Consider the following 444,532-nt stretch of genomic DNA (forward strand, 5'->3'; position numbering starts at 1 on the left):
CCGGTCGCGCGTCAGGTCAGGGCAGGGCCACGAACTCGCCGAGGAAGTCCCGCGCGGTCGGCGCGTCCAGCCGGTACGCCACGTTGGTCGCGTAGCAGGGGCCGTCGCCGGTGATGGTGGTGGCGGCGAGCACCCGCTCGCCGTCGAGGGTGACGAAGTTCGGGCCGCCGGAGTCGCCGTAGCAGGCGCCCCCGTAGCCGCGGCTCTCGTTCATCGCCAGCCGCACCCAGGTCTTGTTCAACGCGTCGAAGCCGACCTCGGCCTTGTTCCGGACGCCACCGCCGGGGTGGGTCTGCCCTCCCGGGCCGCGCGCGGCCTCCTCGGTGCCGTAGCCGGCGACCATCCAGGTCGCGGCGTCCAGCGCGCGGGAGCCCAGCGCGTCGAGCTGGCCGGCGGCGGGCAGCGTCGCCGGGGTGAACGGCCACCGCTGCGCCAGCTCGGCGGCCTGGCCGTCGGTGAACTCGATGACCGCGATGTCGTGCGCGTCGGCGGAGTTGCCGGGGTAGTCCGGGCTGGTGTGCCCGGTGCCCTCGACGCCGACCCGGGCGGCGGTCTCCGCCGGGCCGAGCCCCGCGGCCTTGGCCACGTCGAGCGCGCCCTGCACGTCCTGCGCCAGCGAGACGTAGAAGCGCACGCCGGGTGACCAGTCGGTGGTGCAGTGCGCGGCGGTGAGGAACGTGTTCCGGTCGACCATCGTGCCGGAGCAGTACCAGTCGATGGTCTCCGAGACACCGTCGCCGTCGCGGTCCCAGAGGGCCAGCATGGCGCCGACCTCGGTGCGCTCCGGAGCGGGCTGGGCGTTGTAGGTGTTGATGGCCGATGCCGGGGCGGCGGCGGCCAGGACCGCCGCAACCGCGGCGGTGGTCAGGGAGGCGAGAAGTGCGGAACGGCGCAAAGAGTCCTCCGGTGCGGGATCTGGTGGCGGGACGACGACAGCGGCCGGCCTCGGACGCGCCCCCTCGATCGCGTCCGACACCCCCTCACGGGTGGCCGCGATGTCGCCGGTCCTCGATGTACGCGAGCCTATGACCGGGGATCCGGCCGCGCACGGGGTGACGGGCGCAGCGAGTTCCGGCGAATTCTCGTTACATCGCCCGGGCCACCCCTGGCCGGCCGTGGGCGCGGCCGGCCAGGGGTCCCGATCGGCGGATCAGGGGTAGCTGACCACCGGGCTGGTGCCGTACGAGCCGACCACCGGCGTGCCGGCCTCGTTGACGGTGCGCTCGATGCCGCCGCTGCCGTCCAGGAAGACGGTGATCGCGTCGTGGAACCGCACGCCGGCCCGGCGCGGCGCCTCGATGGCCCGGTCGCAGCGGATGTCCACCTTCTGGTTGAAGTACGAGTAGACCCCCAGCCCCCACGCCTCGTGCTCGCGCACGTGGTCGGCGACCTTGTAGGAGGCCCAGCCGTTGCCGGTCGGGCTGCGCCAGGCGGCCTGGCTCGGCGGGTCGTAGGGCAGCTCGCTCTGGTAGAAGACGGTCCGGCCGCGCTCGCCGTTCCAGATGGTCTGCCACCGCTGGTAGTGCTCGACGAAGAGCCCGTACGCGGTCACGTCGTCGCCGTTGACCACGACTCCGGTGTCGGCCGTGTTCACGGTCCACCCGATGGTGCCGGGCTTGCCGTGGTCGCCGCGCCAGGCCCAGATGTTGTCGATCAGGGTGTGCCGGCTGTTCACCACCAGGCTGGTCACCGCCCGGCCCGCGTACGGGCCACCGATGCGGAAGAAGACGTCCTGGAGCGAGATCGGGTCGGTGGCGTGCGACCGGTGGCTGTGCCGCTTGCCGACCTCGACGAGCACCTCCGACTCGACCGGCCCGGCGTCGACCAGCACCCCGGCGATCCGGACGCCGTCCACGTCCTCGATCCGCAGGGCGGCGTCACCGGTGGTCGGGGCGAGGCTGGGCATGCCGAGGCCGAGCACGACGGTGTCCGGGTGCTTGACCCGCAACGCCCGGTCCAGGTGGTAGACGCCCGGGGTCAGCAGCAGGTGCCGGCCAGGCCGGGAGAGTTCCTGGTTGATCCGCCCGGCCGAGTCGGTGGGCTTGGCGATGAAGAAGTCGGCCAGCGGCAGCGAGGGCACCGGCGCGGCGCCGGCGCCCCAGGTGGTGCCGGCGGTGTCGCGGCGCAGCCGGGGCACGGCCACCCGCCAGCAGCCCGCGCCGTCCACGAAGAGGTACGGCTTCTCCCGGGTCACCGGGCTGGTCGGCAGGGTGGTGTACGGCGGGTTCGGGAAGCCCTGCGCGGGCGCGCCGACGACGCCGGAGAAGACCTGGTTCCAGACCCCGTTGGTCCAGTCGCCGCCGAGTTCGCTGTCCCGGGTCAGCCACTGCTGCTGGGACCCGTTGATGGTGATGCCGTCCACCTTGGAGTCGGCGATGTAGCCGCCGCTGGAGTAGCCGCCGTTGCCGGGCTCCAGCCAGAGGATGCCCTTGATGTGCACCCGGCGCATCGGGGACGCCTGGGAGACCGCCCACTGGTTCGACCAGTCGGTCGGGCTGACGGCGAGATTCTCCGCCGAGCGCCAGAAGTTGGTCAGCGCGGAGATGCCGGCCGGCGAGTTCGGGTCGGGCTGGCCGATCACCCGCACCGCGCCGTGGATCTCCACGTCGTCGGGGTGCGCGCCGAGGCCGGCCACGGTCGTGTAGTAGCCGAGCCGGGCGTTCACCTCGTACCGGCCGGGCTTGAACAGCACGGCGTACCGGTCGAGGCCCATCTCGTTGTGCTCCTGGGCGGCGAAGATCCGGTCCAGGGTGGACTGGATCTCCTCGACCGGGGTGGTCGGGTCGTACACGAGGACGTTGGGGCCGAAGTCGGGCTCGGCGGCGGCGTCGTCGCCGGCCGGGGACGCGGCGGCGGCCGACGTGGCCGAAAGCCCGAGGGCGGTGACCGACGCCGCCGAGGCGGCGGCGGTGAGGGCGAGGAAGCGGCGGCGGGAGGGGTCGAGTGGTCTCATCTGCCTGCCTGTTCGGTGGTGGGTACGGAGAGCGCTCTCTGGGCGTTCCTACCGCATCGACACCGATCCCGCCAGACTCGGCCGGTTCCGGAACTAGCCGCGGGCGTCGTAGCGGGCGCGGGCGGCCTCGACCTCGGCCAGGTGGGTGGTGGCCCACGCCTCCAAGCCGGCGACCAGGTCGAGCAGGCTGCGGCCGAGGTCGGTGAGCGCGTAGTCGACCCGGGGCGGCACGCTCGCGTGCACGGTGCGGGTGACGATGCCGTCCCGCTCCAGGCCGCGCAGGGTCTGGGTGAGCATCTTCTGGCTGATCCCGTCGACCCGCTCGGCCAGTTCCCCGTAGCGCTTGTCGCCGTCGGCGAGGGTGAGCACGACCAGCACGCTCCAGCGGTCGCCGATCCGGTCGAGGACCTTCCGGCTGCCGCAGTTCCGGTTGAACGGGTCGGCCTGCATGTCACCACTCTCTTTCAGTACGTACCGAACTTGAAGGTGCCTACTCTCCAACGGGAAGTAAGAGGAGGTTGTTCCCGTTGTCGTGGGAAGACAGTTGCCGTCGCCACCAACAGGGAGTGCTCATGTCCATCGTCGTCACCGGCGCCACCGGCCATCTCGGTCGCCTGATCGTCGAAGCGCTGCTCGACCGGGGCGTACCCGCCGACCAGATCGTGGCGCTCGGCCGGGACGTCGACCGGCTCGCCGGCCTCGCCGAGCGGGGAGTCGTCACCCAGCGAGCCGACTACGACGACCCCGGGTCGCTCCAGGCGGCCTTCGCGGGCGCCGAGAAGCTGATGTTCGTCTCCGGCAGCGAGGTCGGCAAGCGGCTGGTGCAGCACGGCAACGTGATCACCGCCGCCAGGGAGGCCGGCGTCGGGCTGGTCGTCTACACGAGCATCGCGAACGCCGACACCTCCAGCCTCGTGCTCGCCGCCGAGCACAGGGCGACCGAGCAGCTGATCCGCGACTCCGGCCTGCCGTACGTGTTCCTGCGCAACAGCTGGTACCTGGAGAACTACACCGGCCAGCTCCCCACGTACCTCCAGCACGGGGTGGCGGGCGCGGCGGGTGACGGGCGGGTCAGCGCCGCCACCCGCGCGGACTACGCCGCGGCCGCCGCCGAGGTGCTCACCGCCGAGGGCCAGGCCGGAAAGGTGTACGAGCTGGGCGGCGCGCCCTTCACCCTGACCGAGCTGGCCGCCGAGATCTCCCGGCAGACCGGTGGCACGGTCAGCTACCTCGACCTGCCCGTGGACAAGTACACCGAGCTGCTGGTCGCGGCCGGCCTGCCCGAGGGGTACGCGGCCGTGCTCGCCGACGGCGACCGGGGCCTCGCCCAGGGCGAGCTGGAGGTCGGCGACGACCTGGCCAGGCTGCTCGGCCGCACCCCGACGACGCTCGCCGAGGCGATCCGCGCGGCCCTCTGACGCCCCCTGGCCGCCGCCCCGCGCTCCGGGGCGGCGGTCAGGCCGGCTCGGCCCGCAGCTTCACCAGGTCGTCGACGAGAGCCTCCACGTAGTCGGCCGTCTCCTCCCAGCGGGTGACCGCCACGCAGCGGATGCCCATGTCCTTCACCGGGTAGTCGTTGCCGCCCTCGTCGAGCCGGTCACCGACGAAGAGCACGTTGTCGATCTTCAGGTCCAGGCACTCCAGCAGCTTCCGCATGCCGTACGCCTTGTCCACGCCCTTGCGGGTGACGTCGATGGAGGTCGAACCGCCGCCGCGGACCTCCAGGTCCGGCAGCTTCGCGGCGACCGCCTCGCGGAGCCGCTTCTTCTTGCTGCCGTCCGGGTCCCAGCCGTACTTCTCGGCCGGCGGCGCGGACTGGCCCAGCGCCGAGAAGGTGATCTGGCTGCCCCGGTCCTCGATGATGTCGCCCCAGGTCTTCGGCTCCCAGAGGTCGAGCGCCTGCGCCGACTCCATGAGCGCGGCGACGACCCGGGCCTTGTCGGCCTCGCTCAGGTCCTCGGCGTAGACCTGCCGCCAGTCGCCGTCCATCCAGCGGTAGTAGCGGGTGCCGCAGGTCGGCATCAGGTGCAGGCGGCCGCGCTGCTCCTCGGTCAGGTCGAGGTGGGCCAGCACCTGCGCCTCGAACTGCTCGAACCGGCCACCGGAGATGATCAGCACGTCCACCTCGGTGAGCAGGTGGCCGAGGAGTTCCGCCATCCGACCATCGATCTGGGACTTGGACACCGCCAGGGTGTCGTCCAGGTCGAACGCCACCACTCGAAGATCGTTCACGAAGTACCACCATGTCGTCGCGGGCAGGCCAGGACTAGCAGGGTACCGACGGTGACCATCCGGCACCCGCGAGCCCCGAGCGTCACGCCACGCAGCACTCCGATCGCAGGCTATCGCGTTCGCCCCCGCCGGCCTTCCGGAACGAGCATCGCCACAGCCTCCGGGGCGTGCCCGCAGACGCCGCACCGTCACTCCGTGGCCGCCCCCGCCGCGGGGTCGAGCCAGCCGGCCGCGCCGACGCAGGCCTCGTTACCCTCCGGGTCGGCCAGCACCCAGAACGACGGGGCGTGGGCGTCGTCCACCAGACGCCCGCCGGCCGCGACGGCCGCCGCGACCCGGGCCTCCGCCCCGTCGTACGGGACCCAGACGTCGACGTGCATCCGGTTGCGCTGCGGTCGGGGGGCGTCCATCTGCTGGAACCAGAACGCCGGCCCGCGCCCCCGCGGGTCGACCAGGTCCTCGGGGCTGCCGGCCCGGTGCTCGTAACCGAGCAGGGCACGCCAGAAGGGGGTCACCGCCGGCAGGTCGAGCGCGTCGACGGTCACCTGGACGGATCGCACGGCCGCCGGGTCCGCGGGCACGCCCAGGTCGCGGGCCAGCGCCGAGATCCGCCGGGCCCGGTCGAGGTCGCTGCCGGTCAGCCCATAGTGCTCGGCGGTGCGGGTGACCAGGCGTACGGCCACACCGTCGCGCCGGATGTCGACGTCGGGCCCGTGCTCGTCGAGGCCGGGCAGGTCGGCGATCGCCGACGCGAGGCGTACGCCCGCCGCGAACGACCCGGTGCGGAACCAGGCGCACGCCCCCTCGCCCAGCACCCGCCAGTCCGCCGCCCCGGACGCCTGATGGAACTCCGTCGCCGTGATCCGTTCGGTCATGCCCACTCCCCTCGTCGTCACGGCCGAGTCTCCCGCCAGTTCCCGACATCCTGTGTCGTATATGTGCGCGACCATGACGCGGTGCGTGCCTCCCGGATGATGACCCTGCTGTTGCAGCTCCAGGTGCGGGGCCAGGCCAGCGGCCGGGAGCTGGCCCGGCATCTGGAGGTCAGCGAGCGCACGGTCCAGCGCGACGTCGAGGCGCTCGTCGCCGCCGGGATCCCGGTCCGCGCCACCCGGGGGCCGGCGGGCGGCTACCGCCTCGACCGCGGCTACCGCACCCGGCTCAACGGGGTCGGGCTCGACGAGGCGGGCGCGCTGGCGTTCCTGGGGCTCGCCGGCCCGGCCGAGCAGCTGGGCCTCGGTGAGCTCCTGGAGGGGGCACGGATCAAGGTCTGGGCCGGCCTCACCGGCGAGGCCCGGGAACGCGCCGGCCGGACCACCGAGCGGTTCCACCTCGACCCGGCCCGCTGGTACGGCACCCCGGAACCGGTGCCCTGCCTGCCCGACCTCGCCGACGCGCTCTGGCGCGACCGCCGCGTCCGCGTCCGGTACGTCCGGGACGGCCGCACCGCCACCCGGGAGATCGACCCGCTCGGGCTGGTGCTCGCCGCCGGCGACTGGTATCTGGTGGCGCTGCGGGACGGGCAGCGGCGCACCTACCGGGTCTCCCGGATGCGCGCGGTGGACCTGCTCGACGAGCCGGCGGCCCGCCCGCCCGGGTTCGACCTGTCCGCCACCTGGGCCGAGTCCCGCCGCGCCCTGGAGGACGAGACTGTCGCCATCGAGGTCACCGTCCGCGTCGCCGCGGCTGCGCTGCCCCGCCTGCGCCGCCTCGTGCCGGTCCCCGGCAAGGACCGGGTGCCCGTCACCGCGACCGGCGAGATCGAGCTGACCGTGCCGTTCGAGAACCCCGGGTGGGCGCGGTCGGCGCTGCTCAGCCTCGGCTCGGCGGCCGAGGTGCTGGCCCCCGCCGAGCTGCGTACCCAGGTGGCCGACGAGTTGCGCGCGGCCGCCGCCCGGTACGCGGACTGAAACCCGTTGGACAGCGCCGGGATCGACGACGATCGTGGGGCCATGCGCCAGGAGGAGGTCTGGGACGCCGAGACGGCCCAGCGCTACGACACGCCGGGCACCGGGATGTTCGCGCCGGAGGTCCTCGGGCCCACCGTGGACCGTCTCGCGGCCCTCGCGGGCGCCGGCCGCGCCCTGGAGTTCGCCGTGGGCACCGGCCGGGTGGCCGTACCGCTCGCGGAACGCGGCGTGCCGGTGACCGGGATCGAGCTGTCCGTACCGATGGTCGAGCAGCTCCGGACGAAGGCCGACGAGGCGACGATCCCGGTGGTCGTCGGCGACATGGCCACCGCCACGGCGCCCGGCGACTACACCCTCGTCTACCTGGTCTACAACACCATCTCCAACCTGCTGGACCAGGCGGAACAGGTCGCCTGCTTCCGCAACGCAGCCCGCCACCTCGGGCCGGGCGGGCGGTTCGTGATCGAGCTGTGGGTGCCCGAGCTGCGCAAGCTGACCCCGGGCGAGCGGGCGACCGTGTGGCGCGCCGATCCCGGCTACATCGGCCTGGACACCTACGACGTGCTGCGCCAGCAGGTCGTGTCCCACCACTTCCATTTCGGCGAGAGCCGCGAGGCGCGGGTGTTCCGCAGCCCGCACCGCTACATCTGGCCGGCGGAGCTGGACCTGATGGGCCAGCTCGCCGGCTTCGAGCTGGAGGCGAGGTACGCGGACTGGTCCGGGGCGGAGTTCACGGCCGAGTCCCGTTCCCACGTCTCCGTGTACCGCCTGCCCGGCTGACCAGCGCCCCGACCAGGAAGTCGTTGCGGCGGGTGATCAGCCGGCGCAGGTAGGGCCGCAGGATGACACGGGCCACCAGGGCGCCGGCCGGTCCCATCGGCGCGCTGAACTCGATCAGGTCGCGCATGATCGTGGCCGTCGGGTCGGCGGGGTCGCGCGCGAAGAGGTGTTCGTGGCGCCAGCGCGCGAACGGTCCGCTGGTCTGCTCGTCCACGAACCGGTGCGGCCGCTGATGGTCGGTGATCCGCACGGTCATGCGCCACGGCAGGCCGAAGTGCCGCGCCTGCCAGGTGACGACGTCGTCGGCCGAGAGGCGGCCCGTCGTGACGCCGCCGGTGGCGCGTTCGCCGCTGGTGCCCATCGACGCGGTGTGCAGGTCGACGTCCAGGCAGGCGTCGAAGACGGCCTCCGGGGTGGCACTGACCCTCGTGGTCACGTCGATGCGCGGCACGAGGCCACCCTAGGCCAGCTCGGCCTGCGCCCCCGCCCGACCGTCTCACTGGTTCCCCCGCCGGATCAGCAGGCCGACGCCGGCGGACACGCAACACGCGGCTACAACGGTCAACAGGACGGCGTAGCCGCCGGTCGCGTGCAGGACGGTCGCCGCCGCGAGGGGCGCGGTCGCCTTCGCGACGGTCACCGGCGCGGCGAGGCGGCCGGCGACGCTGGCGTAGGCGACGGTTCCGTAGCGGTCGGCGAGCAGGGCGGGCGTGGCGAGACTGGCCACGCCGAACCCCAGACCGAAGCCGACGACGACGATCACGGCACCGGTCCGCGTGCCGGCGAGCAGGGGCATGAGGGCGACCGCCGCGGCCTGCGTACCGAAGATGGCGGCCACGATCGCGGTGACGGCGAGTCGGCGGCGCGCACCGGTGAACACGAGCCGGCCGGCGACGGACAGCACGCCGAGCAGACCGGTGGTGGCGGCGGCGAAGGTCGGCGGGTGACCGCGGCTGACCAGGTAGCCGACGAGATGCACGGTCATCGTGCTGGTAGCCGTCCCGTGCAGGACGAAGACCGCGACCAGGATCCAGAACCGGGCGTCCCGCATCGCCGCGTCGACGGTGGCGCGTCGCCGGGTGTCGGCGGCCCGGCCCGGGTCCGCCGGCGGCCGCACCGATCCGGGCCTGCGAACGGCCCACAGGTGCAGCGGTACGGTCACGGCGCCGTGGATGCCCGCGAGGACGATCAACGCGTGGCGCCAGCCGAGGTGCTCGACCAGGAGGCCGGTGAGCGGCATGAAGATCGTGCTGGCGAAGCCGGCGACGACGGTGACCACGAGCAGGGCCGTGGATCGGCGGTCGGGGCCGCACCAGGAGACGATGACGGCGAAGGCGGGCTGGTAGAGCACCATGGCGCCGGCGATCCCGATTCCGATCATGACGGCGTGGAGCTGTTCGACGGTGCGGACCTGGGACCAGGCCAGGAGCAGCCCGGTGGCGGCGATCGACCCGGTGGTCATCAGCCCGCGCCCGCCGTGGCGATCGAGCCAGCGCCCCACGGGTACGGCCGCCACGGCGCCGGCGAGGACCGAGGCGGTGAGCGCTCCGGTCACCGCGGTGGTGGAGGTGTCGAGGGCGACGGCCATGGGGCGGAGCAGGACCGCGTAGGCGTAGTAGAGGGTCCCGTAGCTGACGGTCGAGGTGACGGCGAGGGCGGCGACCATACGCCAGACCTGGGCGCGGTGCCCGCCGACCTCCTGGCCGGCGGGCACCGTGGCGGCGGCGGTGGACATCAGCTGCCGCAGCAGCCGCCGGCCTGGCCGCTCGGGGCGACGTCGAGCGTCACGAGGTTCAGCGGCGTGGCCAGCAGCCCGCCCGAGATGCCGGTGGACAGGCCCTTTCCGGCGGGCGCCGGACCGCAGCAGCTGTCGCCGGCCGCCGAGTCGGCGGGGTTGCTGTTGCAGACCCCGGCCTCCGGCAGCTCGAGCTGGACGTCCCGGGCGGCCTCCCAGTCGCCGGCGAGGGCGGCGACCACGGAGCGGACCTGCTCGTAGCCGGTGGCCATGAGGAAGGTCGGCGCCCGGCCGTAGCTCTTCATGCCGACGGCGTAGTAGCCGACCTCCGGGTGGGCGAGCTCGTCGACGCCGTGCGGCGGGACGGTGCCGCAGGAGTGCTCGTTGGGGTCGATCAGCGGCGCGAGGGCGCGGGTGGCACCCATGACCGGGTCGAGGTCCAGGCGCAGCTCGGCGGCGATGGAGTGGTCGGGTCGGAAGCCCGTCGCGGCGACGATCCGGTCGACCGTGACGGACTCCTCGCCGCCGTCCGCGTGCCGCACGACCGCCGCCACACGCCCGTCGACGGGTGCGAGGGCGTGGACGGCGAAGCCGGTCAGCAGCCGGATGCGACCGGCGTCGACGTGCTCGCGCAGCCGGGAGCCCAGGGCGCCCCGGGCGGGCAGCGCGTCGGCGTCCCCGCCGCCGTAGGTGCGGGCCGGCGAGGCGGACCGGATCGCCCAGGTGACCTCGGTGCCGGGCTCGGCGGCGGCCAGCTCGGCGAGGGAGAGCAGGGTGTTGGCGGCGGAGTGCCCGGCGCCGACGACGAGGGTGTGCCGGCCCGCGAAGCGGTCCCGGTCGGCGCCGAGGACGTCCGGCAGGGCGTGCTCCAGGAACGCGGTGACGTCCCGCTCGCCCCGGGCGGGCAGGCCGGACGAGCCGAGGACGTTCGGGGTGCCCCAGGTGCCGGAGGCGTCGATGACGGCTCGGGCCAGGATCTCCCGGCCGTCGGTGAGCCGGATGAGGAAGGGGGTCCCCTCCCGGCCGGCGGTGCGCAGCCGGTCCAGGCCGAGCCGGCTGATCGCCTCCACCCGGGCCCCGTAGCTCAGGTGCGGCTTGAGCGCGGGCAGCTCGGCGAGGGGCTGGAGGTAGTCGGCGGCGAGTTCCGCGCCGGTGGGCAGGGCGTCGAGGTCCGGGGAGACCCAGCCGGTCTCGTCGAGCAGGCGGCGGGCCGCCGCGTCGATGTCGTACCGCCAGGGCGAGAAGAGCCGTACGTGTCCCCACTCCCGGACGGCGGCGCCGGCGCTGTCACCGGCCTCGAGGACCACGAAGGGCAGGCCGCGCTCGTGCAGGTGGGCGGCGGCGGCCAGGCCGACCGGGCCGGCACCGATCACGGCCACGGGCAACTCGTTCAGGACGCTCATGAGGTGACTCCTATGTAGAGAAATATCGAATCAAGAGGGCAGCAGGAGCCCGGCGGGACGCGGCTCGATGCGGTCAGTCGACAGCCGGGCTGCGGCGTTCCAGGAGGACGACGTCACGCCACCGGCCGTGGTGCCGGCCGACCCGCTCGCGCGTCCCGATGACCCGGAAACCGGCTCGTCGATGCAGGGCGAGGCTGGCGGTGTTCTCGGGGAAGACGCCGGACTGGATGGTCCACACGCCGGCCGCCTCGGTGGAGGCGATCAGCGCGTCCAGGAGCAGCCGGCCCGCGCCCCGCCCCTGGGCCGCCGGGCTGACGTACACGGAATGCTCCACCACCCCCGCGTAGACGGCGCGGGTCGAGGTCGGCGAGACGGCGACCCAGCCGATCACGGCGCCGTCGGTGTCGAGGGCGACGAACCGATGGTCGGCCAGCTTGGCGGCGTCGAACGCCGGCCAGGCGGGAGCCGCGGTCTCGAAGCTGGCGTCGCCGGCGTCGAGGCCGGCCTGGTAGATCGCCAGCACCGCGTCGGCGTCCTCCGCCGTCATCGGTCGGACGGTGAGCTCGGCCATCAGCAGGCTCCCTTCGGGTTGGGGGCGGGTCGGCCCATGACGACGTCGGCGGCAGAGGGGAAGCAGCCGACGCAGGCGTCGTTGATGCGGTAGTGCCGGGCGGTGCCGACCGGTTCCACGAGGACGAACCGCACCTCGGTGAGGATCTTGAGATGCTGCGAGACGGTGGACTGGGCCAGCCCGACGGCGGCGACGATCTCGCCCACGCTCATCGGCCGGGCGTGGCGGGCCAGGTACTCGACGATCTGCACCCGGGTCGGATCCGCCAGGGCCCGGAACCACGACGCATAGGTCTGCGCGGTCGCCCGCTCGAGCAGCTCGCCCACCCCCGCCTCCTTCTATCGTTTATCGCCGATTGACGATCGAAGTGTAGCCGGTGCGGGCGGCGCCAGGCAGGCGGTGGCCACGACCAGACGGCCGATCGCCCGCAGGGTGTCCGGATCGACGCGGTCCGGGGTGTCGGCGGGGCTGTGGTAGCCGGCCATCCCGGCGCCGATGCCCACCGCCGGCAGGCCGGCGGCCGCGTAGCGGCGGTTGTCGGAGGCGACCGGCCCGGCGGCGAGCGGGACGCCGGTGTGCCGGCCGGCCTGGTCGAGCAGGGCGAGCAGCGCGTGGGCCGGCCCGCCGGCCTCCACCGCGGCGGCCCGGTCGAGCAGGCCGGCGCCGTCGACGTTGACGACCAGGGGGTACGCGCCGCCGGCCCGCAGCCGCTGGCTGTGGTGGGCGGAGCCCAGCGCGCCGACCTCCTCGGCGTCGAGCAACGCGACGGACAGCCCCACCCCGGCGGGCAGTGCGGTGGACAGGATCCGAGCGGCCTCCAGGACGACGGCGACGCCGCTGGCGTTGTCGGCCGCGCCGGGCTGGCGCAGGCCGGGGTGGTCGCCGACGCCGTCGTAGTGGGCGGTCAGCAGCAGGTCGGCCCCGCCCGGCGCGGCCGGGTGGAAGGTGGCGTGGATGTTGGTGCCGGTGACGTCCCGGCGCCGCAGCGGGGTGTTCCCGCTCAGCCAGGCGTGCCCGGTCGTGGCGGCGGCGAGGACCGCGCGGTGGGTGTCGGCGTCGAGGGTCAGGACGGGCAGCGGCCCCGGGTCCGGGCCGGCGAGGGTGGTTCACTGCCAGCCGTCGGCGTCGACCGCGCGGCTCACGACCAGACCGGCGGCATCCCGGGCGTCCGCGTAGGCGTCGAACAGACTCACGCCCGGGGGCACCACGAGCCACCGGCCGGTCGGGTCTCCGTTGCCGGCCAGGCCCAACGGGCCGCGCCTGACCTCGCCGGCGTCGCAGGAGGCCGAGTGGATGGCGACCTCCCGGCCGAAGACCAGGGATGTCGAGCTTCGGCCCTCGCCCCACGCGACGGTCGGCGCCGCGTACACCTCGGGCACGGCCCGGACCGGGAAGTCGTCGGTGTCAACGGTCGCGCCGAGCGCGGTGAGGTGGTCGGCGAGCCAGGCACGGGCGGCGGCCCCGCCGTCCGTGCCGACCCGCCGGCCGGTGAACCCAGGCGAGGCGAGGGCCGCGAGCGTGGCGGCCATCCGACCGGCGGACACCGTCGCGAGGATCGCCTCCATGCGGACGGCCGACCCCGGTGCCGGTGTCATCCGCAGCACCCCTGACCCGCGTTCACGGCTTCGGCCTTCGCCTCGGCACCGCAGCAGGAGCCCGCCGCGTCGGCGGCCTGCTGGGTGCCGCAGCACGGTCCCGCGGTCGGCGCCGAGCCGGCGGGCGGGAGGATCGACCCGACCGCCTGGGCGGGGCTGCCGCAGCAGGAACCGGAGCCGGTGACGGCCAGGGCGGCGGCCGGATCGCCGGCGAACCCGCCCGTCGTCGCGGGGGTGGTCGGGGTGTTCTCACTCATCACAGGTCCTTTCCGATCAGGGGTCACCGGGGGCCGAACAGGGTGTGGACGGTGGTGCGGGTGCGGTCGTAGCGACGCTCTGCCCGCTGCGCCGAGGTGGACACCTCGGCACAGGAGTCGCAGAACCGCGCTCCCACGCGGGCTGCCGCTGGCCGCCGAGCCCTTCCGAACATGACGATCCCCTTCCCACGGCGCCTGTCTTGACGTCCGTCGAATCAGACAGTTGCACGTTGCTTAGACATCTGTCAACCTAGAGGAATGTCAAAGCAAGGGGCGTCGCTTCCCGTCATCGACCTCACCGGCGACACGCCGTGCTGCCCGCCGCTGGCGCAGCGCCGGGTGCCGGCCGAGACGGCCGCCGTTCTCGCCCCCGCGTTCAAGGCCCTCGGCGACCCGGTGCGGCTGCAGCTGATGTCGATGATCGCTTCCGCCGAGGGCGGGGAGGCGTGCGTCTGTGACCTGACGCCCGCCTTCGACCTGACCGGCCCCACCATCTCGCATCACCTCAAGACCCTGCGCGAGGCGGGCCTCGTCGATGCCGAGCGGCGGGGCACCTGGGTCTACTACCGGGCCCGGCCGGCGATCCTGCGCCAGCTCGCGGCACTGCTCACCATCGAACCGACGAGCGCCGAATAGCCCCTGACCCACGCCCCGCGCCGCGCACGCGCTGGGCCAGGGCGGCGATGACGTGGGTGGCGTCGCGGCCGACGCCGCGCAGGGTGTTCGACGAGAACGACCGCTGGAACTCCAACCCCAGGTAGACCAGCTCCGGGTGACTGGTGGAGATCCCGCCCACCTGCCGAGGCAGACCGTCGCCGCGCAGGGCTCCGAGCGCGGTCAGATAGGCGAGGTTCGGGCGGTAGCCGGTTGCGAAGATCACCGCGTCCACCGGCTCGGACGTCCCGTCGGGCCAGGTGACGCCGTCGGGGGTGAAGGCGGTGAACACCTCCCGACGGTCGAGCAGGCCGGAGTCGACGGCGTCGCGGTAGACGCCGGTGTCGAGCACGGCGGCGCGGCGGACCAGGCGGGTGAGCACCGGGCGCGGCAGGCGGTCCACGCCCGTGACGCGGAGCCAGTGGTGCAGGTCCCGGCCGCCGATACGCTGGGGCACGAACTGAATCGGTGCCCGGGTGGCCAGGGTGACGCTGGCCAGCGGCGCCAGTTCGTACGCCACCTGGACAGCGGAGTTGCCGGCACCGACGACGATGACCCGCTTGCCGAGGTACGGCTCGGGCCTTCGGTATCGGGCGACGTGCCGCACTTCGCCGGCGTAGTCATCCTGGCCGGAGAGCCTGGGCAGATGCGGGTTGCCGAACGAGCCGCTCGCGGCGACCACTCCCGCCGCCGCGATCTGATCGCCGCCGTTCGTGGTGACCAGGAAACCACCACCCGGACGGGGGCGTACGGCGGCGACGCGGACACCGGTGCGAATGTCGGCGTCGAGGCTTGCGGCATAGCGCCGCAGGTAGGCGACGACCTCGTCACGGGCCGGGTAACGGTCGGGGTCGGCTCCGTCGAACGCCATGCCGGGCAGCGCGCTGTACCGGGCCGGGGAGAACAGGGTGAGGCTGTCGTAGTAGCCGGGCCATGAGCCGACCGACTCGGCGCCCGCCTCGAGAACGAGCGGGCGCAGGCCAGCGGACAGGACGGCACGAGCGGCGGCGAGACCGGACTGGCCGCCTCCGACGATGACCACAGGTTCGAAGGAGCTACTCACTTCATCATCATATCGTCATTTCGTTGAATGACAATATGATGGTCATGCGAAAGGGTGGGAAGCATGGACCAGCCAACGCCCAGAGCCGAGACGCGCGGCACCGGACAGAGCGGGCTGGGACCCGACACGCAGGAGTTCCTCAAGGCGCTGGGCAGCCCGACCCGACAGCGGATCATGGCGCTGTTCGCGCAGGGTGCCGAACTGTCGGTCGGCGAGGTGGCCGAGCGCACGGGCATCAGCCAGGCGACAGCATCACAGCAACTGACCCTGCTGCGCCGAGGGCGGGTGGTGACGTCACGGCGCGACGGCAAGACGGTGTACTACCGGGCCGACCGCGACGGCACACTCGCGGCACTGGCAGAGCTCCAGGCGTACCTGATGACCTGCTGCTGATTCGCGGCCTCAGCACCGAACCGGCACCGCAGCCCACCCGCTTGACACCCACCCTTTCGCTCAACGATAGTTGAGTCAATGAGCATTGAGTGGTCCTCCCTGCAGGGGCGCGCCCGCATCCACGCCGCCCTCGGCGACACGGCGCGTCTGGCAATCGTGGACGCGCTCACTCTCGGCGACGCCTCTCCCGGCGAGATCGCCCGGGACCTTGGCATGCCCACCAACCTCGTCGCCCACCACGTCAAGGTCCTCACCGAGGCTGGCCTGGTCGGGCGTGGCCGGTCCGAGGGCGACCGCCGCCGCACCTACCTCCGCCTGCGGCCGGAAGTGCTGGCGACACTGGCTCCGCCCTCGGTGACCGACGCCAATCGGGTGGTGTTCGTGTGCACCCGCAACTCCGCCCGCTCCCAACTCGCCGCCGCGCTCTGGGCGAGCCGGGCCGGCACGCCGGCCACCTCCGCCGGCACGAAACCCGCATCCCGGGTCCACCCCCGCGCCGTCGCCGTGGCCCACCGCCACGGACTCCACCTCGACCCCACCGGCACCGCCCACATCGACCAGGTGGCGCACGAGGGGGATCTGGTGATCGCCGTGTGCGACAACGCGCACGAGGAACTCAGCGGGCGGGTCCGTTCCCGCCTGCACTGGTCGGTGCCCGACCCGGTCCGCGTCGACACCGATGCCGCGTTCGAGGCCGCGTTCATCGACCTCGCCGCCCGCGTCGACCGGCTCGCACCTGTCGTCGATCCAGGGGAACGTCATGGCTGAGGCCGGCCCGCGCGCGGACGAAGACCTCTCCATCGACCAGCAACTCGCCGAACGCTTCGCCCGCCCGCGCCTGCAGGCCCTCGCCCACGGGGGCGACACACGGTCCGCGACCGCACCGCAATGGGAGAGAACAGACTGATGATCATCGCACGCCGGCGGCGCCTGCTGGCCGAGTTCACGGGCACCGCACTGCTGGTCACCGCCGTGGTCGGCTCCGGCATCATGGCGACCACGCTCTCCCCCGGAGACGTCGGCCTCCAACTCCTGGAGAACTCGATCGCCACCGCGTTCGCCCTGGCCGCCCTGATCCTGATCTTCGGTCCGGTCTCCGGGGCCCACTTCAACCCGGTCGTCTCCGCCGCGGACTGGTTCCTCGGCCGCCGCACCGGCACCGGTCTCACCGCCCGCGACCTCGCCGGATACACCGCCGCCCAGGTCGTCGGGGCGATCGCCGGGGCCATCCTGGCCAACCTCATGTTCGACCTCGCGGCCGTCGACCTCTCCGGCAAGGACCGGTCCGCCGGCCACCTCTGGCTCGGCGAGGTCGTCGCCACCACCGGCCTGATCCTGCTGATCTTCGCCCTCGCCCGCTCCGGCCGCGCCCCGGTCGCCCCGGCCGCCGTCGGCGCCTACATCGGCGCCGCCTACTGGTTCACCTCGTCGACCTCGTTCGCCAACCCCGCGGTCACGATCGGGCGGGCGTTCAGCGACAGCTTCGCCGGCATCGCGCCCGCCTCGGTGCCCGGCTTCGTGCTCTCCCAGTTCGTCGGCCTCGCCGTCGGCCTCGGGCTCCTGACCGCCCTCTACCCCGACGCCGGGCGCGCCGCCGATCAGGTCGTCGTCCCCACGGACGACGACGCCGCGTTCGACCGCCGCGCATGACCACCGACCCCGCCGGCCGCTCCCCGCGGGAAACCCCCGACGGGCCGCCGGTCGACCATCCCCGCGACCCGCACCGCCAGGAAGGCTCCTGATGTCCGACAAGCCCAGCGTCCTGTTCGTCTGCGTCCACAACGCCGGCCGCTCCCAGATGGCCGCCGGCTGGCTGCGCCACCTCGCCGGCGACACCGTCGAGGTCCGCTCCGCCGGCTCGGCCCCCGCCGGGGCCGTCAACCCGGCCGCCGTCGAGGCCATGCGCGAGGTCGGCATCGACATCACCGACCAGACCCCCAAACTCCTGGAGTACGCGACCGCCGAGTCCTCCGACGTCATCGTGACCATGGGCTGCGGCGACGCGTGCCCCGTCTTCCCGGGCAAGCGCTACGAGGACTGGAAGCTCGAAGACCCGGCCGGCAAGGGCGTCGAGGCCGTCCGCCCCATCCGCGACGAGATCCGCGCCCGGGTGGAGAAGCTGCTCACCGAGCTACGGGCCACCGCCTGATCGACTTCTTCGCGCGGCCGCCCTGGGGGATGGCTGTGCGGCGGGCACCCGGCGCGCGGTCTCCCTGGAAGGACCAGGCGCACACCGGCAGGAGCCCGAGCGGCACGAACTCTTGATCAAGGGTCTGAAACGGATGTCTGCTGTCGGCAGACCCGGACAGCGGCGGCGGGCGATGTCGGCGAAGGTGAGCCGCATGGATCCTGCGGTGGTTCTCGTGCACAGCCCGTCGGTGGGACCGCTGACCTGGGCGCCGGTGGAGGCGAGGCTGAAGGCGTCGGGTGCCACGGCCCTGGCGCCCTCGCTCCGCGGCGTGGCGGACGCCCCTCCACCCTTCTGGCCGTTCATCACCGAGGCCGTGGGCAGGGCGATCGGCGAGCTGCCGTCGAGCCAACCGGTGGTACTCGTTGCCCACAGCAATGCCGGCCTCTTCGTCCCGCTCATCGCCGAGGCGACCCGACCTCGGGTTGTCGGCTGCCTGTTCGTCGACGCGGCGTTGCCCGCGCGCACCGGGCCGACGCCGGTCGCACCGCCCGAGCTGCTCGACTTCCTGCGGCCCAAGGTGACCGGCGGTCGCCTGCCGCAGTGGACGGAGTGGTGGGACGAGTCCGACGTCGCGCCGATGTTCCCGGACCCGGAGACCCGGCGTGGCGTCTCGGCCGAGCAGCCCCGCCTACCCCTGAGCTACTACCAGGAACAGGTGCCGGTGCCGGACGGCTGGGACAGCGTGCCGTGTGGCTACCTGCTGTTCGGCCCGCCGTACGAGCAAGCGGCGCAGGACGCGCGCGAACGTGGCTGGGACGTGGAGCAGGTCCCCGGCCACCATCTGCACCAGTTGGTCGATCCCGACACGGTGACGGCCAGCATCACGCGCATGTATGCCAGGTGGTGCTCCCCGGTCAGCTGACCCACATACGGGGAGGATTGCGCGCGCCGATCTGAGAGACTACTTTCGAAACATGTCTCTCACAAATCCGTACGGAGATATGGAGCTGACCTCTCCGCAGGCGCTGCGGGCGTTGGCTCATCCGGTACGGCTGGCTCTGCTCGATCGGCTGCAGCGACACGGCCCCGCGACGGCCACCCAGCTCGCACCCCACGTCGGTGCCACGCCATCGGTCGTCAGCTGGCACCTGAGGCACCTCGCCTCCTTCGGTCTCGTCACCGACTGGGACGGGGCAACGAACAAGCGGGAGCGGTGGTGGCAGGCGGCAGGCAAGGGCTTCCGATTCACCATGCCCGACGACGCAGAGGGTCAGGACGCGGCGCGGCAACTGCAGGCCGAGATGTTCGCCCGATCCGCGGAGGCGCCCGTGCAGTGGTCGCTGCGGGACGAGCCGCGGCTGGATCCGGAGTGGCGAGCCCTGGCAGGGCTGGCCGATACCCGGTTCGCCGTTACCGCTGACGAGTTGCGGCAGCTCGAAGAAGCGATCGAGGCACTGCTCGCGCCGTACGTCCGGCGTAAGGGTGGCGAGCTGCCGGACGGTGCGCGGCTCGTGCGGATGCTGCGCTATCTGCTGCCCGAGCCCGGCGACGACCCGGCGGCGTCATGACCGCCACCACCACGAGGCCCCCGGCGGTCCTGCGCGACAATCGGCGTTTTCGCACTTTCTGGCTCGGCGAAACCGTTTCCCAGTTCGGCGACCGAATCAGCGAGCTGGCCCTGCCGCTGATCGCCGTCACCGTCCTCACCGCGACGCCCGCGCAGGTCAGCATCCTCACCGCCCTGATCTGGCTTCCCAACCTGCTGGGCGTGTTCGTCGGCGTGTGGGTGGACCAACGGACCCGCAAGCGCCGCCTGCTGATCGTGGCCGACCTGGTCCGCGCGGTGGTGCTGCTCAGCCTCCCGGTGGCCTACCTGCTGGACGTGGTCACGCTGGCCCATCTCTATCTGGTCGCCCTGCTCACCGGAGCCGGTGCGGTCCTGTTCGGCATGGCGCGCCAGGCGTTCTTCGTCGCTCTGGTCCCGCCGTCGGCGTATGTGGAGGCGAACAGCAAGCTGAGTCTGAGCCGGGCAGCCTCGTTCGCGGCCGGGCCGGCCCTCGGCGGCGGTCTGGTCCAGGCCCTCACCGCCCCGGTCGCGGTCCTCGTCGACGTGGTGTCCTTCCTCGGGTCCGCGCTGTTGATCGGTCGAATTCCCGTGGACGAGGCACGGCCGGCGCCACCGCGGTCCTCGACCCTTGGTCTGGTGCGGGACGGCCTCGTCATGGTGCTGCGTCATCCGGTGATGCGCGCCGTTCTCGGCTGCACCAGCACCGTCAACTTCTTCACCCTCATGACCAACGCACTGCTCGTGCTGTATGCAAGCCGTGAGCTTGGTCTGTCGGCCGGCGCGATCGGCATCGCCTTCGGCGTCGGCGCGGTCGGCGGGCTGGCTGGTGCGGCACTGGCACCTCGGGTCTCCCGCACCATCGGCCTGGGCCGCACCGCGATGATCGGAGCGGTTCTCTTTCCTGCTCCCCTGGCGCTGACAGCGTTCGTGTCCGGCCCGACCTGGGCCCGAATCGCAGCGCTCGCGGTTATCGAGATGGTCTCCAGCGTCGGCGTGATGCTGATGGACGTCAACCTCAACGCCCTGCTCGCCTCGGTCACGCCCGACGACGCGCGGGGACGGCGGGCGGGCGCGTACAGTGCGGTCAACTACGGAATCAGACCGCTTGGAGCGCTGGTCGGCGGCTGGTTGGGCACCACCATCGGCCTGCGACCGACACTGGTCGTCGCCGGCCTTGGCGGCGCCCTCGCCGTACTGTGGCTACTCACCTCACCGGTGCGTCACATCGCCACCCTCGACGAGCCGGCGACGGGCACCTCGGCTGCCGAAGGACGGCAGAGCGCGCCACCGCCCGGCCCGCGCAACCGACCAGACCCTCCTCCTGCAGCCGCTGGACCACCTCATCCTGATCAGAGGACGTCGTCCGAGGCAGGACCCCGAGCAGGAAGCGTGCGGTAGGCGCTGCCGCCGATCCATGCCGGAAGGAGCGGTGATCGTCGATCAGGGGTGTGGCCTGGTGCCCCCGGCAGGATTCGAACCTGCGACACACGGTTTAGGAAACCGATGCTCTATCCCCTGAGCTACGAGGGCGCGAGTCGTCAGTCTAGCGACCTGCGCGTCGACCCGGGGTGGCAGGGAGCGTCCGCCGTTGACCTGCGTTTTCCGGTCAGTCGGCCCGGGCGACGACCACCGGAGGAAGTCGGCTGGTGGGCGCGCTGTGCCTGGCCGCGGCGGGGAGCGCTCAGGTCCGGACCAGCGCTGCGGGTCGTCGATCGGGCTGAAGGTGGCCGCCTTCGGTTTCCCAGACGGCCACGTCGTCGCCGTATCGGGCCAGTCGTCGCGGGTGGGGACGGGGCGGTGTGGGCAGGATGTCGCCGGCCCGGGTGGTGTTGCCAGGGCGCGAAGCCGCCAGCATGGCCGCCGTGGCCACGGCGTACGTAGTCTCCGGCGGTATCACGAGCAGGTCGATCCGCAGATCCTCCGGGCCTGTGACGATCACCAGGGCGGCTTCGAGGCTGGCGAACCAGCCCACCCGCACCACGGCGCCGGCGACGCCGAACCGGCACGGCTGCCTGTCCCAGGCCGCCGGCTGCAACATGATCCGCTCGACGACCCCACCGCGCTGGGCGGCAAGCGCGATGACCAGGCCGGACAGTTCGACGACCGGGTCGCGCGAGGCTGGCCACCAACCGCCGTCGAGAATCGCGCGGCTGGACGGCGAGTCGGCCAGCCGCAGGCGGGCCTTTGGTGGTTCCCGGGTGCAGACCCAGGTCATGCGTTCCTCGGCAGAGCGGATCATGAGGCCCGTCCCTCCGATCGGCCGACGCCCGGGTCGGTGCCGGCGGTGGGGTCTGGACGGGTGACGGTGGCGGTGTGGGGGGTGCGGCGCTTGCGCACCGACAGCCCCAGCTGGAGGACGCGCCGCATGGCGGCGTGCACGGCAACCAGCAGCACGCTGGTGAACCGGGCGGGGCGGGCGAATCTGGTCATTGTGTACCTCAAACTCGGCGGTGGGGCGCGAAAGGTGCGGGCCACCGAGGTCCAGGGCGACACCGTCATCCTACTCTTCGATCGGGCAGGACCGGCCGTCCAGCGGCGGGGATTCCACCATCGCCGCGATGAGGGCGACCACCGGTACGGTGGCGAAACCGACCCGGGCGTCGCTGGCCCCGTACGGCAGCCACAGCTCACCGTCGTGGACGAGCCCGCCGCAGGAGTAGACGACGTTGGGCACGTATCCGTCCCGGTCGGTCTTGTCGGGTGACAGGAGCGCGCCGGGAAGCTGCGCGACGACCCGTTCCGGTCGATGCAGGTCGAGCAGGAGTGCGCCGATGGAGTAGCGGCGCATCGGGCCGACGCCGTGGGTGAGCACGAGCCAGCCGGCGTCGGTCTCGATGGGGGATCCGCAGTTCCCGACCTGGATCAGTTCCCAGCTGTCGCGGGGGGCGTGCAGTGGCACCGGGGTCTGCCACCGGTTCTCACCGTCCAGGCAGGTCAGGCCGAGGGTCTCGCCGTCGGCGCGGCACAGCGCGAGGTGCCGGCCGCCGACGGTACGCGGGAACAGCGCGACACCCTTGTTGCGGGCGCCCGGACCGCGCATCGGGGTGATCTCGAAGCGGCGCAGGTCGCTGCTGGCCAGCGCCCGGGTGGCGATGCGCCGCCCGTCGTAAGCGGTGTAGGTGGCCCGGTACACCGGTCCGGACTCGTCGGTGAACCTGACGAACCGGGCGTCCTCCATGCCGTTGCTCTCCGCCGGGTTGGCGGGCCAGAGCACCCGTTGGTGCAGAGCCGTGTCGGCGGGGAAGGTCGTGGCGTAACTGGCGGCGTTGGCGCGGCGGAGCTGTTCGAGGGTGCCCGGACCGGTGCTGCGGGAGAGCAGGTCCGCTGGCAGGTTGCCGAGCACGCGGTCGAAGGTGGCCTCGTTGTACCGGTCGGGCAGGGCGTCCAGCACGGTGGCGGTGACCTCGTTGTCGCAGTCTTCCTCGGCCAGTCCGGCAGCGAGCAGGTCCCGGCGGTGCCGTACGCCCACCATTCGGCCGACGGCCAGAGGGCCGTGCCGGTCGACGACGGCGAGCCGGCGCCCGGGTCCGACGACCGCGGTGGCGAACCCGATCGACGACAGGTGGCCCTCACCGATCTGGCGCAGGCTGACCGCGACGCGCAACTGCCCGACGCTCAGACCGGTCTGGTCGGGGTGGGCCACCATCGACGGATTGCACAGCGCGGCGGCCTCGACGGCGTACTCGTGGCTGAAGTAGGCGCCGACCAGGAGCCGCGTGGTGGGGGAAAGGTCCCGGGCCCGGGCAGCGCGGTGCCGGACGAGGTCGTAGTGGTGGTGGAACGTGCCGTCCAGGTCACGGTGCCGGGTGCCGAAGCGGTCGAAGGTGTCCCTCAGCAGCCTGCCGGTCTCCTCGTCGTCGAGGTGCGCGACGCGGTCGATGAGCGCCCCCGCGCGGGTGCGCACCACAACGGCGTCCTCGCCTGGGACGAAGAGCTTGACGATGACCCGGCGTGGATCCGGAGTGAGGGTGACGCTCTGCCGGACGGCCAGGATGCCGGTCACGGCCACCGCCGGGCGTACTGCAAGGTGGAGATGAGGGCGAGGGTGGATTCGGCGCCCTGGTTGAGGTTCGGTCCGTGCGGGGTCAGGCCGTCGTAGCCGCCGCCGGTCACCGGATCCCACATCCTCGTGCCGACGTCGTTGGCGCCGAGGAACCACCCGACCGCCTGCCGTATCCCGGCCTCCCAAACGGGGTCACCGGTGACCGTGGCGGCCGTGGCGCAGGCGTCGGCGAAGGCGGCGACCTCGATGGGCTGCTGGTCGTGGCGGAGCCGCACCGCGCCGCGTCGCCACCCGGCGGCCGGCACGACCGACAGCCGCCCGTTGCGGAGTTGGACGTCGCGCAGCCAGTTCAGCATCCGCAGTCCGTCGTCGAGCGGCGGGCCGTGGTGGCGCAGTTGGCTGGCGGCGATGACGACCTCGGCGAGGGCCGCGTTGGCGTAGGTCAGCCGCTCCTGCGGCCAGGGCCACAGCGGGTCGGGTCCGGGCGTGCCGATCGTGGTGGCCGCGTCCGTCAGCAGCTCGGCCGCGGCGGCGTGGGCCGGGTGGCGGCGCAGCACCTCGACGGCGCCGAGCCCGGCGAAGGCCATCGCGTGCGGGGCCGGCGAGCGCCGGGTGGCGCCCCGGCTGAAGGCGACCAGCGCTTCCTCCCGGATCCAGGCCGCGGGACTGCGGGCAGCGGCGGTGCCCAGGCCCCACAGCGCACGGCCCCACCAGTCACCGAGCCCGGGCTCGTCGGCCCAGCGGCGGTCGTGACCGAGCCGGTTGCGGAAGGCGCCGGCGGCGTCCTGCGCGTGGGTCAGGAAGGCGAGGTAGCGCTCGGCGAGCCGGAGCACCGGCTCGGTCGGCTCCGGCTCGCGGCTGGTGACGACGAGGCCGCGCGCGACGTCGTCGGTGCAGTAGCCGTGCTCGCGCCGGACGATGGCGTGCCGGGCGTGCTCGAACAGGCCGGTGTCGTCGCTCAACCGGGTCAGGTGCGCGAAGCTCGGCCGCGGCGCCGACTGCCGGGGACCAACGTCCGTCGTGGTGAGTCGGCCGGTGGTCGCGGTCATGCCGACACCGCGCTGACCGCGGCCGGGCGGGCGGCGACGAGCCGCTCGGCGATGTCGCCGTAGCGAGCCGCCACCGCCGGCCACGGCAGGTGCGCGGCCGGTGGCGGAATGCGGCGGCCCAACCGGGCGGTCAGGCCCGGTTCGGTCAGGATCCGCCGGATCGCCACGGCCAGCGCCGCCGGATCCTGATGGGGTACGACCAGACCAGGGCCGCCGGTGAGCAGCTCGACGGCGTGCGGGAACGCCGTCGCCACCACGGGCACCCCCGCGGCCACCGCCTCGACGAGAACGCCGGAAGTGACCTGCTCGCGAGAGTCGTAGGGCAACACGACCACGTCGGCGGAGCGGATCAACCGGCCGAGCGCCGCCTCGTCGTGGTAGACGTCCTGGTAGTCCACGGCGTGCGCGACACCCAGCTGGGCGCCGAGCCGGTGCAGTCCCGCCCGGTACGCCTCCCCCTGTTGCTCGACCACCTTCGGATGGGTCCGGCCCGCCACGGTGTAGGTGGGGGTCGGGTCGAGGTCCTGCACACGGGCGAGGGCCCGCAACGACCACTCGATCCCCTTGCCCGGACCGAGCAATCCCCAGGTCAGCAGGTGCGGCCGGCTACGGCGGTCGGCGGGTACGCCGGCATGCTCGGCGGCGCCGTGCGGGATGACCGTGACCTTGCCGGGAGGCACGGTGTAGCCGACGAGCAACCGGTCACGGGCCGTGTCGGTCATCGTGACCACCGCCCCGGCGACGGCGACGATCTGCTCCAGCAGCGACCTCTGCCGGGCGGAGGGCTGGCGGAGCACCGTGTGCAGAACCACGATGCTCGGCACGGTGAGCCGGCGCAGCAGCGGCAGGACGTCCTCGCCGTCGGCGCCGGGGTAGATGCCGTACTCGTGCTGCACGACGGCCACGTCGAAGGTGTTCAGGACGGCCGCGGCGGCCCGCCAGCCGGCCGGGGTACGCGCCGCCCAGGTGTGCACGACCCCGCGCCCGGCCCGCTGGTCGTCGCGGCCGTCGGTGACCCGCACGACGCCGCCGCGCGTGCCGTCGGCGGTCAGCTCGGCGGCGAGGGCGGAGTTGAAGGTGGCCAGTCCACACCGGGTCGGTGGGTGGGTGCTGAGGAATCCGTAGCTGGGCATGGGTTTCGGGCCTTCCGGTTGTCGGGATCGAGCGGGGCCCTGTTCGTCGGGAATCGCCGGTCGTTCAGCAGGTTCAGAGGTGCGGTCGGCGGGTGAGATCGTCGTAGACGGCCAAGTAGTCGGTGACCATCCGGTCCGCGCCGAAGCGCTGCCGGGCCCGTGCCCGGCAGCCGGCCCGGTCGAGGCCGGCGACCCGGGTGACCGCGTCGACGGCCTGCTCGACGGTGTTCACGACAAACCCCGTCACCCCGTCGTCGACGACCTCCGGCATGGATCCCCGCGCGTAGGCGATGACCGGGGTGCCGCAGGCCATCGACTCCACCACCGACAGTCCGAACGGCTCGTCGAAGGTGATCGGGTGCAGCAGGGCGGTGCTCGCGCCCAGCACCTCCGCGCGTCGCCGGGGGCCCACCGATCCGAGGAAGACGACCTGATCACCGTCGATGTGCGGGGCCACCTGCTCGGCGAAGTACCGCTCGTCCTGCACGATGCCGCAGATGGTCAGGGTCCGGCCGGCGAGGCGGGCGATCTCGATGGCGGTGTGGATGCCCTTGTCGGGATGGATCCGGCCGAAGGCGACCAGTCCGGGGCCGGCGTCCCGGGTGAACGGCAGCCCGGCGAGGTCGACGCCGTGGTGCACCGTGGCGACGTAGTCGAGCCCGGCGACCCGGTCGGCATCGGAGATCGACACGTAGGACGAGCGGGCCCTGGTGTAGGCGGGGAGAATTCCCGCAGCGGAGAAGCCGTGCACGGTGGTGAGCAGTGGAGCCCGGCAGTGCTCGGCGAAGGCCAGCGGCAGCCAGTCGAGATGGCTGTGCACCAGGTCGAACTGCGACGAGCGGGCCATCGCGTGCGAGACGTGCATCGCCTCCCACACGCGGCCGTCCATGGCCGGGTCGTCCGCGTACCCGCGGGGGCACACGCCGTCGAGGTCGGCGGAGGTGACGGAGTCCAGCGTCGCGAAGAGTGTCACGTCCACGCCGCGCGTGATCAGCCCCTCGGCGAGCAGGCCGGTCACCTGTTCCCAGGGGCCGTAGTGGTGCGGGGGTGTCCGCCAGGCGACCGGCCCGAGCAGAGCCACCCTCACGGGGACGGCATATCGGCGAGGTCGGCCGGGTCGAGACGCAGGGTGGCGAGCAGGCCGACGTGCTTGTCGGTGTCCATCCGCTCCGGCAGTTCCCGCTCGACCCAGTCGGCCCTGGTCTGCTGGCCGCGCTCGCGCAGCGCCGCAACGATCCGGTACCTGGCGATCCTCATCGTCTACCCCCTTGAGAAGCCGTTTGGGACGGTCATGGTCACGGGTGGCGGCGTGGAGGCCCTGGTCGAATCCCAACGCCGGGGTGCCGAGGCGCGGCGGGCGATCGACCTGTCGCCGTGACCGGCGAACAGTGCGGCACGTACGTGCGATCCACCGAGGCGCAGCCGGCGTGGCCGGCACCGCAGTGGTGGGATGTCGTCGGTCCGGCGCGTCCCACGCTACGCCGGTCCGGGCCCTGTCGTGCGGGGTGCCACCCACGTGGGCCCCGGGGAAGCGGTCAACGCAAGGTCGTGATGAGCACCAGCGGCAGGAGCAGGACGGTCACCAGGAGGAACACCCGCAGGCGGAGCGCGCGGACGTCGAGGGCACGCCTGACCCGTACCCCGAATGTCGAGGAGGCGGATGTCCCGCCGACCGGCGGCGAGGGCTCGGGAGCAGCGATCGGACGAACGGCCATCACATTGTCTCCCGGTGATCTCAACGGCTCGGCCCGGGTGCCTCAGCGGTCCCGGCCGACGATCGGTCAGCGGAGCATCCCGGCTCTCAGCTGGGTCAGCGAGCGCTTCAGCAGCCGGGAGACGTGCATCTGTGACAGCCCGACCCGGGTGGCGATCTGCGCCTGGGTCAGGTCACCGTAGAAGCGCATGGTCAGGATCCGACGTTCGCGCGGGGGAAGCGCCGCGAGGAGCGGTCGGAGGGTGAGGCGGTCGGCCACGGCTGCGTATCCCGAATCGGCGGCGGCGACGAACTCGAGGCGCTCGATGCCGTCGACCCCGGGCCGTGGCTCGTTCAGCGACGGAAGGCGATAGACGTCGAAGGCGGCGACGGCGGCCTGGAGCTGGGCGACGGTCACCTTCAGGTCGTCGGCGAGCTCTCCGTCAGTCGGTTGGCGCCCGTGTTGCTGCCCGAGCCTGCCCCGGGCTTCGGGCACCAGGGCGCTCAGTTCCTGGGCTGAGCGCGGTACCCGGATCGCCCAGGCCGTGTCGCGGAAGTGTCGCCGGATGCCGCCGAGGATGGTCGGGATGGCGTAGCTGGCGAACGGCACGCCCCGGTCGGTGTCGTATCCGTCGACGGCTTTGATCAGCGCCAGCGCGCCGACCTGAGTCAGGTCCTCGTAGGATTCGCCGCGGCCGGCGTAGCGGCGGGCCAGCCGACGAGCCATCGGCAGGTTCGCCTCGATGACCCGGGTTCGCAGCCGCGCACGCTCAGGATCGTCGGCATTCAGGGCTGCGCGTCGACGCAACAGTTGTTCACTGTCCCCCGTCGCGGGGTTCAGCGTCGGAGGAGGCGAAACGGCCGTCGGTGTCACGATCGGTCTGACCATGTTCAACGCCCCTGTCGGGCTGGTGGCGGCGAGACTGGCGGCCACCGGGGACCCGGGCGACAGAGCCACCGTACGCCTTCATCTCCCCGACCGACACCCTGGGCGCTGTGGGGCCGGTCGTCAGCCGCGCCGGTCGGCGACCGGTGCCGGCGCGAGCTGCTCGGAGCCGTCGACGATCGCCTGGGACAGTTCGGACAGTCGCCGGTTGCGGCTGCGGGCGCCGTCGCGCAGCAGCGCGAAGGCCTGAGCAATGTCCACCTGGAGGCGTTCGGCCAGGACTCCCTTGGCCTGCTCGATGAGGACGCGGCTGTTCAGGGCGGTCTGCAGCTGTTCGGTGAGGATGTCGCGCCGGTGGATGGCGCGCTGTTGCAGCAGTCCGATGGTCGCCACATCGGCGAGCGCCTGACCGATGCGGAGCCTGCCCTCGTCAAGGGGGCCCGGCCGGACATCGAACAGGTTGAGCGCGCCGATGACCTCGGAGCGCAGCCGCATGGGCAGGGCGTGCACCGCGGCGAAGCCGACCTCGGCCGCGGCGGCGGTGAACCTCGGCCATCGGGCAGCGGCCAGGGTCAGGTCGGCGACCGACACCGGCTGACCGGTGTGGAAGCAGTCGAGGCAGGGACCCTGGTCGGTCTGGAGCTGGAACAGCTCCAGCAGTCGGGTGCGTTCAGAGGAGGCGGCAACCACCTGTAGCGCGTCCCGCTGGTCGGTGAGGAGCAGCCCGGCCGCCGACACACCCAGCAGCTCGACACACCTCTCGGTCAGCACATGCAGGAACTCGATCACGTCGAAATCGTCGACGAGAGTGTCGGCCATCTCCACGAAAACGTCGGCCAGCTGGGTCTCGGCCACTTCGGTCACCTCGTCAATCAACAGTTCCGGTCGGTAGGAGACGCAGGCGCCGGGCGACGACGTCAGCTGCCACGTCCCGGAGGCGCCGGTCCCGGGAGTACGCGTAGGCCCGCAACCGGAGGAGTGCCACCGCCGCGGGCACTCGCAACTGGACCATGATCATTCCGGTCGCCTGGTGCACCTCGGGGTGTTGCAGGCCGATCCGGTCGGGCCAGTGATCGTCGCGGTCCACGCCGTGGCGCGTCGCGTCGTCCAGCAGCACCGCGCATGCCGTGTCCGCCAGGACCAGTGCATCGGTCAGTTGCTCCGCCCCGAGGTCACCGACGCGGTCCCGGTAAAGGTCGAGGACACCGAGGCGGATCCCGCCCACCCGTAGGGGCAACGCGAACACCGCCCGAACCCCGGCGAGCACCGCGGCCGGCGCGAACACCGGCCAGCGGTTCCGACACTCGGCTGCCGTCAGATCGGCGACCAGGACAGGTCCGCCGGTGGTCGCATCCACGCATGGCCCCTCACCGAGGGTCAGGGTCAGGTCTTCCAGTTCCGACGCGCGCCGGTCCGTGGCGTACATCAGTTCGCGCGGGATGGCGTCGAGGATCACCGCGACGGCGGCGGAGTCGACGCCCGCGACCGAGACCGTCGTGGCACAGACATGATTGACCGTGACCGCGCCATCCTGGGCGGCATCGACGAGAACGGCCCACAGCCGCAGCCGGCGATCGGAGGTCATCGGATCGCCGCGCCCAGGGTTGTCCTTGCCCACTGCTGGCTCCGACCCGGATCGTCCGAAGCGGACGGGTTGCCGTGCGGCGCCCGGAGTCCCGAGCGACGCTCACACCGTACTCCCCGCGCGGGACGCCACCGCGTGACCGGCGGCCCACCGGACCGTGACGGTCATCCGGTGGTGGGTGGAACCGACGTGCCGAGCAGAGCCGGCGGCTCGCCGTCCAGCGCGGCGGTCAGTTCGCGACCGAGCAACTCGTCGTATTCGGCGCCGAGAGGCGACGTGCGGCCATCGACTTCGCGAAGCCGTTCCGCAGTCCGGCGAACGGCGATGGCCGTCACCCACGCGAGACCATCGACCTGACCGGCGGCGCACCTGGGCGCGAGCTGCCACACCTCGACGAACACCGCCCGGGTCACCGCGACGGCGGCCGACGGGCTGCCCACACTCTCACACACCTGGATGAAGACGGCGCGGACGAGCCGGCGGTAGAGGCGACCGAAGGCGGCCCGGTCACGGTCGGCGATCCGCTCGACGAGGTCATTCACGGACTCTGGGCCGGGGACGACATGGCCAGGGGAAACAGGCATCCGATGCTCCTGGTGGTGTGCCTGCGGCTGGGGCACCACCAGGGACCAGGGCGGCCGTTACGCCTCCACCCTACGCCAGCCCCCCGGTCGACCGGCCGGTCCGCCCACGGAACGACCACCACCGGACACGACGCGCGCGGTACGCAGCGCCGGCTGACCGAGCCGAGCTCAACGTCCTGCGAGCCGCTCGTGGGAGCCGACGTCGTTCAGGTGGCGCAGTGCCTCCGCCCAGGAGCGACCCAGGGTGGTTTCGTGGTAGTCGAGGTCGTGCTCGGCGCAGAACCGCCGGATCAACGGCCGGGCACGACGCAGGTTGGGGCACGGCATGCTCGGGAACAGGTGATGTTCGATCTGGTAGTTCAGGCCGCCGAGCGCGGCGTCGACGAACCTCCCGCCACGCACGTTTCGGGAGGTGAGGACCTGTCTCCGCAGGTAGTCGAGATCGTCCTCGGCACCGAGGATCGGCATGCCCTTGTGGTTGGGGGCGAACGAGCAGCCGAGATAGAGGCCGAGCACCCCCTGGTTGACCAGGATGAACGCGACGGCCTGCACCGGGCTGAGGACCAGGAACACGGTGGTGAGGTAGCCGCCCAGGTGCAGGGCCAGCAGTCCGGCTTCGGCGGGGCGACGCGCGACGGGGCGAGGCCGGAGGACGGCCCGCACGCTGTTGGCGTGCAGGTGCAGGCCCTCCAGTAGGAGGAGCGGGAAGAACAAGTACGCCTGGTGACGCACGAAGAGTGCGCCGAGGCCACGCCGGCGGCGGGCCTGTCCGGCGGTGAAGGACAGGGGTGCCACGCCGATGTCCGGGTCCCTGCCCTCGGTGTTCGGGTGGGCGTGGTGCCGGTTGTGCTTGTCCACCCACCAGCCGTAGCTGATCCCGGTCAACAGGTTGCCGTGCAGGATGCCGATCAGGTCGTTGGCCCGTCGCGAGCGGGCTATCTGCCGGTGACCGGCGTCGTGGCCGATGAACCCGGCCTGCGCGAGGACGACCGCGAGGGCTACCGCGACGCCGAGCTGCCACCACGACTCACCCACTCTCACGAACAGGGCCCACAGTCCGACCCAGGAGCCGACGACGAGGCCGATCCGTACCGCGTAGTGGCCTCGCCGCCGCTCGAGCAGGCCTGCTGCGCGGACCTGCCGGGACAGGTCGGCGTAGTCGCTGCCCCGTTGGCGTTCGGCACCGATGCTGGTGTCGCTCACGACGGCTTCTCCTGCTGGTAGTTCCCCGACGGATGGCTCAGCGGCGCCGGCTCGACCAGCCGGTCACGCGGGCCATGAGTTGTTGCAGTTTCTGCCGCGTGCCCGGGTTGGCCGCCTGCCGGCGGCCGATCCGCATGAGGTCGCGCCCTCGCCGGCTGTTGACCAGGCCCTTGATCCGTTGGCTCATCGATCCCGACGTCACGGTGGCTCCCCTCCTGGCCGGGCTGCTCGCCGGCGGCCCTGCGCCTGTCACCCTCAGTTTCGGCAATCGCCACGCCCCGGCGGGGCGGAATCGGCGCATTGCGCCGGAGCGCGATCGGGACGCGTGCGGCGACGCCTGGAGCCGGCGTGCTCGGCCACGGGACCGGTCCGAGCGGAGCGACGGTCACGGGGACGGCGCGTCGGCGAGGTCGGACAGATCAACCCGCAGGATGGCGAACAATCCGACGTGCTCCTCGGGGTTCACCCGCTCCGGTAGCCCACGTCCGACCCGGTCGGCCCTGACGTGCTGGCCGCGTTCGCGACGAAGGCTGACGATCCTGTGCCGGGCGATCCTCATCGGGTGCTCCCTGCTAGAGCCGTCCGGGAAGGGCCGTGCTCACGATCGGCGGCGACGGCACTGGCGGCTGCCGGGACCCGGGGCGGTGTGCTCACCGTACGCCTCACGGGGTGTGACCGCACCCGGGCCGAGGGCGGCTTTCCGCAGCTCGCGGCGGAGCGGTACCGGCGACGGCGGCGTACGCTTACGATGTCGCCCCGGACTCCGGTGACTGGCGTTCCCCTCTCGGCGGACGCACCCCACCGTCACCCCACCGCCGCCCATCCATGGGCCAGGGCGCCGACTCCCGTCGCCTCCCCGGCCGGCATTCTCCCCCGCACCGGCACGCCGGGCCGCGACAGCCCGTCGTAGGCCCGCCCTCACCCGACGCCCGCGCCGGCCCCAGGCCGGCAACGGTGCGCCGGGCCCATCGGAAGGCGGCGGTTCCTGATGACCGCACCCCGGAAGAGACACTTCCCATTTACCGCCGTCAACGGCCACGACGGCCCGGCCGCCGCTCGCCCGACGTTCCGTCACACCCCGGCGCGGCGCTCGCGGATCGGGGATCTGTGGATCGTCGCCGTGCTGTTCGCGATCGTGCTGCTCCTGCTCCTGATCTTCGTACTACAGAACGGGCAGCGGGCCGAGGTGGCGTTCCTCGGCGTACACGTCGCCCTGCCGATCGGGGTGGCGCTGCTGCTGGCCGCGGTCATCGGCGTCCTGCTCGTCGCCCTTCCCGGCACCGCCCGGATCGTGCAGCTGAGGATGCGCGGCCGCCGGAGCGCGACGCCCGCGGCCGAGCCGACCGGGCCCGGGCCGGCCGCTTCGCCGGCGACCGGCACCGCCGCCCACCAGGGAGGCTGAACCATGTCCGTCATCCGCCAACGCGGCACCGTGACCCCCACGTCGGCGCCCACCGCACCTCGCCTCGTCCTCGCCGCTCCCCAGAGGCTGGGAGTGCTGGACGGCGGGTGGTGGCCGCGATCCTGGGACCCGGTCGCCGAACTTCCGGGCCTGATCCTCGCCCTGACGGAACGCCATGGCCGGATCAGGCACATCATGCTGAACATCCACGCCTGGGACAGCCGGTTCCGCCGGTTGGCCGTCGGACCGGACGTGGTCCGCCTCGGCTGGTTCGACACCCTCGACCCCGCTGTACTGGTCGCCACCACCGGCGGGGACCTCCAGGTCGACCTGCTCATCGTGCCGCCCAGCACCGCGGCGGCGGCAGCCGAGCGGGCGATGGCGGCCGCCGCCGACCCGGCCAACGTCAGGCGCGCGCCCGACATCCTGGCCGCCATCCGGATGCCACCGGCCCCGGCGGCCACCACCCGCGCCGATCCGTGCGCGGTCTGGGACAACGAGGGCGGCGGCGACGGAGTCGCCGCGAGGGGCCGGGATTCGCGGGCCGACGCGAGACGTGGCTGACCGGCGTCAGCCGGGGGTGGACGGACCGCGTTCCCGCCCGCCGGGCCCGATACTCACCTAGTGTCGATCAGGGCACCCCAGCCGCGTCCCGGTCGGCCGGTTCCGCCGATCGCGCGCCGCTGTCGAGTCCCTCGAGATGCCGGAGTCAGTAGACGGGCACCTGATGACGACCGACCGGGCGGTAGGGCTGACCCGCGCAGGCGGTGGACCACAGCGGGCAACCCTGCTGGAACTGTTCCTCGATCTGGTCTTCGTCGCCGCGCTCGCCCTGACGTCACGATCGTTGGCCCAGCGTCTCGACCCGGCCGGGGTCCTCCAGACCATGGTGCTGCTGATGGCGATCTGGTGGGTCTGGTCCGTCACCGCGCTGAGCACCGACCTCTACCACCGGCAGCGGCCCCCCATCTTCGTCATGACGCTCTGGGTCATGCTCGGGACCATCCTGATGGCCGGCACGCTGCCCGACGCCTTCTCCGACCACGCCCTGGCCTTCGCGGGCGCGTACGTGGCGATCCATCTGGGACGCGGCATCTTCCTGGTCGCCGCGCTGCACGGCCGCATCGCACGACTGCACGCCAGCCGCTTCATCTTCTGGTTCATCCTGTCCGCCGTGCCGTGGCTCGCCGGCGGTCTCGTGGCAGGCCCGGCACGGGGCGTGCTGTGGACCGCGGCGCTCGCCGTCGACTACGGGTCGGCCCAGTTTCGTTACCCCACGCCTGGGCTCGGGAAGGTACCCGCATCCCAGTACCGGGTGGCGGCCGACCACCTCGCGGAGCGCTACCAGCAGTTCTTCACTCTCGCCCTCGGTGATCTCATCCTCGTCACCACCCTGACCTACGCCGATCACGACAAGACAGCCAGCCGGACAGCGGCGCTCCTGGTCGCGTTCGCCGCCACCGTGCTGCTGTGGCAGATCTACGTCCACCGCGCCGGGTCCCTGCTGCAGGCCACCATCGAGTCCGCCCGGGACCCGGGTGGATTCGTGCGGTCCGCACCCAACACCCACCTGGTGATGGTGGCCGGCGTGGTCGCCGCTTCCGCCGGGTTCGAGGTGGCCATCGCCCACCCCGCCGAGCCCACCACGCCCTGGCTGGCCGTCGTCATGCTCGGCGGACCCGCGTTGTTCCTGACCGGCCGGTCCCGGTTCGAGTACGAGGTGTTCAGCCGGGTGTCGGCGTCCCGGCTGGTCGCGCTGCTCGTACTGGCCGTCGCGGCTCCGCTCCTCCTGCGTACGCCCGCACTGGTGGCCGGCCTCGCCGCGACCCTCGTCCTGGCCGGGGTCGCCGTCGCGGACGGCATCCGAGCCCGCGGAGGCCTGCCCGAGCAACCGGCTCCCTCCATGTAGCTGGACCGACGGGCCACCGCCGGACAGCCGGTCCGGAACGTCGGCCGGCGGGCCTGTCTGCCGCCACGAGGACGTGCCGCCCTACCGGCGTCGTCCGGACCGGTGGCGGCGGGACCCCCGGGCGCTGAACCGGGTGGGCGGGGGCCAGCACGTACCGGTGCGGACCGGACGAGCTGGTGATCCGGTCCGACGGCGACGACGGTTCGTGGGGCGAGGAGACGTTCGTCCGCAGCCCGGCGTGACGGGACCACCGGTGTCCGGTGGTCCCGCCTGCCGCTACGCGGGGACCACGTCGAGCCGAGGGCCGGCGGGCCGCCCGGTTCCGGCCAGGGCCAGCAGTGTCTGCCCGGTGGCGTCGTCGACGACGGCGACCCGTACCGCTTCGGGCTCGCCGTCGACCAGCGGCACCGCGAAGACCGCGGTGGCCGGCCGGCCCTGGTAGCGCGCGGCGTGGCCGACGAAGCGCCATTCGCCGTCGTCCCAGTGTTCGCGGACGTCGGAGCGGAGCAGCGGCGCCACCCGCCGGTAGGAGTCGCTGAGCTGGACCTGCTGCACGGTGGCGAGCAGCGGCAGCCCGGAGCCGCCGCGCAGCGGGTTGGTCAGCCGGGCGCGCAGCCGGCGCAGCGGCAGCAGCCAGGCGGCGTCCAGTTCGGGCGAGAGCGCCACCACGGCCACCGCCTCGGCCAGCAGCGCGGCCCCGCCGGCGAGCGGGCGGTCGGCGAGCGCGGCGGGCCAGCCGCCGGGCAGCAGGGTGGCCAGTCCGGCCGCCGCCACCAGCAGACCGGCCCGGCCCAGGCTGCGACCGGAGACGGGGGTCGGGCGGCTGCTCAGGCAGCCGCACGAGGAGGTGGGCGCGGTCCGGCGGGCGTACGTGAGGTAGGCGAGGAAGCCGACGGCCAGGGCGGTCGCGGCGGTGTTCTCCAACCGCAGGGCGGGCGGCAGCACGAGGAGCGCGCCGAGGCTCAGCTCGATGCCCCCGAGCAGCCGGTACGCGGGCAGCGCCCGGTCCTCCCCGAGCAGCGGGGCGAGCGCGGAGCGGCGGGCGACCGTCGCGGCGTGCCGGTTGAGAAGTTTGACGCGTGCGGACCAGATCAGCACCGCACCGACGACCAGCGGTTGCAGCGCCGCGATCATGTCGATCATCTGTTCTCCCCTCGAGTGGGGCCGACGGGTGACGCCCGGGCGGTACGGGTGGCTCGCCGCCCTACGACGGCTCCAGCTCGACGCGTCTGACGCGACCTGGAGCCGTCGGGCGTACCGGTCAGGCGGCGGCGTAGACGGTGGCGATGTCGATCTCGTTGGTGTCCGGGTGCCAGGCGCCAAGCACCTGGACGTGCCGGCCGACCCGGAGCAGGGACAGGTCGCTGATGGCCGGGGTGCCGTTGTAGACCGCGGCCGACCGGCCGGGCACGACGTGGGCGACGATGCGCTGGCCCTTGTGGTCGAGGTGCAGCAGGTTGCGGCCGACGGCGGCGATGTGCGCGTGCAGGTTGACGATGTTGACCCACACCGAGTCGGCGGCGAGCGTGCCGTCGGGCAGGCGGACGCCACGGGCGTAGAGCCCGTCGCCGATGGCGACCTGGTCGAACGTGGTCGGGTGGAGTTTCCAGATGCTCGTGCCGTCGGTGATCCGGATCGAGTGCAGCACGGTGTCGGATCCGGTGACCAGCAGCAGATGGCCGGAGATCTTGCCGATCCGGCCCTCGACGAAGTTCGGGTCGGGCGCGCCGGGCTCGACGGTCGCCGGCTCGGCGGCGAAGGCCGCCTCGGGGGCGAGCGAGCCGAGTCCGGTGGCGCCCACCACGCCGCCGAGCGCGGCGGTGGCGAGGAGGCGGCGGCGGTCCAGGGTCTGTGGCATGGCGGAACCCTCCCGTTCAGACGGTGTCGACCGAGCAGGGCCGCAGCCCCACGGAGAGACTGCCGATCGCACTGAACGCCGCGGGCGTCAGGTCGATGATCCGGTTGCTGCCGCAGGCCGAGCCGCAGCAGGTGCGCTCGCCGCAGAACAGGTCCGTCTGCGGACCGCAGTCGGCGATGGTGGTGCCGACCCGGGAGCCGTTGCAGAGGTTGGTGGTGTAGTGCCGGAAGCCGCACCCCCGCCGGCTCATGCTGAGGCCGCAGGAGTCCGGATGGGTGATGGCCCAGCACGCGTCCGAGGTGTTCGGCCAGGCGTGCTGGTAGTTGCCCGACTTGCAGGTGCCGCAGGCGCCGCCCCCGGCGGTGCCGCACGGTCCCCAGGCGGTGCCGCAGCAGAACCACGACACCTCGCCTCGTATGGCCGCCATGGATACCTCCTTCCCGATCGCTGATCGACAGCGATAGATGTCGATATAGATGGCGATTGTTATGACGGAAACCATCCACGTCAACAGTCGGGTCGAAGATTTCCTACAGGCGGAATTCGCTCAGCGGATCACCGCCCGGCGGGGACCACGTACGGGAAGGAGGCGGCGCGGGCGTCCCTCGTGACGTCGGGGGTGAGACCGGAGGTCATACCGGTGTTGAGCACCAGGGAGAACATCACCTCGGGCGCGTTGTCGGCCATGGTGCGCCCGTTACGGACGGCGAACCCGTAGTTCGCCGGGGTGCCGACCTCGTAGGACAGCACGTCCGGGTAGACCTCCCGGGCCACACTCCAGCCGTACGCCCCCGGGTCCGGCGCGGTGCCGTTGGCCGCCACCACCCGGGCCACCGTCGAGGCGATCTCCTCGCCGTCGGCCCGCAGGTCCTCACAGGGGTGGCGGGTGTTGGCCGGGTTCGAGAAGTCGGTGTCGGTGGGCCAGAAGATCGGCCACATCATCGGGTGGCCGGCGCGGTTGATCTGCCGCCAGCCCCCGGCGTCGGTGGCCAGCTTCGTGGCCGCCCAGACGCCGATCCGCGTGCCGACCCGCAGCATCGGCTCATCCCGGGACACCTCGACCACGATCGAGTCGACGGTGGTGCCGGCGAAGCTGTTCTTCGCGTTCTCCGGCCGCCAGGCGGAGCGGTCCAGCCGGGCGCCGTTCTTGAAGGCGTCGTTGACGGTGGCGAGCTGGTCCAGGTCGATGTAGAAGGGGTCGCTGATCCGCCCGGCCCAGACCCGCAGGTTGCCGCCGGTCACCTCCTCGCCGGTGCGGCCCCGGGCGACCGGCGTGCCGGTGGCACCGTCGTCGTACGCCTCGGCGCCGGTGAGGGCGTGCACGGTGAGCTCCTGCCGGCCCTGGCCGTCGAGTTCACCGAAGGCCACCCGGTAGGTCAGCTCCTCCATCTCGCTGCCGTCGACGTGGACCTTGAACTCGTACCGCGCCTCGTGGTGGAAGCCCGGCTTGATGTCGGCCCGGGTCACCGAGCTGTTGACGTCCATCACCAGGACGGTCCCGCGCTCGCCGTCGAAGACGAAGAGGTCGTCCAGGTAGAGCTGGCCGCTCTGGGCGGCGAGCGGGGTGTCGAGGTGATGCGACATGACTGTCTCCCGGGTCAGCGGCTCGGCACGACGGGCCCGAGCCTATCCGGGCATAACGCTCCAAAAGCTCTAATCGGCACTATCCGCCGAGCCGGTCGGTGGGTTACCGTCGGCGGGTGATCCCGGTGGAGGCCGCGGCGGCCGCGTACGCCCAGTGGCTCACGCCTGCCCTGCCGCTCTACGGCAACGACCACGAGCGGGCCGACTTCGCTCCCTGAGGCGCCCCGGCACCGACGCCTCCTTTCCCCCGTCACGTCGCACCGGGAGCGATGTCCCATGTCCGTCGACAGTTCCGGGATCCGGGCGGTGCTGCGCGCACCCCAGGTCCTCCGGGTCCTCCTCAGCAGCCAGGTCGGCCGGCTGCCCACCGCCAGCGGGCCGCTGGCCCTGCTCCTCTTCGCCCGCCAGTCGCTGAGCCTGGCCGCCGCCGGCCTGCTGGTCGCCGCGTACACCGCCGGGATGGCGGTGGGCACCCCGCTGCTCGCCCGGGCGGTGGACCGCTGGCGGCAGCCGCCCGTGCTGTGGGGCGCCGCGATCCTCTCCGGCCTCGGGTTCGGTGCGGTGGCGCTGACCGGCGGGCACGTCACCGGCGCCGTGGTCGGCGCGGCGGTGGCCGGGCTGGGCACGCCGCCGCTGGAGGCGTGCCTGCGTACCCTCTGGCCCGCCCTGCTCCCGCCCGCCACGGTGCCCACCGCGTACACGCTGGACATCGCCGTACAGGAGGTGATCTTCGTGGTCGGCCCGCTGGTCACCCTCCTCGCGGTGACCCTGGCCGGTCCGGCCGCCGGGCTGGTCGCCGCCGGGATCCTGCAGCTCGCCGGCACCGCGGCGTACGCCCTCAGCCCCGCCGTCCGCGCCTGGCGCGGCGTGCCGGCGGTCCGGCACTGGGCCGGCCCGCTGCGCGTACCCCGGTTCGCCGTCATGATGGCCGGCGTGGTCGGCGTCGGCGCGGCGGTCGGCAGCATCGCCGTGGCGGTGACCGGCTACGCCGAGACGGCCGGCGACCGGCGGCTCAGCGGCTGGCTGCTCGCGGCGCAGGCGGCCGGCGCGCTGGCCGGGGGCCTGCTCTACACCCGGGCCCGGCCGGGCGGGCCCGGGCGGCTGCCGCTGCTGGCCGCCGGGCTCACGATCGGCTACCTGCCGCTGCTGCTCGCCCCCGGGCCGGTGCCGATGGCCGGCCTGCTCGTGGTCAGCGGGCTGGCCCTGCCGCCGGTGCTGACCGCCATCTTCCTCACCGCCGAGCGGCTCGCCGAGCCGGGCACGGTGGCCGAGGCGTTCGCCTGGGTGAGCACGGCGTTCGTGGTGGGCAGCGCCGCCGGCTCCGCGCTCGCCGGCCCGCTGGTGTCGACGAGCCTCCGGTACGGGCTGGCGGTCGCCCCGGCCGCCGCGCTGCTCGGCACCGTGGTGCTCTGGGCCGTCTCCCGTGCCGACGGGTCGCGACGGGCGGAGAACGGCCCCGAGCCCGGGGCGGAGGTCTACGCTCGGTCCTCATGACACCCGCGCGTCCGGGCCTCGGGAACCCGGCACCGGCCGACCGGGTGACCACCGTCGAGGTCTTCTTCGACCTCGTGTTCGTCTTCACGCTGACGCAGCTCACCCGGGTGCTGGAGGCGGACCTGTCGCCGACCGGCCTGGCTCGGGTGCTGCTGCTCTTCGGCATCCTGTGGTGGATGTTCGACGGGTACGTGTGGCTGGCCAACCACGTGCCGCCCCGGGTGCCCGCGCAGAAGCTGCTGCTGTTCGTGGGGATGGTCGGCTTCCTGCTGGCCGCGGTCGCGGTGCCGGACGCCTTCGACGGCACCGGGCTGCTCTTCGGCGTGGGCTACCTCGTGGTGATCAGCGTTCACCTGCTGCTGTTCACCCGGGCCGGCATCGGTCCGGCGCTGGCCCGGCTCGCCGTCTACAACCTGGGGTCGGCCCTGCTGGTGTTCGTGGGCGGCTTCGTCGACGGCACGGCCCGGTACGCGTGCTGGCTCGCGGCGCTCGCGCTCCAGTCGGTCGTCCCGTACCTGGTGCCCCGGATCTCCTGGGTGCGGGTGCTGTCCGCGTTCCACCTCCAGCCGGGACACTTCGTCGAGCGGCACGGGCTCCTGGTGATCATCGCGCTGGGCGAGTCGGTGGTGGCGATCGGGATGGGCGTCGACACCGACCACATCGGGTTCGGCACGGGCGCCGTCATCGCCCTGGCGCTGGCGCTGCCGGCGGCGCTGTGGTGGACGTACTTCACCGACACCCCGGGGGAGGAGGAGCGGCTGGCGGCGACCGGCCCGGAGCGGGCCCGGCTGGCCCTCCGGGTGGGCTTCGGGCACATCCCGCTGCTGCTCGGCATCGTGGTGGCGGCGGCCGGCATCCACGCCGCGGTGGCCCACCCGGGGCAGCCGGCCGACTGGCGCTCGGCGCTGGCGCTGGCCGGCGGCGTCGCGCTGTACCTGGCCGGGATCGCGGGCCTGCGCCGCTCGCTCCACGCCGCCCCGGTGCTGAGCCGGCTGGTCACCGGCGCGGCCGTGCTGGCCACCATCCCGATCGGCACGCGGCTCAACGCCCGCGCGCAGCTCGCCGCCGTGGTGCTGGTGCTGGTGGTGATGCTGCTGGTCGACCGGCGGCAGCACGCCATCGCGACCGGGCGGCCCGCGCCGGCCGGCGGCCCGGGTCAGGGCCGGTAGCGGTACCCCATCCCCGGCTCGGTGATCAGATGCCGGGGCCGCGCCGGGTCATCCTCCAGCTTGCGCCGGAGCTGGGCCATGTACTGCCGCAGGTAGTTGGTCTCGTGCTGGTACTCCGGTCCCCACACGTCCTGCAGCAACTGGCGCTGGCTGACCAGCTTGCCCGGGTTGCGCAGCAGCTTCTCCAGCATGGCCCACTGGGTGGGGGTGAGCCGGACCTCGGCGCCGTCGTCCCGGGTGACGGTCCGGTCGGCCAGGTCGACGGTGTGCCGGCCGATCCGCAACGCGGGCCCGACGGGGGCGCCGCCGCCGAGCCGGCGGGTGACCGCACGGATCCGGGCGAGCAGTTCGTCAACCCCGAACGGCTTGGTGACGTAGTCGTCGGCGCCGGCGTCCAGCGCGGAGACCTTGTCCTCGCTGCCCGCCCGTCCGGAGAGCACGATGATCGGCACGGTCGTCCAGCCGCGCAGGCCCCGGATCACCTCGACGCCGTCCAGGTCGGGCAGGCCGAGGTCGAGCACCACCAGGTCGGGCGGGTGGCTCGCCGCGGTCTTCAGCGCCGCCGCACCGGTCTCGGCGACCTGGACCTCGTAGCCGCGGGCGCGCAGGTTGATCCGCAGCGCGCGGAGGATCTGCGGCTCGTCGTCGACGACCAGGATGCGGGTCACCCGTCACTCCTCTCCCCGGCGGCGGGCAGCCGCAGCACCATGGTCAGCCCCCCGCCCGGTGTGGTCTCCGGGGTGATGCTGCCACCCATCGCCTCGGCCAGCCCGCGGGACAGGGCGAGCCCGAGCCCCACACCCGTCTGGTTGTCCCGGTCGCCGAGACGCTGGAACGGCAGGAAGACGTGCTCCCACTGGTCCTCGGGGATGCCCGGCCCGGTGTCGATGACCCGCAGCTCGACCTGCCCGGCGTGGGCGCTCGCGGTGATGGTGGGCGGCCGGCCCGGCGGGCTGTGCCGCAGCGCGTTGGCCACGATGTTGACCAGCACCCGTTCCAGCAGGCCCGGGTCGGCGGCAGCGGCCGGCAGGTCGGCGGGGATGTCCGTGACGACGTCGGCCGCCGGCGGGCCCAGCTCGTCCAGGGCCCGGGGTACGGCGTCCTCCAGCCCGATCGCGGTCGCGGTGACGCCGAGCGCGCCGGCCTGGAGCCGGCTCATGTCGAGCAGGTTCGCCACGAGCCGGCCCAGCCGGTCCAGCGACTCGTCGGCGGTGGCCAGCAGCTCCTCGCGGTCGTCGGCGTCGAACTCGACGTCGTGGCTGCGCAGGCTGCTCACCGCCGCCTTCGCCGAGGCCAGCGGCGTACGCAGGTCGTGGCTGACGGCGGCGAGCAGCGCGGTGCGCATCCGGTCGGCCTCGGCGAGCGGCCGGACCGCGGCGGCCTCCGCGGCGAGGCGTTCCTGGCGCAGCGCGACGGCGGCCTGGGCGGCGAACGCCTCGACCACCCGCCGGTCGGCGGCCTCCAGCCGGCGGCCGGCGAGGACCACGGTGAGCCGGTCGTCGACGGGCACGGCGGTCTCCCCGGCGCCCGGGCTGCCCGGCGGCGCCTCCCCGACGCTCGCCACCACCCGCCAGGCCGTCGCCTCCCCGGCCCGGCCCGGCCGCCCCTCCGCCTCCGCCACCAGCTCCAGCACGCTCACCGCGCGGAGCGCGAAGGTCTCCCGCAGCCGGTCCAGCAGCGCGGGCAGCGGCCGTTCGCCGCGCAGCACCCCACCGGCCACGGTGGCCAGGGTCTGCGCGTCGGCCGAGGCCCGGGCGGCCTCCCGGGTACGCCGGGCAGCAACGTCCACCACCCAGCTCACCGCGATGGCCACCCCCACGAACACGCCGAGGGCGAGGAGATTGTCCGCCTCGGCGATGGTCAGCGTGTGGAACGGCGGGGTGAAGAACCAGTTCAGCAGCAGCGAGCCGCCGAGCGCGGCGACCAGCGCCGGCCACATCCCACCGACCAGCGCCACCCCGACCACGCCGGCCAGGAAGAGCAGGATGTCGTTGGTCAGGGTGAGGTCCGGCAGCGCCGCGAGCAGCAGGGTCAGCAGCGGCATACCGAGCACCGCGAGCGCGTACCCGAGCAGCCGGCGCCGCCGGGACAGCGCGGCCGGCACCTCGGCCGCCCGCCGGCCCCGGCCGGCCTCGGGATGGGTCACCAGGTGCACGTCGATCGGCCCGGAGAGCGCCGTGGTGGTGACCCCGACGCCCCGGGAGAGCAGCTGGGCGAAGCGCCCGCGCCGGCTCGCGCCGAGCACCAGCTGGGTGGCGTTGACGCCCCGGGCGAAGTCGAGCAGGGCCGCCGCGATGTTGGTGCCGAGCACCTGGTGGTACGTCCCGCCCAGGCTCTCCACCAGCACGCGCTGCCGGGCCAGCCGGGCCGGGTCGGCCCCGGCCAGCCCGTCGCTGCGGGCCACGTGCACGGCGAGCAGGTCGGCACCCTTGCCGCGGGCCGCGATCCGGGCCGCCCGGCGGATCAGCGTCTCCCCCTCCGGCCCGCCGGTCAGCGCCACCACCACCCGCTCCCGGGCCTCCCAGGTGGCCGAGATCCCCTGCTGCGCCCGGTACGCGTCGAGCTGCTCGTCGACCTTGTCGGCCAGCCAGAGCAGGGCCAGCTCGCGCAGGGCGGTGAGGTTGCCGACCCGGAAATAGTTCCCGAGCGCCGCGTCGATCTTGTCGGGCCGGTAGATGTTGCCGTGGGCCATCCGGCGGCGCAGCGCCTCCGGGGTCATGTCCACCAGCTCGACCTGCCCGGCGGCGCGGACCACCTGGTCGGGCAGGGTCTCCCGCTGGACGGTGCCGGTGATCTGCGCGACGACGTCGTTGAGCGACTCCAGGTGCTGGATGTTCACCGTGGTCAGCACGCTGATCCCGGCGTCGAGCAGCTCCTGGACGTCCTGCCAGCGCTTCTCGTGGCGGGAGCCCGGCACGTTGGTGTGCGCCAGCTCGTCCACCACCGCCAGCTCGGGCCGGCGGGCCAGGACGGCGTCGAGGTCCATCTCGGTGAAGGCGGCGCCCCGGTAGGTGAGGGTGCGCCGGGGCACCGTCTCCAGCTCCCCGATCATCGCCGCGGTGTGCGGCCGGCCGTGGGTCTCGACCAGGCCGATCACCACGTCGGTGCCACGCTCGGCACGCCGCCGGGCCTCCTCCAGCATCGCGTACGTCTTGCCGACGCCGGGGGCGGCCCCGAGGTAGATGCGGAGCTCTCCCCTGGGCACGGAAACAATCCTCCCTGATCCCCGGAACCCCTGGTCAGGGGGCGGGAAACTCCCTGTCGAGCGCGATGTTGAGACCCAGGACGTCGACCGCGGGCTCGCCCATGAAGCCGAGCGCCCGGCCGATCGTGTGCTCCCGTACCAGGCGGCGGACCGCCGCCGGGTCCGCGCCCCGCTCGCGCGCCACGCGGGCCACCTGGATCTCCGCGTACGCCGGGCTGATGTGCGGGTCCAGGCCGCTACCGCTGGCGGTGACCGCGTCGGCCGGCACGGCGGGCCGGGCCGGCGCGTCGCCACGGACCGGGGTGATGATCCCGCCGTCGGCGACGTAGTCGTGGCCGGGCCGGGCCAGCTCGACGGGCACGCCCTGGTAACTGCCGACGAAGGGCGTGGCCGGGGCCACCTGGTTGACGCTCACCACCCGGGTGATCCGGCCGGTCAGTCCGTCGGCGCGGAACACGGCGAGCACCGCGCCGACGCCGTCCGGCGTGCAGTAGGGCCGCCGCCCGTCCACGCCGTCCAGCTCCCCGACCGCCCTGCTCCGGGAGCAGACCTGGGTGAGCAGGCTCCGGGTGGACTCGTCGGGGTTGACGGCGATGGTGTCGACCACGCTCTCCGGGCCCAGGTTGCTGGCCGCCGTGGACGTGGGATCGTAGCCCTCGCCGGCGGCGGACGGCCGGGACTGGAAGTAGCGCGGGACGGGGTTGCCGTCCGCGTCGGTGAAGGACTGGCCGATGAGCGAGCTGCCCACGGTTTTGCCGCTCACCCTCACCAACGAACCGTCGGCCCTGCCGTCGAGACCGGGGATCCGGCCGGCGGCCACCAGGGCCAACGGGTACGCGAGGCCGAGCAGGACGGTGAACACGAGCAGCGCGCGCAGGGCGGCCAGATGTTGGGCGAGCCAGGTAGGGAGGCGCATCACGAGATCCCCGGAATGAGCTGGATGAGCAGGTCGATGAGCTTGATGCCGATGAACGGCACGATGACGCCGCCGAGGCCGTAGACCCACAGGTTGCGGCTGAGCAGCTTCGACGCGCTCGCCGGCCGGTAGCGCACGCCGCGCAGGGCCAGCGGGATGAGCGCGACGATGATGATCGCGTTGAAGATGACCGCGGCGAGGATCGCCGACTCCGGGCTGGACAGTCGCATCACGTTCAGCGTGTCCAGGCTCGGGTAGATGCCGGCGAACATGGCCGGGATGATCGCGAAGTACTTGGCGATGTCGTTGGCGATCGAGAAGGTGGTCAGCGCGCCGCGGGTGATCAGCAACTGCTTGCCGATTTCCACGATCTCGATCAACTTCGTCGGGTCGGAGTCGAGGTCGACCATGTTGCCGGCCTCCTTGGCGGCCGACGTGCCGGAGTTCATGGCCACGCCGACGTCGGCCTGGGCGAGGGCCGGCGCGTCGTTGGTCCCGTCGCCGGTCATGGCGACGAGCCGGCCGCCCTCCTGCTCCTTCCTGATCAGGGCGAGCTTGTCCTCCGGCGTGGCCTCGGCGAGGAAGTCGTCCACTCCGGCCTCGTCCGCGATCGCCTGCGCCGTACGCGGGTTGTCGCCGGTGATCATGACGGTCCGGATGCCCATCCGGCGCATCTCATCGAACCGGTCGCGCATCCCCGTCTTGACGATGTCCTTGAGGTGGATGACGCCCAGGGTCCGGGCCGGTTCGCCCTCGACGTGCTCGGCCACGACGAGCGGGGTGCCGCCGATCCCGCTGATCTCGTCGACGAGCTGGCCGACCTGCTCGGTGGGGTGGCCGTCGTGCTCGCGTACCCACTTCATCACCGCGGTGGCAGCGCCCTTGCGGATCCGACGGACGCCGCCGTCGACGCTCTCCGCGCCGAGGTCGACGCCGCTCATCCGGGTCTGCGCGCTGAACGGCACGAAGGTGGCGTGCGGGATGAGTCCCGGCTCGCGCTCGCGCAGCCCGAACTCGTTCTTGGCGAGCACCACGACGGAACGGCCCTCGGGGGTCTCGTCGGCGAGGCTGGACAGTTGCGCGGCGTCGGCGACCTCGGCGGCGGTCACGCCGTCGACCGGCAGGAACTCGGCGGCCTGCCGGTTGCCCAGGGTGATCGTGCCGGTCTTGTCCAGCAGCAGGGTGTTCACGTCGCCGGCCGCCTCGACCGCCCGGCCGCTCATGGCCAGGACGTTGCGCTGCACGAGGCGGTCCATGCCGGCGATGCCGATCGCCGAGAGCAGCGCCCCGATGGTGGTGGGGATCAGGCAGACCAGCAGCGACACCAGGACCACGCCGCTGACGCCGGCATCGGTGATCGCACCGGTGTCGGCGGCCGCCGCCTGGTAGCCCTTGGCGAAGATCGCCAGCGGCTGGAGGGTCACCACGGCCAGCAGGAAGATGATCGTGAGCGCGGCGAGCAGGATGTTCAGCGCGATCTCGTTCGGGGTCTTCTGCCGGTTCGCGCCTTCGACCAGGGCGATCATCCGGTCGATGAAGCTCTCGCCGGGCTTCTGGGTGATCCTGACGATGATCCGGTCGGAGAGCACCTTCGTGCCACCGGTGACCGCGCTGCGGTCGCCGCCGGACTCCCGGATGACGGGCGCGGACTCGCCGGTGATCGCCGACTCGTCGACGCTCGCGATGCCCTCCACCACGTCCCCGTCGCCCGGGATGATCTTGCCGGCCTCGACCAGGACGATGTCGCCCTGCTGGAGCTGCGGCGCGGGAACCGCCTCGTCGCGGTAGGTGTTCGCCGCCGCTCCGGGCTTCCAGCCGATGAGGCGGGTGGCGATGGTGTCCTGCTTCGCCTGCCGCAGGGCGGCGGCCTGGGCCTTGCCCCGGCCCTCGGCGACCGCCTCGGCCAGGTTCGCGAAGACCACGGTGAGCCACAGCCAGACGGTGATCGCCCAGGCGAAGACCGAGGGGTCGGCCACCGCCAGGACGGTGGTGAAGGCGGCGCCCAGCTCGACGATGAGCATCACCGGGTTGCGCCAGAGCGTGCGGGGGTCGAGCTTGCGCAGCGCGTCCGGCAGCGACCGGATGAGCTGCTCCGGGTCCAGCAGACCCCCGCCGACCCGGTTGCCGTGGAGGGCGGGGGTGCCGGCCACCGGCTCCGTACCGGGGCCGGAGGTCACGGGCGTGACGGACATGTTCTCGTTCCTCATGGTGGTCACAGCCCCTCAGCGAGGGGGCCGAGCGCGAGCGCGGGAAGGAAGGTCAGCGCCACGAGGACCACCGTGACGCCGACGACCATCCCGACGAAGAGCGGTCGGTGGGTCGGCAGGGTGCCCTCGGACGCAGGCGTGGGCTGCTGCCGGGCCAGCGAACCAGCCAGGGCGAGCACGAAGATGATCGGCAGGAACCGGCCGAGGAGCATGCAGAGCCCGAGTGCCGTGTCCCACCAGGTGGTGTTCACGGTGATGCCGGCGAACGCGGAACCGTTGTTGTTGGCGGCCGAGGTGAAGGCGTACAGCACCTCGGAGAGGCCGTGCGGGCCGACGTTGAGCGCGGTGGCGTTGTTGCCGGTGGCGAACGCCGCCGCCGTGCCGGCCAGCACCAGGGTGGGCGTGATCAGGAAGTACAGCGAGGCCAGCTTGATCTCGCGGGACCCGATCTTCTTGCCGATGTACTCGGGGGTCCGGCCGACCATGAGGCCGGCGACGAACACCGTGACCACCGCCAGGATCAGCAGGCCGTAGAGGCCCGAACCGACGCCCCCGGGCGCGACCTCGCCGAGCATCATGTTGCCCAGCGTCATCATCCCGCCGAGCGCGGTGTACGAGTCGTGGAACGAGTTCACCGCGCCGGTCGAGGTGAGGGTGGTGGCGGCGGCGAAGGTCGCCGAGTTCGACACGTCGAACCGCACCTCCTTGCCCTCCAGCGCCGCGCCGACGGCCTGCGGGACGGTGCCGTGCCCGGCCAGCTCGAAGACGTTGGCCAGGGTGACGCTGGCCAGCGCGAGGACGGCCATGACCGCCGCGATCGCGTAGCCCTGGCGGTTCTGGCCGACCATCCGGCCGAAGACCCGGGGCAGGCTGAACGGGATGAGCAGGATCAGGAAGATCTCCAGCCAGTTCGTCCAGGCCGTGGGGTTCTCGAACGGGTGGGCGCTGTTGACGTTGTAGAAGCCGCCGCCGTTGGTGCCCAGCTCCTTGATCGCTTCCTGGCTGGCCACCGGGCCCCCGGTGAGGTGCTGCGTACCGCCGGTCAGCGTGGTGACGTCGGTGCCGCCGGAGAGGTTCTGCACCGCGCCGCCGATCATCAGCGCCAGCGCGCCGAGCACGGCGACGGGCAGCAGGATCCGCACCGTGATCCGGGTCAGGTCGACCCAGAAGTTGCCCAGCTCGCCGGTGCGGCTGCGGGCGAACCCGCGGATCAGGGCCACCGCCACGGCGATGCCGACCGCGGCGGAGACGAAGTTCTGCACGGCCAGGCCGGCCATCTGCACGAGGTGGCCCATGGTCGACTCACCCGAGTACGACTGCCAGTTCGTGTTGGTCACGAACGAAACCGCCGTGCTCCAGGCGCCGTGCGGCACCACGGGGTCGAAGCCCAGCGACAGCCAGAGCTTGTCCTGCACCCGCTGGAACAGGTAGAGGAACAGGATCGAGATCGCCGAGAAGGCCAGCACACTGCGGGCGTACACGCCCCAGGTCTGCTCGGCGGTCGGGTTGACCCCGACCAGTCGGTAGATACCACGCTCGACCCGGGACTGCCGGGTGCCGGACACCACCCGGTACATGTGGTCGCCGAACGGCCTGTGGACGGCGACCAGCGCCGCCACCAGGGACAGCAGGAAGAGGACGCCGGCTGTTGTCATGGTCATCAGAAGCGCTCCGGGAACAGCAGGGCGACGGCCAGGAAGAGGCCCAGGCCGATCGCCAGCACCAGCCCCACGGCGTTCACCGCGCTCACAGCTTCTCCACGCCCCTCACCACGAGGGCGAGCGCCGCGAAAAGCGCCACCGTCACCAGCACGAACACCACGTCAGACACGGCTGACTCCTCTTACCGGACGTTTCCCGCGACCGCCTCCCGGTCGCGCCCGGCAATCACAGCGCCGCTGGTGACGAATGCACAGGGGCCATAACGCGACCATGACGACGGCACGCCGTTTCTTGACGTGGTTTTCACGCAGCCCAGGCTCGGCGGTGAGTCCGGTCACCAACTCGGCCCCGGACCAGAGGCGGCTCTTCGACGCGCCGTCGACGCTGTCCGGGTGACCAGCGAACTGGCCATGCCGCGGCGCGCAGAGGGCGCGCCCGCCGGTTCCGAGGACGGGGAGCACGCCGCGGCGCCGGCCGAGGCGGAGGCCGGGCTGGGGCTCTGGGCGGCCGGCCCGGCGAGGACCCGGGCCTCCGTGACCAGGACGGTGACGTGGCGGCCTCGGTGGTGGCGCTGGCGATGGGAGATCGCCGTGGTTTCAGCGCGGTTTCACACCCCGCGGGCCGCCGTGGAAGTCAGCGTCGGCGACCAGGGCCGACGCGGTGAAGCGGGTACGTCAGCGCCGTACCTCGCGCCAGCCGGCGCCGCTGCCGCGCCACGCGCCGGCCAGGATGCTCGCCGAGCCCCGGCTCGGGCACTCCTGGATCTTCGACCGGCCGGCGGCGCCGCCGATCTGGGCCTGCACTTCCCAGCGCTGCCCGTCGGTGCGGATGTAGACGTCGCGGCGCCCACGAGGGGCGCTGACCCCGTTCCACCAGTGCTCCTCGACCATCACATGGTGACGGTATCGCAGCAGCCTACCGGCCCGCACCTGCCGGTACGGGCCGGATCGCCGGCTCAGCCGTCCAGGCGGCGGACCATGTTCATGATCGTCTCGACCTGGGCGCCACCCTTGATCGGATAGTTCGTCGCCCCGAGGTAGCCCCACCAGTCCCAGCAGCCGTTCGGGTTCACCCCGCTGGCGACCGCCTGCGGATAGAGCACGATGAGTCGGTTGGTGTCGGCGTACTGGTTGAGGTTGGCCCGGTCGACGAAGGCGGTGCCGACCTTGGCGTACCCCTGGGCGCAGCCGTGCAGGGCGACCAGCAGCCGGCAGGTGGTCCCGGCGGCGCAGGCGCTCGGCACGTACGCGAAGCCGTTGGCGTCCATGCTCAGCCCGTTGGCCCAGCCGTTGGTGGCGAAGGTGTCCTGACCGAACCGGATCAGGGTGCCGCCCAGCGGGCCGGTGTTCGGCGCGGCGACCGAGCCGAGCAGCTTGCCGAGGAAGGCCCCCTGCGGGTCGGTGCCGCAGTCGGCGAGGTACGGCGAGGCGGTGGCCGTGCAGCCGACCGTGCCGTACGGGGTGACCCAGGAGTGGCCGGCCGCGCCGCCGGAGTCGTAGCGGACGCTGGCCCCGAAGTCCTGGTAGTAGCGGACCAGGTCGTCGGTGACCGACTTCTTCACGGTGCTGTCGTTGCCGCCGTGGTAGACGTACACCGGCTGGCCGGCGAGGTTGCCGGTGCCGTCCACCCAGCCGTAGGACGCCCAGGTGCGGGTGTAGCTCTCCAGGGTGGCGACGTAGGTCGGGTAGAGGTTGTCGCCGCAGCCGTAGAGCGCCTGGGAGACGTTGTTCTGGGCGCAGTAGTAGGGGCCGGCCGCGAAGACCGCGGCGCCGCGGATCCGCGCCGAGTACGCGACCTGGAGCTGGGTGGCCATGTAGCCGCCGGAGGAGACCCCGGCGACGTACACGGCGGAGATCGGGTAGCTGCGCAGCGAGCCCGCGACCGGGGTCTTCGTGTAGGGCGTGCTCGCGGCCCGGGCGGCGACGCCGCCGGGCAGGACCAGGAGGAGGGCCGCGGCGAGGGCGGTGGCGGCTTTCCACGGTGTCTTCATGGCGTTCTCCCGTCGGAGCGCCGGCGGGACGGCCGGCGTGCCGGCACGCTAACGTGACATAGACCACAGCGGATATCCGTGCGGGCGATACCTCGACGCCGGCGGCGGTGTGGCCGGCCCACGGTCGTTTCCGCCCCGGTGGGTCGTTTTCCGCCCCGATGGATCGGGTACGCGCCGAACATGCCCGAGGGTCACCTCGTCCACCGGTACGCGCGGGAGCAGCACGACGCGCTCGCCGGGAGCGACGTCGCGCTCTCCAGCCCGCAGGGCCGCTTCGACCCGACCCCCTACGCGGGCCGCCCGCTGCGGGCCGTCGAGGCCGACGGCAAGCACCTGCTCTACCACTTCCCCGACGCACCCGTCCTGCACGTGCACCTCGGCATGCGCGGGCTGTTCCTGCGCTACGACGACCCGGCCGTGCCGCCCCGCCCCGGCACCCGGCTGCGGCTGGCCGGCCCGACGGTGGCGTACGACCTCATCGCGCCGATCCGCTGCGAGCCGCTGCCGGCGGACGCGGAGCGCGCCCTGCGGGCCTCGCTCGGGCCGGACCCGCTGCGCGACGACGCCGACCCGGCCGAGGCGGTCCGCCGGCTCACCGCGACCGGGACGCCGGTGGGCGCCGCGCTGCTCGACCAGGCGGTCTGGGCCGGCATCGGCAACGCCTGGCGCGCCGAACTGCTCTTCCTGGCCGGGCTGGACCCGGACGCCCGGGCGGTCGGCGCCCCGGCGGCGGAGCGGCTGTGGCGGCTCGCCGTCGTCCACCTCGCGCTCGGCCGGGACCTGGGTCAGGTGGTCAGCGACCCGACCGCGCCGGACGAACGGTGGGTGTACAAGCGGACGCACTGCCGCCGCTGCGGCAGCCCGGTGCGGACCTGGCAACTGGGCGGTCGCACCGCGTACGCCTGCCCGGTGGACCAACCCGCCGGCTAATTCGATGGCAGCCGGCCGGCCCCGCGGTTAGCCTCGCCGCCAACGTCACTCCGACTGCCTGAAGAGGGTGTTTTGGTGCCCGTGCCGAGCGCTTCCCGTCTCGTTCCGACCTTCGCACCCTTCCCTTGGAGTGACCGCTTTGGATCTGCCACGTAGCTTCACCATCCGCGAGGGCGACCTCCGGATCCTCAACCCGTTCGACGACGCCAAGCTCGCCACCCTGGGCCGGGCGATCAAGCTCCGGCCCGGCACGTCGATCCTCGACCTGTGCAGCGGCAAGGGCGAGCTGTTGTGCACCTGGGCCCGGGACCACGGCGTCACCGGCACCGGGGTGGACATCAGCACCGCCTTCACCGCCGCCGCCCGGGAGCGCGCCGCCGAGCTGGGCGTCGCCGACCGGGTCCGGTTCGTGCACGGCGACGCCGCGACGTACGTACCGGAGCAGCGCGTCGACCTGGCCGCCTGCGTCGGGGCGACCTGGATCGGCGGGGGTGTCCCCGGCACCCTGGAGATCCTGGAGCGCGGCCTGCGCCCCGGCGGGATTGTCCTGGTGGGCGAGCCGTACTGGCGGCTCGACCCGCCCGACGAGGAGGCCGTGGTCGGCTGCCACGCCCGCTCGCGGGAGGAGTTCCACGACCTGCCCGGGCTGGTCGGGCTCTTCGGCGAGTGCGGCTGGGACCTGGTCGAGATGGTCCTCGCCGACCAGGACAGCTGGGACCGGTACGCCGCCGCGCACTGGCTCAACCTGCGCCGCTGGCTGGACGCGAACCCGGACGACGAGTTGGCCGGGGAGCTGCGCCAGGAACTGACCGAGGACCCGGTGCGGCACGTCCGCTACCAGCGGGAGTTCCTGGGCTGGGGCGTCTTCGCCCTGCTCCGCCGCTGACCGGCCGGACCGGCTCCCGCCCGCCCGGGTCGGGAGCCGGTCCGGACCGGCTTAGCGGACGGCTACGGAGGGTAAAGCCAGATCATGGGACAGCTGCGCACCTCGCCGCCACCGCCGCAGGCCGCCGAACTGGAGCAGTGGGTGCTCAGCACGGCCGAGGAACTGCGTGACCTGCGGGCCTCGCTGCGCGACGCGCTGACCCGGCACGGCCTGGTCCAGGGCGAGGACCTCGACGAGGTGCCCCACCTCGTGGTGCTCGTCGCCACCGAACTGGCGACGAACGCGCTGCGGCACGGCCGGCCGCCGACGATCGTCACCCTGCTCGCGGGCGACGACTGCTTCCTGCTCGACGTGGCGGACCACGACCTCAGCACCGTCCCCGGGCTGGCCGACATCCACCCCCTCGACTCGGGCGGGCGCGGGCTGATGCTGGCCGAGTCGGTCTCGCTCGCCGTCGGCTGGTACGCCACCGACGAGACCAAGAACATCTGGGCCTCGTTTCCCCGCTGAGCCGTCAAGAATTGCTTAACAAATTGTTCTTCACTTAATGTGATCTGCTTTACACCGTCCGCAGTGGATGGCTCGTATGGTCCTTTCCGAACCGACCGGGAGAAGACCCTTCCGCCGGTTGTCCCGAGAAACCGCGGGAGATCCCCGCGACTATTCGAGAAGGACCTCAACAGATGCGCAAGCTCACCCGAGCCCTCGTCCTGGCCGGCGTCGCCGGGGCCGTGCTGGCCCCGTCCACCGCCCACGCCGCCACCCCGGAGCCCACCACCGCGCTGCTGGGCACGTACGGCTTCGGCCGCGCGGCGGTCATCGGTGAGGCCGGCCGGAACGCCGGCACCTGGGATTCGTTCTCCGTCCGGTCGGGCTTCGCCGGCGACGACCTGATCATCACCTACCGGCCCCGCACGGCGGCGTACCCGGCGGAGAAGCAGGTCTACACCGCCGCCTTCGACCAGGTGGCCGACGCCCAGGCCGAATGCCGGCAGGTCGGCGCCGACGGCGTCGCGCAGCGGGTCTGGGTGTCGTTCCGCTGCCGGACCGGCTTCGCCCCGAGCTACACCCTGTTCGTGCGCTGACGCCTTTCGGGCGTCAATTCCTCGGCAATTTCGCCGACGCCGTGAACCGGCAGGAAACTGTTTCGAAAATCGTCGGCTACTGGAATCCCGCGACCGGGTGCGGGACGTAGGGCGCCTCCAGGGCGGCCACCTCCTCGTCGGTCAGCTCCAACTCCAACGCGGCCACCGCGTCGGTCAGGTGGTGCGGCTTGGTCGCACCCACGATCGGCGCGGTGACCGCCGGGTTGCGGGCCACCCAGGCCAGCGCCACCTGCGCCCGGGGCACGCCCCGCGCCGCCGCGATCCGGGCCACCGCGTCGACCACCGCCCGGTCGTTCTCCTCGGTACGCGCGTACAGCGCCCGGCCGAACTCGTCGGTCTCCGCCCGCGCCGTGCGCTCCCCCCAGTCCCGGGTCAGCCGGCCCCGGGCCAGCGGGCTCCACGGGATCACCGCGACGCCCTGGTCGAGGCAGAGCGGCAGCATCTCCCGCTCCTCCTCGCGGTAGAGCAGGTTGTAGTGGTTCTGCATCGAGACGAACCGGGTCCAGCCGTGCCGCTCGGCGGCCCAGAGCGCCTTGGCGAACTGCCACGCGTACATGGAGGAGGCGCCGAGGTAGCGGACCTTGCCGGCCCGGACCAGGTCGTGCAGCGCCTCCAGGGTCTCCTCGATCGGCGTGGTCGGGTCGAGTCGGTGGATCTGGTAGAGGTCGACGTAGTCGGTGCCCAGCCGGCGCAGGCTCGCGTCGATCTCGCTCATGATGTGCTTGCGGGACAGCCCGCCCCGGTTCGGCCCCGGGCCCATCCGGCCGTGCACCTTGGTGGCGATCACCACGTCGTCGCGGCGGGCGAAGTCCTTCAGCGCCCGGCCGACGATCTCCTCGCTGGTGCCGTCGGAGTAGACGTTGGCGGTGTCGAAGAAGGTGACCCCCAGCTCCAGCGCCTGCTGGATGAAGGGGCGGCTCTCCTGCTCCGGCAGGGACCAGGGGTGCCCGCCGCGGCCCGGCTCGCCGTAGCTCATGCAGCCCAGGCAGAGCCGGGACACCTCCAGGCCGGTGGATCCGAACTTCACGTACTCCATGCGGTCCATCTCACCACCGGCGGGCGCGCGGCGCAGGGACCGGCTCAGTCCCCGTCGTCGTCGCCGTGCCCGGCGGTCGCCGCCGGGGTGTCGCCCCAGACGGCCTTCGCCCCGGAGTCGCCGACGCGGTAGACCTGCACCAGGTTCGCCGCCGCGACGACCACGGCCAGCACCGCGACCACCACGCCGGCCGCGCCCCGCCCGGGGGTACGCGGGCTTTCCGCCCCGCCCTCGGCCGGCCGGCCGGACCGGCGGTGCAGCCAGACCAGCGCGACCGCGGCGACCAGCAGCGGCAGCGCGAACCAGATCAGGGTGTCCCCCAGCTCGGCGTGCCGACCCGGGTCGCCGACCCGGCGCTCCAGGCCCTCGCCGCTCTCGGTGGCGAGCGGGATGGCGGCGGCGGCCAGCGCGGCGACCAGCACGACGAGCACGCCGAAGCGGCCCCGCCACGAGGGGCGGACGGCCAGCGCGGCCACGCCCAGCGCGGCCAGCGGCAGGAGGACCACGACGGCGTGCACCACGAGCGGGTGCACCGGCAGTCCGTTGACGGTGTCGGGCACGATCTCTCCTCGACGATCGGGGGCGTTCACGGTCCGGCCCCACAGTGCCCAGCGTTTCTTGGGAAGTTCTTGCGGCCGGTTCAGGCCGCCGGCAGGACCAGGGTGACGGTGGCGCCCCGCCCCGGCGCGCCGGCGACCTCGACCGCGCCACGGTGGGCCCGCGCCACGTGCTGCACCAGTGCCAGGCCCAGCCCGAACCGGCGGCCGGCCCCGGCGGTGCCGTGCGCGAAGCGGTCGAAGAGCCGGTCCGCCTCGGCCGGGTCCAGCCCCACCCCGTCGTCGGCGACCGCGGCGGCCACCCGGCCGTCGCGGCGGGTCACCGTCACCGTGACGTGGCCGCCGTCGGTCGCGTGCCCGACGGCGTTGTCCACCAGCGCGGTCAGCGCCCGGCGCAGGGCCGTACGGGCACCCCGGACCGGGGCCGGCCCGGCCGCCTCGACCCGCAGCTCGACCCGGTGTTCCTGCGCGTACGCGGACATGCTCGCCACCACCTCGCGTGCCACCTCGGCCAGGTCCACCTCGGTGTCGGGCAGCGGCTGGTGCTCGGCGGCGGCCGACACCAGCAGGTCCTCGACCACCTCGCCGAGCGCCCGGGTGTCCGCCACGAGCTGGTCGAGCTGGTCGGTGAGCCGGTCCGCCGGCTGGCTCCGCGCGCGGCGGGCCAGCACCTGCGCCCGGGTGTGCAGCACGGTGAGCGGGGTGCGCAGCTCGTGCGAGGCGTCGGCGACGAAGCGGCGTTGCAGGGTCAGCGCGGTGGCCAGCGGCGCGACCGCCCGCCGCGCCAGCAACGCGGCGGCGACCAGCGCACCGGCCAGGCCGGCCAGCTCGGCCACGAGCAGCGCCACGGCGAGCTGGCCCTGCCGCCGGCGCAGCGGCGCGAGGTCGGCCGCGACCGCCCAGCGGCTGCCGTCCGCCCGTTGGACGACCAGCACCCGGACCCGCTGGTCGTCCCCGGCGTCGGTCTCGTACCGGCCGGGCGGCCGGCCGACCGCGCCGTCCAGGATCCGGACCAGCTGCGGGGACGCGCTCCCGGTCACCTCGACCGCCGCCGCGCCGGGCCGCTGCCGGGCCAGGAACTGCCCGGGCGGCGGGTCGTCCACGTCCTCCGCCGCCGCCAGCACCTCGGTCAGCCCGGCGTCCAGCGCCCGGGACTCCTGCCGGCTGGTCAGCACGAACATCAGCGCGCCGACCAGCAGCAGGACGATCCCGATCACCCCGGCGGTCTGGGCCACGCTGGTGCGCCGGGCGCGGTCCAGCCGGGCCTCGTCCACGCCGCCGCCCGCCTCAGCCCGGTCCGAGCCGGTAGCCCAGCCCGTGCACCGTACGGACGGCGTCCCGGCCCAGCTTGCGGCGCAGGTGGTGGACGCAGGCATCGACGGTGCCCGGCGCGTCGGCGTTGTCGAAGGCGGCGCTGAGCAGCTCTGCCCGGGTGAAGACCTTCGTCGGCCGGCCGGCGAGGGCGTGCAGCACGGCGAACTCGCGGGCCGACAGCGGGATCTCTCCGGCGCCGTCGAGCACCCGGCGGTTGTCGACGTCCAGCCGGCGCCGCCCGAGCGGCAGCCAGCCGGCCGCCTCCGGGTGCCGGCGGCGCAGCGCCCGGAGCCGGGCCAGCAGTTCGGCCACCTCGAACGGCTTGACCAGGTAGTCCTCCGCGCCCGCGTCCAGCCCCTCCACCCGGTCGTCGAGCGATCCCCGCGCGGTCAGCAGCAGCACCGGGCAGGTCACCCCGCGGGCGCGCAGCCGGACGACCAGCGCCAACCCGTCCAGCGCCGGCAGCCCCCGGTCGACCACCATGAGCTGGTAGTCGCGGGTCAGCGCGTGGTGCAGGCCGCTGTGCCCGTCGCCGGCCACGTCGACCTCGTAACCCTCCTCGGTCAGCAGGTCGGCGAGCAGGCCGGTGAGGGCACGGTCGTCCTCGACCAGCAGCAGGCGGGGACGGGGGCTCTCCACGCGCCCAGTATTACCCCTTCTGTGACCACTCCGGCTCGGCGCGCGTCAGTCCTCGGCCGGGATCGGATCGTCGTACTGGCCGGACGGGCCGCTGAGCGGCGCGCCGTCGACCCGGGGCCAGGCGTTCGGGGTGCAGCCGTGCAGGCTGAGGGTCTGCTGCACCATCACGGGCGCCGGGCCGCCGGCCCGGGGGCACAGTTCGTGGCCCCGGCCGAGCCGGTGCCCCACCTCGTGGTTGAGCAGGTACTGCCGGTAGCGGCCGAGGTCGGGGAAGTGCGGCACGCCGTGCACCCAGCGGGCCACGTTGATCACCACCTGGTCGCCGTTGCGGCAGGAGGTGTAGCGGTCCGTGGTGTCGGCGCAGAGCCGGCCCCGGGTCACCGGCGTGGTCAGCAGCACGGTGAAGTCGGCCGGATCGTCCCGCCCCACCCGTTGCAGGCGCCACCGGCCGTCGCCGGTCCAGCCCCGCGGGTCCGCCAGGGTCGCCGCCACCTCCCGGGCGAAGCGCTCCACGTCGACGTTGCCGATGCCGTCCTCCACGGCGACCCGGTACCGGAGCAGCTCGCCGTCTCGGCCGGCCACGGCGCCCACGCCGGTGGCGGTGCGGAACCTGCCCGTACCCCGGTCCGGATAGCTGATGCCCGGCGGCACCCGGCCGGCGGCCGGCACCGGCGGGGCGGCGGGCCTGGTCACCGCCGGGCGGACCGGACCGAGGGCCGGCGCGCCCGGTCGCACACCGGCCGCGACCAGCAGGTCCGGGTGCCGCCGGGCCGCGTACCCGGCGAGGCCGGCCGCGACCAGCAGCACCACCAGGGTCAGGGTGCCGGCGCGGGACACCCGCCGCCGACGGTGCAGCCCCCGGTCCCGCCCACGCTGCCCGCCCACGCCGATCTCCGTTCGTCGCGCCGCCCCGGTCCGGTCAGGAGTACGGACGCCGGGCCCGGACGGATGAACGGTGAGCGCGCTCACGGGCCGGGGACGCCTCCGCGCCGGTACCGTTCGTTCCCTGGGTGCGCGACCCGCCACCTGCCGCCAGAGAGGGAGCCACCCGTGCCGGACGCCGAACAGGTGCTCGCCGACGCCCTCGCGGCGACGCGCGGCACCGACGTACGCGCGGCCGAACGGGCCCTGGACCGGCTGGTGGTCGGCGATCCGGCGGCGGTGGACGCGGCGCTGCTCGCCCGGCTGACCCACGGCGTGGCGCGGCTCTGGCCGCGCGGCTGGCAGCCCGTCGACCTGGAGCGGCTCGCCACCCGACGGCTGACCCCGCGGGGCGCCCGGCTGCTCCGGGACGCGCTGGCCGCGCAGCGGCGGGCGATGCCCGAGCCGGTCCCGTCGTGGTTCGACGACCAGCTCACCGAGCTGGGCGCGCGGTGGGACGGCGACCCGGGCTGGCTGGACCGGCGCGCCGAGGGCGACCGGATCAGCGCGCTGCGGGACGCCGTCGACGCGCTCGCCCTGCTGGCGGGGCTGCCGCCGATCGCGGTGCTCCGCCCGCCGCCCGGAGGTCCGGCCGCCGCCCCGCGCGCCGCCGCCCCGCCCACCGGCTCCCGGATGCTGGACCGGGTACGCGCGCTGCTGGCCAAGGCCGAGTCGACCACCTTCCCCGCCGAGGCGGAGGCGCTCACCGGCAAGGCGCAGGAGCTCATGGCCCGGCACAGCATCGACGCCGCCCTGCTCGACGCCGCCGCCGAGCGACCCGACCGGCCCGGCGGGGTGCGGCTCGGCACCGACGCCCCGTACGCGGCCGCGAAGGCGCTGCTCATCCAGGAGGTGGCGGCGGCCAACCGCTGCGAGTCGATCTGGTCCGACGACCTGGGCTTCGCCACCGTCCTCGGCTTCCCGGCCGACCTGGCCGCCGTCGAGCTGCTGCACACCTCGCTGCTGGTGCAGGCCACCGCCGCGATGCTGCGCGGCCGGGGCGAGCGCCGCGCCGGCAGCGGCCGGCGTACCAAGGGCTACGACGAGTCCTTCCTCAACGCGTTCGCGCTGCGGATCGGGGAGCGGCTGCGGGCGGCCACCGCGACGGCGGCCGAGGAACGGGCCGACGACCGGCTGCTCCCGGTGCTGGCCGCCCGCTCGGACGCCGTCAAGGAGCGGGTCGACCAGCTCTTCCCCGGCGTCACCCGGCACCGGCTCCAGGTCCGCGACGCCGAGGGCTGGACCTCGGGCACCACGGCCGCCGACCGGGCCTCGCTCGACGCCGGCCGGCCGACACGCCGCCCGGTACGCGGAAGCCGCTGACTTTTTCCTCGGGATGATGTCGGATCAGGCGAACCGGCTCCGACCCGTCTGCGAGAGGCGCCACCGCCGGTGGCCCGTACCCGAGGAGTACACCGTGAAGTACATGCTGCTGATCTGGAACCGGCCCGGCTTCGTCGAGGAGCTGTCCGAGGAGGAGCGGAACGCGATCTTCAGCGACGTCGACGTGATCATGAAGGAGCTGACCGAGTCCGGCGAGCTGGTGGGCGGCGAGGCGCTGGCCCACCCGTCGCAGACGCGTACCGTCCGGCCCGGCGCCGGGGGCCCCGAGATCACCGACGGTCCGTTCGTGGAGAGCAAGGAGCAGTTCGCCGGCTACCTGATGGTCGACTGCGAGACCCCGGAGCGGGCCGCCGAGATCGCCGCCAGCTGGCCGGACGTCACGCGCGGCGTCGGCGTGCTGGAGGTTCGGCCGGTGATGGAGCAGGCCGGGACGGAGATGTGAGCGACCGGGCGGTCGAGGACCTGCTGCGCGCCCTCGCGCCGCAGGTCCTCGGCGTGCTCGTCCGCCGGCACGGCCAGTTCTACGCCTGCGAGGACGCCGTCCAGGAGGCGCTGCTCGCCGCCGCCACCCAGTGGCCGGCGCAGGGCGTGCCGGACCATCCCCGCTCCTGGCTGGTCACCGTGGCGACCCGCCGGCTCACCGACGAGTGGCGCAGCGAGCGGGCCCGCCGGGACCGCGAGGTCGCGGTGGCGGTCCGGGAACCGGCGTGCGCGTCGGTCGCCCCGCCCGCCGACGAGGAGCCGCCGAGCGGGGACGACACCCTGAAGCTGCTCTTTCTCTGCTGCCACCCGGCGCTCACGGCCAGCGCCCAGGTGGCGCTCACCCTGCGGGCCGTGGGTGGGTTGAGCACCGCCGAGATCGCCCGGGCGTACCTGGTGCCCGAGGCCACGATGAGCCAGCGGATCCGCCGGGCCAAGCAGCGGATCGAGGCCGCCGGGGCCCGTTTCGACCTGCCCTCGGCGGCCGACCGCGACGCCCGGCTGCACGCCGTGCTGCACGTCCTCTACCTGGTCTTCAACGAGGGATACACCGCCTCCAGCGGGGCCGAGCTGCACCGGGCCGAGCTGACCGGGGAGGCGATCCGGCTGGCCCGGGAGCTGCGCCGGCTGCTCCCCGACGACGGCGAGGTGGCCGGGCTGCTGGCCCTCATGCTGCTCACCGACGCGCACCGGGCGGCGCGTACCGGCCCGGGCGGCGAACTGGTGCCGCTGACCGAGCAGGACCGCACCCGCTGGGACCGGGCCGGGATCGAGGAGGGCGTCGCCCTGGTGACCGAGGCGCTGACCTGGTCGGCGCCCGGCCCGTACCAGGTGCAGGCCGCCATCGCCGCGGTGCACGCCGAGGCGCCCACCGCGGCCGACACCGACTGGCGGCAGATCGTCGCGCTCTACCGGCTGCTCGCCCGGCTGGCGCCGAACCCGATGGTCACCCTCAACCAGGCCGCCGCGGTGGCCATGGTGGACGGTCCCCGGGCCGGGCTCGCCCTGCTGGCCCCGCTGGACGCCGACGAGCGCACCGCCGGCCACCACCGGCTGGCCGCCGTCCGCGCCCACCTCCTCGAACTGGCCGGCGACCGGGACGAGGCCCGGACCGCCTACCTGGCCGCCGCCCGGGCCACCACGAGCCTGCCCGAGCGGCACTACCTGGAGGTACGCGCCGCGCGGCTGACCACCGACCGATGAGTTGCGCCGACCGGAAGAGTCCACCTGCCATGGGAGAGATCACCAGTCAACTGTCGGTGTCGCTGGACGGGTACGTCGCGGCGCCGGGGCAGAGCCGGCAGGACCCGCTCGGCCGGGGCGGCCTGCGGCTGCACGAGTGGTTGTTCGCCAGCGAGAGCTGGCGCGAGCGGCACGGGCTGGCCGGCGGGGAGCGGAACGTCGACGCCGAGGTGGTCGACGAGATCACGGCGGGCATCGGGGCGTACGTGATGGGACGCCGCATGTTCGGCGGCGGGGAGGGCGGGTGGGACCTGGACTGGACCGGCTGGTGGGGTGACGATCCGCCGTGGCGGGTCCCGGTCTTCGTGCTGACCCACCACCCGCGCGAGCCGCTGGTGATGCGGGGCGGTACGGAGTTCCACTTCGTCACCGACGGCATCGGGGCGGCGCTGGCGCGGGCCCGCGCGGCGGCCGGCGACCATGACGTGGCCGTGGCGGGCGGGGGCGGCACGGTGCGCCAGTATCTGGCCGCGGGGCTGCTCGACTCACTCTGGCTGCACGTGGTGCCGATCGTCCTGGGCGGCGGCACGCCCCTCTTCGACGGACCGCTGGACGTGCGCCTGGAACCGGTGAAGGTCGTCCCCGCCCCCACCGTCACGCACATCCGTTACCGGGTACGCCACTGACCCTCGGGTCAGAACAGCCGCCCCCGGTACGGGTGCGGCCGCCCCCACCGCTGCTCCCACTGCAGCAGCTCGGCCTGCCACCCGGGCAGGTCGGGCCGGTACTCACGGATGAGATCGGGGTTCTCCGGGCGGCTCGCCAGGAACCGCCAGTACGCCTCGACCGCCTCGCGCACCTCGTCGAGGGAGTAGCGGCCCCCCTCACCCGGCACCCACTCGTTCTGGAACTCGACGCCGTCGGCGCGGAAGCTGACCTCGTACTTGTCGCTGTCCCACTCGTCTTCCAGCGGCCGGCCGTGCGCCACGTCGTCGACCATCGCGAGGGCGTCGAGACAGACCGAGTGGTAGACCGAGATGTCGGTGATCAGCCAGGCGCCGAGCGCGCGGTAGCGCTGATCCGTCACCTCGAACAACGGCAGACGGAACTCGTCGAGCGAGAAGGTGATGAACGCCAACAGAGGCCCTTCGGATCAGGGGACGACCGGCCATCCGTGGGTGAAGCCGCCCGAGCCATTGTAGAAACCCTCGATCACGAGGTCCTTGTGCTTACCACGCCACATCTGCGTGCCCGGCACCGGCCGCGCGTTCTGGAAGGCGCCGGTGATGGCGTTGTCCACCTGCGCGGGCGTCCAGTCGTCCGGGAAGAAGGAACTCTCCCCGCCGTTGCCCTTCTTCGGCTTCCAGGCGCCGTGCGGCGGGTTCATCGTCGGATCGAAGAACTCCGGCTTTGCCCGGTACGCACCGGTCTTCGGGTCCCGGACCGTGGTGCCCGGCTGGAGCCTGCGGCCCGGGAAGTCCTGGCCGCCGGGCCGGTAGTGGTAGCCGCTCCCCTTGGGCATGCCCGGCTTCACATGACCGCCGAAGACGTGCTCGGTGAAGTGCGGGTTCATCCGGTCGGGCCGGTTTCGGGTCTTGGTGCGCTTGAGGAACCGCAACGCGGCCCGCATCAACCGGCCGCCGGCCTTGCCTCCACTCATGCCACGTCACCCGTCGAGGAGTTTCCAGATGACCTCTTGGACGAGGTTGCCGACGATGGTCCGGGCCAGCTGCTGGAAGATCGGGATCTCCAGGAGCGAGGCGCCGAAGGTGACCGCCGCCGTGGCGATCGCCTGGGCGATCTGGATGGCCAGGACGACGAGTTGCACGATCACGGCGATCTTCAGGGCGAGCACGATCGCGCCGCAGATGATCAGCCCGGTGCCGGTGAGCACCGCGGCGGTCACCCCGTCGCGCAGGCTGTCGGCGGGGCTGTCCTCCCGGTTCCACCAGGACTGGAAGGCGGTGATGTCCTGGCCCGCGTGACTGGACCAGACGGTGGCGGCCCCGGTGTTCGCCTCGGCCACGACGCCGGACAGGGTGCCGGAGAAGCGGATCCAGGCGTTGCCCATCTCGAAGAGCTTGACCTCGTCGGCCTCGGGCCAGGTGTAGCCGAGGACGCCGAGCAGCGAGCGCAGCTCGCCGGGTAGTTCGAGCCCCACCGTCAGCCTCCCAGCGCCTGCCGCAGCCCGTCGAAGCCCTGTTTGATGCCGGCCTCGACCTCGGCGTAGCGGACGGCCATGTCGGTGAGGTCGGTGCCGGCGGCGGCGATCTCCTCAAGGGCGGTGTCGAAGCACTCGAAGGCGAACGCGGAGACCTCGTCGTGGGCGGCGCCGATGAGCGAACCGATGTCGTCGGAGCCCCAGGGCCGGCCGAAGGCGGCCAGCTCGGCCTGGAACGCCGTCATGGCCTGGCTGAACCGGGTGGCCACGTCGCCCAGCGCGCGACCGGAGCCGCCCAGCCCGTCCGGGTCGACCTCGATGGCCATCACCGGCCACCCTGGCCGGACAGCCGGTCCTGGGCCTGGACCAGCGCGTCGGTGAAGGTGGTCAGTTGCCGGCCGGCGTCCTCCTGGATCCGGCGCAGTTGCTCGCCCAGGGAACTGAGGTCGACCTGGCCGGGGACGGCGGCGGTGGCCTTCTCCTGGAGGTCGGCGAGTGCGCCGTTGACCGCCGCGGCGATCTCCTCGGCCAGGGACTCGCTCGGCAGCCGCATCACCCGGGGGTCGAGGGTCAGCGCGGTGATCCGCCCGGGCGGACCGGCCGTCACCCGGACCAGGCCGTCGGCCGCCTCGCCGGTCCCCTCCGCGGGCGGGGGCGCCTCGCCGTCGGCGCCGGCGGTGAACCGGCCCAGCGCGGACATGGTCTCGGACAGCACGCGGCCGAGGCCGGACGGATCGACGGGCTGGGCCATGGGCGTAGCTCCTCCGGGTCGAGGTCGCTTCGCATCCTACGAACTGTCCGCCACCAATGTGACCCCCGGTGAGTCACTGTGGACTGTCCGACAGGGAGTACCGGCGACTTCGTCAGGCCCGGCACTCCCGGGTGAGCCGCTTCGGGATCTCGACGAAGCTGGAGCCCAGCCACCGTACCGGCGTGGACGACTTCGCCCCGGCGTCGATCCGCTCGGCGGCGTCACCGACCAACGCCTTGATCTCCGGGTCCTCGGCCCGGGCGGCCTGCCCGCGTACGTCGTCGGCCAGGTCCGCGAGGTCGACCTTGACCTGGTCGTTGATCTGCTCGGGGGTGAGCTGCCGGCGGGTGGCCGCCGCGGAGTCGGCGGCGATCTCCCTGCTCTTGTCGATGATCAGTTTGTCGACCGCGGCGCAGACGGCGGCGGTGTTCGCCGCGGTCACCCGCGACGGCGAGGCGGTGGCCGACGGCGCGGGCGCGGCGGTGACGCTGGGCGCGGCGGTCGGCGCGCCGGCCGGGGCGGCGCTCTCCTCCCCGGTGGACTGGCAGGCCGCGGCGAGCGCGGTCATCGTGACCAGTGCGGCGGCGCGGATCGCGGTGGTACCGGACATCGTTCTCCCGTACGTTTCGGCGGCCGGGCGACCGGCCGGATCGAGGCGGTACGACGCGGGGCGGCGGCCCGACCACGGCCCCGCGCAGCAGGCCGGGCCGGCAGGGACTGCCGGCCCGGCGACGCGTACGACAGCAGGTCAGCTCTTGAAGGCGTCCTTGATCTTCTCGCCGGCCTGCTTGAGGTTGGCGGCGGCCTGGTCGTTGCGGCCCTCGGCCTCGAGGCGCTCGTCGTCGGTGGCCCGGCCGACGCCCTCCTTCACCTTGCCGGCGGTGTTCTCGGTCGCGTTGTCGATCTTGTCGTCGATGCCCATGGGAACCTCCACTCAGCAGTTCTCTGACGAGGTGGAGGTACCCCGGCGGCCATCCGCTCAACCGCGCCGCGCTCACCGAGGGTGAACGGACGTGCCGCCGGCCCCGAGAACGGGACCGGCGGCACACGGATGGTCAGCCGACCGGGCGGAACCCGCGCAGCCGGAGGCTGTTGGCCACCACGAAGACCGACGAGAAGGCCATCGCCGCGCCCGCGATCATCGGGTTGAGCAGGCCGGCGGCGGCCAGCGGCAGGGCGGCCAGGTTGTAGGCGAAGGCCCAGAACAGGTTGCCCTTGATGATCGCGAGGGTCCGCCGGGAGAGCCGGATGGCGTCCACGGCGGCCATCAGGTCGCCCCGGACCAGGGTCAGGTCGGACGCCTCGATGGCCACGTCGGTGCCGGTGCCCATGGCCAGCCCCAGGTCGGCCCGGGCCAGCGCGGCGGCGTCGTTGATCCCGTCGCCGACCATGGCGACGGTCCGCCCCTCGCTCTGGAGCCGCTCGACCACGTCCACCTTGTCGGCCGGCAGCACCTCGGCGATCACCTCGTCGATGCCGACCTCGGCGGCCACCGCCTTCGCGACGGTGGCGTTGTCGCCGGTGAGCAGCACCGGAGTCAGCCCCAGCTCGCGCAGCCGGGCGACAGCCGCCCGGCTGGTCGGCTTCACCACGTCGGCCACCGCGAGGACGCCGCGGGCCCGCCCGTCCCAGCCGGCCAGGACCGCCGTCCGGCCGGCGGCCTCCGCCCCGGTCGCCGCCCGCACGACCTCCTCGGGTACGTCGAGACCGCGCTCGCGCAGCAGCCGGAGCCGCCCGACCACCAGCTCACGGCCGTCCACCGTGCCGGTCACGCCGAGGCCCTCGGCGTTGGCGAAGCCGGTGACCGCGGGCAGCGGGCCGGCCTCGGCGGCGCCGTCTGCGACGGCCCGGGCGATCGGGTGCTCCGAGGCCGCCTCCAGCGCGCCGGCCAGCCGGAGCAGTTCGGCGGCGTCCTCGCCGTCGGCGGGCAGCACCTCGACCAGGGTCATCTTCCCGGTGGTGACGGTGCCGGTCTTGTCCAGCACCACGGTGTCGACCTGGCGGGTGGACTCCAGCACCTCCGGCCCCTTGATCAGGATGCCGAGCTGGGCGCCGCGCCCGGTGCCGACCAGCAGCGCGGTCGGGGTGGCGAGCCCCAGCGCGCACGGGCAGGCGATGATCAGCACCGCCACCGCGGCGGTGAACGCGGCGGTCGTCCCGCCCCCGGTGCCGAGCCACCAGCCCAGCGTGCCGGCGGCCAGGGCGATCACGATCGGCACGAAGACCCCGGAGATCCGGTCGGCGAGCCGCTGCACGGCCGCCTTGCCGGTCTGCGCCTGCTCCACCAGCCGCGCCATCTGGGCGAGCTGGGTGTCGCCGCCGACCCGGGTGGCCCGCACGACCAGCCGGCCGCCGGCGTTGACGGTGGCGCCCACCACGGTGTCGCCCGGCCCCACCTCGACCGGCACGGACTCCCCGGTGAGCATGCTGGCGTCGACCGCCGAGGTGCCCTCCGCGACCACGCCGTCGGTGGCGATCTTCTCGCCGGGGCGGACCACGAACCGGTCGCCGACCACCAGTTGGTCCACCGGGATCCGGGTCTCCTGCCCGCCGCGCAGCACCGCGACGTCCTTGGCGCCCAGCTCCAGCAGGGCGCGCAGGGCGGCGCCGGCGGTCCGCTTGGACCGGGCCTCGAAGTAGCGGCCGGCGAGGATGAACACGGTCACCCCGGCGGCGGCCTCCAGGTAGATGTTGCCGGCCCCGTCGGTGCGGGTGATGTCCAGCCGGAACGGGTGGGTCATCCCGGGCATCCCGGCGTCGCCGAGGAACAGCGCCCAGAGCGACCAGCCGAACGCGGCCAGGGTGCCGAGCGAGACCAGGGTGTCCATGGTCGCCGCGCCGTGCCGCAGGTTGATCCAGGCGGCCCGGTGGAACGGCAGGCCGCCGTAGACCACGACCGGGGCGGCCAGGGTCAGCGACAGCCACTGCCAGTAGTCGAACTGCCAGGCCGGCACCATGGCCAGCACGATCACCGGCACGGTCAGCGCCACCGACACCCACAGCCGCGTACGCAGCCCGTGCAGCTCGTCCACCGGCTCGGCGGTCGCCCCGGCCCCCACCTGGCTGGGCGGCGGCGGGACGACGGCCGTGTAGCCGGTCTTCTCCACGGTGGCGATCAGGTCGTCCGGGGTGACCTCGTCGGCGTACCGGACGCTGGCCTTCTCGGTGGCGTAGTTGACGGTGGCCTCGACGCCGTCCATCCGGTTGAGCTTCTTCTCGATCCGGGCGGCGCAGGAGGCGCAGGTCATGCCGCCGATCGCGAGTTCGATCATGTTCGGCGCGACCGGCAGGGACTTCGCGGTCGATGTCATCGCGGCACCTCCTGTCAACTGTGCCCGTGACCCGGGGTGCCGTGGTCGGCGTCCGGGGTCGGTGCGGTCGTGGGGGCCGGCGCGGCGGGCGCCGGAGCGGCCTGGTCCCCGGCCACCACGGTGAACTCGGCGGTGTGCACCGCGTCGCCGTGCCGGAAGTCCAGGTAGAGACGGTACGTGCCGGCCGAGGGCACCTCGGCCGCGAAGGTGACGGCCGGCCCGGCCGGGGTCCGCCCGTCGCCGGGCGCGCCCTCCGGGTGCACGTGCAGGTACGCCAGGTCGCCCTGGCGCAGAGCCACCAGGTGCCCGTACGCCCCCAGGTAGGGCTGGAGGTCGGTGACCGGCCGCCCGTCCCTGCTGACGGTCAGGGTGAGCCGGCTGGTCCGGTCGGGCTGCGGGGCGCCGGTGAGGGTGACCGTGTAGCCGTCGACCGTGGCGCTGGTCGCCGGGGCCGGCAGCGGCCGGTCCGCCAGCGCGCCGGGGACGGTGACGTCGACCCCGAGGGTGAGCGGCTCCGCGCCGGTCGGGGTGAAGTCGGCGAACGCCCGCCACACGCCGGGACCGGCCAGTGGCGAGGCGACTCGCCAGGTGCCGTCGGCGCCCAGCTCCGGGTGGACGTGCCGGAAGCCGGAGAGGTCGCGGCGGGCGACGATCAGGTGCATGCGCTTGTCGTGGGCAACGTCGTAGCGGGTGACGGGCCGGCCGTCCGGGCCGGTGATCCGGAAGGCGAACTCGCCCGCCGGGGCGGTCACCGGCTGGAGGGTGTAGCCGCGCTCGGAGACGAGCAGCCCGCCGGGCAGGTGGGCGGTGGCGGTGGCCGCGTGACCCCCGTCACCGTGGTCGGTTCCGTCGGTGTCGTGGTCGGCTTCGGTGGCGTCGTGGCGGGTCTCGGCGGCCGGGGTGACGGGGCCGGCCAGGTGACCGACCCCGTACGCCGTGCCGAACACCGCCGCGAGGCCGAGGGCGAAGCCGCTCAGCTTCGTCGCCGTGTTCATCGTGGTACCTCGGTTTCTTCGGGTCCCCGGACCCGTCACGCCCCGACGAGGTCGTAACCGGCCTCGTCCACGGCGGCGCGGACGGTGTCCGTGTCCAACGGGCTCTCACTGGTGACGGTGACCCGGCCGGAGGCCAGGTCGACCTGGACGTCGGTGACGCCCGGCAGCGCGCTCACCTCGGTGCTGACCGAGTTGACGCAGTGCCCGCAGGTCATGCCCTGCACCTGGTACGTGGTGGTGACCATCGCGCATCTCCCTTCCCGCCGCCTCCGATCCTATACCCCCAGGGGGTAGGCGGAGGAGAGACGGCTGCCACTCTGGCTTACCGTTACCCGGTGGGGGTATCGGCCACGGCGAGAACCGTACCATACCCCCGAGGGGTACGCTATCCTTGACGTCATGACCGCACCGACGACCCCGACCCGGGGCTACACCGCCAGCAAGGACCAGCTGCTCGCGCGGCTCCGCCGTATCGAGGGCCAGGTCCGCGGCATCGAGAAGATGGTCGAGGACGACCGCTACTGCATCGACGTGCTGACCCAGATCTCCGCCATCCAGGCCGCGCTGGACAAGGTCGGCCTCGGCCTGCTGGACGGGCACGCCCGGCACTGCATGCACGAGGGCGCCGCCGAGGGCCGCGCCGACGAGATGGCCACCGAGATGATGGCCGCCGTCGGCCGCCTCATGAAGCGCGGCTGACCGGGCCGGGTGCCCCGCCGCGGGCGAGGCACCGGCGCCGTCGCCAGGCGCAGCCCGTACGGGCGGGGCGGCGGGACGGAGCAGGCCGCCGGCCGCCCGGGCGACGGCCCGTGACCCGTGTCCCGAGGCGTCTCCCGGCCCGTCTGGCTACCATTCCCGGGCGACGACCCGGCCGCGCCGACCCGCGGCGCGCCGGCCGGTCCGGTGAACCGACGGGCCCCGGTGACACGAATCCCGTTGCGAATCGTTGGGAGAGACGCCATGGGCGCCGACCACACCCGTCCCGCTCCGTCCGCCCCACCGGGGGTACGGCGGATCCTGGTCGCGACGGTGGTGCCGCTCTTCCTGATCACCGTGGTCGCCGCGCTGGTGCTGTGGCCCAGGCAGGACCGGGAACCGACGGACGCCCCGGCGCTGCCCCGCTACCACGGCACGGTGACCCGGGTGGTGACCGAGCCCTGCCCACCGACACCGGAGGCGCCGGAGGGGAGCCCGGGCGGTTCCGCCGGGCCGTGCGGGACGGTGACCGTCGCCGCCGAACAGGGCCCGGACGCCGGCCGGCAGGTCGAGACGCCGGTGCCCTCCGGCCCCGGCGCGCCCCGGGTCGAGGTCGGCGACGAGGTGATCCTGGTCGAACTGACCGACCCGGCCGACCCGGCGGTGAAGAGCTACAACATCGCCGAGCACCAGCGCGGCACGCCGCTGGTCTGGCTGGCGGCGCTCTTCGCCGTGGCGATCGTGGCGTTCGGCCGCTGGCGCGGGCTCGCCGCGCTGGGCGGGCTGGTGGCGAGCTTCGCCATCCTGCTCGGCTTCGTGCTGCCCGGGATCGGCGCCGGCCAGCCGCCACTGCTGGTGGCGATCGTGGGCGCCGCGCTGATCATGTTCGTGGTGCTCTACCTGACCCACGGGATCACCGCGCAGACCTCGGTGGCCGTGCTCGGCACGCTCGGCAGCCTGGTGCTCACCGGGGTGCTCGGCACCCTGGCCACGGCCGCCACCCACCTCACCGGCTTCGGCAGCGAGGACGCCACCACCCTGTCGATGTTCCAGGGCGACGTGGACCTGCACGGCCTGCTGCTGGCCGGCATCGTCATCGGCTCGCTGGGCGTGCTCGACGACGTCACGGTCACCCAGGCGGCCACGGTCACCGAGTTGGCCCACGCCAACCCCGCGCTGTCCCGCCGGCACCTCTACCGGGCGGCCACCCGGGTGGGCCGGGCGCACATCGCCTCCACGGTCAACACCATCGTGCTGGCGTACGCGGGCGCCTCGCTGCCGCTGCTGCTCCTGCTCGTCGCCGACTCCCGGCCGGTGAGCCAGATCCTCACCAGCGAGTTCCTGGCCCAGGAGATCGTCCGCAGCGCGGTGGCGACGCTCGGCCTGATCGCCGCCGTACCGCTGACCACCGGGCTGGCCGCGGTGGTCACCACGGCCGGGCGGCGCGGGACCACCGCGGACCCGGCGGATCCCCCCGCGCCGCCGCCGCCAACCGAGCGGGACGAGGCGCTGGAGGCGCTCGGCGGAGCGCCCGGGCCGCGCGCCGGCGGGTGGCCCGGCGGCGACAGGAACACGGAGGCCGCATGGTGACACTCCGCAGCGTGACGCCCGGTTCCAAACGCGATCCTGGTCACGCTGGGCGAGGACGAAATCTCGCTATTGGTCGGCTTCCGGACGTAGAACCCCGGCAGGACTCTCGGGTAACCTCGCTGCCGGTCACCGCCGAAGGCGCGCACCGGCGCCAGCGGTGCCGCCGCCCAATCGCCCGCGGGCGAACCGGGGAACCAGGTACATGGGGTGAATCCGCGCGAGCGGTAGGGGCCACTTCCGTCCCGAACCCGTCAGCTAACCCGGTCGGCGGCCGACGGAAGGGAACACTGTGACGGCACCCCTGCGGCGCTGGCTGACCCCCGTGGTGGCCGTTGTGGCCGCGCTCACCGTGCTGGTGGGGCCGACCCCGGCGACGGCCGCGCCGAGCACCCCCACCCCCTCGGGGCACTCCGAGGACGACGACGACCCCCTCATCACCGAGGCCATCGACACCGCCAACCGGGCCTACCTCCAGGCCAAGGCGAAGCTGGACAAGTCGCGCAAGCGCCAGCTCCAGCTCGCCCTCGAGGTGAAGGCGGCGCAGAGCGAACTCGACGCGCTCAGCCCGCAGGTGGCCCAGATGGCCGCGCAGTCCTACCGGACCGGTCGGATGGGCGCCATGGCCATGCTGCTGGACAGCAACACGCCCGACTCGTTCGTCCGGAGGGCGGCCGCCCTCGACGAGCTGAACCTGATGAACGCGCAGAAGCTCGCCGCCATCAACGCCGCGAAGAACCGCGCCGAGCAGGCCAAGATCGCGCTCGACGTCGAGGTGCGCGAGCAGGAGAAGCAGAAGAACGCGATGGCCCGCGAGAAGGCCGAGACGGAGAAGGCGCTGCAGCTGGTCGGTGGAATCGGCTTCACCGGCGGCCTGGTCTCGGCCACCTCGCCGGTCGCCCGCATCGGCCCCGGCCGGACCTCCGACGGCGACTGGAAGCCGGAGTCGTGCAGCGAGAACGACCCGACCACCTCGGGCTGCATCACGCCGCGCACGCTGCACGCGTACAAGGAGGTGAAGCGGGCCGGCTTCAACCGCTTCGTGGGCTGCTACCGCCCGGGCGGGCCGTGGGAGCATCCCAAGGGCCGGGCCTGTGACTGGTCGCTGCAGAACAGCGGCTTCTCCCCGTGGCGGACCAAGGACCAGCGGATGTACGGCAACAACGTCGCCGCCTTCCTCATCCGCAACGCCGACCGGCTGGGCATCTACTACGTGATCTGGAACCGGCAGATCTGGTTCCCGGCCACCGGCTGGAAGTCCTACAGCGGCCCTTCCAACCACACCGACCACGTGCACATGTCGCTGCTCTGACGACGTACGCCGAGAGGGGCCGGTCCGCGACGCGGGCCGGCCCCTCGACGTTCGGCGGGTCGGTCAGCCGGCGAGCGCCGGGTCGGCCGGCGTGGCCGGGGCGGGCACCGGCGTGACCGGCGCGGTGGCCGGGATCTGGGCCACGGTGCGCGCCTCGCCGGCGCTGAGCCGGTAGGACATGCCGACGATCGTGCACTTGCCGGCGGACACCTGCTCGGCGAGCACGGCGGACCGGGCCACCAGGGCCTCCACGGTCTGCGCGATGTGGATGTCGATGATGGCGTCGAGATCCTCGATGCCGTCCCGGCCGGCCCGGAGCAGGCTGGGCGCGACGGCGTCCACCACCGCGCCGAGGTGCCCGGACGGCGAGGTGCCGGTGCGGACCGCCTCCCGGGCGGCCTGGACCGCGCCGCACGAGTCGTGGCCGAGCACCACCACGAGCGGGGTGCCCAGCACGGTCACCGCGTACTCGACGCTGCCGAGCACCTCGGGGCCGGCGGTGTGACCGGCGGTGCGGACCACGAAGAGGTCACCGAGGCCGCGGTCAAAGATGATCTCGGCGGCGAGCCGGGAGTCGGAGCAGCCGACGATCACGGCGAACGGGTGCTGCCCGTCGGCGACCGCCGCCCGGTGTCCGGCGTCCTGATTGGGATGGCGCGGGACACCGGTGACGAACCGCTGGTTACCGGCGTGGAGCTCGGCGAGCGCCTGTTCGGGAGTGATCGGCGACATCCATCCTCACCTCGTCCTCGGGCGAAAACGACCTGGTCAGGCCGGCCGACGACGGAGGCGGCCTCGGGCACAACGGTCACACGCAGTCCAAGGCACGTCAAGATTTACGTGATACGCATTTCATACGTTGACCCGCCCCTTGACGGCGGCGCCGGCGCCCGCCCGCCCTGCACCCGCAGGGCCGGGCCAGGACCGACGGACGCGGGAAAGGGCCATACGATGACGACCATGGCGACGACACCACGCGAGAACGGGAGCGGCCGGAACTGGACCTTCCTCACCAACCACGGGCACGTGCTGCTCGCCATCGCTCGCAACCCCACGGCGCGGTTGCGGGACGTGGCCGACGAGGTGGGAGTGACCGAGCGGGCCGCCCAGGCGATCGTCGCCGACCTGGAGGCCGGTGGCTACCTCCATCGCACCCGGGTGGGCCGGCGCAACGAGTACACGATCAACCCGAGCGGGCACTTCCGGCACCCGGCCGAGGCCGACCAGCAGGTGGGCGCCCTGCTCGCCCTCTTCACCACCGACCCGGCCGCGGAGCCGGCGACCGAGGGCTGACCGCCTCCCCGCGGATGCCCGTCACCGCACGGACGGCGCGGCGACGGTAATCTCACCGCGTGCGCGACAGCTTGCGGCCGGACGGGACGACGGAGCGCGTCCGTACCGGGCACCGGATCCGATCCGTCCTCTTCGGAGCGACGGTGGCCACCCTGCTCGGCGGCGTGCTGGCGGTGCCGACGCCCGCCGCGGCGGCTCCGAAGTGCGACAGCCCAGCCGGCGGCCCCGCCCCGGCCGCGGCGCCCTGGGCGCTGAACCGGCTCGACCCGGCCGCGGCCTGGCGGGTCACCAAGGGCCAGGGCGTCACCGTCGCGGTCATCGACTCCGGCGTCTCGCCCGCCCACCCGCTGCTGCGCGGCCGGGTGCTGTCCGGTGAGGACTTCAACCAGCTCGCCAAGCTCCACGGCCAGTGCGACCTGGTCGGCCACGGCACCCTGATCGCCGGCATCATCGCGGGGCGCGAGGGCACGGGCGCGCCGTACACCGGGATCGCGCCGGAGGCCCGGATCCTGCCGGTCCGCGTGCTCGCCGACAACCAGCGGGCCTTCGACGAGTCCATCCCGGCCGAGATCGGTCGGGCCATCCGGTGGGCGGTCGACCACGACGCCGACGTGATCAACCTCTCGCTGGTCACCCTCGACGACCCGGCGCTCAAGGCGGCCGTCGACTACGCCCTCGGCAAGGGCGTGATCCTTGTGGCCGCCGCCGGCAACCGGCAGGAGAACCAGCAGGACCAGCCGGCGTACCCGGCCGCGTACCCGGGGGTCATCGCGGTGGCCGGGGTGGACGAGAACGGCGGGCACGTCGGCAGTTCGGTCACCGGCGACTATGTGGACATCGCCGCGCCCGGGCTGAACATCGTAGGCCCCGCCCCGCAGGGCGACGGCTACCGGGCCGAGCCGCAGGGCGGCACCAGCTTCGCCACCGCGTACGTCTCCGGTGCCGCCGCGCTGGTGCGGGCGGCGCACCCGGACATCACCCCGAAGGACGTCGCGTTCCGGCTCACCCGCACCGCCGACAACCCGCCCGACGGGCACAACGCACTGGTCGGCTACGGGGTGGTCAACCCCTACCGGGCGGTGACCAGCCTGCTGGGCACCCGCAGCGACGCGCCGCTGGGCGCGATGCCGGCGCCGGCGCCGCACACCGATCCGCTGGCCTGGCAGCGCACCGTGGCGATCTGGGCGGCCGCGATCGGCGCGGTGCTGGCGGGGGTCCTGCTGGCGCTGCGGCCGATCCTGGTCCGGGGCCGGCGGCGTGGCTGGCGCCCGGGCCGCCGGACCGCGCCGCAGGACGCCTGACCCGTGCCGGCGCAGGGAGCCGGGCCGGCGCCGCACCCGGCCCGGAAAAGCACCACGGCCCCGACCCCGGCGTGAGCCGGAGCGGAGCCGCAGCGGTTCGGTCGGGTCAGCCCCAGACCTTGGAGTTGCTCATCTCGGTGGTCATGTAGTTCTCGCGCGCGATGCCCACCGCTCCGCCGATCTCGTTCAGGACCTTGTTGATGTCCCGCACGGCGGCGTCCCACTGAGCCTGGTGCTGCTCGTAGGCGACGCGGTCCTGACCCTCCCACTCGAGCTTGGTCAGCATCGAGCGAAGCGTGTCCAGCTTCTCGTCGATGGTCCGCGAGATGGCCTGCATCTGCTGGTTGCTGCTCTCGAGGACAGCGTAGTCAACCTTGATGCTCATCGATTCCTCCTCTGCCTGTCTTCGCGGATCACGGGTTGAGAGCAGAGTGGAACTTGTCCAGCATCTGCTGCTGCTCTTCGTCGTTGACCTGGTGCGTCGTGCCGGACTTGTCAAGCAGGTCCGCGATGTTGTCCATCGCCGTGAGCAGCTTGTTCGTGTCCTCGTTCCAACGCAGCATCAGGTTCTGGAAACCCGTGGACGCCCCGCCCTTCCAGGCCATGGCCAGGTCGTCGACGACATTCCACAGCTTCTTCAGCTCACCGTCGACGTCGCTGCGCGTGGACCGCACGTCACTCGCGGCGGTGTGCAGAGTCGCTGCACTGACCTCGAACGCCATGCTTCACACCCTTCCGTCATCTCTGTGGCGGCGGATCCGCCGCGCCCCTCCCCCGCGGCAAGGCGTACACACCCCACCGACGGACACTTCAACCGAACCGTAGCGGACGACGTCCAATCCGCGCAGCCCTGCATCCCCATGGCGCACAACGCCGCCCGGCGTCAGACCGTACGACGTGGACAGTCGCGGGCGCCAGTGGCGGCTCAGGACGGCCGCCGGTACGACCTCACGTGCATCGCCGCGCCGAAGACCAGCACGACGACCAGCAGCGCCACGAACAGCCAGAGCACCGGCCTGTCGAGCGCACGGTCGAGCACCACCGGGATCAGCGCGGCGACCCCGGTGAGCAAGACCACCTCGCTGGCCCGCTTCGCCCACGTGGCGCGGGACAACTGGGCGACCAGCGCCAGCCCGATGAAGGCCGGCACGGTCACCAGGAAGTACACGAAGAGCACCAGCACCCCGGGACCCCTTCCCTCACTGGTAGAACTTGGAGTCCTGCACCCAGTCGATTTTGATGTCCTTGATGTCCGGGTCCTGGCCGGTGGCCGCCCAGCCCGGGCGGGAATCCGACACGAAGGCGAACCGGTCGTTGCCCTGGAAGCCGGCCATGACGGCCGAGAACACCGCGCTGATGTCGCCGAAGACCAGCGCCAGGATCGCCGCGCTCGCCACCATCCCGGCCACGCCGATGGCCTCCGCGATGGGCGCGGTCGGCGGGAACGCCTGGAGGGCCACCGACGCGATCACCGCGATCAGGATCGGGATGAGCGCGTCGACCAGCGCGTTCACCGCGTCGTTGAAGGCGTCCCGGGCGGAGGTGAGGGTGTCCTTGTTGGCGTTGAACGCCTCGGCCAGCGAGTTGATCTCAGCCCCGAGCTTGCGGAGGAAGAGGTCGAACGCGTCCCGGTCGTCGAAGTCCCACTCCGTGTCCGACGGCGGGACCTGCTCCAGCGCCGCGCCGAACTGGTCGCCGCCGAGCAGCCGCGCCGCGTCGCCCCACTCCTTGATGGACTTGTTGACCTCGTCGTTGTCGAACGTCTCCAGGTAGGCGATGGCGGCACCCAGCGCCCCGGCGAAGACCAGCCACATCCAGTTGGCCCGGGCCGCCGGCAGCAGGCCGCGCACCGGCGCCGTCGCGGCGGCGACCGTGTGCGTGCCGGTCACCGTGCCGGCCGCGTTGGCGATCAGGATCTCCGACATCAGCTGTTCCCCCCGTCGCGCACCGGGCCGGTCACTTGACCACCCAGGGCTGATCCGACTTCTCCCAGTTCTTGGCGGTCTGCTCCAGCTGTGCGGCCGCCCTGTGCAGGTGCTCGATGCCGGTCTTGACGTTGTTCAGGTGACCGTCCACAGAGGCGTTGTGCGCCTGCACGGTCGCCCCGCCGAAGATGGTCAGCGCGCCGTCCGGCAGCTTCACGCTCTCCAGCAGCGTCTGCACGTTGCGCAGGTACTGGATCGGGCCGTCCGGCGCGTCGAGCTTCTTGCTCGCCTTGCGGATCGCGTCGACGTCGACCTTGTTCGCCACCGCGTCTCCTCCCTGGTCAGCGGCGCAGGCCGCGGGTCGGGTCGGTCAGGTCCACCCCGAACTCCCGGAACCAGTCCTCCGGGGTGAGGTTGCCCGCCTGCGCCCGGCGGACCAGGTCCGAGCCGCCGAGCATGTCGGTCATCAGCTCCTGCTGCCGCTCCGCGAAGGAGGCGTACGCCGCGTCGATGGCGGCCTGGAGCGCCTCGGCCAGGGTGTAGCTGTCCAGCCGCATCGCTCGGGCGTTGATGTCGATGCCACCGACCTTCATGTCACCGTCGACGGTCACCCGGACCAGGCCGTCCGGGCTCTCCCCGGTCACGCGCAGTTCGGCGCGCTGCTGCTGGAACTCCGCCAGCCGGCGCTGCTGCTCCTGCGCCTGGCGCAGCAGGTTCTCCACGGCGCCGCCGGCGCCGCCGTAACCCCACGAGGTGCTCACGACTGTCCTCTCCTCACACTGACGGTCGGGCCGACGCTACCGGACCCGTTCACGCGGCGTCCGCCCCGTCAGGCGGGCTCCGTCCAGGCGGTCTGGATGAGCTGCTGGCCGTCCCGGCGACGGACCAGGGTGCCCCGGCCCGGCGGTTGCGGGCTCGGCCGCAGGTTGCCGAAGACCGCGCCCTCCTCGCGGCTGCCGGACATCAGCAGGCCCGGCGAGTCCAGCTCGCGCAGGCGTTGCAGCACCGGCTCGTAGAGGGCCCGGGCCACGCCGCCCACCCGGCGGGTGATGATCAGGTGCAGGCCGATGTCCCGCGCCTGCGGCAGCAGTTCGTGCAGGGCCCTGAGCGGGTTGTTGCCGCCGGAGGCGACCAGGTCGTAGTCGTCCACCAGGATGTAGAGCTCCGGCCCCTTCCACCAGCTCCGGTCCCGCAGCTGGGCGGTGGTCACGTCCGGCCCGGGCAGCCGGTTCTGCAGGGCGCTGCGGATCGAGCCGAGGCCCTGGCTGAAGACCTGGTTGGACGGCGCGTAGTCGAGCAGGTGGTCGCCCTCGACGGCGCCCAGCAGGCCGCGCCGGTAGTCGGCGATGACCAGCCGGGCCTGGGCCGGGGTGTACCGCTCGGCGATGCCCCGGGCGATCAGCCGCAGCAGGTTGGTCTTGCCGCACTCGGCGTCGCCGAACACGGTGAGGTGCGGCTCGGTCGTCAGGTCCAGGTAGACCGGGGCGAGCGCCGACTCGTTGACGCCGATCGGGATGCCCGGGGCCGACCGGTCGACCACCTTCGCCAGCTCGCCGACCGCCAGCTTCCGCGGCAGCAGCCGTACCTTCGGCGCCGGGCGGCCCGGCCAGTTGGCCGCCACGTGCCCGGCCAGGGCGACCGACGCCTCGGTCAGATCCTCGATGTCGCGCTTGCCGTCGATCCGCGAGATCCCGGTGAGGAAGTGCAACTTGTCGCGGGTCAGACCGCGACCCGGCGCGCCGACCGGCACGTTCTGCGCCGCCCGCCGGTCGATCTCCGACTCGGCCGGGTCGCCGAGCCGCAGCTCCAGCTTGGTGCCGAGCAGGTCCCGCATGTTGATCCGGATCTCCGCCCACCGCACGGCCGTGATGACCACGTGTACGCCGAAACCGAGCCCGCGGTTGGCCAGGTTGGTGATGGTCTGCTCCAGCTCCTCGTACTCCTGGCGCAGCGTGTTCCAGCCGTCGACCACGAGGAAGACGTCACCGAACGGGTCGTCGGCGAACTCCCCGGCCGCCCGGCGCCGCCGGTAGCTGGCCACCGAGTCGATGCCGTGCTGGGTGAACCGGTTCTCCCGCTCGTCGATGACGGCGACCACCTCGGCCACGGTCCGGCGGACCGCCTCGACGTCCCGCCGCCCGGCCACACCGGAGGTGTGCGGCAGCCCGTCCAGGCTGCGCAGCGCGCCACCGCCGAAGTCGAGGCAGAAGAACTGCACCTCGCGCGGGGTGTGGGTGAGCGCCAGCGAGGCCAGCATCGTGCGCAGCATGGTGCTCTTGCCGCTCAGCGAGGCGCCGACGATCACCACGTTGCCGCCGGCCCCGGAGAGGTCGACCATCATCGGGTCGCGGCGCTGCTCGTACGGGCGGTCGACGATGCCCACCGGCACGGTGAGCCGGCCCCGCCCCGGCCAGTCCGCGGTGGTGAGGCCGAACGTCGGGTGGACCTTCAGCGGCGGCAGCAGCTCGGCCAGGCCCGACGGCTCGGCCAGCGGCGGCAGCCAGACCTGGTGCGCCGGACGGCCCTGCCCCTTGAGACGGTCGATCAGCACGTCCAGCATCGCCACGGCCTTGCCGTCGCCGGTCTGCTCCGGCTCGGGCGCGGTCTCGGCCGGGCTCGGCAGGGCCGGCGCCGGCACGTAGTCGATGCCGTACGGGACGATCCGGCGCTGCACCTGCGCCCGTACCGAGCGCTGCACCTGCCCCGGCGCCCGGTACGGGCCCGAGACGTAGGCGGCGCGGAACCGCAGCATGGTGGACGTGTCGGTCTTGAGGTAGCCGTGGCCGGGCGCGCTCGGCAGCTCGTACGCGTCCGGGACGCCGAGCACGATCCGGCTCTCCACCGCCGAGAAGGTCCGCAGACCGATCCGGTACGACAGGTGGGTATCGAGTCCCCGGAGTTTCCCCTCCTCCAGCCGCTGGCTCGCCAGCAGCAGGTGGACGCCGAGCGACCGGCCGAGCCGGCCGATCATCACGAAGAGGTCGATGAAGTCCGGCTTCGCGGCGAGCAGCTCGGAGAACTCGTCACAGATGATGAGCAGGCTGGGCATCGGCTCCAGCGGCTCGCCCGCGGCCCGTGCCTTCTCGTAGTCGTAGCGCGAGACGTAGTTGCCGGCCGCCCGCAGCACCTCCTGGCGGCGGTTCATCTCACCGGCCAGCGCGTCCCGCATGCGGTCGACCAGCGGCAGCTCGTCCGACAGGTTGGTGATGACCGCGCTGGTGTGCGGCAACGCGTCCAGCGAGGCGAAGGTGGCGCCACCCTTGAAGTCGACCAGGACGAAGTTGAGCTCCTCGGACGAGTGGGTCACGGCCAGCGCCGCGACCACCGTACGCAGGAGTTCGCTCTTGCCGGAACCGGTCGCGCCGATGACCAGGCCGTGCGGGCCCATGCCCTCGTGCGCGGACTCCTTGAAGTCCAGCTCCACCACGTTGCCGTCCGGGCCGACGCCGAGCGGGATGCGCAGCCGGTCCCGGTGGCCGCGCGGCCGCCAGGTCTGCTGGGTGTCCACCGTGGCCGCGTCGCCGACGCCGAGCAGGTCCGGCAGCTCCATGCTGCGGGCCAGCGGCTCCTCGGTGCTGGCGCCCTGCTGCTGCGAGAGCCGGTAGGGGGCGATCTGCCGGGCCAGCCCCTCCGCGGCCGCCATGCTCAGCCGGTCCGGCCGGCCCAGCCGGGAGTTGGTCGTGCCGCGGACCAGGTCCAACCCGCTGCCGTCGCCGGCGTCCAGACAGAGCAGCCAGCGGCCGGCGTCGCGGGGCACCGCGCCGGAGAGGTCGATCACCGTGGCGCCCAGCAGGCCCGGCCCCATCAGCGCGCAGGTCGACGAGACCTCCCCGCCGTCGAGCACCACCACCACGTGCGGCGCGGTGGTGAGCGGCTTCGCCTCCGCGGCGAACCGGGGCCGGCCGCCCAACTCGTTGGCGAGCGCCGCCTCCGCCTCGGCGAGGCTGGCGAAGACCATCCGGCGCGCGCCCGCCGCGTCCGTACGCCCCGGGTGCTGGGCGTGCGGCAGCCACTTCACCCAGTCCCACACCGGCTGCCGGTCGGGCGCGGCCACCACGGCCACCAGGAGGTCGTCGGGGGCGTGGAAGGTGACCAGCTGACCCACCGCGGCCCGGGCCAGGTCGAGCACCGGCTCCCGGTCGCCGCGCAACGCGACCCGGCTGAACGCGCGCAGCGACAACGCGGTGGGCAGGTCCGGCACGCTGGAGTGGGCCCGGACGAACCGGCGCAGCGCGATGGCGCTCATCGGCTCCAGGTCCTCCACCGGCTTGGTCTCCGGCGGCACGATCTCCACGGCCAGCCGCTGCGGGCCGAGCGCGATCCGGGCCTCGCCGAAGTCGTCCTCGGTGATCCGCCGCTCCCACAGCCGGCGCGAGGCGGCGACCGACCAGAGCGCGTCCGGCTCCGGGTGCCGCCAGGTCATCGCGGCGCGCTGCTGCTCGGCGGCCCGCCGGGTGCGCTTGCGCATCTGGGCCAGGTAACGCATGTAGTCGCGCCGCTGGGCGTTCAGCTCGGCCTTGTCGTTGCCGCCGTTGCCGAGCGTGCCGACCGCCATGCCCAGCATCGACACGCCGAACAGGCCGCCGGCCACGTACGTCATCATGCCGCCGCCGCGACCCGCGTAGAGGAAGGCCATCGCGCCGACGCCGCAGAGCATCGGCAGGATCATCAGCACCTGACCCATGCCCTTGGCCTGCGGCTCCGGCAGTTCGGGCGGGGACTCCAGCAGCACCTCCCCGCGCGGCAGCGCGGGTCCCGGTTGACGCGGAAGCCGGCGGAACACCACCGTGCTCAACCTTGTCTCCTCCCCAGAGGCGGCCCTGCTCGTGGTCGGCCGACGCACCCGAGTCGTCGGGTGGGCAACCTGTGCGACCGCCATCGTAGGTAATCTCCCGGAGGCGTCGTGGACCCACGGGGGCGGCGCGGGCGGCCGAGGTGGATCGTAGGCGAGCACGAGGAGGCCACAGTGGCGACGAAGACGGCGACCGGCGGACTGAGCCGGATCACCATCGTGGCGCCGCGGACCAGGATGGATCTGGCGTTGCCGTCCGACGTGCCGCTGGCCGACCTGTTGCCGACCCTGCTGCGCTACGCCGGCGAGGATCTCGCCGACGAGGGCGTACGCCACGGCGGCTGGAGCCTGTCCCGGCTCGGTGGGCAGCCGCTCGACGGCGGCCGCACCGCCGCGCAGCTCGGCGTCCGTGACGGCGAGGTGCTCTACTTCAACCCGCGCTCCGCCGCCGCGCCCGAGATCGTCTTCGACGACGTGGTGGACGCGGTCGCCACGGCGACCAACCAGCGGGCCGGCGTCTGGCAGGTCGGCACCACGCGGGCGTTCTCGGTGCTCTTCGCCGGGGCCGCGCTGGCGGCCGGCGCGGCGGCCACGCTGCTCGCCGGGCCGCCGCAGCTGCCCGGCGCGCTCGCCGCGCTGGTGGTCGCGGTCGCGCTGCTGATCAGCGCCGCGGTGCTCTCCCGGGCGGTCGGCGACAGCCGGACCGGCGCGGTGCTCGCCATGGGTGGCCTCGGCTACGCCGCGATCGGCGGCCTGCTGGTGCTCGCCGGGGACCGGAGGCTCACCGAGCTGGCCAGCCCGCACGTGCTGCTCGCGGCGACCGCGGTGGTGCTCTTCGGCGCGGTCGCCGCGCTGGCCGTCGGCGACCGGCTGCCGCTCTTCCTCGGCGCGGTCGGGGTGGGTGTGGCGGTCGGCTTCGGCGCGGCGCTCTGCCTGGCCTTCGGCATCGGCGCCGCCGCCGCCGCGGCGGTGGTCGCGACCGTGGCGTTCGGCGCGCTGCCGGCGCTGCCGATGATCTCCTACCGGCTGGCCCGGCTGCCGGTGCCGTCGATCCCGACCGGTCCGGACGACCTGAAGAGCGACACGGAGTCGGTGGACGGCCCGCAGGTGCTGCGCAACAGCGAGCGGGCCGACGCGTTCCTCACCGGTCTGCTGTGGACGGTGTCGGTGCTGGTGCTCGGCGGTGAGCTGGTCCTCGCCGGCAACGGCCGGCTGCCGGCGGTGCTGCTCTGCCTGGTGCTGGCCCTGCTGGCGCTGCTGCGGGCCCGCCCGTTCCTCGGCCGCGGCCAGCGCACCCCGGTGCTCCTGGCCGGCACGGTGGGCCTCGGGCTGGCCGCCGCGGCCACCTTCGGCGCCGGCTCCCTCGCGGTCCGGCTCGGGCTGATCCTGGGCGGCCTGCTGGTGGTGACCGTGATCAGCCTGATCTACGGGCTCACCGTGGCGGGCAAGCGGATCTCGCCGGTCTGGGGCCGCACCCTGGACATCGTCGAGATCCTGCTGATCGTCGCCCTGGTGCCGCTGGCCGTCTGGGTCTGCGGCCTCTACGGCTGGATCGTCAACCTTCGACCGTGACCGTGCCCATCGCGGTGCCCACCGGCGCGGTGGCGTAGACGCCCGGGCCGTGCTGGCCGTCCAGCGGACGGGCCGGCACGCCGGAGCGGCGGGCCACGTCCCGGACCACCTTCACCAGCGCCTCGGCGTGGCCGTCCATGGCCGCCACGCGCAGCAGCGGCGGGAGCTGCCGGCCGCCGGGGAGCACCACCGCCGCGACCGTGTGCGACGGGGCGGAGGTGGCGGTCACCGCGTCCACCAGCGCGCCCAGCGAGCCGTTGGGGCGGACCCGCAGCGCCAGGCACCGCTGCGTCCAGCCACCGCCGCGCAGGCTGGTCCAGCTCTCCACCGGGGACTCCGGGGCCAGGTCGAGCCCGGCGCCGGAGACCACCGCGGCGTGCAACTCCTCCCGGCCGAGCACCCGGTGGCCGAGGCCGGCGGCGTTGAGCACCTTGCCGAGCCGGCCGATGCCGGCGGCGACCGTGCGGTGCACGCCGCGCAGGCCGCCGCCCCGGCTGACCGTCTCGGCGCGGGCGTCGGCGACCGACAGGCGCAGCGCCACCCAGACCGTGCGGTGCGCCGCCGGGGGCGCGCCGGGCGCCGGGTACCAGACCAGGGTGTGCGAGACGACCTGGGTCTGGGTGACCGGCCCGGTGAAGTCGGCGAGCACCGCGAGCGCCCGGTCCACCACGGCCGCCTCGATCGACCCGGCCGGGGTGCCGGGCCGGCCGGTCAGCGCTACCGCGGCGAACCAGCCCCGGTCGTCCTGGCCGATGCCGAGCCGGGTGCCGCGCTCGGTCAGCTCGACGACGGACAGCTCGGGGGCGAGCGCGGCCAGCCGCGGGTCACCCGCTGGGGCCGCGCCCCGGGCCCGGCCCCGGCGGCGGCGCAGCCGGCGGCGGAGCATCAGGTCCTCGTACCACCAGCGGCCGCCGCGGCGGGCGAAGGCGGCCACCACGGCCAGCAGCGCCAGCACGGCGACGACGGCGAGCAGCCAGGCCGGGCCGCCGGTGGCGAACCAGACGGCGAGCGCGGCGCACTCCAGCACCACGAGTTGGCCGACGACCACCGGGCCGAGCCGGCCGCGCCGGCGCTTGTCGGCCGGGGTGACCGGTCGGTCCGCCGGCACGGCGGGGGCGGTGGCCGTACGACCGGGTGGCGCCTGGACCTGGGTCATCGGTGAGCGTCCCTTCTGGACATCCTGGGCATCCGCCGGTGCGGTGCGTCGCCGGAGGGCGGGCGGGGTCCCGGTGAACCGTCGACGGCCCCTTATCGTAGGGAAGCCCGCGGCGAAGTTCGGACCTGATCGTCGCGGACCCACCCCTGCCGGAGGTTAGTCATGCGGACCCGCCGCGATCAGGTGCAGGCGTACCGCTTCGTCACCCGCCGGATCGTCTCGGCGCTGCTCACCGGCGACCCGGAGACCAACGACCTGCCGATGCGGCGCCTCGGCATGGCGGTGTTCGGCAGCGTCATCGCCGCCGCCGTCGTCCTCGGCGGCGCGGGCGCGTACGGGCAGTTCACCAGCAACTCCGCCCCGCTGGAGCCGAACACGCTGGTGATCGAGCGGGAGACCGGCGCCACCTACGTCTTCGGCGACGACAAGGTGCTGCACCCTACGCTCAACTACGCCTCGGCCCGGCTCATCCTCAACGACGCCGGCGCGCCGGTCCGCACGATGTCGCAGGCCTCGATCAAGGACCGGCCGCGGGGCCGGGCGGTGGGCATCGTGGGCGCCCCGGACGACGTGCCGGACCGGAAGTCCCTGGTCGGCCTCCCCTGGTCGGTGTGCGACGTGCCGGACCCGAACGACCCGCAGCGTTCCACCACCCGCCTGGTGATCGACCGGCCGCTGCCCGGCGGCACCCCGCTCACCGACCGGGCGGTCCTGGTCAAGGTGAACGACGCGCGCTACCTGCTCACCGGCGGCTCCCGGCTGCGGGTGGTCGGCGACGAGCAGGCGCTGGTGGCGTTGAAGATGGCCGGCGCGGCCACCCTCACGGTCGGGCAGCAGCTGCTCAACGCGGTGCCGGTCGGCCCGGCGCTACGCAAGCCGACCATCGACGGGGAGGGCGGCCCGAGCGGGCTGACCGTGGGCGACCGCCCGGCCCGGGTCGGGCAGGTCTACCGGGCCGCGGGCCAGTACTACGTGCTGGCCAAGCAGGGCCTGGTGGCGATCGGGGAGGTCACCGCGCTGCTGCTGCTCGGCGGCGGCGGTCAGGTCACCGACATCACGCCGGACCAGGCCGGCCAGCTCCTCACCGACCAGCGGCTGGAGGCCGAAGGGCTGCCGGTCCGGCTGCCCACCCTGCACGAGGTCCGCGCCGGGCGGACGGTGCTCTGTGCCACGTACCGCTCCGGTCCGGCCGGCCAGCCGACCACCACGCTGGAGGTCTTCGACCAGCCGCCGGCCGAGCTGACCGCGGCGACCGCGGTGCCCGCGCGGCAGAGCGCGCGCGACGCGGTCCGGACCGCCGAGAGCGTGCTGCTGCCCGGCGGCAAGGGCGTGCTGGTGCAGTCCACCGCCGGGGAGACCGGCAAGCCGGCGGCCGGTTCCACGGTCTACCTGATCACCGCCCAGGGGGTCCGTTACCCGCTCGGCACCGCCTCGGGCGACGCGAAGAGCGCCCTCGGCTACGGCGACGTGACCCCGCTCGCGGTGCCCGCGTCCCTGCTGGCACTGGTGCCGACCGGGCCGACCCTGGAGCGCGAGGACGCGATGACCCACTTCGATCCGGGTGCCACGCCCGGCGGCGGCGCGACGACCGGTCCGGGCGACGACGCGGCCCCCGCGCAGGGCGGCTGAGCGGCGCCGCGACGGTCCGAAGTGGAAGGAACCCGATGACGGGTCGCCCCGGTTGGGCCGGGTCGACTAACCTGAACGTGGCCAACGGTTCTCGACGATGACTACGGGGATGCAGCCATGACCGGGCGCACGACAGTAGACGTACTGTCCTTGGAGGACTTTCACCAGCGGCTCGAGCGCAGGCTGAGCGAGGCCGAGTCGGTGTTGAAGAAGCTCAACACCGAGATGCAGTGCCGGCCGCCGGCACTCGGCGCGTTCACCGACGCCAACGACAACGCGCGTCGCTACTCCGAGACGCACCAGAGCTACGTCAACCACGTCGAGCGGTTGCGGCGGGCGATCGTGGCCGCCCAGAAGGCCACCAAGACGATCATGACGAACTACAAGACCGCCGAGGCACGCAACGCCGCCGCCGCGGCCGACATCGCCGCCGCCCTCTCCGGGCTGACCGAGGCGATGAAGCCGAAGGGAGAGGATCCGCGTGTCTGAATACACCCAGCGCTACGAGCACGTCAGCCACAAGGAGCTCTACCAGGGCGTCAACGCCGGTGACCCGAAGCAGATCGACGGGCTCAGCGCCCAGTGGACCTCGCTGAAGGGCACCCTCGACGACCTCGGCCGCGACCTGACCGCCGACCTGGACGCGCTGCTGAAGACCTGGACGGGCGACGCCTCCCGGGAGTTCCACCGCCGGCTCAACCTGGTCGCCGACTACTCCGGCAACCTGGCCGAGGGCATGACGGGCATGCGGCAGGCGCTCGACATGATGGCCAGCGAGCTGCGCACCGCCCAGGCGAAGGCGGAGAGCCCCGAGGAGACCGACGACAACGACAAGATGCTCTCCAACGCCGGCAAGGGCTTCCTGGTGGGCGGCCTGCCGGGTGCGCTGGTCGGCGGCATCGTCGGCCACGAGCAGGACAAGGCCGAGCAGGAGAAGGCACACCAGCGGATGGTGCAGGTCGTCGCCAAGCTGGCCGAGGGCTACGACTTCTCGGCGTACGGCCGGATCGTCGTGCCGGAGCCGCCGCACACGGAGCTGCCGGGCCACAGCGACTCGACCGATCCGACGCTGCGCAGCGGCCCGTCGGTGGGCACGCCGTCGGCCGGGCCGGGGGTCGGCAGCTTCGGTCCCGCGGCGAACGGCACCGCGACCACCTCGGGCGTGCACCACACCGCCCCGGGCAGCGGCACGGTGGGCGGCGGCACCGGCGGCCAGCCCGGCACCGGCACCCCGGGCACCATCGGCTCGGTCGGCACCGTCGACCCGAGCGGCACCTCGCTCGCGGGCGCCGGTCCGCTGACCGTCCCCGGTCCGACGACCGGCCTGGCCGGTCCCGGGCTCGGCGGCGCCAACCCGACCCTGCCGGCCGGCGGGGGCGGCGGCTCGCTCTACGGCATGCCGGGCGTGCTCGGCACCGGGTCGCTGGCCGGTTCGGGTGGCGGCTCGGCGGGCGCCGGCCGAGTGGGCGGGATCGGCGCCGAGGGCCGGTCGGCCGCGGGCACCGGCCGCCTCGCCTCCGGGCGGGGCGTGACGGTCGAGGCGGAGGGCCGTTCCACGGGCAAGGGCGGCGCCACCGGGCGGCCCGCCATGGCCGGCCGCAACGGCGTGCTGGGCGCGCGCGGCGGCGAGGACGACGAGGCCGAGGGCCGGCTGACCTGGCTCACCGAGGACGAAATGGTCTGGACCGACGGCGAGGCGGCCCCGCCGCCGGTGCTCGGCGGCAACTGACCGCAGGCTGACGACGGCGCGGCGTCCCCACCGGGGCGCCGCGCCGTTTCGCGTCTGTGGCGCCGCGCCGTTCGCATCCGGCGGGGGCGCCGCGCCGTTTCGCGTCCGGCGGAGGCGCCGCCCGCTGGCCGAAGGCGCCGGATCTCCGGCGGAACGGATCCGTCCACAGCGAATGGTGGGGCGGGTCACGTCGACCGGGAAGATCGTCGAGCTGCACGATGCGGAACTGACCGATAGGTTGAAACGGTGCTGCCCGTAGCGTTCGCCTCGTCCCTCTGGACGGCCACGCTGCGCAGGATCGCCCGCACGGCGGTGACCGCCCTCGCACTCATCGCCGGCCTCACCGGCCCGGCCGTCACCCCCGCCGACCACCTCCACCCGGCCGCGACCGCCCGCCCGGCGGTCGACCTGCGGGTCGACGCCCCGGTTGCCCTCGGCGTCGCGCCGGCCGGCCCACGGGTCGCGGAGGCGGCCGGTGTCCGGCCCGCCGCGCCGGCCGTGGACTCGCCCGTCCGGCACCCGCTCGCCGCGCCGGCCGGGGCCGGGACGCCGCAGCGGGCCACGGCGGACGCCGCCGCGCCGGTAGCGGGCCGGGACGTCGTCCTCGCCGCCGACCCCGGCCGGGCCGCCAACGCCCGCCGCGGTCCGCCGCGCGCCTGACCGCGCCGGCCTCTCCTCGCGTACGCGCCGGCGCCGCTCGACCGCCCCGGCCGCGTACCCCCGTCGCGTGCCGCCGCGACCTCCCGCCCGCCGACCGGGCCCCGACCGTTGACTCCTACCGTTCCACCACGAGGTGCTGGTGATGCAGACCGTCTTCTCCACCGTCCTGCCCGACGTTCCCCGGGCCGCCGTGATCTGGCTGGCCCTGCTCGCCGTGGCGGCGATCGTGGTCGCCGCCCTGATCGTCCGCCCGGCCCGGTTCCGGTCGGTGTTCGGCGACCGGATCAGCGATGCCGCCCGGCCGAGCAGCATCGACCTGGCCGAGCAGGCCCGCGAGGAGGCCCGCGAGCGGGCCCGGTACGCGCAGGAGGTGGCGGTGGCCGCGTCCCGGGCTGCGGCGACCGCCGAGCGGCGTCGGGCCGAGTGGCTGGCCGCGCAGGAGGAGGTCGAGGAGGCGTGGCAGGCGTACGAGGCGGCGGAGGAGGACGTCCGCCGGCTGGCCGCCGCCGCGGCGCTGCCCCTGCCCCGGACCGCCCGGACCCCCGCCGAGTACGTGGACCGGGAGCGCTGGCTGCACCGGGCGGCGCTGGACGCCCAGTGGCGCAAGGAGATCACCGTGCAGCAGCTCAGCGACATCCTCGGCCACCAGGGCTGGGATCCGAGCCGCCACCCGGTGGAGCAGGAACTGCTGCTGCGCCGGCTGGTCCGGGACAACCTCCGGGCCCGGCAGCAGGCCGCCCTGGAGCGGGAGCAGGCCGCCTGGCGGGCCGCCGAGCTGGCTGCCGCCGCCGCGCGGAGCCTGCGCGACGAGGCGTACGCGGCGACCCGGCCGGCCACCGCGCCGCAGTCGTCGCTGTCCATCGTCGACCTGGCCGGGCCGGAGACCACCCGGGAGCTGCCGACGCCCACCCGGGCCGCCGAGACCACCCGCGAGCTGACCCCGGTGGCCCGGGGGCGGGCGGCCGTGCCGGCGTACTGACCTCGGGCGGAACTGGCCCGGCTCGGTTAGCGTGACCTCGTGTCCCGTGAAGCCTGGGTACTTGTCGTGCTCGCCGCCGTCGCCGCGCTGGCGACGCTGGTCGGGGCGGTGCTGCTCGCCGTCCGGGTGGTCCGCACCCGCCGCATGCTGGGCGCGCTCGGGGTGGGCGGCAAGGTCGCCTTCTACGGCGCGCTGATCTACACGATCCTGCCGGTGGACCTGCTCCCCGACCCGATCTATCTGGACGACATGGGCGTGCTGGCCGGTGCGCTGATCTACCTGGGCCGGCTGGCCGCGAAGCACCGGGCCGCGCAGCGTGGGCTGCCCGACCGGTCGGACTCCCCGCCGGGGCCGGGCCGGCTGCGCCGCCCCGTGTCATGATCGGCGCGGGGCCGGCGGTCGGCCCGGACCAGGACACCGAGGGCGGGAGATGGCGGGCGACCACCGGCTGGACCCACACGACGAGCGGGTCGCCCGGTTCTTCCGGGACCGGCACCTCGCCACGCTGACCACCCTGCGCGCGGACGGCACCCCGCACGTCGTACCGGTGGGGGTCACCTTCGACGCGGACGCCGGGCTGGCCCGCGTGATCACCTCCGGCACCTCGGCCAAGGCCCGGCACGTCGCCGCGGCCGGCCCGGCGGGCACGCCCGTGGCGGTCTGCCAGGTCGACGGCCGCTGGTGGCTGACCGTGGAGGGCCGGGCGGTGCTGCGCCGCGACCCGGAGTCGGTGGCCGAGGCCGAGCGGCGCTACGCCGAGCGGTACCGCACCCCACGTCCGAATCCGCAACGCGTGGTCATCGAGATCGCGGTGACCCGCCTCCTCGGCAGCCTTCCCACCGGCACCGCCTGACCCGGCGGTCACATCACCGCTCCGACCGCCCGCGTGGGATGTCCGGTTAAACCGTGACGGCCGCCACCTGCGGAAATCGGGGCCGACGCCGGGCCGTTGCACCTCCCGTACGAGCGATCTGAGCGAGCGGGTGGCAGGCCCGCCGCCCCCGGTGAGCGAGTGGGGACCGAGATCTCCCGACAGCACGCCGAGCGCCACTCCCGGTACCACGTCTCCGCACCCCGGAGACGTCAACCCCCGAATGGAGTCCGCCATGAACTCGATCCTCCGTAAGAGCATGCTGTCCGTCGCCGGCCTCTGCATGTCCGGCGGCATCATCGCCGGCCCGGCTGTGGCGGCGCACGCCGCACCGGCGCAGGCCGGGCCGAAGGCCCTGTCGACCGTGGCCAAGGGCAAGGGCGAGCGGAGCGCCGGCTACGAGTACGAGGCGCAGCCGAACTTCTTCTACTGCGGTCCGGCCTCGACCCGGATCGCCCTGTCGGCCGAGGGCAAGGAGGTCAGCCAGGACGAGCTGGCCGCCAAGCTGGGCACCACCGAGAACGGCACCGACTCGGCCATCGACATCACCCGGGTGCTCAACGAGTACACCGGTGGCAAGTACAAGACCACCGAGATCCGGGACGACGTGGCCACCAAGGAGCAGGTCGAGCGCCTGCGGGCGGACGTCAGGGCCGCCGTGGACCAGGGTCGGCCGGTCGTCGCCAACATCCTGGGCGGCGCGCTGGACATCGACGGTGTCGAGCACAGCTACCCCGGTCACTACCTGACCGTGGTGGAGTACAAGGACGACGGCAACACGGTGCTGATCGCCGACCCGGCCAGCCCGAACGAGCCGACGTACTGGATGGACGTGACCGAGCTGGCCAACTGGATCGCCGGCCGCGGTTACAGCTCCTGACCGAACCACCGAGGGCCGGTCTCCCCCGAGCGGGGAGGCCGGCCCTTTCGGCGTCCTGTTCCGTCACCGGCCCCGCTAGAGTCTGGACCGTGCCGCGTCCGGTGATCTTCGACCTGTTCCACACCCTGGTGCCCGGCGGGGACTCCGAGCGGGACCGGGTGGTCGGCGAGATGGCGCTGATGGTGGGGGTGGAGCCGGCCGCGCTGGTCGACGCGTACCACGCGACCTGGCGGGACCGGATGACCCGCTGGGACGCCGCGGAGACGGTCCGCATCCTGGCCCGGCGGCTCGGCGGCACGCCCACCGAGGAGCAGGTGACCCGGGCCGCCGCGCACCGCCGCGAGCTGGCCCGGCGGCTGCTGGGCCGCGTCCGGCCGGAAACCGTCGCGGTGCTGGACGCGCTGCGCGCCGACGGCCACCCGATCGGGCTGGTCAGCAACGCCACCGCGGAGACCGCCGAGGCGTGGCCCTCGACCGACCTGGCCCGCCGGTTCGACGTCGCGGTCTTCTCCAGCGACGTGGGCCTGGCCAAGCCCGACCCGGCGATCTACCGGCTGGCGGCGGAGCGTCTCGGCGTCGCGCCGGCCGACTGCGTCTTCGTGGGCGACGGCGCGGACGGCGAGCTGGCCGGCGCGGCGGCGGTCGGCATGACCGTGGTCCGGACCACCGAGCACAACGACACCGATCCCGCCTGGGTGGGCCGCGCGCTGACCGCCCTGGGCGAGCTGCCCGCCCTGCTGCGCGAGCCGATCGGCGGGTGAGCACCTGCGCCGGGAGGCGACGGCAATCCGGCTGGTTCGACCGTCCGGGCGGGGGTAGTGGTCCGACAAGCCGTTCCGCAACCCACCGGTAAGGGGCTATTCAGATGACCGACGTACAGACGGAACGGGACGTCGTCGACGTCCTGATGACGGACCACCGCGAGGTCGAGGCGATCTTCGTCGAGCTGGAGAGCCGGCAGGGCACCCCGGAGCACCGGCGGCAGCTCGCCGACGTGGTGATCGCCGAGCTGGTGCGGCACTCCGTGGCCGAGGAGGCCTATGTCTACCCGGCCGCCCGCAAGGCGCTCCCCGACGGCGACCAGCTCGCCGAGCACGAGATCTCCGAGCACGCCGACGCCGAGCGGACCATGAAGGAGCTGGAGTCGCTCGACCCCTCCGAGCCGCGCTTCGACGAGCTGCTGACCAAGCTCACCGCGACCATCCGGCACCACGTGCAGGACGAGGAGAGCGACCTATTCCCCCGGCTCCGCGCGGCCTGCGCCCGGGAGGAGCTGGTCGAGCTGGCCGGCAAGGTGGAGGCGGCGAAGAAGTCGGCGCCCACCCGGCCGCACCCGGCCGCCCCGGACCACCCGCCGGCGAACAAGCTGCTCGCCCCGGGAACCGGCCTGGTCGACCGGATGCGTGACGCGCTGAGCGGCCGGCCCACCTCCATGCGGGAGCTGCGCGAGAAGTCCTGACCACCGACCGCGGCGGCCACGCTCCCGGCACGGGGGGCGTGGCCGCCGCCGTGTGTCAGGGGGTCTGCGGGTACGGGTCGAGCGGGCGCTCGAAGAAACTCTCCAGCACCACCACGGTCTGCGTGCCGGTGACACCCTCCACCTGGAACAGCCGGCGCAGGCTGGCCTGGAGCTGCTCGGGCGTGCCGACCCGGATCTTCACGAGCAGCGAGGCGGGGCCGGCGATGACGTGCGCCTCCTCCACCTCGGGCAGCGCGGCGAGCGCCTCCCGGGTGGGCTGGTCGCCCATCCACGCGTTCGCCTCCACCAGCACGAACGCCAGCACGCCCCGGCCGACCGCGGCCGGGTCGACGTCCACGGTGGTCCGCCGGACCACCCCCTGCTCGCGCAGCTTGCGCACCCGCTCGTGGACCGCTCCCGTGGAGAGCCCGACCGCCCCGGCCAGCGCCGCGTACGACTGGGTGGCGTCGTGTTGCAGCGCCGCGAGCAGCTTCCGGTCGACGTCGTCCACGACCGCGCCTCCGTTCGGTGATGGTCCTCACGACTGATTCTCGTTCGGCCATGTTAGCGTCATGCCGAACGTCAGTCACAAACGGAGGCGGTCGACGTGGATCGGTTCAGGACGCGTTTCGAGGTGCGGGACGAGCGGTTCCGCCGGGTCAACGGCGACGAGTGGACGGAGTGCCTCTGGACCGGGGGCCGCTGGCTGGAGGGTCCGGCCTGGTTCTCCGCCGGGCGCTACCTGGTCTTCAGCGACATCCCCAACGACCGGCTGCTGCGCTGGGACGAGACCACCGGCGCGGTCGGGGTGTTCCGCCAGCCGGCCGGCTACGCCAACGGGCACACCGTCGACCGGCGGGGACGGCTGGTGAGCTGCGAGCAGGGCCGGCGGCGGGTCACCCGGACCGAGGCCGACGGCACTGACACGGTGCTCGCCGAGCGCTGGCGCGGCAAGCGGCTGAACAGCCCGAACGACGTGGTGGAGCACTCCGACGGCTCGATCTGGTTCACCGACCCGAGCTACGGCATCGACAGCGACTACGAGGGTCACCGGGCCGAGAGCGAGATCGGCGGCAACCACGTCTACCGGGTCGACCCGCACGACGGCGAGGTACGCCAGGTCGCCGACGATTTCGTGCAGCCCAACGGGCTGGCGTTCAGCCCCGACGAGTCGCTGCTCTACGTGGTCGACACGCGGGCCAAGCACCTGCGCCGGTTCGCCGTCACCGAGGGCGGCGCCCTGCGCGGCGGCGAGGTCTTCGCCACCTGCGACGCCGGCTCCTTCGACGGCGTACGCCTCGACGACGCCGGCCGGGTCTGGGTGGCCGCGCACGACGGGCTGCACTGCTTCGACCCGGACGGCACGCTGCTCGGCAAGCTGCACCTGCCGGAGGTGGTCGCCAACTTCACCTTCGGCGGCCCGAAGCGCAACCAGCTCTACATCTGCGCCTCCAGCTCGCTGTTCAGCCTGCGGATCAACGTCAACGGGGCGCGCTACCCCGGCTGGTGACCGGTCAGCCCTCCGGGGCGATCCGCCGGAGGTTGTCCAGGTCGGACACCACGATCGCCTCCAGCGGGCAGGACTCGGCCGCATCCAGCACCGACTCGTCGGCGGCGATCCGCTCGGCCACCGGCCGGGACAGCCCGCCGACCAGCACGAAGTGACGCGGCGACACCCCGGCGCAGATCCCGGAGCCGATGCACCGGGTCGGGTCGACGTGCAGCCGCCACTCGGTCCCCTCGCTCACGCTTCCTCCCCCGCTCCGGCCCGGTTCACCAGGCCACCGGCATCGCCACCAGGCCCCGCACCAGCAGGCCGCTCTTCCAGGTCAGCTCCTCCACCGGCACCGCGAGCCGGAGCCCCGGCGCCCGGTCGAGCAGGGTCTCCAGCACCACCCGCAGCTCCATCCGGGCCAGCTGTGCGCCGACGCAGTGATGCACGCCGTGGCCGAAGCCGAGATGGGGGTTGACCTGGCGGGTCAGGTCCAGCCGGTCGGCGTCGGCGAAGACGGCGCCGTCCCGGTTGGCCGCCGCGATGTTGACCACCACGGGCTCGCCCGCCCGGACCAGCACCCCGCCCAGCTCGACGTCCTCGGTGGCGTAGCGGGGGAAGGCCGCCGTCGCGCCGAGCGGGATGAACCGCATCAGCTCCTCGACGGCGACCGGCACCAGCTCCGGCCGCTCCCCCAGGGTGGCCCAGGCGCCGGGGGTGGTGAGCAGGACGTACACCATGTTGGGGATCTGGGTCACCGTGGTCTCGTGGCCGGCGGCGAGCAGCCCGGCGGCGAGGGTGACCATCTCCTCCTCGGTGAGCCGGTCGGCGTGCTCGTCGCGCGCCCGCACCATCGCGCTGAGCAGGTCGTCGGCGGGTTCGACCCGGCGCCGGGCGACCAGCCCGCCCATGTAGGCGAGCAGGTTGTCGAGGTAGTGCTGGGCGAGACCGGGCTCCAGCGAGGTGGTCGAGACGATCGCCTCCGACCACGTGTGGAACCTGTCCTGGTCGGACACCGGCACGCCGAGCAGGTCGCAGATCACCCGGATCGGCAGCGGGGTGGCCAGGTGTGCCACCAGGTCGGCGGGCGGCCCGGCGGCGAGCAATCCGTCGACCAGCTCGTCGGCCACCGCCCGGGTACGCGGACGCAGCTCCTCGACCCGGCGCGCCGTGAACGCCTTCGCCACCAGCCGGCGCAGCCGGGTGTGCTCCGGCGGGTCCATCGAGAGGATGCCGGTCTCCTGCTGGCGCGGGGTGTTCCGGGGTTCGTCGCGGCCGACCGACGCGGCCCGGCTGAACCGGGGGTCGCCGAGCACCGTCTTCACGTCGGCGTGCCGGGTGGCCAGCCAGGCGGGCTCGCCGTAGGGCAGTTGGACCCGGACCAGCGGCTGCTCGCGCAGCTCGGCGTAGCGGGCGTCCAGGTCGAGCCGGAAGGGGGCGTTGAACGGGTAGCGCTGCGGGATGGTCGCCTGGGAAGTGTCGGTCACCGGCTGGCTCGCTCTCGTCCACGGCACCGCGGGCGGTGCGGGTCGACTCCGCACGACTCGACGCTGAGTCATGCCCCGACTGCGGATGGTAGCGAGATCGGTCGATGGAGACCAGAGGGTTGTTCGGGGTCCGACACGACGATCCCGGGCCGCCCACGCGGGACGGCCCGGGATCGCCGGCGCGGTCAGCGTCCGGTGTCGCCCTCGCCGGTCCGCTGCTGAGCCATGTCGACGCCCTTGTCGATCTTCTCGTCGTACTTGCCCTGGGTCCGCTTGTCGGCCATGTCGCCGCCCTTTTCGATGCCCTGGTCGACCTGCTTGTCGTGCTTGTCGGCGAAGTCCTTGGCCTTGTCCATGAAGTCACCCATGCCGGTTCTCCCTTCGATACCTTGAATGCCTTCCCTGGGTCCGGAGGCACAAACGCGCCGCGCCCGAAGGCCGCCCGGGTGTCGGATTCGCGTGCGTCGGGTACCAACGGCCACGATCGAGGAGGCGACGTGGACGAGGACGCTGGGACGCCGGAGCCGGCGGAGCGAAGCCGGGCGGCAGGACCGAGGCACACCTGGGCGGGGCTGCCCTGGCCGGTACGGACGGCCGTCACCTGGGGCGCGTGTCTCGTGGTGGTGGTTGCCGCGCTCTGGCTGCTCGGGAAGATCGCGGTGCTGCTGGCGCCGCTGGCCGTGGCGCTGGCCGGCACGCTCTTCCTCACCGCGTTGCTCGACCCGGTGCTGCTGCGGCTGCGCCGGCTCCGGGTGCCGGCGGCGCCGGCCGCCCTGCTCAGCATCCTGCTGCTGCTCGGCGTCCTGGTCGGCCTCGGGGCGCTGGTGTGGAACCTCACGGCGAGCCAGTTCGGCGAGCTGAGCCAGCAGCTCGACCAGGGCCTGGAGCGCAGCCGGGACTTCGTCACCTCCAGCCTGCCGGTCACCGACGAACAGCTCGACCGGCAGGTCGAGCAGATCCGCGAGGGGCTGAGCGGCAGCGCCCCCGACCCGGTCGCCGGGGCGCGGACGGCCGCCGAGGTCGCCGGATCGATCCTGCTCGGCCTGGTGCTGCTCTTCTTCCTGCTCAAGGACGGCCGCTCGATGTGGCACTGGGTGCTGCGCCGGATGGCCGGGCCGCGCCGCGACCTGACCGCCGAGGCGGGCCGGGCCGGCTGGCGGACGCTCGGCGCGTACAGCCGGGGCACGATGATCATCGCGGCGATCGACGCCATCGGCATCGGCTTGGCGCTGGTGCTGCTGCGCGTCCCGCTGGCCCTGCCGCTCGCGCTGATCACCTTCCTCGGCGGATTCGTGCCGATCATCGGCGCCACCGTGGCCGGCGCGGTCGCGGTGCTGGTCGCGCTGGCCGCGAACGGCCCCACCACCGCCCTGCTCACCCTCGCCGCGGTGATCGCCGTGCAGCAGATCGAGGGCAACCTGCTGGAGCCGCTCGTGATGAAACGGCAGGTCCAGCTGCACCCGGCGGTCATCCTGGTGGTGGTCACCGCCGGCACGCTGATCGCCGGCATCGCGGGCGCGTTCGTCTCGGTGCCGATCGCCGCGGTCACCTGGCGGGTGCTCGACACCGTGCAACGCCACCGGGCCGCCCTGCCCGGCTGACCCCGGCCGCCTCCGGCTCAGGCCGGGTGCGGCTGGCGGAGGTGGGTGGTGAACCAGGTGGCGGCCTGGTCGGCCACCTGTTCCAGGGTGCCCGGCTCCTCGAAGAGGTGGGTGGCGCCCGGCACGATCCGCAGCTCGGCGACATCGCCCAGATCCGCCTGGGCCTGCTCGTTCAACACGATCACCTGCTCGTCCAGCCCACCGACGAGCAGCAGCGTCGGGGCGCGTACCGCCGACAGCGAGCTGCCGGCCAGGTCCGGACGGCCGCCCCGGGACACCACCGCGCCGACCCGCTGCGGCCGGGCGGCCGCGGCGACCAGGGCGGCGGCCGCGCCGGTGCTGGCGCCGAAGAGCCCGATCGGCAGCCGGCCCAGGGTCGGCTCGCCCGCCATCCAGTCGACGATGGCGGCCAGCCGCTCGGCGAGCATCCCGATGTCGAAGCGCAGCTCGGCGGTGACCTCGTCCCGTTTGTCCTCCTCGGCGGTGAGCAGGTCGACCAGCACGGTGCCCAGCCCCCGCCCGTTGAACTCGTGCGCCACCGCCACGTTGCGCGGGCTGTGCCGCGAACTGCCGCTCCCGTGCGCGAACAACACCACCCCCACCGCCCCCGACGGCACGATCACGTCGGCCGGCAGCCCCCCGTCCACCACCGGCACCGAAACCGCACGCACATCCCCCATACCCCACACCTCCCGGCCCCGGGCATACCCCCCAACGGCGTGATCATGAAGTTGGCACCGAGGAAACCGCTCTCTCTAGCCGCCAACGTCATGATCATCGAAATGGGCGTGGGTGGTGGGTGGAGTGTGGCGCGCGGAGGGTTGCCTTGACGTTGGTGGCAAGGTTTAGCGTTTGGGCGGTCAAGGGGTGAGCAGGTGGGGGCGGGTGGGATGCGGATCGGCGAGCTGGCGGAGCGGGCCGGGACCAGCACCCGCACCCTGCGGTACTACGAGTCCCAGGGGCTGGTGTGCCCGCGCCGGTCGGCTAACGGCTACCGGATCTACGACGAGGCGGAGCTGCGCGTCGTGCACGAGATCCGGGCGCTGCTGGCGGTCGGCTTCGGGCTGGACGACATCCGGCCGTTCGTGGCCTGCCTGCGGGCCGGCAACAGCTCCGGCGACGTCTGCCCCGACTCGGTGGCGGTGCTGCGGCGCAAGCTCGCCGAGGTGGACGACTACCTCGACCGGCTCGGCGCGGTCCGCCACCAGCTGCACGACCAGCTCGCCCGCGCGATCGCCCATCGGGAGGAAACATGCCTCAGGACACGCAGCAGGGCCGACTGACCCCGGTCACCGACGAGACCTTCGCGTCCGTCGTGCTGGCCGCGGACCGGCCCGTGGTGGTCGACTTCTGGGCGGAGTGGTGCCCGCCCTGCCGCCCGGTCTCGAAGCACCTGGCGGAGCTGGCCGAGGAGTTCGGCGAGGCGCTGCGCTTCGTCACCGTGAATTCGGACGAGAACCCGCAGAGCACCCGGGCGTACCAGGTGATGTCGATGCCGACGATGCTGGTGTTCCGGGACGGCCAGGTGGTGGGCTCGATCGTCGGCGCCCGGCCGAAGAACCACCTGCGGCTGAGCTTCGCCAGGCACCTCGACGGTTGAGCCGGACCGGATCGGGAAGGCGCGGGGTGACCACGGACCCCGACGGATCGCGAGGATCGTCATGGCGAAACAGGACAGGTCCCGAGAGCAGGAGCTCACCGATCAGGAACGCCGCAAACAGGAGCTGAAGGGCTCAAAGGACTGGGCGGACCGCGCCTCCGTGGCACGCACCGCCGACGACCCGCGGGCCACGGCGCCGCGTGACGCCGGCGGCCGGCCGTCCAACGGCCGCCAGTTCTGACGTACGCCGGTGAAGCCCCGGCCCGCGACCACGCGGGTCGGGGCTTCGCTCAGGTCAGGTTCTCCGGCAGGTGCAGCAGGGGCGCCCGGCCCGGCGGCTGCTCCGGCTGCGGCCCGGACGGGTGCGCCGGCGGCACCGGCACGGTGACCGGCTGGGCGGCGGTGACCCGGATCGGCTCGCCGTGGTGGTGCAGCTCGATAACCGTGTCCGGCCCCCCGTTGCGCAGCGAGTACGTGGTCTGGTGCGGCCGGACGTCCACCCGCAGCCGCATCGACCGCCACTGGAGGGAGAACTCCAACCGGCCGAGCCGGCTGGAGAGCCGGGGCGAGAAGGAGAGCGTCCCGTCGTGGTCGCGCAGGCCGCCGAAGCCGGCGACCAGGGCGATCCAGGCCCCGGCGAGCGAGGCCATGTGCACGCCGTCCCGGGTGTTCTCGTTCAGGTCGTGCAGGTCCATCAGCGCGGCCTCGCGCAGGTAGCGGTGGGCCAGCTCGGGGTGACCCACCTCGGCCGCCATCACCGCCTGGGTGCAGGCGCTCAGCGAGGAGTCCCGCACGGTGCGCCGCTCGTAGTAGAGGAAGTTGCGCATCTTCTCCGGACCGGTGAACGCGTCGCCCCGCCAGTGCATGGCGAGCACCAGGTCCGCCTGCTTGACCACCTGCTTCCGGTACAGGTCGAAGTACGGGTAGTGCAGCAGCAGCGGGTACTTCTCCGGGGGCGTGTGCTCGAAGTCCCACTCCTGCAGCCGGGTGAAGCCCTCCACCTGCCCGTGCACCTCGATCTCCGGGTCGTACGGGAGGTGCATGGCATTGGCCGCGTCCCGCCAGGCGGCCGCCTCCTCCTCGGTGACGCCGAGGTCCTGGGCCTGGTCCCGGTGGCGCATGGCGCACTCGGCGGCGGTGAGCAGGTTCCGCTGCGCCATCAGGTTGGTGTAGACGTTGTCGTTCTTGACCGCGGTGTACTCGTCCGGGCCGGTCACCCCGTCGATGTGGAACCGTCCGGTGCGGTCGTGGTGGCCGAGCGAACGCCACAGCCGGGCCGTCTCGACCAGCAGTTCCAGGCCGATCTCCTCCTCCAGCGCCTGGTCGCCGGTGACCAGCACGTAGCGGCGCAGCGCGTCGGCCACGTCGGCGGCGATGTGGAACGCGGCCGTCCCGGCCGGCCAGTACGCCGACGACTCCGGCCCCTCGATGGTCCGCCACGGGAAGGCGGCCCCGGCCAGGTTCAACGTCCGGGCCCGCTCCTGCGCCTGCGGGAGGGTGGAGTAGCGCCACTGCAGGGCGTCCCGCACCGCGCCGGGTTGGGTGTAGGTGAGCACCGGCAGCACGAACATTTCGGTGTCCCAGAACGCGTGCCCGTCGTACCCCGGGCCGGTGAGGCCCTTGGCGGCGATCGGCCGGCGTTCCGCGCGGGCGCCGGCCTGGAGCACGTGGAACAGGCCGAACCGGACGGCCTGCTGCACCTCCGGGTCGCCCTCCACCCGCACGTCGGCGGCGTCCCAGAACTCGTCGAGGTATTCCCGCTGCTCGCGGCGCAGCCCGTCCCAGCCGTCAAGCCGGGCCGCGGCCAGCCCCGCCCCGACCTGGTCGCGCAGCGCCGGCAGCGACCGCCGGCTGGACCAGCCGTACGTCAGGTACTTGACCACCCGCAGCTTCTGGCCGGGCTTGAGCACGCACCCGATGGTGGTGCGGACCCAGTCCTCGTAGCCCTCGGACTCGATGGTGGTGCGCTCCGGGGCGTCCACGTCGTGCGCCATGGCGGCGGCGACCCGCAGCCCGCTGACCTTGGTGCGGTGGATGAGCAGCCCGCCGTCGTCGGTGGTCAGCTCCTCCTCGGCCTGCAACGGCGACTCGAGCACGGCGGCCACCCGCGGGTCGCGGCTCTGCGGCGGCAGGGTCTCGTTGGCCACCAGTTCCGACTGGAGGATCAGCCGCAGCGGCCCCTCCAGCGCCTCGACCTCGTAGTGGATGGCGGCGACCGCCCGCTGGGTGAACGACACGAGCCGGGTGCTGCGGACCTTCACGTCCCGCCCGGCCGGCGAGCGCCAGTGCAGCTCGCGGTGCAGGGTGCCGGCGCGCAGGTCGAGCACCCGCTCGTGGAAGAGCAGTTCGCCGTAGCGGACGTCGAGCGGCTCGTCGTCGACCAGGAGCCGGATGAGCTTGCCGTTGGTGACGTTGACGACGGTCTGCCCGGACTCGGGGAAACCGAAGCCCGCCTCCGCGTACGGCAGGGGACGCAGCTCGTAGAAGGAGTTCAGGTAGGTGCCGGGCAGGCCGTGGGGCTCGCCCTCGTCGAGGTTGCCGCGCAGCCCGACGTGGCCGTTGGAGAGGGCGAAGACCGACTCGGACTGGGCCAGCACGTCCATGTCGAGGCGGGTCTCCCGGACGTGCCACGGCTCGACCGGATACGCCCGTTCCCGGATCACGCGGGCGCCCCGGTGAGCAGCTCCGACAGGTCGGTGACCACCACGTCGGCGCCGTGCGCGCGCAGGTCGTCGGCCTGGCCGACCCGGTCGACGCCGACCACGTACCCGAAGCCGCCGGCCTTTCCGGCGGCGACGCCGGCCAGCGCGTCCTCGAAGACGGCCGCGTTCTCCGGCGGCACCCCGAGCAACTGCGCGCCGGCCAGGAAGGTGTCCGGGTGCGGCTTGCCGCGCAGCCCGCGCTCGCGGGCCACCAGCCCGTCGACCCGCGCCTCCAGCAGCGGCTCCAGACCGGCGGCGGCGACGACGTCCCGGCAGTTGGCGCTGGCCGAGACCACCGCCCGGCGCAGCCCGGCCCGGACGGCCTCCTCCAGGTAGCGCACCGAGCCCTCGTAGACCTCGACGCCGTCGGTGTGGATCCGTTTGAGCAGGATGACGTTCTTCCGGTTGCCCACCCCGTTGACGGTCTCCGCCTCGGGCGGGTCGTCGGGCGAGCCCTCGGGCAGGGTGATCCCGCGCGAGGCCAGGAACGAGCGCACCCCGTCGGCGCGCGGTTTTCCGTCCACGTACCGGTTGTAGTCCGGGCCGGGGTCGAACGGGCGGAACGGCTCGCCGGTGATCGCCGCACGCTCCCGCAGGAACGCGTCGAAGGTCTCGGTCCAGGCGGCGTTGTGCACCTTGGCGGTCTGCGTCAGCACACCGTCCAGATCGAAGAGACAGGCGGTCACGTGAGCGGGTAGGCCCAGCATTGCCTGAATCTATCCAGCGCACCGGCCGGACAAACCCGATTCGGGCGTCAGCGGTTCGGGCGGAGCGTCCAGACGACGGTGAGCGCCGAGGTCACGGTGCCGTCCTCGGTGCCGATCTCCACCTCGACCGGAAACTCCGGCCGCTGCCCGGCGTCCAGCTCGGCGAGCACCTCGGCCGGGGTGCGCCCCAGCCGCGCGGTGGCCAGGACCGGCCCCAGGGCGACCTTCTGGTAACGGATGGTGGCGGTCACGGCCAGCGGTACGGCCCGGTCCAGCACCTGCCCGAACGCGGCGAGCACCACCGCGCCGGAGGCGGTCTCCCCGAGGGTGAACATGGCCCCGGCGTGCGGGCCGCCGACGTGGTTGTGGTGCTCCGGGACGTCGGGGAGCCGGACCACGGCCCGGACACCGCCCTCGGCCTCGGGGGCGACCTCGACGAATTCGATACCGAGCGTGCGGGCGAACGGCACGGCCTCCAGCAGACCGGCCGCCACCTGGCGAGAGTCGATGGACATGCCCAGACGCTACTCGCCAGTAACTTCCCGGGCAAGGGCCGCCTGGTCAGCGGGCACGGCCTGGCCGGCGGTGTTTCGCTCGGCATCGCTGCGCAGCACGCAGAACTCGTTGCCCTCGGGGTCAGCCAACACGACCCAGCCGCTGCCGTCCGGCTCGCGCCGGTCGGCGACGACGGTGGCGCCCAGGGCCTGGATCCGCTCGACCTCCCGGTCGCGCAGCACGTCCGGTTCCAGGCAGATGTGCACGCGGTTCTTCACGGTCTTCGGCTCCGGCACGCGCTGGAAATAGAGCCTCGGGCCGTCGGGCGGCTCGATGACGAGTTCCTCGTCGTCGGGCTCGAACTCCGGATCGACCGGGCAGTCGAAGACCCTGCTCCAGAAGTGCGCAAGCTCGTACGGGTCGGCGCAGTCGAACGAGACGTTCCGGATCACGGTCCCCATCCCGCCACCCTTGGGCCGGGCGGAGAAGTGGTCAACTCGATTTTCCGCGACGCCCGCCTGCCGCCCGCGGGTTGGCCATGCCGGTGACGCGGGCTCGCCGCCCTCGACCGACCCGCCACGCTCCGCCCGACAACTGAGATCACTCTGCGTGCCCGACCACCGGGGTCACGACGAGTGACGCCACCACCGAGGGCCGGGGAACCCCCTTCCCCGCCTTTGCTCTGCAGCCCTCCACGCAACACCAGCTTGAGCTGCTGTTTCTCGCCGATCGCCAGCGCGCCTCCCGGCCCACGCGGTCACTAAGCGTAAGTGCTGCCTCCGTGGCTGCAGAGCAAAGGCGCGGGAGGGGGCTCCCCCGGGGCGGTCCGGCCGTGACGCAGCGTGGCCCGCCGCAACACGCCCTCGTGCGGGAGCGCCGCGGCGGGCCACCCCCGCCGGCGAAGGTTCTCAGCGCCAGCCGACGTCGATCCGGTCGCCACGCTCGTCGAAGAAGTGCAGCGCGTCCATCCGCACCTGGACGGCGAGCGGATGCCCCGCCGACACCGCCGGGTACGGGGCCAGCCGCACGGCCAGCTCCGCCGGGCGACGGTGGTGCCGGCCCGGGTCGGGAAGCACGCTGGTCCGGCTCCCGCTGCCGCTCGGCGCGGCCGAGACCGGGGCGTCCGCCGCCCGCCCGGCGAGGCGCTGCATCACCTGGCCGAACCGGCGCAGGCCGCGCTGGCCGGGGGCCGCGCTCTCCGCCGGGGTGCCCATCTCGTCCACCACGATGGCGGTGGCGCCGATGTCGAGGAAGGCCAGCGACTCGTGGCCGTGGTGCTCCAGGTAGCGGATCCGCCCGTGCAGCACGTCGCCCACGGTGTCCGGGGCGACCGGGGTGAGCGCCTCGGCCCGCATGCCGACCACGATCCGCTCGCCGTGGTAGTGCGCCACGGCCCGGCTGCGGATGTCGTCCCAGGGCAGGTAGAGCGCCTGCTCGCCGAGGTTCAGCGCCACGTACCGGTCGAGGTGGACGTAGACCGACGCCTCCAGCAGGTTCATCCGCGGGCTGCCGAGGAAGGCGGCGACGTAGAGGGTGGCCGGGCGGCCGTACACCTGGGTGGGCGTGCCCACGTCCTGGAGCACGCCCTTGCGCATGATGGCGACCCGGTCGGCCATGGTCAGCGCCTCGGCCTGGTCGTGCGTGACGTAGATGGTGGTGACGCCCAGCTCGCGGGTCAGCCCCGAGATCTCGGCGCGCAACTCGGCGCGGAGGCCGCTGTCCAGGTTGGAGAGGGGCTCGTCCATGAGGAACAGGCCGGGCCGGCGCACTATCGCCCGCCCCATCGCCACCCGCTGCCGCTGGCCGCCGGAGAGCTGGCTGGGCTTGCGCCCCAGCACGTCGCCGATGCCCAGCGCGCTCGCCACGTCCTGGATCCGCTCGCCGCGCGGCCCGGGCTCGATCCCGGAGAGCCGGAGCGGGAAGCCGATGTTGTCGCCCACGGTCATGTGTGGATAGAGGGCGAAGTCCTGGAAGACCATGGCGATCTTCCGGTCCCGGGGCGGCAGGTCGTTGGCCACCTCGCCGCCGAGCATCACCGCGCCCGAGGTGGGATCCTCCAGGCCGGCGACCATCCGCAGCACGGTGGACTTACCGCAGCCTGAGGGGCCGAGCAGCACCATGAACTCGCCGTCGTTGACATCCAGATTGATGGTGTCGACCGCGACTGTCCCGTCCTGGAACACCTTGGTGACATCCTTGAGCGCGACGGTCGTCACCGTCTCCTCCCCAGCTCTCGGCCGAACCCGGGAATGACTGTGACCAGGATCATGGGATCCGCACATCGGGTAAACGTGTGATGTTCACATCGTGAAAGACCTATTACACGGGATAGGCAGCCTTCCATCGGTAAGGTGACCGTCGAGTAACCGTCAGGCCGGCTCGTCCAGGAAGACCCGGCGGACCACCCGCTCGGCGGCGTGCCCGTCGTCCAGGGCGCAGAACCGGGCCCGGAACCGTTGCCGCGCCTGCTCGGCCTTCGCCCCGCGCACCGCGCCGCCGCGGAAGACGTCGAGCAGCCCGGCAAAGTCGACGGCGACCGCGCCCGGCGGCTCGGCGAGCAGGTCGAAGTAGACACCCCGGGCCACCCGGTACGCGTCCCAGTCCGGCGCGTAGACCACGATCGGCCGGTCCAGCACCGCGTAGTCGAACATCGCCGAGGAATAGTCGGTGACCAGCACGTCCGCGGCGAGGTACAGGTCCTCCACCCGGTCGTACGTGCTCACGTCCCGCACCCCGCCGTCGGACACGCCCCGCAACTGCCGCTCCCGGTCGTGGAAGTAGTGGCTGCGCATCAGTAGTCGCCCCGACGGGCCGAGCACGTCGCGCATCCGGTCCGGGTCGAACGGGGGGTGCCAGCCGGGCAGGTGCTCCCGGTGGGTCGGCGCGTAGAGCACCACGTACTCGTCGGGGCCGATGCCCAGCGCGGCGCGGACCTGGCGGCACTCCTCGGCGGTGGCCCGCGCCAGCCGGTCGTTGCGTGGATAACCGACCTCCAGCGTGGTGTAGTCGGCCGGGTAGGCCCGCTCCCACATCTGCGTGGAGAAGCTGTTCGAGCTGACGCTGTAGTCCCAGCGGTCCACCCGGTGCAGCAGCTTGGTGAAGTCCATCCCCACCGCGCCGACCGGATAGCGCTGCTGGTCCAGCCCCATCACCTTGACCGGGGTGCCGTGGTGGGTCTGCACGTGCACCGAACCGGGTCGCTTGCGGACGAAGTCCGGGAAGTTGACGTTGTTGACCAGCCAGCGGGCCCGGGCCAGCACGCGGTAGTAGTCCCGGGTGCCGGCGACCACGTACTCCACGCCGGGCGGCAGCACGGCCACCCGGTCGCGGCGGACGATCCAGACGCCGCGCACCTGCGGGGCCAGCCGGCGGGCGGCCGTGTAGATCGCGGCCGGGTTGCAGGAGTAGCCCCGGTACCAGTACGCCGCGTAGACGGCGAGCGTCGGGTCGAGCGGGCGGTGCAACTCGGCCCGGTAGTACTCGCGCAGCGCCGCGTCCCGGGCCCTGCGGGCGGTACGCCGGGCCACCGGCAGCACCCGCCGCCTGACCCGCCGGGCCGTGTGCCGGGCCTGCTCCTCGGCTTGGTGGGCGGCGCGGAGCGCGCTGAACGTACGCCACCGCCCGGCCGCCACCAGCCGGTGCTTCACCCCCTCCAGGCCGGGTGGGACCGGGTAGCCCTCGGGCGGCAGGAAGCGGACGTAGTCGGCGTGGATCTGGGCGAAGAACGGTGGCCGCAACTCGGCGGCGATCCGCTCGCCGTTGCCCAGCACGGTCAGGTAGTGCCAGATCATCCGCTCGAAGACGGCCGGGCGCAGCCCGGCCACCGCCGGCCCCCAGCGATCCATCAGCCGGAACACCCGGTGCCACTGCGCGAAGACCTCGAAGTGCCGGTCCCCCCGGGTCCGGGTGATCGCCCCGGTCCGGCGCTGCCGGTAGTTGAGGCAGACCCGGTCCAGCACGCCGATCCGCTCGGCCGCCATCAGCGCGGGATAGCTGAACGAGACGTCCTCGTACCAGCCGGGTTCGAAGCGCAGCCCCTGCTCGACCAGGAACTCCCGGCGGACCAGCCGGTTCCAGGCGGTGTGCAGCAGCCGCAGGGTCTCCGGCCGGTCCCGCAGCCGGAACGTCGCCTCGTCGGGCGGCTCGGGGAACACGTCCCGCATTGCGCTGCGGGTGCCGACGTTGTTCCAGTGCGCCCGGACGTGGTCGACGACCAGCACGTCCGGGCGGGTGGCGCGGAGCCGGTCGGCCACGTGCGGCAGGCAGCCGGCGACCAGCCAGTCGTCCCCGTCGACGAACCAGACGTACTCGCCGACGGCCCGGTCCAGCCCGATGTTGCGGGCCGGACCGAGCCCGACGTTCTCGACGAGCCGCACCGGGTGGACCCGGGGGTCGCGGGCCGCGTACTCGTCCAGGATCTCGCCGCTGCCGTCCGGGGAGGCGTCGTCGATCCCGATCACCTCGAGGTCGTCGAACGGCTGGTCGAGGATCGAGTCGAGACACTCCCGCAGGTAACCCTGCACCTTGAAGGCCGGTACGACGAAGCTGATCAGGGTCATCCGGCCGGCCCTCCGTCAGCCCGGCGAGCGGTCACCCCCACGGGCGCGGGCCGGCAGGACCACCCAGGCGAGGACCACGCTCGCGACAAAAACCACGAGAAGGTACGTACCGAGTGTAGCCAGAGCGATGCTCGCAATTCCGGCGATCGACCCGATGGTCAGCAGCGCGGAACGCCCCTCCCAGCCGAGCGTGGCGGCGTGCAGCGGCGGGGCCGCCTGCCGCTTCTCCAGCCGGGCGGTCAGGTCGTAGTGGTGCAGGGTCAGCACGAAGACGTACCCGAAGATCAGCCACGGCGACACCCGCCCGGCCACCCCGACGGCGATGGCGAAGAGGTACTCCCCGGCCCGCAGCGCCGCCGGGACCAGCCAGTCCAGCGGCCCGTCGTGCGCCGCCCGCGCACCCTGCGCCCCGCCCAGCAGGACCACCAGCGCGAACGTCACCGCCCAGCCGGGCAGGCCGCCCCCGGCGTGCACCGCCAGCAGCGCCCACAGCAGCAGCCCCGCCGCGCCGAGCGCGCCGGCCACCGCGAGCACCAGCGGGGCGCGCACCACCGGCATGGCCCGGACCAGCGGCCCGTCGTCGCGGTGCAGGCCGGTGTCGACCGTGGTCAGCACCGGCACCCGCATCCACCACGCCCGCAGGGTGCGGAGCGCCCCGGTGTACGCGAACGCCAGCACGCCCCACACCAGCACCGCGCAGAGCGCCACCAGCGGCCCGAACAGCGCGGCGGCCACCGCCATGAGCGCCCACCGCTCACCGATCGGGAAGACCACGGTCCGCTTCAGCCAGTAGGAGACCGAGCCGGTGTCCGCCTGCACCTTGGTCGAGGCGGCGTTCAGCTTGCCGCCGATGCCGCCCGCGTCCCCGGTCACCGCCCGGGGGCGCCGCGCCGCCTCGTCGTGCAGCACCCCGTACCAGGTGTCGGTCATGTGCCGCACGGTCTGCAGGGTCATGGCGGCGATCGCCAGCGCCCAGCCGTAGCGGAAGCCGGCGTGCGTGGCGCCGTAGCCGAGACCGGCGTAGACGACGTACTCCTTGGCCCGGTCGGCCATGGTGTCCAGCCACCCGCCCCAGGCGCTGAAGTGCCGGGTGTAGCGGGCCAACTGGCCGTCCACGCAGTCCAGCACGAAGCCCAGGTAGAGCAGGACGCCACCGGCCACCAGCGCGGGCCGGCCGCCCACGCCGAAGAGCACCGCCGCGGCCACCGCGAAGGCCACCGAGATCATGGTGACCGCGGTCGGGCCCAGGCCGATCCGGGCGGCCGCCTTGGTCACGTACGGGGACCAGGTGCTGACGAAGAACGTGGTGAAGAAGTCGTCGCGCTCCTTCACCGACAGCTTCAGCTCGGCCCGGTCCTCGTCCACGGCGGCCACGGCCGCCTGCGCCGCGGCCAGTTCCGCCGGGTCGCCGACCCGGTGCGCCACGAGCAGGCGTACCCGGTGGGCGAAGACCAGGGTGCCGCAGCCGACGAGGCCGGCGACGATCCGGTCCAGGGCGGACGCCGGGCCGGTCGGCGCCGGACCGGTCGCGGACCCGGCCACGGCGCGGGCGGCGGCGGCGAGGGCCGGCAGGTCGGCCGGGCCGACCCGCAGCGCGCCGCCGAACACGCCGGTCGCGCCCGCCGGGTCGTCCACCGCGACCACCTGGCCGCGCTCCTCGCGGACCGTGGCCTGCCCGGTGGCTGGCGGATCGGTGAGCACCAGGGCCACCGTCGGCCCGACCGGGCTGGTCGCCAGATGCTTGAGTACGGCGGTGTGCGCCACCAGGTCGGCCCCGCTGACCAGCACCGGCCCGGTGGCGGTGGCCACCAGGTCGGCCAGCTCGGACAGGTCGGTGGCCACCCGCACCTCGTCCGCCCCGGCCCGCCGCCACTGCCCGGCGAGCCGGTCGACCAGGCGCTCCCCGGCGTCGGTGCTCAGGCCCGCCGCCGGCCCGGCGGCGAGCACGATCGCGAGCGTCACCGCTGCGTCGCGCTGGCGTAGGCGTGCAGCGCCTCGTCGATCGTGCCGTCGACCGTCAGCCGCCCCGCGTCGAGGTAGAGCCCCCGACGACAGAACCGGGTGAGGTCCTTTTCGTTGTGTGACACCAGCACCAGCGTGCGCCCTTCCGCGAGAAGTCGCTCGATGGTCGCATAGCACTTGGCGCGGAACTCCGCGTCCCCGACCGCGGTCACCTCGTCCACCAGCAGCACGGGGTGCGGCAGGTGGGCGATGACCGCGAAACCCAGCCGGACCTTCATCCCCGACGAGTAGTGCCGGACCGAGGTGTCGATGGCCCGTTCCACCTGCTCACCGGCGAACGAGACGATCTCGTCGAAGTGCCGGCGCAGGTACGCGCCCGACAGCCCGTGCAGCCCGCCCACCAGGTAGAGGTTCTCCCGGCCGGTCAGGTCCCCGGAGAAGCCGGCGGAGAGTTCCAGCAGCGGGGCCACCCGGCCATGGACCCGGATCGAGCCCTCGTCGGGGATCAGCACCCCGGCGATCAGCCGCAGCAGGGTGCTCTTGCCGGTGCCGTTACGCCCGACCACGCCGACCGTCTCACCCGGCTCGATCCGGAACGACACGTCCCGCAGCGGCCAGAACCGGCCGGCGTCCGGGTCCCGGGCGCCCCGGTGGATGAGCAGTTCCCGCAGCCGGAGCTGGCGGCGGCGGTTGCGGACGAACCGGATGCCGAGCCCGTCCGCCTCGATCATGGCCGCCATTCACAGTTCCTTGAGCACGGCCGGTTCGAGGCGGCGGAACGACCACCAGCCCAGCGCGAACACCAGCAGGCTGCCCGCCACGGTGACGGTGAGCAGCCGGGCGTCCGGGAACTCGTCCGGATACCAGATCGCGTGGTGCAGCTGGAAGATCCCGACCAGTGGGTTCAGCTCGTACGCGACCTTCAGCCAGCCCGGCATGCCCGAGCCCCGGACCAGGTTCAGCGGATAGATGATCGGGGTGGCGTAGAAGAGCACCCGGATGATCAGCCGCATGAAGCGCTCGATGTCGCGCATCAGCACGTTGCCCGCCGACAGCAGCAGCGCCAGCCCCACCAGCAGGACGAACTGCACCGCCACGGCCAGCGGCAGCGCGAGCAGTGTCCAGCCGAGGTGGATCCGGCCGTGGCCGGCGTAGAGGGCCGCGATGGCGACCAGGATGGGCAGGCCGGCGGCGTACTCGGCGAACCGGCCGGTGACCCGGCCGATCGGAAAGACCTGCCGGGGCAGGTTCATCGTGGTGATCAGCCGGGCCTGACCGGTCAGCGCGTTGGCCGCCTCGGTCAGCGCCGAGCTGGCCCACATCCAGGCGAAGATCCCGGTGATCAGGAAGAGCGGGTACGACCCGGCCGCGTCACCGAGGTGCCGCCGGGTGGCGCCGGAATAGAGCACGCCGAAGACGAACCAGTAGATGAGGCCCATGCCGAGCGGCTCGATGAGCGACCAGAGATAGCCCAGCACGGACTGCTGGTACTTCACCGCGAGATCGCGCCGGACCAGGATGCGCAGCGAGGTGCGGGCGGACCAGAGCGCGGCGACGCCGGACGTCACCGTCCCATCCTCGCCCCGACCGCCCCGGCCCGGCGTACGGACGCGCGGGGTCACCCCTTCGGGTTCAGCACTCGATCACGTTGACGGCGAGGCCGCCCCGCGCCGTCTCCTTGTACTTGATCTTCATGTCGGCCCCGGTCTCCCGCATGGTCTTGATGACCTTGTCCAGCGACACGGCGTGCACCCCGTCGCCGCGCAGCGCCAGCCGGGCCGCGGTGATCGCCTTGATGCTGGCCACCGCGTTCCGCTCGATGCACGGGATCTGCACCAGGCCGCCGACCGGGTCGCAGGTGAGCCCCAGGTTGTGCTCCATGCCGATCTCGGCCGCGTTCTCCACCTGCTCGGGCGTGCCGCCCAGCGCCTCGGCCAGCCCGGCGGCCGCCATCGAGCAGGCCGAGCCGACCTCGCCCTGGCAGCCGACCTCGGCACCGGAGATCGAGGCGTTCTCCTTGAACAGCACCCCGATGGCGCCCGCGGCCAGCAGGAACCGGACCACGCCCTCGTCGGAGGCGCCCGGCACGAACCGGGTGTAGTAGTGCAACACGGCGGGGATGATCCCGGCGGCGCCGTTGGTCGGCGCGGTGACCACCCGCCCGCCGGCCGCGTTCTCCTCGTTGACCGCGAGCGCGAAGAGGGTGACCCAGTCCATGGCGTGCAGCGGGTCGGTGGCGTCGGCCTCCGCCTCCAGGCTGCGGCGCAGCTCGGCGGCCCGGCGGCGCACCTTCAGCCCGCCCGGCAGCACGCCGTCACGGGCGCAGCCGTTCTCGACGCACTCCCGCATCACCCGCCAGATCTCCAGCAGCCCGGCCCGGACGTCCGCCTCGCTGCGCCAGGACAGCTCGTTGGCGAGCATCACCTCGCTGATCGACAGGCCGGTGTCGGTGGTGACCTTGAGCAGCTCCGCCCCGGTGAGGAACGGGTGGCGGACGCGCGTGCTGTCCGGCTTGATCCGGTCCGCCCCGGCGGCCGCCTCGTCGACCACGAACCCGCCGCCGACGGAGTAGTAGGTCCGCGCCCGGACCTGCTCCCCGGCCGCGTCGAAGGCCGCGAACGTCATCCCGTTCGGGTGGTACGGCAGGGAGCGGCGGCGGTGCAGCACCAGGTCCCGGTCCGGGTCGAAGTCGATCTCCTGGCTGCCGAGCAGGCTGAGCCGCCGCTGCGCGCGGATCCGCTCCACCCGCGGCCCGACCGAGTCGGTGTCGACCGTTTCCGGGGACTCCCCCTCCAGCCCGAGCAGCACCGCGCGGTCGCTGCCGTGGCCGTGGCCCGTGGCGCCCAGCGAGCCGAACAGCTCGGCCTGCACCCGCGTGACATCGGCGAGCTGGCCGTCGGCCTTGAGCCCCGCCACGAACGTCCGCGCGGCGCGCATCGGCCCCACGGTGTGGGAGCTGGACGGCCCGATGCCGACGCTGAAGAGGTCGAAAACACTGATCATCGCTGCACTTCCTCGCCGTCGTCCCCGTTTTGCGGGTCCGGCCCGGTGTGTGCCGCTCCCCGGTGCGGGAGGCGGCGGGCGGCACCCGGGGTGTGGGCGCCCGACCGGCGAGCCTACCCGCCCAGGTCACCCCCTGCCCGCGAGCCGGCACACTCCCGCACGCTCCCCACCCTCCGCGCCACCCGTCTACCCACCGTCACCGCCCCCGCCCCGGGCCGGAGCGGGGCGAGCGTCGGCGGGGGGCCGCCGGGGTAAGCACCTACGGGTGCCCGGGTCGCCGATCCTCCTCGGGGCCGAGGGCGCGGCGCGCAGCCGTTCCTACCGTGGAACCCAGCGCGGCGGATCGCCGCAGAAGTGGGAGTACGACGATGAGTCGCAAACTGGTCCGGACCCGCCAGGGGCGCATGCTCGCCGGCGTCTGCGCCGGCCTGGCCCAGCGGTTCGGCATGTCGGCCGGCATGGTCCGGCTGCTGTTCCTGCTGTCGCTGCTGCTGCCCGGCACCCAGGTGATCGTCTACCTGATCCTCTGGATCCTCATGCCGAACGAGGACCGCTACCTCGCCACCGGCCGCCACTGACCCTCGCCGCCCGCCCCGGGAGCACCGGGGCGGGCGCCGGCGGCGTCAGGACGCCGTGTAGGTGACCGTCACCTTCTGGTAGCCGAGGGAGCGCAGCAACCCCTCCAGCATCTTGCGGGTGTTCTCCTCGGCCCGGGCGGTGAGCCCGCTGTCCCGGGCCGCCGCGGTGATCCGGTCCTCGGCGAGCTGGTAGACCTGCTGCTGCCGGTTGGGGTCGCCGCCGACCAGGTCGTTCAGCCGGTTGATCAGGCCGCGCTGCTCGGCGAAGACGTAGCTCTTGTCCATGTCCAGGTCGGTCTCGCCGAGCTGCGGCGCGGGCAGCTTGATCTCGACGGACTTGCCGTCGTCGGAGACCACCACCGCCCCGTCGGCGATCTTGGCGAAGTCGACGTACGCCTCGATGCGGCCCGCCCCGACGAAGAGCGTGCGCTCGTTGAGCAGGAAGTCCGGCACGTTGCGCCGGTCCTTCTGCACGTCGACCACCACCTGGAAGTTGCCCTCGGCCGCCACGTAGCGGCTCAGGTCGCGGATCGACTTGAGCAGCGGCGGCTGGCTGCGGTCGGTCTGCTCCTTGGCGAACGGGTTGCGGAAGTCCGGGAGCAGGCCGGTCGCCTGCACGCCGAGCAGCACCACCACGGCCAGCGCGGCCGCGCCGAGCACCCAGAGCAGGCCGCGAGCCGGGGCGCCGGGCGACCCCGGGCCACCACGGCCGGGCTCGGGTGGGACGTCCGACCGGGCCCGGAGAGACTCGCCGGTCGGGTATTCCGGGAACTCCCTGGTGGGCTGGTTGATGTCACCGTCGCGGGCCATCGCCCCTCACCGTCCTCGTCAGACACATCGACTGAGAATGACGGTACGGCCACCGTGCGACACTCGCTCGTCGAGCGACCCGATCGGGTGAATCCGCAGGTCAGGCGAAGGCGGAGAGCCCGGTCAGCCGCTGCCCGATGACCAGCTGGTGGATCTCCGAGGTGCCCTCGTAGGTCAGCACGCTCTCCAGGTTGTTGGCGTGCCGCATCACCGGGTACTCACCCGAGACGCCGTTCGCCCCCAGGATGGTCCGGCACTCCCGGGCGATGGCGATGGCTTCCCGGACGTTGTTCAGCTTGCCCACGCTGACCTGGTCCGGGCGCAGCTTCCCGGCGTCGGCGAGCCGGCCCAGGTGCAGCGCCAGCAACAGCCCCTTGTTCCACTCGACCGCCATGTCGGCGAGCTTGGCCTGGGTGAGCTGGAAGCCGGCCAGCGGCCGGCCGAACTGGGTCCGGGTGGTCGCGTAGGACAGCGCCGTCTCCAGGCAGTCCCGGGCCGCGCCGAGCGCGCCCCAGACGATGCCGTGCCGGGCCTCGGTGAGGCAGCTCAGCGGCGCCTTGAGCCCGATCGCCTCGGGCAGCCGGGCGTCCGCCGGCAGCCGCACGTCGTCGAGGGCGATCTCCCCGGTCAGCGACGCGCGCAGCGACATCTTGTGGCGGATCTCCCGCGCCGTCACCCCCGGCGTGTCCATGGGTACGGCGAAGCCGCGCACGCCCTCGTCGGTTCGCGCCCAGATCACCCCGACGTCGGCGATCGGCGCGTTGGTGATCCACAGCTTGCTGCCGCTGAGGATCCAGTCGTCGCCGTCGCGGCGGGCACGGGTGGCCATCGAGGCCGGGTCGGAGCCGTGGTCCGGCTCGGTCAGCCCGAAGCAGCCGATCGCCTCGCCGGCCGCCATGGCGGGCAGCCAGCGCTGCTTCTGCTCCTCGCTGCCGTAGCGCCAGATGGCGTACATGGCCAGCGAACCCTGCACCGAGACCAGCGAGCGGATGCCGGAGTCGCCGGCCTCCAGCTCCAGGCAGGCCAGCCCGTACGCGACGGCCGACGCCCCGGCGCAGCCGTAGCCGGTCAGGTGCATGCCGAGCAGGCCGAGCTTGCCGAACTCGCGGGCCAGCTCGCGGGCCGGGACGTGGCCGTCCTCGTACCAGCCGGCGACGTGCGGGCGTACCCGGTCGTCGACCAGCTGGCGCACGACGGCGCGGATCTGCCGCTCCTCCTCGCCCAGCGACGCGTCGATGTCCAGCAGGTCGAGAGGGGTCATGGCGTCACCTTAACGAAGACTCAGGGGCGCGTCACTCGGCCTGACCGCTGAGCACCAGCACCCGGGCGTGGATCTGGTTGCGCTGCTGGAGCGCCGCGCGCAGCGCCCGGTGCAGGCCGTCCTCCAGGTAGAGGCCGCCGTTCCACTGCACCACGTGCGGGAAGAGGTCGCCGTAGAAGGTGGAGTCCTCGGCGAGGAGCTTGTCCAGCGCCAGCTCCCGCTTGGTGGTGATGAGCTGGTCCAGCCGCAGCGGGCGCGGCGGGATCTCGGCCCACTGCTTGAGCGTGAGGTTGTGCTCCGGGTAGGGACGCCCGTCCCGGACCGCCCTGAAGATCACGGCACGCTCCCCTCCCCCCGGCCGGCCTGAAGATGTCGGTGCCAGCCTAGCCGCACCCGCCACACCGCGTTTTACTCCCTCATGTCGGTTTCGCTACCGCCGATACCCAGGCCGGACGCGCTGAACCAGCCTCAATTCCAGCGACCTCGCCGGACCACCTCGTCCACCGGCCGGCGGCCGCGGCGCAGCGACGGCGACCGGTGGTCGGGTGCCCGGTAACCTACCGTGATCGCGCCGATCGGGTGGTACTCCGCCGGCACGCCGAACGCCTCCCGGTACGCCCCGAGCCGCTGCGGCGGGATGCCGAAGAAGCACGCGCCCAGCCCCTCGTCCACGGCGGTGAGCAGCATCAGCAGGGCGGCGAAGCCGGTGTCGACGTACCAGTAGGGCACCGGCCAGCGGTCCTCGGAACGGTCCGCCCAGCCCTTGTCCGGCTCGGCGTAGCGGTCGAGGTAGGCGGAGCGGTTGGCGTGCGGCACCACGATGAGCGGGGCCTTGCGCATCCCGGCCAGCCAGCGTTCCCGGCCGCCGCCGCCCGGGCTGGCCGCCGCCCAGAACCGGTCCCGGTCCGCCGGCTCCTCCAGCACCAGGAAGCCCCAGCCCTGGGCGAACCCGGCCGACGGTGCCCGGACGGCGTGGTCCAGCAGCCGGTCCACCACCTCGGGCGGGACCGGGCGGTCCTGGTCGTAGTTGCGGACCATCCGGCGCCGCCGGACGACCTCGGCGAACTCCATGCTCAGGCCCCGGGCCGGATGCCCCAGGCGCCCCGCCAGGTCTGCCCGGGGGCCAGCGTGATCAGGTCCTTGCCGGAGCGGAACGCGTCCGCCGGGCAGGTCATCGGCTCGACCGCCACCGAACGCCGGTGCCGCTCCCCGGTGAGGGTGTCCCCGGTGAAGACCTGCCACCAGCCGAACTCGCCGTCCGCCCAGATGTGCACCGCGGCCGAGCCGTCCGGGGCGGCCAGGGTCACCGACGAGCCGCCGTCGGCGTCCCGGGCCACGTCGCCGAAGGCCAGGTCGAGCACCGCGTCGCCGATCGGGCGGGGGGCCGTGTAGTCGTACTCGGTGCCGGCCACCTCGGTCGCGGCCACCGGCAGCAGCCGGCTGTCCAGCAGCACCCGGGTGCGCCCCGGCACCCGCAGCGACAGCTCCTCCACGCCGACCTTGGGCAGTTGCAGGTAGGGGTGCACGGAGAAGCCGAACGGCGCCGGCTCGCCGGACAGGTTGGTCACCTCGTGCTCGGCGCGCAGGCCGCCCGCCCCGACGCTCCACCGGCTCCGCAGCCGCAGCGCCCACGGGTAGCCGGGGCTGGGCGGCAGCTCGTAGCCGAGCGTCACGCTCTCCGGCGACTGCTCGACGAGTTCCCACCGCACCCAGTTGACCAGGCCGTGGATGGCGTTGTGCCGGGCCGGCTCGGTCAGGTCGAGCTGCAACGACCGGTCGCCGAAGGTGTAGGCGCCGTCCCGGATCCGGTTCGGCCAGGGGGCCAGCACGTGACCGGCCGAACCGGGGCAGAGCTCGTCCGCCTCGTACCCGTCGAGGTAGTCGATCCCGTCGTGCCGGTAGGTCCGCAGGCCCCCGCCGACCTCGACCACGACGGCCTCGTGGCCGTCGGCAGCAATGGTCCACTGTGTCCCGGACGGGGACGGGCGCGCGTCGGTCTCCATGCCGGCGACCTTAGCCCGTCGTTCCCACCCGACGCGGGGCCAGCCCGGCGGCGTCCCAGCGTGCGGCCGGTTCCGGGCCCGGGGGCCGCGGTTCGCCGCCCCGGGCCACCGGTCAGTTCCGACCGCCGGCCCCGGCGGCGGTCCGCCCCGGGCCCACCCTCAGTTCCGGTCACCGGACTGGGCGGCGGCGCGGTAGCGGAGCAGCGCCGGGAAGACCGCGACCAGCGCGACCGCGAGGACGGCGGAGGCCAGGCCACCGGCGACCATGGCGGCCCCGGTGCCGAACCCCGCGGCCATCGCGCCCGCGCGCAGGTCGCCGAGGCGGGGGCCACCGGCGACCACCACCGTGTTGACGCCCTGGAGCCGGCCGCGCATCCGGTCCGGCGCGTAGACCAGCAGCATCGACTGCCGCAGGGTCGCGCTGACCAGGTCGGCGGCGCCGGCCAGGCCGAGCAGCGCCACCACCAGCCAGAGCTGGCGGGCCAGCCCGGCCGCGGCGATCGCCACGCCCCAGCCGACCACGGCTACCACCAGCGCGAGCCCCTGCCGACGCACCCGGCCGATCCAGCCGGAGGTGAGGCCGCCCAGCATCGCGCCGATGGCGATGGCGCTGTAGAGCCAGCCGACCGCGGCCCCGCCGCCGAACCGCGCGTGCGCCAGTTCGGGGAAGAGCGCCCGGGGCATGGCCAGGATCATGGCGATCAGGTCGATGGCGAAGGAGAGCAGCAGCACCGGCGTGGTGGCCAGGTAGCGGAGCCCGTCGACGATGCTGGCCAGCCCCGCCTTGCGCGGCGTCCCGTCGCTGTCCGGGTCCGGCTCGGGCGGCATCGCGGGCAGCCGCAGGGTGGCCCAGAGCGACACGGTGAAGAGCAGCGCGTCCACCCCGTACGCGACGGGCAGCCCGACGTCGGTGCGCCAGGTGGCGAAGATCAGGCCGGCGGCCAGCGGCCCGAAGACCGAGGTCGCCGTGAACGTGGTGAAGTTCAGCGTGCTGGCCGCCGGCACGAGGTCGGTCGGCACCAGGCGGGGCAGGATCGCGCTGCGGGTCGGCGAGGTGACCGCGAACGCGATCGACTGCACCGCGACCAGGGCGAGCAGCAGCATCGGGCTGCCCACCCGCAGCAGCGACTGGAGCAGCAGCGCCAGGGTCGACGCCCAGAGCAGGCCGCCGCCGGCCAGCAGCACCCGCCGCCGGTCCCGGGCGTCGGCGACCGCACCGCCCCAGAGCCCGAAGACGAGCAGCGGCAGGAAGCCGGCGATGCCGAGCAGGCCGACCCAGAACGAGCCGCCGGTCAGGTCGAACATCTCCACCGGCACCGCCACGGCGGTGAACTGGAAACCGAACATGGCCACCGCGTTGCCGAGCCACACCCGGCGGTACGCGGGCACGCCCAGCGGGCGCAGGTCGATCGCCCAGCGGCGCGCTCCGCGCGGCCGGGCCTCCTTGATCCCCGTCACGGTGCCAGCCGCTCGGTGACCCAGGTCCCGCCCTCGGTACGCCGGAACCGCAGCCGGTCGTGCAGCCGGCTGGCCCGGCCCTGCCAGAACTCCACCGTCTCCGGGCGCACCCGGAACCCGCCCCAGTGCGGCGGCGCGGGGATCTCGTCCACGTCGGCGAAGCGCTCGGCCGCCGCCCGGTACGCGGCGTCCAGCGCCGCCCGGTCCGGAACCACCGCCGACTGGGTGCTGGCCCAGGCGCCGAGCTGGGAGCCGCGCGGCCGGGCGGCGAAGTACGCCTCCGTCTCGGCCCGGTCGACCCGCGTCACCCGCCCGGTGACCGTCACCTGCCGGTGCATCGGGAACCAGGGGAAGACCAGGCTGGCCCACGGGTTGGCGGTCGCCTCGCCGCTCTTGCGGGAGCCGTAGTTGGTGTAGAAGACGAAGCCGTCCGGGTCGTAGCCCTTGAGCAGCACGGTGCGGCCGCTCGGCCGCCCCTGCGCGTCGGCGGTCCCGACCACCATGGCGTTCGGCTCGGGCAGCGGATGAGCCACCGCGTCGGCGAACCAGCGGGCGAACTGGGTGTGCCAGTCCGGCGCGAGATCCGATTCGGAAAGGCCCAGGTCGGCGGCGTACTCGTTACGCATACCGGCCGGGGCAGGTGTGTCGCCCGTCACTCTCGTCGTCCCTCTCCCGGGGATGCCGGCGTCCCCCGACGCTGGCCAGGCCCCACCACCCAGTCTTCTCCAGCCGGTGAGCTTGTCCACCGGCGGGGATGTCATGTGGCGCACAGTCGTCGCGGGTCGCGCATCCGGTTACCGAGCAGGCAAGATGTTCCGAACACACCCCTGAGGGTCGCCTAAGCCGTGGGCCCGATGAGCCCGCGCGGCCACCATCACCGCCGGAAGCCAGGAGACGACATGGCCGACTTCAAACCGGGCCTGGAGGGCGTCGTAGCCTTCGAGACCGAGATCGCCGAACCGGACCGCGAGGGTGGTGCGCTGCGCTATCGCGGCGTGGACATCGAGGATCTGATCGGTCAGGTCTCGTTCGGCAACGTCTGGGCGCTGCTGGTCGACGGGCGCTTCGGCCCGGGCCTGCCGCCGGCGGAGCCGTTCCCGGTGCCGGTGCACTCCGGCGACATCCGCGTCGACGTGCAGTCCGCGGTCGCCATGCTCGCCCCGTACTGGGGGCTCAGCCAGCTCCTCGACATCTCCGACGAGCAGGCCCGCGAGGACCTGGCCCGGGTGTCGGTCACCGCCCTCTCCTTCGTCGCCCAGTCCGCCCGCGGCCTCGGCCTGCCGGCCGTGCCGCAGAAGGAGATCGACAAGGCGGAGACCATCGTCGAGCGGTTCATGAAGCGCTGGCGGGGTGAGCCGGACCCGCGGCACGTCAAGGCCGTCGACGCCTACTTCATCTCGGCCGCCGAGCACGGCCTGAACGCCTCCACCTTCACCACCCGGATCGTCGCCTCCACCGGCGCCGACGCCGCGGCCTGCATCTCCTCCGGCATCGGCGCGCTGTCCGGCCCGCTGCACGGCGGCGCGCCGTCCCGGGTGCTCAGCATGCTGGAGGCCGTCGAGCGCAGCGGCGACGCCGAGGGCTACGTCAAGGGCGTCCTCGACCGGGGCGAGCGGCTCATGGGCTTCGGCCACCGGGTCTACCGGGCCGAGGACCCGCGCGCCCGCGTGCTCCGCCGCACCGCCAAGGAGCTGGGCGCGCCGCGCTTCGAGATCGCCGAGGCGCTGGAGAAGGCCGCCCTGGCCGAGCTCCAGGCCCGCCGCCCGGACCGGGTGCTCGCCACCAACGTCGAGTTCTGGTCGGCCGTGGTGCTGGACTTCGCCGAGGTGCCGGCGCACATGTTCACCTCGATGTTCACCTGTGCCCGGATGGGCGGTTGGTCCGCGCACATCCTGGAGCAGAAGAAGCTCCAGCGGCTGGTCCGCCCGTCGGCCCGCTACGTCGGCCCGGGCAGCCGGAAGCCGCAGGAGGTCGAGGGCTGGGACGCCATCCCGCACGGCGTCTGATCCTCCCCGCGTACCCCGTCCAGGGCCCGGTCCGTCGCGGACCGGGCCCTGGCGCGTTGTGGCGCATCCCTCAGCCCCGGGAGTGGGACCAGCCGTCGGAGCGGGTGGCCCGGGTGCGAGGATGAAGGCCGGCAGTGCCGCCGGACCGGGCTCGGACCCGGCTCCGCCGCGCGCCCGCGCGTGGCCGCCGTCGCTCCGCGCCCGCTGAAAGGGCCCGCCCTCGCCCATGCGGAAGGATCGAGACAACCGTGGCTGACGCACCGACCATCCGGATTCCCGACGACATCAGGCCCGCCGACGGACGCTTCGGCTGCGGGCCGTCCAAGGTCCGTCCGGCGGCGGTCTCCGCGCTCGCCGGGGTCGCCACCAGCTACCTGGGCACCTCGCACCGGCAGAAGACGGTCCGCGACCAGGTGGCCCGGCTGCGCCAGGGCATCGCCGAGTTCTTCTCCCTCCCCGAGGGCTACGAGGTGGTGCTCGGCAACGGCGGCACCACCGCCTTCTGGGAGGTCGCCACCTTCGGCCTGGTCCGCGACCGGGCCCAGTTCGCCAGCTTCGGCGAGTTCGGCGCCAAGTTCGCCAAGTCGGTCAAGGACGCGCCGTTCCTGGGCGAGCCGACCGTGCGCAAGTCCGAGGCGGGCAGCGCGCCGACCCTGGTCGCCGAGGCGGGCGTGGACGTCTACGCCACCCCGCACAACGAGACCTCCACCGGCGTGGCGGTGCCGATCAGCCGGGTGCCGGGCGCCGACGAGGGCTCGCTGCTGCTGGTCGACGCCACCTCCGGCGCCGGCGGCCTGGAGGTCAACGTCGGCGAGACCGACGTCTACTACTTCGCGCCGCAGAAGTGCTTCGGCTCCGACGGCGGCCTCTGGCTGGCCCTCATGTCGCCGGCCGCGCTCGCCCGGGCCACCGAGATCAAGGAGTCGGGCCGCTACATCCCGGCCTTCCTCGACCTGGTCACCGCGATCGACAACTCCCGGCTGGAGCAGACCTACAACACGCCCGCCCTGGCCACCATCTTCCTGGCCGCCGAGCAGACCGACTGGATGAACTCGCAGGGTGGGCTGGCCTGGGCGGCCAAGCGCACCGCCGAGAGCGCCGGCATCGTCTACGGCTGGGCGGAGCGCTCGTCGTTCGCCACCCCGTTCGTGACCGACCCGGCGCTGCGCTCCAACGTGGTCGCCACCATCGACTTCGCCGACGGGGTGGACGCCACCGCGATCGCCAAGGCGCTGCGCGCCAACGGCATCGTGGACACCGAGCCCTACCGGAAGCTGGGCCGCAACCAGCTCCGCGTCGCGCTCTTCCCGGCGGTCGAGCCGGCCGACGTGGAGGCGCTCACCGCGTCCATCGACTACGTGGTCGAGCGACTCTGACCATCTGGTGACGGTGGGTGGTCGTCGGGGCTCCCGCGACCACCCACCGTGATCATCACCGCAGCTCAGTCGCGACATGCCGTGTGTCGCATCCCCCACCTTCGGGTAGATGAGCGTACGGTGGTCCGAGGACGCCCGGGTGGCCGGCTCGTGGCGTGACGGCCAGCGAAGCGGGACGGAGGCAAGCCCATGCGCCCAGTACGCTTCGTCGCCCTCTCGGAGGACGGCCAGGCTCTGGTGCTCGCCGACGAGGTCGGGCGCCTGCTCGCCCTGCCCATCGACGAGCGCATCGCGTCGGCCCTGCACGCCGAGCCGGGCGCGACGCCCCTCGCGGTCGTGCCGTCCGCCGCCGACCCCACGCCGTCGCTCTCCCCGCGGGACATCCAGGCCCGGATCCGTTCCGGCGAGTCCGCCGAGGACGTCGCCCGGATCGCCGGCGTGCCGGTCGACCGGGTGCTGCGCTACGCCGGCCCGGTGCTCCAGGAGCGGGCCATGCTCGCCCAGCACGCCCGGCGCACCCGGCTCAAGGGCGCCGAGAAGCCGACCCCGCTGGCCGAGGTCGTCAACGGCCGGCTGGCCCAGCACGGGATCGACACCGAGAAGATCTCCTGGGATGCCTACCGGCGCGACGACGGCACCTGGCGGATCATCGCCACCTGGCCGTCCGGCAAGGCCACCGCGCAGGCGGTCTGGGATCTCGACAAGCTCCGGCAGAACGTCACCCCGCACGACGACATGGCGCAGTACCTGTGCGCCGAGCGGCCCACGCCGATCCTCGGCCAGGAGCCGGCGCCGGAGCGGGGCGGCCACGCGCTGCCCGGCCCGTCGCGCGGCGAGCCGAGCCGGGGCGGGCACGGCCTGCCGTCGCCCGCCGAGCACGCCCGTCCGGGGCGGGACCCGATCCGCGCCGGCCGCGACGCGCTGCTCGCCTCGCTGGACCGACCGCTCGGCGGCACCTCCGGCCGCGGTCTGGACACCCGGTCCCCGGCCGCGCTGGCCGGGTCCGACGCACCCCGCCAGCGGGCGGTCACCGGGGGCGCGGCCGCGCTGCTCGGCGGCGGCCAGGGCTCCGCGTTCGACGACGACTCGGACGCGCCGAAGGAGATCCCGGCCGTGCCGTCGCTGGCCGTGCTCCGGCCGCGGCGCACCGGCACCGGGTCGGCGACCGGCGGCAGCGGCACCGAGTCCACCGAGGCCGGTGGCAAGCCCCGCAAGCGGCTGCCGAGCTGGGACGACGTCCTCTTCGGCAGCGGCCCGGCGGCCCGCGAGTCCTCCTGACCTTTCGGGAGTTGTCGTAAGGCACTCTAAGTGCCCGCGTGCCAGGGTGGACCCATGGAGTACACGAACCTGGGACGCACCGGTCTGTCGGTGAGCCGGCTCTGCCTCGGCACCATGAACTTCGGTCCGCAGACGACCGAGCCGGACAGCTTCGCCATCATGGACCGGGCACTGGAACACGGGATCAACTTCTTCGACACCGCGAACGTCTACGGCTGGAAGCTCGGTGAGGGCGTCACCGAGCAGATCATCGGCCGCTGGCTCGCCCAGGGCGGCGGGCGCCGGGACAAGGTCGTCCTGGCCACCAAGGTCTACGGCAAGATGGGCGAGTGGCCCAACGAGCAGGGCCTGAGCGCCCGGCACATCATCCGGGCCTGCGAGGACTCGCTGCGCCGGCTGCAGACCGACACCATCGACCTCTACCAGATGCACCACATCTCGCGGACCACGCCGTGGGAGGAGATCTGGCAGGCCATGGAGACCCTGGTCGCCCAGGGCAAGGTCCTCTACGTCGGTTCGTCCAACTTCGCCGGCTGGCACATCGCGCAGGCGCAGGCCGCGGCGGGCCGCCGCAACTTCCTGGGCCTCGTCTCCGAGCAGTGCATCTACAACCTCATGACCCGGCACGTCGAGCTTGAGGTGGTCCCGGCCGCGCAGCACTACGGGCTGGGCATCATCCCCTGGTCGCCGCTGCACGGCGGGCTGCTCTCCGGGGTCATCCGGAAAATGGCCGAGGGCGGCGCGGCCCGCGGTGCCTCCGGCCGGTCGGCCGACGCGCTCGCCGAGCACCGGTCCACCATCGAGGCGTACGAGAAGCTCTGCGCCGACCTCGGCCACGACCCGGCCGACGTGGCGCTGGCCTGGCTCCTCTCCCGCCCGGGCGTGACGGCCCCGATCGTCGGCCCACGCACCATGGACCAGCTCGACCGCAACCTGGGCGCCCTGTCCGTGAACCTCGACGAGCAGACGCTGGAGAAGCTGGACGAGCTGTTCCCCCCGATCGGCAACGGCGGCCCGGGTCCGGAGGCCTGGGCCTGGTGACCCGCTGACCGGGTTGGCCGGGCTGTTCCGGTCAACCCGGTCGGTTCGTCACACGGGCCAGGCGGCGAGGCGGTCGTAGGTGGGGTGGGGGCCCGGGTGGCTGCGGACCAGGACCAGTTCGTTCGCGCTCCACTCCGGGCCCAGGTAGTCGTGCAGGGTTTCGCGGTCGGCCAGCACGTCGGCGCGGTCGATCCGGTCGCCGGGGCGGGCGATGGTCAGGTGGGCCCGGAACGGCTTCTCGTCGTGCGGCAGCCGGGCCCGGCGCAGGCCGGACCGGATCAGTCGGGCAAGCACGGCGAGCGCGTCGACCTCGCCGCATACGTCCACCCAGAGCACGGTGAACCGGCCGCGCCCGAAGCTGCCCCCGCCGCCGAGCCGCAGCCTCGGTGAGCTGGCCCGGGCGTCGCGGAACGTCTGCGCGGCGAGGCCGAGCGCGCTCTCCACGTCGACAAGCCGGTCGTCGGGCACGTCGCCGAGGAACGCCAGGGTGAGGTGGGCGTTGGCGGGGTCGGCCAGCCGGACGTTGGTGCCGGCCGCGGAGGCGGCGCCCGTGCGCAGCCGGGCCACCTGGGCGCCCAGGTCGTCGACCACCGGTTTCGGCGGGTAGACCGCGACGAAGAGCCGCACCGGTCAGCGGTGCCGCTGGTGGTGGCCGGGGCGGGCGGCGGGCAGGGTCAGCCCGGCGGCATGCAGGAGGCCCTCGACGCGGACCCGTTCGATCTCCCGGTCGACGCCGTCGAGTTCGGTCAGGTGCTCGGCGATGCCCAGCGCCCCGCAGGCGGCCCGCAGCCGCTCGTCGTACGCGTCGATGACCGCGCCGTGCCAGACCACCGAGCGGTCGCTGGCGGCGAGCCGGTGGCCGCCGAGGCGGCGCAGGTCGGTGGCGAGCTGTTCCAGCGGGCGGCGACCCGTCCGGTCGAGCTCGGTGAGGTCGATGTCCCGGGTGAGCGACTCGGCCTCGATGGCCCGGTCCAGCCGGGCGATGGTGCGGCGTTCCCGGCGCTGCTCGCGCCACTCGGCCCACCCGCAGGCCACCCGGTCGAGGATCTCGTCGGCGCAGAAGACCAGCGCGAACAGGGCCGGCAGGCAGCAGACAGCGAGGATCGCGAGCATCAACAGAAGTCCCCGCCCCACTCCCACGTATCGACGCTAAGCCCCGCCGTCCCCGCACGCCACCCGATTGGCGAGATCCGGACGCGAATGAATGAGGAAGGACCGGTTCCCACAAGGGGGAACCGGTCCTTCCGGTGGTCGACGGGTCACTCCGCCCCAGGCGATACCACGTAGAAGCGCGGCATGGGCAGCACCCGCATCCGCAGCCGGGCGCCGGAGCGGCGTAGCTGCCAGGTGAGCGCCAGCAGCGCGGCGGCCAGCGAGATCAGGCCACCGATCCAGATGCTCGCGCCGGCGCCGAAGGTCTCGGCCACCCAGCCGATGATCGGCGCGCCGACCGGGTTGGTGCCGAGGAAGACGAGCACCCAGAGCGCCATGACCCGGCCCCGGAAGGCGGCGTCGACGCCGAGCTGGACCCGCTGGTTGGCGGCCTGGGCGAAGAACACCATGAAGAACCCGGTGGGCAGCAGCAGCGTGACCACCAGCCAGTACGCCGGGGCGAGCCCGACCAGGGTGCCGAAGGTGGCGCAGCCGACCGCCGCGCCGAGCACCAGCCAGACCGAGGGCCGGCTGCGCCGCCCGGTGCCGGCGAGGGCGCCGACCAGCGCGCCGACCGCCAGCGCGGTGCTGAACAGGCCGAACGAGGCGGCGCCGGTGTTGAACACGGTCTTGGCCAGCGCGGCGAGGGTGAGCTGGAAGTTGAACAGGCTCATCCCGATCACCGACATGACGACCATCGGCAGCAGGAGGTCGGGGCGGCGCGCGACGTACCGGAGGCCGTCCACCACCTTGGCCTGGTCACGCTCGCCGGCCGGCGGCAGGTCCTTTCGGTGCAGCTCCGCGGCGCGCATCCGGACCACGTTGACCAGCGGGGCGATCGAGCTGAGCGCGCTGAACATGAAGACCGGGCCGACGTCGAAGGCGGCGATGGCCAGGCCGGCGACGGCGGGGCCGACGATCCGGGCCGAGTTGAAGGTGGCCGCGTTGAGGGAGAGCGCGTTCGGCAGCAGCGGCATGCCGACCAGTTCGGAGACGAACGCCTGCCGGACCGGGGTCTCCACCGCGTTGGCGACGCCGAGCAGGGCGGCGAACGCGAAGACGTGCCAGAGCTGCACCAGACCGGTGATCACCAGGACGCTCATCACCAGCGCCAGCACGGTCCAGAACGCGTTGGCGACGAAGAGCAGCATCCGCTTGTCGTAGCGGTCGGCGAGGCGGCCGGAGAGCAGGGTCAGCAGGAGGACGGGGGTGAACTGCAACGCGGTGACCACGCCGAGCGCGGTCGCGGAGTTGTCGCTGAGCTCGAGGACGAGCCAGTCCTGGGCGATGAACATCATCCAGACGCCGATCAACTTGATCAGCTGTCCGCTGGCGAAGAGTCGGTAGTTACGGACTCGTAGGGACTGGAACATCGTGCTCAGCCTGGCCTGCACTCTAGGTGCGCCTCCTCGCGATCAAGTACGCCTCATCCACAACGGACGAAGCGGACCGCGGGACGCGGGTACCCGTTCAGGCGCGAGCGATGCCCTGGAGGATGTCGGCGGCACGTCGCAGCGTGTCGCGTTCCTCCTCGGTCAGCGCGGCCAACCGGCTGGCCAGCCACTCGTTGCGGGCCCGCTCGAACTGGTCGAGCACGGCCCGTCCCCCCTCGGTTGCCGCCAGGATGACCTGCCGTCCGTCGGTCGGATGGGGGGTGCGCTGCACGAGGCCGCGCTCCTCCAGCTTCGCGACGATCTTCGTCATCGTGGGCGGCTGCACCCGCTCGACATCGGCCAGCTCCCGGGGTGTCAGGGCGCCCGCCAGCTTGAGGCTGGTGAGCGCCGAGAGCTGGGTGACCGTGAGGTCGCCGACCGGGCGGGCCTGTCGGACCCGCCGGTTGAGCCGGGTGATCGCATCACGCAGCTGAGGGGCCAGCTGCGCCGGTGGCACGCGTTTCGCCGTCACCGTCCGCTCCGTCACAGTAGTTAGCTTAACTAATGAGCCTGGCTAACGACATGCGATATGACCAGGCTCACCGGAGGTTTGCCCTGCTCGCGGCCGGGGCATCCGATTTGGACGCCCCGGCCGCCGAGCGTTCAGAGCACCACGGACTCGATCGGCCCGCGCAGGAAGTAGAGGACGAACAGCGCGGCCACCCCGTACAGCAGGGGGTGGACCTCGCGGACCTTGCCCTTGGCCAGCTTCAGCAGGACAAAGGTGATCACGCCCGCGCCGATGCCGTTCGAGATCGAATAGGTGAAGGGCATCAGCACGATGGTGAGGAACGCCGGGATGGCGATCTCGTAGTCGGTCCAGTCGATGGTGCGGACCGCCGTCATCATCAGGAAGCCCACCACCACGAGGGCCGTGGACGCGGCCTCGAAGGGCACCACCACCGCCAGCGGCGCCAGGAACATGGCCAGCAGGAACAGGCCGCCGGTGACCAGGTTGGCCACCCCGGTCCGGGCGCCCTCCGCGACCCCGGCCGCGCTTTCGATGTACGACGTGTTGCTCGACACCGAGGCCGCGCCACCCGCGGCCGCGGCGATCGAGTCGACCAGCAGGATCTCCCGGGCCCGCGGCGGGGTGCCCCGCTCGTCGAGCATGTCGCCCTCCTGGCCGATGGCGACCATCGTGCCCATGGTGTCGAAGAAGTCCGTGATGAGCAGGGTGAACACGAACATCAACGGGACCAGCCAGCCGACCCGGGCCCACGAGTCCAGCACGTTGAAGTTGCCGAGCAGGGAGAGGTCGGGGACGTCCACCACCTTCTCCGGCAGTTCGGGCACGTTCAGCGCCCAGCCCTTGGGGTTGGGCTTGCCGTTGACGAAGGACGGCCCGATGTTGCCGACCGCCTCCACGATGATCGCCAGCACGGTGGAGACCAGGATGCCGATCAGGATCGCGCCGCGGATCCGGCGTACCACCAGCACCAGCGTGAGCAGCAGGCCCACCACGAAGACCAGCAGGGGCCAGCTGACGATCTTGCCGCTGATGCCCAGCCCGACCGGCACGGTCGTGTTCGCGACGTCCGGCACCCGCCGGACGAAGCCGGCGTCGACCAGGCCGATGATGGTCAGGAAGAGGCCGATGCCCACACCGATCGCCGTCTTGAGCTGGGTCGGCACCGAGCGGAACACCGCGGTACGCAGCCCGGTGAGCACGAGGATGCCGATGAGCACACCCTCGATCACCACGAGCCCCATGGCGTCCGCCCAGGTCATCTGCGGCGCGATCTCGAACGCGACCAGCGCGTTCACGCCCAGCCCGGCGGCCAGCGCGATCGGGAACCGGGCCACCACGCCCATCAGGATGGTCATCACGCCGGCGACCAGCGCGGTGGCCGCCGCCAGCGCCGGGATGGCGAGCTTGCGCCCGTCGCCGTCGACCGCGCTGCCCAGGATCAGCGGGTTCAGCACCACGATGTACGCCATCGTGAAGAACGTGGCCAGACCGCCCCGGACCTCCCGGCCCGGCGTCGACCGGCGGGCGGAGATCTCGAAGAAGCGGTCGAAGGCGTTGCGCGGGTGCGCGGGATCGGGTGGGGTGCCGTGGTCCGGCGGCGGCGCTATGGCCATCGGGTCCTCACATATTGATCGACCGGTTGTCGCGCGCATCGTCCCAGATCACTCACGGGCAGGGAAGAACGATCGCGTACGCTGGGCGCGTGCCCCAGGAGCAACAACCGCGGCCCGAGCCGCTCGACCCGCCGATGGTGCCGTTCGCCGTCGCCGGGCTGATCGTCTGGGCGGTGGCCGGGCTGGTGCTGCTGCTCTTCTTCCGCGACTGGCTCACCGAGCACGGGCACGAGAACTGGCTCTGGACGTGCCTCGCCGGTTTCCTGTGGGGCTTTCCCGGGCTGGCCGTGATGATGCGGCACGACGCCAACCGGCGCCGCCGCCGGTTGGCCACCGCCCGTCAGAGCTGACCGGTCAGGGCTGACCCGTCAGGGGTGGCCGTACGGCTCCGCCGGCTCGGCCGCCTCCACCGAGCCCGGGGCCCGGCTCACCGACACCGCTTCCACCGCGCTGTCGTCGTAGACCGTGGGCAGCTCGTCCACCGGGCTCTCGGCCGCCTCGATCAGCGTCTCCGAGTGGGCGCCGCAGCCGTGGTCGGCGCTGACCACCCGGCCGTCGTCGGGGGCGTAGAAGTTGCCGCAGGCGCCGAAGGACTGCCGCAGGGCGCCGGCGAGCGGCAGGTAGAAGCCGCAGGTGCCGCAGCGGGCGGCGGCCGGCGCGGCCACCGAGATCGCGGCGTCGGGCCCGTGGTCGCCGTCGTACCAGCGCTGGGCGGCCTCAGTGCGCCCCTCCCGGGACAGCACCCGGGCCCGGCCGAGGCCGAGCTCCCAGGCGGTCTCCTCGACGGCCGGGTCGTCGGAGAGCAGGTAGCCGGGGGCCAGCCGCTCGTCGTCCGCCGGGGTGGGGAGCAGGTCACCGGGGCCCAGGTCGCCCGGCTTGAGCCGCTCCTGCCAGGGCAGCCAGCCCGGGGCGAGCAGCGCGTCGCCGCCCGGCAGCAGCACCGTCTCGCAGACGGTGACCGTGCGGCTGCGCGGCACCCGGGTCACCGTGACGGCCCAGCGCCAGCCGCGGTAGCCGGCGAGGCGGCACTCGAAGTAGTGCGTGACGAGCCGGTCGCCCTCGGCGACCGCCTGGAGGTGGTCGCCGACGTCGGAGGGGTCGACCTCGGTGATGGCGGAGCGGGCCACCTCGACGGCGGCGGCGCACACCTGGTCGAGCCGGGGAGCGCGGGCGGAGGCGGGCCTGGTCACCGGACCATTGTTCCCCATGCCGGCGGTGGAGTGACAGGCACTCCCCGGTGTCGTTCTCCCCGGGTGGTGCGGCACGGGTGGAGGAGATGGGCGAGGATGGGACACATGCCGCTGTCCTCCCGCTCCGGCCGGTCCGTCCTCGGGCGGACTTTCGGCACCGGCATCCGCGCCACCCGCCTGCTGCTCCGGGGCTCGCTGCACGGCGGGCGGTGGATGACCCGGCGGGCCGGAACGGCCCGGGCCCGCAGCGCCGGCAACGAGGTCGGCATGGTCCGCCTCTTCGACCTGCACGCCCTCTCCTGCGCCGGGGACACCCTGATCGCCATCGGCCTGGCCGGGACGATCTTCTTCGACGTGCCGCTCGGCGAGGCACGCAACAAGGTCGCGCTCTACCTGCTGGTGACCATGGTCCCGTTCGCCATGCTCGCCCCCGTGGTCGGCCCGCTGCTGGACCACTTCCGGCACGGCCGCCGGTACGCGCTGGCCGCCACCATGCTGGGCCGCGCCTTCCTGGCCTGGTTGATCTCCGACTACATCGGCGGCTTCGGGCTCTACCCGGCCGCGTTCGGGGTGCTCGCCCTCTCCCGGGCGTACGGGGTGGCCCGCTCGGCGGCGGTGCCCCGGCTCCTGCCGGAAGGGCTCGGGCTGTCCCAGGTGGGTGCGCGGGCGAGCGTCTACGGCACGGTGGCCGGTGCGCTGGTCGCCCCGATCGGGCTGGCCGCGTTCTGGTTCGGGGCGCAGTGGCCGCTGCGGGTCGCCTCTCTGATCTTCCTCATCGGCATGGTGATCTCGCTCCGGCTGCCGCCGCGGGCGGACTCGGAGCCGCCGGAGCGGGTGCCGCGTCCGCTGCGGGCGCTGCGCCGCAGGGACGGGGAACGCCCGCTGGGCCGGGGGCGGCCGGCCGGCCGGCTGGTGATCGCCACCCTGATCGGCGCGGCGGCGCTGCGCGGGCTCTACGGCTTCCTGCTGCTCTTCCTGGCCTTCGCGATCAAGGGCGGCGACCTCACCACCGACTTCTTCGGCCGGAACCTGGGCGCCCAGGGCGCGCTGGGCCTGGTCGGCGGCGCGCTGGCGGTGGGCAGCTTCCTGGCCACCGCGATCGGCACCCGGCTGCACATCCACCGCCCGACGGCGATCCAGTCCAGCGGCACGATCATCGTCGCCGGGGTGGCGGTGCTCGCCGCGCTGAAGTTCTCGCTGCCCATGGTGGCGCTGCTCTGCCTCGTCACCTCGCTGTTCAGCGGGATCGCCAAGCTCGCGGTCGACGCGTCGATCCAGGAGCGGATCCCGGAGCGGCTGCGGGCCAGTTCCTTCGCCCACTCGGAAACCGCGCTGATGCTCGCCTTCGTGGCCGGCGGCGGGCTGGGCCTGGTCCCGTTCACCGGCGTGGTCGGGGTGGCGGTCGCCGCCTGCGTGGCCGCGCTGGTGGCCGCCCGCGGGGTGCTGGTGGCCACCCGGCTGCGCGGCGAACACCTCGTCGGGCGCCCGCTCGGCGACGACGAACTGGCCGCCGGGCAGGGCACGGAGTTCGACGATCCCGCCCCCACCTCGCCGGCCCCGCCCCGGGCCGACCCACCGCCGCCGGTCGACGACGACGAGCTGGCGCCGCCCGGGTTCCACATCTACCGCCCCTCCTCCTCGGTCGGCGGGCCGGGTGGGAGCGAGGAGGAGAACCGGCGGGAGCCGCGGGGACCGGTGGCGTGAGCGGGTTGCTGGTGGTGACCGCGGTACCCGCCGAGGCGGACGCGGTCCGGGCGGGCCTCACCGATCCCACGGTCACCGTCGTACCGGTCGGGGTCGGACCCGCCGTCGCCGGCGCGGCCACCGCGCGGCTGCTGGCGCTCGCCGAGGCGGCCGGACGCCCGTACCGGGCGGTGGTCAGCGCGGGCATCGCGGGCGGCTTCGTCGGCCGGGCGCCGGTCGGCGGCACCGTGCTGGCCGACCGCAGCGTCGCCGCCGACCTGGGCGCCGAGTCGCCCACCGGCTTCATCCCCGTGGAGGACCTGGGCATGCCGGCCGAGCTGCTGGGCGGCGGCAGCGTCGTACCCGCCGACCCGGGCCTGCTGGGCGCCCTGCGGACCGCCCTACCGGCGGCCACCGTCGGCACGGTGCTCACGATCAGCACGGTGACCGGCACCGCCGCGAGCACGGCGGCCCTCGCCGACCGGCACCCCGACGCCGTGGCCGAGGCCATGGAGGGGTACGGCGTCGCCGTCGCCGCCACCCAGGCCGGCCTGCCCTTCGCCGAGCTGCGGACGGTGTCCAACCCGATCGGCCCCCGCGACCGCGGGTCGTGGCGGATGCGCGAGGCGTTCGCCGCGCTCACCGCGGCGGCCGCCGCCCTCCGCTGAGGTCACTCGCCGGGGACGACGAGCCCTGACTCGTACGCGTAGACGACGGCCTGGACCCGGTCGCGCCGGTCGAGCTTGGTGAGGATCCGGCTCACATGGGTCTTGACGGTCTGCTCGGCGATGACGAGGTCGGCCGCGATCTCCTGGTTGGACAGGCCGCGCGCCATGAGCACGAGCACCTCGACCTCGCGCGGGGTCAGCGTGTCGAGGGCGGCCGGCCGGTGGCGGGCGCCGGGCGACTGCCGGGCGAACTGGGCGATCAGCCGCCGGGTGACGGACGGGGCGAGCAGGGCGTCGCCGGCCGCCACCACCCGCACCGCCTGCACCAGCTCGCTGGCCGGGGCGTCCTTGAGCAGGAAGCCGGAGGCGCCGGCGCGCAGCGCCTCGTAGACGTAGTCGTCGAGGTCGAAGGTGGTGAGCATGAGCACCCTGGGCCGGTGCGCCGGCGGCGGGGCGTCGAGCAGCAGTCGGGTGGCGGCGAGCCCGTCCAGCCTGGGCATCCGCACGTCCATGAGGACGACGTCGGGCCGGAGCCGGCGGGCCAGCGTGACGGCCTCCAGCCCGTCGGCGGCGCCGCCGACCACGGTGAGGTCCGGCTGGGCGGCCAGCAGCGCGCCGAACCCCTCGCGCACCATCGCCTGATCGTCGACGATCAGCACGCTTGTGGTCACGACACGTCCTCGGGCTCGTCGGCGCACGGGAAGGTGGCCACGACGGCGAAGCCACCCGCGCCGTCGAGGCCGGCCGACAGGGTGCCACCCAGGAGGGTGACCCGCTCACGCATGCCGGCCAGGCCGTGCCCGCCGGTCCGCGGCTGCGGCGGTACGTCCGGCGCGGCGTTGACGACGCTGACCCGCAGCAGGTCGGTGTCGCGGCGCACGGCCACGGCCACCGGGGCGCGGCCGGCGTGCCGGGCGGCGTTGGACAGCGACTCCTGCACGACGCGGTACGCGCACAGGCCGACGGTGGCCGGCACCCCGGCGGTGCCGGTGCTGTCCAGGGTGACCGGCACACCGGCCCGGCGCGCGCCCTCGACCAGGGCGGGCAGGTCGTCCAGGGTGGGCTGCGGCGCGCGCTCCGGCGGGTCGGCGCCGCGCAGCGTGCCCAGCAGCCGTCGCATGTCGGCGAGGGCCTCCCGAGCGCCGGCGCTGATCGAGGCGAACTCGGCGCGCACCGGCTCGGGCACCTCCGGGTGCCGGTACGGCGCGGTCTCGGCCTGCACGGCGATGAGGGACATGTGGTGGGCGACCACGTCGTGCAACTCCCGGGCGATGCGGGCGCGCTCTTCGAGGGCGGCGCGGCGGGCGTACTCGGCGCGGGTCAGCTCGGCCTGCCGGTGCAGCGCGCGGCGGGCCCCGGCGCGGCCGGCGAGCGCGTCGAGCAGGACCGCGTACGCGGCCAGCGCGAGGCTGCCGCCGATGCTGTCCGGGCCGGGGATCCACAGCCACAGCACGGCCACCATCAGCGCCCACATCGTCCACAGTGCCGGCCGGCCGTACCGCAGCGCGGCCACCGTGAACGCCAGCACGAACACCGGGATCTGCGGCGGGTCCCAGGCCCAACTGCCCCAGGGATCCCCGGGGGCGAGCGGGGTGAGCAGGGCGGCCAGCCAGCCGACCCGCCAGGCCAGCAGCGGGTACCGGATGAGCAGCGCGAGCGGCGCCACCTCGGCCAGGCCGACCAGGGTGGCCCAGCCGTCCGCGCCGGGATGGGCCCGGGCGGCGAGCGCGGCGCACAACGGGAACCCGACGACGGTGGCGGTGGTGAGCAGCACGACCACCGCCCGGCGTACCGGGGCGGGCCGCCCCGCCAGCCAGGACGGCGCCGGGTCGGTCGCCGTCACGACGGTCCGCACCCCGCGCCACCCGTGCCGGGCGATCCGACGGCCGATGGTCTGCATCACGGGCGAGCCTATAGAGCGCGGGCCGGCCGGCGCGTGGCGCTGACGGGGGATCTCGCGGCCGGCGCCGTCATACCCGAGAGCCACCCGAGGTTGGCTCCGCGCGGCGATGCGCCGGGACCACTCCGCTCCGTAGCGTCCCCGCTGACCAGGACGTCGAGAGTCGAAGGAGCCAGCCATGACGATGACCCAGGTACGCGGAGACTGGCCCGGCCACGCCCGTGGCGTGCTCCTCGACGCCGTGTACTGCGGCGGGCTGGCGGTGGTGAGCGTGGCCGGGCTGGGCCTGGTCCTGGCCGGCCGGCCCGCGGCGGCGGCCCGGCTGTCCGGCCGTTGGCAGCGGCTGCGCGGGGAACGGGCCACCCAGCCGGTCCGGGCCCTGCCGGTGGCCGGCAACGCGCTCATGGGGCTGGTGCTGGGGGTGCTGGCCGTCATCCCGCTCGGGATCGAGGCGCTGTTCGTGGCCCGGGGCGTGCTGTACGGCGTGGTGGACGGCGGCCCGTACGACACCTCGTGGGGTGGTCCCACCCGGGGCGGCGCCTGGTTGGCGCACTTCCTCGTGGGGGTGCCGTTCGCGCTCGCCGGGCTGGTGGCGCTGGCCGGCCTCGCCCGGCTGCACCGGCGCTGGACGGCTCACCTGGCCGGTGAGCGCGGCGGCGCGTGGGTGGTGCCGGTGGCGCTGCTGGCGTGCGCGGCCGCGGCGGTGCTCTTCGTCGCCTGGCTGCACCAGATCTGAGCCGCAGGCGGCCGGTTCCCCGTCACACCCAACGGGCCGGGGTGGCGGGCACCGGATCGGACGGGGTTACCGTGGGGGCGTGGCGCTCTCCCTGGCGATCTCGCCCTGCCCCAACGACACCTTCGTCTTCGACGCCCTGGTGCACGGCCGGGTGCCCGGCGTGCCGCCGGTCGAGGTGACCTACGCCGACGTGGACGTGACCAACACGGCCGCCGAGCGCGGGGCGTTCGACCTCGTGAAGGTGAGCTACGCGGCGCTGCCGTGGCTGCTCGACGACTACCACCTGCTGCCCTGCGGGGGCGCGCTGGGCCGGGGTTGCGGGCCGCTGGTGCTCACCCGGGGCGACCGGACCGACCTCTCCGGCGCGACGGTGGCGGTGCCGGGCGAGCGGACCACGGCGTATCTGCTGTTCCGGCTCTGGGCGGCCGACCAGGCGCCGGCGCGCATCGAGGTGGTGCCGTTCCACGAGATCATGCCGGGGGTGGCGGCCGGGCGGTACGACGCCGGGCTGGTGATCCACGAGGCGCGCTTCACCTACCCGCGGCACGGCTTGACCGCCCTGGTCGACCTGGGCGAGTGGTGGGAGGGCGACACCGGGCTGCCGATCCCGCTCGGCGCGATCCTGGCCCGCAAGGGCGCGGTCGACCCGGTCGAGGCGGCCGCCTGGATCCGCGAGTCGGTCCGGCAGGCGTGGGCCGACCCGGAGGCCAGCCGGGAGTACGTCCTCGCGCACGCGCAGGAGATGGAGCCCGACGTGGTGGACCGGCACATCGGCCTCTACGTCAACGAATTCACCGCCGACCTGGGAGAGGCCGGCTTCGCCGCCGTGGAGGCGCTGCTGGGCCGGGCCGCCGACGCCGGGCTCGTCCCTCAGACCTCCAGCTCGCGCGCCACGGCGTGGACCAGCTGAGCGATCTTCTGCGCGGTCTTCCGGTCCGGGAAGCGGCCCCGGCGCAGGTCCGGCTGGACCTTCGCCTCCAGCACCTTGATCATGTCTTCGACCAGGCCGTGCAGCTCCTCGGCCGGCCGGCGGCGCAGCTCCGCCACCGACGGCGGCGCCTCCAGCAGCTTGACCCCCATGGCCTGGGCGCCCCGCCGGCTGTCCACCACGCTGAAATCGACCCGCTGGCCGCCCTTCAGGTCGGCGACACCCGCCGGTAGCGCGCCCTTGGGCAGGAACACGTCGCCACCCTCGTCACTGGTGACGAACCCGTATCCCTTGGCCGCGTCATACCACTTCACTCGACCCGTCGGCACCTGAAAACCCCTGCTTCGCTCGGAACCTCTACCCCTCCAAGGCTAGCCCGATGATCCGGTCCAGCGCCGCCGGGAATCCGGTGAGATCATCCAGCACCAGGTGCGCTCCGGCGGCGCTCAGCTCGTCCCTCGTGCAGGGGCCGGTCGCCACTCCCACGCCCGGGATTCCCGCAGCTTGTGCGGCGACCATGTCGGCCACGTGATCGCCCACGTAGAGGGTGCCGCCGTGCTCCCGCAGCGCGGTCGCCTTCTCCTCCGCGAACAGGTCGCCGGCCAGCTCGTCGACGGCCAGGCCGAGGTGGTCCAGGTGAAGCTTCGCCAGCCGGCCCAACTTCGAGGTCACCACCATGACGCGGCCGCCGCGGGCGTGCACCGCCTCGATCGCGGCCTCGGCGCCGGGCATCGGCACGGTCGGGGTGATCGCGTACGCCGGGTAGAGCTCCCGGTACGCGGTGACCGCCTCCTCGACCTGCTCGGGCGGGAACCAGTGCGCGATCTCGGTGCGCAGCGGCGGCCCGAGACGGGAGACCGCCAGCTCGGCGTCGACGGGCACGCCGGTCTGCGCGGTCAGCGCCCGGAAGGCGGCCGCGATGCCGGGGCGCGAGTCGACCAGGGTCATGTCGAGGTCGAATCCGACCATCAGTGGGGGCATGCCGAGAACGTACCCGTCCGACGGGCGGGACAGCCCCCGGCCGGGCTAGCGTGGAACGACGATGACCACCTCACTCGCCGACCACCTGCGGACCCTCCCCGACGAGTCCCTGGCCGCACTCCTCCAGCTGCGGCCGGACCTCGTCGTGCCCGTGCCGGCTGACGTCTCCGCCCTCGCCATCCGCGCCCAGTCGCGCGTCTCCGTGGCCCGGGCGCTCGACGGGCTGGACCAGTTCACCCTCCTGATCCTGGACGCCGCCCGGCTCACCCGGGACCCGGAGGGCGGCGGCACCACCACCGAGTCCATCCTGGCCATGGCCACCGCCGGCCCGCACCCGCCCGCCCCGACCACCGTCCGCGGCGCGGTGAACAAGCTCCGCGCGCTCTTCCTGCTGTACGGGCCGGAGCACGACCTGCACGTGGTGGGCGGCGTCGACGAGGTGTCCCCGTACCCGGCGGGGCTGGGCCGGCCGGCCGCGGAGCTGGACCCGCGCGCGGCGGCCGTCTGCGCGGACCCGGCGAAGCTGCGGCGGACGCTGCTGGCCGCGCCGCCCTCGGCCCGGGCGATCCTGGACCGGCTCGCCGCCGGCCCGCCGGTCGGCACCGTGCCCCCGGGCGCGCTGGACGCCCCCGCCACCGGCGAGGAGGACGTCCTCCCGCCGGACCTGGTCAACGGCGGCGCGGCCACCGGCTCCCCGATCCGCTGGCTGGTCGAGCACCGGCTGCTGGTCCGGATGTCGGCCGTCAAGGGCGGCGGCACCGTCGAGCTGCCCCGCGAGGTGGCGCTGCTGCTGCGCCGGGACAGCGGCCCGCTCGGCCCGCTGCGCACCAGCCCGCCGCTGGTGTCGAGCCCGCCACGCGAGGCCAAGGCCGTCGACTCGGCCGGCGCCGGGCAGACCATGGAGGTGGTCCGGCACACCGAGGCGCTGCTGGAGGCCCTTGCCGCCGAGCCCGCCCCGGTGCTGCGCTCCGGCGGCGTGGGCGTCCGCGACCTGCGCCGGCTCGCCCGCGGCCTCGGGCTGGACGACCCGACGACCGCGCTGATCTTCGAGGTGGCGTACGCGGCCGGGCTGCTCGGCGAGCTGGACCTGACCGGCACGGTCACCGCCCGCTACGGGGGCGACCAGCAGATCCTGCCCACCGGCGGGTACGAGGTGTGGCGGGCCGCCTCGCTGGCCCAGCGCTGGGAGCAGCTGGCCCGCGCCTGGCTCACCATGACCCGCCAGGTGGGCCTGGTCGGCCAACGCGACGACCGGGACCGGCCCATCTCGGTGCTCTCCGCCGAGGCGGAACGGGCCGGCGCGCCGGCCGCCCGCCGCTCGGTGCTCGCCGTGCTGGCCGACCTGGCACCGGCGACCGCCCCCACCCCGGACGAGGTGCTGGAGCTGCTGGACTGGCGGGCGCCCCGCCGGGCCCGGGGCCGGGAGGCCGCGCACCGCGAGGTGCTGGCCGAGGCCGCCCAGCTCGGGGTGACCGGGCTCGGCGCGCTGACCTCGTACGGGCGGCTGCTGCTGGCCGAGCTGACCGACGCCGACGAGCGGGGCGACGACCCGCTCGGGCTGTACTCCGACGCCGAGTCGGGCGAGCCGTCCACCGCCGTCCGCGCGCTGGACGCACTGCTGCCCGCCCCCGTCGACCACTTCCTCGTGCAGGCCGACCTGACCGTCGTGGTGCCCGGCCCGCCCGACCCGGCGCTCGCCGGCGAACTGGACGTGGTGGCCGAGCACGAGTCGGCCGGCGGGGCGAGCGTGCACCGGGTCACCACGGCCAGCGTGCGGCGGGCCCTGGACGCCGGCTATTCCGCCGACGACCTGCACGCGCTGTTCCGCCGCCGGTCGCGTACGCCCGTGCCGCAGGGCCTCACCTACCTGGTGGACGACGTGGCGCGCAAGCACGGCGGGCTGCGGGTCGGCTCGGCCGGCGGCTACGTGCGCAGCGACGATGAGGCCCTGCTCACCGAGGTGCAGGCCGACAAGCGGCTGGAGGCGCTGGCCTTCCGGCGGCTGGCCCCGACGGTGCTGATCACCCCGTACCAGGTGAACCGGATGCTGACGGCGCTGCGCGACGCCGGGTACGCGCCGGTGCCCGAGGACGCCGGCGGCGCGGCGGTGCTCGCCCGGCCGAAGACCCGGCGGGCACCGGCCCGGGTGCCGGTGACCAGCCGCAGCCTCGACCCGCTCGCGGCGCCGCGGCTGCCGATGCCCCGACTGCTCGGCGTGGTCGAGCAGATCCGCCGCGGCGAGGCGGCGGCCCGGGCGGCCCGGCGGGCCCCCGCGGTGGTCCGCGGCGGAACGGCGCAGACCGGCCCGGCACCCGCGCACACCCACAGCGACGCGCTCGCCGTGCTCCAGCAGGCGGTACGCGACAAGGCGCTGGTCTGGGTCGGCTACGTCGACGCACACGGGGCGACCGCGTCCCGGCTGGTCCGGCCGGTCTCGATCGGGGCCGGCTACCTGCGCGCCGAGGACGAGCGCACCGAGATGCTGCACACCTTCGCGCTGCACCGCATCACCGCGGCGGTGCTGGAGGACTGAGGCGACGACGGCTCCAGCCCGGCGCGGCCTGGAGCCGTCGTCAGTCGCCGTTGCGGCGCAGGGTGCCGATCACCGACACGGCGAGCAGCAGCCCGAACGCGGCCCCGGCCGACTCGCCGACCGAGTCGACGAAGCCCTGCCGCTGCACCAGCAGCCCGAAGAGGAACCAGCCGAAGATGGCGGTGGCGGCGGTTGCGTAGCCGACCATGACCGCTGTCGAGACCTCCTGCTGGCGCGCCCGGTCGTTCTCGGGAAGCACGTCGTGATCGACGGTCATCTCCAGTCCCTCCCGCCCCGTGGTGGACCCGGTCTCCAGCGTGGCACCGGAAGGGGTCACCCGGACAGGGGATAAAACCCTGATCCGGGCGGGCGGGTCACGCCCTGTCGGGTATCAGGTGCCGGGACGGTGGCCGAAGACGACCACCCGGGTGCCGACCGAGCCCAGCTCCCAGAGGCGTACGGCGTCGCGGTGCAGCAGGTTCACGCAGCCGTGCGAGCCGATCCAGGGGTTGTGCAGGTAGGTCGTGGTCTCGTGGAAGCCGATCCCGCCGTTGAACCGCTGCCAGTAGGGCAGCCACACCTCGTACGGGTTGGACCACTCCCGCAGGTTCTTCCCACCCACCGAGTAGGTGCCGGTCGGGGTGGCGTAGCCGGCCATGCCGGTGCGGGTCACCGTCGGGCCCATGACCACCTTGCCGCCGCGCATCGCGAAGACGGTCTGCCGGGTCAGGTCGACGCAGAAGGTGAGGCCGGAGCCGGCGCGGCAGCGCCCGGTGTCGGTGTCGGCCAGCCGCTTCGCCACGTCGTACGTGGTGGCGCCGGCGCGACCGGCGGCCGGGCTGATCCCGTACCGGATCTGGAACTTCTTGATCGCCGTGCAGTCGGCGGCCGACTGCTTGCCGTCCACGGTCAGCGTCCCGAAGCCGCCCAGCCGGGTCAGGTACGTCTCCACGGCCTTCTGGTGCTCCCCCTGCGGGCACCCGGCGGACTTCGACGGCTTGGGCGAAGCCGGCTTCGGCGTGGTGCTGCGGGAGGGTTTCGGCGTGGCCGTCCGGCTCGGCGTCGCCGACGGGGACGTGGTCGGCTGCTCCGGCGTGGGCGTCGCGCTCGCCCCCGATGGCTGTTCCGTCATGCCGACGGGGGCCGGGGCGGCCGCCCCGGATCCGTCGCCCTGCGGATCGAGCGCGCACGCACCGACGCCGACCAGCACGACCGCTGCCAGGCTGACGGCCCGGACGGCGAACCGGACACGCTTCATGGGCCCTCCCCCTGGACAGTTGTCCTGCTTGCTAGACGTACGGGAGGAGTGTGACGTTGCCTGTCCAGCGAGACTTTTTCCGGACACCCTCGGGCGTGCAACACTGGATGGTCCGCCTTCGGCAGGTCAGCCGCCGTGCGGGCGAGAATTTCCGGCTCTTGGAGAGGACGCTGGCGTGAGCGGTGGACCACTGATCGTGCAGTCGGACAAGACCCTGCTGCTGGAGATCGACCACCCCGACGCCCAGGCGTGCCGGATGGCGATCGCGCCCTTCGCCGAGCTGGAGCGCTCCCCCGAGCACGTGCACACCTACCGGCTCACCCCGCTGGGGCTGTGGAACGCCCGGGCCGCCGGCCACGACGCCGAGGGCGTGGTGGACACGCTGATCAAGTACTCCCGCTACCCGGTGCCGCACGCGCTGCTGGTCGACGTGGCCGAGACCATGGACAGGTACGGCCGGCTCCAGCTCGCCAACGACCCGGCGCACGGCCTGGTGCTCCGCGCGCTGGACCGGGTGGTGCTCATCGAGGTCGCCAAGAGCAAGAAGCTCGCCGGGATGCTCGGCCCGAAGCTCGACGACGACACCATCCAGGTGCACCCCTCCGAGCGCGGCCGGCTCAAGCAGGCGCTGCTCAAGCTCGGCTGGCCCGCCGAGGACCTGGCCGGCTACGTGGACGGCGAGGCGCACCCCATCGAGCTGGCCGAGTCCGGCAAGGACGGCGGCAAGCCGTGGACGCTGCGGTCGTACCAGCGGGAGGCCGTCGAGGCGTTCTGGGCCGGCGGCTCCGGTGTGGTGGTGCTCCCCTGCGGCGCCGGCAAGACGCTGGTCGGCGCGGCGGCCATGGCCGAGGCCAAGGCGACCACGCTCATCCTGGTCACCAACACGGTCGCCGGCCGGCAGTGGAAGCGCGAGCTGATCGCCCGCACCTCGCTCACCGAGGAGGAGATCGGCGAGTACTCGGGCGAGCGCAAGGAGATCCGCCCGGTCACCATCGCCACGTACCAGGTGCTCACCTCGCGGCGCGGCGGCGCGTTCACCCACCTCGACCTGTTCGGCGCCCGCGACTGGGGCCTGGTCGTCTACGACGAGGTGCACCTGCTGCCCGCGCCGATCTTCCGCTTCACCGCGGACCTCCAGGCCCGCCGCCGGCTCGGCCTCACGGCGACCCTGGTACGCGAGGACGGCCGCGAGGGCGACGTGTTCAGCCTGATCGGCCCGAAGCGGTACGACGCGCCGTGGAAGGACATCGAGTCGCAGGGCTGGATCGCGCCGGCCGAGTGCACCGAGGTACGGGTGACCCTGACCGACGCGGAGCGGCTGGCGTACGCGACGGCGGAGGCCGAGGAGCGGTACCGGATGGCGGCTACCGCCCGGACGAAGTTGCCGGTGGTGCGGGCGCTCGTGGATCGGCACCCGGACGAGCAGGTGCTGGTCATTGGCGGGTACATCGACCAGTTGCACCAGCTTGGGGAGTACCTGGACGCGCCGATCGTGCAGGGGTCGACGACCAACAAGGAGCGGGAGCGGCTGTTCGACGCGTTCCGGTCGGGGGAGGTCCGGACGTTGGTGATCTCCAAGGTCGGGAACTTCTCGATCGACCTGCCTGAAGCCGCCGTGGCGATTCAGGTGTCGGGGACCTTCGGGTCTCGGCAGGAGGAGGCGCAGCGGCTGGGGCGGGTGCTCCGGCCGAAGGCCGATGGGCGGCAGGCGCACTTCTACACCGTCGTCTCGCGGGACACGATCGACACGGAGTACGCGGCTCACCGACAGCGGTTCCTGGCCGAGCAGGGGTACGCGTACACGATTGTGGACGCCGATGACGTACTCGGCCCGAAACTGCCGACGATCGACTAGCCGACTCACGTCTTACGAGTCGTGGCCGGGCGCTGGTCCATCTGGTCCCCTTATTCGACCCGATGCCCCGGTCCGTTATTGTCCCGCTGCTCTTCGCCGGTTTGGCTGCTCGGCGAGCCCCCGTAGGATTCCCGGTGACGTGAGCCGGAAGACCGCGCGCCTGTCGGATCAAACGGTGTGCACCAGCCGGAAACGCTGTGCCAGCACCAGGGTGTTGTCGTCGACCCTGAAGTCTCGGTCGCCAAGCTGCCCGCGCACTTCCTCGCTCTGCCAGAACGCCTCGTGCCGGGCCCGCCACTGCACAACAGACTCATCTCCCTCGCCCTCGTCGAGGGCTGTTGCAGATCAACATCGGCGAGCCGGACTACACGCACCTCGTTCAGCTCGATCACCGCGACGCGCCGGCCCTCAAGTCCACCACCGCCGACCGCTGGCCGACCTGAGGCAGCGGCTCATTCGCGCACTGATATCCGAGCACAATGCTGAAGGCCGAGGACTTCGCACCAGACAGGATGGCCGCCACCAGATTGTCTCGCAGCGGCCCGGGAACGCGGCTCCGTCAGAGGAAGATCATCGATCCACGCGGGAAGGGTAAGCGAACCAGCGACCCGCCACTGACTGATATCTCGCCTAAAGCGAGATGCAGCGTGTCCGTCCTTGTACAGGTGCGCCTCGCGCCGAAAAGTGTCTGAATGCTGTCAGAAGCGACCTAGCTCCATGTCCGCCGGCGGCACCAACCGCCGGGACCAAGCCACCGCCCCGGCACGTGTTGACGAAGCAGCAGCGCAAGGGCCTGCTACGGACTCGGTGGGACCGGGTCATCAGCCCTCAGCCGCTCCCCACAATGAATAGCAGTCAAGGGCGATATCAAGCATACTGTCCCATAAAAAGGTGATTAGCGGTTGTTGTTACATGAGGGTTGCCAGATCTTTCACCCTCATGCTAATTGTTAGCTAGCAACTACTGTCCGATCAAAAGACGAGGATGTGTTGCTCGTGCCGAGAACTCGTCGACTCCGGAGCGACTTCAATCTGGGAGCCGGGCAGGCGGAGGCCGACCCTCTTCTCAGTGAAGCTTTCTACGAATCAGGCGATTACTGCGCCATTCGCTCGCGTCGGGATCCTCGTTGCTTTGTTGTTGCACGAACGGGTGCGGGAAAATCAGCAGCGCTCACCCGCTTGGAGGAGGAGTTTCCAGGCAAGGTAATCAGAATTGCCCCACAGGACTTGTCGCTCCCCTACATCACTGATATGCAGGCCGTGAAATACCTGGATCAGCTTGACGTTCGGCTCGATCTCTTCTTTGAAGCGCTCTGGAAACATGTTTTGCTCGTCGAGATCATTCGACACAGGTATAACGTTGATTCGCCTGTGGCCAAGCAGAACTTCCTCCGGTCGCTTATGGAGAAGATAAGCCGTGACCCCGGGAAGCGCGAAGCGCTGAAATACCTCGAAGAATTCGAGGGCAAATTCTGGTGCGAAACCGATCAGCGGGTCCGAGAAATCGTGGAGAAGTTTGAGAGAAGCGTCGAGCGAGATGCGGGCGCAAAACTTGCCATAGCCGGGCAGGGTGGAAATGTCAGCGGCAAAGGCCGGGTCGGAACCTCAAGCGAATCTCGGACCGAGGAAGCTGAGCGCTATCAGCGGATTGTCAACGAGACGCAGCTTGCTCGACTAAACAAGATGATATCCGTCCTGAATGAGGATATTATCGATAGTCCTCAGAATGCTGTCTATGTGATCATAGATGACCTGGATACCCAGTGGGTCGACGAGCGGCTTTCCAACGATCTAGTGCGATGCCTATTCAGTGCAGTTCTAAGCCTGAAGCGGGTTCAGAACCTAAAGGTTCTAGTGGCACTCCGAACCAACATTTTCGAAACAATCGACTTCGGACAGCGTGGGGCCCAAGGGGAGAAGTTCCGTTCCCTCGTGCTGAACATGAAGTGGACACGTGCAGACTTGCGAGAACTTCTGGACGAGAGAGCGCGAGCGGCAGGGCGTGAGGCTGGTCTTGAAATCGACTCAATGGCGGACGTTATCCCGCATGGCAACTCGCGCCGCGGTGACCCCATGGATCACATTCTCGATCGCACACTCCTGAGGCCACGAGATGCCATTTCCTACCTAAACGAGTGTTTCAGCTCGGCCATCGGCGGTGGGAATCGACTGACGTGGGAGGACATTAGCGGTTCAGAACGGGCCTACTCAACAGATCGGCTGTTGGCGCTCCGCGATGAGTGGGGCCCGTCGTATCCCGGAGTCATCGACGCCTTCGAGGTCTTTCGTGGATGTTCTTACCCTATGACCCGAACCGATTTCCAGAGCCGTCTCGACGAAGTAATGCTGCTGCCCGCAAAGAGAAACTTCGCGGGCGTCGAGTGGGTTGAATCGCTCTCTCGAAACATGTGGAACTCGGGCGATGGAAAACTGGACTGGATGAAGGTCTACAAACCCCTCACTGCCCTCTTCTTCAAGTTCGGCTTCATGGGGTGCCGCGAGGGCAGAAGCCCAGAGGTCGTCTACTCACATGATGATCCCGATCATGTAGACCATCACGTGAGGCTCGGCCCCGACTGCGAATTCTTTATCCATCCAGCTTTTCATTGCGCCCTGGATGTGCAACTCGCCGAGTCAGAGTGGCGGCGCCTATCAAGCCACCGTCACTAAAGTGAAAGTGAAAGTCACCCACGACCCAACACTTCAGCCCGCCATTCTGTGGTACACCAGCTTAGGGCAACAAGGCTGGGCCGGTCTGACAAACGGGACGAGCATGCTCTGCCGCCTAGGCAAACGTCGTCGCAAATGGGCGTCGTTGGTCGCTTACGGTCGGCCCCTGAGGCCGTGCGACGGCCCAGATCCGCGCCGCCACTCCCCCACGGACTACGACTGACCGCGGCTAGTCAACAGCTGGGTGGTTCGCAGCTACGTATACGCCCTTACCCTAGTGACCTTCGATCAGCCCTTCGGCCTGAAGGATCAGGAGAGCGGATCGGACCGGCTCGGCGGAGACGCCGTAATGCGCAGACATCTCGCGCAGGGATGGCAGCTTCGACCCCGGGCCGTACTCGCCCGAGCTGATCTTGTCACGGATGTCCTGAGCAATGCGCTGACGGTCTGGGATTCGGGGCATGGCAACTCCTGGTAGGCCCCAAGATCCTCCCACGCCGCCACCTCGGCAGCCAACACTTCGCGTGCTTAGCATGTTCGGCTCTTGTTCTTTGCATGCTTTGCATTGTAGGTTGGACCTCGGAAGCCCGGCACTGGAACGCCTGGTAGGCAGCCGGCCCTCCCGGTTGGGCATCCACCGTCGCTGGCACGGCCAACTTCGCTCGTCGGCTGTGCCAGCACCCCAACGCTGAACGCAAGGCGTCCCTGCTGCGTGCCCCGACCAGGCCGCAGGGCAGGGCGGCCTCCGCCGACCGCAACCGGCGGAGGCCGCCCCACCACACTTCGACGCGACCCGACGAAGGGCGGTCCCCCGTGCGCAACCTGATCCGTCGGCTGGCAGGCCGACGCGAAGAGGAACAACCAACCGCACAAACCAACAGAAGACAGCCCCTCCGCCCCTGGCAGATCCGCGAGCGCTGCTTCAACGTCCGCCGGCGCGGCCTGGACCCCGTCGAGATCCGCACCTTCCTGCACCAGGTGGCCGACGAACTCACCGTCGCGCAGACCGCCCTAAGAGCAGTGCAGGAAGAGAATGTCCGCATCAAGAACGCCCTGCGCACCTGGCAGAGCGCCCAATCGGCGAACCGCCTCTACCGATGACCGACCGCTGGGTGATCCACCTGCCCGTCACCGCCCCCGATCTGCACCGCGCCCGGATCTTCGCCCGCACCGCCGCCCGCCTGCTGGCCCAGCTCAGCGCCCGTGTCGAGCCCGGCGGCGTGACCGTGTCGGCCGAGGACCAGCAGTGCGTACGTCATTGGGTCTTCTGCGACCGCCCACTGCCCGGCGGCGGCCGCTGCGCCCTGCCAATCGACCACACCTCGCCCTGCGCACGCCGCGCACCCTGGCTCACCCGCCGCTGAGCACGACCGATGCCGGGGCCAGTGGTGGCGGAATGGCGGCTGTCCCAGCGGGTACGCGGACTCGAGGCAGGGCGGGTAGACGCCATGCCGCGGAAGCGCCATCTCCGATCTGACGCACGAGAGAAGAGAGGCACGCGATGAAGGACAGAATTCTCACGCCGATCAAAAGGGCGACAAAGAGCATCCAGGTGCGCCGTAAACGGGGAGATTCCCTGATCACCAGGGCGAAGGCCACCCGGCCCGGCCGGCTCTTCCAGTAAGCCCGACACACCGGATCGCCCGGACGATCGACCCGTCCGGTGAAGACAAGCACTGCCAGCGCGCTCGGCCTCCACGATGGCCGAGCGCGTCGGGTTTACCGCAGGCTACGAACGCCGGCGCAGGTAGCGTGCCCGCCGGCCAAAGTCCTGGAATCCGAGCCGCCGGTACAGCTCAGCGGCCGGGTTGTCGTCGTTGACGCAGAGCCACGCCTCCCGCGCCCCGTCGGCCGCCAGACCCCGCAGCGCACGAGCCACCAGATAGGCCCCGACCCGCCGCCCCCGCCAGCCCGGAACGACGCCCACCTGGTCGATCCAGTTGTCGATGACGTTGACGAAGCCGACGGTGGCACCGTCGGGACCGCGGGCGATGAGCGACAGGTCCGGCCGGTACTCGTCGTCCTCCCCCAGCTCACCCAGCCACTCCTCTGCCGCGGGCGCGGCGAAACCGGGCCGGTCGGCGAACGACGCCCGGTAGGTCTCGAACAGCTCGGCATCGAGTGTCACCGGCTCTGTGGTCACGCCGTCGGGACGTGCGACATCGGGGAGCGCCGTGAGGTCGTGCCGCTGCACCCACTCCATGAACGTCCGCTCGAAGCCGCGCGCCGTGAACAGCGCGTCCGCACCCGGGCTCCACGACTCGGTGGTCACCAGCAGGTCGGCGTCACCCGCCTGCTCGCCGGCCCAGCTCAGCAGCCGCCCGCCGAGACCCCGCCCCCGCCAGTCCGGATGCACCAGGCCGGTGCTGGTGGCCGGCTGCCCGCCCAGGCCGACCCCCACGGCCGCGACCAGGCCGCCGTCGTGCCAGGCGCCGAGGGTACGCGTCTGGAGCAGCCGCGCCCGCAACAGCGGGGTACGGGCGAACAGCGGCAACCCGCCGTCAACGGCTAGGTACGCCTCGGCCAGCCGGGTCAGCTCTCCGAGGTGCTCCTCGCCGAACTCTTTCCAGATGAGCCCGTCCACTCCCCACCCCCGGTAACAATCGCCGCCTACACAAGCCGGCAGCCCGCTGGGCAGTAGGCCCCGCGCCCGGGACCGGTGTCAACCGGATTCGCTGTCGTACTCACCTGGCAGCATCAGCACATGGCGACCTCGAAGCAGCCGGTGACCGTGCCGACCGACGCCAGCGTCGACGATTTCCTGGCGGCCGTGCCGGACGACCGCCGACGGGCCGACGCCGAGCGCCTCTGCGCGCTGCTGCGCGAGGTCACCGGCGAGCCCCCGGTCATGTGGGGCCCGAGCATCGTGGGCTTCGGCACCTACCGCTACACCTACGAGAGCGGGCGCACGGGTGACTGGCCGCTGGTCGGCTTCTCGCCGCGCAAGCAGCAACTCGTCGTCTACCTGGTCGGCGGGTTCGAGGAACGCTACCCCTCGGTGATGGCCCGGCTCGGCCCGCACAAGACCGGCAAGGGCTGCCTCTACCTGAAGCGGCTCGACGACGTCGACGAAAGCGCCCTGCGCGAACTGGTCGACCGCACGGTCCGGGTGCACAAGGGCGTCGACCGGGCCAGCCGAGGCTGACCAAGCAGGGTCAGGTCGCGACCTGCAACACCGCGTCGGCGAACTCCTGCGGCGCCTCCTGCGGCAGGTTGTGCCCGACGCCGCCACTCACGGTCCGGTGTTCGTACGGGCCGGAGAAGCGCCCGGCATACACGGACGGTTCGAGGTGGGGTGCGCCGTTGGCGTCACCTTCGAGGGTGATGGTGGGCACCGCGATGCTCGGGTTCGCGGCCAACTTCTCCTCGACCTCGTCGTACTGCGGCTCCCCGGCGGCCAGGCCGAGGCGCCACCGGTAGTTGTGGATCACGACGTCGACGTGGTCGGGGTTGTGCAGCGAGGCCGCGCTCCGGGCGAACGTCGCGTCGTCGAAGGCCCACTTCGGGGCCGTCCGCCAGATCAGCTTGGCGAAGCCGTCGAGGTTCTTCTCGTAGCCGTCCCGGCCGCGGTCGGTCGCGAAGTAGAACTGGTACCACCAGGAGAGTTCGGCCTCCGGCGGGAGCGGCTTGCGCCCCGATTCCTGGCCGGCGATCAGGTAGCCGCTCACCGAGACGAGGCCCTGGCAGCGCTCCGGCCACAGCGCGGCAATGATGTCGGCCGTGCGCGCGCCCCAGTCGAACCCGGCGAGGGTCGCCTTCTGCACCCCGAGGGCGTCCATGAGGGCCACGGTGTCGAGGGCCAGGGCCGCCGGCTGACCGTTTCGCATCGTGTCGGCGGACCGGAACCGTGTCGTGCCGAACCCCCGCAGGTGCGGCACGAGCACCCGGTGGCCGGCCGCCGTCAACCGGGGTACGACCTCGGCGAAGCTGTGGATGTCGTACGGCCAACCGTGCAGCAGGAGCACGACCGGACCGTCCGGGGACCCGGCGTCGACGTATCCGACGGTCAGCACCCCGGCGTCGACCTGCCGCAGGTCGGTGAACAACGTTGACGATCCGCTGGCGTTCATACCGGCCGCTCCTCGTGCTCGCCCCGTAGACGTCTGCACGGTAGAGCCCGCCGACAGCCACGGGCGGCGTTCCCGGAGAAGGCAGCCGGTGGCGGCCACGGGATGGCTAGGATCCGCGGTCGCCCGGGTGACCGGGCGCCGGAGCGCGGACGCTCAAAGCACCCGGGTGACCTGCTCCCCCGCGACGCGGGCTTCCCGGTCGGCCGGGTCGAGGTTGGCGCAGAGCACCACCGACGCCCCGGCCGCGAGGGGGGCCAGCAGCCACTTCAGCGGCTGCTCGTGCTCGGCCACGTCGACCAGCAGCCGGTCACCGGCACGCAGGTCGAGCTGCTCGGCGTACTCCCGGGCCACCGCGCCCCACTCGCCGTAGCTGGTGCCGTCCGGGCTGGCCGGGTCCGAGGGGCGGAGGGCGGCGAGGTCGGGGGCGATCTCGGGGTGGCGCAGCACCTCGGCGGACCAGTCGAGCCAGCCGGGCGGCACCTCGTCCAGCGGACCGGGGCCGGTGCCGACGAGGTAGCGGTGCGTCCCCTCGGGCACGTCCTCCAGCCAGTCGTCGAGCCGTTCCGGGTGACGAACACCGCGTCGTACGGCAGGTCGGCGCCGGGTTCGAGGACCGGCAGCCCGGCCAGGGCCCGGGGCCGGAAGGAGACCGCCAGCCCGACGGACCAGGCTCCGATGAGCACGGCCGCGGTACGCCAGTGCGGCGGCAGCAGCACGGCCACCCGGTCGCCGGGGCGCAGCCCGCAGCCGTCCCGGAGCAGCCCGGCGCTGCGGGCCGCCCACGCGCCCAACTGCTGGGCGGTCAGGTCGGTGCGCTCGCCGGTGGCGTCGTCGAGGTAGCTGAGCAGCGGCTCGTGGGTCGCTACGGCGACGGGTGCGTGGTCGGCCATCGGGTGCACTCCTCCCTGGCGGTCAGCTCACCCTAGCCGGGCGAACCGGTCGACCAGGAGGGCCAGCCGCCGCTCGTGTTCCTCCCGCCGGAGCCGGCCGTTGCGCATCAGCGAGACCAGGCCGTGCAGCCCGCTCCAGAAGGTCTCGGTGAACGTCTCCAGGTTGTCGTCACCGGCGAAGGGGCGCAGGGTCTCGGCCAGCTCGGCGAAGGCGCGGGCCAGCTCGACCGGCACGTCCTGGCTGGCGAAGGGCAGTTCGGTGGGGAGGTTGAAGATCGCGTCGTAGAGCGCGGGCCGCCGTTCGGCGAAATCGGCGTACGCCGTGGCGATGCCCGCCACCGCCTGCCGCTCGTCGGTCGCGGCGGCCCGGGCGGCGGCGAGTTCGGCGGCCAGATCGCCGCAGCCCTCCACGGCGACCGCCGCCATGATGGCGCCCTTGCCCTTGAAGTGGCTGTAGAGGACGGGCTGGCTGTACTCGATCTCGGCGGCGAGCCGGCGGGTGGTCACCGCGTCCCAGCCTTCCGACTCGGCCAGCTCCCGGGCGGCGGCGACGATCGCCCGCTCCCGTTCCGCCCGCTCCCGCTCGCGCCGCTCCCGAATCGCCATGACCGGAACTCTAGCACCGCTAGCCAAGCTGCTGCCGCTCTGCTAGCTTCGCTCTCAGACCTAGCAGCGCTAGCAAACGGAGCCGACCATGCTCAGCACCATCGCCTACGGGCTCGCCATCGTCCTCAGCCTCTTCTGCGTCTTCATCGGCGCCCGTTTTCTTCTGGCGCCTCAGGCCTCGGCCGCCGGCTACGGCGTTCCGGTCAAGCCGGACGAGGACCCCGCCTACCTCACGATCAAGGGCCTGCGCGACCTCGGCTACGGCCTGCTCGGTCTCGCGCTCATCGCCTTCACCAGCGCCGAGGCGGTCGCCTGGTACATGCTGATCGTCGCGATCAACCCGCTGGGAGACACCCTCATCGTGCTGCGCCACGGCAGGAAGGCCGTCGCCTTCGGCGTCCACTTCGCGACCGCCGTGGTCGTCCTGCTCAACGCCGTGCTGCTGTTCGCCCTCTGACCCACACCGCCACGACAGGAGAAGCGCGATGTCCCTGATCACGCCCGACTTCGACAGGTCCGTCATCGTCCGTGACGCGGACGCCGAGGTGGTGGGCCGCGCCCCCACCACCATCCGGCTGCTCGCCGACAGCAGCGCCACCGGCGGCGCGCTCTCCACCCAGCGGGTCACCCTCACCGACGGCGCGGACGGCGCCCGGCCGCACCATCACGGCAACTCCGCCGAGCTGTTCTACCTGCTCGACGGGACGGCGCAACTGCTCTCGGGCGAGCAGGTCGTCACCGCCGAGCGCGGCGACCTGGTGATCGTGCCGCCCGGCGTGGCGCACGCGTTCGCCGCCGCGCCCGGCGAGAACGCCGACATCCTCATCGTCATCACCCCCGGCGTCGAACGGTTCGAGTACTTCCGCCACCTGGAGCGGATCGCCTACGGGAAGGTGCCGCCGGAGAGCCTGCTGGAGGTGCAGGAGCTTTACGACACGTACTTCCGGAGCAGCGCCGCCTGGGACGCCGCCCGCCGCTGACCGCCGACCGGGGCCCGCGACCGTCGACTTTGGTCGCGGGTCCCGTCGTCCGACGGCCGTATCGGCGGGCCGGGCCGGCTGGGCACGGTGGATCCATGACGACAGATGCGCACCGCCTCGCACCGGCCATCGCGCTGCTGCTGCTCGCACCCTGGGCCGCCGAGTGCGCCTGGGGCGGTTTCACCCTCGCCGGCATGCCGTTCGTGGTGCTCGTGCTCGCCCCGATGTACGGCGGCGCCGCCCTGCTGATCCGGGAGACGGCCCGGCGGCTCGGCCTCGGCTGGCCGTCGATCGTGGCGTTGGCGGCCGCATTCGGCGTGGTCCAGGCCGGGCTGGTCGACCAGTCGCTGTTCAACCACGGGTTCCTCGACGACACCCAGTTCGCCGACACGCAGAGCGCGGCCGAGGCGACGCTGGTGCCCGGCCTCGGGTTCAGCGCCCGGCAGGCGGTCGACTACGTGGGCAACCACGTGGCGCTGAGCATCTGCGCGCCGATCGCGCTCGTCGAGTCGTACCTGGGTGCCGACCGGAGGCTGCGGCCGTGGCTGGGCACGCGAGGGTTGGTCGTGGTCGCGCTGCTCTGGCTGGGCGGCAGCCTGCTGGTCTTCGCCGACGACGGCGGCCGGAAGGGCTTCCTGGCCGCCCCGGTGCAGCTGGCGTTCGCCGCCGCGGTGGCACTGGCGCTGGTCGTCGCCGCCCTGCGGCACCGGCCGGGACCCGCCACCCACGCCACCCCGCCCGTGCCACACCCGTCGCGACCCGATGCACCGAACCCGCCGCGACCCACCGGCCGGAACATCGCGAACCTGCCGCCCTCCGGCAGCCGGAACACCCCGTCCGCGCCGCGTCCGGCCTGGGTCGGGCTCGTGGTGGCCGTCGCGTACGGCGGGTCCGGGCTCGTGCCGGGTTGGCCGGGGATCGGGCTCGCGCTGGCTCTCGCGGCCACGGCCGCCGGCCTGCTCGTGCGCTGGTCCCGGCGCGCCGGCTGGGGGCAGCGGCACGTGCTGGCCGCCGGCTCGACCAGCCTGCTCGTCGCGGCCGCGTACGCGTACGTCGTGCCCACCTATGCCCCGGCGACGCCGGCGGCTGCCCTGGTGGGTGACGTGGCGATCAGCCTGATCGCCCTGGTCCTGGTCGGCGGTGCGTGGTGGCGCCTGCGTGGGGTCAGCGGCCGGGCAGTTCCGGGCCCCCGTCGAGCAGCGGGGCCAGCAGGTCGCCCTGCTTCTCCACTCGCTTGAGCACCTCGGGGGCGGTGTACGGCTTCGTCGACGGGCGCTTGCCGGCCGCGCCCGCCTCGACCTCGTCCCAGGTCAGCGGAGTGGAGACCGAGGGCACGTCCTGGGCCCGCAGCGAGTATGGCGCCACCGTCGTCTTGGCCGCGTTGTTCTGGCTCCAGTCGATGAAGACCTTCCCGGGGCGCAGGTTCTTCGCCATCTTCGAGACGATCAGCTTCGGGTGCGCCTTCTCCAACTCCTGCGCGATCCGCTTGGCATAGTCGGACACGAGATCGGCGTCCTGGGTGCCGGCGATCGGGCAGCAGAGCTGCATGCCCTTCTTCCCCGACGTCTTCGGGTAGCTGTCGATGCCGTCCTCAGCGAGCCGGTCCCGCATGAGCAGCGCCACCTGGCAGCACTGCTTCAGGGCCGCCGGGGCGCCCGGGTCCAGGTCGACCACCATCATGTCCGGGTGCTCGCCGACCTTCCACTGCGGCGTGTGCAGCTCCAGCGCGGCGAGGTTGGCCAGCCAGACCAGGGTGGGCAGGTCGTCGGCGACCACGTAGTCGATGGTCTCCCGCCCCTTGCTCGACCCGGGGGCGGGCAGGTTCTCGGTGCGTACCCAGCCGGGGGTCGCGGCGGGGGCGTTCTTCTCGAAGAACGAGCCGCCGTCGACGCCGTTGGGGAAGCGGATCCGGGTCAGCGCCCGGTCCTGGAGGTGCGGCAGCAGCACCGGGGCGATCCGGGTGTAGTAGTCGATCACCTCGCCCTTGGTGAAGCCGGCCTTCGGGTAGAGGACCTTGTCCAGGTTGGACACCTCCAGCGACCGGCCCTCCACGTCCACCTTGAGACGATCAGCTGACATCGTCGACCTCCTCGACCGGCTTGTCGGGGCGCAGGCGCAGGATCCGAGGGAAGCGCAGCCGGCCGTCCGGCGTGCGCTGGCCGTACTTGACCTCCACCACGACCTGGGGAGTTACCCAGTTCGCGCCACGGGCATCCTCGCGCGGCACGTCCCCGGCGAACGGCGACCCGGCGGTGCGCAGCGGCTCCAGCTCGCGCAGCAGTTCGCGTTCGAGCGCCGCGCCGATGCCGCCGCCGACCCGGCCCCGGAAGGTGAGCCGCCCGTCCGGCCGGGGCACCCCGACCAGCAGGCCGCCGATCTTGCGCGCGCCGGGCCGCCAGCCGCCGACCACGAAGTCGCCGGTCACCTCCAGCTTGACCTTCACCCAGTCCGGCGAGCGCACCCCGGGCCGGTAGATGGCGTCGACCCGCTTGGCCATCACCCCCTCCAGGCCGTGCTCGCCGGCCGCCGCGTAGGTGGCGGGACCGTCACCGAAGAGCGGCGGCACCGCCCACCGGGCGGCACCGAGCCCGAGGGACTCCAGCACCTCCCGCCGCTCCCGGTAGGGCCGGCCGGTCAGGTCCGCGCCGCGCAGCCGCAGCACGTCGAAGATCATGTACGTCACGGGCACGGTCGCCGCGAGCCGGGCGGCCTTGGCCGGGTTGCGGACGTGCATCCGCTCGGCGAGCGCGGTGAACGAGGGCTGGCCGTCGGTGAAGAGGACCACCTCGCCGTCCAGCAGGGCGTCGTCGACCTGCTCGGCCAGAGGGATCAGCTCGGGGTACGCGGTGGTGATCTCCACGCCGGAACGGGCGTACAGGTGCTGGCGGCCGCCGCTGATGTCGGCGAGCGCGCGGACCCCGTCCCACTTGAACTCGTACGCCCAGCCGTCACCGGCCGGGAGCTGCCCGGTCATCGCGAGCATCGGCTTCAACGGCGCGCCGGGCACCTTATGACTGTAGTTGCGCACGGAAGAGCGTGCGCCCCGTTCGATCATTTGCGATTCTGGTCAGAACCGGGGAGAGGAGCGCGGGATGCGGGCGATCTGGAAAGGAGCGGTGTCGTTCGGCCTGGTGTCGATCGGGGTGAAGGTCTACTCGGCCACCGAGGAGAAGGACATCCGCTTCCATCAGGTGCACCGCGAGGACGGCGGCCGCATCCGTTACAAGCGCACCTGCTCGGTCTGCGGCGAGGAGGTGACCTACGACGACATCGCCAAGGGGTACGACATCGGCGGCGGCGAGATGGTCATCCTCACCGACGAGGACTTCGCCGAGCTGCCGTTGACCACCTCGCACGCGATCGACGTGCTGGAGTTCGTGCCGGCCGAGCAGGTCGACCCGATCCTCTACAACAAGGCGTACTTCCTGGAGCCGGAGGGCTCGGCCACCAAGCCGTACGTGCTGCTGCGCGACGCGCTCGCCGACTCGGAGCGGGTGGCGATCGTCAAGGTGGCGCTGCGCCAGCGGGAGCAGCTCGCCACCCTGCGGGTCCGCGAGGGCGTGCTGCTGCTCAACACCATGCTCTGGCCCGACGAGGTACGCCAGCCCGACTTCGGCTTCCTCGACGAGGACCTCAAGGTGCGGCCCCCGGAGCTGGCGATGGCCAGCTCGCTGATCGACTCGATGGCCGGCGAGTTCGAGCCGGACGCCTTCACCGACGACTACCGGGCGGCGTTGCAGGAGGTCATCGACGCCAAGGTCGAGGGCCGCGAGGTGGTCCAGCCGGAGGAGGAAGAGGCCGCGCCGGCCGCCGCCGTGGACCTGATGGCCGCCCTCAAGGCGTCCGTCGACCGCGCTCGGGCGGCCCGGGGCGAGGCGCCGGAAGGCGGGGCGGCCGAGCCGACCCCGATCTCGGCGGCGCGCTCGGCCCAGAAGGCGGCCAAGGCGCCCGCCAAGAAGGCGGCCGAGAAGAAGGCCCCGGCGAAGAAGGCGCCCGCCAAGAAGGCGGCGGAGAAGAAGGCCGAGCCGGCCAAGAAGACCGCTGCCAAGAAGACGGCGGCGAAGAAGGCCCCGGCCAAGAAGGCGGCCGAAAAGAAGGCCGCCCCGCGCAAGACCGCCTGACGTCGAGGGGCCGCGCCTCGGCCCCTCGACGGCGGCGGCTCAGCCCCGGCCGAGCTTCTCCGTGGGGGTGATGCGGACGATCACCCGCTCCTCCCCGGGCCGGCGGAACGGGTAGGTCTCCTGCCCCAGGTACTTCTGCGCCATCCGGTCGATGTGCTCGTCCGCCCCCTCGGTGACCAGCTCCGCGGTGCCCTTGACCCACAGAGTGCGGAAGTCGTCCGCCTTGTCCACCACGGAGACCGCGACCATCGGGTTGCGTTCGATGTTGACGTACTTCTGCCGGCCCTTGGCCGTGTTGAAGACGATGTGCTCGCCATCGGTGTCCACCCACACCGGGGTGACGTGCGGGGTGCCGTCGACCTCGATGGTCGCCACGTGGGCGAGCTGCGGCTCGGCGAGCAGGGCCAGGTCTTCTTCGGTGAGGATCGCCATGGTCGAGAACCTACCCCCGCGAGCCCGGTCGTCACCGCTGTTCCCGTCGGGCCACGGAGGGCCGGCCTGTCGGGATCGGACCGGGCGAGGGAGCACTGCGGGCGTCCGGGCGGGTACCGTGTGCGCTGGCCTCGGCGGCGGCCCGCCGGGGGCGCACCCACCCCACCCAGCAGGGAGTCGACGTGAGCGAGCGCGTGCAGAACCGGTCGGCGGGCCAGAGCCCGGGCACCAAGGCGGAGCGGCGGCTGGCCGCCCAGCTGGCGGCGAAGAAGGCCGCCGAGGCGAAGCGCCGCCGGCAGTCGATTCTGGGCGCCTTCGTCGGTGTGCTCGCCGTGGCCGGCCTGGTCGCCGGCATCGTCTGGAAGAACAGCGGCGACGACGACAAGCCGGCGAACACCGCCGCGTCGGCCAGCGCCGCCCCCTCGGCCGAACCCACCGCGCCGCCGGCGCAGCAGTTCCCGGCCGACATCGACCCGGCGCTGAAGACCAAGCCGGCCGTCGAGGCGGGCAAGGGTGAGCTGACGAAGCTGACCGTGACCACGCTGGTCAAGGGCAAGGGCGCGGCGGTCAAGGCCGGCCAGCAGATCACCACGAACTACGTGGGCGTGTTCTACAAGGACGGCAAGGAGTTCGACGCGTCCTGGAACAACGGCCAGCCGGCCACCTTCCCGATCGGCGTCGGCCAGGTCATCCCGGGCTGGGACCAGGGCCTCGTGGGCGTGCCGGTGGGCAGCCGGGTGCAGCTGGACATTCCGGCCGAGCTGGCGTACGGCAACGACGCGTCGGGCGGGCGTCCGGCCGGGCCGCTGCGCTTCGTCGTCGACGTGCTCGCCGCGCAGTAGCTCACAGCAGGCTTCCGCACGGTCACCCAGCGGCAGTAGGTTCATGGTCACCGTGGGCGGTACACCCGCCCGCGGCGACCTGCCCACCGACGCGGAGGTGCACGTGGCGGCGCTGGACGACACCGGGCTGGCCCGGCTGATGTGGACGCACTTCGAGCCGGTCCACGCGGTGACCTACTTCCACCCCCGGGCCCGGGCCGCGTACGAGGCGGTCGGGCTGCGCGGCTACTGGCGGGGCTACTTCGCCGGCCGGGCCGCCCCGCTCGGGCCGGTCGGCGCGCCCAGCGTGGTGGCCGCCTTCTTCAGCTTCGCGCCGGCCATGGTGGCCCGGGCGCTGCCCTCGGTGTGGCGGCTGGCCACCCCTGAGGAGGCGCTGCGCGCCCGGCTCACCGGCGCCGTGCAGGCGCTCGCCGAGTTCACCTACGAGCTGCCCGAGTCGCACCTCGTCGAGGCGGCCGACCTGCTGGAGGAGGCGGCCGGGCGGGTGGAGCCGGCCGGGCGGGTGCTCGGCGCGGTCAACGCCGCCCTGCCCCGCGGCGAGTACCCGCTGGCCCGGATGTGGCAGGCCGCCACCACGCTGCGCGAGCACCGGGGCGACGGGCACGTGGGCGCGCTGGTCACCACCGGCCTCGCGCCGGTGGAGGTGGTGGCCTGGCGGTGCCGGGTCGACCAGTCCCGCGAGTTCCACCAGGCGGCCCGCGGCTGGACCGACGAGGAGTGGGCCACGGCCGAGGAGCGGCTGGTCGAGCAGGGCTGGCTGACCGCCGACCGGGCGCCGACCGAGCACGGCACCGCGACCTTCCGGGCCGTCGAGGAGGCCACCGACCGGGCCGCGCTCGGCCCGTGGCGGGCGCTGGGCGCTGAGCGGACGGCCCGGCTGCGCGAGCTGCTCGAACCGATCGCCAACCGGTGCCGCACGATCATCCCGCCGAAGGCCCCGATCGGCCTGCCGGCGCAGCGCGGCAGCGCCACGGACGCGGCGGCCCCGACCCGCTGAGCGGCGCGTAGCCTTCCGGGCATGTGGATCGTGGAACTTGCGTTCACCGAGGCGCCGGAGCGGCTCGCCGCCCGCCCCGCCCACCGCGCGCTCCTCACCGAGCTGCACGGGAAGGGCGTGCTCCGGATGGCCGGTCCGCTGGCCGACGACTCCGGCGCCGTGCTCGTCTTCGACGTGCCGGACCGGTCGGAGCTGGACCGCCTGCTCGCGGCCGACCCGTACTTCACCACGCCCGGCGTGGAGGTCACCCGGATCCGGGAGTGGGCGCCGTTCCTGACCTGACCGCGGCGGCACCTTCCGGCAGGATGGGTACGTGGTAGACGCGGTGCTCTTCGACCTGGACGGCGTGATCGTGGACTCCGAGCCCGTCTGGGAGGAGGTCCGGCGGGCGTACGTGGCGGAGCACGGGGGCACGTGGCAGCCGGACACCCAGCGCCGGCTCATGGGGATGAGCACCGGCGAGTGGGCCGCCTACCTGAGCGGCGAGCTGGGCGTCGACCGGAGCGCCGAGCAGGTCGCCACCGAGGTGGTGGCCGAGATGACCCGGCGGTACGCGCAGCGCGTACCCCTGATCGACGACGCGGTCGCGGTGGTGCGCCGCACGGCCGCGCGGTGGCCGTTGGGGCTGGCCAGTTCCTCCCCCACCCGGCTGATCGCGGCGGCGCTGGACGCGACGGGGCTGGTCGAGGCGTTCGGCGCGACCCTGTCGACGGAGGAGACCGCCCGGGGCAAGCCGGCGCCGGACGTCTGGCTGGCGGTGGCCGCGCGCCTCGGCGTCGACCCGGCCCGGTGCGTGGCGGTGGAGGACTCCTCGAACGGGGTCCGCTCGGCGGCCGCCGCCGGTTGCCGCGTGGTGGCCGTGCCGCACGGCTCCTACCCCCTGGACCCGGACGCGGAGAAGCTGGCGGCGGTGGTGCTGCCCTCGATCGACGCGCTCACCCCCGAGGTGGTGGAACGCGCGGCTTGCACCTGACGCGACGTCAGGTCATAGCGTCGCCCACGTCGCCGCAGGGCGCGGTGACGCGAGAGGGAGTGGGACGTGGCGTCCACCTGGCGGATCGGTGAGCTGTGCCGGCGTACCGGGCTGACGGTCCGGACCCTGCACCACTGGGACCACGTGGGGCTGCTGCGGCCGTCCGCCCGGACCTCGTCGGGGCATCGGCTCTACGACGAGCGGGACGTGGGCCGGCTGTACCGGATCGTCGCGCTGCGCGAGCTGGGCCTGCCGCTGGAGACCATCGGCACGCTGCTGGACGGCGGCGGGGGCGGCGGGCCGGAGCTGGCCGAGCTGCTCGACGAGCACCTGGCCCACGTGGAACGGCAGCTCGCCGCGCTGGGCGGGCTGCGGGACCGGCTGGCCGCGCTGGTGCCGGCCGTCCGCGCCGCCGGGGGCGCCCCGTCCGTCGACCTGCTCGCGCTGATCGAGGAGGTGACCAGGGTGGACGACACCGTGCGGAACTACTTCAGCGAGGAGCAGCTGGCCGCGTTGGCGCAGCGCCGGGAGCGGCTCGGTGAGGACGCGATCCGCGGCGTGGAGGCGGAGTGGCCGGAGCTGATCGCCCGGGTGCGGGCCGAGATGGACGCCGGGACCGACCCGGCGGACCCGCGGGTGCGGGCCCTGGCGGCGCGCTGGATGGAGCTGCTGGAGGCGTTCCACGGCGGGGACCCGGGGCTGCGCGACTCGCTCTACCGGATGCAGGCGGAGAACAGCGCGGAGATCGCCCAGCAGTACGGCGGCCCCACGCCCGAGCTGATCGACTACGTGAAGCGCGCGGCGGCCGCCGGCTGAGTGGAACGCCATGGGTGTCACCGCCGTCCGTTGACACCCATGGCGTTCCACCGAAGGGCCCGATGTCCGCCCGCCGCCCGGTTGTACGGTTTCCAGGGCGCGCCCGATCGGAATGATCGCGGGGCGGCCGGGTAGCGCAGCCGGCAGGACGGCGGAGGGGACGGCCATGAGGGCGATCGTGTACGAGACCAACGGGGACGCCTCGGTGCTCCAGCTCGTGGACCGGCCGGTGCCGGAGCCGGGCCGGGGCGAGGTGCTGGTGCGGATGGCGGTGGCCGGGGTGAACCCGACCGACTGGAAGGCCCGCCGCGCCTGGCCGCTGCCGCAGGGCTGGCAGATCCCCGGGCAGGACGGCGCCGGGGTGATCGAGGCGGTCGGCGAGGGTGTCGACCAGATCCTCATCGGCGAGCGGGTGTGGCTCTGGGAGGCGGCCTGGCAGCGGCCGTGGGGCACGGCCAGCGAGTACACGGTGGTCCCGGTCCGGCACGCGGTGAGCCTCGGCTCGGCGTCGTTCGACCTGGGCGCGGCGCTGGGCATCCCGTTCATGACGGCGCACCGCTGCCTGACCGCCGGCGAGTTCATGCCGGACAAGCTGCACGCCGGCGCGTTGAGCGACCACGTGGTGCTGGTGCAGGGCGGGGCGGGCGCGGTCGGCAACGCGGCCATCCAGTTGGCCCGCTGGGCCGACGCGTGCGTGATCGCCACGGTGAGCAGCCCGGAGAAGGCGCAGCTCGCGGCGGCGGCCGGGGCCAGCTTCGTGGTCAACTACCGCGAGCAGGACGTGGTCGAGGAGGTCCGCAAGATCGCGCCCGACGGGGTGCACACGATCGTCGAGGTCTCCGCCGCCCGCAATGCCGCCGCCGACGTGCAGTTGCTGCGTACCGGGGGTGCGGTCTGCGTCTACGCGGACGACGGCGGCGAGCAGGTGACCCTGCCGATCCGGGCGCTCATGATGCCGAACGCCCGCTGGCAGTTCGTGCTGATCTACACGGCGCCGAAGGCGGCCAAGGCGCAGGCGGTGACGGATATCGCGGCGGCGGTGGCCCAGGGCGCGGTGCGGGTGGGCGTGGAGGCCGGGCTGCCGCTGCACCACCACTCGCTGAAGGCGGCCCGGGCGGCGCACGAGGCGGTGGAGAACTCGGTGGTCGGCAAGGTGCTCATCACGACCAGCGAGACCTGAGAACGCGAAACCTATTTCGCCATCATCGGGACAGAGACGAACAAGTTTCGCGAGAATGACATTGCGGGTCGCCCCCGCATTGGACGGGCGGCCCCGGCGCGGTGCGAACGCCGGGGCCGCCCTCTGGGGAGGAATGTTCGAGAGGAACACGTCCTACCCGTGCTGGCGACGCTACGCCGGAAAGTGTTACGGCGCGGTCAGTTCTCGTACGTCCAGGCCACCGTCGGCGTACCGGGAACGCACCACCTTCTTGTCGAACTTGCCGACGCTGGTCTTCGGGACCGCGTCGATGAACGCCCAGCGCTCCGGCAGCTGCCAGCGCGCCACCGACTTCGCCAGGAAGTCCCGCAGCTCCTCGGCGGTGACCGAGGCGCCCTCTCGGACGACCACGGTCGCGAGGGGCCGCTCGTCCCAGCGCTCGTCGGGCACGCCCACCACGCACGCCTCCAGCACCGCGGGGTGTGCCATCAGGGCGTTCTCCAGCTCGACCGAGGAAATCCACTCCCCGCCCGACTTGATCACGTCCTTGGCCCGGTCGGTGAGGGTGATGTAGCCGTCCGGCGAGAGCGTGCCGACGTCCCCGGTGCGCAGCCACCCGTCACGGAACTTCTCCTCGTCCGGGATGTCGTCGCCGACGTACCGGGCGGTCACCCACGGCCCGCGGACCTCCAGCTCACCCACGGACGTCCCGTCGGCGGGCAGCGCCTCGCCCAGCGGGCCGACGATCCGCGCGGCGACACCGGCCGGCACCCGGCCCTGGGTGTAGCGGTAGCGCCAGGCCGTCTCGCCGGTCGCGCCGGCCGGCGGCCGGGAGACCGAGCCCAGCGGGGACATCTCGGTCATGCCCCAGGCGTGGATGACCTCGATCCCGTGCCGCTCCTGGAAGGCGTGCATGAGCGCCGGCGGGCAGGCCGAGCCACCGACGATCACCTCCTTGAGCGAGGAGGTGTCCACGTCGTGGCTGTCCAGGTAGGCCAGCAGGTCGGTCCAGATGGTCGGCACCGCGCCGGCCAGGGTGGGGCGCTCGGCGGCGATCATCGCGGCGATCGGCTCGGCCTGGAGGAACCGGTCCGGCATGATCAGCGACGCGCCGGAGAGGAACGCGGCGTAGGGCAGACCCCAGGACATCGCGTGGAACATCGGGACGATGGCCAGCTCCCGGTCCTGCGGGCCGAGGCCGAAGCCCTCCGGCATGCAGACCTGGAGCGAGTGCAGGTAGATCGAACGGTGCGAGTAGGCGACACCCTTGGGGTTTCCGGTGGTCCCGGAGGTGTAGCAGAGCGCGGCGGCGTCGCGCTCGTCCACCTCGGGCCAGTCGTAGACCTCCGGCCGGCCGGCCAGCAGGGCGTCCCAGTGGTGTACGGCGATCCGGTCGCCGGCCGCGGCCAGCAGCGGAGCCGGGTCGCCGCCGCCGACCACCACGACGTGCCGCACCGTGGTCAGCTCGCCGATCACCCGGGCCAGCAGCGGGATCAGGGTGGTGTCGACCAGCACCACCCGGTCCTCGGCGTGGTTGGCGATGTAGGCGACCTGGTCCGGGAAGAGCCGGAGGTTGAGGGTGTGCAGCACCGCGCCCATGCTCGGCACGGCGAAGTAGGCCACCAGATGCTCGTTGTTGTTCCACATGAAGGTGGCGACCCGCTCGTCGCCGGTGACCCCGCACTCGTCGCGCAGCGCGTGGGCCAGTTGGGCGGCGGCTCGCCCGACCTCGGCGTACGTCATCCGGCGGGGCTCGGCGCCGGTCCATGTGACGACCTCGGCCGTGCCGTGCACGGTGGAGCCGTGTTCGAGGATCCGGGCGACCTGGAGGGGGGCGTCCATCATCGTGCTACGCATGGGTAACAACGTAGTGTCGCCGGTCACACGAGCGGAACCCCCGGAACGGCGGACCCGACCGGGGAAGGTGCGTAGATTGTCCGGGTGAGCATCTCGTGGGCCGACTCGTACGTGGGGCAGCTCAGGGCCCTGGCCGGTGACCGCACCCTCATGTTCGTCGGCGCACGCGCCGTGGTCCGGGACAACGCCGCCCGGGTGCTGCTCATCCAGCGTTCGGACAACGGCCAGTGGGCGCTGCCGGCCGGCGCCATGGAGCTGGGCGAGTCGATCGCCGACTGCGCCGTCCGGGAGGTCCGCGAGGAGACCGGTCTGCGCGCCCTGCGGGTCAGCGCCTTCGCCCTCTACACGGGCCCCGACTTCACCAACACCAACATGTACGGCCACACCTACCAGGTCTTCACCACGGCGTTCCGGGTCGAGGAGTGGGACGGCGAGCTGGCCCGGTTCACCGACGAGACCATCGACGCCGGCTTCTTCCCCCGGGAGGAGCTGCCCGCCCCGCTCTCCGCCAGCGTGGTCGAGACCCTCGCCGACCTGGACGTCTTCGAGCAGACCAACCGCCTCATCCTCAAGTGACGGCGCCGGCCTCCACGGGCCGCCCGTCGGGGGTCGCCGCGGTGTGGCCGCCCGGCCGGGCGCCGGACCGTTCCGCGCCGATCCCGGCCACCACCACGAAGGCGATCCCGGCCACGGCGGCGGGCCCGGGCACCTGACCCAGCGCCACCAAGCCGACGACCAGGGCGATGGCCGGCTCCAGGCTCATGAGCGTGCCGAACGCGGCGGTGGTGAGCCGGCGCAGCGCCAGCAGTTCCAGCACGAACGGCACGACGGGCAGCAGCACGGCCAGCCCGAGGCCGGCCAGGAGCACCGGCCAGGTCAGGTCGCCGAAGACCGACGGACCGACGACCAGGGTCGCGACCAGGGCGGCCACCGGCATGGAGACCGCCAGGCCGCGGACCCCGGAGACCTCGTCGCCCACCCGCTGGGTGAGCAGGATGTACGCGGCCCAGCAGGCCCCCGCCCCGAGCGCGTACGCCACCCCGACCAGGTCCGCCCCGCCGTGCCAGGGCTCGGTGAGCAGCAGCACCCCGACGGCCGCGAGCGCCGGCCAGAGCTTGGCGCCGCCCCGGCCGCGGGCCACGGCCACGCCCAGCGGCCCGAGGAACTCCAGCGCGCTGGCCGTACCGAGGGGCAGCCGGGCCACCGCCGCCATGAACAGGATGGTGACGCCGGCCGTCACGACGCCCAGCGCCACGCAGGCCCGCAGGGCGGAGCGGGTGAAGGCCGACGGGCGGGGCCGGACCACGACCGCCAGCAGCACCCCGGCCCAGGCCAGGCGCAGCCAGGCGGCACCCTCCGGGCCGACCCGGTCGAACAGCCCCACCGAGGCGGCCAACCCGAGCTGGACGCAGGTCATCGCGGCGACGGCCATGGCGGTGCCGGTCCGGGCGGGAGTCGCGGTGGTCATGCGGACAGTAGAGCCGGTCCGGACCGCTCGCGTCCACGTGCCATTCCTGGACGGACCATTCGACAATCGTGAACAATCGTCCGCGTGGACCTGCGTCGCCTCCGCCTGCTGCGCGAACTGGCCCGGCTCGGCTCGATGCGCCTGGTCGCCGACGAGCTGCACGTCACCACCTCGACGGTGTCGCAGCAGCTCGCGGTGCTGGCCCGGGAGGTGGGCGCCGAACTGGTCGAGCCGCACGGCCGCCGGGTCCGGCTCACCCCGGCCGGACGCCGGCTGGCCGAACACGCCGTGACGATCCTCGCCGCGGTCGACGCGGCCCGCCTCGACCTGGACCCGAGGGCCGAACCGGCCGGCACCGTACGCGTCGCGGGCTTCGCCACCGCCGTCCGGCGCTCGCTGCTGCCGCTCACCGCCCGGCTCGCGGCGGACCACCCCCGGGTGCGCCTGCGCATCGACGAGCACGAGCCCGCCGAGGCGTACGCGCTGCTCGCCACCGACGACGTCGACCTCGCGCTGACCTACGACTACAACCTGGCCCCGATCTCCGCCGACCCCGCGCTCGACACCACGCCGCTGTGGTCGGCGGCCTGGCAGCTCGGGGTGCCGGCCGGCGCGGCGCCCGTCCCGGCGGCGGACGCCCCGGCGGTCTTCGACCGGTTCCGCGACACGGACTGGATCGTCAACTCGCGCAACACCGCCGACGAGGTGGTGGTGCGGACCATCGCCTCGATGGCCGGCTTCGAGCCCCGGATCGTGCACCGGGCCGACAGCCTCGACCTGGTCCAGGACCTCATCGTCGCGGGACTCGGCGTCGGGCTGCTCCCCGGCGACCAGCCCACCGCGCCCGGGGTCCGCCTGCTGCCGCTCACCGGCCCGCAGGCCCTGCTGCGCGCGTACGCCGTGACCCGCCGCGGGCGGGCGGCCTGGCCGCCGCTGGCGCTCATCCTCGACCTGCTCGCCACCCGCCCGGAGGGGTAGCCGGTCAGAGCATCGTCTGGGACTTCGACTCCATGTCGGCGGCGGCCTCCTCCTTCGACTCCCTGGTGAGGGGCTTGCCGCCCGGTGCGGCCGCCGGGCCGCCGAGCGGGTCCGCGCCGCCGGTCGACCCCTGCGGGCCGGCCCCGCGCAGCTGCTCGTTCGGCATGGCCAGGGTGACCAGCACGGCCACGATGGCGACCAGCCCGGTGGTCAGGAAGACCAGGTGCAGCGACTCGACGAACGAGGCCTGGATGGCGGCCCGCACCGGACCGGGCAGGGCCATGATCGTCGCCGGGTCGTTGATCGAGATGTTGGCGCCGCCGCGGGCCGCCACGGCCGCCCGCTGGTCCGGCGGGAGCTGGGCGATGGCCGCCGGCAGCCGGCCGGCCAGCTCGCTGGTGAGCCGGGACGACAGCACCGCGCCGAGGATGGCCACGCCGAACGAGCCGCCCAGCGAGCGGAAGAACGTCGCCGACGAGGTGCCCGCGCCCAGGTCGCGCGGGTCGACCGAGTTCTGCACGCCCAGGATCAGCGACTGCATGCACAGGCCCAGCCCGACGCCGATCACCACCATGAAGCCGAAGGCCACCCAGAGCGAGGTGGCCACCTGGAGCTGCCGGAACAGCAGCATGCCGACGACCAGCACGGCCGCGCCGGCCACCGGGAACCACTTGTACCGGCCGATCCGGCTCATGGCCCGCCCGGTGATGATCGAGGTGAAGATGATGCCGGCCATCATGGGCAGCATGAGCAGGCCGCTGCGGGTCGGCGAGGCGCCCTTGACGATCTGCAGGTAGAGCGGGATGAAGATGATCGACCCGAACATCACCAGACCGAGCACGAAGCCCGCCGAGTTGGCCAGCGCGAAGGTGGCGCTGCGGAACAGCCGCAGCGGCAGGATCGGCTCGCGTACCCGGGCCTCCTGGAGCACGAAGAGCGTGGCCAGAACCGCCCCGGCCAGGAACAGCCCGATGATCACGCCGGAGCCCCAGGCGTACTCGTTGCCGCCCCAGCTCAGCGCGAGCAGCAGGCAGCTCACCCCGGCGACCAGCAGTCCGGCGCCAACCCAGTCGACGGTGTGCTCCCGGCGCTGGAAGGGGACCAGCCGCATGACGTGGTAGCAGACCACGATGGCGAGGATGGCCAGCGGCACGTTGATGTAGAAGATCCACCGCCAGTTGGTCTCCGCGAAGTAGCCGCCGACCAGCGGGCCGGCCACCGACGAGATGCCGAAGACCGCGCCGAACAGGCCCTGGTAGCGGCCGCGTTCCCGGGGTGACACCACGTCCGAGATGATCGTGAACGCCAGCGTGAGCAGGCCACCCGCGCCGAGGCCCTGCACGCCCCGGGTGACGATCAGCTGGGTCATGTTCTGCGACAGGCCGGCCAGCAGCGAACCGAGCAGGAACGTGCCGATCGAGAAGAGGAAGACCGGGCGGCGCCCGTACAGGTCGGCCATCTTGCCGTACAGCGGCGTCGACGCCGTGGAGGCGAGCAGGTACGCGGTGACGACCCACGAGTAGTGGTTGATCCCGCCCAGCTCACCGACGATGGTGGGCAGCGCGGTGCCGACGATGGTCTGGTCGAGCGCCGCCAGCAGCATGCCAGTCATCAGGCCGAACATCAGCAGGCGGATCTGGCGGGCGTGCAGCACGGGACGAGCGGCCTGGGCTGTCATCCCGCTTCCTTTCCCACCGGGGGCGGATCATGCCCCCGGTGGGAGAAGAAGTCAGTGCTTCCCCTCGGCGAACTCCTCGACGATCTTGTCGCAGAACGCCGGCAGGTCGTCCGGCTTGCGGCTGCTCACCAGGCCCTTGTCGGTGACGACCTCCTGGTCCACCCAGTTCGCGCCGGCATTGGTGAGGTCGGTGCGCAGGCTCGGCCACGAGGTGATCGTCCGGCCGCGCACCACGTCCGCCTCGACCAGCGTCCACGGGCCGTGGCAGATCACCCCGACCGGCTTGCCGGCCTCGAAGAACGACTTCACGAACCGGACCGCGTCGGGGTCGGTCCGCAGGAAGTCCGGGTTCGCCACGCCGCCGGGCAGCACCAGCGCGTCGTACGCCCCCGCGTCCGCCTCCTTGGTCGTCACGTCGACCTGGTACTGCTTGCCGTGCTCGAGGTGGTTGAAGGCCTGGATCGAACCGGACTCGATCGAGACCAGCTCGACCCGGGCACCGGCGTTCTCCACCGCCTCGCGGGGCCTGGTGTACTCGACCTCCTCGACGCCGTCGGCGGCCAGGAAGGCGATCCGCTTGCCCTGCAGTGTCGCTGCCATGGTGGTTCTCCTCTCCGGGGTATGTCTGGACCCGTTCCCGGGCCGGACCCGCCGAAACCGGACGGCCCGGGTGTCCCGGGCCGCAGGTTTGGCCGGTCCCGCTCGGGGGACCCGAAGGGGCATGGCAGGAGCAGCAGCGGAAGAGCGCCGGCTCGCCACCGTCGTGGCCGGCTGGCAGGGGCGTCCCGTGCTGGTCGTCGGCGACGCCATGCTGGACGAGTGGCGGTTCGCGGAGTCCGAGCGGCTCTGCCGGGAGGCGCCCGCGCCGGTCCTGACCCTGCGCCGACGCATCTCCGCCGCCGGCGGGGCGGCGAACACGGCCGTCAACGTGGCCGCCCTCGGCGGCCGGGCCGCCCTGGTCGCCCCGGTCGGCGCCGACGTGGCTGGTGACGAGCTGCACGACTGCCTCGACCGGGCGGGCGTCTGGGACCGCACCGTCGGCCACCCCGGGCGGCCCACGCCGGTGAAACGCCGGATGCTCGCCGGCAACCAGATCCTGCTCCGCGAGGACTCCGGCGACCCGGAGGACGCGCTCGACGACGACGGAGTGGCCCGCCTGCTGACCGCCCTGCACTCCGCCACCGAGGAGCTGCGCGCGGTGGGCGCCGGGCAGCCGCCCACCCTGGTCGTCTGCGACTACGGCCTGGGCGCGCTGCCCTCGGCGGTGCGCGCCTGGCTGGTCGCCAACCGGGACCGGTACGCCACCGTGGCCCTCGACGCGCACGACCTGGCCGACTGGCGCGGCCTCAACCCGACCGTGGTGACCCCGAGCTTCGCCGAGGCGACCCGGCTGCTGGCCCGAGCGGCCGCCGGCTTCAACGGCGGGCACCGGAGCGGGGCCCGCGGCGCGACCGCCGGCCACCTGCACCTGGACCACCTGGCCGACCCGGCCGACGGCCCCTCCGAGCTGGTCGTCGGCGCGGCGCCCGGCGGGGCCGGTGAGCGGCAGCCCGGCAGCCCGCACCCGACTTCCGGGGCCGGCGCGGACCCGAGCATGGCGGGGCACGGCGGCGGGGTGGCCGGTCCGACCGGCGAGCCGACGCCCGGCGAGGAGCGGGTCGCGCTGACCGGGGACGGGCTCAGCGTCACCGGCACCGGCGTGACCGTCAACGCGGCGGCCGGTGCGGGCGTGGACCGGGCCGTACTGGCCGAGTCCCGCCTCGACGAGCTGCGCGAGCACACCGGCGCGGACGTCGTGGCGGTGACCCTCGACACCGAGGGCGCGGTGGTCGGCGGCGCCGACGGCGAACCCCGGCGCAGCCACAGCACCCCGGTCCCGGCCAGCCACGCCGTGGGGGCCGGGGACGCGTACCTGGCGGCCATGACCCTGGCGCTGGCCGCGGACGCGAGCCTGCCGACCGCCGCGCAGCTCGCCCAGCTCGCCGCGACCATCACCGTCTCCGACACCGGCACCTGCGTGTGCCGGCGGGAGGACCTGCTCGACGCGCTGGGCAGCGGGCCGGAGGAGGCCGGCCGCCCGACCCTGGTGGGCGCCGAGGAGCTGACCGCGATCGTCGCGGAGCACCGCCGGGCCGGCCGGTCGATCGTCTTCACCAACGGCTGCTTCGACGTGCTGCACCCCGGGCACGTCCGCTACCTGACCCAGGCCCGCGCGCTCGGCGACCTGCTGGTCGTGGCGGTCAACTCCGACGGCAGCGTACGCCGGCTCAAGGGCCCCGACCGGCCGGTCAACCCGGTCGAGGATCGCGCCGCCCTGCTCGCCGCGCTGGAGTGCGTCGACCACGTGGTGGTCTTCGAGGAGGACTCCCCGGCCAAGCTCATCGAGGCGGTCCGCCCGGACGTCTACGTCAAGGGCGGCGACTACCCGCCCGAGATGGTCCCGGAGGCCCCGCTGGTCCGCCGGCTGGGCGGCCAGGTACGCACCCTCGGTTACGTGCCGGACCGCTCCACCTCGGCGATCATCGACCGGATCCGGTCGCACCCGGTCGTCCCGCCGGTTAACGAGGGCAGGCCGGCGTGAACCGACCGCTCGACCTCGGCGCACCCGAGGAGTTCCGCCGCCCCCGGCAGCTCGACGTGCTGATTCCCACCCGCAACCGGCCCGCCGAACTGGCGGTCACCCTCTCCGGGCTGGCCGCGCAGGAGGGCGTACCGGACTTCGGGGTGGTGGTGAGCGACCAGTCCGACGGCGACCCGGCGTACACGCACCCGGCGGCGGCCACCATGGTCCGGGCGTTGCGCCACCGGGGCCACCCGGTGCTGCTGTCCCGGCGGCTGCCCCGGCGCGGGCTGGCCGAGCACCGGGCCTCCCTGCTGGACCGGTCGGCGGCCCGGTACGTGCTGTGCCTCGACGACGACGTCTGGCTGGAGCCCGGCACGGTGTCCCGGCTGGTCACCGCGATCCGGGAGCTGGGCTGCGGGTTCGTCGGCAACGCCGTGCACGGCCTCTCGTACGCCGAGGACGTGCGCCCGGAGACGCACGGGCACTACGAGGAGTGGCAGGGCCCGCCGGTGCCCGAGCGGGTCCGCCCCGGCACCCCGGAGTGGCAGCGCGCGTGCATCCACCCGGCGGCGAACCTGCTGCACGTCACCGAGAAGCTGCGGCTGCCGGCCGGGGCGTGGCGGGCGTACAAGGTCTCCTGGATCGGCGGGTGCGTGCTCTACGACCGGGCCAAGCTCCTCGACTCCGGCGGCTTCGAGTTCTGGCGCCGGCTGCCCGACCGGCACCAGGGCGAGGACGTCGCCGCGCAGCTCGCCGTGCTGGAGCGGCACGGCGGCGCCGGCGTCCTGCCCAGCGGGGCCTACCACCTGGAGTCGCCGACCACCGTCACCGAGCGGGACGTGGAGGCGTGGGAGGTCGTGGTCGCCGAGCCGGACACCCCGCAGCCGGCCTGACGCTCACTCCGCCAGCAGCTCGCGGGCGGCCTCGACCACCTCGGCGGTCGGGACGTCGGCGACGAACGAGTCGCGGTGCGGGCACTCGCCGCCGCCGGGGCGGTGCGGGTAGATGTCCCGCGTGCAGTCGATGCCGCAGACCGGGCAGTTGGTGGTCCACGAGGCGATCGGCCGGTGCCGGACGCGCAGCGGCGTCGCCCCGTTGATGAGGTTGCCGATCCAGTAGATGCCGACCGTCGGGGCGCCCACCGCGGCGGCCAGGTGCAGCGGGCCGGTGTCGTTGGAGACCACCAGCGCACAGCCCTCGTACGCGGCGGCCAGCCCGCCCAGGCTGAGCGTGCCGACCTGCGGGCGGACCGGCACGCCGGCCGCCGCGACCACCTCGTCCACCGTCTCCCGCTCGGCGGGGGTGCCGGTGACCAGCACCTCGTAGCCGTCGCCGGCCAGCGCCCGGGCGACCTCGCCGAAGCGCTCCGGCGGCCAGCGCCGCCGGGTGTCGGTGGCCCCCGGGTGCAGCGCCACCCGGGGTCGGGTCGGTTCGCCGAGCACCGTGCGGGCCTCGGCCCGGTCGGCGCCGGTCACCGCCAAGGTCGGCGTGATCGTCACGGCCGCCGCCCCGACCAGGGCCACCGCCTCCAGGTATCGGATCACCTCGTGCTGGTAGTAGACGTACCGGATCCAGCGGTCCAGCGGCGGCGCGTCGTGGGCGCGGAGGCCGGCGGTGACCCGGGCGCCCAGCCCGGCGATGATCGGGTTGGAGTTGACGCCGCCGCCGTGCAGTTGCAGGGCCAGGTCGAACCGCTCCGTGCGGGCCGCCGCCACTAAGTCCGCCAGCTCGGACGGCTCCTCGCCCGGGCCGGGTTCGCGGATGCCGGGCGCCGGCGGGACCACCAGCACCCGGTCCACCGGGCCGGGGCGGTCGCGCCACAGCTTCGCGTGCCACGGCGCGCCGAGCAGCACGATCTCCGCCGACGGGTACGCGGCCCGCAGCGCCTCGAGCGCCGGCAGGACGAAGATGAAGTCGCCGAGCGCGTTCGCCCGCAGCACGGCGATCCGCTCGACGTCGGGGACGCACTCGCCGACCGGGCCGAGCACCGACGACGGCTCCAGGTCGCGGCGCGGCGACAGACGCGCCGAGCTGGAGTTGTCGGCCCGGGTGTCCACGCGACCCCTACGGCCGGTCGATCTCGTCGGCCGTGGTGTCCGGATGGTGCAGCTCCCGGTCCGCTGCCGGGTCGACCACGGTCCGCGTACCCCCGGAGGTGGTGCTCGGGCCGGTGCGGCCGACGGTGATGGTGCGCGGCGCGGGCCGGGCCGCCCGGGGCAGCCGCACCCGGAGCAGGCCGTGGTCCATCACGGCGTCGATCCGGTCCGGGTCCACCCGGGACGGCAGGTCCACCCGGTACTCGAAGCCCCGGGTGGTGAACCCGCCCGGAATGCCCTGGTCGGCGTTGACCTCGGCCTCCGACCGGGCCCGTACGCACAGCTCCCGGTCGTCCAGCTCGACGGCCACCTCCTCGGGGGCCACACCGGGCAGCCGGACGACCACCTCCCAGCCGTCGGCGATCTCGGTCAGCTCCACGTCGGGGCTGCCGCCGCGGCCACCGACCAGGCGGCTCAGCTCGGCGCGCAGCGACTGCAGCTCGCCCATCGGGTCCCAGCCCTGCTGGCGGCCCCGCCAGCCCCGGCCGCCGCTCTGTTCCGTCATCGCACGTCTCCGATCCGCTGGGTCGCCGAGGGGGGTCGCAGCGAGCTCGGCGCGTTCAGGTCGTGCTCCGGGTCGACGCCGACACCCAGCCGGTCCACCAGCTCGCCGCCGAGCCAGGCGCTGACGCCGAGGATGGCCACGGCGACCACCTCGATGGCGATCAGGGCGCCTCCGGCGGCCCGGGAGTCGGCGTTGAGCCGCACCACCCAGACCGCGGCGAAGAGCAGGATCACCGCGACGTTGGCGGCGGCGTGGGTGAGCCCGACCCGCTTGGCGCGGGTGCCGGTGGGCAGGGCCAGCAGGTCGAAGGCGCCGGCCGCCGCGGCCAGCAGGCCGCCGACCAGGCCGACCGTGATGTTCCAGTACGCGACCTCGCCGAGGAAGTCCGGCCCGCCCACGGTGTCGATCACGTCGAAGATCACCGCGGTGACCAGCAGGGCCACCGGGAACATCACCAGCATGGGATGCACGGGATGGCCGAGCACCTTCAGTCGGCTCTCCATCTCGGCCTCCATCGATCGCGTCCGGGCGCGCTGCGGCTCAGTCCGTACCCGCCGGCTCCGGGGGCAAACCTCGCGTCGACGCGCTCTCCTAGGCTGACGATGGCGGAAACCAGCCGTTCGCGGGCCGGAATCGCCGCCAAGGTCAACGGACGGGGGAGGCAGACGTGACGACACGGGAGATCACCAGCCCGGAGGAACTGGCGGAACTGCTGGGCGCGCCGGGGCAGCGGGCGCGGGACAAGGAGCGCACGGTGCTGCACCAGCGGGACCGGGAGTGGCTGGCCGCGTCGCCGTTCTGCCTGGTCGCCACGGCCGGCGCCGACGGCAGCTGCGACGTGTCCCCGAAGGGCGACCCGGCCGGCTTCACCCTGGTGCTGGACGAGACCACCATCGCCATCCCCGAGCGGCCCGGCAACCGGCGGGCCGACGGCTACCGCAACATCCTGGCCAACCCGCACGTCGGGCTGATCTTCCTGATCCCCGGGCGCACCGACACCCTGCGGATCAACGGCCGGGCCCGGCTGGTGCGCGACGCGCCGTACTTCGCGGACATGGAGGTCGAGGGGCACCGGCCGGTGCTCGCCGTCGAGGTGACGATCGAGCAGATCTTCTACCACTGCGCGAAGGCGTTCCTCCGCTCCAAGCTGTGGCAGCCGGAGACCTGGCGACCCGACGCGCTGCCGACCCGCGCGCGGCTCGTCAAGGAGGTGGAGGCCCCGACGGAGAACCTCGCCGACCTGGAACGCCACTACGGCCCGGACTACGCCCGCCGCCTCTACGTCTGAGCCTCCCCACTCGACCGCCGCCCGGCGCGGATGTTTGGCCGGGCGGCTGGGGGTACTGATTCGGGGACGGCCCACCGCGATCACGCGACGCTGGACACCCCCTGGAACCGGGTCGAGGAAGGATGATGTGCGATGCCCACGAAGAACGGCTCCGGGCGCGGCAGCGGCTCGACCGCGACCACGAACCCGCCGGGCAACCAGACCCCGAACACCCCCGACATCAACGAGAGCGAGATCGCCCGGCTCAAGGTCGACCAGCTCCGCGACCGGCTGCGCAGGCGCGGCGTCGCCGGCACCGCCGACATGCGCAAGGACGACCTGGTCAAGGCCCTGGTGAAGGCCATGAAGGACGGCGCCAAGAAGAGCACCTCGGCACGCGCCGGGGGCTCGTCACGCTCCGGCTCGTCCGCGAAGAAGACCACCTCGTCGTCGGCGAACCCGCCCGGCAACCAGACCCCGAACACGCCGGACATCAACGAGAGCGAGATCGCCCGGCTCAAGGTCGACGAGCTGCGCAGCCGGCTGCGCGCCCGGGGCGTCGCCGGCACCGCCGGCATGCAGAAGGCCGACCTGGTCAAGGCGCTGGTGAAGAGCCTGCGTGACGGCTCTTCCCGCTCCTCCTCCGGGGGCGGCGGTGTCCGCAAGGGGCCGCAGAACTCAAAGTCGATCAAGTACGCCCAGGAGGTCACCTCGGTCGACGACGAGCCGGAGCGGCCCGGCCGCAGCCTGGTCACCACCGACCACGACGTGATCCGGCGGTGGGCGGAGGCTCGCAAGGGCGTACCGACCACCGTGGACGGCACCGAGCACGACGGGCACGCCGGGGTGCTGCGCTTCGACTTCCCCAGCAACGGGCGCGAGCAGCGGCTGCGCGAGATCAGCTGGGAGGAGTGGTTCCGCGCCTTCGACGAGCGGCGGCTCAACTTCATCTACCAGGAGGAACGCTCCGACGGGAAGCAGAGCAACTTCTTCCGGCTGGAGAGCCCGGACCGCGAGGACGGCTGACTCCACACGGAACTCCGGAGGCCCGGGTCGGCGCGTCGACCCGGGCCTCCGGCATGACCGTCGAATCGGCGCCGTCCCGATTAGCCCGGGTCTCCGGGGGTACGGATTTCGGTACCGACGACTGAACGACAAGGAGTGCCCATGACCACGAAGGTCGAGAAGTCCATCGAAGTCGACGTACCGGTCAGCACCGCCTACAACCAGTGGACCCAGTTCGAGGAGTTCCCCCGGTTCATGGGTGGCGTGCAGGAGGTACGCCAGCTCGACGACCGGCGCATGCACTGGGTCGCCGAGATCGCGGGCGTGAAGCGCGAGTGGGACGCCAAGGTCCTGGAGCAGGTGCCGGACCGCAAGGTCGCCTGGGCCGCCACCAGCGGCGCCACCAACGCGGGCGCCGTCTACTTCCAGCCCATCGGCACCGACCGCACCCAGGTCCGGCTCTCCCTCGAGTACGAGCCGGAGGGGCTGGTCGAGAAGGCCGGCGACAAGCTGCACATCGTCGAGAAGCGGGCCGAGGCCGACCTGGAGAAGTTCAAGTCGTACATCGAGGGCCGGGGCGCGGAGACCGGCGCCTGGCGCGGCACCGTCGACGAGGGCCGTACCCTCGGCACGCCCGGCGTGGAGCACGCCGCGTCCTCCCGCGGCGACGACGGCAAGGCCGGCCTCTCGGCCAAGGCGGTCGCGGCCGGCGCGGTTGCCGCGGGCGCTGCCGCGGCCGGGGCCGCCGCCGCGGCCAAGCACCGCTCGGAGACCGACGAGGAGCCCACGCCGCAGACCGAGACGGAGTACGTGGTGACCGACGTCCCCGCGCAGCGGCCCGGCGTGTTCCCGCCCGACCCGGCGGACCCGCGCCGCAACCTGTAGGCCTTTCACCTCCCTGCCGGAGTGAGCCCGGTGGGCCGGCCCCCGCGCCGCGCCCGCCGGGCTCACTTCGTTCCGGCGCGTATCGTTGCCGCCCGTGACCGACCTCGAACGACGCACACCGGAGATCACCGTCGCCACCCCGGCGGACCGCGAGCGAGTCGTCGACTCGCTGGTCGCCGCCTTCGCCGCCGACCCCGTCCTGACCCACCTCTTCCCCGACCCGGCCAGCTACCCCCGGTACGCCGCCGCCTTCTTCGGGCACCTCTTCGACAAGCGGGTCCACCGGGGAACCATCTGGACGATCGGCCGGGGCGCGTCGGTGGCGATCTGGGAACCACCGGTCCCGCCGGAGCCGGAACCGGCCGACCCGCTCGCCACCCACCTGCCCGCCGACGCGCTGGCCCGGGTCCGCGCCTACGACGCGGCCGTGCACGCCGCGCTGCCGGCCGGCCCGTTCTGGTATCTCGGCGTGCTCGGCACCCACCCCGACAGCGCCGGACGCCGCTGGGGCCACGCAGTGATGCGGGCCGGGCTGAGCCGGGCGGCGGCGGACGGGCTGCCGGCGGTGCTGGAGACCAGCAACCCGGCCAACGTCGAGATCTACCGCCTGGCCGGCTGGCAGGTGGTACGCGAGGTCCCCGAACCCCTGCCCACCTGGATCATGCAGCAGCCGACCAATGTGAACCGCTGATGAATCCCTCCCGGATCGTGCGCGAAGAGGATCTCGCCCACTGCACCACCGGCCAGTTCCTGGAGCTGCTGAAAGCCCTCACGATGATCCTGACCCTGCCTCAGTCGGCCGCCGACGAGGTCGAGGCACTCGTCGTCGCCACCGGTCAGGGCGAAGACTGGCGCCTCACCCACGCGATCCGCACCTGGGAGGCGAACCCGAAGCTCCGCCACCTCCTGGTGGCGAACGGGAACCCGGCGGAGAAGACCTACGTCGAGATCACGCTCGACCACCTGCGGAGCCTCGGCCTCCGTCGCGCCGAGGGGGTCCACGTTCAGGCCGAGCCGGCCCCGAACACCGGCCTGCAGGCCGCGTGGATCGCCGACCAGGTCCGGGCCCGCGGCATCACAAGCCTCGCGCTCACCGTCTCCCCCTACCACCTGGCCCGCGTCTACCTCACGGTCCTCAGGGCCTTCAACAGGAGTGGCATGCGGCTGCCCGTCATCCCGCTCCCCGTGGCCGTCTCTCCAGACCTGCCCGTCCCGGAGACCGGGGCGACCGCCTACGACCTCGTGCCCGGGGAAGCCAGACGCATCCTCGCCTACCTGGACGAGGGGTGGGTCGCCACACCGGCGGAGCTACAGGACTACCTACGGTGGCTGTGGAGCCGGCACCGGGCCCTCCTCGTCGGGCCGGACCGCGCCCGGTGACAGCGCGGGCGACGCCCGCCCCGCCAGCCGTCGGGCCTCAGCTCTCCGCCGACCGCCACCCGCCTGAGCTGCGCCACAGCCGGGCTTCGGCCATCAGTTGCCGCATCGCTTCCTCCTTCGCGGCGCCGTACCGCGCCCGACTGTCGGGGTGCCGCTCGGCCGCACGCCTCTTCGCCGCCTCGTAGCGGCGCGCGGCCTCGGCGTCAGCCGCGATGTAGGCGCGGAAGAGCCGGTTCTCCGCCGGCACCGGTGAGGTGACACCGAAGACGTGCAGGTGCTCGGCCCGCATTCCCGCGGTGTCCTTCACGAAGAACAGGTGCTGGTCGTCGTCGGGGAAGACCAGCGGTCGGTAGACGTACCCGAGCAGCTCCAGGGACCGGAGATCGGCGAGCACCGCTTCGACCTCGGGCACCACCACCTGGATGTCGATGATCGGCTTGGCCGCCAACCCGGGAATGCTGGTGGAGCCGATGTGCTCGATGCTCACCGCCGTGAGCAACACGCCCACCAGCAGCCGCTGTGCAGCCGTGAACCGCTCCGACCACGCCGGGTCGTAGGCCACCACCTCGACCACGCGCGCCTCGTCCGTCACCTCGTCACCGTAGCGGCGTTGTCGGCGCCGCAGCTTCCCTCGTGGCGGGGGCATCTCGGCATCCGCGACCGGTCGGAGCTTCGGCTAGCCTCCGGTCTGTGGCAGCCGAAGCAGCGGGAGCGTTTCGCCGGACGCCGATCGAACGATCAGATCAGCGCGTGGCGTGGGAACGGACGGATCAGGCCTTCTTCGCTGCCGGAGCGTGTCACATCCTGGCCTGGGTGTGCCGGGACTCCTACCCTGGGCGCCCGATCGAGATCGCCGGGGTACGCCCGGCCGGCGAATGGCAGGTCTTCCACGTCTACGCGGTGTGCGATGGCTGGGCGTTCGATCACTCGGGCTGGAACCCCGAGGCGCAACTGCTCGCGGTGAACACCGAATTCGAAGGCCGCCAGCTGGAACGCGTCACGATCACCGACGACCTCGCCGGCTTCTGTGCGGCGCACTACTCCCGCATGCCCGGCGATTACTGGCAGGACCCGCTCCCCCGTGCCCGCGACTACGTGAACCGGCACGCCCCGCCTTGGACATGACAGCCTCGCTGGTGAGCGCAGGCGCCATCAGCTCCAGTTCAACCTGCCCATCTCCCGCTTGAACTGCTTGAGGGTGAAGGTGCTGCCCTCGGCGGGCGTCAGCCGCAGGGAATAGGTGACCTCCCCAGCAACCCACCACAGGGTCCACGAGCCTTCCGCCCCGCCGGTGATGACCCCTTTACGTGCGCCGATCGTGAGGGTCGCGACGGCGGCGGGTCGACTCGCGTCGGCGGTGCGACGCGCAGCCGCGAGGAGATGGGAGCCGCCGGGGCCGTTGTAGCCCTGATACCAGCCGTCGTCGGTGGACGCCCACTGCCCTGGGTGCGGGCTCCACCGCTCGTCGCTGCTCAAGGCCGGCAGATCGCGCTCGAAGTAGGTCGGTGGCGGGAGTGCGGTGGCGGCGTCGCGGAGCACCCGGTCGCCGAGAGGTTCCGGCAGCGACACCACGAGGGGAATGGGCTCGCCACTCGTGGCGCAGTCGGTCGCACGCCCCATGCGCGCCTTCACCGCGATCACCACCCGGGTGCCGTCCTGCTCGGCCACCGCCGCCCGGGGCTGCACGAGTTCATTGCACTCCGCGCTCGCTCCGGCGTACACGGTGACGGACCTGCCGTCACGAGCAACCAGCGCCGAGAGCCAGGCCAGGGTCGACGGGGCCTCCTCCGACGCCTCCTGCGCCGACACCTGCCGGGGCGCCACCGGATCGGTCGCGCGTTGCTGCCTCACGAAGAAGCTGCCGAGGAGTGCCAAGCCGATGGCGGCGGCCGCCACCGCGAGGGTGCCCCGCCCACGACGGCGTGCCCGGTCAGCCGGTAGCGGCGCCGGAAGGTGCCCGTTCGGCAGGTCGCCGCCGACCATCAGGTCGGGCAGTGCGTCGTCGGGTTTCATCAGCCGCCTTCACCTTCCGCGGGACGTGCAGAAGCGGAGCGTACGCGAGCATCGGCTGCCCCACGGGCCCGCGTTCGACGACCCCGCCTGGTGCAACCGTTGGCTCTATTGTCACGGAGATGATCAGCAAGGTTTCCGCTGCCGCGGTGCGCCATCGGCACGTCGTTCTGCTGCTTGGCCTGCTGCTGGCAGGCGTGAACGCTGCTGCCGTCGGGTTCGCCCCCTCCCTCGGACAGGTCCTCCTCGCCCCGCTTGCCTTCCTCGCCCTGGCGGCCCTGGTCCTGTCGGTCATCGTCATGGGGATCCGGCCGGCCTGCTTCGTGGTGCTACCGCAGATGCCGGCCTTCGCCACTCCAGCGCCGGCGTGGAGGGTGCTTTTTGCCTTCGGCTTCCTCGGGCCTGTCTCGGCCAGCGTCGGCGCAATGGTGCGCTCGGCAAGGGCGGGCATGGTGTCGACACTCGACGTGATCTTGACGATCTCCTCGCTCGTGCTGGTCGCGCTGCTGCTTGTCGAGGCGTGGCAGGGACACGGGGTGCAGCTACGGCCTCACGGCATACGGCAGAGCTGGGTCCTCGGCTCGCTCACTGTGCCGTGGGAGGCCCTCCCGGCCGCTCGGGTTGCCCCGGGGGCGGACCGCCCCTGGCGGCTTCGGATGACCTTCGCGAAGCCACTGCTCGTGAGGCGGCGTGGCCTTCCGTGGAGCCGGAACGCGCTGCGCACGGACAACGTCGACGCCGGTTTTCTCGCCGCCGCGATCCAGCACTACGTCTGTCATCCCGAAGGCCGGGCGGCCATCGGCAGCCAGGCCGAATACGGACGGCTTCTCGCGGCGCTGGCCGACCGGGACGGCGGAAGGCACAAGGGCAACTGACTCCAGGTGCAGCTGCAGTGCCCTGCAGCTGGCCGTGGCGGCAGCCGCTTGTCACCGACCTTGTGGCACACAGCGTCAACCCTCTGACACTCAGCGTCAACCCACGCCTCTTCGACGTATGTAGTATTCCGCCATTGGCAGTGATCACTGCATTCCAATTCACCCGGGAAAGGAAGCAGATGCGCCTACCCAAGAAGCTTCGGCTGGCCCTCACCGCTATTGTCAGCATTCCTCTGATGGGGCTCTGGGCATCACCGGCACAAGCTCATTTTGCTGTCGCCTACCATGGGTCCGACGTGGCGACCGTGTCTTCAGGTCACACCTTCGTAGAGGTTTACGACAAGGAGGCCGACGGTAACGGCGTATACGGCGTCTTCTACCTCTACAACGGCACCACCCAGCAGGTTGGCGATCCGAACGGAAGCGCCTCGGGCGGCGGAAGTGCAGGCTTCAGCGCCGGGGTGGACTGGTTCTACATCTGCGAGAGAAACGTCGGATGCAGCGGAGTTGTCAACGCCTGACCATGGAGTCGGGCTCCAGAATCGCCGGCACGACAATTGGGCAGATCAGGCACCGGTACATAACTGCCGTTCCGCCAGTGTCGGCAGCCGCCGCTGTTGGCCATTCTGGTATGCCGACCGACAGGCTGCCATAGCCATCCCGATGCGCCTATGAATGTCAAGCTCCGCCGGGAATCGTCGGCGGAGCTTGACATTTTCGCAGATGAACCAGGCATCTGTCATGCCTGGCTCTTCACACGCCGACCCAGCAGGACGGGAGGGCAGTCTCCCGTCAGCCGTCTGGCTACTGGCCCGTAGATGGCCCATCTGAGTCAGCCTGGCGCTCGGCTCGCCAGATGGCGTGGCCCTTCAGTAGGTAGCCGGTCCAGTAGATCGCGAACAGGATCAGGAAGCACGCAAAGAACACCCCCGAGACCATGCTCGCGATGATGATTGCTTCCCTGCCGTCAGCCAGTCCGTGTGCGGCGAATCCGGCGAGGCCCAGGACGAAGAAGATGACCATGTAGACGGGCAGTGCCGGGCTGTCGGCAGGGTGAGGAGCGCGAGTCAGCCACGGGGTGTGAGGGTCTTTGCTGATCACGCCGTGAGTATCGGGGACGATGGACGGGAAAGCTAGCGGATCTCCTCGTCGGCAGTCTCCGAACCCCGGCCCTCAGAGGTCCAGCCGGAAAGCGGATCACTTCGCCGGGCACCACGGAGGCTGGACGGTCGGGGGCGGCTGAGCTCAGCTACTGCGGTCGCTCGGCGAAGATGTCAGCATGCTCCAGGAGTGATCGAGCGAAGTCGACGGGCGGCAGGCCCCTTCCCCGCTCACGTTCCGCATCCGTAATCGGCACGACGTTGATGACTCGAACAGCGCCCGCGCTGGTGTGGACATAGTCCAGCCCTTCGGCGCTCAACGGGCCGGCAAGGAAGACCGCACGACATCCGGAGAAGGTGGGGAAGTCCTCCCGGAAACCGATCATGTGCCCCCAGTTCAGTTGCGTTCCCGTTACGAACGGATGCACCGCAAGATCGGCCAACCGGACGGCGATCGCGTGCTCTTCGGAACGGGTCAGCGGCCCGCGCCGCCGAAGGTGGAGCTCGGCGCGGCCACCTCCACCCGGTCCGGGCGCCGCCGGCATTTCTTTCGCCGCCATGCCGATGGTGGCGAAAGAGGTCATGTCCGCCCCGGATCTGGGCCGATACACGACCACATCCAGCCGGCTGATCGGTCCCTGCTCGTCTTCGAAGAGGAAGCCATCGTCCTCCTCGCCCAGCTGGTTCTGATACGCGTTGAAGATGTCTCGCAGGACAGGAGGAGCAGCCATGGCGGGGCACTCTACGCCGGACGTGGGTCTTCGCGGCGGCTGCGGCGTCGGTCGGGCTGGCAGGGCTGACTCCGCACGTCCTGCCCCTGATGTTCGCTGTGGTCCGCCACTGTCCGCCGGCTTGGCTGCTTGGTCGGCTGCTTCTGGGCGCAACTATCGCCAGAGCAGGGAGTGGGGTCCTGCCGGCCTGCCTGCACGTCCAGCGCTTCGCGGGCGGTTTTTGATGATCCTGCTCACTCCAGCTAGATCGGGTATCGGCCGACCGGCAGCCTGGCCGGGTGACAACCACGGTGATGCCTGAGAGCCCTGGCGTCGCTGTCGGGCCCATCAGGCGCGACCCGTACATCGACAACGTCAAAGGGCTGTTGATCGTCCTGGTCGTGCTCGGCCACATGGTGGGTCAGACGGTCGGCTCCTCGCCAGGTGGCAGGACGATTTACACGTTCATCTACCTGTGCCACATGCCGGCCTTCGTCATGCTTTCGGGGATGCTCTCGGCAACCGAGCTCACCGGCCGTCGTGCGGCGTCGCTGATCCGGGATCTGCTCGCGCCGTACGTGGTGTTTCAGCTGCTTTACATGATCTTCTACACGGCGATGGACAAGCCGATGCCCTGGACGGCCGACATGTTCCTCTCCCCGATCTATCACCTGTGGTTCCTGCCGGCCCTGTTCATCTGGCGGATGCTCGCTCCGCTCTTCGCCCAACTTCGCGGAGCGGTCGTCATCGCGATCGTCGTGTCCCTCACCGCCGGAACCGCCAGTTCGCTCGGCCACGCCCTGTCGTTGGACCGGGTGGCAGGAATGCTGCCCTTCTTCGTCCTCGGCGTCTGGCTCGGTCGCGGCAGGCTCGCGTACCGCCCATCTCCGCCCGTGCGGCTGACCGCGATCGCCGTCCTCATCGCTGCCGCGCCGATCGCCTATCTGGTCGCCTCGCGCCTGTCGGCCCTCTGGGTGTACTGGAACCGCACTTACCAGCGGCTCGGGGTGGAGGTGACCGAGGGCGTCCTGATCCGGCTTGGACTGATGGCCGTCGGGTTGGCGATGACTTGGGCGATCATGATGCTCGCTCCCCGTCGCCACACGTTCCTCACGGGTTGGGGAGCCAACTCCATGTACCCCTATCTGCTGCACGGGTTCGTCGTCCTGGCCTTCAAGTGGTCACCCCTCGACAAGCAGGTCGACAACATCCCAGCCTTGCTGGTGCTCATCGCCGCGGTCGTTGCGCTGGTCTGGATCACCGCCAGCCGGCCCGTGGTGTGGGCGTTGCGTCCGCTGGTCAGCCCTCCGGTCGGCTGGCTGCTCAGGGACGTCGCCCCAGCGAAGAAACAGCAGTCCACGGCGGTGACCAGCCAGAGCTGAGCTCAGCCCGATTCCTCACCCCCGATCCGGCGGGCAGGTGGTCGAGCCGATGACGCTGGACGTACGAGGGCTGTTCGCGACGTTGGGAAACGGCAGAAGCCCAGGCCAATGACCTGGGCTTCTGTACCGAGCCGCCTGACGGAATCGAACCGTCGACCTACGCATTACGAGTGCGTCGCTCTAGCCGACTGAGCTAAGGCGGCAACGATCGTCAAGTGTACGGCACACCCCGCCGGACGCCGAACGGGATCCCCTCACCTCCGATCCGGACATCAGGGAGTTTCGGTACTTCCGCGGGAGAGACTTCGCGCTCGGTCAGGACTACCCTGCGGCGGGTGAGTGACGATCACGTACCGCCGCAGCAGCCGATCCCCGAGGCGCACCCCGGCGAGCGGGCGACCCGGCGCCCGCGCAGCCTGAATCCCCTGGAGCTGGGTTTCACCCCGCGCAAGCCGGTCCCCTGGCTCGCGCCGCTGCTGCTGATCAGCACCGGCGTGCGGACCCTGCTGGCGATCCTGTTCGGGGCGTACCTGGACAAGCGCGAGTTGCAGAACGCGTTCGGCGACGACACGTTTCGGCAGGTGGGGCCGGACGGCGGGCTCTGGCTGGACTACGTGGCCGACCTGGGCGACGGCTTCGACGCGACGTACTCGGTGGCGTACCTGCTCGCCCAGCCCGAGCTGGAGGTGGACGGGCACCGGCTGCCCCGGGCGCAGACCCTGGTGATGGGGGGCGACCAGGTCTATCCGTCGGCGGCCTACGAGGCGTACGAGGACCGGTGCAAGGGGCCGTACCAGGCGGCAATGCCCGTGGCGCCGCCGCAGCGGCCGACGCTCTTCGCGGTGCCCGGCAACCACGACTGGTACGACGGGCTGACCGCGTTCCTGCGGCTGTTCGTCCGGTCCCGGGACCGGCACTTCGCCGGCTGGGGCACCGGCCAGTCCCGCTCGTACTTCGCGGTGGAGCTGCCGGCCGACTGGTGGCTGCTGGGCCTCGACGACCAGTCCGGGTCGTACCTGGACGACCCGCAGCTCACCTACTTCGACGAGGTCGCCCGGAAGCTCACCCCGCGCTCGAAGGTGATCCTGGCGGTGCCGGCCCCGACCTGGGTCAAGGCCCACGACCATCCCACGGCCTACGACTCGATCGACTACTTCATCCGTACGATCGTCGCGCCCACCGGCGCGCAGGTGCGGCTGCTGATCTCCGGCGACCTGCACCACTACGCCCGCTACACCGGGCCGGAGCGACAGCTGATCACCTGCGGGGGCGGTGGCGCCTACCTCTACCCCACCCACCAGCTGCCCGAGCGGCTGGAGGTGCCGCCGCGGGACACCCTGGCCCGCCGGTCCAGCCGCACCCGCGAGTACGAGTTGGCCGCCCGCTATCCGGACAAGGCCCGCTCCCGGCGGTACGGCTGGGGGATCTTCGCCCGGCTGCCGTTCCGCAACCCGGGCTTCACCACCCTGCTGGGCACCCTGCACACGCTCCTCATGCTGGCCATGGCCGGGGTGGCGGCGAACCACGTGGGCACCACCGAGCAGCGCCTGTTCAGCGTCCCGCTGGTGATCATGCTGGTGGTGACCCTGCTGAGCGCGGCGTTCTTCGCCAAGCCACCCAGTTCCGGCGGGAAGCGGCACGCCCGGCACTGGATCCTCGGCGTGACGCACGGCCTGGCCCACGTCGCGCTGGCCGCCGGCGGCACCTGGCTCTGGCTGCAACTGCCGTTCTACGACTGGCCGTGGCCGCTGCCGGCGGTCGCCGCGGCCGTCCTGTACGGGCCGGTGAGCGGCCTGGTCGCCAGCCAGGTGGTGGCGCTCTACCTGCTGGTGGCGGGGTCGTTCGGAGTGAACGTCAACGAGCTCTTCGCCGGCCAGGGCATCGAGGACTCGAAGGCGTTCCTCCGGTTCCGCATCGACGCCGACGGCACCCTGACCATCTACCCGATCGCCGTGGACAAGGTCTCCCACGCCTGGGAACTCAACGAGGACCAGTCCCCGACGTCAAGCTGGCTCCTCCCCAAAACCCCCCTGACCCCCCGCCTGGCCGAGCCCCCCATCGTCCTCCGCTGAGGCCGCGCACACTGGAGTCGATCAAGAGGTTTGCGTCAGGAACGGCCCGTTTCCTGACGCAAACCTCTTGATCGACGGCGGGGAACCAAGGGAGGCGGTCAGGAGTAGTGCTGGTCGTGGGCCTTGCGGGGGGCGCAGACCGAGGCTCGGCTGCATGAGCAGCGGGAGCCGTCGGCGTCGAGGCGGACCGTGACCGAGTCGCGGGGGACGCTGTGGCCGACGACCTTGCCGTCGCCCTCCGGCGTGGAGACGCGGCTGCCGATCGCCGGGGCGGACTCCTGGAACCGCTGGTAGAGCGGATGCTCGTACTTCAGGCAGCACATCAGCCGGCCGCACGCGCCGGAGATGCGCAGCGGGTTGAGCGGCAGGTCCTGGTCCTTGGCCATCCGGATGGTCACCGGCTCGAAGTCGGTGAGGAAGGTGGCGCAGCACAGGTCCCGCCCGCAGGAGCCGATCCCGCCCTGCACCCGCGCCGAGTCGCGGGCGGAGAGCTGCCGCAGCTCGACCCGGCAGTGCAGGGTCGCCCCCAGGTCGCGGACCAGGGAGCGGAAGTCGACGCGGTGCGGGGCGGTGAAGTAGACGGTCGTCCGGTCGCTGCCGGTCTCCGGGGTGGCGAAGACGTGGTCGATCGCCACCACCTTCATGGGCAGGCCGTGCTCGCGGATCAGCCGCTTGGCGGCCACCTTGGCGTCGGCTTTGCGCCGGCGCAGCAGCTCGTCGCGGCGCAGGTCCTCGTCACCGGCCAGGCCGGCGAGCCGGGGGAAGCCGTCGGTGTCCTCGCTGACCCACTGCGCGGCCCAGACGCACTCGGCCACCTCGGGCCCCTCGTCGGTGGGCACCAGCACCTTGTCGCCCACCTGCGGGCGCAGCTCGCCCGGGTCGAGGTAGTAGAGGCGCCCGTACCGGTTGAAACTGACCGCGCAGAGCATGCCCATGCCCACCACCCTAACGACCTCCGCCCGGTTCCGGGACGGCCGCCGTCGCCGTCCGGTCACCCGGCGCAGCGATCCATGATTGTCGACTCGACCGAACCCACCTCGACCCCTCGTGTCGTTGATCCTCGCCCGGACGGCTGAAACATGAGTCGGTTACGGGACAAGCGGCGGCCGACCGCGTTGAGTGAAGGCATACCTGCGGGGGGTGCAGGGGAAGGCCACGGCGTCGCCGCCGGAGCCCGGCTACGGCCGGTTCGGCGTGCGACGCCGTGGACCTGCCAGGGCCCGTTCAGTGTCCGATCCGGGTGGTGCCGCCGTAGCGGGGTGCGGTCGTGGCCCGGTCCCGCCAGGTCGTCTCGGCCAGGCTCGGCGCCCACTGGCGCAGCAGCGTCTCCGCGCCGTCGTAGGCCACCCCGAGCACGCCCAGCACCCGGGTGGCGATCTCGGCGGCCGCCAGCGCCCCGGACCGCCCCGCGTCGACGCCCGGGCGGGTGGCGGCGTGCACGGTGACCGCCTCGGCCGAGCGCAGCAACTCGGCCAGCGCCCGGGCCAGCGCGAGTCGGCTCCCCTCCACCCAGTCGGCCAGCGCGTCGGCGTAGCCGGCGGTCGACTCCAGCCGCCCGACCAGGCTCTCCGGCCCCTCGTCGAGGTGGCGGAGCAGGGCCGTGCGGGCCTCGTCGTACGCCGCGGCGGCCGGCCCGGACCAGGCGACCGGGTCGGCGAGCATGGCGCAGGTGTCGTCGTACCCCCGGACGAGCCGGCGCACGGCGTGGCCGGCGCCGGTCAGCGGTGCGGGGTGCAGGTCGAGGAACTCGCGCACGGCCGCGCCGGGGAGCACCTGCATGCGGCGCAGCAGCGGCCAGAGCGGGTGCCCCTCGGGCGCGCCGGCGGCGAGCAGCGCGTCGACCCGCGCGAGCAGGTCGAGACCCGGCTCGGCGAGGCGGTCGAGCGCGTCCATCAGGCCTCCCGGGCCAGCCGCCGCCCGACCGACTCGTCGGTGGCGGAGTAGCGGTCGGCGGCGCTGCGCAGGGCGGCCGCGGCGGCGGCCAGCCGGGTGGCGGCGGCCTGCGCCTCGCGGGCCCGGTCGCCGGTGGCGGCCGTCCACTGCCGGTGCAGGGCCCGGCCGACCTCGCCGGGCCGGCCGGCGGCCTGGGCGCCGAACGCGGGGTGGGGCGGGTCGGTGGCGGTCACCGTGCGGGCCAGCGTGGCGAGGGTCGCGCCGGCCTCGTCGAGGCGGGCGGCCAGCGCGCGCAACGTCTCCATGTCAGGCTCCCGCCAGCGGCCGGTAGGCCGCGAAGGTCTCGTTGTGCAGCTTCTCCCGGGCCCACTGCGCCGCGTCGGCGGCGGCGGTCACCGCGGCCTGCACCGATCCGGCGACGTCCCGGGGGCTGCGCTGGTGCAGGGGGCCGAGGAAGCGCACCTCGGTGATCCGCCCGCCGGCGGTCACCACCACCTCGACGAGGCCGTCCGGCGAGCGGACGGTCACCTCGACCGTCGACACCGCCTGGTCGAACTCGGCCTGGAGGGTCTCGATGCGCCGGTAGCGCCGGACCGCCTCCTCGATCCAGGCCTCGTCGATCTCCCCCCGCGGCATCGGCGGACTCCTCCCGGCTGATCCCGTCACTGAGCGTGCCGCCATCGTCACCGCGGCCACACCGGACCGTACCGCAGTCAACAAAGCCTGTCGATGCCCTGTGGACAACGCCGGAGGGTGGCCGTCAGCCCTTCCACAGGGCGAGCATCATGGCCTCCACCGCGATCCGCGGCTTGACGTTCGCCTCGATCGCCGCCCGGCACTCCAGCACGGCCTCCAGCCGGCGCAGGGACCCCTCGGCGTCCCACTTCTGCGCGCCGGCCTCAGCCACCGCCGCGGTGTCGGTGTGCACCGGCGCGACCGGCGCCCGCAGCGCCATGGTCAGCGCGTCCCGGTAGAAGCCGGCCAGGTCGACCAGGGCCCGGTCGAGGGCGTCCCGCTGGGCCCGGGTGGCCCGCGACTTCTGCCGCTTCTCGAGGTCCTTGAGCTGCCCGGCGGCGCCCCGCATGGCCCCGGCCGCGCCCCGGCCGGTGCCGCCCGCGCCGAGCGCGGTCTGCAGCGCGGCCCGCTCCGTCTCGTCGAGTTCGGCGACCGACGCGGCGGCCTCCGCCTCGGCCGCCTCGATGAGCGCGGAGGCCGCGTCGAACGCGGCCCCGACCCCGGTCAGCCGGCGCGGCACGGCCAGCACGGCGTCGCGGCGCTGCCGGGCCTCCGGGTCGCGGGCCAGCCGCCGGGCCCGGCCCACGTGTCCCTGCGCCGCCGCGGCGGCCCACTCGGCCACGTCGGGGGCGATGCCGTCCCGGCGTACGAGCACCTCGGCCACCGCGCCGGCTGGCGGCTGCCGCAGCGGCACGACCCGGCACCGCGACCGGATGGTCACCGAGATGTCGTCCGGGTGGGTGGAGGGGGCGCAGAGCAGGAAGACGGTACGCGGGGGCGGCTCCTCGATGGCCTTGAGCAGCGCGTTGCCGGCGGCCTCGGTGAGCCGGTCGGCGTCCTCGATGATGACGATCTGCCAGCGGCCGCCGGACGGGGTGCTGGCCGCCCGGAGCACCAGCGCGCGCATCTCGTTCACGCCGATGGAGAGCCCCTCGGGCACCACCAGGCGCACGTCGGCGTGGGTGCCGGTCAGCGTGGTGTGGCAGCCGGGGCAGTGGCCGCAGCCGGTGCCGTGGACGCACTGCAACGCGGCGGCGAAGGCGCGCGCGGCCACCGACCGGCCGGAGCCGGGCGGCCCGGTGAAGATCCAGGCGTGGGTCATCCCGGCGCCGGGATCGGCCCCGGCCCGGTCGTCCGCCGCGCCGGGCCCGTCGACCTGCTCGGCGAGCGCGTCGAGGTCGTCGTACCCGCCGTCCGGGTCCGCTCCGCCGCCCGCCGGGGCGCCCGCCCGGGACACCGCGGGCGCGGCGGCGCGGAGCAGGGCGGCGGCCGAGGCGGCGGCCCGGCGCAGCGTGACCACCGCCTCGTCCTGCCCGACCAGGTCGGCGAAGACGTCCGTCATCGTTTGGGGCGTTCCATCGTCACCAGCTCCGCGTCGGATAACTCGGGCTGGACCGTGGTGTCGGGGCCCTGGGCCGGGCGCGGGTGCACGATGCTGGCCGGGTCGACGAGGAACTCGTCCACCCGCCGGGCGACCGCCGCGGCGATCTCCTCGACCGGGCGGGACGCGTCGAGCACCAGGTAGCGCTTCGGGTCGGCGGCGGCCAGGTCGAGGAAGGCGTACCGGACCCGCTCGTGGAAGGCGAGCGACTCGGCCTCCAGCCGGTCGGTGCCCTCGTTGCGGGAGTCGACCCGGGACCGGCCGGTGTGCGGGTCGACGTCGAGGAGCACCACGAGGTCGGGCTTGAGGCCACCGGTGGCCCACGAGGAGAGCCAGGAGACCTCCTGCACCGGCAGTGTCCGCCCGGCCCCCTGGTACGCCAGCGACGAGTCGACGTAGCGGTCGCTGATCACCACGGCGCCGCGGACCAGCGCCGGCCGGACCACGGTGGCGACGTGGTGGGCCCGGTCGGCGGCGTACAGCAGCGCCTCGGCGCGCGGCGACGGGGCGTCGTCGCCGGAGGTCTCCAGCACCAGCGAGCGGATCCGCTCCCCGATGCCGGTGGCCCCCGGTTCCCGGGTGACCACGACGTCCCGGCCCTGCCCGCGCAGCCGGTCGGCGAGCGCGGCGAGCTGGGTGGACTTGCCGGCGCCCTCGCCGCCCTCGAAGACCACGAAGAGGCCGCTGGAGACGAAGGGCTCCGAGGGCATCAGCGGGCGGCCCCGGATCGAGCCCCAGAGGTCGGCCAGGACCGGCACGCCCTTCTTGTCGTCCATCTGGCCGAAGGCGCTGATCCCGGCGAAGATGCCGGCGACGCCCGCGGCGAGCAGCAGCAGGCGGGTCGAGGAGACCGAGATGCCCAGGTCGGCGATGGTCAGCTGGCGCGAGCCGCCGACGCCGACCAGGAGGCTGCTCAGCGCGATGGCGAGGATCAGCACCAGCCGGGTGCCGATCTGCACCACGGCGAAGACCCGGCCGCGCACCTCGTCGGCGACCTCGCCGCCGAGCAGCGTGGTGCCGGCCAGGAAGGCCATGCCGGCGCCCGCGCCGACCAGGATCGCGCCGAGCATCGCCATGGACAGGTGGATGGCGAAGGCGAGCACCAGCACCGAGGCGCTGGCCAGCACGATGCTCATGCCGAACCAGCGGCGCCGGGACATGTCCCGGACGATCATCGGCCCGAGCCCGATGCCGAGCGCCAGGCCGACGAAGATCGCGCCGAAGAGCAGCGAGAAGGCGGCGTCACCGGCGCCGAGCGAGTTGGCGAAGAACTTGGCCGTGCCGACCACGATGCCGCCGCCCGCGAAGGCGCCGAAGATGCCGAGCACCAGGCCGCGTACCAGCCGGGTCTGGCCGATGTATTTCCAGCCGTCGGCGAACTGGCGGAACATGCTCTGCTCGACGCGCTCCGCCTCGCCGCGCTGGGCCTCGCTGATCTCCTTGATCCCGAAGGCCACCACCAGTGCGGTGGCCAGCCGGGAGAAGGCGTTGAACCAGAGGGCGAGCTGGGCCGGCTCGGCCCAGTCGGGCAGGTCGCCGCCGACCGCCCCGCGTACCCCGCGGTCGAGCACGGCCAGGGCGATGGCCGCGGCCACCGGCGTCAGGCCGTACGTGGTGATCAGCGTGAGCTGGTTGGCCGTCTCCAGCCGGGTGCGCGGGATCAGGTTGGGGACCGCGGCCTCCTTGGCCGGGATCCACAGCAGGGTGACCGACTCGATGAGGAACGTCGCGATCAACGCCCAACCGACCACCAGCCCTCCCGCGGCGCCGGTGAGCGCGTAGAGCGGGATCGAGGCGAAGAGCACGAAGCGCAGCAGGTCGCAGATGACCATCGTCCACCGCCGGTCGAACCGGTCGGCGAAGACGCCGGCCACCGGACCGAGCACCAGCGCCGGGAGCAACCGGATCGCGGTCACGCCGCCGAAGGCGGCACCCTGGGCGGTGCTGCCGGAGACCTGGGCGGCGGCGAAGAGCGCGGTGGCGAGCAGGCCGAGCCAGTCGCCGAAGGAGGCGACGCCGAGCACGATCCAGAGCCGGCGGAACGGCCGGATGCGCAGCACCGACCGGATGGCGGCCGCTCCGGAGCGGTCGGCCTGCGCTGCGGGCGACGACACGCCGGGCGACTCGCCGTTGTTCTGGCTTTCGATGGCCGTACCTCCACGTGCCGGCCCAGAGCTGGGCATCCCCGGTGGAACACTCTAGTCGCGGCGAGATGCGTCCCCCTCCGCGACATTCGCCTGCTCGCCGAGCCTAGGCCGCGGGCACCACCGACCGCAGCCCGGACAGACGCGAGGGTATTTCGCATTGGCGTCCAGACAGTTAGCGTGCAGACGTGGCCACCGACCGTGACAAACTTCGCGATCGCCTCGATCGGGCGACCGCCCACCTCGACCCGCCCTACGCCGTGGTCGATCTCTCCGCCTTCGACGCCAACGCCGCCGCCCTGGTCGACCGGGCCGCCGGCAAGCCGGTCCGGATCGCCAGCAAGTCGGTCCGGGTCCGCGAGCTGCTGACCCGGGCGCTGGCCCGGCCCGGCTGGCGGGGCGTGATGGCGTTCACCCTCCCCGAGGCGCTCTGGCTCGCCCGGAACGGCGTCAGCGACGACGTCCTGGTCGCCTACCCCACCGCCGACCGGAGGGCGCTCGCCGAACTGGCCGCCGACCCGGCGCTCGCCGACGCGGTCACCCTGATGGTCGACGACCCCGGGCAGCTCGACCTGGTCGACGAGGTCTGCCCGCCCGGGCGCCGGCCGGCGCTGCGGGTCTGCCTCGAACTGGACGCCTCCTGGCGACCGCTGGGCGGCCGGGTGCACGTGGGCGTGCGCCGGTCTCCCGTGCACAGCGCCGGGGCGGCCGGCACGCTCGCCGCCGCCGTCGCCGGCCGGCCGGGCTTCCGGCTGGTCGGCCTCATGTCGTACGAGGCGCAGATCGCCGGCCTCGGCGACGCCCCGCCCGGGCAGGCGCTGCTGGGCTCGGCCATCCGGGTCACCCAGCGCGGGTCGTACCGGGAACTGCTGGCCCGCCGGGCGGCCGCGGTCGCCGCGGTACGCGAGCACGCCGACCTGGAGTTCGTCAACGGCGGCGGCACCGGCAGCGTGGCCGCCACCAGCGCCGACCCCGCGGTCACCGAGGTCACCGCGGGCTCCGGCCTGTACGGGCCGACGCTCTTCGACGCGTACCGTGCCTGGCGGCCGACCCCGGCGGCGTTCTTCGCCTGCGCGGTGGTCCGGCGCCCGGGGCCGGGGCTGGCCACCGTGCTCGGCGGCGGCTGGATCGCCTCGGGCCCGGCCGCGGACAGCCGGCTGCCCCGGCCGTGGCTACCGGCCGGGCTGAAGCTGCTGGGCGCGGAGGGCGCGGGCGAGGTGCAGACCCCGCTGGCCGGCGACGTCGCGACCGCCCTGCGGATCGGCGACCGGGTCTGGTTCCGCCACGCGAAGGCCGGCGAGCTGTGCGAGCGCGTCAACGAGGTGCATCTGGTCGACGGCGACAGCGTGGTGGCCACCGTGCCGACCTACCGGGGCGAGGGCCACGCGTTCCTCTAGATGGTGACGGCGGGTCCCGGCGCACCTCGGGAACCCGCCGCTCGTCGTCCTGCCCCGGTCGCACCCCGGGCATCGCACCTTGTCGTCACCGCCGGCACCAGGGCGGTGACGTCCTGCTCAACCCTGCTGGACGGCATCCGTCCGGGCGTCGACCTGCCGGTGCAGGTACTCCCGGATGAGCGCCTTCGCCTCGACCAGCACCCGCTCGTCGCCGTCGGTGCGGCGGCGGAACGCGAGCTTGATCAGGGAGTCGGCCGCCTCCACCGCGACCTCCAGGTGGAACCGGAGGTCGGGCACGCCGGCCAGACCGAAACGCTCCGTGAGCACCCGGGCGAGCTGATCCGCGATCACCCCGTTGTTGTCCCGCTGCTCGTCGAGCAGGTGCAGGTCGACCACGTCGCCGAAGTGCAAGGTACGAAAGCCGGGCACCGTGCGGTGCATCGAGATGTACTCGTCGATGGCCGCGTCGACGCCGTCCCACCAGTGGGTCAGGTCGGCGGAGGAGAACCTCTCGTCGAGCCGCTGGAGATAGGACTCCATCGTGCGCAGCGTCAACGCCTGCACGATCGCCCGCTTGTCCGGAAAGAACTGGTAGACCGACCCGATCGCCACCTCGGCACGCTCGGCGAGCAGGGTCGTGGTCAAGCCCTCGTACCCCACCTCGTCGACGAGCTCGGCGCAGGCGTCCAGCATCCGCTGGACGCGCGCGACACTTCGACCCTGCACCGGTACCCGACGCAGCGGCCCGGTCGTGGCGGCTGGTGTGGACACTCGGCGCCACCCCCCTTCGACGGATGAACATATCTGCACGTCACGAGTCTGTGACTACCGGTACAACGAGCCGGGCTCGATTGCGGTATTTACCAGGTACAACGTTCCTGATATGAAGTCAGTTCATATTCACGTCGAGGAGCGTCCCATGGTCGGCACGCAAGCCGCCTGGTCCAACTGGGCCGGCAACCAGCGCAGCACCGCCGCCCTGACGGTGCGCCCCCGCACCGTCGAGGAGGTCGCCGAGGCGGTCCGCCACGCCGCCGACACCGGCCGGACGATCCGGGCGGTGGGCAGCGGACACTCCTTCACCGCGACCGCCGTCGCCGACGGACACCGGCTCGACCTCGCCGACCTGGACACCGGGGTCACCGTCGACCCCGCTCGCCGCCTGGTCACCGTACCGGCCGGAATGACCCTGCACACCCTCAACGACCTGCTCGCCGGTCACGGTCTCGCGCTGCCCAACCTCGGCGACATCGACGCGCAGACCATCGCGGGGGCGCTCTCCACCGGCACCCACGGCACCGGCGCGAAGCTCGGCTGCCTGTCCACCTTCGTCACCGCCCTGACCCTGGTCACGGGGACCGGCGAGGTGCTGCGCTGCTCCGCCGACGAGCACCGCGACGTGTTCGCCGCCGCCCGGGTCGGGCTCGGCGCCGTCGGGGTGCTCGTCGAGGTCACGCTGCGTTGCGTCGACGCCTTCGTGCTCCGCGCACACGAGCGGCCGGCGGCCCTCGCCGCGGTGCTCGACGACCTGCCCGGCCTCGTCGAGAAGCACGACCACGCCGAGTTCTACTGGTTCCCCTACACCGACCGGGTGCAGGTCAAGACCAACGACCGGGTACCCGCCGACGACCGGCCGCTGCCCCGCTGGCGCGGCTGGCTGGACGACGAGTTCCTCTCCAACACCGTCTTCGCCGGGGCCTGCCGCCTGGGCCGCGCCGTGCCGGCGCTCGCTCCCGGGATCAGCGCCGTCTCCGCCCGGGCGCTCACCGAACGCACCTACACCGGCCGCTCCGACCAGGTCTTCTGCACCCCGCGCCGGGTCCGCTTCGTGGAGATGGAGTACGCGCTCCCGCGCGCCGCCCTGCCCGCCGCGCTGGCGGAGCTGCGGCGGATCGTGGACCGGCTGCCGTTCAAGGTGCTGTTCCCGGTCGAGGTGCGGTTCACCGCCGCCGACGACATCTGGCTCTCCCACGGATACGGGCGGGACTCCGCGTACCTGGCCATCCACCAGTACGTCGGGATGCCGTACGAGCCGTACTTCCGGGCGTTCGAGGAGGTCGCCACCGACCTGGCCGGCCGCCCCCACTGGGGCAAACTCCACTGGCGAACCGCGGACTCCCTGGCAACGGCCTACCCGAAGTTCACCGACTTCCTGAAGGTCCGCAACCGCCTGGACCCCGACAACCGCTTCACAAACCCCTACCTGACGCAGGTGCTAGGAGCCTGACCCCCCGAGATCTTGGAAGAAAGTGGCCCCTATGAGGGCCCTTTGCTTCCAAGATCTCGGGGAGCGGTCAGCCGCGCCAGCCGGCGGCGTGGAGGGCGGCGCGGAGTTGGGTCATGACCGTTTCGGGGTGTGTGCGTAGGGCCCAGGAGGGGAAGCGGAGGACGCGGTCGCCCTCCGCCCAGAGGTCGTTCTGCCGGCGCATGTCCGCCCAGGCGTGGGCCGGGTCGAGATGCTGACCACCGTCGACCTCGACGTGCACCCGCCACTCCTCGAAGTACGCGTCCAGGTAGCGCCGCCGGCCAGCCGCATCCCGCCGGACCTTCTGCCGGGTCGGTTCCGGCAGCCCGGCCCGGCGGATCAGGCTCAGCAGATCCAGCTCGCCCAACGAGTGGGCGCCACCGGCGACGTCCGTCGCGGTGGTCAGGATCAGCCGGCGCCGGCGGAGGCGCGGCATCCGGTCGACGACCTCCTGCAGGTCGTCGCCGCCCACCAACCGCTGCTGGAACGCCGCTGCGACGACGGCCCGGGCCTGCGCGTCGTTGAGCGCCCACTGAGCCGCGTCGACGATCGACCGGGCGGCCGCCGTCCGGGGCGGCTGTCCCAGCGGGACCACGTCCCGGTCCGGTAGGTGACTGGTCCGGTGCGCCCGGACACCCGTGGGCAGCGGGGCACGACGAACGGCCGCCGGGAGCAGCAGGTGCACGACCCGGTCGGGGAACCCGCGCAGGCCGCCGGCCTGAGCGGCGGTGAGCCCGCCGAGCAACGCGGTGGGACCGGCCGCCAGCACGGCGATCCACCGCAGCTGGGCCGCAGCGATCGGACCGCTGTGTGCGACCAGCACCGCACGGTGCACCTGGCGCCAGCGACCGGTCGCCACCCGGTGCCGGATCGCCTTGCGGGTCAGGTGCTCCTGCGCCTGCACAAGAGAGATCACATCCTCCTGACGGAAGAGCAACCAGGTCAGCTCGTCCGCGTCATCCCCCGGCACCGCCCGCCGCAACGCCGCCCAGGAAGCTCCCACCGCACCGACCTTGCCCGAGCGCGCCCCTGTCCGCCGCCCCCTGTGGACAAAGAAAAGATCTTGGAAGGAACCGGCCCCCATAAGGGCCCTTTCCTTCCAAGATCTCGAAGAACCGACTTACTCCGGTGAGGTGGTGGCCTTCTTCGGGGTGGCCTTCTTCGCTGGGGCCTTTTTCGCGGTCGTTTTGGCTGTTGTGGTCTTCTTGGCCGTGGTGGACTTGGCGGCCGCCGTCTTCTTGGCCGCGGTCGTCTTCTTGGCCGGGGCGGCCTTCTTCGCCGCCTTCTTCTTCGGCGCCGGACCCTTCGCCCGCTTCTCGGCGAGCATCTCGGAGGCCTCCTCGAGGGTCAGCGCCTCCGGGGTCTGCCCGCGCCGCAGCGACGCGTTGGTCTCCCCGTCCGTGACGTACGGGCCGAACCGGCCGTCCTTGATGACCAGCGGCTTCTCGGTGGCCGGGTCGTTGCCCATCTCCCGCAGTGGCGGCGCGGCGGCCCGGCGCTGGCGCGCCTTCGGGGCGGCCAGCAGGGCGAGCGCCTCGTCCAGCGTGACGGTGAACATCTTGTCTTCCGAGTCCAGCGAGCGGAACTCGTCACCGCGCTTGACGTACGGGCCGTAGCGGCCGTTGTTGGCGACGACCTCGTTGCCCTCGGGGTCGGTGCCGATCACCCGGGGCAGGCTGAGCAGCTGCAACGCCTGGTCGAAGGTGAGGCTGTCCGGCGACTGCGAGCGCAGCAGCGAGGACTTCCGCTCGCCGCTGGCCACGTACGGGCCGAACCGGCCGGACTTGAGCAGGATCGGCTCGCCGGTGGCCGGGTCGTCGCCGAGCTTGCGCTCGCCCCCGCCGCCCAGGAACAGCTCGTGCACCTTCTCCGGGGTCAGCTCGTCGGGTGCCAGCCCCTCGGGGATCGGCGCCCGGTCGCCCTGGCCGCCGCCCTCCTCGCCCTCCGCGGCGGGTGCGGGCTGCTCGCCCGGCAGCGCCCGCTGGAGGTACGGCCCGTAGCGGCCGACCCGGACGACGACCTCGCGCCCGTCCTCGTCGGTGAAGAGCGGGATCGAGTTGACGCTGCGCGCGTCGATGTCGCTGAGGTTCTCGGTGACCAGCTTCTTCAGGCCGCCCGCGTGGGCGATGGCCTGGTCGCCGGTGCCGTTGGCGCTGCCGAAGTAGAAGGAGGTGAGGAAGTCGACCGCCGCGTGGTCACCGCCGGCGATCTCGTCCAGCTCGTTCTCCATGGTGGCCGTGAAGTCGTAGTCGATGAGGCGCGGGTAGTGCCGCTCCAGCAGCCCGATCACCGCGAACGCCAGGAACGACGGGATCATGGCCTGGCCGCGCTTGGCGACGTACCCGCGGTCCTGGATGGTCTGCATGATCGACGCGTACGTCGACGGGCGGCCGATGCCCAGCTCCTCCAGGGCCTTGACCAGCGACGCCTCGGTGTAGCGGGCGGGCGGCTGGGTGTGGTGGCCCTGGGCGGCCAGCTCGTCGGCGGTCAGCGGCTGGTCCTTGGTCAGGGTGGGCAGCCGCCGCTCGGCGTCCTCGGCCTCGGCGTTCTCGTCGTCGCTCGACTCGACGTAGGCGCGGAGGAAGCCGGGGTCGGTGATCGTCTTGCCGGTCGCGCCGAAGTCGGCCTCCTCGCCGGCCGAGGAGAGCGCCCGGATGCGCACCGAGACGCTGGAGCCGACCGCGTCGGTCATCTGCGAGGCGATGGTGCGCCGCCAGATCAGCTCGTAGAGCTTGAACTCGTCGGCGGACAGCTCCTTGGCCACCTCGCCCGGGGTGCGGAAGTTGTCCCCCGCCGGGCGGATGGCCTCGTGCGCCTCCTGCGCGTTCTTCACCTTGCCGGTGTAGCGGCGGGGCTCCGGCGGCACGCTGCGCTCGCCGTACAGCTCGACGATCTGCCGGCGGGCCGCCGCGATGGCGGTCTCCGACAGGTTCACCGAGTCGGTACGCATGTAGGTGATGTAGCCGTTCTCGTACAGCCGCTGCGCGGTGCGCATCGTCTGCTGGGACGACAGCCGCAGCTTGCGGGCCGCCTCCTGCTGGAGGGTGGAGGTGATGAACGGCGCGTACGGGCGGCGGCGGTAGGGCTTCTCCTCGACCCGGGTGACCGTGAACGGCCGCCCTTCGAGGCGCGCGGCCAGCCCCCGGGCGCCGCCCTCGTCGAGGTGCACCACCCCGGCCCCGGGCTTGACCCGGCCCGTGGTCGGCTCGAAGTCCTTGCCGGTGGCGATGCGGTCGCCGCCCAGCGCGATGAGGGTGGCGTTGAAGGTGCGCGGGCCATCGCCGGGGTTGGCCACGGCGAGGGTGGCCAGGATGTCCCAGTACTCGGCGGTGCGGAAGGCCATCCGCTGCCGCTCCCGCTCGACCACGATCCGGGTCGCCACGGACTGCACCCGGCCGGCGGAGAGGCCGCTGCGGACCTTGCGCCAGAGCACCGGGGAGACCTCGTAGCCGTAGAGGCGGTCGAGGATGCGCCGGGCCTCCTGGGCGTCGACCAGGTCCCGGTCGATCTCCCGCGGGTTGGCCACGGCGGCCTGGATGGCCGGCTTGGTGATCTCGTGGAAGACCATCCGCTTGACCGGCACCTTGGGCTTGAGCGTCTCCACCAGGTGCCAGGCGATGGCCTCGCCCTCGCGGTCCTCGTCAGTGGCGAGGAAGATCTCGTCCACCTCCTTGGCCAGCGACTTCAGCTTGGTGATCTGCTTCTTCCGGTCGGCCGAGACCACGTAGAGCGCGGCGAAGCCGTTGTCCACGTCCACGCCGAGCCGGGCCCAGGGCTTGTCCTCGTAGGCGGCCGGGATCTCGGCGGCGTTGCGGGGTAGGTCCCGGACGTGGCCGAAGCTGGCCTCCACGACGTACCCCGGGCCGAGATAGCCCGAGATCGTCTTGGCCTTCGCCGGTGACTCGACGATGACCAGACGGGTGGTTCCAGCGTTGCTCGGCACGTCTCTCCCCGACCTCACTCCTACGCAATGCCCGCTTCGGGCCATGTCGCACCCTGCCGGACCACCGGCGGTCCGGATGTCCAACGTAACGCGCCGTCCGCGTTCCGGGTTTCGTGGGCGGCAAATGATCAGGTTTCGTCGGCCATCGGTCGCCGCCCTGTCGGACGGCGCCACCGTACACCGTGGGTAGGGCGCCCAGCGGGTCACTGTGACGATCACGCAGCCGTGGCGGAGGGGACACCAGTCGTTTTCCTGGGCAAACCGCCGCACGGTGTGTCCGGGATCGGACAGCCGGCGGGGTTGCGCCGGAGGGTCAATCGTGCGCCCCCGGCCACTCGGCCGCCGGCACGGCCCGCGGCCGGTCCCCGACCAGCTCCGCGAGCCGGGCCACCCGGCGCCGGCCGGCGATCCGGTACGCCGGCCCGCCCGCCTCCGCCTCCACGAACGCGGCCGGGAGCCCCACCGCGGCGAGCGCGGCGCGCACCGGCGGCCAGCACTCCTCGTCGGCCGGGCCGAGCCGGAGCCGGAACCCGGCCGGGTCGGCCGCCCCGGCCGCGGCGAGCCAGAGCCGCAGCCGCCGCCCGTTGAGGTGGAACTTCGCCGGGGGCCGCTTCACCGCCCCTCGCAGCCAGGCCAGGGCGAGCGGGGCCAGCGTGGTGGCGTACGCGGTGCGCACCAGGTGCCGGCCGTCCCCGGTCGGCTCCCAGCTCGCCGCGATCCCCCGGGCACCCAGCTCGGCCACCAGCACGTGCACCCGCCAGGCGGCGTCCACCACCACGGCGACCCGGGCCGTCCCGCCCATCCGCACCACCTCCCCGGGCCCCGCGAGCAGGCCGGCGAGGTCGGACAGCGACGGGTCGGCCGCCTCGGTCGAGAACAGCGAGGGCTGGCGGGCCGGGTTCTGGGAGGGAGGGGTCAGCGACACTCCGGGACCTCGTCGAAGGCCTCTTTGAGCTCGGGTGAGTTGAGCTTGCTGGTGTCCAGCGCGCTCGCGTCGTACTCCTTGTTGAGCGTGTCCACGGCGGCCCGCACCCCGTCGTAGAAGGGGCCCGCCTGGGCGGTGTCCAGCCGGTCGATGGTGTCCCGGGCCCGCCCGTACGCGTCCCGCACCTTGCTGAGCGAGGCGCGGAACCCGGCGGAGATCTCGTCGCCGTGGTCGGTCTCCGGCACGCCCGCCTCCTCGACCTTGCGCCGGGCGGTCTCGCTGGCCTGCTCGGCCCCGGCGAAGAGCCGGACCAGGTTCTCCTTGGCCTGCGCCGGGGTGGTCTGCGCGGTCATCTGCTGCTGGGTGCTGCTGGTCAGCTTGTTGATCTCGGCGCGCCACGGGCTGAGCGCCTGGCAGACCGACGCGGCCCAGGCCTGCGGGCTGGGGCCGCCGCAGCCGGCGACCACGAGGACCAGCGTGGCCAGGACCACCGTGAGCTTTCCGGCGGTTGCCGCCCGGCGCGTACGCATGCGAAGCAGCGTACGACCTCCCGGTGGAAGTGCCACCGGTCAGGTTTCGTGCACGGGACCGTCGGAGCGCACGGTTCCCGGCCGGCCGGGGCCGACCGGGAACCGCCGCGTCGCCCGGGTCAGGCGTTGACCGTCTCCACACGCTGGTCCGGCGTACCGGCACCGCTGTCGGAGTCGCCCATCGCGATGCCCTTGCGCTTGCTGAACACCACGGCCGCCACGATGATCAGCGCGGCCACCACGGCGATCGCGATGCGCAGCGCGGGGTTCTTGTCGTCGCCCACGCTCCAGGCCACCACGGCCGGGGCGATCAGCAGCGAGACCAGGTTCATCACCTTGATCAGCGGGTTGATCGCCGGGCCGGCGGTGTCCTTGAACGGGTCGCCGACCGTGTCGCCGATGACGGTCGCGGCGTGCGCCTCGGAGCCCTTGCCGCCGTACGCGCCGTCCTCGACCAGCTTCTTGGCGTTGTCCCAGGCGCCACCGGAGTTGGCCAGGAAGACCGCCATCAGGGTGCCCGCGCCGATCGCACCGGCCAGGTACGAGGCCAGCGCGCCGGGGCCGAGGCCGAAGCCGACGGCGATCGGGGCCAGGATGGCCAGCAGGCCGGGGGTCATCAGCTCGCGCTGCGCGTCCCGGGTGCAGATGTCGACGACCTTGCCGTACTCGGGGCGCTGGGTGCGGTCCATGATGCCGGGCAGCTCGCGGAACTGCCGGCGGACCTCCATCACCACGGCGCCGGCCGAGCGGGACACCGCGTTGATGGCCAGGCCGGAGAAGAGGAAGACCACCGCCGCGCCGATGATGAGGCCCACCAGGTTGCGCGGGTTGGCCACGTTCAGCGAGTTGAGGATCTCGGTGCCCACGTCGCCCACGCCCGCGTCCTCGTACGAGGAGCGCAGCGTGTCGGTGTACGAGCCGAACAGCGCGGTCGCCGCCAGCACCGCGGTGGCGATCGCGATGCCCTTGGTGATCGCCTTGGTGGTGTTGCCGACGGCGTCCAGCTCGGTGAGCGTCCGCGCGCCGTGCTCGTCGATGTCGCCGGACATCTCGGCCACGCCCTGGGCGTTGTCGGAGATCGGGCCGAACGTGTCCATGGCGACGATGACGCCGACGGTGGTGAGCAGGCCGGTGCCGGCCAGCGCCACGGCGAACAGCGACAGGGTGATGGAGCTGCCGCCCAGCAGGAAGGCGCCGAAGACGCCCGCGCCGATCAGCAGCGCCGAGTAGACCGCCGACTCCAGGCCGACGCTGATGCCGGCCAGGATGACGGTGGCCGGGCCGGTCTGGGAGCTCTTGCCGATGTCCTGCACCGGGCGCCGGTTGGTCTCGGTGAAGTAGCCGGTGAGCGCCTGGATCGCGGCGGCCAGCACGATGCCGATGACCACCGCGCCGATGGCCACCAGGCGCGGGTTGCGGTCGACGTCGGTCAGCCCGCCCTCCAGCTCGCCGAAGGTCGCCGGCAGGTAGGCGAACGCCGCGATCGCCACCAGCACCGCGGAGATCACCGCGGACAGGTAGAAGGCCCGGTTGATGGCGGTCAGGCCGTTGCGGTCGCTGGTGCGCAGCCGGGTGATGAAGACGCCGACGATCGCGACCAGCACGCCGATGGTGGAGATGATCAGCGGGAAGACCAGGCCGTCCTCGCCGAACGCGGCGCGGCCCAGGATCAGTGCCGCGACCAGGGTGACCGCGTACGACTCGAAGAGGTCGGCGGCCATGCCGGCGCAGTCGCCGACGTTGTCGCCCACGTTGTCGGCGATGGTGGCGGCGTTGCGCGGGTCGTCCTCCGGGATGCCCTGCTCGACCTTGCCGACCAGGTCGGCGCCGACGTCGGCGGCCTTCGTGAAGATGCCGCCTCCGACCCGCATGAACATGGCGAGCAGCGCGGCGCCGAAGCCGAAGCCCTCCAGCACGGTCGGGGCGTCACCCTTGAACAGGATGACGACCAGCGCCGCACCGAAGAGGCCGAGACCGACGGTGAGGAAGCCGACCACGCCACCGGTCCGGAAGGCGATCTTCATGGCGCCCTCGCGCCCGCCTTCCCGCTCCCGGGCGGCCGCGGCGACCCGCAGGTTGGCGCGGGTGGCCAGCCACATGCCGGCGCCCCCGATGAACGCGCTGAACAGCGCGCCCACCACGAAGAAGGCCGACCGGCCGATCTTCACGAGGGTCTCGTTGCCGTCGGTGTCGTGCACCGGCAGCAGGAAGAGCAGCACGACGGCGATCACGACGAAGATCGCCAGGGTGCGGAACTGCCGCAGCAGGTACGCGGACGCGCCCTCCTGCACCGCCCCGGAGATCTCCTGCATGTTCGTGGTTCCCGTACCGGCCGCCAGGACCGCCCTGGTGAGGGCGGCCGCGAAGACGAGCGCCACCAGCGCGATGACCGCGGCGATGACGACGTACGTCACGTTGGCTCCGGTAAGGGACAGTGCGCCGCCGTCGGCGGCCAAGGTCCCGGACATCTATGTCCTCCTGTACCGAACAACTCGCGCCGGCCAGTGGAGACGCACGGACCGACGCCTGGATGCGGACTCGCAAGCGCGCGCCAACCCACCCTGGCGGACCAGCGATGAACACCCATTCCCGCTGGCTGCGGGACGGATCACTTGCTGACAACCCGCGTACTGTAGCCCTCCGACGTGTTGAGGGTCACAGGGAGGGGGCACCCTGTCTTGATGATCTTCATAACTGTGCTATGCGAAGAAATCTGATATAAGGCGCGGGCAGCACGACGAGGCCGCGCTCCCCGAGGGGAACGCGGCCTGCGGCAGGACAGGGTCAGGCGCGGCCGACCGGCCACACCATCCGGACCTCGGTGCCGACGCCCTCGTCGACCGGGCGGACCTGGAGGTCCTCGACGAAACCGGCGAGCAGGGCGAAGCCCACCCCGGTGGTCAGCGCGTCCTCGCTGAGCGACTCCTTGGCCAGTTCGTCCGGGGGCAGCGCGGCGAGACCGACGCTCGCCTCGATCGGGGCGCGGTCCACCACCCGCACCGTGTACGCCCCGCTGTCGGACATCTCGACGTACACCGGGTCGGGCAGCCCGTACTGCCGGTGCAGGGCGACCGCCCGGGTGCACGCCTCGCCGATGGCCAGCCGCACCTCGTCGAGCAGGTCCTCGCGCACCCCGGCCCGGCGGGCCACGGCGACACCGACCAGGCGTGCGGTGCGGACGTGCACCGGCGCCGGGGAGAAGGAGAGCTTGACGGTCGCCATCACGCGCCGGCGCCGGTCGGGTCGGCGTTGATCGCCGCGTCGACCGTGGGGTGCAACGGGAAGACCTGGTCCAGTGCGGTGATCCGGAAGATCTTGAGCAGCGGCTCCTTGTCGCAGACCAGCGCGAAGGAACCGCCGGCCGAGCGGAGCCGCTTGAGGGCGCCGACCAGCACGCCGAGGCCGGTCGAGTCCAGGAAGTCCACCCGGCCCAGGTCCACGACCACCCGCCGGGCACCACCGTCGATCAGCTCCAGGAGCCGTTCCCGCAGGCGCGGCGCGGTGTAGACGTCCACCTCACCGCCGACCTCGAGCACCGTGTGCTCCCCCACGGTGCGGGTCGCCAGCGACAGCTCCATCGGCCCCTCCTCGGTAAGCTCTCCTGGGCATCTAACCATCCCGCCGGGTGGGCCCCTCCGGGTCACCGGCGAAGGCTTCCCCTTACCCCCGCCCCCCGGTTTCCAATTCCGAACACCAGTGCGAGAGTGCAGGACGTGACGTCAGCGGCCACCGTAGCGGCGGGCAGCGGCCCCGGCCGCACGCCGGGCGAGCTGCTGCGCCGGCTGCGCCTGCGGCACGCCGCCGACCCGGTCACCCACGTCGAGCGGGTGCCGGCCCGGGCCGGCGAGCCGGCGCCGTGGCCGGACTGGGCCCCCGAAGAACTGCGGGCGGCGTTCGCCCGGCGCGGCGTGGTCGCCCCGTGGCGGCACCAGGCCGAGGCCGCCGAGCTGGCGTACGCGGGAAAGCACGTGGTGGTGGCCACCGGGACGGCGTCCGGCAAGTCGCTGGCGTACCAGCTGCCGGCACTGGGCACCCTGCTCGCCGACCCGCGCGCCACGGTGCTCTACCTGGCCCCGACCAAGGCGCTCGCCGCCGACCAGCTCCGCGCCGTCGCCGGCCTGGAACTGGAGGGGGTACGCCCCGCCACCTACGACGGGGACACCCCGCGCACCGAGCGGGAGTGGATCCGGCGGCACTCCCGGTTCGTGCTGACCAACCCCGACATGCTGCACCACGGCATCCTGCCCGGGCACGCGCACTGGTCCGGGTTCCTGCGCCGGCTCGCGTACGTGGTGGTCGACGAGTGCCACACCTACCGGGGCGTGTTCGGCTCGCACGTGGCGCACGTGCTGCGGCGGTTGCGCCGGCAGTGCGCGCGCTACGGGCGTACCCCCGTGTTCGTGCTGGCCTCGGCCACGTCGGGCGACCCGGCGACGGCGGCCGGGCGGCTCACCGGCCTGCCCGTCGCGGCCGTCACCGAGGACGCCTCGCCGCGCGGCGGGGTGACCTTCGCGCTGTGGGAGCCGCCGCTGCTGCCCCCTCCCTCCTCGGACGAGGAGCTCGCCGACCTGGTGTCGGTCCGCCGGTCGGCGCTGCGGGAGACGGCCGACCTCCTCGCCGACAGCGTCATCGAGGGGGTACGCACGCTCGCCTTCGTCCGGTCCCGGCGCGGCGCCGAGGTGGTCGCCGCGAACGCCCGGCGGGCCCTCGACGAGGCGGTGCCCGGGCTGGGCGACCGGGTGGCCGCCTACCGGGCCGGCTACCTGCGCGAGGAGCGCCGCGAGTTGGAACGCGCGCTGCTGCACGGCGACCTGCTGGGGCTCGCCTCCACCAACGCGCTGGAACTCGGCGTCGACCTGGTGGGGCTGGACGCCGTGCTGATCTGCGGCTGGCCGGGCACCCGGGCCTCGCTCTGGCAGCAGGCCGGCCGGGCCGGCCGCTCCGGCGACGAGGCCCTCGCGGTGCTGGTGGCCCGGGACGACCCGCTCGACACCTATCTGGTGCACCACCCCGAGGCGCTGTTCGGGCGGCCCGTCGAGGCCACCGTGCTCGACCCGGCCAACCCGTACGTGCTCGCGCCGCAGCTCGCCTGCGCCGCGCACGAGGCCCCGCTCACCCCGGCCGACCTGGAACTCTTCGGCGAGGGCGCGAAGGAGGCGGTCGACTCGCTGGTCGAGGCGGGCGCGCTGCGGCAGCGCCCCACCGGCTGGTACTGGCGGCACCGGGAACGCCCCGAGGTCGACCTGCGCGGCGAGGGCGGGGCGCCGGTCTGCGTGGTGGAGGAGTCCACCGGGCGGCTGCTCGGCACCGTCGACGGCGGCTCCTCGCACTTCCTGCTCCACACCGGCGCGGTCTACCTGCACCAGGGCGTCTCGTACGTGGTCGACTCCCTCGACCTCGCCGACGGGTGCGCGCTGGTGCACGCCGAGGAGCCGGACTGGTCCACCCACGCCCGGGACGTCACCTCGCTGTCCGTGGTGTCCGTCCGGTCGTACGTGGACGCCGGGCCGGTCGGGCTCTTCCTCGGCGAGGTGGACGTGACCAGCCAGGTGGTGTCGTACCAGCGGCGACGCATCGCCACCGGCGAGGTGATCGACACCCGGCCGCTGGACCTGCCTGCACGCGAACTGCGCACCGTCGCGGTCTGGTTCACCCTCTCGCCGGAGTCGCTGGCTCTCGCCGGCGTGGAGGCCGCCGACATCCCGGGGGCGCTGCACGCCGCCGAGCACGCCGCGATCGGCCTGCTGCCGCTGATGGCGACCTGCGACCGGTGGGACATCGGCGGGCTCTCCACCGCCCTGCACCCGGACACCGAGGCGCCCACCGTCTTCGTCTACGACGGACACCCGGGCGGGGCCGGCTTCGCCGAGCGGGCGTACGGGACGGCCGCCGCCTGGCTGCGCGCCACCCGGGACGCGATCGCCGAGTGCGGCTGCGAGTCGGGGTGCCCGTCCTGCGTCCAGTCCCCGAAGTGCGGCAACGGGAACAACCCGCTCTCCAAGCCGGACGCCGTCAAGGTCCTGGACGTGGTCCTCGCCAACCTCGCCGCGGTGGAGGCCGGGCGCGGGGAGGCCGAAGCCGAGCGCGGGGCGGTGTTGCCGCGGCAGGAAGGGCGGGCCGCGGACTGACCTCCTGGCTGGTGGGACGCGCGCATGAGTGGGGCGGCGGCGGGGCATTGACGTATGGGAGCGCTTCCATGTCCTGGTGGAGGCCCCGAGATTCTTCGCGCCGGGAGGTACAGCCGTGGCCGACACGATCGCCGAGACCGTCGACCTGCTCTACACGATCGACCAGGAGAACCTCACCCCCGACCAGCAGATCGCGCTGGGCGCCGCGCTGGCCAACCTGGCCCAGGCGGAGCGCCTGGAGCAGATCAACGAGCGCCTGCGCGGCATCCACCAGGTGCTCAACGCCTGGGCCATGAAGGCGACCGTCGACGGCGGCCGCTGACCGCCGGCCCGGGGGTGGACGGCGGTCGATCGGATCACCGGCCGGAACGCGCCGGCCGCGGGCGGGCGGGGACGCCTGAGCTGTGCGAGACTCCGGCGTTCACCACTTCAAGGAGATCAGATGCAGCTCGACAGCTTGCAGGCCCAGCAGCGGTTCATCGTCCGCCAGCGGATCCGGATGATGGTCAACCAGTACGAGGTCCACTCCGCGGCGCCGGACGGTTCCGAGGGTGGGCTGCTCGCGTTCGCGCAGCAGAAGCGGCTCGCGTTCAAGGAGCAGGTGACCATCTACACCGACGACTCCAAGCAGTACCCCCTGCTCGGCTTCAAGGCCCGGCAGCGCCTCGACCTGGGCGCCACGTACGACGTGACCGACCACGCCGGCACCCCGATCGGCCTGTTCCGCAAGGACTTCGCCCAGTCGCTGCTGCGCTCCACCTGGCACGTCGAGCAGGCCGGCCTGCCGCAGATCACCGGGCAGGAGCGCAGCCTGCCGGTGGCCCTGCTGCGCCGCTTCGTCGACTCGCTCTCCTGGCTGCCCTACCACTTCGACTTCGTGGCCGACGGCCAGCCGGTGTTCTCGGTCGACAAGAAGTGGGGCCTGCGCGACCGGTACGTCGTCGACATCCACCACCCGCAGATCGACCGGCGACTCGTGATCGCCATGGCGGTCGGCCTGGACGCCCTCCAGTCCCGCTGACGGCCGCGGCTCACCGACCACGCGGCGCGACTCCCGCGGTGTCGGGGCGGTACGGCCTCCGCCCCGACACCACCGTCGGTACGCCGTGCCTGCGTCGGGTCGACGCTCCTCAGCCCCGGGACGGCCCGGCACGGGAGGTCACCCTCGCCGAGCGGACGAGCCAGGGCAGCGGAGCGACCCTGACCTCCGCCGTCGCGACGACGTCGAGACCGTCGAGCCGGCAGGCCGTCAGCCGACCGCCGTTCGCCGCGGCCAGGTCGGCGGCCCGTCCACACGCCTCGCCGGTGCCCTCGATCGCCCGGCCGGCGCCACCGAGAGCCGCGAAATCGGCGGCGTTGCGGGCCTGGTGACGCGCGCACCGGGCCGCGCCGAGGCCGGCGCCGAAGAGCCCGACCAACACGAACACCATCCCCACCGCGAGCAGGCACACGGTCGCCCCGCCCCGCTCGGTGTCCCGACGGCCGCGAAGCGCCTGCTGCGATCGCTGCCGGACCCGCAGCCTCCGGTCTCCCCACCCGTTCCGCCCCCGGTGTCCCCACCCGTCGGCCGCCCGACGGGCCGGGCGGGCGCGGCAGCGCCGGGTCACGGCAGCGGTCCCGGGGAGCCGGGCTCGACAGCGGCCACGGCGGTGCCCGACACGGTGAGCCGCGGCAGCCGGGCACCGAAGCTCCGAACCGGTGCCCGCACGGTCACGGTGACCCGGTCGCCGGCCACGGTCACCGAGATGTCGGCGCCGGCCGGGGCGTACCGGGAGCCGGCGGTCGACCCGGGTTCGCCCCGGGCGGCGGCGAGTGCCGCCTCCCGCGCGGCGTCCAGGCAACCGGCCCGCGTGGTCACGGCGTCGACCGCGGTGAGGCCGGCGAAGAGGAGAAGCATCAGCGCCGGCAGGCCGGCCGCCAACTCGGCCGTGAACGAGCCCCGCTCCCGCGCTCCCCACGGTCGCTGCCCGGCAGTCCGTCCCGACTGCCCGGTCCTGGCCCCGGTCCCGGTCCCGGTCGCAGGGCCAGAGCTAGAGCCGAGGCCGGGCCTGGGGCCAAGGCCCGAGCCCGAGCCAGGGCCAGGGCCAGGGCCAGGGCCAGAGCTAAGGCCAAGGCCACGGCCACTGGGCGGTGAGCCTGGGTCCGGGCCGGGTTGGCGGCCGGCCCACCGGCGACCGGTCACTTCAAGGCCCGGTCGATGACGGCGGTGAGCGCGGACTGCACGTTGCCGGAGGTCAGCACCTTCAGCAGGATCCCCGCGAAGGCGACGGCCGCGAGCGTTCCCACGGCGTACTCGGCCGTGTTCATCCCGGCGTCGCCGCGCAGGCGGGTGAGGAGTTTGCGCATGTCGTACTCCCTTTCTCGGGGATTCAGAGCACGTCGCCGAGGACGGCGACGATCACCGGCACCAGACCGGCGAGAATGAAGGCGGGCAGAAAGCAGAGCCCGAGCGGCAACACGATGAGCACCCCGGCCCGGCGGGCGGCGGCCTCGGCCGCGGTCGAGCGGTCGGACCGCAGGTCGTCGGCGAGCCGTGTGAGCGCGCCGGCCAGCGCCGCGCCGCTGCTCGACGAGCGGATCGCGCCGGTCACCAGGCGCTCCGCCCCAGGCACGGGTCCCAGGTGCTCCCACGCCTCCGCCGCCGTGCCACCGAGTTCCAGCGTCCGTCCCACCCGGCCGAGCCGGTCGGCGAGCGGTCCACCGAGCGCGTCGGCGACCGCCAGCACCGAGCGGTCCACGGGTGCGCCGGCCCGGAGCGCGGCGGCCAGCAGGTCGGCGGCGAGGGGCAGGTCGGCGGCCTCCCGAAGCCGGCGGTCGCGGACGGCCCGGGGCTCGATCCGCCGCAGCAGGCGGTCGGCGGCCGTCCCGGCCATCGCCCCGACGAGCACGCCCGCCCAGCCACCCACCACGACCAGCGCGGCCACCCCCGCCAGGCCGGCTCCGAGCCGGACCCGGTCCGGCCACCAGGCCGGGCGGCTCCGCTCCGCCGGCCGGTCAGGGATGAGGAGGCGCAGTCGCCGCGCCGGACGGACGGCGGGCCCGGACACGACCAGGAGCAAGGCCGCCCCGCCCAGGCAGGCGGCGGCCACCACCGGCCGCGACATCAGGCGGCCCGCCCGGGCGCCGCGCCGAGCCGCTCCGCCCAGAGCAGCCCGCCGAGCTGCAGGGCGACGGCCGCGACGGCACTGCCGCCACCGACCGGGGTGTGCAGGAGCACGGCCACCGGGTCGACGCCGATGGCGTACCCGAGCCCGATCCCGCCGAGCGGCAGCCCGGCGAGCAGCCAGGCGGTCGCCCGGGCGCCGGCCGCCTGCGCGGCGGCCGCGGCCAGGCCCCGGTCCGCCGCCCGGGCGTCGGCCTCGACCCGTTCGAGCAGCTCGGCCAGGGGCGCCCCGGTGCGGTCGGCCAGCCGGACGGCGGCTCGCGCCAACCGGGCGACGCGTCGCGGACCGTCGCCGATCGCAGCGCCGGCCGGCAGCCCGGCCCGCAGGTCGGCGGCGAGCGCGCCGAGCTGGTCCAGGTCGTGGCGGTGGGCCCGGTCGGCCGCCCGGCGGACCCGCCGGCGCAGCAGCGCCCGCGCCGCGAGCGTGCCGTAGGCAGCCAGCACCACCGCGGCCACCGGGCCGCCGAGCAGCGCTCCGGCCCCGGCGCCGACCACTGCCGCCGCCAGCAGGGCGGGCCGCCCGGACCACGGCGAACGACCGACCACGCCGGACGGCGCCGATTCGGACGACGGCGAGACGGCACCCGATCGCCGGTAGCGGAATGCCGCGGCCATCCGGAACCGGGGCGCCCGATCCAGGACGACGAGAGCGGCGGCCAGCCCGGATCGGGGTGCGCTGCGCCGAGGGTGCGCCACTCGCACTGATTCTCTGGTGCGGACGGAGTCGGTGGGGATGAGCCCGGCGGCCGGGCGGGTCGGGTCACGCCGCCCCGGTGGCCGCCCGGCAGGGGGACGGTCGGTGGGACGTCCGGGCGGGTGGGGCACGCGGGGGTGCGGCGTTCGCACCACCGGCCCGGGCCCCGCCCCCGACCGGACGCAGGTCGGCCCGAGCCCCGCGCCCGGGCGGTCGGAGTTCGGCCCGTGCCCCGCGCCCGGGCGGATGCAGGTCGGTCGGGTGTCGCCAGGACCGGGGTGGTTCCCCAGGTCGAGGACCGCGTGCCGCCGGGCCCGGCCGCCGCGCAGCGGCCAGGCGACCGCCACGGCGGCGCCGGTCAGGAGCACGGCCACCAGCCACACCGGGCCGGTCACGACGGGCCCGCCGAGCCGGGCCACGCCGCGCAGAGGATCGGTGGCACCGTCACTCCGCGCCCGCGCAGCAGGGCGCCGAGAGGTCGGGCCGCGAGCCCGAGCCCGCGGCCGCGTAGCCAGGCCGGAACCACGGTGACCACCCGGTCCGGCCCCTCGGGCAGGAGCAGGCTGACCGATTCCAGCACCCGGCCCTCGGTGGTCCGCCGGACCTGCAGGAGAACCTGGAGTGCGGCGGCGACCTGGGCGTGCAGGGCGGCCCGGGGCAGACCACCGAGCATCCCGAGCGCCTCCAGCCGGGCCGGTACGTCCGTCGCGGCGTTGGCGTGCAGCGTCCCGGCCCCGCCGTCGTGGCCGGTGTTCAACGCGGCGAGCAGGTCGACCACCTCGGCGCCCCGGCACTCGCCCACCACCAGCCGGTCCGGCCGCATCCGCAGCGCCTGCCGGACCAGGACGCTCAGCCCGACCGCCCCGGCGCCCTCCACGTTGGACGTACGCGCCTGGAGGCCGATCACGTGCGGGTGCACGGGCCGCAGCTCGGCCGCGTCCTCCACGAGCACGATGCGCTCGGTCCCCGGCACCAGCCCGAGCAGCGTGTTGAGCAGGGTGGTCTTGCCGGAGCCGGTCCCGCCCGTGACCAGGTACGCCAACCGGGCGGCCACCACGGCGGCGAGCAGCGGGGCGACCGGCCGGGGCACGGTGCCCTGCCGGACCAGTTCGTCGAGGGTGAACGGCCGCTGCCGGAAGGTGCGCAGCGACAGGTAGGGCCCGTCGGTCGCCACCGGTGGCAGCACGGCGTGCAGGCGGGTGCCGTCGGGCAGCCGGGCGTCGGCGTACGGGGAGGCGTCGTCGAGCCGGCGTCCGGCGGCCGCGGTGAGGCGCTGAGCCAGCCGGCGGACGTCGTCGACCGTGCCCAGCGGCACGGCCACCTGGTGCAGGCCCCGTCCCCGGTCGACCCAGACCCGGGTGCCGTTCACGAGCACGTCGGTGACCTGCGGATCGGCCAGCAGGGGCGCGAGCGGGCCGGCGCCGACGAGGTCGTCGTGGACCCGGTCGGCGATCCGCAGCAGGGCGGTGTCCCCGAGCACGGCGGCGTCCGGCTCGGCGCGTACGGCGGAGACGATGGCCGCGGGCGTGACCGGGGTGGCCTCGGCGGCGAACCGGTGCCGGACGCGGACGGCCAGTTCCCCGGCATCGGCCGGCCCGGTCACGCCGCACCCGCCGCGGGCGCGTCGGCCATGCCGTCGAGGAGCCGCTGGCAGAGCACGGCGAGTGGACCCTTCCCGGTGGCGGCCGGCGCCTCGCCGCGTTCCAGCCCTCGGCAGAGCCCCGGCTCGGGCCGGAGCGTGCCGGCCAGCGGCAGCCCGAGCGCCCGGGCCACCTCGCTCGCCCGGAGCCGGCCGGGAGCGGGACCGCGCACCACCACCGCCAGGTCGGCGCAGTGCGGGGCGGCCACGGCGACGACCCGGGCCGCGGCGGCGGTGGCCCGCAGCTCGGCCGGCACGACGATCAGTGCCCGGTCGGCCGCCTGGAGGGCGACCACGGCCGCGTCGTCCAGGTGGCGGGGCAGGTCGAGGACGACCACGTCGCGGCCGCGGCGGGCGGCGTCGACGGTGGCGGCCATCGCCTCGGCCGGTAGGTGCCGCAGCGCGCCCCGGTCCCAGGAGAGGACGACGAGGTCGCCTCGGCTGGGCAGGGCGCGGACCAGCGACGGCGGGTCCACCCGGCCGTCTGTGCCGGTGAGCCCGGGCCAGCGCAGCCCTTCGAGCTGCTCCCAGCCGAGCACGAGGTCGAGGCCGCCGCCGAGCGGGTCGGCGTCCACCAGCAGGGTGCGCAGCCGGGCTCGGGCCGCCGTGACGGCGAGGCCCCCGGCCAGCACGCTGGCGCCGGCGCCGCCCCGCCCGCCGAGCACCGCCACGACGCGGGCCGGGCCGCCGCCGGGCAGCTCGCCGGCACACTCGGCGAACCGGTCGACGAGCCATGGCTCGGCCGCGGGCAGGGTGGCGACGTGCTCGGCGCCGATCAGCTCGGCGACCTCCGTACCTGGATCGAGTTGGCCGGAGCGACCGACCAGCACCGTCCGGGGCCGGCGCGGCAGGCGGGCCCGCAGGCAGGCCTGCGCCTGGTCGGCGCCGACCAGCACGAGCGGCGCGGGCGTCCAGCGGGCGCGGGCGGCGGCGGGATCGGCGGCCAGCTCGACCTCGGTGCCGCCCGCCGCGGCCAGCCGCAGCAGTTCGTCGAGGAGGTCGCCGTCGGCGGTGATGAGCAGGGGCAGCCGGCGGTACGGCGGCAGCGGGGTACGGGGCGGCATGGCGGCCTCCAGCGGTCGGACTCGGACGTGCCGCGGAGCAGCCTGCCGGCGGGATCGGCGCACCGGCGCCCGACCGGGTACGGCTGTGGACGACGGGAATGCCTGTGGACAGCCGCCGATCGCCCGGCCGATCTGCTATGGACCGTTCATCGCCGACGACCGTCCCTTATGCACGGATGTGTCGGTGCGAGGCAACGGCGGCGACCGTTCCCGCGATAATTCACCGACAGCGGTGTTCGGGTGAAGAGATGCCCGGTCCGACCGCAGAGAGAGGAACGGGGATGCAGAAGACCTGGCGGAGGGCGGCCCTCGCGGCCAGCCTGTCGATCACGGGGGCGCTGGGCGGGCTCGTCGCCGCCGCGCCGGCGCAGGCGGAGACGGTGCCACTCGAGCTGGGGCTGGCCGTCGCCCCGGACGGCATGGCCAGCACGATCAGCGGCAAGGCGATCGTGCACGGCACGGTGACCTGCAGCCAGCCGACCACGGTCACGGTGGGCGGCACGGTCGACCAGGTGGTCAAGAAGGTGCTGGTCCGCGGCCGCTTCGGGGCCCTGGTCGACTGCACCCCGGGCGCACCTGTGGCGTGGACGGCCGCGGCGACCCCCATCGACACCACGCCGTTCGGCAGGGGCGCCGCCGAGGTGAGCACCGAAGCGTCCGCCTACGACGCCGATTACCAGCAGTACTTCGTCTACGACACCTCGATCGTGGACCTCGTCAAGTCCTGACCAACGGTGACGCGGGCGGCCGGACCACCACGGTCCGGCCGCCCGCCCACGTGGCCGTCGGCGTACCCGACGGGTCAGCCGGTCCGACCCGGTGCGTCCACGATCTTCCCGGCGACCCGGACCAGCTCGACCTCGACGTCGCCCTTCTTCAGCCTGACCCCCTCCGGTGTCGTGTGGTCCTCGACCACGACGGTCCGGCTGCCGAGGAACTCGTGGGTCGTCGGGTCGAGCAGGATGTCCTCCTGCCGCCAGCCGTCCAGGACCATGCCCACGGCGATCGCCGGGCGTCCGTCGAAGTCGACCGGCTCGCTGGACCGGGTGACGCCGGGGATCAGGGCGAGCGCCCGCAGCAGGGTCGCCTTCACGCCGGGTGGCAGCACGTTGTCCCGCAGCATCGAGTCGATCAGCAGGTACGGGACGGCGTCGTCACCCTTGCCGGACGGGCCCTGGGCCCGCAGCCAGTCGAGCAGCGCCCGCGGATCGGTGGGCAGCCCCGCCAGCGCCGGGTAGTCCTGGGGCGGCATGACCTGCGGTAGGTCCGAGCTCTCCTGGCTGACCTCGAGCTTGCCGTCGACCATGACGGCACTCTGCCGGCCGTCGGCGCGCTGCCACGACCGCGTCGTCTCGCGGGTGGCCTGCCCCTTGTCCTGGGCGAGCTTGCCCCGGACGATCCGCAGCTCGACGTAGGTCCACTGATCCGGGCGGGGTGGGGTGAACGGCTCGGTCTCGGCGTGCACGGCGGCCAGCTCGAAGGTCTGCGCGACCGACCCGCTCGCCACGTACGGCACCTGCCGGCCCGGCGGGTTCACCGGGCCGAAGCCACCGACCGCCACCACCCCGGCCACCAGGGCGGCGGCACCGAGGGCGGCGAGACCGGACCGCCACGCCCAGCCCGGCACACGCCGGGCGGGCCTGCGCCCCTGCGGCACGGTGGCCCGACGTTCGGCGATCCGGGCCAGCAGCGCCGCCCGGGCCCGGTCCTGAGCGTCCGGCGAGGGCGGCTCGACCTCGCTCCAACTCTCCCGCAGCGCGGTGATGTCGTCGATCACTCGGAATCCTCTCCGGTTGCCGTCGGGTCGGTGCCACCCAGCGCCGCCCGTAATCTCTTGCGCGCCCGGTGCAGCCGGGACCGGACGGTGCCGGCGGGAATCTCCAGCGCGCGCGCCACTTCTTCGCAGGTCAGGTCCGCCCAGGCGACCAGCAGCACCACCTCCCGGTCGGCCGGTGCGATCTCCTCCAGCGCCGCCGCGAGCCGCCCGCGCACGGCCTGCGCGTCCAGCCGTACGGCGACCTGGTCGGCCGTCCCGTCGTGGCGGTCAGGGCCGTCGGCGGCGCGCTCCGCCCGGGCCAGCGCCCGGTACCGTCGTGCCTCGGCCCGTTGATGCCCGGCGATGAGGTTGGATGCGATGCCGAACAGCCAGGGCCGGGCGCTGTGCTGCGTGGTGTCGTAGCGCCGCCAGTGGTCGAATGCGACCAGGAACGTCTCCGCCGCCACGTCGTCGGCCAGGTCGCGGCCCAGTCGCCGGGTCGCGTAGGCGTGGATCGCCGGGTAGTAGCGGTCGAAGATGGCGTCGAACAACGCCGGATCCCCGTGCATCCGGCTGATGATCTCGGCGTCGGTCTGCTCGGCGGCGGTGCACACGTCTCGTGTCACCACACCCATGGATTCTCCTTCTGTCCTGCATCCCTCCTACACGGCCGAGGGCTCACCTCTACTTCGCCGACGGCGGCGCAAGTGTTCGCGACGGCTGTGGGCCATGCCAGTGGTGAGCTGCGGCGGCGCGGAACAGACCCCGAAAGGGACGACCCCCGTCGGGGGGAGACGGGGGTCGTCGTGAGGTTCGGCTCCGGGGGGGTCGAGCCGAACCCACTCAGCGGTCACGGGGGGTGCAACCGCCGAGGGTCCATATTCTTTGCGATCGACGGGACGTGAACTCTCGTCGCGAGCACAAGCATGCCGCAATGGACCCTTATACGTCGAGTGGTGTTCACTCCACGCAACGCTAATTTGTGCCCCACGGGTGTGACAGCCGTCACTCCCACGAGTGCACCCGTCGGATCGGGCGGCTCCGGGAGCCCCCGGGGGACCAGCCGAGCGTGCCCCGTCGGGCTAGACTTTCGCGCCGTGGGCCGGAGTGCCGCTTTCTTCGATCTCGACAAGACCGTCATCGCCAAGTCGAGCGCACTGGCGTTCGGTCGGCCGTTCTACCGGGACGGGCTGATCACTCGCCGTGACGTGGTCAAGTCGGCGTACGCGCAGCTGATGTTCCGGCTGGGCGGCACCGACGAGCAGACCATGGCCCGGACCCGGGACTACCTCGCCACGCTCTGCAAGGGCTGGCCGGTGGAGCAGGTCCGCCAGATCGTCGCGGAGACGCTGCACGAACTGATCAACCCCTACGTGTACGCCGAGGCCGCCGCCCTCATCGAGGAGCACCAGGCCGCCGGGCGGGACGTGGTGCTGGTCTCCGCCTCCGGTGAGGAGATGGTGCGCCCCATCGGCGAGCTGCTCGGGGTGACCGACGTGATCGCCACCCGGATGGCGGTGGCGGAGGGCCGTTACAGCGGCGAGGTCGAGTTCTACGCGGCCGGCCCGCGCAAGGTCGACGCCGTCGGCGAACTGGCCCTCGAACGGGGCTACGACCTCGCCGACTCCTACGCCTACTCCGACTCGTACAGCGACCGCCCGCTGCTGGAGTGCGTGGGGCACCCGACCGTGGTCAACCCGGACCGGGCGCTGCGCAGGCTGGCCGTGGAGAACTCGTGGCCGGTGCTGGAGTTCCGGCACCCGGTGCCGCTGGGACGGCGGCTGCGGGAGCGCCCCGCCGTGCCGGTCGCCGCCGCGGCCCTGGGCGTGGGCGTCGGCGTGGCCATCGGCATCGCCTGGTACGGCCGGCACCGCCGCACCCGCGCAGCCACCACCACCCCCACCGCCTGAACCGGGCCGAGCAGCGCGGCGGCTCAGGAGGCGGCGAGGATCTCGTCGCCGATGAGCGTGATCTGCTCAGCGCCGACCTCGACGGCGGCCATGTAGTGGCGCAGCCAGGAGCGCAGCCCGTCGGGGGTGCCGGTGGCGAAGGCGCCGGCCGCGCCGACGTACTCGGGCTCCCGCTCCCGGTGGCCGACGTCGACGGCGACCAGCCCGCGCGGGTCGAACCCGGTGGAGATCAGTACCAGTCGGGCGGCGGCCCGCGCCACCACCCCGGACGGGCCGGCGAACGGGCGCAGGTTCAGCAGCTCACCGTGCACCACAGCGGCCAGCACCAGCGGCGGCACCTTCGTGCCCCCGGCCACCAGACCGGCCAGCCCGTCGAGGCGGGCCGCCACCACCGGGTCGGCCACCGGGCGGCCCAGCTCGGCCTCGGCCACCACGTCGCGGGCCGCGAGCACGTGCAGCCGGGCGAGCGCCTGGCGCGGCGCCTTCGGCCAGAGGTCGCTCAGCCCGGGCAGCGCCCCGGCCACCCGCAGCGCGCCCTGGAGCAGCGGGTCGGTGACCGTGCCGGCGCGTACCTCCTCGCGCTCGTGCACCCGGCCCTCCAGGGCGGCGCTGGCCACGGCCGAGCGGAGGCTGACCTCGGCGGCCACCTGGCCGCCCTGGCGGCGCAGCGCGCGGTGCCGGTGGGCTTGGTCGACCCGGTCACGGGCCTGCTCGACGGCGGGCGCGATGTCGGCGAGCGCGAGCAGCGGGGCGAGCGGGTCGGTGGTCACCCCGCCACGCTAGCGATCCCCGCACCTCGCCGGAGCGCCAGCCGCCGGGAAGCGACGCGAACCACTCTCCCTTACTGCTCGGCGCGCCCGAAGGGCCACTGGGCGCGTGGCGGGTGACCGGGCGGTCGCGGCGGGGGGTTCGCCGGGACTAACCTCTCCCGAGTAGGAGACGCAGGTCACGCGATGAAGGAGTCACCGCATGAGCGAGGCTTTGGCCAACTTGCTGAACGAGACGCGCCAGTTCCCGCCGCCGGCCGAGCTCGCCGCGAACGCCAACGTGACCGCGGACGCGTACGGTGAGGCGGCCGAGGACCGGCTCGCCTTCTGGGAGCGCCAGGCCGGGCGGCTGCACTGGGACCGGCAGTGGGACCAGGTGCTCGACTGGTCGAACGCGCCGTTCGCGAAGTGGTTCGTGGGCGGTCGGCTCAACGTGGCGTACAACTGCCTGGACCGGCACGTGGAGGCCGGTCGCGGCGACAAGGTGGCGATCCACTGGGAGGGCGAGCCGGGTGACACCCGCACCGTCACCTACGCGGACCTGCACAAGCTCACCTGCCAGGCCGCGAACGCGCTGACCGAGCTGGGTGTCACGGCCGGCGACCGGGTGGCGATCTACCTGCCGATGATCCCCGAGGCCGCGGTGGCGATGCTCGCCTGCGCCCGGATCGGCGCCACGCACAGCGTGGTCTTCGGCGGCTTCTCGGCCGACGCGCTGACCAACCGGATCCAGGACGCCAGCGCCAAGGTGGTCATCACCGCGGACGGCGGCTTCCGCCGGGGCAAGCCGTCCGCGCTCAAGCCGACCGTCGACGAGGCGGTGGCGAACTGCCCGTCGGTGGAGCACGTGCTGGTCGTCCGCCGCACCGGCGAGGAGGTCGCCTGGTCGGCGAAGGACCGCTGGTGGCACGAGACGGTGGAGACCGCCTCGCCCGAGCACGCCGCCCAGCCGTTCGACGCCGAGCACCCGCTGTACATCCTCTACACCAGCGGCACCACGGCCCGGCCCAAGGGGATCCTGCACACCACCGGCGGCTACCTGACCCAGGCGTCGTACACCACGCACGCGGTCTTCGACCTCAAGCCGGAGACGGACGTCTACTGGTGCACCGCCGACATCGGCTGGGTCACCGGGCACTCCTACATCGTCTACGGCCCGCTCTCCAACGGCGCCACCCAGGTCATGTACGAGGGCACCCCGGACACCCCGCACAAGGGCCGGTTCTGGGAGATCGTCGACAAGTACAAGGTCACCATCCTCTACACCGCGCCGACCCTGATCCGCACCATGATGAAGTGGGGCGAGGACATCCCCGCCGGCTACGACCTCTCCTCGCTGCGCCTGCTGGGCAGCGTCGGTGAGCCGATCAACCCGGAGGCGTGGATCTGGTACCGGCAGTACGTCGGTCGGGGCGAGCTGCCCGTCGTCGACACCTGGTGGCAGACCGAGACCGGCGCGATCATGATCTCCCCGCTGCCGGGCGTCACCGAGGCCAAGCCCGGCTCGGCGATGACCGCGCTGCCCGGCATCGTCGCCGACGTGGTGGACGACCAGGGCCAGTCGGTGCCCAACGGCGGTGGTGGCTACCTCGTGCTCCGCGAGCCGTGGCCGTCGATGCTGCGCACCATCTGGGGCGACGACAACCGCTTCATCGAGACCTACTGGTCGCGGTTCGGGGCCGGCGCCAACCAGGGCGACGACTGGGTCTACTTCGCCGGTGACGGGGCGAAGAAGGACGACGACGGGCACATCTGGCTGCTCGGCCGGGTCGACGACGTGATGCTGGTGTCCGGCCACAACATCTCCACCACGGAGGTGGAGTCGGCGCTGGTCAGCCACCCGTCGGTGGCCGAGGCGGCGGTGGTCGGCGCGACCGACCCGACCACCGGCCAGGCGATCGTCGCGTTCGCCATCCCGCGCGGCAGCGCGGAGATCTCCGGTGAGGCCGGCGAGCGGCTCATCGCCGACCTGCGCAACCACGTGGCGAAGACGCTCGGCCCGATCGCCAAGCCGCGTCAGATCATGCTGGTGCCGGAGCTGCCGAAGACCCGCTCCGGCAAGATCATGCGCCGGCTGCTGCGGGACGTCGCGGAGCACCGGTCGCTCGGCGACGTCACCACGCTCCAGGACTCCTCGGTGATGGACCTGATCTCCTCGGGCATGGGGGCCGGCAAGTCCGACGAGGACTGAGCGCAGACGTAACCCTGACGGTGGGTGGCGGTCCGGACGGGCCGCCACCCACCGTCGTTCTGTTGAGACACCTGTCGGAAATTCGGTGGAGGTTCGGCAGGCTGATCGGCCAGAGGCTATGTCGCCCCCTGTCGATGGAGGCACTCTTCGGTTAGGTTCAGCCGCATCGGACCGGTTCGACGGGGGTCGCTACGACCGCGACCGGCCGGTTCCCCCTCCCATGCCCTACGAACGGAGTGGCATGCACACATTTCCACGGTCCGGGTCACGCCGACGCCTACTCGTCGCGCTGCCCGCCATCGCCCTCGCCGCCACGTCGCTGACCGTGACGGGCAGCGCGGCCGCCCAGACGTCCGGCAGCGCTCGGGCAACGATCGGGGCGGACGACTACTACATCAACTACGCCGAGCCGGAGGTCCAGCCGGACACGGCGGGCAAGGAGGTCAAGGGCAAGGACGGGGTCTACACCAGCCCGGTCGACGCGGCGCGGGCCTACGACCGCAAGTTCGCCGGCGGCAACCCGAAGGCCGCCCGGGAACTGGCCAAGCTGGAGGCCAAGGCGATCAAGACGGGGCAGAGCCCCCGCCAGATCAAGCAGGCCAAGGGCACCCAGACCGCCAAGCTGCTGACCCTGCTGGTGGAGTTCAACGACCAGGCGAACGACGACTTCACCAACGTGTACGTGCCGAAGACGGTCTTCGAGGACCGGAGCTGCGTCCTCGGCACCGTGCAGAACGGCCCGAAGCACAACCAGATCGCCAACCCGGCGAGCCTGCCGCACAAGGACAACAACTCGATGTGGGTGCCGGACTTCTCCCCGGCGCACTACGACAAGATGCTCTACACCAAGGAGGGCATCACCGAGCGGGTCCGCACCGACCTGACCGGGCCGGACGGCAAGCCGGGCATCGACATCTCCGGGCGCACGATGCACAACATGTACCTGGAGATGTCCAAGGGCGCGTACACGGTGGACGGGCAGGCCAGCCCGTGGATCACCGTGCCGCACTCGGAGGGCTGGTACGCGGCCTCCCGCTGCTTCAAGGACGAGAACGGCAACTGGGTCGCCGGTCGTGAGCAGTCCATGAACGGCCACCCGGACAACCCGCAGGGCGCTGGCCGGCTGGCCACCGACGCGGTGGACGCGCTGGCCAAGATGGACCCGAACTTCCCGTGGGCCGACTACGACATCGAGGACCAGGGCGACGCCGACGGTGACGGCAACGTCAACGAGCCGGACGGCGTGATCGACCACCTGGTGCTGGTGCACGCGAACCAGGGCAAGTCCCGCGGCGGCGGCGACGTCGGCGTGTACTCGGTGTGGGCGCACTCCTCGACGGTGGCGGGCGGCTACACCATCCCGGGCACCAACAAGAAGGTCGCGAACTACATCGTGCAGCCGGAGGACGCCGGCGTCGGTGTGTTCGCCCACGAGTTCGGCCACGACCTGGGCCTGCCGGACCTCTACGACACCTCCGGCAACGCCGACTCGGACGTCGACTTCTGGGACCTGATGGCCTCGGGCTCGCACAGCGGCGAGATCTTCCAGGCGCTGCCCACCCACATGGGCCTCTGGGACAAGTGGGTGCTCGGCTGGGCCGAGCCGCTGACCCTGAACCCGGGTGACGACCCGCGCTCGGTGCAGCTGGGTCAGACCTCGAACACCCCGGTCGGCACCAAGGACGGCATCAAGATCAACCTGCCGAACAAGGTGATCACCCTGGCGCAGCCGCACAGCGGCGCCAACATGTGGTACTCCGGCGCCGACCAGGACTGGGCGGACGTCAAGCTGAGCCGGACGGTGACCGTCCCGAACGCCGCGGACGCGAAGTTCTGGATGTGGAACAACTACGTCATCGAGGCGGACTGGGACTACGGCTTCCTGGAGGTCTCCACCAACGGTGGCGCCACCTGGTCCGAGCAGAAGGTCTACGACGCCACGGGCAAGCTCGTCACCACCAACGACGGGTACGCCGACCCGAACGGCCGGATGGTCGACTTCGGCAACAAGAAGTACGGCCTGACCGGTAGCACGGGCGGCTGGCGGCACGACTACGTCGACCTGTCGGCGTTCGCCGGGCAGACCATCCAGGTCCGGCTGCGGTACGCCACCGACGAGGCGTTCGTGGAGCGCGGCTGGTTCGCCGACGACTTCTCGGTCACCGGCGGCGGCGCCACCACCTGGAGCGACGACGTCGAGGGCGGCGCCAACGGCTGGACCCAGACCGGCGGCACCTTCACCGACACCACCGGCGCGGGCTGGCACACCGACGGCGGCACCCAGGTCAAGGCGCACTACTACCTGGCCGAGTGGCGCAACTTCGACGGCTTCGACAAGGGCCTGAAGTACGCCTACGACACGGTCTACTCGCACGAGGCGTGGAAGGTCGACAAGCTCTCCTACAACGCCCCGGGCATGCTGGTCTGGTACCGGGACACCGTGCTCGGCGACGTCAACCACGTCACCGGTCAGATGACCGCGCTGCCCAGCTACGGGGCCAAGGGCGGGCTGCTGATCGTCGACTCGCACAACGACCCGCTGCGCCGGCAGGGCGAGGCGGCCGTCAAGGACCCGTCGGTGCTGGACAACCTGCCCAGCCGCCCGCAGTCGTCCAACGCGGCCTTCTCGCTGGGCTCCACGTACCCCTTCAAGGAGTGCCTGGAGGCGGCCGACGAGCCGTACAGCGAGTACTGCACCAACTTCGCGGCCCAGGCTCCGGTGTCGGCGTTCAGCGACGCCAAGGGCTGGTACCCGGGCATCGAGATCCGCAACGGCTCCGCGTACGCCCGGGACAACGACGCCTCGGTCGTCATCCCGTCGCGGGGCAACGCGAAGTACACCACCCGGGTGACCAACCCCGACGGCACGCCGGCTCCGGCGTACTACGGGGCCACCCTGGGTGGCGGGGCGATCGTGCTCGGCACCGGCAACCCCGGTGACGCGGGCGTCGCGTACGGCGTCTCGATCACCATCAAGCGGGCGGCCTCGGACAACTCGTACGCCACGGTGTACGTGACCCCGGCGACCCCGTGACCTGACACGCCGAGGGGCGCGTCGGAACCACACGACGGGGCCCGTCTGGAGCACACTGCTCCGGACGGGCCCCGTCCTTCTTACGCGTCGGCAATTTTTCTTCGCGACCGTGTGACATTTTCGCGGGCTGCTGCGCTCCCCTTGGGGGACCTCATAATCACCGTCACTCAATGTGATCGTGGCCAAAACGTAATGTGAATCGGCGTCGAAACGCTGGGCGCTTTCGCCCGGAATTGTCCGGGAAAGAAAGCCCGCTCACCGGGTGATTGACCGGTGACAACGATGCAAACACCTGTCATTGTGAGTGACGCATGACATGACAGTGATGGCTTTGGCTGCCTCTGCCATGTAACAGATCCACAAAGGAGGAGGACCTTTGAGGAGACGAGTCACAGCGGGCCTGGCCTCGGCCGCGGCCGCGCTGCTGGCAGCCGGTGTCGTCACGACGCCGGCGTCCGCCGCCCCGGCGGCGGAGCCCACCCCCGGCGTCGAGAAGGCCAAGCACAAGGACAACCTGGCGGATCCGAAGGCGGATCAGCAGCGGGAGGTCAAGAAGCAGGCGATCGCCGACCTGCTGCAGGGCAAGGCCAAGCTTCAGACGCGCAACGGCTCGAAGGTCATCCAGGTCAAGGACGACCTGTTCGTCGAGTACCAGCAGGCCCCGAAGACCGACCCGATCTTCACCATGCTGGTCAACTTCGGCGACAAGACCGACCCCCGCACCGGTGGAGCTGCCGGTCCGGTGGTCAACCAGATCCCCCAGCCGGACCGCAACTGGGACGGCAGCTCCACCGATGACAACAGCACCCTGTGGCGGTCCAACTTCGACCGGGCCCACTACATGGACATGTTCTACGGTGAGGGCGAGTCGTTCCGGGACTTCTACCTCAAGCAGTCCGGCGGTCGGTACACCGTCAACGGTGACGTGAGCGACTGGGTCACCGTTCCCTACAACGAGGCCCGGTACGGCAGCAACGCCATCTCCGAGGCCGACGGCTACTGGAACTTCATCAAGGACAGCGCCACGTCCTGGTACGAGTCCCAGGTCAAGGCCGGCAAGACGCCGCAGCAGATCAAGGACTACCTGGCCCAGTTCGACATCTGGGACCGGTACGACTTCGACGGCGACGGCAACTTCAACGAGCCCGACGGCTACCTCGACCACTTCCAGGCGGTGCACGCCGGTGAGGGCGAGGAGGCCGGTGGCGGCGCCCAGGGCGAGGACGCCATCTGGTCGCACCGCTGGGCGGCGTTCACCAACCTCGAGGGCAAGGCCGGCCCGGCCGGCAACCTCGCGGGCGGTGTGCAGATCGGCAACACCGGGATGTGGATCCGTGACTACACCACGGAGCCGGAGAACGGCGGCCTCGGCGTCTTCGCCCACGAGTACGGTCACGACCTCGGTCTGCCGGACCTGTACGACACCGCGGGTGGCGACAACGGTGTCGGCTTCTGGAGCCTGATGTCCTCCGGTTCGTGGCTCGGCCACGGCACCGACGACATCGGTTCGACCCCGGGGTACATGGACCCGTGGTCGAAGCTCTTCCTGGGCTGGCTGAACCACACCACGGTCGACTACGGCAAGGGCAGCACCCAGGTGACCCTGGGCCCGGCCGGTGACAGCGACGGGCCGAAGGCCCAGGCTGTCGTCGTCAACCTGCCCGCACAGACGCAGACCACGAACTACAACACGCCGTTCGGCGGGTCGTACGAGTGGTGGGGCGGCAGCGCGGACGACCTGAACGCCACGCTGACCCGCACCCTGGACCTGACCGGCGCGACCACCGCGTCGATCACCTCCAAGCTGCAGTACGACATCGAAGAGGACTACGACTACCTCTACGCCGAGGTGTCCGCCAACGGCGGCGCCACCTGGACCGACCTGAAGAACAACCTGGTCGACTCGGGTGACAGCGGCATCGACGGTTCCAGCAACGGCGCGTGGGTCGACTCGACCTACGACCTGTCGGCGTTCGCCGGCCAGACCGTGCTGTTCCGCTACCGCTACGCGACCGACGGTGGCGTGCACTTCGCCGGTCCGTTCCTGGACAACGTCTCGCTGACCAAGAACGGCTCGGTCGCGTGGACCGACGACGCGGAGACCCTCGCCGCGGAGTGGACCGCCAAGGGTTGGACCCGGATCACGGGCTCCGTGACCGACACCTACCCGCGCTTCTACATCGCCGAGAACCGGACCTGGTTCGGTTACGACGACACGCTGCGGTCCGGCCCGTACAACTACGGGTTCGCCAGCCGCCCGAACTGGGTGGAGCACTTCTCCAACCACCAGGGCATGCTGGTCTGGTACGTGAACTACGCGTACGGCGACAACAACACGTCGCAGCACCCGGGCTACGGCCTGAACCTGCCGGTGGACGTCCGTCCCGACAAGATCAACGTCGGCGGGCAGGGCACCATCACCAACCGGCGCAACGGCTACGACGCCACGTTCAGCCTGTACGCCAAGCCGGCGCAGACCTTCCACAAGAACGACGTGGCGGTCACCGTGCCGGCGCTCGAGCCGCAGCCGATCTTCAGCGACAAGGGCATCGGCAAGTACTGGAACTCGGGCAACCCGTGGAACTCGGTGAAGGTGGCCGGCACCGGCACCACCATCGAGATCCTCAAGCAGGGCACCACCCCGACCAGCGACATGGTCGTCAAGGTCACCAACTGATCGGGTAGCACCAGACGCGAGGGGCCGGTGGCGGCGACGCCACCGGCCCCTTTCGCGTACCCCGAAACCTTTCGCCCCAGCTCAACCCAGCCGATCGACCGATCCTGATGTGACGGTGAGGAGCGTTCCCATCAAAAAGTTGCTACAAATCGACGCGCCTGTCTTCCCACGCGTCACGGGAATGTCTATCTTCACCAGTGGTCCCACTAGTGGGACCTTCCACCGGCCCGTACCCCCGTTGGGCCGGTTCCCTCACACCGGAGGTACCACGTGCGCAAAGTCGCAGTGGGTCTGCTCGGGCTTTCGCTGACGGCGACGGGACTGGTGGCGGGCACGGCCGCCAGCGCCGCGCCGACGCCGAAGCTGCCGGCTGCCGCTCCGGCGGCGGCCGAGCCGCAGGCCCCTCACGATCTGCCGGACAAGCTCGAGGACAAGCGGCGGGCACTCCGCCAGGAGGGCCTCAGCGAGGTCCTGTCCGGCCGGGCCAAGGCCCAGAAGATCAACGGCAGCACCGTCGTCAAGGTCGGCGAGACCGCCGGCGGCGCGGCGGCGGCGGCCGGCGCCCGGACCGCCAGCAACAAGGCGGGCAAGAAGGACCAGTACGTCGAGCTGGCCCGGGAACGGACCGACAAGATCTTCGTGATCCTCGCCGAGTTCGGCGACGAGCGCGACCCGGCCTACCCGGACAAGGACATCAACCCGGACATCGCGGGCCCGACCGGGTACGACGGTCCGCGGCACAACGAGATCCCGGCGCCCAACCGGGCCGTGGACAACTCCACCGTCTGGCAGCCCGACTACAGCCCGGAGCACTTCCGCCAGCTGTACTTCGGGACCAAGCCGGGCGACGAGTCGCTCAAGCAGTACTACGAGGCCCAGTCGTCCGGCCGCTACACGGTCGACGGGCAGGTCACCGACTGGGTGAAGGTCAAGTACAACGCCGCCCGGTACGGCCGCTCGGACGACCCGATCGCCGACGACTCGGACGACCCGGCCAACGACCCGGCGGTCTGCGCGGACAACGTCTGCCCGAACACCTGGGACCTGATCCGCGACGCCGCCAACCAGTGGGTCGCGGACCAGAAGGCCAAGGGCCGCACCGACGCCCAGATCAAGGCCGACATGCAGTCGTTCGACCAGTGGGACCGGTTCGACTACGACGGCGACGGCAACTTCAACGAGCCGGACGGTTACATCGACCACTTCCAGATCGTCCACTCCGGAGGCGACCAGGCCGACGGTGACCCGCACCAGGGTGAGGACGCCATCTGGAGCCACCGCTGGGCGGCGTACAACACCTCCCGCGTCGGTCCGCCGAACTTCCCGATCGGCGGCACCCAGATCGGCAACACCGGCGTCTGGATCCGCGACTACACGATCCAGCCGGAGAACGGTGGCCGCAGCGTCTTCTACCACGAGTACGGCCACGACCTCGGTCTGCCGGACGACTACAACGTCATCAGTGGTGGGGACAACAACAACGAGCACTGGACCCTGATGGCCCAGAGCCGGCTCGGCGGCAAGAACGACCAGGGCATCGGCGAGCGTGGTGGCGACCTCGGCGCCTGGAACAAGCTCCAGCTCGGCTGGCTCGACTACGAGGTGGTCAAGGCCGGGCAGAAGCGCGACCTGAACCTGGGCCCGCAGGAGTACAACTCCAAGAAGGCACAGGCCGCGGTCGTGGTGCTGCCGCAGCGGGAGTACACCTTCCAGTACGGCGCTCCGTTCGAGGGCACCAAGCAGTACTTCTCCGGTAACGACGACGACCTGAACAACACCATGACCAGGACGCTCGACTTCACCGGGAAGACCTCGGCGGCGTTGTCCATGAAGGGCCGCTTCAACATCGAGACCGGCTACGACTACCTCTTCTTCGAGGCGTCGCTGGACGGCGGCAAGACCTGGGCCGCCCTGCCGGGCACGGTCAACGGCAAGCCGATCCCGCCGGTGTCCAACACCGACCCGACGCCGGGTCTGACCGGCAGCAGCGCGGGCAAGTGGGTGGACATCAACATCCCGATGGACGTGGCGGCGGGCAAGGTCGTCCAGTTCCGCTTCCACTACACCACCGACGGTGGGGTCTCCTCGGGCGGCTTCTTCGGTGACGCCATCACCGTGACCGCCGACGGCCAGACCCTGCTCAGCGACGGCGCCGAGACCGGTGCCGGGGACTGGGCGCTCGACGGCTGGAGCATCACCGGGGAGAGCTACACCCGGCTCTTCGACAACTACTACATCGCCGGCAACCGGTCGTACGTCTCGTACGACAAGTACCTGAAGACCGGCCCGTACTACTTCGGCTACGCGAACACCCGCCCGGACTACGTGGACCACTACGCGTACCAGACGGGTCTGCTGATCTCGTACTGGAACCTCCGGTACGCGGACAACGACACGTTCGCCCACCCGGGCGAGGGTCGTAACCTGATCATCGACGCGCACCCGCGGCCGATCTACAACCTGACCGGCGCCCCGTGGCGGGCCCGCGTCCAGGTCTACGACGCGCCGTTCAGCCTGAAGAAGGCGGACTCGTTCACGCTGCACATCAACAGCCAGCCGCAGTACATCCGTGGCCAGGCCGCGCAGCCGCTGTTCGACGACACCAAGCAGTACTGGTACCCGGAGCTGCCGAACCACGGCGTCAAGCTCCCGGCCACCGGTGTCAAGATCAAGGTTCTCCAGCAGGACGGCACCTCGATGAAGGTCCGCTTCTCCTGAGCCGCTGATCACCGCTACACCACGCGATGCCCGGGCAGGTCACCTGCCCGGGCATCGCCCTTTCCGGCGGCCGGACCCGCCGCGGTCCGTCCGGCACCGTCCCGGAGAATCCCCTGATCCTCGCCACCTGCGGGGCCGCCCGCGCCGCGCCCGCCCTAGGCTGTGCCCCATGACCGACCAGCGCGGCGGACCCGTCGACGAGTCCTGTGTCCTCCCCGAAGGGCCGTGGACACACCGGTTCGTCGGCGCCAACGGCAGCCGGTTCCACGTCGTCGAGGCCGGCACCGGCCCCATGGTGCTCTTCCTGCACGGCTTCCCCGAATACTGGTACGCCTGGCACGAGATGCTGCCGGCGGTCGCCGACGCCGGCTTCCGCGCGGTCGCGGTCGACCTGCGCGGCTACGGCGCGAGCGACAAGCCACCCCGGGGGTACGACGGCTACACCCTCGCCGCCGACGTGGCCGGGCTGATCCGGGCCCTCGGCGAGCGGTCGGCCACCCTGGTGGGCAGCGGCGCCGGCGGCCTCATCGCCTGGACCGCCGCCTCGTTCCACCCCACCCTGGTGCGGCGGCTCGTGGTGCTCGGCGCACCGCACCCGCTCCGGCTCCGGGCCGCCATCTTCGCCGACCCGCGCGGCCAGTTCACCGCGTCCACGCCCACGCTGAAGTTCCAGCTCCCCCGCTACGAGCACGTGCTGACCCGCGACGACGCCGCCGAGGTGGAGGCCATGCTGCGCCGGTGGGGCGGGCCACGCTGGGTGAACGGCCCCGACTTCGACGCGTACGCCCGCTGCTGCCGGGTGGCCATGCAGATCCCACAGGCCGCGTTCTGCGCGATGGAGGGCTACCGCTGGGCGTTCCGGTCGGTGCTGCGGCTGCACGGCTACCGGTTCGTCCGGCTGATGCAGAAGCCGCTCGTCACGCCGACCCTCCAGCTGCACGGCGCGCTCGACCGGGCCTCACTGCCGCGCACCGCCCAGGGCTCCGGCCGCTACGTCACCGCCCCCTACGAGTGGCGGCTGCTCGACGGGGTGGGCCACTTCCCGCACGTGGAGGCGCGGGACCTGGTGCTCGGCGAGATCCTGCGCTGGACGAAGTCCTGACCTACACCCGCTGCTCGCGCAGGTCGGTCACCTCGTTCGCGGGCACCCAGCCCTGGTAGACGCCGAAGTCGAACGCCTCCAGCCCCATCTTCTGCGCCACCGGCCAGCGGCCGCCGGTGTACTCCACCCGCAGCCAGCCGTCGTGCTCGGCCAGCACGATGAACGGCTGGCCCTGCCAGGTGCAGGTGGTCCGCACGTACGCCAGGTCCTCGACCTCGGCGACCGGCACCACCCGGACGTGCCGGCCGGGGCGTACCTCGGTGAAGCCCTCGCCCGGCTCCGGCTGGTACAGCCGGACGTCGCCGCCGTCCGGGCTGGCCTGGTACTCCCGGCCCCGCCAGCGGGCCACGTAGCCGTCGCGGGTCACGCGTCGTCCGCCTTGACCCAGAGCAGCGCGTCGGTGTCGAGCACGGCGACCACCCGCTCGCTGCGGTCCGCGCCGATCCGCCACAGCTCGGCGCCGTGCGGCAGCCGGGCGCTGTCCACCTTGAACTCGGCGACCACGTCGCTGCTCTCCCCCGGGGCGAAGCCGTTGCCGCGGAACGGGGGCCGCTCGATCACCCAGCCCTCCATCGCCCGCATGGCGGCCTCGTTCTGCCCGCCGTACGGGATCCGGTAGAGGCTCGGCCGGTAGGCCGGCCAGCGCAGCACGTAGATCTCCTCGGCGTCGCGGGAGAACGGCGAGCCGGGGTGGCCGAGACCGAGCGCGTCGTACAGCTCGGCCGGGGTGCCGAGGTGGGCCAGCTCGCCGGCCCGGTGCACGAAGCCGGAGACCCGGTCGTAGCCGCGCTCCAGGTAGTAGGCGAGCTGGCTCGGGGCGATCGCCTTCTGCATGGTCACGGGGCGGGTCGGGTCCACCGCCGGCGGGGCGGGCCGGGGCTCGGCCGCCGGGGCCGGCGCCGTGGCGGGCGGCTCCGGCTCGGTCTCCGGGTCGTCGCCCAGCCCCACCTCGGCGGCCCAGTTGGCCAGCGCGAGGACCTGCTCCCCCGGGTACGTCGCCCCGACCGGGGTGCCCGGGTTCACGGCGAACGACCAGCTCACGTCCGGCCAGCGGCGGATGAGCTGGACGAACTTGACCCGTACCGTCTCGGTCGGGGCGCCCGTCCGGTCCGCGAGCCGCTCGGGCGAGGTGTAGACCACCACGTACGTCCCGCCGTCGATCTGCTCGGTGCACCAGACGAAGCCGGGGTCGCCCGGCCGGCTGCCCGCCACCGAGTCGGCGGCGACCGGCAGCAGCACCCGGGCCAGCAGCAGGGTGGTGAGGAAGCTGTCGGTGCTGCCGCTGCCGGCCGCGCCGAGCAACTCCTCCTCCACCTCGTTCGCCGGCACGAAGTCGGCCTCCCTGGCACCGTCCACCGGGGACGGAGCGGCGGCGGAGCCGCCGGTCGTCGGCTTCTCCGGCGACACGGGCCCGGCCGCAGCGGCCGGCGCGAACACCGAGGTGGTCGGCTCGTCCGCAGCAGCCGCCGGTGCGAACACCGACGTTGTCGGCTCCTCCGCAGCGGACGCCGGCCCGAACATCGACGTGGCCGGCTCCTCCGCAGCGGCGGCCGGCTCGAAGAGCGGCACGTCCGGCGGCGCGGGCGACTCGAACAGAGGGGTTGTCCCGCCCGCCGGGGTGGTCCGGTCGTACAGCGGCGCGGTGGGCTCGACCGACGCGAACAGCGACGTGGTCGGCTCGGGCGCCGGGGACATCGGCGCGAACAGTGACGTCGTCTCGTCCGCCGCCACGCCTGCGTCGGACGCGGACACCGCCGGGTCGACGGGCGGCTCCGCCAGCGGCGCGGCCGCCGGGTCGACGGGCGGCTCCGCCAGCGGCGCGGTCGGCTCGTCCCCGGAGCCGGCAGGGGTGAACAGCGACGGACCCGGCCCGTCCGGCGCCGACGGGCCGAACAGCGGAACGGTCGGCTCGGCCGGCGTGTCGACGGGCGTCGCCCCGGAGGGAGCGGGCTGCGCTGCCCGGAAGTCGACGGACCCGACCGCATCGGGATCGGGGGCCGGCGACGTGGGTGGGTCGACCCTCAGCGGCAGAGTGGGGTCGGTGGGACCGGCCCAGGGCACCGCCGCACCGCCGTCGCTCGGGGACGGGGCCGGCCCCGTGGCCGACGCCATCGCGGAGGCGGCGGCGGGCACCGGGGGCACCGCGTAGGGCGCGGGCGGCGGGCCGGCGGCCGGGCGCGGCGCGGGCTCCGCCGGCTCGGTCAGCTCGCGGGACTCGATGACGGTGCCCTCGATGACGATCGGGGTGAAGCCCCGACGCGGCGCGGGCGGGCCGGACACCGGCTCGGCGATCGACGGCGGAAGCTCCTCGGCCTCGGCGAGGTCGACCGGCCCGGGGATCGGCTGGGTCGCCTCGTCCGGTCCCGGGTCGTCGCCGGTGCCGGGGCGCCGCCGGGGCAGCGCCTGCGTGGTCTCCGCGGCCGGGGCGGCGGGCCGGAACGGCCGGGCCGGTTCCGCCGGCCGGCTCGCTGGGGACGGTTCGGCGGAATCCACCCGGAACGCCTGCGTCGGGTCCTCCGGCACCGGCTCGTTGAGCGGCCGCCGGCGCGGGAACGGCTGGGCGCCACCGGCGAACCGGGAGGGCGGCGCCGCCCGGTCCGCGCTGCGACGCGGCGCGTCCAGCGGCGAGGGCCGCCGGGGCGAACGGCCGGAGGTGGGCTCGAAGAAGGACCGGGCGGGTGGCGGCGCGGGTTCGGCCGACCGGCCGTTGGCCGGGCCGGAGCGGCCGGCGTCGGCGAACGGATCCGACTCGTCGGGACGTCGGCGCAGGTCGGTGAGCCAGCCGGCGAGATTGTCCGGCCCCGGATCGGTGCCGGCCGGATCGGCGGGCCGCGCGTCGTCGAAGGCACGGCGGCCGAGCGGGCGGGCCGGACGGCCGGTCGCCGGGTCGGGGCGGCGGGACGGCGGTGGGGCGGGCGGGTCGGGGACGGCGGCCCGGGTGCTCGGGGCGGGAACGGTCGGGATCGGGACGGTCGACGCCTCGCCGCCCGGTTCGGGTCCACTCCGGGCCGGCGGGACCCGTCCTCCGGCCGCCGGGGACACGGGCGGCGGCGGGACGTCGTGGCCGGGTGCGGACGGGCCACTCCGGGCGGCCCGGGCGGCGCTCTCCACCCGCTCCAGGCGGGCCCGGGCGCCCATGGTCCGGCCCGGCAGCCGGACGTCGCCGCGGGCGAGCTGCGCGACGAACCAGGCCGGCAGGTAGCCCTCGATCGGCAGCCCCGGATTGACCGCCAGCCACCACTCGTGATTGGGCCAGTCCGCGGCCAGGTCGGCGTACGGGACGCGGCGGGTGGCTCCGGCGTTCTCCCCCAGGCAGGCGCGCAGCGCCGTGGCGGAGGTGAAGGCCAGCACGTGCGTCCGACCCCCGGTGGTCCAGGTGCCCCAGCCCGTCGGGCCCCGCCCGGCGGCCGTCTCCGCGGCGACCGGCAGCAGCAGATCGACGCGGGTCAGGATGCGGAAGTAGAGCTGTTGGTCCTGTGCGCGCAGCGCATCCCGCATCGCCACCTCGGCCTCGGTGGCCGGTTCCCATCCGGTCACGGCCACCTCTCCTTCCGTGAACAGGCCACAGGCATCGCCTACAACCTACAAGGTGGTAACAAGATCACAATGCCTGGCCATCGACGGTCGGCCGGGTCGTCGGCGAGGCGCTAACATCCCGTTCCGGAGTCGACACGATACGGAGGGCGTCGATGTCCCGGCCCACCGCGCGCCCGGCCCTGGCCGTTCTGGCGACCCTCCTGGTCGCCGCTTCGCCGGCCGCCCCGGCGGCGGCCCGGGCGCCGTCGGCCTGCGCCGCCCCGCCCGCGCCGGCCCGCGCCGTCGCGGAGCAGCCCTGGCCCCAGCAACGGTACGCGCCCGACCGGCTCGCTCCCCTCGCCACCGGCTCCGGCGTGGTGGTCGCGGTGGTCGACTCCGGGGTGGACCGGTCCCACCCGCAGCTCGCCGGCCGGGTGCTCGACGGGGTCGACTTCCTCGACCCGGGCGGCGACGGCACCCGGGACTGTGCGGGGCACGGCACCGGCGTGGCGAGCATCATCGCCGCCGCGCCCCGGCCGGGCGTGGCCTTCCGCGGGCTCGCGCCGGACGCGCGCATCCTGCCGGTACGCGTCAGCGAACAGCAGGTGGTCGAGGGGCGGGAGTCGGGGCGTACGGTCGGCGCGGCCGACTTCGCCCGGGCCATCCGCTGGGCGGTGGACCACGACGCCGGGGTGGTCAACCTCTCCGTCGTGCTGTACGCGGACAACCCCGCCGTCCGTGCCGCGATCGCCTACGCGGTCCGGCGGGACGTCGTGGTGGTGGCCGCCGCCGGCAACCTGCACGACAGTGGGGATCCCCGCCCGTACCCGGCCGCGTACGACGGGGTGCTCGGGGTGGGCGCGATCGGGGCGGACGGCACCCGCGCCGCCTTCTCCCAGACCGGCCCGTACGTCGACCTGGTCGCCCCGGGCAGCGACGTGCTGATGGCGGCGCCCCGGCAGGGCCACCACCGGGCGGAGGGGACGAGCTACGCCGCGCCCTTCGTGGCCGGCACCGCGGCGCTGCTCCGGCAGTACCGCCCCGAACTGGACGCGGCCGAGGTCGCCCGGCGGATCGTGACGAGCGCCGACCCGGCCGCGGGGCGGGCGGACGGCTACGGCGCGGGGGTGCTGAACCCGTACCGCGCGGTGACCGAGTCGACCGGTGGGGCGGCTGCCGGCCAGGGAACCGGGGCGGCGCTCCCGGTCGACCGGCCGGACCCGGCGGAGCTGGCCCGGCAGGCGCGCCGGACGACGGCCCGCGACCGGGCGCTGCTGGTGGCCGGCGCGACCGGGGCCGCCGCCCTCGTGGTGGTGCTGCTCGCCGTGGTGCTGCCCCGCGGGGCGCGCCGCCGTTGGCACCCGGCCGGCCCGGCCTGACCCGGCCGGAACTGACACAACCCGAGCGGCGGGCGGCACGGGCGGGAGCGCCCGTGCCGCCCGCCGACGGTCACTGGAACAGGTTGACGTTCCGCTTCTCGGTGTCGAGGTAGTCGGCCGCGGAGTCCTCCACGGCCAGCTTGATGTCGCGCAGCATGGCCTGGAGGTCCTGCGAGGCGGCCCGCCAGCGGGCCTGCCGCTGCTCGTAGGCCTCGCGCGCCTGGCCGGACCAGCTCGTCACCAGCGGGGCGGCGTCGCGTTCGAGCTGCCCGAGCTGGCTCTCGAGGGTGGTCAGCGCCCTCTGGATGTCCGCGCCGGCCTGTTGCAGGGCGGCGAAGTTGACGACCAGCACACCGTGGTCCATCGATCGGTCCTTCCCGTGGGTCAGAGCGGCAGCTGGATGCCGCGGTGGGTGCCCGCCACCCGGCCGGCGGCCTCGGTGTCGGACACGTCGTAGTGCCGGCCGGCGGTGCGGATCGCCGTCGCGGTCTCCCGCAGCGCCCGTTGCAGGGCCGCCTGATCCTGCGCCCACTGCTGCTTGACCTGCGCGAAGGAGCGCCCACCGGCGCCCCGCCAGGCCTGCTGCAACACCTCCAGCTCGGCCATCAGGCCGCTGAGCATGGTCTGCAGCGACTGGTCGACCTGCTCGAACTTCGCGGCGGTCTGCTGCATCACCGCGGCTTCTGCCTGGGTCTGGGACACCCCGGACGTCACCTCGTCTCCTCGGTCGTGGCTGGTCGCCGGAGCGACCACCGTGGACTCGCCGGAGTGCGCCGCCGGAGAAGGGGGGAGGGGACGGCCGGCGCGCTCGACGGAACTCGTCGCTGACGGTAGCCGTCCGACTCCGGTTCTGCTACCCCCTCGGGCTCCCCTGTGGACGACGAAGCCCTACGATGAGCCACGGCGGCGTCACCCGGCGAACAGGCGGAGGAGGTGCGGTGACCGCGACCACGACCGACCGGCCGGCTCCCGCACCCGCCCCGCCGCCACAGTCGACACAGCGCCCGGCTCCCGCCGTTCGCGCCGGGCAGGTGGTGGCCGCGCAGGTCGCGGTGGCGGTGCTGGTCGCAGCGGTGGGCCGGGGCGTCCCGGTGACCGCGGCGGCCCTGCTGCTGGCGGCGGTCCTGCTGCCCGCCACCTGGGTCCGGTTCCGGGGCCGCTGGCTCTTCGAATGGCTCGCCGTCGGCGCGGCGTACCTGACCCGGCGGCGCGCCCTGCCGGCGGCCTCCGGGCCGGCGGCGCTGCTGGAGCTGGCCCACCCCGGGGCGGCGGTACGCGCGGCGGAGCTGGCCGGCGGCCCGGCGGCGGTTCTGGAGGACGCCGCCGGGATGACCGCGTTGCTGGAGCTCGGCGACCCGGACGACCTGCTCGGCGAGGGCCCGCGGGAGCTGCCGTCGCCGCTCGGCCTGCTGCCCCCGGCCGGGCCGGAGAGCCCACCGGTCCGCATCCAGCTGCTGTGCTCCGCGTCGCCCGCCCCGGCGCCCACCGCCGGCGCAGCCGGCACGTCGTACCGCCAGCTCACCGACGGGCGGCTGGCGGGCCGGGCCCGGGCGGTGCTGGCCGTCCGGGTGCTCCGGGCCGACGGCTGGTCGGAGGAGGAGCTGCTCCGGGCGCTGTCCGGCACGGTCCGGCGGATCGTGCGCCGGCTCGGCCCGCTCTCCGGTCGCCCGCTCGGCGGCCCGGCGGCGCTGCGCGTGGTGGCCGAACTGGCCCACCACGACGCCGGGGCACCGGTCCGGGAGAGCTGGCCGGCGGTGACCGTGGGCGGGCTGCCGCAGACCACCTGGCGGCTGCGCCGCTGGCCGGATCCGCGCACCGACGCGGCACGGCGGCTGGTTCCCCGGCTGCTCGCGCTGCCGGCCACCGCCACCACCGTCGCGCTCTGCGTGGGGCCGCGCGCCGGCGCCGACGCCGCGCCCACGCCGGCCGAGCTGACCGTACGCCTGGCCGCCCCCACCACCGCGGAGCTGGCGGTGGCCGAGCGGGCGCTGCGCCGGCTCGCCGGGGATCTCGGCGCGCAGCTGCGCCGGCTGGACGGCGAGCACCTGACCGGGCTGGCGGCCACCCTGCCGCTGGCGGTCGCCCGGGCGGCCACCCCGGTCGGGCCCGAGCTGGCCGCCCTCGAGCTGGCCCTCGGCGAGTCCGGGTTGATGGTGGGCGCCAACCGGCACGGCGGCGCCGTGACCGTACGCCTGTTCCGCCCCGCGACGACCCGGCTGCTGCTGGTCGGTGGGGTACGCGCGGCCCAGCTGCTGACCCTGCGGGCACTTGCGCTCGGCGCCCGGGTGGCGGTGCAGACGACCCGACCCCGGGTCTGGGAGCCGTTCGTCCGCGGGGTCGGCGCACCGGGCGGCGTGGTCCCGCTGGTCCCGCCGGGGCGGCCGGTCGGCGGGCAGCCTGGCTCGCCGCTGCAACCCTTGTTGCTGGTGGTCGACGCCGGCCCGGTGCCGCCGGAGGTCGGTCCGGCGGCGGCCTGGCAGTCCGTGCTGGTGGTCCGCGACGAGCTGACCCCGGCCGACACGGCCGCGCTGGCCCGCGCCGACCTGGCGATCCTGCAACCGCTCGATCCCGGCGAGGCGGCGCTGGCCGGTGCGGCGCTCGGCCTGGGCGGCTCGGCGGAGTGGCTGACCCGGATCCGGGACGACATGGTGGCGGTGGTGAACCGGCGGGCGTTGCGCTGGGCGCTGCTCTCGCCGACGCCGATCGAGTCGCAACTGGTCGGTCGCCCGGCCCGCCATTGAGCCGGCACGGGTTCCGCGAGTCGACGCGGCGTGGCACGATCCCGGCCATGGATTTTCTGAAGGGTCTTCTGATCCGGCTGGGCACGACGGCCGTGGCGTTCTGGTTGGCCACGCTGCTCATCCCGGGCATCACGCTGGACTCGGATTCGGCCACCGAGACGGTCACCACGCTGGTGCTCGTCGCGGTGATCTTCGGTGTGGTCAACGCGGTGCTCCAGCCGATCATCAAGACCGTCGGCTGCGGCTTCTACCTGTTGACCCTCGGCCTGATCGCGCTGGTGGTCAACGGCCTGCTCTTCCTGCTCACCAGCTGGATCGCCGGTGAGGCGGGGCTGCCTTTCCACGTGGACGGCTTCTGGCCGGCCGCGGTGCTGGGCGCGCTCTTCGTCGGCATCGTCACCTGGATCCTCGGCGCCGTCCTCGACCGCGACTGAGCCCGCACCACCCGCTGATTCCCGCCCGCCGGCCCAGGCCAGTGGGCGGGAATTGGCTGGCGAGGCCCGGTCGGGCCGCAACTAGGGTCGAAGGGTGTTCACCCTGACCCGCCCTGACGGCTACCTGCTCAGCACCGATCCGGACCGGCTCGACCTGGACCGGGTGCACCACTGGCTCTCCACCGACGCCTACTGGGCGCTCGGGCGGGACCGGGCCACGGTGGGGCGGGCCTTCGCCGGGTCGATCGGCTTCGGCGTCTACCGGCCCGGGGACGGGCGGCAGGTCGCGGTGGCGCGGGTGGTCACCGACCGGGCGACCTTCGCCTGGCTCTGCGACGTCTACGTCGACCGGGCCGAGCGGGGCCGGGGGCTGGGCACCTGGCTGGCCGGCGCGGCCCGCGACCACCTGGCCGAGTGGGGCGTACGCCGGATCGTGCTGGCCACCAACGACGCGCACGGGGTCTACGCGAAGGTCGGCTTCACGCCGGTCGACCCGGGCCGCTGGATGGAGTACGACCGGCGGGTGACCCAGCTCACCGGAAAGGACCAAAGCGCCGGTTCGCCACTTACGGTGGAGGCGTGAACCAGACCCGTCTCGGCTACCTCTACGGCTTCGGCGCGTACCTGCTCTGGGGTTTCTTCCCGATCTACCTGAAGCTGCTCCGCCCGGCCGGGCCGGTGGAGATCCTCGCGCACCGGATCGTCTGGTCGGTGGTCTTCGTTGCGCTGCTGCTGGCCGCCATGCGCAACATCGGCTTCCTGCGGGCGCTGGTCCGGCGGCCCCGGGCGCTCGCCGCCATCGCGGCCGCCGCCGCGCTCATCGCCGTCAACTGGGGCACCTACATCGACGGGGTGAACTCCGACCGGGTGGTGGAGACCGCCCTCGGCTACTTCATCAACCCGCTGGTCGTGGTGCTGATCGGGGTCTTCGTGCTGCGCGAGCGGCTGCGCCCGGCGCAGTGGGCGGCGCTCGGCGTGGGTGGCCTCGCGGTGGCGGTGCTGACCGTCGACTACGGCCGGCTGCCCTGGCTGGCCCTCACGCTGGCCTTCAGCTTCGCCGGGTACGGGCTGGTCAAGAAGCGGCTCGGGCTGCCCGCCGCGGAGGGGCTCTTCGTCGAGTCGGCAGTGCTGGCCCTGCCCGCGCTGGCCTACCTCGGCTGGCTCGGCCGGCAGGGCGACGCCACCTTCGGGCACGGCTCCGGGCACACCGTGCTGCTGGTCCTGGCCGGCGCGGCCACCGCGATCCCGCTGCTGCTCTTCGCCGGGGCGGCCAACCGGCTGCCGCTCACCGGGTTGGGCATGTTGCAGTACCTCGCGCCGATCCTCCAGCTCGGCTGCGGCGTGCTGATCTTCCACGAGCCGATGCCGCCGGCCCGGCTGGCCGGGTTCGCCCTGGTCTGGCTCGCCCTCGTGGTGTTCACGGCGGACGCCGTCCGGCACACCCGCCGGACCCGCGCCGCGGCGCGGGCGGCCGCCGCCCCGGTGCCCGCGGGGGCCCGCTGACCGCACCTCAGCGGGCGTCGTAGGCGAGCACCGGGGTGCCGTCGGCGCGGACCAGTTCGAGGCGTACCAGTTCGCCGTGGGTGAAGTGGGTGGCGCCGACCACCCGGACGTTGTCGCCGGGGGCGGCCAGCCAGGTGCCGACCTGCTCCGTCGCGCCGTCCGGGCCGTGCGCCACCAGCCGGAAGGTGTACGCCTCGCGGTGACCGCCGCGCTGGTCGTACCCGCAGCGCATGGTCACCTCGGTTCCCCACCTCTTGTCGGTCAGGCCGACCTCGGCGTGCAGCGGCACCGGGCCGGCGACCGGCCGCATGGCCGTCATGGTCACCTGCGCCGTGGCGCTCGCCGTCGGGCCCGTCGCCGTGGGCGGCGGGGTGGCCGGCGGGCGGACCAGGGACACCCCGACGCCGGCCAGCACGGCGAGCGCGGCCGCGGCGAGCGCGGTCAGCGCGTACCGTCGCCGGGACCGGGACCGCTCGCGGCGCCGGCGCTCCCGCGCGGCGTCGAGCAGCGCGGGCACCCGGGAGGTCTCCGTGGCGGACGGCAGGAACTGCTCCAGCCCGGCCGGGTCGAGCCGGCCCAGCAGGCCGGGCAGCACGGCGATCTCGGCCACCGCCTCCCGGCAGGACGCGCAGCCGGCCAGGTGCCGCTCGTAGGCCGCCCGGTCGGCGGGGGCGAGGGCGCCCAGGACGTACGCGCCGTCGTCGTGCGCGAACTCGCAGCGGGTCATCCGGTCACCCCCATCTCGGCCAGCGCCAACCGTAGTGACCGGAGCGCGTAGTGCGTGCGGGACTTCACCGTGCCCGGCGGCACCCCGAGCCGCGCGGCCGCCTCCGCCACCGACCGCCCCTGGTAGAAGCACTCCACGAGCACCTCGCGGTGGGTCGGGCTGAGCCGGTTCAGCGCTTCGGCCACGGTCCACGCCTCCACCGCGCGCTCCGTCTCGTCGACCGTCTCGGCAGGTTCGGGCAGTTCGTCGGTGAAGACCTCGCCGACGCGGGTGGACCGCCGGCGCCAGGCGTCGATGGCCAGGTTCCGGGCGGTGGTGAACAGCCAGGCGCGGACCGAGCCGCGCCGCGGGTCCAGCGACTCGGGATGCCGCCAGGCCCGGAGCAGGGTCTCCTGCACCAGGTCCTCGGCGCGCGAGCGGTCGCCGTTGACCAGCCGGAGGGCGTGCGCGAAGAGCGCGTCGGCATGCTCGTCGTGCAGCGCGCGCAGCAGTTGGGCGTCGTGGTCACTGATGGCGGTACCTCGCTTCCGGCGGCGGGGAGACCGGCGATGCGTTCGCCCCTTGATACGTGCCGTGACGCCGAACGGTTCAGCCGCAGGTCACACGGTAGCTGTTCACATCCGGTTCACGTGCCGGCCGGTGCCCGCTCACCGGGCCCTGGCAGCGTCCGGCCCGTACGCGCGCCCCGGCCGATTCCGGGCGCGCCACCGACGTCCGACCAGGAGGCTCCACCCCATGAGCGACCGTCCTCGGCTGCTCCCGCTGCTCGGCGCCACCCGCCACGGCGCCCGGGACGCCATGACCTGCCAGTACCGGTGCGGCAACGCCTGCGAGCACCCGGTGCCGAACCGATCCGACAACCCGTACTTCGGGGACCTGGTCGACGCCGAGGTCTCCCGGCGCGGCGTGGTGCGGGCCGGCGCCGCCGGCGCCCTCGTGCTCGGCTTCGGCGGGGCGGTGGCGGGCGCCCTCGCCGGCGCGGCCCCGGCCGCCGCCGCCCCCACCGCCCCGGCCGTCCCCGCTGCGGGCGAGGCCGCCGCGCCGGCCGGTGGGGTGGGCAGCGGCGCTCTGACCTTCAGGCCGATCCCGCCGAACAAGCTCGACACCCTGGTCGTGCCCAACGGGTACGACCACGCGGTGGTCATCAAGTGGGGTGACCCGGTGGTGCCGGGCGCGCCCGCGTTCGACGTGCACGGGCAGACCGCCGCCGCGCAGTCGGAGCAGTTCGGCTACAACAACGACTTCGTCGGGGTGCTGCCGATCGACCGCAGGCGCGCGCTGCTGGTGGTCAACCACGAGTACACCAACGAGGACCTCATGTTCCCCGGCTTCACGAGCCAGGACGCGCTCTCGGTGGAGCAGTTGCGGGTGGCCATGGCCGCCCACGGCATGTCGGTGGTGGAGCTGGAGCGGGCCGACGGCTCCGGGCAGTGGCGGCCGGTGCGCAGCGGACGCCGGCAGTACAACCGGCGGGTCACCGCCCTGGCCACGAAGTTGGAGCTGACCGGCCCGGCCGTCGGCTCGGCCTGGCTGCGCACCGCCGCCGACCCCAAGGGTCGTACGGTCGTCGGCACGCTGAACAACTGCTCCGGCGGGGTCACCCCGTGGGGCACGGTGCTCTCCGGCGAGGAGAACTTCAACCAGTACTTCGTGGGCGGCGACGGCGCGCCCGAGGAGCTGAAGCCGAAGCTGGCCCGCTACGGCATCCCGACCGACGTGCGCTACCCCAGCGGCAGCCGGAAGTGGGAGCGCGCCGACGAGCGCTTCGACCTGGCGAAGCACCCGAACGAGGCGCACCGCTACGGCTGGGTCGTCGAGATCGACCCGTTCGACCCGGAGAGCCGCCCGCGCAAGCACACCGCGCTGGGCCGGTTCAAGCACGAGGGTGCCAACGTGATCGTCGCGAAGGACGGGCGCGTGGTCGCGTACATGGGCGACGACGAGCGCTTCGACTACCTCTACAAGTTCGTCTCGGACAAGAAGTTCATGCCGGGCAACTCGTGGGTGGCCCGCAAGCACAACCTGACCCTGCTGGAGTCCGGCACGCTCTACGTGGCCGCCCTGGAGGGGAACAGCGCCGCCGAGATCGACGGCACCGGCAAGCTCCCCTCGGACGGTGCGTTCGACGGCCGGGGTCGCTGGATCAAGCTGGTCAGCGGCAACCGCTCGTACGTCGACGGGATGACCGCCGCCGACGTGCTGACCTTCACCCGCCTCGCGGGGGACAAGGTCGGCGCGACCAGGATGGACCGTCCGGAGGACGTCGAGCCGAGCCTGCTCACCGGCAAGATCTACGTGGCGCTGACCAACAACACCGACCGGGGCAAGGCCGGCAAGGCGGCGGCCGACGAGGCGAACCCGCGCAACCTCAACAAGCACGGGCAGATCCTGGAGCTGGTCGAGGACCGCGGCGACAACACCGCCGAGACCTTCGCCTGGTCGCTGCCGATCGTCTGCGGCGACCCGGCCGACCCGTCGACCCACTTCGCCGGGTACGACAAGACCAAGGTCTCCCCCATCTCCTGCCCGGACAACGTCGCCTTCGACGCCACCGGCAACCTCTGGATCTCGACCGACGGCAACGCGCTGGGCAGCAACGACGGCCTCTTCGCCACCGCCGTCGAGGGCCCGGAGCGGGGTCACCTGAAGCAGTTCCTCACCGTGCCGCTCGGCGCGGAGACCTGCGGCCCGTTCATCACGAAGGACAACCGCTCGGTCTTCGTGGCCGTGCAGCACCCGGGCGAGATCACCGGCGCGTCGGTGGAGAACCCGGCCTCGACCTGGCCGGACGGCGACTTCGCGAAGCCCGCCGTGGTGGTCACCTGGCGCCTGGACGGCGGCCCCGTCGGCAGCTGACGTTCCTCCTGGCGGTCCGGCGCTGGACCGCCGACGTTGGGCCCCTTCCCCGCCGGGGAGGGGCCCTTCGCGTGCCCGCCGCCGGATCAGGCGGCGCGGCGGGCCTTGAGGGCGGCGGCGGTGTCGACGACGCGGCGGGCCTGGTGGCGGGCCGCCTGGAGGGCCACCTCACCGGGCGGGCCGTCACCGACCACGTGCGAGGTGCCGTAGGGGTTGCCCGACCGGAACTGGACGGGATCGGTGTAGCCGGGGGGAACGATGATGCCGCCCCAGTGGTAGAAGGTGTTGGCCAGCGCCAGGAGGGTGGACTCCTGCCCGCCGTGGGCCGTGTTGGAGGCGGTGAAGGCCGAGTACACCTTGTCCGCGAGCCTGCCCTGGAACCACAGCGGGCCGGTGGTGTCGATGAACGCCCGGAGCTGGCTGGCCGGGTTGCCGAAGCGGGTGGGGGTGCCGAACAGCACCGCGTCGGCCCACTCCAGGTCGTCGTGGCCGGCCTCGGCGACGCCGGCGGTGTCCTGGAGGTGCCGCTCCCACTCCGGCCGGACGCCGACCGCCTCCGGTGGGGCCGTTTCGGCGACCTTGCGCAGTCGTACGACGGCACCGGCCTTCTCCGCGCCCTCGACGGCGGCCTGTGCCAGGGTGTGGATGGTGCCGGTGGCGCTGTAGTAGATGATCGCGACGTGCACGGGTTCCATGTTCGGCTTCCTTCCGGTGCGGTTCTGCCCGGTACGACGGAACGGCCCGGCGACATGTGAGGTGGCGCCCGACCTCACAGTCCGGTGCGACGGTTCGTCGTAAGGGGTGGGGCAGAACGTCCGAGGGAGCCGGTGACACCATGATCAACCCGTCCGATCCGGGCCTGAGCGCGATCCTGAGCGAGCGGCGTCGACTGACCAACCTCGCGTACCGGCTGCTCGGCTCGCTGGCCGATGCGGAGGACGTCGTGCAGGAGACGTTCGCCCGCTGGTACGCCATGTCCCCACCGCAGCGGGACGCCATCGACTCCCCCGGCGCCTGGCTGGCGACCGTCGCCAGCCGGATCTGCCTCGACCTGCTCGGCTCGGCACGGGCCAGGCGCGAGCGCTACGTGGGCGAGTGGATCCCGGAGCCGTTGCCCGACCGTACCGAGTGGACCGGCGGGCGGCCGGGCGCCGGCACCGCCGACCCGGCCGACCGGGTCACCCTCGACGAGTCGGTCAACATGGCCTTCCTCGTCGTACTCGAGGCGATGACCCCGGCCGAGCGCGTCGCGTTCGTCCTGCACGACGTCTTCCGCTACCCCTTCGCCGAAGTGGCCGAGATCGTGGGCCGTACCCCGGCGGCCTGCCGCCAGCTGGCGACGTCGGCCCGCCGGCGCGTACGCAGCGCGCGCCCGGACGCGGTCCCGGCGGCCCGGCGCGCCGAGATCGTCCGGGCCTTCAAGGTGGCCTGGGAGGCCAAGGACATCGACGCCCTCGTCGGCCTGCTGGCCCCCGACGCCACGGCGACCGGCGACGGCGGCGGGCTCGTCACCGCCGCGCTCCACCCGGTCGAGGGCGCCGAGCAGGTCGCACGCTTCTTCGCCGCCCGGCCCGCCGCAGCACCCGGCCTGACGCTCGTGGAGCGTACGGTCAACGGCCAGCCGGGGCTGGTGGCTCAACTGGACGGCGTCACCGTGTCGGTGATGGCGTTCGACGTCGCCGGCAACCGGATCGAGCACATCTGGGCGGTGCTGAACCCCGAGAAGCTCCAGCCCTGGACGGCGGGCTGACCGGCACCGACCGGGGTCTCAGGCGTCGGCGGCGATGCCGTCGGCGACCGCGCGGGCGACGGTGAGCAGCTTGGCCCGGACCACCCGGGCCGAGGTCATCATCTCGCTGGCCGGCAGCGCGCAGGCCAGCACCACCCGGCGCTCGATGTCCTTGTCCGGGGTGACCAGCACCGCCGCGCACGCCACCCCCTGCCGGAACTGCCCCAGCTCCAACTGCATGCCGCGCCGGTCGCCGGCGGCCAGGTCGGCCTCGAACGCCTCGACGGTGGTGAGGGTGGCGCCGGTGAACGGGCGCATGCCGTATTCCCGCAGGTAGCGGAAGCGCTGCTCGGCGGTGAGGGTAGCGAGCAGGCTCTTGCCGAGCGCGGTGGCGTGCGCCCCCTCGTCGAAGCCGGGCACCAGGTCCTCCAGGTACGGCGAGCGCGGCCCCTCGGCGACCGCCGTGACGGCCACCTGGCCGCCCACGAAGCGGCCCAGGTAGTGGCTCCAGCCGGTGTCCGCCGCGGCCCGCCGCAGCGCCTCGCCGACCGGCGGCGGCCCGCGGAACGCGGTGACCAGCTCGCGGTAGCGGTCGGCGACCTCCAGCCCGACGATGTACGTGCCGTCCTCCCGGCGGATCACGTAGCCCTCGTAGGCCAGCGTGCGCACCAGGTGGTAGGTGGTGGCGACGGTCAGCTCGCAGCGGCGGGCGATCTGCTTGACGGTGAGCCCTTTCGGCGCACGGCCGACCGACTCGAGCACTCGTAGCGCGCGGGAGACACTTCGGATCAGGTCCGAAGGTTCCGCCAAGGGGTCACGCACAACCACCTCCGCCGCCGGGGACTTACACCATATGAAAAACAGGCCGAGTGCGAAATGCCTGTTCGGATCGAGGATGCCAGATCACCGGGCACGGACCGTGCACCGACAGACACGATCAGCTGCCGAAACGTGATCGGCGTAGGTTTGGGCGGACCATGACCGAAACCTTGCCGCACCCCGCTCCACCCGCGTTCCGGCGTACCGTCACCGTCAACGCGGGTGCGATCGCCACCACGATCGCCTGCGTCCTGCCCGTCTTCCTGGTCGGCGGGCTCGCCGTGCAGATGGGCGACGACCTCGACTTCACCCCCGCCCGGCTCGGCCTGGCCGTCTCGGTCTACTTCGGCGTCAGCGCCCTCGCCTCGGTCCCTTCCGGCGCCCTGGTCGAGCGGTACGGGCCGGCCGTGGTGGCCCGCGCCGGCATCCTGCTCTCCGCCGGCTCGCTGCTGGCCGTGGCGGGGCTGGCCCGGTCGTACCCGGTGCTGGTGGCGCTGCTCGCGCTCAGCGCCGCCGCCAACGCCCTCGGCCAGCTCGCCAGCAACGCGGCGCTGGCCCGGCACGTGCCCGCCCACCGGCAGGGGCTCTCCTTCGGGCTGAAGCAGGCCGCAATCCCGGTCTCCACCCTGCTGGCCGGCGCGGCGGTGCCGACCCTCGCGCTGACCGCCGGCTGGCGCTGGGCGTTCGTGGTGGCGGCCCTCGCGGCGCTGGCCGCGCTGCCGGCCGTACCGCCGGCCGGGCGGGACGGGGTCCGGCGTACCGCCGCCGGGCCGGCCGGCCGGGCCACGACGGCGCTCGTGGTGGTCGGCGTGGCGGCGACCCTGGCGGCCGCCGCGGCGAACGCGCTGGGCACCTTCGTGGTCGACTCGGCGGCCGGCCGGGGGCTGTCCCCGGCGCTGGCCGGCCTCACCCTCACCCTGGGCAGCGCGGTCTGCGTGGCGGCCCGGGTGGGCGCCGGCTGGCTGGCCGACCGGCGGGAGACCGGCCACGTCGCGCTGATCGCCGGGATGCTGGTGGTGGGCGCGGTGGGGCTGGTCCTGCTCGCGGTGTCCGGCCCGGTGCCGCTGGTGGCCGGCGTGGTGCTCGGCTTCGGCCTCGGCTGGGCCTGGCCCGGGCTGATGAACTTCGCGGTGGTCCGGCTCCACCCGCAGGCCCCGGCCGCCGCCACCTCGATCACCCAGACCGGGGTGTACGCGGGCGGCTGCGTCGGCCCGCTGGGCCTCGGCACGATCGCCGACCTGGCCGGCTACCCGGCGATGTGGGGCACCGCGGCGGCGGCCATGCTCCTGGCCGCCCTGTGCATGCTCATCGGCAGCCGGCTGCTGTCCCGCCCCTGAGGGTGGTGCGCCGGGACCGCCCCGCCTCGTTGATCAAGAAGTTCGCGTCCGGAACCGGGCAGGCGTGGACGCGAACTTCCTGATCGACAGAGGGGGCGGGGCCGATGGCGGCCCGGAGGTCGTCAGCTGGTGCGGTCGGCGATGTAGTCGCAGAGGGACTCCAGGGCGCGGCGGGCCGGGCCCTCGGGGAGCGGCGCGAGCCGGACGCGGGCGTCCTCGGCGTAGCTGCGGACCGTCTCGCGGGCGCGCTTGAGCGCCGGGGACTCCCGGAGCAGGCCGAGGGCCTCGGCGTGCAGCGCGTCGTCGACCAGCGGGCCGGTCGCCAGGATCTCCCGGAGCCGGACGCTGGCCGCGTCGGAGTCGTCGGAGGCGAGCGCGTAGAGCACCGGCAGGGTCGGCACGCCCTCGCGCAGGTCGGTGCCGGGCGTCTTGCCCGACTGCACCGACTCGCTGGCGATGTCCAGCAGGTCGTCGGAGAGCTGGAAGGCCACCCCGATGATCTCGCCGTAGCCGGCCAGCGCCTCGACGTGCTCGGCGGACGCACCGCCGAACATACCGCCGAAGCGGGCCGAGGTGGCGATCAGCGAACCGGTCTTCTCGGCGATGACGTGCAGGTAGTGCGCGACCGGGTCGGTGCCGCGCGGGCCGACCGTCTCGGCGATCTGCCCGTGCACCAGCCGGGCGAAGGTGCGCGCCTGCAGGCGCACGGCCTCCGGGCCCAGGTCGGCCGAGATGTCCGCGGCCCGGGCGAAGAGGTAGTCGCCGACCAGGATGGCCACCGAGTTGGTCCAGCGGGAGTTGGCGCTCGGGGCACCCCGGCGCACGACCGCCTCGTCCATGACGTCGTCGTGGTAGAGCGTCGCCAGGTGGGTGAGCTCCATCACCACGGCGGCGGGCACGACCTCCGCGCCGTCCGGGTCGCCGAACTGGGCGCCCAGCGCCACCAGCAGCGGCCGGAACCGCTTGCCGCCGGCCTCGACCAGGTGCCGGGCCGCCTCGGTGACGAGCGGGTCGGCGCTGGCCACGCTGGCACGCAGATCGGTCTCGACCCGCTCCAGGAGACCCAGCACGGACGCCTCGACCCGCGGATCGGCGAGGTGCAGGCCGAGCGCGCCGAACTGACCCGTGCCCTCCGGGCCCGGACGACCGCCCGGGCCGGTGGCACCTGAACGCTCGCCAGCCGGAATCACCACGCCATCAACCATGCCACACCCGTTCGACCTGCCCGGCGAGGGGGATACGGACCGGGGGCCGGCACGCCTCGGCGTACCGGCCCCCGGGCGGAACCTGGGTCATCGCACGAATTCGGCGGCACCGTTGGCCAGGTCGAGCAGGGGCGCCGGGGCGACACCCAGGACCAGCGTGGCGAGCACGCCGATGACCAGGGCCGCCGAGGTGAGCGCGCCCGGCACGGTGACCGTCGGGGTGGCGTCGCCGGGCTCGGAGAGCCACATCATCACCACGACCCGCAGGTACGGGAAGGCCAGCACCATGCTGGTCAGCACGCCGGCGATCACCAGCCAGGCCTGGTTCGCGTCCAGCGCCGGGGCGAAGACGGCGAACTTGCTGGTGAACCCGCTGGTGAGCGGGATACCGGCGAAGGCCAGCAGGATGAACGTGAAGATCGCCGCGAAGAACGGCGACCGGCGGCCCAGCCCGGCCCAGCGGGACAGGTGGGTGGCCTCCCCGTCGGCGTCCCGGACCAGGGTCACCACGGCGAACGCGGCGAGCACCGAGAAGCCGTACGCGACCAGGTAGAACATCGTGCCGGAGAGCCCCTCCTTGCTGGGCGCCAGCACGCCCACCAGCAGGTAGCCCGCGTTCGCGATCGACGAGTACGCCAGCAGCCGCTTGATGTCCGTCTGGGTGACCGCCAGCACCGCGCCGACCAGCATGGTCAGCACCGCCACCGCGCCGAGCACCGGGGTGAAGTCCCAGGAGGCCCCGGCGAAGGCCACGTGGAAGACCCGCAGCAGGGCGCCGAACGCGGCGACCTTGGTGCAGGCGGCCATGAAGCCGGTCACCGGGGTCGGCGCGCCCTGGTAGACGTCCGGGGTCCAGACGTGGAACGGGGCGGCGGCGGCCTTGAAGAGCAGGCCGATGGCGAGCAGCGCCATGCCGGCGAAGAGCAGCACCGGGCTGGACGAGGACTCGGACACCGCGGCGTGCACGGTGGCGAAGTCGACGCCGGCGCCCCGGCCCGGGATCCCCGAGGTGAAGCCGTAGATCAGGGCCACGCCGAAGAGGAAGAACGCCGAGGCGTACGCGCCGAGCATGAAGTACTTCAGCGCGGCCTCCTGGCTCAGCAGCCGCCGGCGGCGGGCCAGCGCGCAGAGCAGGTAGAGCGGCAGCGAGAAGACCTCGAGCGCGATGAACATGGTCAGCAGGTCGTTCGCCGCCACGAAGATCAGCATGCCGCCGATCGCGAAGGTGACCAGCGGGTACACCTCGGTGGTGCCGCCCATGCCGTCGGCCTGCCGCCGGTCGTCGGCCGAGTCGGCGGTGACCGCGGCGTGGGCCACGAAGGCCCCGCCCCGCTCCACCGTGCGCTCGCCGACCAGCAGCAGCGCCATGGCCGCCAGGATCAGGATGGCGCCCTGGAGGAAGAGCGTCGGCCCGTCCACCGCGATGGCCTGGCCGGCGGTGATCAGCCGATCGTCGGCGTTCAGGATCACCATGACCAGCGCGGCGGCCACCGCGAGCAGGGCGAGCCCGAGCTGCACCGCGTTGCGCAGGCGGCGCGGCACGAACGCCTCGACCAGGACGCCGACCAGGGCGGCGCCCAGCATGATCAGGATGGGAGCGAGCGCCGCGTAGTCGATCGACGGCAACTTCAGCTCGGTCATTTCGCGGCCTCCTGGACGCTACCGACCTCCGGGGCGGGATCGGTCCGACCCACGTCCTGCATGGTCGCCTTCACGGCGGGGTTGATGACATCGGTGACCGGCTTGGGGTAGAAGCCGAGCAGCACGATCAGCGCGATCAGCGGGGCGACCACGACCTTCTCGCGCAGGCTGAGGTCGCGGCGCATGCCGTCGACCTCGGTCAGGGCCGGGTTGAGGGTGCCCTGGGTGGTGCGCTGCACCATCCACAGCACGTACGCCGCGGCCAGGATGATGCCGAGCGTGGCGATCACCGCGACCGGCTTGTTCGTGGTGAACGTGCCGATCAGCACCAGGAACTCGGAGACGAACGGCGCGGTGCCGGGCAGCGCCAGCGAGGCGAGACCGGCGAAGAAGAGCACCCCGGCGAGCAGCGGCACCAGCTTGCCCGCGCCGCCGAAGTCGCTGATCAGCGCCGAGCCCCGGCGGGCGATCAGCATGCCCACCACGAGGAAGAGCAGGCCGGTGGCCAGCCCGTGGTTGAGCATGTAGAGCACGGCGCCCGTGCCGGCCTGGGTGGTGAAGGCGAAGATGCCGACCCCGATGAACCCGAAGTGCGCGATCGAGGTGTACGACACCAGCCGCTTGAGGTCGTTCTGGCCGACCGCCAGCAGCGCGGCGTAGATGATGCCGATCACGCCGAGCGCCAGCGCCCACGGGGCGAACCACCTCGACGCCTCGGGGAAGAGCGGCAGGCAGTACCGCAGGATCCCGAAGGTGCCGACCTTGTCCAGCACGCCGACCAGCAGCGCCGCCGCGCCGGCCGGGGCCGCGCCACCGGCGTCCGGCAGCCAGGTGTGGAACGGGAAGAACGGCGCCTTGATCGCGAACGCGAGGAAGAAGCCGAGGAAGAGCCAGCGGGCCGTGTCGGTGGCGAACTCGGCCTGGCTGAGCGCCTGCCAGTCGAAGGTCTTCCCGCCGACCACCCAGAGGCCGATGACCGCGGCCAGCATGAACAGGCCGCCGACCAGGGAGTAGAGGAAGAACTTGACCGCCGCGTACTGCCGCTGGTGGCCGCCGTAGCTGCCGATGAGGAAGTACATCGGCACCAGCATGACCTCGAAGAACACGTAGAACAGGAAGACGTCGGCGGCGGCGAAGACGCCGATCATCGTGCACTCGAGGACGAGCAGCAGCGCGAAGTAGACCGGCACCGAGCGCTTGGACGACTCGGCGTCGTGCCACGACGCCAGGATCACCAGCGGCACCAGGATCGCGATCAGCATCAGCATGACCAGCGCGATGCCGTCCACCTCGAAGGTGAAGTTGACGCCCCAGTTCGGGATCCACGCGTACGACTCGCGGAACTGGAACCGGTCACCGTCGGCCTGGAAGGCGATCCACATGACCACCGAGAGCACCAGCACCAGCAGCGACCAGCCGAACGCCACCAGCTTGGCCAGGTCCGGGTTGCGCCGCGGCAGCAGGGCCACGACCAGGGCGCCGACCAGCGGCGCCACGGTCAGCACCGAGAGGAACGGGAAGTTGGACATTATTCGGCCTTACCTCCGTCGTGACTGCGTGGCCCGCCGGCGGGGGCGGCCGCGTTGAGGTCGATCACGCCAGCCACCCCGCCTGCACCGCCAGGAAGGCCGCCACCACGAGCAGCGCGCCGGTCAGGATCGAGGTCGCGTACGACCGCACGAAACCGGTCTGCAGCCGCCGGAGCCGGCCCGAGCCCCCGCCCACCGCGGCGGCGAGGCCGTTGACCAGCCCGTCGACGCCCCGGTTGTCGAGGAAGACCAGCGCCCGGGTGAGGAAGATGCCCGGCTTCTCGAAGACCGCCTCGTTGACGGCGTCCGTGTAGAGGTTCCGGCGGGCGGCGGTGACCAGCACGCCGGCCGGCTGCGGCTCGGTGGCCGTGCCGTTGCGGAACAGGAACCAGGCCAGCCCCGCGCCGAGCACGGTCACCAGCAGCGAGAGCGTGGTGATCAGCCAGTGTGCGAGGACGGCCTCGTGGCCCTCCTCCTGGCCGCCCAGGCCGGCGGTCGCCTCCAGCCAGTCCGGCACCGACGTGGCGAGCAGGAAGCCCGCCCCGACCGAGCCGATCGCCAGCAGGATCAGCGGGATCGTCATCAGCTTCGGCGACTCGTGCGGGTGCTCGATGTCCTCGGTCCACCGCTTCGGGCCGTGGAAGGTGAGCACGAAGAGCCGGGTCATGTAGAACGCGGTGAGCCCGGCGCCGAGCAGCGCGGCCATGCCGAAGAGCCAGGCCGTCCAGCCCTCCCGCTCGAACGCGGCCACGATGATCGGCTCCTTGGAGAAGAAGCCGGAGAACGGGAACATGCCGACGATCGCCAGCCAGCCCATCATGAAGGTCAGCCAGGTGACCTTCATGTACTTCGACAGGTTGCCGAAGCGGCGGATGTCGACCTGGTCGTTCATGCCGTGCATGACCGAGCCGGCGCCGAGGAACATGTTGGCCTTGAAGAAGCCGTGCGCCAGCAGGTGCACGATGGCCAGCGCGTACGCCGCGCCGCCCAGGCCGACGCCGAGGAACATGTAGCCGATCTGGCTCACCGTCGACCAGGCCAGCACCCGCTTGATGTCGTCCTTGGCCGCGCCGATGAGACAGCCCATCAGCAGGGTGATGGCGCCGACGCTGACCACCACGAGCTGGAGCGTGTGGTTGGCCGAGAAGATCGGGTTGGAGCGGGCGATCAGGTAGACGCCCGCGGTGACCATGGTCGCCGCGTGGATGAGCGCGGAGACCGGGGTCGGGCCCTCCATGGCGTCCGGCAGCCACGCCTGGAGCGGGAACTGGCCGGACTTACCGGTGGCGCCGAGCAGCAGCAGCAGGCCGAGCACCAGCACGGTGGTGCCGCTCAGCGCGCCGACGCCGTTGAAGACCTCGTCGTACTGGGTGGTGCCGAGCATGGCGAACATGACGAAGATGCCGATGGCCAGGCCGGCGTCGCCGACCCGGTTCATCAGGAACGCCTTCTTGCCGGCGGTGGCCGCGCTCGGCCGGCCGTACCAGAAGGAGATCAGCAGGTACGACGCCAGACCGACGCCCTCCCAGCCGAAGTAGAGCATCACGTAGTTGTTGCCGAGCACCAGCAGCAGCATCGCGGCGACGAACAGGTTGAAGTACCCGAAGAACCGCCGCCGGCCCTCGTCGTGCGCCATGTACTCGACCGCGTAGAGGTGGATCAGGAAACCCACCCCGGTGATCAGCAGTACGAAGACGGCGGCCAGCGGGTCGAAGAGCAGACCGAAGTCCACCTTGAGGTCGCCGACCGTGATGAACTGCCAGAGGCTCTGCTCGACCTGCTTGTTCTCCAGGCCACGGAGCTGGAAGAAGTAGGTCAGGCCGAGCACGAAGGCGGCGCCGATGGCCGCCACGCCCAGCCAGTGGCCCCAGCGGTCCGCCCGCCTGCCGAGCAGCAGCAGGATCGCCGCGCTCACCAGCGGGATGGCCACCAGCAGCCAGACACTGCCCAGAAGCCCGCTGGCCTGGGCGAATTCCACAGTCTCTTCCACCGCGAGCCCCTCAGTACTTCAGCAGGTTGGCGTCGTCGACGCTCGCCGAGCGCCGGGTCCGGAAGATCGACATGATGATGGCGAGCCCGACGACGACCTCGGCCGCGGCCACCACCATCACGAAGAACGCCATGATCTGGCCGTTCAGGTCGCCGTTGATGCGGCTGAACGTGACCAGCGTCAGGTTGGCCGCGTTGAGCATCAGCTCGACGCACATGAACAGCACGATCGCGTTGCGCCGGACCAGCACGCCGACGGCGCCGATGGTGAACAGCACCGCCGCGAGGATCAGGTAGTAGTCCGGGGTCATTTCTCCGTCCCCTTCAGCGTGTTCTCCTCGGCGGTCAGCTCGCGGACCGGCAGGATCTCCGGGATGCTGCGGTCGGTCAGCCGGCCGTCGGGCAGGCGGGCCGGGGTGGCCACCGACGACGACGTGGCGAAGACGCCCGGTCCGGGCTTCGGGCCGGGGTAGTTGCCGGGGCGGAACCGGGCCTTCATGGTGGCGACCTGGTCCATCCGGTCCTCCTTGCGCCGCTCCACGTGCGCCAGCACCATCGCGCCCACCGCCGCCGTGATGAGCAGCGCGGAGGTCAGCTCGAAGGCGAAGACGTACTTGGTGAAGAGCAGCCGGGCGATGCCCTGCACGTTGCCCTCGGCGTTCGGCCGGTCCAGGCCGACGGCCTGTACGCCCTCCAGCGCCCGGTAGAGCCCGGAGCCGATCAGGCCGGCGAAGCCGAGCCCGAGCACCACCGCGGCGACCCGCTGGCCGCGCAGCGTCTCGATCAGCGAGTCGGAGGCGTCCCGGCCGACCAGCATCAGCACGAACAGGAACAGCATCATGATCGCGCCGGTGTAGACGATGATCTGCACCATGCCGATGAACGGCCCGGCCTGGAGCACGTAGAACACACCCAGGCAGAGCATGGTCAGCACCAGCCAGAGCGCCGAGTGCACCGCGTTGCGCGCCCAGACCATGCCGATGGCCCCGATGAGGGCGAGCGGGGCGAGGATCCAGAAGGTGACCTCCTCACCTCCGGACACCTGGCCCGCCGCGGCGAGCACCGTCTGCGTGGTCATGCTCCTGCTCCCTTGCCCGCCTCGGCCCGCTGCGCGGCCTGCTCGGCGCCGGGGAAGGTCACGCCGGGGTGCTCCTCCACCTGGTACCGGCCCGGGCCCATGGGCGAGCGCTCGGCGCCGGCCGAGGTGCCCGGGTTGGTCAGCGCGCCGACGTAGTAGTCCTTCTCGCTGTCGCCCAGCCGCATCGGGTGCGGCGGCTGCTCCATGCCGGGCAGCAGCGGCGCGAGCAGCTGCTCCTTCGTGAAGATCAGGTCCTGCCGGTTGTCCCGGGCCAGCTCGTACTCGTTGCTCATGGTGAGCGACCGGGTCGGGCAGGCCTCGATGCAGAGCCCGCAGAAGATGCACCGGGCGTAGTTGATCTGGTAGACGCTGGCGTACCGCTCACCCGGGGAGAAGCGCTGATCCTCGGTGTTGTCGCCACCCTCCACGTAGATCGCGTCCGCCGGGCAGGCCCACGCGCACAGCTCGCAGCCGATGCACTTCTCCAGCCCGTCCGGGTGCCGGTTGAGGATGTGCCGCCCGTGGTAGCGCGGCGCCGAGACCGGCGGCTTGAACGGGTAGTCGGTGGTGACGACCTTCTTGAACATGTGCGAGAAGGTGACCCCGAAGCCCTTGAACGTTCCGGTGATCGCGCCCACGTCACACCTCCCTGGAGTCCGAGCCGGCGACCACGTTGGCCGGCTCCCGCTCGGCGACCACGCGCTTGGTACGCGGGCTCGGCGGAACCTGAAGATCCATCGGCGGCAGCGGGAAGCTGCCGTGTGGACGGCTGTTCACCTGCTCCTGGAGCGGCGGCTTCGGCGCCTTCTTCCGGCTCGGCCAGAAGAGCGTGGCCAGCAGCAGCACGCCCGCGCCGATGCCGGTGGCGAGCAGCCGGTCCCGCGTCTGCCAGTCCTCGATCGAGCGGAGCCCGCTCAGCACCAGGATCCAGACCAGGTTGATCGGCAGCAGGACCTTCCAGCCGAAGCGCATGAACTGGTCGTAGCGGAGCCGGGGCAGGGTGCCCCGCAGCCAGACGAAGACGAAGACCAGGACGATGACCTTGCCGAAGAACCAGAGCATCGGCCACCAACCCGAGTTGGCGCCCGACCAGAGGGTGATCGGCCAGGGGGCCCGCCAGCCGCCGAGGAAGAGCGTGGTGGTGACCGCCGACATGGTCACCATCGAGACGTACTCGGAGAGCATGAAGAGCGCGAACTTGAGCGAGCTGTACTCGGTCATGAAGCCCGCGACCAGCTCCGACTCCGCCTCGGGCAGGTCGAACGGCGCCCGGTTGGTCTCACCGACCATGGCGATGAAGAAGATGACGAAGCTGGGCAGCAGCAGGATCGCGTACCAGCCGGGGGCCGGGATCTGCTGGCCGGCGATGGTGAGCTGGGTGGCGTCGCCCTGTGCGGCGACGATCCCGCTGGTCGACATCGTGCCGGCGGTCATGAACACCGCCACGATGCTCAGCCCCATGGCGACCTCGTACGAGATCATCTGGGCGCTGGACCGGAGACCGCCGAGCAGCGGGTACGTCGAGCCGGAGGCCCAGCCGCCGAGCACGATGCCGTAGATGCCCATCGAGGAGCAGGCGAGGATCACCAGCACCGCCACCGACACGTCGGTGACCTGCAGCGGCGTCCAGTGGCCGAAGATGCTCACCTTCGGGCCGAACGGCACCACCGACAGCGCGGTGACCGCGGAGATCACCGAGATGGTCGGCGCGAAGAAGAAGACCACCTTGTCGGCGGCGCGCGGGAGGATGTCCTCCTTGAACGCCATCTTCAGGCCGTCCGCGAGGGTCTGCAGCAGGCCGAACGGGCCGACCTGGTTGGGGCCGGGCCGGACCGCCATGCGGCCGACCACCCGGCGCTCGAACCACACGCCGAGCAGCGTGGCCAGCAGGCCGAAGGCGAACGCGAAGACGATCTTCCCGAGGACCAGCCACCACGGGTCCTTGCCGAAGTCGGCCAGCGTCGGGTCCTGCGCCGCGAGGATGACGGTGTTCACTGGGCACTCCCGGTGTTGAGGAGCGGACCCGGACGGGCGGCCGCGTCCGCGGCGACCGCCGCGGCCGAGACCTTCACGACCTCGCCGGACGTCGCGCCGAGGCTGCGCCGGACGGTCGAGCCGGGTGAGTTGGTCGGCAGCCAGACGACGCCGTCCGGCATCTCGGTGATCGCCGCCGGCAGGGTGACCGCGCCGCGGTCGGTGCCGACGGTCACCGGGTCGCCGTCCGCGACACCGAGCGCCTCGGCGGTGCCCTTGCCCAGCCGGACCACCGGCGGGCGGGCGGTGCCGGCGAGGTGCTCGTCGCCGTCGGTGAGGCTGCCCAGGTCGAGCAGCTGGTGCCAGGTGGCCAGCACGGCCTCGCCGGCGCCGGGCTGCGGCACGGTGGCCGGCTCGACGGACGGGGCGGACGGCCGCTCCACGCGGGTCGGCGGCAGCGCGCCCAGCTCACGGCGGACGCTCTGCACGTCGCCGGTGCCGAGCCGCACGTCGAGCTGCGCGGCGATCGCGTCGAGCACCCGGCCGTCGGTCATCGCCGCGGTGTCGAGCACCTTCTCGAAGGTGCGCAGCCGGCCCTCCCAGTCCAGGAAGCTGCCGGCCTTCTCGACCACCGGGGCGACCGGCAGGACCACGTCGGCCCGGCGGGCCACCGCGCTCATCCGCAGCTCCAGGCTGACCAGGAACGGCACCGCGTCGAGGGCCTGCTCGGCCAGGCGCGGGTCGGACAGGTCGGCCGGGTCGACGCCGGCCACCACGAGGGCGCCGATCTGACCGTTGGCCGTGGCCGTGAGGATGCCGTCGGTGTCCCGGCCGGCCTGGCTCGGGATCACCCCGGCCGGGATGTCCCACGCCTCGCCCAGCTCGGCGCGGGCGGCCGGCTCGGTGACCACGCGGCCACCGGGGAGCAGGTTGGGCAGGCAGCCCGCGTCGACCGCGCCGCGGTCACCCGCGCGCCGCGGCACCCAGGCCAGCTTGGCACCGGTACGCCGGGCCACGTCCGCCGCGGCGGAGAGGCCGCCGGGCACAGCGCCCAGCCGCTCTCCGACGATCAGGATGGCGCCCGGCTGGCTCAGCGCCTCGGCCACCGTGGCGTGCTCGGCCAGCACGCTGGCCTCCTCGCCTGGCACCACCCGGGCCAGCTTGGCCCCGAGCTTCTCCAGGCCGCGGGTCGCGAACGGCGCGAGCGCGTACACGGTGAGCTTCTTCTTCAGGTACGCCTTGCGCAGCCGCAGGAAGAGGATGGGGCACTCCTCCTCCGGCTCCAGGCCGACCAGCACCACGGCGGGCGCGTTCTCCACGTCCGCGTAGGTCACGTCGGTGACCCCGGCGACGCTGCTGGCCAGGAAGTCGGCCTCCTCGCGGGAGACCGGGCGGGCCCGGAAGTCGATGTCGTTGGTGTGCAGCGCCACCCGCGCGAACTTCGCGTACGCGTAGGCGTCCTCGACGGTGAGCCGGCCACCGGTCAGCACCGCCGTGCCCTGCTCGCCGTCGCGGGCCGCGCGCAGCCCCTCGGCGGCCCGGGTCAGCGCCTCGCTCCAGGACGCCTCGCGCAGCTCACCGGTCTTCCCGTCCCGCACCAGCGGGGTGGTGAGCCGGTCGAACGCGCGGGTGTACTGGAAGCCCCAGCGACCCTTGTCGCAGTTCCACTCCTCGTTCACCGCCGGGTCGTCACCGGCCAGCCGGCGCAGCACCTTGCCGCGCCGCCAGTCGGTGCGCTGGGCGCAGCCGGCCGCGCAGTGCTCGCAGGCGCTGGGGGTGGAGACCAGGTCGAACGGGCGGGCCCGGAACCGGTACTGCGCGCCGGTCAGCGCGCCCACCGGGCAGATCTGCACGGTGTTTCCGGAGAAGTAGGAGTTGAACGGGACGTCGCCCGTGTCGCCCTCCTCGCCGTACGCGTCGTCCCGGTAGATGTTGATCTCCTCGGCGGACGACCGGCCCATCAGGTCGATGAACTTGTCGCCGGCGATCTCCTCGGAGAACCGGGTGCAGCGCTGGCAGAGCACGCAGCGCTCGCGGTCGAGCAGCACCTGGGTGCTGATCGGCAGCGGCTTCGGGTACTCCCGCTTGTGCTCGTGGAACCGGGAGTCGGTGCGGCCCGTGGACATCGCCTGGTTCTGCAGCGGGCACTCGCCGCCCTTGTCGCACATGGGGCAGTCCAGGGGGTGGTTGAGGAGCAGCAGCTCCATCACCCCCTCCTGGGCCTTCTTGGCGACCGGGGAGGTGAGCTGGGTCCGCACCACCATGCCGTCGGCCACGGTCTGGGTGCAGGAGGCGACCGGCTTGCGCTGGCCCTCCACCTCCACCAGGCACTGCCGGCAGGCGCCGGCCGGGGCCAGCAGCGGGTGGTCGCAGAACCGCGGGATCTCGGTGCCCATCTGCTCGGCGACCCGGATCAGCAGCGCCCCCTTGGGGGCGGTGACCTGGACGCCGTCGATGGTCAGGGTGACGGTCTCGGTCTGCTTGGCTACGTCGGTCATCAGTGGGCTCCCACCAGCTGCTTCTCGGAGAGCTTCGGCGCGGTACGTCCCTCGATGTAGTCGAGGTAGTCCTGCTTGAAGTACTTCAGCGACGAGGTCACCGAGCTGGTCGCACCGTCACCCAGACCGCAGAACGAGCGGCCGAGGATGTTGTCGCAGGTGTCGAGCAGGGTGTCCAGGTCCTCGTGGGTGCCCTGGCCGGCGAGGATCCGCCGGTAGACCCGGACCATCCAGTAGTTGCCCTCGCGGCACGGGGTGCACTTGCCGCACGACTCGTGGTGGTAGAACTCCAGCCACCGGTAGGTCGCGTACACCGGGCAGTCCTGGTCGGAGAAGATCTGCGTGGCCGTGGTGCCCAGGATCGAGCCGGCCGCCGCCACCCCCTCGAAGTCCAGCGGCACGTCCAGGTGCTCGGCGGTGAGCAGCGGCGTCGACGAGCCGCCCGGGGTCCAGAACCTCAGGTTGTGCCCGGGCTGCATGCCGCCGGCCAGCTCGATCAGCTCGCGCAGGGTGATCCCCATCGAGCACTCGAACTGGCCGGGGTTGGCGATCCGGCCGGAGAGCGAGTAGATCATCGGACCGGAGGACTTCTCCGTCCCCATGGTCTTCCACCAGTCGGCGCCGCCCAGCACGATGTACGGCACGCTGGCGATGGTGCCGACGTTGTTCACCACGGTCGGGCTCGCGTACAGGCCGTGGGTCGCCGGGAACGGCGGGCGCAGCCGGGGCTGGCCCCGGAAGCCCTCCAGCGAGTCCAGCAGCGCGGTCTCCTCACCGCAGATGTACGCCCCGGCGCCGGAGTGCACCACCAGGTCCAGGTCGAAGCCGGTGCCCTGGATGTTCCGGCCGAGGTAGCCCTTGGCGTACGCCTCCCGCACGGCGTTGCGCAGCCGGCGGGCGGCGTGCACGGCCTCGCCGCGGATGTAGATGTACGCCCGGTTGGCGCGGATCGCGTACGAGGCGATGATGACGCCCTCGACCAGCGAGTGCGGGTCGTGGGTCATGAGCGGCAGGTCCTTGCAGGTGCCCGGCTCGCCCTCGTCGGCGTTCACCACGAGGTAGTGCGGCTTGCCGTCGCCCTGCGGGATGAACCCCCACTTGAGACCGGTCGGGAAGCCCGCGCCGCCGCGGCCGCGCAGCCCGGAGTCCTTGATCAGCTGGATCAGGTCGTCCGGGTGCGCCTTGAGCGCCTTGCGCAGGGCGGCGTAGCCGTCCAGCTTCTCGTAGGTGCCGATCCGCCAGGCGTCCGGCGACAGCCAGCGCTTGGTGAGCACCGGCGTGAGCTTGGCCAGCGTCTCCGGCCGAGGAGCGGTCACTTCTGGACCCCCGTTTCGCTCGCGACCGCCGGGCCCGCGCCGTTGGCGCCCGCCCCGGCCTCCGCTTCCTTGAGGTTGCGCTGCTGCGCCCCGGCCTCGTCGCCGGCGGGCTTGCCGTCACCGGCCGGCGGGTTGGCCGCCGTGCCGGCGGCCTCGGCCGCCTGGGCGTCGCGGGGCGCCGGCGCCGTGGTGTCCGTCGGGACCTTGGTGCCGGGGGCGTCCGCCACGGCGGTGCCCGCGTCCGGCTGCCGGGTCTCGGCGGTACGCACCTGCGGCGACTTGCCGTCGGGCGCCTTCACGTCCGGCGCGGTGCTGCCGGTCGCCGCCTCCGGCTTCGCCGGCTCGGCCGCCGGGGCCGGCTTGGCGGCCTCGGCCTTGGCCTTCGCCTCGGCGGCGGCCTTGTCGGCCTCGGCCTTGCTGCGGATCGGGGTGTTCGGGTCGAAACCCGGAACCGAGATGCCGTGCTGCTCGGCGAGGCGCAGACCGCGCAGGGTCGGCTCGCCGGGCCCGCCGTCGGCCACCGCGCCGTCGCGCTCGTCGGCGAAACCGGCGAGCTGGACGGCCATCTCCTTGAGGGTGCAGAGCCGCGCGCCCCGGGTCGGCATCGGCCGGCCCCCGGCCCGCAGCTCCTCCACCACGCCGAGCGCGCCCTGCGGGTCGACGTTGTCGAAGAAGTCGTAGTTGACCGTCATGACCGGGCCGTAGTCGCACGCCGCCAGGCACTCGGCGTGCTCCAGGGTGATCTTCCCGTCGGCGGTGGTCTCGTCGTGCCCGACGCCCAGGTGCTCGGCGAGGGTGTCGTAGACCTCCTGGCCGCCGAGCACGTTGCACATGGTGTTGGTGCAGACGCTGACCAGGTAGTCACCGGTCGGCTTGCGCTTGTACATGGTGTAGAAGGTGGCGACCGCGCCGACCTGGGCCTTGTTCAGGCCGAGCACCTCGGCGCAGAACTCGACGCCGGCCGGGGAGACGTACCCCTCCTCGGACTGCACCAGGTGCAGCAGCGGCAGCAGGGCCGAGCGGGACCGGTCCGCCGGGTACCGGGCGATGATCTCCCGCGCCCGCTCCCGGGTCTCTTCAGTGAAAACGGTCATCGGTCACAACCACCCATCACGGGGTCCAGCGAGGCGCCACCGGCGATCACGTCGGCGATCAGGCCGCCCTCGGCCATCGCCGGCAGGGCCTGGAGGTTGATGAAGCTCGGCTCCCGGTAGTGCACCCGGTAGGGCCGGGTGCCACCGTCGGAGACCGCGTGCACGCCCAGTTCGCCGCGGGGCGACTCGACGGCGACGTACACCTGGCCCGGCGGGACCCGGAAGCCCTCGGTGACGAGCTTGAAGTGGTGGATCAGCGACTCCATCGACTGACCCATGATCTTGGCGACGTGCTCCAGCGAGTTGCCCATCCCGTCGACGCCGATGGCGAGCTGCGCCGGCCAGGCGATCTTGCGGTCGGCCACCATCACGGGGCCCGGCTTGAGCCGGTCGAGGGCCTGCTCGACCAGCTTCAGCGACTCCCGGATCTCGGCCAGCCGGACCAGGTAGCGGCCCCAGACGTCGCCGTCGGTGTGCGTCGGCACGTCGAACTCGTACGTCTCGTAACCGCAGTACGGCATCGTCTTGCGCAGGTCCCAGGCGAGACCGGCGGAGCGCAGCACCGGACCGGTCACCCCGAGCGCGAGGCAGGCGGTCACGTCGAGGACCGCCACGTTCTTCGTCCGCTCGATCCAGATCGGCTGGCCGGAGAGAAGGTCCTCGTACTCCTTGAGCTTCTTCGGCATCAGCTTGAGGAAGTCGCGGATCTTGACGATCGCGTCGTCCGGCACGTCCTGCGCGACGCCGCCCGGCCGCACGTACGCGTGGTTCATGCGCAGGCCGGTGATGGTCTCGAAGATGTCGAGGATGTACTCCCGCTCGCGGAAGCCGTACAACATCATGTTGATCGCGCCCAGCTCCATGCCGGTGGTGGCCAGCCAGACCAGGTGCGACGAGATCCGGTTGAGCTCCATCATCAGCACCCGGATGGTGGTGGCCCGCTCGGTCACCTCGTCGGTGATGCCGAGCAGCTTCTCCACCGCGAGCGCGTACGCCGTCTCGTTGAACAGCGGGGAGAGGTAGTCCATCCGGGTCACGAAGGTCGAGCCCTGGACCCAGTTGCGGTATTCGAGGTTCTTCTCGATGCCGGTGTGCAGGTAGCCGACGACCGAGCGGGCCTCGCGGACCGTCTCGCCCTCCAGCTCCAGGATCAGGCGGAGCACGCCGTGCGTGGACGGGTGCTGCGGACCCATGTTGACGACGATCCGCTCGTCGTTGATCGGGTCCGTGCCGGAGACGACCTGGTCCCAGTCCCCACCGGTGACGGTGAAGACCTTGCCCTCGGTCGTCTCGCGCTCGGTCGCGTAGTTCGACGTGGTCACTGGTAGGACCTCCTACGGTCCGGCGGCGGGATTTCCGCACCCTTGTACTCGACGGGGATGCCGCCGAGCGGGTAGTCCTTGCGCTGCGGGTGCCCCTCCCAGTCGTCCGGCATGAGGATCCGGGTCAGGTTGGGGTGGCCGTCGAAGACGATGCCGAACATGTCGTACGTCTCCCGCTCCTGCCAGTCGGCGGTCGGGTAGACGGCGGTGACGCTCGGCAGGTGCGGGTCCTCGGCGGAGACCGCGGCCTCCAGCCGGACCCGGCGCCGGTAGGTCATCGAGGTGAGCTGGTAGACCACGTGCAGCCGGCGCCCGTCCGCGCCCAGGTAGTCCACGCCGGACACCGAGGAGCAGAGCTCGAAGCGGAGCGCCAGGTCGTCGCGCATCACCTGGCAGACCTCGGCGATCCGCTCCGGCCGGACGTGCAGGGTCAGCTCGCCCCGGTCGACCACGACCTTCTCGATCGCGTCGCCGAAGTGGGGGTACGCCTCCTCCAGCGCGTCGCGGACCTCGTCGAAGTAGCCCCCGTACGGCCGGGCGGCCTCCTCGATCGGCTTGCGCTGGCGGACCAGGCCGCCGTAGCCGGAGACGTCGCCGGTGCCCTGGTTGCCGAACATGCCGCGCCCGGCCGGGCTGGCCGGCGGGTACTCCGCCGGGGCGGTGCTGCTGGCGCCGGCCGGGGTCGTCGGGACCGGCACGCCGCCGTCGTTGTTCTTGTCGTTCGGTGCCGTCACTTCGGCCCCCCCTGCGACTGGAGGTGGTTCTGCGCCTTCATCCAGTTCTCGATCCGCAACTGCTCCTCGCGCCCCTCGCGGACCGCCTGGGTCCACTCGGCGCGCCGGGCCTTGTCGTTGCGGTACGACGACGGCATCGAGCCGTAGGGCACGACGGGCACGTCACCGCGCTCCTTGCGCGCCTCCAGCATCTTGCGGCCGTTCGCGCCCAGCGGCTCGTACATGATCTTCTCGCGGAGCTTGAGGACCGCGTCGATGAGCATCTCGGGCCGGGGCGGGCAGCCCGGGAGGTACATGTCGACCGGCACGATGTGGTCGACGCCCTGCACGATGGCGTAGTTGTTGAACATGCCGCCGCTGCTGGCGCAGACGCCCATCGAGATGACCCAGCGGGGCTCGGCCATCTGGTCGTAGATCTGGCGCAGCACCGGTGCCATCTTCTGGCTCACCCGCCCGGCCACGATCATGAGGTCCGCCTGCCGCGGCGAGGCCCGGAAGACCTCCATGCCCCAGCGGCCCATGTCGTAGTGCGGACCACCGGCGGCCATCATCTCGATGGCACAGCAGGCCAGGCCGAAGGTGGCGCCCCAGACGGACGACTTCCGCGACCAGTTGACCAGCTTCTCCACGGAGGTGAGCAGGACGCCGGCCGGGAGCTTCTCCTCGATGCCCATCTGACGTACCTCCCTCAGTCCCAGTCCAGGCCGCCGCGCCGCCAGACGTAGGCGTAGGCGACGAAGACCGCGACGATGAACAGGACCATCTCCACGAAGCCGAAGATCGGCAGGGCGTCGAAGGAGACGGCCCAGGGGTAGAGGAAGATGATCTCGATGTCGAAGACGATGAAGAGCATCGCCGTCAGGTAGAACTTGATCGGGAACCGGCCGCCGCCGACCGGCTGCGGGCTCGGTTCGATGCCGCACTCGTACGCCTCGAGCTTGGCCTTGTTCAGACGCCGGGGGCCGGCGAATCGGGCGGCGGCCACGGAGAACAGCGCGAACCCCGCGGCGAGGGCGAACAGCCCGATGATCGGTGCGTAAGGAGAGAGCGTCATCGTTGTCTCCTGCTCGTCCTTCCCTGACCTCGGTGGTTGGCGAAAATCACACTATTCACGTCCCTCGTGACCTCGGCCGGCGGGGGTCGATCTTTGTCGGTCCCGGGGCGCCGTGACCCCGGGACCGGTGGTCTAGACGGCGGGGGCAACCCTCGTCATCGCGTTGATGACGCGGTCCATCGCGTCACCGCCCCGGGGGTCGGTGAGGTTGGCCAGCAGCTTGAGCACGAAGCGCATCAGCATCGGGTGGGGCATGCCGTGCTTGGTGGCCATCCGCATCACCTCGGGCCGGCCGATGAGCTTCACGAAGATGCCGCCGAGCCGGTAGTAGCCGCCGAAGCGGGCCTTCAGCTCCTGCGGGTACGCCAGCAGCGCCCGCTCGCGCTCCGCGCCGGCCGGCCGGGCGAGCGCCTGCACCGCGACCTCGGCGGCCAGCTCGCCGGACTCCATGGCGTACGCGATGCCCTCGCCGTTGAACGGGTTGACCATGCCGCCGGAGTCGCCGACCAGCAGGACCCCGCGGGTGTAGTGCGGGACCCGGTTGAAGCCCATCGGCAGCGCGGCGCCGAGGATCGGCCCCTCCGCGTTGGTCTCGTCGGTCATCCCCCAGTCCTCGGGGGTGTTGGCCAGCCAGTCGGTGAGCAGCTTGCGGTAGTTCGTCTTGCCGAAGGCCGAGGAGGAGTTGAGCACGCCCAGGCCGACGTTCACCCGGCCGTCGCCGAGGCCGAAGATCCAGCCGTAGCCGGGCAGCAGCGCGTCGCTGCCCTTGGCCCGCAGCTCCAGCCAGGACTCCAGGTAGTCGTCGTCGTGCTTCGCGGGCGAGCGGTAGTAGCGGCGGACCGCCACGCCGATCGGCCGGTCCTCGCGCTTGGCCAGGCCGAGGGCGAGCGGGAAGCGGCCGGAGACGCCGTCCGCGGCGACCACGAGCGGCGCGTGGAAGGAGGCCGGCTCCTTGTCCGGGCCCACCTCCGCCTGCACGCCGATCACCCGGTCGTCGGCGTCGAGCACCGGACCCAGCACGTTGACGCTGGTGCGCAGCTTCGCCCCGGCGGCGACGGCGCGCTGGGCGAGCAGGTCGTCGAAGTCGAGCCGGGTCCGGACCAGGCCGTAGTTGGGGAAGCTGGCCAGGTCGGGCCAGTCGAGTTCCAGGCGTACCCCGCCGCCGATCACCCGGAGGCCCTTGTTGTGCAGCCAGCCGGCCTCGGGCGAGGTGTCCACGCCCATCCGGATGAGCTGCCGCACGGCCCGGGGGGTGAGCCCGTCGCCGCAGACCTTCTCCCGGGGAAATTCGGTCTTCTCCAGCAGCAGCACGCGTACGCCGTGCCGCGCCAGGTGGTACGCCGTCGCCGATCCTCCGGGACCGGCGCCCACGACGATGACGTCGGCGTCGTTCTCCACCGCGGCCATCCGCGCCTCCTCCCGCATGCTCGTGAAATGCTTCACAAGCCGATCCGGTTGGAGTCTATGACCGGCGTTACACCTGTATGCGCTGAGGGGGGCCTAACTTCGCGGAATCGGGCCGGTATGCGTCCCCCCGGCGCTCAGGGGCGCGCGGAGGCGGCCGGTCCCAGGCCGGCGTCGAGCCGGATCGCCTCGGGCAGGTGCTCGCGCAGCGCGCCGCCGGCGGCCCGGTCGAGCGCGGCCAGCACCTCGGCGACCACCTGACGGACATCGGCGGGATCCGCGCCGGCCAGCTCGCGAAGCTGCGCGATGAGTTCCGCGGCGTCGTCGTCGGTGGCCGCCTGGTCTGGTCCCGTCATGGGGGCGAGCCTACGGGACAAAGTAGACCTAAAGCGGATATTCACGAAAAGGCCGGTTCATCCCGGCCCGCGCATCAGTCCCGGATCGCGCGGTGCAGCGCCACGACGCCGCCGGTCAGGTTGCGCCACGCCACCCGGCCCCAGCCGGCCGCGCCGATCCGCGCGGCCAGCGCCGCCTGGTCCGGCCAGGCTCGGATCGACTCGGCGAGGTAGACGTAGGCGTCGGGGTTGCTCGACACCGCGCGCGCCACGGCCGGCAGGGACCGCATCAGGTACGACAGGTAGACCGTGCGGAACGCCGGGTTGACCGGGGTGCTGAACTCGCAGACCACCAGCCGGCCGCCCGGCCGGGTTACCCGGGCCAGCTCCCGCAGCGCCGCGTCGGTGTCGTTGACGTTGCGCAGCGCGAACGAGATGGTGACCGCGTCGAAGCTGGCGTCGGCGAAGGGCAGCCGCAGCGCGTCCCCGGCCAGCAGCGGCACGCGGGGGCGGGTGCGCTTGCCGGCGTGCAGCATGCCGAGCGACAGGTCGGCGCCCACCGCGTACGCCCCGGAGTGGGCCAGTTCCTCGGTCGAGACGCCGGTGCCGGCGCCCACGTCGAGCACCCGCTCGCCGGGGCGCAGCCCGAGCGCCTCCCGGGTGGCCCGCCGCCAGAACCGGTCCTGCCCGAAGGAGAGCACGGTGTTGGTCAGGTCGTAGCGGGCGGCCACGCCGTCGAACATCGCGGCGACCTCGTGCGGCTGCTTGTCCAGGCTGGCGCGCTGGCCCTGCGGGGTACGGCTCACCCCTCCACTCTGCCAGCCGACCCCCGCCCGACTCCTGCCGGGTACGCGAAAGGCCGGTGCCCGGGCGCCGTCCAGGTCGGTCGGTCCTCGGCCCACGCCGGAACCGCGCCGGTGGATTCCACCGTCCTCACCGGAACGCAGACAGCAGGGGCGGGATGGTCGACCCATCCCGCCCCTGCTGCCGTGCGTTATGTGAACGGCCCTCGCGGGCCGATGGAGGACGACCGTCAGGCGGACGACGTCAGCGTAGCCGCCGGTGCCGTCGCGCGGGTCCAGGTCGCGCTGGTCGCCGCCGTCCTGTTATCTCGCAGGTCGGTGACCCGGTGGCCCGGATCGACGGCGACGAGCCGGCACGTTAGCGGCCCACGATCGTGCCCGCCAGGCCCCACCGGGCAGCTTCACGGGAACGGGCAGGGGGAACCGGCCCCGCGACGGCCGCGAGCTGGCCGTTCGGTCGATGGAACCCCGGTCAGTTGACCTCGACCAGGGGGAGCGACTTCCCGGCCCCGCCGCCCGGCAGGGCGATGGAGGAGAAGTGCGAGACCACCCGGTCGTCGCTCGGGTCGTCGGCCGGAGTCCGGTGCACCGCGAGCCGGTTGTAGAGCGTGTCCCGCTGGGCGGGGATCCGGTCGGCGGTGCGGATCATCCCGATCAGCTCGTGCAGGTTCGAGCGGTGCCGGGCGCCGGCCGAGGAGATGACGTTCTCCTCCAGCATGATCGAGCCGAGGTCGTCCACCCCCATGTGCAGGGCAAGCTGGCCGACGTCCTTGCCCGTGGTCAGCCAGGACGCCTGCAGGTGCGGCACCGTCTCGAAGAAGAGCCGGGCCACCGCGACGAGCCGCAGGTACTCCAGCGTGGTCGCCTGGGTGCGGCCCTTCAGGTGGTTGTTCTCCGGCTGGTACGTCCACGGGATGAACGCGCGGAAGCCGCCGGTGCGGTCCTGCACGTCGCGGATCATCCGCAGGTGCTCGATCCGCTCGGCGTGGGTCTCGCCGGTGCCCATCATCATGGTCGCGGTCGACTCCAGGCCCTGCCGGTGCGCCAGCTCCATGACCTCCAGCCAGCGCGCGCCCGACTCCTTGAGCGGCGCGATCGCCCGGCGCGGCCGGTCCGGCAGCATCTCGGCACCCGCGCCGGCGATCGAGTCCAGCCCGGCCGCCTTGATCCGGGCGATGGCCTCGTCCAGGCTCACCCCGGAGACCTTGGCCATGTGCAGGATCTCGCTCGGGCCGATCGAGTGGATGGCGAGCTGCGGGTACGCCGCCTTGACCGAGGAGAACAGCTCCTCGTAGTACTCCACGCCGTAGTCCGGGTGGTGGCCGCCCTGGAGCATGACCTGGGTGGCGCCCAGCTCGACCGCCTCGCCGCAGCGGCGCAGGATCTCCTCGGTCGGGTGGGTCCAGCCCTCCTTGTGCTTGGGGGCCCGGTAGAACGCGCAGAACTTGCACGCCGTCACGCAGACGTTCGTGTAGTTGATGTTGCGGTCGATCAGGTACGTGACGATGTTGTCCGGGTAGCGCCGCCGGCGCACCGCGTCCGCCGCCTCGCCCAGCGCGTGGAAGGGCGCCTCGGTGTAGAGCAGCAGGGCCTCCTCGGGCGTGATCCGCCCGCCGTCCGCGCCGCGCTGCAGGATGTCGTCGATCTCCCGGCTCACCGTCACGTCCCCGAGGGTACGCCGGTGGGATGCCGAGGCCGCCAGGGGTGTTCTGCGGTGTGAGCCTCCACCCGACGGCAGACGGGCCGGACCACACCATCGCCGACAGCCTGCGCTGCGAGCACCTGCGGGCCTACGAGGAATGCCTGCTGGCGATTCCGGACGCGCTCGCCTGGTGCTGGGCGCGGGGCGGGCCCTGGCGATCGGCGGTGCGTGGCCTGGTGACCGAGGTGCGAGAGGTCTGACCTCAGGAAACGCGAGACCCGGCCCACCCACCGTCCGGAAGGCGTTACCGCCCGTGAGGTGAGCTGGACAAGCTTCCCGACCAAACCTTCCGCGCCGGCCGGGTCACGCGTCGTAGTCGACGGTGAGCTTGTCGGTGACCGGGCTGGACTGGCAGGTCAGGACATAGCCGGCGGCCACCTCGTCCGGCTCCAGCGCGTAGTTGCGGGCCATGGTCACCTCGCCGGAGACCACCTTGGCCCGGCACGTCGAGCACACCCCGCCCTTGCAGGCGTACGGCAGCTCGCCACGGACCTTGAGGGCTGCGTCCAGCACCCGCTCGTCGCGGCCCATCGTGAAGCTCGACGAGCGCCCGTCCAGCACGATCGTCACCTCGGCGCCGGCACCGGGCTGGTCGCTCGGGCGACGGACCGGCTCCGGCGGGGCGTCGACGTAAAACAGCTCGGTGTGCACCGAGGCGTCGGGCACGCCGCGGTCGGCCAGCACCGCCTTGGCGTCGACCACCATCCCGTACGGGCCGCAGAGGAACCACTCCTCGATCACGTCGCCGGGGACGACGGTGTCGAGCAGCCGGGCCAGCCGGTCGGCGTCGATCCGCCCGGACAGCAGCGCCGACTCGCCCATCTCCCGCGAGAGCACGTGCACCAGGTGCAGCCGGGTCGGCCACCGGTCCTTCAGGTCGGCCAGCTCCTCGGCGAACATCACGGTGTTCGCCGTGCGGTTGCCGTACACCAGGGTGAAGGTGCTGGCCGGCTCGACGGAGAGCGCGGTCGCGACCAGCGAGAGCACCGGGGTGATGCCGGAACCGGCGACCACCGCGCCGTAGTGGCGGACCCGATCCGGGGCGAAGGCCGAGGTGAAGTGGCCGAGCGGCGGCAGCACCTCGACGGTGTCACCGCCGCGCAGGGCGCCACAGGCGTACGCGGAGAAGGCGCCGCCGGGGACCTCCCGCACCCCGATCCGCAGCCGGCCGTGCCGGGCCAGCTCGTCTGGGATCGAGCAGATCGAGTACGACCGCCGCACGTCCGCCCCGTCCGCACCGACCCGCCGCACCGTCAGGTGCTGCCCGGCGGAGAACGCGAACGTCTCCCGCAGCTCCTCGGGTACGGCGAAGGTGATCGCCACGGAATCGTCGGTGAGCCGGTCGACGGCGGCGACGGGCAGCGGGTGGAAGACCGGCCGGCGGCGGACCGGTCGGGTGATCGTGACAGTCACAGCGCCTTCAGGTGGTCGAAGGGTTCGGAGCAGGAGCGGCAACGCCACAGGGCCTTGCACGCGGTGGAGCCGAACCGGCTGACCTGCTCGGTCTCCGGTGAGCCGCAGCGCGGGCAGCGGACGGCCAGGGTCAGCGGGACGACGCCGCCGCCCCGCGCGGCGGGCGCGGGCGGGGCAATGCCGGCGTCGGCCAGCTTGGCCCGGCCGCGCTCGGAGATCCAGTCGGTGCTCCACGCCGGGGCGTACACCGTGCGGACCTCGGCGTCCGGGTGGCCGGCGGCGGCGAGCGCCCGGCGGATGTCCGCCCGGATCACGTCCATGGCCGGGCAGCCGGTGTAGGTGGGGGTGATGGTGACGACGACCCGGCCGGTGGCCGGATCCTCGTCGACCGACCGCAGGATGCCCAGCTCGTCGATGGTGATGACCCGGATCTCCGGGTCCACCACCGCCGCCACGGCCTCCCTGGGGTCACTCACCAGCGCGCTCCGGGGTGGGCGCGGTGCAGCACCTGCATCTCGGCCAGCAGGTAGGAGAGGTGTTCGGTGTGGACGCCGTCCCGGCCGCCGCCCGGCGCCCAGCCGTCGGCCGGCCGGGTCAGCGTCGCCTCGTCGAACACCGCGGACACGACGGCGTCGAAGTCGGCCCGCAGGGTGGCCGGGTCGACCGGCGCCGCCGGGTCCGCGGTGAACAGCTCGTGGGTGTAGGGCCACACCTGGTCGACCGCGTCCTGCATGCGCCGGTGCGACTCGTCGGTGCCGTCGCCGAGCCGCTTCACCCAGAGCGAGGCGTGGTCCAGGTGGTACGCGGACTCCTTGCGCGCCTTCGCCCCGATGGCGGCCAGCCGCTCGTCGGCGCACCCGCTCAGCGCGGTGTAGAGCGGGAGCTGGTAGGCGGCCAGGAGGAACAGCTTCGCCATGGTCATGCCGAAGTCGCCGTTGGGAAGCTCGACCAGGAGGCAGTTGCGGAACTCCCGGTCGCCGCGCAGGTAGGCCAGCGCGTCCTCGTCCCGGCCGGCGCCCTCCAGCTCACCCGCGTACGTGAGCAGCAGGCGGGCCGCGCCGAGCTGGTCGAGGGCGATGTTGGCCAGCGCGACGTCCTCCTCCATCTCCGGCGCACGGGAGGTCCACTCGCCGAGCCGCTGCGCCGTGATCAGCGCGTCGTCGCCCAGGGCGAGGGTGAAGTCGAACAGCTCGCTCACAGGTGGGCCACCCCGTCCGGCACCTCGTAGAAGGTGGGGTGGCGGTAGACCTTGTCGGCGGCCGGGTCGAAGAAGGCGTCCTTCTCGTCCGGGCTGGACGCGGTGATCGCGCTCGCCGGCACCACCCAGATCGAGACGCCCTCCTGGCGCCGGGTGTAGAGGTCCCGGGCGTTGCGCAGGGCCAGCTCGGCGTCGGGGGCGTGCAGGCTGCCCACGTGGGTGTGCGACAGGCCGCGCCGCGCGCGCACGAAGACCTCCCACAGAGGCGAATGGTCCGTGCTCATGCCGCCACCTTCTCCTTGCTGTTCCGCTTCGCCGCGTACGCCGCGGCGGCCTCGCGCACCCAGGCGCCCTCGGCGTGGGCCCGGCGCCGGTGCTCCATCCGCTGCCGGTTGCACGGCCCGTCGCCCTTGATCACCCGCATCAGCTCGTCGTAGTCGGGCTGGGTGTAGTCGTAGGACTGCCGCTGTTCGTTCCAGCGCAGGTCGGGGTCGGGGATGGTGAGACCGAGGATCTCCGCCTGCTGCACGCACATGTCGACGAAGCGCTGGCGCAGCTCGTCGTTGGAGAAGCGCTTGATCTTCCAGGCCATCGACTGGGCGCTGTGCGTCGAGTCGCCGTCCGGCGGGCCGAACATGGCCAGTGACGGGTACCACCAGCGGTCCACCGCGTCCTGGGCCATCGCCTTCTGCTCCGGGGTGCCGTGGGCCAGCGTGTGCAGGATCTCGTAGCCCTGACGCTGGTGGAACGACTCCTCCTTGCAGACCCGGATCATGGCGCGGGCGTAGGGGCCGTAGGAGCAGCGGCACAGCGGCACCTGGTTGACGATCGCGGCGCCGTCCACCAGCCAGCCGATCGCACCCACGTCGGCCCACGTCAGGGTCGGGTAGTTGAAGATCGAGCTGTACTTCTGCCGGCCCTCGATCAGCAGCTCGACCAGCTCGTCCCGGCTGACGCCGAGGGTCTCCGCGGCGGCGTAGAGGTAGAGGCCGTGGCCGGCCTCGTCCTGCACCTTGGCCAGCAGGATCGCCTTGCGCTTGAGCGAGGGGGCCCGGCTGATCCAGTTCCCCTCCGGCTGCATGCCGATGATCTCGGAATGCGCGTGCTGGGCGATCTGCCGGATCAGCGTCTTCCGGTACGCCTCCGGCATCCAGTCCCGCGGCTCGATCTTCTGGTCGGCGTCGATCACGTCCGCGAAGTACGCCGCGAAGTCCTCGTCCGGCGCCGGTCCGCCGCGCCGGGCGCGTGCCGCCGCCTCGCGCAGCGCGGCCTCCGCCGCCTCCACCTCGCCGAGCAGGCCGCCGCCCGGGCCGTCCTCGGGCGGGGCGAAGTCGTTGCCATACATGAGGCCAGTGTTACAGCTCGCCCCCGATGACACCAGAGGGTGTAACAGGTTTCCGCACCCACCTTGTGTCACCGGCCAACCGCTTCCAGTGACAACCCCTGACCTGCGCAAACCTTGTGACGTCGACCACTTGGAGAAGATGAATCCTCACAAGGCCGCCATAACGGTCCAATGTCCCGCCTTCACGGCGAGTTGCCGGGCGTCGGGATCTGGCATCCGGCCTGTCCGGAAGTAGACTTCGCCCGGCACACCGATCGGCTGCCGACGATCGCCACCGGCTCCAGGCCATCTCCCCCGGCCTCGGCGATCAGGCCGAAACGCATTCGGAAGCGCCGGTCCCCCCGGCCAGACAATCTGGAGTTCACCCACTCATGCGACCTCGCGTGACCATGGTGCTCGCCATCGTGGCGGTCCTCATCGGCGGCGGCATGCTGGTCCCCGCCGCGTACGCCAAGCTCTCCGGCGGCGAAGGCCTCGGCGGCATCGGCGGCGGCGTGGCGCAGGTCCCCACGCCCGCACCGACCGCGCCCCCGAAGCCCACGCTGGCCGCCGGCCCGGTCTCGGTGAACTTCAACGGCAAGTTCTTCTCCTGGGCGCTGATGGACCGGAAGACCGGCAAGATCAGCGGCGCGCCGAACATGGCGTCGACCAACTCGACCGAGTCGATGATCAAGGCTTGGATCGTCTCCGACTACCTGCGCCAGCTGAACGGCAAGCCACTGAGCGCGGAGCGGAGGAAGCAGGCGACCACCGCCATCCGGGACAGCAACGACCGCTCGGCCGAGGCGCTCTACAACGCCGGCGGGCGCAAGCCGGTGCTGGATCGGCTGATCAAGATGTGCAAGCTGACCGACACGAAGATTGAACCCACCCGGGCCAAGTGGGCGTACACCCAGATGTCGCCGCGCGACGCGGTGCGGATGGGCGACTGCATCGGCGACGGCACCGCCGCCGGACCGAAGTGGACGAAGTGGGTGCTCAACGAGATGGCCAACGTGCGCGGCGGCGTGAAGGACCAGAAGTCCGTGGAGGTCCAGGGCGGGCACTGGGGCATCGTCGACGGCCTGCCCGCCTCGATCACGTCGCAGGGGCCGGTCAGCATCAAGAACGGCTTCACCATGCTCTGGGCCGACGGCCAGTGGCACGTCAACTGCCTCGCGGTGGCCGACGACTGGACCCTGGCCGTGATGATGCGTTATCCCGGCGCCGGCGACCCGAGGACCCCCTCGTACGGCGCGAAGGTCTGCGCCAGCGTCGCCACCCAACTGGTGACCCCGCAGCCGGGCGCCGCCCTCAAGGTGCCGCAGCAGCCGGTCGGGAAGCTCTGATGGCGGGCAGCCGGCGCCGGCCGGGCAGTGACCACCGCACGCTGACGTACAGCGCCGTCGCCGTGATCCTGGTCGGCCTGGTGCTCGTCTCGCTCCGGTTCGTGCCGGGCTCCCCGCTCCGCCCCACGGCCGGCTCGCACTCGCCCGCGGCGGGTGCCCGGTCCGCGAGCGCCCCCACCGACCGCAACGCCCGCCCGTCGCCGTCCCCCTCGCCGTCGCTGGAGCCGCTGCCGTTCGCCGCCCAGGACCTGAGCGACCTGAACATCAAGGGCTGGTACTCCTGGAGCGTCCTGGACAAGCGGACCGGCGCGATCATCGGCTCGAAGAACATGGGCGAGACCAGCACCACCGCGTCGTTGATCAAGTCCTGGGTTGTCGCCGACTACCTGCGCCGGAGCGCCGAGGCGGGCAAGACCCCGAGCGACGCGAAGCTGGACGACGCCACGCAGATCATCCGGGACAGCGACAACACCCGGGCCCAGGAATTCTACGAGAGCGTGGGCGGGTCGGCCTCGATCAAGCGGCTGATCTCGATCTGCAAGCTGACCGACAGCAAGGTCGCCAGCGACGGCGGCTGGAGCCGGACGATGCTGTCGCCTCGGGACACCGCGCGGCTCGGCCTCTGCATCGACGACGGCCGGGCGGCCGGGCCGAAGTGGACCAAGTGGCTACTCAACGAGATGCGGCTCGTCCGCGGGGTGGGCGACTTCGGCATCCGCAAGGCCTTCCCCGCCGCCGAACAGAAGCAGATCGCCATCAAGAACGGCTGGATCGACCGGCAGAAGGAGCGGGAATACCACGTCAACTGCCTGGCGATCGGCGACACCTGGACGATGGGCGTGATGGTCCGCACCCCCTTCAGCGCCGCGAGTTCCTGGCAGTACGGCATGGACACCTGCGAGAAGATCACCGAGGCGCTGCTCCGCGACGCCACCTGATCCCCCCCCCCGCTGCGCGAAGCGGCGGTGTCCCGGTCCACCGGGACACCGCCGCTTCGTCGTCGTGGGAGGGCGTCAGCCCTGGAAGAACTCCGGCCCACCCTCGGGCAGGGCGGGGGCCTCGCCGATGGCGGCCGCACGGCGGGCGAACTCGCGCAGGCCGGCCACCTGCCGCTCGCCGAGGGAGAAGTCGAGGGTACGGAAGTAGGTCGCCAGGGTCGCCGCGTCGAACGGCTCCCAGCGGGCCGCGGCCTCGGCCACCTGGTCCAGCTCGGCCAGGCACAGGTCGCGCGAGCGCAGGAACGCCTCGTGCACCTCCTTGACCAGGCCGGGGTGGGCGGCGGCGAAGTCCCGGCGGACCGCCCAGACGGCGAAGACCATCGGCAGCCCGGTCCACTCGCGCCAGGCCTGGCCGAGGTCGGTCACCTCGAGGCCCTTGCGGGGCGCCTCGTAGAGCGCGCGCAGCGCCACGTCACCGATCACCACCCCGGCGTCGGCCTCCAGCAGCATCTGGGTGAGGTCCGGCGGGCAGCGGAAGTAGTCGGGGCGGACGCCGTACCGCTCCGCGAGCAGGAGCTGGGCCAGCAGCACCCCGGTACGCGAGGTGGAGCCGAGCGCCACGCGGGCGCCGTCCAGCTCGGTGAGGGGCCGGGTGGAGACCACGTTGACCGAGAGCACCGGGCCGTCGCTGCCCACCGCCAGGTCCGGCAGGAGCAGCAGCTCGTCGGCGTGCCGCAGGTACTCCACCTGCGAGATGGGGCCGATGTCCAGGTCGCCGGCGACCAGCGCGGCGTTCAGCCGGTCCGGCGAGTCCTTGTGCAGGTCGACGTCGATCAGCGCGCCCGACCGCATCAGCCCCCAGTAGATCGGCAGGCAGTTGAGGAACTGGATGTGCCCCACCCGGGGGCGGGCGATTCGGTCGGCCATGACCCGACGGTATCGCCGCGGGACCGGCCCGGCTCAGCGGGAGGGGGTGGGAGTGGCCAACTCCGCACGCCGCTCCCGCCCGGTCCCGGCGGCGGGACGGGCGACGCGCTCGGCGCGTACCGCGCGGCGGACCGGCCAGGCCGCCGCCACGACCACCAGCACCCCGGCCACCCCGCAGCCGGCGACCAGCGGCCGGGGCGCGGCCACCTCCAGCAGCAGGCCACCGATCAGGTAGCCGCCCATCCCGGCGCCCTGCACGGCCGCCCCGAAGATCGCGAAGGCCCGACCCCGGGCCGCCTCGGGCACCCGCCGGGCCAGCAGCAGGTTGTTGAAGACGTTGTCGCCGCCGTTGCCCACCCCGCCGGCCAGCCAGATCGGCACGAGCAGCCAGGCCGCCGGCACCGCCGCCGAGGCCAGCACCGCCAGGCAGCAGCCGCCGAGCAGGACCAGCCCGGCTCCGAGCAGCGCGCCGTCGTCGGCGAGCCGGCGGGCGAGCCGGGCGAAGAGCCAGCCGCCGAGCACGATGCCCAGCGTCCAGGCGCCGGTGACCAGGCCGTAGACCGTGGTGGAGCTGTGCAGGGTCTCCCGGATGAAGAAGACCTCGATGACGTTGATGGCGCCGACCGCGGCGACCACCGCGGCGAGGCTGCCCACCATCACGAGCAGCAGCGGATCGCCGCGGAACCGCCAGGCGGGCGGCGGGGTCGCCGCCCCGGCGGCCGGCGCGGTCGACCGCCGGCCACCCCGCCGGGTACGGATGAGCAGGCCGGCCGCCACCAGCGCGAGGTAGCTGACGGCGTCGACGAGCAGCGGCACCCGGGTGCCGAACTGGCCGACGAGCAGGCCGGCCAGCGCCGGCCCGGCGAGCGCGCCCAGCGTGCCGGCGGTCTGGTTCAGGGCGCCGGCCCGGGGCAGGTCCTCGGCCCGGACCATGGCCGGCACCAGCGCGGCGAGCACCGGCTGGGTGACCGCGAGCCCGGCCGCGAGCAGCGCGACCAGCGCGATGACCAGGGCCGGGTGCCCGGCGTACGCGAGCGCCAGGCAGATCGCGGCCTGGCCGAGCCCGGCGGCCACGAGCAGGACCCGGCTGTCCACCCGGTCGGCGAGCCGGCCGGTCAGCGGGGCGAGCGCGACCAGCGGCAACGTGGCGGCGAGCAGCAGCCCCGAGACGGCGAGCCCGCCGGCGCCGGCCGACTGGAGCGCCAGGGTCAGCGCGCTGGCGGCGAGGAAGTCCCCGCAGCTGGAGACGCCCCGGGCGGCGGTGGCGAGCCAGACGTCGGACCAGCGCGACGGACCAGATGCGAAGGACATATTTCGAAAATAATCCTTCACACCTGTTCGTTCAACCCCCCGCTTCAGTCCAGGGGCAGCGCCCGGTACTGCACGGCGACCGCCCGCGCGCCCTCCGGCGGGTCCTTCCGCAGCCGCCGCCGGTACGGATCGAGCAGCTGCTGGATGGACTGGTTCAGCTCGGCCAGCTCCTCGGCGCTGACCAGCAGCAGGGTATCGCTGAACCAGGCCGCCTCGTACCACTCGCGCGGCTCCTCCGGGGCGCGGCGGATCCAGTCCCGGGCGCGCTGGCTGTCCCGGGCCAGGTGCGCGTCGACCAGGGCCAGCTCGGCGGCCCGCGCCTCGGAGTCGGCGTCCTGCCCCGACTCGATGTAGTAGGACGGGCTGAACGCCCGCCAGACCCGCTCCCGCGCGTCCCCCCGGCTCGGCGCCTCCTCGATCAGGCCGAACTTCGCCAGCTCCCGCAGGTGGTAGCTGGTCGCGCTCGGCGAGAGCCCGGCGATCTCGGCGCACTCGGTCGCGGTCGCACCGCCCTCCACCGTGCTGAGATGCTCCATGATCGCCATACGGGCCGGGTGGGCCAGGGCCCGCATCACCTGCGGGTCGCTGATCGTCACCCGGCGCTGCTCCGGCCGCGCCTCAGTCATGCCACCCATGATCCCGCGTCGGCCGCCGCCCGGGGAAATTCGGTTGCCCGCCGAGCCGACCGGAGTAGGCTGCTCTGTCCCGCCTGACGGCCGTGGTGAGTAGCACCGCACAGGACGTCCCGCGCCGACCCGAGGTCGGAAACGCGAGCGGCAGCGTTGTTCCCCGTGACGAGGAGTACGTGGATGACCCTGCACGCCCAAGAAAAGACCCTGGACGCCGAGCTCGTCGCCGAGCGCGCGCACCTGGACACCTCCCGCGCGGCGCTGCGCCGGATGCGCGAGCGCGCCGAGTCCCTCTTCGCCACCGGTGACAAGGTGGCCGGGGACGCGTACACCGCCGAGCAGCTCGGCCGGCACATGGCCCGGCGCGTGAAGGAACTGGCCGACGACCCGACGACCCCGCTCTTCTTCGGCCGGCTCGACTTCGGCGATGCCGATCCGGACCATGCCGGACGCGACTACCACGTCGGGCGCCGGCACGTCACCGACGAGCTGGGCGAGCCGCTGGTGCTGGACTGGCGGGCCCCGGTCTCCCGGTCGTTCTACCGGGCCAGCGCCCGGGACCCGCAGGGCGTCGCGGTCCGGCGTCGGTTCGGGGTCAGCGCCGGCGTACTGACCAGCTTCGAGGACGAGCGCCTGGACCGTGGCGAGGAGCTGGGCACCGCCAGCCGCATCCTCACCGCCGAGATCGAGCGCCCCCGCGTCGGCCCGATGCGGGACATCGTCGCCACCATCCAGCCCGAGCAGGACGAGCTGGTCCGGGCCGACCTGGCCGACTCGATCTGCGTCCAGGGGGCGCCGGGCACCGGCAAGACGGCGGTCGGGCTGCACCGCGCCGCGTACCTGCTCTACCTGCACCGGGAGCGGCTGCGCCGGTCGGGCGTGCTGATCGTCGGGCCGAACCGGGCGTTCCTGTCGTACATCGCGGCGGTGCTGCCGGCGCTCGGCGAGGTCGAGGTCGAGCAGGCGACGGTGGAGGACCTGGTCGCCCGGGTGCCGGTCCGGGCGGTCGAGGACCCCGCCGTGGCCACCCTCAAGCACGACATCCGGACGGCCGGGGTGCTGCGCCGCGCGGTCGACGCGCACATCGGCGCCCCCACCGAGCCGATCATGGTCTCGGACGGCTCGTTCCGCTGGCGGATCGGCCTCGACCCACTGCACCGGTTGATCGAGGAGACCCGCCGCGAGGGGCTGCCGTACGCGACCGGCCGGGAACGGGTCCGGGCCCGCCTGGTGGGGCTGCTGCAACGCCAGTCCGAGGCCCGCCGGGCCGAGTCGCCCAGCGACGCCTGGCTGCGCCGGATGAGCCGGGCGAAGCCGGTCACCGAGTTCCTCGACGCGGTCTGGCCGGCGCTCACCCCCGAAGGGCTGCTGCACCGGCTGCTGACCGACCCCGAGACGCTCGCCGCCGCCGCCGACGGCCTGCTCACCGCCGAGGAGCAGGAGCTGTTCCGGTCGGGCAAGGTCGGGCGTACCCCGAAGGCGACCCGGTGGACCGCCGCGGACGCGGTGCTGATCGACGAGGCCGCCGGGCTGCTGGAACGGCCCGCCGGCTTCGGGCACGTGGTGGTCGACGAGGCGCAGGACCTCTCCCCGATGCAGTGCCGGGCCATCGCCCGGCGCAGCGAGCACGGCTCGATCACCCTCCTCGGCGATCTGGCGCAGGGCACCGCGCCCTGGGCGGCCACCGACTGGCGGGAGTCCCTGGCGCACCTGGGCAAGCCAGACGCGGCGGTGGTCCCGCTGAGCGTCGGCTTCCGGGTGCCGGCCGCGGTGGTGGCGTTCGCGAACCGGCTGCTGCCGGCGCTCGCCGTCGACGTGCCCCCGGCACAGTCGCTGCGCCGGGACGGGACGCTCGACGTGCGTACCGTCGAGGACCTGACGGCCGCCGCGGTGGCCGAGGTGCGGGCGGCGCTGGCGCACGACGGCTCGGTCGGCGTGATCGCCGCCGACGGCGCGGTGGACCGACTCCGCGCGGCCCTCGCCGACGCGGGCGTCCCGACCGCGACCGCCGACGACGTGGAGGCCGCGGCGCGGGTCACCGTGGTCCCGGCGACGCTGGTCAAGGGCCTGGAGTACGACCACGTGGTGGTCGTCGAGCCGGCCGCGATCGTGGCCGCCGAGCCGCGCGGCCTGCACCGCCTCTACGTCGTGCTGACCCGGGCGGTGTCCCGGCTGGCCGTGCTGCACCGGGAGCCGCTGCCCGCGCCGCTGGCCGGCTGACCGGCCCCGGGCCAGCGGCTGGTCAGCCGGCGAGAGGCCGACCGGTCGGCCGGCCCGGGCTCAGCCGCTGAGGGCGGCGGCGACGTCGCGCAGCGGCCGGCCCGACTCGGCGATCGGCACGGTGAACGCCAGCCAGGAGCCGTCGGCGAAGTCGAGACGCAGCCGCTTCGGGTTCAACCGGTGCCAGCCCACCCGGGCCGAGGCCACCTCGGCCCGCGACGCCGACCAGGCGATCCCGGTCTCCGCCACGGACCGCTCGTCGTCCTGCCGGCTGGACAGCAGCTTCATCGGCCCACTCAGGCAGACCAGCAGCCGCCGGTCGGTGGCCACCAGCAGGATGTCCCGTACCGCCAGGTCCGGCTCGGGCGGGCGCAGCGCGTGGCGCAGCCGGGAGGCGGCGGAGCCCGGGGCGCCGCGCCCGGCGATCCCCCAGATCACCCGGTCAACCAGCCGGTCGCCCCACGCCCAACTGATCAGCGGTGAGATCAGGTTGAGCAGCACGGCCCCGACGCTCACCCCGCCGGCGGGCGCCGCCGGCTTCGCCGCGTCGGGCGGCGGAGGCGGCGGTGCCCCGTGGGCCGCGTCGGCCTTCGCGTACGCCAGCATTCGCTCGCCCGGCTCGACGAGCTGGCCGATCCGGTCGCGGTATCCGGTGCCCTCCATCGGCTCAGTATCGATCATGGCCGTAGCCGTCGTCGCTGGGCCGCTCCGCGGGGCGGTGAAACTCGCGCCGGCACGGTACACAGGGGAGGGCATGCCCGTCCGGGACCGCACCCCTGAGGAGCCCGAAGATGATCCTGGCCCGCGCCGACCAGGTCAGCCGCCGCTACGGCGAGGTGCTGGCCCTGGACCGGGTCGACCTGACCGTCCGCGCCGGGGAGCTGGTGGGCCTGCTCGGCCCGAACGGCGCCGGCAAGAGCACCCTGCTCAACCTGCTGGTCGGGCTGCGCCGCCCCACCGCCGGCCGGGTCGAGCTGCTCGGCGGCGACCCGCGCGACCCGACGAGCCGGCGGCAGCTCGGGGTGACCCCGCAGGAGACCGGCCTGCCCGGCACGCTGCGAGTCGGCGAGGTGGTCGACTTCGTCGCCGCGCACTTCCCCGACCCGGTGCCCCGGGACGAGCTGCTCGACCAGTTCGGCCTCACCGACCAGGTGCGCCGGCAGACCGGTGGCCTCTCCGGCGGGCAGCGCCGCCGGCTCGCGGTGGCGCTCGCCTTCGTCGGCCGGCCCCGCCTCGTGGTCCTCGACGAGCCCACCACCGGGCTGGACGTGGAGGCCCGGCACACCCTGTGGGAGGCCGTCCGGAGCTTCCACGCCGACGGCGGCACGGTCCTGCTGAGCAGCCACTACCTGGAGGAGGTGGAGGCGCTGGCGCAGCGGGTGGTGGTGATCGGGCACGGCCGGGTGCTCGCCGACGACTCCGTGACGGCCATCCGCGGGATCGTCGGCGTACGCCGGGTCAGCCTGGTCGCCGACGACCTGCCGCCACTGCCCGGCGTGGTGGCCACCGAGCACGCCGAGGGCCGCACCCACCTGCTCACCACGGACGCCGACCAGCTCGTCCGCGACCTCGTCACCGCCGGCGTGACGTTCCGCGACCTGGAGGTCCGGCCCACCTCGCTGGAGGAGGCGTTCCTGACCCTCACCGCCGGCGACCGGCCCGCACCCACCCCCGCCTAGGAGACCGCCGTGCCGCTCGCCCTGGTCCACGCCCGCTACCAGCTCCTGGAGATCGTCCGGATCCCGGTCGCGATTTTCGGCAGCGCGTTCTTCCCGGCCGCCACGATGCTCTTCTTCGTCGTGCCGTCCGCAGGTGACGATCCCACCGCCGCCACCTACGCCACCGCCGCCATGGTCACCTTCGCGGTGATGAGCGCCAACATCTTCCAGTACGGGATCGGCGTCGCCGAGGACCGCGACCAGCCGTGGAGCTCGTACAGCCGGACGCTGCCCGCCGGGCCCGGCCCGCGCTTCGCCGGCCGGATCCTGGCCGGTCTGGCCATCACCTACTTTTCCATGCTCCCGGTGGTGGTGATCGCGGCGGTGGCCACCGCGGCCCGGGTCACCCCGGCGCAGTTCCTGCTCGCCGCCGGCGGAGTCGCGGTGATCTCGGTGCCGTTCACGCTGCTCGGGCTGGCCATCGGCTACTCACTGCCGAGCAAGGCGGCGATCGTGGTCGCCCAGCTCATCTTCTTCCCGCTCGCCTTCGGCGGCGGCCTGCTCTTCGGCCCGGACAACGCGCCCGGCTTCGTCGACGCGATCGCGCCCTACCTGCCCACCCGCGGTGCGCTGGAGCTGATGTGGGCGGCCGTGACCGACTGGCGGCTGAACCCGCTCTCCATGATCATGCTCGGCGTCTGGATCGTGGTGCTCGCGGCGGTCGCCGGATGGGCGTACCGACGGGACGAGGGACGCCGCTTCACCTGACCTTTTGTCCGAATCCGGCCCGGCGGTCGGTGTGGCGGTGCCACGATGCCGGCAGGGCGTGCCAGCGGGGCCGCCCCCGGCGAGAGGGGTCAGCGTGGACGGCGTGGAGCCCGGCACGCCCTGCTGGACCGACCTGGCCACCCCCGGGCTGGACGACGCGAAGCGCTTCTACCCGGAACTGTTCGGCTGGACCGGCCGGGTGTCCGACGAGCCGACCGCCGGCGGCTACACCACCTTCCTCAAGGACGGCCGGGCCGTGGCGGGAGCCGGGCCACCGGCCGCCCCCGAGCAGGTGCCGATCTGGTCGACGTACGTGGCGACCGACGACGCGGACCTGGTCGCCACCCGGGTGGAGGCGGCCGGCGGCCAGGTGGTGGTCTCCCCGTTCGACGTCTTCGAGCTGGGCCGGATGGCGGTCCTCTCCGACCCGGCCGGGGCGGTGTTCAGCGTCTGGCAGCCGATGGCGATGCGCGGGGCGGAACTGTTCAACGCCCCCGGCGCGATGTGCTGGAACGAGCTGGTCACCCCCGACCCCGACCGGGCGAAGGACTTCTACGCGCTGGTCTTCGGCTGGCACCCCGAGGAGCAGCCGACGGGCCCGGTCACCTACACCGGGTGGCGGTGCGGCGCCCGGATCGTCGCCGGCATGATGCCGCAGCTGGAGCCGCTGCCCGAGGACCTGCCGGCGTACTGGACGGTCTACTTCGCGGTCGAGGACGCGGACGCCACCGCGGCCCGGGCCGCCGAGCTGGGCGGCACCATCCTCGTCCCGCCCCGGGACAATCCGGCCGGCCGCAGCGCCGCCCTCCGCGACCCCCAGGGCGCCCTCTTCTCAATCACCGCCCTGCGCTGACGGTGCTGCGCGCCGCTCCGGCTCCGCCGGCTCGGGGTCAGCGGGGGCGGACCGGGACGACGAGGGGGCCGTGGTCGCCGGGGATGACCCGGACGTTGGCGCGGTAGTGGCGGGCCAGCAGGGCTTCGGTGAGGACCTCCTGCGGAGGGCCGGCGGCGGCCACCCGACCCTCGGCGAGCAGGACCAGGCGGTCGGCGTACTCGCCGGCGATGGAGAGGTCGTGCATGGTGGCGAGCACGGTCAGCTCGTGCTGCCGGCGGAGCTGGTCGACCAGCTCCAGCACCTCCTGCTGGTGGCCGATGTCCAGGGCGCTGGTCGGCTCGTCGAGCAGCAGCAGGGTGGCGCCCTGGGCCAGCGCCCGGGCCAGGAAGACCCGCTGCCGCTCGCCGCCGGACAGGGTGGCCAGTTCGCGGCGGCCGAACGCGCCCAGGTCGAGCCGCTCCAGCACCTCGTTCACGGCGGCCAGGTCGGCGGCCGACTCCCGGCCCAGCGCCGGGATGTACGGGGTGCGTCCCAGCAGCACGTAGTCGAAGACCGACATGCCGGCCGGCACCACCGGGGACTGCGCCACGGTGGCCACCACCCGGGCCCGGTCGCGGCGGCGGAGGGAGTTGATCGGCGTACCGAAGAGGGAGACCGCGCCCGGCGCGGGCAGAAGGCCGCCGACGGCGCGCAGCAGGGTCGACTTGCCGGCGCCGTTCGGGCCGATCACGGTGACCCACTCGCCCACGGCGACCGCCAGGTCCACGCCGGCCAGGATCGGCGTGCCGCCCAGCTCGACCCGGAGGCCGCGCAGCTCGACCGCGGACGCGCTCACGGCGTCACCCTGGTTCGCGACTGCGGGGCTCGCAACCCCGGCCCACTCCTCGCGCTCACGTGAGCACCCGGCGGGCGGTGCGCAGGACCAGCACGAAGAACGGGCCGCCGAGCAGCGCGGTGACCACGCCGATCGGGATCTCGGCGGGGGCGGCGGCGGTCCGGGCGACCACGTCGGTGAGCGCCAGGAACGCCCCGCCGAAGAGCATCGACAGCGGCAGGATCACCCGGTAGCTCGACCCGGCGAGCAGCCGTACGGTGTGCGGCACGATGATGCCGACGAAGCCGATCAGCCCGGAGGCGGAGACCGCGGCGGCGGTGCCCAGCGAGGCGGCGGCGATCAGCAGGTAGCGGGAGCGCTGCGGGTGCAGCCCGAGGCTGGTTGCCTCGTCATCGCCGACGGAGAGCACGTCCAGCTCGCGCCGGTGCAGCAGCACCACGACGGCGGTGAGCGCGAAGTAGGGCAGGACCAGCCGGACGTCGTGCCAGCCGGCAGTGGCCAGTCGCCCGAGCAGCCAGGAGTAGACCTGCTGGATGCTGTCGGAGTGCCGTTGCAGCAGGTAGGTCTGCCCGGCGGCGAGGAACGCCGAGACCGCCACCCCGGCCAGGATCAGCGTGGCCGGTGACCGGTCCCGCCCGCCGGCCGCGCCGAGCAGGTACGTCATGACGACCGCGCCGAGCGAGCCGACGAAGGCGGCGAGGGGGATGGTGAGCGGCATGCCGGTCAGCGACCCGCCGGCCCCGGCGCCGAGCGCGATGACGGCGGTCACCGCCAGCCCGGCCCCGGCCGCCACGCCCAGCAGGTACGGGTCGGCCAGCGGGTTGCGGAAGACGCCCTGGTAGCAGCCGCCGGCCAGGGCGAGCAGGGCGCCGACGAGCAGGCCGAGCACGACCCGGGGCAGCCGCAGCTCGGTGACGATGGCGATCTCCCGCTCGCTGAGCCCGCTGTGCAGGTGCACCCCGGGCAGCAGGTTGAGCAGTTCGGCGGCCACGCTGCCCGGCGGCAGGCTGACCGGGCCGAGCGAGACGCCGGCCACCAGCGCGATCAGCACCGCGCCGAGGCCGGCGAGCAGCCAGCGGGTACGGAGCCCCGCCGGCCGGACCGTCGCACCCGGCCCGGCCGGCGACCGCTCCCCGACCACCCCGGACGCACCCGGTCCGGACGGGCCCAGGTCGGGCCGCTCCTCCGCCAATCCGGGTGGGTCCGTGTCGGGCACGCCGGACGGCCGGGACGCGTCGGGCGTCCCGGCCGGCCGGTGAGCGTTGTCCGCCGGTCGCACGGTCACCGTCAGGCCGGGACCTTGGCGGTGGCGTCCACGATCGCCTTGAGCAGGTCGACCACGCGCGGGCCCCAGCGCGACGCGATGTCGTCGTCCAGGGCGACGACCTGGTTGTTCTTCACGGCGGTGACGCCGGCCCAGCCGCTGCGCGCCTTGACGGTCTCCGCGTTCTGCTTGCAGCACTTGGTGTCGGCCAGGAAGACGAAGTCCGGGTTCGCCTTGACGATTACCTCCTGGGAGAGCTGCGGGTAGCCGCCGCTCTTCCCGTCGGCGTCCGCCGGGTCGGCGATGTTCTGCAGGCCGGCGAGCGTGTAGAGCGAGCCGATGAAGGTCTTGCTGGTCACGCTGTACAGCTCGGGGCCGAGCTCGTGGTAGTAGGTGAGCGGCTTCGCCCGCCGCGGCAGGTCCTTGGTGAGCGCCGCGATGTCGTCCTTCATCTTCTTCGTGACGGCGTCCGCCTCGGCCGGGTGGCCGGTGAGCTTGCCCAGGTCACCGATCTGCTGGTACGTGTCGTCCAGGGTGGCCGCCGCCGGGGTGAGCAGCACCGGGATCTTCAGCGTGGTGAGCTGGTCCACGATCTTGTTGGTGTCGTTGGAGAGCACCACGAGGTCCGGGCTCTTGCCGGCGATCGCCTCGGCGTTCGGCTGGAAGCCGGAAAGGTCGCTCTTCGGCGCCTCCGCCGGGTAGTTCGAGTTGTCGTCGACGGCGGTGACCTGCTTGCCGGCGCCGATGGCGAAGAGCATCTCGGTCGCCGACGGCGACAGCGAGACGATCTTCTCGGGGCGCTTGTCCAGGGTCAGCTTGCCGACGGTGACCGGGAAGGCGGCGGCCGCCGAGTTGCCGCCGGCGGCGGGGGTGTCGTTCGAGGTCTCCTGGGCGCAGCCGCCGAGGAGCAGCGCGCCGACCGCGAGGGCGGCGGCGAAGAGCCGGGGGGTACGTCTGGACATGGGTCCTCCTGTCGGTCGAGGAGCGTGGTGCTTCGCCGACAGGGACCGCCTGGGCGGGCCCGTCCGCGAGGCGCCCTTCCTCGAGAGCGCGTGTCGCGACCGTGCCGCAGGCGACCTGGCTCGTCCCCACAGTTGTCGGCGCCGGCGGAGGCCGGCGCCGCGTGCGGGGCATCACAGTTGCGGGACAGCGCCGGTTTCGCACCGGCTTCGCTGCGGGTTGGTCGGTGCCACCGTAGCGCACGACCAGCGGAGATCGTCCGGACGGGAGGGGTGGTGGGGGCCCCGAGCAGGGCCCCCACGGCGCGTCGCGTCAGCAGTAGGTGCTCTGCTTGCCGATCGCCCGGTACGGGCAGTCGGCGTACTCGGAGAGCAGCAGCACGGCCTCCCGGTTGCGGGAGGTCTGCGCGGGGATCACCTCGTCGGGCGGGTAGAAGCCGCCCCCGGAGGCCGAGCCGGGGTACATCTCGAAGGTGTACGCCCAGATCTTGTGGGCGCCCCACATCCAGTCGATGCTGGTGCCGTCGGCGATGTAGAGGTCGCTGGACTGTTCCGGGGTGTAGCCGTTGCTGGCGGCCATCTGCCGGCCGATGGTGGCGAAGGTGTTGTACTGGTCGGCGTTCATCCCCGTGGCGGTGTTGCTGTACGTGTAGCCGTACGGCCAGAGCACCAGCTGCGAGTAGGTGTGGAAGTCGATGTTCGCTTTGATCTGCTGCACCCCGCCGACCACGCGGCTGTTGACGAAGGTGCGCAGCGCCGCGGTCTCGGGGGCGGAGAAGGCGGACGGGCCGCGGTAGGTCTCCGACGAGGTCGAGCCGGACGAGCCGCCGCAGCAGCCCCACTGGTACGACCAGTTCCGGTTCAGGTCGGTGCCCACGTACGAGGAGCCGCTGTTCGGCTGGCGGTTCTTCCGCCAGGAGCGGTAGGAGCCGGTGGCGATGTCGTACTCGCTGCCGTCGGGGTTGACCGTGGGGACGATCCAGATCTCCCGGGAGTTGACGATGTTGGTGATCCGGGAGTCGCTGCCGTAGTTGTCGGTGAAGAGGTTGAGCAGGTAGATCGCCATCTCGACGGTCAGGTGCTCGCGGGCGTGCTGCTGGGCGTTGAAGAGGATCTCCGGCTCGTTCTCGTCCGTGCCGACGTTGTCGGAGATCTTCACGGCCATCAGGTCCCGGCCCTGGTAGGACCGGCCGATGCTGAGCTTGCGGGCGATGGCCGGGTGGTCGGCGACCACCGTGTTCACCACTGCGGTCAACTCGGCGTAGTCGTGGTAGTTGGAGTCGGCGGGCGGGAAGGCGTAGGCGACCGCGCCGGCGGCCGGGGCCGGAGCGACGTCCTTCTCCAGCCGGAAGCCGAGCCGGGTGATCGCGGTGGCCTCGGCGGTGGTGGCCGTGACGTGCAGCACGCCGTGTTCGGAGTGGTCGATCGCCGCGCCGGTGCGGGCGACGGCGCTGCGGTCGGCGAGGGTGCGCGGGCCGAGCACCCGGTAGGCGACGGCGGCCGGTTCGCCGTCCGGGGCGGGGCGGGCGGCGGCCGGGCCGGTGACCGCGGCGACGAGGGTCAGGCCGACGGCGGCGGCGAGGGCCAGCCGGCGGCGGAGCGGGGACGTGCGGAGGGCCATGGACAACCTCCTCGGGGTACGGGAGCTCCCGTTGTCCGCACACTTCACCAGGAGTCACATGGTCATATCAACATCCATCATTACGTGCTTCCATCCCGACCGGATCCTCACGCCGGCAATGATTTTCCATGCGGCAACCTCTGGCGAAACTTCCCTCCAGGCGCGACAGTGAACGGCAACGATGCCGTCCTCCTGGAGGAGCTGCCATGGACCGGACATCCCTGCGGTCGGTCGCCGTCGCCGGCGCCACCGCGCTCGCCCTCCTCGCCCCCACTGCGCCGGCCGGCGCGACCACGACCGTCACGCACGACGAGCAGATCACCTGGCAGGGGTGGTCCGGCGCGGCCTGGTCGACCGGCACCGCCGCCGGCACCACCGGCACCGCCGCCGGCCTGACCCTGACCAGCCCGGTCGGGACCATCCTCTACAAGGACCCGCACAGCAGCATCCGGCGCAGCTGGGCGTACGGGACCTGGACCTCGCCGCTCACCCAGGTCGGCTTCTCCGCCAGCGAGCTGGTCACCTCGTGGAACGCGGACACCCCCGCCGGCACCTGGCTCCAGGTCGAGCTCCAGGGCACCTACACCACCGGCACCCGCACCCCCTGGTACGTGATGGGCCGCTGGGCCTCCGGCGACGGCGACATCCGGCGGACCAGCGTCGACCGGCAGGGCGACAAGACCTCCAGCGTCTTCACCGACACGTTCGCCATCAACAACCCGGCCGCCGGGGTGCTGCTGCGGGCGTACCAGCTCCGGGTCACCCTCTACCGCGACCCGGCCTCGACGGTCACGCCGGTGCTCCGCTCGGTCGGCGCCATGAGCTCGAACGTGCCGGACCGGTTCACCGTCGCCCCCAGCGCCGGGCACATCGCCTGGGGCACCGAGCTGGCCGTGCCGCGCTACTCGCAGAACATCCACGCCGGCCAGTACCCCGAGTACGGCGGCGGCGGCGAGGCGTGGTGCTCACCCACCTCCACCGAGATGGTGGTCGAGTACTGGGGCCGCAAGCCCTCCCCGGCCGACACGTCCTGGGTGGACCCGGGCTACGCCGACCCGACGGTCGACCACGCCGCCCGGATGACCTACGACTGGCAGTACGACGGCACCGGCAACTGGCCGTTCAACACCGCGTACGCGGCGGCCTTCCCCGGACTGGAGGCGAAGGTGACCCGGCTGCACTCGCTGGACGAGCTGGAGCACTTCATCGCCGCCGGCATCCCCGTGGTGACCAGCCAGTCCTTCCTCGCCAGCGAGCTGGACGGCGCCGGCTACGGCACGGCGGGGCACCTCATGGTGGTGGTCGGCTTCACCGCCACCGGCGACGTGATCGCCAACGACCCGGCCTCGCCCAGCAATGCCGCGGTCCGACACGTCTACCCGCGCGACCAGTTCGAGCAGATCTGGCAGCGGACCCGGCGGACCACCGCGAGCGGCGGCACCGGCAGCGGCTCCGGCGGCATCGTCTACCTGATCAAGCCGACCGAGGTGGCCTGGCCCTCCGTGGCCGGTTCCACCAACTGGTGATCCATCCCTACCCACCCAACGGAGTGCACATGGTCAGACCAGCCCTGCGTGCGGTCGCCCTCCTCGGCGCCGCCGCGCTCGCCCTCGTCGGTGTGACGGCGCCCGCCCACGCCGACAACAACCTGCCGGTCGTCGCGCACGACGAGCAGATCACCTTCCAGGAGTGGTCCCAGTACCCGGACTGGCGTGCCGGCACCCACCAGGGCACGTACGCCATCCCGGGGCACCGCACCGGGATCACCATCGGCCAGCCGGCCGGCACCACCGAGTTCACCGACGAGCACACCGGCACCACCCGGACCTGGGAGTACGCCACCTGGACCTCGCCGGAGCGGACGGTCGGCTTCGACGCCAGCGAACTGGTCGCCTCGTGGAACGCCGCGACCCCGGCCGGCACCTGGATCCAGGTCGAGCTGCACGGCACGTACAACACCGGGCAGCAGACCCCCTGGTACGTGATGGGCCGCTGGGCCTCCGGCGACCAGGACATCAAGCGCTCCACGCTGGACGGCCAGGGTGACCCCTGGTCGACCATCTGGACCGACACCTTCTCGATCGACAACGCCCAGGCCGGGGTGCTGCTGCGGTCGTACCAGCTCCGGCTGACCCTCTACCGCGCGCCGGGGCAGACCGCCTCGCCGCGGGTCTGGATGCTCGGCGCGATGAGCTCCAACGTGCCGGACCGGTTCACGGTCGCACCGAGCAAGGGCGGCATCGCCTGGGGCACCGAACTGGCGGTGCCGCGCTACTCGCAGAACATCCACATCGGCGAGTACCCCGAGTTCGACAACGGCGGGGAGGCGTGGTGCTCCCCCACCTCGACCGAGATGGTCGTCGAGTACTGGGGCCGGAAGCCCTCCGCCGAGGACACCGCCTGGGTCGACCCGAGCTACGCCGACCCGACCGTCGACCACGCCGCCCGGATGACCTACGACTACGAGTACGAGGGCGCCGGCAACTGGCCGTTCAACACCGCGTACGCGGCCAGCTTCCCCGGCCTGGACGCCCGGGTCACCCGGATGCACTCGCTGGACGAGGTGGAACGCTTCATCAAGGCCGGCATCCCGGTGGTCACCTCGCAGTCCTTCCTGGCCAGCGAGCTGGACACGGCGGGCTACGGCACCTCCGGGCACCTGTTCGTGATCGTCGGCTTCACCGCCGAGGGTGACGTGATCGTCAACGACCCGGCCTCCTCCTCGAACGACGCCGTCCGCAACGTCTACAAGCGGGAGCAGTTCGAGCAGATCTGGCTGCGCACCAAGCGGCACCGGGCCAACGGCACCGTGGCCTCCGGCTCGGGCGGCATCGCGTACCTCATCAAGCCGACCGACGTGGCCTGGCCGGTCGTGCCGGGTTCCACCAACTGGTGACGGGACGGGCCCGGCACGGTCCCTCGGGACGGTGCCGGGCCCGTCGGTACGGTCGTGGACCGGCCGGGTCAGGCCGACGGAGCGAACGAGGCGGGCGGGGCCGCGGGCTCGGCCCGCCGGCCACGCCTACGGATCGCCCGGACGATGATCACCACCCAGGCGACCAGGGCTGCCACACCGGCCAGGGCGAGCCCGGTGACCAGCAGGTAGGTCGAGCCGCCGGCGGTGGAGAAGACGCCCTTCCGGGCACCGGAGTCGAGCGCCGGGGCGGTGGCCCCCGCGGTCAGCCCGTCCGGCGCGTCGTAGAGGATCACGTCGGCGCGCTGGGCACCGCCCTCGGTGGCGACGAAGGTCCCGTGCCACTCGCAGTTACGCCGGCCACATTCCTCGTTCACCGCGGTGAACGTGCCCGGCGTGCCGCCACCGTTCTTCGCCTCCCAGGCGGGCGCGAGGTCGGTGACGCTCAGCATCAGTCCGATGGCGGCGATGACCGGCAGGCCGATCCAGACGAAGACCTTCGTCCGCCACCCGTTGATCGTGTTCAGGAAACTCACGGCGGCAGACCCTAGCGGTCGGGATGCGATCCCGCTGCCCCGACGCCCGGCCCGGCTCAGTCCTCGCGGCGCTCGTCGGTCCGCTCGGCCTGATCGTCGCCGGCCAGGGCGGAGCGCAGCCGGTCCTTCTCGGCGCGGCGCCGCTCCGACGCCTCGGCCATCTCACCGGCCATCTCGTCCCGCCAGCCGCGGAGCAGGAAGAACGACAGCGCGGCGGAGAAGACGAGCGCCAGCATCAGCCGCAGGAACATGTTCATCTCGACGAACCAGAGGGCCGCCAGCACGCCGACGAACAGCCCGATCCGGCCCAGCGTGTACTTGACCGCCGCACTCAAGCCCGTACTTCCTTCTCTCTCACGCCTCAACCCGTCCGCCGGGCCAGCCAGTGCACGCCATGAAACCAGATCACCGCGTAGACCACGGTGAACACCGCCGCGGCCAGCGCGCCGGAGACCAACGGGGGCAGCCCGGCGGCGAGACCGGCCGCCAGCAGCCCGGCGAGGACGCCGACCACGATCCCGGCCAGCGCCGCGAGCACCCGGGCCGCGCCGAACTCCCAGGCCCGGAAGTCGTCCCAGAACAGCCAGACCGGCAGGATCACCGCCAGCCAGCCGTTGGTTCGCCCGAACCCGCCCGCGCCCATGGTGGCGAAGGCCCACTCGAAGAGCACCAGCGCCAGCACCCCGATCACCAGGCCGGCGAGGCTCACCCCGAGCAGGTCACCCAGGGTGAGGATGCGCCCCTCGGCGTCCCGACGGGGAAAGCTGCGCGGCTGCTCCTCGGTGCTCATCGACGTGCGGTCAGGCCCAGACCTGCTGCGGCTCGGCGCGGCGCTCGGCCAGCGACGGGGCCGCGTCGTACTCGCGGACGATCTCGTAGCGGGTGTTCCGCTCGACCGGGCGGAAGCCGGCGTCCCAGATCAGGTTCAGCAGGTCCTCGCGGTGCATGGTGTTCGGCGTGCCGTACGAGTCGGCGTCGTGGGTGATCTTGTATTCCACGACCGAGCCGTCCAGGTCGTCGACCCCGAAGTTCAGCGAGAGCTGAGCCACCGAGAGACCGTGCATCACCCAGAAGCACTTCACGTGCGGCACGTTGTCGAAGAGCAGCCGGGAGACGGCGAACGTCTTGAGCGACTCGGCCGGCGAGGCCATCGTGGTCTGGGCCTGGATCCGGTTACGGACCTTGCCGTCCGCCGAGTCGACGAAGTCGTGCTGGTAGCGCAGCGGGATGAAGACCTGGAAGCCGCCGGTCTCGTCCTGCAGCTCGCGCAGCCGCAGCACGTGGTCGACCCGGTGCCGGGGCTCCTCGATGTGGCCGTAGAGCATCGTCGACGGGGTCTTCATGCCCTTCGAGTGGGCCAGTCGGTGGATCCGCGACCAGTCCTCCCAGTGGCAGGCGTGGTCGACGATGTGCTGCCGGACCTCCCAGTCGAAGATCTCCGCGCCACCGCCGGTCAGCGACTCCAGGCCGGCGTCCATCAGCTCGTCGAGGATCTCGTCGGCGCTCAGGCCGCTGATCTTCTCGAACCACTGCACCTCGGTCGCGGTGAACGCCTTGAGGTTGACCTTCGGCAGCGCCGCCTTCAGCTCGCGGAGCACCTTGGGGTAGTAGCGCCAGGGCAGGGTCGGGTGCAGGCCGTTGACGATGTGCAGCTCGGTGAGCTGCTCGTCCTCCATCTCCTTGGCCTTGCGGACCGCCTCGTCGATACGCATCGTGTAGGCGTCCTTCTCACCCGGCTTGCGCTGGAACGAGCAGTACGCGCACGAGGCGGAGCAGACGTTCGTCAGGTTGAGGTGCCGGTTGACGTTGAACATCACCCGGTCGCCGTTCATCTCGGTGCGCTTGTGGTGGGCCAGCCGCCCCAGCCAGGCGAGGTCGTCGCTCTCGTAGAGGGCCACTCCGTCCTCGCGGGTCAGGCGCTCCCCCGCGTAGACCTTCGCTTCGAGCTCGCGCTTGAGTCCGGCGTCCATCGAAAGCCACGTCCCTTCCACCTGCGGTCCCGGTCGAGCGTACGTCGCGCGTCGGACGAACCGGCGACCCGGTCAACCGCAGCGACCTACTTCACCGGTCGGCCGGTCGGCCGTCACGCTCCGCGCATCGACATAGCTGCGTTGGTGAGGTAAGACAGGATGGGGCGGAACACACACCGGTACCGTCCTGCCTCACCGCGCCCACCTCGCGCGGAAGACACCAGACCGGACGGGGAGCGGAATGGTCGACAGCACCCAGGGCCGACGCCGACGAAGCCGGAATCCGGTGATCTCGCCGGTGCTTCGCCCGGCGCTCTGGTCCGCCCTGCTCGGGGCGGTCGCGGCCGCGGCGCTGGCCACCCCGGCCTGGGCCGACCCGCTGCCGGACGCCATTCCGGACACCGGCTCCCGCCCCCGGGTCTCCGGCACCCTGCAGCTGCCCACCGTGCCCGGCGCCGTCCCCGGCGTGCCCGGCACGGTGGCCGGCGGGCCCGGTCGCACCCCGGGCCTCCCCGGCGCCACGACCGGCGTGACGAACCCGGCCGACGGCCCGCTGATCGCCCAGATCAACCAGGTCGACGCGCAGGTCGCGCAGCTCGGCGACACCCTGCTCACCATCAAGGGCGAGCGGGACACCGCGCAGGCGGACCTCACCCTCGCCGCCGCCCGGCTCAAGGAGGCCCAGGACGCGCTCGTCCGGGCCCAGGAGAACGCGAAGACCGCCGCCGCCGACGCGGTCAAGGCCGACGCCGCGCTGCCGCCCGGCGAGTTCGGGGCCAACCTGCGCGAATTCGCCAACCTCCAGCGGATCACCCGGGGCGACAAGGCCGAGGGCGCCACCACGGCCGTGACCGGCGAACTCGCCCGGGCCACCGCCGCCGAGCGGGTCGCCCGGGAGGCGCACGCCTCGGCCGAGCGGCGCGCCGCCGAGAAGACCGCGGCGTACACCCGGGTCGAGACCGACCTGCACAAGCAGGAAGCCGCGCTGCTCAAGCTCCGCAGGGACAACGCCGCCCGGCTGCTTGAGATCGAGCGCCGCGCGGACGCCGCCGAGCAGCAGCTGGGCAACCCGTACGTCATCAACCAGAGCGTCAGCGGGTTGGTCGCCGACCCGAAGGCCCTGGCCGCGGTGCGGTACGCCCTCGCCCAGCTCGGCGACCCCTACCTCTGGGCGGCCGAGGGGCCGGACCGGTTCGACTGCTCCGGCCTGGTGCTCGCCTCCTACCAGGCGGCCGGCTACCAGGGGCTGCCCCGGGTCTCCCGGGACCAGTACTACGCCACCCGCTCCCGCACCGTCGACCCGAACGCGCTCCTCCCCGGCGACCTGCTCTTCTTCGCCTCGGGCAGCAGCTGGACGAGCATCCACCACGTCGCCATGTACATCGGCAACGGCAAGATGGTCGAGGCGCCGCGGACCGGCGACGTCGTCAAGATCTCGGTGGTCCGGTGGTCCCGGCTCTACGCGGCCACCCGGGTGATCGGCGGGGTCCCCGCCCCGGCCACCCCGGCGCCGGTCCCGACACCGACCCAGTCCACCACCCCGCCGAAGCCCAGCGCGACGCCGAAGCCCACAAAGACGGCCACGCCCAAGCCGACCCGGACGGCCACGCCGAAGCCGACGTCGAGCACGTCGAGCCCGACGCCCACCCCGTCGACCTCGCCGAGCAACACGCCGACGCCGACGCCGAGCCCGACCGACACACCGCCCCCGTCGCCCACCGGCAGCGCCACCGCCGCACCGAGCGGCAGCGCCGCGGAGCCGACCGGCAGTGCCGCCAGCCCGTCGAGCAGCACGGCCGAGAGCACCGCCGCGAGCCCGAGCGCCACCGACTGACCAACCGCCGCTCCGGCTGTGCTCCCGGGCCGGAATGTGGCACGGTGAGATCCAGGCACGCCCGACCGGCGCCACGGTCGGGGGCGAGCGTGGGCGCGGAGGGGCGAGATGGGCGAGCACGACGTTCCGGCGGAGACGGTCCACCCCGGATCCGTCCCCGACGCCGCCGACCGGCCGGCCGGCCCCGCAGAGGCCCCTCCTCCGGTGGCGGTGGCCCGGGCCCGGGTCAGCGTCGCCGGCGCCACCGCGCCACCCCCGGACGAGCAGCGGCGGAGCACGCCGGCCACCGGCAACACCTACCGGGCGGGTGGCTCCCAGACGGAGTCCGCCCCGGCGCTGGACCGGCGCCAGCCGGGTGCCTCCGTCCCGCCGCCCTCGACCTGGTCCGCCTTCGCCGCCGCCGAGCGCTCTCCGGCCGACGGCGCCACCTCGGCCGACAGCGAACCGGCACCCGGCACGGACTCCCCCGCCGGCGGCGCCGGCACGGCCGCCGGCTCCGTGCCGGTGCCCCCGCCGGCCGGCGGGCCGGTGCTGCCCGCGCCCCGCACGGAGGAGCCGAACGCCGACGCCGCGTCCGCCCCGGCCGGCCAGCCGCCCGCCGACGCCGCGCCGGCACCCGGCCACGCGGGGCAGCCGCGGGCGGGGTTGGGGCACGCCCGGGCCAGCGCGTCGGTGCCCGGCCTGACCCGCGTCTCGGCCGACGAGGTCGCCGCCGCGCTCGCCGGGACGGCCGGCAGCGCCAAGGTCTACCGGGCGGGTCCGGTCAACCCCGAGCCGCCCGAGCCGGCGCAGCCGCCGGAGCCCGCCCAGCCCCCGACGCCGCCCGTGCCGGAGCCCGAGCCGGCGCCGACCCCCGTGCCGGGTCCGACCCCGCCCTCCCCGGCACCTCCCGTGCCGGCGCCGGAGCCCCCGTTCCGGCCCACGCCGCCGGTGCCCGCACCGCCGCCCGGTCCGACCCCGCCGGGGCCGGTGCCCCCGGTGCCGGGCCCGCCGGCGCCGCCGCCGGGACCGCCGGTGCCCCCGCCTCCGCCGCCGCCCGGCCCGATGCCGGCGCCGCCGTTCCCGCCGCCGCCCGCCATGGCCGGCGCGCCGGGGTCGACGTCCTTCCCGGGCGCCGGGCAGCCGGGTCCGGCCGCCCCGGCCTGGGCCGCCGCGCCGGCCTCCGCCCCGCCGCTGCCCACCGCACCGCCGGTGGTGCCGGCGCCGGCCCTGCCGAACTGGCCGCCGTCGACCGACCCCGCCGAGTACCGGGCCGGCCAGGCCGGTCACGTGCCGGCGCCGAGCCGCCCGGTGAGCCACCCGCCGGCAGGCCCCGACCTGGCCGGCACCGCGTACGGCGGCACCGACGGGCCGGGCTTCGCCACGGTCTCCCTCCCGCAGGGCAGTTCGCTGGAGAACTCCGGCTCGCTGACCGGGCACATCCTGGCTCAGGGCTGGGCCGAGGACGCCCCGGCGACCCGATCCAGCAACACGAAGGTGGTGATCGTGCTGGCCGCCGCGCTGGCGCTGCTCGTCGCGATCAGCCTGCTGGTGGTCTTCCTGGCCAACGACGCGCTGAGCGGGATCACCGGCACGGCGCTGACCAGGTAACGGGGTGAGCCCGCCCACTACGCACTCGCGGTGCGGTGGCGGGTTCGCCGCGCCGCCGTACACTTGTGGAGATCACTGACCTGGCGCGCCCGTTGCGCGCCCATGGGCGATCTTGCGGGCGAATCGGCGGCGTGACGAAGCCGCGGCGGGCCATCGCGAAGATGCGCCCCGCTCGAAAGGCATTTCTTGACCACGTTCGCTGCCTCTGGCACGTCCCCGTCCACCGACCCGACCATCGACGCTCCTGACTTCGCCGCGCTCGGCCTGCCCCGGCAGCTGGTCGAGGCGCTCGCCCGGCAGGGCATCACCACTCCGTTCGAGATCCAGCGGGCCACCCTGCCCGACGCCCTCGCCGGCCACGACGTGCTCGGCCGTGGCCAGACCGGCTCGGGCAAGACCCTGGCCTTCGGCCTGCCGGTGATCGCCCGGCTCGCCGACCGCAACCGGGCCCGCCCGCTGCACCCCCGCGCCCTGATCCTGGTGCCCACCCGCGAGCTGGCCATGCAGGTCAACGACGCGCTCGTGCCGCTCGGCAAGGCGGTCGGCATCTTCCTGAAGACCGCCGTCGGCGGCGTCCCGTACGACCGGCAGATCGACGCGCTGCGCCGCGGCGTGGAGATCGTGGTGGCCACCCCGGGGCGGCTCGGGGACCTGATCGAGCGGGGCGTCTGCAAGCTCGACGACGTCGAGATCACCGTGCTCGACGAGGCCGACCAGATGGCCGACATGGGCTTCCTGCCCGAGGTCACCGACCTGCTGGCGAAGACCCCGGCGGACGCCCAGCGGCTGCTCTTCTCGGCCACTCTGGACAACGACGTCGACTCGCTGGTCAAGCGGTTCATGACCGACCCGGTCACCCACTCGACCTCGCCGGCGACCGCGGCCGTGTCCACCATGGACCACCACCTGCTGCTGATCCCGCCGCACGACAAGTTCGCCGTGGCGGCGTCCATCGCTGCCCGCGAGGGTCGGACCATGGTCTTCGCGCGTACCCAGCTCGGCGTCGACCGGCTCGTCGAGCAGCTCGGGGCCGTGGGCGTACGGGCCGGCGGCCTGCACGGCGGCAAGACCCAGCGGATGCGTACCCGGACCCTGGCCGAGTTCCGCGAGGGCCGGATGAACGTGCTGGTCGCCACCGACGTGGCGGCCCGGGGCATCCACGTCGACGGCGTGACGCTGGTGCTGCACGTGGACCCGCCGAAGGACCCGAAGGACTACCTCCACCGGGCGGGTCGTACCGCGCGGGCCGGGGAGTCCGGCGCGGTGGCGACCCTGGTGCTGCCGAAGCAGCGCCGGACCACGCTGGCCATGCTGGAGAAGGCGGGCGTCGAGCCGGCCGAGACCCGGGTCCGCGCCGGCGACGCCGCGCTGGCCGAGCTGACGGGCGCCCGTGAGCCCAGCGGCGTGCCGGTCCGCGACGAGCCGGAGCCGCGTCGCGGCGGCCCGCGCCGCTTCGGCGACCGGGACGGGCGCGGCGAGCGCCGCTTCGGCGACCGGCCGGCCGGGCGGGGCTTCGACCGGGGCGACCGCCGCGACGACCGTCCGACCGGTGGCCGCGGCTACGACCGGCCCGCCGGCGAGCGGCGCTTCGACCGTGAGGACCGCGGCTTCGGCGAGCGGCGCTACGCCGACCGGAGCGGCTTCAACCGGGACGGGCGCGGTGACCGGCCCTCCGGCGACCGTGCTGACCGGCCCTCCGGGGAGCGGCGCTTCGGCGACCGCGACGAGCGTGGTGCCGGCCGGCCCTCGGGCGACCGCCACTTCGCCGACCGGGCCGGGCGCGACCAGCACCGGCCGACCGGCGCCAGCCGCGGCTACGACCGGGACGCCCGTGGCGACCGGCGGCAGGACGACCGGCCCACCGGCGGACGCGCCTACGGCGACCGGCCCACCGGCGGTGGCTACGGCGACCGGGACGGCTCGCGCCGTTACGGCGACCGGCCCACCGGCGGACGCGGCTACGGCGACCGGGACGGCGCCCGCGGCCAGGGCGACCACGGCCGCCGCTACGAGGACCGTCCGCAGGGCGAGCGGCGCTTCGGCGACCGCGACAGCCGGGGCGAGTTCCGTCCGGCTGACCGGGGCGGCTTCCGGTCGGACGGGCGGGGCCGCGAGGACCGGCCGCGCGACGACCGGCGCGGCTTCGGCGGGCGTCCGCCGGTCCGTACCCACTGACCCAGCGCCACAACACGAACGCCGCCGTCGAGCCACGCTCGGCGGCGGCGTTCGCGCATCCGCTGCCGGTGTCCGGCGGGTGGCGTAACGTCCGGTTCATGCCGACCATGCCGAAGTCGCTCTTCTGGTCCCGGACCGACACCGCCGGCTCGGAGCACGTGCTGCTCGACGATCGGCAGGGGCTCGCCGCGCAGGGCGTGGCGCTGGCCGTCGACCCGATCCCGTACACCTGCCGCTACCAGCTGAGCGTGGGCGCGGACTGGTCGACCAGCCGGCTGGAGGTCGCCGCGGAGGGCGCGGGCTGGTCGCGGAGCGTACGCTTGGAGCGGACCGGGGACGGGTGGCGGGTGCGTACCGGCGAGGAGGGTGACCTGGACGCGGCGCTGCGCGCGGCCGGGCATCCGCCGGCCGGGCTGCCGGGCACCGACGACCCGGACCGGTTGGCCGGGGCGCTCGACGTCGACCTGGGCGGCTCACCGCTGACCAACACCCTGCCGGTACGCCGGCTCGACCTGAAACGGGCCCCCGCCGACCAGGCGCGGACCGTCGCCGTCGCCTGGGTGCTGCTGCCCAGCCTGGCGGTGCTGCCCGCCGAGCAGGTCTACACCTCGCTCGGCCCGGGCCGGGTCCGCTACGCCAGCGACTCCTTCACGGCCGACCTGGACGTGGACCCGGAGGGCTTCGTGGTGCGCTACCCGGGGCTGGCCGAGCGGATCGACCCGCGCTGACCGTTCAGGCCGGCCAGGCGCCGGTGGCCAGGAAGCGGTCGATGGTGGCCAGGTGCGGGGCGAGGTCGAGGCCCTGCCCGGCCACCCACTCGTCGTCGTAGTAGGTGTGCGCGTAGCGGTCGCCCGGGTCGCAGATCAGGGTGACCACCGAGCCGGTCCGGCCGGCGGCGAGCAGCTCGGCGATCAGCCCGAACGCGCCCCAGAGGTTGGTGCCGGTGGAGCCGCCGACCCGCCGGCCGAGCACCGCCGAGCCGGCCCGCATGGCGGCCAGCGACGCGGCGTCCGGCACCTGCGTCATCCGGTCGACCACGCTGGGCAGGAAGGACGCCTCGACGCAGGGCCGGCCGATGCCCTCGATCCGGGAGCCCTTGTCGGTGCGGACGGACCAGTCGCCGGCCTGCCACGCCGGGTAGAACGCGGAGTTCTCCGGGTCGACGACGCAGAGCTTGGTGGGCAGCCGGCGGTAGCGGGCGTACCGGCCGATGGTGGCGCTGGTGCCGCCCGTGCCGGCGCCCACCACGATCCAGGCCGGCACGGGGTGCCGCTCCAGGGCGAGCTGCGCGTAGATCGACTCGGCGATGTTGTTGTTGCCCCGCCAGTCGGTGGCCCGCTCCGCGTAGGTGAACTGGTCCATGTAGTGCCCGCCGCTGTCCTCGGCGAGCCAGCGCGCCTCGATGACCACCTTGGCCGGGTCCTGCACCAGGTGGCAGCGGCCGCCCTGGAACTCGATCTGGGCGATCTTCTCGGGTGAGGTGGAGGCGGGCATGACCGCGATGAACGGCAGCCCGAGCATCCGGGCGAAGTACGCCTCGGAGACCGCGGTCGAGCCGGACGACGCCTCGACGATGGTGGTGTCCGGGCCGATCCAGCCGTTGCAGAGCCCGTACAGGAAGAGCGACCTGGCCAGTCGGTGCTTGAGCGAGCCGGTGGGGTGCACCGACTCGTCCTTGAGATAGAGGTCGATGCCCCACTCCCGGGGCAGCGGGAAGGGCAGGAGGTGGGTGTCGGCGGAGCGGTTGGCGTCCGCCTCGACCGTGGCGATCGCCTCGGTCACCCAGCTCCGGCTGGCCTCGTCACACCGGTCGAGATGAGTCACGCCGGCAACGTTACAAGCGAGGTGGGCTCGCGTCGGGACGGGCCCGGCGTGCCTGGCGGCGCTGGCCGGCCCGGCCGGCGGCCCGGACCACCGGGGTGAGGGCCAGGGCGAGCCGGGGGAAGGCGTCCAGGAGCCGCACCTGGGCGCCGCGCCAGCGCGGCAGGCTGACCACCGGCCGGGGCCGCCGGGCCAGCCGTACGGCCCGCGCGGCGACCCGCTCCGGGGTCAGCAGCGACCCGGTGAAGGAGGCCAGGGCCCCCGGGTCGTCGAGCTTGTCGTGCAGCATCGGCGTCCAGATCCCGTCCGGGCAGAGGCACGACACGTGTACGCCCCGGACGCCGGCCATCCGCAGGTCGGCCAGGGTGCCGAGGCTGAACGCCAGCAGGGCGTGCTTGCTGGCCGCGTAGACGGTCTCGCCGGGGGCGGCGATCAGCCCGGCGAGCGAGACGACGTTGAGCACGTGCCCGTGGCCCTGCGCCCGCATCACCGTCAGGGCGGCGTGGGTGCCGTTCATGGCGCCCAGCGCGTTCACCTCGACCAGCCGGCGCCGGGTCGCCGCATCGTGCGCCCAGGACGGCCCGGTGGCCAGGATGCCGGCGTTGTTGACCCAGAGCCCGAGACCGCCCGGCGCCCCGGCCGCCTCGGCGGCCACCGCCGCGCAGGCCGCCTCGTCGCGGACGTCGAGCGGGTGGGACCAGGCGCCGAGCGGCGCCGCCGCGGCGGCCACCGCCTCGGCGTCCACATCGGTGAGCAGCACCCGCCAACCGTCGGCGTGCAGCGCGGCGGCGACGGCCCGGCCCAGCCCGCCGGCCGCCCCGGTCACCACGGCCGCGCCCCGCCCTGGATTCGTCATCGGCGCACGGTAACGCCCCGGGCCGGCCGGGACCAGAGCGCGCCGCTCAGGAAGCGGCGGGTTGGAGCGGCTGGGGGCGGTTCTCCCACTTCGTAGACAGCGCGATGCCGGTACGGGTGGAGGCGACGCCGGGGGTGCGGTTCAGCCGGACGATCAACTGCTCCAGCTCGGCGATGGTGCCCACCCGCGCCTTGAGCAGGAAGGACTCGACGCCCGCCATGAAGTAGCAGGACTCGATCTCGGGTATCTGCCGGAACGCCTCCAGCACGTCGTCGGTGTCGGCGTTCGAGTCCTCCACGATGCCGATCAGCGCGGTGACCCCGAGTCCGATCGCCTCCGGCTCCACCTCGGCCCGGTACGCCCGGATGACGCCGCCCGACTCCAGCTTGCCGACCCGCTCGTGCACGGCCGGGGCGGAGAGGCCCACCTGGCGGGCCAGCTCGGCGTACGACAGGCGGGCGTTGCCCCGCAACAGCTCCACGAGGCTCAGGTCGATCGCATCCACGGAGAGTGACCCTATCCTTTCGGGCGTAACGCCCGGCGCTCGGCATCAGTTGAACGTGACGTCGCGTTGCCATTCACAAACGTGTCGTCACGGGGGTTCTGCGCCGGTAGCATTTACTAACTTCTCACTGTGTGCGTTTTTCGCGTTTGGCGGACACGCCAGGTCGCTGGTGCTGTAATTGCCATACGTCCCTCATGACGGCTCTGGGCTCGCACCGGCCGGGGGCAGTGTGTTCAGCCGGGGGCTTCGTCGACGCGAGGAGGGGGCTGTGGACACTGGAGATCGCCTGCTGACACCGGGTGAGGTCGCCGCGCTGTTTCGGGTTGACCCGAAGACCGTGACCAGATGGGCAGCGGCCGGCCGGATCGGCAGCATCCGGACTCCAGGCGGGCATCGCCGGTTTCGGGAATCCGAGGTGCGGGCCCTGCTTGAGGGGGAGGGCATGCTGGACGAGGCGGAGGACATGGGCAAGGCGCGCAACATGGGCCCGACCGCCTCGACCGGCCCGGGGCCGGCGAACGCCGGAATGTACTGAGGCGAAGCCGGTCGGGACGCGGGCCGACCCCGGTCCGCGTCCCGATCAGCGCTCACCGGTCCGATCCGCGTCCCGCCGGGCGGCGGCCAGCTCACCGGACCAGCGGCGGAACAGCGTGTGCGGCACGCCGAGCGCGTCCAGCACCTTTCCGGCCACGAAGTCGACCAACTGCTCGGCGGAGGCCGCCGCCCCGGCCCCGTAGAAGCCGGGGCTCGCCGGCAGCACCACGGCGCCGGCGTCGTGCAGCGCGATGAGGTGCTCCAGGTGGCTGCGGGTCACCGGGGTCTCCCGGGGGACCACCACCACCGGCCGCCGCTCCTTGAGGTTCACCTCAGCGGCGCGCTGCAACAGGTCCTTGGAGAGCCCGATGGCGATGCCGGCGCAGGCCGCCGTGCTGGCCGGGACGACGGCCATCCCGCGTACCCGGTAGGAGCCGCTGCTCGGGCCGGCGGCCAGGTCACCGGCCGGCCAGTGCCGCAGGTCCGCGTCGGCGAGGTCGCGGCCCAGCCAGGCGGCCAGGTCCTCGGCCCAGTGCCCGTCCCGGAACGGCTTCCCGGTCTCGTCGAGGATGGTCAGCCGGGCGGCCCGGGAGACGATCAGGTCCACCGCCTGGCCGGCGTCGAGCAGGCCGCGGACGACCGCGGCCGCGTACGGCGTGCCGGAGGCTCCGGAGACGCCCACCACCCATGGTTCGCGCATACCGTCCAGCCTGCCTGGTCGACCCGGGCACCGGGCGGCCACCCCCGGTACCGTGTCCCGCTTGTCCGCCGGGTCGGCGGGCGTGTCGGGAACGTGCGATTCTTCCGTCGGTGATCGACGTCCACGGAAGGGACCGGTGATGACGGCGGCGGTGCTGCGGGCGTTGCGGTCCGAGTGCCCGATCCCGCCCCGGCTCTCCCCGCACGCCGACGCGGTGCAGGTGTGGCTGGGCGACCAGCTCGACCGGCTCGGCCTGCCGCTGGACCCGGCCATGCGGGAGCGGCTGGCCCGGGCCGGTTTCGCCCGCTACGCCGGCCGCCTCTACCCGGGCGCCAGCGAGCCCGACCTGCGGTCGCTGGCCGCCCTGTTCACCTGGTTCTTCCTGGTGGACGACGCCTGTGAGGGGCCGGACCGGCTGGCACCGGCGCAGATCCGGGCGCTGCGCGACGGGGCCCTGGCGCTGCTCCGGGAGGGTCCCCGGGCGCGCCATCCCGGTTTCTCCGGCCCGCTGCGCCGGCTGCTGGTCCAGGCGTGGCGGGAGCCCCGTCGCCGCATGCCGGCCCGCTGGCGGCTGCGCTTCGCCGACGCCGTGGCCGACCATCTCGACGGCGCCTGGCGGGAGGCGGTCGCCACCGGCGCCGGGCGACCACCGGGCGTCGACGAGTACGTGCAGCTGCGCCGGGCCACCTCGGCGGCGTACGTGTCGTACCCCCTGATCGAGTTCGCGGCCGGGCGGCCCCTGCCCGACGCGGTCTACCACCATCCCGCGCTGCGCCGCCTCGCCGACCTCGCCAACGACCTGCTCTCCTGGTACAACGACCTGGCCTCGCTGGAGCGCGACCGGGCCACCGCCGGAGGGCACAACCTGGTGCTGGCGGTGGCCGCCGAGCGGGGCGTGCCGGTGCCGGCCGCGGTGGACCTGGTCGCCACGGGCTGGCGCGCGGAGATGACCCGCTTCATGGCGCTGCGCGCCGCGGTGCCGTCGTTCGGCCCGGCGCTGGACGAGTCGGTCGCCGCCCACCTCGACGGGCTGGCCAACGCGGTCCGCGGCACGGTCGACTGGACGCTGGAGAGCGCCCGCTACCCGGTGGCCGGGTGACGCCCGCTCAGGGGCGCAGGCCGAGGCGGACCACGAGGTCCAGCAGGGCGAAGACGAACAGCGCGATGCCGACGAAGCCGTTGGCGGTGAAGAACGCCCGGTTGACCTTGCTCAGGTCGGTCGGGCTGACCACGAGGTGCTGGTAGCCGAAGGCGACGGCCGTGAGGGCCAGCCCGATCCACCAGAGCCAGCCGAAGCCGACCAGCGCGCCGAACCACATGAACAGCGCGAAGGTCACCACGTGCGCGACGGTGGAGGCGTGCAGCGCGAAGCGCCGGCCGTAGCGGGCCGGGACGCTGTGCACCCCGATCTCCCGGTCGATCTCCGAGTCCTGGCAGGCGTAGATCAGGTCGAAGCCGCCGATCCAGAGGCCGACCGCGGCACCGAGCAGCCAGGCCGGCCAGGAGCCGGCGAGGGTGCCGGTGACGGCCAGCCAGGCGCCGACGGGACCGACCGCCTGGGCGATCGCGAGGATGGCGTGCGGCCAGTTGGTGAACCGCTTGCCGTAGGGGTAGACGACCAGCGGCACCACGGCGAGCGGGGCGAGCGCCAGGCAGAGCGGGTTGAGCAGGGCGGCGGCGGCCAGGAAGACCACCAGCGCGACGGCCGCGCCGGTCCAGGCCGTCCGCACGCTCACCGCCCCGGTCACCAGCTCCCGGTTGGCGGTACGCGGGTTCCGCGCGTCGATCCGCCGGTCGAGGATCCGGTTGGCGGCCATGGCGAACGTCCGCGCCCCGACCATCGCCACGGTGATGAGCAGCAGGTCGAGCCAGCGCACCCGCCCGCCGTCGACCTGCATGGCGGTCAGCGCCGACAGGTACGCGAACGGCAGCGCGAAGACCGAATGCTCGATGGCGACCAGCTTGAGGAAGGACTTGACCCGTCCGGGGCGTTCCGCCGGGGCCTCGGTGACGGCCATCAGATCCCGTACTCCTTCCAGCGCTTGTCGACCAGCGAGACCACCTCGGGCGACATGGTCATCTCCTCGGGCCAGCCCCGGGTGTAGCCCTCGGTGGGCAGCTTGCGGGTCGCGTCGAGGCCCGCCTTGCCGCCCCAGAACTGCTGGTACGAGGCGTGGTCCAGGTGGTCGACCGGGCCCTCGGTGACCAGCAGGTCGCGGGCGTAGTCGACGTTGCCGAAGGCGCGGAACGCGACCTCGTTGTAGTCGTGCACGTCGCAGTCCTCGTCGACGATCACGATGAGCTTGGTCAGCGACATGAGGTGCGCGCCCCAGATCGCGTTCATCACCTTCTGCGCGTGCTTCGGGTAGCGCTTGCGGATCGAGACGATCGCGCAGTTGTGGAAGACGCCGGCGGCCGGCAGGTCGTAGTCGACGATGTCGGGGATCATCAGCTTGAGCAGCGGCAGGAAGATCCGTTCGGTGGCCTTGCCGAGGCCGTGGTCCTCCTGCGGCGGCTTCGAGGTGATGATCGAGTGGTAGACCGGGTCGCGCTGCATGGTCATCGTCTCGACGTGCAGCACGGGGAACGGCTCGACCGGGGTGTAGAAGCCGGTGTGGTCCCCGAACGGCCCCTCGGGCAGCCGCTCGCCGGGCTCCAGGTAGCCCTCCAGCACCACCTGGGCGTTCGCCGGCACCTGCAACGGCACGGTGAGGCAGTCGACCATCTCCACCCGCTCGCCGCGCAGGAAGCCGGCGAACAGGTACTCGTCGATGTCGCCGGGGAGCGGCGCGGTCGCCGCGTACGAGACGACCGGGTCGCAGCCGATGGCGATGGCCACCGGGAGCCGCTGGCCGAGCCGCTCGGCGACGGCGTGGTGCGCCGTGGAGTCCTTGTGGATCTGCCAGTGCATGCCGAGGGTGTTCCGGCTGTGCTGCTGGAGCCGGTAGAGGCCGAGGTTGCGCTTGCCGGTCTCGGGATGCTTGGTGTGGGTCAGCCCGAAGTTGTGGAAGATCCCGCCGTCGCCGGGCCAGACCTGGAGGCCGGGCAGCCGGTTGAGGTCGACGTCGTCACCGCGGTAGACCACCTGCTGGCAGGGCGCGGTCTTCACCTTGCGCGGCGGCAGGGACTTGAGCTGCATGACCTTGCCGAGGCCCTCGCGGATGCCGGACCAGCCCACCGGCAGCTCCGGCTTGATCATGGCCCCGATCCGCTCGCCGATCTCGTCGAGCGTCTCGACGCCGAGCGCCATGGCCATTCGCTTCTCGGTGCCGAACAGGTTGATCGCCACCGGCATCTCGCCCCGGGTGGGCCGCTCGAAGAGCAGCGCCGGGCCGCCGTCGCGGACGGTCCGGGTGACCACCTCGCTGATCTCCAGCGTGGGGTCGACCGGGACGCCCACCCGCCGCAGCTCGCCCGCGGCCTCCAGGGCCGCGAGGAAGTCCTTGAGATCGGTGTACGGGAAGCCACGAGCCGCCATGACCGCCAGTCTCCCGCACGGCTTCCCGCACTGCCCACGCCGGGTCGGCGTGACGGCTGTGTGCCTGCCCACGCATCCGTCCGCCGACCCGGCGGGTCAGGCGGCCGGCTCCCAGGCGTAGGCGGCGAGCGGCGGGTCGAGCGGTGCGCCGGTCAGGCGGTTGGCGAAGGTCGAGATCGTGTACGTGCCGACGCCGAGCACCACGTCCAGCGCGTGCCGTGGCTGCCAGCCGGCGGCCAGGAAGGCGTCCAGCTCGTCGTCGGGAACCGCGCCCCGGTGGTCGAGCACGGCGACGGTGAACCGGCGCAGCGCCTCCAGGCGCGGGTCGTGCAGGGCGGCGCCGGCCCGGAGCGCCCCGATCAGCTCGGGCGCGGCGCCGTGCCGGGTGAGGGTCGCCGTGTGCATGGCCACGCAGAGGTGGCACTCGTTGCGGGTGGCCACGGTCAGCACCACCACCTCCCGGGCGACCGGTTCGAGGTCGGTGGACTCGAAGACGGCGTTGGCGGTGAGGAAGCCCTTGAGCAGTTCGGGCGACTCGGCCATGAGGGCCACCGCGCCGGGCAGGTGGCCGAACTTGCGGTGGATGTTGGTCATCGTGGGGCGGGCGGCGGCGGGCGCGGTGTCGGTGGTGTGGACGGTGAAGACCGGGCGGGACATGACGGGCACCCCTCACGTACGATAGTCAACGTGGTTGACGAAATAGTAAACGGGGTTGTCGAACATGGCAACACCTGACCGCCCGGGCTTCGTGCTCCCGCTGCTGCTGCTCGCCGGCTTCCGCGCGCTCATCGACGACCTGCACGCCGAACTGGCCCGGCAGGGGCACCCCGAACTGCGGCCGGCACACGGCTTCGTGCTCCAGGCCGTGGGGCCCGCCGGCACCACCGCCTCCGACCTGGGCCAGCGCCTCGGCGTCTCGAAGCAGGCCGCCGGCAAGACGGTCGACCGGCTGGTCGCGCTCGGCTACCTGGAACGCGCCGACGACCCCGCCGACGCCCGGCGCAAACTGGTCCGGATGACGGCCAAGGGCCACGACGGGCTGCGCCGCTCGGCGGTCGTCTTCGACGCCCTGCGCGACCGCTGGGCGGCGACCCTGGGCGCGGACCGGGTCGCGGCCATCGAGGACGACCTGCGCCGGATGGTCCCGGCCGACGTCTTCCGCCTCGACGTCCCCGGCTGGTTCGGCGCGTGACGAAACTCGCCGGCCCTTGACCACGGCCGGGCACCGACCGCCACGATGTCCGCATGGACGACGCGTACGTGGTGGGTGATCCGGACGGGCTCAGCCCCTTGCAGGCCGAGATCCGGGACGCCGTGGCCCGTGAGCTGCACGCTCAGTTCGCGCTCCGGGCCGACCACCTCGACCTGGCCGACCTGCCCGAGGTGGCGTACCAGATCACCCTGCGCGTCGACGGCGTGCTGACCGGTCGCCGGCCCGCCCGCTGAGACGACGCGACCGGGTCAGACGCCGGCGTACGAGTGCAGGCCGGTGAAGAAGAAGTTGACCCCGAACAGGTTCATCAGCATGGTCAGGAAGCCCACCACCGCGATCCACGTGGCCACGTTGCGCTTGACGCTCGGGGTGGCCCGGGCGTGCAGGTAGCCCGCGTAGACCACCCAGGAGATGAACGCCCAGGTCTCCTTCGGGTCCCAGCCCCAGGCGCGACCCCAGGCCGCCTCGGCCCAGATCGCCCCGGCGATCACCGCGAAGGTGAAGATCGGGAAGGCGAAGGCGTGCAGCGTGAAGGTCAGCCGCTCCAGGCCGGCCGCCGCCGGCAGCCGCCGGGCCAGGGTGTACGGGAAGCTCCGCTTCCCCTGCTCCCAGCCGGCCCGCATCAGGTACGCCACGGCCGGCACCACGCCCAGCAGGAAGATGCCCGAGGCGAAGATGATCGTCGACACGTGGATGATGAACCAGTACGACTGGAGCGCCGGCATCAGCGGCACGACCTGCACGTAGAGCTTCAGCTCCGCGAACGCCAGCAGCAGCACCATGACCAGGGTCAGGAACAGCCCGAGCCGGCGCAGCGACGGCTGCTTCCAGAGCACCGCGAGCCAGGCGGCCGCCCCGATCCAGGTGACCGTCAGCACGAACTCGTACATGTTGCCCCAGGGCATCCGCTCGGCGGCGATACCCCGGGTGACCACCGCGCCCAGGTGCAGCGCGGCGGCGAGCGCGGTGATCCAGGCGGCGATCCGCCCGGCCAGCGCGGCCCGGGCGGCGGAGCGCGAGGCGCGGGTGGCGGCCGGCGGGACCGGGGTCGCCGGCTCCTCGACCGTCCCGCCGGGGCCGCCGACGCCGGCGCCGACCAGCTCCCGGGCCGGGGCGGCCGCCGGCACCTTCCGGGCGTTGCCCAGGGCGTACTCGACGGCGTGGCTGATCATCGCGACCAGGTACGCCAGGATCGCGAACGTGACCAGCTGGTCGGAGAGTGCGGACATCACTCGTCTCCTTCTCGCGCCCGCCGGCCGTCCCGCCCGTCGTCGCTGACCGCGGCGACGAGCTGTGCGAACTCGGGGGCGAAGCCCGGATGCTCGGTGCGCGGCAGCCCACCGGCCTCCACCAAGCTACTACCGCTCGTCGGAGATCCACCCTCCGGGGGCGTCACCCGGAACCAGACCCGGCGCCGCCGGCCGAAGAGCGAGCCCATCAGGCCGAGCAGCAGCGTCACGCAGGCGACCAGCATCATGGTCTGGCCGGGGGCGTGCCGGACCGAGATGGTGATGTACGGCTGGGTGCCCACGAACTCCAGCGTGCTGCCGTCGTCCAGGGTCCACTTCTCGCCGAGACCGAGCTTCTTGTCGCCGATCTGCTTCAGCTTGCCGTTGCTGAGCTGCCGCTTGTCGAGCTGGTAGACCGAGCCGGGGATGCCGGCGTCCAGCCCCAGGTTGCCCCGGTACGCGGCCAGCACCACCGCCGGGTTCCGCTCCTCGGGGAACTGGGACGAGACGAACGGCGCCTTGTCCGGGGCGGTGGGCAGGTAGAGCCCGTCGAAGGCGACCTGCTGGTCGGGGGCGCGCTTCCCGGTCTTCGGGTCGACGTTCGCGTCCGGGAAGAGGGCGACGCCCTCCTCGGTGGCGTTCTGGTCGCCGGTGCGCAGGAACGGCGCCGTGCTGGTCTGGGTCCGGCCGTACCGGTCGGTGTACCTGAGGATCGGCGCGTAGCCGTTGCCGAGCAGGTAGACGTTGGCCGCACCGAGCCGCAGCGGGGAGTTCACCGAGAAGCCGGCGGTCCGGGTCGACCCGTCGTCCAGGTGGTCCACGGTCACCGTGGCCCAGTAGCGGGAGGCCTGCCCGGAGGGCAGGTAGTCCGCCTCGAACCGGTCCAGGGTGAGGCAGAACGACGGCAGGTCGGCGCTGTCCACCCGCGGGCCGAGCGACGCCTCGGCGTACTGCTGGCGGGTGTTGCAGAAGGCGTTGTCCGCGCCCGACACCAGGATCCGGTTGCCGTGCCAGCCGTACCAGGAGCCGAGCGCGACGCCGAGCAGGACGGCGACCAGCGAGACGTGGAAGAGCAGGTTGCCGGTCTCCTTGAGGTAGCCCTTCTCGGCGGAGACCTCGTTGCCGCGGACGGTGACCCGCCAGCGGCGCCGGCGCAGCACCGCGGCGATCGCCTCGGGGTCGGCGGCGGCCGGCGCCTCCAGCACCGCGTGCTGCGGGAGCCGCTCCAGCCGCTTCGGGGCGGCCGGCGGGCGCATCCGCAGCGCGCGGACGTGGTCGCGGGCCCGGGGCAGGATGCAGCCGACCAGCGAGGTGAAGAGCAGCAGGTAGATCGCGGAGAACCAGACCGAGCCGAAGACCTCGAACATGCCGAGCTGGTCGAGCCGGGGCGCCAGGTCGGGGTGGTCGACGAAGTACTGGTTGACCTTCTCCGGGTTGACCCCGCGCTGCGGCAGCACCGAGCCCGGGACGGCGGCGATCGCGAGCAGGAAGAGCAGGATGAGCGCCGTACGCATGCTGGTGAGCTGCCGCCACGAGTTGCGCAGCAGGGCCAGCACCGGGTTGACCCGGCGTCGGGGCGCGCCGGCGGGCGGCGCGGCCGGCCGGTCGTCCACGGTCGTCATCAGATGCTCACCTCGCCCACGCCCACGTGCGTCTGCAACCAGATCACGAAGTCCTGCCAGCCGCCGGTGACCAGCGCCACGCCGATCAGGATCAGCAGCGCGCCGCCGATCCGGGTGACCCAGCGGCTGTTGCGCCGGACGGCGCGGAACACCCCGAGCAGGCGGTGGAAGCCCAGCCCGAAGACGACGAACGGTACCCCCAGCCCGAGGCAGTACGCCACGGCCAGCAGCACGGCCCGGTCGGTGCGCCCGTCGACGGTCGCCATGCCGAGCACCGCGCCGAGGGTGGGGCCGGTGCACGGCATCCAGCTCAGCGCGAAGACCGCGCCGAGCACCGGTGCGCCGAGCAGCCCCGCGGCGGGCAGCCGCCGGATGCGGAACTCGCGCTGCATCCCGGGCACCACGCCCAGGTAGCCGAGGCCGAGCACCACGACCAGCGCGCCGATGACGATCTCCAGCGTGCGCTCGTGCGCGAAGAAGAGCTTGCCGACACCGGAGAAGAGGATCGCGGTGGCGGTGAAGACCGCGGTGAAGCCGGCGATGAAGAGCATGGTGCCGGCCAGCACCCGCCCCTTCACGGCGGCCGCCGGCCGGGCCGCCGGGGGCGCCGCGACCGCCACGCCGCCTCCGCCGCTCGGTTCGTCCGCGACGGGCTCGGGGGCCGCCGGCCGGGCCCGGCCCTCCAGGTCCGCCCCGGCCAGCCCGGTGACGTACGACAGGTAGCCGGGCATCAGCGGCAGGACGCACGGGGAGAGGAAGCTGACCAGCCCGGCGAGCGCCGCGGCCCCGACGGCCAGCAGCAGCGGGCCGGACTCGGCGAGCTGGCGGAACGTCTCGCCCATCAGCGTGATCCGGAGGCGGGCCGCTCGGCCGCGACCCGTTCGACGATCGGTTGCAGTTCGTCCCGGGTGACGGCTCGGCGGATCACCACCGCGACCCGGCCGTCCCGGTCCAGGACGACGGTCGCCGGGGTGGTGTTGGGCGGGATGTCGAAGTTGAGCGCCTGCCGGCTGGCCGGGTCGAAGAGGCTCGGGTACGTGACCCGGCCCTCCTCGAAGGCGATCGCCTTGTCCTTGCTGTCCTGCACGTTGATGCCGAGGAAGGTCACCCCGGACGCCTTGGTGGCCTGGTGGACGGCCTCCAGGTCGTCGACCTCGGCCCGGCAGGGCGCGCACCAGGAGCCCCAGAAGTTGACCACGACCACCTGGCCGCGGGCCTGGGAGACGTCGTAGTTGCCGCCGGTGAGCAGCTCGCCGCTCACCTTCGGGGTCTTCGACCGCTGGTCGGGGGCGCAGGTGATGGTGACGCCGTCGCTCTCGCAGCGGCTCTCCTCGTTGCCGGAGGAGGAGCAGCCGACCAGCGCCGTACCGGCGGTGACGGCGGCGAGCAGGGCGGCGACGAGCCTCCGGGTGCGCATCAGGCGCCCTTGGCCGTCCGGGCAGTCGGCGAGATCGCGATCAGGTGGGCCGCGGGCTCGGAGTAGCCGATGCCGGAGATCTTCGCGCCGTCGAAGTGGAACGAGGTGAGGCTGGCCAGGCCGCACTGCCGCTTGCGCGGGTCGTGCCAGAGCCGCTTGCGCTCGACGTAGCGGCGCAGGGTCCAGATGGGCAGCTGGTGGGAGACGAGCACGGCCTCGCGCCCCTCGGCGGCGATCCGGGCGGCGTGCAGGGCGGCGAACATCCGCTCGGCGATCACCCGGTAGGCCTCACCCCAGGACGGCGTCATCGGGTCGCGCAGCACCCACCAGTTGCGCGGGTCGCGGAACGAGCCGTCGCCCGGCGAGACCTTCTTGCCCTCGAACCAGTTCGCGCTCTCGATCAGCCGCTCGTCCACGCCGACCGGGAGGCCGAACTGCGCGGCGATCGGCTCGGCGGTCTGCTGGGCGCGTTCGAGCGGGCTGGCCACCACGTGCACCACGGTCCGGTCGGCGAGCGCCTGGGCGGCCGCCTTGGCCATCTGGACGCCCAGCTCGGAGAGGCGGAAGCCGGGCAGCCGGCCGTAGAGGATGCCGTCCGGGTTGTACACCTCGCCGTGCCGCAGCACGTGGACCACCGTCTCGCTCACGATTGTTACCCCCCGTGTCCTGCCGCCGCTGCTGCCGCCGCCGCCTCGGGCAGGGCCGCGGCGATCTGCTCCAGGGCGGCGTCGTCGATCGCCGCCGAGACGAACCACGACTCGAACGCGCTCGGCGGCAGGTAGACGCCGGCGGCGAGCATGGCGTGGAAGAACGCCTTGAACGCGGGCACCTGCTGCGTGCGGGCGCTGTCGTAGTCCGCCACGTCGGCGTCGGTGAAGAAGATCGAGAACATGTTGCCCGCGTACGAGAGGCGGTGCGGGACCCCGGCGGAGGACAGCGCCTCGGTGGCGAGCTTGCCCACCGTGGCGGCCGTCTCGTCGAGCCGGCGGTAGAGCGCGTCGTCGGCCAGCCGCAGCGTGGCGAGGCCGGCGGCGCAGGCCAGGGGGTTACCGGAGAGCGTGCCGGCCTGGTAGACCGGGCCGGCCGGGGCGAGCTTCGCCATGATCTCCGTGCGCCCGCCGAACGCCGCGGCGGGCAGCCCGCCGCCCATGACCTTCCCGTACGTCCACAGGTCGGCGTCGGACGGGTCGAGGCCGTGCCAGCCGGCGCGGGAGACCCGGAATCCGGTCATCACCTCGTCGACGATGAGCAGCGCGCCGTGCGCGTGGGCGATCCGGGCGAGCTGCTGGTTGAAGTCGTCGCGCGGAGCGATCACGCCCATGTTGCCGGCGGCCGCCTCGGTGATGATCGCCGCGATGTGCGGGCCCTCGGCGGCGAACGCCTCCTCGACCGCGCGCAGGTCGTTGTACGGCAGCACGATGGTGTCGCCGGCGGCCGCGCCGGTCACGCCGGGCGAGTCGGGCAGGCCGAAGGTGGCCACGCCGGAGCCGGCGGCGGCCAGCAGCGCGTCGGAGTGGCCGTGGTAGCAGCCGGAGAACTTGATGATCTTGGCGCGGCCGGTGAAGCCGCGGGCCAGCCGGATCGCCGACATGGTGGCCTCGGTGCCCGAGTTGACCAGGCGGACCTGCTCCACCGGGGTACGCGCGACGATCTCCGCGGCCAGGTCGACCTCGCCCGGGGTCGGGGTGCCGAAGCTGGTGCCCAGCGCGGCGGCCTCGCGCAGCGCCTCGACCACCGCCGGGTGGGCGTGACCGAGGATCAGCGGGCCCCAGGAGCAGACCAGGTCGACGTAGCGGCGACCGTCGGCGTCGAAGAGCCAGGGACCCTCCCCCCGGACCATGAAGCGCGGGGTGCCACCGACAGCACGGAACGCGCGCACGGGGGAGTTGACCCCGCCGGGCACGATGGCCTTGGCGCGGTCGAACAGGGCCTCGGAGGCCGGTGCGTCGGCCGGGTAGCGGCCGGATCCGGCGGAAAAGGTATCGGTCACGATGCCGCCATTGTGTCAGCGCCGGGCGGCTGATCGGCAGGCACCCCGCTTCGGGGGTTACCGGGCTCACGCCTCGTCCGTTCGGCGCGGCGCACCGACCGGCGGGTCGCTCGACGGGCCCGTTGGTCGAGATCGCGATAGGCTGACCGGGTGGATCGTGCCGAACTGTCCATCACGCTACACCGGACGGGTGACGAAGCCGTGCTTCGCCTCGCCGGTGAGATCGACATGCTCACGGCCGCCCAGCTGTCGACAGTCGTCAACGAGGTGCTGGCCGACCCCCCGCCGCGCATCGTGCTCGACCTGGGCGGAGTGACCTTCTGCGATTCCCAGGGCCTCGGCACCCTCGTGGTGCTCAGCCGCAAGGCCAGCCACGCCCAGAGCCTGCTGGTGCTGAGCAACGTAGGCGACTTCCTCCTCCGCGTCCTGGACATCACCGGCCTCCGCAGCGCCCTGATGATCCGCAACGAAACAGCCCCCTAACCCCTCCCCCCCTGCCCGCTGGCGTTGATCAAGAAGTTTGCGTCTGCCGAGGCCGGTTTCCTGACGCAAACTTCTTGATCAACTGGGTTGTCGGGTCAGGTGACCGGGACGTCGCGGCGGCGGAAGGCCGTCAGGCCGGTTGCCGCCAGGGCCAGGGCTATGGCGGCCAGGGTCCAGAGCGGGGTTGCGCTCCAGGTGTCGCGGAGGACCTGGGGGGTGTGGGTGAACGGGGACAGGTCCAGCAGCCACTGGTCGAGTTCGAGCACCGCGCCGAGCTGGCCGAGCAGCACGCAGACCGCCAGCACCGCCCAGGCCACCGGGGCGAGCCGGGGCAGCAGGCCGTAGAGCAGCACGGCGAGCCCGGCCAGCACCCAGGCGGCGGGCACCTGCGCCAGCCCGGCGCCCAGCATCCGGGGCAGTTCCCGCGGCACGTCCTGCACGCTCAGCCCGTACGTCAGGCCGGTGGCCAGGCCGGTCACGGCGAGCACCACGACCGGGCCGACCAGCGCGAACACCACGTGTGACAGCAGCCAGGTGGAGCGGTGTGTGCCGGTGGCGAGCACCGGCTCGGCGTGCCCGGCGGACTCCTCGGCGCGCATCCGCAGCGCGGCCTGGATGCCGTAGCCGGCCGCGGCCAGCCCGGCCAGGCTGAGCGTGGCGCCCAGGTAGGCGTCGGCCAGGCCGGAGGCCCCGCCGATCCGGGCCATGATCTGCTCCAGCTGCGGGTTCCCCTCGACCGAGCGCCCGGCCGCCTCGGCGGCGCCCCCGAGGATCAGCCCGAGCAGGCCGAAGCCGACCGACCACCAGAGGATCTGCCCCCGGTGCAGCCGCCAGGCCAGCCCGAACGGGCCGGCGAGCCCCCGACCGGCGGTGGCCGGCCCGAGCCGGGGCGGCAGCACCCCGGCGCCCAGGTCGCGGCGCACCGAGACGGGGTACGCGACCGCGGCGAGCAGCGCCGACGCGACCAGCGGCAGCACCGGCACCCACCAGCGCTCCCCCTCGAAGGGCCGGATCCGGGGGGCCCAGCCGAGCGGGGAGAGCCAACTCGGCCAGTCGTTGCTGGCGGTGTCCCCGACCATCCGTAGCGCGAACGAGGCGCCGAGGACGGCGATCCCGATGCCCCGGGCCCCGCCCGCGGTCTCGGTGAGCTGGGCGGCCAGCCCGCCCAGGGTGGCGAAGACCACGCCGGTCAGCGCGGTGCCGAGGCCGTACGCGTACGAGCCGGCGGCCGGCAGCCCGGTGGAGGCCAGCCCGGCCGCCGTGAGCAGGCCGAGCAGCAGGTCGGCCGCGTACGTGACGAGCAGCGCGGCGGTCAGCCCGGCGTGCCGGCCGAGCACCCCGCCGCCGAGCAGTTCCCGCCGGCCGGCCTCCTCCTCGACGCGGGTGTGCCGGATGACCGTGAGCAGGCTCGCCAGCGCCACGATGACCAGCAGGAAGCCGCCCCGCTGGGCGGTCAGCGCGCCGACGCTCTCCCCGTAGACCGGGCCGAGCAGCGCGACGATCGAGGGGTTGCGGGCGGTGCCGGCGGCGTACGCGGCCCGCTCGGCGGCGGTCGGGAACAGCTCGAAGAAGCTGGTCGCGTACGTCATCGGCAGCACGGCGAGGACCAGCACCCAGAGCGGCAGCAGGACGCGGTCCCGGCGCAGGATGAGCCGGGCCAGGTGGCGGGTTCCGGCGAGGGTGCTCATGCGACCACCTCGCTTCGCTCGGCGGCCGCACGAGGCTCCACCGCGCTGTACTGATGATTCGCTCGCTGACGCTCGCTCATCGGGTCAGCTCCTCGGGGACCGCCTCGTAGTGCCGCAGGAACAGCTCCTCCAGCGTGGGCGGCGTGCTGACCAGGCTGCGGACGCCCAGCTCGGTGAGGCGCCGCAGGGCGGCGTCCAGCGCGGCGGAGTCCACGTCGAAGCGCACCCGGTTGCCGTCCACCCGCAGGTCGTGCACCCCGGGCAGGTCGGCCAGCCCGTCCAGCGGGGCCGCGACCTCGGCGTCGATCGAGGTGCGGTGCAGGTGGCGCAGCTCGGTGAGGGTGCCGGACTCGACGGCCCGGCCGTTCCGGATGATCGTCACCCGGTCGCAGAGCGCCTCCACCTCGGCCAGGATGTGGCTGGAGAGCAGCACGGTGCGGCCGTCCTGCTTGGCTCGGCGTACCCAGTGCTGGAAGACCTCCTCCATGAGCGGGTCGAGCCCGGAGGTCGGCTCGTCGAGGATGAGCAGCTCGACGTCGGAGGCGAGCGCGGCCACCAGGCCGACCTTCTGCCGGTTGCCCTTGGAGTAGGCCCGGCCCTTCTTGCGCGGGTCCAGCTCGAAGGACTCCAGCAGCTCGGCCCGGCGCTTCGGGTCCAGCCCGCCGCGCAGCCGGCCGAGCAGGTCGATCACCTCGCCGCCGCTCAGGTTGGGCCAGAGGGTGACGTCGCCGGGCACGTACGCGAGACGGCGGTGGAGGGCGACGGCGTCCCGCCACGGGTCGCCGCCGAGCAGTCGGACGGCCCCCGCGTCCGCCCGCAGCAGACCGAGCAGCACGCGGATCGTGGTCGACTTGCCGGAGCCGTTGGGGCCCAGGAAGCCGTGCACCTCGCCGGCGCGGACGGTCAGGTCGAGTCCGTCGAGCGCTCGGGTCCGGCCGAAGGTCTTCACCAGGCCGGACACCTCAATGGGAGTTTCCATACTTCGGAAGCTACGCTCGTTTCACAAACTTGTGAAGACAGTGAGACGTGAGAGACGATCAGAGGCGATGAGCACCGAGGAGACGACGCCCATGAACCCGCCACCCCGCCCCGCCGAGGAGGAGGTCCACCTCTTCGTCGAGCGGATGGCGATGGCCTTCGCGGACGTCGGCTTCCCCCGGATGGCCGGCCGCGTGCTGTTCACCGTGATGAGCGCGGACGAGCCGCTGACCGCCGCCGAGATCGGCGAGCGGCTGGGGGTCAGCGCGGCGGCCGTGTCCGGCGCGGTGCGCTACCTCACCCAGTTCGCCATGCTGGTCCGCGAGCCGGTCAAGGGCTCCCGGCGGGACCGCTACCGGATGCCGGCCAACCCCTGGTACGAGGCCACCATCACGAAGACCGGCCTCTACAAGAACTTCATCGACATCGCCAACGGCGGGGTTGACGCACTGCAGGGGCGGGACACCCCGGCGGGCGAGCGGGTGGCCGAGATGCGGGACTTCTTCCTCTTCGTACAGGAGGAGATCGACGCCCTCGGCGAACGGTGGCGGGCCCGGCGCGCCGCGACGGGACACGGCGACCGGACCGACGCCTGAGGGATCAGGCGGTGTTGCCCCAGCGGGCCTGCTCCAGCAGGTCCACCGCCCGCTCCCGGGACTCCGCGTCGTCCTCGGCGCGCAGCAGCGCGGTCGCCTCGTCCACCGCGTCGGTGAGCACCCGCCACTGGGCGTCGCGCTCCCGCACCAGGTCGGACTGGGCGGCGAGCTGCCGGGTCTTCACCCACAGCTCCACGAAGACCGACACCTTGGCCCGCAGCACCCACGGGTCGAACGGCTTGGTCAGGTAGTCGACCGCGCCGACGGCGTAGCCGCGCAGGGCGAGCTGGGCGTCCTTGTCCGCCGCGGTGAGGAAGATGATCGGCACGTGCCGGGTCCGCTCCCGCCGCTTGATGTGGGTGGCGGTCTCGAAGCCGTCCATGTCCGGCATCTGCGCGTCCAGCAGGATCACCGCGAAGTCGTCCACCAGGAGCTGCTTGAGCGCCGCCTCGCCGCTCTCCACGGCGACCGACTGCACCGGCAGCCCCTGGAGGATCGCCTCCAGGGCCATCAGGTTCTCCCGCCGGTCGTCCACCAGCAGCGCCTTGGCCATCTGGGTCACGGATTCTCCTCGCCTCGGCTCCGGCCGATCCAGGACGCCATCAGCTCGATCAGCTCGTCCAGGTCCACCGGCTTGGTGATGTAGTCGCTACCCCCGGCCGCGATCGCCGACTCCCGGTCACCGGGCATCGCCTTCGCGGTCAGGAACACAATCGGCAGGTCGGCGAACCGGTGGTTGCGCCGGATCTGCGCGGTCGTCTCGTAGCCGTCCTGGTCCGGCATCATCGCGTCCATCAACACGATGTCCACCTCCGGATGCTCGGCCAGTTGGCGGACCCCGTCCGCCCCGTTGTCCGAGTACAGCACGGTCATGCCGTGCAGTTCCAACGCAGAGGTCAGCGCGAACACATTCCGGACGTCGTCGTCGATGATCAGGACGGTCACGCCCTCCAGCCGGCGGGTCGCCGGGGTCTCCTGCGGCTGCGGCAGCTCCATGGGCATGAGCAGGGACGACGGCAGGCCCGCGCGCTGCGGCGAGGGCGGCGCCGGCGCCACCACCGCGTCCGGCGCCAGCACATCGGGTACGAAGAGGGTGAACGTCGAACCCTGCCCGGGCGCGGAGGACACCGTGATCGTGCCGCCGAGCAGGCGGGCCAGGTCCCGGCTGATCGACAGGCCCAGGCCGGTGCCGCCGTAGCGCCGGCTCGTGGTGCCGTCGGCCTGCTGGAACGCCTCGAAGATCAGCGAGAGCTTGTCGTCCGAGATGCCGATGCCGGTGTCGATCACCGTGAACGCGATGACCTGCCGGGCGTTGGTCAGCGCCGGCACGTCGAAGACCGCGTTCTCGGCGGCCGGCGCGATCCGCAGGGTCACGGCGCCGTTGTCGGTGAACTTCACCGCGTTGGAGAGCAGGTTGCGCAGGATCTGCTGCAACCGCTGGGCGTCCGTGACCAGCGCCGGCGGCAGCTCCTTGCTGATCCGTACCTGGAAGTCGAGGCCCTTCTCCTCGGCCTGCGGCGCGAACGCCTGCTCGACGTAGCCGCGGATCTCGGAGAAGTGGATCTCGGTCGGCTCCACGTCCATCCGGCCCGCCTCGATCTTCGACAGGTCGAGGATGTCGTCGATCAGGGAGAGCAGGTCCGACCCGGCGCCGTGGATCGTCCGGGCGAACTCGATCTGCTTCGGGCTCAGGTTCTGCTCCGGGTTCTCGGCCAGCAGTCGGGCCAGCAGGAGCAACGAGTTCAGCGGCGTACGCAGCTCGTGGCTCATGTTGGCCAGGAACTCCGACTTGTACGCCGACGCCCGGGTGAGCTGCTGCGCCTTCTCCTCCAGGCCGAGCCGGGCCAGCTCGATCTCCCGGTTCTGCGTCTCGATGTTGGTCTTCTGCTCGGAGAGCAGCTTCGCCTTGTCCTCCAGCTCGGCGTTGGTGCGCTGGAGTTCCGCCGACTGCTCCTGCAGCTCGTGCGCCAGCCGCTGCGACTGCGCCAGCAGCTCCTCCGTACGCCGGTTGGCCTGGATGGTGTTGACCGCGACGCCGATGGTGAGCACCAGCCGCTCCAGGAACGCCAGGTGCAGCTCGGAGAAGGTGCTCACCCCGGCGAACTCGATCACGCCCAGCAGCTCACCCTCGAAGAGGACCGGCAGCACCACGAGGTCGGCCGGGGGCGTGTCGGCCAGGCCGGACCGGAGCACCAGGCGCCCGTCGGGCTGGGCGTTGACCCGGATGGTCCGCCGGGACAGGGCGGCCTGCCCGACCAGCCCCTCGCCGGGCCCGAAGGTCACGTCGTGCCCGCGGGCCACGTAGCCGTAGGAGGCGGTGAGCCGCAGCCGCATGCTCCCCTCGGAGCTGTCCGCCAGGAAGAATGCGCCGAGTTGCGCGTCGACCAGCGGGGTCACCTCCATCATGATCATGCGGCAGACCTCGCCGAGATCCCGCTGGCCCTGGAGCAGGCCACCGATCCGAGCCAGGTTCGAGTCGAGCCAGCCCTGCTCGGCGTTCTTCTTGGTCGTCTCCCGGAGGGTGACGATCATCTGGTTGATGTTGTCCTTCAGCTCGGCGACCTCGCCCTGCGCCTTCACGCTGATCCGCTGGGTCAGGTCACCCCGGGTCACCGAGGTGGAGACCTGGGAGATCGCCCGGAGCTGGGTGGTCAGGGTCGAGGCGAGCTGGTTGACGTTCTCGGTGAGGTCGCGCCAGGTGCCGCTGACCCCCTTCACCTGGGCCTGACCGCCGAGCTTGCCCTCGATGCCGACCTCGCGGGCCACCCGGGTGACCTCGTCCGCGAACGACGAGAGCTGGTCGACCATCGTGTTGACCGTCGACTTCAGCTCCAGGATCTCGCCCTGCGCGTCCACCGTGATCTTCTGCGACAGGTCGCCCTTGGCGACGGCCGTGGTGACCGAGGCGATGTTCCGCACCTGGCTGGTCAGGTTCGACGCCATCGAGTTCACGTTGTCGGTCAGGTCCCGCCAGGTGCCGGAGACGCCCTTCACCTGCGCCTGACCGCCGAGCTTGCCCTCGGTGCCCACCTCGCGGGCCACCCGGGTCACCTCGTCCGCGAACGACGACAGCTGGTCGACCATCGTGTTGACCGTCGACTTCAGCTCCAGGATCTCGCCCTGGGCGTCCACCGTGATCTTCTGCGACAGGTCACCCTTCGCCACCGCCGTGGACACCTGGGCGATGTTCCGCACCTGGGCGGTCAGGTTCGACGCCATCGAGTTCACGTTGTCCGTGAGGTCCCGCCAGGTGCCGGCGACGCCGCGTACCTGGGCCTGGCCGCCGAGCTTGCCCTCGGTACCCACCTCGCGGGCCACCCGCGTCACCTCGTCGGCGAACGACGAGAGCTGGTCCACCATCGTGTTGACCGTCGACTTCAGCTCCAGGATCTCGCCCCGGGCGTCCACGGTGATCTTCTGGCCCAGGTCGCCCTTGGCGACCGCGGTGGTGACCGAGGCGATGTTCCGCACCTGGCTGGTCAGGTTCGACGCCATCGAGTTCACGTTGTCGGTCAGGTCCCGCCAGGTGCCGGAGACCCCCTTCACCTGCGCCTGACCGCCGAGCTTGCCCTCGGTGCCCACCTCGCGGGCCACCCGCGTCACCTCGTCCGCGAACGAGGAGAGCTGGTCGACCATCGTGTTCACGGTGTTCTTCAGCTCCAGGATCTCGCCCTGCGCGTCCACCGTGATCTTCTGCGACAGGTCACCCTTCGCCACCGCCGTGGACACCTGCGAGATGTTCCGCACCTGGCTGGTCAGGTTGCCGGCGAGCTGGTTCACGTTCTCCGTGAGGTCACGCCAGGTGCCGGAGACCCCGCGTACCTGGGCCTGGCCGCCCAGCTTGCCCTCGATGCCCACCTCGCGGGCCACCCGCGTCACCTCGTCGGCGAACGACGACAGCTGGTCCACCATCGTGTTCACGGTGTCCTTCAGCTCCAGGATCTCGCCCTGCGCGGCCACCGTGATCTTCTGGGAGAGGTCGCCACGGGCCACCGCCGTGGACACCTGGGCGATGTTCCGCACCTGGCTGGTCAGGTTCGACGCCATCGAGTTGACGCTGTCGGTCAGGTCCTTCCAGGTGCCGGCCACGTTCGGCACCTCGGCCTGGCCGCCGAGCTTCCCGTCGGTGCCCACCTCGCGGGCCACCCGGGTCACCTGCTCGGCGAAGAGCCGCAGCGTGTCGGTGAGCGAGTTCATCGTGTCGGCCAGCTCGGCCACCTCGCCACGGGCGCCGACCGTGATCTTCTGCGACAGGTCGCCCTTCGCCACCGCCGTCGCCACCTGGGAGATCGACCGCACCTGGCCGGTGAGGTTCGACGCCATGGTGTTCACCGAGTCGGTGAGGTCCTTCCAGGTGCCGGCGACGCCGCGGACGTCGGCCTGGCCACCCAGCTTGCCCTCGGTGCCCACCTCCCGGGCCACCCGGGTCACCTCGTCGGCGAACGACGAGAGCTGGTCGACCATCGTGTTCACGGTCCGGCCGATGCGCAGGTACTCACCGCGCAGCGGGCGGCCGTCGATCTCCAGCGCCATGTGCTGGGAAAGGTCGCCGTCGGCCACCGCCACGATCACCCGGGCGATCTCCGTGGTCGGGCGGCCCAGGTCGTCGATGAGCGAGTTGACCGCCCGCTGCCCCTCCGCCCAGGAGCCGTCCAGGCCCTCGTCGTCGAGGCGCTCGGTCAGCCGGCCGTCACGGCCGACGACCCGGCTGATCCGGCGCAGGTCCAGGTGCTGCCGCTCCTGGAGCGACACCACGTCATTGAAGGTGTCGGCCACCTCGCCGGCCAGGCCGGCCCGCCGGGGCAGCCGGACCCGCAGGTCGCCGCGACGCACCCGCCGCAGCGCCTCGACCAGCTCGCCGAGGAGCGCCTCGTGGTCGTCCGCGGCCACCGGTTGTTTCGCCGTGGTCATCAGTTCCTCGCTCAGCTCGGGGGCCATCAGGCTCGTGCCGACACGCGGCCATCCCACCATTCTGCCGCGCTTCACGTCGAGGCCACGGGCGGCGAGCCGACGCCACGCCCGATCTGTCCCCCGCCGACCGGAATCGGCGGAGCGGCTTGGCACCCGGGGTGGCGGCGGTGGAGGATACGAAGGTGTCAGCGGAGGCGGGGCCGGCCATGAACGGCGGCCCGGACGAGCACGTCCGGCGGGTCCGCCTCCCGGCGGACCGGCGTACGCCTGCGGCGGCCCGGGCGCTGGTGCGGTCCGTGCTCGCCGAGGCGGACCTGCACGAACTGCTCAACGAGGCGCTGCTGCTCACCACCGAACTCACCACCAACGCGGTCGAGCACGCGCGCACCGAACTGGACATCGAGGTCGAAGCCGACCCGGCCGGGCTCACCGTCACGGTGACCGACTTCGCCTCCGGCCCGGTCGACGAGCTGCTCGTCGGCGTCCGGAACACCACCTCCGACATCACCGAGGTCGCCGAGCGCGGGCGCGGGCTGCTGCTGGTCGACCACTTCGCCAGCCGGTGGGGCACCACCTACCTGCCCACCGGAAAGGGCGTCTGGTTCCGGCTCGACCGGCCCGGCCTCGGTGCGGCCGCCCGGCCGGCCGAGGCCCGCGCCATGCTCAACGCCTCCGCGCCCACCGACGGGGGCACCCCGAGCGCCGCCGCGATGAGCGAGCTCATGCAGACCAACCCCGACCCGTACGCGGACGACCCGCTGCCCGAGTTCGCCGCCGGGCTGCTGACCCGGGTCGCCGAGATGGTCGGCGCGGCCGGCGGCGTGGTGCGCCTGGACCGGGGCGACGGGCAGGGCAGCCAGGTGCTCGCCCGCTACGGCCGGCAGCCCCGCGAGGGCAACGAACTGCTCCGCGTCCCGCTCGCCGTGCACCGCCCGTACGCCGGCGAGCTGGAGCTGGACGCGGCGCCCTCGGCGTACGCCCGGCCGCTCGCGGTGCTGGCCGGCGAGCGGCTCTCCCTGCACCTGGAGAACGACCGGCTGCGCCGGGCCGACGTACGCCGGTCGGCCTGGCTCACCTTCCTCGCCGAGGCGAGCGAGCTGCTCGCCCAGTCGCTGGACGTCGAGCTGACCATGGCACTCGTCCCGCAGCTCGTGGTGCCCCGGCTCGGCCAGTGGTGCGCCGTGCACACCACCGACGAGTGGGGGCGGCTGCGGCTCGCCGCGGCCAGCCACGCCGACGAGGCGGTGCTGCCGCAGCTGCACCGGGTGCTCCAGGAGACCGGGCCGGACTCGATCCAGGCCCGGCTGCGGGAGGCGTCCCGGAGCGCGGCGCAGGTGCCGCTGGGTGGGCCGATGGAGGGCTTCGCCGTACCCCTGATCGCCCGCGGGCAGCGGCTCGGCACCCTGGCCGTGGGCCGCCACCAGCGGCACCGGCACGACCCCGACGAGGTCTCGGTGCTGGAGGACGTGGCCCGGCGGGCCGCGCTGGCCATCGAGAACGCTCGGATCCACGCCGAGCGCCGGCGCGTCGCGCAGACCCTCCAGCAGTCGCTGCTGCCCCCCGTGCTCCCGGTGGTCGAGGGCATCGGCTTCGCCGCCGAGTACGTCCCGACCGGCGACGACGCCGAGGTCGGCGGCGACTTCTACGACGTGGTGCCGCTGCCCGACGGCCGGTGGCTGGTGGTGATCGGCGACGTCTCCGGCAAGGGCGTCCAGGCGGCGGCGGTGACCGGCCTGGTCCGGGACGTGATCCGGGTGCTGGTCGGCGACGGCAAGCCGCTGCCCGAGGTGCTCGGTCGGCTCAACGAGACGCTGGTCGAGCGGGGCGGCGGCCGCTACTGCACGCTGGCGCTGGCGGCGGTCGGACCGGGCGACGGCGACCAGCTCGACGTCTCCCTGCACCTGGCCGGGCACGACCGGCCGGTGCTGCTGCACGGCGGCGGTGGGGCGGGCTTCGTCGGCACGGGCGGCACGGCTCTGGGCCTGCTCGACGCGATCGCCACCCCGACCGCCGACATCGCGCTCAAGCCGGGCGACGCGCTGATCTTCTACACCGACGGGGTCACCGAACGGCGGCGCGGCCGGGAACTGTTCGGCACCGACCGGCTGCGCGAGTCGGCAGCGCCCCTGGCCGGCTACTCGGCGGACGTGATCGCCGCCCGCCTCCGCGCCACCGCCATCGCCTTCTCGGTGGAACCCCCACGCGACGACATAGCCGTCCTGGTCCTCCGCAACGACGCCCTCTAACCCGACCCCTCCGCCCCGCCGCCCCTTCTCCGCCCTTCTCCGCCCTTCTCCGCCCTTCTCCGCCCCGGCGATCATGAAGTTAGCGGCAGTGATCGCCCTTCTCATCGCCGCTAACCTCATGATCAACGGGGCGGCGCCGACCAACGGCGGACCAGGGTGCAGGACAGGCCCGCGCGGGCGCCTGGCATGCCGGCCCGGGTGCCCCTTCCGCAGGCACGGGCGGGCGGGCGCTCGGCACGCGGGCGGGCGGGCGGGCGCGCTCGGCACGCAGGCGCTCGGCACGCGCGCGGGCGGGCGCTCGGCGCGCAGGCCCTCGCCGGGCGGGCGCTCTGCACGCAGGCGCTCGGCGCGCGGGCGACTGGCCCGCGCCAAGCCCCCACGGTTGATCAAGAGGTTTGCGTCCCCGACGGGCGCGATTCTGACGCAAACCTCTTGATCAACCCCGCCACCAGTGGATGGCGGCGCCACCGCACTGTTGATCAAGAAGTTTGCGTCGGGAACGGGGTCGATGGTGACGCAAACTTCTTGATCAACAGCGGGCGGGGCGCGGCAGGCACGGCGGGTCAGAGGCCGCCGGGGAGGCGGCCGGGGGCCAGGCGGTGGTGGGGGTCGAGGTGGGCCTTGGCGTTGCGGAGGCGGGGCAGGGTGGGCAGCTCGCCCCAGAGGTCGACGGCGCGGCGGACCGGCGCGGGGGCGGACACCACCACGCAGCGACCCTGGCGGGCGAGGAGCACGCCCCGGACCGCGGCGAGGATCGAGGCGACCCGCTCGGGCGGCAGTGAGCCGGGCAGCGCGGCGTGCACGGCGCCGATCCCGGCGGAGCCGCGTACCGGCACCGGGGTGCCGGCCGCGTCGCGGAGCGCGTAGACGGCGGCGTGCAGGTCGTTGATGGGCACCTCGATCCGCAGCGCGGTGTCGCCGGGGGCGAACGGGTAGCGGCCCCACCAGTCGGGGGCGGCGTGGTTGGCCACGGCCTCGGGGCCCAGCAGCGCGGCGAGGCGGTCGGCCCGCTCCGCCACGTCGGCCGGGCCGCCCTCCAGCAGCACCACGAGGCTGCCGGCGGCGGCGGGTCGGGCCGGCCGACCGGTGACCGCCGGGTGGTCGGGCCGACCGGCCACGGAGGGGTGGGACGCGGGGATCCGCCGGCGCGGCAGCGGCACCGGTACGGGCAGGTCCAGCTCGACGGCCGCCGGGTCGAGCCGGGCGGCGAGCACCGCTCGGACCAGGTCGTGCACCTCCAGCGGGGTCCACACGGGACGGGACACCCAGACCCGGCCGGCCGGCACGGCCTGCACGCGCATGGTGGCCGAGACGAGCACCCCGAGGCCGCCCTGCGAGCCGCAGAGCAGCCGGGCCACGTCGAGCCCGGGCACCTCGGCCCCGCCGAGGACGGCCGAGGCGCCACCGGGCGCCACGCCGCCATGAGGCCCGGCCGCCGGACCCCCGCCCCGCCGGGCGGACGGGGCCGCCTGCCCGAAGTGGGCGGTGCCGGGCTCCCCCACGCTGACCAGCTCGCCGTCGGCGTCGAGGTAGCGCACCCCGACGAGCTGGGCGCAGGGGCTGCCGTGCCGGTGGCGCAGCGGGCCGGCCTCGTCGGCGGCCAGCACCCCGCCCAGGGTCGCCCCGGGGGAGGGCGCGTCGACGGGGAGGCGCCGACCGGTGCGCTCCAGCGTGGCCTGCACCGCCCGCAGCGGGGTGCCGGCGCCGATCTCGGCCACCGAGGAGCCCTGCGGCTCGTGCCAGACCCCGGCCAGCCGGCCGGTGTCGAGCATGATGTCGACCTGCGCGGGGGCGCCGCCCCAGTCGATCTTCGTGCCGGCCCCGCGCGGCACCACGGTCAGGTCGTGCGCCGCGGCGAGGCGGAGCACCTCGGCCGCGGCGTGCGGGCCGCCCGGCACGGCCACCCAGCGGGCCGTCCGGCCGGCCACCTCGTCGGCCGGCCCGGCGAAGCGGGCGAACGGCCGGCCGCAGATCTCCGCCAGCTTCCGGGTTATCTCGAGGGCTCCGGGTCGATCGGTGGAACTCGCTGCAGCCGCCATGGCGGTCATCGTACACATGTTCGAAAGACCTGTCGGCGCGTCGCGGGATTCCGGCGGCGCGCAACCGCGGCGGCGCCTCGCCGGCCGGTAACGTGACGCCCGTGACCACCGAGAACCCCGACAACTCCAGCGCGCCGCGTCACGGCCGGGAGCCGTCGCCCGTCCCCGTCGCCAAGCGCGTTCCGGCCGACCGGACCCACCACGGCGACACCGTCGTCGACGAGTACGCCTGGCTCGCCGCCAAGGACGACCCGGACACGATCGCCTACCTGACCGCGGAGAACGCGTACACCCAGGCGCGCACCGCGCACCTGGAGGGGCTGCGCGCGGACCTGTTCGAGGAGACCCGCCGGCGCACCCAGGAGACCGACCTGTCGGTGCCGACCCGCAAGGACGGCTACTGGTACTACACCCGCACGGTCGAGGGCCAGCAGTACGGCGTGCAGTGCCGCCGGGCCGTCCGCGACGGCGAGACCACCCCGCCGGTCAGCGCGGACGGCGCGCCGCTCGACGGCGAGGAGGTGCTGCTCGACGGCAACCAGCTCGCCGAGGGGCACGACTTCTTCTCCCTCGGCGCGTTCGACGTCAGCCCGGACGGCCGGTGGCTGGCCTACTCCACCGACTTCTCCGGCGACGAGCGGTTCACGCTGCGGATCAAGGACCTGTCGACCGGTGAGGTCCTGCCCGACGAGATCCCGGACACCTTCTACGGCACGGCCTGGTCCAGCGACGCCTCGACGCTGTTCTACGTCACGGTCGACGACGCCTGGCGGCCGAACCGGGTCTGGCGGCACGCCGTGGGCACCCAGTCGGGTGCGGACGTGGTGGTGCACCAGGAGGACGACGAGCGGTTCTGGGTGGGCGTCGAGCTGACCCGCTCCGAGCGGTTCGTGGTCATCGACATCCACAGCAAGATCACCAGCGAGGTGCGGGTGATCCCGGCCGCCAACCCCACCGGCGAGCCGGCGATCATCGCGCCGCGCCGGCAGGGCGTCGAGTACGCGGTGGAGCACCACGGGCACCGCTTCCTCATCCTGCACAACGACGGCGCGGAGGACTTCGCGCTGGCGTACACCTCGGCGGACGCGCCGGGCGACTGGACGCCGCTGATCCCGCACACCCCCGGCACCCGGCTGGAGTCCGTCGACGCGTTCGAGAACCACCTCGTCGTGTCGCTGCGCAGCAACGGGCTGACCGGCCTGCGGGTGCTGCCGGTCGGCGGCGGGGACAGCTTCGACATCGACTTCCCCGAGCCGCTCTACAGCGTCGGGCTCGACGCCAACCCGGAGTACCGCACCAACGAGGTGCGGCTGCGCTACACCTCGCTGGTCACGCCGGACTCGGTCTACGACTACGACCTGGTCACCCGTCAGATGGTGCTGCGCCGGCGGAAGCCGGTCCGGCCCGGCCCGGACGGGCGGGAGTACGACCCGGCCGACTACGAGCAGCACCGGGACTGGGCGCTCGCCGACGACGGCACCCGGGTGCCGATCTCGCTGGTCTGCCGCACGGGCACCCCGCGCGACGGCTCCGCCCCCGCCGTCATCTACGGCTACGGGTCGTACGAGGCGAGCATGGACCCCTGGTTCTCCATCGCCCGACTCAGCCTGCTCGACCGGGGCGTGATCTTCGCGGTCGCGCACATCCGGGGCGGCGGCGAGCTGGGCCGGCGCTGGTACGACGAGGGCAAGCTGCTGGCCAAGAAGAACACCTTCACCGACTTCGTGGCCTGCGCCCGGCACCTGGTCAAGGCGGGCTGGACGGCGAGCGACCGGCTGGTCGCCCGGGGCGCCTCGGCCGGCGGCCTGCTGATGGGCGCGGTGGCCAACCTGGCCCCGGACGCGTTCGCCGGGATCGTCGCGCAGGTGCCGTTCGTGGACGCGCTCACCTCGATCCTCGACCCGTCGCTGCCGCTCACGGTCACCGAGTGGGAGGAGTGGGGCAACCCGCTCGACGACCCCGAGGTCTACGCGTACATGAAGTCGTACACGCCGTACGAGAACGTGACCGCGGTGGACTACCCGGCGATCCTCGCGGTGACCAGCCTCAACGACACCCGGGTGCTCTACCACGAGCCGGCCAAGTGGATCGCCCGGCTGCGGGCGGTCGCCCCGCGGGGCGACTACCTGCTCAAGACCGAGATGGGCGCGGGCCACGGCGGCCCCAGCGGCCGGTACGACGCCTGGCGCGAGGAGGCGTTCATCAACGCCTGGATCCTGGACCGGCTGGGCCGCGCCTGACCCGTCGGCGGAGGGGCCACGCCGGCCCCTCCGCACCGGCGGGACGCCGCGCCGCGGCCCCGGACGGCCTCAGGCCAGCACCGAGGCCAGCACGTGCGGGTCGGCGTTGCCGCCGGTCACCACGGCGACGGTACGCCCCGCCGGCAGCTCGTCCCGGTGGAACAGCCGGGCGGCCAGCGCGACCGCGCCGCTCGGCTCGGCCACCAGCCGGGCCTCGCCGAGCAGCCGCCCCATCGCCGCGACGATCTCGTCCTCGGTCACCGTGACGATGCCGTCGAGCCGGTCCCGCAGGTGGGCCAGGGTCAGCTCGGACAGGTTGGTCCGCAGCCCGTCCGCGCAGGTCCGGTAGGTGCGTTCCACCTCCCAGACGACCACCTTCCCGGCGGCGAGGGAGTCCCGGGCGTCGGCGGCGAGCAGCGGCTCGACCCCGACCACGGCGGCGGACGGGCGCAGCGCCTTGACGGCGGTGGCCACCCCGGAGGAGAGCCCGCCGCCGCCCACCGGCACCAGCACGACGTCCACGTCGGGCAGGTCGGCGACGATCTCCAGCCCGACGGTGCCCTGCCCGGCGATGATCCACGGGTGGTCGAACGGCGGCACGAGCACCGCCCCGGTGTCCACCACGACCTGCTCCGCCTCGGCGAGCCGGCGGGCCGGCGGGACGAGCCGCACGTCCGCGCCGAGCTCGCGCATCCGCGCCACCTTGACCTGCGGCGCGCCCTCCGGCACGACCACGGTGCAGGGCACGCCGAACGCCCTCGCCGCGTAGGCCAGGGCCTGGCCGTGGTTGCCCGAGGAGTGGGTCACCACGCCCCGGGCCCGGGCGGCCGGGTCCAGCCGGGCCACCGCGTGGGTCGCCCCGCGCAGCTTGAACGACCCCACCGGTTGCAGGTTCTCCGGCTTGAGCCACAGCTCGTCGTCCCAGAGCGTCGGCAGCAGCGGGGTACGCACCACGGCGCCCGCGACGTCCTCGGCGGCGGCCCTTACGTCGGCGATCGAGACCAGCTCCATCGCCCCATCCTGCCGCGCCCCGGGACCGGCCGCCGCCCCGCGCCCGGCGCCTAGACTGCCGGGGTGAGCGAGGACGAGGAGCGGGCGGAGGGCGGACCGGGGCCGGCCCGGCGCGCGCCCGTCTGGCTGATCCTCGGGGTGGTCGCCTCCGCCCTGGTGGTCTGCTGCTGCTCGGCGCTGATCGGCCTGGCCGTCTCCTGGTCCACCGGCCTCCTCGGCCCGCGCTGACCGCGCAGCCAGGGCCGGACCAGCGCCGGCTCGGGCGCCGGGGCCGCCGGATCAGCGGGCCGGGACCCCGTCGACCAGCGCCGCCGCCTCGCCGGTGCGGACCATCCGCTGCCAGCGGAGGCGGTTGCCGACCACCGCCGTCACCACGGACTGCACCACCACCAGGTACATGACCTGGCGGTAGACGAGCTGCTGGAGCGGCAGCGTCCAGAGCGGGCCGAAGCGTTCCCGGTCCAGGCGCAGCGCGTACGCGGCGGTGCCGGCCTGGAGCAGGAGCAGGCCCAGCCAGGCCAGCGCCAGCTGGGACCAGGGCAGGAAGAGCAGCCCGTAGAGGGCGAAGACGTCGACGGCGGGCGCGGCCAGCGGCAGCACGATCTGGAACACGGCCAGGTAGGGCAGGCCGCGCCGGCCCAGCTTCCCGCCGGCCCCCGGCTCGCGCAGCGCGTGCCGGTGCTTCCACATCGCCTGCATGGTCCCGTAGCACCAGCGGTAGCGCTGCCGCCAGAGCTGGCGCAGCGACGAGGGCGCCTCGGTCCAGGCGATGGCGCCCTCCTCGTACACGACCCGCCAGCCGGCCCGGAGCACCTTCATGGTCAGGTCGGTGTCCTCGGCCAGGGTGTCGGCGGGCACCCCGCCGATCGCGAACAGCACCTCGCGGCGGAACGCGCCGATCGCCCCGGGGATGGTCGGCATGCACTCCAGCACGTCGTACATCCGGCGGTCCAGGTTGAAGCCGATCACGTACTCCAGGTGCTGCCAGCGGCCGAGCAGCCGGCGCCGGTTGGCCACCTTGGTGTTGCCGCTGATCGCCCCCACGGTCGGGTCGGCGAAGCCCTGGACCAGCCGGTACACGGTGTCCGGCTGGAAGACCGTGTCCCCGTCGACCAGCACCAGCAGGTCGGCGCGGGCGGCCCGGATCCCGGTGTTCAGCGCGGCCGGCTTGCCGGCGTTGGCCTGCCGGATGACGCGTACTCCCCGCAGCCCCATCCGTTCGACGATGTCGGCCGTGCCGTCGGCGGAGCCGTCGTCCACCACGATCACCTCCAGCGCCGGGTACGCGCTGGCGACCAGGGACCGCACGGTGGCGGCGATGTTGGCGGCCTCGTTGTACGCCGGCACGATCACCGACACCGGCGCCGTCACCTCGGGCAGCCGGCGCCGCGGGCGGCGTACGCGGCGGACGTGCCGCTGGGCGCAGACCACCTGCACCGCGAGACGGACCACGCCGAGCACCAGGGCCACCCCGAGCAGCAGGTTCATCGCCGAGGTCAGCCAGTCGGCGCCGGTCTGCGCCCAGCGCAGCGCGGTGCCGCTCAGCCGGGCGCCGGCGGTGGCCGGAAGCATCGAGTCGGGCGCGCCGATCCCGGCGGACACGGTGGTGAACCGGTAGCCCTGCGACCCCAGCCGGGTCAGCAGCTGGTCCACGGCGGCCACGGTCTGACCGCGGTCCCCGCCGCCGTCGTGCATCAGCACCACCGCGCCGGCGCCGCCCTGCGGGGTGGCCGCCTTGACGATGGCCGGCACGCCGGGACGCTGCCAGTCCCTGGCGTCCCGGTCGGCGAGCACCGCCACGTGACCGCTGCCGGCGGCGTTCCGCAGCGCCCGGTACTGGGCGTCGGTCATGGCGGCCGCGGTCGACGAGAAGGGCGGCCGGAACAGCGTCACCTCGCGGCCGGTCACGCCGGCGATCGCGTTGCGGGTCCAGGAGAGCTCGGCCCCGGCGCGCCAGCCCGGCGCGGTGGTCAGGTCGACGTGGGTGAAGGTGTGCGAGCCGATCTCGTGCCCCTCGGCGAGGATCCGCCGGACCAGGTCGGGGTGCTCGTCCACCCGCGCGCCGACCACGAAGAACGTGGCGTGGGCGTGGTGCCGGCGCAGCACGTCGAGGATCTGCGGCGTCCAGCGCGGGTCGGGGCCGTCGTCGAAGGTGAGCGCCAGGGTGCGCGCCGACAGCCGCCGGCTGACCGGCGTGGGGCCGTCCAGCCGCAGCACCGGCCCGCCGGCGGTGGCCGCGCGCGGCGCGGGCGAGGTGGGCGCCTCGTCCGGGCCGGAGCCGCCGCCGACGGCGCTGACGAGGCCGTGGAAGCTCAACGCGCCGAGGAGGGCGACGAGGCCCAGCAGGAGCAGCACCCAGTGCGCCCGGGGGTCGGGGCGGGCGATGTGTCTCGCCATGGTCAGGGCTTGCCCGGTGTCCTGCTCGGCCGGGCGGTGTTGCGCCGCTCGTCGCCCTGCCCGGGCACGGTGCTGGTCGGGCGGGGCGACGCCGAGGTGGTGGCCCGGGTGGGTGCGGTCGTGCGGACGGCGGTCGGCGTGGGCGCCGCCGGGCTGGTGCTGGTCGCCGACGGGGGCCGGGGGCTGGGGGTGGTCCCCGCCTCGTCCCGGGACGGGGCGTCGACCCCGGCCTCGATCGGCGGCACCTTCGTGTCCGACCAGCCGGGCAGCGGCACCGTGGAGTCGAAGAACAGCCCGGCCAGGATCAGGCCGAGGCTGGTGAGCAGGCCGAGGCCCATCGCGGTGCCGGCGATCACGGTCAGCCGGCGACGCCGGCCGGTCCGGTCGACGAACACCGGCGGCGCGCCGCCTGGCTGGTTCTGCATGGTGCTGGTCTCCCGCTGTCACGCTCGCGCCGGCTCGGGAGGCCGGACCCCGGGCCTCCCGAGGCGAACAGCGCCCGTGACGCCGAACGCGTTACGTCAGGTCGTGCGCAACTCCTCCACGGTCGTGCTGGCGCGCAGGAAGAGCAGGCCGACGCCGACGGTCAGCAGCACCGCGGCCAGCCCGGCGGCCGCGAACCAGGCGAGCTGCTCCCACGGTACGTGCGGCGGGACGGTCACCTCGGGCACCCACTCGGTGCGGGTGTAGCGGGCGCGCGTCGCCGGGTCCCCGCAGAGGCGCTCACCCGCGTCGCAGACCTCCTGCGGGTAGCCGCCGCCGGCCGGCGCGGGGAACACCCCCCGGACGAGCAGGTAGCCGACGGCCAGCGCGAGGCCGATCGCGGGCACGGCCGGGGCGAGCGACTGCCAGAGCAGCGAGCGGCCGATGGTGGCGCGCGGCACCCCGGTCGCGACCAGTGCCGCGTACGCCCGCCGCCGGGTCACGATCCCCTCGACGACCGCCACCAGCAGTCCACCTCCCGCGATGGCCACCGACACGGCGACCGCCAGGTCGACCAGGTCCATCGCCCCCAGGTAGAAGGAGTCCGAGCCGGCCATCCCGGCCCCGGTGCGGTGGTTCAGCTCGATGGTGGCCAGGAAGTCGGCGCGGATGCCGGCGGCGCCCGCGCCGAAGATCAGCGCGGCAAGCAGGGCGGCGAAGGTGCGGCTGCCGGCCCACGGGTCGGTGGTCAGCCGGCGCGCGGCGAGCAGCGCGGCCGGGCGGCGGCCGTACCGGTGCAGCAGGCGGCCGGCGGCGTGGGAGAGCCAGCCGGTGCCGGCGATCACGCCGACCATGGCGGCCAGGGCGCCGAGGATCAGCAGCGTCGGCAGCAGCCAGGGCGGCGGTTCGGCGTGCCGCCGCTCGTACCAGAGGCCCACCGGGCGGAACGCGGCGAACAGGGCCAGCCCGACAAGGATCAGCAGGCCGGGCCACGGCCAGGGCGCCCGCGTGCGGGCCCGGCGGACCATGCCGAACGGGGTGGTGGTGACCCGGCGCAGCAGCACCGCGGTGACCACGGCGGCGAGCAGCGGCAGGCCGAGCGCCACGGCCAGCACGGCCGGCGGGGCGGGGTGCACGTCGGTGGGCAGCGGCAACCGCCCGTCGGGGCCGGGACGGTGCAGCAGCCGGCGGCCGGCCAGGAAGACGGCGAGGCCGCCGACGGTGCCGAGCAGGCTGGCCAGGCCGGTCTCCGCGGCCGCGATCCGGGTCACCTGGTGCGGGGTCGCCCCCGCCAGGCGGAGCGCGGCCAGCCGGCGGTCCCGGGCGGGCGCGCCGAGCCGGGCGCACTGCCCGGCCAGCCCGAGCACCGGCACGACGAGCAGCACCAGGGCGAACGCGAGGCCGCCGCGCAGGCCGGGCTCGCGCAGCAGTCCGTTGGTGTACTGGAGGGACCAGCGGACGGAGTTGCCGTCGGTGGCCGGCGGGGTGGGAATCGCCAGCACGGTCAGCGCGGCCAGCCCGGCCAGCGTGGCCAGGGCGGCGCTCAGCGCGGTCAGCGCGACCCGGGCGGTGTCGGCCCGGGTGCCGGCCCGGGCGAGCCGGAACAGGGTGCCCGGCGTCACCGGTGGCCGCCGGGCAGCGGCGCGTCGAGACCGAGCCCCGACCGGTCGACCGTCCCGTCGCGCAGGGTCACCTCGCGGTCGGCGTACGCGGCGATCCGCGGCTCGTGGGTGACCAGCACGACGGTGGTGCGCTGCTCCCGGGCCAGCCGGACGAGCTGGGTGAGCACCTGCTCGCCGGTGAGCGTGTCCAGGGCGCCCGTCGGCTCGTCGGCGAAGAGCACCCGCGGCTCGGTGACCAGGGCCCGGGCCAGGGCGCAGCGCTGCTGCTGCCCGCCGGACATCTCGCCGGGCGGGGCGTCGGCGACCTCGGCCACGCCGAGCCGTTCCAGCCAGGTGAGCGCCGCCGTCCGCGCCTCCCGCCGCCCCGTGCCGGCGAGAAGCAGCGGAAGGGCGACGTTCTCCGCCGCGGTCAGCTCGGCGACGAGCTGGCCGAACTGGAAGAGCACCCCGAACTCGGTGCGCCGCAGCCGGGACCGGGCCGACTCCGACCACTCGTCGATCCGCTCCCCGCGCCAGGTGACCTGCCCGGCGTCCGGGCGCAGGATGCCGGCGAGGCAGTGCAGCAGGGTGGACTTGCCGCAGCCGCTCGGGCCGGTGACGGCGAGGATCTCGCCCTCGGCCACGTCGAGCGTCACGCCGCGCAGGGCGGGCGTCCTCCCGTACGCCCGGACCACGCCGCGCGCCTGAAGAAAGCTCACGAGTGCACCTCCCGGTGCCAGTCGGCGACCCGCTCCAGGGTGGTGTGCAGCCACCGCAGGTCGGCGTCGAGATGGGCGATGGCGAAGTCGGCCGCGATCACGTCGTCGAGGCCGGCCGCGGGGGCGGTCTTCACCGCGGTCAGCTCGCGCAGCCGCTCGGTGTGCGCCCGGCGCTGGGCGATCAGGTAGCCGCGGGCCCGCTCCACGTCGGCGACCATGAGCGCGACCACCACCTTGGCGAAGAGGGTGCTCGCCACGTAGGGCATCGGGGGCTCGACGGTGGCCAGCCACCGGTCGAGCGCGGCCCGCCCCTCGCCGGTGAGCGCGTAGGAGGTGCGGTCCGGGCCGCCCTCGCGGGCCTGACCGGCCGGGACGACGAGGCCGTCCCGCTCGAGCCGGGCCAGGGTGGCGTAGACCTGGCCGAAGGCGAGCGGCCGGGCCCGGGGCAGCCGCTCGTCGTGGGCGCGCTTCAGCTCGTAGCCGTGCCGGGGGCCGCGCGCGAGCAGCCCGAGCAATACGTGCTGAGTGGACACGGCATCACTATTCATTGAGTGAATAGTGGTGTCAAGAGCGGCCCGTGCGGGCGGGTCGCCGCACGGGCCGGTCGGGTCAGGGCGTCCAGGCGGGGTCGCGGCCGGTCCGGCCGAGCAGGGCGTCCAGCGTGGTCGGCTCGGCGCTGGTCGGGACGGGCTCACCGAAGGCGCCCATCTTCTGCCCGGTGTCGCCCATCCGGTCCATGAAGCCGTGCCCCTCGGCCAGCACCGACGGGTCGACCTCCAGCCGCTGCCCGGTCGCCCGGGCCAGGTCCCAGCCGTGCACGGCGAGGTCGATCAGCGCCATCTGGCCGACGGTCTCCTGGGGCAGCCCCATGCCGGCCGAGACCCCCTCCAGCGCCGCCGGGTCCGACCACGCCTGCGCCAGGCGGTCGGCCTCGGTGGCGAACCGGTCCCGCCAGCCCTCGGTCAGGTGGTCGGTCTTGGCCGACCAGTCGACCTCCCGCCGGCGGGCCAGGTCCTGGAAGTTGACCACCACGTCGAAGAGGTGGTTGAGCAGGTCACGCACCGTGTAGTCGGGGCACGGGGTGGGCAGGCCGAGCTGGTCGTCGGAGATGCCCTGGACCACCGCCGCCGTACGGGGCGCGGCGACGGCCAGCAGCTCACTAGTCTTCGTGGTCATAGGGACCAGCGTATGAGGGCGGTCTTGAAGAAATGCGACACGAACCGCGGCGGGACAGCAGGGGGATCCTCGACCCCGGCCGGATGCTGCGACGGGTCCACTTCCGGCGCCGGCTGCCCGCCCCGGCGCTGCGCCCCTGGGTCGAGCACTACTGGCTGATCGACTGGGCGCTGACCGAACCGTTCGTCCAGCGGATCGTCCCGCACCCGGCGGTCAACGTGGTGTTCCAGGCCCAGGAGGGCGAGGCCGAGCACGGCGAGATCGCCGGTGTGGACACCGGCCTGTTCACGATCACCCTGCTCGGCACCGGCCGGGTCACCGGCGTGCAGTTCCGCCCGGGCGGCTTCCGGCCCTTCTGGCACCGCCCGGTCGCCGAGCTGACCGGCCGGCGCCTCCCGCTGCCCGCCGGGCCACCACCGGCCGGCGCCGCCCCGACCGGACCGTTCGCGTCCGGGCCGGTCTGCCCGGGCACCGACGAGCAGCGGTGCCGCCGGCTCGACGACCTGCTCACCGCCTGGGAGCCGGCGCCGGACCCGCTCGCCGCCGAGGCCACCGGCCTGGTCGAGGAGATCCGGGCCGACCGGTCCGTCCTGCGCGTCGACGACTTCGCCCGGCGGCACGGCGTCTCCACGCGGCGGCTGCAGCGGCTCTTCCTGGACCACGTCGGCGTCGGTCCGAAGTGGGTGATCCGCCGCTACCGGCTCCAGGAGGCGATCGAGCAGGCCGCCGCCGGGCCGCTCGACTGGTCCCGCGTCGCCGCCGATCTGGGGTACGCCGACCAGGCCCACCTGGTCCGCGAGTTCACCGCGGTGGCGGGAGTGTCGCCGGCCGCGTACGCCCGCTCGCTGGCGGCCTCGCGCGGCGGGTGACCCCGGGCTCAGCGGCGGCGGACGGCGACCACCGCGACGTCGTCGTGGATCTCCGGCGGCGCCAGCTCGACCAGCAGCCGCTGGCAGAACTGGTCGAGGTCGTCGTCGACCCGGGTGGCGACCGCGCCGAGCGCCGCCATGCCCTCGTCGATGGTGGCGTCCCGCCGCTCGATCAGCCCGTCGGTGTAGAGAACCAGCGTGGCCCCGGCCGGCAGCACGAACTCCAGGTCCGGCGGGCGGGGCGCGCGTACGCCGAGCAGCGGGGCGGAGTGCTGCACGAACTCGATCCGCCCGTCGTTGCTGATCAGGGGCGGCAGGTGCCCGGCGCTGGCCAGCCGGATCAGCCCGCTGCCCGGGTCGAGCATCAGCAGGCAGATGGTGGCCAGCTCGGTCGGCAGCAGGGTACGCATCAGCTCGTTGACCCGGTCCAGGATCACCCCCGGCGGATGCCCCTCGACCGCGTACGCGCGCACCGCGTGCCGCAGCTCGGCCATGACGGTGGCGGCGTGCAGGGAGTGCCCGGCCACGTCGCCGATCGCCATCAGCAGGTGGCCGTCGAGCATCACGAGCTCGTAGAAGTCCCCGCCCACCTCGGTCTGGGCGCTCGCCGGCTCGTAGCGGACGGCCAGGTCGAGGCCGGCGACCTCGGGCAGCCGGCGGGGCAGCAGGCTGCGCTGGAGGGTCACCGCGATGCGGTGCTCCTGGTCGAAGGAGCGCTGGGCCTCGACCGCCGAGGCGACGGCCTGGGCGAGCTGCACCAGCACCGGGGTCCGTACGGTCTGGGTGGCGGTCGGCACTACCACGTAGAGCGGGGCCCGGTCCTCCCGGAGCCGGGCGGCGGCCACCGTCACCGTGTCATCGGCGGGCCAGGCGGTCAGGTCCCACGCGCCGGGTTCGTCGACCCGGACCCGGGTGCCGATCGGCAGCCCGGTGTCGTCCACCGTCCACGGCATGATCACCGGCGCCGCCTCCGGTCCGGCGACCACCCCGGCCAGGCAGTCCCCGTCGGACGTCTCCGCGACCACGGCCGCCGGGCTCTTGAAGATCCGCGCCGCACCGGCCGCCGCCGCGTGCAGCAGCCGGACGAAGTTCGGCGCCGCGTGCATCTCCACGGTGGCGTCGGCCAGCGCGGCCAGCCGCTCGGCGAGCAGTTCGGCCCGCTGCCGGGCCTGGTAGTAGCGGAGCACCGCGTGCGCGGTGGCGACCAGTTCCTCCGGCTCGATCGGCTCGGCCAGGTACGCGTCCGCGCCCCGGGTCAGCCCCTGCGCCCGGTCCACCACGTCGACCGCGTGCGCGGAGACGTGGATGACCGGGGTCGACGGGCGGGCCTCCTTGATCAGCTCGCAGACCTCGAAGCCGCTCATGTCGGGCAGCCGGACGTCGAGCACCACCAGGTCGACCGGGTCCTTGCGCACCCGGTCCAGCGCCTCGGCGCCGTTCTCCGCCTCGATGGTCGAGAAGCCGGCCCGGGTCAGCCAGCTCACCAGCAGGTACCGCTTGGGACTGCTGTCGTCGACCACCAGTACGGTCGCCGCCCCGCCCTCCACCGTCAGGCTCCGCCCACGGGAAGGACCACGGTGAAGGTGCTGCCCCGACCGGGTTCGCTGGTCAGCTCCAGCGTCCCGCCGAGCAGCGTGACCAGCCGGCGGGCGTACGGCAGGCCGAGGCCGGTGCCGCCGACCCGGGTCGTGCCGGGCACCTGGTAGAACTCCTCGAAGATCCGCTCGTGCAGTTCCGGCGGGATGCCCACGCCGGTGTCGGTGACCGACAGCGACCAGAGGTCGCCCCGGCGCTCCGCCCGCAGCCGCACCTGACCCCGCTCGGTGAACTTGAGGCCGTTGTGCAGCAGGTTGCGCAGCACCTGGGCGAGCAGCACCTCGTCCGAGCGGACCGTCGCCGGGGCCGGCGGCTCCTCCACCACCAGTTCGACCTCCGGCCGGGTCGCCAGCGCCCGCAGCGTGCCGCGGAGCTGCCCGAAGATCCCGCGCAGGTCCACCTCGGCCCAGTTCGGCTCCAGCCGGCCCGACTCGGCCTTGGCCAGGTCGAGCAGCTCGTTGACCAGGCCGAGCAGATCGGCAGCGGACGACCGGATCAGCCCCACCTGCCGGGCCTGCTCGGCGGTGAGCGGGTCGGAGGCGGAGTCGGCGAGCAGGCGGGACAGCCCGATGATCGCGGTGACCGGGGCGCGCAGCTCGTGGCTCACGTTGGCCAGGAACCGGCTCTTCGACTCACTCGCGGCGCGGAGCTGGGCGGACTTCTCGTCCAGCTCGGCGTAGAGCGCCACCACGCCGCGGTTGGTCTCCTCCAGCTCCTCGGTGAGCTGGTTGTAGAGCGCCATCACGCCCTGGTTGGTCTCCTGGAGCTCGGAGTTGAGCACCTCCAGCTCGTCGCGCTGGCTGCGCACCTCGTCGAGGGCCGAGATGAGCTGCGCGTTCTGCGCGGCCAACTCGTCCAGCGCGGTGCCCGGAGCGCTGCTGGTCAGCTCGTTGCGGAGCTGGGCGAGGCGCTCCGGCGTGAGCGGCTGCGCCTGGGCCGGGACTCGTCGGGACATCCTCACGACCGTATCGCCCCCGTCGGTCACCACGCCCAGCATGTCCACCAGACGCGCCACCGCACCGGACTGCGGCTGGTAGCGGCCGTCGGGCAGCGGGCGGACCGGGGCCAGGTCGACCCGGAGCACCGACTGGCCGGCGAGCACGTCCCGGTCCAGCACGAAGGTGACGTCCGCGCCGTCGACGGTGCGCAGCAGGTCCCGGGCCACCTCACTGAGCGCGGTCGCCAGGCGTACCTGGTCCTGGTGCTCCAGCCCCACCGCGGCGGCCACCTCCCGGCCGCGCTGCCGGACCAGGAAGATGTCCTGCTCCACCCGGAGCGCCATCTGCAGCAGCGGGTCCGGGACGGCCGGGCGGGTCATGACTCGGCCCGAGCGACCAGGACGCAGGCGTCGTCGCGGCGGATCCCTGCGTCGCGGAGCAGGGTGGCGGCGGTCAGCAGCGGTGCGTGGCCGGTCAGGCCGGGGTAGTCGGCCAGGTCCCAGCGGTCCACCACACCGTCGCTGTGCATCACCAGGGTCGCGCCGGACGGGAACGGGTAGTCGTACTCCCGCACCGAGGGGCGCTGGTGTCCGGCGATGCCGGGCAGCGAGACGAGACCCCGCCGCCGCTCGCCCGCCACCACGATCATGGCTGCGATGTTGCCCAGCCCGGCGTACCGGAGCAAGCCCGACACGAGGTCCGGTTCGGCCACCGCCAACGCGGCGCCACGGGTGTGCGACATGGCCCGGTGCAGGTGCTGCACCACGGTGCCCGGCGGCCCGGCCGGCGCGGCCCGGAACGCGGCCAGCGCGGCCCCGGTGGCGGCGGCGGCCAGCGGACCGTGTCCCAGGCCGTCGCAGACCAGCACCTGCCGCCGGCCGTCGACCACCCGCACCGCGTACCCGTCGCCGCTGACCTGCTCGCCGGTGATCGGCCGGGCCAGCGCGCCGGCCCAGTCCGGCTCGGGGACCGGACCGTCCCAGAGCTGGACGGCGAGCACCGTGCCCCGGCCGGGCAGGGAGTAGCCGTCGAATCGGCTCGCCTGCCGGACGATCGCGCCGAGGCCGATGCCGAGGGTGCCGGTGGTGGAGTGCCCGTCCGCCGAGGAGAGCGCGAGGTCGGCCATGCCGGGGCCGGAGTCGATCGTCACCAGCTCCACGCCGGCCCGCCCGCCCCGGCGTACCGGCCGGAGCAGCAGGGTGCCCTCCCGGGCGTGCTTGACCAGATTGCTGGTGATCTCTGCAGCGACGATGGCCAGGTCGGCGACCCGCTGCTCGCCGAGTTCCAGCTGCCGGCCGAGCCGCTCGGCGGCCCGCCGCACGCCGCTCGCCGTGGCGCCGCTCTCCACCCGGAACCAGAGACCGTGGTCGGTGACCACGTCGGCGTTCATCGGGACCACTTGGTGACGGTGATCCGGGTGCCCTCACCCACGGCGGTCCAGATGTCGAAGTCGTCGACCAGCCGCCGGGCGCCGCTGAGCCCCAGGCCCAGCCCGCCGCCGGTGGTGAAGCCGTCGGTGAAGGCCTGGTCGAGGTCGGGGATGCCCGGCCCCCCGTCGGCGAAGACGATGCGGACCCCGCGCCGGCGGCCGTCCTCGACGGTGACCACCTCGGCGGTGCCCCCGCCGCCGTAGATCAGCGTGTTGCGGGCCAGCTCGCTGGCGGCGGTGACCAGCTTGGTCTGGTCGACCAGCGAGAGCTTGACCGCGACGGCGGTGGTACGCACCAGCTGCCGCACCCGGACCACGTCCTCGTCGCTACGGATCGCCTGGGTCGCCGGCACCCCCAGGTCGACGCCGGCGGTCATGACGTGGCCGTCGTCTCGGCGTCCTCGTCGACGTCCGCCTCGTCCCACTCGTCGCTCCGGCTCGCCGCGATCAGCTCCATGCCGCGCTCGACGTTCAGCGCGGTACGGATGCCGTTGAGCGACAGCCCCAGCTCGACCAGGGTGATGGCGACGGCGGGACGCATCCCGACCACCACCGTCTCGGCGTCCAGCACCTTGGAGATGGACGCGATGGTGGAGAGCATCCGGCCGACGAAGGAGTCGACGATGTCCAGCGCCGTGATGTCGATGATCACGCCGTGGCAGCCGGTGGCGACGATCCGCTCGGCCAGGTCCTCCTGGAGCTGGATCGCCGTCTGGTCGGACATGTCGACCTGGATGGAGACCAGCAGGATGTCGCCGATCTTGAGGATCGGCACCCGCTCCATCAGGACTCCCGGCGGGCGCGGCGGGAGGTCGTCTCGACGCCGGTCAGGCGCAGCACGTGGCGCAGCGCGTCGGCCAGGCTCGCCTTGGTGGCGATGTCGCCGAACTCGATGCCGAGGGCGACGATCGTCTGCGCGATCTGCGGCCGGATGCCGGAGATGATGCAGTCGGCGCCCATCAGCCGGGCGGCCACCACGGTCTTGAGGATGTGCTGGGCGACCTGGGTGTCCACCGCCGGCACGCCGGTGATGTCGATGATCGCGTACGGCGAGCCGGTGTCGACCAGGGTCTGGAGCAGCCGCTCCATCACCACCTGGGCACGGGCCGAGTCGAGGGTGCCGACCAGCGGGACGGCGACCACGCCCTCCCACAGCTTCACCACCGGCGTGGAGAGCTCCAGCAGCTGCTCCGCCTGGTCGGCGATCAGGCCCTCGCGGGTGCGTACGAAGCTCTCGAAGGTGAACAGCCCCATCTGGTCGATCAGGGCGGAATAGGCGACGAAGTCGCGGAGGGTGCCCGCGTCCCGGCCCTCCTCCATCAGCTCCAGCAGCGCGTCCTTCAGCGCGAACACGCTGATCGCGGTCTCGGTGGCGCTGAAGCCCTGCCGGGCCCGGCTGGTGGAAAGCTCGGCCAGCACGGCCCGCAGCTCGCCGCCGTGCTGGTCGGCCAGGTCGGCGAGACCCTGCCGCGCGGCGTCGACCATGCTGCGGTGCAGCTCCCGCGCCTGCCGGGACAGTTCCGCCTGGCTGAGCCGGCCGCGCAGCGAACCGGCCACGATCTCCGTCCAGCGCTCGGTCAGCCGGTCGGCGTGCTCGGTCAGCAGGCCGGCGAGCCGTCCGCTCTGTTCGGCGCTCAACGCCATTGTGACCTCCCTGAACTCTGGACGGGCGGACTCTATCACCGGAGCTTGCGGCGCTAGTTGCCGCAGAGCAAAGGAATGATCGACGGCACCCTTCTCGGCTCCCGTTCTGCGCGCTGCCGGCATCGTGGGATACCGTTCCACCGAACACAGGAGGTCGACGAATGTCCCTGACGGTGCACACGGAACAACGCGGCGACGTGGTCGTCGTGTCGGTCGCGGGCGAACTGGACATGGCGACGGCACCGCAGCTCCAGGACCAGATCACGGACCTGCTGGACAAGGGGCGCAACCGTCTCGTGTTCGACCTGGCCGAGGTGTCGTTCTGCGACTCCACCGGGCTGTCGGTGTTCGTACGCGCCAAGAACAGCTGCGACGAGGCCGGTGGCGTGGTCCGGCTGGCCGCCCCGCAGCGTGGCGTGCTCCGCATCCTCGAGGTCAGCGGCCTGGTCGAGGTGCTGCACACCTACCCGACGGTGGAGCAGGCCGTGGCGGGCGACCCCACACCGGCCTCCTCCTGACCGTTCCCCCTCAGCGCTCGTCCTCGATGTGCCGGGGACGGGCGATCACCATGCCCGCCGTCGTCTGCACGACGAGCGCCACCAGCAGGAAGCCGATCGGCGCGGTCCAGCCCCCGGTCGCCTCGTAGAGGATGCCGACCAGCAGCGGGCCGAGCGCGGCGATCACATAGCCGGTGCTCTGCGCGAAGGCGGAGAGCGCCACCGTCCCCTCGGCGGTCCGGGCGCGGAGCCCGATCGTGGTCAGGATCAGCGGGAACGCGCCCTGGCCGAGGGCCAGCAGCAGCACCCAGAGCGGCGCGAGGCCGTGCGGCGCGAGCGCCAGGCCGACGTACGCGGCCGTGGAGAAGGCGGTCAGCGACAGCACCAGCGGGCGCAGCGTGGGCAGCCGGCCGGCCAGGGTTGGCATCATGAGCGCCACCGGCACACCGAGCGCGGTCACCCCGGCGAGCAGCAGGCCGGCCGCCTCGGGCGCGTAGCCGGCGTCCCGGAAGAGCTGGGCCAGCCAGCCCATGATCGCGTACCCGCTGAGCGACTGCGCCCCGAAGTAGACCGCCATGGCCCAGCCGAGCCGGGTGCGGGCCGGGCGTACCCGCGCCGCTGCGGCCGCGGCCACCGCGGGGGCCGGCGTCCGGCGCGCGGCCCGGGCCCGCAGCGCCAGCGGCACCCACGGGAGTACGGCCAGCGCGGCCAGCCCGGCCCAGACGCCGAGCCCGGCGCGCCAGGAGCCGAAGGCGTGGGCCACCGGCACCGCCGAGGCGGCGGCCACCGTCGTGCCCACGGTCAGCGCCATCGTGTACGCCCCGGTGACCAGCCCGGTGCGGTGCGGGAAGTGCTGCTTGACCAGCATCGGCAGCAGGATGTTCGCGACCGCGATGCCGGCCAGCGCGAGCGCGCTGGTGAGCACGAAGACCGCCGCCGAGTCGGTGACCACGCGGAGCACCTGCCCGACGGTCAGCGCCAGCATGGCCACCACCAGCACCCGGGCGGCTGCCCAGCGGCGGACCAGCCACGGGGTGAGCGCGCCGAGCCCGGCGAAGGCGATGGTGGGCAGCGTGGTGACCAGGCCGGCCATCGCGCCGGAGAGGCCCAGCCCGTCGCGGATCTCGTCGAGCAGGGCACCCAGGCTGGTCACCGCGGCGCGCAGGTTGAGCGCGACCAGCAGCATGCCGACCAGGACCAGCAGGCCGCCGCGGGCCGGGGTGACCCGCGGCGCGGGGGCGGCGACCGGGGCCGGCCCGGGCGGCACGTCGGTGGTGGGCGCGTCGGTGACGGGAGCCGCGGTGGACGTGGGTGGCGGGGTCATGACCTCGAACCTACAATCATGGGATGAATTTCGGCAGGAGTTGTAACCGGTGACACCCGCCGTCGATTCCGTCGCCGTGCCGCCGCGCGGCCACCGGGTGCGCCAGACCATCGAGCAGCTCCGGGCCCGGATCCTCGGCGGCGAGTGGCCGGTGGGCGCGAAGATCCCCACCGAGCCGCAACTCGTCGCCGCGCTGGGCGTGGGGCGGAACACGGTCCGGGAAGCGGTCCGCGCGCTGGTGCACGCCGGGGTGCTGGAGTGCCGGCAGGGCTCCGGGACGTACGTGGTGTCGACCGACGAGCTGGCCCCCGTGGTGGCCCGCCGGCTCACCGACGACCGGATGGCCGAGGTGATCGAGGTCCGGCGCGCCTTCGAGGTGGAGGCGGCCCGGCTCGCCGCGCTGCGGCGTACCCCCGAGGACCTGGCGGCGCTCGACGGCGCGCTCGCCACCCGGGAGGCCGCCTGGCGCTCCGGCCGGGTCGAGGAGTTCGTCGAGGCGGACGCCGCGCTGCACACCGCCGTGGTGGCCGCCGCGCACAACGCCATGCTGGCCGAGCTCTACGCCTCGGTCGGCGCCGCGCTGCGCAGCACCGTCGCCCAGGCCATGGGCGAGGCCCTGGAGCCCGAGCGGTACGTGGACCACGGCCGACTGGTCGAGGCCATCCGGGACGGCGACCCGGCGCGGGCGGCGATCGAGGCCGGTGCTTTTCTCGAACCCCCCTCCGGGGCATAGGTTGTCCCGGACGGAGATTCGGACAGCACGGGAGAGCGGATGCTCAAGGGCTTCAAAGACTTCATCATGCGCGGCAACGTCGTCGACCTGGCGGTCGGTGTCGTCATCGGCGCCGCCTTCACGGGCGTGGTCACCCAGCTCACCAAGTCGTTCCTGGACCCGCTGATCCGGGTCTTCGTGCTGCTGATCACGGGCAGCGACAAGGGCCTGGCCGGCACGGCGCCGACGTTCCGCGGCATCGCGTTCGACTGGGTGGCCTTCGTCAACGCGGTGATCACCTTCCTGCTCACCGCGGCGGCGCTCTACTTCCTGGTCGTCTTCCCGATGAACCGGCTCGCCGAGCGGCGCCGGCGCGGCGAGGAGCCGCCGCCGAAGGCCCCCAGCGAGGAGATCAAGCTGCTCACCGAGATCCGGGACGCGCTGCTCGCCGGCAACCACGCCACGCCGGCCCAGCGCGGCGCGCTGGACGACGTGCTCGGCCGCCGGCAGGAGCCGCCGGCCGTGCGCTGACGCCATAGCCGATCGGCCCCCGTGGGAATCCCGCGGGGGCCGACGTGCGTCGAACACATGTTCGATAGAGTCCGGGCATGGAGCAGCGCAGGCACTGGTGGAACGGGAAATGGGGGCGACTGGCCCGGCGGGACGTCTTCCTCCGGGTCGACGGCGACCGCTGGCACGTCGAGCAGCGCGCCGGCGGCGCCGAGGGGGTCTCCCAGTTCTACGAGTACGCCAGCGTCGAGGAGGCCGAGGAGACGGTCCGGGCGCTGCTGGAGGGGCCGGACACCTGGCGCGAGCTGTCCCCCCGCCCGCCGAGCGGCTGGGCCCCGCCCGTTTAGCGCCCGCGCGCCTCGGGAACCGCGCCTGTATGAGCCAGCAGCAGGACAGCGTCTCCCGGGTCACCACCGGCATGCGGGTGGTCGACTCCACCGGCGTCGAGGTGGGCACCGTGGATCTCGTCCAGCGCGGCGACCCCACCGCCGTGACCGTGCAGGCGCCCGCCCCGGTGGACCCGGGCAGCAGCCTGGACGAGCTGATCGAGTCGGCGGCCGCCGAGGAGCCCGACGTCCCCGCCGACCTGGCCGCCCGACTGCTGCGCGAGGGCTACCTCAAGGTCTCCACCGAACTGGCGCGCACCGGCGCGGTCTACGTGCTGGCCGACCGGATCGCCGCGGTCACCGACGACGGCGTACGCCTCACCGTCCCCGCCGCCGCCCTCCCCCCGGAGGAGTGACTCCCCGCCCACGGTGGGCGGCCGGGCGCTCCGGCGGATGGCCGAGGAGAACGTCACCGGCGTCCGCCTCCGCATCATGGAGATCGGCGTAGCGGCGGAAGGCGTCGCCTGATCAGCCCGCCCGGGCGGGGGCGGCCGGTTCCGGCTCCGGCTCGGCCACCGGCGGTGGTGTGGTGGCGCGACGGCGGCGGAACAGCAGCAGCATCAGCCAGCCGGCGACCAGCCCCCAGAACGCGCCGCCCACACCGAGCAGGCTCACCCCGGAGGCGGTGACCACGAGGGTGACGACCGCGGCCTCCCGGGCGTCCGGCTCGGCCACCGCCGCCGCGACCGCGCCGGCCAGCGCGCCGAGCAGCGCGAGCCCGGCCACCGCCTCGACGAGGACCGGCGGGGAGAGCAGCACCAGGGCGGTCGCCGCGCCGGCCCCCAGGCCGAGCAGCGCCAGGCCGATCCCGGCGGTGACCGAGGCGATCCAACGCCGCTCCGGGTCGGGGTGGGCGTCCGGGCCGGCGGCCAGCGCGGCGGTGATCGCGGCCAGGTTCACCGCGTGCCCGCCGGCGGGCGCGCCGAGCGCGGTGGCGAGCCCGGTCACCCGCAGCGCGGAGCCCAGCGGGGCGCGGTAGCCGTAGCCGGCGAGCACGGCCGTGCCCGGCACGTTCTGCGCGGCCATGGTGACCAGGAACAGCGGCAGCGCCAGCCCGACGATGGCGGGCAGGGTCCAGGCCGGTGCGGTCAGCGCCACGGTCGGGGTGGCGTCGATCCGGGTCGGCCCGTGCGTGGTCAGCGCGATCGCCACCACGGCCACGGCGAGCGCGCCGGGCACCGCCCAGCGGCGGGCGAACCGGTGCAGCAGCAGCCAGGCGAGCACCACCGGCCCGGCCAGCCGGGGCACCTCGACCAGGGCCCGTACGGGCGCGGTGCAGAGCGGCAGCAGCACCCCGGCGAGCATGGCGCTGGCGATCGGTGCGGGGATCGCGGCGACCGCCCGGCCGAGCGCGGGAACGAGCCCGGCCGCGACGATCAGCAGGCCGGTGAGCAGGAACGCGCCGACCGCTGCGGGCCAGCCGCCGGGCACCGGCCCGGTGGCGACCAGCAACGCGGCGCCCGGGGTGGACCAGGCGATGGCGAGCGGCAGGCGGTGCCGCAGGCCGAGCCAGACCGCGCAGCAGCCGCTGGCCACGCAGAGGGCGAGCAGCCCGGAGGCGGCCTGCGCCTGGTCCGCGCCGACCGCGCGGAGCCCGGCGAGCACCACCGTGAACGAGCTGGCGAAGCCGACCAGGGCGGTCACCACGCCGGCCAGGACGGGTTGCAGTCGACCGGCCATGCTCTCCCCCTCGCTCGCCGTTCCGTTTACGGAACGCGCCGATGTAGCACGATAGCCCCATGGCAGCTGCCCCACCAGCCGGTGACCGGACCGCGGAAGCCGTCGGCCGGCGGATCCGCGCCCTCCGCGAGGAGCGGGGGATGTCCCTGTCCACGCTCGCCCGGCTGGCCGGCGTCGGGAAGGCCACCCTCTCCGGACTGGAGAACGGCACCCGCAACCCCACCCTGGAGACCCTGTACGCGATCACCGCCCAGCTCGGCGTGCCGCTGACCGCCGTGCTCTCCGGGCCGGCGGAGACGCCGACCGTGCGCGGCACCGCCGTGGGGGCCACCCTGCTGGAGGTCTTCAGCGACACCGACGCCACCTACGAGCTGTACCGGATGCGGGTCAGCCCCGGCCCCGCGCAGCTCTCCCCCGCGCACCAGGCCGGTGTCACGGAACACGTCACCGTCTTCTCCGGCGTGCTCCGCGCCGGCCCGGTGGACGCCCCGCTGACCGCCGGCCCGGGCGAATACCTGCGGTGGGTCTCCGACGTGCCGCACAGCTACGCCGCCGTCGGCGACGAGGTGGTCCGGGCGAGCCTGCTCCTGCGCTATCCCCGAGTGACCACAGTGGATGCGTGATACATACCCCGTGTGCAAGCCGGCGACATTTCTTTCAGCAGACCCAGCAGTGCGTAGAGACGCGGGGCGGGTGTTCTTGGCAAGCTTGTCCCCATGACGCTCATCCTCCGCTCGGCCATCCTGAACGACGTCGGCCTCGTCCGGACCAACAACGAGGACTCCGCCCTCGCCGGCGACCGCCTGGTGGCGGTGGCCGACGGCATGGGTGGCCTCCCCGCCGGCGAGGTGGCCAGCGAGATCGTCATCCGCATCCTGGACGAGCTGACCCCGCCGACCGCCCCGGACGAGGCCGCCGACGCGCTGCGCGCCGTGGTGAGCACCGCGAACCAGCGCATCCGCGCGGCCATCACGGTCGACCCGGCGCGCGACGGGATGGGCACCACGCTGACCGCCGGCCTGCTCGCCGGCGACACCCTGGTCCTCGCCCAGGTCGGCGACTCCCGCTGCTACCTGCTGCGGGACAACGAACTGAGCCAGCTCACCCGGGACGACACCTTCGTGCAGGCGCTGGTCGACCAGGGTGCGCTCTCCCCCGACCAGGCCCGCCACCACCCGCAGCGCTCGCTGGTCACCCGGGCGGTGCAGGGCTCGGACGCGCCACCGGCCGTCGGGGTGCTCACGGTGTTCGCCGGCGACCGGCTGCTGCTGTGCAGCGACGGCCTCTCCGACTACGTGGAGGACACCGCCATCGCCTCGGCGCTGGCCACCTACGGCGACCGGCAGCAGTGCGGCGAGCAACTGGTGAAGCTCGCCCACCAGGCCGGCGCGCCGGACAACGTCACCGTGGTCGTCTCCGACGTCACCGAGGCCTGAGCCCGCCCGATTCCGGTTGCGCCCGCCGGTGGGCCGGGTTGGGATGAACGGATGCGCATTCGCCGGTTGGCCGCCGAGGAACGCCTGACCACCAGCTTCCCGCTCCAGGCGTACGCCTTCGAGACGTCGCCGATGGCGGCTTCGCGGACGGCGGAGTTCCGCGAGTACCTGCCGTACAACGCGGGCAACCGGACGCTGGTGGTCGAGGAGGACGGGGTCACCACGGCCGCCGTGTCCGCGGTCCCGATGCGGCAGAACCTGCGCGGCGCCGTGCTGCCGATGGCCGGCGTCGCCGGGGTGGCCACCCACCCGCTGGCCCGCCGGCGCGGGCACGTGCGCGCGCTGCTGGACCGGCTCCTCGACGAGATGCGGGACGAGGGGCACCAGCTGACCGCGCTCTACCCGTTCCGCGCCTCGTTCTACGAGCGCTTCGGCTACGTGGGGCTGCCCCGCCGGCGTACCGCGGTCTTCGCCCCCGCGGACCTGGCGCCGCTGCTCCGCGCCGAACTGCCGGGCGAGGTGGCCTGGGAGCGGATCGGCGCCGGCTACGACCGGTGGCGGGCGTACACCGAACGCTGCCTGCGCGAGCGGCACGGGTTCGCCATCTTCCCCGACTTCCGGGCGGTCGGGCTGCGCGACCGGGACGACCGCTGGCTGCTCACCGCCGTCCGGGACGGCGCAACGGTCGGCGCGGTCACCTACCGGATCGACGACCACGGCGGCGCGCTGCTCGCCGACGACCTGCTGGCCGACGACCCGTACGCCCGGGCGTCGCTGCTCCAGTTCTTCGCCCGCCACGTCGACCAGGTGGAGCGGATCAGCGTCGAGCTGCCCGCCGAGGAGCTGCCCGAGCTGTGGCTCACCGACCTCGCCGTGCACGTCGAGGCACGGGTGGCCCGGCCCGGCTCGCCCGCTCCGATGGCCCGGCTGCTCACCCTGGACGCGCTCGCCGACCAGCCGGTCGGCACCGGCCGGGTCACCGTCGAGCTCGTCGGCGACCGCTGGCTGGCCGGCACCCACCTGCTCGACGGCACCACCGGCACGTTGGAGGTGCTCCCCGGGGACGCCGCCGCCGCGGGCACCGTGCCGGTCGCGCGGCTCACCGCCGCCGGGCTCTCCGCCCTGGCGTACGGGGTGCTCGACCCGGCCGAGGTGGCCGTGCGCGGGCTCGGTGAGGTGCCGGTGGACGCGGCCGCCGAGCTGCGCCGGATCTTCCCCCGGGCGCTGCCCTACCTGTTCGCCGACTTCTGAGCCCGTTTCCGATCTCGGGCCGGGGGTAGGGTCCTGCGCGTGCCGGAGTGGTTGCAAGCGGGATTCTGGGGACTGCTGGCCGGGTCGGCCCTGCTGATCGGGGCGCTCGTCGGGTTCTTCGCGCGGGTGCCGCGCCGGGTGATCGCCTCGGTCATGGCGTTCGGCGCGGGGGTGCTGCTCTCCGCGGTCTCGTTCGAGCTGATCGCCGAGGCGCACGAGCAGGGTGGGCTGATGCCGGTGGTGATCGGCGCGACGTTCGGCGCGCTCGCGTACACCGGGGCGAACATCCTGCTGGCCAGGCGCGGGGCGCGGCACCGCAAGCGATCGGGGGACGAGCAGCCCTCCGAACAGGAACAGCCCGGCTCGGGTTCGGCCATCGCGGTGGGCGCGCTGCTGGACGGCGTACCGGAGTCGGTGGTGATCGGCGCGAGCCTGCTGGCCGGCGGCCCGGTCAGCCTGGTCACGGTGCTCGCGGTCTTCCTCAGCAACGTGCCGGAGGGGCTGTCCAGCGCGGCCGGCATGCGCCAGGCGGGCCGCACCCGGCGCTACGTCTTCCTCCTCTGGACGGCCATCGCACTGGTCTCCGGCGTGGCGGCGCTGGCCGGCTACACGCTGCTCGGCGGCGCCCCGCCCGCGGTGCTGGCCACCATCACCGCGCTCGCGGCCGGCGCGATCCTCGCGATGATCACCGACACCATGGTCCCGGAGGCGTTCGAGGACGCCCACCTGCTGGTCGGCCTGATCACCGTGCTCGGCTTCCTGGTCGCGTTCGCGCTGTCCCACGCCTGACCGGGCTCGCCGGGCTGCCGCGGCCGGCGGGTGGCTTAGCCCCGGGTTAAGGATTTCCCGCCGAGTCGTGCCGGGGCGACCCGCGCTCCTAGCATCGTCCGGTGCGCGTGAAGTCCGCTGTCGCCCTCCTCGTCCTCGGTGTCGTCACCACGACCCTGCCCGCCTGCGGAGGTGACCAGCCGGCCGGCTCGCCCGCGCCGGTCGCGGCCACCGGCACCGCCGCCGGCCCGACACCGCCCCCGACCGGCGACCCGAGCGCCCGCGCCGGCCTCGGCAGCGCCAAGCCCAGCGCCGCCCCGTCGACGGCTGCCTTCCGGGCCGGCAACCCGGACGGGCACGCCGCCGTGCCGGCCGAGGCGCGGGCGGTGGACACCTCGCGCCCGACCCGAACCATCGGCACCGGCACCCCGGCGAGCTGCACCTCCGAGGCGGTGGTGAAGGCCGTGACGGCCGGCGGGATCATCACGTTCGACTGCGGCCCGGCCCCGGTGACCATCCGGATGAAGGCGACCGCGAAGGTGGTCAACTCACACGGCCCGCGGATCGTGCTGGACGGCGGCGGCAAGGTCACCCTGAGCGGCGGCGGCCAGCGGCGGATCCTCTACCAGAACACCTGCGACCATGCCCAGGGCTGGACCACCGCGCACTGCCAGAACCAGGACCATCCGCAGCTCACCGTGCAGAACCTGACCTTCGCCGACGGCAACTCCACGGGCGACCGGACCGAGGGTGGCGGGGGCGGCGCGATCTTCGTACGCGGCGGCCGGCTCAAGGTGGTCAACACGCGCTTCGTGAACAACCGCTGCGACGGGACCGGCCAGGACCTGGGCGGCGCCGCGCTGCGGGTGCTGAGCCAGTACGAGAACAAGCCGGTCTACGTGGTGAACAGCAGCTTCACCGGCGGCATCTGCGCGAACGGGGCGGCGACCAGCAGCATCGGCGTCTCCTGGACCGTGCTGAACAGCGTCTTCCGCGACAACCGGGCGGTCGGCAGCGGCGCGAACCCGGCCCGGTCCGGCACCCCCGGCGGCGGCAGCGGCGGCGCGATCTACTGCGACGGCAACGAGTTCACCGTCCGCGTCGCCGGCACCATCATCGAGAACAACACGGCCAACGAGGGCGGCGGCGCCATCTTCTTCGTCAGCAACAACCGCACCGGCACCCTGAAGATCGAGACCTCGACCCTCCGCCGCAACCCCAGCAAGGGCTTCGAGACAAAGGGCTACCCCGGCATCTTCTTCCTGGGCGCCCACCCACCCACAGTGACCGGCTCCCGCCTAACGCGCTGACAGCTCCCGCCTCACGCGCTGACAGCGCCTCGCGGCGTTGATCAAGAGGTTTGCGTCGGAGTCGATCTCCTCCGAGACGCAAACTTCTTGATCAACGGGGTGGTGCGTCAGTAGGGGTTGGGGTGGCCTGGGAGGCGGGCCTTCAGGAGGGCGGTGGGGCGGCCGGGGAGCAGCGGGTCCGGCGACATCGGCGGGGAGGTGGTGCCGGTGCGGCTCGACATGCCCTCGAACAGTTCCTTCAGGGCCGTGACGCTGTCGATCCTGGGCGTCCAACCCAGTTCCGTCTCGGCGCGCTCGCTCGACATGAGCGGGGCGTTCAGCGCCAGGTCGACCCAGCCGGTGTCGACCGGTTGCAGCCGTGCCCGCCAGGTCAGCGCCGCCGCCGCGCGCAGCACCGGAGTGGCCACCGGCACCGTCCAGCCGTGAAAGTGTCGGGCCACCAGCTCCGGAGTCAGCACCGGGTCCGCCGCAACGTTGAAGGCGCCGCGGGCGTCACCCAGCACCGCCCGGGCGTACGCGTCGGCCACGTCGTCGGCGTGCACCGCCTGCATGCGCAGCCGCCGGTTCGTCGGCACCAGCGGGATCCGGCCGTACCGCAGCAGCCGGACCGGCGCCAGCGGACCGAGGAAGTAGCGCCGGATCTCCGTGCCGGCGTCCCGCTGGAAGGTCAGCCCCGGGCGCAACCGCACCACCCGCAGCTCCGGGCGCTCCCGCTGCACGCCGTCCAGCAGCGCCTCCACCTCGGCCTTGTCCCGGCTGTACGACGACGTCTCCACCCCGGTCGCCGGCCAGTTCTCGCTCACCGGACGGTCCTTCGGGCCCGGCGCGTAGGTGCCGACCGACGAGGCGTACACGAGGGCGGGCACGCCGGCCCGGACGGCGGCCTCGATCACCGCGCGGCTGCCGCCGACGTTGGTCCGGTGCAGCGTGCGCTGGTCGTGGCTGGGCTGGATCTGCCAGGCCAGGTGCACCACGGCCCGCGCCCCCGCGAAGGCCGCCGCCAGCTTCTCGACCGCGGCCGCCGCCCCCACGTCGCAGGAGTGCCACTCCACCCCGTCGTACGGCTCACCGGCGTCCGGCCCCGGCAGCCGGCGGGCCACCCCGACCAGCTCCGCCCCCGACTCCCGCCGCAGCCGGCGCAGCAACGCCGTCCCCACGTTGCCGGTCGCCCCCACGATCACGATGCGCATACCGGTGCCGTACCCACTGAAGCGGACAGCAACCGCTCACGGACGGGGGTTCGTACGCGCCCAGCCCTTCTGCCCTTCGCGGCGGCCCGACGTGGCGGCCAGGCAGCGCGGGCAGACGTAGCCCTCCGGATCGGCCTCGGTGAGCACGTCGGTGTCCGAGTAGTCGAACGGCACGTGCGGGAAACGGCGCAGCCGGGTACGGCTCAGCTGGAGCCCGCAGACCGTCTGGTTCTGGCCCGGCAACCAGGCGTGCACCTCGCCACCGGGCCGGCGTACGCCGTCGTCCCCGGCCACCTCGCTGGACGCCGCCACGGCGGCGGTACTGCTGACCTTCATACGCGTCCCGGTTCCCCACCGGGACGCCGTCATGCCCGGTGGGCCTGGGCGCGGTGTTGGTCCCGGCGGCTCGGACCACGCCAGGTCGAACCGGTCGCGAGTCTGAAGATCGACAGGTGGCGGAAGCCGGAAGCCCCGCGCGGGCGGGTTCCGGTAGCCTGGGCGGACGGGCCGCTAGCTCAATGGCAGAGCTGTGGACTTTTAATCCATAGGTTCAGGGTTCGAGTCCCTGGCGGCCCACTCCTCCGCAGGTCAGCGGCCCTTACGGGGCCGCTGCCGCCATGATCGAGACCGGTACAGCAGCGAAGTTCAGCAGTAGCCGCTTCACCGGAGTACCGGCATTTCATGGAGGAGGCACCGGAGGCGTTTGACTTCCTGGACGAGGACGACTGATCCGAGCGCCGCCGCCCAGATGTCGCCAGCAAGGGTGACAGCAACAGGCGCGGACGGAGCGACCCAGTGAGGACCGACGCCGGACGGTGGTCCGATGCCAGTGACGCCGACGAACCCCGCCGGACCGAGCGCCCAGAACTTGTAAGCGAGGCGTCACCCTGGCCGTGAGGAGCGGGATGCGAGGTCGTCGCGTTCGTCGGGGGTCATCTCCTGGTACGCGGTCCAGAAGGTCTGGAAGGGTGCTGCCAGCTCGGCACCGTAGGTCGTGCTGATGGCTGCCTGGCGCAGGGTGAGTTGACCGTCCTGGACTGCGGTGGCCATCTCGCGGAGCAGCGGGTTGTTGCTGCGGGCGAGCTGGTCCAGGACCCGGCGCAGGGCTTGATTCCGTTTCTGGTCGCCGCCGGTGATGTCGTCCGGGTCGTCCATGACCTTCACGCCTTTGCCCCAGCGAGGGGGTGGTCGTAGCGACCGCCGTCGGGGAGGGAGGGCAGGGCGACGGTGTCGAGGTCGCTGAGTTCGCGGGTGAGGGCGGCCCGGAAGATGAGGACGGCGGCACCGATCTGTTGGCAGAGCTTGGTCGCTTCGCCCCAGAGCCGGAACATGTTGGCGACTTCGGCGGCGGCGACGCCGTAGCCGACGAGCGCGCCGACGCCGGTTTCGGAGGTGACGGTGCCGGCGGCAGCGGCGATGCCGGCGATGATGGCGGCGTCGATGAGGCTTTTGACGACTCCGCCGAGGGCTTCGCCGGCGGACCAGACGGCGTCGGCCATCTCGCGGTATGCCTTGCTGATGGCGGACATGGGGGTGTGGAGGTCGGCGGTGGCGTTGGCGGTGGTGGTGAAGTAGCGGAAGGCTCCGTCGCCGGCGATGCCGTGCCAGAGGGGGCGCAGGGTGGTGGTGCCGGACTGGACGTTGTAGGCCAGGTCGTGCAGGGCGCCGCCGATGTTGTCGGCGACGGGCGCCATGTTGGCCAGGGCTTCCCAGTCCCCGGAGACCTGGCTTTGGATCCTGCCGATGGGGTCGAAGCCGAAGACGTGGTTGAAGACCTCGTTGAGCCAGTTCGCGGGGCTGATGTAGTCCATCCAGCCCAGCGGGTTCGCGGGCTTGTCCGGGTCGCCCGGGGTGTCGAGGTGGCCGCGGACGTCTCGGACGTCGACGAAGTTCGCCGGAGTGCAGGGGTTGTTCGCCAGTTCCAGTTCCAGGGCGGTGATGCAGCGGTCGACCGCCGGCGGGAGGGTGCGGTCGAGGCGGTCGGCGTTGGCCAGGTCGGTCTTGCGGTAGTAGCCGGCGGCGGCCCGCAGTTCGGGGGCGGAGTTCTCCAGGAGGCAGGCGAGCCGGTTCAGGGTGCCGTTGATGACCTCGACCGCGTGTTCGTGCGCCGCCTTGGCGATCTGAATCTGTTCGCCTCCGGTCGCGACCTCGGCGTGGCGGTTGATGTAGGCGCGGATCTCCCACACGTCGGCGGCGGCGCGGTCGACCTGGCGGGCGAAGCCGACCAGCGCTTCCGGCTCGACCGACAGTGTCATTTGTGCGCCCTAGTCCGTGAGGAACATGCCGGTCACGCCCACCACGGCCAGGACGACGGCGACGGCGAGCACGTAGAGCCGCGGGCGCGGCTCCCGGACGAAGTAGGTGGCCAGGCCGAACGCGCCGCTGAGGATCGACACGGCGTACCACGGGAAGCTCGCCGATGTGGCCTGGCCGATGAACAGCATCCAGGTGGCGACGACTGCGACGAAGATGGTGGCGTAGGCGATCGTCTGCCGCAGGTTCCGGTAGGCGGTGTGCTGCAACCGGCCGACCGACGCCCGGTAGTCCTCAACCGCCGCAGCCCGTTCCTCGTCGCTGACCTGCCGCCGCCTGTTGCGGCTTCCAGAGCTCCGGCCCCCACTCATGCCGCAGAAGATACCAACGGCGGTCACACTGCCGCTGCCCTCAGTAACGTCGGCAGATCATCTGGACCGCGAGCAGTTGCGACCGATGCAGCGGGCAGGCGAGGCGGCACCAGCTGCCGCGCAAGAGCCCGTCTGACCCCGGATCGCAGGTCGCCGAGAGCCGTGTCAGGAAGCCGCCACTGACCTGCGTCGATGCGGAGATCGACCGTAGGTTGCGTGGGCATGAGACTCAAACTCGCCCTTGCCGTCGCGACCGCGGCGCTGGCGTCCGTCATCGTCCTTCCAGCCGCCGCCCATGCCGCACCGGACAGCCTGGCCTGCGCTGCGGCGGGCAGCTACAGCCGCGTCGTCGACGGCACACCGACGACCTTCTGGCTGGTCGGCTCCGTGAGCACCTATCGGTACTGGCACGTCGTCGACGCCATCTCCGACAACTACCGTCGCAGCTACGTCGTGCGATGCAGCGGCGAAACGATCGTCACCGCCACGGATCTGGCCGTGACCGCCACCGGCGGCGATCGCTGCGGCAGCACCTCAACCACCCTGTACCAGTACGTCGGCGCGCGGACCGGCCTCGAGCCGAATCCGGGCTGGCCGGGGTTCTACCTGGAGTACGAGTACCACTACTGGCATGTCAAGCGCTGGGTATGGTCCGGATCTTTCGGGTACTGGACCTACGACCACTCAGAACTCGCCCGCTGCCTGATCTGAGGCGGGCTGACACGGGGACCTGCGGCAGGCTGCACCTTGCAGGAAGAGTGTCGTCATGACTCAGGCAGGTGCCGCAGCGTGACGGTCACCGGCACATCGAGTCGACCAACTCCTCGAAGCCGGGGAACTCTTCCCGCGCCGCGGTGATGACCTCACTCGCCGAACTGCGATGCGACGGCGCCCAGCGTTGGGCGATCTCGGTGAGGCGGGCATCCGTGCGGGGCTCGTGGTCGTGGTCGGGGTATACCGTCGCCTCCCAGGGACCGAAGCCGTCGGCGAGAAGCCACAGATAGGCCCACAGGTTCTGCGCCACGACACCCGTTTCACCCTCCGAACCGAGGAACACCACCGGCTGCTGCTCGATCGGTTCACCGTGACGCACCAGCCAGAATGCGGCGAGGCCACCCGTGCCGTCCTGCCCGAAGACTCGGAATTCGGATCCCTCAAGCTCCGCGTTTCCCGTCCAGGCCCGCCACCACTCGGTGGTCTCACCGGCGTCAAGGAAGTCGGGGTACGGCTCGAAGTCGACGCCCGCCCCGTCCCGGTAGTCGAAGCCGCCCTCATGAGCTTCGGACAGTGGGGCCGGCAGGGCACGAGGATCGTCCACGGCAGCACCCTAGCGAGGGGGACCGACGCGACCGGCCTGGCGCCGACAGCGGTTCGCGTCACCCGCCCTTCAGGACGTCGGCAGACGGTCCGGCTGGCGTGTCAGCCGTCGTGTCAGGGGCGTGTCAGGGGGGTGGCAGGCCGGGCGCCGATGGTGGTCCCCATGACGAGTTCAGCGATCGCGGCCTCGGGGCTGCGGAAGGCGTACAAGGACAAGGTCGTTCTCGACGGCATCGACCTCGATGTCGCCGCGGGCACGATCTTCTCCCTGCTCGGCCCGAACGGGGCGGGCAAGACGACGACGGTCAACGTGCTGACCACCCTGATGAAGGCCGACGGCGGCACGGTCCGCGTCGCCGGCCATGACGTGGCGACCGAGACCAAGGCCGTACGGGCGGCCATCGGGGTCACCGGCCAGTTCGCCGCGGTGGACGACCTGCTGACCGGCCGGGAGAACCTGCAGTTGATGGCGGCGCTCAAGGGTCTTGGCTCGGGCGAGAGCAAGCGGGTGGTCGACGACCTGCTGGGGCGGTTCGACCTGACGGAGTCGGCGCAGAAGATGGCGGCGACCTATTCCGGGGGTATGCGCCGGAAGCTGGATCTGGCGATGACCCTGGTCGGCAAGCCCAGGATCATCTTCCTGGACGAGCCGACGACGGGCCTGGACCCGCGCAGCCGGCGGACGATGTGGGACATCATCCGGCAGCTGGTGGCCGAGGGCGTCACGATCTTCCTGACCACCCAGTACCTGGAGGAAGCCGACCGGCTCGCGGACCGGATCGCGGTGCTCGATCAGGGCAAGCTGGTCGCCCAGGGCACTCCCGCCGAGCTCAAGCGGCAGATCCCCGGCAGTCACGTCCGGCTCCGGTTCGCCGGCGACGTCGAACTCGACTCCGCGGCGCGGGTCCTGACCGACGCCACGCGGGACGACGAGGAGGACCTGATCCTGCGGGTGCCCAGTGACGGTGGGGCGAAATCGGTCCGAACCGTGTTGGCCCAGCTCGACGCACATTCCATCGAGGTCGAGGAGTTCTCGGTGCACACGCCGGACCTCGACGACGTCTTCCTTGCCCTGACCGGCCGTACCAGCACGAAGGTGAGCGCATCATGAGCAACGCCACGACCATGTTGGGTCGCAACTTCAAGCACACTCTCCGCAACCCGGTCGCGGTGTTCAACGCGGTCCTGTTCCCGATCGTCCTCATGCTGATGTTCGTCTACGTCTTCGGCGGCGCCTTCGACATCGACGGCAAGTACATCGACTACGCGACGCCCGGCATGATCGTGTTGACGATCTGCTACGGGTTGAGCGCCACCGCGCTGGCCGTGAACTCCGACATGACCAGGGGGATCATCAACCGGTTCAAGGTGATGGACATTTCCCGGAGCGCCGTACTGAGCGCGCATGTCGCGGCCACCATGCTCCGTAGCCTGATCGCCATCGCGGCCCTCGTCGGCGTGGCCTTCGCGCTGGGCTTCCGGCCGGCGGCGAGTGCCCTCGACTGGCTCGCCACCATCGGTTTCATCGTGCTGGTGTCCTTCGCGACCGCCTGGATCACCGTCGCCCTGGGACTGGCCGCCAAGACCCCCGAGTCGGCGGGTCTGGTCTCCGTGCCGCTGGTCATGCTGCCGTTCCTCAGCAGCGCGATCGTGCCGGCCGAGACGATGGGACCCGGCGTGCGGCAGTTCGCCGAGTACCAGCCCTTCACGCCGATCATCGAGACCGTGCGCGGGCTGCTGACCGGTGACCCTTCCACCGGCAGCGCGCTCTCCGCCGTCATCTGGTGCGCCGGCATCGCCCTCGTCGGATACGTGTGGGCGCTCTCCACCTTCAAGAAGCGAGCCTGACCAACCCGAGCGGTTGCCCCCGCCCGTCACCGAGCACGAGGAGAAGTTGTCATGCCTACTTTCACCACGCCAGCCCCCATCGCCGCCACCGTGGAGGTCGCCGGAGCCCAGGTGCGGGTCACAGCCAGCGACCGGACCGACACCGTGGTGCTGGTCGAACCCATCGACGCGGCGAGCCGCAAGGACGTCAAGGTGGCCGAGAAGACCAGGGTCGACTTCGCCGGCGGCCGGCTGTCGGTCAAGACGACCGTCTCCGGGGACAAGGCCGGATCGGTCGCCATCACGATCGACCTGCCCACCGGCTCCAACCTCGTCGCGTACGGGGCGCACTCGGACGTCCAGGCCGACGGCGTGTTCGGCGAGTGCGAGCTGCACATGGCGTCGGGCCGGGTCCAGCTCGATCGCGTCGACGCGCTGCGGGCGAACATCGCGTCCGGTGAGGTCGCGGTCGGCCGGATCGCCGGGCGCGCCGACGTGGACGGCGGGGCGTTCGGGATGCGGATCGGCGAGGTCGGGGGCACGGTCGCGTTCTCCAACTCGGGCGGGCAGGCCTGGATCGGCCACGCCATCGCCGACGTCGAGCTCAGCAGCGCCAGCTGCGACTTCGACATCGACCGCGCCGACGGCAGCGTCACCGCCACGACGGCCAGCGGCGCCATCCGGATCGGCCGGATGACCCACGGCCAGGCGAAGCTGATGAACGGCTCGGGAAACATCGAGGTCGGCATCAGCGAGGGCGCCGCCGCCCACATCGACGTCCACAGCGAGCGCGCGTCGGTGCGGGACTCCGTCTCGCCGGACGGGAACTCCGGCCCGTCGGACAGCACGGTCTCCGTCCACGCCCGCACCCGGCACGGCGACATCGTCATCCACCGCGCCGCGGGCTGACCCTCACGAAGCGAGCGCGACCTCGACCAGCTCGGCCGCGCTCGACCGCGCACCCTCCTGCGTCACCTCGGCGAACCGTGCTTCGCCGAGGTGACGCCGTGCGTCCCGCTCGATTCGGGCCGCGTCGAGGTGGGCGCGATCCGGCAGTCCGCGTACGGCGACGCTGGCCCCGAGCAGCCGCGCCGCCTGCTCGTGCTGGTCGCGGCGCAGGGCGAGGTCGGCAACCCCGACGAGTATCTGGGCGATCAGGAACGGGTGTCCCGCCTCGGACGCCGCCTGCCAGGCCGCCACACGGTGGGTTCGGGTCTCACGGGGATCGTCGGCCAGGTAGCCGAGCGCGTCGTGGATGGCCGCGCTGATGTGCGCCTGCTCCGCCTCGTCGCCCAGCACGGCGGTCGCGATGCCGAGTTGGCGGCGTGCCTCCGCGGTGTCACCGCCCCGGCGCGCGAGCTCCGCCTTGGCGAGCGCCAACTCGACCAGCGCATGCGGCCAGGTGACCCCTTGGGCGCACCGCTCGGCCTCGGCGATGGCGGCCGCGCTGGAGTCCCGATCGCCCTGCAGCCAGTACAGCAGGGCCTGCTGGGTCCGTAGCCGGATGACGTCCTCGACGGCGCCGACCTCGGTGACGACCGCGACCGCCTGCTCGTAGTGCTCACACGCGCCGGCGAACTCACCGCGGGTCGCGAGTTGGCCCGCCAGCTCGGCCAGGGCCAGGGAGATCCCGAACCGCTCGCCGAGCGCCCGGAACTCGGCGAGCGCCAGCTCCAGGTTGGCCTCCGCGTCCCGGCCGGCCTGGCCGAACATGATCCGCATCTTGCCGGCCTGCCAACGGGCCAGGGCGCGTACCCAGGGGTCCTCACTGTCCAGCAAGGACTCGAACGCGGACACCGCGGTTTCCGGCGCCTGGAGGATGCGTTCCAGCGGGGTGACCAGTCCCAGCAGCGGGTTGCGGTGCCGGCTCTGCTGACTGAACCGGTACGCCTTGTGGATCCATTCGGCGCCCTGGTGCTCGTCGCCCCGCCCGGAGGTCACGAAGAGGACCACCAGCCCGTACGCCAGGGCCCGGACGTCATCGGTCACCTCGCCGGGGACCTCGGTGGCCGCGATCATCAGCTCGATGCCTTCGGCCCGACGCCCGCCCAGCCACCAGTACCAACCGGCGGCCGCCGCGAGCCGCATCGCCGCCTGCGCCTCACCGGCGGCGATCGCCCCTCGCATCGCGGCGCCGATGTTGTCGTGCTCCGCCTCCAGCGTGGCGAGCCAGTCCAGTTGCTCGGCGCGGCGAAGATGCGGCTCCGCGGTCTCGGCCAGCTCGGTGAAGTAGGCGAGATGTGCCTGGCGAGCCAGTTCCGACTCGCCCGCCTCGGCGAGCCGGTCCGCGGCGTACTCCCTGATCGTGCTGATCATCCGGTAGCGCGGCGCGCCGTCGCCCTCGCTGAGCAGCAGCGACTTCTCGGCCAGCGAGGTGAGCAACTCGAGTACGTCGTCCTGCTCCACCGCGTCGCCGGCGCAGACCCGCTCGGCCGCCTCCAGGCTCGCCCCGCCCGAGAACACCGAGAGCCTGCGCAGGACGGCCCGTTCGGCGTCGGTGAGCAGCTCCCAGCTCCAGTCGACGACCGCGCGCAGCGTCCGGTGTCGCGGCAGGGCGGTACGGCTCCCGCTGGTCAGCAGGCGGAACCGGTCGTCGAGCCGGTTGGCGAGCTGGTTGATGGACATGGTGCGCAGCCTGGCGGCGGCCAGTTCGATCGCCAGTGGCATCCCGTCCAGCGCCCGGCACACGCGCACCATCGTCGACAAGGTCTGTTCGTCGGCTTCGAGGTCCTTGCGTACCGCGCCCGCCCGGTCGCGCAGCAGGCGGACGGCCGGCGAGGAGGCGGCCTCGCCCGGGCTGGCGTCGGTCGGCACGGCCAGCGGCTCGACCGACCACAGCGCCTCGCCGGTGATGCCGAGCGGCTCCCGGCTGGTCGCCAGGATCCGCAGCCGCCGGCACTCCCCGAGCACCCGATCGGCGAACCTCGCCGCCGACTCGATCACGTGCTCGCAGTTGTCCAGGATCAGCAGCGCCTCCCGCTCGCGGATCGCGGCGATGAGCCCGTCCGCCGGGTCGGCGCTCGGTCCAGCGCCGAGCAGGGCGTCCCGGAGCCCGAGCCCGGTGAGCGTCGCCTGCGCGACGTCGCCGTCGGCGCCGATGGCGGCGAGTTCCACCAACCAGACGCCGTCCGGCAGGTCACCGACGATCGTGCGCGCGGTTTCCGTGGCCAGCCGGGTCTTGCCCGAGCCGCCGGGCCCGATCAACGTGGTCAGCCGGTGCTCCGCGACGAGCCCGCGCACGGCGGCGACATCGGCGTCCCGGCCGACGAAGCTGGTGAGCTCGGCACGCACGTTGGTCTTCCGGTTCTCCTCCCGCCGGCCCAGCTCGCCCCGCAGCAGCGCGGTGTGCAGGGCGGACAGCTCCGGCGAGGGGTCGACGCCCAGCGCGTCGGCCAGGGCCTCCCTCGTGCGTTCGTAGGTGAGCAGGGCCTCGGCGTCGCGGCCGGCCGCCACCAGGGCGCGCATCAGCGCGGCGACCAGCGGTTCCCGCAGCGGATGCGCGGTCACGGCGTCGGTCAGTTCGGCGACCACCTCGGCGCCGTGGCCGAGACCGACCTCCGCTTCGAAGCGATCCTCCATCGCCGTCAGGCGCAGCCCTTCGAGCCGCGTCACCGCCGCGTCGAACGCCTTGCTGTTCTCCAGCCCGACCTCCTGCAGGGCGGCGCCGCGCCACAGGGCGAGGGCCTCGCGCAGCAGCCGGACCCGCGGTAGGCCCTCCTCCTGGCGAGCCCGGCCCACGAGGCGTTCGAACCGCAGGGCGTCGACGGCGTCGGGGTCCACCAGCAGCCGGTAGCCACCCGGCTGCCCCTCGACCACGCCGCCCGGCAGTGCCTTCCGCAGCCGGGAGGCCAGGCGTTGCAGGGCGTTGGCGGCGTCGGCGGGTGGGTTCTCCCCCCAGATCCAGTCGATGAGCGTCGCCTTCGGGACGACCCGGCCCGGTTCGACCGCCAGGGCGATCAGCAGCGCGCGCAACCGGGCGCCCGGCACGTCGGCCAGGACGCCGTCGTTCGTACGGACCTCGAACGGTCCGAGCATCCTGACCTGCACCCGCTGATCCTCCCACGGCGGCTCGCCGGCGCCGGATCGCACTACCGGCCGCCCCGCTGCCACCAGCGACGCTTCGCGACCGGCGCGGGCGCCGGTTCCTCGTCCTCGTCGTCGTCCTGCTCGGCACGGGTCAACACGGCGGTCGCCAGCGCCCGGTCGTCCGCACGGCAGCCGGGCGTGACGAGCATCAGCCGTGCCAGTGACTCCTCGATGGTGACCAGCCGGTTCGCCGCCACCGCCGCGTCGAGCCGGGCCCGGACGAGCTGGCGTACCTCCGGCCGCAGGGCCGGTTCCCGGTAGGCGGCGGTGACGAGCGCGAACAGCGCGGCGTCGGCGACCCAGTCCTCGACGCCGAAGGCGAGGTCCACCAGCACCTCGCGCCGGGTCGAGGTCGGCCACGGCTGGTCCTTGGCGTGGTGCAGGATGCCGAGGCACACCCACGGCTGCAGGAGCCGGTACCAGTACGTCGGCGTCGATTTGGCCAGGTGCTGCCAGCGCGGCGTGTCCGGCGGCCCGGGCAGGTGCGCGAGCAGCCCGAGCAGGTCGTCCAGCGGCAGCCCGCCGAGCGGGGCGGCCTTCACGTACCCCGAGAGCGGTGACTGCCACGGCTCCCCCGCGACCTCCCGCAGGAGGCCGACCGCGGCGGCCGACGGCGCCGGCCCGGCGGGCACCGGCTCGGTGCCGTCGTACCGCCACACCGCGTACCGGCCGGGCCGTACGGGCGCCCGGATGTCGGGCGGCGGGAACTCCGCGATGCCGATGTCGACCGGGCCGGTGATCCGGCGGCAGGCCGTGATGGCGCTGGCCGGCTCCGCCGCCGACAGTCCGAGGCCGGTGACCTCGAGCTGCTCGCCGCGCGCCCGGCGGCCACCGAAGTCGTTGGCGATGTTGCTGATCGCCTCGCTCGGCATCGGCACCCAGTTGAGCCAGGGCCGCTTCGATCCCGCCAGGGCGAACACCACGTCGGTCATCCCGCACGGGTGCGGATCGTCGTGGACGGCCACCAGGTCCGCCACGTCGCCGGAGGCCCGGAACCGCACCGCGTGCCGGGCCGCGTCGCGGTGCGGAAACGTGGCGTCGTCGGCCATCTGTCGCAGGTCAGCATCCGCATCGCCCGAAAACATGGCGCGGAGCCTAGCAATCCGGGCAGCCGCGCAGGGGGCGGTGATCAGCGGCGCAGCCCGACCGGAACGGGCCGGAGGCCGCGTAACGCCGAATGGATCGACGACGCCGGATGAGTGGAGACAGTTGATCTCCGCGGTCCGCCGTCCCGGTCGGGCCGTGCCCCACGACGTGAGGAAGCCATGCGACCGAACTCCCTGTCCCGCTCGCTCCGACGTGTCGTCCCCACCACCCTGGCCGCCCTCGCCCTCGGCGCCGCGGCCCTGCCGGCCGACGCGGTGGCGGCCGGGAGGACCCAGCCCGACCTCGTCGTCGACCTGGTGACGACCGACGTGCTCAACCCGGCGGAGGGCGAGACCTTCAACGCCCAGGTCGACCTGCGCAACTACGGCAACGGCGACTCGGGCCCGGTCAAGGTCACCGTCTCGGTGCCCGCCGGCCTGCGCACCACGACCCCGTACGCCGGCACGGGGTGGACCTGCACGGTGGCGGGCGCGACCAGCTACTCGTGCGCGTACCCGGCGCTGTCGGCCGGGCAGCGCAGTCAGCTGAACGTGCCGTTCGAGGTGGCCGGCGCCACCCCCGGCACCACCGTGCCGATCACCGCGACGATCGCCCCCGACAAGCGTGAGTCGAACACCGGCAACAACACCAGTTCGGTGACGGTGGCCATCGCGGGCACCTGCGTCATCCGGGGCGTGGTGTGGCACGACCTGGACGGCGACGGGCAGCGCGAGGACGGCGAGCCGGGCATCGGGCCGGACGGCGTGCTCCAGGTGACCCTCTGGCGACCGCAGGGGCAGACGATCGGCGGCGGGTCGGCCACCGTGAACCCGGACGGCACCTGGTCCATCACGGCCCGGACCGAACTGCTCTACCAGGTACGGGTGGAGGCGACCAACCAGTACGACAAGACCGCCGGGAACGTGGGTGACGACGCCACCGACTCGGACCTGGTGACGGCGTACCAGTGGGACCCGACCCTGCTCGCGGCCAGCGCCGAGTTCTCGGCCCACGCCGGCGAGGAGTACGTCGTCGACGCCGGTCTGATCACCCGGAGCTGACCTCGGCCGCCGCTCGCCCGGGGGAGACACGGGGGCCCGGGCGAGCGGCAGGGCCTCCCCGCCTGTTCACCGGCCGGCCGGGGCGCGGTGGGCTGACCGGCGCCGGGTCAGCGGCGCAGGCCAACACCGCCGTAGCCGTGCGACACGGCCGACCGGGGCTCGCCGTCCGGCCGCCAGTCGGCCAGCCAGACCAGACCCGGCTCGACCAGGTCGTAGCCGTCGAAGAAGCGGATCGTGGCGGCGTGCGGGCGCGGCACGAGCGGGGCGCTGCTGCGCTGGTAGACCGCCGTGCCCTGCCGGGCGGGCAGCGGCGGCGCGCCGTCCATGGTCAGGTGGGAGAGCGCGAGCAGGCTGCCGGGGGCGGTGGCGTCGCGCAGCCGGGCCACCGCCGCCCACGGGTCGTCGGCGTCGGGCACGAAGTGCAGCACCGCGACCAGCAGCAGCGCCACCGGCTCGGCGAGGTCGAGGGCGGCCCGCACGTCGGGGTCGGCCAGCAGCTCGTCGGGGCGCCGCAGGTCGCCCCGGACCACCAGGGTCCGGCCGTCGGAGGGCAGCAGCCGCCGGGCGTACGCGACGGCGACCTCGTCGTTGTCCACATAGACCACCCGCGAGTCGGGGGCGACCTCGCGGACGATCTCGTGCACGTTGCCCTGGGTCGGCAGCCCGGCTCCGATGTCGAGGAACTGGCGTACGCCCCGCTCGGCCGCGTAGCGCACGGCCCGGCGGAGGAAGGCGCGGTTGGTCTGGGCCGCCACGCCGGTGTCCGGAAAGAGCGTGAGGATCTGCTCGGCGGCGGCCCGGTCGGCGGCGAAGTTGTGGCAGCCGCCCAGGTAGTAGTCGTACATCCGGGCGACGTTCGGCCGGGCCTCGGCCTCGGTCCCGGTGGTGGTCGGCTCTCCCGTCACGCCCTGATGTGTAGCACCCTGGGCGACACACCGCTGACCCGTCGTGTCCGTGATCCGGCTGCCGACGCCGTTCACCTGGTACGACGGTGGGACCAGCCGAGCCGAGGAGGTACCGATGACCGATGGACGGGAGACCGTGGAGGTCGACCCGGTGGTGTTCCGCGCCGTCTACGACTCGCCCGCCTCGCTGCCGGGCCGGCACCGCTGGACCACGCCCGAGTCGGACGTGCGCCGGCTGGAGAAGCTGCTCAACATGCCGGCCCGCAGCATCGGCGCCCCGCTCTGGGTCAGCGGCGACGAGCCGGACTGTCCGAAGTGCGGTCGCCGGGTGAACTGGTACGACATCGTCTCCTCGGCACTGCACGGGATGCACGACCGGGGCATGATCGCGCGGGTCATCCTCGGCGAGCGCAAGTACGTCAACACCGAGGTGCCCGACGCCATCCCCGGCGTGCACTGCGCCGACTGCCGCACCCCCATCGAGGGGCTGCGAAGTTTCAAGTGCCACAACTGGGCGTACGCCTTCGAGGCGCTGGAGGAGATCGTCGAGCGGATGTCGGGCGTGCCGAGTCAGCCGGCGCCGCCCACGGCCTCCTGACTGCGCCGGGTCGGCCGGCGGCCGGGCGGTGACGGCGGCTCGGGGCCCGGATCGGGCACCGGCGGCATCGGCCGGGTGACCGGGGCCTCGCCGGTCACCCGCAGCCGCTCGCCGTGGTGCCACAGCTCGACGGCGTCGGCCGGCCCGGCGTCGGGCAGCTCGTAGCGGGCCGTCTCCCGGGTCAGCGTGACCCGCAGCGGTCCAGCGGCTCACCGCCGACCCAGAGCCGGACCAGCGCGGCGTTCGGGGCGCTGACCACGGTGTCGCTGTGCTCGGGGAAGCCGTATCCGTCCTCCGGGTAGCTCAGCTCGCGCCGCTCGTGGAAACCGTTGAGGTAGGTGCCTGATCCGCCAGGTCTCCTCGCCCTGGGGGCTGTGCGGCACGGGTCCTCCCGAGGTCGGTACGTCACGGTCACCGAATCAGGCCCGGCTGAGAGGCGCCTGAGACTTCGGTGCCTCGACAGTCATTCCCCCACCACCCTCCAGGTGAACGGAGTATGAACAGTTGGTGAGGTGATTCATGACTGACGCCGTGGTGACCGACGTTCCGGATGTCAGTGCCGACTGGTACCACGACATCGTCGAGTTCGCCGACCGCACGCCGGAACCGGTCCACTGGTTCGCCGTGCACTTCACCGAGGGGGCTGTCGTCCTGCTCGGGGTGCTGCTGGTGCTGGCCGCGCTGTCCCGGCTGGTCGGCGGCGACCTCCGCAGCCGGGCGCTCGCCCTGGCCGCGCCGGTCGCGGTGGTCTGCGCGTACGCGTCCAGCGAGGGGTTGAAGACCCTCGTCGCCGAGGACCGGCCCTGCCGCAGCCCCGCCGACCTCGTGATCGTGGCCGGGCACTGCCCGCCGGCGGGCGACTGGTCGTTCCCGAGCAACCACGCCACCATCGCGGGCGCGCTGGCCGCCATCGCGCTGCTGCTGCACCGCCGGATCGGCCTGGTGGCCGTCCCGCTGGCCGCGCTGGCCGCGTTCTCCCGCACCTTCGTCGGCGTGCACTACCCGCACGACGTGGCCGCCGGCCTGCTGCTCGGCGCGCTGGTGGGCACCCTGCTCACCCCGGCGCTGGCCCGCCCGGTGGCCGACGTGCTCCGCTGGCGGGTCCGCCGCGCCGCCACCCGCCCGGCCGTCCGGCCCGCCCGGCGCTGACCCGTCCGCCGGCGCTCACGTCGTCAGGACGAGGGTGAGGGCGGTACCGAGGATCAGGGACGGGCCGAACGGCAGGTGGCTGGACCAGCGGACCCGGCGGGCCGCCAGCAGCGCCAGGCCGGCCACCGCGGAGAGGGTGACCGCGAGCACCAGCCCCGCCACCAGCACGGCCCAGCCGTACCAGCCGAGCAGCGCCCCGGCGCCGAGCGCCAGCTTGGCGTCGCCGAGGCCGAACCCGCGCCGGCCGAGCAGCAGGGTGGTCGCCGCGAAGCCCGCGCCGAGGGCGAGCCCGGCCGCGGTGGCCCGCAGCCAGGTCGCCGGGCCGGGCCCGGCCAGCCCGGCGACCCCGAGCAGCACCCACACCCCGGCCGCCGCCGGCCAGGTCAGCCGGTCCGGGAGGCGGTGCACCGCCGCGTCGACCATGGCCAGCGGCACCGCCCAGGCGAGCCACCAGGCGACGGCCACCCGCACACCGGCCGGCCCGCCGGTGAGCGCCACCGCCGCCACCGCCGCGACCAGGGCCACCTCCACCACCATCGGCGCCGCGCCGACCCGCGCCCGGCAGGACGGGCAGCGGGCCGCCGGCCCGAGCGCCGGCAACGGCCGGTCCAGGCCGATGGGCGCGCCGCAGCCGTCGCACCCCATCCGGTCCGGCACACCCGGGGGTACGGCATACCGGGCGACCGCCAGCCGCAGCAGCGGTACGACCGCCAGCGCGGCCGACAGCCGGACGACCGGACGGCGGGCGGGGGCCGCCGGTGCGGGGACCCCGACCCGTGCCGCGGTCATGCCGGCACCCCCGGGTGGTCGCTCAGCGTTCCACTCTGGAGCACGCAGAGTGAATTTTGCCCGGCCGCCGTGTGGCGGATGGCGCGGAAAACGGCGTCGCACCGGAGGCGGGCCGGGGCACGGCGACCGACTGCCGGCGAGCGGCGGGCGGGCCACCGGTCTACGGGACGGATCGGACCAGAGGGGCCGTTGTCCCCCAATCCACCGCCCGCCGGTCCGCGTCCGGGACGCCGGATGTGGCGTGCGGGTGAACGCACTCCTGCCACCGGTGAGCCCGTCGGCGGGCCGTTCGTCGTCGTCCGGACACCCACCGGTCGCCACCACCTGTCATCACTCAGAGTGTTCGGATTAATTGCCTCTGTTGCATCGGCGGACGTCAGCCTATGCTCGCCCCTTGGGTACGACGCAACCCCCGATCAATTGGTGTCGGAGGCCGACCGGAGACATCAGGTTTCGAATTCGTTAAAGATCGGTACAGGTAAATGCAGCGGTAGCAGATGCGGCCCGGCCGTACACATCCGGGCGCACTTCCGCATGCCCGGAGTGCGTTGACGCGACCACTCCGGGCCGCCACCGAGGAGGGCCCGGCGTTGCGCACACGGCAATCCCGCCGATGGGAAATCTGCCTGCTCAGCCTTGCTCTGCTGGCCACGACCGCCGGCTGCGGCAGCGAGCCCGAGGCGGCGGCCGGCCCGCTGACCGGGCGCGCCGCCGCACCCGTCGCGCATTCCAGCGCCGAGGAGGAATCCGCCGGAAAGGCCGCGCTCGCCGCCTATTCCGGCTATCTCGACGCGTCCCGGGCGGCGAGCGCACGCAGCGATCCCGGTCATCCCGCACTGGCCCGATTCGTGGCGGATCCGTTGCTGACCCGGGTGCGAGTGGCAATTCGCGACGCGAAGGAGCACGGCGCCATGCGTACCGGAAGACTCGTTTCCGATCCCACCGTGGTCTCGGTCGACCTGGCCGCCGATCCGCCCACCGTGGAGATCCAGGACTGCCTGGACGCGACCGGCTACCGCCTCGTCTACGCCAAGGACCGCCGGGTCGTCCCCGGCACCCGCGGCGGGCGCTACCTGGCCACCGCCACCGCGACCCGCTACCCCGACGGCCGGTGGCTGATCAGCGCCGGCGCCGGACACCAGGACCAGCCGTGTTGACCTGGGGAGGAAGGGGTGTCCCGGCCCGACCGACCCGGGCCGGGACGCCCCGCCGGCTGCTGCTCACCGCCGGCCTGGCGCTGCTGCTGGCGCTGACCGGGGCGCCCGCGCTGCTGTTGACCGGCGCGCCCGCCCGCGCCGGCAACCCCGGCGGCGAGTGCCCGCCCGGGCAGAACGACTGCAACGTCTGGGACGACGAACCCGGCACCCCGGGCGGGCCGGGCGGCGGCGGTGGCAACCCCGGCGGCGGAGGCGGTGACGGCGGCGGAGCGGCGAAGTGCCAGTGGAACGGCCGGGCCATCCCCTGCTACGACGACCTGCTCGGCTGGTTCAACAACGGCGACGGCTGCTACTACAAGCTGGCCGAGCCCCAGCCCACCGCCCCCGAAGGCCAGCAGTGGTACGTCCGGACGTGCAACGGCGGCGACCTCGGCGAGCAGAGCGTCGTGCTGCGCGACGGGCCGCCGCCCGGCTACGGCGCGCCGCCCGACCCGGAGGAACTGGCCCGCCGCGCGCTGGCCTCGATCTCGCTGCTGCCGCCCCGGGTCGCGGTCGCGCCCCGGCGCAGCAAGGGGCCCGGTCTGGTCGGGCTGCCGGTCTGGATGTGGGCCAGCGGCGGGGCGTCCTACTTCGGGCCGCTGCGCGCCTCCGCCTCGGACCGCGGGGTGACCGTCGAGATCACCGCCCGGGTCACCCGGATCGTCTGGACCATGGGCGACGGCACCGAGGTCACCTGCACGGGGCCGGGCACGCCGTACGCCGCCGACGGCCCCCGGGCCGGGCGGACCTCCCCCGACTGCGGCTACGACCGCGGCTACGCCAGGGCCGGCACCTACCAGGTCAGCGCCACCACGTTCTGGACCGTCGAGTGGTCCGGCGGGGGCGAGAGCGGCGAGATCGCCCAGAGCCGGGTCAGCGGAACCGTCCCGGTGCAGATCAACGAACTTCAGGTGGTGACGCGGTGAGCGCGAGGAGCGTGGCGCAGTGAGTGTGGCGACCCGGAACGGGACTCCGTTGGACGCGCCGGTGGCGCCGCCCAAGGTGGTCCGGCAGCGGCGGATCCGCCCCGGCCTGCTCGGCCTGGCCGTACTGCTGATCGCCCTGGGCGGGCTGGGCGCGGCCTTCGCGGTCACCTCGGTCCGCTCCACCGGCAGCTACCTCGCGGTGGCCCGGCCGGTCGAGGTCGGCCGGCAGCTCACCGCCGACGACCTGGTCCCGGTGCGGGTCTCCGGCGGGCGGGAGCTCCAGCCGGTGCCGGCCGACCGGATCAAGGAGGTGCTGGGCCGGCGGGCCGCCGTCCGGCTCACCCCCGGCACGCTGCTGACCCCGGCCCAGCTCACCGACGCGCCGCTGCTCGGACCCGGGCAGCAGCAGCTCGCGCTGGGGCTGGAGCCGAGCCAGGTGCCCGCCCGCAAGCTGCATCCCGGAGACAAGGTGCTGCTGGTCAGCACGCCCGACACCAGCACCGGCGGCGCCGACGCGACGCGCGGCGGCGGCACCCGGTTCGAGGCCACGGTGATCGACACCGCCACGCCGGAGAACGACGACGTGGTGGTCTACCTGGCGCTGGCCGTCCGGGACGTGCCGGCCGTGGTGGCGCTGGCCGCGGACGACCGGATCGCGCTCGTGCTCACCGAGGCGGCCTGATGGCGATCATCGCCCTGGTCTCGGCGAAGGGCTCGCCGGGCGTCACGACGGCCGCCCTGGCCGCCGCGCTGAGCTGGCACCGGCGGCTGGTGCTGGCCGAGTGCGACCCGGCGGGCGGCTCGATCCTCGCCGGCTACCTGGGCGGGGCGCTCGACGGCCCGCGTGGCCTCGGCGAACTGGCCGTCGGGGAGCTGCGCGACGGCAACCTGGAGAGCGCCTTCTGGTCACAGCTCGTCGACCTGGACGCGCCGAGGCGGGAGCGGCTGCTGCTGCCCGGCGTGGTCGACCCGGCCCAGGCCGGCAGCGTCACTCCGCTCTGGCAGCGCTTCGCCGACTTCTTCACCAGCCTGGAGCGGGGCGTCCCGCCGTACGACGTGCTTGTCGACTGTGGCCGGTTGCAGGTCGGTGGTCCACCGTGGCCGGTGCTGCGGGCGGCCGCCGTGGTGCTGCTGGTCACCCGGGCCCACCTGCCCGACCTGTCCGCCACCCGCGCCACGGTCAAGGCCATCGAGCGGGACTTCGCCGAGCACCGGATCCCTCCGGGCACCCTGCGCCTGCTCGTGGTCGGTGACGGGCACGGCGGCAGCGAGATCAGCAAGGCGCTGCGGCTGCCGGTGATCGCCCGGCTGCCGCACGACCCGCGTACCGCCGAGGTGCTCGGGCACGGCGGCACCGTACGCGCCAACCGCCCGCTGATGCGCGCGGCCGGCCAGTTGGAGGTGCCGGTCCGGGCGTTGCTGGACCGCCGGCGGGCCCGGCTGGCCTGGCCGGGAGCCCCGGCCCCGCGCGCGGTGACCGCGCCTAGCACGCCGGGGGTGTCCGGTGCGGTTTGAGCCGGTCTCCCACGACCCGCGCGGCCAGCAGCCCGGCGCCACCTCGACGGTGCCGCCGCTGGTCCCGCCGAGCGCGCGGCACCACCTGCCCCCGCCGCCCGCCGTGCCGGTCGCGCCGCCACCCCCGCCGCCCCGCCCCCGGGTCGACTTCGCGGTGGTCCGCGAGCTGCGCCGGGAACTCAGCGAGCGGCTCACCCTCTGGCAGCGTGGCCGGGAGTTCGACGCGGACGCCGAGGAGGTCGAGCGGGCCCGGCTGGCCGTCGCGGTGGTCTCCGCGTACGCGGACTCGGTGCGCCGGGCCGGCACGCCGATGGCCGCCGACGAGGAGCGGCTGCTGCTCGACCAGGTGACCGCCGAGCTGGTCGGCCTGGGCCGGCTCCAGACCCTGCTGGTCGACGACACCATCGAGGAGGTGCACATCCTCGGCTGCGACCAGGTGCGCATCACCAGGCACGGCGGCGGCGTGGACTGGTCCGAGCCGATCGCCGACAGCGACGACGAACTGGTGGAGATCCTCCAGGCGGCGGCCCGCCGGGCCGGGGCGACCGAGCGGTCGCTCTCCACCTCCAAGCCGACGCTCGACCTGCAACTGCCCGACGGCAGCCGGCTCGCCGCGGTCTTCCTGGTCAGCCACCGCCCGTACGCGGTGATCCGCAAGCACAACACGCTCGCCGTGAGCCTGGAGGACATCTCCGGTGGCCGGCCCGACCTGGACGAGATGATCGACCCGCTGCTGCGCGACTTCCTCCGCGCGTCCATGCGGGCCGGGCTGAACATCATGGTCGCCGGGCTGGCCGGGGCCGGGAAGACCACGGTCATCCGCGCGCTGATGGACGAGATCCCGGCCGACGAGCCGTACGTGCTGCTGGAGGAGAGCCGGGAGTTGCTGCCGGTCCGCCGCGGCCACAAGCACCGGGCGGTGATGAGCTTCGAGTCCCGGGAGGGGCACGGCGAGCGCGGGCTGGACGGCCGGCCGGCCGGTGAGGTCAGCATCGCCGACCTCATCCCGGTGTCGCTGCGGATGGGCGTGCTGCGGATCATCGTCGGCGAGGTGCGGTCGCGAGAGATCGTGCCGATGCTCCAGGCGATGACCACCAGCCGCGGTTCGATGTGCACGATCCACGCGCGTACCCCGGCCGGGGTGGGTGAGCGGATCATCGAGCTGGCGCTGGCCCACGGCCGGGAGATGACGGTCGACCAGGCCCGCCGGATGGCGGGCAACGCGCTGGACCTCATCGTCTACGTCACGGTCGAGGACGAGACCGCGATCGGTGGCCGGAAGCACCGCTTCGTCTCGCACGTCGAGGAGGTCATCGGCGTCGGCGAGGGCAACCGGATCACCACCACCAGCGTCTTCGGCCCGGGACCGGACGGCCGGGCCGTGCCCCGCCACCTCCCCGAGCGGATCCGCGACCAGCTGCTCCGGGTCGGCTACGACGCCCGGCTGCTGACCCGGTTCATCGAGGCCGGCACGGGCGCGTGGCGGCGGCCCCGGCACACCCGGCTTGGACGGCGGTAGCTGTGAGCGCGAGGAGTGAGCCGGGTCTGCGAGCCCCGCAGTCGCGAACGAAGGCAGGCTCATGACGACGATCGAGTTGATCGCGCTGGTCTCCGGGGCGGCGTGCGTGGCCGGGCTGGTGCTGGCGGTGGTCGCGCTGGTCGGCACCCGCCGGCCGCCCCGGTCGACGGCGGGCGCCGGCCCCGGGCTGAGCCGGCTCTGGACCGGCTCCGGGGCCAGCCGCCGCGAGCAGCACCGGTACCGGTTGCTGCTCGGCGCGGCCGTGGTGGCCGGCGCGCTGGCCTTCCTGCTCACCGGCCTGCCGGTGGTCGGCCTGCTGGTGGCGCTGGCGGTGCCCGGCGTGCCGTGGCTCTTCGCGGTGGGCCGGGCCGAGCAGCGGGCCATCGCCCGGATCGAGGCGGTCGGCGAGTGGACCCGGCGGCTCAAGGACATCTCCGGCACCGGGCAGGGCCTCCAACAGGCCATCATCGGCACCATCGCCACCGCGCCTGAGGAGATCCAGGAGGAGGTACGCACCCTGGCGGCCCGCCTCCAGGCCGGTTGGCTGGCGAGGTCCGCCCTGCTCGCCTTCGCCGACGAGATCGCCGACCCGGTCTGCGACCAGGTGGTGGCGGCGCTGATCCTGCACCTCACCGACCGGGGCGAGCGCCTCGGCGACGTGCTCGGCTCGATCGCCACCGCCGCCTCGGCCGAGGTGGCCACCCGGCGCGAGGTCGAGGCGAAGCGGACGCAGCCCCGGTTCGCGGTCCGCTTCCTCACCGGGATGACCCTGGCCACGCTCGCGTACGGGCTGGTCAACAGCGACTACGTCCGGCCGTACGGGACGGTCTTCGGGCAGCTCGTGATGGCGGTGCTCGGGGCGGCCTTCGTCGGGCTGCTGGTCTGGGTGCGGTCGATGAGCCAGCCGCCCCGCCCGGCGCGCTTCCTGCCGGCGCCGGACCCGGAGGAGGCGATCGCGTGAGCGCGAGGAGTGACCTTGCGAGCCCCGCAGTCGCGAACGAGAGGCGGGCGCGATGATGGTCAACTGGCAGCTGGCCGTCGCCGTGCTGGGTGGGGCGGCCGTCGGGCTGGGCCTGTTCCTGGTGGTCCGCGAGGCGCTGCCGGCCACCCCGGCGCTCGGCCCGGCGCTGCGCCGGCTGCACCAGCCGCCCGGCCAGGCCCCGGTGGCCGGGAGCGGGCCGGACTGGCTCGGCGGCGTCTCCCGCTGGCTGCGGCCGCCGCACCGGCAGCTCGCCCTGCTCGACCGGACCCCCGAGCAGTACGCCCTGTCGGTGCTGCTCTCCGCGCTGGTCGGGTTCGCCACCCCGGCGGTCGCCTCGGCCGTCCTCTTCGTGGGCGGGGTGGCGCTGCCGCTGCCCGTGCCGGTGGTGGGGAGCCTGGGGTTGGCGCTCGTCGCCGGCCTGCTCGCGCACCGGGCGGTGCTGGCCAGGGCGGACGACGCGCGGGACGAGTTCCGCCAGGCGGTCTGCACCTACCTGGACCTGGTGGCGTTGCAGCTCTCCGCCGCGCACGGCCCGGTGCAGTCGCTGGAGCGCGCGGCGGCGGTCTGCGACGGCTGGGTCTTCGACCGGATCCGGGAGGCGCTGCGGATCGCCCAGCTCCAGATGCACTCGCCCTGGGACGAGCTCCAGGAGCTGGCCGACCGGATCGGCATCCCGGAGCTGGGCGACGTGGGGGCCATCATGCGCTCCTCCGGCAGCGAGGGCGCCCAGGTGCACGAGACCCTGCGCAGCCGCGCCGACTCGCTGCGCGACCAGATCCGCACGGACAACCTGGCCCGGGCCGAGGGGGTGACCAGCCGGCTGGACATCCCCGGTTCGCTGCTGGTGTTCGTCCTGCTCGGCTTCGCCGTCTATCCGTTCCTCGCCCGTCTGTGAACCCACCCCGAGAAGGAGACGACCATGCACCTCTACGCCTACCTGTACGCCGCGGTCAGCAGCCGCCTGGCCGAGCTGCGGCGGGACACCGAGCGGGGCGACAGCCCGGTGCCGACCGCGGTGATCATCTTCGGCCTGGTCGCGGTGGCCATGGCGGTGACCGGGCTCGCCCTGGCCAAGGCGAACAACTGGATGAACGCCATCCCGAACAACACGGCGCCGAAGGCCCCGTGATGCCCCGCCCCGCCCGTACGGACCGGAGCCGGCCGGCGCCCGCCGGCCGGCCCACCGGCCGGTGCGGCCCGGGGCGCATCGTCACCGCCCTCCGGGAGCGGCTGGCCGCGGGCGGGCCCGAGCGGGGGGCCAACCCGGTCGAGCTGGCGGTGGTGATGCCGGCGATCCTGGTGCTGCTCTTCGCCTCGATCCAGCTCGCCGTCTGGTTCGTCGCCCGGTCGACCGCCCTCAACGCGGCGCAGACCGGGGTGAACGCCCAACGGGCGCTCCAGGCCCCGCCGGACGCGGGCCGGGACCGGGCCACCAGCTTCCTGCGTGCCGCCGGGGACTGGCTGGTCGACTGGCAGTCCCCCGGTCCCACCTGTACGACGACGGCCACCGAGGTCACCTGCACGGTCAGCGGACGTTCCCTGTCGGTGATCCCGGGCGTGCGCTTCGCGGTCTCGCAGCGCGCGCACGGTCCGGTCGAACGCTGGACGACGGGGTGAGGCCGATGGCGCGGGACCGGGGTTCCGTCTCGATCGAGGTGGCGGTGCTCGCCCCCGCCTTCATCGGGTTGATGGTGCTGGCCGGGGTCGCCGGCCGGACGGCCGTCGCCGACGAGGCGGTGGAGTCGGCCGCGCACGACGCCGCCCGGGCCGCCTCGATCGCCCGGGACGCGCGGACCGGCCGGACCGCCGCCACCGACGCGGCCCGCCGCCAGCTCGACTGGTCGGGGCTGCGCTGCACCGCCCCGCCGGCGTTGACCTTCCGCGGCTCCGTGGGGGACGCCGGGACCAGCTTCGCGGCCGCGTACCGCAGCGCGCCCGGGGTGCCCGCGACGGTCACGGTCGCGGTGACCTGCACGGTCTCCTTCGACGACCTGCGGGCGCCGGGGCTGCCCGGCGTGCCGGGCGGCAAGACCGTCTCGGCGAGCTTCACCTCCCCGCTGGACACCTACCGGAGCCGCCGGTGACCGGGCGACGCGCGTCGGAGAGCGGCCGGGTGAGCCTTTTCCTGGCCGTGGCGATGACCGGCGTACTCGCGATCATCAGCCTGGCGTACGACGGCGCCGGACAGCTCCGCTCGTTGCAGCGCGCGGACAACCTGGCCGCCGAGGCGGCCCGCAGCGGCGGCCAGATGATCGACCGGGCCCACGCCATCGAGGGCGGCCCGAAGCGGATCGACGAGGTGGCCGCCCGGAAGGCCGTCGCGGACTACCTGAGCGCCGCCGGCGGGGTCCGCGACCACGACGTCAGCTTCCCGGTGGTCGCCGGAGAGCGGCAGATCCAGGTACGCGTCCGCATCACCTACCGCCGGGACCTGCTCGGTCTCTTCGGCTTCCAGAACACCGCCACCGTCACCGGTGAGGCCACGGCGCGGGCGCTCACCGGAGCCCCGTAGGAAGGGAAGGCAGCCATGGGTGCATCGCAACGCTCGGCCGTCCGGCGGACCGGCCAGGTCCTCACCGGCCTCGGCGCCCTCGTCGTGCTCTGCGCGGTGCTGGCGGGCGGGCCGATCGCCCTGCTGGCCTTCGCCGGCAACCCCCTCCCCGACCACCTGCCCACGCTGGCCGAGGTGGGTACGGCGTTGACCAGCCGCGACGACGGGCAGCTCTTCCTGCGGGCGCTGGCCGTGGTGGGCTGGTTCGGCTGGGCCACGTTCGCCTTCTCCGTACTCGTGGAACTCCTCGCGGCGTCGCTGCGCCGGCCGGCGCCCCGGCTGCGCGGGATGCGCCGCCAGCAGCGGGCCGCGGCCGCGCTGGTCGGCTCGGTGGCGCTGATCCTGGCGGCCAGCCCGGCCGCGGCGAGCGCCGCCACCCTGGCCGCGCCGCAGCCGGTCGCCACCGCGCCGGCGGTGGTCGCCCCGCCGGCCGGACGCGCCGCCCCGCAGGCCGGTCCCGCGCTCGCCGCCCCGCCGGTCCGGGCCGCCTCGGTCACCACGAGCCCGGCGGTGTACCGGGTGGCGAAGGGCGACTACCTGGGCGAGGTGGCCGACCGCTACCTGGACGACTTCGACCGCTACCGCGAGGTGGCCCGGCTGAACCGGCTCGCCGACCCGGACCGGATCCGACCGGGGCAGCTGCTCAAGCTGCCCGAGGGGGCGGTGGACGCGGGCGCCCGCCGGCACGCCACCGGCCGGCTCGTGGCCACCCCGGCCAGCCCGTCCCGCCCGGCTCCCGGCCCGGCCGCCACGCCGGGCGGTGGCGGCGCGTCCTCGACGACGCCGAAGGGCACGCCGTCCCCGCACCCGCCCGGACGGGACACCACGCCCACCGTGGAGGCGCCCGCCGGGCAGCCACCGGCGATGTCGGCGGGCGCCTCCCGGGCCACCGTCGAGGACCGGATCAACCGCCCGCTGGCCATCTCGGCGGTGCTGGCGGTGGCGAGCATCGTGGGTGCCCAGATCGGCGCGGTCCTCGGCCTGCGCCGCCGCCCGGCGCCCCGGACGACGGTCCGCGACCTCGTCGTGGGTCGCCACCGCCGGGACTGACCCGGGCGACCGTGGACCGGACGGGCGGCCGCTCCGACGGTCAGGGGAGGCGGGCCTCCAGGCGGCCGTTGACCACGCGGGTGGGGAGGATGACCTGGTCGTTGCCCGAGGGGCCGTGGACGACCTCGCCGCCGTTGAGGCGGAAGGTGCTGCCGTGCCAGGGGCAGACCACGCAGGCATGGCCATCGATCTCCTGCACCTCGCCCTCACCGAGCGGGCCGCTCTGGTGCGGGCAGCGCTCCAGCATCACCGTCACGTCGTCGCCGTGCCGGTAGAGGATCACCGAGACGTCGTCGATCTCGCGGGTGAGGAGCTGCCGCTGCGGCAGGCTCGACATGTCGCCGAGCGGGTGCCAGCCGTCGCTCACCAGGTGCAGCTCGGAGATGCTCTGGCTGACCTGCGCGCCCTGCTTGTACGCGAGGTGCCCACCGAGGTACGCCCCGGCGCTCGCCGCCGACAGCCCCAGGTAGGCCAGCGCCCGGCCCAGGTTGTGCCGCCCGTTCAGCCGGGCCGCCAGCGAGCCGGCGTAGAGGCTCAGGCCGATGGTGTTCGCGGCGGCGTGCACGAGGCCGATCCGGCGCTGGTCGCGGGAGAGTGCGGCCCAGTCGTTGAGCCCCGCCACCGCGGCCGGCAGCGCGCTGACCGTACCGACCCCGACCAGCGCGGTCGCCGCCCGGCGCTGGCCGGGCATCAGGTCCACGACGGCGGCCGAGATCCAGGCGCCGACCGGCACCTGCACCATGGCCGGGTGCAGCGGGTGCCCCAACCAGACGCCGTGCAGGAAGTCCCGGACCCGCTGGGGACGCAGGGTGCCCTGCACGGCGCGCTGCAACCGGTCACCGACCCGGTCGAGTCGGGTGTTCTGCTCGATCTTCGTCAATAGTTCGCGCACGTGGTCCGACTTCCCGGCAGGAGAGGCCCCAAACCGGGCGGCGACCACGGATCACCCCATCGGGTGGTCCTCGTCCGCCCGCCAGCGGTCGGCGTGCACGGCGGCGGCCAGCGGCCGGGGCGTACGCCAACCGTGCCGGACCAGGTCGGGGACGGTCTGGAGGCGGCTCACCGGGCCCACGCAGAGCCAGGCCACCGGGCGGATGCCGGGCGGGATGCCGAGCAGGTCGGCCAGGAACGGCTCCCGGTAGAAGGAGACCCAGCCGACGCCGAGCCCCTCGGCGGTGGCGGCCAGCCAGAGGTTCTGGATGGCCAGGCAGACCGAGTAGAGGCCGGCGTCGGCGATGGCGTGCCGGCCGAGCACGGCGGGCCCACCCCGCTGCGGGTCGTACGTGACCACGACCGACAGCGTCGACTCCAGCACTCCGTCGATCTTGATGCGGGCGAACCGCTCGGCCGCGGCGCCGTCCAGCGTGGCGGCGAAGGTGTCCCGCTCGACCTGGACGTGCGAGTGGAACCGGCGCCGGGTCTGCGGGTCGCGGACCAGCACGAAGTCCCAGGGCTGCGAGTTGCCGACGCTCGGCGCGGCGTGCGCGGCGGTGAGGATCCGGTCCAGGACGGCGTCCGGCACCGGCTCCCCGGTGAACTCGGCGCGCACGTCGCGGCGGCGGTGGATGACGTCGTACAGGTCCACAGGCAGGCTCCCGCTGCACTCGGCCCACACTCGCGGTGGGCGACTGAACGCGAGGCCGGTCTTCGGACTCCCGGATCGACGCCTGACCGTCCGCCTTCCCGGCCTACCGGCCAGTGGCTGCGCGTGACGCGCGTGGACGGGGACTCCCCGGTCACCGCGGCGGGCCCGTGCCGGATTTCCACCGGCTTCCCGATTCTCCCCGCGCACGGCGGGGCACCTCACATGATCGTTGCCGCCGCCGATGCTACCGAGGCGCCGTCAGGGTGCGGGTGGCCCGGGTGCGGCGGGTGGGGCCAGCTCGCGCAGCACCTGGCTGAGCTGGTCGATGCGGGACTGGGCCTCGGTGCGCAGCCGCTCGGCGAGCGCGTTCCAGTCCTCAGTGGTCGGCGCCTGCCCCGGCGGCAGCGCCGCGAGTGCCCGGCCGACCTCGGCCAGGGTGAGGCCGACCCGCTGGCACGCCTCGATCATCGCCAGGCGGCACATCACGTCGCCGTGGTACCGGCGCTGGTTGCCGGGCGTGCGGTCGCTGCTGATGAGGCCCTGTGCCTCGTAGAAGCGGATCGCCGACGCGGAGACGCCGCTGCGCTGCGCGACCTGACCGATGGTCAGGCCCGGCTCGTGCCAGTCGAAGGACGTGTCCTGCTTCACGCCCCGAGTATGCCCGCCGACGGTTGACCTCAACAATTGTTGAGGTTCTACGGTCGGCTCCATCGGGTTCACGAGAATTCCCTGGAGGCGACGATGATCCTGGTGACCGGCGCGACCGGAAACGTCGGGCGGCGCGTGGTGGAGCGGCTCGTCGCCGCGGGCCACGGCGTACGGGCCGTCACCCGCGACCCGGGCCGCGCGAAGCTGCCGGCGGGGGTGGAGGCGGTGGCCGCCGACCTGGCCGATCCGGAGACCCTGCGCCCGCACCTGGCGGGCGTCGAGGCGGTGTTCCTGATCTGGCCCTTCGTCGAACCGGCCGCGGCGGCACGGCTCGCTCCGCGCGTCGCCGCCGTGCTCGCCGGTGCCGGGTCGCCCCGGGTGGTGTACGTGTCGGCCGCCACCGCCGAGGCCGACCCCGACTCGTTCTGGGCCGTCGTGGAGCGTGCCATCACGGCGTCCGGCCTGCCCTGGACGATGCTGCGTCCCACCGGGATCGCCACGAACACGCTGGCCTGGGCCCCGGCGATCCGCGCCGAGGGCGTGGTGCGCTGGCCGTACGGCGCGGCGGCCCGTTCGATGGTCCACGAGGACGACATCGCGGCGGTCGCGGTCGACGCGTTGACCAGCGACCGGCACGACCGGCGCACCTACGTGCTCAGCGGCCCGCGGACGGTCACCCAGGCCGAGCAGGTGCGCCTCATCGGCGCGGCGATCGGCCGCGACCTGCGCTGGCAGGAGGTGCCCGCCGAGGCGGTACGCCCCATGCTGGCCGTGGCGATGGGCAGCCCCGCGTTCGCGGACGCGGCACTGGCCGGCTGGGCGGCCATGGCGGAGACTCCCGAGCAGGTGACCGGCGACGTGGCGGCGGTGCTGGGGCGCCCCGCGCGGACGTTCGCCGACTGGGCCGCCGACCACGCGGCCGACTTCGCCTGACCCGCCCGCCGTCCGGCGGGAAATCCGTCGCGGCGCGCGCCGTCGGCGTCCATCGTGGTCCAGGTGTACGCGCATGCCTCCCGCACCCCGTCCACCGCGCCGGCGGCCCGGCTCGTCGCGGCCCTGGGCCGGCCCGAGGCCGTACCCCCGCCGCTGCTGATGCTGCTCGGCATGGTCTCCACCCAGGTCGGCGCGGCGGTGGCCAAGCAACTGTTCGCCGCCACCAGCGCCGGGGGTACGACCACCCTCCGGCTCGGCCTCGGCGCGCTGGTGCTGCTGGCGGTCACCCGCCCGGCCCGCTGGCCCGGCTGGCGGGCGGCCGGCCTGATCGCGGCGTTCGGGGTGGCCATGGCCGCCATGAACCTCGCCTTCTACGCCGCCCTCCAGCGGGTGCCGCTCGGGGTGGCCGTCACGGTCGGCTTCGCCGGCCCGCTGGTGGTGTCGCTGCTGGGCAGCCGCCGGGTGGTCGACGTGCTCTGGGCGGTGCTGGCGGGCACCGGGGTGCTGCTCCTGGCCGGGCTCGGCGGCATCGGCGTCGACCCGTTCGGCCTGCTGCTCTGCGGGCTCATCGCCGTCGGCTGGGCCGGCTACGTGCTGCTCGGCAAGGCGATGAGCGGCCACCTGCCGGGCACCCGGGGGCTGGCCCTGGGGATGGCGGTGGGCGCGGTCTGCGTACTCCCGTTCGGGGTGGCGTCCGGCGGCGCCGAGCTGCTCGACCTCCGGACCGTGGCGCTCGGGCTGGGCGTGGCGCTGCTGTCGTCGGTGCTGCCCTACTCGGCGGAGCTGGCCGCGCTGCGCCGGATGCCGGCGCGGGTGTTCGCGGTGCTGCTGAGCCTGGAGCCGGCGGTGGCCGCGCTGGTCGGCGCGCTGCTCCTGGGCGAGCTGCTGGCCTGGCCGCAGCTGGCCGGCGTGGCCTGCGTGGTGGGCGCTGCCCTCGGCGCCACCCTGGCCCGCCGCGCCGAATAGCGGGAAGCTGGCGCGGCGGCCGCCGTCGAGGGCATGCTGACCCGATGGGGGTACGCGTCGAGCACGCCGGGCCGGTGACCACGGTGATCCTGGACCGGCCGGAGGCCCGCAACGCCGTCGACGGCCCGACCGCCCGGGCCCTGGCCGACGCCTTTCGCGCCTTCGAGGCCGACCCCGACGCGGCCGTGGCCGTGCTCTGGGGCGCGGGCGGCACGTTCTGCGCCGGCGCCGACCTCAAGGCCATCGGCACGCCGCGCGGCAACCGGGTCGAACCCGAGGGCGACGGCCCGATGGGCCCGACCCGGATGCGCCTGTCCAAGCCGGTGCTCGCCGCGATCTCCGGGTACGCGGTGGCCGGCGGCTTGGAGCTGGCGCTCTGGTGCGACCTGCGGGTCGCCGAGTCGGACGCGACGCTGGGGGTGTTCTGCCGGCGCTGGGGCGTGCCGCTCATCGACGGCGGGACGGTGCGGCTGCCCCGGCTCATCGGCGAGAGCCGCGCCATGGACCTGATCCTCACCGGCCGCCCGGTCCCCGCCGACGAGGCGTACGCGATGGGTCTGGTGAACCGGCTGGTCGCGCCGGGCACGGCCCGGGCGGAGGCCGAGCGGCTGGCCGCCGAGATCGCCCGGCACCCGCAGACCTGCCTGCGCAACGACCGGGCGGCGGTGCTGGCCGGCGGCGGCCTGCCCGAGCCGGAGGCGCTGGCGACCGAACTCGCCTTCGGCATGGAGTCCCTGGTCACCGACGCCATGAAGGGCGCGGCCCGGTTCACGGCCGGTGCCGGCCGGCACGGAGCCGTCCCGGAGGACGGCGCCGTGCCTGGCCAGCACGGAGGTTCGCCCGAGCGGGCTACTTGACGATCTTGGCGTGGGCCGGCCGCTCGACCGCGACCGGGGCACCGTAGTCGGCGAACGTCATGGCCACCCGGACGATGGCCGGTGGGCCGATCTTGCCGTTCTTGTTCCAGACCAGGGTGAGTTCGTAGTTCAGCTTCGCGATGCGGTTCTGGGCGTCGAGCGTCACGTCGCCCACGACGGTCTCGCTCTCCAGGGGAGCTCCCGGTCCGTACCCGGTGTCCTTTCCGGTGGGCTCGACGCTGAAGTGGTAGGCGCGGTCGCCGGTCCTGGTGACCGTCGCGCCGGTCTTCTTGAGCACCTGGAGCAGCCCCTCCTGCTCGGCCGAGGCACTCAGGGCCCCGCCCATCGCCACGTCGAACGGCAGGAACTTCCGCTTGCCCCGGTACTGCTCCCAGTGGAGCTTCTTGTCCACTCCGGCGTCGCCCACGAAGTAGACCCCGTCGACCAGCCGTTCCTCCATGAAGCCGACGCCCCCGCCGGTGTACGGCGTGCGCAGCCAGCCGTTGGCCGTCGCCGGGTCGAAGGCACCCGTCGTGATCTCCACCCAGTTCGGATCGACCTGGTTGGTCCTCCGCACCGTGACCCGGTAACTGGTGCTCTCCGTCGTCGCCACGGCGGCGGCCAACTCCATCTGCGGAGACGCGGGCGCCGGCGCGCTCGCCTCGGCGGCGACGGCCGGGCGGTCGGGCGCCGGCCGTTGCACCAGCGTGGCCGTACCGAGCGCGCCGAGCGCGAGCATGGCCAGAGCGCCGCCGGCGAAGGTGCCGGCCCTGCGCCTCCGCGCCCGGCGACCCCGTGCCAGCAGCGTCGCGGTCGGCGCCGCCGAGTCCGGCTCGCCGTCGACGAGGGCGTGCAGCCGGGTCGTGAGTCGCTCGTCGAGATTCGTCATCGAGATCACCTGATCCCCGTGTAGGAGGGTTGCTGGAGGAGGTGGCGGAGCTTGCCGAGGGCCTTCGAGTGCTGGCTCTTGACCGTGCCGACGGTGCAGCCCAGCACCCGGGCCACCTCCCGCTCGGGCAGGTCCTCGTAGTGGCGCAGCACCACCACGGCGCGCTGCCTCGGTGGCAACGCGCGCAGCGCCCGACGCAGCGCGACGACGTCGTGGTCCGGCTCGGCGGCCGGTGCGGCCCGGTCGGGGACCTCGGCGACGAGGCTCTCCCGCCGGCGCCGCCGCCAGAACGAGGTGTGGTTGTTCACCAGCGCACGCCGGAGGTAGGCGTGCAGGTCGTCGGTGCGGGACAACCGGCGCCACCGCTCGTACATCCGGACCAGGCTGTCCTGGAGCAGTTCCTCGGCCCGCCACCGGTCCCCGGCCAGCAGCATGGCCAGCCGGATGTGGCGCCGCCAGGCCTCCTCCACGAAGGCCACGTACGAGGCGTCCGCCGTCGACAGTCGCGTTTTCTGGTCGGTCACGCCCCTACCACGCGGCCACCCGGGGAAAGGTTGTCCGGGCGGTCACCTCAGGTTGCGCAGCGCGTCCTCGATGGCGCGGTGGAAGGTCGGGTACGCGTAGATCATGTGCCGGAGCTGGCTGACCGGGACGGCCGCGTGCACCGCCGACCAGCGCGGAGAGCACCTCGCCGCCGGCCGGGCCGACCGAGGTGGCGCCGACCAGCACGCCCTGGTCGGCGTCGGCGACGAGCTTGATGAACCCCTCGTTGCCGGCCTTGTGGATCCACCCCCGGGTGGACGAGGTCAGGTCGGTGTGGCCGACCTGGACGTTGATGCCCCGCTCGCGCGCCTGCTGCTCGGTGAGGCCGACCGCGCCCACCTCGGGATCGGTGAAGGTGACCCGGGGCAGCGCCCGGTAGTCGGCGACCGGGACGCTGCCCGGCGCGACGGTCGACCCGCACGCGCTCATCGCCCCACCGACGGCGCTGACCACGCCGGCCGCGCCGCCGACCACGCTCGCGGTGCCGCTGGCGTCCGGCCCGCCCTTCATCCGCCGCACGTGGTCGAGCACGTCGGCGACGACGATGCCCGCCTGGTACATGGCGATGTGGGTGAACGCGCCCTCGCCGGTGAGGTCGCCGACCGCCCAGATCCCCTCGGCGGCGTGCATCCGCTCGTTGACCGGCAGGTAGCGCTGCGTGCAGTCGATGCCGACCGAATCCAGGCCCAGCTCGTCCAGGTGCGCCTTGCGGCCGGTCACCACCAGCAGCTTCTCGCCGCTGAACGCGGCGCCGTCGGCGTGGACGGTGAAGGCGCCGCCGTCGTGGCTCACCCGCGCGGCCGCGGCCCCGGTGTGGATCTCGACCCCGTCGGCCCGCAGCGCCCCGGCGGCGACCTTCGATGCCTCCGGCTCCTCGAGGGCGAGCACCCGGTCGGCCGCCTCGATCACGGTCACCCGGACGCCGAACCGGGCGAAGACCTGGGACAGTTCCAGCCCGATCGCGCCGCCCCCCAGCACCAGCAGCGACTCCGGCAGCTCCTCGACCTCGATGGCCTGGTGGTTGGTCCAGTACGGGGTGTCGGCCAGCCCGTCGATCGGCGGGACCGAGGGGCGGGTGCCGGTGCCGAGGACGATCCCGTAGCGGGCCTCGAACACCTGGTCGCCGACGCGCACCCGGTTCGGGCCGTCGAGCCGGCCGCTGCCCCGGACGAACCGGCCGCCCTTGCCGGTGAACCGGTCCACGGCGACCTTGTCGTCCCAGGTGTCGGTGGCCTCCTCGCGGATCCGCCGGGCGACCGGCGCCCAGTCGGGCCGCACCTCGGCGCTGCCGGCCAGCTCGTTGACCCGGTGGGCCTCGGCCAGCGCGTTCGCCGCCCGGATCATCATCTTGCTCGGGATGCACCCCCAGTACGGGCATTCGCCGCCGACCAGGTCCCGCTCGATCCCGACCACGGCGAGGCCGGCCTCGGCGAGCTTCCCGGCCACCTCCTCGCCGCCGACCCCGAGCCCGACCACGACCACGTCCACCACTTCCGGCTCCGCCATCCCGCCAGCATTCCGCACCGCCGGGGCGGCGGCCACCGCGTCGGGCCGGAATTCCCGAGCCGGTAACCAGCCCGACCGCCTACCGTGGCCGGATGCAGGCACGCTTCGCCCCGGTCCGGGACTGCTTCCACGACCTCTTCGCCGCGGGCCGGGAGACCGGGGCGGCGCTGGCCGTCTGGTACGACGGCACGCCCGTGGTCGACCTGGTCGGCGGCACCCGCGCCGCGGTCCCGCCCGGCGCGGCCGTCCCGGCTGTCGGGGCGGAGACGCCGTGGCGGCCGGACACGCTGGTCGACGTCTACTCGGTGGGCAAGCCGGTGGTCGCGCTCTGCCTCCTGCTGCTGGTCGACCGGGGCCGGGTCGACCTCGACGCGCCGGTGTCGGCGTACTGGCCGAAGTTCCGCGCCCCCGCCACCGTGCGGCAGGTGCTCGACCACACCGCCGGGCTGCCCGCGTTCCCGGTGCCCCGGCCCGCCGCGGCGATCCCCGACTGGGCGTTGCTCTGCGCCGACCTGGCCGCCGCCGAGCCCGAGTGGACGCCGGGCAGCGTCGCGGGCGAGCACGCCTGGACGTACGGGCACCTGGTCGGCGAGCTGGTCCGCCGGGTGGACGGACGGCCGGTGGGGCGGTTCCTGGCCGAGGAGATCGCCGGGCCGTGGCACCTCGACCTGGCCTTCGGGTTGGGCGTGGCCGACCAGCGGCGCTGCGCCGACCTGTCGTACGCCGATCCGGGCTGGCCGGTCCGGATGCTGGGCGAGCCGGGGTCGCTGCGCGCCCGGGCGTTGGAAAACCCGGCCGGCGGGCTGGACGTGGCGGTGGTGAACAGCCCGCTCTGGCGCGCCGCCGAGTTCCCGGCGGTGAACCTGCACGCCACCGCGTCCGCCCTGGCCCGCCTCTACGCGGGCCTGCTCGCCGGCGGCACCCTCGACGGGGTACGCCGGTTCAGCCCGGAGCTGGTCGCCGAGGCGACCCGGGTGCAGTACGACGGGCCGGACCTGGTGCTGGACCGGCGGGCGTCCTGGACGTTGGGCATGCAGTGGGAGCCGGACGGGAGCTGGGGCATGGGCGGGATCGGCGGCAGCAGCGCCTGGGCCGATCCGGAGCGCGGCTACACCTTCGCGTACGCGACCGCCCGGCTGGCCGACCACGACCGGGTGGACGAGCTGGTCGAGGCGCTGCACTCCTGCCTCTGACGGGAAGCGGACTGATCAACAAGCGTGGCGACCCTGTCACGCTGCGTCAGCCGCCGCTACGCTCCGGTGCTCGTGGAGAACGAAGCGCCCGCGCCGGCGACCCGGCTCAAGGAGCACTCCGGGGTCGCCGCCAACCTGGTCTCGGCGGTGGCCGGGCTGGTCGCCCTGGTGCAGGCGGTCCGCTCCGACCCGCTGTGGATCGTGCTGGGCCTGGTCGCGCTGGCGGCGCTGGTGGCGTACCAGCTCTGGCGACGCCGCTGGCGGACGGCCGGGCTGGCCGCGGTGGCGCTGCTGGTCCTCGGCGTCGCCGGCTGGGCGCTGGACCAGGACCGGCACGACCCCGCGCCGGCCGCCGCCACCACGACGACCCCCACCGGCACGACGACCGCCCCCGCGGCGCCGGGCACGACCGCCGCCACCACCGGGGCCGCCTCGACCGGCGCCCCGGACGACAGCCCCACCGCCGGCGGTGCCGCGACCGTGGTCTTCAGCGACGTGGTGCAGCTCGACAAGAAGACCGGGGTGGACGTGGACGGCGGCCGGCCCGTGCAGCGGTACGCCCAGGACGCGACGGTCGACCTCTACCTGGACTGGGGCTACATCCTCTACTCCAGCGCCCGGCACAGCGCCATGTACGACGACACCTACGCCGGCCCGGAGGAGGGCGCCGGGGCCCGCTGCGCGACCTACCGCGAGGCCCGCCGCACGAGCGCCCCGCACCACTACGTCGGCAGCGGCCAGCAGTACTGCTTCACCACGTCGGAGGGGCACCCGGGCTGGTTGCAGGTGGTGAACCAGGCGGGCGACGGCGGCGCCCTGGTCAAGGTGACCGTCTGGCGGGAGTGAGCCGTCAGCGCAGCCAGACCGGCTCGGTGCCCGGCACCTCCAGCGGGGGCGGGTAGTCCAGCGCCGCGCGCGCCCGCTCGGGGAGCCGCCACGGCTGGTGCACCGCCTTCCCCCCGATCGAGGCCAGCTCCGGCACGTACCGGCGGACGTACGCGCCGTCGGGGTCGTAGCGTTCGGCCTGGCGGACCGGGTTGAAGCCACGGTGCGGCCGGGCGTCGTTCCCGGTGCCGGCCACCCACTGCCAGTTGCCCGAGTTGTCGGCCACGTCGCCGTCGAGCAGCCAGCGGAAGAAGACCGCCACCCCGGACCGCCAGTCCAGCCGTAGGTGCTTGGTCAGGTAGCCGGCGGTGATCAGCCGGGCCCGGTTGTGCATCCAGCCCTCGGCGCGCAGCTGCCGCATCCCGGCGTCCACGATGGGCATCCCGGTCCGCCCCTCGGTCCAGGCGTCGAGCGCGTGCTGGTCGTACCGCCAGTCCTCCTGCGCCCCGCGCCGGTAGGCCCGGGAGGAGAGGTCGGGGAAGGCGTCGGTGACCTGGTGGTAGAAGTCCCGCCAGCAGAGCTGCCGGACGAACGGCCCGCTCCGGTCGCCGGCCCGGTTCGCCACGGCCAGCGGCGAGAGGCAGCCGAAGCGCAGGTAGGGGCTGAGCCGGGAGGTGTCGTCGCCGGCCATGTCGTCGTGGATGTCGTCATATTGACCCAGGGTGGGCAGCCACCCGGTGAGGCGGCGCCGGGCCACGCTCTCCCCGCCGACCGCGGCGTCCGGGGAGTCGCCGCCGGGCGGGTCGGGCAGCCGGCCCGGATCGACGCCGTCGGGCAGCCGCACCCGCCTCGGTGCGGCCAACTCCTCCCGCACCTTCGCCCCCTGCCAGGCCCGGAAGTAGGGGCTGAACACCTTGTAGTGGTCGCCGCCCGCGGGCCGGAGGTCGCCCGGCTCGACGATCGTGAGACCGGGGAAGAGCCGGAGGGACATCCGCTGCCGGTCGCACTCCTCGCGCAGCCGGCGCTCGCGACGCCGGGCGTAACGGCTCACGTCGGCGGAGAGGCCGATCCCCTCGGCGCCGACCGCGCGGGCCAGCTTGACGGTCTCGGCCACCGGGTCACCGCGCCGGACCACCAGGTCGCCGCCGCGCTTCCGGAGCGCCTCGCGCAGCTCGGCCAGGCTCTGGTGCAGGAACCGGGTGCGGTTCGGGGAGAGCCCCTGCAGCGCCGGGTCGAGGACGTGGAGCGGCACCACCCGGTCGAACGCCGAACACGCCGACGCCAGCGCCGGGTGGTCGTGCACCCGCAGGTCGCGGGTGAGGAGCACGACCGCCGTGCGGTCGCTCACGCGACCAGGGCCGGCCGGAGGGCGGGGCCGGGGATCCGCACCGGCGCGCCGGCCGGGGTGAGCAGCGCCCGCGCGGCCACCGCCATCCGCCGCCGCCGGGGTACGAGGGCCCGGCGGGTGAACACGTCGAAGTCCTGGGCGGCCACCTCGTCGAGGATCCCGCCGTAGAGCGCGTACGCGGTGCGCATGCAGGCCTGCGAGGCCGGCGCGAGCAGCGGGATGCCGGGCGCGGCGGCTTCGTAGTGGGCCTGGGCGCGGGCCACCTCGTACTCGATCAGCTCGCGCAGCCGTGGGGTGGTGCGGCCGGCGGCCCGGGCGGCGAGCAGGCCCTCCCGGGTGACGTCGAACCGCGCCAGGTCCTCGTCCGGCAGGTAGGTCCGCCCCCGGTCCAGGTCCTCGGCCACGTCCCGGATGAAGTTGGTGAGCTGGAAGGCGAAGCCGAGCTGGCGGGCCGGCTCCCGGGCGGCGGCCGGATCGGAGCTGCCCAGGATCGGCAGCATCATGGTGCCGATGACTGCGGCCGAGCCCTCCATGTAGTCGAGCAGGTCGTCGTACGTCGGGTAGGACCTGACGGTGAGGTCCATCGCCATGCTGCGCAGAAACGACGCGAAGTCGCCGCGGTCCAGGTCGAAGACGGCGATGGTGTGCAGCACGGCGGGGAGCAGCGGGTCGTCGACCGGCTCGCCGTGCAGGCCAGCGACGAAGCGGGCGGACCACTCCTCCAGCCGGGCGGCCCGCTCGGCCGGCGGCAGTTCCTCGGTGCGGTCGACGATCTCGTCGGCGTAGCGGGTGAATCCGTAGAGGGCGTGCACGTGCCGCCGTTTCCAGGCGGGCAGCAACCGGGTGGCGAGATAGTAGGTACGGCCGTGACGCCGGTGCAGCTCGCGGCAACGCTCATAGGCAGCGGTGAGATCCGTGTCCACCGGCCCTCCTCCAATTCGACGCAGCAATCGACGCAACTCGCAACTCTAGGGTACGCTCGCCCCCATGGCCAACGACGCAGTTGCGGGTAGTTCGCTCCGGGTGGTCGCGCCGGCTCAGCCCGGAGCGTCGGACGATCCGGTCCGCGGCGTACTGGCCGCTTTCACGAACGACCTGGTGAACGGGGTCGACGAGACCCTCGCGGCGTTCCTGGCCACCGAGGTCGACTCGCTCGCCGAGATCGACGCGGCGATGGGCGGGTTCGCCGCGACGGCCCGCGACTGCGTGCTGGCCGGCGGCAAGCGGGTCCGGCCGACCTTCGCGTACTGGGGCTGGCGCGGGCTGGCCGGCGGCGACGCGCCGCTGCCCTCGGTGCTGCCGGCGCTCGCCGCGCTGGAACTGCTGCACACCTTCGCGCTGGTGCACGACGACGTGATGGACGCCTCCGACACCCGGCGCGGCCGGCCGACCGCGCACCGGGCCGCCGCCGACCGGCACCGGGCCGCCGGGCACACCGGCGACCCCGAACGGTACGGCGAGGCCGTCGCCGTGCTCATCGGCGACCTCTGCCTGGTCTGGGCCGACCGGCTGATGGCGCACGCGACCGTGCCGCCGGCCCGGATGCTCGACGTGCGCCGCTGCTACGACCAGATGCGGGTGGAGACCGTCGCCGGGCAGTTCCTCGACGTGCTGGGCGAGCACGACGCGGCGCACTGGTCGGTGGACCGGGCGCTGCGGGTGGCCCGCTACAAGACGGCCGGCTACACCGTCCAGCGACCGCTGCTCTTCGGCGCCGCCCTGGCCGGGGCCGAGGCGGACACCCCGCTGATCGCCGCATACACCCGCTACGGGCTGGCCGTCGGCGAGGCGTTCCAGCTCCGGGACGACCTGCTCGGGGTCTACGGCGACCCGGCCACCACCGGCAAGCCGGCCGGTGACGACCTGCGGACCGGCAAGCCCACCGTGCTGCTGACGCTGGCGCGGCAGTTGGCCGACCCGGCCCAGCGCCGCGCCCTGGAACGGGCCGGCGCGGTCACCGAGGCGCGCGAGGTGGCGCGCCTGGCCGACCTGGTCCGGGAGACCGGGGCGGTGGCCCGGGTCGAGCGGATGATCGCCGACCGGGTGACCGAGGCGCAGGCGGCGCTCGACACCGCGCCGATCGACGGCACTGCGCGGACCGCGCTGACGGGCCTCGCCACGGCCGCCACCACGCGGCGGGCATGATGGGCAACTTCGCGAACAAGGGGGCTGGGATGCGGACCGTGAGCGGGCGCACCGACCGGGTGGTCGTCGTCGGCGCCGGGCTGGGCGGGCTGGCCTGCGCGTTGCACCTGGCCGGCAGCGGCCGGCAGGTGACCGTGCTCGAACGGGAACCGGTGCCGGGCGGGCGCGCCGGCCGGCTCGGCGTCGACGGGTACGAGTTCGACACCGGGCCGACCGTGCTCACCATGCCCGACCTGATCGCCGAGGCGCTCGGGGCGGTGGGCGAGGAGCTGAGCGACTGGCTGGACCTGACGCCGCTCGACCCGGCCTACCGGGCGTACTACCCGGACGGGTCGACGCTCGACGTCATCACCGACACCACCCGGATGGCCGCCGAGATCGCCCGGGTCTGCGGGCCCCGCGAGGCGGACGGCTACCTGCGCTTCGTCGACTACGCGCGCGACCTCTGGCGCTGGGAGCGGGCGGACTTCATCGAGCGCAACCTGGACGCCCCGACCGACCTGCTCACCGGCAACCTGCTCAGGCTGCTCGCCAACGGCGCCTTCCGGCGGCTCCAGACGAAGATCAACCAGTTCTTCCGGGACCCGCGTACCCAGCGGATCTTCTCCTTCCAGGCCATGTACGCCGGCCTCACCCCGCACGACGCGCTGGCCATCTACGCGGTCATCGCGTACCTCGACTCGGTGGCCGGGGTGTGCTTCCCGCGCGGCGGCATCCACGCGGTCTCCCGTGGGATGGCCGGCGCGGCGGAGAAGCACGGCGTGCAGATCCGGTACGGCACCACGGTGACCCGGGTGGAGACCGCGCACGGCCGGGCCACCGGCGTGGTCACCGCCGACGGCGAGTTCGTCCCGGCGGACGTCGTGGTGCTCAACCCCGACCTGCCGGTCGCCTACCGGGACCTGTTGCCGGAGAGCCGGCAACGCGCGCTCACCTACTCGCCCTCCTGCGTGGTGCTGCACGTCGGTTCGACGCAGGGCTACCGCAGGATCGCCCACCACAACATCCACTTCGGGCGGTCCTGGAAGGGCACGTTCGACGAGGTGATCCGGCGGGGCGAGCTGATGAGCGACCCGTCCCTGCTGGTGACGAACCCGAGCCGGACCGACCCGTCGGTGGCCCCGGCCGGGCGGCACACCTACTACGTGCTCGCCCCGGTGCCCAACCTCCACCGGGCGCCCTTCGACTGGCCGGGTGACCTGACCCGCCGCTACAGCGACCAGCTCGTGGCGACCCTGGAGGAGCGGGGCTACGTCGGCTTCGGCGACGGCATCGAGGTGCTGCGCGCGGTGACACCTGCCGACTGGGAGGCGCAGGGCATGGCCGCCGGCACCCCGTTCGCCGCCGCGCACAGCCTCTTCCAGACCGGCCCGTTCCGCCCCTCGAACCTGCACCGGACGCTCGGCAACGTGGTCTTCGTCGGCTCCGGCACCCAACCCGGGGTGGGCGTGCCGATGGTCCTGATCAGCGGCAAGCTCGCCGCCTCGCGGATCACCGGGACGACGTCGTGACGGCCCGGGAGAAGCACCTGGTCGAGCTGGTCGACGACGGCGGGAAGGTGCTCGGCCAGACCACGGTGGCCGCCGCCCACCAGCCACCCGGACGGCTGCACCGGGCGTTCTCGGTGCTGCTGGTCGACCCGCGGGGGCGGACCCTGCTCCAGCAGCGGGCCGCCGCCAAGACCCGGTTCCCGCTGCGCTGGGCCAACTCCTGCTGCGGCCACCCGCTGCCCGGCCAGTCGCTGGCCGAGGCCGCCAACCGCCGCCTCGCCGAGGAACTCGGCGTCGCGCCGGTCGGCCTCACCGAGGTCGGGGTCTACGTCTACTACGCCGAGGACCCGGCCACCGGTCGGGTCGAGTTCGAGTACGACCACGTGCTGCGCGCCGACGTGCCGGCCGACCTGCCCATCCGGCCCGATCCCGACGAGGTGGCCACCCTGCGCTGGGTCGACCCGCACGAGCTGGAGCACGAACTGGACGCCGACCCCCGCGCGTACGCGCCCTGGCTCGGCGGGGTGGTGAACCGGCTGCTGCGGCCGGCCCGTCCCGCCGTCGACGCGTCCCGGGCGGGCGCGCCGGCCGACGAGGTACCGGAGCGGTCGGGTGGCGGATGAGGCGCTGAGCGCGGGGGCCGTGGCGCGCCGGCTGGGGGTCGCGGTCACCACGCTGCGCACCTGGCACCAGCGCTACGGCCTCGGTCCCGGCGAGCACGTGCCGGGGCACCACCGGCGCTACACGCCGGCCGACCTGGCGCGCCTGGAGATCATGCGGCGGCTCACCGCGGAGGGGGTCGCTCCCGCCGAGGCCGCCCGCTGGGCCCGGCAGGCGCCGGCCGCCCTGCCCGCCGAGCAGCTCGGGCCGAAGCGGCGGGCCACGGCCGTCCGGGACGGCGGCGGGACGACCATCCCCGTCGGCCGGGCCGGACCGGTGGCGCGCGGCATGGCCCGCGCCGCCATGCGGTTGGACTCGGTGGCGATCGGCGAGACCGTCGCGCACGCCCTCGCCACCGACGGCGTGGTGCGGACCTGGGACGGGCTGCTCCGGCCGGTGCTCGCCGCCATCGGCGAGCGGCACGCCGCCACCGGCGGGCTGATCGAGGTGGAGCACCTGGTCTCCCGGTGCGTCTCCGAGGCGTTCGCCACCGTGGCCCGGGCGCACCCCACCGCGGGGCCCGCCCGGATCCTGCTCTCCTGCGCCGACGAGGAGCAGCACACGCTGCCGCTGGAGGCGCTGGCCGCCGCCCTGGCCGAGGCCGGGGTGGGCTACCGGATGCTGGGCGCCCGGGTGCCGGTGGCCGCCCTGCTCGAGGCGGTCAACCGGACCGGTCCGGCGGCCGTGGTGCTCTGGTCGCACACCCGGGTCACGGCCGACCCGGACCAGCTCACCGCGGTGCTCGCCGCCCCGCGCCGCCCGCTGCTGGTGCTCGCCGCCGGGCCGGGCTGGCGGTCCGACACCCTCCCCGCCGGCGTGGTCCGGCCGGTGGACCTCGCCGAGGCGCTGTCGCTGGCGGTGGCGGTGCGGGACTCCCTGGGCCAGTCGACGACGGGCTGAGGGCCCTCCCCATTCGGCGCGACGTCCACTACGGTCGGAAAGTCCGCCCGACCCGACCCCCTCTCGGGAGCGACGATGCGTCCACGCGCCGTGCTGGCGTTCGCCCTCGGCCTGGTGCTCCTCCTGGCCGGCTGCGGCGAGCCCGGCAAGACCCCGACCCAGGCCGGCGCCCCGCCGACCGCCTCGGCCGCCCCGACGCCGCCGAAGACGCCGACCCCGCGGCCCACTCCGAGCCGCACTACCCCGCCGAAGCCGAAGCTGCGCCCGCTGCCGAAGACCCTGCCCGCCGGGCTGCACCGCACCACCGGCGACCACGGCGTGGCGCTGACCTTCGACGACGGGCCGGACCCCCGGTTCACCCCGCAGATCCTCGACCAGCTCCGGGCGGCCCACGTCACGGCGACCTTCTGCCTGGTCGGCAAGCAGGCCCGGCGCTACCCGCAACTGGTGGCCCGGATCGTCCGCGAGGGTCACCAGCTCTGCAACCACAGCTGGCGGCACGACATCAACCTCGGCCGGCGACCGGTCGCCGAGATCCGGGCCGACCTGGTCCGCACGAACCAGGCCATCCGGGCGGCCGCGCCGCAGGCGCCGATCACCTGGTTCCGCCAGCCCGGCGGCCGGTGGACGGCGGAGGAGCTGACCGTGGCCCGCCAGCTCGGCATGCGCCCCCTGCACTGGAGCGTCGACCCGCAGGACTGGGACCACCCCCCGGCCAAGACGATCATCAAGCGGGTCACGGCGGCGACCCGCCACGGCTCGATCGTGCTGATGCACGACGCGGGCGGCGACCGGACCCAGACGATCGCCGCCTGCCGGCGCGTGATTCCCGACCTCAAGCGGCGGTTCGGGATCTCCCGACTCCGGTGACACCGCCTCTGAACTGCGGTTTCGCCCGGCAGTGTGCGGGTGGCCATACCGGTTTGGCCGACGCCGGAGGCATGGCATATGCTTCTCATGCCTCCGGCGGGGCCGGATGGGAGCAAGTCCGCTTGAAGTTGCGAGTGTGCAATGATGGCGGGGCCGCCCTCATCGTCTAGCGGCCCAGGACGCCGCCCTTTCAAGGCGGTAGCACGGGTTCGAATCCCGTTGGGGGCACGGTCCGGCTCAGCCGGATGCAACACCAGCCAGGTCCTGTGGAGCAGTTGGAGTGCTCGCCGCCCTGTCAAGGCGGAGGTCGCGGGTTCAAGTCCCGTCAGGACCGCAAGCGCTGACGCCGCGCCCTTCATGCGCGGCGTTCTGCGTATCGGCCCATGCGGTAGCATGAGCCGAGCAGCACGGCCAGGTAGCTCAGTTGGTACGAGCGTCCGACTGAAAATCGGAAGGTCGGCGGTTCGACCCCGCCCCTGGCCACATAGCCTTTCGCCGGGCTACAGGAGCGCCGACCAGCGGAAACGCGGTCGGCGCTCTGCTTTTCGCTGCGGAAGACCGTCTGTCCGGTCTGACCCTCGTTGACCCCCCTTACTTCGGTTGGTTCAGACCGGGTCGAGCGAACTGAACTGAATGCCGGCGAGTCGCCAACCGCCAGGCAGTTCGATCCATACCTGGCTCAGCCGGACTGTCAGTGTCATCGCTTCACCACGCCAGGTCGCCCGGCTGCGCTGGACGCAGCGCACCATCGCGGCGCGGTCGTAGCGGCGCAGGTCGACTCCGGTTGTCTCCAGCGAGAGGTAGGCGAAGTCAGCGTGCCGGTCGATCCACTGCCGCTTGTTCAGCAGGTAGCCCCGCTCGCCGATGGACATGAAGTCATCCGCCAGCAGAGTGTGCAAGCGGTCGGTGTCGGCGTGAAGTTCAGCGTCGTCGAATGCCTGTTGGAGTTCGCGGATGTCAGTTGTCACGAGGTGATCCTGTCGCGGTCGTCGGTCGGTCAGATCGCCGAGAAGTGCCGATGGCAGTGTTCACATCGTGACGACCAGCTTGCCGGTCGTATGCAGGCGGACGAAGTCGACGCATGCTTGGGCGCCCTCATCGAGGGTGTAGCGGCGGCCGATCGTGGCCGGTAGGTCACCACCGACCGCCAGCTCACCGACCTCGCGCATCCCGCCGAAGGTGCCGTCCATGTCCAGCACGAAATGCAGGCCGACGTCGTCGCGGCCGATCCCGTCCTGCTGCGGTACCGGGTAGGTGATCGTGAGGAGGCGTCCGCCTGTGCGGATGGCGCCTGCGACTCCAGCAAGGTGGTCACTGGGCACGGTCAGGTTGAAGGCGACGTCGACGTCGGAGGGGTATTCGGATTCCGCGTACCCGATGGTCTTGTCGGCGCCAAGAGCTCGAAGGATGGCGGCGTCAGCGGCGGTCGCGGTGGCGATCACCCGCGCCTTCGCGGCCGCGAGCAGCGGGATCACTGCGGTCCCGACACCGCCGGTGGCGCCGACGACCAGGACGGTCTCGCCGGGCTGCACCTTGGCGGTGGCCATCAGTGCCCGTGCGGTCAGGCCGACGGTGGGCAGGGCGGCCGCCTGCTCGATGTCGAGGCCGGCCGGGCGGTGCGCCAGGAACGGGGTATCGGCCTCGAAGACCGCGTACTCGGCCAGCGAGCCGGTGCTCAGCGACGGCCGGGTCGCACCGGCCATCGCCCGCAGTGCCCGCGGCACGGCCTGGCCGAAGATCTCGTCGCCCACCTGGTAGGCCGTCACGCCGGCACCGACCTCGCTGACCGTGCCGGCGAAGTCGTTGCCGGGCACGTGCGGAAACCCCAGCGGCACGACATCGCGGAAATCGCCGCTGGGCAGCCGGACGTCCGCCGGGTTGATCGAGGCGGCGGCGATCCGGACCTGGATCTGCCCTGGCCCGGGCCGGGGTGCCGGCACGTCCGCCACGGTGTACTCCTCGGGCGGCCCGTAGCCGGTCACGACAACTGCCTTCATGCGCTTCCCCCAATTAAACGGACCGACCGGTCATGTTATTGGTCGTGAAGCTAGCAATAAGCGGACCGGGCGGTCAACTTGCTACGGTGGCAACGTGACCTCGACCCGCCCGCTGCGTGCCGACGCCGCCCGCAACCGGCGGCTGCTACTGGCAGCCGCCGCCGACGAGTTCGCGGAGCGTGGCCTGGACGTCTCGGTCGCCGACATCGCCCGCCGGGCCGGTCTCGGCAAGGGCACCCTGTTCCGTCACTTCGCCACGAAGGATGACCTGCTCGCCGCGATCGTCCTTGACCGGATCGACGCGCTGAAAACCGTCGGCGAACAGTTGCTCGACGCGGCGGACCCGGGCGCCGCGCTGCTGGAGTTCCTCACCGTCGCTGCCGACCAACAACGGCAACGCGACCTGTCGTTCCTGCAGGAGGCCGGCGAACTGAACGCGGACGTCACCAGGGCCCGCGAGCAGATGTTCCGCTCCGTGCACAAGCTTGTCGATCGGGCTCGTGAACACGGCGCCGTGCGGGCCGACATCACCGGTGCCGACGTCATCCTGCTGATGTGCGCGCCCAACTACGTCACCAGCTACGTGCCAGACGCCCCGCCCGGCCTGTGGCAGCGATACCTTTCCATCATCTTCGACGGCCTACGCCCGGAAGGCGCCCATCCGCTGCCCCACCCGCCGCCAGCCACTCCTTGACGCCCGAACACAGGGTCTGACCGCCGCTACCTGCCGACGCTTGTTGGGGCTGCCCCCCTTGTCGCCCGGGGATCGCACGGACCAGACGAGTGCCCGAATACCGAAGTAGTCGGGCACTCGCCGTGGCTTGTGGGCGAACGTCGTCAGTTCAGGCTGAATCGCTGGTTGGCCTGCCCGTTGCAGTCGTAGATCTGAACCTGCTGGCCGTTGCCGGTGCCCCACACGTCCAGGCAGCGGCCGGACTGCACACCGGTGATGGTTCCGTTGGAGTTGACGTTCCACTGCTGGTTGGCCTGCCCGTTGCAGCTGTAGATCTGCACCGCCGAGGCGTTGCCGGAACCTGCGGCGTCCAGACACTTGCTGCCGTACACGGTCAGCTGCTTGCTCGACGTGAGCGTCCACGCCTGGTTGGCCTGGCCGTTGCAGTCGTAGAGCTGCACCCGGGTGCCGTTGTTCTGCGACGCGTTCGGCACGTCGATGCACCTGCCGGACTGGGCGCCGATGATCCGCTTCGCTCCGCCCGGCGTGGCCGAGGGCGACGGTGAACCGGTGCCGCCGCTCGGCGTCGGCGAGGGCGTGACCGGGCCGGCGGCGTTGAGGGCGTTGAGCACCGAGGTGTAGGCGGCCTTCTTGTTGCCGCCGCCGTCGAACAGCAGCGGGTTCTCACTGGAACGCCACGAGTCGCTGTCCCGTACGCCCCAGACGGTGATGCCGACGCAGCGGGGCACGTTGAGGCAGGCCTGGGTCAGCCCGGCGTACTGCGTGGTCGAGGCGTTGGTGACGTCGACCTCGGTCAGGGCCACGTCGACACCGAGCGAGGCGAAGCTCGTGAGCGTGGTCTGGAAGTTGCTCGGCAGCGAGCTGCCACCGGTGAAGTGGGTCTGCAGGCCCACGCAGTCGATCGGCACGCCACGAGACTTGAAGTCCCGGATCATGTTGTAGACGCCCTGCGTCTTGCCGTAGGACCAGTTCTCGATGTTGTAGTCGTTGTAGCACAGCTTGACCGACGGGTCGGCGGTGCGCGCGGTGCGGAAGGCCACCTCGATCCAGTCGTTGCCGGTGGCCTGCAGGTTGGACTGCCGCCGGCTGCCGTCCTCGTTGAACGCCTCGTTGACGACGTCCCAGTAGGCGAGCTTGCCCTTGTAGTGGGCCATCACCCCGTTGATGTGATCGATCATCGCCTGGCGCAGGCTGCTACCGCTCAGGCTCTGCATCCAGCCGGGCTGCTGTGCGTGCCACGCGAGGGTGTGTCCGCGAACCTTCATGCCGCGCTGGGTCGCCCAGTTGTAGATCTGGTCGCTGGAGCTGAAGTTGAACTGGCCCCGCTGGGGCTCCGTCGCGTCCGGCTTCATCTCGTTCTCGGCCGTCACCATGTTGAACTCACGTCCGGCGATCGTGGTGTACGTCGAATCACCGAGCCGGCCCGCGGCGATCGCCGTGCCGAAGTACCGGCCCGACTGGGCGGCCGCCGCGCCCAGGGTGCCCGCTGCGGCGTTCGCCTCGGGCATCACCACCACGACGCCCATTGCCGCGACGGCTGCGACGACACCGCTGACCAGCAGTCGGACCCGCGTCGATCGGCTTCCCGACGAGCCAGTGGAGGGGACAGGAGAACTGGTTGCCACGATTGCCTCCCTTCTCGGTACAACCCGGACCAGGAACGATGGGTTTCAATGCCACGTCATGCTGGCACGGCAACAGTTCTTGGAACAAGAACTTCCGGAAACCTTCCGAAACGGCACGACGATGGTCTGCCTCATCGATGTGGCGGCAGCATCGAAGACTGGACTGCCTCGAACCCGATGGGATACCGAAACTTCCGGACGGCTGGCGAAATCAGGCGTCCCGGCCAGAGTGGCCAGACACAGCGGTCCTCACCAGCATTCCCGCTGGTGAGGACCGTTGGGTCGGCGCCGGCCTGCCCTACCGTCGATGGCATGGGGGCGTTGGTGGCATCTCTCGCTTTCCCCGGCGGCTACTCCGCGTAGGGCTGGTCCGTGCCCTGGTCGCTGTAGCCGAGACTCCAGATGTAGCCGTCCGGGTCCGCGAAGGAGCCGCCGTACCCGCCCCACGGCAGGGCGCCGGCCGGCTTCAGGATGGTGGCGCCGGCCTTCTCGGCCTCCGCGATGATCTCGTCGACCCGCGCCTCACTGCGGACGACGTACGTGAGGACCAGCCCGCTGAAGCCACTGCCTTCCGGGTTGGCGCCCACCTGGCCGGCCAGGCCCTCGCGGCCGTAGAAGCCGACGAGCGAGCCTCCGTCGGATTCGAAGAACACCGAGACGCCGTAGTCGTCCTTGATCTTCCAGCCGAGCCCCTCCGTGTAGAACTGCTTGGACCGGGCCAGGTCCCGGACGCCGAGGAGGATCGAGCTGACATTCGCCTTCATGCTTTTCTCCCTAGTGCTTGAGTGATGCGCACGAGGGCCACGCTACGAACGGCGCCATGCCCGGTGCTTCTTGATTCCTGATCGATCGGCCACCTGCCGCCGCCCCGGTGGAATCCCACCATCGGCTGCACCCGGCGTCCGGATCGTCTGCCCTCCGTGTGCACGGCGCCCAACCACCGGTGATGTCCGGTCTGGGCGGGCGAGTATGAGCGGTATGAGGCGTCAGGAAGGCGGTGAAGAGGGCCAGGACCTGCTGCAGCGCCGCGAGGACGTGCGGCAGGCCAACTTCCTGGAACTGTTCGTCGACCTGGTGCTGGTGTTCGCCCTGGCCGGCGTGGTCACCCGGGTGGCGCGGGACATCGTCAGCGAAGACCTGGTCGTCCGATGGCGGGCGATGGCCTTCCTGCCGGTGCTGTCACTGCCGCTGATCTGGCTGTGGATCACGACCGCGCACATCACGAGCTGGTTCGACCCCCGCCGTCGCAAGATCCAGTGGCTGGTCCTGGCCAGTGCCTTCGGGCTGCTGGTCATGTCGACGTCGCTGCCGTACGCGTTCGTCGGCCGCGGGTGGGCGTTCGTACTGCCGTACGTGATCCTGCTGTGCGGCCGGCCGCTCATCCTGATCCCTGCGTTGCGCGGACACCCCCTGCGGCAGCTCTACCTCCGGTCGCTGCTGTGGTGCGCGGTCTCGGCGGTGTTCTGGATCGCCGGCGCGGCGGTCAGTGGCACCGCCCGGGCCGCACTGTGGGCGATCGCCGTGGCCATTGACTTCCTTGGCGCGCAGCTGCGCTGGTCCGTCCCGGGGATGGCCCGTCCGCCGGTCAGCGCGTGGGCCACGGACAGCCGCCACCACCTGCCCGAGCGCTACCAGCAGTTCCTGATGATCGCCCTCGGGGAAACCGTGCTCGCCGTCGGCACCACGCTGACCAACCAGAAGGTCACCGCGGCGACCGCCGCCGGGCTGGTGGTGGCGTTCCTGTCGACGGTGCTGATGTGGCGGATCTATTTCTACCGCTCCGGTCAGGTCCTCGCCGAAACCGTCGCCGCGTCGGGCGACAGGGACGCCGCCGGCCTCGCCATCGGCACCGCCCACGTCGTCATGGTGCTGGGCATCGTGGCCACCGCCGTCGGTTTCGAGATCGTGCTGAAACACCCGTTCGGCGCACCGGAGCCGGCGTGGCTCGTCGCGAGCCTCGGTGGTCCCGCGCTGTTCCTCTACGGGCGCATCCGCCTGGAACGCGCCGTGTTCGACCGGCTCTCCATCCGCCGGGTCGTCGCCATCGCCGCCCTGGCGGTCGCCGCCGCTCCCCTGTACCTCGCCCCGCCGCTGGCCGCGGGGGTCGTGGCCGCGCTCGTACTGCTTGCCGTCGCCCTCGCCGACGCCCACCACGCCGCCGGCCGTCCCCACGAGCCTCCCTCCCCGGCGCACTAGGGGGCTCGGGGGGACGGAGACCCAGCCGTACGCCCAGGGCTACCGCTTCGGGCGGTGCTGGCCCATGCCGCTCTGGATCGCCTCCCAGACGCTCCGACCCGCCTGCAACAGGGTCTCCCCGGCCTGCCCGGCGAGCTGCGCCGGCCCGGGCTGGCCACCCGGCGCCTTCTCCGCTTCCGCCGGCTTCCCGGCGGCGGCCGGTTTCCCCGGCTCCGAGGGCTTCCCCGAGCCGGTCGGCTTCTCCGGCTCCGAGGGCTTTCCAGAACTGGCCGGCTCCGGCGGCTTCCCAGAACCGGCCGGCCTTCCCGGCTCCGAGGTCTTCCCGGAGACGGTTGGGGTGCCGGGGCCGGCGGGCGCCTGGCCGGCGCCCCTGTCGGTGGACGGAGGCCGTCCCGCGGGGCCCGTCGGCGGCCCCTGGGCGCCGGTCGGCGGCCCCTGGGCGCCGGTCGGCGGCTGCGGGGAACGCGCGCCGGCCGGCGGCGCCGGAGAGGGCGGTGCGGGTCGGCCGACGCCCTCCCGCAGGGCCCGGTCGGCCACCGCGCCCACCGTCCCGATCCGCTGCCCGCTCTCGTCCACGACGGGCGCGCTGGCGAGCTGCTGCGCCGCCCGGTTCACGTCGTCGATGCCGCCCCCGACCGAGCGGGCCAGCACGTCGATGAGGTGCGGGTTCCGGTCGATGGTGCTCAGTGCGCGGTCCAGGATCTGCACCAGCTTTTCCAGGCGTACCTTGAGCAGCGCCTCTGCGCTGACGCCGGTCATGTCCAGCTCCACGCCCTCCAGGTGCACCCGGACCCCGGCGTCGAGCTGGAGCAGGTTGGCCAGGCGGGCGCGCAGCGACAGGTCGGCGTCGAGCCCCTCGACGGACAGCCGGATCTGGTCGACCGTCACCTCCGGGATGTCGAGCAGGACGTCCGGCTCCGACCCGCCGCCGCCCCGGTGGGCGAGCCGCTCGCTCGCCGGGTCCGGCTCCCGCCTGGTGGCTCCGCTCTCGCTCATGCTGCCCGCTCCCCGCTGGCCCCGTCGCCTGGGCCGGATCAGGCGCGGTTACCCGGTTTCCGGCCCGTCATCCCAGGTGGCCCGGGACGCCCGTCCGGCGAGCGGCCACGGTCGGCGACGCACGGCCCGGAGCTGTCCGGAGAACGTTCTCCCGCTGTCCGGAAGCGGGCGAACAGGAAAGCTGCACAGCGGGGCATGAGCCGGTATGGTCCGGGCCTATGGGACAGGGGATGGCCGATCCGGATGAGGTCCGCCAGGAATTCGACCGCTTCTCCCTCCGCAGCACCCTCTTCGCCCCCGCCTCCGCCGACCGGGCGTACGCCGTGTTCACCGGTTCCCTGGCCGACTGGTGGGTGCGCGAATACACCTGGTCCGGGCCGGAGGCGCTGGCCGAGCTGGGCGTCGAGCCCCGGGCCGGCGGCATGCTCTACGAGATCGGCCCGTACGGCTTCCGCGGCGACTGGGGCCGGGTGCTGACCTGGGATCCGCCCCGGCGGCTGGTCTTCACCTGGCAGATCGGGCCGGACCGGGTGCCGGTGCCGGACCCGGCGCGGGCCAGCGAGGTCGAGGTCCTCTTCCAGCCCGAGGGGCCGGAGCTGACCCGGGTCGACGTCGAGCACCGCTACTTCGACCGGCACGGCGAGGCCGCCGAGGGCTACCGCAAGGCGCTCACCGCCGGCTGGCACGAACTGCTCTGCCGCTACCTGGCGACCGTCGCCAGCGCCACCGACTGACCGCGGCGGGTCAGCCGCCGATGCCCCGCACCGGGGTCCCGGCGCCGGCCACCCCGGTGCCGCCGAGGTCGGCGCGGCGACCCGCGTCCGCGCCCGGACCGAAGCCGCTGCCCGCGAGCCGGCGGCGCGGGGCGGTACGCAGCCGCGGGTACACCTCGGCGAGCCGGCGCTGGACCCGGTCGGAGCGGTCGGCGAGCACCAGCGCCACCGAGGGCGCCCCGGACTCGGCCACCGCGCCGGCCTCGGCCGTCCGCAGCCGCTCGGCGACCACGTGCGCGAAACCGGCCAGCCAGGTACGCCGGAACGCGGCCGGATGCTCCCCGGCGGGCACGGCGGCACCGGCCAGCCCGTGCGCGGCCTGCACCAGCAGCGAGGTGAAGAGCAGCTCGACCCGTTCCAGGTCGCTGGCGAAGCCGAAGAGGTGCAGGTCGAAGCCGCTGCCCTGCCGGCGGCGTACGCAGCGGCAGCGCAGCGGTTCGGCGACCGCCGCGAGCAGGCCGGCCTTGTCCCGGGCGTACGGGGCGACCACCTCGACCACCCGGTCACCGACCGGATCGGTGGCCGGCTCGCGGGCGGCGAGCAGCGCCCGGTCGACGCCGTAGCGGGCGATCAACTCGGTGGCCTTGGCCATGAAGGCGGCCGACTCGGCGGGCGTGCAGGCCGGGTCCTCGGCCTGGGCGAGCAGCTTGCGGACCTTGCTCAGCATCGCCTCGGACATGCATCAGAGCTATCACAGCCAGGGGCCGGGACGGGCGGTCAGCCCGCCCGGCTGCGCAGCGTGGCGACCGTCGAGCCGGCGAGGGTGAGCAGGCAGTCGGGCAGCAGCCCGTCGGCCGCCGCGGCCCCGAACAGCGCCTCGCCGGTGTCGGCGTCGTCGTTGGCGTACGCGCTGACGAAGCGGGCCACCCAGCGGGTGTCGTAGTCGGCCTGGTCGATCCCGGGAAAGTCGAGCACGGCGCCGCCCCCGGGGGCGTCCTCGCCGACCATCGTGGCGGCCAGGCACCAGGCCACCCCGTACGCCCCGGCGAGCCCGGAGCGGTCCACCACGGCGTCGAAGGTGTCCACCACGCCGGCGCCGTCCCCGGCCAGCGCCGAGCGGAGCACGGCGGTCGCATCGTCCAGCGTCTGCTGTGCCTCGTCGCTCACCTGCCGAACAGTAGTTCCGGGGGTCAAGCGGTGACCCCGGATCGGCCTCGCCATCACGCAGAGTGATACCAGCAGTCGGGGTGCCGACGGACCGACCTCCACGGTCCCGCGCGCCGCGCCGGCACGCTAGTGTGCGCAGCGGACCCTCGCCGGAGGAAGGACGACAATGCTCAGATCTCGCGCGTCGCGTGCGGCCCTGTCCACGGCCTGCGCGGCGCTCCTGCTCGCCACCAGCGCCTGCGGGAGCGACAAGCCCGAAGAGGCGGCCGACACCCAGGTGCGCCTCTACGGCACCGACGGCAACATGCTCAATTCCTACGCGGATGGGCTGAAGGACCGCGCGGACCTCGTCAACGGCATGAAGGGCACCACCCCGCTCACGCCGCTGCCGGAGAGTTTCAAGGATCGGCTACGCACCGTAGACCCGAAGCTCAAGGACTACCTCTACGCGGCCGAGACCTACGACGCGATCGCGATAAGCGCGCTGGCCGCCCAGCTCGCCGGCACGACCGAGCCGGGCGAGATCGCCAAGCAGATCGTCGGAGTGACCACCGGCGGCCAGCGCTGCGAGGAGGTGGCGACCTGCCTCCAGCTGGCCCGCGCCGGCCAGGACATCGAGTACCGCGGGGTGTCGCTGAACCGGGCCGGGTTCACCGACGTCGGTGAGCCGGCCACCGCGAGCTACGCCACCCTGCACTTCGACAACCGGCAGATCGACGACGGCAAGACCGAGTTCGTCGGCGCCGGGAACGATTCGGGGGCGAGCACCAAGACGCCGCCGCGGGGCAAGAAGTCGCGTCCGGGCAAGTCCTACAAGGAGGACGGCTCCCCGCTGGTGCTCGGCGGCCTGCTGCCGAAGACCGGCGACCTGGCCCTGGCGTACCCGCCGATGGCGGCCGGCGCGGTGCTGGCGATCCGCGAGATCAACGCGGCGGGCGGCGCCCTCGGCGAGCCGGTGGTCTGGATCGACGGCGACGACGGCACGGACCCGAAGGTGGCGAAGGCGACGGTGGCCTCGCACGTCCAGCAGGGCGTGCACGTCATCATCGGTGCGGGCGCGTCCGGCATCTCCCGGGCCGTGCTGCCCGACGTGGTGGCCGCCGGCCGGATCCTCTTCTCCCCGTCGAACACCGACGCCGGGCTGAGCACGGTGGACGACAAGGGCCTCTACTTCCGGACGGCCCCGCCGGACAGCCTGCAGGGTCGGGCGCTGGCCGACGTGATAATGCGCGACGGACCGCACAAGATCGCGATCGTCGCCCGCAAGGACTCCTACGGCGAGGGCCTCCAGGAGAACGTCCGCGCCGAGCTGGAGCGGGCCGGCATGGGCGCCGACAAGGTCAAGCTGCTCTCGTACGTGCCCCCGGAGGGCGCGTCGCCGCCGCCGGTGGACTTCTCCAGCGGGGCCAAGGAGATCAAGGACTACGGGGCGGATGCCGTGCTGCTGATCGGCTTCGGTGAGTCGGCGAAGGTGATCACCGACCTGGCCGACGCCGGGGTGCAGATCCGGAACTGAGACGACGACGAGGGCCGCACCGGGCGAACCGGTGCGGCCCTCGTCGTTTTCCGTCGATCAGCGGGAGCGGCGCCGCTCCAGGAACTCGGTCATCCTCCGGTGCTTCTCCTCGTCCTCGAAGAGCACCGCCTGGCTGAGCAGGTCGAGCTGCGGGTGAGCGGCCGCCGGGGCGTCCACCGCGAGCTTGGTGAGCCGCAGCGCCAGCGCCGAGCCCTTGGCCATCTCGTCGAGCAGGCCGTGCGCGGTGGGCAGCAGCTCCGCCGGCTCGGCCACGACCCGGTTGACGAGCCCGATCCGCAGCGCCTCGTCGGCGTCCACCCGCCGCCCGGTGAAGAGCAGTTCCTTGGCCCGGGCCTCCCCGACCAGCGCGGGCAGCCGGTAGGTCGCGCCGGCGCCGGCCAGGATGCCCAGCCGCACCTCGGGCTGGCCGAACACCGCCCGCGCCGTGCACACCCGCAGATCACAGGCGTACGCCAACTCGGCGCCGCCGCCCAGCGCCGGGCCGTCCACGGCCGCCACGGTGGGCATCGGCAGCGCCCGGATCCGGGCGAAGGCGGCCTGGTTGATGGCGGCCAGCGCGTCCAGCCGGCCGCGTTCGCGGAGCTGGGCGATGTCCGCGCCCCCGGCGAAGATGCCCTCCGTCCCGCCGGTGAGCAGCAGCAGCCGGGGCCGTGCCTCCAGGTCGGCGCAGACGGCGTGCAGCTCGGCGATCAGGTCCGCGTCGATCGCGTTGCGCTTCTCCGGCCGGTCCAGGGTGACCACCAGCCGGTCCGGCAGCTCCTCGATCCGCAGCCCGCTCATTGCTTGACGCCGCCTTCCCACGTGTAGAAGCCCTGGCCCGACTTCTTGCCCAGCCGGCCGGTGGCCACCATCTCCTCCAACAGCGGCGGCGGCGCGAAGCGGTCCCCGTACGCGGCCTGGAGGGTGCGGGCGATGTCGAGCCGGACGTCCAGCCCGACCAGGTCGGTCAGCTCCAGCGGGCCGACCGGGTGCCGGTAGCCGAGCACCATCGCCTTGTCGATGTCGGCGGGGCTGGCGACCCCGTCGGCGACCATCCGGATCGCCTCCAGGCCGAGGGTCACGCCGAGCCGCGAGGTGGCGAAGCCGGGCATGTCGCGTACCACGACGGGGTCCTTGCCCAGCCGGCCGGCGAGCGCGACGGCCGCCTCGGTCGTCTCCGGCGCGGTGGCGGGGCCGACCACGACCTCGAGGAGCGCCATCGCCCAGACCGGGTTGAAGAAGTGCAAGCCCAGGAAGTCGGCCGGCCGCTCCAGCCCCTCGGCCAGCTCGGCGATGGGGATGCTGGACGTGTTGCTGCCGAGCAGGGCGGGCCGGCGGCCCTCGGCGTCCCGCAGCACGGCGCGCTTGAGGTCGAGCCGCTCGGGGACCGCCTCCACGATCACGTCGGGGCCCTCGGCCACCTCGGCGAGCCCGGCCCGCAGGGTGACCCGCTCGCGGTTCGCCGTCGCCGCCTCGGCAGTCAGCTTGCCGCGCTGCACGCCGCGCTCCCACAGCTCGCCGAGCCGACGCAGGGCGTCGGCGCCACGCGCCGGGTCCACCTCGACCAGCTCGACCGCGTACCCGGCGCCGGCCGCCACGTAGGCGATGCCGAGGCCCATGGTGCCGGCCCCGACGACCACAAAACGACCACTCATCGATGTCCCTTCGCCGCGGACCGGTGACGGGCGGGGTCTCCGCCGCGCCGGACGAGTCCGCTCGCTAGCTCCTGGGTGCGACCCTATGCAGGGCCGGCCCGCGGGGCATGCGTGGGGGCGCGCCGGATCGGGTACAGACGGCCGTCAACGCCGACGGAAGGATCGAGATGAGCCAGGCACCGGAGAGCGCGGAGGGCACCGAGACCGTGGAGACCCGCGGCGACGAGCGGGTGGACCTGCTCCGCGCGGACACCAACAACGACGGGAAGACCGACGTCTGGGTGGTGGACACCGACGGCGACGGGAAGGCCGACCTGTTCCAGTTCGACACCGACGGCGACGGCAAGGTGGACATCACCATGGTCGACATCGACGAGGACGGCACCCCGGACGAGGTGGTCGACGGCGACGGCGGCCTCCCGCCCGAGCAGACCACCCCCACCGTGCGGGTCTGACGCGTACGCCGGCGGGCGCCCCGGTGCCCGCCGGCCTCAGGCCAGCCGCAGGGTGGCCAGGTAGTACGGGTGGTCCTGGTCGTCCACGTCGACCAGTCGCCACGGCGAGCCGTGGACCAGTTCGGCGAACTCCTCGACCGAGCACACCAGATAGTCGAACCACTCGGTGCCGAGCAGCCGGTAGCGCAGCCGCAGCCGGAGTTGCCCGCCCAGCCGCCCCCGCCGCCGGTTCAGCTCGTGGTAGCCGGTGTGCACCGGATCAGTGGTGCCGTACGGGTCGGTGCCGTGCGCGATGACCTGCGCGCCGGGGCGGGCCAGCGCGGCGAGCGCGGCCAGCAGGGCGGGGGCCCGTTCGCGGCCCTCGAACAGCCCCAGGTTGTTGCCGAGCAGCAGGAAGGTGTCGTAGCGCCGGCCGTCGGCGACGTGCTCGTCCACCGTCCCGAGCACCAGGTCGCGTACGCCCCGGTGCCGGCTGACCCGCAGCGCACCGACCGAGGTGTCCAGGCCGGTGACCGGCACGCCGCGCTCCTGGAGGTGCAGCGCGATCCGGCCGGCCCCGACGCCGATGTCCAGCACCTGCCCCCGCACCCGGTCCACGGCCCGGTGGTCGTACGGCTGCCACCGCTGCGGCGGGTCCAGGTAGTGCTCGGCGGGGGCGCCGTTGACCAGCCCGTCGTCACGCTCGATGATCTCGATGACCGGCCGGGGCAGCCGCCCGCCGACCAGCGGCCGGGGCCCGATCCCGGTGGTGACCGCGTACGCGTCGCGGATCATCTCGCCGAACACGTCGCCGATCGTGGGTTCCCCGGTCACGGCGCTGTCTCTGTTCGCGACTGCGGGGCTCGCAGACCCGGCTCGCTCCTCGCGCTCACGGCGATCACGGTATCCGGGCTCTCCCCGCCTGTCGCGGCCGTATCCTGAGCGGCGTGACAGACCTGGACCGCCTGGCGGCGGAGAAGTACGTACTGCTCACCACGTTCCGCAAGGACGGCCGGGCGGTGCCGACTCCGGTCTGGGCGGTGCGCGACGGCGAGGCACTGGCGGTGTGGACGGTGTCGGACTCCGGCAAGGTGAAGCGGATCCGGCGCGACGGCCGGGTCACGGTGGCCGCGTGCGACGTGCGCGGCCGGCCGCACGGCGAGGCGGTGCCGGGGCACGCGACGATCAGCGACCCGACGGGGACCCGGCGGATCCGGGGCCTGCTCAAGCAGAAGTACCGGCTGATCGGCCGGCTGAGCCTGCTGGGCAGCCGGCTACGCCGGGGCGAGAGCGGCACGGTGGGCCTGCGCATCGTGCTCGACTGAGCGAACCGGCCCCGGACACGATTCAGGGCGGCGGATCGTCGCTGTCGCGACGTCCCACCGCCCCTGATCGAACGCCTGAGAAAACGTCCGGCCGTCAGTCCCCCTGACGCTGCTGGGGAATCTGCCCCTGCAGCAGGGCGCGAACCTCCGACTCGCGGTAACGGCGGTGGCCGCCCAGGGTCCGGATGGCGCTGAGCTTGCCAGCCTTGGCCCACCGGGTCACCGTCTTCGGGTCGACACGGAACATCGACGCCACCTCGGCCGGTGTGAGTAGCGGCTCTGGTTCGTGCGTTCGCGATGCCATCGGGGTCACTCCTCCACATGTATAGACATCGGCCGGGGTCCCGCCGGCCGACGCGTCTCCCATGGTCCGGCTAGTCCCCGATGTCCGACATGGGCCGAACGGCTGAAGGTCCCTAGACGGACGGATGAACCATGCCCGATTTTTACGACTTTTATGCCGCAGAATCTACCTTATTCGGACTCATGATCACGGTTCGTGATGCGTCAACTACGAGACAGTCTCGCATCGAGAGGGCTCAACCCGGGCAAACCCGGCGGCCCTAGTTGCAGCGCTCCAGCAGCTGCACGGCACGCCAGCGGGCGACCAGCTTGTCGTACGCCGCCGACGCCTCCTCCGCCTCGCCCCGGGAGAGCCCGGCCAGCCCGGCCGCGACCAGCTCGGTCGAGTCGTCGGCGGCGAGCGTCTCGTCGGGCAGCAGCTGCACGAGGCCGCCGTAGTCGAGCTCGACCACCGAGCGGGGGTGGAACTCCTCCAGCCAGCGGGCGGCCTCCTCGACCGCCTCGGTGATCGGCGCCTCGCCGACCGACTTGCGCAGCACGGACAGCGCGCGGGACGACCGGCGGCGCGCCTTGGAGATCTCCGTCCGGTAGCGCAGCGCCCGCCGCTCCGGCTCGGTGACCAGGTGCCGCTCCTGCGGGTCGAAGAGCACGAACCAGCGCAGCGGCACGCCCCAGGTGGCGATCTGCTCGTGCACCCGGGGCACCCCGTGCTCCAGCACCCGCGCCCCGCTGCGCCAGTCCTCCACCACCGCCTTGGCCTGGCCGGCCAGGACCGGCGGGACGAACGCGTCGGCCAGCACCGAGGGCACCCCGTCGCGGGCGCTCAGCGCCGCCTCGGCGACCCGGATCCGCAGGTTCCACGGGCAGACGAGCAGGGTGTCGTCGGCCTCCAGGACGTACGCCTCCTCGGGCAGGTCGGGCAACCGGGTCCAGCCCGCGCCCAGCGCCTCGATCACCGCCGTCCGCTGCCGGACCGGCCCCTCCAGCGGGGCGACCGCCCGGCCCTCGTTGACGTAGCGGCGCCAGTACGACTGCCGATCGCGATCGAAGGCGGTCAGCGGCTCGTACACGCGCAGGTATGAGGCGAAGAGCGACGGCACGGCGACGATCCTCCCACGAGACGGGACTTGTCCGCCGCCGCCGTCACGAGGCGTCGTGACGTGCGCGACAGTACGGCTGCGGCCGATATTAGGCTCAGCAGCACCGGCACCATCCCGCCGGCGCGCCACCAGGTTCCGCGCCCCACAAGGGCGCACACCGACACAGGAGTCAGCCATGGGCGTATTCGCCAGCACCGACGACCCGGGATCGACCGGTCACGAACAGGTCGTCTTCTGCCAGGACAAGCAGTCCGGCCTGAAGGCGATCATCGGGATCTACTCCACCGCGCTGGGCCCCGCCCTCGGCGGCACCCGGTTCTACCCGTACGCCACCGAGGACGAGGCCCTCGCCGACGTGCTCGACCTCTCCCGGGGCATGGCGTACAAGAACGCCCTGGCCGGCCTCGACCTCGGCGGCGGCAAGGCCGTCATCTGGGGTGACCCGGAGCAGATCAAGAGCGAGGCGCTGCTGCGCGCCTACGGCCGCTTCGTGGAGTCCCTGGCCGGGCGCTACTACACCGCCTGCGACGTCGGCACCTACGTCGCCGACATGGACGTGATCGCCCGGGAGACGAGCTACGTCACCGGCCGCAGCGTGGAGCACGGCGGCGCCGGCGACTCCTCGGTCCTCACGGCCTGGGGCGTCTTCCAGGGCATGCGGGCCGCCGCCGAGCACGTCTGGGGTACCCCGAGCCTGGCCGGCAAGCGGGTCGGCGTGGCCGGCCTGGGCAAGGTCGGCAAGTACCTGACCGGCCACCTGCTGGAGGACGGGGCGGAGGTCGTGGCGACCGACGTCAACCCGAAGGCGCTGGAGTGGGTGCGCGCCACCCACCCGCAGGTCACGCTGGTCGACGACACCGCGGCGCTGGTCGCCTCCGACATCGACGTGTACGCCCCGTGCGCGCTGGGCGGCGCCCTGAACGACGACACGGTGCCGGTGCTGCGCGCGAAGGTGGTCGCCGGGGCGGCCAACAACCAGCTCGCCCACGCGGGCATCGAGAAGGTCCTCGCCGACCGGGGCATCCTCTACGCCCCCGACTACGTGGTGAACGCCGGCGGCGTGATCCAGGTCGCCGACGAGATCGAGGGCTTCAACTTCGAGCGGGCCAAGCTGCGGGCCACCCGGATCTTCGACACCACCCGGGAGATCCTGCGGCTCGCCGACGACGAGGGCGTCCCGCCGGCGGTGGCCGCGGACCGGCTCGCCGAGCGGCGGATGGCCGAGGTCGGCCGGCTGCGCACCATCCACCTGCGCTGAACGTCACCCCGGGGGCGGGCACTCGCCCCGCCCCCGGACCGCGCCGGCTCGGGCGCCGGCGTTAAGCTGGCGATTGGGATGTTTCGTGCCGGTTTGACCGGTGTCATGGCCGGCCCCGGTGCCCACTCCTTACCGGGTACACTTTGTGACGGCCGGATCACTGCGACGCGCAGGGCCGGTTGACGGTAACCCGAGGTGCCGAACGGTGGCATCCCCATGTACCGTAAGAGCCACGAGAGATGCCTGACGTCATCGGGGCCCGCCTTCGGGCTGCCCCGCATTCTGTGCGAGGGGGTCGAGCCATGGGGCGCGGCCGTGCTAAGGCCAAGCAGACGAAGGTGGCCCGGGAGTTGAAGTACCACTCCCCGAACACCGACCTCACCGCCTTGCAGCGCGAGTTGGCGGGTGCTGGTAAGTCTGAGCACAACTTCGACGACGACTACAAAGAGTATGTCGACGACGACGATGAGGATCACGCGGACGACGACCCGGACACCTGGGTCCGTCCGACCCGCTGACCTCCGGTCGCATCTGAGCACGCGGTGACTCCCCGCGTGCTCACGCATGTGCCCATCCAACGCGGCGCACCGACGATCAGGGGCCTCGCCGTCCCGGAGCCACTCCGGCCGACCGGCAGGTCCCTGATCGCGGACGCGTACCCTCAGCGGGGCCGGTTGTTCCAGTTGTAGAACGTCGGGATGTTCTCGAAGTGGTTCCAGGCGCACACCGCGCTGGCCCCGTCGCCGCCCGACACCTCCGCCCGCAGCAGGCGCGCGGCCTCGGCCTCGTGGAGAAGTGCGGTCAGTCCGGCGGCGGCCTCCCGCACGCGGTCCACGACGGGATCAGGGGCGGCTCCTCCGAGACGCTCAGGCTGCCGGTGACTCGTGGTCTCGGGCATGCTCCAACACTCCCTCCAGTAGGCGGATCTTGCTGTTGCGGCAGTGCTCGGTCTCCGTACCGTCAAAACGCCCCAGCTCGAAGTAGCGGTTGGCCGCGTGGCCGCCGCCGCAGAAGCCGAAATAGGGGCAGGAGGACCGGCACGCCTCCACGCCGGTGAGGAACTCGCCCACCCAGGGCGTCCGCCCGGCGCCGGCCAGGATCTCGGCCAGCGGGGTGGTCAGCACGTTACCGCTGCTGAAGTCGCCGTAGTGCGGGTCGGTGAAGCCGGCCAGCTCCGGTGAGAGCACCACCACCGAGCCGTTGTGGCCGACCGTGGGGATCGGGTCGAGCCGGCGGGGCAGCAGGTCGTCCGCCGTGCCGGCCAGGACGGCTCCGGCGTACCGCAGCGACCATTCGACCTCGCGCAGGTGGATCCGGGGATCCCGGCGCCAGGCGCCGACCAGCTCCGCCCAGAACCCGGTCACCGCGGCCGCGTCCCGGGCGTTCGAGCGGGTGTTCACGCCCTCGGTCTCCTCGATGTTGATCCCGAGCACGTCGCAGCCGAGGTCGAGGAAGTAGTCGTAGAGCTCGGTGGCCAGCCCCGGCTCCGGCCGGGAGACCACGGCCAGCGCCGAGAAGGGCAGCCCGTGCCGGCGCAGCGCCGCCACCCCGGCCAGGATCCGGTCGTACGCCGGCCGGCCGCCCCGGGTCACCCGCTCGCCGTTGCGGTGCCGGGGGCCGTCCACGCTCACGCTGACCCGGATCCCGTGCTCTACGAAGAACGCACACCAGTCGTCGTCGATCAGCGTGGCGTTGGTCTGGACGTGGTGCTCCACGGCCGGACCGAACGGGGCCAGCAGGGCCGCCAGGTGCTCCCGGCCGGCCGCGAGCGGCTCACCGCCGTGCCAGACCACCGAGAAGCGCCCGGAGGCCGCCCAGGGGTTCACCGAGGCCGCCACCGCCTCGGCGACGGTGGGCGGCATCCGCCGATCCACCGCGCGCAGCGGCAGGTAGCAGTAGACGCAGTCGAGGTTGCAGAGCGTCGTCGGCTGCATCACCACGTAGGAGGGGACGGCGGCGATGCCCCGCATTCCGGTGTGCGTACGCGCAGCCATCAACCCTCCCCCGCCTAGCCTGAACCGCCCTTCAGGCTAGGCGGCGGTGACCACTCGGGTGAACCCCCGATCAGGTGCCCGGATGATCACCGGAGAGTGATCACCCGCGGGTGTGCTGACCGATCATCTGCACGTTGCCGGTGCCCTCGATGATCTCGCCGGCCTGCCAGGCGTCGACGCCGCGGCCGGTCAGGGTGGCCAGCGCGCGATCGGCGTCCTCGGCGGAGACGATGGCGAACATGCCGACGCCCATGTTGAACGTCGCCTCCATCTCCGGGTCCTCGATCCGGCCCTTGGACTGGATCAGGTCGAAGATCGGCTGCGGCTTCCAGGTGGAGCGGTTGACCACCGCGTCGACGTGCTCGGGCAGGACCCGGACCAGGTTGCCGGGGATGCCTCCGCCGGTGACGTGGGCCAGCGCCCGCACCTCGGCCTCGGCGATCAGCTTGAGGCAGTCCTGCGCGTAGATCTTGGTGGGGGTCAGCAGCTCCTCGCCGAGGGTGCGCTGCCGGCCGAAGTCCTCGATCACCACGTCCAGCCGCATCCGGCCGGCGCCCAGCAGCACGTGGCGGACCAGCGAGTAGCCGTTGGAGTGCAGGCCGGAGGAGCGCATGGCGATCACCACGTCGCCCACCTCGACCCGCTCCGGGCTGAGGATGTCGCTCTCCTCCACCACGCCCACGCCGGTCGCGGAGATGTCGTACTCGTCGGGACGCAGCACGCCCGGGTGCTCGGCGGTCTCGCCGCCCAGCAGGGCGCAGCCCGCGTAGCGGCAGCCGTCGGCGATGCCCGCGCCGATCTCGGCGACCTTGTCCGGGACGACCTCGCCGGTGGCGATGTAGTCGAGCAGGAACAGCGGCTCGGCGCCGCAGGCCACCAGGTCGTCGACCACCATGGCGACCAGGTCGATGCCGACCGTGTCGTGGATGTCGAGCTGCTGGGCGATCACCAGCTTGGTGCCCACGCCATCGGTGGAGGAGGCGAGGATCGGGTTCTTGTACTTCTTCGTGTCCAGCCGGAACAGGCCGGCGAAGCCGCCCAGGTCGCCCATGACCTCCGGGCGCCGGGTCTGCCGGACCTTGGACTTCAGCAGCTCGACCGCGCGGTCGCCCGCCTCGATCGACACCCCGGCGTCGGCGTACGAGACCGAGCGTTTGCGCTGCGTACGGCCGGACCCCGCCGACCAGGGCTGGCGGTCGCCGCCGGCGCCCGTCGGGCTGGATCCTGCGCCGCTGCGCTCGGACACGTGCGTCACGGTTCTCCCCTTTGTGGTTCCCGCGGGCCGGTCGGTCCGGCCGGACCCGCGTCGGTGGTGCTACGGGCGGTTGCTCGGCGTGGCGACGAGCGCGGCGGTGGTTGCGGCGGTGGGCTCGGACGCCTCGGCGGCGACCCGGCGGCCCACTCCTTCGAGCACGTGCTTGCCGATCAGGTTCCCGGCCGGCAGCTCGATCGGGTATTCCCCGTCGAAGCACGCCCGGCAGAGCCGGGTCTTCGGCTGCTCCGTCGCGGCGATCAGGCCCGGGAGCGATACGTAGCCCAACGTGTCGGCCCCGATCGACCGGCGGATGCCCTCGTTGTCCAGCCCGTTGGCCAGCAGTTCGGCGCGGGTGGCGAAGTCGATCCCGTAGAAGCAGGGCCAGCGGACCGGCGGCGAGGAGATCCGGACGTGGACCTCCAGCGCCCCCGCCTCGCGCAGCATCCGCACGATGGCCCGCTGGGTGTTGCCGCGGACGATCGAGTCGTCCACCACCACGATCCGCTTGCCGCGGACGTTCTCCCGGAGCGGGTTGAGCTTGAGCCGGATGCCGAGCTGGCGCAGGGTCTGCGAGGGCTGGATGAAGGTGCGCCCGACGTACGGGTTCTTCATCAGGCCCTGGCCGTAGGTGATGCCGGACTCCTCGGCGTAGCCGATCGCGGCCGGCGTGCCGGACTCCGGCACCGGGATGACCAGGTCGGCCGCGACCGGGTGCTCCTTGGCGAGCTGGCGGCCGATCTGCACCCGGGCGGAGTGCACGTTCCGCCCGGCGATGGTGGCGTCCGGGCGGGCGATGTACACGTACTCGAAGAGGCAGCCCTTGGGCTCCGGGGCGGCGAACCGGCTGGACCGCAGCCCGTCCTCGTCGATGGCGATCAGCTCGCCCGGTTCCACCTCGCGGACCACGCTCGCGCCGACGATGTCCAGCGCGGCGGTCTCGCTCGCCACCACCCAGCCGCGCTCCAGCCGGCCGAGCACCAGCGGGCGGACGCCGTGCGGGTCGCGGGCCGCGTAGAGGGTCGACTCGTCCATGAAGACGAAGCTGAACGCGCCGCGCAGCTGGGGCAGCACCTCCAGGGCGGCCGCCTCGACGGAGAGGTCGGGTCGGCTGGCCAGCAGCATGGTGACCAGCGAGGTGTCGTTGGTCGAGCCGTCGGAGTCCAGGCCCCGCTCGGCCACCTCGCGCTGCAGATCGGCCGTGTTGACCAGGTTGCCGTTGTGGGCCAGCGCGATCGTGGTGCCGGCGCTGGTCGCCCGGATGGTCGGCTGGGCGTTCTCCCAGGTCGAACCGCCCGTGGTCGAGTAGCGCGCGTGCCCGATCGCGACGTGCCCGCGCAGGCTGGCCAGGGTCGGCTCGTCGAAGACCTGGGCGACCAGGCCGAGGTCCTTGTAGACCACCACGCCCGAACCGTCGCTCACCGCGATGCCCGCGGCCTCCTGGCCGCGGTGCTGGAGGGCGTAGAGCCCGAAGTAGGTCAGGTTGGCGACCTCTTCCCCGGGCGCCCAGACGCCGAAGACGCCACACGCGTCCTGGGGGCCGGGTCGCTGGGGGTCAAGGTCGTGGCTCAGCCGGCCATCGCCTCGGGGCACCTGCCGCTCCCTCTTGCTGGGGTCTGGACTGGCCTGGCGGAGGTCGGGGGGCAAGCTCCGCACGGTGGGCCGGGGACCGTCGTCGCCTCACAGTGTACGCGAACAGCAGACGGCACCGACAGTCACGATTTGCCCGCTCAGCGTGACCGCCGGGGACGCATCGCCGCAGCTAGAGCGGGAGGTGCTCGGAGAGATCCGCCCGGATGCCGGACACGCGTACGCGACCCTCGGTGACGGCCTCCGCCCAGCCGAGGCGGCCGGTGGCGAGCGCCAGCCAGGTCGCCGGGTCCATTTCCACCACGTTCGGGGGCGTTCCACGGGTGTGTCGCGGTCCCGCCACGCACTGCACGGCACCGTAGGGTGGAACCCGCACCTCCACCGATCGGCCGGGGGCGCGCTCCGCGAGGACGGCCAAGAGGGTACGGACCGCCTCCCGGAACACCGGCCGTTCGGGCGTACGCCCCTCATCCAGCGCCGTCAACGTTGCCGCGACCGCGGCCGAATAAGTGTGCGGAGAGGACACGACGGGACGATACGACCCCGCGGCATCCCGGTCGACGCTGGCCCTGGGTAGAGATGATCCGGTCAGACAAGGCATAGTTGCCGACGGCGTATTCGTACCGTGAGTGATCACCCCGGCCGGACCGGCCGGCGGGGAGGGTCAGACCCGGAAGGCGGTGGACGTGTCAACACACCGACGTGCCTGGAAGCAGCGGGCCGGTGTGGTCGTAGCGCTGGTCTTCGGCGCGCTGCTCGCCGTCCCCGCCACACCCGCCTCGGCTGCCAACCCGGACGTGCAGATCACCAACCTGCCGACCGGCACGTTGCAGAGCGGCCAGCAGACCAGGATGACCTTCAGCGTCAAGAACAACAACGACGTTCCGACGGTCTTCAGCATCAACGTCGGCACCTTCAACGGCCTGAACTGCCAGGGCGAATGCAGCGTGCCCGCTCGACCGATCCAGCCCGGCCAGACAGAGTCGATCACCGTCACACTCGTGGCGGACAACATCGCCCAGGGCACGACCAAGTCCGGGCAGGTTCGGGTCAGCGCCAAGGCTGGCGGTGACCAGGCCAGCGACGCTCGCGACATGACGGTTCAAGGTCAGGCCGCGCCACCGACTCAGCAGCAGACGCAGACCGTGAAGTCGATCTCCGGCAAGGTGGTCGTCGCGGCGAACAGCGAGCCGATCGCGGGCGCCGTGGTCATGCTCCGGGACAGCCAGGGCAAGCAGCGCCAGGCCAGCACGGACGGTAGCGGCAACTTCCGGTTCACCGGCTCGACCTCGGACCCGATCGCCCCCGGCCGGATCGACCTGGGCGCGAACAAGGACGGCAAGATCGGCACCAAGTCGTTCGACGCCGCGGCCGGCCAGTCGGTGACCGGCCTGCGGGTCAGCGTGCCGATCCAGGTCGAGGCCAGCCCGAGCCCCACCCCGTCCGCCAGCGACGAGGCCCTGCCGAGCGACGAGGCGACCGACGAGGCGACCGACGAGCCGGCCAGTCAGGCGCCGGCCGCCCAGCAGCCGGCCGCCAACGAGGACTCCGGCGGCTTCGGCTCCTGGCTGCTGATCCTGCTCGGCGGCCTCTTCGTTGCCGTCGGTGTGGGCACCATCGTGCTGCTCTACATGCGGCGCAAGAACGAGGACGGCGACGGCGACGGGGACGGCCCGCACGGGCCGACCGGACCCGGTGGCCCGGCCGGAGCGGCCGGCGCGGTGCCGGGTGCCCGGGGCGCCTACCGGGGCGCGGACGACCAGACCCGCGTGGTCAACGGCATGGGCGCCGGACCGGCGCCGACCATGGTCGGTGGCACCTCGCTGAGCGACGCGCCGACCATGATGCACCGCCCGGTCGTCGACGACGTGCCGCCGGACCCGTACGGCGCGCCGCCCGGCCCCGCCTACGGCGCCGGTGCCGGTGCCGGTGCCGGTGCGGCCGGCTGGGCCGGCAACGGCTACGGCGACGAGGCTCACGGCCAGGGCGGCTACGGCGGCGGCGACAACGGCTACGGCGCCGCCCCGGCCTCGGGCGGCGGCTACGGCGCCGCCCCGGCCTCGGGCGGCGGCTACGGCACCGCCCCGTCCTCCGGTGGCGGCTACGGCAGCCGGGACTACGGCGCCGGCGCCGCCGGTTACCCGCCGGCCCAGGGCGGCGGCTACGGCAACGAGCGCTACGACGAGCCCACCGGCCGCTACACCGGCGACAGCACCCAGTACGCGCCGCCGGCCGACCCGTACCCGACCAGCACCTACCAGCCGGACCAGGCCCGGGGCTACGACCAGCCCGGCCAGGGCCAGTACGGCCGCGGCCCCGAGCAGGGCGGCAACGGCTACGGCTCCGGGGGCGGCTACGGCGCACCGGCGGGTGGCTACGACAACGCTCCCGCGGGCGGCTACGGAAACGCCCCGGGCGGTGGCTTCGACGGCGCACCGGCCGGTGGCTACGACAGCGGCCAGACCGGTGGCTACGACAGCCGCCAGGCCGGCTACGACGGCGGCCAGCAGGGCGGCTACGACGGGTACGACCAGCGCGGCGGCTACGGCGGCGGCAACGGTTACGGCCAGCCGCAGCAGGGTGGCTACGGCCAGCCGGGCGGCTACGGCCAGGAGCAGCCGCCGCAGCAGCGCGGCGGTGGCTACGACAACCAGGGTTACGACCAGGGTGGCTACTACGCCGACCCGGCCGAGGCGGGCCGGGGCCGACCGGACGCCCCGCAGGACCGCGGCGGCCGCCGCCTGGACTGGCTGGACGACTGACCGGCCAGCGCGCGAGCGCCCTGATCGAGCACGACGAAAGTGGCCGCCCGGCTGAGCCGGGCGGCCACTTTCGCGTAGCGGTTGGTTGAGGAGTGCGAGGGGGGGCCGGCCTCAGGCGGCGGCGAAGTAGCCCTGGCGCAGCACCGGCACCACGTCGGAGACGCCGACCTCGACGGCGACGGCCACGTCCTGGGCGAAGCCACCCTCAATGAGTTCCCGGCCGGAGACGCAGCCCCGGACCGCCGCCGGCACGTCGGGCGTGCTGGCCAGGGCGGCCAGGGCCATGGCCGCCTCCACCGAGAGCCCGCCGGGCACCCCGGACAGGGCGTCGAGCACGCTGGCCGCGCCGAGCTGGTCCTCCACGCCGGGGCGCAGCGACCCGTCGGGCCAGCGTTCACCGGCGGCCACCACACCGACCGGGGCGTCGGTCGAGCCGTACCCCTGGGCGCGGAGCCAGCGCCCGACGGCGCGCGCGTTGCGCAGGCACGCCGCGACCACCGGCACGCCGGTGGCACTCGCGGCGGCGCTGATCGCCGAGCCGTTCGGCGACGGCAGCACCAGGTCGGCGACGACCGGCGCGGTCCGCAGCGCCGCCGGGGAGAGCGACCACGGGTGCTCCGGGGTCGTCTTCCGGCGGCCGACCGCGGCGACGGCACCGACGCGGCGGGCGTAGTCGGCGGCCTGCTCGCCCCACGGGAACGGGTGCACCCGCATGCCGCGGCTGACCGCCACCTCCACGGCGGTGGTGAACGAGAGCACGTCCACCACCACCAGGGCGGCGCAGACCCGGCCGAGCTCCGCGGCCCCGCTCAGCCCCCAGTCGAACCGGGCGCCCGCGCCGGGTTGGGCGAAGACAGCCAAGGCCAGGGCCTCAGCGCTGATCCGGCGCGGGGCGCTGGTCGGTGTCACCGGTAGCCGTCGCGGAGCCGTCCGGGCCGGGCGCCGCCTCGGGGGCGTCGCCGGCAGCGTCGGTCGTGACGTCGGCGACCTCCGCCGGAGCCTCGTCCGTCGCGGTGTCGTCGGCCGCCGGAGCGTCCGCGACCTCGCCGGGAACGGCCGCCTCGACCTCGGTCTCCGCCGGAGCGGAGCCGGCCCGCGCGATCGGCTCGGCGTCGACCTCGGCCGGGTCGACACCGACCGGCTGCTCGGCGGTGGCCGGCAGGACGGTGGTGGTCCCGGTGCGGGTGGCCTCCACCTCGACCCGGGCCGCCTCCGCGCCGCCGAAGAGGCGCGGCAGGGTGGCGGTGTGCGCCTCGCGCAGCTCGTCGAGGCCGATCCGGAACTGGCCGTGCACCTCCAGGGCGCCGCCGGCCGGGTCGGTGACCCCGATGAACTCCCACGGCACCCCGCGCTCGGCGCAGAGGGCGGTGAACGCCTTCTCGTGCCCGCGCGGCACCGACACCAGCACGCGGCCGGCGGACTCGCTGAACAGGAAGACGAACGGCATCGATCCGCCGGCGAAGTGCTCCGGCAGCACCACCCGGGCGCCGACCCCGCGCCGCAGGCTGGACTCGACCAGGCTCTGGGCGAGACCGCCGTCGGAGAGGTCGTGCGCGGAGCTGAGGTGCCCGACCCGGGCCGCGTCGGCGAGCAGCTCGGCGAGCTGCCGCTCGCGGGCCAGGTCGACCTGCGGCGGGATGCCGCCCAGGTGCTCGTGGGTCACCCAGGCCCACTCCGAGCCGGAGAGCTCGACGTGCGTCTCGCCCAGCAGGAAGAGCTGGTCGTGGTCGCCGGCCGGCCGCGGCACGAAGCCCATCGGCACCCGGTCCGCCACGTTGTCCAGCACGCCCAGCACGCCGACCACGGGGGTCGGGTGGATGGCCGCCGCGCCCGTCTGGTTGTAGAAGCTGACGTTGCCGCCGGTCACCGGGATGCCCAGCTCCAGGCAGCCGTCCGCCAGGCCGCGCACGGCCTCGGCGAACTGCCACATGACGCCCGGGTCCTCCGGCGAGCCGAAGTTGAGGCAGTTGGTGACGGCGATCGGCTTCGCGCCGGTCACCGCCACGTTCCGGTACGCCTCGGCCAGCGCGAGCTTCGTCCCGTGGTACGGGTCGAGGCGCGCGTACCGGCCGTTGCCGTCGACGGAGAGGGCCACGCCGAGGCCGGTCCGCTCGTCGATCCGGATCACGCCGGAGTCCTCCGGCTGGGCGAGCACGGTGTTGCCCAGCACGTACCGGTCGTACTGCTCGGTGACCCAGGTCTTGTCGGCCAGGTTCGGCGACGCGATCATGCGGAGCAGGGTCTCCCGGAGCGCCTCCGGGTTGCTCGGCCGGGGCAGCGTCTCGGCCCGGTCGGCCTGGAGCAGGATCAGGTCGGCCGGCTCGCGCATCGGGCGGGCGTAGACCGGCCCGTCGTCGACCAGCGACCCCGGCGGCACGTCCACGACCATCTGGTCGCGCCAGGTGATCAGCAGCCGGCCCGGCTGGCCGTCCGGCGACGGCGGGGTGACCTCGCCGATCGCGGTGGCGAGCACGCCCCACTTCTCGGCGGTCTTGAGCACCGCCTCCAGCTTGTCCGGCGCGACCACCAGCAGCATCCGCTCCTGGGACTCGCTGGCCAGGATCTCGTGCGGCTCCATCGAGGGCTCGCGCAGCGGCACCCGCTCCAGCCAGACGCGCATGCCGGTGCCGGCCGCGGCGGCCGTCTCGGTGAGCGCGCAGGTCAGGCCGGCGCCGCCGAGGTCCTGGATGCCGACGACCAGCTCGGCGTCGTACAGCTCGAGGCACGCCTCGATGAGCAGCTTCTCGGTGAACGGGTCACCCACCTGCACGGACGGGCGGCGCTGCTCGCTGCCCTCGTCGAAGGTGGCGCTGGCCAGCACCGACACGCCGCCGATGCCGTCCCGGCCGGTCTTGGCGCCCATCAGCACCACGACGTTGCCGGGGCCGGCGGCCTCCTTCTTCTGCAGCCGGTCGACCGGCAGCACGCCGAGGCAGAGCGCGTTGACCAGCGGGTTGCCCTGGTAGCAGGGGTCGAAGACCACCTCGCCGCCGATGTTGGGCAGGCCGAGGCAGTTGCCGTAGCCGCCGACGCCGGCCACCACGCCGGGCAGCACGCGGGCGGTGTCCGGGTGGTCGGCCGCGCCGAAGCGCAGCGGGTCCATCACGGCGACCGGGCGGGCGCCCATGGCGAGGATGTCGCGGACGATGCCGCCGACGCCGGTCGCCGCGCCCTGGTACGGCTCGACGAAGCTCGGGTGGTTGTGCGACTCGACCTTGAAGGTCACCGCCAGCTCGTCGGAGACCTGGACCACGCCGGCGTTCTCGCCGATGCCGGCCAGCAGCCGGTCGCTCGGCGGCGCCTTCTCACCGAACTGGCGCAGGTGCACCTTGCTCGACTTGTAGGAGCAGTGCTCGCTCCACATGATCGAGTACATGGCCAGCTCGGCCTGCGTGGGTCGGCGGCCGAGGATGTGCCGGATCCGGTCGTACTCGTCGTCGCGAAGGCCCAGCTCGGCGTACGGCTGGAGCTCTTCGGGGGTGCCGGCGGCCCGGGGCACGGTGTCCACGCCGAGGGCCCAGTCCTCGGCCGGGCCGGCCTGCGGCACCACGCCCGGCGTCTCCCGCAGGGCCGGGTCCGGATGGGTGGTCATGACCTCTCCTCGCTGCGCTCGCCGCCGTGGCGGCGGGTGAGCCGACCGATGATCCCGCCGCGCACGGTCACGCCGGGGCCCCCACCAGGTGCTTGAGCACCGAGGTGAAGAAGCCGAGGCCGTCCAGGGAGGGGCCGGTGAGGGCCTCCACCGCGTGCTCGGGGTGCGGCATGATGCCGACCACGTTGCCGGCCTCGTTGGTGATCGCGGCGATGTCGCGCTGCGATCCGTTGGGGTTGCCGCCGACGTAGCGGGCGACGACGCGGCCCTCGGCCTCCAGCCGGTCCAGCGTGGCCGGGTCGGCGACGTAGCAGCCCTCGCCGTTCTTGACCGGGATGAGCACCTCCTGGCCGGGCTGGAACGCGTTGGTCCAGGCGGTGCCGACGGCCTCGATCCGGAGGACCTGGTCGCGGTTGCGGAAGTGGAGGTGCTGGTTGCGGGTGAGCGCGCCGGGCAGCAGGTGGGCCTCGCAGAGGATCTGGAAGCCGTTGCAGATGCCGAGCACCGGCAGGCCACCGCGGGCGGCGTCGACGATCGAGCCCATCACCGGGGCGAACCGGGCGATCGCGCCGCAGCGCAGGTAGTCGCCGTAGGAGAAGCCACCGGGCAGGACGACGGCGTCGACGCCGTGCAGGTCCGGGTCGCCGTGCCAGAGCCGGACCGGTTCGGCGCCGGCGATCCGGACGGCCCGGGCCGCGTCCCCGTCGTCGAGCGAGCCGGGGAAGGTCACCACACCGACCCGCGCGGTCACGAGCGCGCGTCCGCGGTCTCGTCGGCCTCGACCAGGTGGACGGTGAAGTCCTCGATGACCGGGTTGGCGAGCAGCTTGTCGGCGATCTCCCGGGCCCGGTCCAGGTCCGGTTCACCGGTGAACTCGATCTCGATCCGCCTGCCGATCCGGACCGAGGCGACGTCGCTGACGCCGAGCCGGGGCAGCGCGTTTGCGACGGCCTGGCCCTGAGGATCGAGGATCTCGGGCTTGAGCATGACGTCGACGACGACGCGAGGCACGGGGCACTCCTGACTGTGTACGCAGTTGGGTGCCGGCCCACAACGGGCGAGCGCAGCCAGCCTACCTGGCAGATACGGCCCCGCCCGCACCGGCCGGGGCCGGGTCAGGCAGTGATCGGCGTGACCGGCCACCGGGACGGAAGGCCGATGCGCGTTCGTTGCGGCGTCGATACGAATTTGTTGCCGGGCGCGGCTGCCGGCTCGCGGCGACAGGCCCCTCACCAGGCATTTTGCCGTACGCCCCCGGCGGCGGGACCGGTTTCCGACAGACGGCCGGCCCGCACCGCCACAGAGGGCCGATCGATCCACCGATTTCGATAGAACTCTTGTGACGAACATCAGCCGACCCTTAGCATTCATCGTCAGACGTCGATGAGGTCATCGACCGGCCCGCCGGGTCCACCCGCCCCGGTCGGGTCACCCCCTGCCCGGCGAACCCGGGCACCCCTGTCGCAGAAGGAGTCCCCGACATGCGCCTCCGTCCCCTGCTCGCCGTGCTGACCACCGCCCTCGCCGGCGTGCTCGCCACCGCCTCCGGGGCCGCCGCCGCGCCGGCCGGCCCGCAGCCGATCATCGGTGGCGGCACCGTCTCGTCCGCCCCGTGGGCCGCAGCGGTGTTCAGCAACGGCTCGTTCACCTGCTCCGGCAGCGTCATCGCCTCGCAGTGGGTGCTCACGGCCCGGCACTGCGTCAGCGGCTCGATGTCGGTCCGGGTCGGCAGCGTCTACTACGCCTCCGGCGGGGTCACCCGCACGGTGAGCGCCTCCTACACCCGCTACGACCTGGCCCTGCTCCGCCTCTCCAGCGCGGTCAGCACCTCCACCGTGACGCTGGCGAGCAGCAACCCGCCGGTCGGCTCGACCAACTCGATCTACGGCTGGGGCATGACCTGCTACAGCGGCTGCGGCGCGTCTCCCCAGCTCAAGACCGCCAGCGTGCAGGTGACCAGCACCAACGCCACCGACGCCTACGGCGGCCAGGCGATCCGCAGCACCCGGATCAACGGCAACGCCTGGCGGGGCGACTCGGGCGGCCCGCAGTTCTACAACGGCCGCCAGGTCGGCGTGGCCTCCACCGCCGACGGCTACAGCATCCAGAACTACGGCAGTGTCGCGTACAACCGGTCCTGGATCACCTCGGTGGCCGGTGTCTGACCGTTAGCGCCGGTGCGGCGCGGATGGGTCGGTGGCACCCCGACCGTCCGCGCCGCGCCGTTTTGCAGCATCCGATCAGGTGAACACGGCTCACGAACCGGCCGCCCGACGGCTGACAGCATCGGAAGCGTGCTGGTCGTGACGACGGATCAACTGCCCGGCTACGAGATCCGCCAGATCCTCGGCGAAGTGGTCTCCTCGATGGCGAGGACCCGCAACCCGTACCGCGAGGGGGTCAAGAACCTGCGCGGTGGCGCCTACGACCCGATGGCGCCGGACAACCTGACCCGCTGGCGCACCGACTCGGTGGCCCGGCTCGGTGAGGAGGCGCAGCGGATCGGCGCGAACGCGGTGATCGGCATGCGCTTCGACAGCCGGGACTGCGGCGAGATGTGGATGGAGATCTGCGCGTACGGGACGGCGGTGATCGTCGTACCCAAGATGCCCGATGTCATGCCGCCCGACCAGCCGATGGTCGCGGCCGAGAGCGCCCACGAGCCGGAGATCGCCGCAGCCCCCGGCGGCATCGCCGAACCGGCCAGCGCCCCGAACCTGTCGTCGGCCGCCGACACCCCGACCCGCGACTCCTGACCCCCGCGGGTCAGAGGATGGGAGGCGGGGAGTAGGCGGCGGCCTCGGGGTGGGCTTCCACGATCCTGGTGATGCGGGCGGTCACCCGGTCGACCTGGGCGCCGGCGGCGCCCACGAAGGCGTTGCGGTCGGCGACCAGGGCGTCGATCTCCGCCCGGCTCAGGCCGAGCCGGCCGTCCGCGGCGAGGCGGTCGAAGAGGTCGTTCTCGGCGGCGCCCTTCTCCCGCATGGCCAGCGCCACGGCGACCGCGTGCTCCTTGATCACCTCGTGCGCGACCTCCCGGCCGACACCCCGGCGGACCGCCGCGACCAGGATCTTGGTGGTGGCCAGGAAGGGCAGGAAGCGCTCCAGCTCCCGGTTGATCACCGCCGGGTACGGGCCGAACTCGTCCAGCACGGTGAGGAACGTCTGGAAAAGCCCGTCGGCCGCGAAGAAGGCGTCCGGCAGGGCCACCCGGCGGACCACCGAGCAGGAGACGTCCCCCTCGTTCCACTGGTCGCCGGCCAGCTCGCCGACCATCGACAGGTAACCCCGGATGATCACCGCGAAGCCGTTCACCCGCTCCGACGAGCGGGTGTTCATCTTGTGCGGCATCGCGCTGGAGCCCACCTGGCCGGGCTTGAAGCCCTCGGTGACCAACTCCTGGCCCACCATCAGCCGGATCGTGGTGGCCAGCGACGACGGCGCGGCGGCGACCTGGGCCAGCGCGGAGAGCACGTCGAAGTCCAGCGACCGCGGGTAGACCTGGCCGACGCTGTCCAGCACCCGCGCGAAGCCCAGGTGCCCGGCGACCCGGCGCTCCAGCTCGGCCACCTTGTCGGCGTCGCCGTCGAAGAGGTCGAGCTGGTCGGCGGCGGTGCCCACCGGACCCTTGACGCCGCGCAGCGGGTAGCGGTCGATCAGGTCCGTCAGCCGCTCGTACGCGATCAGCAGTTCCTCGGCCGCGGAGGCGAAGCGCTTGCCCAGCGTGGTGGCCTGCGCGGCCACGTTGTGCGACCGGCCGGTCATCACCAGGCCGGAGTACTCGTGGGCGTGCCACGCCAGCCGGGCCAGGGTGGCAACCACCCGGTCCCGGATCAGCTCCAGCGAGGCCCGGACCTGGAGCTGCTCGACGTTCTCGGTGAGGTCCCGGGAGGTCATCCCCTTGTGCACGTGCTCGTGCCCGGCGAGCGCGCTGAACTCCTCGATCCGGGCCTTCACGTCGTGTCGGGTGACCCGCTCGCGCTCGGCGATCGAGGCCAGGTCGACGTCGTCGACCACCCGCTCGTACGCCTCGACCACCCCGTCCGGCACCGGCACGCCGAGGTCCCGCTGGGCCTTCAGCACGGCGAGCCAGAGCCGCCGCTCCATGCGTACCTTCTCCTCCGGCGACCAGAGGGCGACCAGCTCGGGCGAGGCGTAGCGGTTGGCGAGCACGTTCGGGATCGTCACGGCCCCATTCTCCCGTACGCGCCGACCAGCGCTCCGGCCGGCCCAGGGGCCGGATCAGGTCGGGGCGGGGCGGCCCGTGAGGGCGTGGTAGAGCCCCGCGCAGGCGTCCTCCTCGGTGTCGAAGCGCTGGCGGACGTCGTGCACCCCGCGCTCGTAGAGGCCGATCTCCCAGCCACCGCCGGGAGCGTGGCGGAGGAACCAGAAGTCGGGCGGGACCGGCACGTGCTCGTGCACGTCCTCCAGCTCGAAGGCGTCCGGCGACAGTCCCGCCGCCAGCAGGGCGCCGCGTACCTGGTGCCGATCCACACCTGACCTCCTGTCCATGCGAGGAACTCAGCGGACGCCGGACTGGGGCGAACCACGGGCCGACCGCCGCCCGATTTGCCGGTGGGGACAGCGGGAAACGTTCCGCTACGCAAAAATCGGCTCCCCGGCCCGTCCGGCGCCCCTTCTCCTCGACCGAGGAATCCACATGCACAAACCTTCCCTCGCCGGTCTCACCGCTCTCGCGCTGACCGGCGGCACCCTCCTGGCCACCGCCGCCCCGGCGCACGCGGCCGAGGGCACCCTCTACGTCAGGCAGCTCTCCAGCGCCTGCTCCGACCAGGGCCCCGGCACGCTGGAGCAGCCGTTCTGCACGATCGCCGCGGCCGCCGCGGCCACCGACGGGGAGTGGGTCGACGTCGGCTCGGGCAACTACCGCGAGCGCGTCACCGTCACCACTTCCGGGTCCGACTGGATGCCGGTCGTCTTCTTCGCCACCGGCTCCGCGACCCTCGTCGGGCCGAACGCCGGCTTCGTCATCGACGGCCAGCACCACGTCACCATCCAGAACTTCCGCGTCAACGGCTACGGCGACTCGCCCGCCCTCGACATCCGCGACTCCTCGGCGATCACGGTCGACGGTGGCGGCTTCGCGATGGTGGAGGGCGCAGGGACGCCGGCCGTGCGGCTCGCTGGCGTCACCGACGCGAGCCTGCGGCACTTCACCGTCACCGGCCGGGGTGCGGCCGGGATGACCATCGCCGCCAGCAGCGACGTGTCCGTCTGGGACACGACCGTGACGACCGTCAGCGGCGACACCCCCAGCCCGACCGTCGGCATCCAGGTCGACGGTTCCCGCAACACCCTCCTCGGCAACACCGTCAGCGGCTTCACGGGTGCCGCCGTCGCGGTCGAGCCCGGTGCGACCGGCACGGTGGTGGTCAACAACCAGATCGACGGTGGACCCGGCCACGGCATCCACAACCGCGGCGCCGCCGGCACGGCGATCACCAACAACACCGTCCGGGAGCGCTGCCTCGACGGCATCCGCATCGACGGGGCCTCCACCGGCGTTTCCGCCCAGAACAACGTCCTGACCACGAACGGCGGGGTCGGCCCCGGGACCTGCTTCGGCACCGGGGTGGAGCTGGGGGTGTACGGAAACGCGGTCCGGGACGTTGTGATCGACTACAACAACGCCGACCACTACCTCGGGTCCTCACCGACGATCTACGCGTGGAACGGCACGCCGATGAGCCTGGCGGCCTTCCGTGCCGCCTCGGGTCAGGCCGCTCATGACCGGGAGACGGCGAACCTCAGGGACGCCTTCGACTCCGCGAACTCCGCGGCGCCCGGCTACCAGACCGAGGACCGCGACGGCAGGGTACGCATCGACGACCCGGCGGTGCCGAACACCGGCGTCGGCCCGGTGACCTACGCCGACCGGGGCGCGATCGAGACGATCCGGACCCCGGTCGTGCGCACCGCGCTCACCCTCGATCTCAGCGCGAGCGCCGTGAAGGTGGACGCCACCGCTTCGGAGTCGGGCACCTACCCGATCGAGTCCTACCAGTTCACCTTCGGCGACGGCACGACCGTCACCCAGACCTCGCCGGTCGTCACGCACCACTACGCCAACCCGGGCGAGTACACGGTCTCCACCAAGGTCATCGGCACCGACGGCAGGTCGGGGACCCGGACGGATCCGATCAGCGTGCTCCGCCGGACCGCCACGGTGGGCCTGCTCGCGCTCAGCAACCTCCGGTACGTCGCCCCCTCCTCCGGCGGGCCGAGTCTCCAGGCGAACCAGCCGGGCCTGACCGCGGCCGGGCAGTTCGACCTGGCGGACGCCGGCTCCGGCAACGTCGCGATTCTCTCCCGGGCGACCGGGAGGTACATCGCCACCGGATCCTCGGGGCTGGCCGTGGCTCCGACCAGCGTCAAGGTCGCCGATGCGGAGAAGTTCACCGTGCTCCGGAACACCGACGGCACCATCAGCATCAGGTCGGTGGTGGGCAACCGCTACCTGGGCGCCGCCTCGACGCACTCCTTCTACCTGCTTCCGGACACGACCTCGATCGGCACCGCGCAGAAGTTCTACCGGGTGGTCGCCACCGATGCGGACCGGTCGTTCAAGGCCCGCGCGAACGGCCGCTTCGTCACCGCCGACAGCGCCGGCGCCAAGCCACTGATCGCGAACAGCACCAGCGTCGGGGCCGGACAGCGGTTCGACCTGGTCGACCTCGGCAACGGGCAGATCGGCGTCTTCGCCCGCGCGAACAACCGCTTCGTCTGCGCGGACAACGGCGGCCTCAACCCGCTGATCGCCAACCGGACCAGTGTCGGGGCCTGGGAGAGGTTCACCCTGATCCGCAACGCCGACGGCACGGTGAGCCTCAAGGCCGGCGCCAACAGCAGATACGTCACCGCGGAGAACGGCGGCGCCAAGCCGCTCATCGCCAACCGCACCGCGATCGGCCCCTGGGAGAAGTTCGACCTCGGAAGCTGAACCGTCGCGCGACGAACGACGCCCGCCCGGGTACGGCCCGGGCGGGCGTCGCCGTTGGAGATCAGCGTTCGAGGATCGCGGTCACGCCCTGCCCACCGGCCGCGCAGATGGAGATGAGCCCCCGCCCGCTCCCCTTCTGGTCGAGGAGCTTGGCCAGGGTCGCCACGATCCGGCCGCCGGTGGCCGCGAACGGGTGCCCGGCGGCCAGCGAGGAGCCGTTGACGTTGAGCTTGTCCCGGTCGATCCCGCCGAGCGGCGCGTCCAGGCCGAGCCGCTCCTTGCAGAACTCCGGCGACTCCCAGGCCGCCAGCGTGGCCAGCACCTGGGAGGCGAACGCCTCGTGGATCTCGTAGTAGTCGAAGTCCTGAAGGGTCAGCCCGGCCCGGGCCAGCATCCGGGGCACCGCGTACGCGGGGGCCATGAGCAGCCCTTCGTCGCCGTGGACGAAGTCGACCGCCGCCGTCTCCGACCAGGAGAACCAGGCCAGCACCGGCAGGTGGTGCTCGCGCGCCCACTCCTCCGACGCCAGCAGCACGGTGGACGCGCCGTCGGTGAGCGGGGAGGAGTTGCCGGCGGTCATGGTGGCCCGCTCGGCGTCCGGGCCTTTGGCGCCGAAGACCGGCTTGAGCGAGCCGAGCTTCTCCAGGCTGGTGTCCGGGCGGAGGTTCTGGTCGCGGGTGAGCCCCAGGTAGGGGGTCAGCAGGTCGTCGAAGAACCCCTTCTCGTACGCGGCGGCGAGCCGCTGGTGCGAGCGGAACGCCAACTCGTCCTGGGCCTGCCGGTCGACGTTCCAGCGCAGCGCGGTCCTCGCGGCGTGCTCGCCCATCGACAGCCCGGTGCGCGGTTCCGCGTTGCGCGGGATCTCCGGCTTGAAGGGCTGGAGCGGGCGGAGCTTGGCGGCGATCTTCAGCCGCTCGCCGAGCGTACGGGCGGAGTTGAGCTGGATCAGGGTCCGGCGCAGGTCCTCGTTGACGGCCAGCGGCGCATCGGAGGTGGTGTCGACGCCACCGGCGATGCCGACCTCGATCTGCCCGAGCGCGATCTTGTTGGCGACCAGGATGGCGGCCTCCAGCCCGGTGCCGCACGCCTGCTGGACGTCGTACGCCGGGGTGTGCGGGTCGAGCCGGGAACCGAGCACCACCTCGCGGGTGAGGTTGAAGTCCCGGGAGTGCTTCAGCACGGCGCCGGCCACCACCTCGCCGACCCGCTGCCCGGCCAGCCCGAACCGGGCGACCAGCCCGTCCAGCGCCGCACCGAGCATGTCCGCGTTGGACGCGTGCGCGTAGCGCGAGTTGGACCGGGCGAAGGGGATGCGGTTGCCGCCGATCACCGCGACCCGCCGGACACTCTGCACGATCGGCCTCCTCGAAGCTGTTGCCCGAACCCTACTCGCCAGTAGGCTACGCCTATGACCGACAGGTACGCGAGCTTCGTCCAAACGGCGGCCGGCCGCACGCTGGTCAAGCGCCTCGGGCTGCCCGACCCGCCTCGCCTTCGCCGGCACACGCCGGGCGACCCGCTCGTTCCCGGGCCGGTCCTGCTCGGCTCGTCGACCGGCGGCCGGCTCGCCGAGCCGGTGGGCAAGGTCCTGACCGCCGCCGGGGTCGAGCTGGTCGACCCGGCCGCCGCGACCGACGCCACCACCCGCTTCGCGGCCCTGGTGTACGACGCCAGCGGCATCACCGACTCCACCGGGCTGCGCCAGCTCTACGACTTCTTCCACCCGCAGGCGCGGGCGCTGCTGCCCAGCGGCCGGGTGATCGTGCTGGGCACCCCGCCGGCCGAGTGCGGCTCGCCCCGGGAGGCGACCGCCCAGCGCGCGCTGGAGGGGCTGACCCGCAGCATCGGCAAGGAGTTCGGCCGGGGCGTGACCGCCCAGCTCGTGTACGTCACGAAGGACGGCGACGCCGGCACGCCGGTCAGCCTGGAGTCCACCCTGCGCTTCCTGCTCAGCGGCCGGTCCGCGTACGTCTCGGGCCAGGTGATCCGGGTCGGCGCCGGCACGGCCACGGCGCCGGCCGACTGGGACCGGCCGCTGGACGGTCAGGTCGTCCTGGTCACCGGGGCGGCCCGGGGCATCGGCGCGGCGCTGGCCCGCGTGCTCGCCCGGGACGGCGCCACGGTCGTCGCGCTCGACATCCCGGCCGCCGGGGACGAGCTGGCCGCGGTCGCCAACGAGGTCGGCGGCAGCGCGGTGCAGCTCGACCTGACCGCGCCGGACGCCCCGACCCGGCTGGCCGACCACCTGGCGAGCCGGCACGGCCGGGTCGACGTGGTGGTGCACAACGCCGGCATCACCCGGGACAAGACGCTGGGCCGGATGGACGCTGACCGCTGGGACTCGGTGATCGACGTGAACCTCTCCAGCCAGGAGCGGATCAACGACGTGCTGCTGGAGCGCGACCTGATCCCGGCCGGCGGCCGGATCGTCTCGGTCTCCTCGATCGCCGGCATCGCCGGCAACCGGGGCCAGACCAACTACGCGACCAGCAAGGCCGGCGTGATCGGCCTGGTCGACTCCCTCTCCCCGGTGCTGCGCGAGCGGGGCATCAGCCTCAACGCGGTCGCGCCCGGCTTCATCGAGACCCGGCTGACCGCCCGGATCCCGCTGATGATCCGCGAGGCGGGCCGGCGGATGAACAGCATGGCCCAGGGCGGCCTGCCGGTGGACGTGGCCGAGACGATCGGCTGGCTGTCCTGGCCGGCGAGCGGTGCGGTCAGCGGCAACGTGGTCCGGGTCTGCGGCCAGAGCCTGCTGGGGGCGTGATGGCGCGGCGGAAGCAGCGGCCGGAGGAGCCGGCCGAGGAGCTGTCGGTGCACGAGCTGATCGAGGGTCCGACCCAGGACCTGACATCGGCCCGCGCGGCGCTCGCGGCGCGCAGCGCCCCGGAGCCGCCGATCGAGGCGACCCAGGACCTGTCCGCGCTGGCCGAGGACCACACCCAGGACCTGTCCGCGCTGGCCGAGGACCGCACGCAGGACCTGTCCGCGCTGGCCGGGGACCGGACCCAGGGCCTGGCCAGCGCCGCCGCGGCGGTCGCGGCGGGCGGGGCGGCCACCCTGACCGCCCCGGAGCGCACCGGGCCGGACGGGCGTCTGCGCATCGACCTGCCCCGGCTGCCCGCGCCGGGGGCGCTCTACCGGCGGGCCCTGCTGGGCGCGCTGCCCGGGACGGGCGGCCGGCGGCGGCCGGAGGTGCCGGCCGTGGAGCTGGCCGTCACGGGGGTGCCGGTCGACCCGGCGCACCTGGCCGACTACGACCGGGTCTGCGGGTTCCGGCTGGCCGACCGGCTGCCGGCGACGTACCTGCACGTGCTGGGCTTTCCGCTCTCGCTGCGGTTGATGACCGCGCCGGAGTTCCCCATCCCGCTGACCGGGGTGGTGCACGTGGCGAACCGGATCACCGTGCACCGGCCCGTGGAGGCCGGCGAGACGGTGGACTTCCGCACGTACGCCGAGAACCTGCGCCCGCACGAGCGGGGCCGGCAGCTCGACGTGGTGCTCGTCGGCTCGGTCGGCGGGGAGGAGGTCTGGCGGGGCGTCTCGACGTACCTCGGGAAGGAGCGCACGGCGGGCGGCGGCCCGCGGCCCGACCGGGGTGACCGCCCGACCCCGCCGCCCGCCTCGGCGCACTGGCGGGTGACCCCCCGGGTGGGGACCGACTACGCCCGGGTCTCCGGCGACCACAACCCGATCCACACCTCAAGGCTCGGCGCGCGGCTGTTCGGCTTCCCGCGCCCGATCGCGCACGGCATGTGGAGCAAGGCCCGCTGTCTGGCGGCGCTGGAAAGCCGGCTGCCGGAGGCGTACACGGTGGAGGTGGCGTTCAAGCTGCCCGTGCCGCTGCCGTCCACGGTGGCCTTCAGCGCCACCGCCACGGGCGCGGCCTGGGACTTCGCGCTGCACGACGCGCGGCAGGGCCGGCCGCACCTGGTGGGCACCGTCCGCTGAGGAAAGAGGGGGCTTGAGGTCCCCTCTTTCGTGCGCTAAGTTGTTCTCAGATTGAGTTGTTCTCAGCATGAGAGAGACGAGACGACGTGAACGAGCAGGACTTCCTCGCCGCGTACGACCCCCGGGACTACCCGGCGGTCGCCGTCACCGTCGACGTGGTCGCGCTGACCATCCGCGACGGCGCGCTGCACCTGCTGCTGATCCGCCGGGCCGCCCCGCCCTTCGCGGGGCACTGGGCGCTGCCCGGCGGTTTCGTCCGCCCCGACGAGGACCTGGCCGCCGGCGCCCGGCGCGAGCTGGCCGAGGAGACCGGCCTCGGCGGCGAGCGGCTGCGCCGGGTCCACCTGGAGCAGCTCGCCACCTACGGCGGGCCCGACCGCGACCCCCGGATGCGGGTCGTCTCGGTCGCCCACCTGGCCTTCGCCCCCGACCTGCCCGACCCGGTCGCCGACACCGACGCCGACGACGCCACCTGGCTGCCGGTGACCGCGCTGACCAGCCGGCAACTCGCCTTCGACCACGGCCGGATCATCGACGACGGGCTGGAGCGGGCCCGGTCCAAGCTGGAGTACACGCCGCTGGCCACCCGGTTCCTGGAGCCCGAGTTCACCATCACCGAGCTGCGGGCCGTCTACGAGACGGTCTGGGGGCACCCGCTGCACGCCGGCAACTTCCACCGCAAGGTGCTCTCGGTGCCCGGGTTCGTGGAGAGCACCGGCGCCAGCACCGAGCGCGGCGGCGCGCGCGGCGGGCCCCGGGCCAAGCTCTACCGGGCCGGCGATGCCCGGCTCCTCCACCCGGCGCTGCTGCGCCCCGCCCGGGAGGAGACGGTGCGGTGAGGACCGAGGACGCCATCCGGCTCGTCGCCACGGCGCGCGGCGACGCCGACCTGTTCGGCACCGACGCGCCGGCCCGCCGCTACCGCGAGCTGGTCACGGCGCTGCACCCCGACCGGCTCGGCGCGGTCGACCCGGGGGTACGCGCCGCCGCCACCGACGCGCTCATGGCGGTGACCGCCCGCTGGCGGGGCGGCCGCGGCGCCGAACTCGGCGACTACGCGTTGCGCCGGATCGCGTACGTCGGGGACGTGGCCGACCTCTACGACGTCGGGCGGGACCGGCTGCTCAAGCTGCCCCGGAATCCGGCCGACAACGACCTGATGGCCCGCGAGGCGCGCGCCCTGCGGCGGATCGCCGAGCGGGGCGACCCGCGCCACCTGCCCTACGTGCCCCGACTCGTCGACCACCTGCCCGCCCGCGACCCCGCGACCGGCGCGGAACGGCTGGTCAACGTGGTGGCCGCGGCACCCGGGCTGCACAGCCTCGACGAGGTGCGCCGGGCGTACCCGGACGGGCTGGACCCGCGCGACGCGGCCTGGATGTGGCGGCGGCTGCTGGTCGCCCTCGGCCTGGCCCACCGGGCCGGGGTGGTGCACGGCGCGGTGCTCCCCCGGCACGTGCTGGTCGAGCCGGCCGCGCACGGCGTGGTCCTGGTCGACTGGTGCTTCGCGGTGGTCGGCGAGGCCGCCGTCCCGGCGCTGGTCCCCGGCCACGAGGACTGGTACCCGGCCGAGGTGACCGCGCGGCGGCCCGCCGGCCCGGGCACCGATCTGGCCATGGCCGCGCGCTGCATGACCTGGCTGATGGCCGACCGGGCGCCGCGCGAGCTGCGCGCCTTCGCGGCCGGCTGCCAGCGCCCGAAGCTGGCCGCCCGCCCCGACGACGCCTGGCGGCTGCTCGGCGAACTCGACGAGGTGCTGGACCGCCTCTTCGGCCCCCGCACCTTCCGCCCCTTCACCCTCAATCCCTAGGGAGGCTGCCATGGGCAGCGGAATCTGGTCCACCGACGTGTACGACGCCGCCGACCGCTACCGGCGGGCCACCGGCGCGAGCGCGTTCTCGTACAGCGACAGCGGGGCGCGGACCGTGCACCCCGCGCTCGACCCTCGTGGCGCGGTCCGGGAGAGCCGCGACTCGGCCGAGCACCCGCGGTCGACGCCCATCGCGGTGCTCTTCGACGTGACGGGCTCGATGGGGCACGTGCCCCGGGTGCTCCAGAGCAAGCTGCCGCAGCTGCTCGGCCTGCTGCTCCGCCAGGGGTACGCCCCCGACCCCCAGCTCATGTTCGGCGCGATCGGCGACGCCACCTGCGACCGGGTGCCGTTGCAGGTCGGCCAGTTCGAGTCCGACAACCGGATGGACGACGACCTCGGCCGGATCGTGCTGGAGGGCGGCGGTGGCGGCCAGATGACCGAGTCGTACGAGCTGGCCCTGTACTTCATGGCCCGGCACACGGTCACCGACAGCTGGGAGAAGCGGGGGCGGCGCGGCTACCTGTTCATCATCGGCGACGAGCTGGCGTACCCCCGGGTGGACCGGCGGCAGGTGGCCCGGCTGATCGGCGACGACCTGCGCGAGGACGTGCCGCTGCGGCAGATCGTCGACGAGGTGACCCGGCGCTGGGACACCTACTACCTGCTCCCGGCCGGCAGCGCGTACGCGGGCAGCCGCAAGGTGCTCGACTTCTGGCGCGGCCTGCTCGGCCAGCACGCCGTCGAGCTGGACGACCTCGACGCGGTCTGCGAGACCATCGCGCTCACCGTCGGCCTCGGCGAGCAGGCCATCGACCTGGACGCCGGACTGCGTGACCTGGACCGGGCCGGGTCGACGGCCGGCCGGACCGTCTCCCGGGCGCTCGCCCGCCTCGGCGGCGGCCGGCGCGCGGTGGCCACGCTGCCGTTCGCCCCGAGCGACGGAAGCGGGGTCACCCGGCTGTGAGGCACGTGATGGTGGTCGACCTCGGCTACGGCGACGCCGGCAAGGGCACCGTCGTCGACTGGCTCTGCGCGAGCCGGCCGGTGCACACGGTCGTCCGGTTCAACGGGGGCGCGCAGGCGGCGCACAACGTCGTGCTGCGCGACGGACGGCACCACACGTTCGCGCAGTTCGGCGCGGGGACCTTCCGCCCCGGGGTCCGTACGCACCTGTCGCGGCACGTGGTGGTGGACCCGCTGGCGCTGGCCGCCGAGGCCGACCACCTCACGGCGGTCGGGGTGCCCGACGCGCTCGACCGGCTGACCGTGGACGGGGAGGCGCTGCTGGCCACCCCGTACCACCGGGCCGCCAACCGGGCGCGGGAGATCGCCCGGGGAGCCGACCGGCACGGCTCCTGCGGGCTGGGGGTGGGCGAGGCGGTCGCGTACGGCCTCGCCCACCCCGACGAGGCGCCCCGGGTGGCGGACTGCCGGCACCCGGCGGTGCTGCGCCGCCGGCTCACCGCGCTGCGGGACCGGCTCACCGCCGAACTCGGCCCGCTGGACGCCCCGCCGGTCGAGGACTGCCTGCCCGCGTACGCCGGCTTCGCCGACCGGGTGGCGATCGTCGACCGGGGGTGGCTGTCCGGGGCGCTGCGGGCCGGGACCTGTGTGTTCGAGGGGGCGCAGGGGGTGCTGCTGGACGAGTGGCACGGCTTCCACCCGTACACCACGTGGAGCACCACCACCTTCGCCAACGCCGAGGCGCTGCTCGCCGAGGCCGGCCTGGCCGGCACCGCGCAGCGGCTCGGCGTGCTGCGGGTGACCACCACCCGGCACGGTCCCGGGCCGCTGGTCACCGAGGACCCCGCGCTGCCCTTCGCCGATCCGCGCAACCCGACCAACCCCTGGCAGGGCCGGTTCCGGTTCGGCCACTTCGACGCCGTGGCCCACCGCTACGCCCTGGATGTGGCGGGCGGCGTGGACGGGCTGGTCCTGACCCACCTCGACCTGGCCGGCCCGGCCCTGCGCATCTGCCGTCGCTACGACACCATCGACCGGCTCACCCCCGGCCCGGCCGGCGACCTCGACCGCCAGGCCGCGCTCACCGACCGGCTGCTCCGGGCCCGCCCGGTCCTCGACGAGGCGCCCGCCGACTGGCCGGCCGCGGTGGCGGCCGAGCTGGGCGCGCCCGTGCTGCTCACCTCGCACGGGCCGACCGCCGAGGACAAGCTTCCCGCCCTCGCCGGAGCCGTTTCCGCTCCCCGCTGACACCCCACCGCCGAGCATGGGTGCATGGGGGACGTGGTCGACCTGCTGCACCAGACGGTGACCTCGCCGTGGGTGTACCTGGTGATCATCGTGGTCACCGCGGTCGACGCGTTCTTCCCGGCGGTGCCGGGCGAGACCGTGGCGATCACCGCCGGGGTCTTCGCGGCCGGCGGCGAGCCGCAGTTGGTCGGGGTGATCGTGGCCGCCGCGTTCGGCGCGCTCGCCGGCGACCACATCTCGTACGCCATCGGGCGCGGCGGCGGCGCACACCGGCTGGCCCGGCTGCCCGCCGACAGCCGGCGCCGGGCGGGTTCCGAGTGGGCCCGCCGGGCGGTCGACCGGCGCGGCGGCATCATCCTCACCTCAGCCCGGTACGTGCCCGGCGGGCGGACCGCCGTCACCCTGACCATGGGCGCGGTCCGCTACCCGCTCCGCTCCTTCCTCATGTACGACGCGCTGGCCTGCGCCACCTGGGGCACCTACTGCGGACTGCTCGGCTACTTCGGCGGGCTGGCCTTCGAGCACAACCCGATCCAGGGCCTGCTCGCCGGCGTCGGCATCTCGGTGGCGGTCACCGGCCTGTTCGAGGCCGCCCGCTGGGCCCGCCGCCGCGCCCACGCCCGGGCCACCGCGCGCCGCTGACCGTGGCTCTCACTCCTCCAGCAGGTCGGCGTCGTGGACCAGGATGGCGAGCTGGACCCGGTTGGCCACGCCGAGCTTGGCCAGCGCGCGGCTGACGTGCGTCTTCACGGTCGCCTCGCTCGCGCCGATCCGCCGGGCCACGTCGGCGTTCGCGTCACCCCGGGCCACCTCCCGGACGATCGCCGCCTCCCGGTCGGTGAGCCGGGCCAGCCGCTGCCGGGCGGCCTCCCGCCGGGCCGGACCGCGTTCGGCGAACGAGCTGATCAACCGCCGGGTCACCGTCGGAGCGAGCATGGCGTTGCCGGCCGCGACGGTCCGCACGGCGGCCGCGAGCTCCCGGGGCGGGGTGTCCTTGAGCAGGAAGCCGACCGCGCCGGCGCGCAGCGCGGCGTGCACGTACTCGTCCCGGTCGAAGGTGGTCAGCATGACGACCCGCGGGCCCTCGGCGACGATCCGTGGCGCAGCCGTCAGCCCGTCGGTGCCCGGCATGCGGACGTCCAGCAGCACCACGTCAGGCCGCAGCCGGACGGCGGCGGCCAGCGCCTCGTCACCGTCGGCCGCCTCGCCGACCACCGCGATGTCCGGCGCGGCCTCCAGAATCAGCCGCAGGCCGGCGCGGACCAACTGCTCGTCGTCGGCGATCAGGGTGCGGATCATGGCAGCTCCTCGACCGGTACCAGCGCCCGCAGCAGGAATCCGCCGTCGGCGGTCGGACCGGCCGACAGCCGGCCGCCGGCCAGCTCGACCCGCTCGCGCAGCCCCACCAGGCCGAGCCCCGCGCCGGGCAGGGCGGGGCCGGGCCGGGTGGCCGGGCCGTTGCGGACGACGACCTCGATCCCGTCGGGCAGGTGCCGCAGGCGCACGGTGACCGGCGCGTCCGGGGCGTGCTTGCGCACGTTCGTCAGCCCCTCCTGGACCACCCGGTGCACGGTCCGGGCCACCGCGCCCGGCACCGGCCCGGACGTCCCCTCGTCCCGCCGGTCCACCCGGAGACCGGCCGCCCGGGAGTCCGCCACGAGCTCGTCGACCGCGTCCAGCCCGGCGGCGGGAAGCGGGGTGCCGCCGCCGGCCGGCTGGCGCAGCACACCGAGCACCTCGCGCAGGTCGGTCAGGGCCGCCCGGCCGGTGGAGCGGATCAGCGCGGCCGCCTCGACGGTGACGGGGTCGGCGGCGGTCACCTCCAGCGCCCCGGCGTGCACCACCATGAGCGAGACGCGGTGCGCCACCACGTCGTGCATCTCCCGGGCGATCCGGGCCCGCTCCTCGGCGCGTACCCGGTCGGCCCGCGCCTCCTGCTCGCGTTCCAAGCGCTCGGCGCGGTCCCGGAGGGCGGCCAGGGTGTCCCGCCGCGCCCGGATCCACAGGCCGGCGAGGAGCGGGAAGACCACCAGCCAGGCGACGAGCGCCACGGCGTTGGCGCCGGTCGCGGTGGTCAGCCGGCGCTCCCCGCCGACCACGACGCCGACCACCACCCCGACCACGGCGACGAGTCCCGCCCCGAGCAGGTGCGCCGCGAGCCGCCGACCGCGCAGCCCGACCCCCGCCCGCCAGGAGACCAGGACGGCGGCCGGCCAGGCAGCCAGGACGACCCAGCCCACCACCGCCGCGGCGACCAGCGGCCAGCGGCGAGCCGTGACGGCCGCGCCGCCCGAGGCCAGCGCCACGACCAGCACGAGCAGCCGGGGCAGCGGCGAGCGGACGCCCAGCGCACCGGTCGCCGACGCCCAGGTGCCGGCCGCCACGAGCCCGGCGAGCAGGAGCGGCGTGTGCCGCTCGGCCCGCCGCAGCAGGGTGGCGCGGGTGGTCACCCGGCGAGCCTAGGCCGGGCCGGCGCGCGACGGGGCGTACCTCCGGGTGGGTTGGGGGCCGACCCCGAGGACCCGTCGGGGTACGACGCGACGAAAGTGACCCCCGCCGGCCGACCGACGGCAGATGGCGCGGACCGGCGGCGCGACCAGCATCGGGGCCATGGATTCCGTGCTCGACCTGCTCCACCAGACCATGTCCTCCCCGTGGGTCTACCTGGCGCTGTTCGCCGTCGCGGTGGTCGACGGCTTCTTCCCGGTGGTGCCGAGCGAAACCGCCGTGATCACGGCCGGGGTGTTCGCCGCCACCGGCCAGCCGGACCTGCCGCTGGTGGTCGGGGTGGCCGCGCTCGGCGCGCTCGTCGGCGACCACATCTCGTACGCGATCGGCCGGCACGGCGGCGGCCGGCTGCTGGCCCGGCTCCCGGTGGCCGGCCCGGCGGGTGGCCCGGCGACGGGCCGGACCGTTCGGGGCAGCCGGCGGCGGGCCGCGTTCGAGCGGGCCCGGCGCGGCATCGCGACGCGCGGCGGGCTGATCCTCACGGTGGCCCGGTACATCCCGGGTGGACGGACCGCGGTCACCCTGACCATGGGGGCGACCCGGTTCCCCCGGCGACGGTTCCTCGCCTTCGACGCGCTGGCCGCGCTCTCCTGGGGCCTCTACTCGGCGCTGGTCGGCTACCTGGGCGGGCTCGCCTTCGAGCGGGACCCCGTCCGCGGGCTGTTGCTCGGGCTGGGGCTGGCGCTGACCCTCACCGTGATCGTGGAGGCGGTGCGCTGGGCCCGGGGCCGGCGCCGGCGCCGCCGGGTGGCGTGTGCCCGGGTCAGCCGGCCGGCGGATGCCAGGTGATCCCGCGCAGCAACTGGTCGGCGCCGAGCCAGGCCACGTTCATCATCCGGGTGGCGGTCTTCTCCGGGTCGGCCTCCGGGTGGTCGGCCAGCCAGTCGGCCAGCGACTCGGTCGCGCCGACCAGGGCGTACGCGACGACCTCCAGGTCGGTGGCGCGGACCTCGCGCCCCTTGGCGCGCAACGCGTGGTCGAGCATCCCGGCGACCACCTCGACCAGCCGGCCGCGCATGGTGGCCAGCTCGGCGGCGAACGGCTGCTCGCCGCGGGCCTGCCGGTAGAGGACGGCCCAGCCGTCCCGGTGCGCGCCGACGAAGCCGAAGAAGGCGCGGAGCCCGCGCCAGAGCCGCTCGTCGGCGGGCAGGTCGGAGGCGGCCGCCCCCGCGATGGCCTCCATCATCCGGGTGCCCTCGCGGTGCAGGCAGGCGACGAAGAGCTCCTCCTTGGTGCCGAGGTACGCGTAGACCATCGGCTTGGAGATGCCGGCGTCGTCGGCGATCTCGTCCATGCTGGCCGCGTGGAAGCCCCGGCGGGAGAAGACCTTGACGGCCGCGTCGAGCATCTGCTGCTCGCGCACGGCGCGGGGGAGGCGCTTGAAGGTCGGTGTGCTGGACACCCTTGCGAGCATACCTACTCGTGCGTAAGGTTACGCCGGAGTAACCAAAGTCGGCTCGCCCGAGAGGTGCATCCCCCATGAGTGACTTCGACCCGGCCAACTTCGCGAACGTCGGCCCGAAGGAGTTCGCGCAGCTGGTCAAGTCCACCCCCGACGACAAGCTCGCCGAGATCATGTCCGGCGACCTGCGCGGCAAGATCCTCAGCGAGGTCTTCAACCGGATGCCGAGCCTGTTCCGGGCCGACCGCGCGGGTTCCACCAACGCGGTCATCCACTGGAACATCACCGGTCGTCCCGACGGTGGCACCGACACCTACGAGATCGTCATCGAGAACGGCACCTGCACCGTCTCGGAGACCCCCACCCGGGACCCGAAGCTCAGCCTCACCATGGGCCCGGTCGAGTTCCTGAAGATCGTCTCCGGCGGTGGCAACCCGGTCATGATGTTCATGACCGGCAAGCTGAAGGCCAAGGGCGACCTCGGCCTCGCCGCCAACATCGCCAACCTGTTCGACATCCCCAAGGCCTGAGATGGCCGAGTTCTCGCTCGACCTGAACGAGGAACAGCGGGACCTTCGCGACTGGGTGCACGGCTTCGCCGCCGAGGTCGTGCGCCCGGCCGCGGCCGAGTGGGACGCCCGCGAGGAGACGCCCTGGCCGATCATCCAGGAGGCGGCGAAGGTCGGGCTGTACGGCTTCGAGTTCCTCGCCACCTGCTGGGCCGACCCGACCGGGCTCTCCCTGCCGATCGCCAGCGAGGAGCTGTTCTGGGGTGACGCCGGCATCGGCCTGAGCATCTTCGGCACCTCGCTGGCCGTCGCCGCCATCTACGGCGCCGGCACCCCCGACCAGCTCGTCGAGTGGGTGCCGCAGTGCTTCGGCGACGTCGACCAGCCCGCCGTAGCGGCGTTCTGCACCACCGAGCCGGAGGCCGGCTCCGACGTCGGGTCGATGCGGACCCGGGCCGTCTACGACGAGGCCACCGACGAGTGGGTGCTCAACGGGCAGAAGGCGTACGCCACCAACGGCGGCATCGCCGGAGTGCACGTGGTCACCGCCTCGATCGAACCCGAACTGGGCTCGCGGGGGCAGGCCGCGTTCGTCGTGCCGCCGGGCACGCCGGGGCTCAACGCCACCCGCAAGCTGCGCAAGCTCGGACTGCGCGCCTCGCACACCGCCGACGTCTTCCTCGACGACGTACGCGTGCCGGGGCGCTGCCTGCTCGGCGGCAGGGAGGCGCTCGACGAGCGGCTGGCCCGCGCCCGTACCGGCCAGCGCGCCTCCGGTCAGGCCGCGATGCGCACGTTCGAACTGTCCCGACCGACCGTCGGCGCGCAGGCGCTCGGCGTGGCCCGCGCCGCGTACGAGTACGCCCTCGACTACGCCAAGGAACGGGTCCAGTTCGGCCGGCCCATCATCGAGAACCAGGCGGTCGCGTTCGCGCTCGCCGACATGAAGATGGAGATCGACGCGGCCCGGCTGCTGGTCTGGCGGGCCTCCTGGATGGGTCGCAACAACCGGCCGTTCAGCGCGGGCGAGGGCTCGATGTCCAAGCTCAAGGCCGGCGAGGTGGCCGTCTCGGTCACCGACCGGGCCGTCCAGCTCCTCGGCGGCGCCGGCTTCCTGCGCGACCACCCGGTCGAGCGGTGGTACCGGGACGCCAAGATCTACACGATCTTCGAGGGCACGTCCGAGATCCAGCGACTGGTCATCTCCCGGGCCATCTCCGGCATGCAGATCCGTTGATCGCCGGCGGACCCCGACCCGACCCGCGGTGGCACCGCGCGCCGCGGGTCGGGCCGCCGGTCCGCCCCGCACGTTCAGGATGTCCGCAGGCTGGGCAACTGATCACGTGCCCTGGGCCGCGCGCTGCCGCGGGTGCATGATCGGGAGAACACGAACGCGAAGGAGGGTCGCGACTTGGACCTGCCGTTCATCGTCGCCACGCTGACCCGACGCGGACTGCTCAACCCGGGCCGCCCGATCCGGGTGGCCTCCCAACTCAACGCGCTGCGCCGGTGGGGCTGGAGCCTCGCCGGTGAGCTGCGCCAGGCCGCCGCGCGCGACCCGGGGCGGACCGCCGTCGTCGACGAGCACGGCACCGCG

The 444,532-nt window shown here is 73.3% G+C and carries 451 protein-coding genes, 6 tRNA genes, 6 pseudogenes and 3 riboswitches (1 of these 466 only partly in view); of the genes and pseudogenes, 195 read left to right on the top strand and 268 right to left on the bottom strand.

What is annotated here, in order from left to right; all coding sequences use genetic code 11:
• Positions 1–16 precede the first annotated feature (16 nt).
• From IEY96_RS02115 to IEY96_RS02125, 3 genes are all read right to left on the bottom strand, one after another.
• Positions 17–895, bottom strand: a complete 879-nt coding sequence (locus IEY96_RS02115; protein WP_189193090.1) for a trypsin-like serine protease — start codon at positions 893–895, stop codon at positions 17–19.
• A 255-nt stretch (positions 896–1,150) separates the two neighbouring features.
• Positions 1,151–2,953 (bottom strand): pectate lyase-like domain-containing protein, encoded by a 1,803-nt coding sequence (locus tag IEY96_RS02120; RefSeq protein WP_189193091.1) that lies wholly within the window; start codon positions 2,951–2,953, stop codon positions 1,151–1,153.
• Positions 2,954–3,046: 93 nt separating this feature from the next.
• A complete protein-coding gene (locus IEY96_RS02125) occupies positions 3,047–3,403 on the bottom strand; it encodes a winged helix-turn-helix transcriptional regulator (RefSeq protein WP_189193092.1) in 357 nt (118 codons plus the stop codon).
• A gap of 122 nt (positions 3,404–3,525) precedes the next feature.
• Between IEY96_RS02125 and IEY96_RS02130 the strand changes: the two genes are divergently transcribed.
• A complete protein-coding gene (locus IEY96_RS02130; protein WP_189193093.1) occupies positions 3,526–4,371 on the top strand; it encodes an SDR family oxidoreductase in 846 nt (281 codons plus the stop codon).
• Between the two features lie 37 nt (positions 4,372–4,408).
• On the opposite strand, the gene IEY96_RS02135 is transcribed toward IEY96_RS02130, so the two are convergent.
• Complete coding sequence (locus tag IEY96_RS02135) at positions 4,409–5,185, bottom strand: HAD-IIB family hydrolase (RefSeq protein ID WP_189193094.1); 777 nt, start codon at positions 5,183–5,185, stop codon at positions 4,409–4,411.
• A 188-nt stretch (positions 5,186–5,373) separates the two neighbouring features.
• A complete protein-coding gene (locus IEY96_RS02140) occupies positions 5,374–6,060 on the bottom strand; it encodes a 4a-hydroxytetrahydrobiopterin dehydratase (RefSeq protein ID WP_189193095.1) in 687 nt (228 codons plus the stop codon).
• An 81-nt stretch (positions 6,061–6,141) separates the two neighbouring features.
• Here IEY96_RS02140 and IEY96_RS02145 point away from each other — a divergent pair, with 81 nt between their 5' ends.
• Together IEY96_RS02145 and IEY96_RS02150 are read left to right on the top strand one after the other, a co-directional pair.
• Positions 6,142–7,095 (top strand): helix-turn-helix transcriptional regulator, encoded by a 954-nt coding sequence (locus IEY96_RS02145; protein WP_189193096.1) that lies wholly within the window; start codon positions 6,142–6,144, stop codon positions 7,093–7,095.
• Positions 7,096–7,137: 42 nt separating this feature from the next.
• Positions 7,138–7,875, top strand: coding sequence for a class I SAM-dependent methyltransferase (locus IEY96_RS02150; protein ID WP_189193097.1), 738 nt, complete (start codon positions 7,138–7,140; stop codon positions 7,873–7,875).
• Here IEY96_RS02150 and IEY96_RS02155 read toward each other — a convergent pair.
• From IEY96_RS02155 to IEY96_RS02190, 8 genes are all read right to left on the bottom strand, one after another.
• On the bottom strand, positions 7,826–8,326 hold the full coding sequence (locus IEY96_RS02155) for an SRPBCC family protein (protein WP_189193098.1): 501 nt from the start codon (positions 8,324–8,326) through the stop codon (positions 7,826–7,828). The two genes, IEY96_RS02150 and IEY96_RS02155, sit on opposite strands and share 50 nt — an antisense overlap.
• 45 nt (positions 8,327–8,371) lie before the next feature.
• Positions 8,372–9,610: an MFS transporter gene (locus IEY96_RS02160; protein WP_189193099.1), complete on the bottom strand. Its 1,239-nt coding sequence runs from the start codon at positions 9,608–9,610 to the stop codon at positions 8,372–8,374.
• Positions 9,610–11,013 carry an FAD-dependent oxidoreductase gene (locus IEY96_RS02165; protein WP_189193100.1) on the bottom strand — a complete coding sequence of 468 codons (1,404 nt, stop codon included), beginning with the start codon at positions 11,011–11,013 and terminating at the stop codon, positions 9,610–9,612. The genes IEY96_RS02160 and IEY96_RS02165 overlap by 1 nt, the downstream gene beginning before the upstream one ends.
• 73 nt (positions 11,014–11,086) lie before the next feature.
• Entirely contained in the window at positions 11,087–11,584 is a 498-nt protein-coding gene (locus tag IEY96_RS02170) for a GNAT family N-acetyltransferase (RefSeq protein WP_189193101.1), read from the bottom strand.
• Complete coding sequence (locus IEY96_RS02175) at positions 11,584–11,910, bottom strand: ArsR/SmtB family transcription factor (protein ID WP_189193102.1); 327 nt, start codon at positions 11,908–11,910, stop codon at positions 11,584–11,586. Before IEY96_RS02175 ends, IEY96_RS02170 begins: the two co-directional genes overlap by 1 nt.
• A gap of 12 nt (positions 11,911–11,922) precedes the next feature.
• Positions 11,923–12,660 carry a M28 family metallopeptidase gene (locus IEY96_RS02180; RefSeq protein WP_308429884.1) on the bottom strand — a complete coding sequence of 246 codons (738 nt, stop codon included), beginning with the start codon at positions 12,658–12,660 and terminating at the stop codon, positions 11,923–11,925.
• 30 nt (positions 12,661–12,690) lie between these two features.
• Entirely contained in the window at positions 12,691–13,179 is a 489-nt protein-coding gene (locus IEY96_RS02185) for a hypothetical protein (RefSeq protein ID WP_189193103.1), read from the bottom strand.
• On the bottom strand, positions 13,176–13,436 hold the full coding sequence (locus tag IEY96_RS02190; RefSeq protein ID WP_189193104.1) for a hypothetical protein: 261 nt from the start codon (positions 13,434–13,436) through the stop codon (positions 13,176–13,178). The genes IEY96_RS02185 and IEY96_RS02190 overlap by 4 nt, the downstream gene beginning before the upstream one ends.
• Before the next feature lie 258 nt (positions 13,437–13,694).
• Here IEY96_RS02190 and IEY96_RS02195 point away from each other — a divergent pair, with 258 nt between their 5' ends.
• Positions 13,695–14,072 (top strand): ArsR/SmtB family transcription factor, encoded by a 378-nt coding sequence (locus IEY96_RS02195; RefSeq protein ID WP_189193105.1) that lies wholly within the window; start codon positions 13,695–13,697, stop codon positions 14,070–14,072.
• Here IEY96_RS02195 and IEY96_RS02200 read toward each other — a convergent pair.
• The gene (locus tag IEY96_RS02200; RefSeq protein ID WP_189193106.1) at positions 14,044–15,153 is read right to left on the bottom strand and encodes a flavin-containing monooxygenase; all 1,110 of its coding nucleotides are present in this window, start codon (positions 15,151–15,153) and stop codon (positions 14,044–14,046) included. The two genes, IEY96_RS02195 and IEY96_RS02200, sit on opposite strands and share 29 nt — an antisense overlap.
• A gap of 63 nt (positions 15,154–15,216) precedes the next feature.
• On the opposite strand from IEY96_RS02200, the gene IEY96_RS02205 reads away from it, so the two are divergent.
• From IEY96_RS02205 to IEY96_RS02235, 7 genes are all read left to right on the top strand, one after another.
• Complete coding sequence (locus IEY96_RS02205; protein ID WP_189193107.1) at positions 15,217–15,546, top strand: ArsR/SmtB family transcription factor; 330 nt, start codon at positions 15,217–15,219, stop codon at positions 15,544–15,546.
• A gap of 78 nt (positions 15,547–15,624) precedes the next feature.
• The gene (locus IEY96_RS02210) at positions 15,625–16,314 is read left to right on the top strand and encodes an arsenate reductase/protein-tyrosine-phosphatase family protein (RefSeq protein ID WP_189193108.1); all 690 of its coding nucleotides are present in this window, start codon (positions 15,625–15,627) and stop codon (positions 16,312–16,314) included.
• A 138-nt stretch (positions 16,315–16,452) separates the two neighbouring features.
• A complete protein-coding gene (locus IEY96_RS02215; protein ID WP_189193109.1) occupies positions 16,453–17,196 on the top strand; it encodes an aquaporin in 744 nt (247 codons plus the stop codon).
• A gap of 91 nt (positions 17,197–17,287) precedes the next feature.
• On the top strand, positions 17,288–17,695 hold the full coding sequence (locus IEY96_RS02220; protein WP_189193110.1) for an arsenate reductase ArsC: 408 nt from the start codon (positions 17,288–17,290) through the stop codon (positions 17,693–17,695).
• Positions 17,696–17,888: 193 nt separating this feature from the next.
• Positions 17,889–18,599 carry an alpha/beta hydrolase gene (locus IEY96_RS02225; protein ID WP_189193111.1) on the top strand — a complete coding sequence of 237 codons (711 nt, stop codon included), beginning with the start codon at positions 17,889–17,891 and terminating at the stop codon, positions 18,597–18,599.
• 79 nt (positions 18,600–18,678) lie between these two features.
• The gene (locus IEY96_RS02230; protein ID WP_229791340.1) at positions 18,679–19,245 is read left to right on the top strand and encodes an ArsR/SmtB family transcription factor; all 567 of its coding nucleotides are present in this window, start codon (positions 18,679–18,681) and stop codon (positions 19,243–19,245) included.
• Positions 19,242–20,642, top strand: coding sequence for an MFS transporter (locus IEY96_RS02235; protein ID WP_189193113.1), 1,401 nt, complete (start codon positions 19,242–19,244; stop codon positions 20,640–20,642). The genes IEY96_RS02230 and IEY96_RS02235 overlap by 4 nt, the downstream gene beginning before the upstream one ends.
• A 56-nt stretch (positions 20,643–20,698) precedes the next feature.
• Here the strand turns inward: IEY96_RS02235 and IEY96_RS02240 are convergent.
• The 16 genes from IEY96_RS02240 to IEY96_RS02315 form a co-directional block, all read right to left on the bottom strand.
• Positions 20,699–20,774, bottom strand: a tRNA-Arg gene (locus IEY96_RS02240).
• A 151-nt stretch (positions 20,775–20,925) separates the two neighbouring features.
• Positions 20,926–21,483, bottom strand: coding sequence for a DUF5994 family protein (locus IEY96_RS02245; RefSeq protein WP_189193114.1), 558 nt, complete (start codon positions 21,481–21,483; stop codon positions 20,926–20,928).
• Positions 21,480–21,674, bottom strand: a complete 195-nt coding sequence (locus tag IEY96_RS02250) for a hypothetical protein (protein ID WP_189193115.1) — start codon at positions 21,672–21,674, stop codon at positions 21,480–21,482. Before IEY96_RS02250 ends, IEY96_RS02245 begins: the two co-directional genes overlap by 4 nt.
• A gap of 70 nt (positions 21,675–21,744) precedes the next feature.
• Positions 21,745–23,247, bottom strand: a complete 1,503-nt coding sequence (locus IEY96_RS02255) for a glycoside hydrolase family 130 protein (RefSeq protein ID WP_189193116.1) — start codon at positions 23,245–23,247, stop codon at positions 21,745–21,747.
• Positions 23,244–24,296, bottom strand: coding sequence for a glycosyltransferase (locus IEY96_RS02260; RefSeq protein WP_189193117.1), 1,053 nt, complete (start codon positions 24,294–24,296; stop codon positions 23,244–23,246). The genes IEY96_RS02255 and IEY96_RS02260 overlap by 4 nt, the downstream gene beginning before the upstream one ends.
• Positions 24,293–25,429 (bottom strand): glycosyltransferase, encoded by a 1,137-nt coding sequence (locus IEY96_RS02265; protein ID WP_189193118.1) that lies wholly within the window; start codon positions 25,427–25,429, stop codon positions 24,293–24,295. The genes IEY96_RS02260 and IEY96_RS02265 overlap by 4 nt, the downstream gene beginning before the upstream one ends.
• 73 nt (positions 25,430–25,502) lie before the next feature.
• Positions 25,503–26,516: a glycosyltransferase family 4 protein gene (locus IEY96_RS02270; RefSeq protein ID WP_189193119.1), complete on the bottom strand. Its 1,014-nt coding sequence runs from the start codon at positions 26,514–26,516 to the stop codon at positions 25,503–25,505.
• Positions 26,513–26,686 (bottom strand): hypothetical protein, encoded by a 174-nt coding sequence (locus IEY96_RS02275; protein ID WP_189193120.1) that lies wholly within the window; start codon positions 26,684–26,686, stop codon positions 26,513–26,515. The genes IEY96_RS02270 and IEY96_RS02275 overlap by 4 nt, the downstream gene beginning before the upstream one ends.
• 278 nt (positions 26,687–26,964) lie before the next feature.
• Positions 26,965–27,144: a hypothetical protein gene (locus IEY96_RS02280; RefSeq protein ID WP_189193121.1), complete on the bottom strand. Its 180-nt coding sequence runs from the start codon at positions 27,142–27,144 to the stop codon at positions 26,965–26,967.
• Between the two features lie 66 nt (positions 27,145–27,210).
• Complete coding sequence (locus IEY96_RS02285; protein ID WP_189193122.1) at positions 27,211–28,011, bottom strand: SigB/SigF/SigG family RNA polymerase sigma factor; 801 nt, start codon at positions 28,009–28,011, stop codon at positions 27,211–27,213.
• A 120-nt stretch (positions 28,012–28,131) separates the two neighbouring features.
• Entirely contained in the window at positions 28,132–28,863 is a 732-nt protein-coding gene (locus IEY96_RS02290) for a GAF and ANTAR domain-containing protein (RefSeq protein ID WP_189193123.1), read from the bottom strand.
• Positions 28,864–28,876: 13 nt separating this feature from the next.
• Positions 28,877–29,626, bottom strand: a complete 750-nt coding sequence (locus tag IEY96_RS02295) for a GAF and ANTAR domain-containing protein (RefSeq protein ID WP_229791341.1) — start codon at positions 29,624–29,626, stop codon at positions 28,877–28,879.
• Between the two features lie 131 nt (positions 29,627–29,757).
• Positions 29,758–30,135 (bottom strand): sigma-70 family RNA polymerase sigma factor, encoded by a 378-nt coding sequence (locus IEY96_RS02300; RefSeq protein WP_189193124.1) that lies wholly within the window; start codon positions 30,133–30,135, stop codon positions 29,758–29,760.
• A 210-nt stretch (positions 30,136–30,345) separates the two neighbouring features.
• Positions 30,346–31,380, bottom strand: coding sequence for a fatty acid desaturase family protein (locus tag IEY96_RS02305; protein ID WP_189193125.1), 1,035 nt, complete (start codon positions 31,378–31,380; stop codon positions 30,346–30,348).
• Positions 31,381–31,417: 37 nt separating this feature from the next.
• Entirely contained in the window at positions 31,418–31,567 is a 150-nt protein-coding gene (locus IEY96_RS02310) for a hypothetical protein (RefSeq protein WP_189193126.1), read from the bottom strand.
• Between the two features lie 198 nt (positions 31,568–31,765).
• Complete coding sequence (locus IEY96_RS02315) at positions 31,766–31,939, bottom strand: hypothetical protein (protein WP_189193127.1); 174 nt, start codon at positions 31,937–31,939, stop codon at positions 31,766–31,768.
• 429 nt (positions 31,940–32,368) lie between these two features.
• Between IEY96_RS02315 and IEY96_RS02320 the strand changes: the two genes are divergently transcribed.
• From IEY96_RS02320 to IEY96_RS02330, 3 genes are all read left to right on the top strand, one after another.
• Complete coding sequence (locus IEY96_RS02320; protein ID WP_189193128.1) at positions 32,369–32,782, top strand: lipopolysaccharide assembly protein LapA domain-containing protein; 414 nt, start codon at positions 32,369–32,371, stop codon at positions 32,780–32,782.
• 3 nt (positions 32,783–32,785) lie between these two features.
• Positions 32,786–33,346, top strand: a complete 561-nt coding sequence (locus IEY96_RS02325) for a DUF5994 family protein (RefSeq protein ID WP_189193129.1) — start codon at positions 32,786–32,788, stop codon at positions 33,344–33,346.
• A 136-nt stretch (positions 33,347–33,482) separates the two neighbouring features.
• Positions 33,483–34,691: a low temperature requirement protein A gene (locus tag IEY96_RS02330; protein ID WP_229791342.1), complete on the top strand. Its 1,209-nt coding sequence runs from the start codon at positions 33,483–33,485 to the stop codon at positions 34,689–34,691.
• Positions 34,692–34,967: 276 nt separating this feature from the next.
• Here the strand turns inward: IEY96_RS02330 and IEY96_RS02335 are convergent, their stop codons facing one another.
• The 4 genes from IEY96_RS02335 to IEY96_RS02350 all read right to left on the bottom strand — a co-directional run bounded on the left by IEY96_RS02335 (position 34,968) and on the right by IEY96_RS02350 (position 38,133).
• Positions 34,968–35,834: a MauE/DoxX family redox-associated membrane protein gene (locus IEY96_RS02335; protein WP_189193130.1), complete on the bottom strand. Its 867-nt coding sequence runs from the start codon at positions 35,832–35,834 to the stop codon at positions 34,968–34,970.
• Between the two features lie 118 nt (positions 35,835–35,952).
• Positions 35,953–36,549: a cell wall protein gene (locus tag IEY96_RS02340; RefSeq protein WP_189193131.1), complete on the bottom strand. Its 597-nt coding sequence runs from the start codon at positions 36,547–36,549 to the stop codon at positions 35,953–35,955.
• A 16-nt stretch (positions 36,550–36,565) separates the two neighbouring features.
• Entirely contained in the window at positions 36,566–36,976 is a 411-nt protein-coding gene (locus IEY96_RS02345; protein WP_189193132.1) for an RlpA-like double-psi beta-barrel domain-containing protein, read from the bottom strand.
• 128 nt (positions 36,977–37,104) lie between these two features.
• Complete coding sequence (locus IEY96_RS02350) at positions 37,105–38,133, bottom strand: DUF4331 family protein (RefSeq protein ID WP_189193133.1); 1,029 nt, start codon at positions 38,131–38,133, stop codon at positions 37,105–37,107.
• A gap of 276 nt (positions 38,134–38,409) precedes the next feature.
• On the opposite strand from IEY96_RS02350, the gene IEY96_RS02355 reads away from it, so the two are divergent.
• Positions 38,410–39,627 carry an MFS transporter gene (locus tag IEY96_RS02355; protein ID WP_189193134.1) on the top strand — a complete coding sequence of 406 codons (1,218 nt, stop codon included), beginning with the start codon at positions 38,410–38,412 and terminating at the stop codon, positions 39,625–39,627.
• A complete protein-coding gene (locus IEY96_RS02360) occupies positions 39,624–40,796 on the top strand; it encodes a low temperature requirement protein A (RefSeq protein ID WP_189193135.1) in 1,173 nt (390 codons plus the stop codon). Before IEY96_RS02355 ends, IEY96_RS02360 begins: the two co-directional genes overlap by 4 nt.
• Here the strand turns inward: IEY96_RS02360 and IEY96_RS02365 are convergent.
• The 8 genes from IEY96_RS02365 to IEY96_RS02400 all read right to left on the bottom strand — a co-directional run bounded on the left by IEY96_RS02365 (position 40,784) and on the right by IEY96_RS02400 (position 50,775).
• On the bottom strand, positions 40,784–41,464 hold the full coding sequence (locus tag IEY96_RS02365) for a response regulator (protein ID WP_189193136.1): 681 nt from the start codon (positions 41,462–41,464) through the stop codon (positions 40,784–40,786). The genes IEY96_RS02360 and IEY96_RS02365 overlap by 13 nt on opposite strands.
• Complete coding sequence (locus IEY96_RS02370; RefSeq protein WP_189193137.1) at positions 41,461–44,001, bottom strand: sensor histidine kinase; 2,541 nt, start codon at positions 43,999–44,001, stop codon at positions 41,461–41,463. The genes IEY96_RS02365 and IEY96_RS02370 overlap by 4 nt, the downstream gene beginning before the upstream one ends.
• 34 nt (positions 44,002–44,035) lie before the next feature.
• On the bottom strand, positions 44,036–44,917 hold the full coding sequence (locus IEY96_RS02375; protein WP_189193138.1) for a potassium-transporting ATPase subunit C: 882 nt from the start codon (positions 44,915–44,917) through the stop codon (positions 44,036–44,038).
• On the bottom strand, positions 44,917–47,109 hold the full coding sequence (kdpB, locus tag IEY96_RS02380; protein WP_229791343.1) for a potassium-transporting ATPase subunit KdpB: 2,193 nt from the start codon (positions 47,107–47,109) through the stop codon (positions 44,917–44,919). The genes IEY96_RS02375 and kdpB overlap by 1 nt, the downstream gene beginning before the upstream one ends.
• A gap of 20 nt (positions 47,110–47,129) precedes the next feature.
• The gene (kdpA, locus tag IEY96_RS02385) at positions 47,130–48,785 is read right to left on the bottom strand and encodes a potassium-transporting ATPase subunit KdpA (protein ID WP_189193139.1); all 1,656 of its coding nucleotides are present in this window, start codon (positions 48,783–48,785) and stop codon (positions 47,130–47,132) included.
• Positions 48,785–48,874: a K(+)-transporting ATPase subunit F gene (kdpF, locus tag IEY96_RS02390; RefSeq protein ID WP_189193140.1), complete on the bottom strand. Its 90-nt coding sequence runs from the start codon at positions 48,872–48,874 to the stop codon at positions 48,785–48,787. The genes kdpA and kdpF overlap by 1 nt, the downstream gene beginning before the upstream one ends.
• Before the next feature lie 585 nt (positions 48,875–49,459).
• A complete protein-coding gene (locus IEY96_RS02395) occupies positions 49,460–49,675 on the bottom strand; it encodes a hypothetical protein (protein ID WP_229791389.1) in 216 nt (71 codons plus the stop codon).
• Positions 49,676–49,740: 65 nt separating this feature from the next.
• The gene (locus tag IEY96_RS02400; protein WP_189193141.1) at positions 49,741–50,775 is read right to left on the bottom strand and encodes an extracellular catalytic domain type 2 short-chain-length polyhydroxyalkanoate depolymerase; all 1,035 of its coding nucleotides are present in this window, start codon (positions 50,773–50,775) and stop codon (positions 49,741–49,743) included.
• Positions 50,776–50,955: 180 nt separating this feature from the next.
• Here IEY96_RS02400 and IEY96_RS02405 point away from each other — a divergent pair, with 180 nt between their 5' ends.
• The 4 genes from IEY96_RS02405 (at position 50,956) to IEY96_RS02420 (ending at position 53,676) form a co-directional block, all read left to right on the top strand.
• Positions 50,956–51,705 (top strand): Fpg/Nei family DNA glycosylase, encoded by a 750-nt coding sequence (locus IEY96_RS02405; protein ID WP_189193142.1) that lies wholly within the window; start codon positions 50,956–50,958, stop codon positions 51,703–51,705.
• 130 nt (positions 51,706–51,835) lie between these two features.
• Entirely contained in the window at positions 51,836–52,591 is a 756-nt protein-coding gene (locus IEY96_RS02410; protein WP_229791344.1) for an SAM-dependent methyltransferase, read from the top strand.
• Between the two features lie 84 nt (positions 52,592–52,675).
• On the top strand, positions 52,676–53,101 hold the full coding sequence (locus IEY96_RS02415) for an ATP-binding protein (protein ID WP_189193144.1): 426 nt from the start codon (positions 52,676–52,678) through the stop codon (positions 53,099–53,101).
• 173 nt (positions 53,102–53,274) lie between these two features.
• Positions 53,275–53,676 (top strand): hypothetical protein, encoded by a 402-nt coding sequence (locus IEY96_RS02420; protein ID WP_189193145.1) that lies wholly within the window; start codon positions 53,275–53,277, stop codon positions 53,674–53,676.
• Between the two features lie 76 nt (positions 53,677–53,752).
• Here the strand turns inward: IEY96_RS02420 and IEY96_RS02425 are convergent, their stop codons facing one another.
• The 5 genes from IEY96_RS02425 to IEY96_RS02445 all read right to left on the bottom strand — a co-directional run bounded on the left by IEY96_RS02425 (position 53,753) and on the right by IEY96_RS02445 (position 58,128).
• On the bottom strand, positions 53,753–54,733 hold the full coding sequence (locus IEY96_RS02425; protein WP_189193146.1) for an aldo/keto reductase: 981 nt from the start codon (positions 54,731–54,733) through the stop codon (positions 53,753–53,755).
• Between the two features lie 44 nt (positions 54,734–54,777).
• Positions 54,778–55,293, bottom strand: a complete 516-nt coding sequence (locus tag IEY96_RS02430) for a DUF2231 domain-containing protein (protein ID WP_229791345.1) — start codon at positions 55,291–55,293, stop codon at positions 54,778–54,780.
• An 80-nt stretch (positions 55,294–55,373) separates the two neighbouring features.
• Positions 55,374–56,564: a sensor histidine kinase gene (locus IEY96_RS02435; protein WP_189193147.1), complete on the bottom strand. Its 1,191-nt coding sequence runs from the start codon at positions 56,562–56,564 to the stop codon at positions 55,374–55,376.
• Between the two features lie 13 nt (positions 56,565–56,577).
• A complete protein-coding gene (locus IEY96_RS02440; protein ID WP_189193148.1) occupies positions 56,578–57,243 on the bottom strand; it encodes a response regulator transcription factor in 666 nt (221 codons plus the stop codon).
• Positions 57,244–57,288: 45 nt separating this feature from the next.
• On the bottom strand, positions 57,289–58,128 hold the full coding sequence (locus IEY96_RS02445) for a DUF3152 domain-containing protein (protein WP_229791346.1): 840 nt from the start codon (positions 58,126–58,128) through the stop codon (positions 57,289–57,291).
• A 165-nt stretch (positions 58,129–58,293) separates the two neighbouring features.
• Here IEY96_RS02445 and IEY96_RS02450 point away from each other — a divergent pair, with 165 nt between their 5' ends.
• From IEY96_RS02450 to IEY96_RS02465, 4 genes are all read left to right on the top strand, one after another.
• Positions 58,294–59,487 (top strand): DUF2786 domain-containing protein, encoded by a 1,194-nt coding sequence (locus tag IEY96_RS02450; protein ID WP_189193149.1) that lies wholly within the window; start codon positions 58,294–58,296, stop codon positions 59,485–59,487.
• Between the two features lie 103 nt (positions 59,488–59,590).
• On the top strand, positions 59,591–59,950 hold the full coding sequence (locus tag IEY96_RS02455) for a YciI family protein (protein WP_229791390.1): 360 nt from the start codon (positions 59,591–59,593) through the stop codon (positions 59,948–59,950).
• The gene (locus tag IEY96_RS02460) at positions 59,947–61,191 is read left to right on the top strand and encodes an RNA polymerase sigma factor (protein WP_189193151.1); all 1,245 of its coding nucleotides are present in this window, start codon (positions 59,947–59,949) and stop codon (positions 61,189–61,191) included. Before IEY96_RS02455 ends, IEY96_RS02460 begins: the two co-directional genes overlap by 4 nt.
• A 29-nt stretch (positions 61,192–61,220) precedes the next feature.
• Positions 61,221–61,856 (top strand): dihydrofolate reductase family protein, encoded by a 636-nt coding sequence (locus tag IEY96_RS02465; protein WP_189193152.1) that lies wholly within the window; start codon positions 61,221–61,223, stop codon positions 61,854–61,856.
• Between the two features lie 8 nt (positions 61,857–61,864).
• Here the strand turns inward: IEY96_RS02465 and IEY96_RS02470 are convergent, their stop codons facing one another.
• The 10 genes from IEY96_RS02470 to IEY96_RS02515 all read right to left on the bottom strand — a co-directional run bounded on the left by IEY96_RS02470 (position 61,865) and on the right by IEY96_RS02515 (position 68,633).
• Positions 61,865–62,308 (bottom strand): hypothetical protein, encoded by a 444-nt coding sequence (locus tag IEY96_RS02470; RefSeq protein ID WP_189193153.1) that lies wholly within the window; start codon positions 62,306–62,308, stop codon positions 61,865–61,867.
• A 15-nt stretch (positions 62,309–62,323) separates the two neighbouring features.
• Positions 62,324–62,830 (bottom strand): EndoU domain-containing protein, encoded by a 507-nt coding sequence (locus IEY96_RS02475; RefSeq protein WP_229791347.1) that lies wholly within the window; start codon positions 62,828–62,830, stop codon positions 62,324–62,326.
• 6 nt (positions 62,831–62,836) lie between these two features.
• Positions 62,837–63,331, bottom strand: a complete 495-nt coding sequence (locus tag IEY96_RS02480) for a WXG100-like domain-containing protein (protein WP_189193154.1) — start codon at positions 63,329–63,331, stop codon at positions 62,837–62,839.
• 2 nt (positions 63,332–63,333) lie between these two features.
• Complete coding sequence (locus IEY96_RS02485) at positions 63,334–63,657, bottom strand: hypothetical protein (protein ID WP_189193155.1); 324 nt, start codon at positions 63,655–63,657, stop codon at positions 63,334–63,336.
• Positions 63,657–64,082, bottom strand: a complete 426-nt coding sequence (locus tag IEY96_RS02490; protein WP_189193156.1) for a YbaB/EbfC family nucleoid-associated protein — start codon at positions 64,080–64,082, stop codon at positions 63,657–63,659. The genes IEY96_RS02485 and IEY96_RS02490 overlap by 1 nt, the downstream gene beginning before the upstream one ends.
• Before the next feature lie 112 nt (positions 64,083–64,194).
• The gene (locus IEY96_RS02495) at positions 64,195–64,692 is read right to left on the bottom strand and encodes a hypothetical protein (RefSeq protein WP_189193157.1); all 498 of its coding nucleotides are present in this window, start codon (positions 64,690–64,692) and stop codon (positions 64,195–64,197) included.
• Positions 64,693–64,830: 138 nt separating this feature from the next.
• On the bottom strand, positions 64,831–65,004 hold the full coding sequence (locus tag IEY96_RS02500; RefSeq protein ID WP_091260889.1) for a CsbD family protein: 174 nt from the start codon (positions 65,002–65,004) through the stop codon (positions 64,831–64,833).
• A gap of 133 nt (positions 65,005–65,137) precedes the next feature.
• Entirely contained in the window at positions 65,138–67,393 is a 2,256-nt protein-coding gene (locus IEY96_RS02505; protein WP_189193158.1) for a heavy metal translocating P-type ATPase, read from the bottom strand.
• 14 nt (positions 67,394–67,407) lie between these two features.
• Positions 67,408–68,388 (bottom strand): DUF8832 domain-containing protein, encoded by a 981-nt coding sequence (locus tag IEY96_RS02510; protein ID WP_189193159.1) that lies wholly within the window; start codon positions 68,386–68,388, stop codon positions 67,408–67,410.
• Between the two features lie 35 nt (positions 68,389–68,423).
• Positions 68,424–68,633 carry a heavy-metal-associated domain-containing protein gene (locus IEY96_RS02515; protein WP_091314797.1) on the bottom strand — a complete coding sequence of 70 codons (210 nt, stop codon included), beginning with the start codon at positions 68,631–68,633 and terminating at the stop codon, positions 68,424–68,426.
• A gap of 154 nt (positions 68,634–68,787) precedes the next feature.
• On the opposite strand from IEY96_RS02515, the gene IEY96_RS02520 reads away from it, so the two are divergent.
• The 3 genes from IEY96_RS02520 to IEY96_RS02530 all read left to right on the top strand — a co-directional run bounded on the left by IEY96_RS02520 (position 68,788) and on the right by IEY96_RS02530 (position 71,983).
• Positions 68,788–69,087, top strand: coding sequence for a metal-sensitive transcriptional regulator (locus IEY96_RS02520; protein WP_046568942.1), 300 nt, complete (start codon positions 68,788–68,790; stop codon positions 69,085–69,087).
• A gap of 261 nt (positions 69,088–69,348) precedes the next feature.
• Positions 69,349–70,674, top strand: a complete 1,326-nt coding sequence (locus IEY96_RS02525; protein WP_189193160.1) for a YibE/F family protein — start codon at positions 69,349–69,351, stop codon at positions 70,672–70,674.
• Between the two features lie 154 nt (positions 70,675–70,828).
• Positions 70,829–70,959, top strand: a riboswitch (cyclic di-AMP (ydaO/yuaA leader).
• A gap of 4 nt (positions 70,960–70,963) precedes the next feature.
• Positions 70,964–71,983, top strand: a complete 1,020-nt coding sequence (locus tag IEY96_RS02530) for a coiled-coil domain-containing protein (protein ID WP_189193161.1) — start codon at positions 70,964–70,966, stop codon at positions 71,981–71,983.
• 63 nt (positions 71,984–72,046) lie between these two features.
• Here IEY96_RS02530 and IEY96_RS02535 read toward each other — a convergent pair whose 3' ends face one another.
• Positions 72,047–72,715 carry a carbonic anhydrase gene (locus IEY96_RS02535; protein WP_189193162.1) on the bottom strand — a complete coding sequence of 223 codons (669 nt, stop codon included), beginning with the start codon at positions 72,713–72,715 and terminating at the stop codon, positions 72,047–72,049.
• 219 nt (positions 72,716–72,934) lie between these two features.
• On the opposite strand from IEY96_RS02535, the gene IEY96_RS02540 reads away from it, so the two are divergent.
• Together IEY96_RS02540 and mycP (IEY96_RS02545) are read left to right on the top strand one after the other, a co-directional pair.
• Positions 72,935–73,276, top strand: a complete 342-nt coding sequence (locus IEY96_RS02540) for a helix-turn-helix transcriptional regulator (protein WP_189193163.1) — start codon at positions 72,935–72,937, stop codon at positions 73,274–73,276.
• A 59-nt stretch (positions 73,277–73,335) separates the two neighbouring features.
• Positions 73,336–74,577 carry a type VII secretion-associated serine protease mycosin gene (gene mycP / locus IEY96_RS02545; RefSeq protein ID WP_229791348.1) on the top strand — a complete coding sequence of 414 codons (1,242 nt, stop codon included), beginning with the start codon at positions 73,336–73,338 and terminating at the stop codon, positions 74,575–74,577.
• A 106-nt stretch (positions 74,578–74,683) separates the two neighbouring features.
• Here the strand turns inward: mycP (IEY96_RS02545) and IEY96_RS02550 are convergent, their stop codons facing one another.
• The 7 genes from IEY96_RS02550 to eccCa form a co-directional block, all read right to left on the bottom strand.
• The gene (locus IEY96_RS02550) at positions 74,684–74,962 is read right to left on the bottom strand and encodes a WXG100 family type VII secretion target (RefSeq protein ID WP_046568947.1); all 279 of its coding nucleotides are present in this window, start codon (positions 74,960–74,962) and stop codon (positions 74,684–74,686) included.
• Positions 74,963–74,990: 28 nt separating this feature from the next.
• Positions 74,991–75,299 (bottom strand): WXG100 family type VII secretion target, encoded by a 309-nt coding sequence (locus IEY96_RS02555; protein ID WP_091314826.1) that lies wholly within the window; start codon positions 75,297–75,299, stop codon positions 74,991–74,993.
• A 203-nt stretch (positions 75,300–75,502) separates the two neighbouring features.
• Entirely contained in the window at positions 75,503–75,760 is a 258-nt protein-coding gene (locus IEY96_RS02560) for a hypothetical protein (RefSeq protein WP_189193164.1), read from the bottom strand.
• Positions 75,761–75,776: 16 nt separating this feature from the next.
• Entirely contained in the window at positions 75,777–76,502 is a 726-nt protein-coding gene (locus IEY96_RS02565) for a hypothetical protein (protein ID WP_189193165.1), read from the bottom strand.
• Between the two features lie 31 nt (positions 76,503–76,533).
• Positions 76,534–76,827 (bottom strand): hypothetical protein, encoded by a 294-nt coding sequence (locus IEY96_RS02570; RefSeq protein ID WP_189193166.1) that lies wholly within the window; start codon positions 76,825–76,827, stop codon positions 76,534–76,536.
• Between the two features lie 16 nt (positions 76,828–76,843).
• Positions 76,844–77,263 (bottom strand): YbaB/EbfC family nucleoid-associated protein, encoded by a 420-nt coding sequence (locus IEY96_RS02575; protein ID WP_189193167.1) that lies wholly within the window; start codon positions 77,261–77,263, stop codon positions 76,844–76,846.
• Between the two features lie 68 nt (positions 77,264–77,331).
• Positions 77,332–81,297, bottom strand: a complete 3,966-nt coding sequence (eccCa, locus tag IEY96_RS02580; RefSeq protein ID WP_189193168.1) for a type VII secretion protein EccCa — start codon at positions 81,295–81,297, stop codon at positions 77,332–77,334.
• 171 nt (positions 81,298–81,468) lie between these two features.
• Between eccCa and eccD the strand changes: the two genes are divergently transcribed.
• Positions 81,469–82,866 carry a type VII secretion integral membrane protein EccD gene (gene eccD / locus IEY96_RS02585; protein WP_189193169.1) on the top strand — a complete coding sequence of 466 codons (1,398 nt, stop codon included), beginning with the start codon at positions 81,469–81,471 and terminating at the stop codon, positions 82,864–82,866.
• Here the strand turns inward: eccD and IEY96_RS02590 are convergent.
• Positions 82,850–84,022: a type VII secretion protein EccE gene (locus IEY96_RS02590; RefSeq protein WP_189193170.1), complete on the bottom strand. Its 1,173-nt coding sequence runs from the start codon at positions 84,020–84,022 to the stop codon at positions 82,850–82,852. The two genes, eccD and IEY96_RS02590, sit on opposite strands and share 17 nt — an antisense overlap.
• Before the next feature lie 162 nt (positions 84,023–84,184).
• On the opposite strand from IEY96_RS02590, the gene eccB reads away from it, so the two are divergent.
• The 10 genes from eccB to IEY96_RS02640 all read left to right on the top strand — a co-directional run bounded on the left by eccB (position 84,185) and on the right by IEY96_RS02640 (position 92,229).
• Positions 84,185–85,651, top strand: a complete 1,467-nt coding sequence (eccB, locus tag IEY96_RS02595; RefSeq protein ID WP_189193171.1) for a type VII secretion protein EccB — start codon at positions 84,185–84,187, stop codon at positions 85,649–85,651.
• Positions 85,652–85,768: 117 nt separating this feature from the next.
• Positions 85,769–86,140, top strand: a complete 372-nt coding sequence (locus IEY96_RS02600; protein WP_189193172.1) for a DUF2563 family protein — start codon at positions 85,769–85,771, stop codon at positions 86,138–86,140.
• Positions 86,133–87,380: a WXG100 family type VII secretion target gene (locus IEY96_RS02605; protein WP_189193173.1), complete on the top strand. Its 1,248-nt coding sequence runs from the start codon at positions 86,133–86,135 to the stop codon at positions 87,378–87,380. The genes IEY96_RS02600 and IEY96_RS02605 overlap by 8 nt, the downstream gene beginning before the upstream one ends.
• Before the next feature lie 246 nt (positions 87,381–87,626).
• A complete protein-coding gene (locus IEY96_RS02610) occupies positions 87,627–88,040 on the top strand; it encodes a hypothetical protein (protein WP_189193174.1) in 414 nt (137 codons plus the stop codon).
• Positions 88,041–88,182: 142 nt separating this feature from the next.
• A complete protein-coding gene (locus IEY96_RS02615) occupies positions 88,183–89,019 on the top strand; it encodes a hypothetical protein (protein ID WP_189193175.1) in 837 nt (278 codons plus the stop codon).
• A 39-nt stretch (positions 89,020–89,058) separates the two neighbouring features.
• On the top strand, positions 89,059–89,400 hold the full coding sequence (locus tag IEY96_RS02620) for a YkvA family protein (RefSeq protein ID WP_189193176.1): 342 nt from the start codon (positions 89,059–89,061) through the stop codon (positions 89,398–89,400).
• A 49-nt stretch (positions 89,401–89,449) separates the two neighbouring features.
• Positions 89,450–89,872 carry a pyridoxamine 5'-phosphate oxidase family protein gene (locus IEY96_RS02625; protein ID WP_189193177.1) on the top strand — a complete coding sequence of 141 codons (423 nt, stop codon included), beginning with the start codon at positions 89,450–89,452 and terminating at the stop codon, positions 89,870–89,872.
• A 253-nt stretch (positions 89,873–90,125) separates the two neighbouring features.
• Positions 90,126–90,770 (top strand): C39 family peptidase, encoded by a 645-nt coding sequence (locus tag IEY96_RS02630; protein ID WP_189193178.1) that lies wholly within the window; start codon positions 90,126–90,128, stop codon positions 90,768–90,770.
• Positions 90,771–90,859: 89 nt separating this feature from the next.
• A complete protein-coding gene (locus IEY96_RS02635; RefSeq protein ID WP_189193179.1) occupies positions 90,860–91,531 on the top strand; it encodes an HAD family hydrolase in 672 nt (223 codons plus the stop codon).
• A gap of 104 nt (positions 91,532–91,635) precedes the next feature.
• Positions 91,636–92,229: a hemerythrin domain-containing protein gene (locus tag IEY96_RS02640; RefSeq protein ID WP_189193180.1), complete on the top strand. Its 594-nt coding sequence runs from the start codon at positions 91,636–91,638 to the stop codon at positions 92,227–92,229.
• A 55-nt stretch (positions 92,230–92,284) separates the two neighbouring features.
• Here the strand turns inward: IEY96_RS02640 and IEY96_RS02645 are convergent, their stop codons facing one another.
• Positions 92,285–92,740 carry an Lrp/AsnC family transcriptional regulator gene (locus tag IEY96_RS02645; protein ID WP_189193181.1) on the bottom strand — a complete coding sequence of 152 codons (456 nt, stop codon included), beginning with the start codon at positions 92,738–92,740 and terminating at the stop codon, positions 92,285–92,287.
• A gap of 96 nt (positions 92,741–92,836) precedes the next feature.
• On the opposite strand from IEY96_RS02645, the gene IEY96_RS02650 reads away from it, so the two are divergent.
• Positions 92,837–93,739, top strand: coding sequence for an SMP-30/gluconolactonase/LRE family protein (locus tag IEY96_RS02650; protein WP_189193182.1), 903 nt, complete (start codon positions 92,837–92,839; stop codon positions 93,737–93,739).
• A gap of 4 nt (positions 93,740–93,743) precedes the next feature.
• Here the strand turns inward: IEY96_RS02650 and IEY96_RS02655 are convergent, their stop codons facing one another.
• The 3 genes from IEY96_RS02655 to IEY96_RS02665 form a co-directional block, all read right to left on the bottom strand.
• Positions 93,744–93,977 carry a ferredoxin gene (locus tag IEY96_RS02655; protein WP_189193183.1) on the bottom strand — a complete coding sequence of 78 codons (234 nt, stop codon included), beginning with the start codon at positions 93,975–93,977 and terminating at the stop codon, positions 93,744–93,746.
• A 25-nt stretch (positions 93,978–94,002) separates the two neighbouring features.
• Positions 94,003–95,208 carry a cytochrome P450 gene (locus tag IEY96_RS02660; RefSeq protein ID WP_229791349.1) on the bottom strand — a complete coding sequence of 402 codons (1,206 nt, stop codon included), beginning with the start codon at positions 95,206–95,208 and terminating at the stop codon, positions 94,003–94,005.
• 185 nt (positions 95,209–95,393) lie between these two features.
• Positions 95,394–95,576 carry an antitoxin gene (locus tag IEY96_RS02665; protein WP_189193185.1) on the bottom strand — a complete coding sequence of 61 codons (183 nt, stop codon included), beginning with the start codon at positions 95,574–95,576 and terminating at the stop codon, positions 95,394–95,396.
• A gap of 129 nt (positions 95,577–95,705) precedes the next feature.
• On the opposite strand from IEY96_RS02665, the gene IEY96_RS02670 reads away from it, so the two are divergent.
• Entirely contained in the window at positions 95,706–96,809 is a 1,104-nt protein-coding gene (locus tag IEY96_RS02670) for an AI-2E family transporter (protein WP_189193186.1), read from the top strand.
• A gap of 17 nt (positions 96,810–96,826) precedes the next feature.
• Here IEY96_RS02670 and IEY96_RS02675 read toward each other — a convergent pair whose 3' ends face one another.
• Complete coding sequence (locus IEY96_RS02675) at positions 96,827–97,489, bottom strand: dienelactone hydrolase family protein (RefSeq protein ID WP_189193187.1); 663 nt, start codon at positions 97,487–97,489, stop codon at positions 96,827–96,829.
• A 210-nt stretch (positions 97,490–97,699) separates the two neighbouring features.
• On the opposite strand from IEY96_RS02675, the gene IEY96_RS02680 reads away from it, so the two are divergent.
• From IEY96_RS02680 to IEY96_RS02690, 3 genes are all read left to right on the top strand, one after another.
• On the top strand, positions 97,700–98,092 hold the full coding sequence (locus IEY96_RS02680; RefSeq protein ID WP_091314905.1) for a MerR family transcriptional regulator: 393 nt from the start codon (positions 97,700–97,702) through the stop codon (positions 98,090–98,092).
• On the top strand, positions 98,062–98,409 hold the full coding sequence (gene trxA, locus IEY96_RS02685) for a thioredoxin (protein ID WP_229791351.1): 348 nt from the start codon (positions 98,062–98,064) through the stop codon (positions 98,407–98,409). The genes IEY96_RS02680 and trxA overlap by 31 nt, the downstream gene beginning before the upstream one ends.
• Positions 98,410–98,470: 61 nt before the next feature.
• Entirely contained in the window at positions 98,471–98,650 is a 180-nt protein-coding gene (locus IEY96_RS02690) for a hypothetical protein (RefSeq protein ID WP_189193188.1), read from the top strand.
• A gap of 49 nt (positions 98,651–98,699) precedes the next feature.
• Here IEY96_RS02690 and IEY96_RS02695 read toward each other — a convergent pair whose 3' ends face one another.
• The 10 genes from IEY96_RS02695 to IEY96_RS02740 form a co-directional block, all read right to left on the bottom strand.
• Entirely contained in the window at positions 98,700–101,072 is a 2,373-nt protein-coding gene (locus IEY96_RS02695) for a glycoside hydrolase family 65 protein (protein ID WP_189193189.1), read from the bottom strand.
• Complete coding sequence (locus IEY96_RS02700) at positions 101,069–101,818, bottom strand: beta-phosphoglucomutase family hydrolase (RefSeq protein ID WP_189193190.1); 750 nt, start codon at positions 101,816–101,818, stop codon at positions 101,069–101,071. Before IEY96_RS02700 ends, IEY96_RS02695 begins: the two co-directional genes overlap by 4 nt.
• A gap of 47 nt (positions 101,819–101,865) precedes the next feature.
• Positions 101,866–102,333 (bottom strand): DUF4442 domain-containing protein, encoded by a 468-nt coding sequence (locus IEY96_RS02705; RefSeq protein ID WP_189193191.1) that lies wholly within the window; start codon positions 102,331–102,333, stop codon positions 101,866–101,868.
• Between the two features lie 9 nt (positions 102,334–102,342).
• Positions 102,343–102,774 (bottom strand): VOC family protein, encoded by a 432-nt coding sequence (locus IEY96_RS02710; RefSeq protein ID WP_189193192.1) that lies wholly within the window; start codon positions 102,772–102,774, stop codon positions 102,343–102,345.
• Positions 102,775–103,221: 447 nt separating this feature from the next.
• The gene (locus IEY96_RS02715) at positions 103,222–104,529 is read right to left on the bottom strand and encodes an ABC transporter ATP-binding protein (protein ID WP_189193193.1); all 1,308 of its coding nucleotides are present in this window, start codon (positions 104,527–104,529) and stop codon (positions 103,222–103,224) included.
• Between the two features lie 153 nt (positions 104,530–104,682).
• Positions 104,683–106,872, bottom strand: coding sequence for a bifunctional glycosyltransferase/CDP-glycerol:glycerophosphate glycerophosphotransferase (locus IEY96_RS02720; RefSeq protein ID WP_189193194.1), 2,190 nt, complete (start codon positions 106,870–106,872; stop codon positions 104,683–104,685).
• 15 nt (positions 106,873–106,887) lie between these two features.
• Positions 106,888–108,834 (bottom strand): DUF5941 domain-containing protein, encoded by a 1,947-nt coding sequence (locus IEY96_RS02725; RefSeq protein ID WP_189193195.1) that lies wholly within the window; start codon positions 108,832–108,834, stop codon positions 106,888–106,890.
• Positions 108,831–109,574 carry an ABC transporter ATP-binding protein gene (locus IEY96_RS02730; RefSeq protein ID WP_189193196.1) on the bottom strand — a complete coding sequence of 248 codons (744 nt, stop codon included), beginning with the start codon at positions 109,572–109,574 and terminating at the stop codon, positions 108,831–108,833. The genes IEY96_RS02725 and IEY96_RS02730 overlap by 4 nt, the downstream gene beginning before the upstream one ends.
• Positions 109,575–110,402, bottom strand: coding sequence for an ABC transporter permease (locus IEY96_RS02735; RefSeq protein ID WP_189193197.1), 828 nt, complete (start codon positions 110,400–110,402; stop codon positions 109,575–109,577).
• 64 nt (positions 110,403–110,466) lie between these two features.
• On the bottom strand, positions 110,467–111,837 hold the full coding sequence (locus tag IEY96_RS02740; RefSeq protein ID WP_189193198.1) for an L-serine ammonia-lyase: 1,371 nt from the start codon (positions 111,835–111,837) through the stop codon (positions 110,467–110,469).
• Positions 111,838–112,205: 368 nt separating this feature from the next.
• On the opposite strand from IEY96_RS02740, the gene IEY96_RS02745 reads away from it, so the two are divergent.
• Positions 112,206–112,415 carry a PspC domain-containing protein gene (locus IEY96_RS02745; protein ID WP_189193199.1) on the top strand — a complete coding sequence of 70 codons (210 nt, stop codon included), beginning with the start codon at positions 112,206–112,208 and terminating at the stop codon, positions 112,413–112,415.
• A gap of 45 nt (positions 112,416–112,460) precedes the next feature.
• Here the strand turns inward: IEY96_RS02745 and IEY96_RS02750 are convergent, their stop codons facing one another.
• The 7 genes from IEY96_RS02750 to pdxH all read right to left on the bottom strand — a co-directional run bounded on the left by IEY96_RS02750 (position 112,461) and on the right by pdxH (position 118,573).
• Entirely contained in the window at positions 112,461–113,225 is a 765-nt protein-coding gene (locus IEY96_RS02750; RefSeq protein ID WP_189193200.1) for a DUF4230 domain-containing protein, read from the bottom strand.
• 100 nt (positions 113,226–113,325) lie between these two features.
• Positions 113,326–114,486 (bottom strand): acyl-CoA dehydrogenase family protein, encoded by a 1,161-nt coding sequence (locus tag IEY96_RS02755; protein ID WP_189193201.1) that lies wholly within the window; start codon positions 114,484–114,486, stop codon positions 113,326–113,328.
• Between the two features lie 31 nt (positions 114,487–114,517).
• The gene (locus IEY96_RS02760) at positions 114,518–114,823 is read right to left on the bottom strand and encodes a type II toxin-antitoxin system VapB family antitoxin (RefSeq protein WP_089011473.1); all 306 of its coding nucleotides are present in this window, start codon (positions 114,821–114,823) and stop codon (positions 114,518–114,520) included.
• Positions 114,824–114,954: 131 nt separating this feature from the next.
• Positions 114,955–115,557 carry a nitroreductase family protein gene (locus tag IEY96_RS02765; RefSeq protein WP_189193202.1) on the bottom strand — a complete coding sequence of 201 codons (603 nt, stop codon included), beginning with the start codon at positions 115,555–115,557 and terminating at the stop codon, positions 114,955–114,957.
• Between the two features lie 2 nt (positions 115,558–115,559).
• Positions 115,560–116,489, bottom strand: coding sequence for an aldose 1-epimerase family protein (locus IEY96_RS02770; RefSeq protein WP_189193203.1), 930 nt, complete (start codon positions 116,487–116,489; stop codon positions 115,560–115,562).
• Between the two features lie 159 nt (positions 116,490–116,648).
• On the bottom strand, positions 116,649–117,947 hold the full coding sequence (locus tag IEY96_RS02775) for an MFS transporter (protein ID WP_189193204.1): 1,299 nt from the start codon (positions 117,945–117,947) through the stop codon (positions 116,649–116,651).
• Entirely contained in the window at positions 117,944–118,573 is a 630-nt protein-coding gene (gene pdxH / locus IEY96_RS02780) for a pyridoxamine 5'-phosphate oxidase (protein ID WP_189193205.1), read from the bottom strand. The genes IEY96_RS02775 and pdxH overlap by 4 nt, the downstream gene beginning before the upstream one ends.
• Positions 118,574–118,846: 273 nt before the next feature.
• Here pdxH and IEY96_RS02785 point away from each other — a divergent pair, with 273 nt between their 5' ends.
• The 4 genes from IEY96_RS02785 to IEY96_RS02800 all read left to right on the top strand — a co-directional run bounded on the left by IEY96_RS02785 (position 118,847) and on the right by IEY96_RS02800 (position 123,648).
• Positions 118,847–119,953, top strand: a complete 1,107-nt coding sequence (locus tag IEY96_RS02785) for a citrate synthase 2 (RefSeq protein ID WP_091314973.1) — start codon at positions 118,847–118,849, stop codon at positions 119,951–119,953.
• A gap of 248 nt (positions 119,954–120,201) precedes the next feature.
• Positions 120,202–121,329: a phosphoserine transaminase gene (gene serC / locus IEY96_RS02790; RefSeq protein ID WP_189193206.1), complete on the top strand. Its 1,128-nt coding sequence runs from the start codon at positions 120,202–120,204 to the stop codon at positions 121,327–121,329.
• Between the two features lie 189 nt (positions 121,330–121,518).
• Positions 121,519–122,607 (top strand): septation protein SepH, encoded by a 1,089-nt coding sequence (gene sepH, locus IEY96_RS02795; protein ID WP_189193207.1) that lies wholly within the window; start codon positions 121,519–121,521, stop codon positions 122,605–122,607.
• Between the two features lie 54 nt (positions 122,608–122,661).
• Positions 122,662–123,648 (top strand): aldo/keto reductase, encoded by a 987-nt coding sequence (locus IEY96_RS02800; protein WP_189193208.1) that lies wholly within the window; start codon positions 122,662–122,664, stop codon positions 123,646–123,648.
• Between the two features lie 48 nt (positions 123,649–123,696).
• Here IEY96_RS02800 and thpR read toward each other — a convergent pair whose 3' ends face one another.
• The 5 genes from thpR to IEY96_RS02825 all read right to left on the bottom strand — a co-directional run bounded on the left by thpR (position 123,697) and on the right by IEY96_RS02825 (position 128,318).
• Positions 123,697–124,275, bottom strand: a complete 579-nt coding sequence (gene thpR / locus IEY96_RS02805) for an RNA 2',3'-cyclic phosphodiesterase (RefSeq protein ID WP_189193209.1) — start codon at positions 124,273–124,275, stop codon at positions 123,697–123,699.
• 3 nt (positions 124,276–124,278) lie between these two features.
• Positions 124,279–124,788 (bottom strand): hypothetical protein, encoded by a 510-nt coding sequence (locus IEY96_RS02810; RefSeq protein WP_189193210.1) that lies wholly within the window; start codon positions 124,786–124,788, stop codon positions 124,279–124,281.
• 119 nt (positions 124,789–124,907) lie between these two features.
• Entirely contained in the window at positions 124,908–126,194 is a 1,287-nt protein-coding gene (locus IEY96_RS02815; protein ID WP_189193211.1) for an MFS transporter, read from the bottom strand.
• A gap of 76 nt (positions 126,195–126,270) precedes the next feature.
• Positions 126,271–126,720 (bottom strand): MarR family winged helix-turn-helix transcriptional regulator, encoded by a 450-nt coding sequence (locus tag IEY96_RS02820; protein ID WP_189193212.1) that lies wholly within the window; start codon positions 126,718–126,720, stop codon positions 126,271–126,273.
• 116 nt (positions 126,721–126,836) lie between these two features.
• Positions 126,837–128,318: an NCS2 family permease gene (locus IEY96_RS02825; protein ID WP_189193213.1), complete on the bottom strand. Its 1,482-nt coding sequence runs from the start codon at positions 128,316–128,318 to the stop codon at positions 126,837–126,839.
• A 134-nt stretch (positions 128,319–128,452) separates the two neighbouring features.
• On the opposite strand from IEY96_RS02825, the gene IEY96_RS02830 reads away from it, so the two are divergent.
• Positions 128,453–128,668, top strand: coding sequence for a DUF2530 domain-containing protein (locus IEY96_RS02830; RefSeq protein ID WP_373293509.1), 216 nt, complete (start codon positions 128,453–128,455; stop codon positions 128,666–128,668).
• An 18-nt stretch (positions 128,669–128,686) separates the two neighbouring features.
• Here the strand turns inward: IEY96_RS02830 and IEY96_RS02835 are convergent, their stop codons facing one another.
• A complete protein-coding gene (locus IEY96_RS02835; protein ID WP_189193215.1) occupies positions 128,687–129,526 on the bottom strand; it encodes a DUF3027 domain-containing protein in 840 nt (279 codons plus the stop codon).
• 87 nt (positions 129,527–129,613) lie between these two features.
• On the opposite strand from IEY96_RS02835, the gene IEY96_RS02840 reads away from it, so the two are divergent.
• Positions 129,614–131,212 (top strand): MFS transporter, encoded by a 1,599-nt coding sequence (locus tag IEY96_RS02840; protein ID WP_189193216.1) that lies wholly within the window; start codon positions 129,614–129,616, stop codon positions 131,210–131,212.
• A complete protein-coding gene (locus tag IEY96_RS02845) occupies positions 131,209–131,859 on the top strand; it encodes a futalosine hydrolase (protein ID WP_189193217.1) in 651 nt (216 codons plus the stop codon). The genes IEY96_RS02840 and IEY96_RS02845 overlap by 4 nt, the downstream gene beginning before the upstream one ends.
• Positions 131,860–131,861: 2 nt before the next feature.
• Here the strand turns inward: IEY96_RS02845 and IEY96_RS02850 are convergent, their stop codons facing one another.
• Together IEY96_RS02850 and IEY96_RS02855 are read right to left on the bottom strand one after the other, a co-directional pair.
• Positions 131,862–132,530, bottom strand: coding sequence for a response regulator (locus tag IEY96_RS02850; RefSeq protein WP_189193218.1), 669 nt, complete (start codon positions 132,528–132,530; stop codon positions 131,862–131,864).
• Positions 132,527–133,759: a sensor histidine kinase gene (locus IEY96_RS02855; protein ID WP_189193219.1), complete on the bottom strand. Its 1,233-nt coding sequence runs from the start codon at positions 133,757–133,759 to the stop codon at positions 132,527–132,529. Before IEY96_RS02855 ends, IEY96_RS02850 begins: the two co-directional genes overlap by 4 nt.
• 178 nt (positions 133,760–133,937) lie before the next feature.
• Here IEY96_RS02855 and IEY96_RS02860 point away from each other — a divergent pair, with 178 nt between their 5' ends.
• Positions 133,938–134,495 (top strand): hypothetical protein, encoded by a 558-nt coding sequence (locus IEY96_RS02860; protein ID WP_189193220.1) that lies wholly within the window; start codon positions 133,938–133,940, stop codon positions 134,493–134,495.
• A 79-nt stretch (positions 134,496–134,574) separates the two neighbouring features.
• Positions 134,575–135,405: a 1,4-dihydroxy-6-naphtoate synthase gene (locus IEY96_RS02865; protein ID WP_189193221.1), complete on the top strand. Its 831-nt coding sequence runs from the start codon at positions 134,575–134,577 to the stop codon at positions 135,403–135,405.
• On the opposite strand, the gene IEY96_RS02870 is transcribed toward IEY96_RS02865, so the two are convergent.
• Together IEY96_RS02870 and IEY96_RS02875 are read right to left on the bottom strand one after the other, a co-directional pair.
• The gene (locus tag IEY96_RS02870; RefSeq protein ID WP_026267952.1) at positions 135,366–135,752 is read right to left on the bottom strand and encodes a cold-shock protein; all 387 of its coding nucleotides are present in this window, start codon (positions 135,750–135,752) and stop codon (positions 135,366–135,368) included. The two genes, IEY96_RS02865 and IEY96_RS02870, sit on opposite strands and share 40 nt — an antisense overlap.
• Before the next feature lie 28 nt (positions 135,753–135,780).
• Entirely contained in the window at positions 135,781–136,404 is a 624-nt protein-coding gene (locus IEY96_RS02875; protein ID WP_189193222.1) for an HAD family hydrolase, read from the bottom strand.
• Positions 136,405–136,465: 61 nt separating this feature from the next.
• On the opposite strand from IEY96_RS02875, the gene IEY96_RS02880 reads away from it, so the two are divergent.
• Positions 136,466–138,937: a helicase-associated domain-containing protein gene (locus IEY96_RS02880; RefSeq protein WP_189193223.1), complete on the top strand. Its 2,472-nt coding sequence runs from the start codon at positions 136,466–136,468 to the stop codon at positions 138,935–138,937.
• Positions 138,938–138,977: 40 nt separating this feature from the next.
• Here the strand turns inward: IEY96_RS02880 and IEY96_RS02885 are convergent, their stop codons facing one another.
• Both IEY96_RS02885 and IEY96_RS02890 read right to left on the bottom strand, forming a co-directional pair.
• Positions 138,978–139,274: a hypothetical protein gene (locus tag IEY96_RS02885; RefSeq protein ID WP_373293512.1), complete on the bottom strand. Its 297-nt coding sequence runs from the start codon at positions 139,272–139,274 to the stop codon at positions 138,978–138,980.
• Positions 139,275–139,328: 54 nt separating this feature from the next.
• Positions 139,329–140,195, bottom strand: a complete 867-nt coding sequence (locus tag IEY96_RS02890; RefSeq protein WP_189193224.1) for a L,D-transpeptidase family protein — start codon at positions 140,193–140,195, stop codon at positions 139,329–139,331.
• 175 nt (positions 140,196–140,370) lie between these two features.
• Between IEY96_RS02890 and IEY96_RS02895 the strand changes: the two genes are divergently transcribed.
• Complete coding sequence (locus IEY96_RS02895) at positions 140,371–142,050, top strand: DNA repair helicase XPB (protein ID WP_189193225.1); 1,680 nt, start codon at positions 140,371–140,373, stop codon at positions 142,048–142,050.
• Between the two features lie 168 nt (positions 142,051–142,218).
• Here IEY96_RS02895 and IEY96_RS02900 read toward each other — a convergent pair.
• A pseudogene (locus IEY96_RS02900) lies at positions 142,219–142,588 on the bottom strand (ASCH domain-containing protein).
• A 448-nt stretch (positions 142,589–143,036) separates the two neighbouring features.
• Between IEY96_RS02900 and IEY96_RS02905 the strand changes: the two are divergent.
• Entirely contained in the window at positions 143,037–144,719 is a 1,683-nt protein-coding gene (locus IEY96_RS02905; protein WP_189193226.1) for a P-loop ATPase, Sll1717 family, read from the top strand.
• 274 nt (positions 144,720–144,993) lie between these two features.
• On the opposite strand, the gene IEY96_RS02910 is transcribed toward IEY96_RS02905, so the two are convergent.
• On the bottom strand, positions 144,994–145,182 hold the full coding sequence (locus IEY96_RS02910) for a winged helix-turn-helix domain-containing protein (RefSeq protein ID WP_189193227.1): 189 nt from the start codon (positions 145,180–145,182) through the stop codon (positions 144,994–144,996).
• 359 nt (positions 145,183–145,541) lie between these two features.
• Here IEY96_RS02910 and IEY96_RS02915 point away from each other — a divergent pair, with 359 nt between their 5' ends.
• Both IEY96_RS02915 and IEY96_RS02920 read left to right on the top strand, forming a co-directional pair.
• Positions 145,542–145,820: a DivIVA domain-containing protein gene (locus IEY96_RS02915; protein WP_373293511.1), complete on the top strand. Its 279-nt coding sequence runs from the start codon at positions 145,542–145,544 to the stop codon at positions 145,818–145,820.
• Positions 145,817–146,083 (top strand): hypothetical protein, encoded by a 267-nt coding sequence (locus IEY96_RS02920; protein ID WP_189193229.1) that lies wholly within the window; start codon positions 145,817–145,819, stop codon positions 146,081–146,083. Before IEY96_RS02915 ends, IEY96_RS02920 begins: the two co-directional genes overlap by 4 nt.
• Positions 146,084–146,448: 365 nt before the next feature.
• Here the strand turns inward: IEY96_RS02920 and IEY96_RS02925 are convergent, their stop codons facing one another.
• Complete coding sequence (locus IEY96_RS02925; protein WP_229791352.1) at positions 146,449–147,303, bottom strand: GNAT family N-acetyltransferase; 855 nt, start codon at positions 147,301–147,303, stop codon at positions 146,449–146,451.
• 120 nt (positions 147,304–147,423) lie between these two features.
• Between IEY96_RS02925 and IEY96_RS02930 the strand changes: the two genes are divergently transcribed.
• Entirely contained in the window at positions 147,424–147,864 is a 441-nt protein-coding gene (locus IEY96_RS02930) for a DUF1801 domain-containing protein (protein WP_189193230.1), read from the top strand.
• A 10-nt stretch (positions 147,865–147,874) separates the two neighbouring features.
• Here the strand turns inward: IEY96_RS02930 and IEY96_RS02935 are convergent, their stop codons facing one another.
• Positions 147,875–148,789, bottom strand: coding sequence for an alpha/beta fold hydrolase (locus IEY96_RS02935; protein WP_189193231.1), 915 nt, complete (start codon positions 148,787–148,789; stop codon positions 147,875–147,877).
• Positions 148,790–148,942: 153 nt separating this feature from the next.
• Positions 148,943–149,595, bottom strand: a pseudogene (locus tag IEY96_RS33305) (TIGR03089 family protein).
• On the opposite strand from IEY96_RS33305, the gene IEY96_RS33095 reads away from it, so the two are divergent.
• Positions 149,488–149,715 (top strand): hypothetical protein, encoded by a 228-nt coding sequence (locus IEY96_RS33095; RefSeq protein ID WP_268247134.1) that lies wholly within the window; start codon positions 149,488–149,490, stop codon positions 149,713–149,715. The pseudogene IEY96_RS33305 and the gene IEY96_RS33095 overlap by 108 nt on opposite strands.
• On the opposite strand, the gene IEY96_RS02945 is transcribed toward IEY96_RS33095, so the two are convergent.
• Complete coding sequence (locus IEY96_RS02945) at positions 149,707–150,285, bottom strand: TetR/AcrR family transcriptional regulator (RefSeq protein ID WP_189193232.1); 579 nt, start codon at positions 150,283–150,285, stop codon at positions 149,707–149,709. The genes IEY96_RS33095 and IEY96_RS02945 overlap by 9 nt on opposite strands.
• A gap of 88 nt (positions 150,286–150,373) precedes the next feature.
• Between IEY96_RS02945 and IEY96_RS02950 the strand changes: the two genes are divergently transcribed.
• The 3 genes from IEY96_RS02950 to IEY96_RS02960 all read left to right on the top strand — a co-directional run bounded on the left by IEY96_RS02950 (position 150,374) and on the right by IEY96_RS02960 (position 152,503).
• Positions 150,374–150,742, top strand: a complete 369-nt coding sequence (locus IEY96_RS02950) for a DUF4267 domain-containing protein (protein WP_189193233.1) — start codon at positions 150,374–150,376, stop codon at positions 150,740–150,742.
• Between the two features lie 28 nt (positions 150,743–150,770).
• The gene (locus IEY96_RS02955) at positions 150,771–151,265 is read left to right on the top strand and encodes a cupin domain-containing protein (protein WP_189193234.1); all 495 of its coding nucleotides are present in this window, start codon (positions 150,771–150,773) and stop codon (positions 151,263–151,265) included.
• A 95-nt stretch (positions 151,266–151,360) separates the two neighbouring features.
• Entirely contained in the window at positions 151,361–152,503 is a 1,143-nt protein-coding gene (locus IEY96_RS02960; protein ID WP_189193235.1) for a hypothetical protein, read from the top strand.
• On the opposite strand, the gene ligD (IEY96_RS02965) is transcribed toward IEY96_RS02960, so the two are convergent.
• Positions 152,430–153,344, bottom strand: a complete 915-nt coding sequence (ligD, locus tag IEY96_RS02965; RefSeq protein ID WP_189193236.1) for a non-homologous end-joining DNA ligase — start codon at positions 153,342–153,344, stop codon at positions 152,430–152,432. The genes IEY96_RS02960 and ligD (IEY96_RS02965) overlap by 74 nt on opposite strands.
• Positions 153,334–154,272, bottom strand: a complete 939-nt coding sequence (ligD, locus tag IEY96_RS02970) for a non-homologous end-joining DNA ligase (protein WP_189193237.1) — start codon at positions 154,270–154,272, stop codon at positions 153,334–153,336. Before ligD (IEY96_RS02970) ends, ligD (IEY96_RS02965) begins: the two co-directional genes overlap by 11 nt.
• 85 nt (positions 154,273–154,357) lie before the next feature.
• Here ligD (IEY96_RS02970) and ku point away from each other — a divergent pair, with 85 nt between their 5' ends.
• On the top strand, positions 154,358–155,386 hold the full coding sequence (ku, locus tag IEY96_RS02975) for a non-homologous end joining protein Ku (RefSeq protein ID WP_189193238.1): 1,029 nt from the start codon (positions 154,358–154,360) through the stop codon (positions 155,384–155,386).
• A gap of 39 nt (positions 155,387–155,425) precedes the next feature.
• On the opposite strand, the gene IEY96_RS02980 is transcribed toward ku, so the two are convergent.
• The gene (locus IEY96_RS02980) at positions 155,426–155,818 is read right to left on the bottom strand and encodes a PPOX class F420-dependent oxidoreductase (protein ID WP_189193239.1); all 393 of its coding nucleotides are present in this window, start codon (positions 155,816–155,818) and stop codon (positions 155,426–155,428) included.
• Positions 155,819–156,000: 182 nt separating this feature from the next.
• Here IEY96_RS02980 and IEY96_RS02985 point away from each other — a divergent pair, with 182 nt between their 5' ends.
• The 6 genes from IEY96_RS02985 (at position 156,001) to IEY96_RS03010 (ending at position 160,626) form a co-directional block, all read left to right on the top strand.
• Positions 156,001–156,660, top strand: coding sequence for an FKBP-type peptidyl-prolyl cis-trans isomerase (locus tag IEY96_RS02985; protein WP_189193240.1), 660 nt, complete (start codon positions 156,001–156,003; stop codon positions 156,658–156,660).
• 139 nt (positions 156,661–156,799) lie between these two features.
• Positions 156,800–157,657, top strand: coding sequence for an SCO6745 family protein (locus IEY96_RS02990; protein ID WP_189193593.1), 858 nt, complete (start codon positions 156,800–156,802; stop codon positions 157,655–157,657).
• A gap of 21 nt (positions 157,658–157,678) precedes the next feature.
• Positions 157,679–157,939 (top strand): YciI family protein, encoded by a 261-nt coding sequence (locus tag IEY96_RS02995; protein ID WP_189193241.1) that lies wholly within the window; start codon positions 157,679–157,681, stop codon positions 157,937–157,939.
• 31 nt (positions 157,940–157,970) lie between these two features.
• A complete protein-coding gene (locus IEY96_RS03000) occupies positions 157,971–158,630 on the top strand; it encodes an HAD family hydrolase (RefSeq protein WP_189193242.1) in 660 nt (219 codons plus the stop codon).
• Positions 158,631–158,696: 66 nt separating this feature from the next.
• Complete coding sequence (locus IEY96_RS03005) at positions 158,697–159,446, top strand: MerR family transcriptional regulator (protein ID WP_189193243.1); 750 nt, start codon at positions 158,697–158,699, stop codon at positions 159,444–159,446.
• Positions 159,447–159,612: 166 nt separating this feature from the next.
• Positions 159,613–160,626 (top strand): NADPH:quinone reductase, encoded by a 1,014-nt coding sequence (locus IEY96_RS03010; RefSeq protein ID WP_189193244.1) that lies wholly within the window; start codon positions 159,613–159,615, stop codon positions 160,624–160,626.
• A 186-nt stretch (positions 160,627–160,812) separates the two neighbouring features.
• Here the strand turns inward: IEY96_RS03010 and IEY96_RS03015 are convergent, their stop codons facing one another.
• Entirely contained in the window at positions 160,813–162,462 is a 1,650-nt protein-coding gene (locus IEY96_RS03015; protein ID WP_229791353.1) for a fatty acid--CoA ligase, read from the bottom strand.
• 84 nt (positions 162,463–162,546) lie between these two features.
• Between IEY96_RS03015 and IEY96_RS03020 the strand changes: the two genes are divergently transcribed.
• A complete protein-coding gene (locus tag IEY96_RS03020) occupies positions 162,547–163,038 on the top strand; it encodes an NUDIX domain-containing protein (RefSeq protein ID WP_189193245.1) in 492 nt (163 codons plus the stop codon).
• Here the strand turns inward: IEY96_RS03020 and IEY96_RS03025 are convergent.
• Positions 163,031–163,930: an EamA family transporter gene (locus tag IEY96_RS03025; protein ID WP_229791354.1), complete on the bottom strand. Its 900-nt coding sequence runs from the start codon at positions 163,928–163,930 to the stop codon at positions 163,031–163,033. The two genes, IEY96_RS03020 and IEY96_RS03025, sit on opposite strands and share 8 nt — an antisense overlap.
• An 84-nt stretch (positions 163,931–164,014) precedes the next feature.
• Here IEY96_RS03025 and IEY96_RS03030 point away from each other — a divergent pair, with 84 nt between their 5' ends.
• Positions 164,015–164,908 carry a LysR family transcriptional regulator gene (locus IEY96_RS03030; protein ID WP_189193246.1) on the top strand — a complete coding sequence of 298 codons (894 nt, stop codon included), beginning with the start codon at positions 164,015–164,017 and terminating at the stop codon, positions 164,906–164,908.
• A 4-nt stretch (positions 164,909–164,912) separates the two neighbouring features.
• Here IEY96_RS03030 and IEY96_RS03035 read toward each other — a convergent pair whose 3' ends face one another.
• Positions 164,913–166,586 carry an MDR family MFS transporter gene (locus IEY96_RS03035; RefSeq protein ID WP_189193247.1) on the bottom strand — a complete coding sequence of 558 codons (1,674 nt, stop codon included), beginning with the start codon at positions 166,584–166,586 and terminating at the stop codon, positions 164,913–164,915.
• Between the two features lie 51 nt (positions 166,587–166,637).
• Positions 166,638–167,186 carry a type 1 glutamine amidotransferase domain-containing protein gene (locus tag IEY96_RS03040; protein ID WP_189193248.1) on the bottom strand — a complete coding sequence of 183 codons (549 nt, stop codon included), beginning with the start codon at positions 167,184–167,186 and terminating at the stop codon, positions 166,638–166,640.
• 121 nt (positions 167,187–167,307) lie between these two features.
• Between IEY96_RS03040 and rfaE2 the strand changes: the two genes are divergently transcribed.
• On the top strand, positions 167,308–169,167 hold the full coding sequence (gene rfaE2, locus IEY96_RS03045) for a D-glycero-beta-D-manno-heptose 1-phosphate adenylyltransferase (protein WP_189193249.1): 1,860 nt from the start codon (positions 167,308–167,310) through the stop codon (positions 169,165–169,167).
• The gene (locus tag IEY96_RS03050) at positions 169,164–170,042 is read left to right on the top strand and encodes a glycosyltransferase family 2 protein (protein WP_189193250.1); all 879 of its coding nucleotides are present in this window, start codon (positions 169,164–169,166) and stop codon (positions 170,040–170,042) included. The genes rfaE2 and IEY96_RS03050 overlap by 4 nt, the downstream gene beginning before the upstream one ends.
• Before the next feature lie 3 nt (positions 170,043–170,045).
• Here the strand turns inward: IEY96_RS03050 and IEY96_RS03055 are convergent, their stop codons facing one another.
• From IEY96_RS03055 to IEY96_RS03065, 3 genes are all read right to left on the bottom strand, one after another.
• Positions 170,046–171,152 (bottom strand): glycosyltransferase family 9 protein, encoded by a 1,107-nt coding sequence (locus IEY96_RS03055; RefSeq protein ID WP_189193596.1) that lies wholly within the window; start codon positions 171,150–171,152, stop codon positions 170,046–170,048.
• 61 nt (positions 171,153–171,213) lie between these two features.
• On the bottom strand, positions 171,214–171,750 hold the full coding sequence (locus IEY96_RS03060; RefSeq protein WP_189193251.1) for an Hsp20/alpha crystallin family protein: 537 nt from the start codon (positions 171,748–171,750) through the stop codon (positions 171,214–171,216).
• The gene (locus IEY96_RS03065) at positions 171,747–172,253 is read right to left on the bottom strand and encodes a DUF2231 domain-containing protein (protein ID WP_148427317.1); all 507 of its coding nucleotides are present in this window, start codon (positions 172,251–172,253) and stop codon (positions 171,747–171,749) included. The genes IEY96_RS03060 and IEY96_RS03065 overlap by 4 nt, the downstream gene beginning before the upstream one ends.
• Positions 172,254–172,417: 164 nt before the next feature.
• On the opposite strand from IEY96_RS03065, the gene IEY96_RS03070 reads away from it, so the two are divergent.
• The 5 genes and pseudogenes from IEY96_RS03070 (at position 172,418) to IEY96_RS03090 (ending at position 176,287) form a co-directional block, all read left to right on the top strand.
• A complete protein-coding gene (locus IEY96_RS03070) occupies positions 172,418–173,038 on the top strand; it encodes a pyridoxamine 5'-phosphate oxidase family protein (protein ID WP_189193252.1) in 621 nt (206 codons plus the stop codon).
• Positions 173,039–173,170: 132 nt separating this feature from the next.
• Complete coding sequence (locus IEY96_RS03075; protein WP_229791355.1) at positions 173,171–174,043, top strand: SAP domain-containing protein; 873 nt, start codon at positions 173,171–173,173, stop codon at positions 174,041–174,043.
• A gap of 141 nt (positions 174,044–174,184) precedes the next feature.
• Positions 174,185–174,634, top strand: a pseudogene (locus tag IEY96_RS32475) (SRPBCC family protein); the annotation flags it as partial.
• A gap of 367 nt (positions 174,635–175,001) precedes the next feature.
• Positions 175,002–175,598, top strand: coding sequence for a GNAT family N-acetyltransferase (locus IEY96_RS03085; RefSeq protein WP_189193254.1), 597 nt, complete (start codon positions 175,002–175,004; stop codon positions 175,596–175,598).
• Entirely contained in the window at positions 175,598–176,287 is a 690-nt protein-coding gene (locus IEY96_RS03090) for an ElyC/SanA/YdcF family protein (RefSeq protein WP_189193255.1), read from the top strand. Before IEY96_RS03085 ends, IEY96_RS03090 begins: the two co-directional genes overlap by 1 nt.
• 37 nt (positions 176,288–176,324) lie before the next feature.
• On the opposite strand, the gene IEY96_RS03095 is transcribed toward IEY96_RS03090, so the two are convergent.
• On the bottom strand, positions 176,325–176,879 hold the full coding sequence (locus IEY96_RS03095; protein ID WP_189193256.1) for a GrpB family protein: 555 nt from the start codon (positions 176,877–176,879) through the stop codon (positions 176,325–176,327).
• A gap of 98 nt (positions 176,880–176,977) precedes the next feature.
• Here IEY96_RS03095 and IEY96_RS03100 point away from each other — a divergent pair, with 98 nt between their 5' ends.
• The gene (locus IEY96_RS03100; protein ID WP_189193257.1) at positions 176,978–177,412 is read left to right on the top strand and encodes a hypothetical protein; all 435 of its coding nucleotides are present in this window, start codon (positions 176,978–176,980) and stop codon (positions 177,410–177,412) included.
• Positions 177,413–177,439: 27 nt separating this feature from the next.
• Here the strand turns inward: IEY96_RS03100 and IEY96_RS03105 are convergent, their stop codons facing one another.
• Positions 177,440–178,300, bottom strand: a complete 861-nt coding sequence (locus tag IEY96_RS03105) for a hypothetical protein (RefSeq protein ID WP_189193258.1) — start codon at positions 178,298–178,300, stop codon at positions 177,440–177,442.
• 119 nt (positions 178,301–178,419) lie between these two features.
• Here IEY96_RS03105 and IEY96_RS03110 point away from each other — a divergent pair, with 119 nt between their 5' ends.
• Both IEY96_RS03110 and IEY96_RS03115 read left to right on the top strand, forming a co-directional pair.
• On the top strand, positions 178,420–179,172 hold the full coding sequence (locus tag IEY96_RS03110) for a hypothetical protein (protein WP_189193259.1): 753 nt from the start codon (positions 178,420–178,422) through the stop codon (positions 179,170–179,172).
• A gap of 140 nt (positions 179,173–179,312) precedes the next feature.
• On the top strand, positions 179,313–179,693 hold the full coding sequence (locus IEY96_RS03115) for a hypothetical protein (RefSeq protein WP_189193260.1): 381 nt from the start codon (positions 179,313–179,315) through the stop codon (positions 179,691–179,693).
• A 283-nt stretch (positions 179,694–179,976) separates the two neighbouring features.
• Here IEY96_RS03115 and IEY96_RS03120 read toward each other — a convergent pair whose 3' ends face one another.
• Positions 179,977–180,273 (bottom strand): hypothetical protein, encoded by a 297-nt coding sequence (locus IEY96_RS03120; RefSeq protein ID WP_189193261.1) that lies wholly within the window; start codon positions 180,271–180,273, stop codon positions 179,977–179,979.
• 148 nt (positions 180,274–180,421) lie between these two features.
• Positions 180,422–181,003, bottom strand: a complete 582-nt coding sequence (locus IEY96_RS03125) for a suppressor of fused domain protein (RefSeq protein WP_189193262.1) — start codon at positions 181,001–181,003, stop codon at positions 180,422–180,424.
• Positions 181,004–181,281: 278 nt separating this feature from the next.
• On the opposite strand from IEY96_RS03125, the gene IEY96_RS03130 reads away from it, so the two are divergent.
• Positions 181,282–182,364, top strand: coding sequence for an acyltransferase family protein (locus IEY96_RS03130; protein ID WP_189193263.1), 1,083 nt, complete (start codon positions 181,282–181,284; stop codon positions 182,362–182,364).
• A 129-nt stretch (positions 182,365–182,493) separates the two neighbouring features.
• Here the strand turns inward: IEY96_RS03130 and IEY96_RS03135 are convergent.
• Positions 182,494–182,567, bottom strand: a tRNA-Thr gene (locus tag IEY96_RS03135).
• Positions 182,568–182,732: 165 nt separating this feature from the next.
• On the opposite strand from IEY96_RS03135, the gene IEY96_RS03140 reads away from it, so the two are divergent.
• Entirely contained in the window at positions 182,733–184,436 is a 1,704-nt protein-coding gene (locus IEY96_RS03140; protein ID WP_229791393.1) for a metallophosphoesterase family protein, read from the top strand.
• A 98-nt stretch (positions 184,437–184,534) separates the two neighbouring features.
• Here IEY96_RS03140 and IEY96_RS03145 read toward each other — a convergent pair whose 3' ends face one another.
• From IEY96_RS03145 to tmk, 6 genes are all read right to left on the bottom strand, one after another.
• Positions 184,535–185,371, bottom strand: coding sequence for a PSP1 domain-containing protein (locus IEY96_RS03145; RefSeq protein ID WP_189193265.1), 837 nt, complete (start codon positions 185,369–185,371; stop codon positions 184,535–184,537).
• A gap of 289 nt (positions 185,372–185,660) precedes the next feature.
• A complete protein-coding gene (locus tag IEY96_RS03150) occupies positions 185,661–186,329 on the bottom strand; it encodes a hypothetical protein (RefSeq protein WP_189193266.1) in 669 nt (222 codons plus the stop codon).
• Positions 186,329–186,634: a type VII secretion target gene (locus tag IEY96_RS03155; RefSeq protein WP_189193267.1), complete on the bottom strand. Its 306-nt coding sequence runs from the start codon at positions 186,632–186,634 to the stop codon at positions 186,329–186,331. Before IEY96_RS03155 ends, IEY96_RS03150 begins: the two co-directional genes overlap by 1 nt.
• A 1-nt stretch (position 186,635) precedes the next feature.
• A complete protein-coding gene (locus IEY96_RS03160) occupies positions 186,636–186,965 on the bottom strand; it encodes a YbaB/EbfC family nucleoid-associated protein (RefSeq protein ID WP_189193268.1) in 330 nt (109 codons plus the stop codon).
• Between the two features lie 124 nt (positions 186,966–187,089).
• Positions 187,090–188,406 carry a DNA polymerase III subunit delta' gene (locus tag IEY96_RS03165; protein WP_189193269.1) on the bottom strand — a complete coding sequence of 439 codons (1,317 nt, stop codon included), beginning with the start codon at positions 188,404–188,406 and terminating at the stop codon, positions 187,090–187,092.
• Positions 188,403–190,559: a dTMP kinase gene (gene tmk / locus IEY96_RS03170; RefSeq protein ID WP_268247135.1), complete on the bottom strand. Its 2,157-nt coding sequence runs from the start codon at positions 190,557–190,559 to the stop codon at positions 188,403–188,405. The genes IEY96_RS03165 and tmk overlap by 4 nt, the downstream gene beginning before the upstream one ends.
• A 218-nt stretch (positions 190,560–190,777) precedes the next feature.
• On the opposite strand from tmk, the gene IEY96_RS03175 reads away from it, so the two are divergent.
• Positions 190,778–191,986 carry an amino acid deaminase/aldolase gene (locus IEY96_RS03175; protein ID WP_189193270.1) on the top strand — a complete coding sequence of 403 codons (1,209 nt, stop codon included), beginning with the start codon at positions 190,778–190,780 and terminating at the stop codon, positions 191,984–191,986.
• A 117-nt stretch (positions 191,987–192,103) separates the two neighbouring features.
• Here IEY96_RS03175 and IEY96_RS03180 read toward each other — a convergent pair whose 3' ends face one another.
• On the bottom strand, positions 192,104–192,679 hold the full coding sequence (locus IEY96_RS03180; RefSeq protein ID WP_189193599.1) for a TetR/AcrR family transcriptional regulator: 576 nt from the start codon (positions 192,677–192,679) through the stop codon (positions 192,104–192,106).
• Positions 192,680–192,905: 226 nt separating this feature from the next.
• Between IEY96_RS03180 and IEY96_RS03185 the strand changes: the two genes are divergently transcribed.
• Entirely contained in the window at positions 192,906–194,213 is a 1,308-nt protein-coding gene (locus IEY96_RS03185; protein ID WP_189193271.1) for a D-arabinono-1,4-lactone oxidase, read from the top strand.
• A 67-nt stretch (positions 194,214–194,280) separates the two neighbouring features.
• On the opposite strand, the gene IEY96_RS03190 is transcribed toward IEY96_RS03185, so the two are convergent.
• The 7 genes from IEY96_RS03190 to IEY96_RS03220 form a co-directional block, all read right to left on the bottom strand.
• Entirely contained in the window at positions 194,281–195,234 is a 954-nt protein-coding gene (locus IEY96_RS03190) for an endonuclease domain-containing protein (RefSeq protein ID WP_229791356.1), read from the bottom strand.
• A 117-nt stretch (positions 195,235–195,351) separates the two neighbouring features.
• Positions 195,352–198,174: a type I DNA topoisomerase gene (topA, locus tag IEY96_RS03195; RefSeq protein WP_189193272.1), complete on the bottom strand. Its 2,823-nt coding sequence runs from the start codon at positions 198,172–198,174 to the stop codon at positions 195,352–195,354.
• 313 nt (positions 198,175–198,487) lie between these two features.
• Positions 198,488–199,099 carry a hypothetical protein gene (locus IEY96_RS03200; RefSeq protein ID WP_189193273.1) on the bottom strand — a complete coding sequence of 204 codons (612 nt, stop codon included), beginning with the start codon at positions 199,097–199,099 and terminating at the stop codon, positions 198,488–198,490.
• Positions 199,090–199,629, bottom strand: coding sequence for a hypothetical protein (locus IEY96_RS03205; protein WP_107077995.1), 540 nt, complete (start codon positions 199,627–199,629; stop codon positions 199,090–199,092). Before IEY96_RS03205 ends, IEY96_RS03200 begins: the two co-directional genes overlap by 10 nt.
• Before the next feature lie 119 nt (positions 199,630–199,748).
• Positions 199,749–202,097: a sodium-translocating pyrophosphatase gene (locus IEY96_RS03210; RefSeq protein WP_189193274.1), complete on the bottom strand. Its 2,349-nt coding sequence runs from the start codon at positions 202,095–202,097 to the stop codon at positions 199,749–199,751.
• Positions 202,098–202,413: 316 nt separating this feature from the next.
• Positions 202,414–202,851 carry an ATP-binding protein gene (locus IEY96_RS03215; protein ID WP_189193275.1) on the bottom strand — a complete coding sequence of 146 codons (438 nt, stop codon included), beginning with the start codon at positions 202,849–202,851 and terminating at the stop codon, positions 202,414–202,416.
• Positions 202,851–203,207 carry an STAS domain-containing protein gene (locus IEY96_RS03220; RefSeq protein ID WP_151462042.1) on the bottom strand — a complete coding sequence of 119 codons (357 nt, stop codon included), beginning with the start codon at positions 203,205–203,207 and terminating at the stop codon, positions 202,851–202,853. The genes IEY96_RS03215 and IEY96_RS03220 overlap by 1 nt, the downstream gene beginning before the upstream one ends.
• 135 nt (positions 203,208–203,342) lie before the next feature.
• On the opposite strand from IEY96_RS03220, the gene sftH reads away from it, so the two are divergent.
• From sftH to IEY96_RS03235, 3 genes are all read left to right on the top strand, one after another.
• Positions 203,343–205,757, top strand: coding sequence for a DEAD/DEAH box helicase (sftH, locus tag IEY96_RS03225; RefSeq protein ID WP_189193276.1), 2,415 nt, complete (start codon positions 203,343–203,345; stop codon positions 205,755–205,757).
• Between the two features lie 115 nt (positions 205,758–205,872).
• Positions 205,873–206,079, top strand: a complete 207-nt coding sequence (locus IEY96_RS03230; protein ID WP_189193277.1) for a hypothetical protein — start codon at positions 205,873–205,875, stop codon at positions 206,077–206,079.
• A gap of 120 nt (positions 206,080–206,199) precedes the next feature.
• Positions 206,200–206,778, top strand: coding sequence for an LURP-one-related family protein (locus IEY96_RS03235; RefSeq protein ID WP_189193278.1), 579 nt, complete (start codon positions 206,200–206,202; stop codon positions 206,776–206,778).
• 109 nt (positions 206,779–206,887) lie between these two features.
• On the opposite strand, the gene IEY96_RS32480 is transcribed toward IEY96_RS03235, so the two are convergent.
• The 7 genes and pseudogenes from IEY96_RS32480 to ssd all read right to left on the bottom strand — a co-directional run bounded on the left by IEY96_RS32480 (position 206,888) and on the right by ssd (position 212,317).
• Positions 206,888–207,187 (bottom strand): Rv3654c family TadE-like protein, encoded by a 300-nt coding sequence (locus IEY96_RS32480; RefSeq protein ID WP_229791357.1) that lies wholly within the window; start codon positions 207,185–207,187, stop codon positions 206,888–206,890.
• A 173-nt stretch (positions 207,188–207,360) separates the two neighbouring features.
• Complete coding sequence (locus tag IEY96_RS03245) at positions 207,361–207,678, bottom strand: TadE family type IV pilus minor pilin (protein ID WP_189193280.1); 318 nt, start codon at positions 207,676–207,678, stop codon at positions 207,361–207,363.
• A 257-nt stretch (positions 207,679–207,935) separates the two neighbouring features.
• Positions 207,936–208,103, bottom strand: coding sequence for a DUF4244 domain-containing protein (locus IEY96_RS03250; protein ID WP_013283643.1), 168 nt, complete (start codon positions 208,101–208,103; stop codon positions 207,936–207,938).
• A 23-nt stretch (positions 208,104–208,126) separates the two neighbouring features.
• On the bottom strand, positions 208,127–208,861 hold the full coding sequence (locus tag IEY96_RS03255) for a type II secretion system F family protein (protein ID WP_189193281.1): 735 nt from the start codon (positions 208,859–208,861) through the stop codon (positions 208,127–208,129).
• A pseudogene (locus IEY96_RS33470) lies at positions 208,861–209,439 on the bottom strand (hypothetical protein); the annotation flags it as partial. The gene IEY96_RS03255 and the pseudogene IEY96_RS33470, both read right to left, overlap by 1 nt.
• A gap of 566 nt (positions 209,440–210,005) precedes the next feature.
• Positions 210,006–211,217 (bottom strand): TadA family conjugal transfer-associated ATPase, encoded by a 1,212-nt coding sequence (locus IEY96_RS03265; protein WP_189193282.1) that lies wholly within the window; start codon positions 211,215–211,217, stop codon positions 210,006–210,008.
• A complete protein-coding gene (gene ssd, locus IEY96_RS03270) occupies positions 211,214–212,317 on the bottom strand; it encodes a septum site-determining protein Ssd (RefSeq protein ID WP_189193283.1) in 1,104 nt (367 codons plus the stop codon). Before ssd ends, IEY96_RS03265 begins: the two co-directional genes overlap by 4 nt.
• Before the next feature lie 281 nt (positions 212,318–212,598).
• Between ssd and IEY96_RS03275 the strand changes: the two genes are divergently transcribed.
• On the top strand, positions 212,599–213,045 hold the full coding sequence (locus tag IEY96_RS03275; protein ID WP_189193284.1) for a hypothetical protein: 447 nt from the start codon (positions 212,599–212,601) through the stop codon (positions 213,043–213,045).
• Positions 213,046–213,119: 74 nt separating this feature from the next.
• On the opposite strand, the gene IEY96_RS03280 is transcribed toward IEY96_RS03275, so the two are convergent.
• A complete protein-coding gene (locus tag IEY96_RS03280; RefSeq protein WP_189193285.1) occupies positions 213,120–214,094 on the bottom strand; it encodes a CU044_5270 family protein in 975 nt (324 codons plus the stop codon).
• Positions 214,091–214,708: an RNA polymerase sigma factor gene (locus IEY96_RS03285; protein WP_189193286.1), complete on the bottom strand. Its 618-nt coding sequence runs from the start codon at positions 214,706–214,708 to the stop codon at positions 214,091–214,093. The genes IEY96_RS03280 and IEY96_RS03285 overlap by 4 nt, the downstream gene beginning before the upstream one ends.
• 462 nt (positions 214,709–215,170) lie before the next feature.
• On the opposite strand from IEY96_RS03285, the gene IEY96_RS03290 reads away from it, so the two are divergent.
• Positions 215,171–215,983 (top strand): HAD family hydrolase, encoded by an 813-nt coding sequence (locus IEY96_RS03290; RefSeq protein ID WP_189193287.1) that lies wholly within the window; start codon positions 215,171–215,173, stop codon positions 215,981–215,983.
• Between the two features lie 23 nt (positions 215,984–216,006).
• Here the strand turns inward: IEY96_RS03290 and IEY96_RS03295 are convergent, their stop codons facing one another.
• Positions 216,007–216,753, bottom strand: coding sequence for a Fic family protein (locus tag IEY96_RS03295; protein WP_189193288.1), 747 nt, complete (start codon positions 216,751–216,753; stop codon positions 216,007–216,009).
• Positions 216,754–216,952: 199 nt separating this feature from the next.
• On the opposite strand from IEY96_RS03295, the gene acs reads away from it, so the two are divergent.
• From acs to IEY96_RS03320, 5 genes are all read left to right on the top strand, one after another.
• On the top strand, positions 216,953–218,941 hold the full coding sequence (gene acs / locus IEY96_RS03300) for an acetate--CoA ligase (protein ID WP_189193289.1): 1,989 nt from the start codon (positions 216,953–216,955) through the stop codon (positions 218,939–218,941).
• A 241-nt stretch (positions 218,942–219,182) separates the two neighbouring features.
• Entirely contained in the window at positions 219,183–221,975 is a 2,793-nt protein-coding gene (locus IEY96_RS03305; RefSeq protein ID WP_229791358.1) for an immune inhibitor A domain-containing protein, read from the top strand.
• A 376-nt stretch (positions 221,976–222,351) separates the two neighbouring features.
• Positions 222,352–224,652, top strand: coding sequence for an immune inhibitor A domain-containing protein (locus IEY96_RS03310; RefSeq protein ID WP_189193291.1), 2,301 nt, complete (start codon positions 222,352–222,354; stop codon positions 224,650–224,652).
• A 285-nt stretch (positions 224,653–224,937) separates the two neighbouring features.
• Positions 224,938–227,370: an immune inhibitor A domain-containing protein gene (locus IEY96_RS03315; RefSeq protein WP_189193602.1), complete on the top strand. Its 2,433-nt coding sequence runs from the start codon at positions 224,938–224,940 to the stop codon at positions 227,368–227,370.
• 169 nt (positions 227,371–227,539) lie between these two features.
• The gene (locus IEY96_RS03320) at positions 227,540–228,472 is read left to right on the top strand and encodes an alpha/beta fold hydrolase (RefSeq protein ID WP_189193292.1); all 933 of its coding nucleotides are present in this window, start codon (positions 227,540–227,542) and stop codon (positions 228,470–228,472) included.
• A gap of 1 nt (position 228,473) precedes the next feature.
• Here IEY96_RS03320 and IEY96_RS03325 read toward each other — a convergent pair whose 3' ends face one another.
• A complete protein-coding gene (locus IEY96_RS03325) occupies positions 228,474–228,839 on the bottom strand; it encodes a UCP033725 family protein (protein ID WP_189193293.1) in 366 nt (121 codons plus the stop codon).
• Positions 228,836–232,009, bottom strand: a complete 3,174-nt coding sequence (locus IEY96_RS03330; RefSeq protein WP_229791359.1) for an SseB family protein — start codon at positions 232,007–232,009, stop codon at positions 228,836–228,838. The genes IEY96_RS03325 and IEY96_RS03330 overlap by 4 nt, the downstream gene beginning before the upstream one ends.
• A 152-nt stretch (positions 232,010–232,161) precedes the next feature.
• On the opposite strand from IEY96_RS03330, the gene mycP (IEY96_RS03335) reads away from it, so the two are divergent.
• Complete coding sequence (gene mycP, locus IEY96_RS03335; protein WP_189193294.1) at positions 232,162–233,367, top strand: type VII secretion-associated serine protease mycosin; 1,206 nt, start codon at positions 232,162–232,164, stop codon at positions 233,365–233,367.
• A 70-nt stretch (positions 233,368–233,437) separates the two neighbouring features.
• Here mycP (IEY96_RS03335) and IEY96_RS03340 read toward each other — a convergent pair whose 3' ends face one another.
• Positions 233,438–233,731, bottom strand: coding sequence for a WXG100 family type VII secretion target (locus IEY96_RS03340; protein WP_189193295.1), 294 nt, complete (start codon positions 233,729–233,731; stop codon positions 233,438–233,440).
• A 20-nt stretch (positions 233,732–233,751) separates the two neighbouring features.
• Positions 233,752–234,069 (bottom strand): WXG100 family type VII secretion target, encoded by a 318-nt coding sequence (locus IEY96_RS03345; RefSeq protein WP_189193604.1) that lies wholly within the window; start codon positions 234,067–234,069, stop codon positions 233,752–233,754.
• A gap of 236 nt (positions 234,070–234,305) precedes the next feature.
• On the opposite strand from IEY96_RS03345, the gene eccE reads away from it, so the two are divergent.
• From eccE to rarD, 4 genes are all read left to right on the top strand, one after another.
• Positions 234,306–236,108 carry a type VII secretion protein EccE gene (eccE, locus tag IEY96_RS03350; protein ID WP_229791360.1) on the top strand — a complete coding sequence of 601 codons (1,803 nt, stop codon included), beginning with the start codon at positions 234,306–234,308 and terminating at the stop codon, positions 236,106–236,108.
• A gap of 47 nt (positions 236,109–236,155) precedes the next feature.
• A complete protein-coding gene (locus IEY96_RS03355) occupies positions 236,156–236,542 on the top strand; it encodes a phage holin family protein (protein ID WP_151461348.1) in 387 nt (128 codons plus the stop codon).
• 94 nt (positions 236,543–236,636) lie between these two features.
• On the top strand, positions 236,637–237,125 hold the full coding sequence (locus IEY96_RS03360; protein WP_189193297.1) for a GNAT family N-acetyltransferase: 489 nt from the start codon (positions 236,637–236,639) through the stop codon (positions 237,123–237,125).
• Entirely contained in the window at positions 237,122–238,045 is a 924-nt protein-coding gene (rarD, locus tag IEY96_RS03365; RefSeq protein WP_189193298.1) for an EamA family transporter RarD, read from the top strand. Before IEY96_RS03360 ends, rarD begins: the two co-directional genes overlap by 4 nt.
• A gap of 7 nt (positions 238,046–238,052) precedes the next feature.
• Here the strand turns inward: rarD and IEY96_RS03370 are convergent, their stop codons facing one another.
• The gene (locus IEY96_RS03370) at positions 238,053–238,772 is read right to left on the bottom strand and encodes an anti-sigma factor family protein (RefSeq protein WP_189193299.1); all 720 of its coding nucleotides are present in this window, start codon (positions 238,770–238,772) and stop codon (positions 238,053–238,055) included.
• Positions 238,769–239,284: a sigma-70 family RNA polymerase sigma factor gene (locus IEY96_RS03375; protein ID WP_189193605.1), complete on the bottom strand. Its 516-nt coding sequence runs from the start codon at positions 239,282–239,284 to the stop codon at positions 238,769–238,771. The genes IEY96_RS03370 and IEY96_RS03375 overlap by 4 nt, the downstream gene beginning before the upstream one ends.
• 223 nt (positions 239,285–239,507) lie before the next feature.
• Here IEY96_RS03375 and IEY96_RS03380 point away from each other — a divergent pair, with 223 nt between their 5' ends.
• Entirely contained in the window at positions 239,508–241,628 is a 2,121-nt protein-coding gene (locus IEY96_RS03380) for a PhoX family protein (RefSeq protein WP_189193300.1), read from the top strand.
• Positions 241,629–241,714: 86 nt separating this feature from the next.
• On the opposite strand, the gene wrbA is transcribed toward IEY96_RS03380, so the two are convergent.
• Positions 241,715–242,323 carry an NAD(P)H:quinone oxidoreductase gene (gene wrbA, locus IEY96_RS03385; RefSeq protein WP_189193301.1) on the bottom strand — a complete coding sequence of 203 codons (609 nt, stop codon included), beginning with the start codon at positions 242,321–242,323 and terminating at the stop codon, positions 241,715–241,717.
• Positions 242,324–242,463: 140 nt separating this feature from the next.
• On the opposite strand from wrbA, the gene sigJ reads away from it, so the two are divergent.
• Positions 242,464–243,378, top strand: coding sequence for an RNA polymerase sigma factor SigJ (gene sigJ, locus IEY96_RS03390; RefSeq protein ID WP_189193302.1), 915 nt, complete (start codon positions 242,464–242,466; stop codon positions 243,376–243,378).
• A gap of 18 nt (positions 243,379–243,396) precedes the next feature.
• On the opposite strand, the gene IEY96_RS03395 is transcribed toward sigJ, so the two are convergent.
• On the bottom strand, positions 243,397–244,179 hold the full coding sequence (locus IEY96_RS03395) for an IclR family transcriptional regulator (protein ID WP_148427388.1): 783 nt from the start codon (positions 244,177–244,179) through the stop codon (positions 243,397–243,399).
• A gap of 155 nt (positions 244,180–244,334) precedes the next feature.
• Between IEY96_RS03395 and IEY96_RS03400 the strand changes: the two genes are divergently transcribed.
• Positions 244,335–245,513, top strand: a complete 1,179-nt coding sequence (locus IEY96_RS03400) for an MFS transporter (RefSeq protein WP_189193303.1) — start codon at positions 244,335–244,337, stop codon at positions 245,511–245,513.
• 122 nt (positions 245,514–245,635) lie between these two features.
• On the opposite strand, the gene IEY96_RS03405 is transcribed toward IEY96_RS03400, so the two are convergent.
• The 19 genes from IEY96_RS03405 to mqnC form a co-directional block, all read right to left on the bottom strand.
• Positions 245,636–246,718, bottom strand: coding sequence for a polyprenyl synthetase family protein (locus tag IEY96_RS03405; RefSeq protein ID WP_189193304.1), 1,083 nt, complete (start codon positions 246,716–246,718; stop codon positions 245,636–245,638).
• An 87-nt stretch (positions 246,719–246,805) separates the two neighbouring features.
• Positions 246,806–248,359 (bottom strand): NADH-quinone oxidoreductase subunit NuoN, encoded by a 1,554-nt coding sequence (gene nuoN, locus IEY96_RS03410; protein ID WP_189193305.1) that lies wholly within the window; start codon positions 248,357–248,359, stop codon positions 246,806–246,808.
• A complete protein-coding gene (locus IEY96_RS03415) occupies positions 248,356–249,888 on the bottom strand; it encodes an NADH-quinone oxidoreductase subunit M (RefSeq protein ID WP_189193306.1) in 1,533 nt (510 codons plus the stop codon). The genes nuoN and IEY96_RS03415 overlap by 4 nt, the downstream gene beginning before the upstream one ends.
• Before the next feature lie 64 nt (positions 249,889–249,952).
• Entirely contained in the window at positions 249,953–251,878 is a 1,926-nt protein-coding gene (gene nuoL / locus IEY96_RS03420; protein WP_189193307.1) for an NADH-quinone oxidoreductase subunit L, read from the bottom strand.
• 10 nt (positions 251,879–251,888) lie between these two features.
• On the bottom strand, positions 251,889–252,188 hold the full coding sequence (gene nuoK, locus IEY96_RS03425; RefSeq protein ID WP_088959269.1) for an NADH-quinone oxidoreductase subunit NuoK: 300 nt from the start codon (positions 252,186–252,188) through the stop codon (positions 251,889–251,891).
• Positions 252,185–252,955, bottom strand: a complete 771-nt coding sequence (locus IEY96_RS03430) for an NADH-quinone oxidoreductase subunit J (protein WP_189193308.1) — start codon at positions 252,953–252,955, stop codon at positions 252,185–252,187. The genes nuoK and IEY96_RS03430 overlap by 4 nt, the downstream gene beginning before the upstream one ends.
• Entirely contained in the window at positions 252,952–253,593 is a 642-nt protein-coding gene (nuoI, locus tag IEY96_RS03435; protein WP_189193309.1) for an NADH-quinone oxidoreductase subunit NuoI, read from the bottom strand. The genes IEY96_RS03430 and nuoI overlap by 4 nt, the downstream gene beginning before the upstream one ends.
• Position 253,594: 1 nt before the next feature.
• Complete coding sequence (gene nuoH / locus IEY96_RS03440) at positions 253,595–254,950, bottom strand: NADH-quinone oxidoreductase subunit NuoH (protein ID WP_189193310.1); 1,356 nt, start codon at positions 254,948–254,950, stop codon at positions 253,595–253,597.
• Positions 254,947–257,427: an NADH-quinone oxidoreductase subunit G gene (locus IEY96_RS03445; RefSeq protein WP_189193311.1), complete on the bottom strand. Its 2,481-nt coding sequence runs from the start codon at positions 257,425–257,427 to the stop codon at positions 254,947–254,949. The genes nuoH and IEY96_RS03445 overlap by 4 nt, the downstream gene beginning before the upstream one ends.
• On the bottom strand, positions 257,427–258,743 hold the full coding sequence (gene nuoF / locus IEY96_RS03450) for an NADH-quinone oxidoreductase subunit NuoF (protein ID WP_189193312.1): 1,317 nt from the start codon (positions 258,741–258,743) through the stop codon (positions 257,427–257,429). The genes IEY96_RS03445 and nuoF overlap by 1 nt, the downstream gene beginning before the upstream one ends.
• Complete coding sequence (gene nuoE / locus IEY96_RS03455; protein WP_189193313.1) at positions 258,740–259,837, bottom strand: NADH-quinone oxidoreductase subunit NuoE; 1,098 nt, start codon at positions 259,835–259,837, stop codon at positions 258,740–258,742. The genes nuoF and nuoE overlap by 4 nt, the downstream gene beginning before the upstream one ends.
• Positions 259,834–261,159 carry an NADH-quinone oxidoreductase subunit D gene (locus IEY96_RS03460; RefSeq protein WP_189193314.1) on the bottom strand — a complete coding sequence of 442 codons (1,326 nt, stop codon included), beginning with the start codon at positions 261,157–261,159 and terminating at the stop codon, positions 259,834–259,836. The genes nuoE and IEY96_RS03460 overlap by 4 nt, the downstream gene beginning before the upstream one ends.
• Complete coding sequence (locus IEY96_RS03465; RefSeq protein ID WP_189193315.1) at positions 261,156–261,893, bottom strand: NADH-quinone oxidoreductase subunit C; 738 nt, start codon at positions 261,891–261,893, stop codon at positions 261,156–261,158. Before IEY96_RS03465 ends, IEY96_RS03460 begins: the two co-directional genes overlap by 4 nt.
• Positions 261,890–262,567, bottom strand: a complete 678-nt coding sequence (locus tag IEY96_RS03470) for a NuoB/complex I 20 kDa subunit family protein (protein WP_189193316.1) — start codon at positions 262,565–262,567, stop codon at positions 261,890–261,892. The genes IEY96_RS03465 and IEY96_RS03470 overlap by 4 nt, the downstream gene beginning before the upstream one ends.
• Positions 262,568–262,581: 14 nt before the next feature.
• On the bottom strand, positions 262,582–262,947 hold the full coding sequence (locus IEY96_RS03475) for an NADH-quinone oxidoreductase subunit A (protein WP_073834101.1): 366 nt from the start codon (positions 262,945–262,947) through the stop codon (positions 262,582–262,584).
• 132 nt (positions 262,948–263,079) lie between these two features.
• Complete coding sequence (locus IEY96_RS03480; RefSeq protein ID WP_189193606.1) at positions 263,080–264,354, bottom strand: geranylgeranyl reductase family protein; 1,275 nt, start codon at positions 264,352–264,354, stop codon at positions 263,080–263,082.
• 134 nt (positions 264,355–264,488) lie between these two features.
• The gene (locus IEY96_RS03485; RefSeq protein WP_189193317.1) at positions 264,489–264,707 is read right to left on the bottom strand and encodes a hypothetical protein; all 219 of its coding nucleotides are present in this window, start codon (positions 264,705–264,707) and stop codon (positions 264,489–264,491) included.
• Positions 264,708–264,781: 74 nt separating this feature from the next.
• Positions 264,782–265,492, bottom strand: coding sequence for a demethylmenaquinone methyltransferase (locus tag IEY96_RS03490; RefSeq protein ID WP_189193318.1), 711 nt, complete (start codon positions 265,490–265,492; stop codon positions 264,782–264,784).
• 469 nt (positions 265,493–265,961) lie between these two features.
• Positions 265,962–267,152, bottom strand: a complete 1,191-nt coding sequence (gene mqnC, locus IEY96_RS03495) for a cyclic dehypoxanthinyl futalosine synthase (RefSeq protein ID WP_189193319.1) — start codon at positions 267,150–267,152, stop codon at positions 265,962–265,964.
• Between the two features lie 53 nt (positions 267,153–267,205).
• On the opposite strand from mqnC, the gene IEY96_RS03500 reads away from it, so the two are divergent.
• Positions 267,206–267,391: a hypothetical protein gene (locus IEY96_RS03500; RefSeq protein WP_189193320.1), complete on the top strand. Its 186-nt coding sequence runs from the start codon at positions 267,206–267,208 to the stop codon at positions 267,389–267,391.
• Between the two features lie 103 nt (positions 267,392–267,494).
• Here the strand turns inward: IEY96_RS03500 and paaE are convergent, their stop codons facing one another.
• From paaE to paaA, 5 genes are read right to left on the bottom strand one after another with little or no spacing between them, the layout of a single operon-like run.
• The gene (paaE, locus tag IEY96_RS03505; RefSeq protein WP_189193321.1) at positions 267,495–268,604 is read right to left on the bottom strand and encodes a 1,2-phenylacetyl-CoA epoxidase subunit PaaE; all 1,110 of its coding nucleotides are present in this window, start codon (positions 268,602–268,604) and stop codon (positions 267,495–267,497) included.
• The gene (gene paaD, locus IEY96_RS03510; protein WP_189193322.1) at positions 268,601–269,080 is read right to left on the bottom strand and encodes a 1,2-phenylacetyl-CoA epoxidase subunit PaaD; all 480 of its coding nucleotides are present in this window, start codon (positions 269,078–269,080) and stop codon (positions 268,601–268,603) included. The genes paaE and paaD overlap by 4 nt, the downstream gene beginning before the upstream one ends.
• Positions 269,077–269,802: a 1,2-phenylacetyl-CoA epoxidase subunit PaaC gene (gene paaC / locus IEY96_RS03515; protein ID WP_189193323.1), complete on the bottom strand. Its 726-nt coding sequence runs from the start codon at positions 269,800–269,802 to the stop codon at positions 269,077–269,079. Before paaC ends, paaD begins: the two co-directional genes overlap by 4 nt.
• The gene (gene paaB / locus IEY96_RS03520) at positions 269,799–270,086 is read right to left on the bottom strand and encodes a 1,2-phenylacetyl-CoA epoxidase subunit PaaB (RefSeq protein ID WP_091261268.1); all 288 of its coding nucleotides are present in this window, start codon (positions 270,084–270,086) and stop codon (positions 269,799–269,801) included. The genes paaC and paaB overlap by 4 nt, the downstream gene beginning before the upstream one ends.
• The gene (paaA, locus tag IEY96_RS03525; protein ID WP_189193324.1) at positions 270,083–271,147 is read right to left on the bottom strand and encodes a 1,2-phenylacetyl-CoA epoxidase subunit PaaA; all 1,065 of its coding nucleotides are present in this window, start codon (positions 271,145–271,147) and stop codon (positions 270,083–270,085) included. The genes paaB and paaA overlap by 4 nt, the downstream gene beginning before the upstream one ends.
• Positions 271,148–271,518: 371 nt before the next feature.
• Between paaA and IEY96_RS03530 the strand changes: the two genes are divergently transcribed.
• Both IEY96_RS03530 and IEY96_RS03535 read left to right on the top strand, forming a co-directional pair.
• The gene (locus IEY96_RS03530) at positions 271,519–272,475 is read left to right on the top strand and encodes a hypothetical protein (protein WP_189193325.1); all 957 of its coding nucleotides are present in this window, start codon (positions 271,519–271,521) and stop codon (positions 272,473–272,475) included.
• Positions 272,475–273,413, top strand: coding sequence for a hypothetical protein (locus IEY96_RS03535; protein ID WP_189193326.1), 939 nt, complete (start codon positions 272,475–272,477; stop codon positions 273,411–273,413). The genes IEY96_RS03530 and IEY96_RS03535 overlap by 1 nt, the downstream gene beginning before the upstream one ends.
• A 75-nt stretch (positions 273,414–273,488) precedes the next feature.
• Here IEY96_RS03535 and IEY96_RS03540 read toward each other — a convergent pair whose 3' ends face one another.
• The 3 genes from IEY96_RS03540 to IEY96_RS03550 are packed head-to-tail and all read right to left on the bottom strand — an operon-like array spanning position 273,489 to position 276,277.
• A complete protein-coding gene (locus tag IEY96_RS03540; RefSeq protein WP_189193327.1) occupies positions 273,489–274,340 on the bottom strand; it encodes a menaquinone biosynthetic enzyme MqnA/MqnD family protein in 852 nt (283 codons plus the stop codon).
• A gap of 33 nt (positions 274,341–274,373) precedes the next feature.
• On the bottom strand, positions 274,374–275,651 hold the full coding sequence (locus IEY96_RS03545; RefSeq protein WP_189193328.1) for an MFS transporter: 1,278 nt from the start codon (positions 275,649–275,651) through the stop codon (positions 274,374–274,376).
• Positions 275,652–275,695: 44 nt separating this feature from the next.
• A complete protein-coding gene (locus IEY96_RS03550; RefSeq protein WP_189193329.1) occupies positions 275,696–276,277 on the bottom strand; it encodes a winged helix-turn-helix domain-containing protein in 582 nt (193 codons plus the stop codon).
• Between the two features lie 183 nt (positions 276,278–276,460).
• On the opposite strand from IEY96_RS03550, the gene IEY96_RS03555 reads away from it, so the two are divergent.
• Positions 276,461–278,500, top strand: coding sequence for a HelD family protein (locus tag IEY96_RS03555; RefSeq protein ID WP_189193330.1), 2,040 nt, complete (start codon positions 276,461–276,463; stop codon positions 278,498–278,500).
• A 60-nt stretch (positions 278,501–278,560) separates the two neighbouring features.
• Here IEY96_RS03555 and IEY96_RS03560 read toward each other — a convergent pair whose 3' ends face one another.
• The gene (locus IEY96_RS03560; RefSeq protein ID WP_189193331.1) at positions 278,561–279,163 is read right to left on the bottom strand and encodes a hypothetical protein; all 603 of its coding nucleotides are present in this window, start codon (positions 279,161–279,163) and stop codon (positions 278,561–278,563) included.
• 128 nt (positions 279,164–279,291) lie between these two features.
• On the opposite strand from IEY96_RS03560, the gene IEY96_RS03565 reads away from it, so the two are divergent.
• The 3 genes from IEY96_RS03565 to IEY96_RS03575 all read left to right on the top strand — a co-directional run bounded on the left by IEY96_RS03565 (position 279,292) and on the right by IEY96_RS03575 (position 281,779).
• Positions 279,292–280,179: an ABC transporter ATP-binding protein gene (locus IEY96_RS03565; RefSeq protein WP_189193332.1), complete on the top strand. Its 888-nt coding sequence runs from the start codon at positions 279,292–279,294 to the stop codon at positions 280,177–280,179.
• A 9-nt stretch (positions 280,180–280,188) separates the two neighbouring features.
• Complete coding sequence (locus IEY96_RS03570) at positions 280,189–280,926, top strand: ABC transporter permease (protein ID WP_189193333.1); 738 nt, start codon at positions 280,189–280,191, stop codon at positions 280,924–280,926.
• Between the two features lie 94 nt (positions 280,927–281,020).
• Complete coding sequence (locus IEY96_RS03575; protein WP_189193334.1) at positions 281,021–281,779, top strand: VOC family protein; 759 nt, start codon at positions 281,021–281,023, stop codon at positions 281,777–281,779.
• 37 nt (positions 281,780–281,816) lie between these two features.
• Here the strand turns inward: IEY96_RS03575 and IEY96_RS03580 are convergent, their stop codons facing one another.
• The 4 genes and pseudogenes from IEY96_RS03580 to IEY96_RS03595 all read right to left on the bottom strand — a co-directional run.
• Positions 281,817–282,596 (bottom strand): ABC transporter ATP-binding protein, encoded by a 780-nt coding sequence (locus tag IEY96_RS03580; RefSeq protein ID WP_189193335.1) that lies wholly within the window; start codon positions 282,594–282,596, stop codon positions 281,817–281,819.
• 55 nt (positions 282,597–282,651) lie between these two features.
• Positions 282,652–283,737, bottom strand: coding sequence for a FecCD family ABC transporter permease (locus IEY96_RS03585; protein WP_189193607.1), 1,086 nt, complete (start codon positions 283,735–283,737; stop codon positions 282,652–282,654).
• A gap of 146 nt (positions 283,738–283,883) precedes the next feature.
• Complete coding sequence (locus tag IEY96_RS03590) at positions 283,884–284,822, bottom strand: ABC transporter substrate-binding protein (protein WP_189193336.1); 939 nt, start codon at positions 284,820–284,822, stop codon at positions 283,884–283,886.
• Between the two features lie 114 nt (positions 284,823–284,936).
• Positions 284,937–285,028: riboswitch (cobalamin riboswitch) on the bottom strand.
• Positions 285,029–285,135: 107 nt separating this feature from the next.
• A pseudogene (locus IEY96_RS03595) lies at positions 285,136–286,440 on the bottom strand (M14 family metallopeptidase); the annotation flags it as partial.
• A 206-nt stretch (positions 286,441–286,646) separates the two neighbouring features.
• On the opposite strand from IEY96_RS03595, the gene IEY96_RS03600 reads away from it, so the two are divergent.
• Both IEY96_RS03600 and IEY96_RS03605 read left to right on the top strand, forming a co-directional pair.
• A complete protein-coding gene (locus IEY96_RS03600) occupies positions 286,647–287,966 on the top strand; it encodes a C39 family peptidase (protein ID WP_189193338.1) in 1,320 nt (439 codons plus the stop codon).
• Positions 287,967–287,995: 29 nt separating this feature from the next.
• A complete protein-coding gene (locus IEY96_RS03605; RefSeq protein ID WP_189193339.1) occupies positions 287,996–289,336 on the top strand; it encodes a C39 family peptidase in 1,341 nt (446 codons plus the stop codon).
• A 68-nt stretch (positions 289,337–289,404) separates the two neighbouring features.
• On the opposite strand, the gene IEY96_RS03610 is transcribed toward IEY96_RS03605, so the two are convergent.
• From IEY96_RS03610 to mqnE, 4 genes are read right to left on the bottom strand one after another with little or no spacing between them, the layout of a single operon-like run.
• Entirely contained in the window at positions 289,405–289,890 is a 486-nt protein-coding gene (locus IEY96_RS03610; protein ID WP_189193340.1) for a hypothetical protein, read from the bottom strand.
• A 56-nt stretch (positions 289,891–289,946) separates the two neighbouring features.
• On the bottom strand, positions 289,947–290,225 hold the full coding sequence (locus IEY96_RS03615; protein ID WP_107076940.1) for a DUF4229 domain-containing protein: 279 nt from the start codon (positions 290,223–290,225) through the stop codon (positions 289,947–289,949).
• Between the two features lie 26 nt (positions 290,226–290,251).
• Positions 290,252–290,680: a hypothetical protein gene (locus IEY96_RS03620; protein WP_189193341.1), complete on the bottom strand. Its 429-nt coding sequence runs from the start codon at positions 290,678–290,680 to the stop codon at positions 290,252–290,254.
• Positions 290,681–290,690: 10 nt separating this feature from the next.
• Positions 290,691–291,860, bottom strand: a complete 1,170-nt coding sequence (gene mqnE / locus IEY96_RS03625) for an aminofutalosine synthase MqnE (protein ID WP_091315414.1) — start codon at positions 291,858–291,860, stop codon at positions 290,691–290,693.
• Positions 291,861–292,101: 241 nt separating this feature from the next.
• On the opposite strand from mqnE, the gene IEY96_RS03630 reads away from it, so the two are divergent.
• From IEY96_RS03630 to IEY96_RS03645, 4 genes are all read left to right on the top strand, one after another.
• Complete coding sequence (locus IEY96_RS03630; protein ID WP_189193342.1) at positions 292,102–293,694, top strand: C40 family peptidase; 1,593 nt, start codon at positions 292,102–292,104, stop codon at positions 293,692–293,694.
• 108 nt (positions 293,695–293,802) lie between these two features.
• The gene (locus IEY96_RS03635) at positions 293,803–295,284 is read left to right on the top strand and encodes a hypothetical protein (RefSeq protein WP_189193343.1); all 1,482 of its coding nucleotides are present in this window, start codon (positions 293,803–293,805) and stop codon (positions 295,282–295,284) included.
• A 186-nt stretch (positions 295,285–295,470) separates the two neighbouring features.
• Positions 295,471–297,459 carry a DEAD/DEAH box helicase gene (locus IEY96_RS03640; protein WP_189193344.1) on the top strand — a complete coding sequence of 663 codons (1,989 nt, stop codon included), beginning with the start codon at positions 295,471–295,473 and terminating at the stop codon, positions 297,457–297,459.
• Positions 297,460–297,566: 107 nt separating this feature from the next.
• On the top strand, positions 297,567–298,187 hold the full coding sequence (locus IEY96_RS03645; protein ID WP_189193608.1) for a putative glycolipid-binding domain-containing protein: 621 nt from the start codon (positions 297,567–297,569) through the stop codon (positions 298,185–298,187).
• A gap of 4 nt (positions 298,188–298,191) precedes the next feature.
• Here the strand turns inward: IEY96_RS03645 and cds1 are convergent, their stop codons facing one another.
• Genes cds1 through IEY96_RS03660 form a run of 3 tightly spaced genes read right to left on the bottom strand, consistent with a single transcriptional unit; the run spans position 298,192 to position 300,641 of the window.
• A complete protein-coding gene (gene cds1 / locus IEY96_RS03650) occupies positions 298,192–299,283 on the bottom strand; it encodes an L-cysteine desulfhydrase Cds1 (protein WP_189193345.1) in 1,092 nt (363 codons plus the stop codon).
• Positions 299,284–299,293: 10 nt separating this feature from the next.
• A complete protein-coding gene (locus tag IEY96_RS03655; RefSeq protein ID WP_189193346.1) occupies positions 299,294–300,136 on the bottom strand; it encodes an SDR family NAD(P)-dependent oxidoreductase in 843 nt (280 codons plus the stop codon).
• A 46-nt stretch (positions 300,137–300,182) separates the two neighbouring features.
• Complete coding sequence (locus IEY96_RS03660) at positions 300,183–300,641, bottom strand: Lrp/AsnC family transcriptional regulator (RefSeq protein WP_189193347.1); 459 nt, start codon at positions 300,639–300,641, stop codon at positions 300,183–300,185.
• 268 nt (positions 300,642–300,909) lie between these two features.
• Between IEY96_RS03660 and IEY96_RS03665 the strand changes: the two genes are divergently transcribed.
• Complete coding sequence (locus tag IEY96_RS03665; protein ID WP_013473529.1) at positions 300,910–301,176, top strand: BldC family transcriptional regulator; 267 nt, start codon at positions 300,910–300,912, stop codon at positions 301,174–301,176.
• Positions 301,177–301,221: 45 nt separating this feature from the next.
• On the opposite strand, the gene IEY96_RS03670 is transcribed toward IEY96_RS03665, so the two are convergent.
• Positions 301,222–301,875, bottom strand: coding sequence for a UbiX family flavin prenyltransferase (locus tag IEY96_RS03670; RefSeq protein ID WP_189193348.1), 654 nt, complete (start codon positions 301,873–301,875; stop codon positions 301,222–301,224).
• A gap of 139 nt (positions 301,876–302,014) precedes the next feature.
• Here IEY96_RS03670 and IEY96_RS03675 point away from each other — a divergent pair, with 139 nt between their 5' ends.
• Complete coding sequence (locus IEY96_RS03675; RefSeq protein ID WP_189193349.1) at positions 302,015–302,974, top strand: terpene synthase family protein; 960 nt, start codon at positions 302,015–302,017, stop codon at positions 302,972–302,974.
• Positions 302,975–302,981: 7 nt separating this feature from the next.
• Here IEY96_RS03675 and mqnP read toward each other — a convergent pair whose 3' ends face one another.
• From mqnP to IEY96_RS03690, 3 genes are all read right to left on the bottom strand, one after another.
• Positions 302,982–303,893, bottom strand: coding sequence for a menaquinone biosynthesis prenyltransferase MqnP (gene mqnP / locus IEY96_RS03680; RefSeq protein WP_189193350.1), 912 nt, complete (start codon positions 303,891–303,893; stop codon positions 302,982–302,984).
• Positions 303,893–305,353, bottom strand: a complete 1,461-nt coding sequence (locus tag IEY96_RS03685) for a menaquinone biosynthesis decarboxylase (RefSeq protein WP_189193351.1) — start codon at positions 305,351–305,353, stop codon at positions 303,893–303,895. Before IEY96_RS03685 ends, mqnP begins: the two co-directional genes overlap by 1 nt.
• Positions 305,354–305,449: 96 nt before the next feature.
• Positions 305,450–306,010 (bottom strand): carboxymuconolactone decarboxylase family protein, encoded by a 561-nt coding sequence (locus IEY96_RS03690; protein ID WP_189193352.1) that lies wholly within the window; start codon positions 306,008–306,010, stop codon positions 305,450–305,452.
• Between the two features lie 64 nt (positions 306,011–306,074).
• On the opposite strand from IEY96_RS03690, the gene IEY96_RS03695 reads away from it, so the two are divergent.
• Positions 306,075–306,545, top strand: coding sequence for a MarR family winged helix-turn-helix transcriptional regulator (locus IEY96_RS03695; RefSeq protein ID WP_189193353.1), 471 nt, complete (start codon positions 306,075–306,077; stop codon positions 306,543–306,545).
• Positions 306,546–306,598: 53 nt separating this feature from the next.
• Positions 306,599–306,799 (top strand): hypothetical protein, encoded by a 201-nt coding sequence (locus IEY96_RS03700; protein ID WP_189193354.1) that lies wholly within the window; start codon positions 306,599–306,601, stop codon positions 306,797–306,799.
• 15 nt (positions 306,800–306,814) lie between these two features.
• Here the strand turns inward: IEY96_RS03700 and ccsB are convergent, their stop codons facing one another.
• Genes ccsB through hemL form a run of 6 tightly spaced genes read right to left on the bottom strand, consistent with a single transcriptional unit; the run spans position 306,815 to position 312,824 of the window.
• Positions 306,815–307,795, bottom strand: a complete 981-nt coding sequence (gene ccsB, locus IEY96_RS03705) for a c-type cytochrome biogenesis protein CcsB (RefSeq protein ID WP_189193355.1) — start codon at positions 307,793–307,795, stop codon at positions 306,815–306,817.
• Positions 307,795–309,417, bottom strand: coding sequence for a cytochrome c biogenesis protein ResB (locus IEY96_RS03710; RefSeq protein ID WP_189193356.1), 1,623 nt, complete (start codon positions 309,415–309,417; stop codon positions 307,795–307,797). Before IEY96_RS03710 ends, ccsB begins: the two co-directional genes overlap by 1 nt.
• Positions 309,417–310,259 (bottom strand): cytochrome c biogenesis CcdA family protein, encoded by an 843-nt coding sequence (locus IEY96_RS03715; RefSeq protein ID WP_189193357.1) that lies wholly within the window; start codon positions 310,257–310,259, stop codon positions 309,417–309,419. The genes IEY96_RS03710 and IEY96_RS03715 overlap by 1 nt, the downstream gene beginning before the upstream one ends.
• Positions 310,259–310,834: a TlpA family protein disulfide reductase gene (locus IEY96_RS03720; protein WP_189193358.1), complete on the bottom strand. Its 576-nt coding sequence runs from the start codon at positions 310,832–310,834 to the stop codon at positions 310,259–310,261. Before IEY96_RS03720 ends, IEY96_RS03715 begins: the two co-directional genes overlap by 1 nt.
• Complete coding sequence (locus IEY96_RS03725) at positions 310,834–311,481, bottom strand: histidine phosphatase family protein (RefSeq protein ID WP_189193359.1); 648 nt, start codon at positions 311,479–311,481, stop codon at positions 310,834–310,836. Before IEY96_RS03725 ends, IEY96_RS03720 begins: the two co-directional genes overlap by 1 nt.
• A 5-nt stretch (positions 311,482–311,486) precedes the next feature.
• The gene (hemL, locus tag IEY96_RS03730) at positions 311,487–312,824 is read right to left on the bottom strand and encodes a glutamate-1-semialdehyde 2,1-aminomutase (RefSeq protein ID WP_189193360.1); all 1,338 of its coding nucleotides are present in this window, start codon (positions 312,822–312,824) and stop codon (positions 311,487–311,489) included.
• A 150-nt stretch (positions 312,825–312,974) separates the two neighbouring features.
• Between hemL and IEY96_RS03735 the strand changes: the two genes are divergently transcribed.
• The gene (locus IEY96_RS03735) at positions 312,975–313,307 is read left to right on the top strand and encodes an STAS domain-containing protein (RefSeq protein ID WP_091261368.1); all 333 of its coding nucleotides are present in this window, start codon (positions 312,975–312,977) and stop codon (positions 313,305–313,307) included.
• Positions 313,308–313,402: 95 nt separating this feature from the next.
• On the opposite strand, the gene IEY96_RS03740 is transcribed toward IEY96_RS03735, so the two are convergent.
• Together IEY96_RS03740 and IEY96_RS03745 are read right to left on the bottom strand one after the other, a co-directional pair.
• Complete coding sequence (locus IEY96_RS03740; RefSeq protein WP_189193361.1) at positions 313,403–314,995, bottom strand: ABC transporter permease; 1,593 nt, start codon at positions 314,993–314,995, stop codon at positions 313,403–313,405.
• Between the two features lie 76 nt (positions 314,996–315,071).
• Positions 315,072–315,974 carry an ABC transporter ATP-binding protein gene (locus tag IEY96_RS03745; RefSeq protein WP_189193362.1) on the bottom strand — a complete coding sequence of 301 codons (903 nt, stop codon included), beginning with the start codon at positions 315,972–315,974 and terminating at the stop codon, positions 315,072–315,074.
• A gap of 67 nt (positions 315,975–316,041) precedes the next feature.
• On the opposite strand from IEY96_RS03745, the gene IEY96_RS03750 reads away from it, so the two are divergent.
• Positions 316,042–316,569 (top strand): GbsR/MarR family transcriptional regulator, encoded by a 528-nt coding sequence (locus tag IEY96_RS03750; RefSeq protein ID WP_229791361.1) that lies wholly within the window; start codon positions 316,042–316,044, stop codon positions 316,567–316,569.
• Positions 316,570–316,573: 4 nt separating this feature from the next.
• Here IEY96_RS03750 and IEY96_RS03755 read toward each other — a convergent pair whose 3' ends face one another.
• Positions 316,574–317,131, bottom strand: coding sequence for a response regulator (locus IEY96_RS03755; protein ID WP_091315495.1), 558 nt, complete (start codon positions 317,129–317,131; stop codon positions 316,574–316,576).
• On the bottom strand, positions 317,128–321,480 hold the full coding sequence (locus IEY96_RS03760) for a hybrid sensor histidine kinase/response regulator (RefSeq protein ID WP_189193610.1): 4,353 nt from the start codon (positions 321,478–321,480) through the stop codon (positions 317,128–317,130). The genes IEY96_RS03755 and IEY96_RS03760 overlap by 4 nt, the downstream gene beginning before the upstream one ends.
• Positions 321,481–321,662: 182 nt before the next feature.
• On the opposite strand from IEY96_RS03760, the gene IEY96_RS03765 reads away from it, so the two are divergent.
• Complete coding sequence (locus tag IEY96_RS03765; RefSeq protein ID WP_189193363.1) at positions 321,663–323,726, top strand: SpoIIE family protein phosphatase; 2,064 nt, start codon at positions 321,663–321,665, stop codon at positions 323,724–323,726.
• Positions 323,727–324,289: 563 nt separating this feature from the next.
• Here the strand turns inward: IEY96_RS03765 and IEY96_RS03770 are convergent.
• Positions 324,290–325,765: an FAD-binding oxidoreductase gene (locus tag IEY96_RS03770; protein WP_229791362.1), complete on the bottom strand. Its 1,476-nt coding sequence runs from the start codon at positions 325,763–325,765 to the stop codon at positions 324,290–324,292.
• A gap of 101 nt (positions 325,766–325,866) precedes the next feature.
• Between IEY96_RS03770 and IEY96_RS03775 the strand changes: the two genes are divergently transcribed.
• Positions 325,867–328,005, top strand: coding sequence for a S9 family peptidase (locus IEY96_RS03775; RefSeq protein ID WP_189193365.1), 2,139 nt, complete (start codon positions 325,867–325,869; stop codon positions 328,003–328,005).
• Positions 328,006–328,074: 69 nt separating this feature from the next.
• On the opposite strand, the gene IEY96_RS03780 is transcribed toward IEY96_RS03775, so the two are convergent.
• Complete coding sequence (locus IEY96_RS03780; protein ID WP_189193366.1) at positions 328,075–329,016, bottom strand: threonine ammonia-lyase; 942 nt, start codon at positions 329,014–329,016, stop codon at positions 328,075–328,077.
• Between the two features lie 63 nt (positions 329,017–329,079).
• On the opposite strand from IEY96_RS03780, the gene IEY96_RS03785 reads away from it, so the two are divergent.
• Positions 329,080–329,244 carry a hypothetical protein gene (locus IEY96_RS03785; protein ID WP_189193367.1) on the top strand — a complete coding sequence of 55 codons (165 nt, stop codon included), beginning with the start codon at positions 329,080–329,082 and terminating at the stop codon, positions 329,242–329,244.
• A 51-nt stretch (positions 329,245–329,295) separates the two neighbouring features.
• Here IEY96_RS03785 and IEY96_RS03790 read toward each other — a convergent pair whose 3' ends face one another.
• The 6 genes from IEY96_RS03790 to IEY96_RS03815 form a co-directional block, all read right to left on the bottom strand.
• Positions 329,296–331,413, bottom strand: coding sequence for a bifunctional polysaccharide deacetylase/glycosyltransferase family 2 protein (locus tag IEY96_RS03790; protein ID WP_189193368.1), 2,118 nt, complete (start codon positions 331,411–331,413; stop codon positions 329,296–329,298).
• Positions 331,414–331,415: 2 nt separating this feature from the next.
• Positions 331,416–331,838, bottom strand: a complete 423-nt coding sequence (locus IEY96_RS03795; RefSeq protein WP_189193369.1) for a hypothetical protein — start codon at positions 331,836–331,838, stop codon at positions 331,416–331,418.
• 96 nt (positions 331,839–331,934) lie between these two features.
• Positions 331,935–333,458, bottom strand: coding sequence for an FtsX-like permease family protein (locus IEY96_RS03800; protein ID WP_189193370.1), 1,524 nt, complete (start codon positions 333,456–333,458; stop codon positions 331,935–331,937).
• Complete coding sequence (locus tag IEY96_RS03805) at positions 333,455–334,156, bottom strand: ABC transporter ATP-binding protein (protein ID WP_189193371.1); 702 nt, start codon at positions 334,154–334,156, stop codon at positions 333,455–333,457. The genes IEY96_RS03800 and IEY96_RS03805 overlap by 4 nt, the downstream gene beginning before the upstream one ends.
• The gene (locus IEY96_RS03810; protein ID WP_189193372.1) at positions 334,153–334,689 is read right to left on the bottom strand and encodes a PadR family transcriptional regulator; all 537 of its coding nucleotides are present in this window, start codon (positions 334,687–334,689) and stop codon (positions 334,153–334,155) included. The genes IEY96_RS03805 and IEY96_RS03810 overlap by 4 nt, the downstream gene beginning before the upstream one ends.
• Positions 334,690–334,765: 76 nt before the next feature.
• Positions 334,766–335,332, bottom strand: a complete 567-nt coding sequence (locus IEY96_RS03815; protein WP_189193373.1) for a TIGR03086 family metal-binding protein — start codon at positions 335,330–335,332, stop codon at positions 334,766–334,768.
• Between the two features lie 32 nt (positions 335,333–335,364).
• On the opposite strand from IEY96_RS03815, the gene IEY96_RS03820 reads away from it, so the two are divergent.
• Positions 335,365–336,201, top strand: a complete 837-nt coding sequence (locus IEY96_RS03820; protein ID WP_189193374.1) for a helix-turn-helix domain-containing protein — start codon at positions 335,365–335,367, stop codon at positions 336,199–336,201.
• Positions 336,202–336,209: 8 nt separating this feature from the next.
• On the opposite strand, the gene IEY96_RS03825 is transcribed toward IEY96_RS03820, so the two are convergent.
• The 6 genes from IEY96_RS03825 to IEY96_RS03850 are packed head-to-tail and all read right to left on the bottom strand — an operon-like array spanning position 336,210 to position 341,808.
• The gene (locus IEY96_RS03825; RefSeq protein WP_189193375.1) at positions 336,210–337,748 is read right to left on the bottom strand and encodes a SpoIIE family protein phosphatase; all 1,539 of its coding nucleotides are present in this window, start codon (positions 337,746–337,748) and stop codon (positions 336,210–336,212) included.
• 2 nt (positions 337,749–337,750) lie between these two features.
• Positions 337,751–339,115, bottom strand: a complete 1,365-nt coding sequence (locus tag IEY96_RS03830) for an ATP-binding protein (protein WP_229791363.1) — start codon at positions 339,113–339,115, stop codon at positions 337,751–337,753.
• Positions 339,112–340,125, bottom strand: coding sequence for an ATP-binding SpoIIE family protein phosphatase (locus IEY96_RS03835; protein ID WP_189193612.1), 1,014 nt, complete (start codon positions 340,123–340,125; stop codon positions 339,112–339,114). The genes IEY96_RS03830 and IEY96_RS03835 overlap by 4 nt, the downstream gene beginning before the upstream one ends.
• Positions 340,122–340,541, bottom strand: coding sequence for an ATP-binding protein (locus tag IEY96_RS03840; protein ID WP_189193376.1), 420 nt, complete (start codon positions 340,539–340,541; stop codon positions 340,122–340,124). Before IEY96_RS03840 ends, IEY96_RS03835 begins: the two co-directional genes overlap by 4 nt.
• Entirely contained in the window at positions 340,538–340,948 is a 411-nt protein-coding gene (locus IEY96_RS03845; protein WP_189193377.1) for an STAS domain-containing protein, read from the bottom strand. The genes IEY96_RS03840 and IEY96_RS03845 overlap by 4 nt, the downstream gene beginning before the upstream one ends.
• On the bottom strand, positions 340,948–341,808 hold the full coding sequence (locus tag IEY96_RS03850; RefSeq protein WP_189193378.1) for an STAS domain-containing protein: 861 nt from the start codon (positions 341,806–341,808) through the stop codon (positions 340,948–340,950). The genes IEY96_RS03845 and IEY96_RS03850 overlap by 1 nt, the downstream gene beginning before the upstream one ends.
• 161 nt (positions 341,809–341,969) lie before the next feature.
• On the opposite strand from IEY96_RS03850, the gene IEY96_RS03855 reads away from it, so the two are divergent.
• The gene (locus IEY96_RS03855) at positions 341,970–342,326 is read left to right on the top strand and encodes an STAS domain-containing protein (RefSeq protein ID WP_091315546.1); all 357 of its coding nucleotides are present in this window, start codon (positions 341,970–341,972) and stop codon (positions 342,324–342,326) included.
• 10 nt (positions 342,327–342,336) lie between these two features.
• Here the strand turns inward: IEY96_RS03855 and IEY96_RS03860 are convergent, their stop codons facing one another.
• Positions 342,337–343,629 (bottom strand): MFS transporter, encoded by a 1,293-nt coding sequence (locus IEY96_RS03860; RefSeq protein WP_189193379.1) that lies wholly within the window; start codon positions 343,627–343,629, stop codon positions 342,337–342,339.
• A 49-nt stretch (positions 343,630–343,678) separates the two neighbouring features.
• Between IEY96_RS03860 and IEY96_RS03865 the strand changes: the two genes are divergently transcribed.
• The 4 genes from IEY96_RS03865 (at position 343,679) to IEY96_RS03880 (ending at position 345,593) form a co-directional block, all read left to right on the top strand.
• Positions 343,679–344,362 carry a FadR/GntR family transcriptional regulator gene (locus tag IEY96_RS03865; protein ID WP_189193380.1) on the top strand — a complete coding sequence of 228 codons (684 nt, stop codon included), beginning with the start codon at positions 343,679–343,681 and terminating at the stop codon, positions 344,360–344,362.
• A 39-nt stretch (positions 344,363–344,401) separates the two neighbouring features.
• On the top strand, positions 344,402–344,872 hold the full coding sequence (gene mscL / locus IEY96_RS03870) for a large conductance mechanosensitive channel protein MscL (RefSeq protein WP_189193381.1): 471 nt from the start codon (positions 344,402–344,404) through the stop codon (positions 344,870–344,872).
• 77 nt (positions 344,873–344,949) lie between these two features.
• Positions 344,950–345,198 (top strand): hypothetical protein, encoded by a 249-nt coding sequence (locus IEY96_RS03875; protein ID WP_091315558.1) that lies wholly within the window; start codon positions 344,950–344,952, stop codon positions 345,196–345,198.
• Positions 345,199–345,227: 29 nt separating this feature from the next.
• Positions 345,228–345,593, top strand: a complete 366-nt coding sequence (locus IEY96_RS03880) for a hypothetical protein (RefSeq protein ID WP_189193382.1) — start codon at positions 345,228–345,230, stop codon at positions 345,591–345,593.
• A 112-nt stretch (positions 345,594–345,705) separates the two neighbouring features.
• Here IEY96_RS03880 and IEY96_RS03885 read toward each other — a convergent pair whose 3' ends face one another.
• The gene (locus IEY96_RS03885; RefSeq protein ID WP_189193383.1) at positions 345,706–346,917 is read right to left on the bottom strand and encodes a benzoate/H(+) symporter BenE family transporter; all 1,212 of its coding nucleotides are present in this window, start codon (positions 346,915–346,917) and stop codon (positions 345,706–345,708) included.
• Positions 346,918–346,976: 59 nt separating this feature from the next.
• On the opposite strand from IEY96_RS03885, the gene IEY96_RS03890 reads away from it, so the two are divergent.
• The 5 genes from IEY96_RS03890 (at position 346,977) to IEY96_RS03910 (ending at position 351,682) form a co-directional block, all read left to right on the top strand.
• Positions 346,977–347,540, top strand: coding sequence for a helix-turn-helix domain-containing protein (locus IEY96_RS03890; RefSeq protein WP_189193384.1), 564 nt, complete (start codon positions 346,977–346,979; stop codon positions 347,538–347,540).
• 93 nt (positions 347,541–347,633) lie between these two features.
• On the top strand, positions 347,634–348,353 hold the full coding sequence (locus IEY96_RS03895) for a PP2C family protein-serine/threonine phosphatase (RefSeq protein ID WP_189193385.1): 720 nt from the start codon (positions 347,634–347,636) through the stop codon (positions 348,351–348,353).
• 51 nt (positions 348,354–348,404) lie between these two features.
• Complete coding sequence (locus tag IEY96_RS03900; protein WP_189193386.1) at positions 348,405–349,604, top strand: GNAT family N-acetyltransferase; 1,200 nt, start codon at positions 348,405–348,407, stop codon at positions 349,602–349,604.
• Positions 349,605–349,643: 39 nt separating this feature from the next.
• Positions 349,644–350,393, top strand: coding sequence for a ZIP family metal transporter (locus IEY96_RS03905; RefSeq protein ID WP_189193387.1), 750 nt, complete (start codon positions 349,644–349,646; stop codon positions 350,391–350,393).
• 101 nt (positions 350,394–350,494) lie between these two features.
• Positions 350,495–351,682, top strand: a complete 1,188-nt coding sequence (locus tag IEY96_RS03910; RefSeq protein WP_189193388.1) for a hypothetical protein — start codon at positions 350,495–350,497, stop codon at positions 351,680–351,682.
• A 107-nt stretch (positions 351,683–351,789) separates the two neighbouring features.
• On the opposite strand, the gene IEY96_RS03915 is transcribed toward IEY96_RS03910, so the two are convergent.
• Together IEY96_RS03915 and IEY96_RS03920 are read right to left on the bottom strand one after the other, a co-directional pair.
• Complete coding sequence (locus IEY96_RS03915) at positions 351,790–352,872, bottom strand: NAD-dependent epimerase/dehydratase family protein (RefSeq protein ID WP_189193389.1); 1,083 nt, start codon at positions 352,870–352,872, stop codon at positions 351,790–351,792.
• A 36-nt stretch (positions 352,873–352,908) separates the two neighbouring features.
• Positions 352,909–353,208 carry a hypothetical protein gene (locus IEY96_RS03920; protein ID WP_189193390.1) on the bottom strand — a complete coding sequence of 100 codons (300 nt, stop codon included), beginning with the start codon at positions 353,206–353,208 and terminating at the stop codon, positions 352,909–352,911.
• Between the two features lie 168 nt (positions 353,209–353,376).
• On the opposite strand from IEY96_RS03920, the gene IEY96_RS03925 reads away from it, so the two are divergent.
• Positions 353,377–353,448: transfer RNA gene (locus IEY96_RS03925), tRNA-Lys, on the top strand.
• Positions 353,449–353,754: 306 nt separating this feature from the next.
• Here the strand turns inward: IEY96_RS03925 and IEY96_RS03930 are convergent.
• From IEY96_RS03930 to IEY96_RS03940, 3 genes are read right to left on the bottom strand one after another with little or no spacing between them, the layout of a single operon-like run.
• Entirely contained in the window at positions 353,755–354,027 is a 273-nt protein-coding gene (locus tag IEY96_RS03930; RefSeq protein ID WP_189193391.1) for a hypothetical protein, read from the bottom strand.
• A gap of 5 nt (positions 354,028–354,032) precedes the next feature.
• Positions 354,033–355,127 (bottom strand): WXG100 family type VII secretion target, encoded by a 1,095-nt coding sequence (locus IEY96_RS33100; protein ID WP_268247136.1) that lies wholly within the window; start codon positions 355,125–355,127, stop codon positions 354,033–354,035.
• 9 nt (positions 355,128–355,136) lie between these two features.
• Positions 355,137–355,496: a hypothetical protein gene (locus IEY96_RS03940; protein ID WP_189193392.1), complete on the bottom strand. Its 360-nt coding sequence runs from the start codon at positions 355,494–355,496 to the stop codon at positions 355,137–355,139.
• A gap of 222 nt (positions 355,497–355,718) precedes the next feature.
• Between IEY96_RS03940 and IEY96_RS03945 the strand changes: the two genes are divergently transcribed.
• Positions 355,719–356,207: a hypothetical protein gene (locus IEY96_RS03945; RefSeq protein WP_189193393.1), complete on the top strand. Its 489-nt coding sequence runs from the start codon at positions 355,719–355,721 to the stop codon at positions 356,205–356,207.
• An 85-nt stretch (positions 356,208–356,292) separates the two neighbouring features.
• Here IEY96_RS03945 and IEY96_RS03950 read toward each other — a convergent pair whose 3' ends face one another.
• Positions 356,293–356,814 carry an SMI1/KNR4 family protein gene (locus IEY96_RS03950; protein WP_189193394.1) on the bottom strand — a complete coding sequence of 174 codons (522 nt, stop codon included), beginning with the start codon at positions 356,812–356,814 and terminating at the stop codon, positions 356,293–356,295.
• A 162-nt stretch (positions 356,815–356,976) separates the two neighbouring features.
• On the opposite strand from IEY96_RS03950, the gene IEY96_RS03955 reads away from it, so the two are divergent.
• The 3 genes from IEY96_RS03955 to IEY96_RS03965 are packed head-to-tail and all read left to right on the top strand — an operon-like array spanning position 356,977 to position 359,549.
• Positions 356,977–357,924, top strand: coding sequence for an ATP-binding cassette domain-containing protein (locus IEY96_RS03955; RefSeq protein ID WP_189193395.1), 948 nt, complete (start codon positions 356,977–356,979; stop codon positions 357,922–357,924).
• Positions 357,921–358,661: an ABC transporter permease gene (locus tag IEY96_RS03960; RefSeq protein ID WP_189193396.1), complete on the top strand. Its 741-nt coding sequence runs from the start codon at positions 357,921–357,923 to the stop codon at positions 358,659–358,661. Before IEY96_RS03955 ends, IEY96_RS03960 begins: the two co-directional genes overlap by 4 nt.
• 51 nt (positions 358,662–358,712) lie before the next feature.
• Positions 358,713–359,549: a DUF4097 family beta strand repeat-containing protein gene (locus IEY96_RS03965; RefSeq protein ID WP_189193397.1), complete on the top strand. Its 837-nt coding sequence runs from the start codon at positions 358,713–358,715 to the stop codon at positions 359,547–359,549.
• Positions 359,550–359,552: 3 nt separating this feature from the next.
• Here the strand turns inward: IEY96_RS03965 and IEY96_RS03970 are convergent, their stop codons facing one another.
• Positions 359,553–362,687: an ATP-binding protein gene (locus IEY96_RS03970; protein WP_189193398.1), complete on the bottom strand. Its 3,135-nt coding sequence runs from the start codon at positions 362,685–362,687 to the stop codon at positions 359,553–359,555.
• A 41-nt stretch (positions 362,688–362,728) separates the two neighbouring features.
• Positions 362,729–363,811, bottom strand: coding sequence for a hypothetical protein (locus IEY96_RS03975; RefSeq protein WP_189193399.1), 1,083 nt, complete (start codon positions 363,809–363,811; stop codon positions 362,729–362,731).
• A 180-nt stretch (positions 363,812–363,991) separates the two neighbouring features.
• Here IEY96_RS03975 and IEY96_RS03980 point away from each other — a divergent pair, with 180 nt between their 5' ends.
• A complete protein-coding gene (locus tag IEY96_RS03980) occupies positions 363,992–364,873 on the top strand; it encodes an SdrD B-like domain-containing protein (RefSeq protein ID WP_189193400.1) in 882 nt (293 codons plus the stop codon).
• Between the two features lie 107 nt (positions 364,874–364,980).
• On the opposite strand, the gene IEY96_RS03985 is transcribed toward IEY96_RS03980, so the two are convergent.
• Positions 364,981–365,778: an SAM-dependent methyltransferase gene (locus IEY96_RS03985; protein WP_308429883.1), complete on the bottom strand. Its 798-nt coding sequence runs from the start codon at positions 365,776–365,778 to the stop codon at positions 364,981–364,983.
• Positions 365,779–365,893: 115 nt separating this feature from the next.
• Between IEY96_RS03985 and IEY96_RS03990 the strand changes: the two genes are divergently transcribed.
• Positions 365,894–366,376: a DUF8243 domain-containing protein gene (locus IEY96_RS03990; protein WP_189193401.1), complete on the top strand. Its 483-nt coding sequence runs from the start codon at positions 365,894–365,896 to the stop codon at positions 366,374–366,376.
• 181 nt (positions 366,377–366,557) lie between these two features.
• On the opposite strand, the gene IEY96_RS04000 is transcribed toward IEY96_RS03990, so the two are convergent.
• Complete coding sequence (locus IEY96_RS04000; RefSeq protein ID WP_229791364.1) at positions 366,558–366,785, bottom strand: hypothetical protein; 228 nt, start codon at positions 366,783–366,785, stop codon at positions 366,558–366,560.
• Between the two features lie 110 nt (positions 366,786–366,895).
• On the opposite strand from IEY96_RS04000, the gene IEY96_RS04005 reads away from it, so the two are divergent.
• On the top strand, positions 366,896–367,525 hold the full coding sequence (locus IEY96_RS04005) for a phosphatase PAP2 family protein (protein WP_189193402.1): 630 nt from the start codon (positions 366,896–366,898) through the stop codon (positions 367,523–367,525).
• 15 nt (positions 367,526–367,540) lie between these two features.
• Here IEY96_RS04005 and IEY96_RS04010 read toward each other — a convergent pair whose 3' ends face one another.
• On the bottom strand, positions 367,541–368,314 hold the full coding sequence (locus tag IEY96_RS04010; RefSeq protein ID WP_189193403.1) for a prepilin peptidase: 774 nt from the start codon (positions 368,312–368,314) through the stop codon (positions 367,541–367,543).
• A 590-nt stretch (positions 368,315–368,904) separates the two neighbouring features.
• On the opposite strand from IEY96_RS04010, the gene IEY96_RS04015 reads away from it, so the two are divergent.
• From IEY96_RS04015 to IEY96_RS04070, 12 genes are all read left to right on the top strand, one after another.
• Positions 368,905–369,471 (top strand): hypothetical protein, encoded by a 567-nt coding sequence (locus tag IEY96_RS04015; protein WP_189193404.1) that lies wholly within the window; start codon positions 368,905–368,907, stop codon positions 369,469–369,471.
• Positions 369,465–370,436 carry a hypothetical protein gene (locus tag IEY96_RS04020; RefSeq protein WP_189193405.1) on the top strand — a complete coding sequence of 324 codons (972 nt, stop codon included), beginning with the start codon at positions 369,465–369,467 and terminating at the stop codon, positions 370,434–370,436. Before IEY96_RS04015 ends, IEY96_RS04020 begins: the two co-directional genes overlap by 7 nt.
• Before the next feature lie 19 nt (positions 370,437–370,455).
• Entirely contained in the window at positions 370,456–371,118 is a 663-nt protein-coding gene (locus IEY96_RS04025; RefSeq protein ID WP_189193406.1) for an SAF domain-containing protein, read from the top strand.
• Entirely contained in the window at positions 371,118–371,951 is an 834-nt protein-coding gene (locus tag IEY96_RS04030) for a CpaE/TadZ family protein (protein ID WP_189193407.1), read from the top strand. The genes IEY96_RS04025 and IEY96_RS04030 overlap by 1 nt, the downstream gene beginning before the upstream one ends.
• On the top strand, positions 371,941–373,470 hold the full coding sequence (locus tag IEY96_RS04035) for a TadA family conjugal transfer-associated ATPase (protein WP_189193408.1): 1,530 nt from the start codon (positions 371,941–371,943) through the stop codon (positions 373,468–373,470). The genes IEY96_RS04030 and IEY96_RS04035 overlap by 11 nt, the downstream gene beginning before the upstream one ends.
• A 61-nt stretch (positions 373,471–373,531) precedes the next feature.
• Positions 373,532–374,431, top strand: a complete 900-nt coding sequence (locus IEY96_RS04040) for a type II secretion system F family protein (protein ID WP_189193409.1) — start codon at positions 373,532–373,534, stop codon at positions 374,429–374,431.
• Between the two features lie 55 nt (positions 374,432–374,486).
• A complete protein-coding gene (locus tag IEY96_RS04045; RefSeq protein WP_189193615.1) occupies positions 374,487–375,347 on the top strand; it encodes a type II secretion system F family protein in 861 nt (286 codons plus the stop codon).
• Positions 375,348–375,371: 24 nt separating this feature from the next.
• Positions 375,372–375,581: a hypothetical protein gene (locus tag IEY96_RS04050; protein ID WP_189193410.1), complete on the top strand. Its 210-nt coding sequence runs from the start codon at positions 375,372–375,374 to the stop codon at positions 375,579–375,581.
• Positions 375,581–376,069: a TadE family protein gene (locus tag IEY96_RS04055; RefSeq protein WP_189193411.1), complete on the top strand. Its 489-nt coding sequence runs from the start codon at positions 375,581–375,583 to the stop codon at positions 376,067–376,069. The genes IEY96_RS04050 and IEY96_RS04055 overlap by 1 nt, the downstream gene beginning before the upstream one ends.
• Before the next feature lie 5 nt (positions 376,070–376,074).
• Positions 376,075–376,536 carry a TadE/TadG family type IV pilus assembly protein gene (locus IEY96_RS04060; protein ID WP_189193412.1) on the top strand — a complete coding sequence of 154 codons (462 nt, stop codon included), beginning with the start codon at positions 376,075–376,077 and terminating at the stop codon, positions 376,534–376,536.
• A 53-nt stretch (positions 376,537–376,589) separates the two neighbouring features.
• Positions 376,590–376,964 carry a hypothetical protein gene (locus IEY96_RS04065; protein ID WP_229791398.1) on the top strand — a complete coding sequence of 125 codons (375 nt, stop codon included), beginning with the start codon at positions 376,590–376,592 and terminating at the stop codon, positions 376,962–376,964.
• A 15-nt stretch (positions 376,965–376,979) separates the two neighbouring features.
• Entirely contained in the window at positions 376,980–378,053 is a 1,074-nt protein-coding gene (locus IEY96_RS04070) for a LysM peptidoglycan-binding domain-containing protein (RefSeq protein ID WP_189193414.1), read from the top strand.
• Positions 378,054–378,093: 40 nt separating this feature from the next.
• On the opposite strand, the gene IEY96_RS04075 is transcribed toward IEY96_RS04070, so the two are convergent.
• From IEY96_RS04075 to soxR, 3 genes are all read right to left on the bottom strand, one after another.
• On the bottom strand, positions 378,094–378,945 hold the full coding sequence (locus IEY96_RS04075) for a Rieske (2Fe-2S) protein (protein ID WP_189193415.1): 852 nt from the start codon (positions 378,943–378,945) through the stop codon (positions 378,094–378,096).
• 51 nt (positions 378,946–378,996) lie between these two features.
• Entirely contained in the window at positions 378,997–379,638 is a 642-nt protein-coding gene (gene bluB / locus IEY96_RS04080; protein ID WP_189193416.1) for a 5,6-dimethylbenzimidazole synthase, read from the bottom strand.
• 36 nt (positions 379,639–379,674) lie between these two features.
• Positions 379,675–379,869, bottom strand: a riboswitch (cobalamin riboswitch).
• Between the two features lie 27 nt (positions 379,870–379,896).
• The gene (gene soxR / locus IEY96_RS04085; protein WP_229791365.1) at positions 379,897–380,286 is read right to left on the bottom strand and encodes a redox-sensitive transcriptional activator SoxR; all 390 of its coding nucleotides are present in this window, start codon (positions 380,284–380,286) and stop codon (positions 379,897–379,899) included.
• Between the two features lie 93 nt (positions 380,287–380,379).
• Between soxR and IEY96_RS04090 the strand changes: the two genes are divergently transcribed.
• From IEY96_RS04090 to IEY96_RS04100, 3 genes are all read left to right on the top strand, one after another.
• Entirely contained in the window at positions 380,380–381,219 is an 840-nt protein-coding gene (locus IEY96_RS04090) for an SDR family oxidoreductase (protein ID WP_189193418.1), read from the top strand.
• Positions 381,220–381,282: 63 nt separating this feature from the next.
• Positions 381,283–382,185, top strand: coding sequence for an EamA family transporter (locus IEY96_RS04095; RefSeq protein ID WP_229791366.1), 903 nt, complete (start codon positions 381,283–381,285; stop codon positions 382,183–382,185).
• Between the two features lie 44 nt (positions 382,186–382,229).
• Positions 382,230–383,042 (top strand): crotonase/enoyl-CoA hydratase family protein, encoded by an 813-nt coding sequence (locus IEY96_RS04100; protein ID WP_189193419.1) that lies wholly within the window; start codon positions 382,230–382,232, stop codon positions 383,040–383,042.
• On the opposite strand, the gene IEY96_RS04105 is transcribed toward IEY96_RS04100, so the two are convergent.
• From IEY96_RS04105 to IEY96_RS04115, 3 genes and pseudogenes are all read right to left on the bottom strand, one after another.
• Positions 383,035–383,931 (bottom strand): hypothetical protein, encoded by an 897-nt coding sequence (locus tag IEY96_RS04105; protein ID WP_189193420.1) that lies wholly within the window; start codon positions 383,929–383,931, stop codon positions 383,035–383,037. The genes IEY96_RS04100 and IEY96_RS04105 overlap by 8 nt on opposite strands.
• A 5-nt stretch (positions 383,932–383,936) precedes the next feature.
• The gene (locus IEY96_RS04110; RefSeq protein WP_229791367.1) at positions 383,937–384,455 is read right to left on the bottom strand and encodes a SigE family RNA polymerase sigma factor; all 519 of its coding nucleotides are present in this window, start codon (positions 384,453–384,455) and stop codon (positions 383,937–383,939) included.
• Positions 384,456–384,497: 42 nt separating this feature from the next.
• Positions 384,498–385,980, bottom strand: a pseudogene (locus IEY96_RS04115) (dihydrolipoyl dehydrogenase family protein).
• Positions 385,981–386,072: 92 nt separating this feature from the next.
• Here IEY96_RS04115 and IEY96_RS04120 point away from each other — a divergent pair.
• Complete coding sequence (locus tag IEY96_RS04120) at positions 386,073–387,173, top strand: serine hydrolase domain-containing protein (protein ID WP_189193421.1); 1,101 nt, start codon at positions 386,073–386,075, stop codon at positions 387,171–387,173.
• A gap of 72 nt (positions 387,174–387,245) precedes the next feature.
• On the top strand, positions 387,246–388,019 hold the full coding sequence (locus IEY96_RS04125) for a hypothetical protein (RefSeq protein ID WP_189193422.1): 774 nt from the start codon (positions 387,246–387,248) through the stop codon (positions 388,017–388,019).
• A 4-nt stretch (positions 388,020–388,023) separates the two neighbouring features.
• Here the strand turns inward: IEY96_RS04125 and IEY96_RS04130 are convergent, their stop codons facing one another.
• A complete protein-coding gene (locus IEY96_RS04130; RefSeq protein ID WP_189193423.1) occupies positions 388,024–389,346 on the bottom strand; it encodes a cryptochrome/photolyase family protein in 1,323 nt (440 codons plus the stop codon).
• A complete protein-coding gene (locus tag IEY96_RS04135; RefSeq protein ID WP_189193424.1) occupies positions 389,343–390,269 on the bottom strand; it encodes a phytoene/squalene synthase family protein in 927 nt (308 codons plus the stop codon). The genes IEY96_RS04130 and IEY96_RS04135 overlap by 4 nt, the downstream gene beginning before the upstream one ends.
• A 64-nt stretch (positions 390,270–390,333) precedes the next feature.
• Between IEY96_RS04135 and IEY96_RS04140 the strand changes: the two genes are divergently transcribed.
• From IEY96_RS04140 to IEY96_RS04175, 8 genes are all read left to right on the top strand, one after another.
• The gene (locus tag IEY96_RS04140) at positions 390,334–391,491 is read left to right on the top strand and encodes a polyprenyl synthetase family protein (RefSeq protein ID WP_189193425.1); all 1,158 of its coding nucleotides are present in this window, start codon (positions 390,334–390,336) and stop codon (positions 391,489–391,491) included.
• Positions 391,492–391,520: 29 nt separating this feature from the next.
• Positions 391,521–393,002 carry a phytoene desaturase family protein gene (crtI, locus tag IEY96_RS04145; RefSeq protein ID WP_189193426.1) on the top strand — a complete coding sequence of 494 codons (1,482 nt, stop codon included), beginning with the start codon at positions 391,521–391,523 and terminating at the stop codon, positions 393,000–393,002.
• Positions 392,999–393,604, top strand: coding sequence for an isopentenyl-diphosphate Delta-isomerase (gene idi, locus IEY96_RS04150; protein ID WP_189193427.1), 606 nt, complete (start codon positions 392,999–393,001; stop codon positions 393,602–393,604). Before crtI ends, idi begins: the two co-directional genes overlap by 4 nt.
• Positions 393,594–394,541 carry a MerR family transcriptional regulator gene (locus tag IEY96_RS04155; RefSeq protein WP_189193428.1) on the top strand — a complete coding sequence of 316 codons (948 nt, stop codon included), beginning with the start codon at positions 393,594–393,596 and terminating at the stop codon, positions 394,539–394,541. Before idi ends, IEY96_RS04155 begins: the two co-directional genes overlap by 11 nt.
• Before the next feature lie 75 nt (positions 394,542–394,616).
• Complete coding sequence (locus IEY96_RS04160) at positions 394,617–395,411, top strand: polysaccharide deacetylase family protein (protein ID WP_189193429.1); 795 nt, start codon at positions 394,617–394,619, stop codon at positions 395,409–395,411.
• 155 nt (positions 395,412–395,566) lie between these two features.
• A tRNA-Glu gene (locus IEY96_RS04165) sits at positions 395,567–395,639 on the top strand.
• Positions 395,640–395,671: 32 nt separating this feature from the next.
• A tRNA-Asp gene (locus IEY96_RS04170) sits at positions 395,672–395,745 on the top strand.
• A gap of 75 nt (positions 395,746–395,820) precedes the next feature.
• Positions 395,821–395,894 (top strand) — tRNA-Phe (locus IEY96_RS04175).
• A 122-nt stretch (positions 395,895–396,016) separates the two neighbouring features.
• Here IEY96_RS04175 and IEY96_RS04180 read toward each other — a convergent pair.
• A complete protein-coding gene (locus tag IEY96_RS04180) occupies positions 396,017–396,379 on the bottom strand; it encodes a nuclear transport factor 2 family protein (protein WP_189193430.1) in 363 nt (120 codons plus the stop codon).
• 60 nt (positions 396,380–396,439) lie between these two features.
• Positions 396,440–397,408, bottom strand: a complete 969-nt coding sequence (locus IEY96_RS04185; protein ID WP_189193431.1) for an NADP-dependent oxidoreductase — start codon at positions 397,406–397,408, stop codon at positions 396,440–396,442.
• Positions 397,409–397,502: 94 nt separating this feature from the next.
• Between IEY96_RS04185 and IEY96_RS04190 the strand changes: the two genes are divergently transcribed.
• Positions 397,503–398,102, top strand: a complete 600-nt coding sequence (locus tag IEY96_RS04190; RefSeq protein WP_229791368.1) for a TetR/AcrR family transcriptional regulator — start codon at positions 397,503–397,505, stop codon at positions 398,100–398,102.
• 143 nt (positions 398,103–398,245) lie between these two features.
• Here the strand turns inward: IEY96_RS04190 and IEY96_RS04195 are convergent, their stop codons facing one another.
• Both IEY96_RS04195 and IEY96_RS04200 read right to left on the bottom strand, forming a co-directional pair.
• Positions 398,246–399,628 carry a glycoside hydrolase family 10 protein gene (locus tag IEY96_RS04195; protein WP_229791369.1) on the bottom strand — a complete coding sequence of 461 codons (1,383 nt, stop codon included), beginning with the start codon at positions 399,626–399,628 and terminating at the stop codon, positions 398,246–398,248.
• A 449-nt stretch (positions 399,629–400,077) separates the two neighbouring features.
• Positions 400,078–400,491, bottom strand: coding sequence for a VOC family protein (locus IEY96_RS04200; RefSeq protein ID WP_189193434.1), 414 nt, complete (start codon positions 400,489–400,491; stop codon positions 400,078–400,080).
• Positions 400,492–400,705: 214 nt separating this feature from the next.
• On the opposite strand from IEY96_RS04200, the gene IEY96_RS04205 reads away from it, so the two are divergent.
• Positions 400,706–401,923 carry a low temperature requirement protein A gene (locus IEY96_RS04205; protein ID WP_189193435.1) on the top strand — a complete coding sequence of 406 codons (1,218 nt, stop codon included), beginning with the start codon at positions 400,706–400,708 and terminating at the stop codon, positions 401,921–401,923.
• Positions 401,924–401,962: 39 nt separating this feature from the next.
• On the opposite strand, the gene IEY96_RS33105 is transcribed toward IEY96_RS04205, so the two are convergent.
• Entirely contained in the window at positions 401,963–402,919 is a 957-nt protein-coding gene (locus tag IEY96_RS33105) for a hypothetical protein (RefSeq protein WP_268247138.1), read from the bottom strand.
• A 218-nt stretch (positions 402,920–403,137) separates the two neighbouring features.
• On the opposite strand from IEY96_RS33105, the gene IEY96_RS04215 reads away from it, so the two are divergent.
• On the top strand, positions 403,138–403,653 hold the full coding sequence (locus tag IEY96_RS04215; RefSeq protein ID WP_189193436.1) for an SRPBCC family protein: 516 nt from the start codon (positions 403,138–403,140) through the stop codon (positions 403,651–403,653).
• A 10-nt stretch (positions 403,654–403,663) separates the two neighbouring features.
• Here the strand turns inward: IEY96_RS04215 and IEY96_RS04220 are convergent, their stop codons facing one another.
• Complete coding sequence (locus IEY96_RS04220) at positions 403,664–404,371, bottom strand: DUF2786 domain-containing protein (RefSeq protein ID WP_189193437.1); 708 nt, start codon at positions 404,369–404,371, stop codon at positions 403,664–403,666.
• A gap of 38 nt (positions 404,372–404,409) precedes the next feature.
• Positions 404,410–404,799 (bottom strand): hypothetical protein, encoded by a 390-nt coding sequence (locus tag IEY96_RS04225; RefSeq protein ID WP_189193438.1) that lies wholly within the window; start codon positions 404,797–404,799, stop codon positions 404,410–404,412.
• 166 nt (positions 404,800–404,965) lie between these two features.
• Between IEY96_RS04225 and IEY96_RS04230 the strand changes: the two genes are divergently transcribed.
• Positions 404,966–406,315, top strand: coding sequence for an ABC transporter substrate-binding protein (locus IEY96_RS04230; RefSeq protein ID WP_189193439.1), 1,350 nt, complete (start codon positions 404,966–404,968; stop codon positions 406,313–406,315).
• 57 nt (positions 406,316–406,372) lie between these two features.
• Here IEY96_RS04230 and IEY96_RS04235 read toward each other — a convergent pair whose 3' ends face one another.
• Both IEY96_RS04235 and IEY96_RS04240 read right to left on the bottom strand, forming a co-directional pair.
• Complete coding sequence (locus tag IEY96_RS04235; protein WP_189193440.1) at positions 406,373–407,116, bottom strand: enoyl-CoA hydratase/isomerase family protein; 744 nt, start codon at positions 407,114–407,116, stop codon at positions 406,373–406,375.
• The gene (locus IEY96_RS04240) at positions 407,113–407,970 is read right to left on the bottom strand and encodes a 3-hydroxyacyl-CoA dehydrogenase family protein (RefSeq protein ID WP_189193441.1); all 858 of its coding nucleotides are present in this window, start codon (positions 407,968–407,970) and stop codon (positions 407,113–407,115) included. The genes IEY96_RS04235 and IEY96_RS04240 overlap by 4 nt, the downstream gene beginning before the upstream one ends.
• A gap of 167 nt (positions 407,971–408,137) precedes the next feature.
• Between IEY96_RS04240 and IEY96_RS04245 the strand changes: the two genes are divergently transcribed.
• Entirely contained in the window at positions 408,138–408,425 is a 288-nt protein-coding gene (locus IEY96_RS04245; protein ID WP_107075368.1) for a hypothetical protein, read from the top strand.
• 36 nt (positions 408,426–408,461) lie between these two features.
• On the opposite strand, the gene IEY96_RS04250 is transcribed toward IEY96_RS04245, so the two are convergent.
• Positions 408,462–409,238 (bottom strand): class I SAM-dependent methyltransferase, encoded by a 777-nt coding sequence (locus IEY96_RS04250; RefSeq protein ID WP_189193442.1) that lies wholly within the window; start codon positions 409,236–409,238, stop codon positions 408,462–408,464.
• Positions 409,239–409,351: 113 nt separating this feature from the next.
• Here IEY96_RS04250 and IEY96_RS04255 point away from each other — a divergent pair, with 113 nt between their 5' ends.
• On the top strand, positions 409,352–409,729 hold the full coding sequence (locus IEY96_RS04255; RefSeq protein WP_189193443.1) for a PPOX class F420-dependent oxidoreductase: 378 nt from the start codon (positions 409,352–409,354) through the stop codon (positions 409,727–409,729).
• Positions 409,730–409,823: 94 nt separating this feature from the next.
• On the opposite strand, the gene IEY96_RS04260 is transcribed toward IEY96_RS04255, so the two are convergent.
• Together IEY96_RS04260 and IEY96_RS04265 are read right to left on the bottom strand one after the other, a co-directional pair.
• Positions 409,824–410,033 carry a BldC family transcriptional regulator gene (locus tag IEY96_RS04260; RefSeq protein ID WP_007073996.1) on the bottom strand — a complete coding sequence of 70 codons (210 nt, stop codon included), beginning with the start codon at positions 410,031–410,033 and terminating at the stop codon, positions 409,824–409,826.
• Positions 410,034–410,292: 259 nt separating this feature from the next.
• Positions 410,293–411,132, bottom strand: coding sequence for a DUF8083 family protein (locus IEY96_RS04265; RefSeq protein WP_189193444.1), 840 nt, complete (start codon positions 411,130–411,132; stop codon positions 410,293–410,295).
• A gap of 175 nt (positions 411,133–411,307) precedes the next feature.
• Here IEY96_RS04265 and IEY96_RS04270 point away from each other — a divergent pair, with 175 nt between their 5' ends.
• Both IEY96_RS04270 and IEY96_RS04275 read left to right on the top strand, forming a co-directional pair.
• Entirely contained in the window at positions 411,308–412,390 is a 1,083-nt protein-coding gene (locus IEY96_RS04270; RefSeq protein WP_189193445.1) for a Glu/Leu/Phe/Val family dehydrogenase, read from the top strand.
• Positions 412,391–412,692: 302 nt separating this feature from the next.
• Positions 412,693–412,908: a DUF3073 domain-containing protein gene (locus IEY96_RS04275; protein ID WP_189193446.1), complete on the top strand. Its 216-nt coding sequence runs from the start codon at positions 412,693–412,695 to the stop codon at positions 412,906–412,908.
• A gap of 143 nt (positions 412,909–413,051) precedes the next feature.
• On the opposite strand, the gene amcA is transcribed toward IEY96_RS04275, so the two are convergent.
• From amcA to IEY96_RS04300, 5 genes are all read right to left on the bottom strand, one after another.
• Complete coding sequence (gene amcA / locus IEY96_RS04280; RefSeq protein WP_189193447.1) at positions 413,052–413,288, bottom strand: multiple cyclophane-containing RiPP AmcA; 237 nt, start codon at positions 413,286–413,288, stop codon at positions 413,052–413,054.
• Positions 413,257–414,360: a cyclophane-forming radical SAM peptide maturase AmcB gene (amcB, locus tag IEY96_RS04285; RefSeq protein ID WP_189193618.1), complete on the bottom strand. Its 1,104-nt coding sequence runs from the start codon at positions 414,358–414,360 to the stop codon at positions 413,257–413,259. Before amcB ends, amcA begins: the two co-directional genes overlap by 32 nt.
• A 124-nt stretch (positions 414,361–414,484) precedes the next feature.
• The gene (gene purM, locus IEY96_RS04290) at positions 414,485–415,639 is read right to left on the bottom strand and encodes a phosphoribosylformylglycinamidine cyclo-ligase (RefSeq protein WP_189193448.1); all 1,155 of its coding nucleotides are present in this window, start codon (positions 415,637–415,639) and stop codon (positions 414,485–414,487) included.
• A 60-nt stretch (positions 415,640–415,699) separates the two neighbouring features.
• A complete protein-coding gene (gene purF / locus IEY96_RS04295; protein ID WP_189193449.1) occupies positions 415,700–417,229 on the bottom strand; it encodes an amidophosphoribosyltransferase in 1,530 nt (509 codons plus the stop codon).
• Positions 417,230–417,398: 169 nt separating this feature from the next.
• The gene (locus tag IEY96_RS04300) at positions 417,399–417,752 is read right to left on the bottom strand and encodes a sterol carrier family protein (protein WP_229791370.1); all 354 of its coding nucleotides are present in this window, start codon (positions 417,750–417,752) and stop codon (positions 417,399–417,401) included.
• Positions 417,753–417,855: 103 nt separating this feature from the next.
• On the opposite strand from IEY96_RS04300, the gene IEY96_RS04305 reads away from it, so the two are divergent.
• Positions 417,856–419,988 (top strand): carboxypeptidase regulatory-like domain-containing protein, encoded by a 2,133-nt coding sequence (locus tag IEY96_RS04305; protein ID WP_373293501.1) that lies wholly within the window; start codon positions 417,856–417,858, stop codon positions 419,986–419,988.
• 111 nt (positions 419,989–420,099) lie between these two features.
• Here the strand turns inward: IEY96_RS04305 and IEY96_RS04310 are convergent, their stop codons facing one another.
• The 4 genes from IEY96_RS04310 to purS all read right to left on the bottom strand — a co-directional run bounded on the left by IEY96_RS04310 (position 420,100) and on the right by purS (position 424,591).
• Positions 420,100–420,849, bottom strand: coding sequence for a 2-phosphosulfolactate phosphatase (locus tag IEY96_RS04310; protein ID WP_189193620.1), 750 nt, complete (start codon positions 420,847–420,849; stop codon positions 420,100–420,102).
• A 10-nt stretch (positions 420,850–420,859) separates the two neighbouring features.
• Positions 420,860–423,580 (bottom strand): phosphoribosylformylglycinamidine synthase subunit PurL, encoded by a 2,721-nt coding sequence (gene purL, locus IEY96_RS04315; protein ID WP_189193451.1) that lies wholly within the window; start codon positions 423,578–423,580, stop codon positions 420,860–420,862.
• 67 nt (positions 423,581–423,647) lie between these two features.
• Positions 423,648–424,331, bottom strand: a complete 684-nt coding sequence (gene purQ, locus IEY96_RS04320) for a phosphoribosylformylglycinamidine synthase subunit PurQ (RefSeq protein ID WP_091264340.1) — start codon at positions 424,329–424,331, stop codon at positions 423,648–423,650.
• Complete coding sequence (gene purS / locus IEY96_RS04325; protein ID WP_091315782.1) at positions 424,328–424,591, bottom strand: phosphoribosylformylglycinamidine synthase subunit PurS; 264 nt, start codon at positions 424,589–424,591, stop codon at positions 424,328–424,330. The genes purQ and purS overlap by 4 nt, the downstream gene beginning before the upstream one ends.
• A gap of 470 nt (positions 424,592–425,061) precedes the next feature.
• On the opposite strand from purS, the gene IEY96_RS04330 reads away from it, so the two are divergent.
• Both IEY96_RS04330 and IEY96_RS04335 read left to right on the top strand, forming a co-directional pair.
• A complete protein-coding gene (locus IEY96_RS04330; protein WP_091315786.1) occupies positions 425,062–425,745 on the top strand; it encodes a S1 family peptidase in 684 nt (227 codons plus the stop codon).
• A gap of 12 nt (positions 425,746–425,757) precedes the next feature.
• The gene (locus IEY96_RS04335) at positions 425,758–426,336 is read left to right on the top strand and encodes a YbjQ family protein (RefSeq protein WP_189193452.1); all 579 of its coding nucleotides are present in this window, start codon (positions 425,758–425,760) and stop codon (positions 426,334–426,336) included.
• Between the two features lie 10 nt (positions 426,337–426,346).
• Here IEY96_RS04335 and purB read toward each other — a convergent pair whose 3' ends face one another.
• Positions 426,347–427,768, bottom strand: coding sequence for an adenylosuccinate lyase (gene purB, locus IEY96_RS04340; RefSeq protein ID WP_189193453.1), 1,422 nt, complete (start codon positions 427,766–427,768; stop codon positions 426,347–426,349).
• 54 nt (positions 427,769–427,822) lie between these two features.
• On the bottom strand, positions 427,823–428,074 hold the full coding sequence (locus IEY96_RS04345) for a hypothetical protein (RefSeq protein WP_189193454.1): 252 nt from the start codon (positions 428,072–428,074) through the stop codon (positions 427,823–427,825).
• A 166-nt stretch (positions 428,075–428,240) separates the two neighbouring features.
• Between IEY96_RS04345 and IEY96_RS04350 the strand changes: the two genes are divergently transcribed.
• The gene (locus tag IEY96_RS04350) at positions 428,241–430,541 is read left to right on the top strand and encodes a right-handed parallel beta-helix repeat-containing protein (protein WP_189193455.1); all 2,301 of its coding nucleotides are present in this window, start codon (positions 428,241–428,243) and stop codon (positions 430,539–430,541) included.
• A 61-nt stretch (positions 430,542–430,602) separates the two neighbouring features.
• Here the strand turns inward: IEY96_RS04350 and IEY96_RS04355 are convergent, their stop codons facing one another.
• Entirely contained in the window at positions 430,603–431,895 is a 1,293-nt protein-coding gene (locus tag IEY96_RS04355; RefSeq protein ID WP_189193456.1) for an acetyl-CoA C-acetyltransferase, read from the bottom strand.
• Between the two features lie 54 nt (positions 431,896–431,949).
• Here IEY96_RS04355 and IEY96_RS04360 point away from each other — a divergent pair, with 54 nt between their 5' ends.
• The 7 genes from IEY96_RS04360 to IEY96_RS04390 all read left to right on the top strand — a co-directional run bounded on the left by IEY96_RS04360 (position 431,950) and on the right by IEY96_RS04390 (position 439,158).
• The gene (locus tag IEY96_RS04360; RefSeq protein ID WP_189193457.1) at positions 431,950–433,308 is read left to right on the top strand and encodes a 3-oxoacyl-ACP reductase; all 1,359 of its coding nucleotides are present in this window, start codon (positions 431,950–431,952) and stop codon (positions 433,306–433,308) included.
• A 293-nt stretch (positions 433,309–433,601) separates the two neighbouring features.
• Positions 433,602–434,492 carry a MaoC/PaaZ C-terminal domain-containing protein gene (locus IEY96_RS04365; RefSeq protein WP_229791399.1) on the top strand — a complete coding sequence of 297 codons (891 nt, stop codon included), beginning with the start codon at positions 433,602–433,604 and terminating at the stop codon, positions 434,490–434,492.
• 86 nt (positions 434,493–434,578) lie between these two features.
• On the top strand, positions 434,579–435,331 hold the full coding sequence (locus tag IEY96_RS04370) for an NUDIX hydrolase (protein ID WP_189193458.1): 753 nt from the start codon (positions 434,579–434,581) through the stop codon (positions 435,329–435,331).
• Positions 435,328–436,302 carry a BUD32 family EKC/KEOPS complex subunit gene (locus IEY96_RS04375; protein WP_189193459.1) on the top strand — a complete coding sequence of 325 codons (975 nt, stop codon included), beginning with the start codon at positions 435,328–435,330 and terminating at the stop codon, positions 436,300–436,302. Before IEY96_RS04370 ends, IEY96_RS04375 begins: the two co-directional genes overlap by 4 nt.
• A 10-nt stretch (positions 436,303–436,312) precedes the next feature.
• On the top strand, positions 436,313–437,269 hold the full coding sequence (locus IEY96_RS04380) for a hypothetical protein (protein ID WP_189193460.1): 957 nt from the start codon (positions 436,313–436,315) through the stop codon (positions 437,267–437,269).
• Positions 437,266–438,516, top strand: a complete 1,251-nt coding sequence (locus IEY96_RS04385) for an adenylosuccinate synthetase (protein ID WP_189193461.1) — start codon at positions 437,266–437,268, stop codon at positions 438,514–438,516. The genes IEY96_RS04380 and IEY96_RS04385 overlap by 4 nt, the downstream gene beginning before the upstream one ends.
• Positions 438,517–438,540: 24 nt before the next feature.
• Positions 438,541–439,158 carry a DedA family protein gene (locus tag IEY96_RS04390; RefSeq protein ID WP_189193462.1) on the top strand — a complete coding sequence of 206 codons (618 nt, stop codon included), beginning with the start codon at positions 438,541–438,543 and terminating at the stop codon, positions 439,156–439,158.
• 9 nt (positions 439,159–439,167) lie between these two features.
• On the opposite strand, the gene IEY96_RS04395 is transcribed toward IEY96_RS04390, so the two are convergent.
• On the bottom strand, positions 439,168–439,815 hold the full coding sequence (locus IEY96_RS04395) for a response regulator (protein WP_189193463.1): 648 nt from the start codon (positions 439,813–439,815) through the stop codon (positions 439,168–439,170).
• The gene (locus tag IEY96_RS04400; protein WP_189193464.1) at positions 439,812–440,966 is read right to left on the bottom strand and encodes a sensor histidine kinase; all 1,155 of its coding nucleotides are present in this window, start codon (positions 440,964–440,966) and stop codon (positions 439,812–439,814) included. Before IEY96_RS04400 ends, IEY96_RS04395 begins: the two co-directional genes overlap by 4 nt.
• Positions 440,967–441,126: 160 nt before the next feature.
• Between IEY96_RS04400 and IEY96_RS04405 the strand changes: the two genes are divergently transcribed.
• The gene (locus tag IEY96_RS04405; RefSeq protein ID WP_189193465.1) at positions 441,127–441,813 is read left to right on the top strand and encodes a DedA family protein; all 687 of its coding nucleotides are present in this window, start codon (positions 441,127–441,129) and stop codon (positions 441,811–441,813) included.
• On the opposite strand, the gene IEY96_RS04410 is transcribed toward IEY96_RS04405, so the two are convergent.
• A complete protein-coding gene (locus IEY96_RS04410; protein WP_189193466.1) occupies positions 441,788–442,426 on the bottom strand; it encodes a TetR/AcrR family transcriptional regulator in 639 nt (212 codons plus the stop codon). The genes IEY96_RS04405 and IEY96_RS04410 overlap by 26 nt on opposite strands.
• A gap of 77 nt (positions 442,427–442,503) precedes the next feature.
• Here IEY96_RS04410 and IEY96_RS04415 point away from each other — a divergent pair, with 77 nt between their 5' ends.
• The 3 genes from IEY96_RS04415 to IEY96_RS04425 all read left to right on the top strand — a co-directional run.
• Entirely contained in the window at positions 442,504–442,956 is a 453-nt protein-coding gene (locus IEY96_RS04415) for an SCP2 sterol-binding domain-containing protein (protein ID WP_091315823.1), read from the top strand.
• Position 442,957: 1 nt separating this feature from the next.
• Positions 442,958–444,172 (top strand): acyl-CoA dehydrogenase family protein, encoded by a 1,215-nt coding sequence (locus tag IEY96_RS04420; RefSeq protein WP_189193467.1) that lies wholly within the window; start codon positions 442,958–442,960, stop codon positions 444,170–444,172.
• A 174-nt stretch (positions 444,173–444,346) separates the two neighbouring features.
• Positions 444,347–444,532 carry the beginning of an AMP-binding protein gene (locus IEY96_RS04425; protein ID WP_189193468.1) on the top strand. Its footprint extends 1,380 nt past the window's final position, so only the first 186 of its 1,566 coding nucleotides appear in the window; its start codon is at positions 444,347–444,349; its stop codon lies off the right edge, out of view.

Source organism: Micromonospora fulviviridis (assembly GCF_014648395.1).
Classification (GTDB): domain Bacteria; phylum Actinomycetota; class Actinomycetes; order Mycobacteriales; family Micromonosporaceae; genus Micromonospora; species Micromonospora fulviviridis.

Bases quoted from the DNA above. Each gene is read 5' to 3' on its own strand.
- IEY96_RS02120 (WP_189193091.1), bottom strand. From the start codon at position 2,953: ATGAGACCACTCGACCCCTCCCGCCGCCGCTTCCTCGCCCTCACCGCC.
- IEY96_RS02125 (WP_189193092.1), bottom strand. From the start codon at position 3,403: ATGCAGGCCGACCCGTTCAACCGGAACTGCGGCAGCCGGAAGGTCCTC.
- IEY96_RS02130 (WP_189193093.1), top strand. From the start codon at position 3,526: ATGTCCATCGTCGTCACCGGCGCCACCGGCCATCTCGGTCGCCTGATC.
- IEY96_RS02140 (WP_189193095.1), bottom strand. From the start codon at position 6,060: ATGACCGAACGGATCACGGCGACGGAGTTCCATCAGGCGTCCGGGGCG.
- IEY96_RS02150 (WP_189193097.1), top strand. From the start codon at position 7,138: ATGCGCCAGGAGGAGGTCTGGGACGCCGAGACGGCCCAGCGCTACGAC.
- IEY96_RS02160 (WP_189193099.1), bottom strand. From the start codon at position 9,610: ATGTCCACCGCCGCCGCCACGGTGCCCGCCGGCCAGGAGGTCGGCGGG.
- IEY96_RS02165 (WP_189193100.1), bottom strand. From the start codon at position 11,013: ATGAGCGTCCTGAACGAGTTGCCCGTGGCCGTGATCGGTGCCGGCCCG.
- IEY96_RS02170 (WP_189193101.1), bottom strand. From the start codon at position 11,584: ATGGCCGAGCTCACCGTCCGACCGATGACGGCGGAGGACGCCGACGCG.
- IEY96_RS02185 (WP_189193103.1), bottom strand. From the start codon at position 13,179: ATGACACCGGCACCGGGGTCGGCCGTCCGCATGGAGGCGATCCTCGCG.
- IEY96_RS02190 (WP_189193104.1), bottom strand. From the start codon at position 13,436: ATGAGTGAGAACACCCCGACCACCCCCGCGACGACGGGCGGGTTCGCC.
- IEY96_RS02195 (WP_189193105.1), top strand. From the start codon at position 13,695: ATGTCAAAGCAAGGGGCGTCGCTTCCCGTCATCGACCTCACCGGCGAC.
- IEY96_RS02205 (WP_189193107.1), top strand. From the start codon at position 15,217: ATGGACCAGCCAACGCCCAGAGCCGAGACGCGCGGCACCGGACAGAGC.
- IEY96_RS02210 (WP_189193108.1), top strand. From the start codon at position 15,625: ATGAGCATTGAGTGGTCCTCCCTGCAGGGGCGCGCCCGCATCCACGCC.
- IEY96_RS02215 (WP_189193109.1), top strand. From the start codon at position 16,453: ATGATCATCGCACGCCGGCGGCGCCTGCTGGCCGAGTTCACGGGCACC.
- IEY96_RS02220 (WP_189193110.1), top strand. From the start codon at position 17,288: ATGTCCGACAAGCCCAGCGTCCTGTTCGTCTGCGTCCACAACGCCGGC.
- IEY96_RS02225 (WP_189193111.1), top strand. From the start codon at position 17,889: ATGGATCCTGCGGTGGTTCTCGTGCACAGCCCGTCGGTGGGACCGCTG.
- IEY96_RS02230 (WP_229791340.1), top strand. From the start codon at position 18,679: ATGGAGCTGACCTCTCCGCAGGCGCTGCGGGCGTTGGCTCATCCGGTA.
- IEY96_RS02235 (WP_189193113.1), top strand. From the start codon at position 19,242: ATGACCGCCACCACCACGAGGCCCCCGGCGGTCCTGCGCGACAATCGG.
- IEY96_RS02245 (WP_189193114.1), bottom strand. From the start codon at position 21,483: ATGATCCGCTCTGCCGAGGAACGCATGACCTGGGTCTGCACCCGGGAA.
- IEY96_RS02250 (WP_189193115.1), bottom strand. From the start codon at position 21,674: ATGACCAGATTCGCCCGCCCCGCCCGGTTCACCAGCGTGCTGCTGGTT.
- IEY96_RS02260 (WP_189193117.1), bottom strand. From the start codon at position 24,296: ATGACCGCGACCACCGGCCGACTCACCACGACGGACGTTGGTCCCCGG.
- IEY96_RS02265 (WP_189193118.1), bottom strand. From the start codon at position 25,429: ATGCCCAGCTACGGATTCCTCAGCACCCACCCACCGACCCGGTGTGGA.
- IEY96_RS02275 (WP_189193120.1), bottom strand. From the start codon at position 26,686: ATGAGGATCGCCAGGTACCGGATCGTTGCGGCGCTGCGCGAGCGCGGC.
- IEY96_RS02280 (WP_189193121.1), bottom strand. From the start codon at position 27,144: ATGGCCGTTCGTCCGATCGCTGCTCCCGAGCCCTCGCCGCCGGTCGGC.
- IEY96_RS02285 (WP_189193122.1), bottom strand. From the start codon at position 28,011: ATGGTCAGACCGATCGTGACACCGACGGCCGTTTCGCCTCCTCCGACG.
- IEY96_RS02310 (WP_189193126.1), bottom strand. From the start codon at position 31,567: ATGAGCCAACGGATCAAGGGCCTGGTCAACAGCCGGCGAGGGCGCGAC.
- IEY96_RS02315 (WP_189193127.1), bottom strand. From the start codon at position 31,939: ATGAGGATCGCCCGGCACAGGATCGTCAGCCTTCGTCGCGAACGCGGC.
- IEY96_RS02320 (WP_189193128.1), top strand. From the start codon at position 32,369: ATGACCGCACCCCGGAAGAGACACTTCCCATTTACCGCCGTCAACGGC.
- IEY96_RS02325 (WP_189193129.1), top strand. From the start codon at position 32,786: ATGTCCGTCATCCGCCAACGCGGCACCGTGACCCCCACGTCGGCGCCC.
- IEY96_RS02330 (WP_229791342.1), top strand. From the start codon at position 33,483: ATGCCGGAGTCAGTAGACGGGCACCTGATGACGACCGACCGGGCGGTA.
- IEY96_RS02335 (WP_189193130.1), bottom strand. From the start codon at position 35,834: ATGATCGACATGATCGCGGCGCTGCAACCGCTGGTCGTCGGTGCGGTG.
- IEY96_RS02340 (WP_189193131.1), bottom strand. From the start codon at position 36,549: ATGCCACAGACCCTGGACCGCCGCCGCCTCCTCGCCACCGCCGCGCTC.
- IEY96_RS02345 (WP_189193132.1), bottom strand. From the start codon at position 36,976: ATGGCGGCCATACGAGGCGAGGTGTCGTGGTTCTGCTGCGGCACCGCC.
- IEY96_RS02350 (WP_189193133.1), bottom strand. From the start codon at position 38,133: ATGTCGCATCACCTCGACACCCCGCTCGCCGCCCAGAGCGGCCAGCTC.
- IEY96_RS02355 (WP_189193134.1), top strand. From the start codon at position 38,410: ATGTCCGTCGACAGTTCCGGGATCCGGGCGGTGCTGCGCGCACCCCAG.
- IEY96_RS02360 (WP_189193135.1), top strand. From the start codon at position 39,624: ATGACACCCGCGCGTCCGGGCCTCGGGAACCCGGCACCGGCCGACCGG.
- IEY96_RS02375 (WP_189193138.1), bottom strand. From the start codon at position 44,917: ATGCGCCTCCCTACCTGGCTCGCCCAACATCTGGCCGCCCTGCGCGCG.
- kdpB (WP_229791343.1), bottom strand. From the start codon at position 47,109: ATGTCCGTCACGCCCGTGACCTCCGGCCCCGGTACGGAGCCGGTGGCC.
- kdpA (WP_189193139.1), bottom strand. From the start codon at position 48,785: ATGACCATGACAACAGCCGGCGTCCTCTTCCTGCTGTCCCTGGTGGCG.
- IEY96_RS02395 (WP_229791389.1), bottom strand. From the start codon at position 49,675: ATGGTCGAGGAGCACTGGTGGAACGGGGTCAGCGCCCCTCGTGGGCGC.
- IEY96_RS02400 (WP_189193141.1), bottom strand. From the start codon at position 50,775: ATGAAGACACCGTGGAAAGCCGCCACCGCCCTCGCCGCGGCCCTCCTC.
- IEY96_RS02405 (WP_189193142.1), top strand. From the start codon at position 50,956: ATGCCCGAGGGTCACCTCGTCCACCGGTACGCGCGGGAGCAGCACGAC.
- IEY96_RS02415 (WP_189193144.1), top strand. From the start codon at position 52,676: ATGGGACAGCTGCGCACCTCGCCGCCACCGCCGCAGGCCGCCGAACTG.
- IEY96_RS02420 (WP_189193145.1), top strand. From the start codon at position 53,275: ATGCGCAAGCTCACCCGAGCCCTCGTCCTGGCCGGCGTCGCCGGGGCC.
- IEY96_RS02425 (WP_189193146.1), bottom strand. From the start codon at position 54,733: ATGGAGTACGTGAAGTTCGGATCCACCGGCCTGGAGGTGTCCCGGCTC.
- IEY96_RS02455 (WP_229791390.1), top strand. From the start codon at position 59,591: ATGCTGCTGATCTGGAACCGGCCCGGCTTCGTCGAGGAGCTGTCCGAG.
- IEY96_RS02465 (WP_189193152.1), top strand. From the start codon at position 61,221: ATGGGAGAGATCACCAGTCAACTGTCGGTGTCGCTGGACGGGTACGTC.
- IEY96_RS02475 (WP_229791347.1), bottom strand. From the start codon at position 62,830: ATGAGTGGAGGCAAGGCCGGCGGCCGGTTGATGCGGGCCGCGTTGCGG.
- IEY96_RS02485 (WP_189193155.1), bottom strand. From the start codon at position 63,657: ATGGCCATCGAGGTCGACCCGGACGGGCTGGGCGGCTCCGGTCGCGCG.
- IEY96_RS02490 (WP_189193156.1), bottom strand. From the start codon at position 64,082: ATGGCCCAGCCCGTCGATCCGTCCGGCCTCGGCCGCGTGCTGTCCGAG.
- IEY96_RS02495 (WP_189193157.1), bottom strand. From the start codon at position 64,692: ATGTCCGGTACCACCGCGATCCGCGCCGCCGCACTGGTCACGATGACC.
- IEY96_RS02500 (WP_091260889.1), bottom strand. From the start codon at position 65,004: ATGGGCATCGACGACAAGATCGACAACGCGACCGAGAACACCGCCGGC.
- IEY96_RS02505 (WP_189193158.1), bottom strand. From the start codon at position 67,393: ATGACATCGACCGCGAAGTCCCTGCCGGTCGCGCCGAACATGATCGAA.
- IEY96_RS02510 (WP_189193159.1), bottom strand. From the start codon at position 68,388: ATGAACACGGCGACGAAGCTGAGCGGCTTCGCCCTCGGCCTCGCGGCG.
- IEY96_RS02515 (WP_091314797.1), bottom strand. From the start codon at position 68,633: ATGGTCACCACCACGTACCAGGTGCAGGGCATGACCTGCGGGCACTGC.
- IEY96_RS02520 (WP_046568942.1), top strand. From the start codon at position 68,788: ATGACCGCACCGACGACCCCGACCCGGGGCTACACCGCCAGCAAGGAC.
- IEY96_RS02525 (WP_189193160.1), top strand. From the start codon at position 69,349: ATGGGCGCCGACCACACCCGTCCCGCTCCGTCCGCCCCACCGGGGGTA.
- IEY96_RS02535 (WP_189193162.1), bottom strand. From the start codon at position 72,715: ATGTCGCCGATCACTCCCGAACAGGCGCTCGCCGAGCTCCACGCCGGT.
- IEY96_RS02540 (WP_189193163.1), top strand. From the start codon at position 72,935: ATGACGACCATGGCGACGACACCACGCGAGAACGGGAGCGGCCGGAAC.
- IEY96_RS02550 (WP_046568947.1), bottom strand. From the start codon at position 74,962: ATGAGCATCAAGGTTGACTACGCTGTCCTCGAGAGCAGCAACCAGCAG.
- IEY96_RS02555 (WP_091314826.1), bottom strand. From the start codon at position 75,299: ATGGCGTTCGAGGTCAGTGCAGCGACTCTGCACACCGCCGCGAGTGAC.
- IEY96_RS02565 (WP_189193165.1), bottom strand. From the start codon at position 76,502: ATGTCGGAGATCCTGATCGCCAACGCGGCCGGCACGGTGACCGGCACG.
- IEY96_RS02590 (WP_189193170.1), bottom strand. From the start codon at position 84,022: ATGACCCAGGTCCAGGCGCCACCCGGTCGTACGGCCACCGCCCCCGCC.
- eccB (WP_189193171.1), top strand. From the start codon at position 84,185: ATGCGGACCCGCCGCGATCAGGTGCAGGCGTACCGCTTCGTCACCCGC.
- IEY96_RS02600 (WP_189193172.1), top strand. From the start codon at position 85,769: ATGACCGGGCGCACGACAGTAGACGTACTGTCCTTGGAGGACTTTCAC.
- IEY96_RS02615 (WP_189193175.1), top strand. From the start codon at position 88,183: ATGCAGACCGTCTTCTCCACCGTCCTGCCCGACGTTCCCCGGGCCGCC.
- IEY96_RS02625 (WP_189193177.1), top strand. From the start codon at position 89,450: ATGGCGGGCGACCACCGGCTGGACCCACACGACGAGCGGGTCGCCCGG.
- IEY96_RS02630 (WP_189193178.1), top strand. From the start codon at position 90,126: ATGAACTCGATCCTCCGTAAGAGCATGCTGTCCGTCGCCGGCCTCTGC.
- IEY96_RS02640 (WP_189193180.1), top strand. From the start codon at position 91,636: ATGACCGACGTACAGACGGAACGGGACGTCGTCGACGTCCTGATGACG.
- IEY96_RS02665 (WP_189193185.1), bottom strand. From the start codon at position 95,576: ATGGGTGACTTCATGGACAAGGCCAAGGACTTCGCCGACAAGCACGAC.
- IEY96_RS02675 (WP_189193187.1), bottom strand. From the start codon at position 97,489: ATGGGGGATGTGCGTGCGGTTTCGGTGCCGGTGGTGGACGGGGGGCTG.
- IEY96_RS02680 (WP_091314905.1), top strand. From the start codon at position 97,700: ATGCGGATCGGCGAGCTGGCGGAGCGGGCCGGGACCAGCACCCGCACC.
- trxA (WP_229791351.1), top strand. From the start codon at position 98,062: ATGCCTCAGGACACGCAGCAGGGCCGACTGACCCCGGTCACCGACGAG.
- IEY96_RS02690 (WP_189193188.1), top strand. From the start codon at position 98,471: ATGGCGAAACAGGACAGGTCCCGAGAGCAGGAGCTCACCGATCAGGAA.
- IEY96_RS02700 (WP_189193190.1), bottom strand. From the start codon at position 101,818: ATGCTGGGCCTACCCGCTCACGTGACCGCCTGTCTCTTCGATCTGGAC.
- IEY96_RS02705 (WP_189193191.1), bottom strand. From the start codon at position 102,333: ATGTCCATCGACTCTCGCCAGGTGGCGGCCGGTCTGCTGGAGGCCGTG.
- IEY96_RS02710 (WP_189193192.1), bottom strand. From the start codon at position 102,774: ATGGGGACCGTGATCCGGAACGTCTCGTTCGACTGCGCCGACCCGTAC.
- IEY96_RS02720 (WP_189193194.1), bottom strand. From the start codon at position 106,872: ATGACCCTGATCAGCTTCGTCGTACCGGCCTTCAAGGTGCAGGGTTAC.
- IEY96_RS02730 (WP_189193196.1), bottom strand. From the start codon at position 109,574: ATGGCGGCCATGATCGAGGCGGACGGGCTCGGCATCCGGTTCGTCCGC.
- IEY96_RS02740 (WP_189193198.1), bottom strand. From the start codon at position 111,837: ATGATCAGTGTTTTCGACCTCTTCAGCGTCGGCATCGGGCCGTCCAGC.
- IEY96_RS02745 (WP_189193199.1), top strand. From the start codon at position 112,206: ATGAGTCGCAAACTGGTCCGGACCCGCCAGGGGCGCATGCTCGCCGGC.
- IEY96_RS02750 (WP_189193200.1), bottom strand. From the start codon at position 113,225: ATGGCCCGCGACGGTGACATCAACCAGCCCACCAGGGAGTTCCCGGAA.
- IEY96_RS02755 (WP_189193201.1), bottom strand. From the start codon at position 114,486: ATGACCCCTCTCGACCTGCTGGACATCGACGCGTCGCTGGGCGAGGAG.
- IEY96_RS02765 (WP_189193202.1), bottom strand. From the start codon at position 115,557: ATGGAGTTCGCCGAGGTCGTCCGGCGGCGCCGGATGGTCCGCAACTAC.
- IEY96_RS02770 (WP_189193203.1), bottom strand. From the start codon at position 116,489: ATGGAGACCGACGCGCGCCCGTCCCCGTCCGGGACACAGTGGACCATT.
- pdxH (WP_189193205.1), bottom strand. From the start codon at position 118,573: ATGCGTAACGAGTACGCCGCCGACCTGGGCCTTTCCGAATCGGATCTC.
- IEY96_RS02785 (WP_091314973.1), top strand. From the start codon at position 118,847: ATGGCCGACTTCAAACCGGGCCTGGAGGGCGTCGTAGCCTTCGAGACC.
- sepH (WP_189193207.1), top strand. From the start codon at position 121,519: ATGCGCCCAGTACGCTTCGTCGCCCTCTCGGAGGACGGCCAGGCTCTG.
- IEY96_RS02800 (WP_189193208.1), top strand. From the start codon at position 122,662: ATGGAGTACACGAACCTGGGACGCACCGGTCTGTCGGTGAGCCGGCTC.
- IEY96_RS02825 (WP_189193213.1), bottom strand. From the start codon at position 128,318: ATGGCCATAGCGCCGCCGCCGGACCACGGCACCCCACCCGATCCCGCG.
- IEY96_RS02830 (WP_373293509.1), top strand. From the start codon at position 128,453: ATGGTGCCGTTCGCCGTCGCCGGGCTGATCGTCTGGGCGGTGGCCGGG.
- IEY96_RS02835 (WP_189193215.1), bottom strand. From the start codon at position 129,526: ATGGGGAACAATGGTCCGGTGACCAGGCCCGCCTCCGCCCGCGCTCCC.
- IEY96_RS02840 (WP_189193216.1), top strand. From the start codon at position 129,614: ATGCCGCTGTCCTCCCGCTCCGGCCGGTCCGTCCTCGGGCGGACTTTC.
- IEY96_RS02855 (WP_189193219.1), bottom strand. From the start codon at position 133,759: ATGCAGACCATCGGCCGTCGGATCGCCCGGCACGGGTGGCGCGGGGTG.
- IEY96_RS02860 (WP_189193220.1), top strand. From the start codon at position 133,938: ATGACGATGACCCAGGTACGCGGAGACTGGCCCGGCCACGCCCGTGGC.
- IEY96_RS02875 (WP_189193222.1), bottom strand. From the start codon at position 136,404: ATGCCCCCACTGATGGTCGGATTCGACCTCGACATGACCCTGGTCGAC.
- IEY96_RS02880 (WP_189193223.1), top strand. From the start codon at position 136,466: ATGACCACCTCACTCGCCGACCACCTGCGGACCCTCCCCGACGAGTCC.
- IEY96_RS02890 (WP_189193224.1), bottom strand. From the start codon at position 140,195: ATGAAGCGTGTCCGGTTCGCCGTCCGGGCCGTCAGCCTGGCAGCGGTC.
- IEY96_RS02910 (WP_189193227.1), bottom strand. From the start codon at position 145,182: ATGCCCCGAATCCCAGACCGTCAGCGCATTGCTCAGGACATCCGTGAC.
- IEY96_RS02920 (WP_189193229.1), top strand. From the start codon at position 145,817: ATGACCGACCGCTGGGTGATCCACCTGCCCGTCACCGCCCCCGATCTG.
- IEY96_RS02930 (WP_189193230.1), top strand. From the start codon at position 147,424: ATGGCGACCTCGAAGCAGCCGGTGACCGTGCCGACCGACGCCAGCGTC.
- IEY96_RS02935 (WP_189193231.1), bottom strand. From the start codon at position 148,789: ATGAACGCCAGCGGATCGTCAACGTTGTTCACCGACCTGCGGCAGGTC.
- IEY96_RS02945 (WP_189193232.1), bottom strand. From the start codon at position 150,285: ATGGCGATTCGGGAGCGGCGCGAGCGGGAGCGGGCGGAACGGGAGCGG.
- IEY96_RS02950 (WP_189193233.1), top strand. From the start codon at position 150,374: ATGCTCAGCACCATCGCCTACGGGCTCGCCATCGTCCTCAGCCTCTTC.
- IEY96_RS02955 (WP_189193234.1), top strand. From the start codon at position 150,771: ATGTCCCTGATCACGCCCGACTTCGACAGGTCCGTCATCGTCCGTGAC.
- IEY96_RS02960 (WP_189193235.1), top strand. From the start codon at position 151,361: ATGACGACAGATGCGCACCGCCTCGCACCGGCCATCGCGCTGCTGCTG.
- ligD (WP_189193236.1), bottom strand. From the start codon at position 153,344: ATGTCAGCTGATCGTCTCAAGGTGGACGTGGAGGGCCGGTCGCTGGAG.
- ku (WP_189193238.1), top strand. From the start codon at position 154,358: ATGCGGGCGATCTGGAAAGGAGCGGTGTCGTTCGGCCTGGTGTCGATC.
- IEY96_RS02980 (WP_189193239.1), bottom strand. From the start codon at position 155,818: ATGGCGATCCTCACCGAAGAAGACCTGGCCCTGCTCGCCGAGCCGCAG.
- IEY96_RS02990 (WP_189193593.1), top strand. From the start codon at position 156,800: ATGTGGACGCACTTCGAGCCGGTCCACGCGGTGACCTACTTCCACCCC.
- IEY96_RS02995 (WP_189193241.1), top strand. From the start codon at position 157,679: ATGTGGATCGTGGAACTTGCGTTCACCGAGGCGCCGGAGCGGCTCGCC.
- IEY96_RS03010 (WP_189193244.1), top strand. From the start codon at position 159,613: ATGAGGGCGATCGTGTACGAGACCAACGGGGACGCCTCGGTGCTCCAG.
- IEY96_RS03015 (WP_229791353.1), bottom strand. From the start codon at position 162,462: ATGCGTAGCACGATGATGGACGCCCCCCTCCAGGTCGCCCGGATCCTC.
- IEY96_RS03025 (WP_229791354.1), bottom strand. From the start codon at position 163,930: ATGACCACCGCGACTCCCGCCCGGACCGGCACCGCCATGGCCGTCGCC.
- IEY96_RS03035 (WP_189193247.1), bottom strand. From the start codon at position 166,586: ATGACAGCCCAGGCCGCTCGTCCCGTGCTGCACGCCCGCCAGATCCGC.
- IEY96_RS03040 (WP_189193248.1), bottom strand. From the start codon at position 167,186: ATGGCAGCGACACTGCAGGGCAAGCGGATCGCCTTCCTGGCCGCCGAC.
- rfaE2 (WP_189193249.1), top strand. From the start codon at position 167,308: ATGGCAGGAGCAGCAGCGGAAGAGCGCCGGCTCGCCACCGTCGTGGCC.
- IEY96_RS03060 (WP_189193251.1), bottom strand. From the start codon at position 171,750: ATGACGGAACAGAGCGGCGGCCGGGGCTGGCGGGGCCGCCAGCAGGGC.
- IEY96_RS03065 (WP_148427317.1), bottom strand. From the start codon at position 172,253: ATGGAGAGCCGACTGAAGGTGCTCGGCCATCCCGTGCATCCCATGCTG.
- IEY96_RS03075 (WP_229791355.1), top strand. From the start codon at position 173,171: ATGCCCACGAAGAACGGCTCCGGGCGCGGCAGCGGCTCGACCGCGACC.
- IEY96_RS03090 (WP_189193255.1), top strand. From the start codon at position 175,598: ATGAATCCCTCCCGGATCGTGCGCGAAGAGGATCTCGCCCACTGCACC.
- IEY96_RS03105 (WP_189193258.1), bottom strand. From the start codon at position 178,300: ATGAAACCCGACGACGCACTGCCCGACCTGATGGTCGGCGGCGACCTG.
- IEY96_RS03110 (WP_189193259.1), top strand. From the start codon at position 178,420: ATGATCAGCAAGGTTTCCGCTGCCGCGGTGCGCCATCGGCACGTCGTT.
- IEY96_RS03125 (WP_189193262.1), bottom strand. From the start codon at position 181,003: ATGGCTGCTCCTCCTGTCCTGCGAGACATCTTCAACGCGTATCAGAAC.
- IEY96_RS03145 (WP_189193265.1), bottom strand. From the start codon at position 185,371: ATGGGCATGCTCTGCGCGGTCAGTTTCAACCGGTACGGGCGCCTCTAC.
- IEY96_RS03150 (WP_189193266.1), bottom strand. From the start codon at position 186,329: ATGGACGCGCTCGACCGCCTCGCCGAGCCGGGTCTCGACCTGCTCGCG.
- IEY96_RS03155 (WP_189193267.1), bottom strand. From the start codon at position 186,634: ATGGAGACGTTGCGCGCGCTGGCCGCCCGCCTCGACGAGGCCGGCGCG.
- IEY96_RS03160 (WP_189193268.1), bottom strand. From the start codon at position 186,965: ATGCCGCGGGGGGAGATCGACGAGGCCTGGATCGAGGAGGCGGTCCGG.
- IEY96_RS03165 (WP_189193269.1), bottom strand. From the start codon at position 188,406: ATGACGGACGTCTTCGCCGACCTGGTCGGGCAGGACGAGGCGGTGGTC.
- IEY96_RS03180 (WP_189193599.1), bottom strand. From the start codon at position 192,679: ATGCTGGACGCCTGCGCCGAGCTCGTCGACGAGGTGGGGTACGAGGGC.
- IEY96_RS03185 (WP_189193271.1), top strand. From the start codon at position 192,906: ATGGTCGGCACGCAAGCCGCCTGGTCCAACTGGGCCGGCAACCAGCGC.
- IEY96_RS03205 (WP_107077995.1), bottom strand. From the start codon at position 199,629: ATGCGTACGCGCCGGGCGGCAACCGCCGGAAAGCTCACGGTGGTCCTG.
- IEY96_RS03210 (WP_189193274.1), bottom strand. From the start codon at position 202,097: ATGTCCGGGACCTTGGCCGCCGACGGCGGCGCACTGTCCCTTACCGGA.
- IEY96_RS03215 (WP_189193275.1), bottom strand. From the start codon at position 202,851: ATGGCGACCGTCAAGCTCTCCTTCTCCCCGGCGCCGGTGCACGTCCGC.
- IEY96_RS03220 (WP_151462042.1), bottom strand. From the start codon at position 203,207: ATGGAGCTGTCGCTGGCGACCCGCACCGTGGGGGAGCACACGGTGCTC.
- IEY96_RS03235 (WP_189193278.1), top strand. From the start codon at position 206,200: ATGCAGCTCGACAGCTTGCAGGCCCAGCAGCGGTTCATCGTCCGCCAG.
- IEY96_RS32480 (WP_229791357.1), bottom strand. From the start codon at position 207,187: ATGGTGTTCGTGTTGGTCGGGCTCTTCGGCGCCGGCCTCGGCGCGGCC.
- IEY96_RS03250 (WP_013283643.1), bottom strand. From the start codon at position 208,103: ATGCGCAAACTCCTCACCCGCCTGCGCGGCGACGCCGGGATGAACACG.
- IEY96_RS03255 (WP_189193281.1), bottom strand. From the start codon at position 208,861: ATGTCGCGGCCGGTGGTGGCCGCCGCCTGCCTGGGCGGGGCGGCCTTG.
- ssd (WP_189193283.1), bottom strand. From the start codon at position 212,317: ATGCCGCCCCGTACCCCGCTGCCGCCGTACCGCCGGCTGCCCCTGCTC.
- IEY96_RS03275 (WP_189193284.1), top strand. From the start codon at position 212,599: ATGCAGAAGACCTGGCGGAGGGCGGCCCTCGCGGCCAGCCTGTCGATC.
- IEY96_RS03285 (WP_189193286.1), bottom strand. From the start codon at position 214,708: ATGGGTGTGGTGACACGAGACGTGTGCACCGCCGCCGAGCAGACCGAC.
- acs (WP_189193289.1), top strand. From the start codon at position 216,953: ATGAGCGAGGCTTTGGCCAACTTGCTGAACGAGACGCGCCAGTTCCCG.
- IEY96_RS03305 (WP_229791358.1), top strand. From the start codon at position 219,183: ATGCACACATTTCCACGGTCCGGGTCACGCCGACGCCTACTCGTCGCG.
- IEY96_RS03320 (WP_189193292.1), top strand. From the start codon at position 227,540: ATGACCGACCAGCGCGGCGGACCCGTCGACGAGTCCTGTGTCCTCCCC.
- mycP (WP_189193294.1), top strand. From the start codon at position 232,162: ATGTCCCGGCCCACCGCGCGCCCGGCCCTGGCCGTTCTGGCGACCCTC.
- IEY96_RS03340 (WP_189193295.1), bottom strand. From the start codon at position 233,731: ATGGACCACGGTGTGCTGGTCGTCAACTTCGCCGCCCTGCAACAGGCC.
- IEY96_RS03355 (WP_151461348.1), top strand. From the start codon at position 236,156: ATGGATTTTCTGAAGGGTCTTCTGATCCGGCTGGGCACGACGGCCGTG.
- IEY96_RS03370 (WP_189193299.1), bottom strand. From the start codon at position 238,772: ATGACCCGCTGCGAGTTCGCGCACGACGACGGCGCGTACGTCCTGGGC.
- IEY96_RS03380 (WP_189193300.1), top strand. From the start codon at position 239,508: ATGAGCGACCGTCCTCGGCTGCTCCCGCTGCTCGGCGCCACCCGCCAC.
- wrbA (WP_189193301.1), bottom strand. From the start codon at position 242,323: ATGGAACCCGTGCACGTCGCGATCATCTACTACAGCGCCACCGGCACC.
- sigJ (WP_189193302.1), top strand. From the start codon at position 242,464: ATGATCAACCCGTCCGATCCGGGCCTGAGCGCGATCCTGAGCGAGCGG.
- IEY96_RS03400 (WP_189193303.1), top strand. From the start codon at position 244,335: ATGACCGAAACCTTGCCGCACCCCGCTCCACCCGCGTTCCGGCGTACC.
- IEY96_RS03405 (WP_189193304.1), bottom strand. From the start codon at position 246,718: ATGGTTGATGGCGTGGTGATTCCGGCTGGCGAGCGTTCAGGTGCCACC.
- nuoN (WP_189193305.1), bottom strand. From the start codon at position 248,359: ATGACCGAGCTGAAGTTGCCGTCGATCGACTACGCGGCGCTCGCTCCC.
- IEY96_RS03415 (WP_189193306.1), bottom strand. From the start codon at position 249,888: ATGTCCAACTTCCCGTTCCTCTCGGTGCTGACCGTGGCGCCGCTGGTC.
- nuoK (WP_088959269.1), bottom strand. From the start codon at position 252,188: ATGACCCCGGACTACTACCTGATCCTCGCGGCGGTGCTGTTCACCATC.
- IEY96_RS03430 (WP_189193308.1), bottom strand. From the start codon at position 252,955: ATGACCACGCAGACGGTGCTCGCCGCGGCGGGCCAGGTGTCCGGAGGT.
- IEY96_RS03445 (WP_189193311.1), bottom strand. From the start codon at position 257,427: ATGACCGACGTAGCCAAGCAGACCGAGACCGTCACCCTGACCATCGAC.
- nuoE (WP_189193313.1), bottom strand. From the start codon at position 259,837: ATGACCGTTTTCACTGAAGAGACCCGGGAGCGGGCGCGGGAGATCATC.
- IEY96_RS03470 (WP_189193316.1), bottom strand. From the start codon at position 262,567: ATGGGCATCGAGGAGAAGCTCCCGGCCGGCGTCCTGCTCACCTCCGTG.
- IEY96_RS03475 (WP_073834101.1), bottom strand. From the start codon at position 262,947: ATGACGCTCTCTCCTTACGCACCGATCATCGGGCTGTTCGCCCTCGCC.
- IEY96_RS03480 (WP_189193606.1), bottom strand. From the start codon at position 264,354: ATGGCCGCGGTGGAGAACGACGCCGACGTCATCGTCGTGGGCGCCGGT.
- IEY96_RS03485 (WP_189193317.1), bottom strand. From the start codon at position 264,707: ATGACGGGACCAGACCAGGCGGCCACCGACGACGACGCCGCGGAACTC.
- paaB (WP_091261268.1), bottom strand. From the start codon at position 270,086: ATGAGCACGGACCATTCGCCTCTGTGGGAGGTCTTCGTGCGCGCGCGG.
- paaA (WP_189193324.1), bottom strand. From the start codon at position 271,147: ATGTATGGCAACGACTTCGCCCCGCCCGAGGACGGCCCGGGCGGCGGC.
- IEY96_RS03530 (WP_189193325.1), top strand. From the start codon at position 271,519: ATGCGACCTCGCGTGACCATGGTGCTCGCCATCGTGGCGGTCCTCATC.
- IEY96_RS03535 (WP_189193326.1), top strand. From the start codon at position 272,475: ATGGCGGGCAGCCGGCGCCGGCCGGGCAGTGACCACCGCACGCTGACG.
- IEY96_RS03540 (WP_189193327.1), bottom strand. From the start codon at position 274,340: ATGGCCGACCGAATCGCCCGCCCCCGGGTGGGGCACATCCAGTTCCTC.
- IEY96_RS03545 (WP_189193328.1), bottom strand. From the start codon at position 275,651: ATGTCCTTCGCATCTGGTCCGTCGCGCTGGTCCGACGTCTGGCTCGCC.
- IEY96_RS03550 (WP_189193329.1), bottom strand. From the start codon at position 276,277: ATGACTGAGGCGCGGCCGGAGCAGCGCCGGGTGACGATCAGCGACCCG.
- IEY96_RS03555 (WP_189193330.1), top strand. From the start codon at position 276,461: ATGACCCTGCACGCCCAAGAAAAGACCCTGGACGCCGAGCTCGTCGCC.
- IEY96_RS03560 (WP_189193331.1), bottom strand. From the start codon at position 279,163: ATGGAGGGCACCGGATACCGCGACCGGATCGGCCAGCTCGTCGAGCCG.
- IEY96_RS03565 (WP_189193332.1), top strand. From the start codon at position 279,292: ATGATCCTGGCCCGCGCCGACCAGGTCAGCCGCCGCTACGGCGAGGTG.
- IEY96_RS03590 (WP_189193336.1), bottom strand. From the start codon at position 284,822: ATGTCCAGACGTACCCCCCGGCTCTTCGCCGCCGCCCTCGCGGTCGGC.
- IEY96_RS03600 (WP_189193338.1), top strand. From the start codon at position 286,647: ATGGACCGGACATCCCTGCGGTCGGTCGCCGTCGCCGGCGCCACCGCG.
- IEY96_RS03605 (WP_189193339.1), top strand. From the start codon at position 287,996: ATGGTCAGACCAGCCCTGCGTGCGGTCGCCCTCCTCGGCGCCGCCGCG.
- IEY96_RS03620 (WP_189193341.1), bottom strand. From the start codon at position 290,680: ATGAGCACCGAGGAGCAGCCGCGCAGCTTTCCCCGTCGGGACGCCGAG.
- mqnE (WP_091315414.1), bottom strand. From the start codon at position 291,860: ATGGACGCCGGACTCAAGCGCGAGCTCGAAGCGAAGGTCTACGCGGGG.
- IEY96_RS03630 (WP_189193342.1), top strand. From the start codon at position 292,102: ATGGTCGACAGCACCCAGGGCCGACGCCGACGAAGCCGGAATCCGGTG.
- IEY96_RS03635 (WP_189193343.1), top strand. From the start codon at position 293,803: ATGGGCGAGCACGACGTTCCGGCGGAGACGGTCCACCCCGGATCCGTC.
- IEY96_RS03645 (WP_189193608.1), top strand. From the start codon at position 297,567: ATGCCGAAGTCGCTCTTCTGGTCCCGGACCGACACCGCCGGCTCGGAG.
- IEY96_RS03655 (WP_189193346.1), bottom strand. From the start codon at position 300,136: ATGACGAATCCAGGGCGGGGCGCGGCCGTGGTGACCGGGGCGGCCGGC.
- IEY96_RS03670 (WP_189193348.1), bottom strand. From the start codon at position 301,875: ATGCGCGAACCATGGGTGGTGGGCGTCTCCGGAGCCTCCGGCACGCCG.
- IEY96_RS03675 (WP_189193349.1), top strand. From the start codon at position 302,015: ATGACGGCGGCGGTGCTGCGGGCGTTGCGGTCCGAGTGCCCGATCCCG.
- mqnP (WP_189193350.1), bottom strand. From the start codon at position 303,893: ATGGCCGTCACCGAGGCCCCGGCGGAACGCCCCGGACGGGTCAAGTCC.
- IEY96_RS03685 (WP_189193351.1), bottom strand. From the start codon at position 305,353: ATGGCGGCTCGTGGCTTCCCGTACACCGATCTCAAGGACTTCCTCGCG.
- IEY96_RS03690 (WP_189193352.1), bottom strand. From the start codon at position 306,010: ATGTCCCGCCCGGTCTTCACCGTCCACACCACCGACACCGCGCCCGCC.
- IEY96_RS03695 (WP_189193353.1), top strand. From the start codon at position 306,075: ATGGCAACACCTGACCGCCCGGGCTTCGTGCTCCCGCTGCTGCTGCTC.
- IEY96_RS03700 (WP_189193354.1), top strand. From the start codon at position 306,599: ATGGACGACGCGTACGTGGTGGGTGATCCGGACGGGCTCAGCCCCTTG.
- ccsB (WP_189193355.1), bottom strand. From the start codon at position 307,795: ATGTCCGCACTCTCCGACCAGCTGGTCACGTTCGCGATCCTGGCGTAC.
- IEY96_RS03710 (WP_189193356.1), bottom strand. From the start codon at position 309,417: ATGACGACCGTGGACGACCGGCCGGCCGCGCCGCCCGCCGGCGCGCCC.
- IEY96_RS03715 (WP_189193357.1), bottom strand. From the start codon at position 310,259: ATGGGCGAGACGTTCCGCCAGCTCGCCGAGTCCGGCCCGCTGCTGCTG.
- IEY96_RS03720 (WP_189193358.1), bottom strand. From the start codon at position 310,834: ATGCGCACCCGGAGGCTCGTCGCCGCCCTGCTCGCCGCCGTCACCGCC.
- IEY96_RS03740 (WP_189193361.1), bottom strand. From the start codon at position 314,995: ATGAGCACCCTCGCCGGAACCCGCCACCTGGCCCGGCTCATCCTGCGC.
- IEY96_RS03745 (WP_189193362.1), bottom strand. From the start codon at position 315,974: ATGGAAACTCCCATTGAGGTGTCCGGCCTGGTGAAGACCTTCGGCCGG.
- IEY96_RS03750 (WP_229791361.1), top strand. From the start codon at position 316,042: ATGAGCACCGAGGAGACGACGCCCATGAACCCGCCACCCCGCCCCGCC.
- IEY96_RS03760 (WP_189193610.1), bottom strand. From the start codon at position 321,480: ATGACCACGGCGAAACAACCGGTGGCCGCGGACGACCACGAGGCGCTC.
- IEY96_RS03770 (WP_229791362.1), bottom strand. From the start codon at position 325,765: ATGGCGGCTGCAGCGAGTTCCACCGATCGACCCGGAGCCCTCGAGATA.
- IEY96_RS03780 (WP_189193366.1), bottom strand. From the start codon at position 329,016: ATGGAGCTGGTCTCGATCGCCGACGTAAGGGCCGCCGCCGAGGACGTC.
- IEY96_RS03790 (WP_189193368.1), bottom strand. From the start codon at position 331,413: ATGGCGAGACACATCGCCCGCCCCGACCCCCGGGCGCACTGGGTGCTG.
- IEY96_RS03795 (WP_189193369.1), bottom strand. From the start codon at position 331,838: ATGCAGAACCAGCCAGGCGGCGCGCCGCCGGTGTTCGTCGACCGGACC.
- IEY96_RS03815 (WP_189193373.1), bottom strand. From the start codon at position 335,332: ATGACCACGAAGACTAGTGAGCTGCTGGCCGTCGCCGCGCCCCGTACG.
- IEY96_RS03820 (WP_189193374.1), top strand. From the start codon at position 335,365: ATGCGACACGAACCGCGGCGGGACAGCAGGGGGATCCTCGACCCCGGC.
- IEY96_RS03830 (WP_229791363.1), bottom strand. From the start codon at position 339,115: ATGACCCGCCCGGCCGTCCCGGACCCGCTGCTGCAGATGGCGCTCCGG.
- IEY96_RS03835 (WP_189193612.1), bottom strand. From the start codon at position 340,125: ATGAACGCCGACGTGGTCACCGACCACGGTCTCTGGTTCCGGGTGGAG.
- IEY96_RS03840 (WP_189193376.1), bottom strand. From the start codon at position 340,541: ATGACCGCCGGCGTCGACCTGGGGGTGCCGGCGACCCAGGCGATCCGT.
- IEY96_RS03845 (WP_189193377.1), bottom strand. From the start codon at position 340,948: ATGGAGCGGGTGCCGATCCTCAAGATCGGCGACATCCTGCTGGTCTCC.
- IEY96_RS03850 (WP_189193378.1), bottom strand. From the start codon at position 341,808: ATGGCGTTGAGCGCCGAACAGAGCGGACGGCTCGCCGGCCTGCTGACC.
- IEY96_RS03855 (WP_091315546.1), top strand. From the start codon at position 341,970: ATGTCCCTGACGGTGCACACGGAACAACGCGGCGACGTGGTCGTCGTG.
- IEY96_RS03860 (WP_189193379.1), bottom strand. From the start codon at position 343,629: ATGACCCCGCCACCCACGTCCACCGCGGCTCCCGTCACCGACGCGCCC.
- mscL (WP_189193381.1), top strand. From the start codon at position 344,402: ATGCTCAAGGGCTTCAAAGACTTCATCATGCGCGGCAACGTCGTCGAC.
- IEY96_RS03875 (WP_091315558.1), top strand. From the start codon at position 344,950: ATGGAGCAGCGCAGGCACTGGTGGAACGGGAAATGGGGGCGACTGGCC.
- IEY96_RS03880 (WP_189193382.1), top strand. From the start codon at position 345,228: ATGAGCCAGCAGCAGGACAGCGTCTCCCGGGTCACCACCGGCATGCGG.
- IEY96_RS03885 (WP_189193383.1), bottom strand. From the start codon at position 346,917: ATGGCCGGTCGACTGCAACCCGTCCTGGCCGGCGTGGTGACCGCCCTG.
- IEY96_RS03890 (WP_189193384.1), top strand. From the start codon at position 346,977: ATGGCAGCTGCCCCACCAGCCGGTGACCGGACCGCGGAAGCCGTCGGC.
- IEY96_RS03895 (WP_189193385.1), top strand. From the start codon at position 347,634: ATGACGCTCATCCTCCGCTCGGCCATCCTGAACGACGTCGGCCTCGTC.
- IEY96_RS03900 (WP_189193386.1), top strand. From the start codon at position 348,405: ATGCGCATTCGCCGGTTGGCCGCCGAGGAACGCCTGACCACCAGCTTC.
- IEY96_RS03915 (WP_189193389.1), bottom strand. From the start codon at position 352,872: ATGCGCATCGTGATCGTGGGGGCGACCGGCAACGTGGGGACGGCGTTG.
- IEY96_RS03920 (WP_189193390.1), bottom strand. From the start codon at position 353,208: ATGAAGGTCAGCAGTACCGCCGCCGTGGCGGCGTCCAGCGAGGTGGCC.
- IEY96_RS03930 (WP_189193391.1), bottom strand. From the start codon at position 354,027: ATGGACGACCCGGACGACATCACCGGCGGCGACCAGAAACGGAATCAA.
- IEY96_RS33100 (WP_268247136.1), bottom strand. From the start codon at position 355,127: ATGACACTGTCGGTCGAGCCGGAAGCGCTGGTCGGCTTCGCCCGCCAG.
- IEY96_RS03940 (WP_189193392.1), bottom strand. From the start codon at position 355,496: ATGAGTGGGGGCCGGAGCTCTGGAAGCCGCAACAGGCGGCGGCAGGTC.
- IEY96_RS03945 (WP_189193393.1), top strand. From the start codon at position 355,719: ATGAGACTCAAACTCGCCCTTGCCGTCGCGACCGCGGCGCTGGCGTCC.
- IEY96_RS03955 (WP_189193395.1), top strand. From the start codon at position 356,977: ATGACGAGTTCAGCGATCGCGGCCTCGGGGCTGCGGAAGGCGTACAAG.
- IEY96_RS03960 (WP_189193396.1), top strand. From the start codon at position 357,921: ATGAGCAACGCCACGACCATGTTGGGTCGCAACTTCAAGCACACTCTC.
- IEY96_RS03965 (WP_189193397.1), top strand. From the start codon at position 358,713: ATGCCTACTTTCACCACGCCAGCCCCCATCGCCGCCACCGTGGAGGTC.
- IEY96_RS03975 (WP_189193399.1), bottom strand. From the start codon at position 363,811: ATGTTTTCGGGCGATGCGGATGCTGACCTGCGACAGATGGCCGACGAC.
- IEY96_RS03980 (WP_189193400.1), top strand. From the start codon at position 363,992: ATGCGACCGAACTCCCTGTCCCGCTCGCTCCGACGTGTCGTCCCCACC.
- IEY96_RS03990 (WP_189193401.1), top strand. From the start codon at position 365,894: ATGACCGATGGACGGGAGACCGTGGAGGTCGACCCGGTGGTGTTCCGC.
- IEY96_RS04005 (WP_189193402.1), top strand. From the start codon at position 366,896: ATGACTGACGCCGTGGTGACCGACGTTCCGGATGTCAGTGCCGACTGG.
- IEY96_RS04010 (WP_189193403.1), bottom strand. From the start codon at position 368,314: ATGACCGCGGCACGGGTCGGGGTCCCCGCACCGGCGGCCCCCGCCCGC.
- IEY96_RS04030 (WP_189193407.1), top strand. From the start codon at position 371,118: ATGGCGATCATCGCCCTGGTCTCGGCGAAGGGCTCGCCGGGCGTCACG.
- IEY96_RS04040 (WP_189193409.1), top strand. From the start codon at position 373,532: ATGACGACGATCGAGTTGATCGCGCTGGTCTCCGGGGCGGCGTGCGTG.
- IEY96_RS04045 (WP_189193615.1), top strand. From the start codon at position 374,487: ATGGTCAACTGGCAGCTGGCCGTCGCCGTGCTGGGTGGGGCGGCCGTC.
- IEY96_RS04050 (WP_189193410.1), top strand. From the start codon at position 375,372: ATGCACCTCTACGCCTACCTGTACGCCGCGGTCAGCAGCCGCCTGGCC.
- IEY96_RS04055 (WP_189193411.1), top strand. From the start codon at position 375,581: ATGCCCCGCCCCGCCCGTACGGACCGGAGCCGGCCGGCGCCCGCCGGC.
- IEY96_RS04060 (WP_189193412.1), top strand. From the start codon at position 376,075: ATGGCGCGGGACCGGGGTTCCGTCTCGATCGAGGTGGCGGTGCTCGCC.
- IEY96_RS04065 (WP_229791398.1), top strand. From the start codon at position 376,590: ATGACCGGCGTACTCGCGATCATCAGCCTGGCGTACGACGGCGCCGGA.
- IEY96_RS04070 (WP_189193414.1), top strand. From the start codon at position 376,980: ATGGGTGCATCGCAACGCTCGGCCGTCCGGCGGACCGGCCAGGTCCTC.
- IEY96_RS04090 (WP_189193418.1), top strand. From the start codon at position 380,380: ATGATCCTGGTGACCGGCGCGACCGGAAACGTCGGGCGGCGCGTGGTG.
- IEY96_RS04100 (WP_189193419.1), top strand. From the start codon at position 382,230: ATGGGGGTACGCGTCGAGCACGCCGGGCCGGTGACCACGGTGATCCTG.
- IEY96_RS04105 (WP_189193420.1), bottom strand. From the start codon at position 383,931: ATGACGAATCTCGACGAGCGACTCACGACCCGGCTGCACGCCCTCGTC.
- IEY96_RS04120 (WP_189193421.1), top strand. From the start codon at position 386,073: ATGCAGGCACGCTTCGCCCCGGTCCGGGACTGCTTCCACGACCTCTTC.
- IEY96_RS04140 (WP_189193425.1), top strand. From the start codon at position 390,334: ATGGCCAACGACGCAGTTGCGGGTAGTTCGCTCCGGGTGGTCGCGCCG.
- crtI (WP_189193426.1), top strand. From the start codon at position 391,521: ATGCGGACCGTGAGCGGGCGCACCGACCGGGTGGTCGTCGTCGGCGCC.
- IEY96_RS04160 (WP_189193429.1), top strand. From the start codon at position 394,617: ATGCGTCCACGCGCCGTGCTGGCGTTCGCCCTCGGCCTGGTGCTCCTC.
- IEY96_RS04185 (WP_189193431.1), bottom strand. From the start codon at position 397,408: ATGAAGGCAGTTGTCGTGACCGGCTACGGGCCGCCCGAGGAGTACACC.
- IEY96_RS04195 (WP_229791369.1), bottom strand. From the start codon at position 399,628: ATGGGCGTCGTGGTGGTGATGCCCGAGGCGAACGCCGCAGCGGGCACC.
- IEY96_RS04200 (WP_189193434.1), bottom strand. From the start codon at position 400,491: ATGAAGGCGAATGTCAGCTCGATCCTCCTCGGCGTCCGGGACCTGGCC.
- IEY96_RS04205 (WP_189193435.1), top strand. From the start codon at position 400,706: ATGAGGCGTCAGGAAGGCGGTGAAGAGGGCCAGGACCTGCTGCAGCGC.
- IEY96_RS33105 (WP_268247138.1), bottom strand. From the start codon at position 402,919: ATGAGCGAGAGCGGAGCCACCAGGCGGGAGCCGGACCCGGCGAGCGAG.
- IEY96_RS04215 (WP_189193436.1), top strand. From the start codon at position 403,138: ATGGGACAGGGGATGGCCGATCCGGATGAGGTCCGCCAGGAATTCGAC.
- IEY96_RS04220 (WP_189193437.1), bottom strand. From the start codon at position 404,371: ATGTCCGAGGCGATGCTGAGCAAGGTCCGCAAGCTGCTCGCCCAGGCC.
- IEY96_RS04230 (WP_189193439.1), top strand. From the start codon at position 404,966: ATGCTCAGATCTCGCGCGTCGCGTGCGGCCCTGTCCACGGCCTGCGCG.
- IEY96_RS04235 (WP_189193440.1), bottom strand. From the start codon at position 407,116: ATGAGCGGGCTGCGGATCGAGGAGCTGCCGGACCGGCTGGTGGTCACC.
- IEY96_RS04240 (WP_189193441.1), bottom strand. From the start codon at position 407,970: ATGAGTGGTCGTTTTGTGGTCGTCGGGGCCGGCACCATGGGCCTCGGC.
- IEY96_RS04245 (WP_107075368.1), top strand. From the start codon at position 408,138: ATGAGCCAGGCACCGGAGAGCGCGGAGGGCACCGAGACCGTGGAGACC.
- IEY96_RS04260 (WP_007073996.1), bottom strand. From the start codon at position 410,033: ATGGCATCGCGAACGCACGAACCAGAGCCGCTACTCACACCGGCCGAG.
- IEY96_RS04270 (WP_189193445.1), top strand. From the start codon at position 411,308: ATGGGCGTATTCGCCAGCACCGACGACCCGGGATCGACCGGTCACGAA.
- IEY96_RS04275 (WP_189193446.1), top strand. From the start codon at position 412,693: ATGGGGCGCGGCCGTGCTAAGGCCAAGCAGACGAAGGTGGCCCGGGAG.
- amcA (WP_189193447.1), bottom strand. From the start codon at position 413,288: ATGCCCGAGACCACGAGTCACCGGCAGCCTGAGCGTCTCGGAGGAGCC.
- amcB (WP_189193618.1), bottom strand. From the start codon at position 414,360: ATGCGGGGCATCGCCGCCGTCCCCTCCTACGTGGTGATGCAGCCGACG.
- purL (WP_189193451.1), bottom strand. From the start codon at position 423,580: ATGACCACCCATCCGGACCCGGCCCTGCGGGAGACGCCGGGCGTGGTG.
- IEY96_RS04330 (WP_091315786.1), top strand. From the start codon at position 425,062: ATGCGCCTCCGTCCCCTGCTCGCCGTGCTGACCACCGCCCTCGCCGGC.
- IEY96_RS04350 (WP_189193455.1), top strand. From the start codon at position 428,241: ATGCACAAACCTTCCCTCGCCGGTCTCACCGCTCTCGCGCTGACCGGC.
- IEY96_RS04360 (WP_189193457.1), top strand. From the start codon at position 431,950: ATGACCGACAGGTACGCGAGCTTCGTCCAAACGGCGGCCGGCCGCACG.
- IEY96_RS04380 (WP_189193460.1), top strand. From the start codon at position 436,313: ATGGGCAGCGGAATCTGGTCCACCGACGTGTACGACGCCGCCGACCGC.
- IEY96_RS04390 (WP_189193462.1), top strand. From the start codon at position 438,541: ATGGGGGACGTGGTCGACCTGCTGCACCAGACGGTGACCTCGCCGTGG.
- IEY96_RS04395 (WP_189193463.1), bottom strand. From the start codon at position 439,815: ATGATCCGCACCCTGATCGCCGACGACGAGCAGTTGGTCCGCGCCGGC.
- IEY96_RS04405 (WP_189193465.1), top strand. From the start codon at position 441,127: ATGGATTCCGTGCTCGACCTGCTCCACCAGACCATGTCCTCCCCGTGG.
- IEY96_RS04415 (WP_091315823.1), top strand. From the start codon at position 442,504: ATGAGTGACTTCGACCCGGCCAACTTCGCGAACGTCGGCCCGAAGGAG.
- IEY96_RS04420 (WP_189193467.1), top strand. From the start codon at position 442,958: ATGGCCGAGTTCTCGCTCGACCTGAACGAGGAACAGCGGGACCTTCGC.